The following is a 461373-nucleotide window of genomic DNA, read 5'->3' on the forward strand; positions in this document are numbered from 1 at the left end:
CTTTGAATTGAAGCCCCAGTAAACGGCGGCCGTAACTATAACGGTCCTAAGGTAGCGAAATTCCTTGTCGGGTAAGTTCCGACCTGCACGAATGGCGTAACGACTTCCCCGCTGTCTCCAACATAGACTCAGTGAAATTGAATTCCCCGTGAAGATGCGGGGTTCCTGCGGTCAGACGGAAAGACCCCGTGCACCTTTACTATAGCTTTACACTGGCATTCGTGTCGGCATGTGTAGGATAGGTGGTAGGCTTTGAAGCTTGGACGCCAGTTCGAGTGGAGCCATCCTTGAAATACCACCCTTATCGTCATGGATGTCTAACCGCGGTCCGTTATCCGGATCCGGGACAGTGTATGGTGGGTAGTTTGACTGGGGCGGTCGCCTCCGAAAGAGTAACGGAGGCGCGCGATGGTGGGCTCAGACCGGTCGGAAATCGGTCGTCGAGTGCAATGGCATAAGCCCGCCTGACTGCGAGACTGACAAGTCGAGCAGAGACGAAAGTCGGTCATAGTGATCCGGTGGTCCCGCGTGGAAGGGCCATCGCTCAACGGATAAAAGGTACGCCGGGGATAACAGGCTGATGACCCCCAAGAGTCCATATCGACGGGGTTGTTTGGCACCTCGATGTCGGCTCATCGCATCCTGGGGCTGGAGCAGGTCCCAAGGGTTTGGCTGTTCGCCAATTAAAGCGGTACGTGAGCTGGGTTCAGAACGTCGTGAGACAGTTCGGTCCCTATCTGCCGTGGGTGTAGGAATATTGACAGGATCTGTCCCTAGTACGAGAGGACCGGGATGGACATATCTCTGGTGGACCTGTTGTCGTGCCAACGGCATAGCAGGGTAGCTATATATGGAATGGATAACCGCTGAAGGCATCTAAGCGGGAAACCAACCTGAAAACGAGTATTCCCTATCAGAGCCGTGGAAGACGACCACGTTGATAGGACGGGTGTGGAAGCAGGGTAACCTGCGAAGCTTACCGTTACTAATAGCTCGATTGGCTTAATCGTTCTCATTGACCATGCTCATCAAAGCCTTCGGCTTTGATGATGCCATCTGTTTTGTCCTGACGCTGTCGGCTCTTTGAGCCTTCGCTGCGGACGGCCCGCACCATCAGGTGCGACGGCCCTTGGCCTTGCGAGCGGAGCTCGTCACGGCCACGGAAACAAAAAAGACGTGTTCACACAATAAGAAAACGGGCAACGCCCACCAGCTTCTCAATTATGCAAAGCATCAATACGGTTCCGTATCAACGCTTTGGCACCCTTCTGAGCGCAAGCGAAGAAGATGGGTTTGCCAAAGAAAAGGGAACAATGTTGATGCAAAGCATCAACATTGCCCTTAGCTGACCTGGTGGTCATGGCGGGGCGGCCGCACCCGTTCCCATTCCGAACACGGCCGTGAAACGCCCCTGCGCCAATGGTACTTCGTCTTAAGACGCGGGAGAGTAGGTCGCTGCCAGGTCTGCTAAGCGCAATGTTCATACTCAAATCAATCATCTTCTCTCACAAACATCGGCCCCGCCGAAAACATAAAGGGTCGCTCAAGCGACCCTTATTCCGTTAACGCATAACAATATATAACGCGGGGTGGAGCAGCCCGGTAGCTCGTCAGGCTCATAACCTGAAGGCCGCAGGTTCAAATCCTGCCCCCGCAACCAACCATCCCTGCGATCCCAATAAAGCCCCTCGTGGGGCTTTTTGCGTTTTTGGCCTTCGGTTGCGCCAACACGGCCCTCATCATAGCGCTTCACAATCCCCCAGCCGTCACTTTCAACATAAATCCTGAACACTGCGCAAACTTAACCGCCAGATGCAGCAAACCTAAACGCACAAATTCAACGCCAATAAGTGAAATTGCAAACTTGCAAATTTTGCTGGATCTCGGGGCTTTCTTGCCCTGAAATTCTTCCGCGTCGCTCAGTTTCAAAGGCCTGAAGGCATCATTCAGCCGAAGGTATTAGGTATCATTTCATAAGCGACCTCTTCTATTCACGAATCCTTTATTGTTCTTCATAATAATCGGATTGTCGACTTTTGAGGAGCATGACGAATTCGTCCGGGTCATGCCTGGCGAATGACGCTCACCTTCGATCCAGATTGATAGACTTATTGTAACGCGTTGGATGGCTCACGATGTCCTTATACACACAGTTCAAAAAATCTTCCCGAGCACAACTAGCAATTACAGAGATTGAAAATCTGACGCGCAGTATGGCTGATGGCGATACATCGCGTCGCGCGCAGGTGGACATTGCGACCGGCGAAGCAAAGATGCTGCTGGACGCGGTCAACAGATTGCTCGACGCAGCTATGCGTCCAGTCTCCGACCTCCGCGATGCCACGACTCGCATGGCAGTGGACCACGACAAGGGCGATATTGATGCGATCCTTCCGGTCGATGCCTTCAAGGGTGATCTTTCCGTCATGGCGAAGGGCATCAACGAAATGGTCGCTGGCCATATATCGGTAAAAAAGAAGGCGATGGCCTGCGTTCAGGAGTTCAGCGAAGGAAATTTTGAGGCTGCGCTCGAGCGGTTCCCCGGTAAGAAGGCATTCATCAATGACACGGTGGAAACTTTGCGTGGCAATCTCAAGGGCTTTATCGCCGAAATGAACCGGATGTCCGCCGAGCACGATAAGGGTGATATCGACGTCTTCGTGCCTGTCGAGCGGTTTAAAGGCGACTTTGCGGTGATGGCAAAGGGCGTCAACGACATGGTCAATGGCCATATCGTTGTGAAGAAAAAGGCAATGGCTTGCATCAAAGAATTCGGCGAAGGCAATTTTGACGCGGCGCTCGAGCAATTTCCAGGAAAGAAGGCGTTCATCAACGAAACGGTAGAAACGCTGAGGAGCAATTTCCGAGACATCGTCACCGAAATCCGCCGTTTAACCGTTGCGTCGACGGAAGGCAATTTGAGCGAGCGAGGTGTCGCCACTCGGTTTGTCGGAGATTTTTCCAAGATGGTTTCAGGGATAAACGGCATGCTGGATGCCATCCTGTTGCCGATTGGTGAGGGCAATCGCGTACTTAATCTCGTCAGCACCGGCGATTTGACGGAACATGTGGAGATTGCCTGTGAAGGCGACCATCAGAAAATGAAGGATGCAATCAATTCATTGGTCGATAACCTGACGGCCTTTGCAACGGGTGTTGCCAGTGCGGCTGATCAGGTGACGAGCGGCAGCCAGGCGCTCTCCTCCACCTCCGAGCAGCTCTCGCAGGGCGCGACAGAGCAAGCCTCTGCTGCTGAAGAGGCGTCGGCGTCCATGGAGCAGATGGCCGCTAATATCAAGCAAACCGCCGATAATGCATCACAGACAGAGAAGATTGCCCGCCAGTCAGCGAAAGATGCCGAGTTATCCGGCGAGGCGGTTGATAAAGCCGTCAATGCGATGCGAACGATCGCAGAAAAAATTTCCATCGTTCAGGAAATCGCTCGTCAGACCGACCTGCTGGCCTTGAATGCGGCGGTTGAAGCCGCCCGTGCAGGTGAGCATGGCAAAGGCTTTGCTGTTGTTGCGTCCGAAGTCCGCAAGCTTGCTGAACGTTCACAGGCCGCAGCAGGAGAGATCAGCGGTCTGTCTAGCGAGACCGTCAAGGCAGCGACCTCTGCTGGTGAAATGCTGCACCGGCTCGTTCCTGATATTCGCAAGACCGCCGAACTCGTCACGGAAATTTCGGCCTCCTGCCGTGAACAGGATTTGGGAGCCTCCCAGATAAACGAGGCCATTCAGCAATTGGACCAGGTCACGCAGCACAATGCCAGTGCTTCGGAGGAAATGTCGGCCACCTCTGAAGAGCTTGCGTCTCAGGCGGAAGAATTGCAGTCTTCGCTGACTTTCTTCCAGACCAGTGACAATGGCGATTCCCAGGCACGCAAATCGCGGGTGTCAATTGCACCAGTTCGAAAGGCAGCGCCATCGGCCCAGCCGGTCCGCAAGCCAATGGCAAACCGATCCGTTGCGGCGCAGCAAGCCCGCGCGAAGGGCTTTGCTCTCGATCTTTCCATGGGTGGCCCTGACGCAGAAGATGATCGCTTTCATCAACTCACTTAATACCAAGGTATTGCAGATCCTCCCTCATCCTCGCATTGAGCAGCTTATCAATGTCTCAAATACATCAAGTGTTTGAGACATTTGCAAAGAGAATACGATGAATCATTTTCAATGACTCATCGTATAAAGCGGATGAGACGTGATCAGCTGTTACATCATGCCTCGAGCTTCAACATGGCTGCCATCGCTATCCTTCCTGACGTAAAAACCATTCGGGATTGCTTCCTGAACAAGCGGAACATGAGATATCAGTCCAACAGTGCGGTTCTGGCTGGCCAGGCTATTCAAAGCCTGCAAGACCAGATCAAGCGTGCCTGAGCCATTTTCCGTATCGAGGCTGCCGAAGCCTTCATCGAGGAAAATCGTATCGAGGCGCACCTTGCCGCTGGCGCTTTCGACCACGTCGGCCAGGCCCAGGGCAAGTGCCAGGGCGGCGATGAAAGTTTCGCCACCGGAAAGTGTCGCGGTGGGTCTTGCCTTGCCGGTATGGACATCGAAGGCGAGAATGCCCAGCCCACGCTTACCCCGGCCACCGGATTCGATGTCACGTTCCAGCCTGTAGCGGCCATTGGTCATCGGTCCCAGCCGCAGGTTGGCTGCTTGCAAGACCTGTTCGAACATCGCGCCGATGGCGAAGGTTTCCAGTTTCAGTTTCTGCCGGTTCTGGGCATCGAACAGGCCAGCCAGCTCCCGCAGAGGGCCGGAGGTTGCCTCGGCTTCGTCAAGCCGTTTGGCGATGCCGGCAAGCTCTTGGCGCAAGTTTTGCAGGTGATCGAGCCGGGCCGCCGTTGCTGCACGCTTTGTAACGGCTGTATCGAAAGCGGCTTCAGCCAACGCAAGCCCCTCTTGATGGGCGAGAAGGTCCGGCGGGTGTTTCCCCACGAGCGCGGTCTCCAATTCCAAGAGCTTTTCATTGTCGCGCTGCAATTGGCGCTGGTGGTCCTCTATCGTGGCTTTATCACGCTCAAGTGTCGTGATGGCAGGTTTCAGGCGGTGCAGATCGTCGCGCGTCAGTCCGGCGTCGCGCAGGCGATCCTCGAGACTCTGGTTTTCCTTCTCGCGACGAGCCTGCCGCTCGGCTAGGATATTTTCGGCGGCTTCGCTGTCCTTGTATGCGCTGAGTGCCGTTTCGCGCGTTGCCGTGGCGGCCTCTTCGCTGCGCTTCAATGCCGTTTCCCGGCTTGTCATCAAGGCCTTCGACTGTTGAAGCTGGCGCTCCAGGGCGGCTTTATCCCGCAGATGGGCTGCGATGTCGGAAAGCATTTCGGCAAGTCGCGTTTCACCATTGCTGGTCTCGGTCTTCAGCGCGGCCAGCCGATCCCGGTGCTGATCCAGCCGGGCTTGGGCATCGGTGATGGCTTTTCCAAGATTTTCGAGCGCGGTTTCGGCAGCGGCGATATCGATGGCCGGGCCAAGTCCGCGAAGGGCACGCTCCATCCCTTCCATGTCCTGGCGCAACTCCTGGATCTGCTGCTCGGGCCGCTGCAGATCTCCTAGGCGACCTTGGCGTTCATCAACGGTGGCTTGCGCAGAGGCATGAGCGGTAGCGCTATGCTGCTCTTCCAATCGCGCCTTTTCCAGCGCCTGTTTCGCTTCGCGAAAGGCCTTGTCCAATCCGGCCTCGGCACTGTCCCCCATCGCAGGGGCCGGATGGTCGGTTGCGCCACAAACAGGGCAGGGGAGACCAGGCCCCAGCTTTGCTGCCAGATGGAGAGCCTGCGCGGAGGCAAGCCGGCGCTCGGCCTGATCGAACAGTGCTGCGGCGCTGATAGCCTGAGCCTGCCGTTCGGCATGGATGTTTGCGCTATGGTTTACCTGGTGGCGGGCCTGTTGCAGATCTTTTTCGGCCCGTTCCACCATCTCGGCCTGCTTCACCTGGGCCTGCAAGGCCGCAAGGTTTACGGTCAATGATTGCCTGCGCTCATGGGCAAGGCGGGCCTGTTTCAATGCCTGTTCCCGGACTTGCCGCTTGCCAGTCAGCTCGGCAAGACCGGCCTCTGCGGTTCGGAATGCGGCCTGTTCCTCCTGCACGCGTCGTTTGGCCGCCTCGACCGATGCGGTGAGGCCGGTGGCTTTTTCCAGCACATCCCGATCGCGTTCCAGCTGATCGATTGTCCGGCGCAGCGCCTCTATTTCGCTTTTGCTTTGTATTTGTTGAAGGTAGGCAGCTTGCGCTTGTTGCGCCGTTGCCTGCGTCGATGTCTGGATCTGCATTGCCAGAGACAGCGCGGCCTCAGCATCCTTGCAATCGCGCTGTGCCTCGATCACCCGGTTCTCCGCATCGGCCAGTGTCCGGGCGCGTTCGGCGGATGTGACCTGCGCTTGCAGCGCGGCAATCTCTGTGGCCTGGTCGAGGGTTTTCTGTTTTGCCTGACGAGCGGCGTCCATGGCGTTGAACAGGCTATCGGTGTCTCTCGCTGCTTGCAACGCGGCGCGGGCGGCATCCGCCTCAGCCCGTAAATGCTGCTCCGCTTGCTGCCGGTCGGTGAGCGAGGATGCTGCCTCGGCAATTCCATCCACCAGAGCCTGCATGCTGTCGAACCCGTCGGCACCGAGGCGGCGAAGGCAGACAGCGCGTTCCTCGCGCACCAGCCGTTCGGCGCTTTCGGCGTCAGTCTTCAGTTTTGCCGCCAGCCGGCGATAGAGCGACACATCGAAGAGGGCGCTGAGAATATCCTGTCGTTCCTGGGTTTTGGCGGAAAGAAAGGCCTCGAACCGGCCCTGCGGCAGAAGCACGATCTGCTTGAACTGTTCAGGACCGTAACCGAGCAGATCGGTGATTTTTTCGCGTACCAGGCCGATCTTTTTTTCAGCCAGCACCTTGCCCGGCTGGGCGGCGGTAATTTCACTTTCGCCAAGCCCGGTGGCGTCGAACAGCCAGGCCTCATGGGCGTCCCGGGTTTCTCCTCCGCCGCGCTGTTTTGGTCGCATCTGTTCGGGACGCCGGCGGATCACGTAGCGGCGCGCGCCGAGATCGAACACGAATTCCACCTCGGTGGCGAGATCGGGTGAGGCATGGTCGGAGCGCAGCGAGATGGTGTCCTGCTCGGCTCTCGCCGCTTCCCCGAATAGGGCAAAGGTCATGGCGCTGAAAATCGTCGATTTTCCTGATCCCGTCTGGCCGTAAATGCCGAACAGGCCAGCAGCGACCGCTTCACGAAAATCGATGGATTGGCGTCCGGCATAGGGGCCGAAGGCCTGCATTACCAGGCGGACAGGTCTCATGCGGCATTCTCCTCGGCGTCCAGATCGTCCAGCATGGCCGTTATCAGCGCGCGTTCTGGCTCGGAGATCGGCTCACCACGAACCTGGGCGATGAAATCGGCGATCACCTCCAGCGGATCGGCTGGGGCAGCCGTGCTGATGGCGAATTTCAGCTCCGGCGCCCGCTCGTCACGGGCATAGGTCAATTGGCAGGCATTGGGAAACACCGCCCGCAGCCGCTTCATCGGGTCGATCAGCGGGGTGGGATCGGTCAGCACCGCCTTGATGAAGTCCTGCGACGGTTGGGCCAGAAGCAGATCGGCCAATAGCCCGCGCAACAGGCGCACGGCCCGTGGTGGGTTGAAATCGATGGTTTCGATCCGTGCCCGACCATCGGCGTCGAGATCGACCAGGGTCATGGATTTCTGTTCGCTGGCCTCGCCGAAACTGAACGCCAGCGGTGAGCCGGAATAGCGGATGTGAGGGGCTGAAACATGTTGTGGCCGGTGTAGATGACCGAGTGCCACATAATGAGCGCCGTCGAAAATCTCCGGTGACACGGTCTCAATACCGCCGACGCGGGCCAGCGGACGTTCCGTCTCGCCGCTTGTTCCTCCGGCGACAAAGGCGTGGGCGATCACCACCCAACGCGCACCCTCCGGCAGGCTGCGGCGCGCGTCGGCCACCTGGGCGGCCAACACGTCTTGCGGTGTGGCTATGGCCGGGTCGGCAAAACATTCGCGGGCGGCAAACTCATAGGCGAAGGGCAGGGCGGAAAACGCCACCGGTCCGTGGGCGTCATGCAGGACAAGGGGTGTCATATCTCTTGCAATAGGGCCCTGAATGAGCGCGCGGCGCCTGTCGGTCATGATCGCCATGGCACCGATCCGGTCGCCGGAATCGTGATTGCCGGCAATGATCGCCACGGCGGCGGTGGTTTCTGCCGCCACCCGTGACAGGAAGGCGTTGAACTGGCGCACCGCTGTTGCCGGAGGGGCTGCCCGGTCGAAAATATCGCCGGCAATGATCAGGATATCGGCGCGTGTGGTGCGGAGCGCATCAACGATCTGGTCGAGAATGGCGTCTTGATCCTCGTCCAGCGATAATCCGTTCAGTTGGCGGCCCAGATGCAGGTCGGCGGTGTGGAGGATTTTCATGGCGTCCGATCCGGTGAGCGATGTCCGTCAGGATTATCTACTGGCATAACGCAGCGGGCTCTAGGTGAAACACCGACCAGATCGGCTTTTCCCGGGCTCTTTGCGTGCAAGGCGAGGATGTGTTCACCTCTTCGGGCCTTGGTATCGTGGTAAGCCGGATAAGGATTGCCTTTTTGCTATTCACCTGCGATCACTTTGGTGCAGCGGTTTGGTTTTTTTGCTATCCTGCTGGGCAGGATGGCTTTCCGGCAGCCTGGCTTGTCCTTATAAACAATTGTCTTGAATGGGTGACGCACGGGCGTTGTCCGGCACGAATAGTGGTCCGCGTGATAACCAGCTAATGGAAAAAAGCCTACTCCTTTATATATGGCGGCATACGCGCAAGCAGCAGATCTGGGTTCTGACGATTGTTATCCTGTCGATGGTGCCGTATTTTCTGGCATTCGACCTGCCCAAGCGCATCATCAATGGGCCGATTCAGGGAAGCGGGTTCGAAGCGCCGGATTCCCGACAGCCGTTGTTTGCCTTCGACTGGACCGTGCCTTTGACCGATTGGTCATTGCATTCGGGCGGGATACCGCTTGATCGCATGTCGAGCCTGATGGCGTTAAGTGGCGTCTTCCTGCTGCTGGTGATCATCAACGGGTTGTTTAAATTCTACATCAATACCTATAAGGGCAGGCTTGGAGAACGCCTTTTGCGGCGCATCCGCTATGAGCTGGTGGATCGGGTGCTGCGGTTCCCGCCGAGCTATGTCAAGCAGATCCATTCCTCTGAAGTCTCGACCATGGTGCGCGACGAGGTCGAGCCGTTTGGCGGCTTTACGGGGGATGCCTTTGTGCAGCCGACCATGCTGGGCGGCCAGGCATTGGCCGCGCTGTTCTTCATTTTCCTGCAAAGTTTCTGGCTTGGCACGATTGCAGGCGCAATGGTAGCGCTTCAGGTCGGCATCATTCCCAAAATGCGCCGCCGCTTGCTCATTCTTGGTCGCCAGCGGCAGCTCCAGGCTCGGCAATTGGCCGGAAAAGTCGGAGAAATCGTCGATGGTGTCGGCACGATCCATGCCTATGATACGTCGAATTATGAACGCGCCGATATCTCGAAGCGGCTCGGCGATATTTTCAAAATTCGCTACGATCTCTATCGCTGGAAGTTTTTCGTCAAATTTTTCAATAACTTCCTTTCGCAGCTGACGCCCTTTCTTTTCTATTCCATCGGCGGCTATTTCGCGCTGAAGGGCAGTCTGGACGTGGGCCAGTTGGTGGCTGTCATCAATGCCTACAAGGATCTTCCCGGTCCGTTGAAAGAGCTGATCGACTGGGACCAGTCGCGCCAGGACGTGCAGGTAAAATATGAACAGGTGCTCGAACAATTCGAGCCGCCGCAGATGATTGAGCCAGCGCTACAGGCGTTGGCGCCTGTGGGAATGGCTGCCCGTGCTGGCCAGCTCGCCTTGCAGAATGTGACCTTGCAAGATAGCGGCGGCGCCAAGGTGGTTGAAAATCTCAGTCTGAAAATCGGACAGGGAGAGACGATTGCCGCTATCGACAATCGCGGCGTTGGTGCGGAAGTGATGGCTGAGGCCATTGGCCGGTTGAACTGGCCGGTGGCGGGCAAGATCGTGCTGGGTGATGCCGACCTGCTGGAATTGCCGGAATCGGTGACGGGCCGGGCCATTTCCTATGTGTCTGCCGATGGTTATTTCTTTCATGGCAGCCTCAAGGACAACCTGATTTACGGCCTGAAACATGCGCCGACCAATTCGGTGAACTATACCGGGCGCGAGGCGATGAAACGCCGTTGGGAGATCAGGGAAGCGCAATTGTCGGAGAATTCCGATCTCGATCCCAATGCCGACTGGATCGACCGGCGGGCGACGTCCGTGCTGCACGGCGAAGCCAGCGACTTGAAAAAATCGATCCTGACGGCGCTCGATACCGTGAAACTGACCAGCGACGTGATGGAGCTTGCGCTGCATTCCATCGTCGATCCGCTTGAATATCCGGACCTGACGGAAAAAGTGGTGGAGTTGCGTCTGGCGCTGCGTGATGAATTGCAGCGCCAGGGTCTTGCTAATCTCGTGGTTCACTTCGATCCCAATGCCTATAATGCCGAGGCGACACTGGGAGAAAATCTGTTGTTCGGGACGCTGCGCCCGATCGTCAATGGGCCTGTCTATGCCCATCAGAGCGATTATTTCTACGATGTGCTGGAGCGCGCCGGTCTGCTCAGCCTGTTTTACGAGATGGGTTTCCTGATTGCGGAAAACCTTGTGGAAATCTTCGGCGGTCTGCCAGCCGATCATCCGTTCTTCCAGCAGCTCGATGTCCTGACCGCCGATGACGTGGTGTTTTACCAACAGATCCTGCAACGCCTTCAAGGCCGGACCAAGCCGGTGCCGAACGAGGAAGAGCAACGGGCAATGATCCGGCTCAGCTTCAATTATGTCGAGCCGCGCTATCGTATGGGTGTGCTGACGGCTGAAGTGATGGACAAGATTGTCGGCGCCCGCGACCTGTTTCACGACAACCTGTCACCGGACCTGCGCCACAGTATCGAACGCTACGACCCGCATCGCTACATGGCGGCGGCGACGCTGCGCGAGAACGTGATCTTCGGCAAACTCGTCAATCGCAATCCCGAAGCCCTGCCGAAATTCCGCGAGCTGGCGGCAAAACTAAGCTCGAAGAAAGGCCTGACAGAGCGGTTCCTGGCGCTGGGACTGGAGTTCGACATCGGCAGCGGTGGCCGCAGGCTGACCATCGTTCAGCGCCACAAGCTCAACCTTGCCCGCGCGCTGGTGCGGCGGTGCGACTATTATATCTTCAACAAAGCCCTGCCGGGCCTCGACGCGCGTGTTCAGGAGGATATCGTTAAGGATGTGCTTGCATTTCTGCGCGAGCAGGACAATGATCCCTCTATCCTTTGGGTTTTGTCGAACACATCATTGTCAAAAAACTTTGATCGTGTTCTGATACTCGACAGCGGTTCATTGGTCGCGGACGGGACGTTCGAGGCCTTGGGCAATGAAAATGATATTTTCAAGGCATTGGTGGCATGAGGGGTCAGGCCACCGAAAACCCGGAAGTTGGTGGCAAGCATGTTACTGCGAGACGAAGTGCAGCTATTGCGGAATATTCCATACTTCAAGCACGTTGATCCGTGCAAACTGAAGCTCCTGGCCTTCGCGTCGCAAAGGGCCACTTATAAGCCCGGCGACATTTTGTTTCGCCAAGGTGATGGCGGCGATTCCGCTTATGTCATCCTGTCGGGAAAGGTTGATTTGCTTTCAGGCCCGCCCACAGGTGAAGTCAGAATCGGCGAGGCTGACAGCAAATCCATCATCGGTGAAATGTCGCTTCTTTGCCATGGTCCGAGACGGATGACCGCTCGCGCCGCAACCGAGGTCGAAACGCTTCGCATCGCCAAGGACTGTCTTGGCAAGGTCATGGCCGATAGCCCGCGTATGAGCATGGAGTTCAGCCGTGCACTTGCAGAGCGACTTCGGGCAATGACAACCGAACTTGACACTGTTCGTCTGGGTCAGCTCTCTCTTGTCGATTAGAGGTCGGCAAAACAAGATCTTATGATCATAAAATCGCCTGTATTTCAGGCGGATTTGAGGCAAATGCCTCGCATTACCGATGTCGATGCAAAAAATCAGGGCAGGCGGCGATAGAAGAAATAGCGGTCTTTCTCGATATGATCGAGGACCGGTAGCGGCTCGAGCGCTTTGTGGTTGAGCGGCAGGCCACTGAGCGCATAGCCGCCGGGCCGCAGCATCCCCGCCACCATGTCCGGCAGCCAGGTCAGCGTGACCGCATCCCGATCGGGATAGCCAGTGCCGATATCGGCATGGACAAAGGCCGCGCCGCAGCCGATGAAGTCCTGGCCGGTCTGGTCGATTTCCCCCAGGATCAGGTCGCCTTCCGGTGGAATGGAGCTGCTATGCGCACCCAATTGCCGGTCGAAGGCAATGATGCGGTGGCCGGTGAAATTCTCTCGCAAATGACTGAAGGTCCGGCCATTGCCAAGGCCGATTTCCAGTACCGGGCCTTCGGGCAGGGGGTAATTGTCGCGGATATGGTTCAAAAGATCGCGCTGGGCGCTCATGCGGTTGATGAAACTGTCGAGACGGCTCATGGGATCACGCTTTCACAATCGTGTGGCCTGCTGCCTGATCGGCAATGTTGCGGCGGGCAAGGGCGTTGCGGGTATCGACGATCAGCGGACACCAATTGGCCAGTTGCTGGTAATCGACGGTGTCATGGTCGGTGGCGATCAGCACCGCATCGAAGGCGGCGAGGTTTTCCTGGTTCCAGGCGATGCTGCGGCGGCCTTTCAAATGGCTATATTCGCGGGTTTTCGGAATTTCGGGCAGGAATGGGTCGAAATAGGCGACCTCGGCACCGCGTTCCAGAATAAGCTCCATCAGCCGCAGCGACGGGCTTTCCCTGATGTCGGGGACGTTTTTCTTGTAGGCCAGACCCAGGATCAGCACGCGCGAACGGCTCAGCGCCTTGCCCGCCTTACGGTCCAGCGCTTCGGCCAGCCTGGAGACGACGTGATGCGGCATGGACGTGTTGATCTCGCCCGCCAGTTCGATGAACCGGGTCGGCTGGTCATATTGGCGCGATTTCCAGGTCAGGTAAAACGGATCGATAGGAATGCAATGGCCGCCGAGGCCGGGGCCGGGGTAAAACGGCATATAGCCGAACGGCTTGGTCTTGGCGGCGTCGATCACTTCCCAGACATCGATGCCCATGGCGTCATAGACCAGCTTCAGCTCATTGACCAAGGCGATATTGACGGCGCGGAAGATGTTTTCGGTCAGCTTGACGGCTTCTGCCGTCGCTGTGGAGGAGACAGGTACGACGGTTTTGACCACGGCGCCATAAAACGCTGCCATCAAGGCCGAAGCATCGGGGCCATCACCGGCGATGATCTTTGGAATGGTTGAGGTTTCAAATTCCCGATTGCCGGGATCTTCGCGTTCTGGCGAAAAGCCCAGGAAGAAATGCTCTCCAGCCCGTAGTTCCGAATGTTCGAGGATTGGCTTTACCACCTCCTGCGTGGTGCCGGGATAGGTGGTGGATTCCAGCACGATCAGCTGGCCGGGCCTCAGCGACTTGGCAATCTGGCGGCAGGTGTTTTCCACATAGGACAGGTCTGGATCGCGGTTCTTGGTCAGTGGCGTTGGTACGCAGATGGCGATCACGTCATAATCGGCCAGCGCCAAGAAATCCGAGGTGGCGGAAAAGCGGCCCGCCGCGCATTCTTCGCGCAGAATATGCTCTGGCACCGCCTCAATATAGCTCGTCCCGGCCTCGATTGCGTCGATCTTGGCGGCATCGATATCAAAGCCCATCACCGTGAAACCGGCCTTGGCAATGCTGATGGCCAGCGGCAGGCCGACATAGCCGAGGCCGATCACCGCTGCCTTGGCGCGGCGGGACTGGATGGCGGACAGCAATTCGGCGGCAACGGGATGATGGGACATGGTGGGGTAAAGCTCCGCAGGCGATTTCAATACCGGCTTCAGTTGCGGTTCGCATGATGGGATGTCAAGGGTGTGCGATGATCTTGTCGGGCAATGTTGATCGGCTGTGATGGGTGGCGAGAAATCTGCATCTGCCTCTTGCAACAGCCTGCGGACTGCGCACATGTCCCTGCATGACGATGAGGCTGCCCATGAAAATCGGCTTTTACGCGCCGTTGAAATCCCCCGATCATCCGATCCCCTCCGGCGACCGGCTAATGGCGCGCCTCCTGCTGCGCGCTTTGCGGCTGGCGGGCCATGATGTCAGCGTGGCGTCTGATCTGCGCAGTTTCCACGCGACGCCGGAGACGGTTCTGCCGGATCTGGCCGAGGCGGCGCAGGAAGAGATTGAGCGGCTGGCCGGGCTTTATCAGCGCCAGGGCAAACCGGATCTGTGGTTCTGCTATCACCCGTATTATAAGGCACCGGACCTGATCGGACCGCAGCTCTGCCACCGGTTCACGATCCCCTATGTCACCGCCGAGGCTTCCTATTCGCAGCGGCGTAATCTGGGCGTTTGGGCTGGTTTTCAGGACAGGTTGCTGGATACGGTCAGGAGTGCCGCTGTCAATCTCTGCCTGACGGCGCGCGATATGCAGGGTTTGCAGGCCGTCGCTCCGCAAGCCCGGCTGGCTCGGCTAACGCCTTTTATCGATGCGCAGGCCTTTCTTGTCCGCCCGCGGCAGCCAGAGCAACATCTGCTGGCAACCGTGGCGATGATGCGCCCCGGCGATAAGATCAGCAGCTATGGCGCGCTGGCCAAGGCGCTGGCACTGTTGCCCGATCTAGCCTGGCGGCTGAAGGTGGTGGGGGATGGACCCTGCGGGGCCAAGGTACGGGCGCTGTTTTCCGGCTTTCCGCCGGATAGGGTCGAATTCCTGGGCGAGCAACCGCCGCAAGTCGTCGCCGAGATCTTATCGACCGCATCGGTCTATGTCTGGCCGGGCCATGGCGAAGCCTATGGCCTTGCCTATCTGGAGGCGCAGGCGGCAGGCCTGCCGGTCGTGGCGGAGGCCGTGGCGGGCGTGCCGGAAGTGGTTGCGCCTGGTATAACGGGATTTTTAACGCCGCCCGGCGACGCGTCTGCCTATGCGCAAGCCATAGCGACCCTGCTGACCGATGCGTCCCAACGCCAGACAATGGCCCAAGCGGCTCGCCAGTTGGTCGAACAAGATCGCTCGATTGAGGCGGCCAGCGCCCGGCTTTCCACTATTCTGGAACAGTGTCTGGGCGATAGTGCTAAACTGGAATCGGAAGGCGGGAATCATAATGTCTGAAATTCTCTTGAGACAGTGCCTCGATGATCTCGCCACCCAAGGAAAGACGGTCAAATTCTGGCTGCGCGATGACGATGCGGTTGAGCCAAGCGACCCGCTGGAGACTTTGCTGGGGCTTGCCCGCCGCTTTGAGATACCGCTAACGCTGGCGGTCATTCCCGAGCCGACGGGTGTGACGCTGGCCGGATTGCTGCGGGCAGAATCCCTGGCCACCATTGCCGTGCATGGCTGGAACCACCAGAGCCATGCTGGTCCGGGTGAAAAGAAGCAGGAACTGGGTGGGCATCGCCCGGCAGCAATCGTCCTGGACGAGCTGCGCCATGGATTGGGCAAGCTGCGCGGACTTTACGGTGAACAGTTGTTGCCGATGCTGGTGCCGCCCTGGAACCGGATCGACAAGGCTTTGCTGCCAGCGCTGCCCGGTCTCGGCTTTACGGCGCTGTCGGTGTTTGGCCGGGAGAAGCGAGGGGCGGTCTTGGCTCTCCTCAACACCCATGTGGATGTAATGGACTGGCGCGGGACGCGGGGTGGGCGTGATGCCGATATCCTGTTTGCGGAACTGGCTGCCTATCTCGCCCCAGAATCTGAGCCTTTACACGCCATAGGCATCTTGACCCATCATCTGGTTCATGACCAAACGGTCTGGGATTTCCTGACGCGGCTGTTCGCGCTGACCGCCACCCATCCGGCCTGCCGCTGGGAAAGTGCGCGGACATTGCTTCAGCGGCAAGCATAAGCACCTACCAGGATTTCCAGCCGATCAGCAATCCGCCATCCGTGGCCAGGGCCGCATCCCGCGCCGTCTCCACCTCGGCAAACGGCGCGCCGCGCTCCAGATTGGCGGCCACAAAGCCGGAATCGGGAACGGTAAAGCTGGTGCCTCGAAACACCACGGTCATCAGCAGCGGCCCGGTGGACCACCAGGCGGGGGCATCCGGCAGCAGCGCCATGGCCTTCGGCATGGCCTCGATAATTCGCGCAAAGACCGGATGGCCGGGCGGGCTGGCGATCAAGGAATTGGTTAGCAGCAAGCTACCAAGGCCGGTCTGACGCGGCGTGTCCTCGGCAAGGGCGGCAAGCCCGGTCAGAGGCAGGCAATCGGCAAAGCCGATATCGTCGCGGGCCGGATACCAGTCGCAATCGAGGTAAATCCCTCCACACTGCTGAAGAATCAGATAGCGCGCCACATCCACGGCACCGGGATAGTCGCCACGCGCCAGCATGGCTTTAAAGCTTGGATGCTGGTCAAACCCCTGTGCTTCAAGATCGGCCTCGCGCCACAGCCGATAGGCAAAGCCATTGCGGGCACAGTGGGCGGCCCAGGCCTGGCAGGCGGGTGGCAGGGCAAGGCTGCCAAGCCAGATCTGGTGCAGCACTCTTGGCATTGCTACGCGGTTCAGCACCGCCATATCTCGCCGCTCATCGCTGCTGAAGCGCGAAAACGGCAAAAGCAGGTCCGGCGGAGGTGCCAATGTATATTGCAGCCCGGTTATCCGCAGCCGGTCGCCCGCGATCTTGGCCAGCTTCAGATAGGCTGAATGCAGTTTGCGCGGCAGGCCAAGGGCGGTGTCCGGCCCCAATTCGGCCTGCGCCAGCAAGCCATGGTCGCCAGCCAGGGCATCCAGCATGGCTTTTGCCGCCTCAGGCTCCCGCTTACGGGCAAGCTCCAGGCTTTGGGCAATCATGGCGCGACTTTTCTGTCGGGGTGGAAGGTCATGACTCACGATTACAGGTCCATTTTATCAGTCTTCAGTCCTACCGATAAAAAACTGACATGTGCAAGCCGTAAAGCCATGTCCGGGTCGCGATTAAAGCATGTGTGTCAGCGATAGACATCAATGATTTGCTAAGATACGGTACCTACAAAGTCATAAGACGGGTTGGGAAAAGTGACGCATGGCAGAATGCGCAGATCTGCTTTATGTGGATAATATCAGTGTGTCTTTTCCCCTGTTGGGCGCAAGCATCCAGGCGGTCAAGTCTTTCAGCATGGTGCTGCGGCCTGGCAAGGTCACGGCGCTGGTCGGTGAATCCGGGTCGGGTAAATCCGTGCTTGGTCGCTCGATCATGGGGATCGAGTCCAACCTGGCACAGATCAATGGCCGGGTTGTTTTTAATGATCCGCAAAAGGCAGCCCAGGTCGATCTGCTGTCCTTGCCCTATGATGGTCGTCAGATCCGCCAGATTCGCGGCAACCGGATCGGCATGATCTTCCAGGAGCCGATGACCTCGTTTTCGCCGGTCCATACCGTCGGCAATCAGATTGAGGAAGTGCTGCGGGTCCACACCGCGCTTTCGCCGCGTGAGCGCCAGGAACGGCTGGAAGAAATGCTGGGTCTGGTCGGGTTCAACGACCCGGCCCGTGTGGCAACCATGTATCCGTTCGAGCTGTCCGGCGGCATGCGCCAGCGGGCGATGATTGCCATGGCGCTGATCTGTAATCCGGCGCTGCTGATTGCAGATGAGCCGACCACGGCGCTTGATGTCACCATTCAGGCGCAGATCCTCAAACTCCTGAAGGAATTGCAGGAAAAGCTTGGCATGGCGATCCTGCTGATCACCCATGATCTCGGTGTCGTCGCCAGTCTGGCTGATGAAGTGGTGGTGATCTATCGCGGCGAAGTGATGGAATCCGGCCCGGTTGAGGCAATTTTCAGCGCGCCGCAACATGCCTATACCAAGGGCCTGATGCAGGCGGTGCCGCATTTCGACATGGACCGCAATGAGCGCCTGAAACCGCTTCGGGAAATCCGCGTCGATACCGGACGATTGATGGACAAGTGTCGTGTGCCGTCCGGCGGCGATGGCGTGTTGCTCTCGGTGCGCAATATTTCCAAATCCTTCCAGTCCAAGGGCTCTAACGGGTTTTTCTCGCGCCCGACTGCGCCGACGCTGGCCGTCAACGACGTCTCCTTCGATATTTTTCGCGGTGAAACCTTAGGCTTGGTCGGCGAAAGCGGTTGCGGCAAGACCACGCTCAGCAAGATTTTGATGCGCGGCGTCACGGCTGATCACGGCACGGCTGTCTATCATGGCACCGATGGTCCGCTGGATATGCTGAAGGCTGAAGGATCAAAGCTGCAAGACCTGCGCACTCGCATTCAGATGGTGTTCCAGGACCCTGTCTCTTCCCTGTCTCCGCGCATGACCGTGCGCGGCATCATCAGCGAACCCTTGGAAATTCATGATCGTGGCAACCGGGCCGCTCGGCTGGATCTGGTCAACCGGCTGATCCATGCGATTGGCCTGCCTGAGACGGCGCTGGGCCGCTATCCGCATAGTTTTTCCGGTGGGCAGCGGCAGCGGATCGGCATTGCCCGCTCGCTGGCACTGGGGCCGGATCTTGTCATCTGCGATGAGCCGGTCTCGGCGCTGGATGTCTCTGTGCAGGCACAAATCCTCAACCTGATGAAGGATTTGAAGAGTGAGCTTGGCCTGACCTATCTGTTCATTTCCCACAATCTGGCCGTGGTGAATTACATGGCCGACCGGGTGGCAGTGATGTATGCGGGCCGTATTGTCGAGATTGCCCCTTGCGAGGTGATCATGCGCGATCCGGTCCATCCCTATACCAAGAAATTGCTGGCGGCGGTGCCGCTGCCCAATCTGGATCATCCGATGGATTTCAACTTGATCGGAGAACCGTCGCGGGCTGCCAAAAAGCGCTGGGCCAGGCATTTTCACGATGAAGGCGATCCGGCGACGCTTGCCCATGCCGATCTGGGTGGTGGCCATCTGGTTTTGGCCCGCCGTGAGGTGGATGCAAGGGAGTTGCGCTCGTGATCCGCCACCACCTTACGCGCCGTCGGGCGCTTGCGCTGATGTCCGCCGCCTTGCTGCCGCGTCCGCTTCTTGCGGCTCCCAGCCCAGTGGAACCGGACCTCCTGAAGGCCAAGGTCGAGGCTGGCCAACTGCCGCCAATGGCTGAACGCTTGCCGAAAGTGCCGCGTGTCGTGCCCCTTGAAGGGCCTGAGCGAGCGCCCGGACGCTATGGCGGGACGATCCGCATGTTGATCGGCGGCCAGCGCGATATCAGATATATGCCGATCAATTGTTACTGTCGGCTGATCGGCTATGATCTCGACTTCAATTTCCAGCCGGATCTGCTGGAACGGTTCGAGGTGGTCGAGGAGCGGATCTTTACCTTCCACCTGCGCGACGGCCATCGCTGGTCGGACGGTTTGCCGTTTACGGCAGAGGATTTCCGCTATGTCTGGGAAGACATGTTCCATGACAAAAAGCTTCACAAGGGCGGAATTCCGACGGTTTTCCGGGTCAATGACAAGGAACCGGTCTTTGAGGTGCTGGACGCGCTGACCGTTCGTTATACCTGGGAGGACCCTAATCCGGATTTCCTGGCCGAGCTTGCCGCCCCGACCGCAACCCGCATCATGATGCCTGCCGCCTATCTCAAGCAGTTCCACCACAAATACCAGGCCAAGGAAAAGCTGGAGGAGCTGGCCAAACGAAACGGCGTGCAGGATTGGGTGGCGCTGCATCAGAAAATGTCGCGCATCGTGCGCCCGGAAAATCCTGACCTGCCGACGCTGGATGCCTGGCTTCCCCGGACCGCGCCGCCATCGGGCCAGTTCATCTTCGAGCGTAATCCCTTCTATCACCGGGTGGACGAGAACGGCTTGCAGCTACCCTATATCGACAAGGTGGTGATGGGCGTTGGTTCCGGCGACCTGATATCAGCCAAGACCGGCACGGGCGAAAGCGATCTGCAATTCACCAATCTGGATTTTGCCGATTATACCTTCCTGAAAAACGCCGAGAAACGCTATCCGATCAAGGTCGATCTGTGGAAGCGCACCCAAGGGGCGCGCATCGCGCTGATGCCCAACCTGAATTGCAAGGATCTGGTCTGGCGTCAGGTGCTGCTCGATGTTCGGGTGCGCCGGGCGCTGTCCCTGGCCATCAACCGCGAAGAGATTAACAAGGCGGTGTTTTTCGGCCTGGCCCAGGCTTCGGCCAATGCCATCCTGCCTGAAAGCCCGCTGTTCAAGCCGGAATATCGCGATGCCTGGGCCGGTTTTGACCCCGATCAGGCCAATGCGCTGTTGGATGAGGCGGGCCTTGAGCGCCCTGACCGGCATGGCCTTCGCCTGTTGCCGGACGGGCGCGAGGCGGTGCTGATTGTCGAGAGCACCGGGGAAAGCTCCTTCGATTCCGACGTGCTGGAGCTGATTACCGATCACTTCCGCAAGATCGGCTTCCGGCTTTTCGTGCATATCTCGCATCGCGAGCTGTTTCGCCGCCGCATCACCAATGGCGAAACGGTGATGGCCGTCTGGCAGGGACTGGACAATGGCGTGCCGACCGCCGATATGTCGCCACGTGAATTGGCTCCGACCAGTGACGATCAGTTGCAATGGCCGCTTTGGGGCCTGCACACGCTGTCAGGCGGCGGCGATGGTCGGGCACCGGAAATTGCCGAGGCGCGGGCCTTGCTCGACCTGTTTCGGGCTTGGCGGCAGTCCGATCTGCTGGAGGAACGCACGGCGATCTGGCATGACATGCTGCGGCTCTATACCGATCAGGTCTTTACCATCGGCATCGTCAATTCCGCCTTGCAGCCGGTGGTGAAATCGCGAAAGCTCAGGAACCTGCCGGAAAAAGGCCTGTTTGGCTTCGTCCCGACCTCCCAACTCGGCGTCTATATGCCGGATACATTCTGGTATGATGAGGATGCGACATGATCCGCTATATTCTCTGGCGCATTGCCGTGATGATCCCGACGCTGATCATGATTTCCATGCTGGTCTTCACCATTATCGAGCTGCCGCCCGGCGATTATTTTGAAAGCTATGTCGAGGAAATGCGGGCCATCGGCGAAAAGGCCGATTTGCAGGAAATCGAGGATTTGAAGGCGCGCTACGGTTTCGACCAGCCCGCGCCGATCCGCTATTTCAACTGGGTCACCGGCTTTGTGCAGGGCGATTTCGGCTATTCCTTCGAATATCGTATGCCGGTGGCCGATGTGGTCGGCGATCGGGTCTGGCTGACCATCCTGGTTTCCACCGTCACCATCGCCGTCACCTGGCTGCTGGCCTTTCCAATCGGCATCTATTCCGCCACCCATCAGTATAGCTGGGGCGATTACGGGTTGACCTTGCTGGGCCTGATCGGCATCGCCGTGCCGAATTTCATCCTGGCGCTTGTCATGATGTATTTCGCCAATATCTGGTTCGGCATCTCCATCGGCCATCTGATGGACCAGCGCTTTCTGGGTCAGGCGATGAGCTGGGACAAGTTCAAGTCTATCCTCGAACATTTGTGGATTCCGGTCATCATCATCGGCACGGCGGGCACCGCTGGCATGGTGCGCCGTGTCAGGGCCAATCTGCTGGACGAGCTGCACAAGCAATATGTGATGACGGCGCGCGCCAAGGGACTGCACCCGTTTCGGGTGCTGATCAAATATCCGCTGCGCATGTCGTTGAATTTCTTCATTTCCGATATCGGCTCCATCCTGCCAACAATCATTTCCGGGGCTGAAATCACCGCCGTCGTGCTGTCTCTGGAAACCACCGGCCCGATGCTGATCCGGGCGCTCCAGGACCAGGACATGTATCTGGCCGGATCGTTTCTGATGTTCCTGGCGGTGCTGACGGTCATCGGCGTGCTGATTTCGGATATCGCGCTGGCGCTGCTTGATCCGCGTATCCGTTTGCAGGGAGGGCGCAGCAAATGAGCGACACACACGCTGGCCCCTCCACTGGTGGCGCGATACCGCATTACGTCTCGCCTTTGCCTTTCGATCCCTATGCGGCGGAGGACGAGGTCACATCCCGACGCTCACCGATCGATCAGGCCTCGCAATTTCGCCTGACCTGGTGGCGGTTCAAGCGGCACAAACTGGCCTATTATTCCGGCATGCTGCTGCTGGCGGCCTATCTGATGATTGTCGTCATCGAATTTCTGGCTCCCTACAATGTCCATACCCGTAATGTCGATCAGATCTATGCGCCGCCGCAGGCCGTGCATCTGTTCGACAAGGGCAGTTTTGTCGGGCCTTTCGTCTATGGCCGGACGATGTCGCTGGATATGGACACATTGAAACGGGTCTATACCGAAGATCCGCAACAGGTGCAGAAGCTGCGGTTCTTTTGCCGGGGCGATAGCTATCGTTTCTGGGGTCTGGTGGACAGTGATCGGCATCTGGTCTGTCCGGCGCAAGGTGGCACCTTCTTCCTGCTGGGTACCGACCGGCTGGGCCGGGACGTGCTGTCGCGTATTCTCTATGGTGCCCGGATTTCGCTGACCATCGGCCTTTTGGGCGTGATGACCAGTTTCGTGCTTGGCATCGTCATCGGCGGGCTGGCGGGCTATTGGGGCGGCTGGTTCGACATGGTCGTGCAGCGTGTTACCGAAGTGCTGCATTCCATTCCCAGCATTCCGCTGTGGCTGGCGCTGGCGGCGATCATGCCGCCGGACTGGAGCCCGCTGCTGGTCTATCTCGGCATCACCTTCATTCTCGGCCTGTTGGACTGGACCGGGCTGGCGCGGGCGGTGCGCTCCAAGCTGCTGGCGCTGCGCGAAGAAGATTACGTGCTGGCCGCCCAGATGATGGGATCGGGCAGCGCCCGCATCATCGGCCGTCATCTCATTCCCGGCTTCATGTCACATCTGATTGCCAGCGCGACGCTGACCATTCCCGGCATGATCCTGGGCGAAACAACCCTGAGTTTTCTAGGGCTTGGCCTTCGTCCACCAATTACCAGCTGGGGTGTGTTGCTGACAGAGGCGCGCTCGGTCAATGTGATTGCACTTTATCCTTGGCTGCTGTTCCCGGTCGTTCCCGTCATCGTGATCATTCTTGCCTTCAATTTTCTAGGGGATGGTCTTAGGGATGCCGCAGATCCATATAAGTGATCGCTATAAACAGGAACGGCGACCCTTATCCATTTCCATGGCTTTTGCTCAATCCGTCCGGATTGACGGTTCCATGCAGTGACACTTCTCGGAGAGACTGACCACATGTCGAGACGACTGGGGCAAGCCCGCATCCTCATGTACAGCCATGACACGTTCGGTCTCGGCCATTTGCGCCGCTGCCGCACCATTGCCCATTCGCTGGTGGAGGATTATCGGGGCCTGCAAGTGCTGATCATTTCAGGCGCGACGATTGCCGGTGCCTTCGATTATCGCGCCCGGGTCGATTTCGTCAAAATTCCCAGCGTCATCAAGCTGCGCAATGGCGAATATACCTCGATGGATCGCCATATCGATCTGCATGAGACGTTGAAAATGCGCCAGTCGATCATCCGCCACACGGCGGAAAGTTTCGAGCCGGACATGTTCATCATCGACAAGGAACCGCTTGGCCTGCGCGGCGAGGTGGAGGACACGCTGACCTATCTGAAAACCCGCGGCACGAAACTGGTGCTCGGCCTGCGCGACGTGATGGATGCGCCGCATCTTCTGGAAGCGGAATGGAAGCGCAATGATGTCCTGGCCAAGATCGCCCGGCTCTATGACGATGTCTGGGTCTATGGGCCGCCGGATTTCTATGATCCGCTGACCGGCATCGACGCGCCGCCAGCCTTGCGCTCGAAAATGCGTTTCGTCGGCTTCCTGCAACGCAATGCCCTGACGGGGACCCGGTCGGATCACTCGCCCCAGGAAGATTATCTGCTGGTCACCACCGGTGGCGGTGGCGATGGCGGCGATCTGGTGCGCGATGTGATTGCCGCCTATCAGGCCGATCCGACGCTGGACCAGCAGGCCCTGGTGGTGCTGGGGCCTTATATGCCCGCCGACTTGCGGCAGAAATTCATGGAGGCGGGGTCGCGCCATCCGAAGCTGACGATGATCGAATTCGACAACCGCATGGAGGACCTGATCGCCGGTGCCAAGGCGGTGGTGGCCATGGGCGGCTATAATACCTATTGTGAAATCCTGTCCTTCGATAAGCCCGCCCTGATCGTGCCGCGCACCGAGCCGCGCGAGGAACAGTTGATCCGCGCCACCCGCGCCTGTGAATTGGGTCTGGTCAGCATGGTCCTGCCCGACCAATCCAGCGATAGCATGGCGTTTGCCCAGGCGATCAAGGCCGTGTTGAAGCGCGATCCGCCTTCGGTCAGTGCACCGGGCATGCATCTCGAGGGACTGCCGGCCATTTCCCGCATCGTTGCCGATTGTCTGGAGGAGCGCGGTGCCGGACGGTTCTCGGTGGTGCAAGGGTAAGATCGTGTCGCAGCCTCGAAAGATCGTCGTTTTATTGAAAGGTTATCCGCGCCTGTCGGAAACCTTTATCGCACAGGAATTGCTGGGCCTGGAGCAGGCTGGCTTTGCGCTGGAACTGGTGGCCATGCGCCGCCCGACCGACAAGAAGCGCCACCCCGTGCATGATGAAATCCAGGCGCCGGTCCATTATCTGCCGGAATATTTGCATGAAGAACCGCTCCGCGTGCTGAAAGCCCTATGGGCTGTGCGGCGTCTGCCCGGTTTTCGCCCGGTTCTCACGCAGTTTTTCCAGGATTTGCGGCGCGATTTCTCCCGCAACCGGTTTCGCCGTCTTGGTCAGGCCATGGTGCTGGTGGCCGAATGGCCTGGCAAGGCGGATTGGCTGCATGCGCATTTCATCCACACGCCCGCCTCGGTCGCCTTTTATGCCAGCCTGCTTGGCAGCAGGGGGTTCAGCGTTTCGGCCCATGCCAAGGATATCTGGACATCGGAAAGCTGGGATCTGGCCGACAAGCTGGCCCATGCCGCCTGGGTGGTGACCTGCACGAAAGTCGGTTTCGACCGGTTGAGCGCTCTGGCCGATGGGCGTGGCAGCGTCCACCTCAGCTATCACGGGCTCGATCTTGATCGATTTCCGCATTTCGAGGGCGTGCGTCCGGTACGTGACGGTTCTGCCCCCGCCGATCCACTGCGATTGCTGTCGGTTGGCCGTGCGGTGAAAAAGAAGGGCTACGATGTGCTGCTGCGGGCGCTCGCCGCACTTCCCGCCGATCTCAACTGGCACTTTACCCATATCGGGGGTGGTGACGAACTGGCCCGCTTGCAGGCCTTGGCGGATCAGCTTGGCATTGCCAGTCGCATCACCTGGAAAGGGGCGATGGACCAGCGCGATGTGCTGACCCATTACCGTGACAGCGACCTTTTCGCACTTGCCTGCCGGATTACCGCCGATGGCGACCGCGACGGCCTGCCGAATGTGCTGGTGGAGGCCGCAAGTCAGGGGCTGATGCCGGTCAGCACCACGGTCTCGGGGATATCCGAACTGTTGATAACAGGCGAAAACGGACTGCTGGTGGAGCCAGATGACGCGCAGGCGCTGGCTTTGGCGCTGGAGAAAGCCATGCGTGATCCGGCCTTGCGCGCCCGGCTCGGATCCGCCGCCGAGGGCAAGGTGCGGCGGGATTTCGATTACCGCAACAGCATCCGTGACCTGACGGACTTGTTTTCTGGCCGTCAATAAGCACTTGCATAGGGTCGGGTTTCAGGAAATATGCCTTTGACGGCGCATGGCATTGCCTGCGTCTTGCCATTCTGCGAAAAGCAGACATCTCCCAGGAGCAAACGGGCATGACCCTTCGTGCAAAACGGGTATTCTTTTATGTGCAGCATTTGCTGGGTATCGGCCATCTGGCCCGGGCCAGTCGATTGGCCGAGGCCATGGCAGAATCTGGATTGTCGGTCACGCTGGTGACGGGCGGAACGTCGGTCAAGGGCTTTCCTGGACCGGGTATCGAGCATGTGCAATTGCCCGCCGTTGTCTCAGCGACTGGCTTTGCCGGTCTGGTCGATAGCGAAGGCAAGCCGGTCGACGCCAGTTTCGAGACAAGCCGTGCCGCATTGTTGTTGGCGGCCTTCGAGGCGGTTCGCCCGGATGTTGTGATCATCGAGGCTTTTCCGTTCGGACGTCGACAGGTGCGCTTCGAGCTTCTGCCGCTGCTGGATGCGATCAAGGCCACGCATCCCAAGCCGTTGCTGCTCAGTTCGGTGCGCGACATTTTGCAGGAAAATCGCAAGCCCGGCCGCGACAAGGAAACCGTCAAACTGGTGCAGGACCATTTCGATGGCGTTCTCGTGCATGGCGATCCGCAATTCGTCGAGCTGGAAGAGACATTTCCGCTGGCAAAGACCATTCATGACAAGCTGCATTATACCGGCCTTGTTGCAGCCCCTGAGCCGGAACCGGCAGAAGAGGTCTTCGACATCGTCATTTCGGCAGGAGGAGGGGCGGTCGGTGCCGCCTTGATCGAAGCGGCGCTGGATGCCCGCGATAGTCTCGGCGGTGATCTCGGTGAACAGCTGCGCTGGTGCCTGATTACCGGACCCAACCTGCCTGAGGCCGATTACGAGCGCTTTACCCAGCGCGCGCCTGGCGCTGTCGCACTCTATCGCTTTCGCCCGGATTTTCCGGCCTTGTTGCCCAAGGCCAAACTGTCGATTTCACAGGCGGGATATAACACGGTCTGCGATGTGTTGCGGGCCAGATGTCCGGCGCTGCTGGTGCCGTTTGCGGCAGGCGGCGAAACCGAGCAGACGGTGCGGGCGGAAAAACTGCAAGCGCTGGGCCTGGCCGTGGTTATCGGCGAGGACAGATTGAATGGCGAGGCCATGGCGAAGGCCATCACCAAGGCGCTGAAATTGAAGTTTCCTAAAAAACTGTCTGTTTCGCTGAACGGTGCCGCGAAAACGGCGCGGCTGGTTACGGATTTGGTGGAGCAGCGACAGGCGGGGTGAGGGGCTTTATGCCTCACATCTCTGATGGATGTGAGGTATTTGCAGGCTATTTAACCAAGCATGATTGCCCCGCTTATCACAACCCAAGCTGGCGATAATGTTCCAGATACCAGTCCATGGTCGCCTTGACGCCGACATCCAGCGTTGTCGTTGGTTTCTGGCCGGTGAGGGCTACCAGCAGGTCGGGGCTGGCGAAGGTGCGTGGCACGTCGCCCTGCTGCATCGGCAGCATTTTACGCTTGGTCGGGCGGCCCATGATGGTCTCGATGGTCTCGATGAAATCCATCAGCGCGATCGGCTGGCCACCACCGATATTGATGACGCGAAACGGCGCGTTATGAGAGAGCGTATCCAGGTTTTCCGGCGCGCGTACTCGGTTTTCCTCGCCGGGGGCAATGGCTGACAGCGCGATGACACTGTCGATCAGGTCGTCGATATAGGTGAAATCGCGGCTCATCTTGCCTTCGCCATAGATCTCGATGGCTTCATCGGCCAGCATAGCCTTCATGAACTTGAACAGCGCCATATCCGGGCGGCCCCAGGGGCCGTAGACGGTGAAGAACCGGAAGGCCGTGGTCGGCACTTTGTAGAGATGTGCGTAGCTGTGGGCCATCAGCTCCATGCCCTTCTTGCTGGCGGCATAGAAGGTCATCGGTTCGTCGGCGCGGTCGGTCTCACGGAAAGGAACCTGCGGATTGGCGCCGTAAATCGATGAGGTCGATGCCAGCATCAAATGCCCGATCTGCAATTGCCTGGCGATCTCGACAATGTTCCAGGACCCAATCAGGTTGGAATCCAGATAGGCTTTCGGGTTTTCGAGACTGTAGCGCACGCCTGCCTGGGCAGCGAGATGGATGATAACGTCGGGTTTGGCCTGATCCACAGCCCGCTCAAGCGCTGCGCGATCCTCCAGCATGCCAATGACGCCCGTGAAGCTTGGAAACTGGGCAAGAGCGGCATTGCGCGCTTCTTTCAATTTCAGATTGTAATAGGCGGTCATGCCGTCATAGCCGGTGACGGTATGGCCATCCTGAAGTAGACGGCGGGCCAGATGAAAGCCGATGAAGCCAGCGGTGCCGGTGATGAAATAGCGCACGAGAGAACTCACTTTCCAGATGGACGAAGCCGTTGTGTTTAAGGAACGGCTGTCCCGGCAAGTCAAGCGGGTTCTGGTAAAAGCCTTGATTTGATTCTGGTCAGGCGGCTCTGATCTGCGCCCGTTCTCTTGGGTCGGCGCCGAGCTTGAACTGATCAACCAGACCCATCAGCGTATCGGCTTCGTCGGCCAATTGGCGGGTGGCGGCATTGGTTTCCTCGACCATGGCGGCATTGCGTTGGGTCATCTGGTCCATGCCGTTGACGGCGGAATTGACCTCGCCCAAGGCGGTCGACTGGTCGCGGCTGGCCAGTGCAATCGCTTCGACCCGCTGTGAAACACTGACGATTTTCGTTGAGATTTCTGCCAGAACCTCGCCGGTGCGCTGTACCAGCTTTGCACCGGCGGCGACTTCCGTGCTCGACGTGTTGATCAGCGCCTTGATATCCTTGGCGGCATTGGCCGAGCGTTGCGCCAATTCGCGCACTTCCTGGGCAACGACCGCAAAGCCCTTGCCCGCTTCGCCGGCACGGGCGGCTTCGACGCCGGCGTTCAATGCCAGAAGGTTGGTCTGGAAGGCGATCTCGTCGATGACATCGATGATCTGGACAATCTGTCCGGAGGCATTTTCGATCCGGCCCATGGCATCGATGGCGCTGGCGACGACCTTGGAGGAGGTATCGGCAGCGGTTTTTGTCTCGGCAACGATGGTGTTGGCAGCCTGTGCCTGTTCGGTTGAGGATTTCACCGTCACGGTGATCTCGTCGACGGCGGCGGCGGTCTGTTCCAGCGATGCGGCCTGCTGTTCGGTGCGTTTGGCCAGGTCATCAGCGGCAGCGGTCATTTCGCCCGCATTGCGCTGAATCATATAGGTATTGGCGCGGATCTGGCGCATCGTGTCCTGAAGGTTTTGCAGCGACGTGTTGAAATCGACGCGCAATTGTTCGAGACGGCCGGTGAAAGGCGTATCGATGGTGACGGAGATATCGCCGCTGGCCAGCCGCCCCAATCCCCCCGCAAGGGCATTGACGGCAAATTCGATCTGCCGGTCGATGGCCTGTTTTTCAGCATCGTTGCGGCGGCGCTCTTCATCGGCTTCATTGCGCTCAGCCTCGCTGCGCTGCTCGATCTCGATCTTCGATAGCGCATTCTGCTTGAACACGCCGAGCGCGCGGGCCATTTCGCCGATTTCATCGACGCGGGCTTCCCCGCTGATGCCAGTGTCCAGCTTGCCATCGGCCAGACGGCGCATGGCGGCGGTGATCTGACCGATCGGTCCCTTGAAGGTCAGAACGAGGCCGATACCGGCAAACAGTGAAATCAGCAGGCCGAGGGTCATGGCGCCGATGGAAATCGAATTGGCGTCACGGCGTTCTTCCCCGGCGCTGATTTTTTGCATTTCAGCAAAAGACGTCAGCTGCTGCCAGATTCGGTCGAGATCGGTGCTGGCGGTCTGGAAATTGGTCTGACGATCCTGGCTGATCTTGACCAGCTCGGTGCTGGCCTTTTCCATCACGGCGATGGCGGGCGACAGCTTGGCTTCAAGCGGCGTATAGAGGCCAAAGGTGCCGGATGTGCCCTTAAGTGCAGCGAGCGCAGTTTTTAACCCGGCGAATTCCCGACGCAGGCTGGTGAGATTCTGCTCGGTCGGTGCCAGCATGAAGCTGGCGGTGGTGATCTGGAACCTGTAGGCGGCATCGATCAGGCCGCGCCCGTCGGTCAAAAGCAGCTGCGCCTTTTCAAGCGGCACGTCCATTTCGCCGAAGCGGGCTGTGGCATCCTTCATTTTCTGTTGTGCGGCAAGGCCGAGATAGGCGGACAGCTGGGTAAAATTCCGCAACTTGGTTGCCATGGCTTCGGCCACTTCCGGCGATTTGTCGCCTGCTGTTACCATGTCGCCGAGATCCTTGATGATGGTCTCGATGGTCCGGGCAGCGGATTTGTTCTTTTCCGGCAGGGCAGCGGCCAGGGGTGGCTGGCGAGTCTTCATTTCGGCGAGATTGGCCGCGACGTAGTCGAATTTCTCTTCCGGGGTTGGAAGGCTGCCGAATTTGCGATTGATATCCGTCAGAAAACCGCTGGTCAGTGCAATTTTGTCGGCGTCGCGCAGCATTTGCTTGGCGGCGGTCTCGTCAGCCTGGATCGACAGGGTCACTTTCTTCATGGCCTCGGACAGATCATTCTGGGCTGCGACAATATTGGCGGTGCCCTGGTTCATATCCTTGATCAGGTTGGCTTCCGTTTCGTGCAGCGACCAAAGCGTGCCCATGTGGCTGACGACGCCATCGACGGCGGTCGAAGCCTTTTCCAACTCGCTTCGGCCATCGGCATTGGCATCGAGTTGATCCAGCGTGCGCTTGAGCACCCGCTGCTGTTCTTTCAGCTTTTCGGTGACCGCATTGCGGCTTTGCTCTGTGGCCTTGTCGAGAAATTCCGTCATCGCGATAGACACATCGCGAAATCCGCTCAAGGATTGCAGCACGCTGTTGGAAATCTCCATCCGACCTTGAAGCAGGCCGGAGGCATAGAGACCGGTGAAGCCGACCGCGCCGATGGTGACGACGAAGGGAAGGATGAAAATCAATACCTTGGTCTGAATGCGGAAACGCGACAGCAAGCGATCTATGAACATGGGGTCCAGCTTCTCCAAAGCCATGTCGCCTGGCCGGATACGCGTCTTTGGCGCGTTTGGTTGAGCGATTGAGGCAGCAAATGCAAAGCGATTTCCGGATAAGGACGACATGTCTTGAGCGGCAAGTCTCTGCCATCGCTGTCCAGAAGCGTGTCAGACCTCTCACAGTCATTGTGCAGGCGCTGGCGGTCAACCGACATCATCGTCAATCAACGACATTAGGAGGTGTTTGTTAAGATCGACTTAAATTTGCCATTTCCCCCTTTTTATCGAGGGTATATGAGCTTGTAATATATAAGTGTAAATCAATGTTATTGAAGGAAAATGCCAACGCTGGCACTACGCCCGCTCGCATCGATCACCGTTAGTGTGGAGTAACCATTGCCATCGGGTGTCCAGCGGGTGGTGCGAGTACGAGCGAGATCCGGCAAGGCCTGTCCATTGGCCAGCCAGCGGAAGGGCGCGCGGCCCGCCTGAAGTTTCAGCACCAGCGGGAGCTGCGCGCCATCGGCGGTCCGGCCAAGTTCCACATGGGCGCCTTCCGGCGGATAGACGATCATCGGCGGTTTTTCGCGGGCATTGAGGGCGATCAAGCCGCTGGCGTCGCGTGAAAAGCGCCTGAGGCCGGGTGTGAGATCGCTTTTGGCGATCCGCAAGGCGCCCTCCGGCGGCGGGGGCAGGGGGGCTTGCGGCAGTTTGGACCGGGCAAAAGCCTCAAACAATACAGGGGCTGCGGTGCCATAACCGGTCAGACCGGGAATGGCACTGTTATCCGCCCTGCCAATCCAAACCCCAATCACCGTGCGGCCATCATAACCGATCGACCAGCCATCGCGGTAGCCATAGCTGGTGCCGGTTTTATAGGCGATCCGACCGGTCAGCGCGCCAAGCGGCGGGGCGACACCAGAGAGGATATCGGTGACGTTCCAGGCCGCTACCGGTTCCAGCAGGCGTCCGGGCTGAACATGAGCGCCACTGGGGATAGCGCAGTCGCGCAGCCGGATGGCGCTACCTTGCCGGGCAAGGGCGGTATAAAGCCCGACGAGATCTTTCAACGTCGTACCGGCGCCGCCCAGCGCGATGGCCAGCCCCGGAGTTTCCGCCTGGGGCAGATCGATCCTGATATCGGCTCGTTTCAGCCGGGCGAGCAATTGAGAGGGTCCGACCGCTTCCAGCAAGCGGACCGCTGGCACGTTCAGCGACAATTGCAGGGCATCGCGGATGGTGACGTCGCCCTGATAATGCATGTCGAAATTTTTCGGCCGATAGCCGGCGAAATCGGCGGGACGGTCTTCGATCACCGTATCCTGGGCAATCAGACCTTGTTCGAAAGCCAGGCCGTAGATCAGCGGCTTCAGCGTCGAACCCGGCGATCGCTTGATGCGCGTCATGTCGATCCAGCCGGAGCGGCTGGCATCGAGATAGGCGGCGGAGCCGACCCGGGCAAGGATTTCGCCGGTGCGGATGTCGGCGGCCAGAATTGCCACCGAGACCTTTGGAGGCAGTTTCTGGGCGGCCTGTCTGGCCACGGTTTCCAGGGCGGCCTGCACGTCTTTTTTGAGTGTGGTCGGATAGGTCAGGCTTTCTGGCCGCTTGCGTCGCTCGGCATCGCCGACATGGGCCGCGAGCATCGGCAATTCCAGCCTTGTCTTCGGGATCGGCACGGCGCTTGCCAATTGCCGGTCCTGCCCAGAAACAATTCCGGCTTTTTCCATGCGCGCCAGCACCCGGTCGCGGGCGGCAAGGGCGTTATCGGCAAAGCGGTCGGGCCGCCGCCGTTCCGGCAATTGCGGAAGGGCCACCAGCAGCGCTGCTTGCGCAGGCGTCAGATGTTTCGGCTCCTTGCCGAAATAGGCAAGCGACGCGGCCCGCACCCCTTCGAGATTGCCGCCATAGGGGGCATGGGTCAGATAGAGATCGAGAATGGCGGCCTTGTCCAGCCGATGTTCGATCTGGATGGCCCGCAGCGCTTGCTGGGTCTTGGCCAGAAAGGAGCGTGATTTTCGAGGTTCGATCAGCCTTGCCACCTGCATGGACAGCGTTGACGCACCTGACACGATCCGGCCATGGCGGATGAGCTGAAGGGATGCCCGGCCAAGCGCCAGCCCATCGACACCGGAATGCTGATAGAAACGCCGGTCCTCATAGGCGACCAGCATCCGCAGCAGCAAAGGATCGACATCGGAGGCCACGGTTTTCAGCCGCCAGCGGCCCTCCTGCGTGGTAAAGGCCCGCAGCAATTGCCCATCGGCATCCAGAAGTTCTGCCGAATTCGGGCTGATCGCATCGAGCGGCGGCGGAAAGGCCGCATCCAGCCGGTTCAGCCCATGCCAGACCACCCCGCCCACAAGCAGGCAGGTCAGCAGCACCAAGCCGAATGTCTTGCTGCGCCGGATCACTGTTCTGCCTTGACCTCCATGCGTCCCATCGCGGTGCGGGCGTAGCGCTGTGGGCGATACATATCCTCGACGCTGGCGGCAGGAAGGTCGAACACGCCCGGTGTCACGGCGCGCACCACATAGGCGAGAACCATGTCGCCACTGTCCTGACTGGCACTGTCGAGGGCGGCGACAAACCGGTCGTCGCGGAATTCCAGATGGGCGGCTTTGGTCTCGCCCAGCCAGTCGAAATTGGCGAGATCAGCACTGCCGACTAGGGCCGGATTGTCGATTTCCAGGCCAGCGGGGAGGAGGTCTGTCACCAGCAATTGCGTTGGCAGGCTCGGTTCTCCCATAGCAGCCCCGTTTGCAGCTTGTGCAACTTTCAACACCACGACATAACGCTGGTTCTGCACCGCCTCGCTGATATTCACCTTCTCGCCGGACAGCGTGTAATAGCTGCGCTCGATGGTGAAGCCTTCGCTGGCCGCGGGCAGCGGATATTTCGGCACGGCCACCGTGGTGACTGTTGCCGTCAGCGGATCGGCCCCGCTATTTTCCAGCGTCACCGGTTGATGCATCAGCTCCTCGCCCTCGATCCTCGCCCGGTAGCCGCCGGTTTTCAGGCTGCCATTGATGGTCACGGCAAGGCCATCGTCGCTTTTGTCCAGCGCCCGGGCGGCCAGCAGCATCCAGCTTTCCTCCTGGGTGCTGGTATAGGATTTGCGCTTCCAGTCTTCGATCACCGACCTGCTGAGCGCCGGGATGATTGGCGGCACGGGCCGGGCCTCGGCGGCCAGCGCCAGGATGGCCGCGCCGTCGCGCAATTGCGAGCCGTAGTCCGACCGCGCCAGACTGACCGGCGTGATCGAGCCTTGCTGCGATTGAGCGCTTGCGGTGCGGAAGATCGCCTCGGCCTTGACCGGATCGCCATAGAGCGACAGGGCCGCAGCCAGATGCGCCTTGGACAGTGGCGTCGGGAACCCGTCCAGCATCGTATCGGCATAATAACGCAGGTCGCTGATCGCGGCGCGGCGATTGCGGGCCAGCACATAGAGCGCATAGGCTATCTCATTGCCCTGCGCTTCGACATCGGTGTCATAGGATAGCTTGTTGGCCAGATTATCGAGCGCTTGCACCAGGGCGTTGTCGGGTACGTCGAAGCCCTTTTCACGGGCGCGGGTCAGGAAATCGCTGACATAGGCGTCCAGCCACAGGTCTTCCGAACCGGGTGCCCAAAGGCCGAAACTGCCTTGCGCCGCCTGATAGGACAGCACCCGGTAGATGGCGTCCTGAATGCGCCGGTTGATATCGGCATCAGCGGGCAGACCGGCGACATTGGCGAGATCGTTGAGATAGAGCAGCGGCAGCGCCCGGCTGGTGGTCTGCTCGGCGCAGCCATAGGGGTAGCGGTCAAGGCTGGTCAGCAGGGCGGCAATGTCGAAATTGGCACCACGCGACACCGATAGGCTCAGCGACGCGCCTTGCAGCACGCTATCGGCCAGAAGATCGCTGTCCACGCTCAGGCTTTTGCCAGCCGCCAGCGGCAATTCGCGCCGCGTCGTCACCGGTAACGCGGCTGGGCGCACCGGCAGATCCAGCGACCGGGTGAGCGACAGTCCAGTGTTCTTTGCCTCCCCGGTATTTGCGCCTGTGGCAGGGGGTCCTGCACCATTATTCTCACCAGTAGAAGTCGTTCCAACAGAGGTAAGCGCCACGGAAACCGTGCCATCGCCGGGGGTAAGCCCCCTCAACCCGATCGACAGGCTGGTCCGTGCCCCCGCCTTCAGCGTCACCGGGATCTGCGCCTTGGCAGGGTCGATTTCCACCGATGGATTGCCCTTCAGCGATAGCAGATAATCTCCATCCGGCGCATCGGTGGCGGTCAGATCGAGCTGGAGCCGGGCTTGATCGCCGGGGGCGAGAAAGCGCGGCAGGGAGGCGGTGATGACGACGGGATCACGGACGATCACATCGGTTTGCGCATGGCCGATGCCGGTGCGGTTCCAGGCGACGGCCATCAGGCGCACGGTGCCGTTGAATTGCGGAATGTCAAACTCCACCTGCGCCTTGCCGGTATGGTCGAGATGAACAGGGCCGGAAAACAGCGCCACCAGTTTTTCCTTGGGCGGGCTGGCCTGCAAGGCCATCATGCCGCCATCGCCGCCGGTGCGTAGTTTACCTATCGCGCCAAGCGACCCGTCGATCAACTGACCGTAGAGATCGCGCATTTCAATGCCCAGACGCCGCTGGCCGAAATACCAGCCATCCGGGTCAGGCGTCTCAAAGCGGGTGAGGTTGAGAATACCGACATCCACCGCCGCCACCGTCACATAGGCATCATTGCCGCCACCGGTGACGCTGATCGGTACGGTCAGCTTGCGGCGCGGCTCGATCTGCTGCGGCGGCGTCAGCTTGATGGCCAGCTTGCGGTTGGCCGGATCGACACTGAGCCAGGTGACGCCGATGGCGCGCATCGGCATACGGGTCTCCTGGCTTTCGCCCGGACGATAAAGGGTTGCGGTGATATAGGTGCCCGCGCCGATATTGTCGGTGACGGGAATATCGATTTCACCGCCGGTGGCGGCAAGGCTGGCGGTCTGCGTCGCGATCAGGGTTTCGGAGCCGATCGTCACCAGAACCTCACCGGCATAGCGCGACGATATTTTCAGCTTTGCCGTTTCACCGATCTTGTAGACTGGCTTGTCGAGGCCGATTTCCAATGCGTCCGGGGTTTCGGTCGATCCCGCTTCAACGAACCAGCCCGCATTGAATTCGATGCTGGAGGCCGCGCCATTCGGTGTTGGCGCATCGACTTCCAACCGGTAACGGCCCCAGCCGACCGGCATCGGCAGGTCGGTTTTCTCCGCGCCGATATCGACCGTGCCGCTGGCGGCAAGCTTGGTGGTGGTGATCGGCTCGAAGCGCCAGGCGCTGCCATCGCGATACCATTGATAGTTACGCTCCAGTTGCAGCAATTTCCACTTTGCAGCCGGAAGCGCCTGTGGCTTGCCATCGGCATCGAGCGCGATGAGTTGGAAATGTCCGGTGCTGTTTTCAGAAAGCTCGCCGGAAAACTCCGGCTTGATGCCGATGGCGGGCTGGCCGGTCTCAACCGGCAGGGTCAGCTGCCGCTCCACCGCCCGGCCGCCGCCTTCCTTCAGGCGCACGGACAATTGCGCCTGCAACAGCTGCGTGGTGGCGGGCAGATCATCAACCTGAAGATCGACGCTGCCATGGCCCTTGTCGTCTAGCGGCTGAAGCGCATCCAGCGTCAGGCTGCTATTGTCTCCGGCCTCTTCATCGGCAAGGCCGAAGACGAAGCCGGGCAGATCGTCGCGGCTGCGGGTCGGCTTGATGACCATGTCGCCTTCCAGCGAAAGGCCAGCAGCCGGTGCGCCGTAGAGATAGCGTCCATCGACACCAACCGACAGCGGCATGCCGGGTTTCAGCACCTCTGCTGCCGGTTTCAGGTCGAACTCGATCCGGTCGGGCAGGAAATCATCGACGAGAAAGGTCTTTTCGGTAATGGCCGGTTTTTTCGGATCGACATGAATGCCCAGCGTCCAGGTGCCGCGCATCACCGAGGTATCCAGCGCCAGATCCACAACATGACCGCCAAGACCGGCACCGGTACTGACCATGCGGCGATATTCCACGCCGTCTGGCCGTGTGAAAATAAAGGTCAGCGGCAGGCCGTCGATGGCTTCCGCGCCGATGTCGCGGGCAAGGGCGCTCACATGCACCGTGTCGCCGGGGCGGTAGATGCCGCGTTCCGTCCAGGCGAAAATATCGATGGCGCCCGGCGCGGTGCGCCCGGTAACGCCCCGGTCCGACAGGTCGAAACCGGCCTTGGTCATGTCGAGGAACACGAAATCCTTGCCCGGCTGCTCGCCGGTCAAAACGGCAGGGGCTAGCGCTGCACCGGAGCGCATCAGGCCAGCCGAAAAGGTGGCTCGGCCCTGATCATCGGTGGTGGCAGTGCCGAGGATTTCGTTGTTGCGGGCCAGCAATTTCAGCTCGACACCGGCGATTGGCTTGGCGGAGTTCAGCGAGCGGGCAAACACATTTAACCCGTCAGTACCGGCAAAGGTGGAAAGGCCGATATCGGACACCAGGAACCATTGCGTGGCGCGGTCTTCCCATTCGTCACTTTTACCGGCATTGGGGGATGCCGTCAGCACATAGATGCCCGGCTTGCGTTCCGGCAGAGCCTCGTCCACCGGAAAACTGGTGGTGACTTCACGGTTCAGGCTGCTTTCAATGTCGATTGAGCCTTGCCAGACCAGTTCGCCATTGTCCTTTTCGATCCGGTCGGCACCGTAACCGCTGAGCTGCGAGAGAAATTGCGAATTGCTCATCAGCGGCGCAATCGCACGTTCGCCGATCCGGTACAGCTTCAGATTGGCCTTGTCGGTGTTGACAGAGACCAGCGGAATGCCGCGCCGTGCCGCAGACGGCAGTACGAAATGGTCGCCGGTAAAGCGCACGGTCGGGCTACGGTCGCGGATATAGACATCGATATCGGTCTTTGCCGCCAGCGGCTCATCGACGGAGGAGGGTAGGCCTTCCCGCAGTCCAATCGTATAGCGCTGGCCATAGTCCAGCCCCTCGACGCAAAGCTGGCTGTCCTTGGCTTCCAGCACCTTTGGCGGCTTGCCATTGACGGTGACGAAGGCGGTATAGTCGGTGCCGCGATTGATCAACGGGTCGGAAAATTGCACGCAGGCGCGAGGGCTGGCGGCATCGGCATCGACGCTATTGCCGGTGATGCGAAAACCCTTGGTGGCTTTCAGCGCCAGATAGGCGGCGCGAACGGATTTATCGGCGATAAGCTCAAGGCTCGCCTTATAGGCGTTCAGTGCAGCGCGAAAATTCTCGTTTTTCTCCAGCGCTTTGGCCAGCACAGCCAGTGCATCGGCTCGCTCCTTGGCGCTGCGGGTCAGGTCATAGCCGAGAAGGGCAGCGTAAAGCCCCTGATTGGCAGTTGCGCGATCATCCTTGATGGTGTTGGCGGCACGGGCGGCGCTGATCCACAGACTGGCATCTTCAGGGGAAAGCTGGGCGGCGGCCAGAAACCCGGCCAGGGCGTCCGTGCCCTTGCCCGCCGTCAGGCTGGCATGGGCGCGACCGATCAACCCGTTAAGGCCCAGTTCAGGCTGTTCCGCCGTCTGTGCCAGCCGCGCCTTGAACGCGTTGGCTTGTGTGCGCAGACCATCGGAGATGAAGCCGAGCTTTGCAGGCGCGCCGATATCCGGCTCGGTGGCACTGGTGACAATCTTACCGGCAACGGCGCCTGCAAAGGGGCTGACCTGGTTGAAATCCGATTTCAGAAAGCACCAGCGGGCCTTGATATTATAGGTGAAGGCGCGGCAGGATTTGTCGTCGATACAGCTTGCCTGGCATTGGTCCAGAGTGACGTTTTGCGCGGTGCGCAGGTCAAAACCGCTGTAATCGCCATCCTGGGTCAGGGCGATGCTGCGGTTGGCTTCGGCAGCCATCGCTGTTTGTAGGGAGGCTGGCAGCATGAAGCTCAGGAGGGCGAGCGCCGTCCCGGCTAAAATCCGTTGCAGACCCATGACAATTGCCCCTCTTTACGTCAATCAACCGGCGCGTCGCGACGAGCCGCCCACTTCTCATGCATTCCCTTATCCCAAGGCTCGGAAATGCTCAAACATTCTCGCTTTGACATCATTGCGACGGCCCTACAGCTGTCCAAGGCTTGAGGGTGTCGCGCATGGAATGCGACCTGCCATTTTCCATGGCGGCTCTTTTTACTCTTCCGATTTAACCATTTGGTGTCAATGAGGTTTTTCGTCGATCACCACATCGACCCGCAGATCGCGGCCTGCCCGCCAGCCATTCCAGGCTGCGCCAAGGCCGAGCGCGACAAACAGCAGGGCGGCCCAGGCGAAACTGCCCGTGGCACCACGGATCAGCCCAACGAGCAGCGGGCCAATGGCGGCCAGGCAATAGCCGACGCATTGCGCCATGCCCGATAGATGGGAGGCAATCTGCGGGCTGCCGGAGCGCAGCACGATGGCGGTCATGGCAAGCGCGATCAGGCCGCCCTGACCGATGCCCTGCAGAACGGCCCAGATCCACAGGGTGGAAAGCGGTGCAAATAACAGGCCGATCAGCGCGATGACCGCGAGAATGGCAACAGCGGCGTTGACGAGGCTTTGGTTCTCGCCCCGAACGGCAAGCTGCGGCGCAACAATACAGGCCGCCGCCTGCACCATGACCGAGACCGAGACGACCGCGCCTGCCGTTACCCCATCCAACCCGCGTTCCCGCAGGATCGGCACCAGCCAACCGAACACACAATAGGCCAGCGCCGATTGTAACCCGGTATAAAGTGTTACGTTCCAGGCCAGCCGGTCGCGCCACAGGCCCTTCACCTCGGCCTTGAACCCTGGCCTTGCAGCATGGGCGGAAAAGGCCTGCGGCAGAAACAGCAGGAAAACCACGGCAGCCGGAAGCGCCCAGGCTGCTAGGCCGATAGCCAGCGAGCCGCCACTGGCCGCCTCGATCGGCAGGGTTAGCCCGGCAGCCGCCGCCGCGCCACCACAGAGCGCCATGGTGTAAAAGCCGGTCATCAACGCGGCCCGATCAGGGAAATCACGTTTCACCAATCCCGGGAGCAGCACATTCCCGACCGCAATGCAGGCACCGGCAAGCGCTGTGCCGAAAAACAAGGCGGGAAGGCTGGAAAAGCCGCGCAGGGCGGTGCCGATGGCAAGAAACGCCATGACGGCCAACAGGGTTTTTTCCGCGCCGTAGCGGTCGCCAAGTCTGGGTGCCAGGGGTGAGAAGACCCCAAGGCAAACCACCGGCAAGGTGGTGAGCAGGCTGGCACCCAGCACGGAGAGACCCAATTGATCGCGTATTTCCGGCAGCAGCGTCGAGGCGCTGGAAAACAACGGGCGCAGGTTGAAGGCAATCAACACGAGGCTGATGCCCAGAACGATGCGCGACAGAGGCGACCGGCCTGATGCCTGCGGAGGGAGAGGGGCGTCTTCGGCCTGCGCATCGATCAGCAATTCGTCGCCAAGATCAAGCTTGGGATGGGCATTCGTCATCGGTTAAGGCTTTCAGAGGAGGCAATGTCATCGAGAAAGATAAGCACCGGCTGCATGAAGGCGCGCACCGCACTGTCTGCTTGGCCTGGATCGCCGCTGGCAATGGCATCGACAATGGCGCGGTGGGCGTCAAGGTCCGGTTCCGGCAGCAGGCCGCCGGTGGTTGCCTCGATGGTCTGGGTAATCGAGCGGGTGAAAAACTCGTAAAGCTCCAGCATGGCGGCGTTTTCCGATGCGGCGATCACCGCCCGGTGAAAGGCCAGATCGCGAGCGATAAAAGCGTTACGGTCAGGATCGGCGCCGGAATGGCCGCGCTGGTCCAGCAGCGCATGTAATCGCCTGATGGTGGCGGGTCTCGCCCTGATGGCGGCCAGCCTTGCCCCCTCGACATCCAGCGCCAGCCGGGCCTCCAGCCGGTCGCGCAGGCTGGTGCGGCGGGCAAGATCCAGCGGTTCGGGGGTGATGCGATCCTTTACGACATAGGTGCCGGAGCCTTGGCGGGTTTCCAGCAGGCCTTGCGCCACCAGCACGCGCACGGCTTCGCGGATCGTGCCGCGGCTGACATGCAGCGCTTCAGACAGGCCTTGCTCGTTCGGCAATTTTTCGCCGACCCGCCACGTCCCACGGCCAAGGGCGGTTCGAATGCGTTCGGCGGCCCCATCGGCCAGATTGGTTTTTTGCACGGGTCTCATCTGACAATTGATAAAGTCATCCGATGACTTTATCAATTGTCAGATGCACTTATTTCAGCGGATCTATATGGGCGGTTCGCTCCGCGCATGATAGGGACGGCTAATTCGCTCATTCTTTATCAAGGCCTACAGTCGTGATCCGTTCGCTCCTTGCCAATTTTCAGACATCTCGTGCCACCGGTCCGGCCATCATGCTGGCGGGGATGCTGATGTTTGCGCTGAACGATGCTATGGCCAAGGCGCTGGTCGCCCATTATGGGCTAGGTCAGGTCGTGGTGCTGCGCAGCCTGGCGGCTTTGCTCCTGCTTTTGCCGTTTCTGGTGCGCGGTGGGCTTGCGCCGATCCTCAGCGTTGAACGGCCCTGGATGCAGCTGGCGCGGGTGACGTGCTCGACGGTGGAAATCATCGGCTTCTACTATGCGGTCAGCTATCTGCCGCTGGCCGATGTGATGACCTATTGGCTGGCCGCGCCGATCTACGTAGCGGCCTGTGCGCCCTTTCTGCTGGGCGAAAAGCTTGGCTGGCGGCGCATCACCGCCATCGTGGTCGGCTTTATCGGTGTGATCATCACGCTGGAACCGTCACGGGCAATGTTTTCGGCACCGGCGCTGATTTCCATTATCGGCAGCGCGGCCTTTGCCTTCATGATGCTGTCCGGCCGTTCGCTGCGCGCTACGCCGGATAAGTTACTGGTGCTGTTCCAGGTGACGGCGGCGCTGGTCGGCGGCCTGTTTTTCGCACCTTTCGACTGGGTCGAGATCGGTTCCGCCACCGATATCGTCATGCTGGGTCTGCTTGGCATCGTCGCCATGGCGGCGCATATGTTGGTCAACCGGGCGCTGAAAATATCCGATGCCGCAGCGGTGGCACCCTTGCAATATACGCTGTTGCTGTGGGCTGTGCTGTTCGGCTGGCTGTTCTTTGGCGATGTGCCGCGCACCGGCATGGTGATTGGCGCAGCGCTGATTATCGGCTCCGGCCTGTTCATCTTCTTCCGCGAGCGGCATCTGAACAAGACTGACTGCGTGCTGCCGGCGGTGCCGGAATAGAGCATTTCCAGGAAAAGTGGAAACCGGTTTTCCCGAAAAGACAAACGAAAACAAGAGAATCTAGTGTCTGTCTGGTTCAATCTGAACTTGACAGACTCTAAGAGCAGAAACGCTCTAAGAGATTATTGTTTCGGCTCTGGCCGGCTGACGACGAAAGCCGCCGAGCAGAGAAGAATAATCCCGGTGCCAACGCGCACGTAAAGCGGTGCCGACGAGAAGAACCACATCACGGCAAAGCTCAGCCCCATCGCCACAACGGCGGCTACCTTGGCGCGCCGCGAGATCGCGCCTTGGCGGCGCCAGTCCAGCAGCGGCTGGCCAAAACGGGGATGGTCAAGCAACCATTGCTCAAAGCGCGGCGAGGAGCGGGCAAACAGGGCGGCGGCAAGGATAATGAACGGTGTGGTTGGTAGCACCGGCAGGAAAATACCGACAATGCCCAGCCCGACGAAAAACCAGCCCAAGCCCAGCAATATCAGCCGCATGTGTATTCCCTCAAACCAGATCCTATCCATGATACAGGATTTTTTGGGTATGTACTCCATGGGCGGATAGATCGATCTCTCTATCTGCCAGCGCATGATGACGTCAACGCTGGCAGACAGGCGATGAAACTCTATCCCTTATGGGCAGCAACGGCGGCATCATAGGCAGCAACCAGCGTTGCGGCGCGCTCCTTGACCACATCGGCCTTGTCGCCGGGCTTGTAGAGGCTGGTGCCGATGCCGAAGGCGCGGACGCCCGCCTTCAGATAGTCGCCGAAATTGTTTTCGCCAACGCCGCCGACGGCACCGATTGGGAAATTGGCTGGCAGAATGGCCTTGATGGCATTGATGCCGCTTGGTCCCAGCACGCTGGCGGGGAAGAATTTGATCGCCGAGGCGCCTGCCTTGATGGCGGCCAGCGCTTCCGTCGGGGTGAAGGCGCCGGGCATCGACACCATGCCCAGCCGGGCGGCTTGGCCAATGACTGCCGGGTCGGTGTTCGGTGTCACCAGAAGGTTGCCGCCAACACTGTGCAATTGCTCGACAGAACCGGCATCCAGTACGGTTCCCGCGCCGATCAGCACACCATCAGGCGCACGTTTGCGGGCTTTTTCGATGGAAATGAATGGGTCGGGCGAATTCAGCGGCACTTCGATGGCCTCGAAGCCCTGTTCGAGAAGCACATCGACAACACTTTCGATGTCCTCAGGACCGATGCCGCGCAGGATGGCGACCAGTTCGCGCTTCAACTGCGGCCATGGTGTATGGGTGGTGGTCATGATCTGGTCCTAACGTCAGTTTTGAAGAATGGCCTTGGCGGCGGCAAACAGACCGTCGCGCACCAGAGCGCTGCCGTCAAGAATGCTGGCCTTGCCGTCCGCCAGGGTGATCGCCTTGGCATAGAGCGCCGAGAGCGCTTTCGAGCCGACAATATGCACGGTCTTGCCGGAACGGACCCATTCGCGCATGCCAGCGATTTCCGCGCCGATCAGCAGGCCGGAGAGCCGGCTGGCCGCCTCGTTGGCTCCAGGCGATGAAAGCAGACCGGCGGCACGGATCGAAAACAGGCTGGTGGTCAGGGTGAAATTTTCGCCCAGCGCTTCGCTGACAGCATCGGCAAACACGGTCTGGTCGGTTTCTGCCGGGGCTTGCTGGATCGATAGGCGCAGGATCGATTGTTTGGCAATCAGGTCAAACAATTCGCCGGTCATGACGGTGCGAAATCTCTGCACCACGCCGTTTTCCAGATCCACCCATTTGCAATGGGTGCCGGGCATGCAGATCACGCCCGAAGCCATGCCGCCCGCCACAACCCCAGCGAGCTGGGTTTCTTCGCCACGCATCACATCGAAAGGGCCGGTGTTGATCTGGCAGAGGCCAGGCAGGATATAAACCGGGCGCGATGCTTTCGGGCTGACGCTATGGTGATGAAGACCGGACAGCGAAGCGGGGGTTTCGACATAGGGCGCTTCCAGCCAACCAGCGCGAGCGCCCGCCATGCCAGCGATCACCACCGGCAGATCCAGAGGCGCTGACAACGCCTCCAGATGTTCTTCCAACACGGCGGCAAACCGGTTGTCCGCCGCGCAGGCCGACATGCCATCGGCGGACTGGCGCTCGCCGAGCACATTGCCCGCGCCATCCACCAGCCAGAGGCGGAAATTGCTGGTGCCCCAATCGGCAAGCCCAACGAAGGGCTGGCCTGGATCTGCCAGTGTTTCGGTTTTGTCAGCCATGCTGGTCAACCGCGCTTATTGCAGGTCTTCCGGCAGCAGGGCGACCGGAATGTTCTGATAGCTGACCGGACGCAGGAAGCGGCGGATCGCCATCGTGCCAACAGAGGTTGCGCCGAAATTGGTGGTGGCCGGATAAGGCCCGCCATGCACCATGGCATCGCAAACCTCGACACCGGTCGGGAAACCGTTGGCCAGCACACGGCCGGACTTGCGCTCCAGGATTGGCAGCAATTGACGGGCGATCGGTGCATCGGCATCGTCCATTTGCAGCGTCGTGGTCAGCTGGCCGACCAGGCTTTCGGCAATACCAACCATTTCATCTTCGTCCTTGACGGTGACGAACACGCCGAGCGGACCGAAGACTTCTTCGCTCAGCACATGGTTTGCCAGCCAGTTTTCACCTGTTGTGGCAAACAGATAGGGCTTGGCATTGCGCAGGTCGCAGGTGGAGGTCAGCACGGACTGGACGCCCGAGGTTTCCTCGATGCGCTTGGCACCTTCGCGGTAGGCGTTGGCAATGCCATCGGTCAGCATGGTCTGGGCATTGGCGGCGGCGAGTGCGGTCTTGGCGTTTTCCAGGAAGGCATCGGCTTCAGCGCCTTCCTTGATGATGGCGATGCCGGGATTGGTGCAGAACTGGCCAGCCCCCATGGTGAGCGAACCCGCCCAACCCTTGGCAATCGCCTCGCCACGGGCCGAGACGGCGGCAGGCAGCAGGAACATCGGATTGACCGATCCCAATTCGCCGAAGAATGGAATCGGCTCATCACGGCGCACGCAGAGATCAAACAGCGCGCGGCCACCGCGCAGCGAACCGGTAAAACCGACGGCGCGGGTCAACGGATGCAGGCAGATGGCTTCGCCGGTTTCGCGGTTGCCGCCCTGGACCAGCGAGAAGGTGCCGGGATGAACACCGGTGCTCTTGATGGCGGCGTGGATCGCCTGGGCGACGATTTCCGCAGTACCCGGATGAGCTTCATGACCCTTGACGACAACGGGGCAACCGGCAGCCAGTGCCGAGGCGGTGTCGCCGCCCGCGGTGGAGAAGGCCAGCGGAAAGTTCGACGCGCCGAACACGCCGACCGGGCCGATGGGCCGCTGCATCAGGCGAATGTCGGGGCGGGGCAGGGGCTGGCGTTCCGGCAGGGCCGCATCGTAGCGGCGGTCGAGATAATCGCCCTTTCGGATATGGTCGGCAAACAACCGCAGCTGGCCGGTGGTGCGGCCACGTTCGCCGATGAGGCGGGCTTCCGGCAGGCCGGTTTCCTGGGTGCCGATCTTGGTGATTTCATCGCCGCGCGCATCGATTTCCTCGGCGATGGCTTCCAGAAACTTGGCACGCTCTTCACGGGAGGAATAGCCATAGCTCGCAAAGGCCTGTTCGGCGGCTTTCATGGCGCGGTCGACCAGAGCGGCGGAGCCCAGGAAGAATGTATGGCTCTCGCCCGAAGCGGGGCTGGAGGTGAAGGTTCCCGTACCTTCGACCCATTCGCCGGCAATCAGGTGTTTTCCGGTGAGGTTCAGCGTCATGGAGCAGTCCTTTCAAAAATCTCGTTCCGCAGGCAGATCGGCGATCAGCCGACCGCGCTGCTATTTGCCCTGGATGCGCCCGCGTTGGTCGTTCGTCGCATCCGTTTGGCTTTTGTATTCGGCTTGTGCATTCGGCTTGCGGGGCAGGACCGACTGACGTCGATCCCGTCCCATAAAGTGCGTCTTACTCGATGAAGGCTTCCACTTCATGACGCTCCGCCGTCAGGAATGCATCTGCAACCAGCCGTAGCGGCTGGAAATCGACGTCGCTTTCGCGGCTGCGCACCAGTTCGGCAAAACGCGTGTAGATCCGGGCATATTCCCGGTCGGGGCCTTCCACGGTCAATGTCTCATTTATATAGAGTTCCGCGCCGCCTTTTGCGAGCCTCAGCGTGCCTTGATCCGTCTCGACGACGATATCCCAGGTCTGCGGGCCTTCCTGGCGCCAGTCGAACTCGGCCTTGATCGGCGCACCGGCTGCACTGCGCATCGCAAGGCTGGCGGCAATCGGCTGCTGGCGATTGGCGGGGAAGGACAAGGCGGATTTTTCAACGATGGTTTGGCCGGGAATGATCGCGGTCAGGATCGACAGCGCGTTGATGCCCGGATCGAACACGCCGAAGCCGCCAGCCTCCCAAATCCAGGCCTGTCCCGGATGCCAGCGGCGGACATCTTCCTTCCAGGTGATCTCGATCCGGGTTATGGTCTTGTCCAAGAGCCATTGGCGGGCTGGCTCGACGCCATTGGCAAAGCGGGAATGCCAGGTGGCAAACAGGGTGACACCCGCCTCACGCGCCAATTCGGCCAGCGCCTGGGCTTCGCCGATGGTTGCCGCAGGCGGTTTTTCCATCAGCACGTCGAGGCCGCTGGCAATCGCCTTCTTGGCCATGGCAAAACGGACGTCGGGCGGCGTGCAGAGGGCAATGGCGCGGATATCCTGGCGGGTCTCCAGAAACACGTCGAAATTTTCGAAATTCTCGGCGCTGTCGATCTTGCCATTGCGGCTGATGGCGGCGGCGATCACGAAGTCACTGCCGTTTTCGCAGGACGGAATATGCTGGTCGCGGGCAATCTTGCCGACGCCGGCCAGCGCCAGGGCAATCCTGGTTCCGGTGTTTTCAGAAGAGGTCATGACCTGTTCCCTGTCTCGTCATTGAATGGTGTCAAGCGCGCCTTTGGGGCGCGCTTGACGGGAGAGAGATGGATCAATGCGCGTCCTTGCCAACGGCGGCACCACGGCAACCCTTGAGGAAGTCGAAGTCGGCGCCAGTATCGGCCCCTTCCACGTGATCGTGGAACAGCCGCGCATAGCCGCTGGCTGGCGGCTCAACATTCGGACGCCAATCGGCCAGGCGGCGCTGCATTTCCTCGTCGGAAATATCCAGATGCACCCGGCGTGCCTCGACATCGATCTCGATGAAATCGCCATTCTTGACGATGGCGAGCGGTCCGCCACGGGCGGCTTCCGGCGAGGTGTGCAGCAGCACGGTGCCGTAGGCGGTGCCGGACATGCGGGCATCGGAAATGCGCACCATGTCGGTAATGCCCTTGCGCAGCACCTTGGGCGGCAGGCCCATATTGCCGACCTCGGCCATGCCCGGATAGCCGCGCGGGCCACAGTTCTTCATCACCATCACGCAGGTTTCGTCAATGTCGAGGTTCTCGTCATTGATCTTGGCCTTGTAGTCGTCGATGTCTTCGAACACCACGGCGCGGCCGCGATGTTTCATCAGGTGCTCGGAGGCGGCCGACGGCTTCAGCACGCAGCCCTTCGGGGCGAGATTGCCACGCAGCACGGCGATGCCGCCCTGCTGGGTCAGCGCCTTGTCGAACGGACGGATAACATCCTCGTTCCAGTTGCGGACATCCTTGACTTCGTCCCACAGCGTCTCGCCGGAAACGGTCAGCGCGTCCTTATGCAGCTTGCCGGCTTCCGCCAGCATCTTGATGACCACGGGCAGACCACCGGCATAGAAGAACTCTTCCATCAGATACTCGCCCGATGGCATCAGGTTGACGATGGTCGGGATATCGCGGCCACAGCGGTCCCAGTCATCCAGCGTCAGGTCGATGCCACAGCGACCGGCCATGGCCAGAAGATGCACGACCGCATTGGTGGAACCGCCGATGGCACCATTGATGCGGATGGCGTTTTCAAAGGCTTCCTTGGTCATGATGTCGGATGGTTTCAGGTCGTCCTTGACCATTTGCACGATCCGGCGGCCCGAAAGCTGCGCCATCACCCGGCGGCGGCTGTCAACGGCGGGAATGGCGGCATTGCCCGACAAGGCCATGCCGAGCGATTCCACCATCGAGGCCATGGTCGAGGCTGTTCCCATGGTGTTGCAGGTGCCGCTGGAGCGTGACATCGAGGCTTCGGCCTCCATGAATTCTTCCTGGGTCATCTCGCCTGCCTTGACGGCTTCCGAGAATTTCCACAGATGCGTGCCGGAGCCGACGCGCTCGCCACGGAAATAGCCGTTCAGCATCGGCCCGCCAGTGACGACGATGGAGGGAATGTCGGTGGAGGCGGCGGCCATCACCAGCGACGGCGTGGTCTTGTCGCAGCCGACCAGCAACACGGCGCCATCGATCGGCTGGCCGCGCATGGCTTCCTCGACGGCGAGCGCCGCCAAGTTGCGATACATCATCGCGGTTGGGCGGAAGGTGTTTTCGGATGCGGAGAACACCGGCACTTCGACCGGAAAACCACCGGCTTCCCAGATGCCAGCCTTTACCTTTTCGGCCAGTTCACGCAGATGGCCGTTGCAAGGGGTGAGGTCCGACCAGGTGTTGAGAATGCCGATGACCGGGCGGCCATCGAACAGGTCATGCGGATAACCCTGGTTCTTCATCCAGCCGCGATGGTAAATCGTATCGCGTGAGTTGCCGCCGTACCATTCCTGCGACCTCAGTTTGCGAGGCCAAGCTTTTGGTGTAAAACCACTCATGGCGTTTCTATCCCGTGTTTCGTTCAGTTTTCGCGGCTAGAGTCTGTCAGGTTCAGATTGAACCAGACAGACTCTAGCTTCTCTTGTTTTCGTTTGTCTTTTCGGGAAAACCGGTTTCCACTTTTCCCTGACAAACTCTAGAGCACCGCTGTTTGATTCATTCAGGCAATGCCGATGCCGGATAGACCGGAATCAAAGCGTCTTGACGGCAAAGGGCGTTTCCGCCGCCACCACCAGCGGGTTTTGCAGCGGCAGGCCGAACTGGCTGGCGCTGACTTCGAACACGTCGCCGGGAACAGTCTTGAAGCCATCGGCAAAGGACAGCGTCGCTGTGCCGAACATGTGCACATGCAGGTCGCCCGGCTGGCAGAATAACCCGTATTTGAAATGGTGATATTCCAGATTGGCGATGGTGTGGGACATGTTGTCCTCACCCGACAGGAACGGCTTTTCCCAGACGGTCTTGCCATCCCGCAGGATTTTCGATGCGCCGGTAACGTTGGCCGGAAGGTCGCCGACCAGCAGTTCCGGGCCAAAAGAGGCCGGGCGCAGCTTGGAATGGGCGAGATAGAGATAGTTGATCTTTTCGGTCACGTGGTCGGAAAACTCGTTGGCGAGCGAAAAGCCGAGACGAACCGGTGTGCCATCGTTATCGATAACATAAAATCCCGCAATTTCCGGTTCTTCGCCGCCGTCAAGCGCAAAGGAGGGCGATTCCAGGCCGTCGCCGGGAGCGATGGCATTGACGCCGGTGCCTTTGTAGAACCATTCCGGCTGAACGCCCCACTCACCAGCCTTGGGCTTGCCGCCTTCAAGGCCCATACGGAACATTTTCATCGAGTCGCTCATGCCTGCCGTGTCGGCATGCATGCTGTCACGGGCCGATGCCGAACCGGTATGGGTCAGGCCGGTGCCGGTCAGGAACATATGGGCGGCATCGGGATGACGCACCGGGCAATCCAGCTTGCCACTGGCGGCAAGGGCCGTGAGATCGACGGTGTCGCCAGCGCCTTGTTTGGCGATGAGATCGGCGATGGACACCTTGGCTGCAATTGCCGCCTTGGCGAGATCGTAGGTGGAGGAAAATCCTGGCACGAGGCGCGCGGTTTCACCCTGCCGGCAGATCACTCCGCCAGCCTTCAACTGTGAAAGATACATTGTTCAGTGTCCTTGGAACATTTCATGGAGCGTTTCATATGGCAACGGAGGCGTTGAAACGGTCTCTGGTTTTACTCTCATGCAATCGGCAGGAACGCCGCTTCACATTATTCCCGGGATTGCTGCACGTCATGGGGTTCGGGCCGAAAACATGTGAGTGCTTCCGGCCCAAAAGTGTCAGGCTGCTTTATTCTTGTTATAGACGTCAAAGAACACGGCGGCGAGCAGCACCAGGCCCTTGACCATCTGCTGGAAGTCGATGCCGAGACCGATGATCGACATGCCGTTGTTCATCACGCCCATGATGAAGGCGCCGATGACCGCGCCGGTAATCTTGCCGACGCCGCCCGAAGCCGACGCGCCGCCGATAAAGCAGGCCGCGATGACGTCAAGCTCGAAGCCGCTACCCGCTTTCGGCGTTGCGGAATTGAGGCGCGCCGCAACGATCATGCCGGCCAGGCCCGCCAGAACGCCCATATTGACGAAGGTCAGGAAGCTCAGCCGCTCGGTATTGATACCCGACAGCTTGGTGGCCTTTTCATTGCCGCCCATGGCATAGATGCGGCGACCAATGGTGGTGCGGCGGGTGACGAAGGAATAGAGCATGATCAGCACGAGCATGACGACCAGAACGTTCGGCATGCCGCGATAGGTTGACAGCAGGTAGCCAAGCAGCAGCACGGCGCCCGAAACGATCAGGTTCTGCGCCACGAAGAAGCCGAACGGCTCGACATCGATGCCGTGGGCGACATTGACCTGCCGACGACGCCAGGCGAGCACGAACAGAGCGACGGCACCGATCACGGTCAGGATAATCGATGTCGAATGGATGTCACCCATGTCGAACAGATCCGGCAGGAAGCCGGTGCTGATCAGCTGGAATTCCTTGGGGAAAGGACCGATGTTACGGCCACCAAGCACGAACAGCGTCAGGCCACGAAACACCAGCATGCCAGCCAGCGTGACGATGAAGGACGGAATGCGGTGATAGGCAACCCAATAGCCTTGTGCCGCACCGATCACACCGCCAATCACCAAACAGATCAAAACCGTTGGCAGGAAGCCAAGGCCCCATTGCACGGTCAGGATGGCGGCAATGGCGCCGATGAAGCCGACGATGGAGCCGACCGACAGATCGATATGTCCGGCGACGATCACCAGCAGCATGCCAAGCGCCATGATGATGATGAAGGAATTCTGCAAAACCAGATTGGTCAGGTTGACCGGCTTGAAGAGAATGCCGCCCGTGTAGAACTGGAAAAACACCATGATGGCGACGAGCGCGATCAACATGCCATATTCGCGGATATTGGCGCGAATATAGGAGGCGACCGACACCACGTTCTGTTCTTCCGTGGAAGGGTTGACGGAACTCATTATTTCTTCTCCCCTGAGCGCATGATAGCGCGCATGATGCTTTCCTGGCTTGCCTCTTCTTTCGAGAGCTCGGCCACCATGCGTCCTTCATTCATGACGTAGATGCGATCGCAGGTGCCAAGCAGTTCGGGCATTTCCGATGAAATCATCAGAACGCCTTTTCCGTCGGCTGCAAGCTGGTTGATGATGCTGTAGATTTCGTATTTCGCGCCAACGTCGATACCACGGGTTGGCTCATCGAGAATGAGCACTTCCGGGTTGGAAAACAGCCATTTCGACAAAACCACCTTCTGCTGGTTGCCGCCCGATAGATTGACGGTTTCCTGGTAGATGCCGTGCGAACGGATGCGCAGCTTCGAACGATAATCGGTGGCGACCTTGATTTCCCTGATATCGTTGATGACGGTGGCCTTGGACACGCCGGGCAGATTGGCAAGCGTGGTGTTGTGCAGGATGGTTTCGGCCAGAACCAGGCCGAGATGCTTGCGGTCCTCGGTGACATAGGCGAGGCCAGCGTCGATGGCCTTGCGCACGGTCGAGACATCGACCGGCTTACCGTCGATCAGAACATCGCCGCTGATCTTGTGGCCATAGGCTTTGCCAAACACGCTCATGGCGAATTCTGTGCGGCCTGCGCCCATCAGCCCGGCAATGCCGACGACTTCGCCGCGTTTCACCGACACATTGATGTCGTGCAAAACCTGACGATCCCGGTGCTGATGGTGGAAGGCGTTCCAGTTTTTAACCTCAAGAACGGTTTCGCCAATCGGCACGTCGCGGGGAGGGTAGCGGTCTTCGAGATCGCGGCCGACCATGTTGCGGATGATGACGTCTTCGCTGACCTCTTCCTCATGACAGTTCAATGTCTTGACCGTCATGCCGTCGCGCAGCACAGTGATCTGGTCGGCCACCTTGCGCACTTCGTTCAGCTTATGGGTGATGATGATTGAGGTGATGCCCTGTTCGCGGAACTCCATCAACAGGTTCAACAGCGCGTCGCTGTCGGTTTCGTTAAGCGAGGCGGTCGGCTCATCGAGGATCAAAAGCTTGACGCTTTTTGACAAAGCCTTGGCGATTTCCGCCAGCTGCTGCTTGCCGACGCCGATATCCGTCACCAGCGTTGATGGCTGCTCCTTCAAGCCAACCTTGGCGAGGAGCTTCTTGGTGCGGCTGAAGGTTTCTTCCCAGCTGATGACGCCATTGCTGGCAATTTCGTTGCCGAGGAAGATGTTTTCGGCAATCGACAGCTGCGGAACCAATGCCAGTTCCTGGTGGATGATGATGATGCCGATTTCTTCGCTATTCTTGATCACCTTGAAATTGCGCACTTCGCCATCATAGACGATGTCGCCATCATAGGTTCCTGCGGGGTAAACGCCGGAGAGAACTTTCATCAGGGTGGATTTTCCGGCCCCGTTCTCTCCCACCAATGCATGGATTTCACCACGGCGAACCTTGAGGTTCACATTCTCAAGCGCTTTCACGCCCGGGAACGTCTTGGTGATGTTCCGCATTTCGAGGATGGTATTTTCCATAATATCGTTCCAGAGCCACAGCCGTCCAAATCCACAATAGGTCAAATCCACAGTAGAAATGCGCAGGCGGGCGACAATAAAAAGGAAGCCGGAACTTTTGCTTGAAAAGTTCCGGCCGCTTTTTGTTACTTCAGCTGGTCGGCTTTGTAGTAGCCGCCTTCAACCAGGACCTTTTCGTAGTTGGTCTTGGTCACAGCAACGGGCTTCAGCAGGTAAGCCGGAACCACCTTGACGCCGTTGTCGTAGGTCTTGGTGTCGTTGACTTCAGGCGTCTTGCCTTCCATCAGCGCGTTGACCATGGAAACGGTCACCTTGGCGAGATCGCGGGTGTCCTTGAAGATCGTCGAATACTGCTCACCGGCAATGATCGACTTGACCGAAGGCACTTCAGCATCCTGACCGGAGATGAATGGCAGCGGCTGGTCCTTGGAACCATAGCCAACGCCCTTCAGCGAGGAAATGATGCCGATGGAGATACCGTCATAAGGAGACAGAACGGCATTGACCTTGGCGTCGGTGTAATAGGCCGACAGCAGGTTATCCATACGGGCCTGGGCAACAGCACCATCCCAACGCAGCGTACCGACCTTGTCCATGCCGGTCTGGCCGGACTTCACGACGAGCTTGCCGCTGTCGATGTAAGGCTGGAGAACAGACATTGCGCCATTGTAGAAGAAGAAGGCGTTGTTGTCGTCAGGCGAGCCGCCGAACAACTCGATGTTGAACGGACCTTTGCCGTCCTTGAGGCCGAGGCCGTCAACCAGCGTGCCAGCCTGCAAGACGCCGACCTGGAAGTTGTCGAAGGTTGCGTAGTAATCGACATTGGCGCTGTCGCGGATCAGGCGGTCATAGGCAATGACCTTGATGCCCGCGTCATGGGCCTGCTTCAGCACGTCGGACAGTGTCGTGCCGTCGATGGCGGCGACGACCAGAACCTTGGCGCCCTTGGTGACCATGTTCTCGATCTGCGAGAGCTGGTTCGGGATATCGTCGTCAGCATACTGAAGGTCGGTGGTGTAACCGGCTTCCTTGAGCTGCTTGACGATGTTGTTGCCGTCATCGATCCAGCGGGCCGAAGACTTTGTTGGCATGGCAATGCCAACCGTGCCCTTGTCGGCTGCAAATACAGACGACGACATGACGGCTGCGCCCAAAGCGATGGACGCAAAAAGTTTTACGAGTGTCTTCACGAGGAACCTCCCTTGGTTTCCATATCAATCCGCTACATGATCTGGCGCGTAATCCGTTTCCGGTCTGGCACGTCATGCAGAAGCGGCCCCAGCTCCTTCTGTTCGCCGCAAAGAATCTGGTAGGCTTTATAAGCACTACACGATCCATGGTGAACTCTTATCCGTCCCGATATGTCATTCAAATGATTTATTTGACATTCCCCATATCAATCTTGATATACGCTGTATGAATAATACACCGGCAAACCGGCTCCAGCCGAAGCATTTCACCTTGATCAAGGCGATTGGTGATCTTGGACAGTTGAGCCTTGCCGCAGGCCAGGTCTCGATGACCCAACCTGCGGCTTCGCGTATGCTGGCAGAAATTGAACGGATCGTCGGCGCGGCGGTGTTTCTGCGCACGCCCAAGGGCATGGAGGCGACGGAAGTGGGGGCGGCGCTGGTGCGACGCTCGGAAATCCTGCTTCAGGAAATGCGCGAGGCGATGCGCGAGGTGGATGCGATCAAGCGCGGCGCATCCGGCACGGTCAGCGTCGGAGCGGTGACGGGTGGTGCGCTCGGCTATATCGTGCCGGCCATCAGCACACTGAAGGCGGAGGCACGGACCGCCGATATTTACGTCGATGTGGCACCAAGCGGCACGCTGATTTCCAATCTCGTTTCGGGACAGTTCGATTTTGTGCTGGGGCGGATCCCTGTTGGTGTCGATGCCCGTCAATTCCATATTCGTCATGCCCGCACCGAGGAAGTGGACCTGATCGTCCACCAGAGCCATCCCCTGGCCAATGCGGCCGATCTGCGCATGACCGACCTGCTGCATTTTCCCTGGGTGATGCAGGGGCCGGGCGCGCCGGTGCGCCAGGCCGTTGAAAACGCCTTTATCGATGCGGGAACCACGCTGCCGGTGGATGTCGTCAACACCACCTCGCTGCTGGTGATGATTGCGATGATTGCCGCGTCCAATGCGATTACGCCGCTGTCACGGGAAGTGTCCGACCTGCTCTGTCGCCAGACAACCGGGGCGGGGCTGTGCCGCCTGAAGATCCGCAGACCGATTATCGTCTTGCCCTATCATTTGATCAGTATGAAAAACCGCCATATGTCAACGCTCGCCGCCCGCCTTCAGGATCTCGTCCTTCAGGAATTCATCACGCGCTGAGGCCTGTGCTTTTCTGGTATCTGGTTGCCTGTGAGGAGGGTCGTTTTGGAGCAGCTCTCACGTTTGCACGGGGTGGCGGTTGTACACAGACCGGCCAAACACTGGTGGTTTTGCCAGTTTGTCGGCAAAGCCGTGTTTATCGATAGTCGAACGTACCGAAAGCGTTAACAAAGGCTTGTTTTGCAATCGCGACCTCCCTTAAATGCCGCAGGCATGAGGTCATCATGTCACGGGGACGGGGGGGCGCGGAGGCTATAAGCTGGTGCGGTTCCCTCGTATCGAGGGTCAGGAGGTTTCCATGAGTTTGACAATAGGCTCACCAAAAGAATTATATGCTGGCGAAGCGCGCGTTGCGATGACGCCCGACAGCGCACAACAATTGCAGAAACTTGGCTATGCCTGCCTGATCGAGACGGGTGCTGGCAAGGCGGCGGGTTTTTCCGACGATGCCTACCGCAAAGCCGGTGTCACGGTCGCCGATAGCGCAGAGGCGCTTTACGCGCAGGCGGATGTGATTGCCAAGGTTCGTCCGCCGGAATCCTCTGAAGTGGAAAAGCTCGCGCCAGGCAAAACCCTGATCTCCTTCTTTTATCCCGCGCAGAATGCCGCGCTTCTGGAAGAAGCCAAGACCAAGGGTGCCAATGTTATCGCCATGGACATGGTGCCGCGTATCTCGCGCGCCCAGAAAATGGATGCGTTGTCCTCCATGGCCAATATTGCCGGTTATCGTGCCGTCATTGAGGCGGGCAATAACTTTGGCCGGTTCTTCACCGGGCAGGTGACGGCTGCGGGCAAGGTTCCGCCGGCCAAGGTGCTGATCATCGGTGCCGGTGTCGCCGGTCTTGCCGCGATTGGTACGGCAACCTCGCTCGGTGCCATCGTCTATGCGTTCGACGTTCGCCCTGAAGTGGCCGAGCAGATTGAAAGCATGGGCGCGCAATTCGTCTATCTCGAATTTGAAGCCAGCCAGGATGGGGCCGCTACCGGTGGATATGCCGCACCGTCTTCACCGGAATTCCGCGAAAAGCAATTGGCGAAATTCCGCGAGCTGGCCCCCGATATCGACATCGTCATCACCACGGCGCTGATCCCCGGTCGGGATGCGCCAAAGCTGTGGCTGGTCGATATGGTGGCTTCCATGAAGCCCGGCTCTGTCATTATTGATCTGGCGGCTGAACGCGGCGGCAATTGCGACCTGACCGTGGCCGACCAGCGGGTGGTGTCCGACAATGGCGTTATTGTCATCGGTTATACCGATTTCCCAAGCCGGATGGCGGCGCAGTCCTCGACGCTTTATTCCACCAATATCCGCCATATGATGACGGACCTGACGCCGACCAAGGATGGCAAGCTCGTCCATAACATGGAAGACGACGTTATCAGGGGCGCGACCGTGATCTTTGAAGGCGCGATCACCTATCCGCCACCGCCGCCCAAGGTGCAGGCGATTGCCGCTGCCAAGCCGAAGGAGAAGGTCAAGGAACTGACCCATGATGAAAAGCGGGCCAAGGAAGCTGCCGAGTTCAAGGCGCAGACCGCCAATCAGGTCAAGCTGCTGGCGATTGGCACGGCGGTGATGCTGTTGGTGGGTGCGTTTGCCCCGGTCAGCTTCATGAGCCATTTCATTGTGTTCGTTCTGGCCTGCTTCATTGGTTTCCAGGTGATCTGGGGTGTCAGCCATTCGCTGCACACGCCGCTGATGGCCCTGACCAATGCGATTTCCGGCATCGTCATTCTGGGCGCATTGCTCCAGATCGGCTCCGGCAATTGGCTGGTGGTGACACTGGCTGCACTGTCCGTGCTGATTGCGACGATCAATATCGTCGGCGGCTTCCTTGTGACACGGCGTATGCTCGCCATGTTCCAGAAGTCCTGAGGGGGAAGACGTTATTATGGCTATTGGTATTGTTTCTGCGGCCTATATTGCAGCCGCTGTGTTGTTTATCCTCTCGCTGGGTGGGCTTTCGGGCCAGGAAAGCGCTAAACGGGCCGTGTGGTACGGCATTGTCGGCATGGGCCTTGCGGTCATCGCCACCGTTTTCGGTCCCGGCATTGGCCATTGGTTCATCATCGTGCTGATGATCGCTGGTGGGTCTGTGCTTGGCTATTACGTGGCAAACCGCGTGCAGATGACGGAAATGCCACAGCTTGTGGCGGCACTGCATAGCTTTGTCGGCCTGGCCGCTGTGTTTATCGGCTATAACACCCATCTGGAAGAAGCCCATGTTGCCCGGCTGGACGAGACGGCGCGGGCCGCACTCACCGGCTTTGCCGCTATTCTCGCCCATAAATTGCCGGTGGAACTGTCGATCATGAAGGTCGAGGTGTTTCTCGGCGTGTTCATCGGTGCCGTCACCTTCACAGGCTCGGTCATTGCCTTCGGCAAGCTGGCAGGCAAGATCGATGGTAAGGCCAAGCAATTGCCCGGCGGGCATATGCTCAACGCCGGTGCCGCCGCCTTGTCCTTCCTGCTGTTGATTGCCTATTTCTACGGCGCAGGCGCCTGGGCACTGGTGCTGATGACGCTTCTGGCCTTCTTCATCGGCTATCACATGATCATGGGCATTGGCGGTGCCGATATGCCGGTGGTGGTCTCGATGCTCAACAGCTATTCCGGCTGGGCGGCAGCGGCCATCGGCTTTACGCTCGGCAATGACCTGCTGATCGTCACCGGTGCCTTGGTTGGCTCGTCAGGCGCGATCCTGTCTTACATCATGTGCAAAGCGATGAACCGGTCCTTCATCTCGGTCATCCTCGGCGGCTTTGGCAGCACCACTGGCCCGGCGATGGAAATCGAGGGCGAACAGGTGGCTATCGATGCGGAAGGCGTGGCCAATGCGCTGAACGAGGCCGAAAGCGTGATCATCGTGCCGGGCTACGGCATGGCGGTGGCTCAAGCCCAGCAGGCGGTATCGGAACTCACCCGCAAACTGCGCGATGCTGGCAAAAACGTGCGCTTTGCCATCCATCCGGTGGCAGGCCGTCTGCCCGGCCATATGAACGTGCTGTTGGCCGAAGCGAAGGTACCCTATGACATCGTCATGGAAATGGACGAAATCAACGACGATTTTCCAAGCACCGACGTCGTCATCGTCATCGGCTCCAACGACATCGTCAACCCAGCAGCCGAAGAAGACCCCAACAGCCCGATTGCCGGCATGCCTGTCTTGCAGGTGTGGAAGGCCAAGCAGGTGTTCGTCTCCAAACGCGGCCAGGGCACCGGCTATTCCGGCATCGAGAACCCGCTATTTTATAAGGAAAATACGCGGATGTTCTATGGCGACGCCAAGAAGTCGATCACTGAATTGCTGCCGATGATTAAGTAAGATCGGGCAGGCTTGAGAGATGGAAAGCCGGGTGGAAACACCCGGCTTTTTTGTTGTGAATTCTTCGGTTGTCTTGTCTGGAAGGCGCGTAGAAAACTAAGAAAGACTAATGAGAACTAAGGTATTTCCTTTAGTTCTTAGCACCTTGAAATGGGATAGGTGCAAACTCCAGTTTGTCCTGTAGCCGACGGTTTGGTTGCGTTTGATGCAGAAAGACAGCAAACGTATCCCACGGCAGTTGAGCGGAAGTCTGTGCGAGAATGCGACCGATCTCACCTCGATGGTAGCCGCCATGCATGGTGACATGGGCAAGCATTTCCTCACGTGTCATATACCCCTTGTCGCCATCGGTGAAGGAAAAGGCGATCTTTTCGCAACGCTGCTCTGGTGTGATGCTCCGTACATAGTCGAGATACCATTGATCAGATGTCGCGACAGCGCTGCGTAACTCCGCCAGTTCCGGTGTTTCAGCTGTATTATCTGAGGTGTAACCATGGGACCGCCCGAGGAGATGCGCTGCGAATATCTGTGCGACGACATGAGTATGATTGATCAGGCGTATTGCCTGATGATGTTCAGCTTCGTGTTGTGTCCGGTCCAGAGTTTCAAGTGCGTCGAAAAATGCGCGATTGGCCCATGCTTGATAGTTGAAAAAACTGTTGAATAGAGCGTGCATCGAATGCCTCCGTTGCCTTTCTTCCAAATACGAGTAATTTATTCGCATTCTTGTCTGGAGAGATGCATTTGGCTACTCGCATCGAAAAATCGACGTCAACGATGCGCAAATTGCCGAGACAGCTGCGGTCCAAGGCGACAGTGGACGCGATCATTGAAGCTGCTGCTCGCATTTTGAGTGAGGAGGGTTGGGCAGGTTTTACCACCAACAAGGTTGCCGAAGTCGCAGGCGTAAGCGTTGGGTCTTATTATCAGTATTTCCCTGATAAACATTCTTTGATCGACGCCATACGCAATCGGCACCTCGAAGATTGCCGTACGGTGTTGAAAAATGTGGTGGAGAGCAACCAGCCTCAGTCGGATTTTGTGAAGGATCTGGTGGATGGCGTCATTGGCATCCATAGCGTTCATCCGTGTCTGCACCGGGTTTTACTCGATGAAGCTCCAAGTTCAGAAATATTCAGAGACCCAAACAGCGATTTCGAGAAGGAGTATCTTGGATATTATTGTGCTGCTGTTGCCAAATATTGCTCACCTCAGAACACGAAGAACAATGAGACCATGGGTATCATCCTGTCAGATGCGATTGACGGTGTCATCCATAACGCTGCACGTCGCGGAACCTTGCAAACGATAGAGGTCAGGAATGAACTTGTTCGCATGGTTCAATTATATTTATCAGAGGTTTAACCTCACATCACCGCCCCAACCTGCCAAGGCACAAACTCATTATCCCCCAGCCCCAAAATCTCTGACTTGGTCTTCTGCCCCGACGCCGAGGCCAGCACCAGGTCCAGAATCTCCCGGCCTTTCTGTTCCACCGAAATCCCGGCGCTGATGATGTCGCCGCAGTTGAGGTCCATGTCGTCGGGCATATCCTCGAACAGTTTGCTGTTGGTGGCGAGCTTGATGGTGGGGGTGGGTTTGGAGCCAAAGGCCGAGCCTCGCCCGGTGGTGAAGACCAGCATCTGCGCACCGCCAGCAATTTGGCCGGTGGCGGAAACCGGGTCGTAGCCGGGGGTGTCCATGAAGACGAAGCCGGGGGTTTCGATCCGTTCTGCATAGTGCAGCACGTCGGTCAGCGGCGTGCTGCCTGCCTTGGCTGATGCGCCGAGGGATTTTTCCAAAATCGTGGTCAGCCCGCCCAGTTTGTTGCCGGGGCTGGGGTTGTTGTCCATCGAGCCACGGTTCATTTTTGTATAGTCTTCCCACCAGCGAATGCGGGCAATCAGCTTTTCGCCGATTTCGCTTGATGCGGCGCGGCGCAGCAGCAATTGTTCGGCACCGTAAATTTCCGGTGTTTCCGAGAGAATCACCGTGCCGCCCAGGCCGACCAGCAGGTCGGAGGCGATGCCGAGCGCCGGATTGGCGGTGATGCCGGAAAACCCGTCCGAGCCGCCGCATTGCAGCGCCAGCTTCAGTTCTGACGCCGGGATCGGCTGGCGCTTGACGGCATTGACCACGGGCAGGATGGATTTGATGTGTTCGACCAGATGCGCGATGGTCGCAGCGGTGCCGCCACTGTCCTGGATGGTCAGGCCGAAGAACCGGTTTTCGTCATTGCCACCATAGAGCATTTTCATCCGGGCGAGCTGTATGACTTCGCAACCCAGGCCGACAAAAATAGCAGCGCCGACATTGGGATGGGTGGCGTAGCCCCAGAGTACCCGTTGCAGAATATCCGCCCCTTCGCCGCCCGCATCCATGCCGCAGCCGGTGCCATGGGCAAAGGCGGCGACCCCGTCGATATTGGGGTAGTCGGCCAAAATACCGGAGCGGTTGATGTCATCGGCAGCGCGCCGGATGACGGTGGCGGAACAGTTGACCGTGGCACAGATAGCGATGAAATTGCGCGTTCCCGCCTGTCCATTCGCCCGGCGATAACCCATGAATGTCTCAGGCTTAACAGTGGGAATGGCGGCCAGCGCCTTCTGGTAATCGGCACCCACCTCATATTGCTGGTCGTGAGCGCCGAAGGAACAGTTGTCGGTATGCACATGCTCACCGGCCCGGATCGGGCGGCTGGCATAGCCGATCACCTGTCCGAACTTGATGATATTGCCTCCCTCCGCCATATCCTGCCGGGCAATCTTGTGGCCACGTGCTGCCGGATGATCAAGGGCCACGCCAAACCCAAGCGGCTGCGCGCCTGCCGGGGCGGGATTGGTCAGGATGGCGACGGTGTCATCCGGGTGCAGCAGCACTGTCCCTGTCCCTTCAGCCATAATGCACATGTCCGTGAGAGAGGGCTTGAATGACCCCGCGCAGTTCCGCCAACCCGCGCAGACGCCCGACCAGCGGATAGCCGGGATGGGTGCCACGACTGACATCGTCAAGCAATTCGTGGCCGTGATCAGGCCGGAAGGGAATGTCGAAATCGGCGCGACCGTCCGCCTTGCGGCGGCGCTCTTCGGCAATCAGCACGGCGATCAGCGTCACCATGTCGGTATCGCCATCGAGATGCGCGGCCTCCTGGAAGGAACCGTCCTTCTCCTTGGCCACATTGCGCAGATGGGCGAAATGGATGCGCTCGGCAAAGCGTGCGGCAATGGCCGGAACATCGTTTTTCGGATTGACACCCAGCGAGCCCGCGCACAGCGTCAAGCCGTTGGCAAGGGCTGGTTGCTGTTCCATGATCCAGGCAATGTCGTCTTCGCAGGAGACGATGCGCGGCAGGCCGAGAATATCGCGCGGCGGATCGTCGGGATGCACGCAAAACCGCATGCTAAGCTCTTCCGCCGTCGGGATGACTTCGGCGAGGAAGCGGGCATAGTTGGCGCGGATCTCATCGCGGCTGATGCCATGATAGCGCTTCAGCGCCTCACGCAACCCACGGATGTCGTAGCGGTCGAAGGCACCGGGCAGGCCGGACATGATGCTGTTCAACAGGTTTTGCCGCAGGCCTTCGCTGGAGGCGTCAAACCAGGCCTTGGCGGCCTCGCGCACCTCTGGCGCATAGTCATTTTCAGCACCGTCACGTTCCAGCATATGAATCTCGAAGGCAGCCATATGCGGCTCGGAAAATCGCAGGGCGGTGCCACCTCGTGCCACTGGCGCATCGAGTTGGGTGCGGGTCCAGTCGAGCAATGGCATGAAATTATAGCAGATCGTGTGGATACCGGCATCGGCCAGGTTCTTCATCGATTGGCGGTAATTGGAAAACAGCCGCTCAAGATCGCCTTCGCCGCGCTTGATATCCTCATGGATCGGCAGGCTTTCCACCACATTCCAGGTGAGGCCTAAGCCGCTATCGGCGATCTCGTCGCGCCTTGCCGCAATGGCATCGCTGCCCCAGACCTCGCCATAGGGTATTTCATGCAGCGCGTTGACGATGCCGGAGGCCCCGGTCTGGGCGACCTCGGTCAGGGTAATGCGATCAAACGGGCCGTACCAGCGCCAGCTCTCTTTCATCGGCTCAAATCCTCTATCGTCTGTCGCGCGCCCTTGGTCACAAGGCTTTGATAAGCTGTCGTCAGCGCGTTGCGGAAAGTTGGGTTGTCGGCCAGCGGTGCAGGGAAAATCTCGCGCACCGACAACAGGGCCGCTACCTTGTCGGCAGGCTCGGCCGCGCCATCGCTCAAGCTTTTCAATCGTGCGGCCAACGGGTCGCGCACGTCGATGGCGTCGCCCTTTTCATCCACGCCGCCAACATAGCGCATCCAGGCGGCAACGGCCAAAGCCAATCCCGTGATCGGCCGGGTGGCGGCGAGGTTCTCCGTCACGGTGCCGAGAATTCGCTGCGGCAGCTTCTGCGATCCGTCCATGGCAATCTGCCAGGTGCGGTGGCGGATGGCGGGATTGGCGTAACGGTCAAACAGCGCAGCTGTATAATCGCCAAGGCTGATACCGGGTGGGGCTTTCAGGCCCGGGGTGATTTCCGTGTCCCACAGCATTTTGCAGAACCTGGCAAAGACCGGATCGGCCACCGTCTGGGCAATGGTTTCGTGACCGGCGAGATAGCCGAGATAGGCAAGCGACGAGTGGGTGCCGTTCAGGCAACGCAGCTTCATATGCTCGAAGGGCGTCACATCCTCGACCAGCTCGACGCCGACGGCCCCGAGATCTGGCCGTGCGCCATCCACGAAATGATCTTCCACCACCCATTGCCGGAAAGGCTCATGCATGACGGGGGAGAGATCCAGCACGCCGGTGATCTGCGCCAGCCGGTCGATATCTTCCGGCTTGGTGGCGGGCACGATCCGGTCCACCATGGTCGAGGGAAAAGCGCCTTCACGGGCAATCCAGCCTTGAAGGTCGGGTGAGATCAGTCCGGCAAGCTCCAGCACGACGCCGCGCACCACCTTGCCGTTTTCCGGCAGGTTGTCGCAGCACAGCACGGTAAACGGTCGCAGGCCCGCCGCATGGCGCTTTTCCAGCGCCCGCACCAGAAAGCCGAGGGCGGAGAGGGGGGCTTCGGGATGGGCCAGATCATGCTGGATGTCGGGATGGTTACGGTTCAGCCTGCCGGTGGAGGGTTCGTGGCAATAGCCTTTTTCCGTTACCGTCAGGCTGACGATTTTGACAGCCGGATCGCTCATCGCGTCGATCACGGCGCTCGGGTTTTCCCGTGCCACCAGCACATCGTTGATCACGCCGATCATATGCGGCGTTTCGCCGTTTGGCCCAAGCTCCACGGCGGTATAGGCGAAATCCTGGGGGGCAAGCGCATCGCGCTGGTCGGGCCGCATCAGGCTGACGCCGATAATGCCCCAGTCCCCACCGGATTTCTCCATCGCTTGTTCGATATAGATCGCCCCATGGGCGCGGTAGAACGCGCCAAGCCCGAGATGGACAATGCCCGTCTGCGGTCTGATGCTATCGGGGCGGCGCAGCCGTTGCGGATTGGCGGACATATCAGCGGGCAAGCCAGCCTCCATCAACATTGAGAATGGCACCATGGATATATTTGGCCGCCCTTGAGGAAAGAAACACCGCAGCGCCGCCAATGTCTTCGGCCTCGCCCCAGCGACCAGCCGGAATGCGCTCCAGGATTGCCTTGTTGCGGGCCGCGTCATTGCGCAGCGCCTCGGTATTGTTGGTTTCGATATAGCCGGGGGCAATGGCGTTGACATTGATGCCCTTGGCCGCCCATTCGTTGGCGAGCAGCTTGGTCAGCCCGGCGACACCGCTTTTCGATGCCGTGTAGGATGGCACGCGGATACCGCCCTGGAAGGACAGCATCGAGGCAATATTGACGATCTTGCCGCCTGCGTCGCGGGCAAACAAGGCCTTGGCGAAGGCCTGGCAGAGGAAGAATACCGCCTTCAGGTTGACATCCATCACCGCGTCCCAATCGGCCTCGGTGAAATCCACCGCATCGGCGCGGCGGATGATACCGGCATTGTTGACGAGAATATCGACCGGGCCGAGATCCTCGAAAATGCCGCTCCCGGCCATCGGGTCGGAAAGGTCGAGGGTGAGGCCGGATGCCTTACCACCGGCATTGGTAATCTGCTCGACAGTTTCTGTCACCGGAGAGCGGCCCGCACAAATCACGCTGGCGCCAGCCCCGGCAAGCGACAGGGCAATGGCCTGGCCGATGCCGGTATTGGCGCCTGTCACCAGCGCCGTCTTGCCCGAAAGAGAGAACAGATCGCTCACTTCAGCGTCTCCATCGAGACCACTTCGACATCCTTGTAATCGACATTGTCACCGGCCATCGCCCAGATGAAAGTGTAATTGGCCGTACCCGCACCCGAATGGATCGACCAGGGCGGCGAGATCGCGCCTTCCTCGTTTTTCAACACCATATGGCGGGTCTCGTCCGGCTCGCCCATCATATGGAAGGCGCGCTGGCCTTCCGGCAGGTCGAAATACAGATAGGCTTCCATGCGCCGGTCATGGACATGGGCGGGCATGGTGTTCCAGACGGAGCCGGGGGCAAGCTTGGTCATGCCGACCACCAGCTGGCAGGCCTTCATCACGTCGGGATGCACGAACTGATAGATGGTGCGCTCATTGGAGGTTGCCTGCGAGCCGAGCGTTACATTGGCGGCTTCTTCAATCTTGATGAGGCGCGATGGATAGGTGTGATGGGCTGGAGCCGAGAGAATGTAAAACCGGCCAGCGCCTGAAAAACTGATCTTGCCCGCGCCCATGCCCAGATAGAGCATGTCGCCCTTGCCCATTTCATAGGTTGCATCCGCCTCGACCGTGCCGGTGCCGCCGATATTGACGACGACAAGTTCGCGCCGGTCGAGAATGGAGGCGGTGCCGCATTCCTTCACATGGTCCAGCACCAGCGGAGAGCCGCCCGGCACCGCACCGCCGACGATCATCCGGTCGTAATGGGTATAGATCAGCCGGATTTCGCCCTCCGCAAAAATATCGCCGACATGGAAATGCTTGCGCAGGGCCGTGGTGTCGAAGCCTTTGGCGGTCTGCGGGTCGATAGCGTGGCGGGTTTCAACGGTCAGCATGGCTTTACTCCTCAAATATCAAAGAAAATCGTCACGCCGGGGCGTGAATGTGTCGATAAGCACGCCGGGATCGATGGCCCGGCAGCCGTGAAAGGCAAGGGAGGGAATAACGAAACTGTCGCCGGGGCCGACGGTGAACGTCTCGTCGCCGATGGAAAATTCGAACCGGCCGGACTGAACATAGGTGGATTGCACATGCGGGTGATGGTGCCGCAGGCCCTCCGCACCCTTGGCGAAGGTGAATTTCACCACCATCAGGTCTGGGCTGTCGGAGAGAACCTGGCGGGTCACCCCGTGGCCGGCTTCGACCACCGGAAAGGTCCTGACAAAGTCTGTATCCATGGCTGGCTGCTCCTCCATCGAGGCTATCTGGTTCAGTCTGAACCCACAGGACGCGACGCAAAGGTCTTGACACGACGCAAAGGTCTTGCGGCTTTGCCGCCGCCCTCATCCGGCTGCCGCCACCTTCTCCCCGATGGGGAGAAGAGACTTGCAGCGGCGTCCAGCGCTTTCTCTGGTGTTGTAAAGAGCGAGTAAAGCCCTTTTCCAACATCAGAATAAGGCTGAGTGCTATCGCCTTGGCCTCTTCTCCCCCTGCCGGGGAGAAGTCCCCGGCAGGGGGATGAGGGGGGCGAAGCCCATGAGTCCTTTGGGCGTGTACTGTGTTCTGAACCAGGCAACCTCTCGCTTTCCTTTGTTTTCGTTTATCTTTTCGGGAAAATCTGTATCCGCTTTTCCCTGAAAAACGCTGGGACCCGCTGCTCCTCAGCTAGAGCCGATAGGCCTTTTTCGCCAGTCCGTAGGCGAGATCGCCTGCAAGCTCCTGGGCTTCGTCCTCCTCCAGTCGGCCCGTCAGCACCAGTTCGGCCAGATAGGCGCAATCCACCCGCCTTGCCACATCATGGCGAGCCGGGATGGAGCAGAAGGCGCGGGTATCGTCGTTGAAGCCGACAGTATTGTAGAAACCGGCGGTCTCGGTCGTTGTCTCGCGGAAGCGGCGCATGCCATCCGGGCTATCGAAGAACCACCAGGCCGGGCCGAGCTTCAGGGCCGGATAGGCCCCCGCCAGCGGTGCCAGTTCACGCGAATAGCTGGTTTCGTCCAGCGTGAAGAGAATGACCGTCAGGTCCTTTTCCATGCCAACCGCGTCCAGCAGAGGTTTAAGCGCCCGGACGTAATCGGTGCGGGTCGGGATATCGAAGCCCTTGTCGCGGCCATGTTTTGCCATGATGCCGGAGGAATGGTTGCGGTAGGAACCGGGATGGATTTGCAGCACCAACCCGTCTTCCAGGCTCATCCGGGCCATTTCCGTCAGCATATGGCCACGGAAGGCGTCTGCCTCATCGGGGGTGATCCGCCCGGTCAGCGCCTTGTCGAACAGCGCCTTGGCCTGATCCTGGGGCAGGTCCTCGGTGCGGGCCGTGGGATGGCCGTGGTCGGAACTGGTGGCGCCATAGGTTTTGAAAAATGCGCGGCGGTTGCGATGCGCCTCCAGATAGCCGCTCCAGCTTGTCGCATCGACGTCAGCCAATTGCCCGAACCGCTCGATATTGGTGGCAAAGCCTTCAAATTGCGGATCGACTACAGGGTCAGGCCGATAGGCGGTGACGACGCGGCCATTCCAGCCGGAGGCGCGGATCGTCTCATGCCATTTCAACTCGTCCAGCGGGCTTTCCGTGGTGGCGATCACTTCGATATTGAAGCGCTCGAACAGGGCGCGGGGGCGAAATTCCGGTTTCGTCAGGCAATCGGCGATATGGTCATAGGTCTGGTCCGCCGTCTGCGCCGACAGCCGGGTCGTCAGTCCGAACACATCCTCAAAAGCATGGTCCAGCCACATGCGGCTGGGCGTGGCGCGAAACAGGTGGAAGTTTTCGGCAAACAGCCGCCAGATCTTGCGGCCATCGGTTTCCGTCATGCCGCCATCGACACGCGGCACGCCAAGCGCTGTGAGGTCGATGCCCTGGGAATACAGCATGCGAAACACATAATGGTCCGGCACCACGAACAGCTGGGCCGGATCGGGAAAAGCTTCATTTTCCGCAAACCAGCGGGGGTCAGTGTGGCCATGCGGGCTGACGATGGGCAGGTCGCGGACCGTGTCATAAAGCGTGCGCGCCAGCGTGCGTGCTGTGGGGTCAAGGGGAAAAAGCCTGTCTGGATGAAGCAATGCCGTGGTCTCCGCGTGCGCCCCGTAATTCTAATAGAGCATAATATCGCAAGCCGATTTCGGTCCGGCGTATTATGGCTTAAAACAACTGCCGCCCCTTGCGTTGGCCATCGTCTTTTGATCGATGGCCTGGGCGGTGACAGTGGTGGCGAAACGCAATTGCATTCCGCTGCCAATCTAATATGTTAGTATGCAAATTGTGTCAATGCGGTCCCGGGATGATCCCGGCTACTTGGCCCGGCTATTTGGAGTGACGATGGCGGTGGTAATCGGAGGGTGGGATGATTGATACGGTCAATGTGCGCACGCTGGATGTTCAGCGGCAACCTTCGGTCACCGAGCAGGTCTTCGAGTTGTTGTACCGGCAGGTGGTTGAACTGGAGCTGCCGCCCGGGGCAAAATTGTCGGAAGTGGATGTTGCCAAGCAGATGGGTGTGTCGCGCCAACCGGTGCGCGACGCCTTCTATCGCCTGTCCCAGCAGGGCTTCCTGATGATCCGCCCGCAACGGGCAACCGTGGTGACCCATATTTCCGAGCGCGGGGTCTTGCAGGCCCGCTTCATCCGCACGGCCCTGGAAATGGAAACCGTGCGGGCCGCCGCCGAGCGGTTGAGCGAGGATCAAATCGCGGCGCTTGACGACCTGGTACAGCGGCAGATCAAAGCCATGGAGGCTGGTGACAAGATGCTGTTTCACGAGTTGGACGACGAATTTCATCGGCAGATCTGTAAGATGTCGGGCCATGACTTCGCCTGGACGCTGATCCGCGACAGCAAGGCGCATATGGACCGGATTCGCTATCTCAGCCTTGCTTTCGGAGCGCAAAGCGCCATTGACGACCATATCGAGATTATGGCCGCGTTGAAGGCACGTGATGGCGACCGGGCCGCCGCCAACATGCGTGTTCACCTGTCACGTATCTTGTCGATCATTAGCCGGATCAGGGAAACCCAAGGCCAGTATTTCGCGACCGAATGAGGATGGCAGGATAATATGAGCGGCAAACGGATCTTGGCCATCGGCGAATGCATGGTAGAAATGGCGCCCCGCGAAGACGGTGCCTATCATCGCAATTTTGCTGGCGATACATTCAACACTGCCTGGTATCTGCGCCGTCTTCTAGGTGCAGACGATGGGGTGGATTACTGCTCGGCTATCGGCGTCGATGCTATTTCGCAAGCCATGCTCACCTTCATGCAAGCGGCGGGAATAGGCACCGGGCATTTGCGCCGTCTGGAGGATGCGACGGTCGGGCTTTATATGATCGAGCTTGCCAATGGCGAGCGCAGTTTCAGCTATTGGCGCGGCCAGTCCGCCGCCAAGCGCCTGGCAGACGACCGTGCGTTTCTTCTAGAGGCCGTACGAGACCGTGATCTCATCCTGTTTTCCGGTATTACCCTAGCCATCCTGTCCCCGGCGGGCCGCCAGCAATTGCTGGAGGTTCTGGCGCAGGCCCGCTCTGCCGGCAGCCTGATCGCTTTCGACCCCAATATGCGCGCCCGGCTTTGGCCGGACCGTGACAGTATGTGCAATGCGGTTTCGCAGGCGGCCAAGGTTGCCGATATTGTCCTGCCATCCTTTGACGAGGATGGGCCGAATTTCAACGATGCCACACCTGACGCCACGATTATCCGATACCGTGAAGCAGGTGCGGCCACCGTGGTGGTCAAGAATGGCGCGGGCCGTGTGCATGCCTTTGACGCCACGGAAGGGCCAGTGACATTCGATCCCGTGCCGGTCGCCGATCTCGTCGATACGACAGCGGCTGGCGATAGTTTCAATGCCGGCTTCCTGTCGGCTCGCCTTTCGGGTGTCGCGATGGCTGAGGCATTGGCGCAAGGGGCTGCCGTTTCCGCTCAAGTGATCCGTAAGCGAGGCGCTTTGGTGGAGATCGAAAATATCCCCTGAAAAAACATCTCCTCAAAACACCCTTGGCCGACGGGCACGCGAAAAGCCGTGTCCGAAAACCAATGTCGCAAGAATGCTCGCTTCTTTGTGTTGCGATGCAAATTATTTTCGCTTGAACCCTTGCAGCTTTTGATTCTACTCTGCACCTAAAATAGGAGATTGGCGATATTTCCCTTTTTTGTCATAGGCTTGTGGCCCTTGTCAAAAAGGACTGGCCAGTCGCAATGCGTCAAAAGGTGAGTGTTCATGCAATTGGTTTTCGACGGGCATAATGATGTCCTCCTGCGTTTGTGGAGGGCTCATGCAGCGGGCGTCGATCCGGTGCGGCAATTCATCAATGGCACACGGGAAGGTCATATCGATGCGCCACGCGCCCGCCGTGGCGGGCTTGGTGGCGGTCTCTGCGCGATTTATATTCCCTCCGACGGTGAGTTCGTGCTGACCGAGCCGGATGACAAGGGCCATTACAATACCCCTGTTGATAAGCCCCTGGCGCGTGCATCCTCACTCGACATCGCCTTGCAGATGGCCGCGATTGCGCTGCGGCTCGAGCGGGCTGGCGGCTGGCGGCTGTGCCGCTCGACATCGGATATTCGCGCTGCCATGGCCGACGGTGTGTTTGCCGCCGTGCTGCATATGGAAGGCTGCGAGGCCATCGATGCCGATCTGGCCGCCCTTGAAGTGTTTCACCAGGCGGGCTTGCGCACGCTCGGTCCGGTCTGGAGCCGCCCGAATATTTTCGGCCATGGGGTTCCTTTCGCCTTTCCAATGTCGCCGGATACCGGGCCGGGCCTGACGACACTTGGTTTTGAGCTTGTGAAAGCCTGCGACCGGCTGGGCATCGCCCTCGACCTTGCCCATATCACCGAAAAGGGCTTCTGGGACGTGGCGAAAACCTCGGACAAGCCATTGATCGCCAGCCATTCTAATGCCCACGCGTTGACACCGGTGGCCCGCAACCTGACCGACCGGCAAATGGACGCGATCCGCGAGCGCAAGGGGATCGCTGGCCTCAACTACGCGGTGACCATGCTGCGCGCTGACGCCCGCGATTTTGCCGAGACCCCGCTGTCGGACATGGTGCGCCACATCGATTACATGGTGGAACGCATGGGCATCGATTGCGTCGGCCTCGGCTCCGATTTCGATGGTTGCACCGTACCCGGTGCAATTGGCGATGCCAGTGGGAACCAGAGGTTGCTTGAAGCGTTGCAATCGGCTGGATACGGTGATGCAGATATCGCTAAGATTGCCCATGAAAACTGGCTGCGGGTGCTGGGGACGGCCTGGGGCGAATAAATCCGGCGTTAGTCGGCGATCATTGACTTTAAAAAAGGGGACGGGACCATGACCATGACCATGACATTGACGCGCCGCAGCCTGATGACCACGGCCAGTGCTGTTCTGGCATTGGGAGTTGCAGGCGTGCCGCGCGCTTTTGCCGCCACGCCGAAAGATACCCTGGTCGAGGCCTGGGCATTTGACGATATCATTACAATGGACCCGGGCGAGGCTTTCGAAATCTCTGCCGCTGAAGTCACCGGCAATACCTATGATACACTGGTAAAGCTGAATATTGCCGATACCTCGACCGTGGCGCCCGGCATTGCGGAAAGCTGGAGTGCGTCTGAAGACGGCCTGACCTATACGTTCAAGATCAAGTCTGGCATCAAGTTCGCGTCCGGCAATCCGATCACTGCGGAAGATGTGGCCTATTCTTTTGAACGGGCCGTCAAGCTCAACAAGAACCCGGCCTTCATCCTCCAGCAATTCGGCCTGAGTGGCGAGAATGTCGCGGAAAATGCCAAGGCAGTCGATGCCGCGACCTTCCAGTTCAAGGTGGACAAGCCTTATGCGACCAGCTTCGTGCTGAACTGCCTGACTGCGACCGTCGGGGCCATCGTTGACAAGAAACTGGTGCAGAGCCACGCGGCAGCCGTGACGGTTTCCAAGGATTATCCTTATGACACCGATTTCGGCAACGGTTGGTTGAAGACCAATTACGCTGGCTCCGGTCCTTTCAAGCTGCGCGAATGGCGTGCCAATGAATTGGTCGTGATGGAGCGCAATGACAATTACTATGGTGAAAAGGCCAAGCTGAAGCGGGTCATCTACCGCTTCCTGAAGGAAAGCTCAGGCCAACGTCTGGCGCTGGAATCCGGTGACGTCGATGTGGCGCGTAATCTTTCGCCGACGGACTTTACCGCGATTGCCAATGCGAAAAATATCAAGACATATTCTGCCCAGAAGGGAACGGTCTATTATCTCGGTCTCAACCAGAAAAACCAGTATCTCTCCAAGCCGGAAGTGCGCCAGGCCATCAAATATCTTGTCGATTACGATGCCATCGGCGCAACCCTCATCAAGGGCGTTGGCACCGTGCATGAATCCTTCCTGCCCAAGGGCATTCTGGGTTCCATCGATGACCAGCCCTATAAGTTGAATGTTGCGAAAGCCAAGGAACTGCTGGAAAAGGCAGGCCTCAAGGATGGCTTCAAGGTCACCATGGATGTGCGCTCCATCGAGCCGATGACCAGCATCGCCCAATCCATGCAGCAAACCTTCGCGCAGGCGGGCATTACGCTGGAACTCATTCAGGGAGATGGTAAGCAGACGCTGACCAAATACCGCGCCCGCAACCATGACATCTATATCGGGGATTGGGGTGCTGACTATTGGGACCCGCATTCCAATGCCGAAACCTTTACCAGCAATCCTGATAATTCCGAGACGCCGAAATCCAAGACACTCGCCTGGCGCAATGCCTGGGATGTGCCTGAGTTGACCAAGGAAACCAGCGAAGCCCTGCTGGAGCGTGACACGCCAAAGCGCAAGGCGATGTATGAAGAATTGCAGCGCAAGGTTCTGGCCGATGGTCCGTTTGTGATCATCTATCAAAAAACGGAGATTGCCGGCTATAGGGCCAATGTTCAGAATTATAAGCTGGGCCCGACCTTCGACAGCAACTTCAAGAACATGATTTCCAAGGATTGATCAGGAGCGGGGCTCTTGGCTCTCACCATAACACAAGCATCTGCCGGTCGCAGGCGCGACCGGCAGTTAAGACGTTTCAAGGCAGTTGCGGGATTTTTCGTGACTGTTCTGACGACTTATCTCGGTCTTCTGGCGGTGACGTTCTTCATTGGTCGGGTGATCCCTATCGATCCGGTTCTTGCTGTCCTGGGGGACCGTGCGCCGCAGGCGGTCGTCGAACAGACGCGCCGGGCAATGGGGTTGGATCAACCGCTCTATTACCAGTTCTTCGTCTATATAAAACAAGTGCTCTCGGGCGATTTTGGCACATCGGTTCTGACGACCAATCCTGTCATGACCGATATCGCCCGGTTTTTTCCGGCAACTGTTGAACTTGCCACGGTCGGCACCATCATCGGCGCCGTGATTGGCCTTCCCTTAGGCGTTCTGGCCGCTGTCAAGCGCGGCAGCCTTGCCGACCAGATTGTCCGGGTCATCGGTTTGATCGGCTATTCCGTGCCAATCTTCTGGCTTGGCCTTTTGGCGCTGTTGTTTTTCTATGCTAAGCTGCAATGGGTGGCCTATCCGGGGCGGATGGACGTGGTCTATGAATATGACCTGATACCCGTCACTGGCTTTTACCTGTTGGATGCGGCCATGGCGGGCCAATGGGACATCCTCTGGGATCTGTTTCGCCATATTATCCTGCCCGGCGCGCTGCTCGGCTATTTCTCACTCGCCTATATCAGCCGCATGACCCGCTCTTTCATGCTCAACGAGCTTTCGCAGGAATATATCGTGGCGGCTCGCGCCAAGGGCCTGTCCGAAAGCCGGATCATCTGGTTCCACGCCTTGCGTAATGCCGCTGTGCCGCTGCTGACGGTGATTGCCCTGTCCTATGCCGGGCTGCTGGAAGGCTCGGTGCTAACAGAGACGATCTTCTCCTGGCCGGGCATCGGTCTTTACATCACCAATTCGCTGCAAAATGCCGATATGAATGCGGTGCTGGGCGGAACCATCATTATCGGTTCGGTGTTCATCGCCATCAACATCCTGTCGGATCTCCTTTACAAGACCCTTGACCCGAGGACGCGCAGCCGATGATGACGACGCCCTCCCAAAATATGTCCCTTCGCGAGTGGCTGCTGTCGGACCGGCCCCAATCGCGCCGGCAGGCAAGGCTTGGCCGTGCCTATGTGATCTGGCGGCAGTTTTCGGCCAATCGGCTGGCGCTGCTGGGGCTTGGAATCATTATCGCGCTCATTCTGGTTGCGGCTTTTGCCGATCTGCTCGCCACTCACAATCCGGTGCAGGGTGATCTTGCCAATGCAAGGTTGATGGCGCCGGGCACCGGCGGTTTCTGGCTCGGCAGCGACGATCAGGGTCGCGACATCTATTCCCGGTTGATCTACGGGTCGCGGCTGACATTGATGGTGGTGGTGCTGGTGGCCATCATCGCTGCACCCATCGGTCTGCTGGTCGGCACGGTGGCCGGTTATGCGGGTGGCTGGGTCGATGCGGTACTGATGCGGCTGACCGATATTTTCCTGGCCTTTCCGAAGCTCGTTCTGGCTCTGGCGCTGGTCGCAGCCCTCGGCCCCGGCATTGAAAACGCCATTCTGGCCATCGCCGTCACCTCCTGGCCGCCCTATGCGCGGATTGCCCGGGCGGAAACGCTGACGGTGCGCAATTCCGATTATATCTCTGCCGTCAAGCTGATGGGCGCCTCTCCCTTTCGCATCGTGCTGCGTCACATCATGCCGCTCTGTCTGTCCTCGCTGATCGTTCGCGTCACGCTGGATATGGCGGGCATTATCCTGACGGCTGCCGGTCTTGGCTTTCTAGGCCTTGGTGCTCAGCCGCCTCTGCCGGAATGGGGGGCGATGATTGCCGATGGCCGTCGCTTCATTCTCGATCAATGGTGGGTTGCCGCCATGCCGGGCTTTGCCATCCTGATCGTCAGCCTTGGCTTCAACCTGCTGGGCGACGGCCTGCGCGATGCGCTGGACCCGAAGGAGGCCGGACAATGAGCGCGCTGCTGACGGTGGACAATCTCAAGGTCAGTTTTCCGACCCGCACGGGTCTGGTGGAAGCCGTGCGCGGCGTGTCCTTCACACTGGGCAAGGAGCGGCTGGGCATTGTCGGCGAATCCGGCTCCGGCAAATCCCAGACCGGGCGGGCGATCATGGGTCTCACCCCCGCCCATGCGCGGATAACTGCCGATAAACTCCATTTCGGCGACACGGATCTGCTGGCGATTTCGGCATCCAAGCGCCGGGCGCTGCGCGGCAAGCGGATGGCGATGATCCTCCAGGACCCGAAATATTCGCTGAACCCTGTCATGCCGATTGGCAAACAGATCGTCGAGACGCTGTTGACCCATGAACGGATGACGGGAAAGCAAGCCCGGCAAAGGGCGCTGGCCATGCTGGAGGCGGTGCAGATCCGCGATCCGGAACGGGTGTTCAAGCTTTACCCGCACGAAGTTTCCGGCGGCATGGGCCAGCGGGTGATGATCGCCATGATGCTGGTCTGCGGGCCGGAACTGCTGATTGCCGATGAGCCGACCTCAGCCCTGGATGTGACGGTGCAACTGGAGGTGCTCGATATTCTCGACATGCTGGTGCGGGAACGCGGCATGGGGCTGATTTTCGTCAGCCATGATTTGCGGCTGGTCTCCTCCTTCTGCGACCGGGTGCTGGTGATGTATGCGGGCCGGGTTGTCGAGGAACTGAATGCGGCCAACCTGTCCGAGGCCAAACATCCCTATACCCAGGGCCTGCTGAATTGCCTGCCGCGCCTGGAAGGCAACCAGCATCCGCTGCCGGTCTTGCAGCGTCAGGTGGAGTGGGCGCAATGAGCAAGGCCCTGATTGTTGAAGAAATGGGCGTGCGCTTTGATGAGTTTCTGGCGCTGGACGGTGTCAGCATCGCCGTTGAGCAGGGCGAGAGCTTTGGTCTGGTCGGGGAATCCGGCTCCGGAAAATCAACGTTGTTGCGGGCGATTGCCGGGCTAAATGCCTTTGAGAGCGGCGCGCTGACTGTCGATGGCAAAAGCTATGACAGCAGGCAGCGCGACAAGACCTTCTATCGCACCGTGCAGATGGTGTTCCAGGACCCATACGGCTCGCTGCATCCGCGCCAGACTGTGGACCGGCTGCTGCTGGAGCCTTTGGCCGTGCATGGATTTTCCGATGTCGATAGCCGGATTGCCCGCGCTCTGGATGAGGTTGGTCTTGGTTCGGGCTTCCGCTTCCGGTTTTCCCACCAGCTCTCCGGCGGCCAGCGCCAGCGCATCGCCATTGCCCGCGCCCTAATCGTCGAGCCGAAAATCTTGCTGCTGGATGAGCCAACCTCAGCGCTCGACGCCTCGATCCAGGCGGAAATCCTCAACCTCCTCGAACAGGCCCGCAAGGATCGTGGCCTAACCTTCCTGATGGTCAGCCACGATCTGGCGGTCATCAGCCATATGTGCGACCGGCTGGCGGTGATGCGCGCCGGGCAAGTGGTGGAAGTCATGGATGTCGAGGCGCTACGCCGACGCGATGTGCAGGTGGATTATACACGGCAATTGATGGTGGCGAGTGAGGGGTTTCGGCGGAAAAGCTGAGGCTTATGCAACCCGCACCCCTTCACGCCAGATCTGCTTGATGAACGGATGGCCACCATGCTGGCCAATCTGCAAGAGGTCGGCGCGCTTGCCCGGCGCGATCTCGCCGCGGTCGTTGAGGCCAGCGGCTTCTGCCGGGGTCTTGGTGACCATGCGGATGGCGGCGGGCAGGTCGTAGGCGAGATCCGGATCGGCGGCGATGGCGAAGGGCGCGTCCAGCAAGGCACGGGGTACATAATCGGAGGCCAGAATATCGCAGAGGCCTTCGAGCAGCAGATCACGCACTGCCACATTGCCGGATTGTGAGCCGCCGCGCACGATATTCGGTGCGCCGCCGACGATCTGCATGCCACGCTTGCGGGCTTCGCGGGCGGCCTCCAGCGTGCAGGGAAATTCCGAGATTGATACGCCTTCGTCCGCCGCCAGATCGACATGCTCGATATCGGTATCGTCATGGCTGAGCAGCGGCTTGTTGTGGCGTTTGGCGATGTCCACCACCTGCGGGCGGATGCGGTTGCCAATGGCCTGTTTGGCGGTGATCAGGTCCGCAACCCGTGCCGTGGTCACAGCAAGGGCTTCGCCACGCAATTTCGCGACCTTGGCCAGATAGGTGTCGAGATCCCGCGTCTGGCGGATGCCGGGCAGGTGCTCCATGACCGAGACGACGCGCACCAGAGCATGGCCAATATTGGCTTCCATCAGTGCAGGCGTTTGTTCATCGATCACTTCGCAGCGCAGATGCACGAAATGCTCGGCCCGCAACATGCCGGCAGCTTGGGCCTTTTCCAGCGCCTCGATCATTGGCCCCAGGATTTCCGCCCGCTCGCTGCCGTCTTCCGCTGCGCCGACGCAGAGACTGTCGAACACGGTGGTAATGCCGGCGCCGATGATTTGCGCGTCATGGGCAAGGGCTGCCGTCGTATAGTTCCAGCGGACATGGTGTCGGGGAAAGACATGCTTTTCGAAATGGTCGGTGTGGATATCGACGAGGCCTGGGATCAGCATGTCGCCACCAAGGTCGATGGCGTCGCTGGCATGGGTTAACGGGCCGATGGCGATGATCTGGCCGTTTTCAATTTCCACCGTGCCGGTCTGGATGCGGTCGGCAAGGACAATGGCGGCATTGGTCAGGATCAGGCGTTTCGAAGGTGTCTTACCGCTCATGTCCATCCCGATCTCTCCGCTTTTTATTCCACATAGCACGGTTCAGCCGATTCGAGCCGTGCCGCAACAGGCGCGGTGTAAATCTCTGTGATGACCGTTCTATGTCAGCGATGGGAAATCAGACATGAAGATCACGCCACGCCGGTTGCGAACAGTTGTAAGGCAGGGCTTGCGCTTCATACACGCCACGGGCGATGGCGCGGGCCATGGTGAGGGTGGCGAGATGGCAAAGCTCCATGAAGGTCGCAAGGTCCGGCAGTGGCTTTTCGCCGGTGGCGGCGGCAAACACCGTATCGCCATCGGCAGGCAGATGAGCAGGCAATAGTGCCCGCGCCAGTCCGTCATGAGCCATGATCGACAGGCGATGGCATTCCGCCTTGGTCAGTTCAGCATCGGTGACAATGGCGCCAATGGTGGTGGCGATCGGGTCGCGGCCCTTGAGGCGCAATGCGCTATCATCGGGGCTGAAGGAGGGGGGTATGCCGAGGCCGCCGAATTCACCCGCCTGCTCGAAAGGAGCGGCCCAGAAATGCCGTGACGAACCAATCGTGGCCGTACCGAGCGCATTGACGGCGACGATGGCCGCCACGGTATGACCGCTGGCGGAGACGGCGCTGGCCGAGCCGAGCCCGCCCTTGACGGTGGCAGTGGTGGCACCTGTTCCAGCCCCGATTGTTCCTAACGGGAAACTGCCCGGTTTGCGGGCCACGAAAGCCTCATAGCCCATATCGCGATAAGGGGAGTGGAGGCCCCAGTCCTTGTTGCCGCGATTCAGCAGATCCATCAGGATCGCCTGCGGCACGATGGGGACGTTCATATCACCGACTGGAAAACCCTGACCAAGCTGGCGCAGGCCCGCCTGCACGCCGCCCGCGGCATCCAGCCCGAAGGCGGAACCGCCCGACAGGACCAGCGCATTGACCTGCGTGACCAGGGACAGCGCTGGATCGAGCAAGCCCGTCTCACGCCCACCCGGCGCACCGCCCAGCACCGAGCCGGATGCGGTGGCCGGTTGATCGAAGACGATGACAGTCACCCCGGAACCGAGCGCCAGATCGGTGGCATGACCGACCGAAAGACCGGCAACATCCGTCAGCAGGTTGAGAGGGCCGGGTTTCATGCGGGATGCTCCTTCGGATTGTGTTGCGGACGACTTGATTTCAATCAAGGACGCACCGGCAAAGGCCAGTAAGTTTGACGCATAAGCGTTATACCCTGAAAGCGCTCGTAACAAGTTTATACAGTGAATTTAGTGCCTTACGGTTTGGCCGATCGTTGGATTCCCGCGCTGTCGGCCCCTTTTTCGAGATTTGAGCTGTCTATGCAGAAGCCCCAGAAATTCGCCCTTGCCTTCGTTATCGTTCTGCTTGCCGCATCCGGCGGCACCTATGCCTATTTGAAATTCGGACGAGCCGATACGCTGCCGTCAGGCATCGTCACGGGCAATGGCCGGATTGAGGCGACCGAGGTTGATATTGCCAGCAAAAGCGCAGGCCGGCTGGTCTCCGTCGAAGTCGGCGAGGGCGATCTGGTCACCAAGGGCCAGATCCTGGCGCGGATGGATACGGTGGAATTGCAAAGCCAGCTGCGCGCCGCAAAGGCCAAGATCGCCGAAGCCGAACAGAGCCGCGATGCTTCGGCCTTCAAACTGTCGCAGGCGCAGAGCCAGTTCGATCTGGCCGACAAGGATCTGGAGCGCAAGCTGGTCCTGCTCGGCAAAGGTTTCGTTTCCGATCAGGCGGTTGACAGTCAGCGGCTGACCCGTGACAGCGACAAGGCGGCGGTCTCGGCGGCCGAGAGCACGTTAAACAGCGTGCAGGCGACCATCGACAATGCCAAGGCAGAGGCCGACCGCATTGCCCAGACCGTCGCCGATGCGACGCTGACGGCGCCGAAGGACGGGCGGGTGCTTTACCGGCTGGCGGAGCCGGGCGAGGTGCTGGCGGCAGGCGGCAAGGTGCTGACGGTTCTCGATCTGTCGGATGTTTATATGACGATCTATCTTCCGTCTGCGGACGCCGCGAAAACCGCAATCGGGGCTGAGGGCCGTATCCTGCTTGATATTCTGCCGGACCGGGCCATTCCCGGAACGGTGTCCTTCGTCTCGCCGCAAGCGCAATATACGCCGAAACAGGTGGAAATCCGCAGCGAGCGCGACCGATTGATGTTCCGCGTCAAGATCAGCGCACCGAAGGAATTGGTGAAGCAATATCTGCCGCTCGTGAAAACCGGGATCACCGGTCTTGGCTATGTGAAGACTGATGCGGCCGCGGTCTGGCCGGACCGGCTGCAATCCGATCTGACGACAGCGCCTCTCGACCCTTCGGCTTCGAATACCCAACCTTCCGCCAATAAGCCGTAAGCGGGGCAGCTATGGAAAACGCTGTCGAACTGGCAGGCTTGTCCCATTTCTATGGCAAGCGTCAGGCCCTGAGTGCCATCGACCTTGCTATCGAGGCTGGATCGCGGGTCGCCCTAGTCGGGCCGGACGGAGTGGGCAAATCCACGCTTCTGGCGCTGCTGGCGGGCGCAAAAAAAATCCAGCAAGGCCGGATCACGGCGCTTGGGGCGGATATGGCGAGCGCCGGTGCGCGCACCGACGTGCAGCCGCGCATCGCCTATATGCCACAGGGCCTGGGCCGCAACCTCTACCCGAACCTGACGGTTGTCGAGAATATCGACTTCTTCGGCCGGCTGTTCGGGCAGGACGCGACGGAACGGGCCGGGCGTATTGACCGGCTGCTGAAGGCGACTGGGCTTGATCCGTTCGGTGACCGGCTGATGGGCAAGCTGTCGGGCGGCATGAAGCAGAAGCTCGGCCTGTGCTGCGCCCTGGTGCATGATCCCGATCTCCTGCTGCTCGATGAGCCGACGACCGGGGTCGATCCCCTGTCACGACGGCAGTTCTGGGACCTGGTGGAGAGCATCCAGGCCTCGCGGCCCGGCCTGACCATTATCACCGCCACGTCAGATATGGAGGAGGCGAGCCGGTTCCAGCGCGTGGTTCTGGTGTATGATGGCCGTATCCTGGCGGATGGCACCTGCGAGACCCTGCTGCAACAAACCGGGCGGCAAACCCTGGAACAGGCTTTCATTGCGCTTCTGCCGGATGCGGCAAAACAGGGCTATGGTGATCCGCCGCCCAGGCTTGCTTTCGTGGATCGGGGTGAGGTTGCTATCGAGGCCAAGGAGCTGACCCGGTCATTCGGGGCTTTTACCGCTGTCGATCATGTCAGCTTCCGCATTCCCAAGGGTGAAATTTTCGGCTTCCTCGGTTCGAATGGCTGTGGGAAATCCACCACCATGAAAATGCTGACTGGGCTTTTGCCAGCCAGCAGTGGCGAGGCGCGGCTGTTTGGCCAGCCGGTCGATGCCAAGACGGGGGCCGGCGATGTCGATGCTCGCCGTCGGGTCGGTTACATGTCGCAGGGCTTTTCGCTCTATGCCGAATTGACCGTGCAGCAGAATCTCAACCTGCATGCGGCGATTTTCGACCTGACCGGGGAGGCGGCCAAGGCGCGAATCGAGACCTTGGCGCAGCAGTTCGGTCTTCAGCCCTATTTGCAGGCCCTCTCGAGCGATCTGCTGCTCGGAGTGCGCCAGCGCCTTCAATTGGCCGTGGCGCTGATCCACCAGCCGGATATCCTGATCCTCGACGAGCCGACATCCGGCGTCGATCCGCTGGCGCGTGACGGATTCTGGAACGATCTGGTGGAACAATCACGGCAAAACGGCGTGACGATTTTCGTGTCCACCCATTTCATGGCGGAAGCCGAGCGCTGCGACCGCATCGCCTTCATGCATGCTGGTAAGGTGATTGCCTGCGGCACCCCGCAAGAGCTGAAAGAGCAGACCGGCAGCGCCAGCCTGGACGATGCCTTCATCGCCTTCATGAAGGCGGGAGGGCGGCAGGAAAGCCTGACTGACGCAGCAACCCAGCCGCAGGCCGGTGCCGCGACGGTGGCGGAGAACACTGCCGGAGCCTTGGTGCGCAAGGGGTTTTCGCCTGCCCGGCTGATGGCCTATGCCCGGCGCGAGGCGATGGAACTGATGCGCGACAAGATCCGGCTGGGTTTCGCCCTGGCTGGTACGGCGCTGCTGATGCTGATTTTCGGCTACGGCCTGACGCTGGATGTCGATCACCTGCGGTTTGCTGTCCTCGACCGCGACCAGAGTGCCGAAAGCCGGGCCTATATTGATGCCTATGCGGCTTCCTCCGCCTTCACCCTGCAACCTGCGATCTCAGATGAAGCCGGGATGCTGTCGCGGTTGAAGGCCAACGACATTATGCTGGCGCTTGATATACCCGAGAAATTCGGCGCTGATCTCCGGGCCGGCAAGCGGCCGAACGTGCTGGCCATGTTGGACGGCGCCATGCCGTTCCGTGGTGAGACGGCGCTCGGCTATGTCTCCGGTGCCCATCAGCGGTTCTTGCAGGAGATTGTCCGTCAGTCTGGAGGAACGATCCGGTCGGTGGCTGGCGTGGAAATGCGCTATCGCTACAACCAGGCTTTTCTTAGTCTGAATGCCATGGTGCCAGCGGTGATCGCCCTGCTGCTGGTGTTCATTCCCTCTATCCTGACGGCGCTTGGCGTCGTGTCGGAAAAGGAAATGGGATCGATCAGCAATCTCTACGTGACGCCGGTCACCAAGCTGGAATTTCTGCTGGGCAAGCAATTGCCCTATGTGGCCATCGGCTTCATCAACTTCCTGATGATGTTCCTGCTGTCCGTCTGGCTGTTCGGCGTGCCGTTGAAAGGCTCTCTTGCCGGTCTATCGGTGGCTGCTTTTGTCTATGTGCTGGCGACGACCTCAATCGGTATTTTAAGTTCGACCTTCACCTCAACCCAGGTGGCGGCCCTGTTCGTCACCGCCATCGGCACGATGATGCCCGGTACGCAGTTTTCCGGCCTGTTGCAGCCGGTGTCGTCGCTGCAGGGCATGGGCCACGCCATCGGCCTGGTGTTTCCCACCACCTATTTCATGCGCGCCAGTGTCGGGGCTTTCACCAAGGGGTTGGGCTTTATCGAGCTAATGGGCTTCGTCTGGCCGCTGGCCCTGTTCTGGATGGGCGCCATCGGGCTTGGCTGGTCGCTGCTGCGCAAGCAGGAAAGGTAAGGGATATGGATCTTCGCACGGTATTTGCCCTGTTTCGCAAGGAACTGATCGGGCTTTTGCGCGACAAGGTGCTGATGGCCATGGTCATCTATGCCTTCAGCCTGGCGATCTATACCCAGGCGACCGGTCTTTCCCACGATCTGCGCAATGCGACGCTGGCTGTGGTGGACCGGGACATGTCGCAATTGTCGTCTTCCATTCTCGACGGATTGATGCCGCCGCGCTTCCAAAAGCCGGTGGCCATCGCGCCCCAGGATATCGACCGCGCCATGGACCAGGCGCGTTACACCTTTGTGCTGGATATTCCCGAACGGTTCGAGGCCGATGTTTTGGCCGGGCGTAACCCGTCTGTACAGTTGCTGATTGACGCGACCGCGCTGATGCAGGCGGGGGTGGGCTCCAGCACCATCCAGCAGATCGTCAGCCAGCAGGTCGGGCTTTATGCCCAGCGTGTCGGCGTCTCAAGCAGTCAGGCGGTGACGGTGGAAACACGGCTCGCCTTCAATCAATCGCTGAATTCGGAGTGGTTTTCCGGCACGATGGCGCTGATCAACAATATTACCATGCTGGCCATCCTGCTGGCGGGTGCCGCTTTGGTACGCGAACGGGAACATGGGACGCTGGAACATTTGTTGGTCCTGCCGGTCAGGCCTGTCGAAATCATGGTCAGCAAGCTTGCCGCCAATGGTCTGGTTATTCTGGTCATGACGCTGCTTGCCATCGTCACCGTGTTGGTCAAGGTGCTCGGCATGCACATTACCGGCTCACTGACGCTCTACATGGCGGGCGTGGCACTCTACCTGTTTTTCGTCACCTCGTTCGGGCTGTTTTTAGGGACGCTGGCCCGCAGCATGCCGCAACTGGCGCTGCTGTTCATCCTCACCGCTTTGCCGATGAATATCCTGTCAGGCGGGTTCACCCCACTGGAAAGCCAGCCGCAATGGCTGCAAAACGCCATGCAGGTCTCACCTTCGACCCATTTCGTCGCCTTTTCGCAGGCCATTCTCTATCGCGGCGCTGGATTCGAGGTGGTCTGGCCGCAATTTACCGCGACGCTTGGCATCGGGTTGGTATTTTTCCTGTTCAGTCTCAGCCGCTTCCGGACGTTCATCGCTGCGCAGCAGTGAATGAACGTCCGGACCGGATAAAAGATCAGCGTTTCATTGAGCGCGGATCGAGCGCATCACGGATGCCATCGCCGATATAGTTGACGCTGAGGACGGTGAGCGAAATCGCCAGACCCGGCCAGATGGCACGGGCCGGGGTGATTTGCAGGAAGTTTACACCGTCATAGAGCAATCGACCCCAGGTCGGGAAGTCGGAGGGGAAGCCGAGGCCGAGAAAGCTCAGGGCCGATTCCGTGATGATCGCCGAGGCAATGCCGAGCGTGGCCGAGACCATGACGGAGCTGAGCACATTGGGGACGATATGCTTGAGGATCACCCGGTATTCGCGCATGCCGCTCGCCTTGGCGGCCAGCACAAATTCCTGGTTTTTCACCGTCAGCACATCGCCGCGCACGATGCGGGCGGTGTGCATCCAGCTGGTAATGCCGATGACGAAGACGATCAGGATGAAAATCCCGGCTTCCGGGCCGAAGGCGGCGCGCAGCACATCACGAAACAGCATGGTGATGACCAAGAGCAGCGGCAGGATCGGCAGTGCCAGGAACAGATCGGTGATGCGCATCAATGGCCCGTCGATCCGCTTGAAATAGCCTGAGAGCACTCCAACCAACGTGCCGACGAACAGCGAAATCAACATGGCGACCATGCCGACCGCCAGCGAGATTTGCCCACCGGCCAGAACCTGCGCGAACAGATCATGGCCGAGATTATCGGTGCCGAACGGATGGACCCAGGACGGTCCCTGGTTCTTGTCGCGGATATTCAGCTTGTTTGGATCGACGCGGTGGATCAAAGGCCCGACATAGACGGCCAGAACGATCAGCACGAAGACGACAAGGCCGATCACCCCGCCGGTATGGCGGCGGAATTGACCCCAGAGCTGGGCGCTGAAGGATTGCGAGCGGTCGGCTTTGGCCTGGGTGGCGAGAGTGGGCACATCAGTCATAGCGGATCCTCGGATCGAGAATGCCGTACAACACGTCGGCAATAAGATTGAAGAGTACGATCAGCACGGCGAAGATGAAGGTCAGTGTCTGCACCAGCGGCAAGTCGCCGCTCTGGATGGCGGTGATCAGCAATTGGCCAAGACCGTTGACCCGGAAAATCTGCTCGGTGATGATCGCGCCGGAAAAGATCGTCGGCACGCCCAGCGCAATCACTGTTACAACCGGGATCAGGCTGTTGCGCAGCACATGCACCAGCAGCACGGTCTTTTCCTTGACGCCCTTGGCTCGTGCGGTACGCACATAGTCCTGATGCAGATTGTCCAGCATGGAAGCGCGCACGAATCGGCTGATCTGCGAGGTATTATAGAGCGTCAGCACCATGACCGGCAGCACCATCTGCTTGACCTGGGCGACGAAGCTTGTCCAGTCCACCACCTGGAGATTGGTATCGTAGACCGATGGGAACCAGTGCAGGGTCGAGGAGAAGATCACGATCAGTAGCACGCCGGTAAAGAAGGTTGGCACGGAATAGCCGACCATGGAAACGAAGGTGCCGATCTGGTCGAAGATCGAATATTGCTTGTAGGCGGAGATGACGCCAAGCGGAATGGCCAGCAATACGCCGAACACATAGGACAGGCCGACAACCCAGAGTGTCTGCGGCATGCGTTGGACGATCAGGTCAACGACGGGGCTGCGGGTGGTCCAGGACAGGACTCGCAGACGCTGGCCGGAGCCGACGGTCAGGCCGGTGATCTGCTCGAAAATATTCAGCGGCTCATTGATGAAGAACTGCTTCAGCCACAGGAAGAAGCGGACGATCATTGGCTGGTCGAGGCCAAGGGCGGCGCGCATCTGTTCGCGGACTTCCGGCGGGATCGTTAGCGGCAAATCGCCGAGCGGATTGTTGGGCGCCATCGCCAGCAGCGCGAAAATGATGAAGCTGATGATCAGCAGGGTCGGGATGGCAAACAGCAATCGCCGGATCGTATAGGTAAACATTATTTTTTATATCTCCGGGCGCGCCAGGGAGGAGAGATGAAGCTGGAACGGGGCGTCGGCGCCCAAGGGTGGCCGACAACCGCCAGCTCACCGGACCCGCGTCATGCGGGTCCGGCAAGGCGCTTGTTACTTGGCGCGCGACCAGTCGGCGATGTTCCACAACTCGCTGTCCCAGCCGGTCATCTTGATGCCCTGGAGACTTGCGGCGAAGGCCGAAGGCTGACCGCGATAGACGAGCGGCAGATGCGCGCCGGCTTCCGTCAGCATGTCATTGAGCTTTTTGACGATCTCGACGCGTTCTTCGATCTTGGCGGTCTGGGAAAGCTTGGTGACGAGCTTGTCATAGTCCGGATTGCAATAGCGCGGCATGTTCTGGCCCTGCCAGCCGTTTGCCGGGCTGGGGATCTTGTCGCACATCCATTCGGCCATATAGGCTTCCGGGTCGGTGCCGTCGAAATTGTTGGTGTACATTTCCACGTCGGCGTAGAATTTCTGGAACGTGTCCGGGCTGGACGGATCGCCGCCGAAGAATACCGAGGCAGACACATTGCGCAGTTCAGCGCCAACGCCGATTTGCGACCACATATCCTTGACCAGCGCCTGGGTGCCCTGGCGGACGGAGTTGGTCGAGGTCAGGTAGAGGAAGTTCAGCTTGACGCCGTTCTTGGCGCGGATGCCGTCAGAGCCCTTTTTCCAGCCAGCATCGTCCAGCAGCTTGTTCGCGCCGTCGATATCCTGCTTCAGGCACCAGTCATTGGTGGTGGAGACATAGATATCCGGGCCGGGGACAATATTGCAGGTCGGCTTGCCGGCAAGGCCATAACCAGCTTCGACAATCACGTCGCGGTCGATGGCCATGGACAGCGCCTTGCGCACAGCCGGATCGGACAGGGACGGATGCGGGCCGCCTTCCTTGGTGGAGCGCTTGTCGCCCAGGGCAGGATCGGCATTGGTGAAGTTGAGGTTGATACGCTCGACCTGGCTGCCGAAAGCGGTGATGATCTTCCCCTTGCCGGCAGCTTCCATGGTTGCCAGCACTTCAGGCTCGACCTGCATGTTCCAGGCATAGTCGTATTCGCCGGTTTCCATCACGGCGCGGGCCGCTGACAGCGCATCGCCGCCGCCCTTCAGCGTGGCGGTTGCAAAGGCGGGCTTGGCCGGATCGCGGTAGTTTTCATTGGCCGTGAAGGTGATCACGTCGTTCGGCTTGAATTCCTTGACCTTGAAGGGGCCGGTGCCAATAGGGGCAAAGTTGGCAGCCGTGCATTCCGGGGCCTTGGGGCCTAGGCAATCCTTGAACTGGGCCTTCTGGATGATCGGCGCCTGTGAGCCGACAAAAGCCGAATAGGGATAGGGCTTTGGCGAGGTGAATGTGACCTTGATGGTCTGCGGATCAATCGCTTCGACGCTCTTTACACCATCATATTTCTGCTTCTGGGCGCAACCGCCGCCATCTGCCGTGCAATATTGCCAGGTGAAGATCACGTCATCGGCGGTAACCGGCGTGCCATCCGACCATTTGATGCCGTTCGACAATTTCCAGGTGATGCTGGTCAGATCCTTGGAGACGCCGCCGTTTTCCACGGTCGGGATGCTGTCAACCAGCTTGGGAACCAATTCGCCTTTTTCATCGAAGCCAGCCAGCGGCTCAATGACGATGGAGGATGCATATTGCTCCTTGGTGCCGCCGGACAGATAGATGTTCATGGTGGACACGGCCTGCCAGAAAAGCATCTTCAGATCGCCATCACTGCCGCGCTGGGCCATGGCTGGCGCGCCCGTCATCATCAATGACGCGACGGATGCCGCCAGAATGAACCGGATGTTACGCATGGTTTGCTGTTCCCTTGTTAATCTCGTGAACGAGAGTTTTCTTCTGGCAGCGCATGCAAGGACGCTGCCAATTTTCCCCATTGCCTTAATGGCATTGAATTTAAAGAGTATATGGCCCTGATCCCCTCTGGGCCTGATCGGATTGCCTGTCCTGATGATTGGTTTGCCCAAATTTTGGGCTATAAAATCACAAGCTTATTTTTCATTCAAGATGGAAAATGCGGGACCGTGTATCAACTGTGGATAGGGTGCTGGCCAATATACCATTCGGTGGCAAGGCGCTTCAGACATGCTGGCGTCAGTGGCGCCAGCATGTCGCGTATCAATATGCGCTTCTTATAATGGATCTTACTTGCTACGGGTCCAATCCGCAACATTCCACAACTGTGAATCCCAGGGATTGAGCTTTGCACCCTTCAGCGTGTTCGAGATGGCTGAGGGTTCGCCGCGATTGACCAGTGGAATGACCAGGCCGTCATTGACGATCATATCGTTGAGGGCGCGGACCAGTTCGGCGCGTTTTTCGGTGCCGGAGGTCCTGCGCAGCTCGCTCAGCAGCTTGTCATAGGCCGGATCGCAGTAGCGGGCGATGTTCTCACCCTGCCAGTTATTAGCGGGAGTAGGGATTTTTTCGCAGGTGAAGCCACCCATGAATTTCTCAGGATCGGTGCTTTCAAAGCCGCTGGCATACATTTGCACGTCGGCATATAACTTCTGATAGGTGTCGGGGCTGGCTGGATCGCCGCCGAAGAACACCGAAGCGGAGACATTGCGCAATTCGGTTTCGACGCCGATCTGTGACCACATGTCCTTGACCAGAACCTGCGTGCCCTGGCGCACCGAATTGGTGGTCGTCAGGAACAGGAAGGACAGTTTTCGGCCATCCTTTACGCGGATGCCGTCGGGGCCTTTTTTCCAGCCTGCTTCGTCCAGCAGTGTGTTGGCCCCGTCCAGGTCCTGCTTTCCGCACCAGGTCTTGGCCTTGGAGGCGAAAATATCCGGGGCTGGAATGATGTTGCAGGTTGGTTGGCCAGCGGCACCATAGCCTGCCTCAACGATCACGTCGCGGTCGATGGCGAGCGCCAGCGCCCGGCGTACTCTAGGGTCTGATAGGGCAGGATGGGGGCCAGCCTCCTTGGTGGAGCGTTTGGCACCGAGGGTCGCATCGACGGCGTAGGGGTTAAGTTGAATGCGCTCGACCGTAGAGCTGAAGGCCGAGGTCATGGTGCCCTTGCCGGCTTTCAGCATGGATTCCGTCACTTCAGGTTCCACCACCGTATTCCAGGCAAAATCATATTCGCCGGTTTCCAGCACGGCGCGGGCCGCCGACATCGCATCGCCGCCACCTTTCAGGGTAATGCTCGCAAAAGCTGGCTTGGCCGGATCGCGGTAGCGCGGATTGGCGTCAAACAGCACGACGTCATTGGGTTTGAAATCCCGGACGATGAAGGGTCCGGTGCCATGCGGCTTGAAATTGGCCTCGGTGCATTGTGGGGCTTTTTCACCCAGGCAATCCTTGAACTGGGACTGTTGGATAACAGGCGAGAGCTGGCCGACGAAGGCGCTGTAGGGAAAGGGCTTGGGGGCGTCAAACGTCACTTTCACGGTCAGCGGGTCGATGGCCTCCACCGATTTCACCCCGTCAAACTTTGCGGCCTGGGCGCAGCCGCCGCCGGGCGCCATGCAATATTTCCAGGTGAACACCACGTCATCGGCGCTGACAGTACCGCCGTCCGACCAGGTTAGACCCGGTTTCAATTTCCAGGTGATCGAGGTCATGTCCTTGGCGATGCCGCCATTGTCGACGGTGGGGATTTCAGCGGCGAGCCGGGTGAACAGATTGCCCTGCTCGTCGAAACCGGCCAGCGGCTCGATCACCATCGAGGCGGCATAGACTTCCTTGCTGCCGCCCGACAGATAGGGATTGAGGTTGGAAACGGCCTGCCAGAACAGGATCTTTACGTCGCCATCCGTGCCGCGTGCGGCTATGGCAGGGGTACTGACAAGTGCGCCCGTCGCTGCGAAAATGGCGGCTGCCGATAGCGCCCTTAAGGGCCTGTTATACGTCATGGTTGCCGTGTCCTGCTTTGGTTGAGATGATCGCATTGCTTCGCAGCACGGCGCCCAGAGTCAAGAACGCAGAGGTTTAATCTACTAAAATAACAGACAAGATGACGGAGCGCTTTGGCATTCGAACGTGACCCAGAGCGCTGATCTGATTAAGTTTTGGGCCATTGCCATTTCAGGCTATTTTTTGTTCATTCATTGCATTTGCGACTTGCAAAACGCCAGAGTTGATGAACAGTATGCCATCGAAAATCGGATGGGAACAGCAAAAAGAGGTCATTCATGCCCATTTTGAACCGTGCCAGCGCCTTGCAGGAAGAGGTCGCAGGCTGGCGGCGCCATTTGCACCAGACACCGGAACTGTTGTTCGATGTGCATCAGACAGCCGCTTTTGTCACGCAGAAGCTGAAGGAATTCGGCTGCGACGTGGTGGAAACCGGCATTGGCAGAACGGGTGTCGTTGGCATCATCAAGGGCAATCGCGGCGAGGGTACCACCATTGGCATGCGTGCCGACATGGATGCCTTGCCGATCACCGAGATCACGGGCGCGCCCTGGGCTTCGACGGTGCCGGGCAAGATGCATGCCTGCGGCCATGACGGCCACACCGCCATGTTGCTGGGGGCGGCGAAGCACCTGGCTGAGACCCGCAACTTTGCGGGTTCGGTTGCGGTGATCTTCCAGCCAGCGGAAGAAGGCGGCGGCGGTGGTCTTGCCATGGTGCAGGACGGAATGATGGAAAAATTTGGCATTTCCCAAGTGTTCGGCATGCACAATGCGCCGGGCGTGCCGCTCGGCGATTTCGCCATCCGCAAGGGCTCGCTGATGGCAGCGTCCGATACGTTCGAGATTACCATCAAGGGCAAGGGCAGCCATGCGGCCCAGCCGCATATGTCGGTCGATCCGGTGCTGATTTCGGCGCATGTGATCATTGCCTTGCAATCGATTGTGTCGCGCGGCGTCGATCCGCTGGAATCGCTGGTTATCAGCGTCACCACCACCCATGGCGGCGATGCCTATAATGTCATTCCGATGGATGTGACGCTGACCGGCACCGTGCGCACCCTGTTGCCGCAGATCCGCGATTTTGCCGAAAAGCGTGTGCAGGAAGTGGCAAGCGCCACGGCCATGGCGCATGGTGCTATCGCCGAAGTGCATTATCATCGTGGCTATCCCGTTACCTTCAATCACGCCGAAGAGACTGAGTTTGCCGCCTCGGTTGCTGCCAAGATCTCTGGTGAAAACCGGGTGAAGACCGATATGGCGCCTAAAATGGGCGCCGAGGACTTTTCCTACATGCTGGAAAGCCGTCCGGGCGCCTTCATTTTCTTAGGGGTCGGCGATACCGCCAATCTGCACCACCCGGCTTATGACTTCAATGACGAGGCCATTCCTTATGGCATCAGCTATTGGGTGGAATTGGCCGAAACCGGTTTGGCAGCCTGACACCGTGTTTGTCGCGGTGGATCAATAATAAAGTGCCTCGGTCGTGAAATCGAGGCCGAAAACAGGGGAAAACGGGCCTATGGCTGAAGATCTCACCACTCAGGGCGCAATTCAGGGCGGGCATGTCCAGCCGGTTCTGTCCGTGCGCAATCTGACCACCTCGTTTCGGATCGGCGACCAGTGGTCTTCCGTGGTGCGCAACATGAGCTTCGATGTCGCGCCGCGTGAGACCGTCGCCATTGTCGGCGAATCCGGCTCGGGCAAGAGTGTGACCTCCCTGTCGATCATGCAATTGCTGCCGAAGAATTTCAGCCGGATCGAGGGCAGCATCAAGCTGAACGGTCGTGAATTGCTGACGCTGGCGCCGGAAGAGATGCGCCGGGTGCGCGGCAATGATATTGCGATGATCTTCCAGGAGCCGATGACCAGCCTCAACCCGATTTTCCCGATTGGCAAGCAGATCGCCGAGGCTATCCTGTGCCACCGCGATATTTCCAGGGCAGAGGCGAAATCCGAAGTGATCCGGCTGTTGGAAAAGGTCCGCATTCCCAATGCCAAAAGTCGGTTCGATGAATTCCCTCACCAGTTTTCCGGTGGAATGCGCCAGCGCGTGATGATCGCCATGGCACTGGCCACCAAGCCTAAACTGCTGATCGCCGACGAGCCGACCACGGCGCTGGATGTGACCATCCAGGGCCAGATCCTCGACCTGATCAAGGTCCTGCAGGAAGAAGAGGGCATGTCGGTGCTGTTCATCACCCATGACATGGGAGTTGTGGCAGAGGTGTCCGACCGCACCATCGTGATGTTCCGGGGAGAAATGGTCGAAGGCGGCACGACGGATGATATTTTCAACCGCGGCCAGCATCCCTATACGCGGGCACTGCTGTCGGCGGTGCCGAAACTCGGTTCGATGAATGGCCATGCCTTGCCGATGCGGTTTCCGGTGATCGACATCAAGACCGGTGACACCCTGGTCGAGGAAGCGGAAGTCGGCGCCCTCGACATGGTGCCGCGCCCGATCCTCGAAGTGAAAAATCTGACGACACGTTTTGCTATTCGCTCTGGCCTGCTGGGGCGTAAATCCGGCGCCGTGCATGCGGTGGAAAATGTCAGCTTCGATCTCAGGCCCGGCGAGACCCTGTCGCTTGTCGGTGAATCCGGTTGCGGCAAGTCGACGACGGGCCGCTCGATCACCCGGCTGATAGAGCCGAGCAGCGGCACGATTGCGCTTGATGGTTATAATGTCATGTCGCTCGACAGTAGCACCCTGCGCAAGATGCGCCGCAGCATCCAGATGGTGTTTCAGGACCCGTTTGCCAGCCTTGATCCGCGCATGTCGGTTGGCACCGCGGTGATGGAGCCTTTTCTGGAGCATAATCTCGGCACCAAGGCACAGGCGCGCGAAAAGGCCGCCGATCTGTTGCAGCGCGTCGGCCTCAGCGCCGATATGATGCGCCGCTACCCGCATGAGTTTTCAGGCGGCCAGCGCCAGCGCGTCGCCATTGCCCGGTCGCTGATGCTCGATCCGAAAGTGATCGTCGCCGACGAAGCGGTCTCGGCGCTCGACGTATCGATCAAGGCGCAGGTCTGCAACCTGCTGCTCGATTTGCAGGAAAGCTTCAATCTCGCCTATCTGTTCATTTCCCACGACATGGCCGTGGTGGAGCGCGTCAGCCACCGGGTTGCGGTGATGTATCTGGGTGAAATCGTTGAAATCGGCCCGCGCCAGGCGGTGTTTGACAATCCGCAGCATCCCTATACCAAAAAGCTGATCGCCGCGGTGCCGGTGCCCGATCCGGCGCGCCGCAACATCACCCGGCAAATGTCGACCGATGAAATCAAGAGCCCGGTGCGGCCCTTGGGCTATGAACCTCCGGCGCGCCATTACCGGGAGGTCTCGGCGGGTCATCTGGTGCAGGAAACGGTGTAAGCGCCGCTGGTCCTTTCTCTATCGACCCTTGCGCTCGTCGCGGGGACTTTCCATATGCCGCTCGCGGCGGAGCGTTTTTCGGGTTCCGTATCGACCTTTGAGGAGCGGTAATGGATCAGAAAGTGGGCGGTGACGCGGAGCAGACGGAGGCCCTGCCGCTTTCGCAGATCCTTTTTCGGATTGCCGAGGATGAAACGCGGGCGCGGGTCTCAATCGGCGATCTGTTTGCAGCGCTCGGCGATCGGGCTTTTGGCGCATTGATCCTGATCTTCGCGCTTCCCAATATCGTACCGACCCCGCCTGGCACATCCGCCATAACTGGCGCGCCGCTGGTCTTTCTGGCGGCACAGTTGATGCTGGGCTGGCAGCCCTGGCTGCCGGGCTGGATCACCAAACGATCACTGGCGCGGGCCGATTTTTCCGCCATCGTCGCCAGGATCGTGCCCTGGCTTGCCCGGGGCGAGAGGCTGCTGAAGCCGCGCTTTGGCCTGCTGGTAAAGGGACCGGCGGAAAACCTTCTGGGGATCATGGCCTTCATTCTGGCCATCGTTCTCGCATTGCCCATTCCGCTCGGCAATATCTTGCCAGCCATTGCCCTGTCGCTGTTTGCCTTCGCGCTTCTGGAGAAGGACGGGCTTTACGCTCTGGCGGGCAGTGTGATGTTTCTTCTGTCGATTGTGGTTGTCGCGGGCGTGATTGTGGCGCTCGGCAAGGCGGCCTTGTTGCTGTTCAGCATATCCTTTGGCTAAACCGAATTGCCTGGGACTGAGCCCTGCGCTGCCGGAATGGCGGTGACGTTTACCAGGGCGTGTCTCGCCATTTCTTTACGGCTTTTGGGTTGCTAATCGACCATATGGCAAGTTTCGCGACAGCTTCGCTTCCTATCTTTCCCCATGATCGCCGGTCGAGCGTATGTCGACTAAACGCTTTGTTGCTGACCTGCGTCGGCAATTACCACAATGGGGATTTGCCGTGGCAACGTCTAATAAGACAACGACTGTAAGCAGTCTTGATGGTTTGACTGGAACGAGTGCAACGGACATTATTCTCCTGACCGATCAGGTTTCGGGCGCTTACCTTGATCTTGGCGGTGGCAGCGACAAGCTGATCCTTGGCAATTTCGACAATGATGTGACATTGTCCAATGTCGAATCCGTTTTGGGCGGTACCGGTGCGGATTCGATTTTCTACGATACCAAGGCTACCTCAGGTTACATCGATCTGGGCGCGGGCATTGACAGCCTGACCTTTTCAGACCTTGGCGTCACCGCAACCATCCTCAATGTGGAAACGATCGTCGCTGGCCAGGGCAATGACTATTTGACGATGAGCGCCCAGGCGCTCGGAACCTATATCGATCTCGGAACCGGTTCGGACCGGGTGATCCTCGGCAAATTCGACAATTCGCTCACCCTGATCGATGTTGAGACGGTTACCGGCAGTACCAAGTCGGATATCGTGATTATGGAGAATAAAAGCGGCGATCAGACCCGCCGCGTGGATCTCGGTTCGGGCAACGACTCTGTCAGCCTGGGCGATGGCGGCGGCACGGTCTATGTTTCCAATACCGAAACAATCGTGGCTGGCAGCGGCGACGACCGCATTCAGCTGAACAGCAAGGCTTCCAATTTCAGGATCGATGCCGGTGAAGGCGATGATACTGTCGTTCTCAGCAATTATACCAATAAGCTGACAATCTTAGGTGCCGAAAGCATCGTCGGATCGAGCGGAAGCGATCACGTCACGATCGGGAGTGTGTTTACCGGCGGATATGTTTCTCTGAATGGCGGCAATGATACGCTCGTTCTGGGAGATTTTATCAATTCCGTCAGTGTCTATGGTGTCGAGACCATTTATGGTGGCGCTAGCAGCGATTTTATCTACATGCAGGAGGCCAAGTCCGGCGGCTTGATCGATCTCGGAGCCGGCGAAGATACACTGGTCTTCAATGAAGACGGCGGCACGGCCACCTTGAAAAATGTCGAGAATATCATCGGCAGTGAAACCAAAGACTATATTATTTTCAAAACGCAGATAACCGGCGGCCTGATCGATCTGGACGACGATGGCGACCGCGTAACCCTGGGCAAGTACAACAACAATGTCACTTTCGCCAATGTCGAAACCATTACCGGCGACAGTTCCAGCGACATCATCACGCTGACCACCGAGCTGACCAAGGGCACGATCAATCTCAGCACCGGCATGGACAAGCTGACCCTGGCCGATGGTTCCAACACCATCAATATTTCCGGTGTCGAAACCCTGATCGGTGGTGATGGTGAAGACACGATCAGTTTTTCGGTCGCCTCGACGGGTGGCGAAATCGATCTTAAGGGCGGCGATGATACATTGACGCTTACCGGTTCCGGACGAACCTTGACCATTTCAAACGTCGAGACAATTCTGGGCAGTTCCGCCAGCGAGCAGATCCTTTACAAGACCCTGTTGACCGGCAATCTGATCTCGCTCGGCTCCGGCTCCGACAAGCTCACGATGGGCGATTTTGATAATACCGTTTCCATCGCCGGAATTGAAACCATCGTCGGCGGCACCTTGACCGATGAAGTGTATATCACCAGCGCCATTACCGGCTCGCTGATCGATCTGGGTACCGGCAACGATACGGTGACCATCATGAAAGGTGGCACGATCACCGCCCGCAATATCGAGACCATCATCGGCGATGACGGCATCGATGTCGTCAAATTTGATCGGGCCGCGGAGAACGTCTATCTCGACCTGGGTGCGGGCAATGACAGCGTCACCTTCGGCAATTACAACAATATAGCCGAACTCCGGAATGTTGAGACCATCAATGCGGGCACGTCCAGCGACGTGATCACGCTCGGCACCGACATGTCGGCCGGTACGATTGACCTTGGCAAGGGCCTCGATCAACTGACGCTGAGTAATGAGGGCGGCACCCTGACCGCAGTCAATATCGAAACGATTATCGGCGGTGATGCGGACGACGTCGTGACGGTTTCAGGAACCGTGACCATTGGCACGATCGACCTCGATGCGGGTGACGATACGTTGACGATCGGTGGCAGTGCGACTGTGACCGTGCAGAATGTCGAAACGCTGGTCGGCGGAGCCGGAACCCAGAAAATCATCCTTGCCAGTGGGTTCAAGGGCAGTATCGATCTTGCCGACGGCATCGATACCATCATCATGGCCGATGTCGATGACGCCGACGCGACCGCCATGAAGAACCTCATCACGATTTCCAATGTCGAAACCATCACCGGCGGTTCCGGTTCGGATACGGTCGTCATCGGCACGGTCGGCGGCGCGACCATGATCGATCTGGGCGATGGCAACGATATCTTGAAATTCCAGGATAATGGTGGATCGGTCACGGCTGCCAATGTGGAGACGATCATCGGTGGTACCGGCGATGAAGTCATCCGGTTCAACGCGACAGTCACCAGTGTCGATATTGACCTTGGCGATGGCAATGACACCGTTATCTTCGGCAATTATGCCAATACGGCCACACTTGCCAATGTGGAAAGCATCACCGGGGGCACCAACAGCGACGTGTTCACGCTGGCCTCCAGCACGACCGGCATGACCCTCAATCTCGGCAATGGTCTTGACAGCCTGACGCTGGCGGGTGAAGGCGGTACGCTGACGGTCTCCAGCATCGAAACGATTGTCGGGTCGGCTGTCGACGACATCATTACCCTTTCCGCCTATATGACCGGTGGCACGATTTCGCTTGGTGCCGGCAATGACCAGTTCATCATCGGCGATGTCGGCGGCACGGCGACCGTTTCAGGCGTTGAAACAGTGACGGGTGGTGCTGCCGCCGATCTTATCACGCTTGCCGAAGGTGCATCGGGCTATATCAACCTGGGCGCAGGTCAGGATGGCGTGATCTTCTCGGCATTCGGCAACACGGTGACCCTGTCGGGCGTCGAAACGGTGACCGGGGGTGAGAAAGACGATACTGTCGAGTTTTCAGACGCGATAACGGCAACCACGATCAAGCTTGGGGCCGGCAACGATGTTCTGCAAATGTCGGAACTGGGTGGCACCGTCACCGTCACCGGCGCGGAATCCATCCTCGGCGATGTCGGCAGCGACGTCATCACCCTTGGCGAACAGATTACGGATGGCTTTATCAATCTCAATGCTGGCAGTGACCGCCTGATCCTGTCTTCCGCCAACAATACAGTGACGGTGGAAAATATCGAAACGGTGACTGGCGGCTCGATGATCGACGACATCACCTTGTCTGGCGTCTATACCGGCGGCACGCTGGATCTGGGCAGCGGCAATGACCTGCTGACGTTCGGCGAATCCGGAACCGTCACGATCGCCAATGTCGAAACGGTGGTCGGGTCAACCGGCGACGATGTGCTGACTGTCAGCGGTTCGATCGGCGGGGCAACTCTTAATCTGGGCGATGGCCAGGATACCCTGAGCTGGAGCGCGGGCCTGACGGCAACGGTTTCGAACGTTGAGACGGTCAATGGCGGCTCCAATGCCGACATCATCACGCTGGCCACGCAATGGACCGGTGGATTTATCGATCTGGGCGATGGTTCCGACAAGCTGACGCTGGCCGACACAACCAATACGGTGACGGTGGCGAATGCGGAAACCATCATCGGTCAGTCCATGGCTGACTATATCGCCATCAACAGCACGACCTATAGCGGCTATATTTCACTGGGTGGGGACAAGGACGAAGTCAAGCTGGCTTCTTCTTCGAGCACGGTGACAATCGTCGGCGTTGAAACGGTCACGGGTGGCTCCGGCGACGACAAGGTGACATTGGGTGCTCAGGTGTCGGGCATCGAACTCAACCTGGCCGACGGCAACGACGTGGTCACGCTCGGCAATTATTCCAATATGATCAGCCTCTATAATGTCGAATCCGTCACCGGCGGCAGCAATACCGATGTGGTCTATATCAGGGACACGGAAATCTCCAACGGCCAGTATTTCTTGGGTACAGGCGCGGACTACCTGAACTTTGAGAAAGCCGCGACCGCGACCGTCTCCAGTGTCGAAACCCTGGTCGGTTCTGCCTATGACGATACGATCACCATTTCCGGCCAGTATACCGGCGTGACGATTGATCTGAGCACGGGATCTGACACGTTGACGCTCGGTTCCGCCTCGACGCTGACCACGGCCAATATCGAGTATATCACCGGTAGTACGGGGGCCGATTTGATCGTGCTGTCGGGCAGCACCAACACGACGGTGGACTTGGGGTCTGGCAATGACACGATCTATATGAGCAGCGGCTCCGATACAGTGACGGGCGGGGCCGGATCCGACCTCTTCACCTTCACCTCCGCGGACAAGTCGACCACGTCGAACCCGGACAAGATCACCGACTTCGTCAATGGTGAGGACAAGCTGGTGATCAGCGGGCTGACCGGCACCTTCTCCTACCTTGGGACATCAACTAGCCTTTCGGCCAGCGGCAATTCGGAAGCCTATTTCGTCAATGATACGGCAACTCTGTTTGTCGATACCAATGGTGACGGGACGGTAGATATGCAGATGACCTTGTCCGGCAAGACCGCCGACAACATGTCGGGCAGCGACTTCCGCTGGAGCTGATAAAGCAGTGCTCCCGGCCCTGGGTTTCTTGACCTGGGCCGGGCAACTGTCTGTGTACGAGCATTGCACGGCATCGAAAACCGGTTCCCAGTGTTCGCTTCGGTGTTGTATCGTGGCATTTCCACGAATCGGAGACCTGCAATGATTGAAGTTCCGGTGTCCTGGGGTGAGTTGATCGACAAGATCACCATTCTCCAGATCAAGTCAGAGCGGATCACGGACGAGGCCAAGCGCGCCAATGTCGAGCGCGAGCTGTCCCTGCTCAATGAACGGCTGAAGCCGGTGGCCGATCATCAGGGTGTCGTCGCCATCAGCCGTGATCTTCTGTCCGTCAATACGGTACTCTGGGAGATCGAGGACGATATCCGCGATTGCGAGCGCGACGGCGATTTCGGTCCGCGTTTCGTGTCTCTCGCCCGTTCGGTCTATGTTACCAATGACCGGCGTGCCGAGTTGAAGCGGCAGATCAATGTCGAGCTGGGCTCTGACATTATCGAGGAAAAGTCCTACAAGCCTTATGCTGCGGCCTGATTGATAGCGCATGGATCGTCTTCGGTCCGTGCTTGGGACTCTTTGACCTTTAGGCGAGGATGCATGAGCATGTTTTCGCCTTGATATGAAATGGCCGACACGCCGATTTTGGGTAAACAGGACCATGAAGGTTCGGTGTTCCTGGTCTTGGATCAGGCCAATGGATGAAAGAAGAGCGCGTTATGACGACGCATGAGGTTTCGCAGTGCCGTTCGCTGTTGGCGCAGGGGCGCGTGGCTGAGGCCTTGCAGGGCTTGACGGCTCTTTTCGAGGCCCATCCAGACCATGCCGAGACCGCTCATTACTATGCGCTCGCCCTTCATCTTTCCGGCCGCTCGCCTGAGGCCGTTCCCGCTTTCGAACATGCTTTGCAACTTGCGCCAGACCAACCCGGCCTGCTGCAAAACATGGTGCTTCCGCTGATTGCAGTGGGTGACCATCAGCGCGCCATCGATATGGGTGCGCGCGCCGTGACGCTTGACAGTAAAGCCGTTGGCGCCTGGTCCAATCTGGTTCTGGCCCTGACATCGGCAAAACGATGGGATGAAGCCCTTAATGCGGCTCAACAGGGTCTGGCGATTGACAGTGATGAGCCGTCGCTGCTGGCTCAAATGGGCGTCATCCTGCTGGAGCTTGGCGACAGTGCGGGAGCCGAAACCCATCTGCTCCGGGCGCTGGAGCTGAAGCCGGATGCCGAGGCTTTCTATAATCTCGGCGTGCTGTTGCATGGATTGCAACGCGAAGCCGAAGCTTGTGATAGCTATACAAAGGCGCTGACGCTCGATCCCTCGCATCGGCGCGCCGCCAATAACCTGGCGGCAAGCCTGCGCATTCTGGGAAATTTGAAGGGTGCGGACCGGATACTGAAGCAATTGATCGGCAGCGGCGATGCCCCCGTTCACCGCTTTAACCGCGCCTGCCTGCAATTGCTGGACGGCCAGTGGAGCGAGGCCTGGGCCGATTACGAGTTGCGTGATCAGGCCACCGGGAGTTCCACCTCGCCCTTGCTGATGCAGGGGCCGCGCTGGCAGGGCGAAGCGCTGCAAGACCAGACGCTGCTGGTGTTCCATGAGCAGGGATTGGGCGATACCATCCAGTTTATCCGGTTTTTACCGCGCATTGCTGAGCGGGTTGGGCATGTGGTTTTCGTCTGCCAACCGCAACTTTACCGTCTGCTAAGCCTTTCCGAATTTTTCGCGACCCCGTCCATCTCGCTCTTGCCTGATGGTGCGGATCTGCCCGCTTACGCGGCCTGGGTGCCGCTGCTGTCGCTGCCGGGCCTGATCAACCTTGTGCCAGAGGCGACAGGCCAGCGCGTTCCCTATCTCACACTGGAAAAACAGCTTTTCGAGCGCTGGCGCGACTGGCTTGGCGGGCTTTCTCCAAGCCAGGAGCAAGAGCAGAAGAAGACACGTTTTCGCATCGGTCTATCCTGGCAGGGCAATCCAAAGGCCTATGGTGAGCCGGGCCGCTCGCTGCCGCTGGAGTGCTTCCAGCCGCTTGCCGAATTCTCAGACGAAATTGACATCATCTCCCTGCAAAAGGGGGTAGGAGCCGATCAGCAAGCGCCGGAGGGATTGGCGCTGCACCCCGTTCCGGGTCTGGATGACGGTCCCGATGCCTTTGTCGATACCGCAGCCTTGATGGCGTCGCTGGATCTGGTCATCACCTCAGATACGGCCCTTGCCCATCTTGCGGGCGCATTGGGCAGGCCGGTCTGGCTGCTGCTGAAAAAAGCCCCGGACTGGCGCTGGGGCATGGATGGCATTTTGACCGATTGGTACCCAACCATGCGGCTGTTTCGCCAGATGGAGGCGGGGCAATGGCAGCCGGTCCTTCAGGACGTGGCGCATGAGCTGAAAGTGCTGCTGTTTGCTGGCCGCGCCACGGATGATGCGCCGGATGATGCCGCTGACGGATTGAACGAGGCGATCAAGCGCCATCAGGGCCGCGATTATGGCCGGGCCGTGCAGCTTTACCGGCATGTACTGACGCTGGATTTTCAAAGAGAGCGGGTGCTCAACCTGCTTGGCATGGCGTGCCTGGAAGCCGGTGAACGCTCATCGGTGGCCGGGCGGCAGGCCATTCCCTTTTGCGCCCGCGCGGTGGCGATCCGCCCCTCGCTTGGCGATCACTGGAGCAATTTCGCCATTGCGCTCGATGCTGCGGGGCTTGTGACCGATGGGATGCGAGCGCTGCGCCACGGGCTGCTCTACGATACCGGTCACGCAGCGTGCCTTTTGGCGCTGGCCCGGCGCGAAACGTCGGTGGGTGATGCCGAAACAGCCTTGCGCCGCGCGGGCGAGGTGCTGAAAGCCCAGCCGCGCTCAGGTCACGCCCTGTCGGTTTATGCGGCGGCGGCGCTGGCGCTTGGCCGGTTTAACGTGGCGGAGGAGGCTTTGCGACGCGCCTGCCGGATTGAGCCGGAACTGGCCTCGCATCACGTACAACTGGGTGCGGTTCTGCTGAAAGCCAAGCAGCCGCAGGCAGCCGCCCGCGCCTGGGAAAAGGCTTTGACGCTTGACCCCGGCAATGCCGATGCCTGGAGCAATCTGGGCGTGGCGGAGCGCAATCACGGCTATCCCGATCTGGCCTGCTGGATCCAGAGACAGGGCGCACTTGCCAAGCCCGGCCATGCCGAATCCTGGAGCAATCTCGGCATTAGCCTGATGGATACCGGCCGCGAGGACGAGGCGATACTGGCCTTTGGCAAGGCAATCGAGGCCCGTCCCGGCTATGCCGATGCGGAAATGGCGCTGGGCATGTGTTTGCTGAACGAGGGCGATTATGCCCGTGGCCTGCCGCTTTACGAGCGTCGCTTCCTGGTGGAAATCCTCGGCATAGATCGCACCCGCGTCCGGCTGCCAGTCTGGCAGGGGGAGGATCTGGCGGGCAAGTCCATTCTGGTTCTGGCCGAACAGGGCTTTGGCGATGCTTTCCAGTTCGTCCGCTATGTGGCGCTCCTGAAGGAAAAAGGCGCGGCCAAGGTGATGATTGGCTGCCGTCGCAAGATTGCCACGCTGCTGCAAACCGTGCCGGGAGTGGATGGCGTCGTCTGCGAAAGCGATCCCGTCCCACCGCTCGATTACCACGTGTTCATGATGAGCCTGCCGCTGCTTTGCGGGACAGTCGTCGAGACAATCCCGGCTTTTCCCGCCTATCTGTTTGCCGATCCGCTGCGGGTGCGGCGCTGGGCAGGCTTTCTTGCGGCAAAGCCGGGCTTCCGGGTTGGCCTCGTTTGGCAGGGCAATCCCGATCCGCAGGTTGATAAGGGCCGCAGCTTTCCCTTGCAGGTGCTGTCGCCGTTCGCTGCCATTGACGGTGTGCGCCTGATCGCCTTGCAAAAGGGTGCGGGCGAAGAACAGCTGGATACAGTGGATTTTGCCGTCGAGCGCCCGCCGGAGGATTTCGACAGCGGCGCCGATGCCTTTGTCGATACGGCAGCGATGATCATGAATCTCGATCTCGTCATCACCTCCGATACAGCGGTGGCGCATCTGGCTGGCGCGCTTGGCCGTCCGACCTGGGTGATCCTCAAGTCGCATGCCGAATGGCGCTGGCTGCGCGGCCGCAGCGATAGCCCCTGGTATCCGGCAAGCCGGGTGTTTCGCCGGGTGGCCGATGAAGTCGAGGCGGAACCCTTTGCCGGTGTCGTCTCCCGCGTAGCCGAGGCGCTGGGCCGGCTGGTCGAGGGGGACAGGGCGCAACTGTATGAAGCCGCCGAGCCGGTGGTTGCCGTTCCGGCCCAACCGGCACCGCAACAACGGCTGGCCGCCGCCATCCGCACCCATATGGCCGGAAATGTCACTGCCGCCGAGGCGACCTATGCGGCGCTGCTGCATGAGGACGAAACACGGGCCGAGGCGCTGCATATGCTGGGTGGGTTGGCGGTTGAGCGCCTGCATTACCATCGCGGCTATGTCCTGCTGCGGGCGGCGGCGGCACTGGGGCTTTCAACACCGATCTTCCAGACCAATTATGCCATCGCCCTTCGCCATGTCGGCAAGCAGGATGAGGCCGAAGCATGCCTGCGCCAAAGCCTGGAGACCAGCCCCAGCGCCGAAGCCTATATGACCCTCGGCAATCTTTTGCGCGATACGGATCGCTATGGGCAAGCGTTGGAGGCTTACCGGGCCTCGATCCAGCTGCGCCCGGATCTGTCCAAGGCCCATCGCGGGCTTGGCAATGCATTGCGCGAAATGGGCCGGGTTGAGGAGGCAATCGCCAGTCTGGATCGGGCGCTGGATCTCCTGCCTGGTGATGTCGAAACCCTGATCGACCGGGCGCATGCGCATCTGATGGCGGGCAATCTGCCGCAGGGTTTTCGCGATTACGAGACGCGCTGGCAGGGCGCTGAAATGGTGGCGCGCACGCTGCCCATGCCGCGCTGGACCGGCGAGGCCCTGCCGGACAAGGTACTGCTGATCCACGGCGAACAGGGGTTGGGCGACCAGATCCAGTTTGCCCGTTTCGTGCGCCAAGCCGCTCTCAAGGTCGGTCATGTCATTCTGGAATTGCGTGAGCCGTTGATCGGCCTGTTTTCAACACTGGTGGTGGAGAGGCGCAACATCACCCTGCGCCGCCAGGGTGTCGATGCCATTGACGATGCCGATGTCGAGGCGCCGATCATGAGCCTACCGCTGATTTTTGCAACCACGCTGGAAACTTTGCCGGGCCCGGCCAATTTCCGGCCCGATCCTCGCCGGGTGGCAGACTGGGAAGCGCGGTTTGGGCATCGTGACGCTTTGCGGGTCGGGCTGGTCTGGCAGGGCAATCCGGTCGCGCGCGCCGACAAGGGCCGCTCGCCGCCCTTGAAAACGCTGGAGCCACTGTTTGCTGTCGAAGGAGCGCATTTCATCAGCCTGCAATTCAAGGATGGGCTGGAACAGATGGCCGGTCTGGATTTTGCCAAGGCCATGCAGGCGCCGGGGGCGGAGCTTGGCGATTTCGGCGAGACGGCGGCAGCGATTGCTGCGCTTGATCTGGTGATTTCCTCCTGCACCTCCACGCTGCATCTGGCAGCATCGCTGGGCGTGCCGTGTTTTGCGCTGCTGAAATACGGTGCGGATTGGCGCTGGATGACCGGTCGAGACGATAGCCCCTGGTATCCGGGCCTGAAACTGTTTCGCCAACCGCAACCAGGCGATTGGGCAAGTGTGGCCAAGGCGGTGGCAGAAGACCTCAAGCGGCTGGTGGAGCGTAAGCCATGACGAACCAAACTGCGTCGGGCGAAAGGCTGATCCAGGCCTTTCAGCTGCACAAGGCTGGGATGCTGGACGAGGCGATTGCCCATTACCGTGCCATTCTCGAGGAAGAGCCCGACCAGGTCGATGCGCTCAGACTGCTGGCCTCGGCGGAACGCTCGCGCGGCGATCTGGCGCAATCGCTGTCGCTTTATGCCCGGGCGCTCAGACTTGCGCCTGAGGAAAGCGATATCTGGTATAATCTCGGCAATGCGCTGGGTGAGGCCGGGCGCAAGCCGGATGCGCTGGAAGCTTATCAACGCGCCGCGCAATTGGCACCTGACAATGCCGCCTGTCACGCCAATATCGGCGTAACGCATGCCGATCTCGATGATTATCCGGCAGCGATTACCGCTTATCGGCAAGCTTTGGTGCTCGATCCACAAAACCGCATAGCGCTCCACAATCTCGGCAATGCGCTGTCCGAATTGGGCGAGGCGGAAGCGGCGATGGCGCTGCTGTCCAAGGCACTGGAAATCTATCCCACCTCCGCTGAGGCTCATTACAACCTTGGCCTCAACCTGCTGCGGCTTTTCGATTACACCACTGGTTTTGCCGAGTATGAATGGCGCTGGCAGGCCGAAGGCTTTCCGGGGGAAGCACGTCACACGGATATTGCCGATTGGAACGGGCGGCCTTTTCAAGGCAAACACCTGCTGGTCCATGCGGAACAGGGACTTGGCGACACGATCCAGTTCGTCAAGCTGTTACCCCTGGTCAAATCGCTTGGCGGCGAGGTGATCCTGCAAGTGCCAAACAAGCTGATCGGGCTGCTGGCGGATGTGCCGGGGGCAGATCGGGTACAGGCAGAGAACCCGCCAGCAGGAACCATCGATTTTCAGGTGCCGTTGCTTGGTCTGCCGCATCGGCTGAAATTGACGCTGGGCAGCGTGCCGAAAGCCCCCGCCTATTTGCAGCCACAGGCGGAGCGGGTTTCGCTGTGGCGTGAACGGCTGAATTTGAAGCAAGGCGAGAAATCCCTGGGCTTTGTCTGGCGCGGCAATCCCCTGTCACCAGCGGAAAAAGGTCGCAGTCTTGCCGGTCCCGAACAGCTGTCGCCCTTTGCGAGCCTTGGCGGTACACGGCTGATCGCCCTGCAAAAACTTGACGATGCAGCATTGGAACTCGCCGATACACCCTCAGGCTATAAGGTGGCGGGCCTGTCCTTCACGTTGGAACATCCAGGCCCTGATTTTGATGCCGGAGCGGATGCTTTTCTCGACACGGCGGCCATCCTCACCCAGCTTTCGGCCTTCGTATCGGTCTGCACCGCGCCGCTGCATCTGGCCGGTAGCCTTGGCGTACCGACCATCGGCCTTTTGAAGAAAGTGCCGGATTGGCGGTGGGGTTCTGAGGGCAGAACGACGCCCTGGTATCCGTCCATGCAGCTTTGCCGCCAAACCGAGGCGGGGGATTTTACCGCCCCGATTGCACAGGCGGTGTCGCTTGCCGAAGCGATTACGAATAAGTCCTGATGATCTTTTTCATCGCATCCGCTGTGCGCGACCAGGTATAGCCAGCAAGCTTGGCTGCACCACGCTCGCCACGGCGACGGGCTTCGTTGCGGTCGCGCCAGACCCGCTCCAGCGCCTCTTCGATTTCATCGACGCTGCTTTCTCCCCAGCCGGCCACGGAGCCGACGCCAGCGCCTTCGCCAGCAACGGGGGTCTGATGTTCCAGCGCATAGCAATTGCCGCCGTCGATCAGGTCGAGATGACCGGTATTGGCCGACAGAATCGTCGGCACGCCACAGGCCATGCATTCCATCGCCACCAGATTGGTGCCGCCTTCGGAGCGGTTGGGGAAGACCGCCACGTCCATTTCGCGCAGGATCGGTGCCATCAGCGCATTGGGGACAGAACCGAGATCAAGAAACTGATGGGCAGCGATATCGTTGGCGGCAATCCAGGCGGATTGATCGATGGCGCCCTTGTCATTGGTGGTGATGGCGGTGGCCTTGCCGGACCGGTTGAGCGTCAGGGCAAATTGTGGCCAGGGACTGTGCCAGGCGGAAACCAGCAGGGCTTCTGGATGGCGTTTAGCAAACCGGGCAAACGCGGCCACCACCAGATCCTGCCCCTTGCGCAATTCCAGCTTGCCGCCTGAAAACACCAGAAAGCGGTCGGCCAGAACGCCTTGGCGCGGGCCTGGGTGAAACAGCGTCTGATCGATGCCTTGGATGACGGTGGTGACATTGTTGAGGCCATGGGCGCGCATGATCTCTTCGTTCCAACTCGATCCGGCAATCACCAGCGGAAATGCTTTGGCTCTGGCTTTCGTGGCCTCCGACAGTTGCGGCAGTTCAAAGAACACCACGCCCAGCGTCGGGCTGCCGGAAAGGGCAACGCCTTTGGGGCCGGGCGACATGGTAAAATCATTGCCGAGCCCGGCGAGAAGCGGGGTATTGACCGTCAGGGACTTTTCGCTCTGGGCGGCGATGCGGTTCGAAAGGTCGGCGCTGGCCCGGAAAAATCCGCCAAGTGCGCGTTGCCGCAACGGATCGACGACGATCTGGTCGGATTGCAACGGAAAGGACGTCACCGGCTCCAGCACCGGATCGTTGGACCAGTTGAGCGCCAGGTTAAGGCCATAAATGCCCCAGCCGAAAAAGCTGGATATGCCCCAATGGATAATCACGGGCCGTCTGGGCGTCTGGGTCACGAGCAGCATATCTCCAAGCCTGGCGGTTTTCAGGGCGATTCGCCCCGGTTGCAAAAGCTTAACCTGCTTTTCCAGGCGCTGGAACAGTGTGGGCCGCGTTATCAACGACGGTAAGGGAACTGTTTCTGTTTGCGACGCGGATTCACGAAAATCCAGCATGGCGAAAGCTTCGGCTTCTACGGTCGGGTTGAATGGGTCCGTTCCCGGCTTGTGGGGCAGGGCGGATCCTCACGAAAAACTCGCCATGTGTGCTTTCGGCGATGGATGATGAGGTGTGTCGATGAATGCTGAAGACAGAGATCTGGCGGATGAGGGGCAGGCCAGATCCGCTCTTGCTGCATTGGCTCTTGCCACGCAAAAATTGGGCTTATCCCTCTCGGTCGAGCAATTATGCCGCGATTACGGTGATGAGGAATGCTTTTCGCTGCCGCAACTGGCCGAAATCATCCGCGATCATGGGGTAAAGGCCAAGCCGATCCGCATGAACTGGAAGCTTTTGAGCCAGATGGAAGGCGCTGTCGCCGCCGTCATTCAGCTCAATGACGGATCGCTTCTTGTCTTTGAAAAATTCGTCGATGATCCGCAGACGCCGCGCATGGTGTTTCGCGATCCTGCCGATTCGAAAGCCACCCGGTTTGTGGTCGACGAATTGCGGCTGTCGGAAAACTGGAGCGGCCACGTCCTGCTGATGAAGCGGGAAATTTCCGAGGCAAGTGCGCGCGAGGAGTTTGGCTTTCACTGGCTGCTGGCCCAGGTGATGCAGGACCGCCGCATGGTGCGCGACGTGTTCATTTCGGCCATTTCGCTTGGCGTTCTGGCGCTGGTGCCCTCGCTGTTCTACATGGTGGTGATCGACAAGGTCATGGTGCATCACCGCTTGTCGACACTGACGCTGATGGCCGCCGCCATTCTGGTCGTGCTGCTGTTCGATATGCTGCTCGGCTATATGCGCCGCACTGTCACCGCCATCGTCACCGCCAAAATCGATGTGCGGCTGAACCTGATGATCTTTGATCGGCTGTCGCGCCTGCCGATTGAATTCTTCGAGCAGAATGCCACCGGCGGCATCGTCCATCGGCTGGGAGAAGCCCGTCGGTTGAGGGCTTTCGTCACCGGCCAATTGTTCGGTTCGGTATTGGACATGCTGTCGCTATTCGTGCTCATTCCTGTCATGTTCCTGCTCAGCCCTGGTCTGACCTTCTGGGTTCTGGGCCTCGGCGCAGTGATGAGCCTGATACTGTTTATCTATATGAAGCCGATCCGCCGCGCCTATGCGCAGGTGATGGGCAGCGAACACCGCCGCACCGCCATGCTGATCGAGATGATCAACGGCATCCGCACTGTGAAATCGCTGGCGCTTGAAGGCCGCAAGCGGCGCGAATGGGACCAGAGGGTCGCCGAAGCGGTCAATAACCAGACCAACCTGCTGTTTTTGGCCAACCAGCCGCAAACCTTGCTGGCGCCTCTGGAAAAGCTGATCTACGCCGGCTCACTGTTGATCGGCGCCTATCTTGTCATCGTCAACGAGCATACGGTCATGACCGGCACGTTGGTGGCCTTCACCATGATTGCCATGCGCGCCACCCAGCCGCTGGTGCAGATGGCCGGCATGATGCAGCAGATGGAAGAGGCCCGCGGTGCGCTGCGCCAGGTCGCCTCCGTCATCAATGCCGAACCCGAACCGCGCCGTGAACACGGGGTGCGCCCGGAATTTTCCGGCCGGATCAGCTTCGAGGATGTGCGCTTTGCCTATGCGGGCACCTCGTTGCCGGCGCTCAACGCCATCAATTTTCACGTCAAACCGGGCAATATCGTCGGGCTGATGGGCCGTAGCGGCTCGGGCAAGACCACAGTGACGCGGCTGTTGCAGGGCCTGCATCAGAGCTATTCCGGGCTGATCCGTCTCGATGGCGTCGAGTTGAAGGAAGTCGATCTCTATCACCTGCGCACCAATGTCGGCGTCGTGCTTCAGGAAAGCTTCCTGTTTCGCGGCACGATCCGTGACAATATCCTGATCGCCAAGCCGGATGCCTCGCCTGAGGAAATGATCGAAGCGGCGCAACTGGCCGGGGCCGATGAATTCATCGAACGTCTGCCGCGCGGCTATGACACGATGCTGGAAGAACATGCCAGCAATCTCTCCGGCGGCCAGAAGCAGCGGTTGGCAATTGCCCGGGCGTTGATCGTCAACCCGCCGATCCTGATCTTCGACGAGGCCACCAGCGCGCTCGATCCGGAAAGCGAAGCGATCATTCTGCGCAACCTGAAGCGCATTGCCGAAGGCCGCACCGTGTTGATGATTTCGCACCGCCTGTCTTCGCTTGTCGATTGCGACCAGATCCTGGTTCTGGATCGCGGCCAGCTGAAGGACAGCGGCACCCACCACGACCTGCTGCGCCGCTCCGGCGACTACCGCCACCTTTGGAACCAGCAGAACCGCCACCTGACGACGGGAAAAGATCATGACGAAAACCTTGACGCTGTCGCCTGACGAGCATCGTTACGCGGTCCGCACGACAGCGGAATTCCTGTCCGAAAGCGCCAGCATCCTGCATCGCACCCCGCCCAAATCGGCGCGGATGACGATTGCCACGGTGGCGGCCCTGATCACCAGCGCGATCCTGCTGTCGGTGTTCATGCCGGTCGAGCGGGTGGTAACTGCACGCGGTCGTGTCGCCTCGGAAGCACCCAATACCGTGGTGCAGCCGCTGGAAACCTCGATCGTTCGGGAAATCCTGGTGCGTGAAGGCCAGGAGGTGAAGGCGGGGCAATTGCTGGCCACGCTCGATCCGACCTTTTCGCGTGCCGACCAGACCACGGCCAGCCGGCAGATGGCCAGCCTTTCGGCCGAAGTCGAGCGGCTGAAGGCGGAAATCGATGGGCGTGATTACCAGCCGCGTGACGGCGATAGTTTTGGGAAATTGCAGCGCCGGTTCTTTGAAGCCCGCCGGTCGCAATATGAAGCGTCGATGTCGACCTTCAAGGCCAAGATCTCTTCGCTGCAAACCACGCAAGCCCAATTGCAGCAGGAACTCACGGTCAATCGCCAGCGCCTGTCGCTCAGCGAGGAAAGCGAGGCGATGAAAAGCGCGCTGGTCGAGAAGAAATATGCATCGAGAGCCGATGGCCTGAAGGCCAAGGACTGGGTGCTGGAAGTCACCGGGACGATCCGCGAAGTCGAGGGCAAGCTGGAAAGCGGCGCCCATGACATTCAATCGGTCCAATCGCAGATGGAAGATCAGGCCCAGCAATGGCGCTCCGACGCCATGGGTCAGCTTGTCAAGCAGCAGGTGGCGTTGAATGCGGCCATCGAAGAATTGAACAAGGCCGATAAGCGTTCCGACCTGATCGAATTGAAGGCGCCCGAAGACGCAACCGTGCTTCAGATCGGCGATATTTCCATCGGCTCGGTGGCGCAGACGGCACAGAAAATGTTCGTGCTGGTACCGAAGGCAGCCCGGCTTGAAGTGGAAACGGAAATCTCCACTCAGGACCAGGGCTTTATCAAGGTTGGTCAGCCGGTCGATATCAAGCTCGATGCCTGGCCTTTCGCCCGCTATGGCGGCTTGCGCGGTACGGTTCGGGCGGTCAGCCCCGACAGTCTGAAAGTCTCGCGCGGCGATGGCGCGGCTGCGCAAGGCGCATCCGAGCGGACATTTTATATTGCCAAGATCACCATTGACGACCCGCATCTGAAAAGCAATCCGGCCGATTTCAGTCTGATTGCCGGGATGACGCTGGTGACCGACGTCGTCGTTGGCGACCAGACTGTGGCGGCCTATCTGTTTGACCGGGTTGTACCGGTCGTGAGCGAGGGAATGCGCGAACCATGAAGCAATTGCTGTCTTTTGTGCCCTTTTTTGTCCGAGGCGCGGCAATCCGGCAGGCGTATCGCCATGGCATGAAAAAGCTTGGGGCGGGCCGGATGCCGCTGGCCGCGAGCGCCCTGCGCAAGGCTGCCAAGGGCGGCCATGTCGGGGCATCCTACGAACTGGCGCGGCTTTATGAGACGGGGCGCGGGGTGATTTCCGATCTGGCCGAGGCTCGCCGGTTGGCGCGTTATGCCGCCGATGCGGGGCATGTCGGTGCCATGGCGTTGACGGCCCGGCTCTATCTGATTTCACCGCGCCAGGACATGCCGGCGTCTCCGGCGGCTTTGCGACTTTATGGTGATGTCATGCAGCTGGTTTGCGAGCCCGAACTGGCCCGTGACTATGCGCTTCGCGCCCATGAGCACGGCAATGTTGATGGTTCGGCGCTGGCCGGTTATCTTCTGGCGTCCGGCATTGGCGGCGAGGTGGATCCGCACACGGCACTGGTCTGTTATGAGCCAGCGGTGACAGCTGGCAATGTCCGGGCGCATCTGGGCATGGGAACGCTGCTTGCCGGGGGGCATTTGGGCGAGGTGGATTATGCCCGCGCCCTGCCATACTTCAAATATGCGGCGGCGGCTGGCAATAGTACGGCGCGCCATTACCTCGCCATGCAATATCTGAACGGCCTTGGCACCACACCCGATGAGGAGAAGGCGCTGCGCCTGCTCAGCGCTGCTGCCGCCAAAGGTTACCGCTCCTCTATCGAGGAACTGGCGAAATATTACCTGCACGAAGCCTATCCCGAGCGCGATCGCGCCCGGGGCGTGCGCTGGCTGACGGCGCTTGGCCGCATGGGCGACAGGCGCGCCTGCCGTGACCTGGAGCGGCGTTATCGCCATGGCATCGACGTCAAGGCCAGTTCGGTGGAAGCGGTGATGTGGCTTGAAAAGGCGGCGCTGAAGGGCGATGTCGCCGCTCAGTTCCAGATGGCGGTTGTGGCCGCGACCGGCGCAGGTGAAGGTGAGGGTGATCTCAACCAGGCGCGGATCTGGTTTGAAATGGCGGCTGAAAACGGTCATGCCCTTGCCATGGTCAATCTGGGACGGTTCCGCATGAAGGGCATTGGCGGCATCGTCGATCTCGATGGCGCGCAAAATATGCTGGAACTGGCTGTCGAGGCTGGCGAAATGGCGGCCTATGCGGTGCTGGGCGAATTCCACGCCTATTACGCCGATCCCTCCGATGTCGAGGCCGCCCGTGAGATCCTCATGCACGGCGTCGAAAAAGAAGATGCCGTCTGCAAGGATATTCTGGCACGGCTGGAAGAAAAGCTATTGGCCAAGGTTGCCTGAAGGCCAAGGTAACCTAAAGGCTGTAGACTTGATCATCATGCTCGAATTATGAAATGTCACAGTCGCGTTGATGCCGTCGTTTCCTGTGTATGCTACTCTCAAAGAGTGCATGGTGGCGGAGCGACGGCGCAACGGTAAGGAACAAACCGGCACTTCAAGCCTTTTGAGCCCACCTCTGACCGATCCGGACATGCATGACGACTCAACAGATTTTGGCTTTTTCCGTCATTGGCCTGATGATGGTTGCCTTCATGTGGGACCGTATCCGCTACGATGTGGTGGCGGGGCTGACCCTTCTGGCAGCCGTTGCCCTTGGCCTTGTGCCAGCCGATAAGGCTTTTTCCGGGTTCAGTGACGATATCGTTATCATCGTCGGCAGTGCCCTGGTGGTCAGCGCCGGGGTGGCGCGGTCCGGTCTGGTCGATGCCGCCATTAAACGATTCTTCCCCAACCTGACATCAATGCGCGCCCAGATACTGCTTCTGGTGCTGACGGTGACAGTGCTGTCGGCCTTCATCAAGAATATCGGCGCGCTGGCCATCATGATGCCGGTCGCGTTCCAGTTCTCGAAGAAGTCAGGGACGCCGGTCTCCGCCTTCCTGATGCCGATGGCGTTCGGTGCGCTTCTGGGCGGGTTGATGACCCAGATCGGCACCTCACCCAATATCGTCGTGTCCAAGCTGCGCGGTGAACTGACCGGTACGCCGTTCACCATGTTCGATTTTACACCTGTTGGTGCCATTCTGGCGGTGGCGGGCGTGATTTTCCTGATGCTGTTCTATTGGTTGGTACCCAAGCGCCAGAACCAGAACCCGACCTTGCAGGAAGCACTCGGCAATTCCAATTTCTCCACCGAGGCGACCCTGCCCGAAGGCTCCGCACTATCAGGCAAGCCGCTGCGCGATCTGTTGAAAACCACCGCCGGCGAAGTGATCGCCACCGCCATCCTGCGCGGCCACAGCCGTATTTCGCCTTTCCCAGACATGGTGTTGAAAGAGCAGGACACATTGCTGCTGGAGGGGCCATCCGATGCGCTTGACCGGCTGGTCAGCCAATCCGGCTTAAAACTGTCGGGCCGGGAGATCGGTTCGGGCGGTGAAATCACTGCCATCGAGGCGGTGGTCGGGCCGGGGTCGCCGTTGGAAGGCCTGACGGCCCGCGATGTTTCTCTGTTCAATACCTATGGCATCAACCTCCTGGCCGTTAGCCGGCGCGGCAAGCGGCTGAAGGAGCGGCTGGCGCATGTGGCCTTGCGCGCTGGCGATGTCGTCGTGCTCCAGGGGCGACGCACCGCGCTGCCAGCCGCGTTGCAGACCCTGGATTGCCTGCCGCTCGCCGAGCGCGAAATCCTGCTCGGCACCAGCCGCAGCGCGCTTATCCCGGTGCTGATCCTGATTGCCGCGATGGGATCAACCGCAGTCGGTCTGGCACCGGTGCCGGTTGCCTTCTTTGCCGCTGCCCTGGCGATGGTGGTGTTCCGGGTCATCCCGCTCAACGATTTCTATCAGGCTGTCGATGGTCCGATCCTCGTCATGCTGGCGGCACTGATCCCGGTCAGCGATACCTTGCGCAGTACCGGCGGAACGGATGTGATCGCCGGTTGGCTTGGCCATGTTGCCCATGGGCTGCCGCCTTACGGTGCGCTGGCGCTGATTCTGGTGACTGCCATGGCAGTAACGCCGTTTCTCAACAATGCCGCGACGGTTCTGGTGATGGCGCCGATTGCCGCCAGCTTTGCCCATAATCTCGGCTTCCGGCCTGACGCCTTTCTGATGGCGGTGGCAATTGGCGCCGGTTGTGATTTCCTGACCCCGATCGGTCATCAATGCAACACGTTGGTGATGGGGCCGGGCGGCTATAAATTCAGTGATTATCCGCGCCTTGGTCTGCCGCTCTCGCTGTTGATCATTCTTGTTGCTATCCCGGCACTGATCGTGGTCTGGCCATTGAAATAGCCATGGCTCAGCGGGGCCTGAAATGCCGAAAGCCTGCGTTGGCGGAACGCAGGCTTTCAAGCGGGGGACGGGGGTTTTAGGTTCGCGGGATTCACAACCGCTTTCCTGCACTCCTAACGGGCGATACCGGAAATGGTTCCGCCCAATCTGATTTTTTTTCGCAATCTTTTTCAAATTCCTCTGTCACCGGCCCATGCGTTCCCGCCGATGCTTGGGTTTTCCTTGACGCTTGGCCTTAGATATGGCCTAAGGCCAGCCAAAGGATTATCGCTGGAAGCCTGCCTTGAGCGTGGCTTTCACCGCGTCCAGATCATCAAAATGCGATGGCTTGGCTCTGCCCGATCCTCGCCTCCATGACCACGAGCAAAATCATGACCACTTCCGGCGTCCGCGTCCGTATCGCTCCTTCTCCCACCGGTGAACCGCATGTCGGCACAGCCTATATCGCGCTGTTCAACTATCTGTTCGCCAAGAAACATGGTGGCGAATTCATTCTGCGCATCGAAGATACCGATGCGACCCGCTCGACGGCGGAGTTTGAACAGAAAGTGCTGGACGCGCTGAAATGGACCGGCCTGACCTGGGCCGAAGGCCCGGATGTTGGCGGTCCCTACGGTCCTTATCGCCAGTCCGAGCGCAAGGACACCTACCGTCCGTTCGTCGATAAGATGGTGACTGAGGGCAATGCGTTCCGCTGTTTCTGCACGCCCGCCCGGCTGGACCAGATGCGCGAAGCGCAGCGCGCAGCGGGCAAGCCGCCCGGCTATGACGGTCTCTGCTTGCACTTGAAGGCGGAAGAAGTCGATGCGCGCGTTGCCGCAGGCGAACCGCATGTCGTGCGCCTGAAAATCCCAACCGAAGGCTCCTGTGATTTCCATGACGGCGTCTATGGCGACGTGTCGATTCCGTGGGAAAGCGTCGACATGCAGGTACTCTTGAAGGCCGATGGCATGCCGACCTATCACATGGCCAATGTGGTCGATGACCACCTGATGAAGATCACCCATGTGGCGCGCGGCGAGGAATGGCTGGCCTCCGTGCCGAAGCATATCCTGATCTACAAATATCTCGGTCTTGAGCCGCCGGTGTTCATGCATCTCAGCCTGATGCGCAATGCCGACAAATCCAAGCTGTCGAAGCGCAAGAACCCGACATCGATTTCCTATTATTCGGCGCTTGGCTACCTGCCCGAAGCGCTGATGAATTTCCTTGGCCTGTTCTTCATGCAGATCGCCGAAGGCGAAGAGCTGTTGACGATGGACGAGCTGATCGCCAAGTTTGACCCCGACAATCTCTCCAAGGCGGGTGCTATCTTCGACATCCAGAAGCTCGACTGGCTGAACGGTCGCTGGCTGCGCGAAAAGCTGACGCCGGACGAATTCCTGGGCCGCGTTCTGACCTGGGCCAGCGAAAACGACAGGCTGACGGAAGGCCTGAAGCTCGCTCAGAGCCGGATCACCAAGCTTGGCGAATTGCCGCCGCTGGCAGGCTTCCTGCTGGCCAATGATGTCGGCCTGACGCCTGCTTCCTTCGGCGGGTTGAAAACCAGCCCGGCGGAAACGCTTGAGATCGTCACCACCGTTCAAGCCGATCTCGAAAAGATCCTCGAATGGAATGTTGCGACCATCGAGGAAGAACTGCGGGCGATTGCCGACCGGTTGGGCAAGAAGCTGCGCGTCGTCACCCCGCCGTTGTTCGTTGCCGTTTCCGGCAGCCAGCGTTCTCTGCCGCTGTTTGACAGCATGGCGCTGCTGGGCCGTTCCGTGGTGCGCCAGCGCCTCAAGGTGGCCATTCAGGTCTTGACCTCCATGGCCGGCGCGGCCTGACAGGCAAGGTCCTCCAGTTTTGGGCTCTCCCCTTTATCAGGGAGGGCTTATCATAGCCTTTTTCAGCCGCTATGCTCCACAATTGATCCAAGAATTTCGTGCCCGATAGGCGAACCAATGACCGAACAAAACACCGAAACCGCCCTTTCCTCCGACGCCACCGAGGTGCGCCGCCAGAAACTGGCGCTGCTGCGCCAGCAGATCGGCGATGTCTATCCAGCCCATTTCCACCGCACCGCCACCACGGCTGAACTGGCCGAAAAATATGCGGATCTGGCACCGGATACGGAATCGGGCGATACGGTTACGGTTGCAGGCCGCATTTATTCCTCGCGCAATTCCGGCATGTTCATGGACCTGCGCGATGCATCGGGCAAGATCCAGATTTTCAGCCACAAGGACATGACGCCGGAAGCGGCCCGCGCCATGCTGCCGATGATCGATCTGGGTGACATTATTGGCGTGACCGGTCCGGTGCGCCGCACCAAGCGTGGTGAGCTGACGATCAACGCCGAAACCATCATCATGCTGACCAAGACTTTGCTGCCGATGCCGGAGAAATATCATGGCGTTACGGATATCGAAGTGCGCTATCGCAAGCGCCATCTCGACATTCTAACCAATGACGAATCCAAGCTTCGCTTCCAGCAGCGCTCCAAGATCGTTTCCGGCATCCGCCGTTTCATGGAAAGCGATGGCTTCATGGAGGTGGAAACCCCCATGCTGCAATCCGTTTATGGCGGTGCGTCTGCCGATCCGTTCAAGACCCATCACAACACGCTGAAGCAGGATATGTATCTGCGCATTGCGCCGGAGCTGTTTCTGAAGCGCACGCTGGTCTCTGGCCTTGCCGACAAGATTTTCGAAATCAACCGCAACTTCCGCAATGAAGGCGTGTCCACCCGGCACAATCCAGAATTCACCATGATGGAATGTTACTGGGCCTATGCCGACTATGAAGACGTGATGGATCTGGTCGAGCGCCTGTTTGCCGACCTTGCCATGCGCATTCATGGCTCGACCGAATTTGCCTTTGGCGACAAGGAAATTTCCTTCAAGGGGCCGTTCAAGCGGGTGCCGATGCCGGATGCCGTCAAGGACGTCACGGGTATCGACTTCCTGGCCATCAAGACCGATGAGGAGGCCCGCGCGGCTGCCAAGGCTGCCGGGTTTGCGGTCGAAAAGGATTGGACCTGGGGCGAATGTCTGTCCTTCATCTTTGAAGAAAAGGTCGAGGGCACGCTGATCCAGCCAAGCCATGTGACGCATTTCCCCAAGGACATCTCGCCCTTCGCCAAGGAAGTGCCGGGCGAGCCGCGTCTGGTGGAACGGTTTGAGACCTATTGCAACGCCTGGGAAATCGGCAATGCCTTTTCCGAGCTGAACGACCCGGAAGAGCAGCGCAAGCGCATGGTCGAGCAGCTGGAACAGGCCCATGCCCGTGGCGAAAAGGACAAGCAGCTCGACGACGAATTCCTCGATGCCATTGACCAGGGCATGCCGCCAGCCGGTGGACTTGGCATTGGCGTCGATCGCCTGATCATGCTGCTGACCAATGCGCCTTCGATCCGTGACATTATTCTCTTCCCGGCGCGACGCGCCAAGGTCGATTGATAGCGCCGGTCAAGCAGCGAGGCTGAAAAGCTCTATCGCATCGTGCCGATTCGTTTTCTGCACGATGCTATTTCGGCGCGATTATGGCGTCTTTATCGCAGTGAAATTCCGCGTGGCAGAACCGAGGGTGTGGCGCTAGGCTCTGTCACCAGCGGTTTTGAATCACTCTGCGCTTCGGCTTTCGCAGCGGTTTCTGCTGTCGGCTTATCTGTGCCTGTGACCATGGATTTGATCGAACTCAGCCAGCCCTTGCTTTCCACGGCCTGTGGCGTCGGATCGGCTGCGACCACTGGCGATGTTGCCGCCGGAGCAGATGCTGCGGCGGGTGACGCAGGTGCCGGAGCGGGTTCTCCTGCCTTTTCGCTACCTGCGTGTTCAACACCTTGCTGTTGAGTGGGCGCTTTGTCGGCGTTTGCCTGATGAGGGGTCGCGTTGTCGGAGTGGCTGCCCTCCTCAGCTTGGGCAAGAGGGGGGGCATGGGCAGGAGGGGCTGCATCGGCAGCCGGGGCGGCGTCATGTGCCGGTGCTGCCGGTTTCTCTTCAGCGCCGAAAATCATGCCTTTAAGCGAGGCGATCAAGCCGGCCTTTTCCTCAGCTGGGGCTTCGCTGCCATGCGCCTCGGCTGGAGCCGCCTCACCATGCGCTGCCTCGCCATGCGAGCTCTGCCCTTCCTTGGGTTTTTCCTTGGCGTGCCCATCTTCTTTCGCGTGGCCGCCTTCTTTCTTGCTTTCGCCTTCGGGCGTGGCAACAACGGGCTTTTCGCAAGGGGCCGCGTCCGTCAGCTTGGCCATCATGGTGTTTGCGTCGGCCAGCGGCATTTCCACCCGCTCGCCGTAAAAATCGCCATTGCCATTGGCCGGTTTGTCGACATAGCGCGCCGTCAGGCTCTGCATCTGCGCGGTTTCGGCTAGCTGGGCGGGATTGGGAATATAAATGACATCTGCGCCAATGGCGCGGCCGCGAATGTCGGATTGGTCCTTCGGCCCGTTCTTATCGAGCACGACGACCTGAACGAGATCTGGTTTTTCCGTCTCAGCAACGGATTTGGCGATGCGGAGCGCGGTCTTGATGCGGGTTACGCCATCGGTTGCGTCCGTGGTGACATATTTACGCACCCACAGCCGGTCCTTGCGCTTGATGGTGGCCGATTGCAGTTCCATGCAGGTCAGGCCGTTGACCTCGCTATAGGATGGCCCGAGCAGCGCATCACGGCCGATATAGACGGCAGCCGAACCCGTTGCACCGCACAGGACAGCAACGCCGCCGACGATCAGCAGGAGCTTGCGCGACAAATGGATTTTGCCTGGCAATAGCTTCACGACACACGATATCCCATGGCCCACTCCACAAACGCAAAACACCCCCTAGTTTTAGGAGTTTCCTGTTGCCGAAGGCTTAATTGGGTATATTCGTTTTTCTTTATCGTCGTATATTCGCAACCACGGTTAATGAGGGTGTAATCAGTTCCCGTATGAAGTTTAGTTAAGAAGCAGGTTCTGCAATAGATTGAACCTCAAGGGCTTTTCGCCGTGCCACCACCTGTTCGCGCCAAACCGTAAACAGACCCGCTCCCACCACAATGACCGAGCCCAGCACCATATTGCGGGTCAGGCTTTCGCCAAACACCGTCACCGCGATGATCGAGCCTAAGACCAGCTGGTAATAGGCAATCGGTTGCAGCACCACGGCATTCAAATGCTCATAGGCCTTGATCAGCGACAGATGCCCGGCAATGCCGGTGCAGCACAGCGCCAGCATCCAGAACCAATCCTGTCTGGCAATCGGGGCTAAGAAAAATGGCGCCATGCAATTGGCCCCGACAAAGCCGACCATGCACATATAGAAAAAGCTGGTGACGGGCGGATCGTCGCGGCTGACCAGCCGCGTCAGAATGCCGTAAAAAGCCCCTGATAGCGCGCAGAACAGTGGTAGCGCCACCATCAGGCTGAAACTGCCCGAGCCCGGCGAAAGGATCAGCACCACGCCGAGCATGCCGACCAGGATCGCCGTCCAGCGCCGCCAGCCCACCTGTTCGCCCAGCAGCGGCACCGACAGCAGCGCCACGAAAATCGGCCCGGCGGCAAAGATCGCCTGCGATTGGGCAAGCCCGACATAGTGAAAGGCAGCAATCGACACCAGGATCTGCGCACCCAGCAACAGGCCCCGCAGGATTTGCAGGATAGGTCGTTTGGTTTTTACGGCAGCGACCAAGCCATTGCGGCTGCGGGCGGCCAGAATGAGCGCGAAGATCGCAAAGGCCCAATAGCGCACGGTGGCGACCACGACCGGCGAATAGCTATCGCCCAGATGCTTGGAAATGCCATCCTGCATGGAAAACACCGTATAGGCGGCAAAGGCAAAGACATAGCCAAGCGAAGTCGATTTCATCATGTCAACAAACGGAGAAAAGGGCCATCGAAGAGAGACGAGGCCAGTAAACCAACGGGGGAGTGCGGGTAGCGCGAAGACCCTACCTTGTCATCATCGGGGAACGAAAACAACGCCTGAAGCTTATTTACAGTCGAAATCAATCATAAACATCATTGCACAGGGGTAGCCACTTTATCCGAACTGAGTGTCCACCTGAATTTAACGGATCATCGGGTAAGACCATGTGACCGTGAAAACGTGGCGCGTCACCGCCCACAGAAAGGCCAGCAGGCCTTTTCCAGCAACAGGAGAATGCCATGCCTCCAGCAGCCAGTCTCAGCCGCAGGCTTTTGTGCCGAATGACCGGGCGCAGCATGCTGGCGTTTTTCCTGGGATTTGCCGCCATGCCGGCCTTCAGCCAGACGGTGATACCGGCACCTTCTGTCAATGGTCAGGGGAATGGCACACAAGGCGGAATGGATTTTCCCGATCCCTATCTCTGGCACGTCACCGGCCTCAAGCCTGGCCAGCAATTGCCGGTTCTATCCGGTGCAGGCCCGAATTTCCGGATTATCCATGCGCTGACCGAAGGCACGCCGGTTGATATGCAGAACTGTATGGAAAGCCGGGGCGGTTATTGGTGCCGGATCGCCACCGTGGACCGTCCGCGCATCAGCGGCTGGGTGGATGGCCGCTATGTCGTCAAAACCGGCGGCGATCCGCCGGGGATGATTGGCGGCGTGCCGGTCGATCCGGTGATTGAACTGCCGGTTGGCAAGGGGAATGGCGGCCAAGGCAACGGGGGGAAGGGCAGGGGCCAGGGCGGACAGGGTTCCAGCTGGCAGAACAATGGCGGCGGCTATGGCAACCCGTTCGGCAATAGCAACGGGGCAGGCGGCAATAGCGACGAGTGAGGTTTTTCTTTAACAAAAAAGGGCGCAGCCTTTGCCGCGCCCTTTTCCTCAAGATATCGTCGAAATCAGGCGGCCAGCTTCTTTGCCACCATGCCGCGCAGGGTGCCAAGATCCTTGGCGAAGGCGCGAATGCCTTCCGACAGCTTTTCCGTCGCCATGGCATCTTCGTTCAGCGCCCAGCGGAACGCCTTTTCATCCAGCGACACCAGCGGATCGGGCGTGGTCTTTTCAGGCGAGAGCACGCGGGGCAGATCGCCGGTCGCCGCATCCAGCTCATCCAGCAGCGCCGGGCTGATCGTCAACCGGTCGCAACCGGCCAAAGCTTCAATCTCGCCCGCGTTGCGGAACGACGCGCCCATGACGATGGTTTCGATGCCGTTGACCTTGTAGAAATTATAGATCTGGCGCACCGACACCACGCCCGGATCGGTTTCAGAGGTGTAGTTCTCGCCGGTCGATTTCTTGTACCAGTCGAGAATACGCCCGACGAAAGGCGAAATCAGGAACACCTTGGCTTCCGCGCAGGCAATGGCCTGGGCCTTGGAAAACAGCAGGGTCAGGTTGCAGTCAATGCCTTCCTTTTGCAGCACTTCGGCGGCGCGAATGCCTTCCCAGGTCGAGGCGAGCTTGATCAGGATACGATCCTTCTCGATGCCACGCTCCTTATATTGCGCAATGATGGCGCGGGCCTTATTGAGCGAGGCCTGCGTATCGAAGGACAGATCGGCATCCACTTCGGTCGAGACCCGGCCCGGAACGATCTTGGCGAGCGCCGCACCAACCGAAATCGCCAGCCTGTCGGCGATAGCCTCGGTTACGGCATCAGAGGCGCCGCCCTTGGCCTTGCCCCATTTGATCGCCTCTTCGAAGGCATCGGCAAACATGTCGGTGCCCAAGGCTTTCAGCACGATGGTCGGGTTGGTGGTGCAATCCACCGGCTTCAGGCGGGTTACGGCCTCAATGTCACCGGTGTCGGCGACAACCGTGGTCATGGCGCGAAGCTGTTCGAGTTTCGAAGTCATCAGGCAATTCCTTCATGTCACATATTAAATGAACACTGGACGGGCATTTGCGTTCCTACACGTCTTTGCGACCTGGGGACCATATCCTTTGTCCTTTGATCTGAATATCGGGATAGAAGGGCATTAAGTCAAGACATTTGTCCGTTGGATTTGACAAATGTTGCATGGCTTGCGATAGTCAGGAGACGGAAAACAGGGGACAATTCGCATCGTGGTCAAGCTTCGCCGGGAGACCCAGAGCAGCTATTCGGAGGCGGCATCGCTGCGGCTTCGGGCTGCCTGGCTCTATTATAACCAGGGACTGACCCAGAAGGATGTGGCCGAACGGCTCGGCATCAGCCGCTCGACGGTGATCCGGCTGCTGGATGAGGCGTTGAAGCGCTCCGAAGTGCAGATCTGGATTGCCGAAGGCATCGACGATTGCGTCGAACTGGCGGTCAAGCTGGAAAACACCTTCGGCCTGGATGAGGCCGTGGTCGTGCCATCCTCTGCCGGGCAGGACGCCGAAGGCATCGCCCGCGCCGTCGGTCTGGCGCTTGGCCAGTTCCTGACTGAAGTGGTCACCGACAATGCAACCATCGGCGTCGGCTGGGGCCGCACCATGACGGCGTCGCTGGCCGGTTTTCGCCCGCCGCGCCGGGAAAATTGCAAGGTCGTCTCGCTGCTGGGCGGCATTGTCGCCGTTCACCAGACCAATCCCATCGACTATACATGGCGGCTCGCCAGCCAACTGGGGGCGGAATGCTATATGTTCCTGGCCCCGCTGCTGGTCGATAGCGTCGCCACCAAACGGGCGCTGATTGAGGATTGCGGGTTGAAAACCCTCTATGACCTCGCCGAAAATCTCGATCTCGCCGTGGTCTCCTGCGGCGATATCCGCCCGCAATCCACCTCGCTGTCGGAAGGCTTCATCAGCCGCGCCACGCTGAACGAACTGATCGAGGCTGGCTGCGTCTGCGACACCATGTTCAACTTCCTCGATGCCGAAGGCCGCTCGGTCTCCCACCCGATCAACGAGCGGGTCATGTCAGTTAATCTCGACACGCTGAAAAAAGCCAAGCACATCGTCATCGCCTCCGGCGGCGCCCACCGCGCCATCGCCATCCGCGCCACCATGCGCCGCATCGGGTGCAACACGCTTATTACGGACGAGGCGGCGGCGCGGGAGTTGTTGGGGTTGGTGGGGTGAGAAATGACAGGGTCGTTTGAGGATCTCGCTTGGCGGCGCGATTGCTATGCCACATAGCCCGAAGAGCGTTTTAATAGTTTCCAATCTATGTAGACCTGAAGAATTCCGCTGCCAATGTTGCGGCGTAATCGTGGATTGCGGTTCGGTCTAACCCTGCGTCATCCATAAACAGTTCAGGTGCGGCTTCTCGTCCTATCTCAGATCCTTCCGGGAGGAAGGTGTAATGACCGACACCTCCCGTCAAAATCTCATATCTACAATTCGGAATATTTTGGAACAGCCATTTGCAGCACTGGTCTGGTGGCGCAACAGTGTCTTCGTCACCGCCTATCAGATGGACAGGTTTGTTGATAGCCTGAAGACTATCCTGAGAGAAACCCAGCACGGAACGACCCGGAGCAATTGCGAATGCCGCACGGATTCTGCGATCCGAAAAGTCTGAGCGCCTTTGCTCCCAAGACCTTCGAAAAACCGGGTTTTCAAAGAGTTTCGGCAGTTCATCGGCGAGGTTTGGAAATTCTCGCGGCCCACGGATCGGACTCTTTTCCGGGTTGTCGGGCTCGAACTGTGAAAATGCGATACGCGCTCCAGACAGTAAAAGTGCCGTATACGCTCCGGCTGAGAAGCCCGCAGCGAAAATTTGATCGCCGGTTTCGACTCGTAGTTCGTTGCGCCAATTGGGGTCGTCGAGAATAGCTGTCAGGTCTTTCGCGCGCTCCCACATGCAGAGGAACCCTTCTGCGCGAAAAGGTTCGAAGGCCGTATGTCCGTGGTGGTTCACCGCTAACGCGACAAAGCCCTGCTCGGCCAGCCGGAAGCCAAGCCATTCCAAACCAGCGGCTGTGGAGCCTGTTCCGTGCGACAATAGAACAAGCGGCAACGTCCCGTCCGCATGCGCTATCTGCGCGTTGACAGCAACGGGTTGTTTCCTGAACCAGGATTTCTCGACGAGAGGATGAGCGGACGACTTCTCGTCTGTCGGATACCAAGCGGTCCATGGTAGTGGACGCGGACCAGAACCATCCCAATTCAATCGCAGGGGATCGAAACTAGAGCCTGTTCTAAAGCCAACTGGCATGGAGCCTCCATAAAGCGAGCACCTAATATCTCATCACAAATTGATTGTTCTTCCTACCCCCCCGCTTTCTCAGTCTCTACCGCGCCACTATGTTCCGCATCTGCTGCAATACACCAATCAAGGACGAGGAGGCGCCCAGGGAATTGTTACGGTTGGTGGGGTGAGGAGAGGACGTGTACTTTGCGCCCTCATTGTCGCCACTGCGGATTTCATTCCTCGTATCGGTTTGCGACAACCATAGTCTGGTCTCTATTCGTCACGAGATCGACACGGCCACCTTTTTTGAAGCTGTCTGGGTAAACGAAGTACCGTACCGCCGCATCGAAAGATGGACCTATTTTCGCATCCGTCCCGTAATCTCTTCCATCACCGGAAACTCTGTCACTCTTGAAATGCCACCCGCTCACGAGGCTTTGAAAGTCCTCGGGGTTAATTCTAAACGCGCAAGTTACGATTAGGTCGGTGATGGCAGTTGCTGAACATTCGATGTCTCGAACCGACTGTGGCAGTTCCGAGATGTTCATGATGAAGGCGACCCTTGCCGGGTCCTGGCGGTAGTCAGTGGCGATAAGATAGTAAAAGTACGCAAAAGGAAGCCCGGCGGCCAATAATATAATGATTGCATTCCTGGAAAAGCGTCGGCTTCGAAAACTCACTCACATTCCCCACATACAGTCACTCATCTATCTGAGTATTGCTAATTCCGGTTCAGGTGTAACCACGACGTCGGTTTAGGGGCAAGGGGCAGCATCGGACGTCATCCGCCATCCGCCATCCGCCATCCACCACTCACCCCACCTGCCCAGCCTCCCACCCCAGCATCGCCCGTTTCCGCGTCAAGCCCCAATGATACCCCGTCAACGCCCCACTCTTCCCCAGCGCCCTATGACACGGCACCACGAAGGAAATCGGGTTCCGTCCCACTGCTGCTCCCACGGCGCGGCTGGCGGTGGGTTGGCCGATCTTTTGGGCGATGTCGGAATAGGTGACGGCGCGGCCGAGCGGGATTTGTAGCAGGCTTTGCCAGACCCGGACCTGGAAATCCGAGCCGATCAGGACGACGCGGAGCGGCTGTTCGGCCTGCCAGCAGGCGGGGTCGAAAATCCTGGTCACATAGGGTTCGATGGCCAGTGGGTCCTCGACAAAATTGGCCAGCGGCCAGCGCCCGGCCATGTCGGCGTAGCAGGCGGCTTCTTCGCCCGGATCGCAAAAGCCGAGGCCTGCCAAGCCGCGATCCGTCACCATCACCAGCGCGTGGCCGAAGGGGGATGAGTGGAAGCTGTGGCGGATGGTCAGGCCCGCGCCTTTGGCTTTCCACTCGCCCGGCGACATCGCTTCATGGCTGACGAACAGGTCATGCAACCGGCCCGGCCCGGACAGGCCAAGCTCCAGCGCGGCTTCCAGCAAGGGCAGGCCTTCATGGCCCAGCAGCCGCTTGGCATGATCCAGCGTCACAGCTTGCAAGAACGCCTTGGGCGACAGGCCAGCCCAGCGGGTAAAGGTTTTCTGCAATTGCGTGGGGGATTGGCCAAGCCGCTCGGCAATGGTTTCCAGCGCCGGTTGCTCCCGATAGTCAAGTGTCAGCATCTCGATCACCCGGCGCACGGTCTGGTAATCGCTCCCTTCGGGGGTGATGTCGCTGGCGCCTGTTTCAAAACTGCGGGCAAATGTGGTCATGGCACTCTTCCTTTGGCTCAGGCGACTTGACCATGACAGGCCGTGCCGTGCCACCCGTTTCTTGCCATGTGGTGATAGACATCAGATCCGCTGCGTTACCGTCGCCAAGGCACCGCGAAAGGCCTTGGCAAAGCTTTCCCGGTCGTCGGGATTGAGGAAGGAGCCGACATCGGTGGCCCGGCCTTGCCCCTGCACCGACATCGAGATGATCCCGAATTCGTCGTGGCGGCGGACAAAGAACCGCGCCCAGAACGGGTTCCAGCGAAATTCGGTCATCCGTCCCGAGGGGGTGAATTTGCGGATCGAGATGGCGGTGCGCGATACCGTGACTTCCTCGCGGGCTTTGGCGGCGCGGTAATTCAGCCGGAAGGCACCATAGAGCAGCAGAAAATCCAGACCGAAGAAAAACCCGATTGGCCAGGCGCCGGTCGTCAGGAAAAACCCGCCATAGCCGACACAGACCAGGCCGGACAGCATCAGCAGGATGCGAAACCCCTTTCGGCCCAGCGACCGATAGGGTACCAGTTCGGCAGCGAAAATCGGTTGATCGGCAACCTCGCCCATGGACGCCATCCTTCTTTTCAAACCTACCAGACCATGACAGAACCATGAAATCCAGCACGCAAACTTTGAAAAAGTCAATTTCTTCTAGCTCTCAGCCCAAGCCAGCGGGACGAAAGGTCGCGGTCCGCAGCGCCTATTCCAAGGCCGAACTGGAGGAAATCTTCCGGCGGTTTTCCGTGCAGCGCCCGGAGCCGAAGGGCGAGCTGGAGCATGTCAACCCGTTTACCCTTGTCGTTGCCGTTGCGCTCTCGGCGCAGGCAACCGATGCGGGGGTCAACAAGGCGACCCGCGCCCTGTTTGCCGTGGCCGATACGCCGGAAAAAATGGTGGCGCTGGGCGAAGATAAGGTGCGTGACTATATCAAGACCATCGGGCTTTTTCGCAACAAGGCGAAGAATGTCATCGCGCTCAGCCAGAAGCTGATCGACGATTTCGGCAGCGAGGTGCCGAAAACCCGCGAGGAACTGGTGACGCTGCCCGGCGTTGGCCGCAAGACTGCCAATGTGGTGATGTCCATGGCCTTCGGCATTCCGACCATGGCTGTTGATACGCATATCCTGCGGATCGGCAACCGCATCCGGCTGGCACCCGGCAAGACACCCGATGAGATCGAGGAGATCCTGATGCGGATCATCCCCACGCACTATCTCTTCCATGCCCATCATTGGCTGATCCTGCATGGGCGCTACTGTTGCAAGGCCCGCAAGCCGGAATGCGAGCGCTGCGTGATTGCCGATCTGTGCAAATCGCCGGAAAAGACCTGCGATGTGCCAGCACCCCTGGTGGAGCTACCGCCGCAGATCCTTTGAAAACTGCGGGTCTTTGACCGACAGCATCTTGTGCAGATGCACCATCAGCCCTGCGGCAAACAGCGGCGTCAGCAGGTTGAGGATCGGGATTGCCAGAAACGCCGCTATCACCAGTCCGGCCAGAAAGATCGTGCCGGAATGCTTGGCGCGAAATTGCCGCGCTTCGATGGTCGGGCGCAGCCGCATGGCGGCGAATTCGAAAAACTCCCGGCCCAGCAAATAGCCGTTGACCAGGAAAAACGCGATCAGGTTGATGCCCGGCACGAAGAGCAGCATGAAGGCGATGAGATTGCCGATGATAACGATGCCGAAAAATTGCAGCGATTGGACAATGGCATCGCCAAGCCGCATGGCCGTGCCGGGCGTATCGGTCGGATAATCCCGCTTTTCCACCACTTCGGCCACATCATCGAGAAACAGGCCAGCAATGATGGCCGTGACCGGCGCCAACAGCAGCGCCAGCACCAATGCCAGGCCAATACTGGCGACAATGCCGAGGATCAGCACCAGCCAGCCAGCCCAATCGGGCGTTGCTGGGAAAAATCCGGCAAACCAGGGCCAGAGATAGAAAATGAACAGTTCGCGCAGCGCCAGCCACAGTCCGGCCAGGGCGGCCAGCGTCAAGCCTAGCACTTTCCAGAACACCGAACGGGTTTCCGGCGCAAACAGATTGCGCAGCGACAGCATGGCGGCATCAAAGATCACAGGCAGCTCCCAGGGCAGGACCAGAACGACAAATCAGAACGGTGAGGATGTGGGAGGCGGAATGCCGCGGTGCAAGAGTTGAGAGGGCAAGAGTTAAGAGAGCAAGGGAAGCCCCTTGCTCTCTCGATCAATGTCAATGCAGCTTCTTGCGGGCCGCGTCCTCGGCTTTCGTCGCCTGCTTCTTGCGACGTGCCATCATGTTGAGGCCTTCGACAAGGGCGGAGAAGGCCATGGCGGCGTAGAGATAGCCCTTCGGCACATGGAAGCCCATGCCATCGGCAATCAGCGTCATACCAATCATCATCAGGAAGCCCAGCGCCAGCATGACCACGGTCGGGTTTTTCTCAATGAAGCGGCCCAGCGGGTTGGCGGCCAGCAGCATGACGGTGACGGCGAAGATCACGGCGATGACCATGATAACCACATGTTCGGTCATGCCGACGGCGGTGATGATGCTGTCAACTGAAAACACCAGGTCAAGCAGCAGGATTTGGCCGATAGCAGCCCCCATGGTCGTCGTGGCGGTGCCGATGAAATCGCCTTCCTTGTCAACGGGATCGACGCTGTGGTGGATTTCCTTGGTGGCTTTCCAGACCAGGAACAGGCCACCGGCAATCAGGATCAAGTCCTTCCAGGAGAAGCCATGGCCAAACAGGGTGAAGACCGGTGTGGTCAGCTGAACGATCCAGGCGACGGTGCCGAGCAAGCCGAGGCGCATGACGAGCGCCAGACCGATACCGATCTTGCGGGCCTTGTCTCTTTGCCCCTCCGGCAGCTTGTTGGTGAGAATGGAAATGAAGACCAGATTGTCTATTCCCAACACCACTTCCATGGCGATCAGCGTCACAAGAGCGATCCAGGCCGCCGGATCGCTGAGCAAATAGGTAAAGTCCTGCATAAAATCGATATCCCCCGTGCAAAAAGCGCTTTGCGACACAAATAGGGAGCCGATACCGCATCAGCAAGGGCGGCAAGCCAAGTGATATGACCATTAACCTTGTGGTGGTGATTACTCAGTTGGCCGCTTGTGCCTCAGGGCCGCTTTTGGTCTTGCGATCATAGGCGAGCATGAAAATATGCAGGGCGTTGTCGATGATATAGTCGATTTCCGCCTGCGGCGGCGGCACTTCGATTTCACCGAACAGTCGCTTCTTGAAATAGGCGCCGGTGGCCAGTTCGATGAACTGGCGGGCGGCAAGCTCGGTATCGGCTATGTCGAGACGCCCGGCCTTGACCTGGACCTCCAGATAATCCTCCAGGACCGTGCGGACGTTTTCCGGTCCAGATTGCATGAAGCTCTTACACAGGTTAGGCATGCGGTCCTGAACGGCCAGCAGCATGCGCATGGCGGGGATCATTTCGCTGGTAAGGATATAATCGGTAAATGCCCTAGCGTAACTGCGCATCGCATTGTGCAGGTCGATCTCGTCCGCCAGAATATCGCGCAGAGCGGCGGCAAATTTCTGCTTCTGATTGTTGATCAGCGCGGCAAACAGATCTTCCTTGCTCTGGAAATAGACATAGATCGTCCCCTTGGATACGCCGGCTTCCCGGGTGACATCGTTCATGCTGGCCGCATCGAAGCCATGCTTCATGAAGGCCCGTTTGGCGCCATCCAGGATCTGGTCGCGCTTGGCCGGATCTTCACCTGCGGCGAAACGTCCTGAAGCGGCCTGGGCGGGTTTTTCATCGTCGACGACTGTCATGCTCGGGTGTCTTCGCTCATATGGGGCATTTGCAACACAAAAATTAACTTTAGATGGCCGGCACTCGTTTGTTCACTTGATATGCGGTATGAATTGGCCTATGTCAAATCGAACCGAACGGTTCCGTTCGATTGTTTCCGCCTTTGTTGTATGGTGACGTTATGTCTGTTTCTCCCAGAAAGGGCGCGATCCGCGCCGTCGATGCACAGGATCAATCGGTCGATCAGGAGCGTTCCGCCTTGGATGAAGGCGTGACCGGCGAGGCGGGTTCCGATCCGGTGACAGGTGACGCCACGGCACGCGACGCCAAGGCGCGGGCTGAAACCGCATCGCCCGCCGCGAAGGTGGCGCCCGCCGCAGGGCAGGCCCCGCCGAAGAAGCGCCGCAACTTTGCGCTGCCGGTCATCGCGCTGGCCGTTTTGGCGGGTGCGGGCTATTACGGTTACAATTACTGGACCGAGGGCCGGTTCATGATCTCCACCGACGACGCCTATATTGGCGGCGACATTGCGGTGATCACCCCGAAGGTGACCGGCTATGTCCAGTCGGTCTCGGTGACCGACAACGATCATGTCAAGAGGGGCGACGTGATCGCCACTCTCGATGGCGGCGATTATCACATTGCGCTCGATCAGGCCAAGAGCCAGCTCGCCACGCAGAAGCTGACGGTCGAGCGCATCGAGGCGCAGGTGCAGGGCGGCGAAGCGGCTCTTCAGCAGTCCAAGGCGCAGCAGGCATCCGCCGAGGCGACGTTGCGTACGGCGCAATTGTCCTTCAAGCGCGTCACGGATTTGCGGGCCCAGTCCGTGATGTCTCAGTCGGAGCTGGACACGGCAACATCGACGCTGGCTGTCGCCCAGGCCAATGTGGATGCTGCGGTTGCCGCCGTTGCCTCCTCCGTTTCAAGCATTGCCGTCCTTAAGGCCCAGAAAGCCGAGGCGCAGGCTGGCGTGCTGACAGAAGAAACGGTCGTTGCAAAGGCGCAGCGCGATCTGGATTTCACCGTGCTGCGCGCGCCTTATGACGGTGTGATCGGCAATCTGGGCGTCCAGGTCGGCGATCTCGTGTCGAGCAGCAAGCGGCTTGCCTCACTGGTGCCGATTGGCCGTCTCTATATCGATGCGAACTTTAAGGAAACGCAGCTTTCCGGTATCGTGCCGGGCTCGAAGGTGCGGGTGCATGTGGATGCCTATGATGAGCATGCCTTCGAAGGTAGGGTCGTCTCGATCGCCGCGGGGTCCGGTTCGGTCTTCTCCATGCTGCCGGCGGAAAACGCCACGGGCAATTTCACCAAGGTCATCCAGCGTGTTCCGGTGCGGATCGCCATTCCGCAGGAGATACTCGACAAGGGTTATCTGCGTGCGGGCCTGAGTGTTGTGGTCGATATCGACACCCGCACCGCGCCGAAGGCGCCTGACGCGAAGTAATCAGCACGGCCAAGGCACGGATTTCGAGGCAAGATCATGACGGACAATGCAATCACGGCCGGACCGGATGCGGTTGCGCAAATGCCAAGCCGGCGCGACGTCATCGGCTTTCTGGCGATGGTATTCGGCATGTTCATGGCGATCCTCGACATTCAGATCGTCTCGGCCTCGCTTTCCGAAATCCAGGCTGGCCTCGGGGCCGGTTCCGAAGAAGTCTCCTGGGTGCAGACCTCTTATCTGATTGCGGAAGTGATCATGATCCCGCTATCGGGGATGCTGGCACGGATCGTGTCGACACGGGTGCTGTTTTCCTGTGCTGCGGCTGGCTTCACCATTGCCAGCGCCATGGCGGCGACCGCCACCAATATCGAGCAGATGATCATCTACCGCGCTATCCAGGGCTTCATCGGTGGCGGCATGATTCCCTCGGTTTTTGCCGCGGCGTTTACGATTTTTCCGCCTTCCAAGCGCAGTATTGTTTCGCCGATCATCGGCCTTGTCGCAACGCTTGCGCCGACCATCGGCCCGACGGTTGGCGGCTATATCAGCCATGCCATGTCCTGGCACTGGCTGTTCCTGATCAACATCTTTCCCGGCATTATCGTAACGCTCGTGGTCTGGACATTCGTAGACTTTGACAAGCCCGACAGATCCTTGCTGGCGAAGTTCGACTGGTGGGGCCTGTTTTCCATGGCGCTTTTTCTGGGGGCGATGGAATATGTTCTGGAAGAGGGCAATAACAAGGACTGGTTTAACGACGAGCGCATCGTTTGGGGCGCCCTCCTGATGACGTTGGGTGGGGTGGTGTTCTTCTACCGTGCCTTCACCTGCGAGCAGCCAGTGGTCGATCTCAGGGCCTTTTCCAATCGGAATTTTGCCTTCGGATCGCTATTTTCCTTCGTCATGGGCATGGGCCTCTATGGTTTGACCTATCTCTATCCGCTCTATCTGTCACGGGTGCGCGGCTATGACAGCCTGATGATCGGCGAAACAATGTTTGTTTCGGGTCTTGCCATGTTCCTGACTGCGCCGATTGCCGGCATATTGTCGACGAAAATGGACCCGCGGTTGATGATGGCGTGCGGCTTTACCAGCTTTGCGCTTGGCACCTATATGATAACCGGCATGACCGCTGACTGGGATTTTTATGACTTGCTGGTGCCGCAGATCCTGCGTGGCTGCTCTTTAATGACCTGCATGGTGCCAATCAATAATATTGCCCTTGGCACTCTGCCGCCCGAGCGGATCAAAAATGCGTCCGGCCTCTACAATTTGACACGAAATCTTGGCGGCGCTGTCGGGCTGGCGATCATCAACACATTGCTGACCCGGCGCACCGACGAGCATTATGGATACATGGTCGAACATGTGACCTGGAGCAAGTCGGCGGCGATGAGCTGGCTCGAAACGGTCTCCTCCAATTACGCCTTTTATGGCCTTGATGGTGATAATGCAGCCTTGAAAAAGCTGTCCGGCATGATCAATCAGCAGGCATGGATCATGGCGTTTATGGATGTATTTTTAGGGATCACAATCTTGTTTATTGCGCTAACGGTACTTTCAACGATGATAAAAAAACCTGAAGGTGCCGTGCCCGCCGATGCGGCGCACTAATTGATTTGACTTTCCGCCAGAGAAAGCAGGTCAAGGCTTCGTCGGGTAAAAGACCCCCCGTCATTCTGGTTAGGTAGAGGTTTTACCTAGTCATTAATTCCCGCGATCCACCGCAGAAAACTTGGCCGCCACTCACCTGGCGGCCTTTTTTTGCTCCGCCTTGATGTACGTACATCAAAAAATCATTTACGGATGCCGGGTCATGGGATAAAGGTCAGATCCTGACAGAGAGATGTGGTGATGAAGCCGACGGTTCATGACATTGCGGCACGGGCGGGCGTCAGTTTGGCGACGGTGGACCGGGTTTTGAACAATCGCACTGGCGTCAGTGCTTCGACCCGCGCCCGCGTGGAAAGCGCCGTCGGCGTGCTTGGCTATGTTCGGGATCTGGCGGCGGCCAATCTGGCCAAAGGCCGGATTTATCCTTTCATCTTCATCCTGCCTGCCAATGACAATTCCTTTATGCACGGTTTGCGCCTGCAAGTGCTCGACGCCGCCAGCCGGGCTGGCATGGAGCGAACCCGCATCGATATTATCGATGTTGCAGCTTTCGATGCAGCCTCTTTGGTTGCGGCCCTGGACGATGCTGCGGCCCGCCAACCCGCTGGCGTGGCCGTGGTGGCGGTGGATGCGCCGGACGTGGCTGCGGCGGTCGCGCGGTTGCGTGGTGCTGGCATACCGGTGGTGACACTGGTCTCGGATCTCAGCGGTGCCGAGCGCGACCATTTTGTCGGCATAGACAACCGTGCTGCCGGGCGCACGGCAGCCAGCCTGCTTGGCCGGTTTACCGGCGGACGGCAAGGGACCATTGCAATTGTCGCCGGGTCGATGCTGGTGCGCGACCACCGCGACCGGTTCGAGGGATTTCGCGCCGTGATGGCTGCTGAATTTCCGCAATTGACCTTGCTGCCGGTGCTGGAAGGCCGTGACGATCCGCATCATGTCGAAACCCTGCTGCACGATCTGTTTTCGCAATCGCTGGATATAACCGGCCTCTACAGTCTGGGTGCAGGCAATCGCGGCTTGATCGCGGCACTGGAGCGGCTGGATGCCGACCGTCGCCCCCTGGTGATCGCTCATGAATTGACGCCGGTGACGAGAGCGGCGCTGATGTCTGGACTGATCGATGCGGTGCTGAACCAGGACGCCGGACATGAAGTGCGCAGCGCCATCCGGGTGTTGAAGGCCAAGGCCGATGGCGCGGCTGTGCTGGCGGCGCAGGAACGTATTCGTCTCGACATATTTCTCAAAGACAATCTGCCAGAGCAAGAACAGCGATAACAGGCAGAATAGGGAGGCTTCTCATGTATCTCGGATTGGATCTCGGCACGTCGGGCGTCAAGGCGATGTTGATCGACGCGGACCAGACGGTGATTGGCTCGGCCAATGGCGCGCTAACCGTCTCTCGCCCGCATTCCGGCTGGTCTGAACAGGCGCCAGCGGATTGGATCAGGGCAACGCAGGAGGCCATTGCCGGCCTGAAAGCGCAGTTTTCCCGTGAGCTTGCGGCCGTCAAAGGCATCGGTCTTTCCGGCCATATGCATGGGGCAACGCTGATCGATGCCCAAGGTGACGTCTTGCGGCCCTGCATTCTGTGGAACGACACCCGCTCCTTCAAACAAGCCGCAGCACTGGATGCCGATCCGCGTTTTCGCGCGCTGACCGGCAATATCGTCTTTCCAGGCTTTACCGCGCCGAAACTGGCCTGGGTGAGGGATAACGAACCGGAGATTTTTGGCCGGGTGGCGAAAGTGCTGCTGCCCAAGGATTATCTGCGGCTCTGGCTGACGGGTGAATATCTGTCGGAGATGTCGGATTCGGCCGGTACCTCCTGGCTCGACACCGGCAAGCGCGCCTGGTCGAGCGAACTGCTCGCCGCCACTGATCTCGGCGAGCAACACATGCCCGGACTGGTCGAAGGCACTGCCGAGGCAGGCCGGCTGCGAGCCGAGCTGGCGACGGACTGGGGCATGGCTGCCGGTGTCATCATTGCAGGCGGGGCGGGGGACAATGCGGCGTCTGCTTGCGGCATGGGCACGGTGGCGGAAGGCCACGCTTTCGTTTCGCTTGGCACGTCCGGTGTGTTGTTTGCTGCCAATGCCTCCTATCTGCCAAAGCCGGAAAGCGCCGTGCATGCCTTTTGCCACGCGCTTCCCAAGACCTGGCATCAGATGGGGGTGATCCTATCGGCAACGGATGCGCTGAACTGGTATTCCGGTATTAGCGGCAAGCCTGCCGGAGACCTGACCCATGAGCTTGGCGAGGAGCTGAAGGCCCCGACCGGGGTCACCTTCCTGCCTTATCTCTCCGGCGAACGCACGCCCCATAACGATGCTGCCATTCGCGGTGCCTTCATTGGACTTGGTCACGAATCCAGCCGTGCTGTTCTGACTCAGTCGGTGCTGGAAGGCGTGTCCTTCGCCATCAGGGACAGTCTTGAAGCGCTGAAGTCGGCGGGAACCTCACTGTCGCGGGTGACTGCGATTGGTGGCGGCTCGCGCTCGCGCTATTGGCTGGCATCGATTGCCACCACGCTTGGCATTCCCGTCGATATTCCAGCCGATGGTGACTTTGGCGCTGCCTTTGGTGCGGCCCGTCTGGGGTTGATTGCCGCAACCGGTGCCGATCCGCTTGCCGTTTGCTCTGCACCACCGACGGAAGCAACCATCGAGCCGGTGACGGCTTTGCGCGACGGTTACGAGGACGCCTATCAGCGCTACCGCGCGCTCTATCCGGCCATCAAGCAATTGGGCCCCGTCAAGCTGGCCCATTAAAAACCACAGAAAACGTTTAACATCAGGAGGAAAACCCATGAGCACAGGCTTTTTCGGCGAAATCACCAAGATCAAATATGAAGGCCCTGACAGCACCAATCCGCTGGCCTTCCGCCATTATAACCCCGATGAAGTGGTGATGGGCAAGCGGATGGAAGACCATCTGCGTTTTGCCGTGGCCTATTGGCACACCTTCGTATGGCCGGGCACCGACCCGTTCGGCGGCAATACGTTTGAACGTCCATGGTTCAAGGATTCGATGGAGGCTGCCAAGCTGAAGGCCGATGTGGCTTTTGAATTCTTCCAGCTGCTCGGCACGCCTTACTACTGCTTCCACGATGCGGATGCGCGTCCCGAAGGCGCGTCCTTTGCCGAAAACACCAAAAATCTCGATGAGATTGTCGATTATTTTGCCCAGAAGCAGGCCGATACCGGCGTCAAGCTGCTGTGGGGCACGGCCAATATGTTCTCGCATCGCCGCTATATGTCGGGTGCAGCCACCAATCCCGACCCTGACGTCTTTGCCTTTGCCGCAGCCACGGTGAAGACCTGCCTGGATGCCACGCAGAAGTTGGGTGGCGAAAACTACGTGCTGTGGGGTGGTCGTGAAGGCTATGAAACCCTGCTCAACACTGACCTGAAGCAGGAACTCGACCATATGGGCCGTTTCCTCAACATGGTGGTGGAATACAAGCACAAGATCGGCTTCAAGGGCGCCATCCTGATCGAGCCGAAGCCGCAGGAGCCTTCCAAGCATCAGTATGATTATGATGTGGCCACCGTCTACGGCTTCCTCAAGACTTACGGTCTGGAGAAGGAAGTGAAGGTGAACATCGAGCAGGGCCATGCCATTCTGGCTGGTCATACATTCGAGCATGAATTGGCACTGGCCAACGCGCTGGGCATTTTCGGCTCCATCGACATGAACCGCAACGACTATCAATCCGGCTGGGATACCGACCAGTTCCCCAACAATGTGCCGGAAATGGCGCTGGCCTATTATCAGGTTCTGCAGGCGGGCGGCTTTACCTCTGGCGGCACCAATTTCGATAGCAAGCTGCGCCGCCAGTCCATCGATCCGGCGGATCTGCTGATCGGCCATATCGGTGGTATGGATTGCTGCGCCCGTGGCCTGAAGGCAGCGGCGAAAATGGTTGAAGACAAGGCGCTGTCGGCACCACTCGCCAACCGCTATGCAGGCTGGAACAGTGAAGGTGCAAAGGCCATGCTGGCCAGTGGCACGCTGGAGAGTATTGCGGCCCGGGTTGAAGGCGAAAACATCAATCCACAGCCGGTGTCCGGCCAGCAGGAATTGCTGGAAAACGTCGTCAATCGCTACGTTTGATCGCTTTGATGCACTGCCAGGGAAATGGAGGTTTTCCCTGTCAGTTTTCTTTGATAGATAAACTGCAACGTTTCAGTATCATTTTGGAGGAGATGTTTATGAAGACGATTAAAGGCCCTGCCTTGTTTTTGGGCCAGTTTGCCGGTGATGCCGCGCCCTTCAATTCATGGGATGCGATTACCAAATGGGCCGCTGACAAAGGCTATCTTGGTGTGCAGGTTCCCACTTGGGCCAGCCAGTTGATCGACCTGAAAAAGGCCGCCGAATCCAAGGATTATTGTGACGAACTGGCCGGTATCGCCCGCGCCAATGGCGTCGAGATTACCGAGCTTTCCACCCATCTACAGGGACAGCTGGTGGCGGTGCATCCGGCCTATGATGAAGCGTTTGACGGCTTTGCTGCCCCCGAAGTGCGTGGCAACCCGAAAGCCCGGCAGGAATGGGCTGTGCAACAGGTAAAATACGCGCTGAAAGCTTCACGCCATCTGGGCATCAAGGCACATGCCACTTTTTCCGGGGCGCTGGCCTGGCCGTTTATCTACCCATGGCCGCAGCGTCCGGCAGGCTTGGTTGAGACGGCTTTTGACGAACTGGCCAAACGCTGGCTGCCCATTCTCGACTATGCCGACGAGCAGGGCGTCGATGTGTGCTACGAGATCCATCCCGGCGAAGACCTGCATGATGGCGTGACCTTCGAGATGTTTCTGGAGCGGGTGAAGAACCATTCCCGCGCCAACATGCTCTATGATCCCTCGCATTACGTGCTGCAATGCCTCGATTATCTCGACAATATCGACATCTACAAAGACCGGATCAAGATGTTTCACGTCAAGGATGCCGAGTTCAATCCGAATGGCCGGCAGGGCGTTTACGGCGGCTATCAATCCTGGGTCAACCGTGCAGGCCGCTTCCGGTCGCCGGGTGACGGCCAGGTGGATTTCGGCGCAATTTTCTCGAAAATGGCTGCCAATGATTTCGAAGGCTGGGCCGTGGTCGAGTGGGAATGCGCCTTGAAACACCCGGAAGATGGTGCGCGCGAAGGGGCCGAATTCGTTAAGGCCCATATTATCAGGGTGACGGAGCACGCCTTTGACGATTTCGCCGCCAGCGGCACGGATGATGCGGCCAACCGGCGGATGCTGGGACTGTAAATATCCTTTTCATTCGCGGCGATACCCCCCTTTGCCCTGCCGGGCATCTCCCCCTCAAGGGGGGAGATCGAGTGGTGAGATGTCGGCGACTTGATGATCAAAATAGCAAGGTTTGCGGCCTATCTCCCCCCTTGAGGGGGAGATGTCACGGGAGTGACAGAGGGGGGTACCCCGAGTTCTACGAATCTTGAGGAGGAAATTCCAATGACAATCGAAGCAAGCAAATCCGAGCCGCGCGCCCCAAAAATCCGCCTCGGCATGGTGGGCGGCGGGCAGGGCGCGTTTATCGGTGCGGTCCACCGCATGGCGGCAAGGCTCGACGACCAGTATGATCTAGTGGCGGGGGCCTTATCCTCGACGCCGGAAAAATCCCTGGCTTCTGGCCGGGATCTGGGGCTCGATCCCACCCGCTGCTATGGATCATTTGAAGAAATGGCTTCGAGCGAGGCCGCGCGCCCGGATGGGATCGAGGCGGTGTCTATCGTCACGCCCAATCACATGCATTACCCGGCGGCGAAAGCCTTTCTGGAACGCGGCATCCATGTGATCTGCGACAAGCCGCTGACCTCCAATCTCGAGGATGCCAAAAAGCTGAAAGAGGTTGCCGACAAGGCCAAGGCCCTGTTCATCCTCACCCACAATTACACCGGCTATCCCATGGTGCGCCATGCCCGCGAACTGGTGCAAAATGGCGAACTGGGCGAGATCAGGCTGGTGCAGATGGAATATCCGCAGGATTGGCTGGCGGAACCGGTAGAGCAGACCGGCGCCAAGCAGGCCGTCTGGCGCACCGACCCGGCCCAATCCGGCGTCGGCGGCTCCACCGGCGATATCGGCACCCACGCCTACAACCTCGGCAGCTTCATTTCCGGGCTGGAACTGGAGGAACTCGCTGCCGATGTACATACCTTTGTCGAAGGCCGCAGGCTGGATGACAATGCCCATGTGATGCTGCGCTTCCAAGGCGGGGCCAAAGGCTTGCTCTGGTGCAGCCAGGTGGCCACCGGCAATGAAAACGGTTTGAAGGTCCGCATCTACGGCACCAAGGCCGGGATCGAGTGGACGCAGGCCGATCCGAACTATCTCTGGTACACCAAGCTCGGCGAGCCCAAACAACTGATCACCCGCGGCGGTGCCGGTGCTGGCGGGGCAGCTGCCCGCGTCACCCGCATTCCCGGCGGCCATCCCGAAGGCTATCTCGAAGCTTTTGCGACCATCTATTCCGAGGCGGCCCAGGCGATCCTTGCCGCGCGAACGGGTGCGGCGGTTGATCCTGATGTGGTTTATCCGACTGTCGATGATGGGGTGAAGGGCGTGACCTTTGTGACGGCGTGTATCGAGTCTTCGAAGCAAAATGGGGCCTGGGTGAGGGTTTAGATACGGTTAAAGATCGCTTATCTTCATTTAATGTGCCTGGAGCTTTCAATTGAAGAATTAACACGCTTAAGCTGAATCTCCCAAAGCCACCGCATTTTCTCGACGGTTTCTGACTTGGAACACCATTCCATTGGAACATGGATGCATTGTTCTACCGCCAGTCTCCAATCTGCGATAGTTTGATACCAGGTATAAGTATCATCACCTATTTGCTCATACCAATGGCGCAGGATTTTTGCTTCATAGGTGGCTCGAATATGTTCGGGCCACCACAATACAAGACAATAGGCCAGATCATAGACTGCTATAGAGTATGTTAGTGACCATTCAAACGGTTGCCTGTCGATGAAATATACCGGTTTTTCAGCCGACTGGGGTGTCAATATATTCATTGAGTTAAGGTCGCCGTGGAGCAGACTCATGCCTCGAAAGTCTGAAAGGCGTTGTTGTAAATGCTTCTTATGAATGCCGTAACGATTAGTAAACACTTGACCCGTGACATGTTCCATGGGCGCAACGCCGGGTTCTATCTCGTTAAAATACCGGTTGATTGCTTTGGAAGATGGGGCGGGCTGAGATTGCCAGTGATGGCGGTGCATTTGCCCCAGTGCCTCAGCTATTGCCATTCCATACTCAAGGCTTGGCAATATATCTCGACGGTTTGTGTGTGTCGTTGCGAGATCGTCCAGCAATATATTGTAACCAAGCGACTTATAAAAACGAGCGCTCCAGCAATGCACAAGAGGAGCGCTCTCAAGATTTACGTAATCCCGCGTATAATATTCGACCTCAGAAGGTCCAAAATTTTCACCGAGGCAAATTTTGAGTCTCAGATTTTTCTGTTCGCCGGTAGCTAATTCGACCAGAATACGTATCTGTTTTGACCAATTGCTTTGATCGGCCTCGGCAAGAAATGAGACTACGTCGCGCTTTAAAATTGTGCTGAGCCAATCAGTCGTAATATCGTTTTCATCACTTATGAATTTTCTATTCATCATAGCCTGAGGTGCTTTTTAATGTGCCTATTAATATCACCGATCTTTGTATCGGTTCTGTGACGTGCATAATATTAGGATCAGTCCAAATGACGTCACGCATTAGTATGTTTTTTGTCAAACTCGTTTTTAATTTCTCACATCTTTCCCCCATCGTGCTGTTGGGTTAAATCGCTTTGACCGCAGAAGTGGTACGGCGAGTCACGCCGTTAACTGACACTAACGGGAGTTCCCGATGACCGACCCGAAAGCCCTTGCCGCCCGCTTCCCCGGTGATTTCCTGTTTGGTGTGGCCACTGCCGCCTACCAGATTGAAGGTGCCACCAAGGCGGATGGGCGCAAGCCCTGCATCTGGGATGCGTTTGCCAATATGCCGGGCCGGGTTTTCGAACGCCATAATGGCGATGTGGCTTGCGATCATTACAATCGCTGGGAACAGGATCTCGACCTGATCCAGGAGATGGGTGTTTCCGCCTATCGCTTTTCCATTGCCTGGCCGCGCATTATTCCTGAAGGCACCGGTCGGGTGAATGAGGCGGGGTTGGATTTTTACGACAAGCTGGTCGATGGGTTGAAGGATCGCGGCATCAAAGCCTACGCGACGCTCTACCATTGGGATCTGCCGTTGGCGCTGATGGGCGATGGCGGCTGGACGGCGCGCTCCACGGCCTATGCCTTCCAGCGCTATGCCAAGCTGGTGATGGCGCGGCTGGGTGACAGGCTGGATGCCGTGGCGACCTTCAACGAGCCGTGGTGCTCGGTCTGGCTCAGCCATCTCTACGGCGTTCATGCGCCGGGCGAGCGGAATATGGATGCGGCCCTGCATGCCTTGCACTATACCAATCTCGCCCATGGGCTGGGCATTGATGCCATCAGGCAAGTCGCGCCGCATGTGCCTGCGGGTCTGGTGCTGAATGCCCATTCGGTCATCCCCGGCTCGCAGAGTTCGGCTGATCTGGCCGCCGCTGAACGCGCCCATCAGTTTCACAATGGCGCTTTCTTCGATCCGGTCTTCAAGGGCGAATATCCGGCAGAATTCATGGCCTCGCTTGGCAACCGCATGCCTGTCATCGAGGATGGCGATCTTGACATTATCTCCCAGAAACTCGACTGGTGGGGCCTGAATTATTACACGCCGATGCGGGTTGCCGACAATCCGGCTAAGGGCGCCGAGTTCCCCGCCACGGTGGATACGCCGCCGGTCTCATCAGTCAAGACCGATATCGGCTGGGAAGTCTATGCCCCGGCGCTGAAGTCGCTGGTGGAAGGGCTTTACGACCGCTACACGCTGCCGGTCTGCTACATCACCGAAAACGGTGCCTGCTATAATATGGAGGTGGCCGAGGGCGTGGTGGATGACCAGCCACGGCTGGATTATTACGCCGAACATCTGGGCGTGGTTGCCGATCTGATTGCCGAGGGCATCCCCATGAAGGGCTATTTCGCCTGGAGCCTGATGGATAATTTTGAATGGGCCGAGGGCTACCGCATGCGGTTCGGCCTCGTGCATGTCGATTATGGCACGCAGGTTCGCACGCTGAAGAACAGCGGCAAATGGTATAGCGCGCTGGCAGCCGAATTTCCCAAGGGCAACCACAGCGCCGAATGAGGCCATTCTGCCGCCTCGTTTCTGGCCCCCTCGTTCTTGCGTGGTCGCGCTCTTGCTTATTGCGCCGCAACACGGCAAACTTCCCTCTCAGGTTGTGGTTATCAAAAGGGGGGAATGCATATGGGACGGGTACAGCTGCCGCTGTCAGGCAATGTCACTCAGGCGATCAATCCATGGACCTGGGTCTATAGTCCGACCCAGGTCGGGCAGGCCAGTCTGGTCACGTTCAATATCGATGTCGGCCCCTCGACCAATCCCGAGGCCGAGAAGGATATATTGATGAATGTGGCCAGCTACGGCAAGCAGCTTGGCCGCATTGAGGACGCTCTGCGCGTGGTGATCAAACAGCTGGAACCGCTGGTCCTGGATGAAAAACTTGCTGACAACGAGGCGATCATCGCCTTTCGGGCGCTTATGTACGAAATCGATACGATCAAGAAACAGCATCGGAAATAGCGATTGGTATAGTCGCGCCCTCATTCCCACCGTATTTTCCGGATTTTTTAGCAGAAGTGAATTCTTCAATATTTCAGAATAGAATTGCTCTGAGTTTTAAACGGGAGATCTGGATGACGGCATGTGAAAGTTGCCGGGACGGGACGGCGTTCGACCTCCCGTTTTCCATGGCATTTCAGCCAATTGTTGATGTCCGAACTAGCGCTGTGTTTGGGTATGAAGCGCTGGTGCGTGGCACGGACGGTGCCGGTGCCGCCACGGTCATGGCCGGTATCAATATGCAAAATCGCTATGCCTTTGATCAAAACTGTCGAGTTAAGGCCATTGAACTGGCGGCGTCCTTGCTACCGGAGACGTCAACGGCAAAGCTGTCCATCAATTTCATGCCCAATGCCGTTTATGAGCCGCGCGCCTGTATTCGTCTGACGCTGAATACGGCTGAACGGGTCGGTTTTCCCCTGGATCGGATTCTGTTTGAATTTACCGAAAACGAGCGGATCGATACCGATCATCTGCTCAACATTCTGAAAACCTATCGCAGCATTGGCTTCAAGACGGCGATTGACGATTTTGGCGCGGGCCATGCCGGGCTGACGCTTCTGGCGAAATTTCAGCCCGATATCGTCAAGCTGGATATGGAACTGGTGCGCGGTATCGATCAGGATCGCGCCAAGCGGATCGTGTTGCGCCATACGCTGGCGATGTTGACGGAGTTCGGCATTCTTCCCCTGTGTGAAGGGGTCGAGACCAAGGAAGAGCTGGATGTGCTGAAGGATATGGGCGTGCCCTATATTCAGGGCTATCTTCTCGCCCGCCCAGCGTTTGAACGGTTCGATCAACCGGATCTTGCGCTCCTGTCGTGACAGTCCTTATGCCTGGACGTGTGGCGGCAAGCGCTGCCTCACAGATCCCGGATCAGCCGCCGATATGCCGTTCGCCGCGCTGCTTGGCCAGCGCAATCTGTTTCTGGCGTTGACGGTAGCGATCCCGGTCTTCTTCTGTGCGGGTCTCATAGCAATGGCTGCACGATACACCAGCCTCGTAATAGGGCGAGGTCAATTCTTCCGGGGTGATCGGATTGCGGCAGGCGTGGCAGAGTTGGTGGTCGCCCTCCTTCAATCCGTGGGTCACGGACACGCGCTCATCGAACACGAAACAGGCACCGTCCCAAAGGCTTTCTTCCTCCGGCACGTTTTCCAGATATTTCAGGATACCGCCCTTCAGATGGTAGACCTCTTCGAAGCCTTGTTGCTTCATGAAGGCCGTGGCCTTTTCGCAGCGGATGCCGCCGGTGCAATACATGGCGATTTTCGGCTTGTTATGCAGGCCGGGATTGTTTTTCACCCAATCGGGAAATTCGCGGAAGGTTTTGGTATTGGGGTCAACTGCACCCCGGAATATGCCGATGGCGGTCTCGTAATCGTTGCGGGTGTCGATGACGATGGTGTCCGGATCGGAAATCAGCGTGTTCCAGTCCTTGGGATCAACATAGGTGCCAACGATCTTGTTTGGGTCGATATCCTCGACCCCCATCGTGACGATCTCTTTTTTCAGCTTCACTTTCATGCGCACGAACGGCATTTTCGACGCCCGGCTTTCCTTGTGCTCAAGGCTGGAAAATTCCGGCTGGGCGCGCAGATAGGCCAGCACCGTGGCAATGCCCGCATCCGTGCCGGCAATCGTGCCATTGATGCCTTCATGGGCCAAAAGCAACGTACCCTTGACGCCCTGCGCCTTGCAGAGCGCATCAAGCGGCTCGCGGAAGCTTTCGAACCGCGCGAAGGACGCAAAATGATAGAGCGCGGCCACACAGAATGCGCCGCCCTCTTCATGGTGAAGATTTTGAAGATCGTCTGTCATGGCGTGCGAAATACTGCCAATGCCGCCGGGAATCAACGAATTTCAGCAGGCGTATCGCGCTTTGAGTTTCGTCAAGTCATGCCGGTGGGTTGAAGACGCGAATCCGATGGCCGTCTGGATCGGTGGCGAGGAAAGTCCGCCCGAACTCCATATCGGTCGGTGCTTGCAGCATGGGCACGCCAAGCGCTTGCCATTGCGAGTGGAGATCATCGACATCCGCAGCCGTATCGGCCCGGATCGCCAGTTCGCAGCCACCGCCTGCGATGCTTGCCGCAGGCTCAACGGTGTGGCGGGACCAGAGGCCGAGAATGAACCCGCCCGGCAGCGCGAACATGGCAAATGTCGCCGATAATTCGACAGGCGCAAGACCGAAGACCTGCTGATAGAAATGGGCGCTTGTCTCGGGTGCGTCGACGTAAAGAATGGTCATTTTCGGGGTCGAGGTGGTTGTCATGGGAGCGTCTCCTTCAGGTTGACGCCCGGTTTGTAACCCAGCCTGCTGCCAAAAAATGGCAGGAGTGTTGATAGCTCTGCTCTTTTGTCTGACGCCCTAAAAAATCCGATCTGGAATGCTGTTATGCTCGCGCCATCGTTTCAGCAGGCTAGCCCGACGCACTGGATAGCGCAGGGCAAGTGTCTTGCACTCTCCAATGCGGTCGCAGCGAAAATGTCTGAAGTCATCGCGCAGCGTACACCATGCCAGCAAGATCCGTGCGCCTTCAAAGAATGTCAGGGCGAAGGGCCAGATATCGCGGTTGCTCGCCACCCCTTTTTCATCCCGGTAGACGATATGCAGCACATGTTCTGCGCGGATCGCTTGCCGATATGGGCTGAGATCGGCCGGAAGCTGCCCCGCCGCTTTATCGCTTGGTCCGACCAGCAGGCTATTATCCTCAAGGCTGCGGCGAAGTTCGTCGGGCAGCACAGCGGTGATTTTCGCCAGGGCGTCGCGGGCGGCAAAGGCCAGATGCTGGTCGGTTCGTTGTGCGACAAAGCGGGAACCAAGCACCAGCGCTTCGATTTCCTGTGGGCTGAACATCAGGGGTGGCAGCATGTAGCCCGGACGCAGCACATAGCCAAGACCGGCCTCTCCCTCGATACCGGCGCCCTGGCTCTGGAGCGTGGCGATGTCGCGGTAGAGCGTGCGGATGGAGACGCCCAGTTCTTCGGCCAACACCTGTCCGGTCACCGGGCGGCGATAGCGCCGTAGGATTTGCAGCAGGGAAAGAAGACGCTCGGACCGGGTCATCAACTGTCGCCTATTGCGCTGCGGCCCGCAGCCATAGCGCCTCGATGACGGCCGGTTCAAGGTCGGGGCCATCGGCAAACAATGCATCCGCCACCTCAAGTGCTTGCCGACGCAGGGCTTGTTGCTGGCGGATGATGATGGCGAGCAGATGGGACAAAGTTTCGCCGCCAGCAAACAGGCTTGAGTCTTCATCCAGCACCGAGGTCAGCACCGAAAGGTCGTTTTCATGGCCCAGCAGATCGGCCAGTTGTTTGGCGGCACCGCGTTTCAACTCGATGGCGCTCGGCCAGAGATCGCGCAGCAAGGACAAATGCATCCAATAGGTCTGGGTGGCCTTGCGCAGCGCATGGTAGCTTTCGGCCTCGCTGCCCTCGCGGCAGGCTGCAATGGCTGCTTCAGCGCGCTTGAAGGTCTTGGCCCAGGCCTTGGCAAATATCCGGGCGACCTTGGCGGGCCGGTCGTTGAACTCAATCCCCATGGCGACATCTGCCGCCTCACGGCAGCCGTCTGCCGCATCGCGCATCACTGCGCTCTGGCCTGCCTCCAGACTGGCCGACAGCCGTTCATGGCGATTGGACAGGAGTGACCACGCCTGTTGCAGGGCATCGGCTTCTTCATCGCTCAGGGTTGCTTCTTGAAGCGCCTCGACACTTTCCAGCAATGCGGCAGCGTCGCGAAGTGCTGAAAGGCTGCGGGCAATATCGCCTAGCCGCCGGTTTTCACGGCGACGCAGATCGGCAATGGCCGGGGCGATCAGCCGGTAGAGAGCTCTGGCGCGCTTCAGTTTGCGGCGCGCAAGATGAACGGCCCGATCCCGCTCGTCGGCCTGGGCTTCGGCGCCCCTATCAAGATCGGCTGCGGCAGCCTGCAAAAGCGCGCCCAGCATCCCGGCAATGGCGGTGCCTGTCTTCAGGTCAGGCCTTAAGCGATAGGCCATTGCGCCTTTCCGTCTGTGGCGTCGAGGTTGCCAGCCATTGGTTGGAATAGCGCCCGTCGCCGGTGACTTCCCGTCCGACCCAAGGCGGCAGCGGTGGGTCTTCGCAGTCATTTTCAAGTTCGACCTCGGCCACCACAAGCCCGGCATGCGCGCCAGCGAAGACATCGACTTCCCAGAGATAGCCGCCATATTCAACATTGTAGCGGGTTTTTTCGATGACGTTGCCCTGGGCTTTGTCGATCATTTCCAGCCCGTCGGCGAGCGGGATTTCATATTCGAATTCATCGCGGCTGAGGCCAACATGACCAATCTTGATGGTCAGCAGCGCATCGGCCCGGTCGCGGATGCGGATGCGCACGGAACGATCTGCCCCCGACAGGATATATCCCTGCTGAAAGCTGCTGGATTTGCTGACATGCTGACGCCAAGTGTCTGTGCGGACCAGGAATTTTCTTTCGATTTCCTTTGCCATGGCTGCTTTCCGTCACGTTAAAATCGATTTCACTCTATAGTATGACGCCGGTTTGACAATAGTTCCATCGATCCTTGAATTGCTGCTGCGCGCATTTGCCTCGACAGGGCAGTTTTCACGCGCTAATCAGGAGCATCTAATCGTTTGAAAGGTATGTTCATGACTGCGAAGACTGACAGATTGTTGGCGGTGCTCAAGCTTCAGCCAGTTGTTCCCGTGCTGATCATCGACGACGTCGAAACCGCCGTGCCGCTGGCCCGGGCGCTGGTGGCCGGTGGGCTGAAAGCCATCGAAATCACCATGCGCACGCCAGCCGCGCTGGAAGCGATTTCGCGGGTGGCCGCCGAGGTCGAAGGGGCTGTGGCCGGTGCCGGGACCATTCTCAACCCTGCCCATTTCGAAGCTGCGCTGAAAGCCGGGTCGCAGTTCATCGTCAGCCCCGGCACGACGCCGGAATTGCTGGCGGCTGCCGCCGGGTCCGATGTGCCACTGCTGCCGGGTGCGGCCACGGCCAGCGAAGTGATGACCCTGCGCGAAAAGGGCTATGAAGTGCTAAAATTCTTCCCCGCCGAACAGGCGGGGGGGGCGGCCTATCTGAAATCGCTGTCCTCGCCGCTGGCAGGCACGCTGTTTTGCCCGACAGGCGGCATTTCACTGAAGAATGCCAGGGATTATCTGTCGCTGCCAAACGTCGTCTGCGTCGGCGGCTCCTGGGTGGCGCCTAAAGAACTGGTCGCTGCGGGCGATTGGGCCGGCATTACCAAGCTGGCCGTTGAGGCCTGCGCGCTGAAAGGCTGAACTACAAGCGGCGGCATATGTCGTAATTTGACGCCCGCGTCTTGGGAAAGGGCGCGGGCGTTCCTATCTCTCTTCTAGCTGAAATATTAGGGAGAAGAGAATGATCGACGCCAAAAAGCTCCTCACGCAGTTTCTGGGATCGCAGATCCCGGGCATCGGCGGTTCTGTTCGCAAGAGGGGTGATGACGCCGCAAGCTATGCCAAGTCCAATCCCTGGAAGACCGGCGCGCTGGTCTCCGTGCTGCTCGGCACCAAGACCGGACGGTCGCTGGCCGGAGGCGCGCTGAAGGTTGGCGGCCTGGCGCTGGTAGCCGGTCTCGGCTACCGCGCCTATCGCAATTACCAGTCCGGCAAGGCCCCGGAAGAGTTGCGCGCCCTGCCGGAACTGCCCGCCCCACCGGAAAATTCCGGCTTTGATCCGGCAACCTCGTTCAGCAATGATTTCGCGCTCACCCTGATCAAGGCGATGATCGCCGCGGCGAAGGCCGATGGCCATATCGACGAAGGCGAGCGCGCCAATATCATGGAAAAACTGCATGTCGAGGAACTCGGCGATGAGGCGGAGGCCTTTATTCGTGCAGAACTGGACAACCCGACCGATCTCGATGCGCTGGTGGCTGCTGCCCGCACCGAGGAGCAGAAGGTCGAGCTCTATACGGCCTCGCGTTTGACCATCGATCCCGATACCCGCGCCGAGCGCGGCTATCTTGACCTTCTGGCTGGACGCCTTGGGCTTGCCGATGGGTTGATCGACCATATTGAGGCGACGGTGGCTGCGGCCAAGGTCGAGACGCCGGCTGTCTGAGACTGACGCCCAACAAAAGCAACGGCGGAAATCGCCGTTGCCTTCCCGTTACGGCTGGCATAATCCTGACCTGTGATACGAACAGGGGAGCATCATGCAGGATCTGAAGACCTATCGCGTTGCGGCGCCAGCTCCAGTGCGGCTCGAGGGCCGCTATGTGCTGGTCGAGCCCTTTGTCCGCGAGCAGCATCTGTCGGCCCTGTGGTCCGGGCTTGGCGGCGGCGATGCCGTTAACCAGGCGCTGCGCTATTTTCCTAATGACGACTTTTCCGGTGTCGAGGTCTTCGGTGACTGGCTGGAGGGTGCCAATGCCAGCGGCAGCCTGATTACTCATATTTTCCGCTCTAAGGCCGATGGGTCCATTGTTGGCATGGCCAGCCTGATGCGGCCCGATCCAAAAAACGGCGTGGTCGAGGTTGGATCGGTCGCGCACGGCCCGGCAATGAAACGCTCACCGCTGTCGAGCGAAGCGCATTATCTTCTGGCGAGACATGTGTTCGAGGATCTGGGCTACCGGCGCTACGAGTGGAAATGTCATAATGACAACGAGCCGAGCAAGATCACGGCGCGCCGCTACGGCTTCACATTCGAGGGCGTGTTTCGCCAGCATATGATTTCCAAGGGAAAGAACCGCGATACGGCCTGGTTCTCGATCATTGATACCGATTGGCCCCTCGTTAAAGCCGGGTTCGACGGCTGGCTTGATCCTGACAATTTCGATGCCGATGGCCATCAGAAACAGCGGCTTGAGGATATTCGAGCCGCTTTGAGGACTGCGCCATGAGCCCGCGCGATAAGAATTCGGCGATTGCCGCTGGCCTGATCATTCTGGGCTTCGGACTGGCCATGGTGTTCCTGCCCAATCTGGTCCTGTGGATCGGGCAATTTTCGCCGCTTCTGGCCGCTGCGGTCGGCTCTCTGGTGCTGCTATCGTTTTTCCTGATCTTCTGGCTCAGGGCTCGCTATCAGCGGCGTCACCCGGATGACAGGTGATAGCCTTGCAGGGAGGCGGCCAGCAGCAGGCTTCCGACCAGGATGATGAACAGCGCGCCGCCGATCTCGATGGCAAGGCCGACGCGGTAGGCGGTATGGGAGCCTTGGCCCGCCAGCCGCACCGCCAAACCCTTGGCACCGACGGCAGCGATGGCAAGTGCCGAAACGGTGATCGCGGTTCCCGCCGCCATGGCGAAGACCGATAGAATGCCGCCGAGATAGAGCTGGTTCAGCATAGCGAAGGTCATGACCAGCAGCGCGCCGGAACAGGGGCGAAGGCCAACGGCGACAATGGCCGACCAGGCTTCCTTGACGCTGAAATGCTCGGCACCGACCATGGCTGGCGAAGGCAGATGGCTGCGGCCGCAATCCACGCAGATTTCGCCCTCACGCGGCATATGACGGTCGCTCTCGGCTACATCGGCCAGGAACCGCAGGCCAGTTCCTGAAGACGATGCGGATTTTGTATTCGCTGGTTGTGGCGCATTGAACAGGCTAGCCGTGACGCCGCCCGATGGGATCTCTCCCGAACGCCGGCCGGAAAATGCAAGGACCTGCACAGGCTGGCGATGTCGGAAAACCTCGCCCAGCTTGCGCACCAGCAGCCAGACGCCAAAGGCGACCACCAGCGCGAAACTGGCGGCTTCCATGGCGTCGGTTGCCCGCGTCAGTGTGATGCCGCTGCCGCGCAGGGCGAGAAACATCACACCCACCGTGACGATGGCGACGATGGCCTGCAAAATCGAAGAGGCGATGGAAATGGCGATGCCGCGCTTCAGCTCCAGCTCATTGGCGACCATATAGGACGAGATCACCGCCTTGCCGTGGCCGGGGCCTGCGGCATGAAACACCCCGTAAGCGAAGGACAGGCCGATTAATACCCAGAGCTGGTGCGGATCGTCGCGCATACCGCGCAACGCCTCGGTCAGCGCCCGGTAGAAAGCCTGTTGATGGGTGTTGATCCACAACATCACACCCGCCAGCGGTCCGTCCATCTGAAAGGACGGTTCGGCGGTGCCGATGCCAAGCGGCGAACCCGCATGGGCCAGTGTAGCGGTGAGTGTCGCGGCAAGAGCGACCGCTACGAGAAGGGGTGTGCTTGAAGCCCGTCGATATTGCGTCGGCGTCAACATGCCAGGTCGAGCCTCGTTGCAAACAGCTTGCCCATGTCGGTGCCGGTCGGATCGTTGAAAAAGGCTTCGGTCAGACTGGCCTGGTTCTGCTTGATCACGTCATCGGGATTGGGCCGGACCACGGTGCGCTTGCATTTCTTAAGCGCGTCGCCGGTCTCTACGATGTCGCCATCCTTTTTGAAGTCGATGGCGGTATAGAGGGTCGGATCGTGAACGCCGAAGCTGAGATTGCCCTTGATCGGAATGGGCTTTTCCGGCTTGACGATAAAGAACACCAGCAATTGATTGTCTTTATAATCGGCGTTGAACACCTGCGGCTTGGCGACGTTGACGGTTGCGCCGCTGGCACTGATGAAGGTGAAATAACCATAGTCGCCAAGCGAGCTTCTGATCGTATTGGCGATATCCTGCAACTCGCTATGGTCGAGCTTCAGGTCGCCGTTCTTGTCGAAATCCAGCATGACGCTGGAAGAAAACACCTCGTCGAATCGCCAGGTATTGCGCAATTCCTTGATGGTATTGTCCGCTCCCGCCACCACTTCCAGCCGGGCCTGAACGAAGACATGCGGATGGGCAAAAGCCGCGGGCGCCGACAGGCCCACAAAGCCTGCAACAAGAAAACCGGCGAGAAGAAGAGGTCTAGCTATGTTCATCTGCGCCCTAACCGCTGCATATATTGAATGCGACAGCGAGCCATTGGAAACATAGAGGACGCGCTGTGTTGTCGGCGTCGCATGGACGCATCGCATTTATATTCACGGTCTGTGGTGGCCAAGCAATAGGACGGAAATAGGGCCGCCGACTTTTGCCTTGGAAAAGTGAAGAGGGCATTCTGAGATGAAACGGGCGCCCGGCCTGTCGTCACTCCGAAGGTGGCGTTCCTTGCTTGGGCTGGCATGTGCCATTGCGCTTGAACCAATTGTGCATGAAGTCCACCAAGGCGCGGACCTTGGCGGGCAGGTAGCGGCGATGCGGGTAGACCGCATAGATCCCGCTGCCGGAGGGCATGTAATCCTCAAATATCGAAATCAGTGCGCCGCTTTCGATATGTCTGCGGGCGACAAAATCCGGCAAGAGGGCGATGCCGAGGCCCGATAGCGCGCCGCGCAACGTGGTCTGGGGGCTATTGACCTCCAGCGGCCCGGAAATATTCACGGTAAAGGCCTCGCCATCCGGCTGGCGCAGGCGCAGGCTGTTGTGTCCGCGGGTATTGGTGTCGATCAGCACCGGCACCTTGGACAGATCCTGCGGATGGGTGAGGGGACCATATTTCTCCAGAAAAACCGGGCTGGCGCAGGCATAACTTCTGAAATCCGCCAGCTTGCGGGCAATCATCCCCGAATCTTCCAGTTTGGTGACGCGGATGGCTAAATCGAAGCCTTCCTCGATCAGGTCAACGAACCGGTCTTCGGCAACGATCTCGATGGAAAGATCGGGATGTTGCAGGGCAAAATCGATCAGCGATTGACCGACTTCGGCATCGGTGAAGCTGCGCGGCACGGTGATGCGAATCTTGCCGCTGATGCCGACATTGTTCTCGCGCACCAGATCGGCCAGATTGTCGATCTCTTTCAGGATGTCGGCGGCGCTGCGATAATAGGTGTGACCCGCCTCGGTCATCGAAAACTGCCGTGTGGTGCGATTGAGAAGCAGCGCCCCCAACTCGTCCTCCAGCTCGCGGACATATTTTGACAGCAGCGCCTTGGAGCGCCCGGTCTTGCGGGCGGCGGCAGAAAAGCCTTCCGCTTCAACGACATCGATGAAGGCGCGGATGCGGGTCAGGGTGTCCAAGAGGGCCTCTTCGGGTTGTTTGGATGGGTGGTGAACAATAGTCTCACTTCGTTCAATAATAAAACACATAAAAAAATGAAGCGGGCTTGCAAAAACCGCTTGATTATGACGGCGAGTTTTCTTATCTCCGTCTTGCCCAAAGTCGCACGTGCCTGTGGGTGTCCGCCGATCCTCGATGTGGTGAGGAAATCGGTAAGGTACCTGGAATTAACCCCTCCAGTCGTTATCCCGGCCAACCGGGAAATGCGAGGACACCTTGAAGCAACGACGGTGCGGGCCTTTCTAGTCTCTGCCGGCTTTCCATCAGCCGGGGTCACTGAAGAGGCACACCATCATTGCCGGAAGTGCGGTCGGGTTCCCCAACCAATCCATGGCAGACAAAGCGGATTAATGCTCTCAGGCAAGAGGGCGTTGATCCATCGCCCGCGTTAGAGCGTTCGTACGGTACCAGTGTCTCCACCGACTGGTTTCGAGCGAGGTCTCGGCGCACTTTGTCCATCCGGAACTTTTTGGGTTCCGGTAACCTTTTTACTATGGAAGGGATCGCCATGACCACCGCCCGCATCCTCGACTTCATCAACACCCAGCGTCCAGAAGGCCCTTGCCTCGTCGTGGATCTTGATGTCGTGCGCGATAATTATGGCGCATTCCGCCACGCCCTGCCAGACAGCGCCATCTACTATGCCGTCAAGGCAAACCCGGAGCCGGCAATCCTGTCGCTGCTCGCATCGCTCGGCTCCAACTTCGATTGCGCCTCCGTGGCCGAAATCGAAATGGCGCTTGCTGCCGGTGCGACCGCCCAGCGGATTTCGTTTGGCAACACCATCAAGAAGGAACGGGATATTGCCAAGGCGCATGCGCTCGGCATCAACCTGTTTGCCGTCGATAGCCATGAGGAAGTCGAAAAGATTGCCCGTGCCGCCCCTGGCGCCCGTGTGTTCTGCCGCGTCCTCACCGATGGTGAGGGTGCCGAATGGCCTTTGTCGCGCAAGTTCGGCTGCGTGCCGCAGATGGCCGTCGATGTTCTGGTCTATGCCCACCAGCATGGTCTGGAAAGCTTCGGCGTGTCCTTCCATGTCGGCTCGCAGATGACCAAGGTCGATGCCTGGGATGCAGCACTGGGCGATGCCAAGCGGGTGTTCGCACAGCTGGCCAAGCAGGGCATCTACCTGCAAATGGTCAACATGGGCGGTGGTTTTCCGACCAAGTACCTGCGCGACATTCCCTCTGCCGAAGCCTATGGCCAGGCCATCAACGCATCGCTGAAGAAGCATTTCGGCAACAACATTCCGCAGACCATCATTGAGCCTGGTCGCGGCATGGTTGGCAATGCCGGTGTGATCAAGGCGGAAGTGGTGCTGATCTCGAAGAAGTCCGACAATGACGCCCATCGCTGGGTGTTCCTTGATATCGGCAAGTTCGGCGGTCTGGCGGAAACCATGGACGAGGCGATCCGTTACCCGATCCGCACGGCCCATGACGGCGACGAAATGGAGCCTTGCGTGTTGGCTGGTCCGACCTGCGACAGCGCCGATGTCATGTATGAAAAGAACATGTATCCGCTGCCGCTGTCGCTGACCATCGGCGATGACGTGCTGATCGAAGGCACCGGTGCCTATACCACCACCTATTCGGCGGTGGCGTTCAACGGTTTCGAACCGCTGAAAGCCTATGTGATCTGATCGTGCTCCTGCCGGGCTAATTTTCCCCGGCAGGATTGCTCTCTCACCATTTGAACGCTCTTTTGCACAGGAGGTCGCCATGACCGCTGTTATCAACACCGTGCGCGCTTTTTTTGCGCAGCCTGCCTTCAAGATCGATGCTGAAACTCCCGCCGATGTCGTGGCGCGCGAGGCCTTGCTGGACCGCGCCATGGGGCCGGACCGCCGCACGAAGTCGTCTGAAAAGATCCGCCGTGGCCGTGTGCCCGCTGAAGGGCTGGCGCTGGTGGCGCGTGACCGCAAGGGCCATGTGATCGGCACTGTGCGCCTGTGGAATATTGAGGCTGGCGTCAACGCTGAAGGCCAGGTTATCGACGCGCTGCTGCTCGGACCGCTGGCCGTCGATGCCGCGCATGAAGGCAAGGGCGTTGGCTCACAGCTGATGCGCGCTGCCCTGATGGAAGCCAAGGGCCGTGGTCACGGTGCCGTGCTTCTGGTCGGCGATGCCGCTTATTACGAGCGCTTCGGCTTTTTTGCCGCGAAAACCATGCATCTTGTCATGCCGGGACCGTTTGCTCGCGACCGTTTCCTGGCGCTGGAACTGATCCACGGCTGGCTGGACGGCGCTGTCGGCATGATCTCGGCTTCTGGCCGCAAGCTGACCGCACCGGCCCGTCGCAAGGCGGCATAAGCAGTTTTTGAAATACGTCCTCGGTCCCAGTCTGTTCAAGAATTGCTGCTGGCCTGGCGAAAATGGTGATTTCGAGAACCGGAACGGAGCGTACTCAAAGTACGTGAGCACCGGAAGCACAGAAATTGCCATTTGCAGCCGGCCAGCGGCGATTATTGGATAGACTGTGAGATCGAGGATGGTGCGCAGCAATGCAGAGCGGCGGCCTAGCGTTGCTGCGCACCCCACCCATCGGTCAGTGTTTTCAAAAAAGCCACGACATCCCTGATTTCCGTCTCGTTCAATGCGGGCGGTTGGCCGGGCTTTCTGTCCATGGGCGCATCGATCACATCGATATTGCCGCGATAGGCGTCTGGCATGTCGTTGAACTTGTCGATGCTGCCATCCGATTTTTTCGGATAGATGCTGGCCGGATCAGTGTCACGGGCCACATAAAAGCGCGTGGCTTCCTCCAGCGTGCGATAAACGCCATTGTGGAAATAGACGCCGCGCTCGGCGACATTGCGCAGGGTAGGGGTCTTGAACAACCCGCAATTTTGCGGCTGGGCGGAAAATTCGTCATGGCGCATCGGCCCGCAAATGCCGAGATCGAAATAGAGCCTGTCGGAATTGGCGGGAATATCAGAATTGCGCGGCACCCCGAGCGCCTCGAATTCGTAATCGGTAAATGCCGGCATCTGTCCGTCGCCGCCCCTCTTATCCAGGTGGCAGGAGGCGCAATTGCCCTTTTTCGGATCGTCGAACAAGGCGAGCCCACGCTGCTCAGCCGGTGTAAGCTGCGCCTGTCCGCGCAGATAGGCATCATATTTGCTGGAATAAGAATGGAAGGACGGGTCTTCCACCTGATAGCGGGCGAGAGCAAAGCCGATTTCCGACAAGGCCATGGATTGGTCCTCCATCACCTGTTTGCCGAACAAGGCCGTCAGTTGCGCGCCATATCCGGCTTTAATTTTGTCATAGAGTGCCTGCGCATCGCTATTGGCCATTTCAAAGGGCGATAAAAGCGGCCCCAGTGCCTGGTCTTCCAGGCTGTCGGCGCGCCCATCCCAGAACATGCCACCCTGGGGAACGGCATTGTTGGCGGCGGCCACGGCTTTGACGAGAGGTTGGCCAGCGACCGGCCCGGCGATCACCGCAGTTTGCGCGGCAAGCGCCGTACCGGAAGCTTCTGCCATCGGCGAGGCTTCCTGCGCCTCCTCGGCGGCATTTTCCACGCCCACAGAGAAGGCAGGCGTGGCGATCTTGTAGGCAAGGCTTGGCACGGGGCGGATACCCGGCAGGTTGAGATCGGGTCCACCCCTCTGTACCGCCTGTGTGTTGGCTGGGGCGTAATGATGGGCGGGATCATGGCAGCTAGCGCAGGACATCCTGCCGCTACCAGACAGGCTCTGGTCGAAAAACAGCGCCTTGCCCAATTGTGCCACGGCACTGAGCTGGGCGGGTGCGCCGGTTTCGGCCTGTGTCGGGGTTTCCGCCAATGTCTGGGCCGCCCAGCCTAAGCCCGCGAAGGCAAGGCTCAGAAGGGCCAGCGCCAGCAGCGGCAGGCGGGATTTTTCGTTAAACACTGCCATGAACAACCGCTCTCGGTGTCTCCGCTTAGCTTTTCAGGCCAGTCTTCGGATCGAGGATCAGCGTATCGCTGCGGGCATGGGACCAATCGAACATGCCGTTCAGGGAGCCTGCAATGGCATCGAAGGAGCCGCCGCCCAGCCTTTGCCCCGCCATCCAGTTATCCTCGATAAACCGCATGACCGAGGTCTGGTCGGTCAGGGTATGGTCGACATAGTTTTGCTTGGCATAAGGCGAGATCACCAGCAATGGCTGACGGGTGCCATAGCCGCAACGGCCCTGGACTGGCTGGCCATTGACGCCGGGTAAGGGCGTTCCGGTGCCGCAGGCCGCACCGTCAAGCACATCATAGCCTTTGACGGGAATGCTGGACGGATTGACGACGTTATGGGCATGGTCGTACCAGCCGTCGGAATCGTCATAAAGCAATACCACGGCGGTGTCCTTCCACTCTGGCGATTGCTGGAGTTTGTTGACGACATTGGCAACGAATTCCTGCTCATCAAGCGGATCGGAATAACCGGCATGGCCGTCCTGATAGGCAGGCGCCTTCAGGAAATTGACGGCGGGCAGAGTGCCGTTGCTCAGAACCGCATAGAAATCATTGATGTCATACTGGTGGTTGGCGCCGCCGTCCTGGCTGGTGCCGATGGCGGCGACCGAACTCGGGCGGATATGCTGGGGATTGGCGGTCGAGGGATAGTATTGGAAGGGTTGGTGATGGGGAATGTAATCGACTTCATCGACCTTGGTGATTGCCGATGTCGTTGTGCGCTTGCAACCGGTCGTGCCATTGGGATTGTTGAGCGTCAGATCGAAGCCGCCCTCGAAAAAGCCCCAGGTCAGGCCCTTGTCGTTCAGGAGGTCGCCGATATTGCGGCCGGTCATCAGGGCTGTCTGGCCTTTCGAGCAAACATCGCCGGTGGGGTCGAGATCGGAAATCATCGTCCAGCCGCCATTGCCATCAGGCACGACTTCGCCCTTGGCATAGGTGCCATCCTTTTCCAGCGTGTAGCCGGGCGGCAGGGTCACGCCATTGGTCTGGCCGGACACGAGGTTGATGGCGCCGGGGGTCGAGGGGCCGAAATTGGTGGAGAAAGATCGGTCGTTCAGGGCAAAATTCTGAGCGTAGTTCCACAGCGCCGTAACGGTATTGCCGTCATAATAGCCCATGACCTGGCCTTTGGTGCCAAAGGCACCGGCTGCGCCCTTGGTGCCGCGCCCGGTATTGGCGGGAAACAGGTCCATGGCGAAATTGTCATAGGCGGCCTGTTCGGCGGTATAGCCATGGTTCTGCGAATTGGTGGCCGCCTGGGTGCGATCGAGACGGAATGGGGCGGTGGCATCGGGGCCATTGCCCGGATTGGTCTTGTTGGGATTGTCCTCCAGCAGGCCGGCATGGGCCAGCGTATCGATATCCGCAGGCGTCTGCGGCGCGGCGGTAAAGGCGGGCTCACCCTCGACATTGGCAGCTTTCGGATAGGTCGCGAAATAATGGTCGAAGGCGACGTTTTCCTGGAAGATCACCACCAGATGCTTGATCGGCGTTGCCGTATTGACCTCAGCCGCCGCCGGGGCGGTGGGGATGAGACAGAGAGACGCAGACATGAGAATTGAACCGGCACACATGTTTCGCTGCCGAGGATGAAGAGGCATGACCATATCCTTTACGAGGATCCGCGGTGGGGAAGCTGACATGGGCGGAGTGGCAAGACGATAGGAAGCGTTTTTAACAGTTCCGTGACGGAATAGGACTTGTCTCGCTCCAATCGCCGCCCGGGTACTCACAAGTGGGTGATAGGTAGCGGCGATGAAAAATAACCCTTCCTTTGCCGTTTGACACGAGCATGTGGGCCACCTCTTTGAGGTCTGGTTGGAGGGTGGTCTTGTTCGAAGAAAAATTGATAGAAATCAAAAAGATGATGCATGGAAGCCACACTTCATCCTTGAATACTGGCGGCCTGTCGTAAGGTTGTCTTTTCTTGATTTGTCTCAAGGACGGTGGTGTCCGGTCACCGATAATCGGTTGCAATGCAGCAGGGGGACCTGCTGATCAATCGATAAAGGAGAGATGACATGTCAACGAACCGCACCCTTGGCTTGATAGCGCTTGCGCCCCTTGCTTTCGCATCGCTGTCTTTGGCGACGCCTCTGGCCTCTGCGGCGGATCTGACACCGGCGGCAAGCGCTCCGCAAGCCGAATCGCTGCTGACGCCCTACAGCCCCTGGCAGGTCCGCGCCCGTGCGCTGGCCGTGGTACCCAATGATGGCGGCTCGGTGGATGGCATTGGTGGTTCCGATCTGTCCTACAGCAACAGCGTCACGCCGGAAGTCGATTTCAGCTATTTCTTCAATCGCAACATCGCTGCCGAACTCATTCTCGGCACGACGTCAGCGAACGTCAATGCCGGGGGCTCAATCGGTAGCCTGGGCAAGCTCGGCAAGGTCTGGATCCTGCCGCCAACGGTAACGCTGCAATATCACTTCACGGACTTCGGCAAGTTCCAGCCCTATGTTGGCGCGGGCGTCAACTATACGATGTTCTACAATCAGTCGGCGACCGGTTCCGCCACCAAGCTCGATGTCAAGAATACCTTTGGTGCTGCCGTGCAGGTCGGTTTCGACTACATGATCAACGACAAGTGGGGCGTCAACTTCGACGTCAAGAAATACTATCTGCGTCCGGATTTCGAAGCGACCGTTGGTGGCTCCAAGGTCAAGGGCACTGCCAAGCTCGATCCATGGCTGATCGGCGCCGGTGTGACGTACCGCTTCTAAACCTCATCGAGATACATAGGAAAATGGCGGCTAAAGTGGCCGCCATTTTTGTTTCTGAGCGCTTGATTTGGGTAAAGGTCGAAGACTGGCTTGCAGGAAAGACGATCTTTCGATCGCCGTTCGTCTCACGCCGCCCGGGCCATGGGGGTTGCCGGCAGTTGGAAGCGATTGACGAGGGCTGCCAGCGAGATGGCGCCGTCGGCCAGCGTCTGGCTGATGGCATTGGTTTCTTCGACCATGGCAGCATTCTGCTGGGTCATCTGGTCGAGACTGTTGACCGAACTGCTGATCTGCTGAAGGCCGATAGCCTGTTCTTCTGCGGCCTTGGTGATGGCATCGATATTATCATCGATTTTGGTGACAAAGCCGCCGATCTGGGTCAGGGCATCGCCAGCGGTTCCTACCAGTTTCACGCCGCTTGCCACTTCCGTGCTGGAACGATCCACCAGCGTTTTGATCTGCTTGGCGGCACCTGCCGAGCGTTGGGCAAGTTCGCGCACTTCCTGGGCCACCACGGCAAAGCCCTTGCCGGCTTCCCCAGCGCGGGCCGCTTCCACACCGGCATTCAGCGCCAGAAGGTTGGTCTGGAAGGCGATCTCATCGATCACGCCGATGATTGTGCCGATTTCACCGGAGACACTCTCAATCCGCTGCATGGCAGTAATGGCATTGTTGACCACCTCATTGGAGGCCGTCGTGCAGTCACGGGCATCTCTCACCAGGCTGCGGGTTTCGCGGGTTCTTGTGGTGGAGGCCTTCACGGTCGAGGCAACCTCTTCGAGCGCTGCTGCGGTTTCTTCAAGGGCGGCGGCCTGTTGCTCGGTGCGCTTGGCCAGGCTGTCGGCGGCGTCCCGCATCTCGCGGCTATTGGTTTGCAGAGAACCGGTCTCATCGAGAACCTGCTTTAGAGTGGTCTGAAGCGTCAGGATGGAGTCGTTGAAATCGCTGCGAAGAGTGTCGAAACGGGCATCGAACGGCGTGTCTAGCGTGGTGCGCATGTTACACTCGGCCAACCGGTGCAGACCGTCGCCAAGTTCTTCGACCACGCGGCGCAGGGCTTGCGCCTCGGCGGCCCGCTCGGCCTCACGCTGCCGGCGCTGCTCTTCCGTGCTGGCGCGGCTGGCATCGGCCTCCTGCTCCAGGCGGCGCTTTTCCAGGCCGGCATCGCGAAAGATCGACAGCGCATGGGCGATTTCGCCGATTTCATCGGTGCGGGTCGCATAGGGAGGAGGCGTATCGAGATCGCCATGGGCCATGGCGGTCATCGCCGTGGTCATATGGCGCAGCGGCGACAGGGCGCGGCGTTGAACGATGAGAATGGAGGCAAGGCTAAGCGCGATCAGCGTACCCCCCAGCGCATAGCTGATGGTTTCGCGCGATGCGGTCTCGGCGGCAGCTTCGGTTTCGCGGCTCTTGCCATACACATTGCCCATATCGACAAGTTCGTTGACGGCGGCTTCATGGACATGGAAGCGCGTTTTCAATTCGGTGAGGGCTGTTTTCAGTTCAAGCGGGTTTTGGCCGGTCAGGGCCGGAACGACGGACTGATCCATCTGCGCCCAGAATGCATCGCCCTTGACCAGAACGTCCTGCTGCAATTTGCTGCGCAACGTATCGGGTAGTGTCGTACCTTTCCAATAGTCCCGACGCTCCTGATACTGGCTTTTCAGCAATTTCAGGCGATCGATATTGGTGGCAGCGACTTCGGTGTGCAGTGCTGCCTCATTGCTCAGGGAATACGCTTCAACCACATAAAGTGGCGGCGGTAGAATATCGGCGATCAGATCCTTGCTGTCGACGATCTGCTGGTAGATCGGTCCATTCACCTTTAGCCTCTGTAGGGTCTGCATAGCCGTTGCAAGTGTGACGACGACGCCCACGGCGAGAATGACGCCGGAAATAATCACTGTAGAGGATATGCTGAGTTTCATAGGTATCGTCCGCAGAAATTGGTGTCGGTGAGGAGCAGATCACACGGACGAGGACGCCGAGGGATGTGACGAGGTTATGGCCTAAAGTTGAACACAGTTCTTATTTTTCAATAGCATTTCAAAAGGTATGTTTTTTTAGTTTATGCTTGGTTATGGCTTCATTAAAATTCTAAATAAATTCATTTCGACAATAAAAAACCAGGGAAAATTCCCTGGTTTTCTCGGATTGATTGTCTTTCTACTTCGGATCAGCCGGAGATATCTATCACGCCACAATCGCCAGCTTCAGACCCGAAGGCCAGCAACTTGCCGCTGGCGCTCCAACCCAGGCTGGTAATGGCGCCCTTGCCTGGGCGGCGCAGCAGCGCCTCCTTGCTGTCGGCCAGGCGCACCGCCAGCACCATGCCGTCAATATAGCCGATGGCCAGCACATCTTCTGCGGGATGGAAGGCGACCTGGGTGACCATGATATTGGCGCGTGTGCCCAGCTCTTGCGGGGCCTTGCCCATCGGGCCGTCCTTGGAGGAAAAGGGCCAGACGATCGCAGCGGGGGCGCCGGAAGAGGCGAGCCATTTGCCCTTGGCCGACCAGGAGATCGACTTCACCTTGGCGGGATAGCCGGTCATGCGCATATGGCGGGTATCACTGCCAGCACCATCCAGCTTCCAGCCATGCAGGGCATTTTCCTGCATGGTGGTGACGACGAAACGGTTGTCGGGCGAAAAACTGACGCCAGTATGGGCGCCCTTCCATTCCAGATCGACTGGCTTGCCCTCGGCTGCCGCAAAGCGCAACGTCACGCCATTGTAGCGGGAAATGGCGATGCGCAAGCCCTTGGGCGCAAAGGCCATACCCTCGACGGAGCGCTCCTCCTCATAGGTGTGCACCACACCGCTTGCCAAGCGCACAAAGGCGGATTTGCCATAACCATAGGCAACCGCGCCTTGCGGCCCGGCTGCAATCACGGAAATCCACTTGCGCGGCGCGTGCGCCAGCTCTGTGACCGTGCCATCATGAGCGATGCGCAGCACTTTGCCGTCCTCGCCGCCGGTCAAAAGCGTCTGGTTATGGTCGTCCTTGATGGCGGTCAGCAGGCCCGACCCGGTTTCGGTGACCTGCTCGCCGCCATCCAGACGGTGAACGGCGCCAGCCGCTGTGACGAAAACCGGAATGTCTCCAAGGAAGGCCGCGGTTAGTACGTGGCCTTCCAGATCGAGCGGGGCAACAGTCGGCATCAGGCAGTCTTTCCGGTATGGTTGTCAGGGTTTGGCAGCAGGGAAGGGATAAGCTTCATGCTGCAGCCTCGCAGGCCTTGAAGCTGTTTTCCAGCTTTTCTCGGTCCAGTTCCCGGCCGATGAACACCAGGCGGCTTTCATGCTTTTCGCCATCTTTCCAGGGACGCTGGTGGTCGCCCTCGATAATCATGTGAACACCCTGCACCACATAGCGCTCGGCATCGCCCTTGAAGGCGATAATGCCCTTCAGGCGCAGGATGTTCGGACCATCGGTCTGCGTGACCTTCTGAATCCAGGGGAAGAAGCGATCCGGGTTCATTTCGCCACCGCGTAGCGATATCGAAGTGACGGTCACATCATGAATAGGCGAGGGACCGTGGTCATGGTGGTGATGTCCATGACCATGGTCATGCCCATGATCATGGTCGTGGTGGTCATGCCCGTGGTCGTGATGATGATGATCGTGTCCATGGTCATGGTCGCAATCAGGGCCGCAGACATGGTCGTCCTCATGGCTCAGAAAGTGCGGATCATTTTCCAGCGCCCGTTCCAGGTTGAAGGCGCCCTGGTTCAGCACTTTCGAGAGGTCTACGCCAGAGCGGGTGGTGGTGTAGATCCGGGCCGAGGGATTGATGGCGCGGACGATATCCTCGATCCGGTGCAATTCCTCATGGGTGACGAGATCGGCCTTGTTAATAACAACGACATCGGCAAAGGCGATCTGGTCTTCGGCTTCGCGGCTGTCTTTGAGGCGCAGCGGCAGGTGCTTGGCATCCACAAGGGCAACGACGGCATCCAGCTCGGTCTTGGCGCGCACATCGTCATCCATGAAGAAGGTCTGGGCGACAGGCACCGGATCGGCAAGGCCGGTGGTTTCGACAATGATACCGTCGAAACGGTCAGGCCTGCGCATCAGTCCTTCGACGACCCGGATCAGATCGCCGCGCACCGTGCAGCAGACGCAGCCATTGTTCATCTCATAGATTTCTTCGTCGGATTCGACGATCAAATCATTGTCGATGCCGATTTCGCCGAATTCATTGACGATGACAGCGTATTTCTTGCCGTGGTTTTCCGACAGAATCCGGTTGAGAAGCGTGGTCTTGCCTGCGCCGAGATAGCCGGTCAGCACGGTAACGGGTGTGGGTTTTACGGCTGCTTCACTCATGGGAACCTCGATGATTGGAAGGCAGCATCGCGCCGCCCTGTAACTATATTACCCCATATAGGACGAGTGGGGTGGCAGTTCAAAGGCTTTCTCGATATCAAAGTCATGGATATCCCACAGGAGCTCCACAAGTCCGTGAACGGCATGGGAAAGCAGGTTTTCGCCTTTTTCTGCCGTTGCCGCACTGGCATTTCCGGCGACGCCTAGCGGATTGAGGTCCGCCATTTTCCAGCCGAAGGCATGCGGGCCATAGGCGCGCAAATGGGTGAAACGGGCGGCAAACTCGCTTTGCCGTGACGAGAAATTCTGAGCCTTGTCCATAGCGACCAGGTCTGGACGCAATGCGAGCATGACCGAAGTTTCGATGTCGCCACCATGAATGTCGATGGCCTTGTCTTCAGGCCGGATCAGGCCTTCCGGCTGGCCGAAGCGCGTCCAGCTGGTGGCCACAGCCAGCATCGAAAAACGGATGCGCGCTTCGGTGGCGACCACGGTCATCAAGGGCGAATTGCCGCCATGGGCGTTGAGCATCATCAGCTTACGAATGCCTTGGCCGCTCAGGGTTTCGGCGATGCTGAGCCAGCGCTCCACGGCCTCGTTAAAGGTAAGCGTGCGCGTACCGAATACATCCATATGCTCGACGGAATAGCCGACCGGCTCGACGGGCAGAAAGGTGACGGGCAGGGTGTCGGGCAGTGCTAGGATCAGCCGGTCCACGACCCCTTGTGCGATGATCGTGTCGGTCTCGAAAGGCAGATGCGGTCCATGCTGTTCATGGGCGCCGAGCGGCAGAACAGCAATCCAACCTGCCCTGTCGGCGGGCGTAAGGGCCGGATCGTTGCGCTCGAAATGTGGTTCTGGATGGGACATCTGGTTTACTGGCCTGTTTTTGTCTATGCATCATATGCGTGACATGAGCGCCTGTGACAACAGCACTTTCTTTCGACCGCGGGGGTAGCATGGCTAAAAAAGATAAGACCGAGAAAAAGAAGAAATCCGGCAAGTCCAAAGACGAGGTGAAACAGGCGAAACTTGGCTTGAGTGGCGAGTTGGGCATGGCAATCACCCAGGCGTCACGCAGTTTTCGCACGGTGCAGACGCGGCTTTTGACCGGCAGCGGGCTCTATTCCGGGCAGGAGGGCGTGGTGCTGCTGCTGGCTGAGGAGGAAGGGTTGACGCCCGGCCTTCTGGCGCAGCGCTTGGGCGTCAAGGCGCCGACCATGACCCGCACCATCGGGCGCATGGAGGCGCAGGGCTTTGTCGAACGGCGCGGCTCGGATGCCGATGGCCGCCAGACGAAAGTGTTCCTAACAGAAATGGGGCGGGCCACGGTGGAAAAGATCGCCGATGCCAATGTTGCGGTGGAGCGCCATGCTACCCGTGGCTTTAGCAGCAAGCAGGTGAAAGTGTTGATGAAACTGCTTGCCGCCATCGATGCCAATCTACTGGCGCCTGCCGACGCACAACGGCCCGACCTGGTCGATGAACCCCTGGCTGACTGATCGAAGGAGCCCGTGCATCTGCCCTTGCCATGGCGCGTTCAACGTTTTAATTAAACTGTTTAAATGCGTTGAAGCCGGCCTGTTCACGTCCGGCAGAGGGGGGGAGCCGTGGCGCAAAAGATCAAACTATCGACCATTGCCGAAAGTCTCGGCCTGTCTACCGCCACGGTATCGCTCGCTTTGCGCGATAGTCCGCTGGTGGCGGCAGATACGCGCGAAAAGATCAAGGACCAGGCACGGCTGCTTGGCTATATCTATAACCGTCGCGCCGCCAGCCTGCGTACCTCGCGCTCCGGCATTATCGGTGTTGTCGTTCATGACATCATGAACCCGTTTTACGGCGAAATTCTGAAAGCCATTGAAAGCGAGCTGGACCGCAGCCGCCAGACGTTCATTCTGTCCAACCATTACGATTCGGTGGAAAAGCAGCGGACCTTCATTGAAACACTGCTGCAACTGGGCGGTGACGGGGTGATCATGTCGCCTGCCATCGGCTCACCGCCGGAGGATGTGATGCTGGCCGAAGACAACGGCATGCCCGCCATCCTGATAGCCCGTTCCATGGACGGGCTGGCCCTTCCGACCTATCGCGGCGATGACAGCTACGGCATTTCGCTGGCCACCAACCACCTGATCGGCCTTGGCCACCGCGTCATCGCCATGGTTGGCGGCACCGATCAAACCTCGACGGGGCGCGACCGCTATCAGGGCTATGTCAACGCCTTGCGCAAGGCGGGCATTGCCGTCGATCCCAATCTGCGCCTTCCCGGACCGCGCACCAAACAGGGTGGTTTCGAGGCGGCGGTGAATTTTCTGTCGCTGCCACAAAAGCCGACGGCGGCGGTGTGCTGGAACGATCTGGTCGCTATCGGATTGATGAATGGCATATCGCGTGCCGGGCTGGTGCCGGGCCGCGATATATCCGTCACCGGCTACGACGACCTGGAGGAAGCCTCTATTGCCACGCCGGCACTGACCACTGTGTCAAACGGACAGGCGGAAGTGGGCAGGCTTGCGGCGCGCGCGCTTCTGGATAAGCTGGCGGGCAGTCATGAGCCTGATGGTATTCACCTGATCAAGCCTGAAATGCGTATCCGCCAATCGACTGGCCCCGTTAAACATCGAGACGAATAGAGATTTGATCCTATGACCGATAAGCCCGTAATTCTCATTCCCGGAAAAATTCATCCGCGCGTGCTGGAACGTTTGCAGCCTGGCTTCGAACTGGTGCAGACCCCGCCCGGACAGCCGGTTGCGTTAAGCGATGCTGACGCCGCCCGCGTGCGGGGCATTGCCATTGCCGGTGCCGTGCCGGGCGCCTTGATCGACAGCCTGCCGAAGCTGGAAATCATTGCCAATTTCGGCGTCGGCTATGACGGGGTGGATGTGGCAAAAGCTGCGTCTAAAAATGTTATCGTTACCAACACGCCTGACGTGCTGGATGATGAAGTGGCCGATACGACGATTGCGCTGCTGCTCAACACGATCAGGCAGTTCCATCAGGCGGAAAGCTATCTGCGGGCCGGGCGCTGGCAGAATGAGGGACCGTTCCCGCTGTCGCCGCTGTCGCTGCGGGGCCGCCATGTCGGGCTTTACGGATTGGGGCGGATCGGTGGTGAAATCGCCAGCCGGTTACAACCCTTCAAGGTGAAGATCAGCTACCATACCCGCAGCCCCAAGCCCGGCGTTCCCTATGATTACCATGCCTCGCTGACGGATTTGGCCGCAGCCGTCGATACGCTGATTTGCATCGTGCCGAAAACGCCTGAGACCCATAAGGCGATCAATGCCGACGTGCTGAAGGCGCTGGGGCCGAACGGCGTTTTCATCAGCGTCGGGCGTGGCTGGAGCGTCGATGAACCGGCTCTGATCTCAGCCTTGAAGGACGGCACGATTGCTGCCGCTGGGATGGATGTGTTCTACGCGGAACCGAAAGTACCGGCGGAATTTCTCGACCTGCCCAATGTGTCGCTGCTGCCGCACGTCGCCTCCGCCTCGGTGCCAACCCGCAATGCCATGGCCGATCTGGTGGCGGATAACCTGATCGGCTGGTTTGAAAACGGTGCGGTCAAGACACCGGTGCCGGAAACACCCGTGAAGCGGTAAGCGCTGTAAGCAGGGAGCGGAGATAGGAAGAAAATCAGGTTTTGATTGCAGTCTCTTCTCCCCATCGGGGAGAAGGTCCCGGCAGGGGGATGAGGGGGGCGAAGCCAAGCGAAACGCACCGTATTCACGTTTGAAGTGGTGTCGCCACTATTAAGCGACCTTGGATTTCACTGCCGCATACTCCCTTGCCGCCGCCCCGAATGCTTCAAACAGCGCGCGGGACGGGGCATCCGTTTCCGCCCAATATTCCGGGTGCCATTGCACGCCGACAGCAAAGCCCTTGGCATCGATAACAGAGACGGCCTCGATTGTGCCGTCATCGGCCAGCGCTTCGGCCTGGAGCCGAGGGGCGAGATCGGAAATCGCCTGGCGGTGCAGGGAATTGATCTGGATCGTCCCTGTTGTGCCGAGATAGCGGGCGATGCAGGAGCCTTCGCGCACCTCCACCGGTTGGCGGATGGAATAGGCGAGGTCACGGTCATCGGTCGGCGGCTTGCGATGATCCCAGGTGCCGGGCTGATCCTGAATTTCCGAGGCCAGTGTGCCGCCCAGCGCCACGTTCAACTCTTGGATACCCCGGCAGATCGCCAGCAGCGGAATCCCACGCTCAATGGCGCGGCGGATCAGCGGCAGCGAGGTCGCGTCACGGGCGTGATCGAACGGGCCGTCGCTATCCCTGGCGTCGCGGCCATAGAGCGAGGGATGGACATTGCTGGGCGAACCGGAAATCACCACGCCATCTACCCGGTCCAGCACCGCCTCGATATCCGCGCCGGTTTCCAGAGCGGGAATAATAACCGGCATGGCCCCGGCCACGGTCAGCGTCGCCTTCACATATTGGTCCAGCACGCAATGCCAATTGGACCCTTCAATGGCACGGAAATCGGCGGGAATGGCGACAAGCGGCTTGGTCATCAAAGGCTCCAGAATAGCGGTTCTGAGCATCTGTTTTGCGCCGTTTGCTGTCCAAGTCAACGATAGGCCTCATCTGTATTCAACTTTAGCCTAAACTGATAAGGCTGCCCGCTTGCCACCGCCCTGGCAACATGATTACCTTCGAATTGCCTTCCTGGAGGGGAATGGTAAGGGGAATCAGCATTCAATCGGGAGGACTCTATGGATCGTCGTGGATTTTTGAAGAAGGCCGGTGTCGCAGGGGCCGGCTCGCTCGGCGCTATTGCCTTGGCGGCACCCGCCATTGCCCAGCAGGCACCGAAAATCAATTGGCGCCTGACCTCGTCCTTCCCCAAATCGCTGGACACGATTTATGGCGGCGCTGAGGATATCGCAGCGCGCGTGGCGGCAGCAACCGATGGCAATTTTACCATCCAGGTGTTTGCGGCGGGCGAAGTGGTGCCCGGCTTGCAGGCTGCCGACGCGGTTGGCGCGGGCACGGTGGAAATGTGCCATACCTGCTCCTATTACTATGTTGGCAAGGACCCGACCTTTGCGATTGGCACCGCCATTCCCTTCGGGCTGAATGCGCGGCTTACCAATGCCTGGTTCTATCAGGGCAATGGCAATACGCTGCTCAACGAATTCTACGCCAAGCACAATCTCTACGGCATGGTGGCTGGCAATACCGGCGCGCAGATGGGCGGCTGGTTCCGCCGCGAAATCAACACCGTCGATGACCTCAAGGGCGTGAAAATGCGCATTGCCGGTCTGGCTGGCAAAGTCATTGAAAAGCTGGGCGGCGTGCCGCAGCAGATCGCTGGCGGGGATATCTACCCGGCGCTGGAAAAAGGCACCATCGATGCCGCCGAATGGATCGGCCCCTATGACGACCACAAGCTCGGCTTCTACAAGGTGGCCAAATATTACTACTACCCCGCCTTCTGGGAAGGCGGCCCGGCCATCCACGCCTTCGTCAATCTCGCCAAATGGAACGAGCTGCCGAAATCCTACCAGACCGTGTTGCAGGACGCCTGCGCCTTCGCCAATACCAATATGATGGCGAAATACGACCTGAAGAACCCTGTCGCGATCAAGCAGATCGTCTCGGAAGGCACCACGCTGAAACCGTTCAGCCAGGACATTCTCGACGCCTGCTTCAAAGCGTCCATGGAAGTCTACGCCGAAATCTCCGCCAAGAACCCGGATTTCAAGAAAGTCTACGACGATCAGGTCGCCTTCAAGAAGGAAGCCTATCTGTGGATGCAACTGGCGGAATATACCTATGATACGTTCATGATGATCCAGCAGCGCGGCGGCAAGCTGTAGGGTTGTTGCGCTTGCTTATCGTGTGAATATTCGCGTCTTTCCGCGGGGTTTACCCCCCCTCTGCCTTGCCAGGCATCTCCCCCTCAAGGGGGGAGATCGACAAGGAGCCGTCGTGTTGCTGAACATCATCGGTTGTGAGCGCCTGAAATTGCTAATTTATCCGTTGAAACGAGCGGCTGCGTCTATCCGATCTCCCTCCTTGAGGGGGAGATGCCCGGCAGGGCAGAGGGGGGTGACCGCGGATGAAAATGTTTGTGTTGATACTCTGATTCAATCTGAATCTGACAAACTCGACGCCCTCAATCCTCCGCTTCGGAACGATGATCCTGCGACCTTCGCTGATCGATCACGAATTGCCGAACCCGGGCAAGCGCATCCGCTGGGTCGGACTTGCGGCGGTATTCTTCAAGGATGATCTGTTCAATCTGCTGCCGGGTTTCGGGGTTTTTATGCTCCGCTTTTCCCGCCAGGGATCGGCCCTGTTGCATCAGCGTGCGGCGCGCTTCCTCCAATCGGTTTTGAAGATCGGTGGCGGCATCGATAGCTGTGCTGTCGATCATCTCGGGCGGTTGCGCTGAGTGCTGAGGCGGCTCCAGCAGATGGTAGGTGCGGGACAGGTTCTGTTGCGCCGCCAGCCGATAGCGCAGCAGCAATGCAAGCGCACCCATCGCAAACGCCGGTGGCGTGACGATTGCGACTGCCTTGATCCAATCGGACGTGGATTGCCATGTCCTGAAAAGATCGGCCCAGACATTGTAATCGGCCATTGTCCATTCCTCCCGCACTTGTGAGACAAGCGACCACCGGAGGATTTTGCCCTCTGGTGATCGGGGAGTTCGAAAGCCGCGTAGAAACGACTGCCTTGGCCTTTAAGCCGAAGCTCTGGACATACGCCAAGGCCTCCCCGACGCCAAAGAATGGTGGTGTGGGGAACCATATAGTCATGGTCCACCGCCTCAGCCACAAACCTATGGCTGAGGGGGTGAGTGACGGTCTGCGAAGCAGAGCAATCGATCCAGTGAATCGATTGCAGGAGCGAACGCCCGGAGCTTAAAGCGACGGGCTTGATAAACCTGCCGACGCTCCAGGATCGGTTCGTTACAACCGATCCTGGGAATGGTCTAGTGCATAACGGGTAGTGAGGGGAAGGGGAATTTGGGGGGTGAGCCACACGTAAAAACGTTTGCGTCGTGTGCTGCCAATTTCAGTTTCTTGCACGGTCCCTAAAGCACATTTCGATCAGCGGCTGCCTTATACACGCCGGAACGATCCCGCCTGCCAACCGCCACAACAACAATGATGATGTCTTTGTCGCGCACTTCATAAACCAGCCGATAACCAGCACCGCGCAACTTGATCTTGTAACGATCCTTGGCGCCAGAGAGTTGTGCGGAGGGTACGCGCGGGTTGACGCAACGTTCGGCGAGCTTTTTCTTGAACTGTTCTCTGACGCTATGATCGAGCTTTCGCCATTCTTTCAGCGCGGCATCGACAAATGCCAGCTCATAGCTCATCCAGCGTGACTTTCACGACGGGATCATTCGCCCGCGCATCAGCAATGGCATTGAGTTCGAGATCGTCCAGCCGTTCGATCATGGCTTCATAGGCTGACGCCGGAACGCAATAGAAAGCAGGTTCGTTACGATTGAGAATAGCCACCGCCGCCCCATCGCCTGCGGCGACTGTCCCCATCGGGTTCTTTTTCAGCTCAGACACGCTGGCTGTCACTTCGGCAAGGACAATGTGGGTCATGGTGTTGTTCCGGGGTTTATTATGAGTACTATTAATGGCATCGTTTGAAGTGCCTTTCAAGTTCTCAATAGTCATTCTGACCGCCTGAGCTTTTCAAATTTACCCCTCCGAAACCTCCCGCCGTGACCCCGGCCTTGGCCGCAACGCATCCAGCGCGTCGGCATTGTCTCTCCCCCAGGCGTAGAGCATTTCGACCGGCTCGATAAAGCGGCTGCCGAGCGGGGTCAGCCGGTATTCGACGGCGGGTGGAATGGTGGCCTGGACGTGGCGGGAGATCATGCCGCTGGCTTCCATGTCGCGCAGGGTCTGGGTCAGCATTTTCTTGGAAATACCGGGCAGGCTGCGCAGCAGCACGCCGGTGCGGGCTGTCCCCCCATGGCGGGCATGCAGGGTGTGCAGCACCATGCTGGTCCATTTGGTGGAAAACAGTTCGAGCACGCGGCGCGGCGCGCAATCTTCGCGCCACTCGGTTTCGGGTGTTCCTGGGTGCATGGTGGTTACCTTCTGGTGTCTAGGCCCGTAAATGGTGCCGTCTTTTTTAAAGGCAAGGGGCGCCTACATCTCTGCCTTCAGACAGAAGGAGCATGAAGATGGTTGGATCAGCATTGGTGGTCGGCGCAAGCGGTATCGTTGGCAGCGCGACGGTCGATCTTTTACTGCGGCAGGGGTGGACTGTTTACGGTTTGGCCCGGTCGCCGGTTGCCAAAGACGGTATGCAGCCTGTGGCCGCCGATCTTCAGGATCGTGAGGCGACAGTGCGGGCTCTTTCCGACGTGAAGCCCGAGGTGGTGTTCATCTCGACATGGGCGCGGCAATCAAGCGAGGCGGAAAACATCCGGGTCAATGCGGCGATGGTGCGTAACGTGCTTGACGCGCTGCGTCCCGCAGGGTCTGTCGCCCATGTGGCATTGGTCACGGGGCTCAAACATTATCTCGGCCCCTTCGAGGCCTATGGCAAGGGCACCCTGCCGCAGACGCCGTTTCGGGAAGATCAGGGCAGGCTGGATGTCGAGAATTTTTATTATGCGCAGGAAGATGAAGTGTTTGCCGCCGCAACGCGCGATGGATTTTCCTGGAGCGTGCACCGCCCCCATACGGTGATCGGCAAGGCAGTTGGCAATGCCATGAACATGGGAACGACGCTGGCCGTCTATGCGACGCTCTGCCGGGAAACCGGGCGGCCCTTCCGTTTCCCCGGCTCTGCCGTTCAATGGAACGGCCTGACGGACATGACCGATTCTGGCGTTCTGGCCGAACAATTGCTCTGGGCCGCAACGACCCCACAATGCCGCAACCAGGCCTTCAACGTGGTCAATGGCGATATCTTCCGCTGGAGCTGGATGTGGGGCCGGATTGCCAATTGGTTTGGGCTGGAACCGGCGCCGTTTGACGGCACGATCCTGCCGCTGGAGCAGCAGATGGCAGAGGACGCCGCCATCTGGCGGGAGATTGCCGAGCGCAACGGCCTGATCGAAAAAGACCTGTCGCGTCTGGCCTCACCTTGGCATACCGACGCCGATCTTGGGCGGCCGATTGAAGTGGTGACCGATATGAGCAAGAGCCGGACAATGGGCTTTGACCGCTACCAGCCCACCGACGAGGCGTTTTTCACCTTGTTTGCGCAATTGCGTGGGGAAAGGCTTATTCCTTGAGTTTGCCTTAGGAAAAGGGGAGCCCGAATTTCCCGAAAGGCAAATGAAAATAAGAGATCTAGAGTCTGTCTGGTTAATTTCCAAAATACACTACGCAAAGGTTTTTCGGCTTCGCCGCCCCCTCATCCGGCTGCCGCCACCTTCTCCCCGATTGGGAGAAGAAGGAAAGAGCCGCAGCGTTTATGGCTTCCTCTCCCCAGCGGGGAGAGGTCCGCTGAGCGTAGCGGAGGCGGGGTGAGGGGGAACCCAGCACGCAAAGCTAAAGTGTTGTGTCCTGTGGTTCAGTCTAAACCAGACAGCCTCTAACGCCTGTCATCCCTGCTCACGCCGCGTCCGCAGCACCTTCCTGCAACACGCCGAAGGCATATTCGGCAAAGGACCGCCAGCATTCCACCCGAAAGGCGTCCTCGCTCATCCGGTAGAGCACGATTTCGATCTTGCCGAACACGGTGCGGGTGACGGCACCAAGGGGAAAGGTTTTCAGTGACAGGTCAAGCGGGCAGGCGGTGTTGAGGGTTTGAACAGCGCCGGCGCCGGAGACCAGGATGGCGGTATTGCGGTGGGAGACATCGGTGGCGGAGTGAAGGGTGCCGGAGGCGGCGCAGGTGGCGGCAAGGTCGGCGCCGTCTTCATCGATGACAAGCCATTCGTCCGGGCCGAGCCAGAAGGCAAGGCGGGGGCCGGCATGCGCAGAGGTTTTTGGCGCTGTGGGTAGGGTCAGGCCAAGGGCTGAGGAAAGACCGGAGACAGCATCCGCTCCGGCCCGCAGCGAGATGCGTGAGGCCGGTGCGGCTGGCGTCAGCGCCACATGGGCGGAGCCGCCATAAGCGCCGTCAAGGACCGATTTGCGGGTGGCGGACATCGCGCCGGAGATGATTGGCTCAACCATGGATGCGGCTTCCTTCCTTGTCGTAAAAGACCATGTCGGTCACTTCCACGGCGATTGTCTTGTCAGGCATCGGCACATAGAGCGTTTCGCCCATCCGCGCCCGGCCACCGGCCACCGTGGCAATGGCAATTGATTGGCCAAGATTTTCCGACCAGTAGGACGAGGTGACATGCCCCAGCATGGTCATAGGCTTGGGCTGGTTGGGGTTGGCAACAATCTGTGCGCCTTCTTCCAGCACCTCAATGGGGTCTTTGGTCTTGAGGCCGACCAGTTGCTTGCGGCCTTCCTGGACCAGATCCGGGCGTTTGAGGCCGCGAATACCAACGAAATCGGCCTTTTTCTTCGAGACGGCCCAGCCGTAATTGGCATCATCGGGCGTCAGCGTGCCATCGGTGTCCTGGCCAACGATGATATAGCCCTTCTCGGCGCGCAGGACGTGCATGGTTTCGGTGCCATAGAGGCAGGCGCCCATGGTTTCCGCGCGTTTCCACACGGTTTCAAGCACGGATGCGCCGTAATCCGAGGGCACGTTGATTTCAAAGCCCACTTCGCCTGTGAACGATACGCGGAATAGGCGGGTTGGCACGCCGCAGAATGTGCCCTCGGCCACGCTCATATGCGGGAAGGCCTCGTTGGAAATATCAATGCCTTCCACGAAGGGTTCGATAATCTCTCTAGCCTTTGGTCCCTGCACGGCAATCACCGCCCATTGCTCGGAAGCGGAGGTGAGCCAGACGTTTAGCTCCGGGAATTCCGTTTGCAGATAATCTTCCATGTGGTTCAGCACACGGGCGGCACCGCCGGTGGTGGTGGTGACGTGGAAGCGGTCTTCGGCCAGCCGTCCAACCACGCCGTCGTCATATATAAACCCGTCGTCGCGGGTCATGATGCCATAGCGGCATTTGCCGGGTTTGAGGCTATCCCATGGGTTGGTGTAGATCAGGTTGAGGAATTTGGCCGCATCCGTGCCAACCACCTCGATTTTGCCCAGCGTTGAGGCATTGAACACGCCCGCAACCTCGCGCACGGTTTTGCACTCGCGGTTGACAGCGGCGTGCATATCCTCGCCGGGCTTGGGGTAATACCAAGCGCGTTTCCAATTGCCGACATCTTCAAAATCCGCGCCAAGGGAGGTTTCCAGATCATGCATTGGGGTTTTGCGCGTTGGGTCAAACAAGTCGCCACGCGAATGGTTGATCAGCGTGCCGAAGGTTACGGGCGTATAGGGGGCGCGGAAGGTGGTGAGGCCCACTTGCGGGATTTCTTTACCCAGCATTTCGGCGGCAATCGCCAGCCCGTGCATGTTGGACAGCTTGCCTTGATCAGATGCCATACCATTGGTGGTAAAGCGCTTGATATGCTCGATGGAATGCATGCCCTCGCGCACCGCCAAGCGAATATCCTTGGCGCAGACATCGTGCTGGAAGTCGATAAAGGCTTTCACGGCCTCATCGGGGCCAGCGCCTTCGGCAGCGCCAATCATGCCGCCCGTCCAAGCAAAGGCGTTGGCACCGCTTGGCGCGCTGCAACTCTCGCCTTCCGCTCCGGCGTCTTTTGCCAGCCTTGCGCCGCTGGCATAGGCTTCTGCCAGCAGTTCGCTGAGATCATCCGTGCCGTTGCAGGCCCCGACGCAGATACTATCTTGCACGTAAATATCTGGCAGGAAGCGCTGGGTGGCGGCCTCGAATCGCAGTTTGCCGCGCGATTGTGAGAACAGATGCACCGAAGGCGTCCAGCCGCCGCTCATCAGCAGCGCATCCACCGCCAGCTTGCGGCGATCAAAACCGCCCTTGCTGGCAATGGTGATGGACTTTAGCCGCAAACGTCCAGCGGTATCGAGAACGCAATGTTCGTTCAAAACTTCAATACCTGCCGCCTTGGCGTCAGCCAAGACGCTGGCCCCCGGATTGCGGCGGCAGTCGATGATGGCCACCACCTGCACACCCGCTTTTTTCAGGTCAATCGCCGCTTCATAGGCCGAATCATGGGCGGTGTAGACCGCGACTTTCGCCCCCACAGCCACGCCATAATGGTTGAGATAGGTGCGCGCCGCCGATGCCAACATAATGCCGGGGCGGTCGTTGTTGGCAAACACCATGTGGCGCTCAATCGCACCGGTGGCCAGCACCACCTTTTTCGCCCGCACTTGCCACAGCCGTTCGCGCGGCAAGCCCTTGGCGGGTTTGGCGATGTGGTCGGTGATGCGCTCGGCGAGGCCTAGGAAATTGTGATTGTAATAGCCGAATGCCGTGGTGCGGGTCAGCACGGTCACATTGTCCATGGCTTCCAGTCTGGTGACGGTGGCTTGCGCCCAGTCATAGCCATTTTGGCCGTCAATCACGGCACCTGTGTCGTAATGGAAGGCGCCGCCCATTTCCGGCTGCTCATCGCAGATGATCACGGAAGCGCCAGTTTCCGCCGCAGCAAGCGCAGCTGTCAGACCCGCCACACCGCCGCCTACCACCATCACGTCGCAATGGGCATAGCGGTTGGCGTAATGGTCGGTGTCGTCTTCGGTCGGGGCCACGCCAAGGCCTGCGGCTCGGCGGATGATCGGCTCATAAATCTTGTGCCAAAAGCTCGCTGGCCACATGAAGGTCTTGTAGTAGAAGCCTGCGGCAAAGAAGGGCGAGAGCAGGTCGTTGACCGCGCCAATATCCATTGACAGCGACGGCCAGCGGTTTTGCGTCTGCACCCGCATGCCATCAAACACTTCCTGCACGGGAGCGCGCACGTTTGGCTGACGCCGTGCACTATCGCGGGAAATGTCGAGCAACGCGTTTGGTTCTTCCGGGCCAGCGGTGAGAATGCCGCGTGGGCGGTGATATTTGAACGAGCGACCGACCAGATGAATGCCATTGGCAAGCAATGCTGATGCCACGCTATCGCCTTCAATGGCGGTGAGTATACGGCCATCCACGGTGAAACGCGCGGTTCTGGCGGGCGTCAGACGGCCCTTGCCGGGAATACGATTGGCACCGCTCATTGCGCAGCTCCCTTGTTGTCGATGAGGGCCTGAACTGCGGCATCATCCGGCTTGGCTTCGCCTGCCTTATAAGTCAGCAGAAATTTGTCGCTGACGGTATCGCGCACGGCATTGAAAAACCGCCCGCAGCCATGCAGGTGCCGCCAGCGCTCAAAGATGATTCCCTTGGGGTTATCCCGCAGGAAGAAGAAAGCCTCAAACTCTTCGTCGGAAATCTCGGCAATATTGGCTGGCCGCATAATATGCGCCTCGCCTGCGCCGTGAAACTCCAGCTCAGCCCGCTCTTCTTGGCAATAGGGACATTTGATCAACAGCATCTCGAAAATCCCTCTTTATTAGTGTGCCACGGCGGCAGCTGCCGCTTCATCTATCAACCGCCCGGTGCGGAACCGATCCAGCGTCAGGCCCTTGGCCAGCGCATGCGGTTCGCCCTTGGCAATCAGATGGGCAAACAGATTGGCAGACCCCGGTGTGGCCTTGAAACCGCCCGTGCCCCAGCCGCAATTGACAAACAGGTTTGGCACGGGGGTTACGCTTTGAATCGGCGAACGGTCAGCAGTGTTATCGGTAATGCCACCCCATTGGCGCATCATCTTGACGCGGCGGAAGATGGGGAACAGTTCGCAAATCGCATCCAGCGTGTGGGTGATGATCTGCAAACCACCGGTCTGGGAATAGGAATTATACTGGTCGGTGCCAGCGCCAATCACCAGCTCACCCTTATCGGATTGTGAGATATAGGCATGCACGGTGTTGGACATCACCACGCAGGGGAAAATCGGCTTCAGCGGCTCCGATACCAGCGCCTGCAACGGCGTGGAATGGATTGGCAAGCGCACATCGGCCATGCCCATCACCATGGAATTATGGCCAGAGGCCGAAACGCCAATCTTTTTCGCGCCAATAAAGCCCTTGGAGGTCTCAACCCCTGCGACTTCACCATTGGGTCCACGGCGAATACCCGTCACTTCGCAATTTTGAATGATATGCACACCGCGATCAGAGGCTGCGCGGGCATAGCCCCACGCCACGGCATCATGGCGGGCCGTGCCGCCGCGCCGTTGCAGGGCGGCTCCATTGATGGGGTAGCGGGCCGTTTTGGCAATATCCAGCGGCGGACAGAAGGCCTTGGCCTGTTCTGGCGTCAACCACTCATTATCAATGCCGTAGAGCGTGTTGGCGTGAACGTGGCGCTTAAAACTCTGCTTGTCATGCACATTGTGCGATAGCATCATCACGCCACGGGCCGAATACATCACATTGTAATTCAGCTCCTGGCTCAAGCCCTCCCAGAGTTTGAGGGAGTGCTCGTAAATATCCATGCTCTCTTCATAGAGATAATTGGAGCGGATGATGGTGGTGTTGCGCCCGGTGTTGCCGCCGCCAATCCAGCCTTTTTCAATCACGGCAATATTGGTGATGCCATGTTCCTTGGCCAGATAATAGGCCGCACCCAGACCATGGCCGCCACCGCCAATAATAATGACATCATAGGATTTGCGTGGCTCTGGCGATGTCCATTGCGCACTCCAGCCGGTATGGGCGCGAAGCGCTTCGCGGGCTACGGCAAAAACCGAATATTTGCGCATTCCTATCGTCTCCTTCAGGCGAGGTCTGGCTGCTTGCTCTACGACGGATCGCAGGGTGTAGATCCTGACTTATGTCAGAAACGGGAAGAAATTCCGACCGGCTTTCAATCCAGCGCGTCAGCACAGGTCTAAAAAGCTGTGACAGATCGATATGCGCGATGTCCCTTTCTTTGCGACACGCTTCTATCTGTCTTTCGACACATGGCGAATATCTTGCAGCAGCAGATGGAGATGCGCATAGGGGTGATGTTTTGCAAGACGGTGCCGCTTGGCTGCGGATTTTTTTGGGCAGCGGCACTTGCCGTCTGGACTTCGAAAGTCCGATCTGTTATTGGCGCTCCCTAATCGCTGGTCCTGCGGGCCAGCGGAACACTCTTTTTTGGTCCGTGAAAGGCATGGTTCGGCAGAATTCGTGTCCCGGCGGAAAACGATCACAAACCAAAGGAACGGGATTCGACGTGCAGGTACTTGTCCGCGATAACAACGTTGATCAGGCGCTTCGCGCCTTGAAGAAGAAGATGCAGCGCGAAGGCATCTTCCGTGAAATGAAAATGCGTGACTATTATGAAAAGCCGTCGCAAAAGCGCGCGCGCGAAAAGGCTGAAGCCGTTCGCCGCGTTCGCAAGCTGGCCCGCAAGAAGATGCAGCGCGAAGGCCTGATTGCCGCTCCGCCGCGTCCGGCATTCGGCAGCCGCTGATTGACGTTTCCCGCGCTTTTTCAAAGCGCGACATGATCCGATTGAGCGGCAGCGATCAAGTTCGCGGCCGCTTTTTCGTGTTAAATTTTCTATGATGGGCGGACCGGCAGACTGCATAATTATGTCCGTGGCTGACCTATAGCCTCATTCAGGACGTGGGACCGGCGCGCTGTCACAAAGTTTTGGTGTCGTATCGGATTTATCCCGAAACCGGTTTCTACTTTTCGGTCCTATGCTATAAAAGGCCGCAAATTGCTGGAATGATGTGGTTTTTGCATTTGCGCGGTGGAAACCGGCCGCATTCGGATGTAAGCCAAGTTTCGGGATAAACAGGTCTCGGGATAGACACGTCTCCAGATAAAGTTTTGTTGAGTGGACAGAACTTTAGGAACGCTTCGGCGTTTCCTCTCCAGTTTCGGCATAGTCCGAGGTTTTGAACAGGTGGAACGGAAAGCATGACGCCAATGGTCGATAAGGTTTTCAACACCGGCATAACAGCCGGTCGCCTGGGGGCTACTATGCGCGGCAAAGGCTGCTACATGCTGGCTCTCGGCCTCACCGCCATGCTGACGCTTTCCGGATGCCAATCCACCAACCAGTCAAGCGACATGATCAGCATCGACCGCGATCAGGGTTCCAAGGAAAATATTTCCTCGCTGTCGTCGGTCATCGCCGCCAATCCACGCGACCCAGGCGGCTATAACGTGCGGGGCTCCGCCTATGGCCGGGCTGGCGAATTCCAGAAGGCGCTGGCGGATTTCAACACCGCGCTGCAACTCAACCCGAATTTCTACCAGGCCTATGCCAACCGCGCCCTTGTCTATCGCAACATGGGCAAGCCGGTCGAAGCTGCCAATGATTATACCGCTGCCCTGAAGATCAATAGCAGCTATGATGTCGCCTATATCGGCCGTGGCAATATCTACCGCCAGGCGGGCCGGGTAGACGAGGCATTTCAGGATTTCTCCAAGGCAATCGAGCTGGATACCACCGATGGCCGCGCCTATCACAATCGCGGTCTGATCTTCCAGTTGCGCGGCCAGCACGACAAGGCGATCGACGATTTTTCCAAGGCGCTCTCACTGTCACCGAATGCGCCTGAGCCTTACAACGGTCGTGGCGTAAGCTATCTGGCGCTGAACGACGATGAAAACGCCTTTGCCGATTTCAACCATGCCATCGACATGAACCCGAAGCTGGCCGAATCCTGGGCCAATCAGGCCCTGGTCTATGAGCGGCGCGGCGATAAGGTCAAGGCCGCGAAGTCCTACGCCCATGCCTTGAGCCTGGATGGAAAATACACGCCCGCTCGCGATGGTCTTGCCCGGACACGCGGCTCGACAAGCTGAAGCAGCTTCTACTCAGTTCCATACAAAAGGCCGGCATTGCCGGCCTTTTCAGTTCTGGAGATTGGTCAGTTCTGGAGATTGGCAATCGCGGTTTACCGCATCATGAAGACGCCGATGACGCTGAGGATCAGAAACACCAGAATGCCACCCAGGAATCCGGCCGTGGTGAAAAATCCGGCGGCCATGCCGATCATCAGCGCGACGAGAATGGCTGTGCCATATTTCGAGGCGGCTATGAAACTGTCATAGGTCCGCTCGTGGGCGGGATAATCCATCGAGGCGCCCGTTTCGACCGGGCCGGAATGGTCTTCGCTCATGCTCTTACTCCCCAAAAGCGTGTATTCCCCACAGGCTACCGCATAATTCTTAAAACCGGAACTGCTTTTAAAGAGAAAATTATGCGGCAAATTTAAAATGCTACAGCATAATTCGCTTGATGAAACGTATCATGCCGTAGAACTTTAGGCGAACTTGACAGACTTTAAAGGCCAAAGCCTTGCTAATCCCGTGCATGGCAGGTCGCCGCCCTGTTGCGCATACCCGCCCCTTGTTCTAAGCAAATAAGGGAGTTGGGAGGCTTATATGGCTGTTTTGCTAGGGTGGAGCCGGGCTATCGACACGCTGAGCGAAGTCGTTGGCCGGGTGGCGGAATATCTGGTGCTGCTGTGCTGCCTGATCAGCGCGGCCAATGCGATCATCCGATATCTTTTCAATATCAGTTCCAATGGCTGGCTGGAGATCCAATGGTATCTCTTTGCTTATGTCGTTGTGCTGGGAGCTGCCCATACATTGCGCCAAAACGGCCATGTGCGGGTGGATTTGATTTATGGCGCGGTCTCTGAACGCAAACGATTGTGGATCGATCTGATCGGTATCGTCTTCTTCCTCCTTCCCGTCTGCATCTATCTGACCTGGCTGTGCTGGCCGTTTTTCTGGCTTTCCTATCAGCAGGGTGAAATGTCCGCCAATGCCGGTGGCCTGATCCGCTGGCCGGTCAAGCTTATTCTTGTTGCCGGATTCGGGCTTCTCGTCTTGCAGGGCCTGTCGGAAATGGTGAAGCGCATCGCTGCGCTGACGGGACACCTGCATATCGACGTGCGCTACGAAAAGCCGCTGCAATAAAATAATAGCCTGGGGGACAGGTCCATGTTCGATTTCGGTATCATTCCGCCAGCCATGTTTCTCGGCATGGTGCTGTTCATGCTGTTCGGTTTTCCGGTGGCCTTCTCGCTGGGGGCGGTTGGTTTGTTCTTCGGCATGGTCGGCATTGCCACGGGCCATTTCAACGAAGTGTTTCTTCAGGCCATTCCGCTGCGGTTTTTTGGGATCGTCTCCAACGATCTGCTGCTGGCCATCCCCTTCTTCACCATGATGGGCGCCATTCTGGAACGGTGCGGGTTGGCGGAAGATCTTCTGGAGGGAACCGGCAAGCTATTCGGTGCCGTTCCCGGTGGTCTCGCCTATGCGGTGATTGCCGTCGGTGCCATTCTGGGCGCGATTACCGGCACGGTGGCAGCCTCTGTCATCACCATGGGGATGATCTCGCTGCCGATCATGCTGCGCTATGGCTACGATCCGAAGCTGGCCACGGGGGTTATTGCGGCGTCGGGAACGATCACCCAGCTCATTCCGCCCTCTCTGGTTCTGGTCATCCTCGCCGATCAGCTGGGCCGTTCTGTCGGTGACATGTATCTGGGCGCTATCGGCCCATCGATCCTGCAAGTGGTAATTTTCACGCTGTTCATTTTCCTGATGTCGATCCTCAAGCCTTCGAGCATGCCGCCGCTTCCCAAAGAAGTGCGTGGCGATCTGGATTGGCGGCTGATCCGTCAGGTGCTGGCGGGCATGTTGCCCTCCATCGTGCTGATCTTTCTGGTTCTTGGCACGATCTTCATGGGATTGGCGACGCCGACGGAGGCAGGCGCCCTGGGCGTGGTCGGGGCCGCCATGCTGGCGGCCATGCATCGCCGGCTGACGTGGCCGCTGATCCGTCAAGCCATGCAATCCACCATGTCCATCACCTCCATGGTGGTGATGATCTTGATTGGCTCCACCTGTTTCAGCCTGGTGTTCCAGGGCATGGATGGGTCACGCTGGATCGAGCATATGCTGTCGGGCCTGCCGGGCGGCCCAGTGGGCTTCCTGGTCTTTGTCAATATCTTTGTCTTCGTGCTAGCCTTCTTCCTGGATTTCTTCGAAATTGCCTTCATCGTCATCCCGATGTTGGCGCCGGTGGCGCAATCGCTGGGCATTGATCTGATCTGGTTCGGTGTTTTGCTGTGCGTCAACATGCAGACCAGTTTCATGCATCCACCCTTTGGTTTTGCACTGTTTTATCTGCGCAGTGTTGCCCCGCCAGAGGTCAAGACCCGCGATATCTATATCGGCGCCTTGCCCTGGGTGGGCATGCAGCTTCTGCTGGTCGCGGTGGTGATTTTCTGGCCACAATCCGTCACCATGTGGCTGGAAAAAGCCAAGGATATCGACCTGAATTCGGTGAAAATCGAGGTGCCCGGCTTTGGTGCCGGGAGCGGTATGAGCCTGCCGCCCATCGGCGATAGCGGTGCGCCCGGCCTGAATTTCGGCACGCCACCCTCGCTTGGTGGTGCGCCTGCCGCCAAGCCGGGTATCGATCTCAGCCAGCCTCCAGCTTTTAAATGAGCGTGGCGTTCCTAAAGTCTGTCAGGTTCAGATTGAACCAGACAGACTCTAGATTCTCTTGTTTTCGTTTGTCTTTTCGGGAAAACCGGATTCCACTTTTCCCTGACAAACTCTATTATACCAAAGCTCGAAGATGCTGACGCATCCTCGCGTTCAAGAGATTTCGACTATCTCAAATGCATCAAGCGCTTGAGATATTCGAAAGGGGAATACGAAGTGTCATTTTCAATGACTCTTCGTATCAGGCCTTCCAGCCCTGCCATTTCACCCAGCGACCATGGAAATCAGCGCGGCCGATCTCCTGGCGCTCACCGCCCGGCCAGATTTGCAGATTGAGGCTGGCGCCATCGCGCTGGCCATCCGCTTCCATTTGCAGACGGGCGAACGGGGCCTGCGCCGTTGCACGTTGACCGGCTTGCGCAATCAGCGCTTCGCCTTGGGCTTTCAGTGTGTCGGGAAGATATTGCCAGGCTACGGAATGGTAGACGACGTGCATCTGGCCCGGATGAGACGGAGCCAGCCTTTGCTTCAGCCAGTCGATCGCATCCATGCGGTCCACGGAAAGATTGTTGCTTCGTGCCAGTGCCAGGGCTGCTTTGGTGCGCTCCAGCCGGTCGGCTTGATCGGCCCAGATATAAGAAAACAGCCGTTCGCAATCCTCAGGCGTGCCGGGATCGAGCGGGTTGAGATCGCATCCCGCCCGCTCTTCAACGGTGATCGTAGCGGATGGCGGTGGCGGCCCTTGCCAGTCGGGGGCCAGCAGAACCTGCGAACCATCGCCGCAGCTTGTTTCGCCCAGCCGATAGGCATAGCGGTCCCATTGCAGGTTCAGCCCGGCGCTGGCACCGACCTCCGACAACCGCAACGGCAGGCCGAACAGCGAGGCAATGGTGAGGAAGCCCGGCAAAAGGGCTGCGGAACGGCGGACTTCATTGGTCTGTGGCGCAGAATTCAGCCGCGCCTGCATGAAGGCCTCATGGTCGCGGAAGGTGGTTTCCACCGCGGCCCAGAGTGCATCATCGGTGGCGTCATGAGGCGGATAGACAGCGGCCAGATCAGGACTTTCGTTGCTCAACACCAAAGCATGCAGCGTACCCGCCAGCCGCAGCGGCACGGAATCACCCGCAGACGTGATGTCTCCCGGCCAGTCGATCAGCCGCGCGCCAATGGCGCTTGCGGGCGTCAGCCGTTCAGCGGCAAGCCGGCACAGCCTTGCGGTGAAAGGTGAGCCAAGACTGTCACAGGATCGGGCCTGATCGGTGAGGGCATGACGCAGGCTGTCAATCGTCACCTCAAACCCCTTCTGGTCGGTTTTCAGGGTCGAACTGGATGATGGTCTGCCAGATGGCGGTGAGCGCCGGTTTGCGTTCCTCTTCGATCTCGACACTGACATCATAGGTGGTCATCAACATGCCTGCGCCGCGAAACCGAGCGCCAGCCAGGACGAAGCGGCCCCGCACCCGTTTTCCCGAGCGGACCGGTGCCATTAGCCGGATTTTCTCAAAGCCGTAATTGATCCCCATGGTTTGTTCGCGGATCACTGGCAGGCAATCGTAATTCATTGCCGACAGCAGCGAGATCGTCAGAAATCCATGAGCAATGGTGCCGCCATAGGGCGTTTCCGCCTTGGCGCGCTCCGGATCGGTATGGATGAACTGGTGATCGTCAGTTGCCGTGGCGAAGGCATCGATCATGGTTTGATCGACGGTAATCCACTTGGATATGCCCAGTTCCTCCCCGACCATGGCGGGGACGTCTGCGAGAGAAATTTGACGCTGCATACTCTACTCTCGTTGGGTTGGGGCTCTGGTGGGTGTTCAGATCAAAAAGAACCCTATCGCCATTTGTGGCGGCTGAAAATCACGCACTCGATAATTGTTTAAAACCATGTCCTGAATGCTCAGAATCGAGCGGAAAGAATGAGAAATTCGTTAATTCCGGTGTGCTGGGGAATGGTTTAAAGACGTTTTCTATAAAAATCATTCAATGAATGTGGGCGCTTATCATGTCGTTTCTGCGTTCGGCTCCCGTGGAAACCATGAGGCCCGGTAACCTTGATCAAGGATCACTAGCTGCTGGCGGGCTCAACCTTCGACGAGAAATGCCACATGGCGTGGTTCCATTACCAGTTTTGAAGCAGCTACACCCGAAAAAACCTCCCGCCATTCCCCTCCCGTTGAAGCGGGTAGATTGACGGCACACGCTTCACCCCTGTTGATCAGGATTGCCAACCGCGTGTCGCGTCCTGTGGTTCGATCCGGCGTGGTGATCAGCAGCCCCAGGAAGCGGGCTTGTGGATCTTGCCAGGTCTCGACGCGCATCGGCTGGCCGGAGGCATCAATCCAGCTGACATCGCCATTGCCGGTGAAAAAGGCTGGATCTGTGAGGGCCGGAAACCGCCGGCGAAGGGCGGCCAACCGGCCGGTGTGGGCAACCAGATCGGCATCGAGCGCTGCCCAATCCAGCCAGGTGATGGCATTGTCCTGGCAATAGGCATTGTTATTGCCGCGCTGGCTGCGCCCGCCTTCGTCGCCAGCCGTCAGCATCACCCAGCCTTTTGAGGCAAACAGGGTGGAGAGCAGAGCGGTACAATCACGCTTGCGGGCGGCAAGGATATCAGGGTCGCGGGTCTCGCCCTCAGCGCCATTGTTCCAGCTGTGATTGTCACTATGGCCGTCTCTGTTATCCTCGCCATTCGCCTCATTGTGCTTATGGGCATAGGACACCAGATCGTGCAGCGTGAAGCCATCATGGGCGGCGATGAAATTGACGCTGCGGGTGTGGGGGCTGCCGTTGCGCGAGAACATATCCGATGAACCCGCCAGCACCGTGGCCATCTCGCCGGTCAGGCCGTCATCGCCGCGCCAGAAGCGGCGCATGGTGTCGCGGGCGCGGTCGTTCCATTCCAGAAACGGTGCCGGGAAATTGCCAAGCTGATAGCCGCCCGGACCAATGTCCCAGGGCTCGGCAATCATCACCCGGTCCTTCAAAATCGGGTCCTGGAGCATGGCTGTCAGCATCTCGCCTTGCGCCTCAAAGCCCGTCGCGGTTCGGCCCAGGACCGGGGCGAGATCGAAGCGGAAGCCATCGACGCCCGCCGCCAGGACGAAATGGCGCAAAGTGTCGAGGATCAGCTGGCGCACCACCGGTCTGTCGCAGGCAATGGTATTGCCGCAGCCGGTATCGTTGACCAGCACGCCCGGCTGGTCGGGCAGGTGCCGGTAATAGCTCCTGTTGTCGAGGCCGCGCATCGACAGCGTTGCGCCGAACCGGTCGCTTTCGCCGGAATGGTTGAAGACGAGATCGAGGATCACGCCGATGCCATTCTCATGCAGGCATTCGACGGTGCGGCGCAATTCTTCCACCCCGCCGGGGCAGAGGCGCGGGTCGAGCGCCATCAGGGCGACAGGGTTATAGCCCCAGCTGTTGGAAAGGCCGAGCGGCGGCAGGTGCCGTTCATCGATCCAGGCGGTGATCGGTAAAAGCTCCACCGCATCGACGCCAATGGCTTGCAGATGGGCGATGATGGACGGATGGGCGAGGGCCGCGACCGTGCCGCGCAGATTTTCCGGCACATCAGGATGCAGCATGGTGAAGCCGCGCACCGGCAATTCATAGATAAAGCCGCCATCTGGCAGGCGGGGCGGCTCCAGCACAGCATGTCCGGGCGCGGTCAGGATGGCCTTAGGCGCCAGATCGGCGGTGTCCTCGCCAAATTGGCTGAGGCGCGGATCGTGACGGAAGGGACGGTCGATTTCCAGCGCATAGGGATCGACCAGCAGCTTGGCTGGATCAAACCACAGGCCTTGGCCGGGATCATACTGTCCATTGGCGCGGTAGCCGTATCTGGCTCCAACGACCAGTCCTTCGACGGTCAGCCGGTGCAGATCGTCTTCGCCGCGCTGCATTGGCAGGCGGCGAAGTTCGGTGTCTCCGGTCTCATCAAACAGGCACAGGTCCAGACGCTCGGCATCACGGGAATAGACCGCAAATTCCGCGCCTGTTGCCGTGAGACGAGCGCCCGCACCTGTCATAGGGCCATCCGCGATCAGGTGATCACGGTCGGGGCGTCGCGGCCGGTGCGGGCCTTGATGCCGGCCAGGTCCTCGGCAGCGACGATCAGGTCGGCGAGTGCCTCCTGGGTTTCGATGCCGTGGTTGGACGAGTTTGGCTCATAGCGCTCGATATAGACGCGCAAAGTTGCGCCCGAAGTGCCGGTGCCAGACAGGCGGAAGACCACCCGCGAGCCGCCCTCGAACATCACCCTGATACCTTGCTTCTTGCTTTCGGAATGGTCGACCGGATCGTGATAGGCGAAGTCATCGGCCTTTTCGACCTTCAATTCGCCGATCATGGTGCCGGGAAGGGTGGCAAGCTTGGCGCGCAGCGCGTCCATCAGGCCGTTGGCGGCATCCGAATCCACTTCCTCGTAATCGTGGCGGGAATAGAAATTGCGGCCATAGGAGGCCCAATGCTGGCGCACGATGTCCTGCACGCTTTCGCCACGGCTGGCCAGCACGTTCAGCCAGAGCAGCACAGCCCAGAGCCCGTCCTTTTCACGCACATGGCTGGAGCCTGTTCCAGCACTTTCTTCACCGCAGATCGTTACCTTGCCGGCGTCGAGCAGGTTGCCGAAGAATTTCCAGCCGGTCGGCGTCTCGTACATGCCGATTTTCAGCCGTTCGGCCACGCGGTCGGCAGCGGCACTGGTCGGCATGGATCGGGCAATGCCGGCAATGCCGCCGGAATAACCGGGCGCCAGATTGGCATTGGCGGCCAGAATGGCCAGACTGTCTGACGGCGTGACGAAAATGCCCTTGCCGATGATCAGGTTGCGGTCGCCGTCGCCGTCGGAGGCTGCGCCGAAATCAGGCGCATCCGCTCCCATCATCTCGTCATAAAGCTCCTTGGCATGAACGAGGTTCGGGTCGGGATGATGACCGCCGAAATCAGGCAGCGGAATGAAATTGCGCACCGTGCCCTCAGGCGCGCCGAGGCGATTTTCGAGGATTTCCTTGGCATAGGGGCCCGTGACAGCGCTCATCGCATCGAAGACCATGCGGAAGCCGAGGCTGAACAGATTGCGGATACCGGCGAAATCGAACAATGTCTCCATCAGCGCGGCATAATCGGCCACCGGGTCGAGGACCTCAACAGTCATTTCGCCGAGATCGAACGAGCCGATCCGGTCGAGATTGATGTCGGCTGCCTCCACCGTCTTATAGGCGGTGATGGTCTTGGTATTGGTGTAGATCGCGTCGGTGATCTTTTCGGGCGCTGGCCCACCATTGCCGATATTGTATTTGATGCCGAAATCTTCGGTCGGGCCGCCGGGATTGTGGCTGGCCGACAGCACGATGCCGCCGAAGGCCTTGTATTTGCGGATGATGTGGGAGGCCGCTGGCGTCGAGAGAATGCCGCCCTGACCGACCAGCACCCGGCCAAAGCCGTTGGCCGCCGCCATCTTGATGGCTTTCTGGATGACTTCACGGTTATAAAACCGGCCATCGCCGCCAATCACCAGCGTCTTGCCTTTGAAATCTTCAAGCGAATCGAAAATCGACTGGATGAAGTTTTCGGCGTAATGCTCCTGCTGGAATTGGGGCACCTTCTTGCGCAGACCCGACGTGCCGGGTTTCTGGTCCGAATAGGGTTTGGTTGGAACCGTAATAATCATGCGTGTTTCAGCCTTTTCCGAGGAGGCGGTTATAAACATCGACGTAGCGCTGGGCGCTTGCTGTCCAGGATACGTCTGCTTTCATGCCCTGCTTCTGGATCTGATACCATAGTTTCTTGTCGTCGAAGAGGCGGATCGCCCGGCGTACCGCCTGTCGCAACCCTGCCACCGTGACCGGGGCGAACTGTATGCCGGTGGCAGCCTTTGCCGCAAGTGCCGCCGCATTGGCGTCGATGACCGTGTCATTCAAACCACCGGTGCGGCTCACCACCGGAACACAGCCGTAGCGCAGGCCGTAAAGCTGGGTCAAGCCGCAAGGTTCAAATCGCGACGGAATGAGGATGGCATCAGCACCCGCCTGCATCAGATGCGACAGTGGTTCATTATAGCCCATCACCATGCCGATCCGGCCCGGATGACGGTGGGCCGACGCCTGCAAGGCCTCTTCCAGGGCAGGATCGCCGGAACCAAGAATGACCAGCTTGCCGCCTGCCGCGACGAGATCGTCGGCGACCTCGGCCAGTACATCCATGCCTTTTTGCCAGGTGAGGCGGGAAATCACGCAGAAAATCGGTGCCGCATCGTCATCAAGGCCGAAATGCCGGGTGAGTGCTTCGCGATTGGCGACCCGCTTGCGCAGGGTAGCAGTGCTGTAAGACGAGGCTAACAGTCCGTCATCATCGGGGTTCCAGACGGCGGTATCGATGCCGTTGACGATGCCGAACAGGTCATTGGCACGACTGGCGATCAGCCCTTCCATGCCCATGCCGAAATGCGGATCGAGAATTTCCTCGGCATAAGACGGGCTGACCGTGCTGATGGCATGGGCCGTGGCAATGCCGCCTTTCAGAAAAGCCAGTGTGCCGTAATATTCGAGCGCTTCCCACAGGGCGTGCTCCGGCAGGCCGAGATCCGGGAGGATGTCAGCTGAAAATTGCCCCTGAAAGGCGATGTTGTGAATGGTGATGAGGCTCGGAATTTCCGGCTTCTCATCGTAGCGCATATAAACCGGCACCAGAGCGGCCTGCCAATCGTGGACATGGACGAGATCCGGTCGCCAATCATCGAGTGCGCCTTGGGCAATACGGGCGCCTGCCAGCGACAGCGCCGCAAACCGTTTCCAGTTATCGGCAAAATCACGACCATCGCTATCGACGTAAGGGCCGCCTGGCCGATTGTAGAGCGTTGGCGCATCGAGGATCAGCAGGTCGAGGCCCTCATGGCGGGCCGAAAGCACGGTTGCAGGCTCGCCTAGAAGATCAGGCATATGCAGCAGCACATCCGTGTTACCGAGCTTGGCGAGGACTGCCGGATAGCCCGGCAGCAGGGTTCTGGTGTTTATGCCCAAGGGTTCGAGCGCCAGCGGCAGGGCGCCCGCCACATCGGCGAGACCGCCGGTCTTGATCAGCGGATAGACTTCCGATGCAACGGACAGGATGTTCATGTGGGCTATTGCTCCAGCTTGTCCAGCATTGCCTGGGTGATCAGGCAGATACCGTTTTCACTGCGGCGGAAGCGCTTGGCGTCGATCTCCGGGTCTTCACCGACGATCAAGCCTTCGGGAATGGTGACGCCATGATCGATCACCACATTGGTCAAGCGGGCATGACGGCCAATAGTCACCTTGGGCAGAATGACGGCGCCTTCCAGCCGCGAATAGGAATTGGCGCGAACCCCAGTAAACAGCAGGCTGCGATAGAGCGTCGAGCCGGAGATGATGCAATCGCCCGAGACCAGAGAGGAAATCGCCGAACCGCGGCGGCCTTCATCGTCATGGACGAATTTTGCCGGCGGATTGATTTCGGCATAGGTCCAGATCGGCCAGGATTTATCGTAGATGTCCAGTTCCGGCAGGATGTCGGTCAAGTCAACATTGGCCTGCCAATAGGCGTCGATGGTGCCGACATCGCGCCAATAGGGGGTCTTTTCGAAATCCGAGCGGACGCAGGAGGAGGCAAAGCGATGCGCCACGGCTTTGCCATGCTCGACGATATAGGGAATTATGTCCTTGCCGAAATCCCGGCTGGAATTGGGGTCGGCAGCATCGCGGCGCAGGCAATCCATCAGGAATTTGGTGTGGAACACGTAAATGCCCATGGAGGCGAGCGCCATGGTTTCATTGCCGGGAATGCCTGGCGGATCGGCGGGCTTTTCGACGAAGGCAATGATCTGGTCCTTGTCGTCGACATGCATGACACCGAACGCCGAGGCTTCCATGCGTGGCACTTCCATGCAGCCAATCGTGACATCGGCACCGCTGTCAACATGCTGCTGGAGCATGAATTCATAGTCCATCTTGTAGACGTGGTCGCCCGCCAGGATCACCATATATTCCGGGCCATAAGGCTCGATAATATCGATATTCTGGAAAACGGCATCCGCCGTGCCTTCATACCATTGCGTTTCGGAAACGCGCTGGCTGGCGGGCAGGATGTCGAAGCTTTCATTGCGTTCGGGCCGCAGGAAATCCCAGCCACGCTGCATGTGGCGGATCAGCGAATGGGCCTTGTACTGTGTGGCGACGCCGATGCGGCGAATGCCTGAGTTCAGCGCGTTCGACAGGGCGAAATCAATGATCCGGGCCTTGCCGCCGAAATAGACGGCGGGTTTTGCCCGCCGGTCGGTCAGCTCCTTAAGGCGGCTGCCACGTCCGCCGGCCAGTACATACGCCATGGCATCGCGCGCCAGCGGCTGAATTCTCTTTGTCGGCGTCATGCAATCTCCTCCCGCATGTCTAAAAACGTGTTCGTCCGAGAGCATCGTACAGAAAACCGGAATTAGCTCGATGCTCTCAGTTTTTGTTTACGCATCGGATTTATCCGAAAACCGGCTCTTAACTTTCGGTCCGATGCTTACTGTTCCAACTCCAGCATAATCACTGCCAGCGGCGGCAGTGACAGCGTTGCGTGCGCCCATGGCGCCTTGTCAGAGGCGGTTGCCGCATCGAGTACGGCCTCCACCCGGCCGCCATTGCCCTTGCCGCTACCGCCATAGATCTCGGCATCGGTATTGAGGATTTCCCGCCACCGGCCTGCCACCGGCAGCGGCACGTCGTAACGCTGGTAATAGACCGGCGTCAGATTGGCGATGACAGCCACCGGCCTTTCGCCGGGCGTCTTGCGCAGCCAGGCAAAAACCGATTGATCGGCATCCTCGCTGATCAGCCATTCGAAGCCTTCGCCCTCGCAATCACGGGCATGCAGCGCCGGCTTGTTGCGATAGGTAAAGTTCAGATCACGCACCAGACGGCGCATGCCCTCATGCAGCGGATATTGCAGCAGGTTCCAGTCCAGCGACCGCTCCTCGCTCCATTCGCTCCACTGGGCAAATTCCTGGCCCATGAACAGCAGTTTCTTGCCAGGATAACCCCACATGAAGCCATAATAGGCGCGAAGATTGGCAAATTTTTGCCAATCGTCTCCAGGCATTTTGGCAATCATCGAGCCTTTGCCATGCACCACTTCATCATGGGAAATCGGCAGCATGAAATTTTCGCTATAGGCATAGATCAGGCCAAAGGTAATCTCATGGTGATGATGCTTGCGATGCACGGGATCGCGGGCAAAATAGCTCAAAGTGTCGTGCATGAAGCCCATGTTCCACTTGAAGCCGAAGCCAAGCCCGCCCTCGTGGACCGGCTGGGACACTTTCGGCCAGGAAGTGCTTTCCTCGGCAATGGTCATCACCTGCGGATGGGCGCCGTAGAGATGCTCGTTCATCTTTTGCAGGAAGCGCACCGCCTCCAGGTTTTCCCGTCCACCATATTCATTGGGTATCCACTCGCCTTCCTTGCGGGAATAGTCGAGATAGAGCATCGAGGCGACCGCATCGACCCGCACGCCATCCAGGTGGAATTTTTCCGCCCAATACAGCGCATTGTTGACCAGATAAGATAGAACCTCGATCCGCCCGTAATTGTAGATCGCGGTGTTCCAGTCGGGGTGGAAGCCCTTGCGCGGGTCCTCATGCTCATAAAGAGCGGTGCCGTCGAAAAACCGCAACCCATGGGCATCGGTCGGGAAATGGGCCGGAACCCAATCGAGAATGACGCTGAGGCCAACCTTGTGACAGCCATTGACGAAGCGGGCAAAGCCTTCCGGCTCGCCAAACCGCGCACTCGGCGCGTAAAGCCCTGTTGTCTGATAGCCCCAGGACGGGTCGTAGGGATGTTCGGTGATAGGCAGAAATTCGATATGGGTGAAGCCCATTTCGGTGCAATAGGGGATCAGCCGTTCCGCCAGCTCGTCCCAGCTAAGGAAGGTGCCGTCCGCACGCTTCTGCCAGGAACCGGCATGGACCTCATAGACCGAGATCGGCTGGCGGCGCTTGTCGATGCTGCCCCAATGGGCCAGATGTGCCGCATCTTCCCAGTCCTGGGAAAGCTCGGCGGCGGTGACAGAAGCGGTCTGCGGGCGAAACTCACTGCGGCGGGCGAACGGATCGGCCTTCAGCGGCAAAAGCTCGCCATTGACGCCGATGATCTCGTATTTATAGGCCGAACCCGGCCGGACATCGGGGGCGAAAATCTCCCAGATGCCAGTATCGCGGCGCAGCCGCATGACATGGCGGCGTCCATCCCATTCATTGAAATCGCCGACCACCGAGACCCGTCTTGCATTCGGCGCCCAGACGGCGAAATGAAAGCCATCGACACCCTGATGCTTGATCGGATGGGCGCCCATCTTGTCGAACAGCCGAAGATGCGACCCTTCGCGCAGGAAGTAATCGTCCATGGGTCCGAGAACCGGGCCGAAACTATAGGGATCGGTCAGCGACCATTCCACATCGCCCCGGCAGGCGCGGTAGCGCACTGGCTGCTGGGTCTTGATCGCCACCGGACCGGCGAAAAAACCAGCTGGGTCAAGACAGGCCAGCTCCCCGGCAAGGCTGCCGTCGAGAGCGAGCGCGGTAATGCTTTCGGCGCCCGGCACAAAACAGCGGGCAATGAACCCATTCGCTCCGGCATGAACGCCGAGCACCGAAAACGGATCGGTGTGCAGGCCGGCGACGATGGCTTCGATCTCGGCAGAAGACAGGTGGTCAGCGGAGGGCGGATGGCCGCTCTCGGCTGATACCTGCGTCTGCCTGGTTGTTTTCTTCATCAGGCTCTCCAGATGTCGGCCGTATACTGTCTGATCGTCCGGTCGGAGGAGAACCAACCCATGCGGGCCGTATTCAGAATGGCTTTGGATTGCCAGAGGGGCTGGTCGGTCCAGACCGCGTCCACCTGACGTTGGGCTGTGGCATAGGCATCGAAATCGGCGGCCACCATGAACCAGTCATGGTTATAGAGCCCATCCACCAGGCTGGCGAACCGGTCCCGATCGTCAGGCGAGAACACGCCGGACGCGATGGCGGCCAGCGCCTGTGACAGTTCGCGCGACCGTTCGATGATCGGGCGTGGGGTGTGCCCCTCGGCACGCACCTTGCCGACCTCTTCCGCAGTCATTCCAAAGATAAAGATATTGTCTTCTCCGACGTGATCGCGCATTTCCACATTGGCCCCATCCAGGGTGCCGATGGTCAGCGCACCGTTTAACGCGAACTTCATGTTCCCGGTTCCCGATGCTTCCATGCCCGCAGTCGAAATTTGTTCGGAGAGATCGGCAGCCGGCACCATGACCTCGGCCAGCGACACATTGTAGTTGGGAATGAACACCACTTTCAGCAGGCCGCGCACCGAGGGGTCATTGTTGATGACCCGCGCCACATCATTGGCCAGTTTGATGATCAGCTTGGCATTGTGATAGCTCGGCGCGGCCTTGCCTGCGAACAGCTTGACGCGCGGCGCCCAGTCGCGTTCCGGATGCGAGCGGATCTGGTCGTAGAGCGCCACGGTCTCGATGATGTTCAAGAGCTGGCGCTTGTACTCGTGGATACGCTTGATCTGGATGTCGAACATGGCAGAGGGATCGAGCCTGATGCCCATGCGGCTGGCGACCAGATTGGCCAGCTGCTCCTTGTTGGCCCGCTTGACGGCGGCAAATTTCTGCTGGAAGGGGCTGTCCTTGGCAAAGGCATCCAAAGCGGTCAGCTTTTCGGCGTCGTCGAGGAAGTCGTCGCCGATCGCCTCGCGGATCAGCGAGGTCAGGCCGGGATTGCACTGCATCAGCCAACGGCGCGGTGTGATGCCATTGGTCTTGTTGTTGATCCGGTCGGGGTAGAGCTTGTGCAGGGTGGCGAACACCGTTTCCTTCATCAGCTCGGTATGCAGGGCCGAGACGCCGTTGATCGAATGAGAGCCCATGAAGGCCAGATTGCCCATCCGCACCCGGCGGTCGCCGCTTTCGTCGATCAGCGACAGGCTGGTGATTTCCAGATCGGTGAAATTCTTCTGCTTGCGCGCTTCCACCAGGCATTTGGCGTTGATAGCGTAGACCAGCTGCATATGGCGCGGCAACAGCCGCTCGAACAGCGGCACCGGCCAGCTTTCCAGCGCTTCGGGCAAAAGCGTGTGGTTGGTATAGGAGAAGGTCTCGCGGGTCACGTCCCAGGCGGTGTCGAAATCCATGCCATGGACGTCGGTCAATTGCCGCATCAGTTCAGCGACAGAGACGGCAGGATGCGTGTCGTTCAGCTGGATCGCCACCTTTTTCGGCAGGTCGATCAGCGCATTGCCGTGCTGGAGATGACGCCGGACGATGTCCTGTAGCGAGGCCGAGCAGAAGAAATATTCCTGCCGCAACCGCAATTCCTGGCCAGCGGCGGTCGCATCGGCCGGGTAGAGAACACGGGTCAGGCTTTCGGCCCGGTTGCTTTCGCGCAGCGCACCGATATGGTCGCCTGCATTGAAGGCATCGAGCAGGATCGGGTCAATCGGCTGGGCCGACCAGAGCCGAAGCGTGTTAATGCGCTCGCCGCGCCAGCCGACGATCGGCGTGTCATAGGCAGTGGCAATCACCCGCTCGCTCGGCTTCCAGACATGGCGGATTTCCTCGCCGCTGGTGCCGTTCGAGGCGGTCTCGACGCCGCCGCCGAAGCCGACTTCATAGGAGCTTTCGCGCCGCTCAAATTCCCAGGGGTTGCCGTGGGCGAGCCACGTCTCGGGTAGTTCCACCTGCCAGCCATCGGCCATCTGCTGGCGAAACAGGCCATGGACGTAGCGAATACCGTAGCCATAGGCCGGGATATTTACGGTCGCCATGCTTTCCATGAAGCAGGCAGCCAGACGGCCAAGTCCGCCATTGCCCAGGGCCGCATCGGGCTCCAGCCCGGCGATGATGCCAAGATCGACGCCGAGCGATTCCAGCGCCGCCTTGATCTCCTCGACCAGACCAAGATTGGTCATCGCATCGCGCATCAGCCGGCCAATCAGAAACTCCAGCGATAGATAATAGACCCGCTTGGCATTGGTGGCATAGGTCTGGCGGGTGGATTCCATCCACTTGTCGATAATGCGGTCACGCACCACCAGGATGGTGGCGGTCAGCCAGTCATGCGGCTTGGCAACCTTCGCATCCTTACCGATACCATAGGTCAGCCGCTCGATGATTTCGGCGGCCAGCGTTTCCGGATTGGAGACGCGGGGTTTTGGAAGGGGAAGATCGGCCTTTGGATGAGTTTCATTCATGACTTCGCCACATGGTGAGGAGGAAAGGGCAGGGCGCGAGACCGATGGTCATGCGGTTTGCCAACCACCGGCGCATGCAGTGTATGCATCCTTGGCGAATAGTTGCAACAGCGTATTTTTTTGAAGAGCAGTCGTTGCTTCGTGTTTTTATGGCTCAGTTAAGCCCCGGATTATTCTTGGGATTATTCTAGCGTCCGCACTTTGTGCCAATACTTCGCCCTTTGCGTCATCACGAAAGCTAAGGGGGCCTGCGATAATTGAGGTATGTTCGGGATGGGCCGCAAGGATATGGCCAGCCCGCAAGCCATCCGCCTCGCTACTTGTCGTTCATAGACGGCAGAAAGTCCTCGACCTGCTTGCGCTCGCCCGCCTCCAGCACCTCGATATTTTCCGCCCAGAATTTGGCGGCTTCCGCCGGTTCGCCTTCCCATTTGCGGGTATCGGTGATGTTGTCATCCATCTTCAATGTCCGGGTGCCGCCCAGTTCCAGATAGCGCTTTGCCAGTTTCAGCGACGGTGTGTCTTCCATGGTTCGCTCCTTATGTTTCAAGGAGGCTAAAGGCGCGCCAGAGGGGTAAAGTTCCAGACATCATCGTCTGGCGCGGTTTGGATCTACCAAAATCAGTTCGTCAGGCGGGTTGAGGTGGAGGTCGCTTTCTTGCCGATTTCCCCGAAGGCGGCGACAAGGCTTGCTGCATCGGTCGCCTCGTAATAGTGCGAGGCGTCGCTGGCGCAGGCCTCCAGCAGCGACTTGCCCCTGTCCGGGGCCATCAGGGCGACCGTGTAGATCTTGATGCCATCGGCCTTGATGGTTGTGCATTGGGTGCGAACAGCCGAATCGATGCTGGAACTCCAGTTTCCGTTGGTGCTGGTCATTTCACCATCCGTCATGAAGACGATATATCGGCCTATATCGCTGACGCTTTTAACTTTGTGGGCGTTGATCTCGGTTGTGTTGGCCGTTTGCAAGGCGCTATAGGCAGCACTCATCGCTCCCCTGGCATCGGTTGTGGTGGTAGCAGAGAGAGCATTGACATAGGTGACCACCTTGGAGGTTCCCCAACTCATCGCCTGGGGGGTATCGGCTGAGGCACTATAGCCATCCGCGCCGGTGCGCACATATTCATTGGTGGGGTCGGCCTTGTTAAGCTGTGCGGCCAGATCCTGAACGGCCAGCTTCAGCGACTCCATTTTTGTATAGTATTTTTGGCAGCTATAGCTGGTCGTCGTGGTTTTCTTGTTTTTTCCTGATCCGCTTGTCGTGGTCGAGGTGCACGTGCCCGTATAGCTGGTCGTTGTGTTCTCGGACATCGAGCCGGAATGGTCGAGCACCAGATACATCGAGAGCGGGCTTTCAGACGCCGTTGTCGCGGCCTGGGCCTTGCCATAGGCTTTCAGCGTGACGGTCTGCCAGCCCAGAACCTTCGAAAGTGGGTTCATCTTTATGGTGTAGCTGCCGGTGAGCGTCACATCATAGGTATTCGATGAGTTGCTGACCTGGGTGGTCTTCACGGAAATATCCGGGTCCGGCTGTGTGATCTGGTCCACCGAATTGGTGTCATCGCTGCTGGCCAGGGTATTGGCCAGTTGCGAAGCAAGGAAGCTCTTGGCAAGGGCAATGGCGTCGGCCTCGCTCATGCCGTTGCTCATCGCCGAGGCGGCGGCAAGGGCTGCGGCATCCACCGAGCTTTGCAAGGCACTTCTCGACTGCACCATCTCGGTCGCGTCCATCGCCAGACCTGCCACGCCGATGGAAACCGGCAGCAGAACCGCCGTCATCATGCCGAAATTGCCGCCGCTATGCCTGAGCAGGCGGCATGCCAAAGCACCGGCTTGTCGCGCTTTCGTGGCGAGTAAACGACAGGCACGCAAACCAGGGTTAAGCGCCGAAATGACCATCATGTCCATCCGTGACGTTGATCCGGCACTTGTCATCTCTTCAACGAAACGAAAGCACCGGTCGTGTTTCCTGCAACAGGACCGTGGCTTGACGATCCGCATCGCTGCTGAGGAATTGATAGGACACACTGCTTGCAACTGGCTTAATAGGGTTGCTCAAATGCAACCTATTCCTGAAATAGTGCGGTCGAAATGGCGGTGATACTCGCCTCGTCAGGCAATCGGAATGAGGTCCACCGCCTGGACGGTCGTGTGGTTGCCATAGCCTTTCAGCACGCCGATGACAGGCGCGACATCGGAATAGTCACGGCCATAAGCGACGACGACATGGTCGGGGCCGGCGGCAATATTATTGGTCGGGTCAAGCTCGACCCAGCCGACGGTCTTGCCGCACCAGACCCTGACCCAGGCATGCATGGCGTCGGCGCCTGCCAGCCGTTCCTTGCCCGGCGGCGGAATGGTGCGCAGGAATCCGCTGACATAGCCCGCGGGAATGCCGAGGCTGCGCAGCGCCACGATCATGATATGGGAAAAATCCTGGCAGACGCCCTTTTTCAACGCAAAGGCCTGTTTCGGGGTGGTATCGACAGTGGTGGCCTTGGGGTCGTATTTGAAATCCTTGTGGATGCGGGCGCAAAGCTGTTCGGCGATTTGGCGCACCGTCATGCCGGGCTTCACGACGGAGCGGGCGTAGGCGGCAATATCGGGGTTTTCAGGCAGCCTTGGGCTCGATCCGGTGAAATGATGCGGGGAGGCTGGCTCCAGCGACCAATATTCGAAAAGCTCGACGGCAAGCCGGTCTGGCAGTGGCGAAAAATCCGCAGTGAACGGTTGGCTATCCACCTGGATACGAGCCTGAAGGCGGATATCCAGTTTGTCATGGGAAGAGCGATAGGCGAAAGTCGTGGCGGGATGCGTGAAAAAATCGGCAAAACCAGTCCGTTCATCCGGCTGCGGCTCGATGGAAATCGAACCGGCAATCAGTCTTTGCCGCTCCGGCAGCGAGATCGGCATGATGCGCAGGATGTGGCGTCCACCAGCGGCGGCCACATCGTAATCATAGCCCATATGCAGTGTCAGATCGTACAGCATCGATATGTCTTTGCTCATCCGAGGTAGGTTTGCGCCAAAAGATCTGACAGCAATTCCAGTTCTTTTTCCAGATGATTGTAGATATCAGGCGTCATCATTTCCGGTGTCATTACCGCCACGCTTGAATGCAGCCGAACGGTTTCGCGCAGGAAGCGTGACATCTGACCGTTGACCTTGGCATTGGGCAATTGCTCTACCTCATTGTGGATCTCGTTGAGTTGGAACAGGATGGAGCGCGGATTGAGCGGGTCGAGCGCCAGAAGATCGGTCACGGTCAGGTGGGCGGTGTTGACATTATAGCGCCGCCGATGGGTCATGACATTGTCGCCAATCTCCAGCAGCATGTCGAGCGCGCCGTCTGGTGCGTCCTGCCCCGCCATATGGCCAAGCAGCCGGGTCATATGCATGCCGCGCTCCAGGTAGCGGCCGATGGCGAGGAAGCGCCAGCCGGTGAAGCGATACATGTTTTCATGCACCAGACCGGCAAAGCCCGCCAGCTTGCGCAGCAGGATGGTCATGGCATGCGAGGCGTCGTCGCCGGGCTTGATCTTTTCATGAAAACGCCGCGCGGTCTTGGCGAGATCATTCAGCGCCAGCCATCCATCCGGCGAGAACCGGTCGCGGATATTGCTGGCGGAATAGACCGCGCTGTTGATATTGCCGAGCAGGCTTTCCGGCACGCCCTGGTCTGTATTGATGTCCAGTGCTTCGAGGTATTCGCTGACAAAGGCCAGAAGCGGCTGTTTCGGATCGGCTGTTTCGGCAAAGCGGGCATTCCAGGCACGCAGAATTCTAAGCGCCCCTTCGGCCCGCTCGATATAGCGGCCAAGCCAGAACAGGTTGTCGGCGGCCCGGCTGGGCAGGCTGCCCGGCATGTTGCGGGTAAACTGCTCTTCGGCTGGCAGCAGCGTGATCCGCTCGACCGGCTTTTCGGAAACGATCCACACATCGGCGGCAGACCCGCCGGCCTGCATGGCCATCGCCGCCACATCGCTGCCGCTGCCGATCCGCCCAAACCCGCCCGGCATGATCTGCCAGCCGTCCTTGGTGCGTGCCGCAAACACCCGCAAGCTCATCGGCCTCGGTTGCAGTCTACCATCGACCATGGCGGGGGTGGTGGAGAGCGTCACGGCTTCCTGACCGACCAGCTTGGCGCCGTCGGTTTCCAGCCAGCTGGCAATCGAGTGCTGGGCGGTTTCCCGCAGGGTTGCGCCGAGCACCGATTGCCTGTTGTCGTCGAAAAACGGTTGGCGGGAATAGGCCGGACCGATCACCATTTTCTCGATATTGCCGGCGACATGGTCGCGTTCCTGTTTTTGCCCGCACCACCAGGTGGCAATCGAAGGCAGCAACAGGTCCTCGCCCAACATATGGCGACAGATGGTCGGCAGAAAAGCCATCAAGGCCCGGGTTTCGAGAATGCCGGAACCAAGCGCGTTGACGAAGGTAACTGCCTGATTGCGCAGTGCCTGAACCACGCCCGGCGTGCCGATATGGCTGAGCTGGTTCAGTTCCAGCGGATCGGCAAAGGCCGCATCCAGACGGCGCCACAGCACCCCGATCGGTTTCAGCCCGGCGACGGTGCGCACCATCACCTTGCCGTTGACCACAGTCAGATCCTCGCCCTCCAGCAGCATGATGCCGAGATAGCGGGCAATATAGGCATGTTCGAAATAGGTTTCATTGGCCGGGCCGGGGGACAGCACGGCGATCCGGTCATCAGGGCTTTGCTTGTGGCCTTGAAGCGCATCACGAAACGCCCCGAAGAACGAGGCCAGCCGGTGGACATGGGTTTCGGCATAGATATCGGAAAAGGCCCGCGCCGTCGCCACCCGGTTTTCCAGCGCAAATCCGGCGCCGGAAGGTGCCTGGGTGCGGTCGGCCAGCACCCACCAGGCGCCATCTGGCCCACGGCCGATCTCGAAGGAACAGAAATGCAGGTAATGACCACCTGCCGGTTTCACCCCGACCAGCGGTCGCAGAAATTCGCCATTGGCGGCAATCAGTGCCGGCGGAATGAAGCCTTCCTGCACCAGCCTGTTATCGCTGTAGATATCGGCGACAACCTGTTCCAGCAATTCGGCCCGCTGCACCAGGCCGCGCGCCAGAACCTGCCATTCGGCATCGGCGATCAGCACCGGAATATGGGAGAACGGCCAGGCCCGCTCGGTGGGACCGGCCGACCCATAGGCACGATAGAAGACCCCGGCATCGCGCAGATAGCGGTCTGCACGGGCAAAGCGCTCGTGCAATTGCTCTTCATCCATGCCGTTGATGGCGGCGACGAAAGTCTGCCAGACCGGACGGATATTGCCGTCCCGGTCCAGCATTTCATCGGCGGCACCGGGCAAGGACCGATAGCCATCGGCAAACGCCGCTCCGGGGTCCTTCTCCAGCCTGTCCATCTCCATGGCCGTACGCTTGGTCATCTTCATTCCTGCCGAAGCATGTCATTCTCGTAAAACGGTTTCGCATGTTTACCGGAACGACATGGCTTCTTGTTGACGCATGTCGTTGCCGTAAAACCGTTTAACGCTTTTACGCGACATGCTAGATCCCGTGTGGTCGCCGCAAATCCAATGTGTGCGGAAATTCCGGCGAGACGGCTTCCGGCCACAGCGGATAAGATCCGGCTGTATGGCCCCAGGGTTCGAACCGCGCAAGCCGCCTAGCCTCCGCTTCATTGCCATTCACAGGGAAAGTATCATAACTGCGACCACCGGGATGCGCGACATGATACACACAACCACCGATCGACCGCCCTGTCCATATATCATAAACGTCGAATGTTAGCGGTGTGTTTACAGGCAGGACCGGATGCAGCCCTGATGCCGGTTGCCAGGCCTTGTAGCGAACACCGGCGATGGCCACGCCATTTGTGCCGCTTTTCTTCAGCGGCAGGCGTCGGCCATTGCAGGCAATGGTGTACCGGTCGGGATTGGCGGTCTCCAGCTTGACCTGCAAACGCTCGACGGAACTATCGACATAGCGCACCGTACCGCCGATGGCACCTTCCTCGCCCATCACATGCCAGGGCTCTAGCGCCTGGCGCAGCTCCAGTTTGCTGTCTTCGTATTCTACCTGTCCGACGAAGGGGAAGCGGAATTCCAGCTGGGCGGCAAACCATTCCGGCTTGAAGTCGAAGCCGTGTTCGCGCAGGTCTGACAACACTTCGAGAAAATCCTGCCAAAGATAATGCGGCAGCATGAAGCGGTCGTGCAATGCCGTGCCCCAGCGCACGAAATTTCCACCGATGGGGTTCTTCCAGAACCTAGCGATCAGTGCCCGCACCAGCAATTGCTGGGCCAGCGACATGCGGGCATTCGGCGGCATTTCAAAACCACGGAATTCAACCAGACCCAGCCGTCCCGTCGGTCCGTCAGGCGAAAACAGCTTGTCGATGCAGATTTCCGAGCGATGGGTGTTGCCGGTAACATCGGTCAGCAGGTTGCGAAACAGCCGGTCGACCAGCCAGGGCAAAGGCGGGGCCGCGCCACTGTCTGGCATGGGGATCTGCGCCAATGCGATTTCCAGCTCATAGAGCGTATCATGGCGGGCCTCGTCAAAGCGCGGCGCCTGGCTGGTCGGGCCGATAAACATGCCCGAGAACATATAGGACAAAGCCGGATGACGCTGCCAATGCAGGACCAGGCTTTTCAGCAGATCCGGGCGGCGCAGGAACGGGCTGTCGCCGGGATTGGCACCGCCGACCACCACATGGTTGCCGCCGCCGGTGCCGGTATGGCGGCCGTCGATCATGAACTTGTCGGCGCCAAGCCGCGTCTGGCGGGCCTCTTCATAGATGATATCGGTGGTGGCCACGCAATCCTGCCAGCTATCGGCGGGGTGGATATTGACCTCGATAACCCCAGGATCGGGCGCGACACGAATGACATTGATGCGCTCGTCCTGCGGCGGCGCATAGCCTTCGATGTGGATCGGCAGGCCGAGATTGTGCGCAGCGGTCTCGGCGGCGGCTACCAGTTCCAGATAGTCCTCGATCCGCTCTACCGGTGGCATGAACACGCAGAGCCGGCCATCACGCGGCTCGACGCTCATGGCGGTGCGCACGGCGCCGGTTATGTCGCCGGTTGAGCCGGCAATATTCTGTTCGTTGCGGTCCTGCTGGGCGTCGCTGGTTTTGCGCGAGGCTTCCGACAGCGCCCGGCCTTCGCGGGCATCCGGGCCGAAATCCGGCAGCGGTGTGCGTGGGATGGAAGGGTCCGCCGTGTGAATATAGGGATATTGCGAGGGTGGCACATAGGGCAGGGTGCCGAGCGGCATGCGAAAGCCAACGGGACTGTCGCCGGGAATAAGGAAGATCTTGCCGCGCCGGGTGCGCCATTTCTCGCTGATCCAGCGCCGACCGCTGGCCTTGGCGTTCCAGGCCTGGACCGGCAGGATATAGCCGGTGGGGATCGTCAAGCCGCGCTCGAACACCTTGGCGATGCGGGCGCGCTCTTCCGGGCTTTCCAGCTTGGAATTGGACGGATCGACATTTTCCGGCAGGCTGCCTTCCTTGATGATCCAGGCTGCGGGATCTTCATAGGCCGGCAGGATCATGTCCGGCTCGATCTCCAGCTCGGTGGCAATGCCGGCCATCAGCGCCTGGGCCTGCTCATGGCTCACATTGGTATCGGCTGTCTCCGTGGCAATCAGCTCCGGATTATGCCAGATCGGCTTGCCGTCCTTGCGCCAGTAGAGCGAGAAGGTCCAGCGTGGCAGGCTTTCGCCCGGATACCATTTGCCCTGCCCGTAATGCAGGAAGCCGCCGGGGGCAAAGCGGGTACGCAGCTTGCGGATCAACTGATCGGCCAGCGCCCGCTTGGTCGGGCCAACCGCATCGGTATTCCATTCCGCCGACTGGAAATCGTCGATCGATACAAAGGTCGGCTCGCCGCCCATGGTCAGGCGCACGTCATGGGCCTTCAGATCACCATCGACCTTCAGGCCAAGCGCGTTCAGCGCTTCCCAGCTTTCATCGGAAAACGGCTTGGTGATGCGCGGATGCTCGGCAACCCGTGTCACCTTCATGTCAAAGTCGAAATCGGTCTTGGCTTGCCCGAAATATCCGCCGGAAATCGGCGCGGCGTTTTTGTAATGCGGTGTGGCGGCCAACGGGATATGGCTTTCGCCGGTCATCAGGCCGGAGGTCGGGTCCAGGCCGATCCAGCCAGCGCCGGGAATATAGGCTTCCGCCCAGGCATGCAGGTCGGTGAAATCCACCTTGGTGCCGGAGGGGCCATCCAGCGCTTCCAGATCCGGTTTCAGCTGGATCAGATAGCCGGAGACGAAGCGGGCGGCAAAGCCCAGATGCCGGAGAATCTGCACCAGCAGCCAGCTGGTATCGCGGCAGGAGCCACGCGCCGAGGTCAGCGTTTCGTCCGGTGTCTGCACGCCCGGCTCCAGGCGGATGACATAGCCGATTTCGCTTTGCAGGCGGGCGTTGAGCGCGACGATCATATCGACCGTGCCTTGGCCCGGCGTCATGTCCAGGGTCTTGAGATAGGAATCGAGCGCAGGGCTGTCCGGCTCTGGTTTCTTGTAGATCGCCAGATCCTCGCGAATATCCTCCGGGTATTCGAACGGCCAGGTGACGGCCTCTTCTTCCGTGAAGAAATCGAAGGGATTGTAGATGCTCATATCGGCGGTGAGATCGACTTCGATCTTGAACTCGGTGACCGGATCGGGAAACACGAAACGGGCCAGATAGTTACCGTAGGGGTCTTGCTGGAGATTGACGAAGTGATTTTCGGGGGTGACCTTGAGGGAGTGGCTTAGAACCTTTGTTCTGGAATGGGCCGCCGGTTTCAGGCGAATGATCTGCGGCCCCAGGCGGATCGGCGTGTCATATTTATAATGAGTGAGATGATAAATGCTTGCCTTGATCGCCATGAAACCCCTCGTCCGTGGTCCGGACCTAATGCCATTCTGATTGTGCCTGATCTTGTGCAATGCACAGAAATAAAGCAAGTCAGCTTCTTGGGAATTTGTTGGGCAGTGATTTGGCAGGCTGCAAACCGTCGCCCGAGCCACGGTTGTTGGTACCTTTGCTCAAGGCGGTCTCCAGAGCGTCATCCTCGGGCTTGTCCCGAGGATCTGCCTCTGGCAGAGGAATTTTCGACGGTATCGAATGTTATATGCTCGGCACAAGGCCGAGCATGACGGCAGGGCAAGCCGCCTGCCGTGTCCAACCTCGTTAAACCCTCAGGTGCGACCGAACTCATCGACCAGCCGGACGATATCGTCCTCACCCAGATAGGAGCCGGTCTGAATCTCGATCATTTCCAGCATGATCTTGCCGGGATTGCCGAGCCGATGCACCGCACCCTGGGGAATATAGATCGACTGGTTCTCATAAAGCATCGTCACCTTGTCGTTGATCGTCACTTCGGCGGTACCGCGCACGCAGATCCAGTGTTCGGACCGATGGAAGTGCTTTTGCAGCGACAATTTCTTTTCGGGGTGGACGAACAGCCGCTTCACCTGGAACCGGTCGCCGTTGAGGATCGAGGTATAGCCGCCCCAAGGCCGCAGCGAGGTCGGGTGAGTCTCGGTGAGGTTTGCCGTCTTCTTGTCGCTGGCCAGAAGCTTGACCAGATTGCCGACTTCCTGGGCCTCGTCCAGCCGACCGACGAAGACCGCGTCCTCACTGGCAATCACCGCGACGCCGTCCATGCCCTGTACGGCCAGGTGGCTGTTGCGTGAGATAACCAGTGAATTGCGGGTATTGTGGACGGTGGCATTGCCCTTGACGACATTGCCGTCGGCATCGGCTTCGCCGATTTTCCACACCGCGTCCCAGCTGCCGAGATCCGACCATTGGATGGCGGAGGGGACAACAGCGGCATTGGCGGTTTTTTCCATCACCGCATAATCGAGGGAAATCGAAGGGGCTGCGGTAAAGGCCTCGGTATTGAGCCGGATGAAATCGATATCCTTGGTGGCCTTGGCGACAGCCTCTGTCGCGGCGGCCATCACCTCTGGCGCGTAGCGCTCCAGTTCGTCGATGATATTTGTCGCGCAAAACAGGAACATGCCGGAGTTCCAATAGTAGTTTCCGGCATCGATCAGGGCTTGCGCCTTTTGTGCATCCGGCTTTTCGACGAAACGGCTGACGGCATGGGCACCGTTGCCGAGATCGGCACCCAGTTCGATATAGCCATAGCCGGTGGCAGGCTCCGTCGGGGTAATGCCGAACGTGACGAGCTTGCCGCTCCGTGCGGCGGTGGCCGCAGCCGTGATCGAGGCAAGATAGACGGCATCGACGGTGATGGCGTGGTCGGACGCCAGCACGAGCAGGGCCGCATCAGGCCCGAATCGTTCCGCAACGACGCGGGCGGCGACGGCAATGGCGGCTGCCGTGTTGCGCGCCACCGGCTCCAGCAGGATGCCTGATAGCGCCACGCCCTGTTCGCGGGCCTGTTCGGCGACCAGGAAGCGAAACTCCTCATTGGTCACCACCAACGGCGCTTCATAAAGACTGGTATCGCTGACGCGCTGCAAGGTGGACTGAAAAAGCGTTTCCTCGCCCACCACTTTCAGGAACTGCTTGGCGGCGGTGGCGCGCGATAGCGGCCACAACCGTGTGCCTTTGCCGCCTGCCATGATGACGGGGACGATTTTATCGGTCATTCTCGGTCCTTTCTGCAGAAAGCGCGCAGCCGCAATCCAGAAGGATCGTGTGGCGAAAGGCGTGGCAGCGCTCCAGCCTGGTGCTGGGTCTGGCGTGAAGGGGTTGTTGCATTTTTCTGCAAAACATCCAAGCGCTTCATCAGCGGCACCTGAATAATTCCACGAATCGGAGAGGATTGCGTTCTCGATCAGCAAGGGAGTGAAAAATGGCGCTGAAAAGCCCATTATCGCAGACAATGGTCATTCCCGTGGGCGGTTGATCGCTCTGGTGTCAGGCGTCAATCTTCTCCGACCGGGCGGTCGCTCTGCCTTGGATCGGTGACATCGACCCGTCCTTCAACGCCTGTGGCTTTTCCTGATGAATGCGCAGGCGCGGCAAGGCATCGGGATAGTCCTTCTGGATGAAGTCCATCAGCTTTTCGCGCACATAGCAGCGCAAGTCGAAAGCCTTCCCGGCACTGGCGGCGGACACCAGAATGCGAATTTCCATCACCTGATCCTTCAGGTCCGTGACGGCGAGGTTGAAGACATTTCCATCCCATAACGGCGCTGATCTGACGATATTCTCAGTTTTTCGGCGCAGGGTGGATACCGGAACGGAATAATCCATGTAGAGCATGACCGTGCCGATCAGCGCAGCCCCTTCGCGGGTCCAGTTCTGGAAAGGTTTTTCGATGAAATAATTGAGCGGCAGGACCAGTCTTCGCCAATCCCAGAGCTTCACCACCACATAGGTGGCGGTTATTTCCTCGACATGACCGAACTCACCTTCAACAATCAGCGCGTCATCGATGCGGATCGGCTGGGTGATGGCCAATTGCAGCCCGGCAAACAGATTTTTCAGCATTGGCTGCAAGGCGAGACCGAGAACGATACCCGCGACACCCGCCGAAGCCAGCAGGCTGACCCCATATTGGCGCACAGCCGGAAAAGACATCAGAACGGCTGCCGCGGTGAGGGCGACGATGCCGGTAGCGGCCACCCTTTCCATGATGCGGGATTGGGTGACATGCTTGCGGGCTAGTAGATTGTCTTCGGCATCAAGCTTGAAACGGCGAAGATAGACGGTGACCCAGATATGCAGGGCGGTGCGGGTCATCCATCCGACAACGATGACGAAGCACAGTAGCAGAGCGTGGCGCACGATGCTGGCTGCCACATCACTTAGAGGTGCGACAGTCACGCCGATGGAGAGCGTCCAGGTCAGGATGGCAAGCCGCAAGGGTCGTCGGGTGCGCTGCACCAGTGAGCGCCAGAAAAGATCGCGATTTTCCGTCAGCCGCGTCAGGATGCGGAAGCCGAAGTGCTGAATTAACATGCCCACCAGAAAAGCAAGAAGCAGGACGCAAAGCGAAACAGCCCAGTCCGGCATCCATGCGATGGCATGTTGCAATGTTTCAAAAATAGTCTGCATCCAAACCAATCTAGGGTGCAATGCGGTATAGAAAATAGGTAAAGGGCAAAAAACTTGCCCGGGAACGGTTCTTAAGGCTCTGGTCACGATGGTGAGAGAGCCAGCAGGCCACGGTGAACCGGCCTATGTTCATGATCGGAACCATGCCTGTCATCGACAAGCCGAAATGGCATTCAAATGCTCTAAAAGGGAAGAAAATCGGATGGTGGGCGTGACAGGGATTGAACCTGTGACCCCTACGATGTCAACGTAGTGCTCTCCCGCTGAGCTACACGCCCATCCGATGGCGGGGGTAAACCATGAAACCGCCGGTTCCGTCAATAGCTATTGCGCGGTTTGGATCAAGAATTCGGCAAGCGGTTGTATCCGCTGGCTTTTCCGGGTTTACGCGCAAGCGCCTCACTGTCTTGATCTACCATGCGCCAGAACCTGGCGCATGCATCATTTGCCGAGCCGCGTGCGATGCGACGCATGATGGTCGCAAATCGCGCCCGATTGGAAGATTCCAATCTGGGCGGCTTAGGTCTTGGAACCAGGCGGTCTCAGGCGGCGGTCAGTAGTTTGTTGACCTCGTCTACCAGGTCGCGCAGGTGGAAGGGCTTGGACAGGACCTTGGCATCCTTAGGCGCCTTGGAATCGGCGTTCAATGCTACGGCGGCAAAGCCGGTGATGAACATCACCTTCAGGTCCGGGTCGAGTTCGGTGGCGCGGCGGGCCAGCTCGATGCCGTCCATTTCCGGCATGACGATGTCGGTCAGGAGCAGCGAGAAGGGCTCTTCCCGAAGCCTGTCATAGGCGCTCGCGCCATTGTCATAGGAGGATACCTTGTATCCGGCCTTTTCCAGGGCTTTCACCAGGAAGCGGCGCATGTCGTTGTCATCTTCGGCAAGAAGTATTTTCTGAGTCATTGCTGGACCGTTACTCAACTGGGATCATGGTGTTAAGCTTTCCCAGATATTCCAGCCCGTGTAAACAGCAGGTGAAGACGGGAAAGCCGGGTGTGATTTTTCGCCACTACAGCGACCTGTCCGCGTCTTTGGCGGCGCAGACAGGTCGCTGTAGCACATTATAACTGCTGCATAAGTGCTGCATGATTCTCTTATCATGCCGTATCCGGCTTCAAGATTAATGCAGTATGGACTTCGCGGTGGGCAACTGGCAACATATGTTTCATTATGAATTGCTGATTTGGTAAAGAAGGGGTGAGATGCAGCCGGAACGCGACGATTTCGAGCTGTTTGACGTGCGCGAACCCGAACAGCATAGCATTCCCTTTGTTTACAATTCCCCCCATAGCGGCAGAGATTATCCACAGGAGTTTCTCGCCCGTTCGCGCCTGGACAGGCTTTCCATCCGCCGTTCGGAGGATCATTTCGTCGATGAGCTGTTTGCAGCGGCACCCGACCACGGCGCCCCCTTGCTCTACGCGAAATTTCCACGCGCCTATATTGATGTCAATCGCGAGCCTTATGAGCTCGATCCGAAGATGTTTTCTGGCCCCCTGCCGCCTTACGTCAATGCCCATTCGGTTCGTGTTGCCGGAGGGCTCGGCACCATTGCGCGGATTGTGGCCGAAAATATGGAAATCTACCGGGAGCGGTTGAGCGTGGAGGAGGGGATTGCCCGGATCGAGACGATCTACAAGCCCTATCACGCCTGCCTGCGCCGGCTGATTGCCCGCACCCATGCCCGTTTTGGGGCGGCTATTCTGATCGACTGCCATTCGATGCCGGGCAATATTCGGCTGAGCGGCAGCGCCATTCGTCCGGATTTCATCATTGGCGACCGATATGGCACCAGTGCTTCGGCAGAACTGACCCATGCCGCCATGCAGGTGCTCAGCGATTTCGGATTTACGGCGGTGCGCAACAAGCCCTATGCCGGCGGCTTCATCACTGAACATTACGGCCGTCCCGCCAGGGGCCTGCATGCTCTACAGATCGAAATCAACCGCGCACTGTATGTCGATGAGGCAACATTGGAAAAGCGACCGGATTTCGCCTCGCTTGCAGCGGTGCTGTCGCGGTTCATTGGTCAGATGGCGGAGCTTTCCAAAGGCATTGCCACACCCGGCCTCGGCGATGGCGCGCTCGCCGCCGAATAGTGCATCGTTCCGAAAAGTGGAAACCGGTTTTCCGATCCTGCGATGCGTGGCGCGATAAGGCAAAAAAAAACCGCGCTCGAGGCGCGGCAAGTCTAGGGAGGAAACACCCAAGGAGGGTATTTACAGTCGAAAGACTGTAAGGCGTATCATATTTTGCATTGCACAAATGTCAAGTCGATTTTGACATTTTTTTAATCATGATTATTATTTAGGCATTTGCATCAAGGAAATGCTCGAATGGCGTGCAAATCGGCGCTCTGCCTGTCGTCCTGATAAATTTATGCTGGAGCGAATTCCGATCCGGCGTTTTATGCCGTAAGAAACGTCCACGTTCACCTTATTGAGGAAGCCGCATGCGCCCCGAGAAGACGTTTTTCGACAGCCTCGCCGAGGCCGCCAAGGCCGAGACACTGCCACGCTTTCGCTCACGGCTGGATGTGGTCAACAAGGATGCGGGCGGCTATGATCCCGTCACCGAAGGCGATAAGGCAGCGGAAACCGCGATCCGCGCGCTGATCGAGGCAGAGTTTCCCGATCACGGCATTCTGGGCGAGGAACATGACAATGTCGGCCTTGGTCGCGATTGTGTCTGGGTGATCGATCCGATCGATGGAACACGGGCGTTTATTTCCGGTCTGCCCACCTGGGGAACGCTGATTGGTTTTCAGCAAAACGGCCACGCGGTGATGGGCATGATGGACCAGCCTTTTACCGGCGAGCGTTATTTTGCCGATGGGGAGAAAGCCTGGTACAGCGGACCTGATGGCCAGCGGCAGATCGCAACGCGGGCCTGCGCTGGTCTCTCGGATGCGGTGCTTTACACCACCTCGCCGGATATTTTTCTGGAAGACGAGCGGCCGCGTTTCGATGCTGTGCGGGCCAAGGTCCAACTGACGCGCTACGGCGTGGATTGCTATGCCTACGCGCTGCTGGCGGCAGGTTTTGTCGATCTGGTGATCGAAACGGGGCTGAAGCCCTACGATGTCGGCGCTCTGATTCCGATTATCGAGCAGGCTGGCGGTATTATCACCACGTGGGAGGGTGAACGGCCGGAAGCGGGTGGCAAGATCATCGCCGCCAGTTCTGCCGCTGTCTACGAGCAGGCGCGCGCGATTTTGGTCGATTGATCGCCACCGGTGTCCATGAATTTCCATGGCCACCGGTAGCATTCTATTGGGTCGTTGTGTTTAGCCAAGCACTGCGACTTTGCTTTCGATGGCTTGGATTTCGTTGGGAACGTCGCCCTGCTGCTCGGACATCTTTAGGCTGGCATGGAACGGACATCCGGCAAATTTCGGATCGTCCTTGTAGAGCGAAACGTAATGCTCTGGAAACGCCTTATCGAGGGCTCGGATGCCGGCTTTGATGTCTGCCTTTTCATCCTTGTTCAGCTTGTCGCGTGATTCGATATAGCTTTCCGTCGGATCGTCCAGTTGGGTTTCCAGATACCAGAAAATCAGGCCCATCAATTTGGGTAGAACCTCCTGCGCCATCGGATAGGCAGGTTCGATCTGCATGGTCTCAAGGGTCGTGGGCAGCGACAGGGAGCGGATGAGTTGGTGCCCGAGCCAATGCATTTCCTTGGGGAAAAAGCGGAAGACGAATTGTTCGTGAATCGCTGTCGTGATCAGGTTGCCGCGCTCGGGCTTGGGCCTGTCCATCTTTTCTATCGTCTCGCAATAGGTGATCAGCCCCGCGAAATCCTCGGGATAGCCATGCAGCGGCTGATTGTTCTCGGCAACGAACAGCTTGGACATTTCCAGCCAGAACCGATGGGCGGCGATCTGTTCCTTTTCCGAAAACCCTGGCAGCCCCATGCGCAAGCGCAGGCGATGCATGGTTACCGCTGTGAAGGCACACGTGTAAATATAATCTTCATTGTAGGAAAACGCACCCGGATATTGCCTTGCCCAATAGGCATGCAGGTTGTTAATGCCCTCGACCGATTTCTTGGTCCGCTCATCATGCGGACCATAAAACCACCACAGGGCATTGGCGCTGCCGGTCTGCTCGACCCGGCTGGTAGAGCGATCCACCACCTTGCCGCCATCCTCGCGCCACACCACTTGCGCGCCCCATTCCGACACGACGAAATTCGGAAAGGTCAGTGCATAGATGAAATTCTGCATGAAGTCGTTGAGGCCATAGCTGCTCGACAGCCGCCAGATCCGCACATAGTCCTTCTCCGGATCCAGAGATTGGATTTCGTTCTGGATCCATTTCTTAGGCGCATTCATAATCTTTCTCCTCCCAGAAAAAGCAAAGCGGGCGCTGACGGTCCGCGCCCATTCTCGCTAAACAATACGAATATGTACATTATTGATGTTCTGAATTCTGTCAATTCGGATCGGTCGCCAGCGATAAAAATGTCTTAAGCAATGCCAGGAGAAGGCTTTGGAAGCCGTGTGGGATTATCGGCGATGATTGAGAGACGCGCAGGGGCGGAGGGGCTGTGTCAAAGACCGACGAGTTCTGCCTCGCCTTCGATCTGCATCGGGTCGCTGCCGGGAATGAAGGCATGGATGGCGGCAAGCGCCTGTTCGCGGTAGCGGTCTTGCTCCTGTAAAACCTCATGGCGGGCGCCGGGAATAGACAGCAATTGCGCGGCTCGGAAATGCCGGGCCAGGTGTTCCTGTGCGCTAAAGGGCACGACGCCGTCCAGCATCGGGGCGAGCAACAGGGTGGGAATGGTGATCCCCGTCAGATGGGCGGGATCGTTGACCCGCCGGATGGCTTTTGCGCATTCATGCAGCCAACGGGCCGAAGGCGCACTGATCGACAACTCCGGCACGGCGGCAAAAATTGCCATATTGCGGTCGAAGCGGGCGGCATCCGAGGTCAGGACATTGGTGGCGAAGGTGTGCGGCTTGCTGGCTGATGACAAGGGACGGTTGCCAAGTCCGAGCGTTGATGCCAGCTGCGCCAGCGCGAACACCTTTGCCGCTGACAGGGCTTCGCCATGCAGGCCGACAAAGGGGGCTGACAGGACCAGCCGGGAAATGCGCCCGGACAGCCGTGGTGCTGCGGCAAGGGCGATCAATCCACCGGTGGAATGGGCGATCATCGAGAACGGCAGGCGACAATCCGGCAGCACGACCTGTTCCAGGAACTGCTCCAGATCCCGCTCATAATCGGAAAAGCGCTGGACATGGCCCCAGCGTTTCTCCTTATCCCCTCTGGGTTTTGAGGACTTTTGCAGAAGTGTCCAGTCGGACAGGCCTTGGCCGCGCAGGTCGAAGGTAGCGACCCAGAGACCCGCTGCTGTCAGGTCGCGGATGGTTTCAAAATATTTCTCGATGGATTCGCTGCGGCCATGCACCAGCACGACCGTGCCTTTGGCCGGGCTGATATCGCTCTTGAAAATCGCATAGCGCAGGCGAAGGCCGTCGTAACTGGTGAAAAAGCCGGCGTGATGATTGTCGGGAATGGGATTGCCGTCCACGGCATGAAGCACGCTATCCATGGCCTTGCCTTTCCAAGCACAATCTTCAGTTTTCCATATCGCATATTTGCGCGGACCGAAATCGGGTCAAGGAAAAAAGCCGCCCATTGCTTCAAGACGATTGGGCTTCAAGACAAATGGGCGGCAACAGGCACTGAAGACGCAGGGACGATATTCTTCAGTCACCAGGATCACTCCTGATAGGCTGACGCTAGTGTGGCCAAGGTGAACCGATGCCAAACCCGCCATTCATCAAAAATTCAGCCACAAAAAATCGGCCATCACGATGCGTGCATGTCGAGGGGTCTTGAACTCGCAAATCGCCTTTCCCATCTCTTTGTTGCGGGCGCCGGAAGGGCCCGCATCATCAGGCAGACACCGCCACATCAGGGGTATCTGCCTTCGTCATTATCGCAACCGTCGCTTCTCAGGAGGACATCTATGCGTCACGTTGATTTTTCCCCGCTCTATCGCTCCACTGTCGGCTTCGACCGCCTGTTCACCATGCTGGACAGCCTGGGTCAGCCGGATCAGGCCCAGAGCTATCCGCCCTATAATATCGAGCGGACGGGGGACAATACCTACCGGATCACCATGGCCGTTGCCGGCTTCGATGAAACCGAACTCAGCATCGAGGCCCATGCGCATGTGCTGGCGGTCAAGGGTGAAAAGGCCCAGGAAGACCAGGCCGAACAGACCGAGTTTCTGTATCGCGGCATTGCCAAGCGCGGGTTCGAGCGTCGTTTCCAGCTTGCCGACCATGTCGAGGTGACCAATGCCTCGCTGAAGAACGGCCTGCTGCATATCGATCTGCTGCGCAATATTCCCGAAGCCATGAAGCCGCGCCGCATCGCCATTGCCAGCGAACCGGTCGAGGCGCCCAAGGCCATCGAGTCTCGCGTCGTCTGATCCGGGTCTGGAAGACATGAAGAAGGGCGGCTTGGGGCCGCCCTTTTGCGTTTGGGGTGTTCGTCGACGCTGTCAGTCTTGAAATGTTCACAGGATGTCGAGAAACTGATCGACATCCTGCTCTGTCGTGGCAAAGCTTGTTACCAGCCGGATTAGGACATTGTCTTGCCCGACCAATCCGGGCTCATCGCGGGGTGCCAGCCATTCGTAGAATTTCGCGCCGCGGGCCTCGGCCTGCCTGGCGGCATCCTTGCCGATCACCGCAAAGACTTCGTTGCTTTCGGTTTGCCAGGCCAGACGGGCCTTGTTGTTTTTGCTGAGACCGGCGCGCATCCGCTCAGCCATGGCATTGGCGTGGCGGGCCAGATCCAGCCACAGATCATCCTTGAAATAGGCTTCCAGCTGGGCGGAAACGAAGCGGGTCTTGGAAAACAGCTGCGCCGACCGCTTGCGGATATAGGGCATTTCCTCGGCCATGTCTGGGTTGAAGAACACGATGGCTTCCACGCACCAGCAGCCATTCTTGGTGCCACCGAAGGAGAGAATATCGACGCCGCGCTTCCAGGTCATTTCGGCGGGGGTGGCATCCAGCGCCACCAGCGCATTGGCAAAACGGGCGCCGTCCATGTGCAGAGGCAGGGATTTGGCGCGGGCAATGGCGCTGATGGTCGAGATCTCGTCCAGTGTATAGATGGTGCCGGCTTCGGTCGCCTGGGTGATCGTTACCGCCATGGGTCGGCCCTGATGGACGGAAGGCGTGTCAAAGCGCGAGACGGCGGTGTGGAGGGCTGCCGCACTCATCTTGCCGTCGCCGCCCTCGACCGGATAGAGCCGACTGGCATTTGCCAGATACTCCGGCGCGCCACCTTCATCGGCATTCACATGTGCGTCGAAATGGCAGAAGGTGACGCCACCGGCCCGCGCCACACTGGCCAGCGCCAGCGAATTGGCCGCCGTGCCGGTGCCAACGAAGAACACCGAGACATCGCGTTCGAAAATCTGGTTGAAATGCGCTTCGACGCGCCGGTCAAGATCGCTGGTGCCATAGGCGCTGGCATAGCCCGCCGCTTCCTTCATCAGACTTTCGGCAATGGCGGGATGGGCTCCGGCCCAATTATCGGATGCAAAGAACATGATGGCTTCCTGATTGGCTGTAGCGCTTGTTTATGGCGTGATGGAGACCCTAACGATTTTGCTGCCGTGTTCAATCCGGCCTAGTCATCCGTCGCGGGCCTGACCGATTATCACCAGCACAATTGTCTTCGTATTCACCGCTCCAGATTGGTTTCCTGCGCAAACACCTCAACGGACGAAAGAATCATGCGGCAGATCGCTAAAAAAGACAGATTCTGTCGCGTCATCACCCGGCTTTTTGAGCCGATGGCTTGCGAAGCCGATTTGTTTCTGCCATATAGATTGCAGAAATAGGTCAATGAAACTGACATATTTTCGGAAATCGAGTGGCAGGTTTTGGTTTTCTAGGCCTTTCGTCCTGGCTCTCTTGCGCTATACTCACCGGGATATCTGCTTTTGCAGCGGTCGAGAGAAGCTGTGCAGAAAGGTCAGGTTTGTGACCTGTTTTGCACATGGCAAGCGGGGCGCCTTTAAAATCTGGCCCCTGGTTTGGGCAGCGATAAGCCCCCGTCGGTATTCGATTTTGTCAAATAGCTGTGTGCCGGATCGGATAGTTTCGACCGGACGGTTCAACTGGAGGGAAAACGATGACGCAGATGATGCCATCCGAAGCAATCGTGGCGGCCGATGCGACGCAGGCGACAGCCGGTGCCGGTACGCTAAAGCGTTATGGTCTTCCGCAAAAGCAGGGCCTCTACGATCCGCGCAACGAGCATGATGCCTGCGGCGTCGGCTTCATCGCCCATATGAAGGGTGAGAAGTCGCACCAGATCGTCCGCGACGGCCTGTTCATTCTTGAAAACCTCACCCATCGCGGCGCGGTTGGCGCCGATCCGCTGATGGGCGACGGCGCTGGCATTCTGGTACAGATCCCCGACCGGTTTTTCCGCGAGGAAATGGCTGCCCAGGGCGTCATTCTGCCCAAGGCTGGCGAATATGCCGTCGGACATTTCTTCTTCCCCGCCGATGAAGAGCAGATCGCCCATTTCAAGAAGGTGATCACCGATGTCTGTCTGACCGAGGGCCAGCACCTGCTTGGCTATCGCGATGTGCCGGTCGATAATTCCTCGCTGTCCAAGGCCCCTGACATTGCCGCAACTGAGCCGCGCCAGATTCAGGTGTTCATTGGTGCTGGCCGCGATGCCGCGACCCAGGACGCTTTCGAGCGCCGGTTGTTCTTGCTGCGCAAGGTGATTTCCAACCGGATTTATGACGAGTTTGGCGGCCAGGAAACCGGCTTCTATCCGGTGTCGCTGTCGTCTTCGACCATCGTCTACAAGGGCATGTTCCTCGCCTATCAGGTGGCTGCTTATTATAAGGATCTCGCCGATCCGCGCTTCGAATCGGCTGTGGCCCTGGTGCATCAGCGCTTTTCCACCAACACATTCCCGTCGTGGAAGCTGGCGCATCCTTACCGGATGGTCGCCCATAACGGCGAAATCAACACGCTGCGCGGCAATGTCAACTGGATGGCGGCCCGCCAGGCGTCGGTCTCGTCGCCGCTGTTCGGGGACGATATTTCCAAGCTCTGGCCGATTTCCTATGAGGGCCAGTCGGACACGGCCTGTTTCGATAATGCGCTCGAATTCCTGATCCGTGGCGGCTATTCCATGGCGCATGCGGTGATGATGCTGATCCCGGAAGCCTGGGCTGGCAACCAGTTGATGAGCAAGGAGCGCAAGGCGTTTTACGAATACCATGCAGCCCTGATGGAGCCATGGGACGGCCCTGCCGCCGTGGCCTTCACCGATGGCCGCCAGATCGGCGCGACGCTGGACCGCAACGGTCTGCGTCCAGCCCGCTATCTGGTCACCGATGACGACCGGATCATCATGGCGTCGGAGGCTGGCACGCTGCCGGTGCCGGAAGAGAAGATCGTCAAGAAGTGGCGCTTGCAGCCGGGCAAGATGCTGCTGATCGACATGGAAAAGGGCCGGATCGTTTCCGATGAGGAAGTGAAGTCGGATCTGGCTGGCAGCCTTCCCTACCGGGAATGGCTGGATCGTACCCAGTTGATCCTCGAGGATCTGAAGCCGGTTGAGCCACGGGCGCTGCGCCGCGATGTGTCGCTGCTCGACCGTCAGCAGGCCTTCGGCTACACGTTGGAAGATACCCGCATCCTGATGTCGCCAATGGCGACCACCGGTCAGGAAGCCATCGGCTCGATGGGCACCGACACGCCGATTTCGGCGATGTCGTCGAAGTCGAAGCTGCTTTATACCTATTTCAAGCAGAATTTTGCCCAGGTCACCAACCCGCCGATCGATCCGATCCGCGAGGAGCTGGTGATGAGCCTGGTGTCCTTCATCGGCCCGCGCCCCAACATTCTCGATCATGAGGGGGCGGCCCGCGCCAAGCGGCTGGAAGTGCGCCAGCCGATCCTGACCAATGGCGATCTCGAAAAGATCCGCTCCATCGGCCATACCGAGGACCGCTTCGACACCAAGACGCTCGACTTCACCTATGATGTGGAGCGTGGTGCCGAAGGCATGCCCGAAATGCTCGACCGGCTTTGCGAGCGCGCCGAAGCCGCAGTGCGCGGCGGCTATAACATTATCGTACTATCGGACCGGCAGATCGGCCCTGATCGTATCGCCATCCCCGCGCTGCTGGCCACGGCTGCCGTGCATCATCACCTGATCCGCAAGGGTCTGCGCACCTCGGTCGGCCTGGTGGTGGAAACTGGCGAACCGCGCGAAGTGCATCATTTCTGCTGTCTGGCGGGCTATGGCGCGGAAGCCATTAACCCCTATCTGGCCTTCGACACGCTGCTGGACATGCACAAGCATGGCGAATTCCCCAGGGAAGTCGATGCCAGCGAAGTGGTCTATCGCTATATCAAGGCGGTCGGTAAGGGCATTCTCAAGGTCATGTCCAAGATGGGCATTTCCACTTACCAGTCTTATTGCGGCGCGCAGATTTTCGATGCCATCGGGTTGAATTCGCAGCTGATCGATCAGTATTTCTTCGGCACGGCCTCCAACATTGAAGGCATTGGCCTGGCCGAGATTGCCCAGGAAACCGTGGCTCGCCATCATTCCGCCTTCGGCAAGGACCCGATCCTGGCGACCTCGCTGGATATCGGCGGCGAATATGCCTACCGCCTGCGCGGTGAAAACCATGCCTGGAGCCCGGATTCGATTGCCTCGCTGCAACATGCCGTGCGTGGCAATTCGCAGGAGCGCTACCGCGAATTCGCGGCCATGGTCAATGAAAGCGCCTTGCGGATGAACAGCATTCGCGGTCTGTTCAAGATCAAGAAGGCCGCCGATCAGGGACGCCAGCCGATTTCGGTCGATGAGGTCGAGCCGGCCGTTGACATCGTCAAGCGCTTCTCCACGGGTGCCATGTCGTTCGGCTCGATCAGCCGTGAAGCGCACACGACGCTGGCCATCGCCATGAACCGCATCGGCGGCAAGTCGAACACGGGTGAGGGCGGCGAAGAGAGCGACCGCTACCTGCCGTTGTTAAACGGTTCGCCCAACCCGGAACGGTCCGCCATCAAGCAGATCGCCTCTGGCCGGTTCGGCGTGACCACCGAATATCTCGTCAATGCCGATATGCTGCAAATCAAGGTGGCGCAGGGTGCCAAGCCCGGCGAGGGCGGACAATTGCCCGGCCACAAGGTGGATGCGACGGTTGCCAAGACCCGGCATTCCACACCGGGCGTCGGCCTGATTTCGCCGCCGCCGCATCACGACATCTACTCCATCGAAGATCTGGCGCAGCTGATCTACGACCTGAAGAACGTCAACCCGGCAGCGGATGTTTCGGTCAAGCTGGTATCGGAAGTCGGCGTCGGCACGGTGGCCGCAGGCGTTGCCAAGGCCCGCGCCGACCATATCACCGTGTCCGGCTTTGATGGCGGCACGGGTGCCTCGCCCTTGACCTCGCTGAAGCACGCCGGTTCGCCTTGGGAAATCGGCCTGGCCGAAACCCAGCAGACGCTGGTCATGAACGGTCTTCGCTCGCGCGTTGCTTTGCAGGTTGATGGTGGTCTGAAGACCGGTCGTGACGTCATTATTGGCGCATTGCTCGGCGCTGACGAATTCGGTTTTGCCACCGCACCGCTGATTGCCGCAGGCTGCATCATGATGCGCAAGTGCCATCTCAACACCTGCCCGGTCGGCGTCGCCACCCAGGACCCGGTTCTGCGCAAGCGCTTCAAGGGTACGGCGGAGCATGTCATCAACTACTTCTTCTTTGTCGCCGAAGAAGTGCGCGAAATCCTCGCCTCGCTGGGCTTTGCCAAGCTGGATGACATTATCGGCGCCTCGGAGCTTCTGGAAAAGAACGATATGCTGGCCCATTGGAAGGCCGAGGGTCTCGATTTCTCGAAGATCTTCCACAAGGTCGATGCGCCCAAGGAAGCCACCTACTGGACGGAGCGCCAGCATCATCCCATCGAAGATGTGCTGGACCGCCGGTTGATCGAAAAGTCGATGCCTGCGCTGGAAAGCAAACAGCCCGTGGTTTTCGAGGTCGATATCAAGAATGTGGACCGCTCAGCCGGTGCCATGCTGTCGGGTGAACTTGCCAAGCGCTGGGGCCATAAGGGCCTCAAGGACGATACTGTTCATGTGACGCTGAACGGCACGGCGGGCCAGTCCTTCGGGGCGTTTCTGTCGCGCGGCATCACCTTCGATCTGGTCGGTGACGGCAATGACTATGTCGGCAAGGGTCTGTCCGGTGGCCGGATCATCGTGCGCCCGCCGGAAAATTCAAGGATCGTCGCCGAACACTCGATCATCGTCGGCAATACCGTGCTTTACGGCGCGATTGCCGGGGAATGCTATTTCCGCGGCGTGGCGGGCGAACGGTTCGCGGTGCGCAATTCCGGCGCGATTGCGGTTGTCGAAGGTGTCGGCGATCACGGCTGCGAATACATGACGGGCGGCGTGGTGGTGGTGCTCGGTGAAACGGGCCGCAACTTCGCAGCCGGCATGTCCGGCGGTGTAGCTTACGTCCTTGATGAACAGGGCGATTTCGCCAAGCGCTGCAACATGGCGATGGTGGAACTGGAACCGGTGCCGGAAGAAGATGACATGCTGGAAAAGCTGCATCACCATGGCGGCGACCTGATGCACAAGGGTCTGGTGGACGTGTCGGAAGACATGACCCGCCATGACGAGGAGCGGCTCTATCAACTGATCTCCAACCATCTGCATTATACCGGCTCGAACCGCGCCAAGCAGATCCTCGACAACTGGGCCGATTACCGTCCGAAATTCCGTAAGGTCATGCCGGTCGAATATCGCCGGGCGCTGGAGGAAATGGAACGGATGCGCATGGGCGTTGCCGCCGAATAGTTTTATGTTTAGCAGTCTTGTGATATGACATTGTCATATCACAAGATGGAGGTGGCCATGTTTCCGGTATCAAAGGAGCGTAAGGCAAAGATATTCATGAACGGGAGAAGCCGTGCTGTGCGGATACCAAGCGACTTCGATCTCTCCGGAGATGAAGTCGTTATCCGACAGGAGGCGGATGGCGTAATCACCATTCAACCCGCTCGTCAGAAGCGATCACCAGGCGGGTTGATAGAGTGGCTTCGACAAGCGGAACCGCTCGGCCAAGACTTTCCTGAGATAGATGATCAGCCTCTTCAGGAGATTGATCTGGATCTTCCCGAATGAGTTACCTGTTCGATACCAACGCGATTTCGGAATTCATCCGAAATCCAGATGGCAAAACCGCGAAAAAGGTGGCTGCTCTCAAAGAGGGTGAATTGAGAACGAGCCTGATCGTGGCGGCCGAACTGAGATACGGGGTAGCCAAGAAGGGCTCAGAGCGTTTGGTCCGGCTCATCGAGACAGTTTTGTCCGAATTCGAGGTTATGCCTTGGGAGGCGCCGGCCGATGTTCACTATGCTGCGCTCAGGGACAGTCTGAGCCGCCGTGGGCAACCGATAGGCGATATGGATATGCTGATTGCGGCACACGCACTCGCCTTGGATGCTGTGCTTGTGACGGATAATGAAAGAGAATTTTCCCGAGTTCCGGGATTGAAGATCGAGAATTGGCTGCGATAGCGGCGGAGAAGAAGCAGAATGCGCAAGATGCACGTCTTTGTTTCCATCATGCTTGGCTTAGCGGTTCCGACCTTTGGCTATCTAGTCAACGGTTCGATTGGACTGGAGTTCATTGTGTTGGGGGCGATTATCGGCCTCGCCTACTGGTATTGGGGGCCTCTGGGCCTACCGTTTTGAAAGGGTAAGACATGGGCAAGGTTACAGGTTTCATGGAAATCGACCGGCAGGTGGCGAAGTATCAGCCGGCCTCCGACCGCATCCGGCATTTCCGCGAATTCACCATTCCGATGTCGGAACCGGAAGTACAGAAGCAGGCGGCGCGCTGCATGGATTGCGGCATTCCCTATTGCCACGGCCCGACCGGCTGTCCGGTGCATAACCAGATCCCCGACTGGAACGATCTAGTTTATAACGGCAAGTGGGAAGAGGCGATCCGCAACCTGCATTCCACCAATAACTTCCCTGAATTCACCGGGCGCGTTTGCCCGGCGCCTTGCGAGGAAGCCTGCACGCTGAACCTGGAGGATGCGCCGGTCTCGATCAAGACCGTTGAGCAGGCAATCGCCGACAAGGCCTATGAACTTGGCTTCATCGTGCCGCAACCGGCCACGATCCATACCGGCAAGAAGGTGGCGATCATTGGGTCTGGCCCGTCAGGCATGGCGGCCGCCCAGCAGCTTGGTCGGGCCGGGCATGACGTGCATGTCTATGAGCGCGAAACCAAGCCGGGCGGTCTGCTGCGCTACGGCATTCCTGATTTCAAGATGGAGAAGAACTTCATCGACCGCCGCGTCGAGCAGATGAAGGGCGAAGGCGTCACCTTCCATTGCGGCGTCAATGTCGGTGTCGATGTAACGGTGGAAAAGCTGTTGGCCGATTACGATGCCGTCCTCTATTGCGGCGGCTCGGAAACCCCACGCGAAGCCGGCATTCCCGGCGTCGACCTGCACGGCGTCTATGATGCCATGCCCTATCTGGTCCAGCAGAACCGCCGGGTGGGCCGTGAAAACATCGACAGCGTTGGCTGGCCGTCCGAGCCGATCATCGCCGGTGGCAAGCATGTCGTGGTGGTCGGGGGCGGTGATACCGCGTCTGACTGCGTCGGCACGGCTTTCCGCCAGGGCGCTGTGAAGGTTACCCAGCTCGACATCCGTCCGCGTCCGCCGCAGACGGAAGACAAGCTAGCCGTCTGGCCGTTCTGGGCCACCAAGATGCGCACCTCCTCCAGCCAGGCCGAAGGCGCTGTGCGCGAGTTCCAGGTGGGAACGCTCGGATTCGTTGGCGAAGATGGCATGCTGACCGGTGTCAAATGCTGCCAGGTGGATGACCGTCGCCAGCCGATCGCTGGTTCGGAATTCATCATCAAGGCCGATCTCGCCTTCATCGCCATCGGCTTTTCCGGCCCCTTCACCGACAGCGTCGTCAAGGAGCTCGACGGCAAGCTGGACCTCAATACCGACCGGCGCGGCTCGACCAATGTTATCGCCAATGACAAGGACTACCGCACCTCCGTCGATAAATTCTGGGCAGCTGGCGACGTGCGCCGTGGCCAGTCACTGGTGGTCTGGGCGATCCGCGAAGGCCGCCAGGCAGCCCGCGCCATCGATGAAGCGCTGATGGGTGTCACAGTTCTTCCGCGCTGAGTTTAGCCTGTTCGGATCTCTATAAGGGGGCTTTCAGCCCCCTTTTTTGTTGGCTATGGGGTCAGGCCACGCAAGGTCTATCGTCAAGTGATAGGGATAGCGTGCAACTTAAGAGTTTTATTTTATTCAGAAATATCTATGTCTTTCCCTGCGTAAAATCCAATAATTGTCCTAGTAATATCAATGGGAAAACTCATATTTTGACCTCAGTTTTAGGTTTGTTTTCACATATTTACCTTTGATAAATTAATGCCTTTTAAATCATGGATACAACCTATTGTAGCCCTCATGACGAGACGCTTTTCCTGTAGCAGCCTATCCAGATGTTTGGATTCCTGCCGACACGAGATCCCAAATGTCATTTCTCGACAATCTGAAAATTAAAACGAAGATTTTGTCTGTTGTGATTTCAATCTGTGCATTGGGCATTGGCGCTTCTGCCATTCTGTCGCAAGGCTTGAATGCGGTTGATAAGGAATATTCCGCTTTTATTGATCAGGACGCAGGCTCGCTTATGATGGTCGCGCGTTCAAGTCAGAGGCTGATGGCACTCGGCTATGACGCTTACCAAATCTTGGTTTATGACGATTCAAGTCCGGAAATTGTCAGGGCGAAAAAGGATTATGATGAGAGCGTTAAGCGCATTATCGACATGATCGATGAGGCAATCGCCCTTGATCCTGCGAAGGCCAACCGGCTCGCTGCAATTCGTACACGCTATGAGGCGATCATCACGATAACATCCAAAGTCATTGACCTGGATGCTAAAAAACAAGATACCGAAGCCCGCGCCGAATTAAGGCAGGCAGATAAGCTGATAGCCGAGACAGTTGACGAGACACGCCGATGGGTGGTCGATGGTGCAAAAGAACTGTCCGATAAAAGTACGTTGATCTCGAATGAGACGCGCAATACAATTATTGCCACGCTTGGCGGCCTGTTTGTGGCGTTTATTCTCGCGATTTTTGCCGCTGTGTGGATCGTCTCTCAGGGCATTACCCGGCCGATCGAACGGTTGCGGCTGCGCATGACGTCTCTTGCCAAGGGCGAAACGCGGGCGGAAATCGATGGCGCCGGACGCGGTGACGAACTTGGACAGATGGCCGCCGCCGTTGCGGTGTTCCGAGACAATGCGCTGGACCGTGAGCGTCTTGAAGCCGAGGCCGAGGCCAGCCGTGGCTTGTCGGAAAAGGAACGCGCCGAGCGCGACGCGCAACGAGCCAAGGATGCCGCCGACACCAAATTTGCTGTGGATGCTCTGGCAGAGGGTCTGACACGCCTGGCTGATGGGGATGTCAGCTATCGTATTGCCGTGCCATTCGTGGCTGGCCTTGATGGGTTGCGGTCGAATTTCAACAGCTCTGTCCAGAAGTTGCAGCAGGCGCTGGTGACCGTCAGGCAGAATGCGCGTGGCATTGATGCAGGCGCTAATGAAATCCGCTCTGCCGCTGACGATCTTTCGCATCGGACGGAACAGCAGGCGGCTTCCGTGGAAGAAACGGCAGCGGCACTGGAGCAGATTACCACGACGGTCAAGGATTCGACCCGGCGCGCCGAAGAAGCTGGCATTCTGGTGTCCAAAACACGCGATGGTGCGGAACGCTCCGGCGATGTTGTGCGCAAGGCGGTTGCCGCCATGCAGGAGATCGAAAGATCCTCTGGCGAAATCAGCAATATCATTGGTGTTATCGATGAGATCGCTTTTCAGACCAATCTTCTGGCGCTGAATGCTGGTGTTGAGGCCGCCCGCGCGGGGGAAGCTGGCAAGGGTTTTGCCGTTGTGGCGCAAGAGGTGCGCGAACTGGCGCAACGCTCCGCCAATGCGGCAAAGGACATCAAGGGCCTGATCGTCTCTTCAGGCCAGCAGGTGCAGGCCGGGGTGCAGCTGGTGGCTGAAACCGGCTCTTCGCTCGAAACCATTGTCGGTGAGGTCCAGGAAATCAACCGGCATGTCACAGCGATTGTCGAGGCCGCCCGCGAGCAATCGGTCGGACTTCAGGAGATCAATACGGCAGTCAATACCATGGACCAGGGTACGCAGCAGAATGCTGCCATGGTGGAGCAGACAACGGCGGCAAGCCACAGCCTTGCCAAAGAGGCTGCAACGTTGAGCGACCTGCTGTCGCGCTTCAAGCTGGAAGATCATGGCAAGGTTGTTGCGTTCGAGCAGACGAATGACATTTCCGCGTCTCGTCCCGCACCGTCGCCTGCCCGGAAATTGACGGAAAAGCTCAGGGGCGCCTTTCATGGATCGGCTGCGGTAAAAGAGAAGGATTGGCAGGATTTTTGACGAGAACCTTTCCCGGAAGACTGACGTCCCGTCTTCCGGGAAAGAACCGCTGGGTGCCTGATCATATCTTTGATCGGCACTCTTCCTGATAGCCCTGTTGAAAACTGCTTCTGGTGGTCGGTGGCGGCTAAAATTTGCCTAGCGTTGTCAGATTCACTCTAAATTTGACAGACTCTCATATTATTGTCTCGGCACGACCAAATTTATATTTGACGGAGACACCAGCCGGTAATCGTCCACCCGGCCTTTCGGTGGTTCGGGCATAATGCCGGTCGAGACCAGCAGGTCGCGGGGCGAGGGGGGCGTTTGGGGCGCTGGCTTTTCAGCGCCGCCCAACAGGTGGTCAGCGCCATCCAGCGCCGGGTCGGAAATTTTCATCGGGGGAATACGGTCGGGGCCGTCAAGCTCTTCTGGTCCGGTAAGGTTCGGCAGGCTGGTCGCATCGAGCCGCACCAGGCCGGGGCTTGCCATATCACCAAGGAATTTGCGGGCCGATTTTTCCAGGTAGAAGGCCATCTTGCGCTTGCCGGCATCGGTCATGCTAATGCCGTCAGGGCCGCGCAACCGGGCCTGCTGGCCGTTGATGTCGGAGCCGGTCAACACGAAGCCGCCGTCCGCATCGACGAAGCCGTCCCAGATGTCGATGAATTCACCGCCTGCCGCTTCCGCGGCCTTGCGGTAGAGCGTGTTGAACTTGATCAGGTCTGCCGACATGCCCGGCGATTTAACCGGTGGCAGGCCGACCCAGATCAGCGGGATCTTCTTTGCTGTCACCAGCTTGGCAATGGCGTCGATCCGCTTTTGATATTCGGCAAACCAGGCATCGGAGGGAAAACGCTGGTCGCCCCCACCGGGTGTCATCTGCTGGCGGTCATTGGCGCCAAGCTCGACGATCACCAAAGCCGGTTTCGTCTCCTCCAGCATTTTCGGCAATTGCCGGCGCCAGTCAAAATAATCGTCCCGCACCAGGCCGGAAGACCCGTTGCTGCGGGTCTCGATGACAGTGCCGGGCGCATCGGCAAAGGCCTGCTGCAAGCCGTCACCGATGGCGCTGGCAAAGAAATCGCCGACAACAAGGATTTTCTGAGCGTTGTTGATCTTGGCGGGAGCCGCCTCTTGTGGCGGGGCTGAAACCGGGACGGGACGTGGCCGTGCCGGTGTGGCGGGAGCGGTGGCGGCAGGTTTCTTGCGGCTGCGCGGCCCTGCCGGGCGCGGCGCGGCGGGATATTGCCGTTCATAGCGGCTGTCGTCCGAGCGGCTGCCAAACAGCATGTCGAGCAGCGTGCGGCGGCGGGGATAATCCTGTGCCAGGGCCGGGCCAACGACGCTTGTCGCAGCCACGACGATTGCAAGCGCAAAGGTCACATGGCGCCGCACGATCCGGTCTCTGTCTTCACCAGGCATGAGCAGTTTTCCCGTCGCGGCCCGTCAATGGCCGATCGCTCCCTATCAATGCCGCCTGAGCATTTCCAGCAGCGGCTTTGACGGTTCGCCATCGCCCTGCATGCCCAACCGTTGCTGGATGGCGGAAATCGCCGCTTTCGAACCAGAGCCGAAATTGCCGTCCACTTCGCCATTATAATAGCCAAGGGCCTTCATTCGGGTCTGCAACTCGAACTTTTCCTTGATGTCCAGCGTGCCGTCCGGCCGTGGCCATTTCTGTTGCATACCACCATAACCGGCGATTTCGTCGGCAAGAAGACCGACCGCCAGCGCATAGGTATCGGCGGCATTGTATTTCTTGATGGTGAAGAAGTTGGAGGTCATCAGGAACCCCGGACCATTGGCACCGGCCAGCAGTTTCAACTGCGCCCGTTCGCCCGGATTGCGGAAAGCCTTGCCGCCTGGGCGGGTGAAGCCCAGCTTCTGCCACTGGGCCATCGTCAGCGTCTTGCCCGCATATTTTCCAGCCCCTGCGGGCACGACGGCTTCATAGCCCCAGGTCCGTCCACTATCCCAGCCGTTCTTGGCCAGAAGATTGGCCGAGGTCGCCAGCGCATCGGGAATAGAATTCCAGATATCCTTATGGCCATTGCCATCGGCATCGACCGCATACAGCAGGTAGCTGGTCGGGATGAACTGGGTGTGGCCCATGGCGCCAGCCCAGGAGCCAGTCATTTCCTTCGGGCTCACATCGCCGTTTTGCAGGATTTTCAAGGCGGCGATCAGCTGTTTACGGGCAAAACCGCCGCGTTTGGGATCGGCATAGCCAAGGGTGGCCAGCGCCTGCGGCACGTAATGCAGCCGGTCATCCTTGGCGAGAACCGCGCCGTAATTGCTTTCCATCGACCAGATCGCCAGCAGAATATGGCGGTCAACGCCGAAATATTTTTCCAGAGAGGCCAGCGTTCGCCCATGCTTGGCGAGCATTTCCCGACCGATCTTTACGGTATAGGGATTGACGCGGCTATCGAGGTAATCCCAGATTTCCGATTTGAATTCCGGCTGATAGGCCGCCTTGCGCAGCACATCGGGGTCCGGATCCTTGATGCCGGCAAAGGCGCGGTTATAGGTTTGTGCGCTGATGCCCGCAGCAGCAGCCGTGGGATAGAAATCCCGGATCCATTTCTGGAAGCCCGCATCGGCATGGGCATGAAGCGGCGCAAGGCTCGCCATGAGGGAAAAGGCAAGCGCGCGAAGATGGCGCGAGGCGCGTTCTCTGGTCATTGGCATTCTCGTCCGTTCAGCTGGCTGTTGTCTCATCTGTCTATGCTGGTCGACACCGCCTGGTTGTGGCAGTAGGGCAATGCCTGGCTGGAATTGCGCAGGCATGGCCAGTCTGGTTCAGTCTATGACCATAGTCTCAACAAATTCTTTACCAATTTACCAAAATCGCAAACAGAATTGTAATTTCGTTGCAATTCTTTAGTAATCGGCGTTTGTGCGATTGCGTGCATATGTGAAAAATCCTCTAGGAGGGATGTGTGGGACAACTGAAAAAAATTCGTAAAGCCGTGTTTCCGGTTGCCGGTCTTGGAACTCGTTTCCTGCCCGCCACCAAGGCCGTGCCGAAGGAAATGCTGACTGTTGTCGATAAGCCAGTCATCCAATATGTGGTGGATGAGGCCGTGGAAGCCGGGATCGAACATTTCGTGTTTGTCACCGGACGCGGCAAGGGCGTGATTGAAGACTATTTCGATATTCAGTACGAGCTTGAGCAGACCCTGAAGTCGCGCAACAAAAATGCAGAATTGACACTGCTGTCCGAAATCCTGCCCAAGGCAGGCGCCACCAGCTTCACCCGCCAGCAGGAGCCGCTGGGCCTTGGCCATGCGGTGTGGAGCGCTCGCGAAATCGTTGGCGATGAGCCTTTCGCTGTTCTGCTGCCCGATATGATCATGCGCGGCGAGACAGCCTGCATGAAGGGCATGGTCGATCTCTACAACAAGGCTGGCGGCAATATCCTCGCCGTCGAGGAATGTGCGCCCGATCAGGCGCATAAATACGGCATCGTCGGTGTCGGTGAGACGCTGGATGGCGGCTTCAAAATCACTGAAATGGTGGAAAAGCCAGCCAAGGGCACGGCGCCCTCGAACTTCTTCATCAATGGCCGCTATATCCTCCAGCCGGAAATCTTCTCGATTCTGGAAACCCAGGAACGCGGCGCTGGCAACGAGATCCAGTTGACCGACGGCATGTTGAAACTGGCCAAGATTCAGCAATTTGCCGGCTATCACTTCAAGGGCGAAACCTTTGATACGGGCGCCAAGGACGGGTTCATTCTCGCCAATGTCGCCTTCGCCCTGTCGCGTCCCGACCTTCGCGGTCTGGTGGAAGAGCCGATGAAGGCGTTGCTGGCCGCTTTGAAGTAAGCGGTTTTTCAAGCGGACTGAAATTTAAAACGCCGTGCGTCCATCGCGCGGCGTTTTCTTGTTTACCGCCTCAGTTTCAATCCGACGCCTGCCGTCAGGGTCTTGTCGTCCGAACTGCTGTCGCTGGTGGATTTTTCCCAGGTGAGATCGGCGGTGAGATCCAGCCAGCGATTGACTTTGTAAACCAGCCCGCCGCCCGCCGTATAATACATGCCGGTGCTCTGGTTTCCGCCGCGATAATTGCGCCAGGTGGTGCCGCCCGAAAGCTTGGCGATCAGGTTGTCGCGTAATTCATGGGTGACGGCCGCTGTCAGTGCATAGGCAACATCGCCGCTGACGCCTGCGGTGGTTGACGGTTCGATGGAGGTGGCAAGACCCAGATCGACATTGGTGCCGCGCAATGGCGACCACGCGACATTGCCGTCAACAGTCATCGCGCCCAGATCGTCCAGCCGCGCATCATCGAAACTGGCCTGCTTATAGCCAAGCGCGATTTCGCCGCGCAGCTTTTCGCCCATGTCCGAACTGATCCCGGCCTTGGCACCGTAGATATTGCCGGAGCGACGATAGCCGGCGCTATCCTCGGTCTGGTCGTAGCGGGTCTTGCCAGCGGAGACCTCGACAAAGGGCGTCAGAGCCGGGGAGATTTCATAGCCCCACCGCGACGACAATGTGACGGCATTGCGGTTACGGTCGGAATTGGACAGCATGCTGCCATCTGACAGTTTGGCATCGGTATAGACCCAGCGTTCGAAATCCAGCCCGAGCGAGCCCTTCAGGGGACCAACCTGCCGTTCCAGCACAGCGCCGGCGCTGAACTGATTGACGCCCGATTGGACCGTGGCATCGCGCACGGCATTGGGGTCGGTGGTGCTTTCGCGGCTGAAGCCATAGCCTGCCGTCAGCCGGGCGGCCATGTCATCGGCAAAATCCAGCCGCAATGCGGCATCGACGCGACCGGAAGGATCGCTGTCGCGGTCACCGGCAATGCGCTGACGCCATTGCCCGTCACCAGTAATCACCAGTTGATGGCGTGACCAGTCGGAGGTTAGCGTACCCTTTAGCCCATTGTCCCAATAGGTGGTGTTCTGCTTGTCGCTGCCGGTCGATTTGCGCTCGGTGCTGATACCCTGCGACAACTCAGGACGCAGGATCATTGTCCCGACATGGAAACCTGTGCCGTCATCCTCGGTCTTGCGTAGTTGACGCCGTTCGTCGACCGGCGATTCCCTGAGGTTGATGCGGTTGGCGTCCAGCGCATCATTGGTGATCCGGCGGAAACTGTCAGTATCCAGCACGTCTTCTTCGGTATCCGACTTGGCTTTGGTTGTGGCGGTTGACGTGGTAGCGCCTGTCGCTGTCGTATCGGTGGTTGCCGCTGCCTCATCGCTGCTTGTTGTGGAGCCACGCAGGGTGGCAAGGCCCGTGCTTTGCTCAGTCGAGCCCGACGTCAGCTGCTGGGAGAGGGCAGGGCCAGCCCCAGCCGCGACCAGACATGCTGCCAGCAATCCAGCGGAAACCATCGGGTAAAAGCCCGCGCTGTGCTGCCGATCAGTGGGATAGGTCTGGCTGTCCGTCATTGCGGCCTGTCGGGATCTGTCTTCTGAAATAACTCTTGCGGCGATGCTGCCGTTACCGAAAGGTAAATTCCCATGGTTAATTATTCGTTGCGATTAACCATGAACGGGCGTTGCCAGCGTGCAAATAGCCCCGCCAGTCGTCATTTCTTACAGTCTGTACGCAAGGGTGAATGGACAGTTAAGTTCATTAGCGCTATGGACATTGCCATGAACAAGCTGGCTGTAAAACTCGTGGAAGCAAGCGCCATCAAGGCTGCATTGCGTGTCGTCGCTACCGAACAAAGCGGGCTGGCGGCCCTGGAAGAGGCTTTGGCAGGGTATCTTGCCGGGCCGTTTTGCAACGCGATCGATGTTATCGGCAAAAGCTCGGGGCGGGTGATCGTCTCCGGCGTCGGAAAAAGCGGCCATATCGGCGGCAAGATCGCGGCGACCTTTGCCTCCACTGGCACACCGGCTTTCTTCATCCATCCGGCGGAAGCCAATCACGGCGACCTCGGCATGATTGCCCGTGACGATGTGGTCATCGCCCTGTCCTGGGGTGGCGAAAGCACCGAGTTGAATGGCATCTTGTCCTTTACCCGCCGGTTCTCCATTCCGCTGATCGCCATTACCGCCGGTGAGCAATCCACGTTGGCGCGTGAAGCCGATATCGTGCTTTTGATGCCCAAGGTTCAGGAAGCATGCCCGCATGGCTTGGCGCCCACCACCTCCACCATGATGCAGATGGCGCTGGGCGATGCACTGGCGCTGGCGCTATTGGAGGCCCGTGGCTTCGGGCCGAACGATTTCAAGACCTTCCATCCGGGCGGCAAGCTTGGCGCGATGCTGACCCATGTCGGCGACATGATGCATATCGGCGAGGACGTGCCGCTCGTGCCGGAAGGTACCTCGGTGCCGGAAGCGATTATCATGCTGTCGCAGAAGCGTTTCGGCTGCGTCGGCGTGACCGATAGTGCCAACCGGTTGGTCGGCATCATCACCGATGGTGATATTGCCCGTAACCTCAACCGGAATCTTGGTGAGCGGATGGTGGAAGAGGTGATGACCCGTCATCCAAAGACGGTGCATACCGAAACGCTCGCCACCACTGCTATGGCAATCCTCAACCAGCACAATATTTCGGCGCTGTTTGTGACCGATGAAGACGGTGTGCCTGGCGGTATTATCCACTTCCATGATCTGTTGCGGATTGGTGTGGCTTAACGAGTGAGCGATAGCGTCGGCAGGTTTATATTGAACCCGCAGCGTAAAAGACTTTCGGTATTTCGGCTCCGCCGCCCCCTCATCCCCCTGCCGGGACCTTCTCCCCGCTGGGGAGAAGAGGAATAGAGCCGAAAACGTCTTTGGACCTTTTCCGGTGGAAAATGACTTCGGAGTGGAGGAGTCGAGGCGAGACAAAATACGACGTTTCGCTGAAGTACTCGGATTATTTTTTAAATAGGCTTCTTCAAACCGCATCCACGGTCAAATCGCGCCCATGGGCGGCGATGATCTTGACCTGGGTTCCCGTCTCCAGATCCGGTCCCGAGACCGTCCAGAACGTATCATCCAACCTGATCCGGCCACGACCCTCGCGGATCGGTTCCTGGAGTGTGGCGGTTCTCCCGACAAGGCTTGCGGTGCGCTGGTTGAGCAGCGGTTCGTCGCTGCTTCTGGCGTCGGAGCGCAGATATTTACGCCCCATCAGGATGGCGGCGATCGAAAAAGCGCAGAACACCAGCGCTTGAACCTGCCAGGGCCAGAAGGCGTCGCCCCAGAAGGCCAATGAGAGAAGGCCGGTGGCAATGGCGCCCAGCCCGATCCAGATCATGAACATGCCGGGCATGACCAGTTCGACGGCCAGCAGTGCCAGCCCCAGCACCAGCCAGCTCCACGGTCCCCATTGATCGACCAGCGTGGCGAACATGGCGGCTTATTCCTCCGACTTGGCGAAGGGATTGATCGCGGGCGTAGTGCTGACTGTGGTGGTTTTCGGAACGCTTCTGGCTGGTGAGCCAGAGGCACGAGCCGGGTTGGAACTCGCCTGCGGCCCATCGCCTCCGAACACTTCGCGGGCGATGGCGCCAATGCCGCTCAGCGAGCCGATCAGCGATGACGCTTCCATCGGCATCAGCACGATTTTCGAGTTGGAGGCGGTGCCGATTGCGGTCATCGCCTCGGTATATTTCTGGGCGACGAAGTAGTTGATGGCCTGGACGTCACCAGCGGCAATTGCCTCGGAAACCAGGGCCGTCGCCTTGGCTTCGGCTTCAGCTAGACGCTCACGGGCTTCGGCCTCGCGATAGGCGGCTTCCCTCTGGCCTTCAGCCTGGAGGATGGCGGATTGCTTGGCGCCTTCGGCCCGCAGAATCTGGGCATTGCGGAAGCCTTCAGCTTCCAGCACCAGGGCGCGTTTTTCACGCTCGGCTTTCATCTGGCGGCCCATGGCATCGACCAGATCCTTGGGCGGCTGGATATCCTTGATTTCGACTCGGGTGACCTTGATGCCCCAGGGGCGCACGGCTTCATCCACCACCCGCAGCAGCCGGTCGTTAATAACCTCACGGTTGGACAGCAGTTCATCGAGATCCATCGAGCCCATGACCGAGCGGATATTGGTCATGGTCAGGTTGAGAATGGCGTTTTCCAGATTGGCGACCTGATAAGCGGCCTCGGCGGCGTTCAAGACCTGATAGAAGGCCACGGCATCGGCGGAAACGCTGGCATTATCCTTGGTGATGACTTCCTGGGTCGGAACATCCAGCACTTGTTCCATCACATTCATCCTGGCGCCGATGGTCTCAATAAAGGGCGTGATGATGTTGAGGCCCGGTTCCAGCGTGCGGGTATAGCGTCCGAAACGCTCAACCGTATAGCGAAAGCCCTGCGGCACGGTCTTGATCCCGGCAATCAGCACCAGAATCACGAAGCCCACCAGGGCAATAACCAGAATATCAAAGCCGGACATGTCGTCTCCCCGCAGCCATTTTATTGAGCCCTATGTAAGCTTGGCCCCACCCCGTTACCAGTGCCATAGAAAATCTAGGGTCGTTCTCGGGGCAATTACCCGTTCGGGCGGGTTTGCAAAACCTCACTTCTGCGCTATCAGGGCCACGGTTTTCACCACCGGTCGCAGCCTACCCGGAAAAAACAAGGACTAGAACCATGAAAATACTCGTCGTCTGCTCCGGCGGACTCGATTCCGTTTCGCTTGCCGACAAAATGGCAGCGGAGCATGAGTTGATCGGCCTGATCTCCTTCGATTACGGCCAAAGGCACAAAAAAGAGCTGGATTTTGCAGCACTCGCGGCCAAGCGGCTGGGCGTGCTGCACCAGATCATCGACATGACCAATATTGGTGCCAGCCTGACCGGCTCGGCTCTCACAGACGATCTCGACGTTCCCGATGGCCATTATGCCGAGGAGACGATGAAGATCACTGTCGTGCCGAACCGCAATGCCATCATGCTGGCGATTGCCTTCGGGGTGGCCGTGGCCCGTAAGGCTGATGCGGTCGCCTTGGCTGTGCATGGCGGCGACCACTTCATCTATCCCGATTGCCGCCCGGGTTTCATTGATGCGTTCCAGATCATGCAGGCCCATGCGCTGGAGGGCTATGCCGATGTCAAATTGCTGGCCCCGTTCGTGACGGTCTCCAAGGCCGATATCGTCACCGAGGGCGCGAAATACGGCACGCAGTTTGACCAGACATGGTCCTGCTACAAGGGCGGCGCGCGTCATTGCGGCCGGTGCGGCACCTGCGTAGAACGGCGCGAGGCTTTTCATCTGGCTGGCGTCACCGATCCTACCGACTACGAAGACCCGGATTTTTGGGTGAGGGCTACTTCCGGTTTCCAGGCCAGGGAGGTTTGAAACCATGTACCGGATTACCAAGGAATTTCATTTTTCTGCCTCGCACCAGCTGAAAGGCCTGCCCGACGATCATCAATGCGCCCGGCTGCATGGGCATAATTACATCGTCCTGGTTGAATTGTCGGGCGAGGACCTGAATGAGCATGGCTTCCTGCGCGACTATCATGAGCTGAAGGTGTTGAAGACCTATATCGATGAAGCCTTCGATCATCGCCATCTCAATGATGTCTTGGGTCATGACAAGACCACGGCAGAATGCCTGGCCAAGCATTTCTATGACTGGTGCAAGCAGCGCTTTGCCGAGACCTCTGCTGTCAGGGTCAGCGAAACCCAGAAAACCTGGGCGGAGTATCGTCCTTGACCGCGTCGGAAACCGTGATCCGGGTCAGCGAAATCTTCGGGCCGACCATTCAGGGCGAAGGCGTGCTGATCGGCCAACCAACCGTGTTCGTGCGGATGGGCGGCTGCGATTATCGCTGTTCCTGGTGCGATAGTCTGCATGCCGTCGAAAGCCGGTTTCGGGAAGAATGGCTGCCGATGAGCGTCGAGGCCATCTGGGCCGAGGTGGAAAGCCTATCCGGGGGCGTGCCTTTGATGGTGTCGCTATCGGGCGGCAATCCGGCGATCCAGCCGCTGGGCGCGCTGATTGCTCATGGTCATGAGCGGGGTTACCGCTTCGCCCTGGAGACCCAAGGGTCGATTGCCCGCGACTGGTTTGCCGATCTGGATGTGCTGGTGGTGTCGCCCAAGCCGCCTTCGAGCGGCATGGAGACGGATTGGGACGCGCTTTCGCTTTGTCTTGAGAAAGCCACAGCGCGGGGCGAGCAGCAAAGCCCGCTCACGGTGTTGAAGTTCATCGTCTTCGATGAGGCCGACTATGCCTATGCGCGCGATGCCAGCGCCCGGCATCCGCATCTGCCGGTCTATCTCCAGCCCGGCAACCATACACCCCCGCCGCCGGAAGACGATGACGCGGTCATCGACATGGATGGGATCATGACCCGCATGCATTGGCTGGTGGACCGGGTGGTCGAAGACCGCTGGTTTGCCGCCCGTGTGCTGCCGCAACTGCATGTGCTGCTCTGGGGCAACAAGCGCGGCGTGTGAGATATTTTATCCCTTTTGCGTCTTTTTCGTCGTATTTTGACTATCTCTGTGCCATTCTGCTTCCGTGCAAGATGTCGGAGGATTGGCGATGCTTGGAAGTCTGAAAAGCGCATTTGCTGCAAAATCGTTGAAGTTCAAGGATACTGGCAGGGTATCGGCAACCGCCGATGCAAAAGGCAAATACGACAAGAAAGATGCACCACTGTCCGTTACGGATGTTGCGGCGGCATGCCTGGATGTGGCTTTCGGGACAGCCAATGGCGGAAATAGCACCGGCTATGCAGCCTTGGGACAAAGTGTCGCCGAAGCTGGCCGAAACGGATACAAGGCGCGGGGCAATGCCGGAATTTCTGTGCCGCCGAATCCGTTTTTCGTGGCACGTGGTCACAGCAGCGGGGACCTGACCAGTGAAAGCCCTGCGACGCTGAAATATATGCAGCGCCGACGGTACAAGGAAATCGGCAGCAATGCTGTTTCAATCGCCGGTTCGGTGTCGGTTGCAGCATCGATGGGCGCCTTGCCAATCAATGCCCTTTCCGTTGCCAAGCAGGTCAACAGTACGGCATCGACTGCCAGTCACCTGACAAAGCTGAAAATACTGGCAAGCAGGGTGGACGCCGCAAATCAGGGGCAAGCTGATGGCGTGCCGTTGTCGGATATTATTGCCGAAGTCATCAAGCGGAAGATTCACAAATCCGGCATAGAGGGTACGAAACTGGTGACGGGCTCGGTGCCTGTTCTGGGCGAAATCGCTACCGCATCCGTGAATGCCGGTATTAACGGCACCACTTCGGCTTTCAAGACTTTTGACAAGGCGTTCCATGCTAAGTCATGCGCTCGGCTTGCCCTCGAAATTCATTGGCGGGCCTATCAGGAGCAATTCTCTGCCTATTGCCGGACACGCCGTTTGAACCCGGATGATTTTCTGCTTCGAGACGATTATCTCGCCCGTTCCCGTCCGCCGCGGTTGACCGGCATGAACCTGAAGGCCGCCAATGAAGAATTGCGCAAGGCCGACAAGCCACCACGGCTGACCGGCATGGGGCTTTCCCAGGCAAGGCAGGCCTTGGAAGAACATTCACCTCCGGCGTCTCGCTTGCCGTCCTCTGAGTTGAAGACTGTGGTCACAGAGGCCAGGAACAATTTCTATTTCTACCGGGATGCAGGGCCTGCGACTGAGTTGTTCAGTGAGATCTGTTCAAGACGGTCGGTATTGGCCCTGCTTGGGTCCTATGATGTCGGAGCTTTGATCATGGAGCCTGGTGGTTGGGTGGCGCTTACGGACAAGATTGCTTCTCTGTGACCGGCAACCTCTCATTTTTTCCTTAAACCATAGTCAAATCAAACAATTAGTCTATCGATAGCACAGGCGCTGCGCCATTGGCTTAAAACTCCTCCCACTGATCGCGGGATTGAGCGGCAGCTGCACCGCCGCCAAAGGCCTTGGCGACGGCCTTGACCCGTTCGCGGGCCGGAGACGGAGCCGGGCTGCGGGCGGTTAGGTTTGCGGAGACCGGCTGCGGTGCGCTGCGTCGAGGCACAGGCGTAACCTGGCCTTGCTGCCCGGAAATCTTGAAATGGCTGAGCAGGCCGACCAGGCTCTGCGCCTCGTCGGAGAGTGAATGGGTGGAGGCTGAGGTTTCCTCGACCATGGCGGCATTCTGCTGGGTCACCTGATCCATCTGGTTGATGGCGGCGTTGATCTCATGCAGGCCGGTTGCCTGTTCCTTGGCCGCATTGGCGATGGAATGGATATGATCGTTGATCGTCAGCACGCGGCTTTCGATCTTTGCCAGCGCCTCGCCGGTCTTTTGCACCAGCTTGACCCCGCCTTCGACCTCGTGGCCGGATTTGGTGATCAGCGCCTTGATGTCCTTGGCCGCATTGGCGGAGCGTTGCGCCAGTTCGCGCACTTCCTGGGCAACCACCGCAAAACCCTTGCCGGCCTCACCCGCGCGGGCGGCTTCCACACCGGCATTCAGGGCCAGAAGATTGGTCTGGAAGGAAATCTCGTCGATCACGTTGATGATGGTGGAAATTTCCTTGGAAGCGTTTTCGATCCGGCCCATGGCGTCCACGGCTTCGCGCACCACGACGGCGGACTGGGCGGCATTTTCCGTGGCTTCCGTCACGATCCGGCTGGCTTCCTGGGCACGTTCCGAAGAGCCGCGCACCACGACTGTGATCTCGTCGAGCGCTGCCGAAGTTTCCTCCAGAGCCGCGGCTTGCTTTTCGGTGCGCATCGACAATTCGTTGGTGGCATTGCTCAATTGGCCGGTGCTGCCGCTGATGGCGTCCGTCTTGTGGCGGATACTGGAAATCGTGTCGCGCAGGCGCTCAAAGGTGGTGTTGACATTGGCCTGCAATTCGCCGAAGGCACCTCTGAACTGGCCTTGCATTTCCTGGCTCAGATCGCCGCTTGCGAGATTGGCGATGACCCGTCGGGTTTCCGTCACTCCGCGCTCGACGCTTGCGATCAGCTCATTGATATTGTTAGCAAAACGATCAAGATTTGCGTCGGCATAATGGGTGCCGATCCGCTTGCTGAAATCGCCATCGGCGGCGGCTGCGACGACAACGGACATGCTGGATTGCAGGTCATCGCTTTTTGCCCGCAGGGCCGCTTCCTGGGCATTCATGCGGGCGACGTCCTGGCCGTTGCGCTTGAAGGTTTCGACCGCCAAGGCCATGTCGCCGATTTCATCCTTGCGGGTGGCGCCCGGCACGTCGGTTTCGAAATCGCCATTGGCGACACGCTTGATAGCTGCGGTGAGCTGAACGATCGGGCGGCTCAATTGCTTGACACCGATATAGATCCCGAGGCCGACGCCGATCAGGATCGAGATGACCGTCACCGAGACGATCAGGATCATCATGGCTGTCTGGAAGCTGGCGACCGATGCCGTGACCGCCTGGAGTTCTTTCTTGTCGGCGCTGACAACGGCATCCACCTCGGTCTGGAAGGCTTTGCGGTTGGCGCGGTTGGCCTCGTTATTGCCCTGCTCATTGGCGGCCTGCGGACCGACTTCGGTGCCCAAACGGACTGTTTCCGTGCGGAATGTCCGGAATTCCGCTGCCTTGGCAACCATGGATTGGAAGGCTTGCACCTGGGTTTCCGGTATCATTTTCCGCCAGGTTTGAAGCGTGGCATCCATATCATCGAGACTTTTTGTCAGCCCCTTGCCGAACTTGTCGGCATCTTCCTTCGATTTCGCCGCATAGATACCCCGTGATTCCATCACCACCGAGGTGATCAGGCGGTTGAGTCGCTCACCCTGGAAGGCGCGCTCGGATAGATTGAGAACCTGTGCGGTCTTGTTGTCATATCGCAATGTCACGAAAATCCCGATCGCCCCGATCAGGGATGCGGCAAAGCCGAGAATGAAAACAAGTAGATATATTTTCGCATTGATACGCATAGATTCCCCCTCCGCTGAGCCGCGGCAATCTCCTTCGATAGGTCCAATGTAGGGGGGAACAATTAATTATTGCTTTGGAAATCAATCTGACTTTCGCTGTTCCAGAGGGTGGCACAGCCTTGAATTGTCCTTGCAGATTCGGCTTGGATGAGAATACCATTATAAATGGATGTAATTTATATTGCACCCATAGGTGTTGTTTTCTCATTTTTGGAAAGGAGATCTCGATGAAAAAATATCTTGTGATTCTCATCACATCTTTAATAGCAGCGATGTCGTTTGCCTGTTCTGGTTTGGCGCAAACTGTTGCCGATCCGGCGATGACGGCGCCAGATGAAAATTCTTGGACATTGTTTTTGTCTGTCAACGCCAAGGCAAAGACTGAGGGCAGCAATAATGCGCTCTTTGAAACCTGGGCGAGTGACGCGGACACCTTCACTCCCAAGCCAGTTTGGCCACAGGGTGGATCACCGAAGAGTTTGGTACCCAGGGCTCTCAGTCGTCTCTCGCATGGAGCGCCGATAAAAGCACTGCTGGTGCCTGGCGGAAACAACGACCAACCTGGCACGCCAATTGAAGAAGTGCGCCGCAACCATGCGTCATTCGATTATATCGTCAACAACAATCTTTATAAGGTCTCCGGCCTTAAAGCTGCGTTCAGTAAATCAGATAGTATTATTTCTTTTCCGACAGATGCGATCGAAGTGAAGGCCAACTGGGTCGCGGTCGATGGGCTGAAAGCATTCAATGGTTTCAGCGGAACGGCTGCGGATGCCAAGAAGCTCTACCATGTCAATACTGCGGGCGGAAAAGACTATGCTCTGGTCGCCATGCATCTGATTTCCAAGCAGGTTCCAAACTGGACCTGGGCTACCTTCGAGCATCAGGACAATCCCGGACGGTGTGATGTCATCGGTTGCACGGACAGTTTCGGGGCTGTGCCATCCGTCCAGCCACCGTTATCACAGGTTGAATCCACAACGCCATATCCTGCCTGCACCAAGACGCCAGCATTGAAAGCGTTGTTTGCAGGCGCGGATATCGATCCGGCTTACCTTAACTATTGCTTGAAGGGCAGCCAGACGGATACGACAACCGCGACCGGCCTGACCGTGCGCCTCGGCAATTCGGTCACGGAAAAAGGCTTTGTCGCCTATTCTTCCTGTATAACCTGTCATGGCCGTGCCGGTGCTGATTCGAATGGTAAGATGACGTCATTTGCCGGTTTCGATTTGATTTCCGCCAGTCAGCCATTAACGAGTAATGTCGGAAATGCGCCAATTGGACCGATCGAGCCGTCCTGGTTCTGGGTTCCGGGCAATCCGCCTGCGCTTCCTATGCTGGCGGATGGCACCTCAGATCTGACGCGGATCGCTTTGGCTGTGGATTTCGTATGGTCCATTCCGTTCTGCGCCATCGATGATACGGCATCTCCACCACAAACCAAATCGACGTTCTGTGCCACCAAGTAACGTGTAATCAAGCATTGAGCCGGAAAGGGGAAGCCGGTTTTCGGCTCAATGCTAGAGTTTCCCTTATTGGTTCTCGAACGCCGGTTCCTACCGTTCCGGCCGATCTATTGGCGGATCTCAGACCCAGCCCTGCAACTCCCGGCGCACGACATTTTCCAGCACGCGCATGCCGTCCGGGCTGTCGTTCAGGCAGGGGATATGGCTGAATTTCTCACCGCCATTGTGGTGGAAGATTTCGCCCGCTTCACCGGCAATTTCCTCCAGCGTTTCCAGACAATCGGAGACGAAGCCGGGATTGATCACGGCAATACGCTTAATGCCATCCTTGGCAAGTTTTTCCACGGTCTTGTCAGTATAGGGCTGTAGCCATTCCTCAGGCCCGAAGCGGGACTGGAAGGTGACCATCAGCTTTTCCTTCGGCCAGCCCAACCGCTCACGCAGCAGGCGTCCGGTCTTGTAGCATTGGCAATGGTAGGGATCGCCCTTCATGAAATAGGACTTCGGAATGCCGTGGAACGAGGTCAGCACCAGTTCCGGTTCCCAGTCGAGGCTGGCGAGATGGGCTTCGATGGAATTGGCCAGTGCATCAATATAGACCGGATCGTCGCTATATTGCGGCACGGTGCGCAGTGCCGGTTGCCAGCGCATCTTGAGCAGTGCCTTGAAGGCCTCGTCATTGACCGTGGCGGTGGTGGCGGCGGCATATTGTGGATAGAGCGGAAACAGCAGAATTTTTTCGCAGCCAGCCTTTTGCAGCGCGTCCATGCGCGATTTGATCGATGGTTGGCCATAGCGCATTGCCCAATCCACCACGACATTTGGCAGGTCGGTGAGCGACGCGGCCATTTTCTCGGCCTGGTTGCGGGTATAGGTCCGCAGATAGCTCTCGTTCAGGTCATTGTTCCAGATCTCAGCATAGGCCTTGCCGACTTTGCCGGGGCGAGTGTTCAGAACGATGCCATAGAGGATAGGATACCAGAACAGCCGCGACCATTCGATAACCCGCTTGTCGCTGAGGAATTCCCTCAGATAACGGCGCATCGAGGTGTAATCGGTGCCATCAGGCGTGCCGAGATTGACGAGCAGCACGCCGACCTTGCCGAAATTGACCTTTGGATGTTCGGAAGGAAGATGGTTGACGATCGCGCTCATATTTGGACTACCCTGGTCAAGAATTCGATGCTGCTGTTACGCTTTTGGACTGAGAAGAGATCACTGTCCAGAATGAAAAACGGCCCGGATTGCTCCGGGCCGGACCTTTTGTCGCATGTGGGAGGTTTGGACTTCCCGCAACTGAAAGTTACTTTGCCGGCACGGTCAGAACGTCACCGATCTCGATATGGTCGGGATGGCGCAGCTTGTTGGCGGCGGAAATCTTCTTCCAATCCTCGCCATTGCCATAGGTGGCCTCAGCGATTTTCCACAGGTTGTCGCCCTTAACCACGGTATATTGGGTCGGCTGAGCGGCGGCAGGCGGTGCGGAGACGGCCGGGGTTACCGGCGCCGGAGCGGCGGGGGCAGGGGTTGCCGGAGCAGGTGCGGCAGGCGCCGTTGGAGCAGGAGCAGGACCTGGGGCCGTGGCTTGGGCAGCGGTCGCGGTCTTCGGCTGGGCCGCTGGCGCGACATAGCCAGCTGGCGTAACTTCGCTGACGCGGCCATCGGTAAACGGCTTGTAGGGCGAATTCTTAGCCAGGAAGTCGGCTGTCACATCGGCGAGATCCGGACCGTAATCATAGGCGTTCTGTCCTGCTGTCGCGAAGATCTTGTAGCCGTCGCCGCCAGAGCGCATGTAATTATTGGTGACGACACCATAGAGCTTGCTGGTATCGAGCGGCACGAAGCCGTCGCCGTCCTTGACCTGAACGTCGACGATCCGGCTGCCGACAGGCTTGGAACGGTCGAAGCTGTATTTCAGACCGGCGACCTGTGCGAACCGGCCAGCGCCATCATCTATCTGGCTCACGCCGTTTTCAAGCGCTGCAATCACGTCGGAGCCCTTGAGCTGGAAGGTGGCAAGCGTGTTCTGGAAGGGCAGGACGGTGATGACCGAGCCCATCGTCACCTTGCCGCCGCCGATCGAGGCGCGCAGGCCGCCGCCGTTCTGGATGGCGATGCTGATGCCCTGGCTGCGGGCATGATCCAGCATTGCCTCGGCCACCAGATTGCCCATGGGGCATTCCTTGGCGCGGCAGGTGGTGGAGGCGCCGTCGATCGGGCCGGCACTTTCGCCGATTTCCTTCTGGCGCAATTCCTGGATAGGACCGGCCAGTTCCTTGACCTTGGCGGTCATTGCTTCATCAGGCTTGAATTTCGAATCGATCAGGATCGGATCGCCCTTGGCACTTTTCACCACGCCGTTATCGTCGAAAACAACAGTCAGATCACCGAGATATTTGCTGTAGGAGGCAGCGGTGACGACAGGCACCTTGTAGCCGCCGGGATTGTCGACCAGCGTCGGGTAGGGGCCTTCGGCCTTCGGATCACTGTTAGACAGCAATGTGTGGGAATGGCCGCCGACCACCACATCGACGTCAGGGATCTTGGCGATTTCCATGTCGCGGTGATAGCCGACATGGGTGAGGGCGATGATCTTGTTGACGCCTTCGGCCTTCAGTTTCTTCACTTCTTCGGTGATGGCAACGACATCGTCGGTGAATTTCACATTCGGACCCGGCGATGCCAGTTCCACGGTTTCCGGGGTAACGGCGCCGACGATGCCGATCTTCTGGCCGCCGATTTCCAGGATTGTGGAGGGCTTGAACTTGTCCTTCAGCTTCGATTCGGCATTGGCTTCCAGATTGGCGACCACGACCGGAAACTGCACCTTGTCGAGGAAGGGACCGATGGCTGTCTCACCGTCGTCGAATTCGTGATTGCCAAGTGTCATGGCGTCGAACTTCAGGATGTTCATCACATCCAGTTCGGCTGTGCCTTTGTAGGTGGTGTAAAACAGCGAGCCTTGGAAATTGTCACCGGCATTCAGCGACAGGACATTCTTGCCAGCCAATGCCGCGCGGGTCTGGTCGAACGCCGTCTTCAAACGGGCCGCACCGCCAAAGCATTGGTTCTTGCTTTCCTCATCCGCGGAGCACGTCGAATCATATTTATTGATCGACTCGATCCGTGAGTGAAAATCGTTGATATGCAGGATGTTCAGTTCGAAATCGGCAAAGGCCGCCCCCGACGACAGGATGAGCACCGAGGCGCTCAACAGGCCAAATTTAAATCTTTTTAACATCCGTAACTCCTGATTTCATGGAACACCCGCTTTGGTTACCCCTCTTTTATGACGTTCTTATCGGGCTTTTGCGGAAGGTTGCATGTTTCCATCGTGCTTGGTTTATCGCAAGCGAAAATAAGCCAGAACAGCAAAAAGCCGGCCCCCTGGACCGGCTTTGCCAAGCGTGGATGAGTTGACGCGTTAGATCTTGCGGCGCAGCGAGAAATTCGAGCCGGCATCCGTGGTGCAGTTCAACTGTTCTGGCGAAACCAGCGCGCAATTGACCCGCGACTGGGTCTTGCGCACCAGCGAGGTCATGTTGATCTCCACCAGCGTCGGCGAGGTATTGGTATAGGTGCCGGAGGCCAGAAGCGCATTGGTATCGCTGGAGCGGGTGGCAAACGTGCCGCCCTGGAAGGTGGAAACGATGCCGTTCGGATCGACCCAGGCGCCATCAACGCCCTGTGGCTGCGGCGCATTATACGCGACCTGGCGTGGCGGCGGCGTGCCCACGCAGGAGGACACGGCAAAGGCCGCGACGAGCAAAATTGCGATGCTTTTGACCTTCATGACAGTCTCCATCCGGCAGGACATTATGGCCGCCTATGTCTCTGGCCTCTGCCCGGTCGCCTCGGCCGGAGAGGTCTCTTGCTCTTCATATTCCCGGTTGGTGACAACCGATTTCCTGAAATACCACGAGGGCCGATCAGGTTCCATGCTGGCGACCATGCCGCGAAGATCGGTTGAAAGCAAGGCTTCCAACCTCTTCCCGGCCACTTGAACACAATCATGGCGTTGTTGTTCCACAGGGACATGAAAAGCATGCCATGTTGTTCTCAGCGCCGCGCTGCTTTTCGATGCGCGGCGCCGTTATTTCAGGCCATTGTTTCAGATCGGCAGACGGATATTGCCATCCGCCGTTCTGCAGCGTTTAGCGCACCAGGATATTCTTGAACTGCCAGGCATCCTTGGTGTCGAGGTCTTCCGGGAACAGGCCGGGACGGCCGTCGAGCGGGGTCCAGTCGGTGTAATGGCCTTCGACCGGGCCGAGATAGGGCGACTGCACTTCCAGGCAGCGCTTGTAATCGACTTCGTCGGCCTCGACGATCCCAGCCTTCGGGTTCTCGATGGCCCAGACCATGCCGGCCAGCACTGCGGACGTTACCTGGAGACCGGTGGCATTCTGGTAGGGGGCGATGCGGCGGGTTTCTTCCAGCGACAGGCGCGAACCATACCAGTAGGCGTTCTTTTCATGGCCGTAGAGCAGCACGCCCAACTCGTCGATGCCATCGACCAGCTCGTTTTCGTCGAGAACATGCAGGACCGGCTGGGCCGTGCCGCCATTGCCGAACATTTCATGCAGCGACAGAACCGCGTCATTGGCCGGATGATAGGCGTAATGGCAAGTCGGGCGATAGGCGACCTCGCCATCCTTCTCGACCGTGAAGTAATCGGCAATCGAGATCGATTCGTTGTGGGTGACGAGGAAGCCGTATTGCGGGCCGGGCGTCGGGCACCAGGTGCGCACGCGGGTATTGGCGCCCGGCTGCTCCAGATAGATCGCTGCCTTGCAGCCCTTCTTGTGCTTCTTGGCATTCTTCGGCATCCAGTTTTCATGGGTGCCCCAGCCGAGTTCGGCTGGCTGCAAGCCTTCCGAAATAAAGCCTTCGACCGACCAGGTGTTCCAGAACACGTTGAGCGGCTTCGGGGTCTTGGCCAGCTGCGTGTCGCGCTCGGCAATGTGAATGCCCTTGACACCGACCTTCTTCATCAGCTTGGCCCAGCCTTCGCGGTCACCGACCGAGGGCTCTTCGAATTTCAGGCCGATTTCATTGGCGATATTCACCAGCGCCTGCTTGACGAACCAGGAGACCATGCCCGGATTGGCGCCACAGGTGGAAACGGCTGTGGTGCCGCCGGGGTTCTTGTTCTTTTCTTGGCGCACGGTCTCGCGCAGCGCGTAGTTGGTGCGCTCAGAGTTCTTCATGTTCTTGTCGAAATAGAAGCCCAACCAAGGCTCGACCACCGTATCGATATAGAGCACGTCCAGCTTGCGGCACAGCTTCATCAGGTCGAGCGAGCCGGTATCGACCGACAGGTTGACGCAGAAGCCCTGGCCTTCGCCTTCTGTCAGCAGCGGCTTCAGCAGGTCCTTGTAGTTCTCCTTGGTGACATGCGCCTGGATATGCTTGATGCCATGCTTGGCCATCAATTCGGCCTCGTCATTGCGGGGGTCGATGACCACCATCCGGCTCTTGTCGAACTTGAAATGGCGTTCGATCAGCGGCAGGGTGCCCCGGCCGATCGAACCGAAGCCGATCATCACGATCGGACCGGTGATCTCGCCGTAAACCGGATAGGTCTGGGTGGTCATTCATTTTCTCCTTGGAAGGCCGTTTGCCATAGGCGCATGATTTGCGAACACGGCTTTGCTCTGACCGGGTTCCTTCTCTTCCCTAGAGCATAATTCAACGACAGAATAAAGACGGCGTTTCAAGAGATTGCCTTCGGGCACAGGTAGCTGCCCGAAGCTGTTCGATCAGGTACCCGCCGCCGCGCGCTTTCGCTCCCGCCTGCCTAGCACTATGGCAGCGATCAGGGTCAAGATAAGAATCATGGCGGCTGCCAGCCACAGCAATAGCAAACTGGCCGCGTCATATTCGCTGGCGAGACCCCGCGTGGTACCGTCGCCATAAGCGAAATTCCAGCCGCCGATATAGGCGATGCCAGTGACGAACAGGGCGGCGATGTAGCTGATGGGCAGAAGCACTGCACGTTTCAGGGCGGATTTCCGGGTGAAATTGACCGCGGCGCCGACCTGGCCATTGCCTTTCCAGATGGTGATGGCCAGAACCGCGATGATTGGAAAATGTCCAACCAGATCCACCCGGCCGAATTCCAGCACGGCGGAGCCGAAGATCATCAGCAGTGCAAAGGCCGATAGCCGGCTGGCAACGGGCCCCCCCAGCAGCAGCATAGCGGCGGCGCCAAATTCAAACCAGCCGGAGAGGCTGAGAAAGACTTCTGGCGTCAACCCCATCGTCAAATAGGGCCGCGCGCAGAGCAGCGTCAGCGACCAGTCTGCGAAAGCCCATTTTTCCATGGACGCCCACATCAGCGTCCAGGACATCGTTGCGCCGAGAAGGCCGATCCGGTGGGCGGTGACGCTGGCGAGAACCCGGACCCGGAGCCTGTCGAGGCTGATGGCGATCAGGCAGATGGCAAATCCCAGGAAGAGAGGGTAATCCAGCAGATGATAGGTTCCGTATTGGCGGGCCGCGCCGACCCATAAACCAATCAGGCCAAGTCCGGTCAGGCCGGCCCCCCGACGGGAGAGGCAAAGCGCGGCCAATCCGAGTTGCACCCACTGAATGCTCGCATCCGGGGCTTTGAGTTCCGGTGTCAACCAGATCGGCTCCGGGAGCATCCAGAGCCAGGATAACCAAAATGCAATGGTGAGACGGACTAGGTCGTCGGCCTTGAAGCCAAAGGGTCGCCGGATCAAGGAAAGGACCCGGCTAAGCCGGGCGTTTTTTCCTGCCGCGTCAATCGCTACGCAGGCCCAGAGCGCAGGCAGGCTCAGGGCGAGGCCAAGCAACCAGGTTGGTGTCGCCATAAACTGACCCGGTAATACAGGTTGCTCTTGGATATTAAAAGATTGAAACCACTTTATATGCGCAAAGGAATTGGTCTCACTATTCGCAAAAATAAATATTGAAACTAATATAGTAAATATTAATTTTCCTATTTTTCTATAATAAATATTGTTTTTCATATTGATTTACCTATTTAAAATAATCAATACGTAATTTTATCTACCAATTCTCTTAATATGACAATTTGAGAATTTATATTCATGATATTTGCAATAACTAAAAATTTATTTTTAATGTAGAGTTTTCATTTTAATTTTATATTATAAAACTAAAATCGTAAAAGCCACCAAGACCATCCGTCAATCAAACGGTCGATCCTGTTGTTGTTATTGTTTTTTCAGTTTATGAAAATTAAGCGACAGCCCTGTGCTGTTCTTCCACCAGTTCGGCGCGGATCAGGCCGCGCAGGCTGTTTCCGACGAAGATCGCCCGTCCATTCAGGCTTTCCGGTTTCAGCAGATTGGCGCGAGCCTTGCGGTCCCGGATCAGCTCGGCGCGCAGGATGCCAGGAATGAGACCGCTGGTCAGCGGCGGGGTGGTCAGCATGCCATCCAACCCCTGCACGAAGACATTGGTGAATGTCCCCTCGCAGATTTCACCACGCTCGTTCAGTAGCAGGACTTCGTCTGCTTCTTCGGTGGAAAATTCGGCGCGGGCGGCGTCATAGGGATCGCGCCGCGACGTCTTGTGGCGATAGAGCGTATCCTCTGAATTCAGCCGGGTCTTTTGCGCGATGCGAAGACGCCAGATGGTGTTTTCGCCGACGGATTCGAAGGGAACTGCCGCAGCTTCCAGCTTGCCACGAAAATTCATGGCAAGGCGCACCCGGAGCGGGGTGTCGCCATGTACCACTTCTTTTAATGCCGCTTCGGGCTTGATCGGCTGGCGAAAACCCAGCGCATCGGCGGAGCGCGACAGGCGCCGCAAATGCTGGTCGAGCCTGATGAAGCCCTGTCCTGGCTCCCAGCGGAGCGTTTCAATCAGCGTGAAATCCATTGATCACCTACCGCAAAGCGCGCCTTGAGCAGACATTCCTGATATTCCTGTTCGGGCTTCGAATCAAAAACAATCCCGCCACCGACATTGAAAACCGCCCGGCGGCTTTTGAAAAGCCCCTGTTGCTCAGGGAAATGGTCTGAAATGGCCGGTTGATCAAATAAAGTCAGGGTGCGGATGGCAACGGAGAACCGCATGGGGCCTGCCGGATCGCAAAAGCCGATGGCACCGCAATAGATATCGCGCGGCCCCGCCTCCAGCCGGTGCAGGATCTGCATGGCGGCCAACTTCGGCGCGCCGGTAATCGAGCCACAGGGAAACAGCGCTTCGAGAATATCGCCAAGGCCCATTCCAGGCAAAAGCCTGCCGCGCACATGGCTGACCAGCTGGTGCAGCGTCGGATAGGTCTCGATGTCGAACAGTTTTGGCACGGTCAGGCTGTCAGGTTCGATGATCCGGGAGATGTCGTTACGCAGCAGATCGACGATCATCCGGTTTTCGGCCTGGGTCTTTTCGTCCGTCAGCATTGCCGCCTTGATCGCCTCGTCCTCGGCATCATCAGAACCGCGAGCCGCCGTGCCCTTCATCGGATGGGTCTCGATAAACCCTTCGCCATCCACCTTGAAGAACAGTTCCGGTGAGCGGGAGACGATGGCCGGACCGCCGAGCTGCACCAGCGCACCGTAAGAGACTGGCTGACGGGCGATCAGCGACCAGAAGACGTCGCGAGGGCTGCCCCGATAGGCCGCCTCGATGGGCATGGTCAGGTTGGCCTGGTAGCAATCGCCCTGCCTGAGATGCTGATGCAGGGTGTCAAACTGCTGCCGATAAGTCTCGAAATCCCAGGCTGCAACCGGGTTTTCCAGCAGGTGGGTGTTGCTTTCGGGGTGATGCGGGTGTCCCAGGGGATGAGCAGGGTCAGCTGGCGCGTTGAAAATGCCAAACTGGAGGAGCGGCATGTCTCGCCCATCAGGGATCAGTGGCCTCAGCTTGTCTTCAAACACAAAGCCCGCTTCATAAGCCAGCGCCCCCGCCAGCCAGTAGCCCTCTTGGCGGGCGCGTTCCAGCTGGGCAAGCGCCGGCAGCACGTCGCCGCCCCGCCGGGCGACGACGATGTCCACCGGATCGGTAAACACCAGCGTTTCACCGCTTTTGTCATTCCGAAACAGGATCGACGGTTGAAACGGTTCGGATTGCGCCATCGTGGCTCGATCTGTCCGTTCAGGCTTTGGCGTCAAGCGCTTCCAGCTCGTCGATCAACCCTTCGATCATCGACAGGCCCTTGGCCCAGAAGGACGGATCGGTGGCATCCAGACCGAATGGCGCGAGAAGCTCGGAATGGTGCTTGCTGCCGCCCGCCTTCAACAGGTCGAAATATTTCTGCTGGAAGCCCTGTTCAGCGTTCTGGTAGACGGCATAGAGCGAATTGACCAGGCAATCGCCAAAGGCATAGGCATAGACATAGAAGGGCGAATGGATGAAATGGGGAATATAGGCCCACCAGGTCTCATAACCCTCGGACACTTTGATGGCCGGTCCAAGGCTCTCTTCCTGCACCGATAGCCACAATTCGCCAATCTTTTCCGCCGTCAACTCGCCCTCCTTGCGGGCGGTGTGCAGCTTGCGCTCGAATTCGTAGAAAGCGATCTGGCGCACGACCGTGTTGATCATGTCCTCGACCTTTTGGGCCAGCATGGCCTTGCGCTCACGCGCATCGCTGGCCTTTTCCAGAAGCGCCCGGAAGGTCAGCATTTCGCCGAATACCGAGGCGGTCTCGGCCAGCGTCAGCGGCGTCTGGCACATCAGCGCGCCCTGTTCGCCTGCGAGAACCTGATGCACGCCGTGGCCCAGCTCATGGGCCAGCGTCATCACGTCGCGCGGCTTGCCGAGGTAATTGACCAAGACATAGGGATGGGCAGACGGCACGGTCGGATGGGCAAAGGCGCCGGGCGCCTTGCCGGGGCGGGCGGGCGCATCGATCCAGCCGCCATCAAAAAAGCGACCGGCAATCTCAGCCATGTCAGGCGCAAAGCCGCCATAGGCTGACAGCACGGTCTGGCGGGCTTCGTCCCAGGGAATGATCCGGTCGATGCTGTCGGGCAGGGGGGCGTTGCGGTCCCAGAAATTCATCTGCTCCATGCCCAGCCACTTGGCTTTCATCTTGTAATAGCGGTGCGACAGGCGCGGATAGGCATTGCGCACCGCAGCCGCCAGCGCATCGACCACCGGACGCTCCACCCGGTTGGACAGGTGGCGGCTATCGGCAATGTCGGCAAAGCCGCGCCAGCGATCGGAAATTTCCTTGTCCTTGGCCAAGGTATTGGTGACCAGCACGAAAATCCGGATATTGTCCTTGAAGGTCTTCGACAGCGCCATGGCCGCCTTTTCGCGCAGAGCCGGATCGGCCTCCTGCAACATGGTCAGAACCGGCTCCAGCGTCAGCTGCTCGCCGTCTATCTCAAAGCGCAGGCTGGCCAGGGTCTCGTCGAACAACCGGTTGAAGGCCGCCGAACCGGTCTGGGATTTTTCCAGGAACAATTGCTCGAGCTTGTCATCCAACTGGTAGGGCTTGTCTTGCCTGAGATCGATCAGCCAGGGCTTGTAATGGGCGGTGGCCGGATCGCGGCCAATGGCGGCATCGATCACCGCATCGTCCAGCCGATTCAGCTCCAGCGTGAAAAACAGCAGATGGGCGGCAAGCTCCGTCAATCTGGCCTGTACATCGCCGAAGAATTTGCCGTTTTCCGGCTTGGTCATCTCACTATAATAATAGAGACCGGCATAGGAGCCGATCTTGCCGAGCAGGTCTTCGAGTTCTTCGAATTCCTTCAGCGCGGCACCCAAGCCCTGATCCGCGTCCTTGGTGGCGGCATCTTCCAGCCGCCCCTTCCATTTGGTCTCGAAGGCAAGGCTCATTTCGCTGGCCTTGGCGAGGTCGGCCTTGAAGAGATCCGAGGAGGGGGCCGGATAAAGATGGGTGAGCTGCCATTCGGGCAGCGTGCCGAGGCCTTGGCCGTGCGCTGGTACGCTGGCGGATTCGGCTGCCGGAAGGCGGGTCTGGTTAACGGGGCTGAAAGGCATGATGGCACCCTTGAGGTCTTTCGGGCCGCGCCGTTACCAAAATGGAACAGGCGCCGGTCCGATGTGTTTGGCATGAGATATCCCCAGTCATAGCATGGCAAAGGCACCCGACAACAGCATATGGCAGATGTCTGTGCATTTCAGCGCTTGCCATTCTACCCGTCGATCTGGCATTTTATGAAAAAGACGTCTGTGCCGATATTTGACAAAATCGCGGCACGGAGGAATTGGACTGTGTCGAAGGTCGGGATTCCCAGGCTTTTTGCAGTCTTTTTTTTAAGGCATTGTATCGAAGCGGACAGTTTGGCGGGCTATAGATAAAATCCTAGCAAATGTTGGAACCTGTTTTTCAAAACTCCATGGCATTTTGCGGGACAAGGACGACGGTTACAGCCTTTGCTTGCGGAGGGAACCTGGAATGCGCAGCTTTTCCAGGGTTTGTGGCCGGGTCCGCAAGGGGCCGGGTTTGTAGAAGACCGAACTTGAAAGAGGATCTTGTTTTTGATCCTGCCGCTTATGGACATGGTCCAATGTTTCAACCGGCGCCAGACGCCATAAGGACTCGGGGAGCTAAAATTGACCGCTCATATTCTCGTTGTCGATGACGATCCGGTTCAACGCCGGTTGTTGAAGGCCGCTGTGGAAAGCCAGGGGCATGTTGCCCATCTGGCCGAGGACGGAGAGGCAGGCCTTGCCTATTTCCGTCAGCACAAGGCGGAGATTTCCGTCATCCTGCTCGATTTGATGATGCCGGGCGTATCCGGCCTCGATTTCCTGGTCGCCATCGGCGGTCAGGAGGCGGAGGTGCCTGTCATCGTGCAGACCGGTCAGGGCGGCATCGATACCGTGGTGCAGGCCATGCGGGCTGGCGCCTTCGATTTCGTTGTCAAGCCGGTCTCGCCGGAGCGGATCGCATCGGCCATTGGCAATGCGTTGCGCGTCGACCAGCGCGACGCCAAGACGCGCCCGGCACGCCGGTCACGCACCGGTGCGGTGCATTTCTCCGATATCATTTCGGCAAGTCCGGCCATGACCCGGGTCATCGACCTGTCGCGCCGTGCGGCCCAGTCGAATATCCCTGTCGTGCTGGAAGGCGAATCGGGCGTTGGCAAGGAAATGGTCGCCCGGGCTATCCAGTCGGGCAGCGACCGTGCGTCGCGGCCTTTTGTCACGGTCAATTGCGCTGCCATTCCCGCCAATATGGTGGAAAGCATTCTGTTCGGCCATGAAAAGGGATCTTTCCCCGGTGCCACGGAACGCCATATCGGCAAGTTCGCCGAGGCTGACGGCGGCACGCTGTTCCTCGACGAGATCGGCGAATTGCCGCTCGACACCCAGGTGAAGCTGCTGCGGGCCGTGCAAGAAGGCGAAATCGAGGTTATCGGCGCCCGCCAGACCCAGAAGGTCAATGTGCGGCTGATCTCGGCGACCAACAAGGATCTGATCGAAGAGGTCAAGGCTGGCCGGTTCCGCGAGGACCTTTATTACCGCCTCAACGTTTTCCCCATCACCATTCCGGCTCTGCGCCGCCGCAAGGAGGACATTCCCTTCCTGGCGCGCGCCTTTACCGAACGGTTCTCGGCAGAGCAGCGTCTGACCCGGACCCTGTCTCTGGGGGCTGGCGCACTTGCATTGCTGACGGCCTTCGATTGGCCCGGCAATATTCGCCAGCTGGAAAACGCTATTTACCGGGCGGTGATTCTTGCCGAAGGTACGGATCTGACGGAAAGCGATTTCCCGCAGATCCTGGCACAGATCCCAGGCGGTTTGGCGCAGGACAAGTTCTGGTCGGGTCTGCCTGGCACGGCCGAAAGCCAGCCGGAACAGGCGGCGCCGCGTGGTGCAGACCGGCCGGAACTGGCCTTTATCGACCGGCTACCTGCCCCCCGCGCCGAGGACCCGCGTCCGGTGGCGTTGGACAATGTCATCGTCAGCATCGACGAGAGCGGCAATGTTCGGCAATTGGCTGAGATCGAGGAAGAACTGATTCGTTTCGCGCTGAAATTCTACCGGGGTCAGATGAGCCAGGTGGCACGCAAGCTTGGAATCGGTCGCTCAACACTCTATCGCAAACTGAAGGATTACGGGATCGACCCGGATAATCCGCAGAAGCACGCCGCCTGAAAAAGGTGATATCCGGGTTTGTTTCAGCGCCCGGCTGAAGATTTGAACACGCCGCGCACCTTACAGGGTGGGCGGCGTTGTCATTTTGGGCTATAAGGACGCCGGTTTTGCTCAAAGTCTGGCTGGCTGAGTATTTCAGCCGTTACGCACAAAAGCTAGACGGATCGATAGTTGTTAACCCCCGGGTAAGGATGATTGATTACTGGTTGTCAATGGGTTGTTATGAATTGGTTCACCATATAAGAATCAATTTGAATGATGTGGCAAAATTGCCATGTGGATACCGTATTTCACAGTCATGTGATAAGCGAGCGATGTGACTTTTCTGACGGGGACGGATTTTGCGGATATCTGGTGCATTTGTATCGCCCTCAGGGCCAGGGCGGCTTGACCGCACGGCCATGATTTGGGCGAACATATCCAAGCTGGTTCTGACAGCTCTGGTCCTGATGACGATCGCCTTTTCCGCACTCTATGCCACGACCGGTTCGGCTGCCGCTGAAACGCGTTCACTGAAAATCCTTTTCGTCCATACCGGCGAGAAGCAGGAAATCACCTTCAAGCGCAATGGCCGCTACGATCCCAAAGGCTTGCAGCAGCTCAACAATATTGTGCGCGACTGGCGACGCAACGAAGCGACCAAAATGGACCCGCGCCTGTTTGACCTCGTCTGGTCGGTCTATCAAAAGGCGGGTGCCAGCGGTTATATCTATGTCGTTTCCGGTTATCGTTCGCCAGCCACCAATGCCATGCTGCGTTCGCGCTCTTCCGGCGTCGCCAAGGAAAGCCAGCATATGAATGGCACCGCGATGGATTTCTTCATCCCGGGCGTGCCGCTGAAAAGCCTGCGCGATATCGGCATGAAATTCCAGGCGGGCGGCGTGGGCTATTATCCCAATTCCGGTTCGCCTTTCGTGCATATGGATGTGGCGGGCGTCCGCTCCTGGCCGCGCGTTCCGCGCAGCGAACTGGTGCGCATGTTCCCCGATGGTAAGACCCTGCATATTCCCGCCGATGGCAAGCCGCTTCCCGGCTATCAGGTGGCGATGGAGGAATATAAGAAACGGCTGGGGTCTGAACAAATATTGATGGCGGATAATAAATCCTCGCCACGCGGCAGGCCGCGAAACCTGATGGCCATGCTGTTTGGCAGCGGTGATGAGGACGAGGGCGACGAAGATGCAGCCCCAGCCGCACCGGTGCGGGCATCGGCTCCTGCCGCCACGCCAAGGCCTGCCGAGCTGACCAATCCAACGCCAACCAGTCCGATGCCTGTGGCCGTGGCCTCTGCGGCGCCTGATATCGCGGCTCCCGTTCCGCAATCGCGTCCTTCCCTGCGCCAGGGTGACGATAGTCTGGCTGTGGCGCTTTACTCTCCTGGCGGGCGCAATGCTGCCGAGGATGCCCTGCAGAAAGTTGCCGGCAATACGTCGGGTGACGCTGGCGCGCCGTCAAGCGGCTATGAAGATCTGGCCGCCTACAAGGTTCCGGTGCCGACCCTGCTTGGGCCACGTGGCATGAAGGGTGATGCAGAGCCTGTCATGACCGCGTCGCTTGGATCGCCTGATGATAGCAACCCCATTGCCCAGCATATTCCGGTGCCAGCTGGCCGTCCGGCGCTTGCCGATGCCATGGCGGCCACCCTGCCGCAACAGCGTCCACAGGTGAGCGACGAGCCGTCCACTGTAGAAGAAGCCATGCTGTCTCCGGCTGCTGCCGAGGCACTGCAACAGAGCCAGGATGGCGCGCCGCTGAAGACTGTGGTGATCCCGCGTGACCGGCCAGCGCCGTCTGTTGCTCCAGCTGTTGCCGAAGTTCGGCCTGTGGCTCCCGCTGAAAGACCTCAGCCTGCCCCCGCCCCGGTGGTGCAGCCGAAAGCCGTCGCCGTTCTCACCCAGGGACCACTTCCGGCTCAGGGCGTGACCCAGCCGCCAGCTCAAGCTAAGGCACAGCAGCAACAGGTGGCTTCGCTTGCGCAGCCCTCTCGTACCAAGCCGAGTGCGGGCCAGTTTGGCGATGTCTTTGACCAGCCCAAATCGGCAAGCCATGCGAGTGAAGCTTCGCTTCCCGTCAAGGGCGGACGCCCGGGACCCAGTGAAGCGGATGCTGCCAGCCGTGGCCTGACCGGCGGGACCGAGTTGACCCGCACGATGATTTCGCAATGGGCGATGAACAAGAACCGCATCGAGCCGCCAGCCAAGGCTGGCCGTGGCGGGCGTGTCGTAACCCAGGCCATCACCGCACCGGTTGAGGCATCGCAGACCGGCTTTACCCCCGGCGCCCAGGCCATCGATCCGGGTCGCTTTGGCGCGGTAAGGTAAATATATCGAGCCTTTCTCGTCGGACAGGGCTACATAAAAAACCCGCGTAACCGCGGGTTTTTTCGTATCTGTACGTAAAGGCTTTGCTGGTTTCCCGCATGTCCCGTCGCAGTTTTTCCAAGAGGAAGATGCTGTTCAGGCCCCCGTAGAGGGTAAAGAGGGGCTCTATAGCATTGGACCTAAACGTGGGCATCGGTTTTTAGGCTGGCATGGATGTGGCAAAGGTCTGCAAAACGAGCGTCAGGGTCAAGACCGTTATCAGCAGTGACACGATAATCGCCAGCGATGTTTCTTCACTGAAATAGCCGTATTTACTGCCAAAAACATAGGCTCCAGCGCCAATGGGCTGTGCTGCCATCACAACAGCCGTTGCATACCAGATATTGATATCCGCCTTGAAGGCAACAGCGATTATAAAGAGCGTTACCAGCGGCTGTATCAGGATCTTTATCAGGACGACCGGTACAATCCAACCGGCCATGGCGGAGAGCCGTGCTGCTGAAAACGGAATTCGAGCAAGGCCGAGACCAAGGGCAAAAAGCGCTGTCGGTCCGGCCGCCGCTGCCAGAAACCCGGCGAAGGAGGTGAGGATGGCCGGCAACGGAATTCGCAGCAGGCAAAAAAACGCTCCGGCCAAAACCGCTATCGTCAGCGGATTTTTCAAGGTCGTCAACAGAGCGCGTCCCACGCTTGCCAAGGGGCTGGACTGTTTTTGGCCGGTGAGATCATGGGTGATGATCACGGTCATAATCGCTGGAATGTTATGCAATATTGTTGCAATGGCGGCAGGAACAGCAGCCTTGGGGCCGAAGGCGGCAATCAGGATGGGAATGCCCATATACCCCGTTGTCCCATAACAGGCGGCCATGCCGACAATCGAGGATTGCGGTGCCAGTGTTCCTTTCGCTTTGGCTAGAAACAGACCGGCAAGGTAGGCCGCAGCAATTCCGGCCAAAGTTGCTGCCATGAATGGCCACTGCGCGAGATCCGCCGGGTTGGCCCGCGCCACCGCGAGAAACAGCAAGGCCGGCAGCGCGATATACAGAACATATTCATTGATCAGCTTTTCGGCTTCGGCGGCAAACTGATGCTTCCGTCCGAAACCATAACCAACCAGAACGACAAGAAAAACGGGAACAACGACCTGTAACATGAATTTTGCTCGATCTGAAAAGGGCAATGGGAAAACTAGAAGCGGGCATAATTATCTGGCTATCTACCTGTTCTTCGCCTTTGACATTAAGGCAAAATATTGTATTATTTCAAAGTCTTGCGTTATTTTGTGTCGCTCTGAATTTCTATTATTTGTTGCATCTAATTCAAAATGAATTATCCTGGTAGAAAATGCGTGCGAGGCATTATGAAGCAAAGTCTGCGGTTATTGACGCTTGATCAGATCAGGGCATTTGTCTCGGTTTGCGAGCACGGCAGTTTCACCAATGCGGCGAAAGACCAGTCACGGACGCAGACCGCCGTTACCCGTCAGATTCGCGCCGCGGAAGATATTCTGGGCGAAAAGCTGTTTCATCGATGCCGCGGGCATTTCGAAGGACCGACGGAAGCGGGCGAAAAGCTGCTGCCTTTTGCCATTAAAATTCTGGCAACTCTTGAGGATGCCTGGATGTGTCTGGAGCGTCCGGGTCTGAAAGGAACGATCAGGGTCGGTGTAATGGATGACATTGACATGAACTGGTTGCTCGAATTGATTGGCCGGTTCAAGGCGCTGCATCCGGAATGCGACGTGACGGTGATTTCCGATTTTTCCACAAGGCTTGAGAAGCGGTTCGAGCACCGCGAACTCGATGTTGCCATTGTCAAGACATTGGTCATGAGGCTGGGGCAGGCGGACGTGCGCAACGCTCACAAGACGTTACGGTGCGAGCCGTTGCTGTGGGCGGCGGGAGCGGGCTTTCGCTTGCGTCCGCGTGAGCCCCTACCTCTCGTGCTGTTTCATGAGGGATGCGTCTATCGTCACCACATCATTCAACGGCTGGAATCAGCAGGCGTCCCTTTCAGAATTGCCTATGAAGGGCAAAGCTACGGCCATTTGCGTGCTGCCGCTGCCGCAGGTCTTGGCGTGACAGCCCTTGCTGAAAGTCAAGTTGCCATGGGTGGCCTGCAAAGCCTGGTCGAGGTTGCGGGTACGCGCCTCGATCCGCTTTCTGATGTCGAAATTGCTATGAAGGCACTTCATACCCGCAAAAATCTGGCGTTATCGGGCTTCATGCGAGAAGTGATGCGGTCATCCAAGCAGGATCGGCAGGCCTTTTGCGCGTCTGACAATCGAGACATGGCCAAATTACAAGAGTTGGAATTGGCTTAAGGGTATAGAGCATCGTGCAGAAAATCGGAATCAGCACGATGCTATCAGTGTTTGTTTGCGGATCGGATTTATCCGAAAACCGCTTCTTAACGTTCGGTCCGATGCTTTAGCCTTCCGGCGGGTTTTCAATCATGCCCAGAGCATGAAGATAGGTATCGAGGATCAGGTCTTCCTCCATCCGTTCCTGCTCATCCTTCTTGCGCAGCGCGATAACCTTTTTCAGGATCTTGGTATCGAAACCCATGCCCTTGGCTTCGCCATAGACGTCCTTGATATCGTCGGCGATGGTCTTCTTTTCTTCTTCCAGGCGTTCGATGCGCTCGACAAAGGCGCGAAGTTGGTCACGGGCGACGCCATGAGCATCAGACATGGGGATCTCCTTGCTGGGGATGGTCATTTGAGTGGGGGTGACGTGCCGTGAACTCTGCGCCACGTCAAGTTCTTTTGCACGACGCAAAGCCCAGGGCTTGGCAGATGGGTCAGCGGGATATCGGGTAAGCTCTTGTCAGAAATGGATAATAGCTTGAAACCCGAAAGAGGCCCTGGGGTGGGATTAGGCAAAATTATCCATATCCGGTGCCATGTCCATAGCCACGTTTAAGGCTCGTCCTGCGGGCGAGAGGCTTCGAAATCGGCCTTCTGGGCCTCGCTCGCCTGTTTCTGATGCCGCAATTTCCATTGCTCATAGGGCATTGCATAGACATGATGACGCGCCTCGTCACGGGTCATCTCGACCCCTTTGGCATCGGCTGCGTCCTGATACCAATTGGCCAGGCAATTGCGGCAGAACCCGGCCAGATTCATCAGGTCGATATTCTGCACATCGCTGCGTTCCCGCAAATGCGCCAGAAGACGTCGAAAGGCCGCTGCTTCCAGTTCGGTTTGCTGTTCCTTGGTCAGTTCGCTCATCTTTTGTCCGATCCATTCTCCAAGGCGGGATAAGGTCCTGTGCGGGACGGAAATTGTTGCCATTGGTGCAGGGCAGGGTCGCGGTTCAATGCGGCAAAAATCGGTTCCAGCCGGTCTGCCCAGGCCGCGATGCCCGCTTCATCGCCGATCAGGTCCTGGCGCACTTCCAGCAGCGCATGAGGCATGCCCGACACCATGCAATGGCGGTAGAGTGTATCGCCCTTCAAGGCGCCGTCATAGGGCTCATTGTCACCGACGAGAATGTCGCCCGGCAGGCTGAGCGCGTCGATCAGTGGCCGCACAGCGCGCTCATCGCTATCCCATAGCACGGCGGCATGCCAGGGGCGGGGCGTGCCCTTCCAGGCGGGCGTATAGGAATGCAGCGACAGCACCAGCGGTGCCTTGCCGCTCGCCGAGGCAACATCGGCCAGCAACCGTTCAACAGCGCGGTGGTAAGGCCGGTGGAAATTTTCCACCCGATGCTGCCATTCTTCCGTGGTGATCGGGTGATTGCCGGGAATGATCGCCCCATCGGAAATTTTCATGATCAGCGTCGGGTCGTCCTCGCCCCGGTTTGGGTCGATCAGCAGCCGGGAAAAACAGGACATCGCCGCCGGCACCCCGAGCCGGGCCGCCAATTGCCGGGTCAGGCCTTCCACGCCAATGTCATAGGCGATATGGCGCAGATAAGCGCTATCTGGCAGGCCAAGCGTGCCGTATCCGGGAGGCAGCCGGTTCATGGCGTGATCGGCTAGCAGAACGAGGCCCAGGCTGTTGTCGCCGGCTATCGTCTCATAGGGTTTGAAGTCATTCATGGCTGACACATTTATGTGATGGGATTGTCTATGATGGGGGATGCGTGTGAAGCATCCTTCACCGATTATTCTAGGTGGTGTCCTGGGTCGAATTTGGACCGGTTGCGACGCAGAAACAGGATTATCACCAGTTTTTCAAGGCTTGAGCCGTGTGAGCCTTGTCAAATGCACAAAAGAGGCCGTCGCCCTTCAAATTTGCTGCATAATTCCTTAAATCGGGTTGGATTTAAGGAATTATGCAGCAGGCGGATTTAAAAGGATGCTTCGATGTCGCTTAACCCCTTATGATCATTCGTGTGATATCTGCTATTGCGGTTCAAGCCTGTGAGGCAAGACGGATGTGGTTCGCTTCAAGGCGTGCTAGCGTCACCATACAGTCAAACTCATCCCTCATCATTCGCGTGGGGATTACAATCGATTAGAGTTGCGTTGACTTTCTTGGTCCATAGTCGCAAGAAGGCAACACAGAAAAATGGAGTTCCGTCGGAAGCCGTGCCTCATTCCAACACACTCTCTTCCGTTACAGGTTCCGGGCGTCTTGCACGTCTCGGCCTGTTTTTGACCATTGTTTTTTCACCGATTGCTTATGCCGCACCCGCGCAGGCGGATTTTCGCGTTTGCAATGGTTCGGCCAATCTCGTCGGCGTGGCCATTGGCTATCGGGCGGCGGAAGGCTGGATCAGCGAGGGCTGGTGGCAAGTGCCCGCTTCGACCTGCGCAACGCTGATCGAAGGCGAGCTGAAATCGCGCTACTATTATCTCTACGCAGAAGATGCCGCCCGCGGTGGCCGCTGGACTGGCAATGTCAACATGTGCGTGGCGGAAAACGAGTTCAAGATCGTTGGCGTCGGGGATTGTTTCAAGCGCGGTTACCAGCAAATGGGTTTCAAGGAATATGACACGGGCCGCCAGGGGAGCTGGATGGTTCAGTTGTCCGACACGCCCGGCACGCAGGAAGGCCAGAAGCAATGAAGCGTAACCGCAAAGTCAAAATTCTCGCAACGCTTGGACCGGCTTCGCAAGATGAAGCCATGATCCGTAAGCTGCATGAGGCTGGCGCCGATCTTTTCCGTATCAACATGAGCCATGCCAGCCACGATGTGATGCGCACGCTGATCCAGCGCATCCGCAGTGTCGAAGCTGCGTGCGGGCGCCCAATCGGCATTCTGGCCGATTTGCAAGGCCCCAAGCTGCGGGTCGGCAAATTTGCCAATACCTCTGTGGAACTAAAGCCCGGCCAGACCTTCACCCTCGACAGCAACGAGGCCCCTGGCGATGAAACCCGGGTCTATCTGCCGCATCCGGAAATCCTGGAGGCCGTCAAGGTTGGCCATCGCCTGTTGATCGATGATGGCAAGCTGCATCTTCGTGCTGAAAAATGCGACGGCAAGACCATTGTCTGTAGCGTTGTGTCCGGTACCAAGATTTCCGACCGCAAGGGCGTCAGCCTGCCCGACACGATCCTTGCCACCGGCGTGCTGACCGACAAGGACCGCGCCGATCTGGATGCTGTTCTGGCCACCAATGATGTCGATTGGGTCGCGCTGTCCTTCATCCAGCGTCCCGAGGATCTGGCCGAGGTGCGCAAGATCGCCCGCGGACGGGTCGGGCTGATGTCGAAAATCGAAAAGCCGCAAGCGCTGGAACGGATCGACGAGATCATCGAACTGTCCGACGCCCTGATGGTGGCGCGTGGTGATCTTGGCGTGGAAATGCCGCTGGAAGCCGTTCCCGGCATCCAGAAGCAATTGATTCGCGCCTGCCGCCGTGAAGGCAAGCCGGTGGTCGTGGCCACCCAGATGCTGGAATCGATGATTTCAGCGCCGGTTCCGACCCGTGCCGAAGTCTCCGACGTGGCGACAGCCGTGTTCGAAGGCGCTGATGCCATCATGCTGTCGGCTGAATCTGCTTCCGGCCAGTATCCGGTCGAAGCGGTCTCCACCATGGCGTCGATTGCCCGCACCATCGAGCGCGAACCGCACTATCCCGGCATTATCTATGCCCAGCGCCCGCAGCCGGAAGCAACCGGCGCCGACGCGATTTCGCTGGCGGCCCGCCAGATTGCCGAGACCCTGAAGCTGACGGCGATCGTCTGTTACACCTCCTCCGGCAATACCGGGCTTCGTGCTTCACGCGAGCGCCCCGAAGTGCCGATCCTGGCGCTATCGCCGGTGGTGCAGACGGCCCGCCGCCTGTCGCTGGTCTGGGGCCTGCATTGCGTCGTTTCCGAAGAGCCGACCGATCTGGATGATATGGTCAACAGGGCGTGCCGCATTGTGGTTTCGGAAGAGTTTGGCAAGCCGGGCGACCGGGTGATCATTTCCGCTGGTGTGCCATTGGGAACGCCAGGCGCCACCAATATGCTGCGCATCGCCTATATCGGTCCGGATGGACTGTCCGGCGTCTAAAATTTGCTAAGCCGTCCCGCAAGGCGAAGATGCTGATGCATCCTCGCCTTGCGGGAGCCATGTCGTGGAAGTATGTGAAATGAGAATGTGAAGGGTCATCTTCAGTGACCTTTCTGATGGGCCATGTATCCGAAAAATTCTAGCGCCGCTTGTCAGGGATGACGGGCGGCGTTTTTCGTGACAGGGCGCTCCAACCGCTCAATTGAGCGGACTGAGACGTGCTACTCGGTCTGGGTAAAATCTGATGGCAACAGAAAAAGATGGAGTATCCTGCGGTTTCTAAAATGCAGGATCGATGTGCTCATGCTTTGAGGCTGAGTCACTATTCCCTTAGGGATTGCTATTCGATTTGTGAAATTCTGCATTAATCCATAATAGTATAAGTCTATAAATGTTGACTTGCAGTATAGATACAACAAAATAATAAAGCCGCCTTGGGAGGGGCGACTTTATTACTTATAAATAATTTAATAACTCTGAAATATAAATAGACTATAAATTCGTCTTTGGTAATATTGTCGTTTTAAATTGGTTTGTTATTATGCTTATAGTTTTGCGCTATTTTGATTGTGATGTCAAGAACACAATCCTATTGGTTGCAGATAGCCGATATCGGTGGTTATCGAGCTCTTAAGTAGCTGGCAATTTTATCAGTTTGTTGACATTTCAAGAGCTTCGCCGATTTTACTGGCCAAAGATGGAAGATTGCGGTCTTGACCGGCTATTTTTTCAATGGCGGCAACGGCGAGGTCTGTGGCGCAATAGTCCGGCTTGTGGCCTAAATGTCGCACCCAGATAAGCTCGGCGCCTGCAATGTCGCGGGCAAGACCAATGGAGTGGATATCTGCAAGAACGATGGCATCACGGTCACCGGTGACGATCACGGTTGGGGCCTGTATCTCCTGGTAGCGGGGCGCCATGCGGGTGACATAGGTGTGCAAGCCGCACACGTCGATGGCGTTGTGACGGAAGGTGCTGGGCCGCAGAACCAGGGTAGGGGCGGTTCGGGCGATATAATCATCCGGACGTGGGTTGGGAGCAAAGACTGCCCCGATGGCTCCATCCATCTTGGCAAGCCCTGCAAGAGGCGCAAGGGTGCGGGCAAAGAGCGGCCCGATGATTGGTGTTGCCGTCAGATGATAATGCCAATCGACACCGCCGGGCCAGGGATGGGTGGCAGGGGCCAGAAAAAGCAAACCCGCTGTCTTTTCTGGATGGAGAACGGCAAAACTGGCCGCAATGGCGCCGCCAAAGGAATGGCCGATGATAATGGCCCGCGATAGGCCAAGGGCGTCCATGGCCTCGGCAATGGCGTTGGCTTGGCCATCGGGCGTGTCGTTTTCCGGTCCGCCACGCGGTGAATAGCCGTGGCCCGGTCGGTCCACGAAGATCAAATCTGCGCGCCCTTCAAGCGCCGGACGAAAGGCCTCGGCCTGATCGCGCAGATTGCCGCTGGCGCCATGAATGAACAGCAGCGGCGGCAAATCCGCACTTTCAGAGGCCGGAATATGCAGGAGGTTGAGATGGGTGTCTCTTATCGGGACGGGCGTGCCAATATTCGGATTGTCATCCGTGATCTGTCTTATTTTGACTGTGGAAAACACCCAGGCTACAATCAGAGGTGTAGTAATGATGGCAAGGATCAGAATTGCAGGCATGGCTTACGGGTTCCTGCTGCGTCATTCCTTAAAGCGGCTTAGCGATCAGAGAGAATGACGCAGAAAATTTAACAGCGACGGCCTCTTTCGTCCGCATAACACAGTACGGAGCGCGTGGAGTGTGAAAGGTAAATAGCCTTCGGCTTTCTCCAAGCCACCGTCCTTAGCGGCACAGCAGGGATTACAGCGCCTTGCGTTTTATAAAACGCACAAAGGACGCTGTAACACTTTAAATCTACTGCATCCGCAATGGGTCATGATTACGTCCGCGCGCCTGCCAGTTTCTCCGAAAGCTCGGTCACGGTCTTCTGGGCGGCGCGGTCGGCGGGATAGATGGCGAGGTAGCGCTGCCAAGCTTCCAGCGCCTTTTGGTCGCTGCCGGTCTCTGCCAGGATATTGGCGAGCATTTCCAGCGCCCCGAAATGGCGAGGTTCGATGGCCAGGACGTGATTGAGATCGGAAATCGCCTTGCGGTAATTGCCCTGGCTATAATGCAGGCTGGCGCGGTGCCCCCAGCCATTGGCATAATCGGGCTCCAGCACGATCGCCTGATCGAGGAAGTCCAGCGCTGCGGCGTTCTTCTTGTCCTTGATGGCCTTGTCGGCCCATTGCATCAGCAGATTGACGGTTGGGCTGCCGGAATTCGACCAATCCGCCATCACGGCAGCGGCAATCGCCTTGGCTGCCTCCGGCTGGCGTTCGCGTTTCAACTGGGTCAGCAATTCGTCCGCAGGCTTGCCAGACAGCGCCGCTGTGTCGCTGCGGTCTTCCAGTCGTTCGACCTCGCCCTGCTGCGGAGATTGGCCTTGCTGTTGAGAGGATGGCGGCTGGCCATCCTTGTCCGCTCTTGGCTCACCCGTCTGGGGGTGGTTCGGCTCAGGCTTTTGAGGGTCCGGCGTGAAGGGCAGGGCAGGCGGCATAGGCTGGCTGGGTGCCGCGTCTGGCCTGTCCTGCGCATGCGTCGTGGCGGCAGGCCCGGCGAGGGTGCTGGCAACCAGAATACAGGCCGTGAGAATCAGGTGAATGAACAAACGAACAGAGCGCATGCAGGTAATCTACCGTGCATGCGCTCTGTTTCAAACCGAATTCTGCGATTGACCGAAGTCCATGCATCACAGCGAGGTGATGCTGCTCTCCCGCAGGAGAGGTTTCGATCAGCCCTGACGGGCCTTGAAACGCGGGTTCTGCTTGTTGATGATGTAAACGCGGCCCTTGCGGCGAACCAGACGGTTGTCGCGGTGACGTGCCTTAAGCGCTTTCAGCGAATTCTTGATCTTCATTTTTAGATCCGCATGGTTGCCAGGGAACCGTCTGGTTCCGCCGGGATGTATATCGACGAAAAACGCACCGCTGGGCGCGCTGTTTCAGGGTTGGTGGCACATACCCCGGCTTAACCCGGCATGTCAACCGGAAAACCAGGCATTTTGCCCGTTGATGGCAGGTTATTCCCGGTTCCTGACCTCGGTGACATGTCCCATTTTGCGGCCGGGCCGTGCTTCAGCCTTGCCATAGAGATGGACGAGCACGCCCGGTTTCGCCAACCAATCTGGAACGGCGACAATATCGTCGCCGATCAGGTTGGTCATGACGCAATCGCCGTGGCGGGCTGGATCGCCCAGCGGTAACCCGGCGACGGCGCGGATATGCTGTTCGAATTGCGAGATTACGCAGGCCGCTTCCGTCCAATGGCCGGAATTGTGGACCCGAGGGGCCATTTCATTGGCGATCAGGCTGCCATCGGCCATCAGGAACAGTTCGAGCCCGACCACGCCGACATAGTCGAGGCCGTTCAGCAACTTTTCCGCAGCGCTTTTGGCCGCAGCAGCGGTCTGCGGCGAAATCGACGCAGGCACGGTGGAGGTGTGCAGAATGCCGTCGCGGTGAATATTTTCAGCCGGATCGTAGCAGGCGATTTCGCCTGATATCGAACGGGCGGCGATGATCGAGATTTCCCGCGCAAACGGCACGAAACCTTCGAGAATCAGCGGCACGGCACCAAGCGCCTGATAGCCGCCGCTGGCATCGCCACCCTTGCGATAGACCCGCTGGCCCTTGCCGTCATAGCCGAAGCGCCGGGTTTTCAGCACGCCTTCGCCACCGAATTCGGCCAATGCCTGCTCCAGGTCCGCCTGGCTGTCGACGGTGCGAAACGGGGCGGTGGCAATGCCATTGTCGTTGAGAAAGCGCTTTTCGCTCAACCTGTCCTGGGACACGGCAAGTGCCTTGGCTGGGGGATAGACCGGCACGCTGCGCGCCAGGGCTTCGGCGGCGGCGACCGGCACGTTTTCAAATTCATAGGTGACCACGTCGCAACTGGCGGCCAGTTCGGCAAGGGCTGCCTCGTCAGCGTAATCGGCAATGATCTGCCGGTTGGCAACCTGGGCGGCCGGACAGTCGGCCTGCGGTTCCAGCACGATGGTCTTCAGCCCCAGCCTTGCTGCGGCCATAGCAAGCATGCGGCCAAGCTGGCCGCCGCCGATAATTCCAATGGTCTTCACGCGTGTGATCCGTACAGTTTATAAGCCTCAGGGAGCTTCGTCGGTGGGATAGTCGGCAACGGCGGCAGTCTGATTGTCTGTCCAGTCATCCAGCCGGTCGGCGAGATCGGCATCCTGCAACGCCAGAACTCTTGCTGCGAGCAGGGCGGCATTGACAGCGCCCGCCCGGCCGATGGCGAGCGTTCCGACCGGAATACCGGCTGGCATCTGCACGATGGAATAGAGACTGTCGAGGCCGGACATGGTTTTCGATTGGACCGGCACGCCGAAAACCGGAAGCGCCGTCATCGAGGCGACCATACCAGGCAGGTGGGCGGCGCCGCCGGCTCCGGCGATGATCACTTGGAAGCCCTCGTCGCGCGCGCCCTTGGAAAAGGCGACCATGCGGTCGGGGGTACGATGGGCCGAGACGATGCGCGCCTCGTAACTGACGCCAAGTGCGTCCAGGGTATCGGCAGCGTTCTTCATGGTTTCCCAGTCGGACTGGCTTCCCATGATGATGGCGACGGGCGGTCTTTCATCCTGCATCGGCGGCACCCTTTTCTCAGGCAATGATATCGGGAATGAGCTGATCTTCCAGTTTGGTCAGCCTGTCCTTGATGGCAAGCTTTTTCTTCTTCATCCGCTGGATCCGCAAGGCATCGCAGCCGACCTGAACCATGGCGTTGATCGCAGCATCATAATCTTCGTGTTCCTGACGAAGGCGTGCGAGTCGAAGCCTTGTATCCGCGTCGTCCTGATCCGGCATCTTTTGTCCCCATCTTGTCGCTGGCTGCATCTATTTCTGATGCATGGTGGAATGGCGCAAGCTCCTATCACCAAACGTCGGTAACGGGAAGTTAGCCCTTTCGCATAATTTCATCGGCATTGGCTGTGTCTTTTAACCTATCAATTTTCCTTGCGTTTAGAGAGGCCTAACGCATGGAGGCGACCCGATATGGGAAGTATCACCTGTGCCAACATGAAATTGCCCTCATAAATTCAGGTTTTCGCCTTAGACATCGGCCAGCGATCGTGTCACACTGCTGTCGCAAACCAAGAAGCTCCAGCGATGGATGCTGGAGGTTGAAAAGGAAGGATAGAATCAAATGACCATTCAGGCTCATATTGAATCGCTTGCCAAGAAGCATGGAGTTTTGGAGGAGAAACTACATGCCGCCCTTTCCTCTCCCTCGACCGACGACAAGGAAATTCTGGAACTCAAGCGCCTCAAATTGCGCCTCAAGGATGAAATGGAGCGCCTGAAGTCGACACGACATTAGAGGCTGGATGATGCCTCCTTGAATCGGGCCCGATTTGAGGACTTCATCCAGTGAACAGGCCCTTTGCATCGGCACGTGGCGGATTGTTTGCTATAGCGTTCCGCCGCTGTCTTGATACTCTATCCCAGATCCAAGAGCGCTAAACCATTGCCGCTCTTGACCGAGAACAGGCTCCGAAGCGCCGATTGCCTTCGGGGCCTTTTTCGTGGGCTGTTTTCGCAAGTCGAATCATGCGGTGCTATAAACGATTGGGAACGCCAGAGGCGCTGTGGCGAACGAAATATTCGCGCCTGCTATGACGATATTGGCACGCCGGTCCCTATGCGAACCGATCCCACCGTCAGTTCCAGAACTGGTCCAGCCACAGGTTCAGCCGGTTGAAGCCGGAATGGTTGACCGAATAGATCCGCTTGGTGCCCTGGGTGGCCACTGTCACCAGATTGCAATCCAGCAGGGCCTTCAAATGTTGTGAGACGGCCGGCCGGCTGATCGGCAGGCCCTTGGCCAGATCGTTCACCGTGCGCGGTGCACGGCGTAACTCTTCCAGCAAATGGCGTCGGTTGGGATCGGCAATGGCCGAGAATGGATCGATTGTCGTCATATGCGCAAGCTATGATACATCCTGCCGTCCGGCAAGCGCAATTGTGCGATGCGAAAATGCAATTTTATCGGGATTTTGATTGTCGTCAATTTTGCAATCCCCTTCCAGTCGCAAATGTCTTATCCCAAGTCTCGAGATATTTGCAAAAGCAATCCGATGCCAATCTTCAATCGCTCATCGGATTACAGGAAAAACAAACCGTCCCAAAACAGTTTCAGCCCGGCAATCAGCGTCATGGCATAGATCAGCGGATAGAAGGTCTGCGCTTTCATCCGACGCACCACCATGGCACCGGCCATGGTGGACAGCAGCGCCACCGGCAGCAGGCTGAGCGATAGGGTGAAATTGCTGAAATCCAGCTGGCCGAGCGCGATATAGGGAATGACCTTGATGGTGTTGAGGCAGGCAAAAAACCGCACGCTGGTACCGGTATAGGTCTTTGGATCGAGCTTTAACGGCAGGGCATAGATTTCAAACGGCGGACCGCCCGCATGCGCGACAAAGCTGCCATAACCGGCCAGCGTGCCCCAACCCGTTGCAGCCACCGCGCGCTGTGGTTTTGCCGGTCTTGCATCATGGCCTTCGCCGCGCAAGCGGCGCAGGAAATAGCGCCCGGCAAACACCACCGTAATGGCCCCGAGCACGAGCCGCATGGCGTCAGCCGGGATCAGCGCCGATGTGGCCCAACCAAAGGCGATCCCGGCGATGGCGCCGGGCAGAAGCAGGAAAAACGTGCGCCAGTCGCCATGGTGGCGCCAGGCGTGCAGCGCGACCAGATCCATGACCAGCAGGATCGGCAGGAAAATCGCCGCAGCCGTCATCGGCGGTACGGCGAGCGCCAGGATCGGTACGCCGAGCAGACTGAAGGCGCCGCCCAGACCGCCCTTGGACAGGCCGACCAATACGACGGCGGGAATGGCGGCAAGCAGGAATGAGAGATCTGGCAGCATGGATGGTCGAATTTCCGCGATGGTGTCTTGGGGTGCTGGTATCTGTAGGGATGGGTATCTTCCCCAGAAGGCGGCGGCTGTCTCTGACAGTTGGTGTTGATCCTTTCCTCAGTCCGGTCTATCGACTTCCTGCAAACATGGCGAGATCCTTTCGCCGCAGAGAGAGTGCCAACAAAAACGAGAGCAACAGAGGCTTCAGCATCATTCTTTAAATCACAATCGGTTTAAAGGGAAAGCGTGCCGCAGACATGACGTGCTACAGCACCTTATATGCCCTATATAAAGGGTGCAGGGCGCTTTGGCCCGGGTCGCCTCCCTTGCTCTTGCCATGAAGAAGACGGAAATCGCCATGTCCAAGTCGCCCAAGTTCCAAAGCCGCTGTCGGCTTGTTCTTATCACGCCGCAGATTGCCGATGTGCAGATGCTTGCCACGACTGTCGGCAATGCCTTGAAGGGTGGCGATGTCGCCTCGGTGATCATCCCGCAATATGATTTTGATGACGATACGTTCCAGGCCCAGGCCGAAGCGGTCGTGCCGCTGGTGCAGGCAGCGGGTGCCGCTGCCATCATCGCCGACAATAGCCGGGTTGCCGGTCGCGCCAAGGCCGATGGCCTGCATATCAGCGGCGATGTCGAGGCGCTGGCCGAGGCGGTGGAAAAATTCACCCCGAAGATGATTGTCGGCTCCGGTGCGGCCCGCGACCGGCACCATGCGCTGGAGGCTGGCGATGCCGACCCCGACTACATGTTTTTCGGCAAGCTGGATGGCGATATCAAGCCGGAAGCGCATTCGAAAAACCTGGCCTTGGGCGAATGGTGGTCGTCGATGGTGGAGATCCCCTGCATCGTCATGGGCGGCGCAGATCCGCAATCGGCCCTGGCTGTCGCTGAAACCGGCGCGGAATTTGCGGCGCTCTCCAGGGCGGTGTTTGACGATCCGGAGGCAGCCGCCACCGTGGTTGCTCAGGTAAATGCTTTGCTTGACGAAAAAGCGCCACGGTTTGAGGATTGAACGCCTCAATGACCATTGCCTTGCCCCGTCTTGCCCTAACCCGTTTGGCCAAATTCCGGTCGCTGTCTGGACGATCCGTCTGTGCAAGCCTGGTTTTGGCGCTGGCATGTCCGACGGTCATGGATATCGGTGCTTATGCGCAGGTTCCGCCTGCGGCATCCTCACCTCCGGCGGCGAAGCCTGATGTGAAGGCGGGTGAGGGCAAATCAGGCGAGGCTGCCGATCAGGCCTCTCCTGAGACGCCATCGGAAAAGGTTGGGGAGCAAGGGCGAGGCCCAAAGCCGGGGAACGAAATCGAGGTGCCAATCGCTCCTGACGATAAAACGGCTCCCGAAAACAGCCCTGGCTCTGACGAGACAAACGGTTTTGTCAGGTCGAGCGGGCTTTCCGGTCCGGTATCGGGTGAGGATGCTGGCAAGGTACAGCGGCCGGGCGTGAAGGATGCGGGACCGGCTGGCGGTATTACGCTGATGGAGCGCATGGGTATTCCGCTGCCGGATCTACCGCCGGAAAAGCCCTATACCGGCAAGGTCGATCTTGCCTATGGCGCGTTCCAGCGCGGGCTGTTTGCCACCGCCTTCGATTACGCCCTGCCGCTCGCCGAGAAGGGCGATCCCGCCGCGCAGACATTGATTGCCGAGCTGATGACCCGTGGTCTGGCGGTCAAGCGCGACATGAAGGGAGCGGCCTTCTGGTATGCCAAGGCCGCTGCGGGTGGCGATCCGGCGGCAATGTTCAAATATGCGTTGATGTTGATCGAAGGGCGCTTTGTCTCGCCGGATCGCAAGCTGGCCGATGACTATATGCGCCGGGCAGCGGAAGCGGGCAATGCGTCGGCCCAGTTCAACTGGGCGCAATTGCTGGTCTCGGAAAATCCCGGCAAGAAGGGATTGCTGTTGGCGCTGCCTTTCTACGAGCAATCGGCGGAACAAGGCATCGCCGATGCGCAATATGCCGTCGCTCAGATCTATCGCAACCTGCCGGACGTGCCGGCGGAAAAGCGACAGCTGGCGCGCGAATGGCTGGTGCGGGCGGCGCGTGCCGGTTTCGATACCGCCGAGCTTGATATCGGCATCTGGTTGATCAACGGCATTGCCGGGCCGCAGGATCTGGAACAGGGCTTCAAATGGTTGCGGATTGCCGCCAATCGCGGCAATGTCGCTGCCCAGAACCGGCTGGCGCATGTGTATGTGGCGGCGCTCGGTACCCGTCCCGATCCGGTCGAGGCGGCGAAATGGTATGTGCTGTCGCGTCGGGCGGGCCTTGCCGATCCTGCTCTTGAGGATTTCTATCTCGGCCTGCCCGACAGCCAGCAGAAACAGGCAATCGAAGCGGCCAACAAATACCGGACCGGCCAGCACAGACTGGGTCGCCCGGTATCGAAGGCCCAAGGCTCACCGACGGGCAAAAATGGGGCGAGGGACGAGGTCAGCGACATCATCAGCAAGGCTGCAAAGCCGGTGACGCCACCGCCCATCGACCCGACCGGGCTTCCGGGCGTCTCCCTGCCTCCTGTGGGGGGCAAGCTCCCAAATGACGTCCCCAAAAATGATGCAGACAAGGATGAAAATCCCGAGGATGGCACCGATGTGCCGGATCAGCCGCCCGCCGCCCCCTGAATCGCGCAGGGACTTGAATTGCGCCAGATTTTGTGGTCTTGAACCGCTCAATCTTTGCACGCCGCTAAAAGGGCCGCGCCCGACCTCCATCCTGTTGATGGCGGATGACGGCCTGCTGCATCATTCAGTCTAAGGAAACCGCTATGGCTCGCTCAGCCCTTCTCAATGTCATGGTCCAGGCCGCCGTCAAGGCCGGGAAATCCCTGTCGCGCGATTTTGGCGAGGTGCAGAACTTGCAGGTTTCGGTGAAGGGTCCCGGCGATTTCGTCTCCCAGGCCGATATGAAGGCTGAAAAACTGGTGCGCGAGGACCTGCTGAAGGCCCGACCCACCTATGGCTTCCTCGGGGAAGAGGGCGAAGAGATCAAGGGGACCGATGGCGCCCATCGCTGGATCGTCGATCCGCTGGATGGCACCACAAACTTCCTGCACGGCATTCCGCAATTTGCCGTCTCCATCGCCCTGGAGCGCAATGGCGAAATCGTCGCAGGCGTGATCTTCAATCCGGCCACTGACGAGCTTTACACGACCGAAAAGGGTGGCGGTGCCTTCCTTAACGATCGTCGTATTCGCGTTGGCGCCCGCAAGGCGCTGTCGGATTGCGTGATCGGTTGCGGCATGCCGCATCTGGGCCGCGGCAATCACGGCAAGGCGCTGCTGGAACTGCGCCATGTGATGGGCGAAGTGGCTGGCGTCCGCCGCATGGGGGCAGCGGCCCTGGACCTCGCCTATGTCGCCTGCGGCCGGTTCGACGGTTTCTGGGAAACCGGCTTGCATGCCTGGGATATCGCCGCTGGCCTGTTGCTGATCCGCGAAGCGGGCGGCTTCGTCAGCGATATGTCGGGCGGAACCGATAGTCTTGAGCGTGGTGACATTGTCGCGGGCAATGAATATATCCAGAAGGCGCTGCTGGAAGTGGTCAAGCGGCCCTTGCCGAAGGCTTGATCGGCTCAAGCGCCAGCATGGCTTTTTCGGCGCTTTCGCAAAAGCGCCGGTTTTCGCTTCAATTCGACATGAATTTGAACTAGCCTCCGTCCACTTCATGCTGCCTGGGTCGAGCCTTTCACAGGCTTGACCCGTGGTTTGCGAAAGGGATCGACCGCTTGCCTGTAATGGAGACGTGCTGCCAATGACGGATGTGGATGTGGACGCCCCGGACGCTGAACCGGCCCGTTACGGCTCGAAACTGTCAAGCCCGGCACCCATTATTCTGACGATGCTGATCTTTCTGATCCTCATCGGGTTCATTGCGGCCATTCTGTTTCGGCAGGCCGAACAGGCATTTTACACCAATCCGGGCCTGAATGGTCTTATTCTCGGGGTGTTGGCCGTCGGCATCATCCTGATTTTCGCCCATGTGGTCGGGCTGATTTCGGAAGTGCGCTGGTTCAATCATTTTCAGCGGTCCGGCACTGCGGATAAGTCCGGACGCGAGCCGAAATTGTTGGCGCCGATGCGCTCCCTGCTGGGCAATCGCCGCTCAACCGGCCTGTCAACGACGCTGCTGCGTTCCATCCTTGATTCCATCGCCACCCGGCTGGACGAAGCACGCGACACCTCGCGCTATCTGATCGGCCTTCTGGTGTTTCTCGGCCTGCTCGGCACCTTCTGGGGCCTGATCGGTACGATCAGCTCGATCAGTAATGTCATCCAGACATTGGATGCCGGTTCCGGTGGGCAGGGCAGCGATGTGCTGCAAACCCTGAAAAACGGTCTTTCCGCGCCGCTTGCCGGCATGGGCACAGCATTTTCCTCGTCGCTGCTGGGCCTGTCCGGCTCGCTGATCCTCGGCTTTCTCGATTTGCAGGCTGGCCGCGCCCAGAACCGATTCTATACGGAGCTGGAGAACTGGCTGTCTTCCGTCACCGATACCGGTTCCGATCAACCCGTACCGGCGGGCGTTTCCGGTCACGACATTGAGCGGTTGCTGGAGCAGATGAAAAAGATTGCCCAGCAGCCTGCCTCCGGCTCCGACCGGTCGGCAGCCGCGCTGAGCGGCTTGTCGGATGGCATCCAGGGGCTGGTGAAGAACATGCGCAATGAGCAGCAAATGCTGCGCGACTGGATCGAAGCCCAGCAGGAAGACACCCGTGCCATGCGCAAGGCGCTGGACCGGTTGAACGACAAGCTCGGGAGCAAGTAGACCATGGCCCTGGGGCGCAACCGCAAGCGGGATCGCGGCGCCGACTATTGGCCGGGCTTTGTCGATGCCTTATCGACGCTGCTGATCGCCATCATGTTCCTGCTCACCGTTTTCGTGGTGGCGCAATTCGTGCTCAGCCGGGAAATTTCCGGCAAGGACGAGGTGTTGAACCGGCTGAACAACCAGATTGCCGAGTTGACGCAAATGCTGGCGCTCGAAAAGGGCGGCAAGCAGGATCTGGAAGACGCGCTGGCCAACCTGCAATCCTCGCTGGATACGTCCGAGAAGGAACGCAGCCGTTTGCAATCCCTGCTCGATACCGGGGCGGGCAATTCGGCCCAGGCCCAGGTGAAGATCGGCGAACTCAGTGGCAAGCTCGATGAGCAGCAGCAGGTCAGCGCCCGCGCCATGAGCCAGATCGACCTCTTGAACCAGCAGATCGCCGCACTTCGCGCCCAGATTGCCGCTGTCGAACAGGCCTTGCAGGCCTCGGAGGCCAAGGACCAGAATTCACAGGCGAAAATCGCCGATCTCGGACGGCGGCTGAATGTGGCCCTGGCCCAGAAGGTGCAGGAACTCAATCGCTATCGCTCCGACTTTTTCGGACGCCTGCGTGAAATCCTGTCGGATCGGCAAAATATCCGCATTGTCGGCGACCGTTTCGTGTTCCAGTCAGAAGTACTGTTTCCCTCCGGCGGTGCCGACATGAACCCGCAAGGCCAGGAGGAAATGGTCAAGCTCGCCAATGCCCTGATCGATCTTGCCAAGGAAATTCCCCCCGATATCAATTGGGTGCTGCGCGTCGATGGCCATACGGACAATGTCCAGCTGTCAGGCAATGGCCGCTATCCGGACAATTGGGCACTGTCGGCTGCCCGCGCCGTCTCGGTGGTCAAGTTCCTGATTTCCAAGGGCGTCCCCGCCGACCGTCTGGCTGCTGCCGGTTTCGGTGAATTCCAGCCGATTGCCCCGGGCGATACACCTGAAGCTCGCGCCCAAAACCGGCGGATCGAGCTGAAGCTGACGGAGCGGTGAGACGGGCAGATGAATGGGTGGCGAGAGTCTGTCAGGTTCAGATTGAGCCACAGTACACGACGCGACCGCTATCATCTGCCGCTTACCCCCTCATCCCCCTGCCGGGACCTTCTCCCCGCTGGGGAGAAGAGATGCGAGGCAACCTTCTGATCCTTATCAAAAGGCGTGAAAAGCGGGCGTAATCCCTTTGATTCCGACATTAAAAGGAGTGCGCGGCTAACAGCTTGGGCTCTTCTCTCCAGCGGCGAGAGGGTGGCGGCAGAGGCAAGAGGGGGAGGCGAAAGCCGAAAAACACAAGCGTCGTGTACCGTGAGATTGAACCAGACCGACTCTCAATTCTTTTGTTTTCGTTTGCCTTCTCGGGAAAACCGGGTTCCACTTTACCCTGACAAACTCCAGTATGGCTGCATCCCCTGCCTGATCCAAGCTTAATCCCGTCGGACAACAGCAGATCTGGAAAGAGCATACCTGCCTCAAGCTTGCAAGATTTTGACGTTCGCGTAAAAGTAAGCTTTTCTGCCAGGGAGAGAATGGCAGTGAAATGTGCTTGGGAGGGCGTGATGAACGAGTTCGATGTGATCGTGGTTGGTGCAGGGCTGGCGGGGTTGGTTGCGGCAACCGAGGCGGCGGGGCGGGGCTTGTCGGTCTGTGTCGTTGATCAGGAGGGCGAGCAGAACCTAGGCGGGCAGGCTTTCTGGTCGCTGGGCGGATTGTTCTTCATCGACAGTCCTGAGCAACGGCTGATGCGGGTACGTGACAGCTTGGCTTTGGCCGAGCAGGACTGGTTCGGCTCGGCGGGTTTCGACCGGTCCGAGGATTATTGGCCGCGGCGTTGGGCGCAGGCCTATCTGCACTTTGCGGCAGGCGAGAAACGGGCATGGCTGCATCAGCTGGGCATGCGTTGGTTTCCAGTGGTCGGCTGGGCGGAGCGCGGCGGTCAGCTTGCCGATGGCCATGGAAATTCGGTGCCGCGCTTTCATGTGACCTGGGGAACAGGGCCGGGCGTGCTGGAACCGTTTCTCAACCTGGCAAAGACGCTGGCCGAGGCCGGGCGCATCACGTTCCGGTTTCGCCATCAGGTCGATGCGCTGGAGCGCCGGGATGGACGGGTGACGGGTGTGTCCGGCACAGTGCTGGCCAGTGATGCCGTTTTGCGGGGCGAAAAGAGCAGCCGTCAGCCTCTCGGCGATTTCACCTATTCCGCCCAGGCCGTTATCGTCGCGTCCGGTGGCATTGGCGGCAACCATCAACTGGTGCGGCAGAACTGGCCGGTGGACCGGCTGGGTCAGCCGCCGGCCACCATGGTTTGTGGCGTACCTGCCCATGTCGACGGGCGGATGATCGCCATTACCGAACAGGCGGGCGGCAGCGTCATCAACCGCGATCGCATGTGGCATTATACCGAGGGTGTGAAGAACCACGACCCGATCTGGCCGGATCATGGCATCCGCATCTTGCCCGGCCCATCCTCCTTCTGGTGCGATGCCGATGGCAACCGGCTGCCATCGCCCGCCATGCCGGGGTTTGATACGCTTGGTACGCTGAAAATCCTGCGCGAGCGGGGCAGTGATTACAGTTGGTTCATCCTAACCGAGGCGATCATCAAGAAGGAATTCGCACTGTCGGGTTCGGAGCAAAACCCGGATCTGACCGGTCGCAATATCCGCCTTCTGCTGAAGCGGCTTGGCAAGCGCCCGACCGGTCCGGTCCTGGCCTTCATGGAACGGGGCGAGGATTTTGCCGTCAGCACCGATCTGGAGGAGCTGGTGGCCAAGATGAATACGATCAGCGGTGAGAGCCGGTTGGACCCTGCCCATCTCCGCCGCCAGATTGAGGCGCGGGACCGGGAGATCAGCAACACCTTCAGCAAGGATGCGCAAATCACCGCCATTCGCGGGGCGCGGCACTATCTCGGCGATAAATTGATGCGGACTGCCGCACCGCACCGGTTGCTCGATCCGGCCAAGGGACCGCTGATCGCTGTGCGCCTGCATATCCTGACCCGCAAGACGCTGGGCGGCTTGCAGACCGACCTTGAGGGCCGGGTGCTGGAAATGTCCGGTGAGCCGGTGCCGGGCCTTTATGCGGCAGGCGAGGTCTCAGGCTTCGGCGGTGGCGGAATGCATGGCTATAATGCGTTGGAAGGCACATTTCTCGGCGGCTGCCTGTTTTCCGGCCGGGTGGCTGGCCGCAATGTTCTCGCGGCCAGCTCGTCCTGATGGGTTACTTCGCTTCTGCCAGGAAATCCTGCGCGCCGCTCTGGAATTGCAGCCGGGCCAGCCGGGCATAGATGCCGCCCTGCTGGATCAGGCTTTGGTGGGTGCCCTGTTCCACCACCTTGCCATCATCGATGACAAGAATCCGGTCCGCCTTCAGCACGGTGGCCAGCCGATGGGCGATGACGATGGTGGTGCGCGACTTCATCAGCTCGTCCAGGGCTTTCTGCACCAGGGTCTCGCTTTCCGCATCCAGCGCCGAGGTGGCCTCATCCAGCAGCAGGACAGGCGCATCCTTCAGGATAGCGCGGGCAATGGCTATGCGTTGACGCTGGCCGCCTGACAGCGTGATGCCACGCTCACCGACCTGCGTGTCAAAGCCATGGTCCAGCCGGTCGATGAACTCGGTGGCCTGGGCGGCGCGGGCAGCAACGATCACCGCCTCGCGGCTGGCATCGGGGCAGCTGAAGGCGATATTATCGTGGATCGTGCCGGAAAAGATCGTCACGTCCTGGGGGACGATGGCAATGCTGCCGCGCAATGCCTCCGTTGACACATCGCGCAGATCACTTCCATCAAGACAGATGCGCCCGCTTGTCGGGTCGTAGAAGCGCAGGATCAGCGAGAAGATCGTGCTTTTACCTGCGCCTGATGGTCCGACGATCGCCACGGTTTCCCCGGCATCGACGGCAAAGCTCAGGCCTTTGACGGCGGAGCGTCCCGGGCGGCTGGGATAGGAAAACTCGACAGTCTCAAACCACACTTCGCCACGCGCAGGGGTGGGCAAGGGTTTTGGATGGTCTGGCGATTGCACGGCAGAGACCTCGGCCAGCAATTCCGTCAGCCGTTCGGCGGCCCCGCCCGCCTGCATCAATTCACCCCAGACCTCAGACAATTGGCCAAGCGATGAGGCGGCGATGACGGAATAGAGCAGGAACTGGCCCAGGGTTCCCGCTGACAGCGTTCCGGCCAGCACGCTTTGGGCGCCATACCAGAGCACCCCGACAATGCTGCCGAACACCAGCGTAATGGCAACGCCGGTCAGGATGGCGCGCGAGCGGGTGGCGATACGGGCAGCCTGGAAAGCCTGTTCGACGGCAGCGCCGTAGCGGGCGCTGGCGGCGGCTTCCCCATTAAAGGCCTGGACGGTACGGGCAGCCCCAATACTTTCGCCTGCAAAGGCTGCGGCCTCCGCCAGCCTGTCCTGGGCAAGCCGGGAGCGGCGCCGCACCGAGCGGCCAAAGGCAATCAGCGGAAAGACAATGACGGGAATCGCGGCCAGCACCATCACCGACAGTTTCGGGCTGGTATAGATCATCATGCCCATGGCGCCAAAACACATGATGATGTTGCGCAGTGCTACCGAGGCGCTGGCGCCAACGGCGGATTTGATCTGGGTGGCATCGGCTGTCAGCCGCGAGACAATTTCGCCGGATTGGTTGACGTCGAAAAACGCAGGCGACAGGCGGCTGACATGATCGAACACTTCGCGCCTGATGTCCGAGACGATCCGCTCGCCAATGGTGATGACATAATAATAGCGAAGCGCGCTGGAAGCGGCCATGATCAGCGCCAGAACGATCAGCATGGCAAAATACTTGTTGATGAAGCCGGCATCGGCAGAGGCCATGCCGTGGTCGATCATCCGGCGCACGGCCAGCGGTAGCGCCAGCGTGGTCACGGCAGCCAGAGCCAGAAACACCAAGGCGGCCAATGCCATGCCGCGATACCGCATCAGGTAAGGGTTAAGCCTGGCGAGAGGCTTCAGACTACGGCTCGATTTTGCCTGGCGTTCTTGGTTTTCCGACACTGATCCGTACTCCGCCCCTGCCATCCCAGCTTATGCGCTGGGGGCCTTGTTATCCCTGCGACCTTCATGTATAGGCAGCCCATCAAATTGGGAAGCCCGCGACATTACCAGTCTCCGGCTTCATGTATTGAATTGGGTCGGCTGACGCAATTGCGGCAAATAGACCCCCGGCACATCAGGAAGACCGTCATGAAGGCTAACATTCATCCCGAATACCACAAGATCAAGGTCGTCATGACCGATGGCACCGAGTACGAAACATTTTCGACCTGGGGCACTGAAGGTCAGGTCATGAACCTCGACATCGACTCCAAGTCGCACCCGGCCTGGACCGGCGGCAACCAGCAGCTCATGGACCGCGGCGGCCGTCTCTCCAAGTTCAACAAGCGTTTCGGCGGCCTCGGCCTCTAAGTCATCGCTTGTATGTCTTTCCAAAAAGGCCCGGTCTTGTGATCGGGCCTTTTTGGTTTGGGCTGATTTTCAGCGCCTTTTTGGCACATCGGATTTTACACGAAAAACCCGGCACTGCTGGGCAGAGCCGGGTTTAGAAATCCGATGTCAACATGCAGCGCCGTCCGGCTGCCTGTGACCTGATTATTGAAAAAACATCAATTGGCGTTGAAGGCCGTGCGCAGCAGGTTCAACTGGGCCTGGACGCTGTTCTCATTGTCCGGCACGATGGATGTGTCATTCGGGCGATAGATTTCGCGGTCAAGCAGCGCGATCCGGTTTTGCAGGCGCAGCGAGCGTTCGATCAGGTCGCGGAAGGATTCCGGCAGATCGTTCCAGCCTGGCGCATTGCGGTCGACGTTGAAGCCGTCCAGACGGACCTTGCTCTTTTCGGAAATCACCTGGTCGCGCGACATTTCGCCATTGTTGACCGCGCGCTGCAAAAGAAGCCAGGAGGCCATCTGCATCAGGCGTGTGGTCAGGCGCATGGATTCAGCTGCATAGAGCACGGAGGCCATGCGGGGCAGAACCTTTGCAGCCGAACGGCCGGGGCCGTCGAGATATCCGGCGGTTTCTTCGACCAGCCCCATGCCTTCTGCATAGGTCGCCTTGAACTGCGACGACGAAGCAGCGCGCCCGGCAAAGCTGACCGTATTCAATCCAAGTTCCGACATCGACATTTTCCCTGTCTTACGCATCACTTATTGACGTAGCGCGGCGGTTAACGAAGTCCAGCGCCAATTCCATGGGTGAACGATGCTACCAATACCCCAAATGCGCAAGTCGTTTCTTAAGAAAGGGTTAATTCCCACAGTTTTAGGTAAAGTCGAAAGGCATAAAAAAAGAGCCGCAAAAGCGGCTCTCAAGGTAAAACAGGGAGAAAAATCAGACCAAATCGCCATTTGGTGAAACCGTCTGAATCCAGAAGAACCGGACAGGTTATACATTCGCATAAAATGCTTAATATTGCGTTAATACTGCATCGCGATAGATCAAAACGGCGTTGCTTGCCGCTGCATGCGAGGGTTCCCGGCCCGATCTTTACCATTGTGCGCAGCTGTAATATTTTGAACCATAGCCTGCTACTTTAAAGGGCGAAACAGCGATTCAGCTGCCGCTTTTCCCGCCATCTTGCTGGATTTTTCCGTTTCGAGACGGGCGATTTCCTGTTTTAGCAAAGTGATTCGCGTCTCCAGTTCGCTGGCCGACAGGAGAGAAAGGTCGCAGCCGATCTCGTGTTCCGGTGGTTTGCGCGGCCGGTCCGGGTCTTCCATCATCGCTTATGCCTCCTTGTTTGCTGGCTCTTCACCAATGATGTCCATGCGTTCAGCTCTTGGGTCAAGTGTTGCCGATTGCGGGGTGGCCATCATGGTCGAGACAGGGCCATGGCCTGTGGAAAAATTCTCCTTTTCCTCGGAGGTGAGGGTCGGGCGTAACCGGCTGCGGAAAATCGCATAGGCAACCAGCAAAGCATGGGCGGTGGCGGTGACCCCAAACAATGCATAGGGACCGAACCATGTCATGACAGGGCCGCCGATGGTCGGGCCGATAATCGTACCGATACCAAACAGCAGCAGCAACCCGCCGGACACTTTGACGAAATCGCCACTATCGGCAAAGTCATTGGCGTGGGCGACCGCAATCGGATAGAGTGAATTGGCTGCGGCCCCATAAAGCGCCACAAGCGGGATCAGGAAAACGGCGGTCTGCGGTCGCAGAACCAGAAGCAGCAGGGCTGCCACCAGGGCGACCGAGCCAATACCAGCCAGAACATAACGCCGGTCCGTATGGTCGGACAGACGGCCAGCCGGAAACTGGGCGGCAGCACCGGCAAAGATCGTGACGCTCAACATGCTGGCGATCATCACATCCGGCAGGCCGACGCGGGCGCCGAACACCGCCACTAGAGTGCCGTAAGCGCCGTTGGCGATGCCGATCAGCAGAATACCGACAAAGGACACGGGCGAATTTCGATAGAGTTTTGGCAGATCCAGCTTGACGGATTTCAACGGTTGAGGTGAGGCGGCGTTGGACATGGTGGTGGGCAGCATGGCCAGGCAATAGAGAATGCCGCAGATCATGAACAGCGTTGGCGTGTGTATATTGCCAAAGGCCACCATCATCTGGCCGCCGACCACCCCGAACAGGGTGACGGAAATGTAGAAGGAAAAGATCGAGCCACGGCTCTCATTGCTGGCCCTCTCATTCAGCCAGCTTTCGATGATCATCGAGGTGCCAGCGGTGCAAAAGCCGGTCAGCGTTCGCAGGGCGACCCACGAATATTGTTCGACGACCAGACCGGTGATCAACGAAATGATGGCGATGATCGCGATGAAGCAGGAAAATGCTCGGACATGGCCGACCCGCATCACCAGCTTGGGTGCAATGAAACAACCAAGCACAAAGCCCGCCGCCCAGGACGTACCGAGCAGGCCGAGCACTTCATTGGAATAGCCTTCAAACGAGCCGCGCACCGGCAGAAGCAGTCCGTGCAGACCATTGCCGAGGAACAGGAACAGCGTGCCAAGCAGGAGGGAGAGGACGGGAAACAGATTTCGGGTCATGCAAATCACTTCGGAACGGGTCGAGGCGAAGGCCAAGCGTGGCAGGGCGCGGAATGCGTGGGGCCATTATTCCCCGGAATGGGGTCGATTTATGAAATATGTCAAACTGTTGTTACTGCGACGTTACAGCAGGTGATTTTCCAGCTATACCAAGGGTCATTGAAAATGACTCTTGGTATTCCCTTTGCAAATATCTCAAGCCTCTGCTGCGTTTGAGATATTTGCAATGCCTTCAAGACGAGGATGCGTGAGCATCTTCGAGACTTGGTATTATGGGTATGGCGCAAACCGCCAGATGATGGCCAAGCAAAGCCTGCTTCCCTTTGCCCGGTGATATCAGTATGACCGCGGACAGGCGCTTTATTCCTGCTAAAATGCGTTGGCTTCGTAGAGGTAGCAACCAAAGACATGAACAAGGCAATATCGGCCTTTCTGATCCTGGCCATGGCCGTGCAACTCATCCGGCCGCTCGGCTTGCCATTCCTTCGAAAGCGCAGCGACTTCTGGAAGCTTGCCGTGCTGGCCTTTATTATATGGACTGTAACACTGCTGGTGCGGCCTTAAGCTGTGGCGCGAGCTTTAGGATTGCTTTTCATGCTTGAGGTCGGTGGTTTATCGTAAAACCGCTGCAAATTTGTACGCTGCCGACAGCGCCGTGTACCAACTGTGGTGGATGACTGCATTCAGAATTTCTTGGGGCAGAGGAAGGCGAGAAATTGTGCCATAAGTCCAGTGTTTTCAATTGCGGGCATATAGGCGGTCACCTCGCATGATGCGCGACTTCCCTCGACAGCATCGCATTGGGCAATCCCACCATTGCTGCTGCGTGGAAGCGCCTGATCCAATCGTTCCAGATCGGCCTTGGCAAGATGAGCTCTAAATTGGTCCAGCAGTTCGAGTTGATCTGCTGGCGCGGTATCGGTCGCCTTGGCTTGCGCGCAGGTGGTTGACGGGGCAGGCAAGCCCGGCGTTTGTGCCGCAGCCAACATGATTGCCATCACAAAAAGCATCGCCTCTTCTCCAAAGCAGGACCGCCCATAGGCGAATGGAAACGAATTTTTATGGCCTTATTGCATAATTCTTTAAACCGGAATCGGTTTAAAGAATTATGCAAAAATATAAAGCATTACAGCGCCGTGTACCATATATGGCGCAAGGCGCTGTAATGTGCTGCTGGCTCGATATGAAAGGTCATTTTCAATGATTTTTCCTATTTCGCTTTCTGGTTTGAGGCCTGCACCATGGCCATCAAGACATCCGTTTGAGCGATCATGCCGATCAGCTTTGCCTGGGCGTTGATGACAGGCAAATGATGCAGGGCCGCTTCGGCGAAGGTGACGATGGCTTCAGATAGCGGTGCATCTGGCGTGACGGTGCGCACTGGTGTGGTCATGATGTCCTTGACCGTGCCGTTTGGCGCAGAGGCGCCTTGCAAGGCCAGCGCCAGCCGTCGGCCAAGACCGATCATCGGCTTGCCCCGTGACCAGCTTGCCTTGTCCATCAGGTCAGTCTGGGTGACGATGCCGAGAATGGTGGCGTCTTCGGCGGTCACCGGCAACGCCTTGACGCGGCTTTGGCGCAGGCGGTGCAGCGCCTCGCTCAGCGTCGTATCCGGGGAGAGGGCGGCAATGCCCGCAATCATCACCGCGCCGCAGGTCGTATGGCTGCTGCGACGGCGATAGGCACGCAGCTCGGTGCGGCGCAGGATATCCTCCAGATCGTCGCGGTCGATGTCGAGAAAGGCATCGTAATCCTTCAGGACGTCATCGAGATCGCGACGCTGGAAGCCTGCGGTATCAGCAATGCCGGGCGTTTGCGGCAAAGCAGGCTTGGCGCGATGCGGATAACGGCGGCCCGCAAGCCGGTTATAGAGCAGCGCGCTGGCCAGAAGCAGCAGGGAGTTGCAAGCCACCGGCCAGAGCACGAAGCCATAGCCGAGCGCATGAATGCCCGGACCGCCGAGCACGGCAGTCAGCGCGATGGCGCCGCTTGGCGGATGCAGGCAGCGCAGCGCAATCATTGCGGCAATCGCACCGCCGATGGCCAGCGCGCTGGCAAGCAGCAGATCCGGCACCCATTGCGCTACGGTCACACCAATCAGTGCGGCGCAAAGATTGCCGCCCAGGATTGACCAGGGTTGGGCAAGCGGACTGGTGGGGACAGCAAACAGCAGCACGGCGGAGGCTCCCATCGGCGCGATCAGCACCGGCAGGCTTACAGCTTGCTCCGGCCAAAAATATCCCAGCAAAAAGGCACTGATGACGCCGGTGACCAGAATGCCCAGCGCCGCGCCGAGGGCGGAGCGGGCCTGTTCTGAAGAACTGATCGGCGTCACGTCCGGGATCAGATGCTTCCATGCGTCCCGCAGACCTGATTGCATTGCTGATTTTCCGTTTCTATATGGCGTGGATCAACGATCGATGCTGAGCGTGCCCTGCATGACGGTGACAGCGTGGCCTGAAATCTCGGTTCGGATGACGTTGCCGCCCACTTTCTGCAGGGTGACTGTTATCAGGCTGCGGCGACCCATTTCAACACCCTGTTCGATCACCAGCGTCCGGTCAAGATCGGCTTCCGGTGCCTGCTGCGCCAGATAGGCGGCAAGTGCCGCTGAGGCGCTGCCGGTCGCCGGATCTTCCGCAACATTGTCGAAAGGCGAAAACATCCGGGCGCGGATATGGTTTTCCGACATTCGGCAATAGAGGAAGGTTGCGCCATCCGTTTCCTGGTCGGCATGGATTTCGACCAGACGGGCGAGAGCGGCAAGATCAGGCTCGCTGCGGCCAAGGGCGGCGAGATCGGTCAACTCCGCTGCGATGAATGTCAAGCCGACGGAGATTAAGGCCGGCGTATGGTTTGCGGTTTGAATGTCACTCTCAGCCAAGCACATGGCGGCGGCCAGATCGGCTGTTGCCACCGGGCCGCTGACGAAGAGAGGCTGGGGCGCACGGATGCAGGCCTTCACCAGACCATTGTCATCGCGGCTCAGCTGAACGGTGACGAGGCCAGCTTTTTCCTCAAAGCGCAGATCGTCGCCAAGGGACTGGCCGAACAAGGTCGGTTGTCCGGCAAGGGCGATGGCGGTGCCAACATTGGGGTGGCCTGCAAAAGGTATTTCCATGACAGGCGTGAAGATCCGCACCTGCGCTGTATTGGCCGCGTCTGTCGGAGGCAGGACGAAGGTGGTTTCAGAATAGCCGAATTCGGCGGCAATGGCCTGCATCATCGCATCCGACAGCCCGCGCCCATCGAGAATGACTGCCAGAGGATTGCCGCGAAACCGCTCAACGGTAAAGACGTCGAGAGTGATGAAAGGTACGGAGATCATGGTTGGCCTCCTTGTAGGTGATACGTAATGAACAACCGTGACCTCGATAGCAGTGGCGTCGCCGAAATGAAGATGAAATCCTGTCAGGGTGACAAGAAAAAACCCCGCCGGGTGCGGCGGGGCTTCAAGATGCAGGATCAAATGCGTTCGATGCTTGACCTCAAGCGGCCTTTTCCAGGTCCTGTTTCCAGGTGCCAGTCGCGGCCAGACTGTTCATGCGGGCGCGGTGGGTGAAGGCACGCTGACCGGCGGCGACGTTTTCGCTGCGGCCGCCCCATGTTTTAATGGCGCTATCCTGAAGGGCGCGGCCATAGGAATAGGTCAGGGTCCAGGGCATGTCGTAACCGGCATTCATCGCGGAAAGATGGGCGGTTGCTTCCTCTGTGCTCTGGCCGCCAGACAGGAAGGCGATGCCGGGAACGGAGGAAGGAACCGTGGCCTTCAGCACCTTGACGGTCGCTGCTGCGACTTCGTCCACGGAGGCCTTGCGGGCATTCTTGCCGTCGATGATCATGTTGGGCTTCAGGATCATGCCTTCGAGATTGACGCGGGCGTCATAGAGATCCTGGAACACGGTGCGCAGCACCCATTCCGTCACTTCGGCGCATTTGGCAATGTCATGGGTGCCCGGAGCGCCATCCATCAGCACTTCCGGCTCGACGATCGGCACGATGCCTGCTTCCTGGCACAGGGCGGCGTAATAGGCGAGCGCCTGGCTATTGGCCTTGATCGAGCCCCATGTCGGCAGGCCATCGGCAATGGCGATAACGCCGCGCCACTTGGCGAAGCGGGCACCGGCCTTGTAATAGGTGGCGAGACGCTCGCGCAGACCGTCCAGACCTTCCGTCAGGGTTTCGCCGGGAAAACCGGCCATTGGCTTGGCACCGGTATCAACCTTGATGCCGGGGATGGAGCCTGCCGCCTTGATGAGATCGACGAAAGGCGTGCCGTCGGCTGCTTTTTGAAACAGGGTCTCTTCATAAAGAATGACGCCGGAAATGTATTTTTTCATTGCCTCGTCGGAGCGAAACAGCATTTCGCGGTAGTCGCGGCGGCTGGTTTCGGTGGATTCGAGGCCAATCGTGTCGAAACGCTTCTTGATGGTGGACGTGGACTCGTCCGCTGCCAGAAGGCCCTTGCCATCGGCCATCATCTTGACGGCGATGTCTTCAAGTCTCTCACTCATGTCCTAATGCTCCCAAAAACGTTACCACTGGTTATCGCGTAACAGATGTTGTTCAGGAGGAAAATGGGGCCTTAAGTCATTGAAACGATTGAAATCGTTTCAATCGTTTTAAAATTCAATCTTTTTTAAAAGAATTTCAGGTGCGACATTTGTTCCATGCCGCACCTGAAATTTTTCGTCGGTTGTTAAGCCGGACGGGTCAATACGGCAACGCCGGGCAGTTCCTTGCCTTCCATCCATTCCAGGAAAGCGCCGCCTGCGGTCGAGACATAGGAAAAGTCGTCGGCAACACCGGCATGATTGAGCGCCGAGACCGTGTCGCCACCGCCTGCCACCGAGACCAGCTTACCAGCCTTGCTACGCTCTGCGGCATGTTTTGCGGCAGAAACGGTGGCGGTATCGAAGGGGGGGATTTCAAAGGCGCCGAGCGGGCCGTTCCAGACCAGGGTTGCCGCCTTGCTGATCCAGTCATTGACCAGCGCCACCGATTTCGGACCGACATCCAGCATCATGGCGTCGGCTGGAATGGCCGAGACGCTGACCGTCTCATTGGCGGCATTGGCCTTGAATTCCCGGGCAACGACGCCGTCCACCGGCAGCACGATGGTGCAGCCAGCGGTTTCTGCTTCGATCATGATCTGCTTGGCGGTATCGGCCAGGTCGTGTTCGCACAGCGACTTGCCGACATCGATCCCCTGCGCGGCGATGAAGGTATTGGCCATGCCACCGCCGATGACAAGCGCATCGACCTTCTTGACCAGGTTCATCAGCAGGTCGATCTTGGAGGAAACCTTGGCACCGCCGACAATGGCGACCACCGGATGGGTCGGCTTGCCGAGGCCCTTTTCCAGCGCTTCCAACTCGGCCTGCATGGTACGCCCTGCATAGGCAGGCAGAATATGGGCGAGCCCTTCCGTGGAGGCGTGGGCGCGGTGGGCAGCGGAAAAGGCATCATTGACATAGATGTCGCCGTTCTTGGCGAGTTCTGCGGTAAAGTCGGAGTCGTTCTTTTCCTCGCCCTTGTGGAAGCGGGTATTTTCCAGAAGCAGGATATCGCCGTTGTTCAGGGCGGCAACGGCCCTTTCGGCCGGTTCGCCAACGCAGTCTTCGCCAAACGCGACCGCCTGATCAAGCACTTCCTCGACGGCGGAAATGATCTGCGACAGCGACATATCGGCAACCGGCTCGCCCTTGGGACGACCGAAATGGGCGAGCAGAATAACCTTGGCGCCCTTGGCCGATAGTTCCTTGATGGTCGGGGCGACGCGCTCGATGCGGGTCGCATCCGTCACCTTGCCGCCGGAGACGGGCACGTTCAGGTCGACGCGCAACAGTACGCGCTTGCCGGCGATATCGGTGAGATCGTCAAGTGTCTTGAAAGCAGGCATGGTGAGTTTCCCGTGTTGACTGTCGTTACGGTGTTGCGCGGGACCTTACACCGGTCTCGGCAGGAGGCAAGATTGATCGGGCTGTTGCCCGGCGCAATCAGGATATGAAGCCGAAGGCTTCACGCCCAGAAAGCGGGTATGGTCTCCGTGAGGCGCGGGCCGATGCGCAAAGGGGCGATCTTTTCGGCAAGGCCTGTACTGTCGGAAATCTCGACGCCGACGCCGCAGATCGTCGCCGGGCCGTGGGCCGCTTCGAACCGGCCCTTGGGCATTTTCGAAATGAAACGGTTGAGCGGCTCTTCCTTTTCCATGCCGAGCGACGAATCATAGTCGCCGCACATGCCCGCATCCGACATATAGGCGGTGCCGCCATTGAGAATCTGGTGATCGGCGGTTGGCACATGGGTGTGGGTGCCGACCACGAAACTGGCGCGGCCATCGACGAAATGGCCGAAACACTGCTTTTCGCTGGTGGCCTCGGCATGGAAGTCGAAGATGATGGCGTCGGCCTGTTCCTTCAGGGGGCAGGCGGCCAGAATGGTTTCCGCCGATTTGAACGGATCGTCCAACTCTGGATGCATGAAGACCCGGCCCATGATATTGGCGACCAGCACGCGCGCACCGTTGCGGGCATAATAGAGACCGGACCCTTTGCCGGGTGTCCCCGCCGGATAATTGGCCGGGCGCAGGAACTGGTCGTGACGACCTGAAAAGGTGATCGCTTCCTTCTGGTCCCAGACGTGGTTGCCCGTGGTGACGACATCTGCGCCGGCATTGATGGTTTCGAGGAAAATATCCTCGGTAATCCCGAAGCCGCCAGCGGCATTTTCACCATTGACGATGACGAAATCCAGTTTCAGGTCGGAGACCAGGCCGGGCAGCTTTTCCCAAACCGCCGTGCGGCCTGTCTTGCCAACCATATCGCCCAGAAAAAGCAGCCGCATTCCTTAAATCCAGTCAGGTCTTGAAGTTCTTGTATCCACTTTCCGTCAAAATGGCATGCAAAGCGACGTCATGGGGTTCGAAAGGCACATCTGCCACTTCCTGACAGTCAAATGCAATGCCGATCAGAAGCGGATCAAGGCCTTTCTGATGCAAACGGGCAATCGCCCGGTCGTAATGGCCTGCTCCATAGCCGATCCGGTTGCCATGCCGGTCGAAGGCGGCCAGCGGAATCAGCAGGACCTGTGGATCGACCACCGGCGCATCGGGGCCGGGACCGCGTGTGCCAAAACCGGTATCGATCAGCGGGTCGTCCGTGCGCCATTGCCGGAAGCAGATGGTCTGGCGGTCCAGAACCACGGGCAGGCAGAGATCGGCACCGCGCTGGCGCAACATCTCCATTAACGGTTGCGTGTCTACTTCGGAGCGGATCGGCAGGAAGCCGGAAACCATGGCGCTTGGGGCAATCTCGATGGCGCCGGCGCCGTGATGGACAATTGTGGCCGAATGATCGGCGCGAATGTGAGCGGGAATAGCGTCCCGACGGGCAAGGCTTTGTTGGCGCAAATGGTTTTTTGTACTGTCCAAGGGCATGTGTTCTCTCTTTGTTAGCAGTTGTTTAACCATAATCGCTCTTTGTTTTGCAAGAGCAGGTCACGATGGAACAATTTGTGTTTTAGTTACAGTTAATTTAGTCTTGTATTTATGTTGTTGTATAATCAAAGAATTGCACTTTTCTGCCGATAGATGCGCGCTGCAAGCGTCCCGCATTGGTGCTATTTCCCTTGGAATGGGACGTAAAGGCCTTGGCGGTGAAGGGCTGGAGAAAGGTTTGTGACAATCTTGCCTTAACACTCGTCAAATATTTTAGGCTCAAGGGGCCATAAATATTTGAGGGTTTGGCAATGAAATTTCTATCCCGTTTCGGGCTGGTCGGGACGATCACTGTGGTGACGACCCTGATATTGGTTGTATCTCTGGGCGCTGTTGCCTGGACGATTTCGCGGCAGGTTCATGAGCGCGTGACGCAGCAGGCCATCGACAGCCAGAACAGCAGCCTGCGGGTCGCGGCCACGTTGCTGGAGCGCGATGTGCCTGGTGTGAAGGTCAGCTGGGGTCGGGATGGCAATGTTGAACGCATTTCGGCGCAGACGCTGCCGGCGCAATTTGCCAATCATGACACGATCGATTCCATTGGCCGGATGACGGGCCAGACGGCGACGCTGTTTACCCTGGATGAAGCGACCAAGGGTTACATTCGCCGCACAACCAATATCATCAAGCCGGATGGCCAGCGCGCCGTCGGCACGCCGCTCGATCCAACGGGTGCCGTCTATTCGGCCCTCGTCAAGGGTGAGACGTATCGTGGTCAGGCCGCCATTCTCGGCACGGATTACTATACAATCTACAAGCCGATCATCAATTCTTCCGGTTCTGTGATCGGCATTCTCTACGCCGGTGTGCGTGTTGCCGAAATTGCCGGTATCAGCGATCAGATGGCGCAAGCCGTGGCGATTACCGCGGGTATCGCCTTGCTGGTTTCCCTCCTGCTGATGGTGTTCATCACCCGCAAGACCATGCGCCCGATTCCGGAACTGACAGCGGCGGCATCCAGTCTTGCCGATGGCCGGACCGATGTTGAAGTCCCGCATCAGGGCTTGCGCAACGAGATCGGCGCTCTGGCGCGGGCGCTGGAAGTTTTCCGCGAAGATGCGCTCAAGAAGCTGCAACTGGAACAGGACGCAAACGAAACGCGGGCGCGCAACGACCGGGAACGGGCCGAGCGTGAGGCTGAGAAGGATGCGGATGCCGCCAATATCCGAAACTGTGCCGATATGCTGGCGGTTGCCATGAACCGCCTGAGCAGTGGCGACCTGACGACGCGGATCGACCAGTCGTTTATTCCTGAACTTGAACCGCTCCGGGTCGATTTCAACAATTCGGTCAACAATCTCAGCCTGGCCTTCGCCCGTTTGCGCAACGAGGCGATGTCGGTCGAGGCCAGCGGTAATGAAATGCGCAGCGCCGCAGGCGCGCTGGCCAGCCGCACCGAGCAGCAGGCAGCCTCTCTGGAAGAGACCTCGGCAGCGCTGGAACAGGTCACCGGCACAGTGCGCAGTGCCGCCGACCGTGCCCAACAGGCCGCGGCTCTCGCCTCCGATGCTCAGGTCAGCACAGAAGGCTCGTCCAAGGTGGTGGCCGATGCGGTGTCGGCCATGGGTCGGATCGAACAGGCCTCGAGCGAAATTTCCAAGATCATCAATGTGATCGACGAAATCGCCTTCCAGACCAATCTTCTCGCGCTCAATGCCGGTGTCGAAGCAGCACGGGCCGGAGAGGCGGGCAAGGGCTTTGCAGTGGTTGCTCAGGAAGTGCGCGAACTGGCGCAGCGCTCCGCCAATGCCGCCAAGGATATCAAGGCGTTGATCAGCAAGTCGGGGACGGAAGTGGCTGGCGGCGTCAGGCTGGTGCGCGAAACCGGCGATGCGCTTGGAGCGATTTCCCAACAGGTGTCGATGATCAATGGCCTGATTGCCGAGATTGCGACGTCCTCGCGCGAACAGAGCACCGGCTTGCAGGAGATCAACACCTCCGTCAACCATATGGACCAGTTCACCCAGAAAAACGCCGCCATGGTGGAAGAAACCACTGCCGTGACCCACAAGCTCGCCGAAAGCGCCACCACATTGGTCAGCCTGATTGCCGAGTTCAAGGTGCCGGGAGAGGCCGCATCCTGGGCGCCAAACCATCAGCCAGCACCTGCACCACGGGCACCTGCCGCCAAGCCTTTGGCCGCATCGCGCATCAAGCCTGCCCAGCCCACCTCCCGCCCGGTCGGTTCTCCGGCGCGCTCGATGATGGGCAAGCTGGCCAGCGCCTTCACTGGTGGCTCATCTGCCGCTGCGGCCTCCAGCGCCTCCGGCGGCAACAATTGGGAAGAGTTTTAAGCAGTAGCGGCAGCTTCCATCGTTTCGACAGGGTGGAAGCTGCCTCGATATTTCTTTTGCTTAAAGTCTTGGACCAGTGAGGTTCAGATTGAACCAAGCTGCTCTAGGGTCTCAAACCACCTTATTCCCTTTTTGGCTCAGCTCTTGGCACGTCGCATCAACGCGGCCATGGCTTCGGCTTGGGGCGTTGCTTGCTCGCCAAGCCCATCCAGCACGCCTTGCCGGTCGATGTCGGTCCTGTTCTGGCTGGCCTTCAGCTTACCCTCGAGATGAGAAATCTGCACTTCGACCCCAACGATGCCGCGCATCTGGGCGGCGACGAAATTGTCCGGCGCGTCATCGACAGCCCAGGGGCGAGGACCGGAGGCTTCCATCTGATCGGTCAGCAGGCGGACCTGCGCCAGCAGCCAGGCTGGGTCCTGATGCGCTTTTGCCATGCCTCTGACCTGCACGGTTTGGTAATTCCAGGTTGGCACGACTTTGCCGGTCTCCTGCTTGCTGGGATACCAATTGGGTGAGATGTAATGGTCAGAGCCCATGAAGGCGACGAGAACCTCGTCTCCCGCATCGATGGCCTGCCATTGCGGATTGGCCCGCGCCATATGGGCCAGCAGCCGGTCCGGCTGCGTGTCGTTACTGCGCAAGAGGAAGAAGGGCAGGGGATTGGCGAGCAATCCGCCGCTTCCAGAGGTGATCAGCAGGCCAAACGGCTGTGCAACGATGAACTGGCAAAGCGCTTCGTGGTCGGTCTGGCGAAAATGCGGTGGTTGGTACATGGCTGTTTCCGGGAATTATGCAGCAGTACCGTGTATTGTGCCGCGCCCGCTGCTTTGAAAGCAAGCCGTTTTGAACGAAGCGGTAGCTGCGCCAAAACCGTCTGAAACTGATGGAAGGGAAAAGTGCGGTCCACGCAACCGATGGATTTTTGCGATCCTGGGAGCCTACAAAGTAGGTGGGCGCCGTATGTCCGAACCCACGGGTCCGAACAGGGACAGCTCCCTCAAGATCGGGTATGGCCCCAGGGATTGTGTGTTCCTGTCGAGAGGCGCAGACCGCATAACTGATATAGGCGCATTCCGGTCCTTGCGCCAGTGGTGCTGACGGTTGCAGCCATGTTTATTTCAGTGGTGCTGGTTTTCAGTTGGGCTGGCCGCAGCCTGCGGCTTTTCGGTCAGTTTGCGGGTCAGGCCGTTGAGGCGCTCGGTCAATTCCGTGATGGCAGCGAGGATGTCATCCTCACGGCCGATAGCGCCGGCTGAGGTGGCTTCGGCGGAGGCAATCCGGCGTTTCAGCTCGGACAATTCGTCCATCACCATAATGCCCGCCATCACGGTAACGCGCAGGTCGCCGATTTCGCCGAACTGGCTTTTGAGGTGGCTGACATAACGGTCGAACTGGCTGGCCAGATCGGTCAGGTGGTTTTCCTGCCCTTCCTCGCAGGCCATGCGATAGGCTTTTCCATCGATGGTGACCGTGACTTGTGCCATGTCTGTCGAATGATCCCTGAGTGAGGCGAGGCTGGCCTAACGGTCCAGTACGGCCCTGATGGTTTCCATTGCGGTGACCAGGCGGCGCGAGACTTCGCGATTGACCTCTTCCAGCCGGTTGGCGCGAAATTGCGATTGGTCAAGCTCCTGGGCAAGACGGGCGCGGTCGATATGGACGCGCTTCACCTCCTGCTCCACCTCGCCATTGGCGCGTTGCAGTTCCAGTCGCATGTCTATGGCATTTTCCAGGCCGGAAATGGCCTGTCTCAATGCGCCGAGCGCGGCTTCTGCCTTATCCGTCGCCATCTCTACTCTGCCCCGGCTGATGAAGTTTTCAGGCTCTGGTCGAACCGGAAAGCCTCCAGATGTTCTTGGTCGTCCCAGATATTCTTGCTCGTCTTTGTCGTTTCGGAAAACCGGCTTCATTTTTCCCTGACAAACTCCAAAAGGCAAGCCGAATCGACCCCTTGGCCCCTATAGTTCTCATGCGACATTAGTCATTGCCTGTAGCTTGCGTCAACAAACCCCGGCTTTTCTGTGTGTCATGCTTGTGGACGAGTAGACCCGCCGCCGTCCATGGCGCGCATCAATACGAGACAATGATCAATATTAAGGCAAAAACCGAAAATATGCCTTCCACGCAATCACCCGGCCTCAATTTATTGACTTGCCCGTCCTAGATGTTAAGGATCACCCACTTTCTGACGTTCGCCCGAACGGCGTTCGTCCATCGAGACCCGGAACAGGCGGAACAGTCATGATTTCTCCCGAAAAGCACAACCGGATGGCCAATGCGATCCGATTTCTGTCCATGGATGCGGTCGAAAAGGCCAATTCCGGCCATCCCGGCATGCCGATGGGCATGGCCGATGTCGCGACGGTGCTGTTTACCCGCTTTTTGAATTTCGATCCCAAGGCACCAAAATGGGCCAATCGCGACCGTTTCGTGCTGTCGGCTGGCCACGGCTCCATGCTGCTCTATTCGGTCCTTTACCTGACCGGCTATGAAGACATTTCCATCGACGATATCAGGAATTTCCGCCAGCTCGGCTCGAAAACCGCAGGCCATCCGGAATATGGCCATCTCTCGGGCATCGAGACGACAACCGGCCCGCTCGGCCAGGGTGTTGCCAATGCCGTCGGCATGGCGATTGCCGAAAAGAAGCTGGCTTCCGAATTCGGCAGCGAGCTGATGCATCACCACACCTATGCCATCGTTGGCGATGGCTGCCTGATGGAAGGCATCAGCCAGGAAGCGATTTCGCTGGCCGGCCATCTGAAGCTTAACAAGCTGATCGTGCTCTGGGACGATAACGGCATTTCCATCGACGGCGCGATTTCGCTGGCCGACAGCACCGACCAGCATGGCCGGTTCCGCGCTTCGGGCTGGAACACGATGGCTGTTGACGGTCACGACCCGGAAGCGATTTCGGCTGCACTGTCCGCCGCCCAGCTTTCCGAAAAGCCAACGATGATCGCCTGCAAGACGGTGATCGGCTTTGGTTCTCCCAACAAGGCCGGCACCCATAAGGTGCATGGCTCGCCGCTCGGTGCCGACGAAATTGCAGCCACCCGCAAGGCGCTGGGCTGGGCTGATGAGCCTTTCCACGTGCCCGCCGATGTGCTGGACGCCTGGCGCGAAGCCGGTGCGCGTGGTGCCTCCACACGTGCCGAATGGGAAAAGGGTCTGGAAGGCTCCGATCACAAGGCCGAGTTTACCCGCCGCTTCGCTGGTAAGCTGCCTGAAGGTTTCGATGCTGCCATCGACGCCTATAAGAAGAAGCTGGCCGAGACCAAGCCAACGCTTGCCACCCGCAAATCCTCCGAGGATGCGCTTGAGGTCATCAATGGCGTGGTGATCGAAACGCTTGGCGGTTCTGCCGACCTGACCGGCTCCAACAATACCAAGACCAGCCAGACCGCGTCGATCACGCCGACCGATTTCTCAGGCCGTTACGTGCATTGGGGTATTCGTGAGCATGGCATGGCGGCGGCGATGAACGGCATCGCCCTGCATGGCGGTCTCATTCCGTATTCCGGCGGCTTCCTGATTTTCTCGGATTATTGCCGTCCGTCGATCCGTCTGGCCTCCTTGATGGGCATTCGCGTCATTCACGTTCTGACCCATGATTCCATCGGTCTTGGCGAAGATGGCCCGACCCACCAGCCGGTCGAGCAGATGGCAGCCTTGCGCGCCATCCCCAACCTGATGATGTTTCGCCCGGCGGATGCCACGGAAGTGGCGGAATGCTGGCAGATCGCCTTGACCCACACGGATCGTCCGTCCGGCATTGCGCTGACCCGTCAGAACCTGATCGCAGCCCGCACCGAATATTCGGCGGAAAACCTGTCGGCCAAGGGCGGTTATGAACTGATCGGCGCTGATGATGCCAAGGTTTCGATCTTTGCCACCGGTTCGGAAGTCGAACTGGCGATCCAGGCGCGCGAAGCGCTGGCCGCCAAGGGCATTGCCGCCCGCGTCGTGTCCGTGCCGTGCTTCGAACTGTTCTTCGAGCAGCCAGAGGAATACCGCAATGCGGTGATCGGCACGGCTCCGGTGAAGATCGGCGTCGAAGCGGCGATCCGTCAGGGCTGGGATGAGATCATCGGCTCGCACGGCACCTTTATCGGCATGAAGTCCTTCGGTGCTTCCGGCCCCTACAAGGAATTGTACAAGCATTTCGGCATCACCGTTGAAGCGATTGTCGAAGCGGCTGAAGCCAAGCTTTCCTGAAGAGGGTTCAAGAGCGGGTCTGGCGGGCCCGCTTCTCTTCGGGCTTGACTGAACGCCTTTACCACATGAGTGCCTTTACCCAATGCCTGGGGCTGCCCAAGGCGAGAACCGCTTGGCCATCGTCGTGCCGTTCCAGACCATCACCGTTCCGGGGGCCACCCAGCAGCCCGGAGCCATCCGAGAAGCGGGAGTTATGCAATGACTGTGAAAGTTGCCATCAACGGCTTTGGCCGTATCGGCCGCAATGTGCTGCGCGGTATCATCGAATCCGGTCGGACCGACATTGAGGTCGTGGCCATCAACGATCTTGGCCCGGTCGAAACCAATGCGCATCTGCTGCGCTATGATAGCGTCCATGGCCGTTTTCCCTCGACCGTCAAGGTTGAAGGCGACAGCATCATCATCGACGGTCGCGCGCCGATCAAGGTGACAGCGGTTCGCGATCCCAAGGACCTGCCCTGGAGCAATGTCGATATCGCGCTGGAATGCACCGGCATTTTCACCGCCAAGGAAAAGGCATCGCTGCACCTGGCCAATGGCTCGAAGCGCGTGCTGGTTTCGGCGCCTGCTGATGGTGCCGACAAGACCATCGTTTTCGGCGTTAACCACAACACGCTGACCAAGGATGACCTGGTCGTTTCCAACGCGTCTTGCACCACCAATTGCCTGGCACCGGTTGCTTACGTGCTGCAAAAGCTCGTCGGTATCGAAAGCGGCTACATGACGACCATCCATTCCTACACCGGCGACCAGCCGACGCTGGATACGATGCACAAGGACCTGCACCGCGCCCGCGCTGCCGCGCTGTCGATGATCCCGACCTCGACCGGTGCCGCCAAGGCCGTTGGCCTGGTTCTGCCGGAACTGAAGGGCAAGCTGGACGGTTCGGCCATCCGCGTTCCGACCCCGAACGTCTCGGTTGTTGACCTGAAGTTCATCCCCGGTCGCGCTGTGACCAAGGAAGAAATCAACGCCGCCATCAAGGCAGCGTCGGAAGGCGAGTTGAAGGGCATTCTCGGCTATACCGAAGAGCCGCTGGTTTCCATCGACTTCAACCACGACAGCCATTCCTCGACCTTCTCCGGCGACCAGACCAAGGTCATGGACGGCGGCAAGCTGGTGCGCATCCTGTCCTGGTACGACAACGAATGGGGCTTCTCCAACCGCATGGCCGACACAGCCGTCGCCATGGGCAAGCTGATCTGAGCAGCTTCGCTGCCTGGACGATATGATAGAAGCGGATCGGGAAACTGGTCCGCTTTTTTGTTTGCTTGGGCTAAAATGGGGCGGCCAGCATCGGCAGACTCAAAACGCCTCGGTTATAGAGCCCGTGCGGTTGATTTCGACGAGAACGCGGGTTTCGGCTCCGCCGCCCCCTCATCCGGCTGCCGCCACCTTCTCCCCCCACTTTACATAGGGAATGGGGGAGAAGAGGGAAAGAGCCGCAGCGTGGGCTTCTCTCCTCGCCCCAGCGGGGAGAGGTCCGCCGAGCGTAGCGGAGGCGGGGTGAGGGGGGAGCCAAGCACGCAGAGCTAAAATGGTTTTGACTGTGATTCGGTTTGGACCTGAAATACGAGCCCAAAAAATCCGCTTCCCCTCTCCACTCGTTATACGCTAAACCAGTTGCGGGACCAGTTGTAACGCGCTGGTCCTGGAGTATCGAAACTCCTCACACAACGGCCTGTGTCGGTCGTTAAATGACACCCCTCAGCCATAGGTTTGTGGCTGAGGCGGTGGACTATGTCTATACGGTCCACTCTCCATCCTTCTATGGTCGGGGAGGCCTTGGTGCATGTCCAGAGCTTCGGCTTAAAGGCCAAGGCAGTCGTTTGTGTGCGGCTTTCGAACTCCCCGATCACCAGAGGGCAAAATCCTCCGGTGATCGCTTGGCTCACAAGTGCGGGAGGAATGGACGATGGCCGATTATAATGTCTGGGCCGATATTTTCGATACATGGCAATCCATGGCCGATTGGGTGAAGGCGATAGCCATCGTCATGCCACCGGTTTTCGCAATGGGCGTGCTGGCCCTGCTGCTACGCTACCGGCTGGCGCTGCGGCGAGACCTGCCACGCTCGGTCACCTTCGACCTGCTGGAACCCCAACCGGATGACCCGCCAGCCAGCATCGACAGCACCATCCTCGAAGCCACCACCGACCTTCAACACCGCCTGGAAGAAGCCCGCCGCAGACTGATGCCCCCGGACGACCCGGCGCGCAGCAACCTGGAAACCCGCCAAAAAATCGAGCAAATCATCCTGGAAGAATACCGCCGCAAATCCGATCCGGCTGATGCGCTGGCTCGGGTGCGGCGGTTTTTGAGGGAGGAGGGGGGTGGAGAGCGGGATGTGGGGGATTGAGGTTATCGGTTTCGGCCTATAACACCGTTCGCTTTAATGGAATGCCGGTTGTTTCTGGAATTAGGTGCCAAATGCCAACAACGATAACTTTAGGTCGTGAGCAGAGCGTCAGCTACTAAACAACTAGGATTCCAAATCCGAAAACCGATAACTACGCTTTTCAATCATGCGAAGGTAATCAGGGAGTTTATCGAGTGTTCCAGTTTTGGATGATCTGGTGATATGACCGCTTAAATTACACTTAATGTTTATGAAGGCCGTAGGAATGTTTTTATATGTCAATATTACTTCAGTGATAATAATCTAGTGCTCCAGCTGACCTCTCCTGAAGATAGGGTTCCAACCACTTAGACCAATCACTTTTATATCATTATTTATTTTCGTTAATATTATTGAATATCTCTCCGATCAAGCTTGCGCTCGAGCTGTTTCCGAACTTACGCTGATCATTTACGAGCCCGAGTTTCTTTAACCTAATTTCCGTTGCCTGCTTTGAGACATGGAAATATTGCGAGAGTTCCGAAATCAAATCATTGTAAGGTTGGTACGTCCAAGGCTTATCGTTGACGTAGATACGGCCAAAACCGATGTCGCGCATTTTCAGTCTTTCACAGCCTACCTCCACAGCGATTCGAAAAACTTTATCCGGTAATATTATCTCTGACGCGAATAGATTCGCCTGTAATTCTAACCGTGTGAAATTGAGATTCTCGGCCTCTTCAACATCTACCAACAGGTCTCGCTCAATTACGGTTTCAGAGCGAAGATAGTATCCGTGCGCAAGGCAGAAGTGACCAATTTCGTGGCCGATGGTGAAGCGTTCTCTGAACTCGTTGTCGTGAGAGTTTATTTCAATCGAGTTCCGATCGAAATTAGCCGAACCCAGAATCAACATGCCATCTTCATCGACAACATTTCTCTGACTGAACGTTAGTTCGAGGGACATTGTTCCGCAAATTTCACCGAGATCAACAGGTCCGGTTTTATAGCCAATTCCCTCCACAATATCAGTGGCAAAAGCCCTGATGTCATCTAGTGATCTGTACGGGACAGAAACGCTGGCACCCGCTCCAGTAGTTTTGTTGGTTGCCTCCTGATAGAAGCAGTGTAACAAAGCACCTACGCTGCTGAAGAATTTCCCGTCAAAGTAAGCAGAGAATTTCAGAGACTTGACGCGATGTTCCTCCTCAAATATCTGCGATTTTACAAAGGCGCTTTCGATAGCGTATTGGTGACGTCGATCTGCCACGACATCTACCCCAGTCTCATTAAACTTTACGATGCCCATCGATCTGCTTCTAGCGATCATCTCCGCGCCTGATTGCAAGCGTGATGACACAACGAGAATGCCTTTGACGGAGTGTCCGAATACTCGCCCGATCTGGTCTGAGAATACACTCACCCGATCTTCTGGAACACCGGATTTGTAATTCTTGCATTCAAACACTGCGTAGGAATGCGGTGTCTTTCTTCCCTCACGGTAAACCTCAATGACAATGTCAAATTCGACGGGCTTTTTCCTCTCTGGACAGGGATATTTCGCCTTCTTGTGGATTATGCATCGATCAGCTGGATAAACGCCATAGATGAGATCGCCCCGCTCCTGCTGATCGATAAGATAATCGAAAAGTGCATTTTCCAGCCGATCGCCTTTAGCAGTGGAGTTCATGACTTATCCTCGACAACAGCAATTGGGAAAGGATCATCTGATATTTTTTTATCGTCCGCTATTTCTAAGTCGCGAGGGCTAACAGGTCTCCCCAACTAGAATTGAAGATAGTCACTGCCTGCGGGTAACAAAATGGAACTCAGCCATGACTGAAGCCATACTGTAGGAATATGAGGGATTTGATCCATGGCTTTGGTAGCGCGGACGATATCCACAACGGGGCCGTTATTGGATTGTCCGCCGTGACAATTCCTAGAAAGAAAGTAGGCCTATGGATAATAGGCGTTAAAGTCTAAAACTGGCCCAAGCGGACTTTGGCCCTAGAAAAAATCAGCCGCGAATTTTCGACTTCGATGAAAGGTTTTGAGATAAAATTACCTGACCCATTCAAAGAAAAGGAGCCTAGCAATACTTAAAGATCTCTTATAATTTCGCTTATCGAGTTTCGTGAGGAGGATTTGCATAGTTGTGGCGCGTCATAAAGGAAATTACCTTGTTAACGGCATCTGAGTGGTGCGACTGAATGAAAGCGAGCCAACCATTAGGAATGAAATAGTACGCCGCAGCCAGAGAAAACGCGATAAGCAGCAAATAAAGGTTTTGAATAACGATGTGCATTTCCCATTCGATATCTTCTGGTCCAACTGTATACCATCTTACGGCTTCAATAGAAAATTGTAATGCACAAAATACACATATGCTCTTAATAATAAAAATAATTGCAAAGTTGGTGGATGCGACAATGAAATATGGCGTTTGCGCACAACCAAAAATTCCACTTATTATGTAACTAAATACTTGAGGGATTATTATTAGTCCGATTAATAAAAATATATTAATTAATTCATGCCATAAATTTCCAGACGTTGAAATATACCATTGACTAAGCGCTTCTATAAACCCATTTGTCTCTAGTTCGGATATATATTTGACATTGAGAAACCCATCATCTAGCCCATATACGCCTTCGACCATATATAGCGCGATGGAGCAAGTGTACAATGACAAGAAAAACGCCAGCCACATCATGTAAACTTCAGTTGGGTGATAAACTCGTAATATTATATTTGTTGTAACTAAGCCAAATATTATAAGTAATATTGAAAACACATATGTTGATTCTCCGTATGACGGATTGAAGTAAACTGTTAATATAAACAAAAATACACTCATAAATATAATTATTAAAATTTTTATACTTTTATACCTTCTGAATTGATTAGAATTGGAGAGTGCCGCGAGCCTATTCGTCATAAAGTCCTCAAGTACGTTGCGCTTTATCGTCTTGCCACTGTAAACGGGTATAAAGCTGAGTTGCAACCTCTATAAGGTTTGTTTCGAAATCGCGTATTCTACGACGGGATGATTTTGAGCAATGTCTCCTGTTGGCCCTAAACCGCTGTTCCATAGAGCTATCTCGGTGTCACTTGCCATCCAATCCCGCTCGCGTCCTCTCCCAGCAGAGAGGTCCTGCCAAGCACTCCACGCCAAACCACCCCCCACCACACGCCGCCCGCCATTTTCCCCGGTATCGCCATAATTCGTTTTGTAATTTCGCCCCAGTCTGATCAATAGTATTGCTGAGGAAATTCAAGGCGATTCTGCCGCCATTGCCTCCCGCTCCGTCTGTCTCGACCGTCTGGCCTTTGGCATCAGAGGTCTGCCGTTCGGCGCCATGGTGCGCAGGCCGTTGCTGGTGGAGCGATGTCTTTGGGCTGAGTATCGCGCCAGGCAAGGGCGAAGGCCAGACTGGGGCGAAGGCCAGAAAGGGCGAAGGATTGGAACATTTCTACATCGTCACGCTGGTTCTGACGGCGCTGATCCTGTTTGCGGCTTTTTCCAGCCTGATCGCCTTTCGCTTTGGCGCGCCGCTGTTGCTGTTGTTTCTGGTGATTGGGTTGATGGCCGGGGTCGATGGCCTTGGCATTCATTTCGACAATCATTCCGTTGCCTATACCATCGGCTCTCTGGCGCTGGCCGTTATCCTGTTTGATTCCGGCTATACAACCTCGTTGCAATCCTTCCGCCAAGCGGCAGCACCGTCGATCATGTTGGCGACGGTCGGGGTTTTGTTAACGGCGGGTCTGTTCGGTCTGCTGGCCACCTGGCTTTTGAAATTGTCGCTGCTGGAAGGCATGCTGCTTGGCTCCATCGTCGCCTCCACCGATGCGGCGGCGGTGTTCTTCCTATTGCGCATTGGCGGCATCAATATCCGCGACAAGGTGCGCTCCTCGCTGGAAGTGGAATCCGGCACCAACGATCCTATGGCGATCTTTCTCACCCTGGCGCTGGTGCAGATGGTATCCACCGGCAAGGATCATACCGGTCTCGACTGGAGCCTGCTGCGGATGTTCGTCGAGCAGATGGGCATGGGCCTGGCGCTCGGGCTGATCGGCGGGGCGATGATGGCGATGATCGTCAAGAAGATCCCGATTGATCGCGGCCTGTTGCCAATCATCGTGCTGGCCATGTCGATGGTGATCTTTTCCTATACCGGCGCCATCGGCGGCAGCGGCTTCCTGGCTGTCTATGTCGCGGGCATCTATGCCGGTAACCGCAAGATCCCCGGCAGCGCTTCCATTGCCCGCTTCCAGGAGGGCATGACCTGGCTGGCGCAGATCATCATGTTCCTGGTGCTGGGTCTTTTGGCCACGCCGTCGCATTTCATCAAGATCCTGTTTCCGGCTGTGGTTCTGGGCCTGTTTCTGGTGTTTATCGCCCGGCCAGCGGCGGTCTGGCTGTGTCTCATTCCCTTCGATTATACCCATCAGGAAAAGCGGTTCATTTCCTGGGTCGGCTTGCGCGGCGCGGTATCCATCCTGCTCGGCATTCTGCCGATCCTCGGTGATCTCAAGGGTGGCGAAGTCTATTTCAACACCGCCTTCATCGTGGTGATGATTTCGCTGCTGCTTCAGGGCTGGACCATCAAGCCGATGGCCAAGCGGCTTGGCCTGATCATCCCGCCGCGCATCGGCGCGATCGACAAGGTGGAGCTGGACCTGCCGGGTGCCGCCCATCACGAGCTGCTGTCCTACCGCGTCGTGGCGGGCAGTCCAGTGCTCAGCGGCGCGCGCATTCCGCGCTGGGCCATGCCATCGCTGGTGATCCGCGATGGCAAGTCGATGCGGTTTCAATATGCGGGGCGTCTCAGGGAAAACGATCAGGTCTATCTGTTCATCGCCCCCGGTTACTCGCGGCTGCTCGACCGGTTGTTTGCCAGCAAGGCGCCTGTCGATGAGGACGATAGCGAGTTTTTCGGCACCTTTACCATTTCACCCTCGCGTCCCGCCGCCGAACTGGATGCGGCCTACGGGCCCGGGCTTTTGAACGAGACCGACCGGCAAAAAACCGTTGGCGAACTGATGGAAGCGCGCCTCGGCGGCAAGGCCGAATATGCCGACCGGGTCCGTCTTGGCCATCTGATTTTGATCGTCCGCGATCTCGGCGAGACCGGCCATATTTCCTCCGTGGGCGTCTCGATGGAAGCTGTCGCGCCAACCGATAACGCGCCCGCCTTCCTCAGCCTGACGGGCATGGCCCATTGGCTGGCGGGCCTGCGCCATAAGCTGCGGGCGGCTGTGCAAAAGTAGCGGCCAAGACCGACCCCGATGCCGTATCGCATGGGCCGGTCACATTTCAGCATAAATTCCATGCGGCGCTTTTATACGGCGCATTCTTCGGTTACTTTGGTGTGCATGATGCAACGCTGGCAGGAGCTGAGGCGGGCATGATGACGCGAATGCTGGTGATCTTCGGTATTCTCAGCCTTCTTCCGGGCTTTGCCCTGGCGGATGACAAAAGCTCTGCCGCCCGCCCTGCCGTTAGCCGTCCCCCTGTCAGCCAATGCCAATTGGTGGCCAACCAGCTTCCCGGTGCTCGGTTTTCTAATGCGCAATTTGCCAGCGCTGACACGGATAAGGGGCCGCTGCGCCTGGCGGCCCTGGCGGAAAACGTCACCATCACCTTTCTCGGTCATTCCACCTTCGAGATTGAAACGCCGCAGGGCCTGACGATCGATACCGATTACAGCGGATACCTGCGCTCCGCGCGGACACCGGATGTGGTGACGATGAACAAGGCCCATTCCAGCCATTATACGCTGTCGCCCGACCCTGGTATCGCCCAGGTTCTGCATGGCTGGAACGATGCGCAGCCGGGGGAGCCGGTTCACCACAACCTTGTGGTGGGCGATGCCTATATCCGCAACGTTCCCACCGATATCCGCAGCTGGGGCGGTGATTTCGAGCCTAATGGCAATTCGATCTTCATTTTCGAGGTCGCCGGGCTGTGCATTGGCCATCTCGGTCATCTACATCATGAATTGACGGACAAACAATTTGCCGCCATTGGCCGGCTGGATGTGGTGATGGTGCCTGTCGATGGCGGGCTGACGCTGGGCAGCGACAGTATGAGCCGAATGGTAAAACGGCTGCGCTCGGCACTGATCTTGCCCATGCACCGGCGCGGGCCTATCGTCAATGATTTTGTTGGGCTATTCGGTCCAGGTTTTGATGTCAGGATTGTGGAAACCAATGCCGTGACCGTTTCCATGCGCAGCCTGCCGAAAAAGCCGCTGATCCTGGTGCTCAGCGGCTTTTGAAGGGCAAATAATATCCGTTAGGCGAAGGTCAGATGGTGATGCTGTCCCACATCCGGTAGTTTTTCGCCGTCAATGTTGGCCTTGGCGATTTCCCAGCCGAATTTCAGTGGATTGCCGGTAGAGGCCCAGACTTCGGCATCGTCGATATGCAGGGCGAGCATGGTGAGATCAGGGTCTTTCTTGCCGTTGTGATACCAGGCCTCGACCACCGAACTCCAATATTCATCGATCTTGCTCGGATCGCGGCGCACATCGATAACGCCGGACAGGCTGGCATGGTAATCGTGGTTTTTGCCGACCACGCAGAAATGCGCCCGGCTGCCGGGGCGGATATTCTGGACAAAATCTGAATCGGTCCGGGTGAAAAACCACACTGTATTGGTTTTCGGATCCCCGTAAGGCGCCATCGGCTGCATATGCGTGGTGGAGCCTTCCAGGCCGAGCATGCCGGCATGAATGGCTTCGATTTCCTCCCAAAGCTGGCGGGCGGGCTCTTCGCGGGCTTGCGTGAGATTAACCATTGGCTTTCCTCTCTTCTCGCTGGTGTTCTTCAGCAGGGCAACGGAAGGAAAGCCTTATTGTTCCAGGGCAGAAGGGCTCTTCGCAGCTTCGCCCCCCTTGAATGGCAAGCCACAGGGCCTTATAAGGGCGCCAATTCGCGGCTGCATGGGCATGCGAGCTCAATCCGGTTCGAAATCATGCAGCAAAGAGAGAGCGTTAAAGCGCGCCTGACGGATCACAACAGATGCCGCAGGATGCCACAAATCAGATGTCGCAGGGGTGCCATGGCCGGCCATTCACAGTTCAAAAACATCATGCATCGCAAGGGCAAGCAGGATTCCGTGCGATCGAAAATGTTCTCCAAGCTTGCCCGTGAAATCACGGTGGCGGCCAAGGCTGGCTTGCCCGATCCGACCATGAATGCCCGCCTGCGTCTGGCCATCCAGAATGCCAAGGCGCAATCGATGCCGAAAGACAATATCGAGCGCGCCGTCAAAAAGGCATCGGGCGTCGATGGCGAGAATTACGAAGAAGTCCGCTACGAAGGCTACGGCCCGGGCGGCGTCGCGGTGATTGTCGAAGCTCTGACCGATAACCGCAACCGCACAGCCTCCAATGTCCGCTCGACCTTTTCCAAGGCCGGTGGAGCACTGGGGGAAACCGGATCAGTTTCCTTCTCCTTCGATAAGGTTGGCGAAATCACCTATAAGGCCAGCGTTGGCGATGCCGATGCGGTGATGGAAGCTGCCATCGAAGCCGGTGCGGAAGACGTGACCAGCGACGAAGACGGCCACACAATCATCTGCGGTTTTGAGGACATGAACGAAGTCTCCAAGGCGCTGGAAGCAACGCTTGGCGAAGCCGAATCCGTCAAGGCCATCTGGAAACCGCAAAACACAGTGCCTGTCGATGAGGACAAGGCTCAGTCGCTGATGAAGCTGATCGAGACGCTGGAAGACGATGATGACGTGCAGAACGTCTATTCGAATTTCGAGGTCTCGGAAGAGGTGATGGCGAGGCTTTCGGCCTGATGCAATCCATGCCGCGCTGTTGAAAGCGTAGAATACAACGCAATGCAAAAAGCCCGGCGATGGATTAGCCGGGCTTTTTCAGTTGCAATGATGAGGTTTTACGCCGCTTCGCGGCTGTTGGCGATCACGCCGATCAGGTCGTTGACGATGCGCTCGATCTGGCTGCGGTCGTCGCCTTCGGCCATGACACGGATCAGCGGTTCGGTGCCGGAGGGGCGGATCACCAGACGGCCATTGCGGGCCAGTTCGCTTTCGGCATCGGCAATGGCCTGACGCACGAAACTGTCTTCCAGCGGCTTGCCGCCGGAAATGCGGACATTGCGCAGCAATTGCGGCACGGGGTCGAAGCGGTGGCAGATCTGGCTGACCGTTTTGCCGGTGCGCTTCACCGCTGCGAGGATTTGCAGGGCGGCAACCAGACCGTCGCCGGTCGTGCCGAAATCCGACAGCACGATATGGCCGGACTGTTCGCCACCAATATTGTAATGGTTTTGGCGCATATGCTCGACCACATGGCGGTCGCCAACCTTGGTGCGGGCCAGCGTCAGGCCCTTACCGCCCAGAAAACGTTCGAGGCCGAGATTGGACATCACGGTGGCGACAATGCCGCCGCCTTTCAGGGTCTGGTCATTGGCCCAGCTTTCGGCAATGACGGCCATCAATTGATCGCCATCGACGATGGCGCCGGTTTCGTCGACGATAATCACCCGGTCGGCATCGCCATCAAGCGCGATGCCGATATCGGCGCGCACTTCATGGACTTTCTTTTGCAACGCAGCCGTATGGGTGGAGCCGCATTCGAGATTGATATTGATGCCATTCGGCTCATTGCCGATGGTCACCACTTCAGCACCCAATTCCCAAAGGGCCGTCGGGGCGACCTTATAGGCGGCACCATTGGCGCAATCGATGGCAATCCGCAGCCCGCTCAACGTGACATCGCGCGGCAATGTGCGTTTGACGAATTCGATATAGCGATAGATGTCGCCATCGACGCGCTTGGCCCGACCGATATCCTCGGCCCTGGCCAGGGGGAGGGGCGCTTCCTGGTTCAGCAGGGCTTCGATTTCAGCTTCCAGCTCATCGGACAGTTTGTAGCCATCGGGGCCGAATAGTTTGATGCCGTTATCGGCAAAGGGATTATGCGAGGCCGAGACCATGACGCCGATATCGGCGCGCAGCGAACGGGTCAGCATGGCCACAGCCGGTGTCGGGATCGGGCCGAGCAGAAACACATCCAGCCCTGCGGCGGTAAAGCCGGCCACCAGCGCCGTCTCCAGCATATAACCGGAGAGGCGGGTATCCTTGCCAATCACCACCCGGTGACGATGATGGCCGCGACGGAGGATGGTACCGACGGCAATGCCGACCTTCATGGCGAGATCCGGCGTCATGGGAAAGACATTCGACTGTCCGCGAATACCATCGGTTCCGAAATAACGTCGTGTCATGATGTCTCCTGAGGTCCAAAGCTTTTTCGCCGTCTTTAGCGCGCGAAATGCTCTTTTCTTTGTTTTTACGCATCGCATTGACCGGCAATGCCTATGTGCGCAGGCCGTCCGCCGTTCATTCATCGCTCATCGCATGTTTTAACGGCGCATTCACTTAAATTACCGTCAACATTGATTATAACCCGTTACCACATAAAAAAACCGCCCGTTCAAAGGGCGGCTTTTCGTTCTGTGACCGATATCAAGGTCTTTTTACGAGACTTGGCGGATCAATGCGCTTGGGGTTCCAGTCCGGCTTCCGGTTCGCCGCCCTTAGGCGCGTCCTTCTTACCGGTGGAGGGAACCGCAGAGCTGCGGGTTGGGCCATCTTCACCACTGTCGCGTGTTGGCTTTTCGCCACGGATCAGCGCCTTGATTTCTTCACCCGACAGAGTTTCATACTCCAGCAGGCCTTCGGCCAGAATAACGAAGGCATCATGCTTCTCGGTGATGATACGACGGGCCTCGGTATAGGCTTCGTCAATCAGCCGGCGCACTTCGGTGTCGATCTTCTGCGCGGTCGATTCCGAGACATTCTTGCTCTGGGAGACAGAATGGCCAAGGAACACTTCCTGCTGGTTTTCACCATAGGCAACCTGACCGAGGATATCGGAAAAGCCCCATTGGGTCACCATGGCGCGGGCAAGTTTGGTGGCCTGCTCGATGTCTGAAGACGCGCCGGAGGTGATGTTTTCCTTGCCGAAGGTGATTTCTTCGGCAACACGGCCACCCATCATGATCACCAGACGTGACACCATCCACTTGTAGCTCATGGAGTAGCGGTCGCCTTCCGGCAATTGCATGACCATGCCAAGGGCGCGGCCACGCGGAATGATGGTTGCCTTGTGCAGTGGGTCGGCGACCGGCACGTTCAGCGCTGTAATCGCATGGCCAGCCTCATGATAGGCGGTCAGCTTCTTTTCGGCTTCGGTCATGGCGGAGGAACGGCGTTCCGCACCCATCATGATCTTGTCCTTGGCGTCTTCAAATTCGGCCATGGTGACGACGCGCTTGTTGCGGCGCGCAGCCATCAGAGCGGCTTCGTTAACAAGGTTCATCAGATCCGCACCGGAGAAACCGGGCGTGCCACGGGCGAGAACCTTGAGATCGACATTGGGAGCCAGCGGCACGTTGCGGGCATGCACCTTCAGAATGCGCTCGCGACCGATAATGTCGGGGTTTGGCACCACGACCTGGCGGTCGAAACGGCCTGGACGCAACAGGGCAGGATCGAGAACGTCGGGACGGTTGGTGGCGGCAATCAGGATGATCCCTTCATTGGCCTCGAAGCCGTCCATTTCGACCAGAAGCTGGTTCAGCGTCTGTTCGCGCTCGTCATTGCCACCGCCGAGACCCGCACCACGATGGCGACCAACAGCGTCGATTTCGTCGATGAAGATAATGCAAGGCGCGTTCTTCTTGGCCTGTTCAAACATGTCACGCACGCGGCTTGCGCCAACGCCGACGAACATTTCAACGAAATCAGAACCTGAAATCGTGAAGAACGGCACATTGGCCTCGCCTGCGACCGAGCGGGCCAGCAGGGTTTTACCGGTGCCGGGAGGGCCGACCAGCAGCACGCCGCGCGGAATTTTGCCGCCGAGACGCTGGAATTTCTGCGGATCGCGCAGGAATTCAACGATTTCCTCAAGATCCTGCTTGGCTTCGTCCACGCCAGCCACATCTTCAAAGGTGACGCGGCCATGTGCTTCGGTCAAAAGCTTGGCCTTGGACTTGCCAAAGCCCATCGCGCCGCGCGAACCGCCCTGCATCTGACGCATGAAAAACAGCCAGACGCCGAGAATGAGCAGCATGGGCAACAGAGTGCCGAGATAGCTGAGGAAGCCGGAAGACCCGTCGGACTCGGGACGAGCAACGATCATCACATTCTTGGTTTGCAGTTTTTCAAGCAGATTGTCATCCACGACCGGAGCATAGGTCTGGAAGGCGGCGCCGTTTTCGCCATAGCTGCCGATGATTCGGTTACCGGTGACGGTGACGTCGCGAACGCGGCCCGAATCAACTTCACGCAAGAATTGCGAATAGGGAATCTCGCGGGAACTTGTTTGCGACGGAGACGTCTGGAACATGCTGAACAGCGCGACCAATAGCAAAGCTATGATCGCCCACAGCGCGAGATTTCTAAAATTTGGGTTCATCGAACTCCCCAGAAAAAATGTTCGGCGCATGAAAACGCCGTATCGTCGGACAGTAACATAGGTTTCCTGAAGCGCCTTGCCAAGGCAAAGCGCGGCCCCGACTTCGTTTTCCGTCAATAAGATTTAAAAACAGGGTGATAAAAAGCCTGGTGCGTCGAAAAGACCCGCCAAAGCCACGGCGAGCGGCCAGTCGAACCCCGGGAGAAACCCCTGGTAGGGGGCAATCACAGGCGTGGCGTGCAGGTTTGGACCGATCCCGGGGAGAGATTGGCGTGCCAGCGCTGCCAGTGAAACGGGCATGGACGAGGTCGGCAGGGTGGGGGATGTCTGATCTGTTTCGGTTCCACCCGGCTGCACCGGGCTTTCCGCCCGGCCGATATTGCTGATGTGCCAGCGGCCGTCCCACAGCACAGTCTCTCCTGGTTTCACAATACCATGCGGCAGATTGCGCCCTTCACGTACCAGATAGATGCCGTGGCGATGACGATGTGCAAGGCAGCGGCCCAGTGTCAGTCTGGCGCCAGGCGGCTGTTGGCAAAGGGCGATAAGCCGCACAAGCGCGTCCTGCCCTGGTCCATGCGGCTGGCCTCCTACAGTTGCAATCAGCGCCTGCAAGGCATGGCAAAGGATTGCTCGGGGCGCCTCTAACAGGGCGTTGTCGATATCAACGAGCCCCGGCAGAGGCATGGTGGCATGGGTGGAGACCAGCGTGGCGGCCTGTTGCGACAGAGACAGGCGCTCGTTGTGTGGCATGCCGATCTGCGGAGCCGTTGTGAGGTGGGCTCGGATCCGGGCGCGCTCATAGGCGATGTTGTCATTGCTGGGATCATCGATCCAGCCAAGTTGACGAGACTGCAAGAATGCACGGATTGCCTGGCGGCGCGAGCGCAGGAGCGGTCGGGTGATCCAGATGGAATTTTCAAACAGGACAGAGCAGGCCATGCCCGCAAGGCCGGTCGCCTCAGGATTTCGGCTGCGTTCCGCGCGCATGGCGATGGTCTCAATCTGATCGTCGGCGGTATGGCCGGTCAGGATGGCGGCAGCGCCGATCTCCTTGGCGATGCCGGCCAGCAGCTGGTAGCGGGCGGCCCGGGCGGCGGCGGAAATCCCTGATTTCGGCTTATCGTCTGCCCAACGGCGGATCTCATGGGGAATGCCGAGCCTTGCGCAAAGCGCTGCAACCGTTTCGGCTTCTGCGGCGGAGCCATCGCGAAGACCGTGATCGATGGTGGCGGCGTGAAGGGTGACGGTTTTTGCTGGCATGGCGTGCAGCTGCTCGTGCAGCGCAAGCAGCAGGCCGGTCGAGTCGCTGCCGCCGGAAATTGCCACCAGAAGGCGCAGGGGGTGGTTTATTCTGTCGAGGAAAGCGGCAATGGCGGCGTCAGGAGGGACGGCGGATAGAGTGTCCGTCATGAAATCGCCCAGTCGGTCGTGGCCCGGAAGCTGTGGTTCCAAACCGGTGTCGGGCAGCATCAGCAAGCCAGGCGCTTCTGCTCGCTGGCGGCCTTGTTCTGGACGGCCTTGGAGGCGTCGGGATAGCGCTTGTTTACCTCGCGCAAGGTGGCGCAGGCGGTGTCCTTGTTGTCGAGGGCCGCCAGCGACATGCCGAGTTTCAGCAGCATTTCCGGTGCCTTGGGGGTCTTCCCATAGCTCTGGTAGGCTTTGAGGAAAGTCTCAGCCGAATCCTTGTAGCGAGCCTGCGAATATTGCGCTTCGCCCAGCCAGAAATTGGCGTCGGCGGCCTTGCCGCTTTTCGGATAGCGGCTGATGAAATCGCGGAATTCCCCTTCCGCCGCCTTGTAGTCACCCGACAGCACATGGCTATAGGCGATCTGATAGAGATCCTGCTCGCCGCCGAGCGACGCGGTTTTGGTTCCGCCCTGGCCGGCAGGTGCCGTACCCGGCAGGGTGCTGGCGTTGGAACCTGCCGAACCATTGACGCTGGCGCCGACCGGATTGCCGCTGTTGTCCATTTCGATCGAGCCCAGCGTCATTTCACCGGGGGCAGCGGAGCGACCGCCGCCAGCCGGGCTTGTTGCCTGGCTGCCAGCGGTTTCTCCGATGATCTGGCCAACACCGTCACTGCCACCAGCCGGCTGGCGCGCCGCTACCGACGGGCTGGCCTGGCCGGGGGAGCCTGCGTCACTTCTTTTTTTTTCCAGCTCCTGGAATCGGAATTCGTTGTCTTCCTGCGCCTTGCGGATGGTTTCCTGCATTTGCAGCAGCTGGTAACTCATGTCCTCGATCCGGCCGTTCAACTGGCGAATCTGGTCCTGCAATTGCTGGACTTGAACGATGTCACTGCCCTGCTGCTGGACCTGCTGCACTGGCATGTCGCTGACTGGCGCTGGCGGCGTGTGCTGGCGTTCGAAAAGCGAAAAGGCCAAGGCACTGCTGCCCGCTTGGACTCCGAGGATTGGGGGGGCGAGAATTGCAGTCATTCCCACCATCCCGGCCACGACAAGTCTCTTCATCGATGTGGTTCCTGTTTTCCGTGTTATTGCCCGATTGATGTGCGCCCGTCAGGCTTTGCTGTCGAATATCGACCGTCAAGCCTGCGATGTCTGCCAATAAAGCTTTTCTCTGTTCTTTGCAAAAAGCAACCGAGTTCGGCCAAAGTGTGAAGAAAACAAAAGGGCGGCCCGAAGACCGCCCTGTTTCTGTCATGAATGCAGGCACGATTTCGTGAATTACATTCCGGAGCCGCCGAGAACCGTCACGGCGCGGCGGTTCTGCGACCAGCAGGAAATATCGTCGCAGGTGGCGACCGGACGTTCCTTGCCGTAGGAAATCGTCTTGATGCGGTTGGCCGGAATGCCGCGCGACACGAGATAGGCCTTGGTGGAGGCGGCACGGCGGGCGCCGAGCGCCAGGTTGTATTCGCGGGTGCCGCGTTCGTCGGCATGGCCTTCGACTGTGATCGGATACTGCGAATAACGCTGCAACCATTGAGCCTGGCGGTCCAGCGTCTGCTGGGCGTCGGCGCGGATCGAGGTTGAGTCGGTATCGAAGAAGATCCGGTCGCCGACATTGACGGTGAAGTCCTGGGTGGAGCCGGGTGTTGCAGCCCCTGCGCCGCCAAGGCCAAGCTCGGACGCGCTATTGGGCATGTTCTTCTTGGAAGCGCAGCCAGCCAGCGCCAGCGTCATGGCGAGAGCGAGAATGGCGGGGTTGCTGGCAAGCTTTTGCATGCGGCTCATTACCGGGGTTACAGTGCGGCTCATGGCCGATCTCCTTGCAAGTAGTGTGGGGCAGTCATTGTGCAGTGATGGTGGGCAGCCGGTTGGGCGGTCCGTGTGAGCAGTGCCGATTGACACTGGTGTCAATCGTGGTTGCCGAACTCTAATCAATCCTGGTTAACCAGAAGCAAACGGTCATGGTTAATCTTTACTTAATTCACGACCGGTCATCAAATGCAATCGCCTTCCGGCGGGAGCCGGAAGGCGATGAAAGTGCTATTCGAGAAGCGGCGACCAGGCTGGGTCGGACGCAAAGCTCGGTGTTTTGACCAATTGTTCGTTATAGCCGGTCAAGTCGATGGAATAGAGCTGCGGTCCACCGGAGCCCGCCGCCTGGCGGAAGAACATCAGCACGCGGCCGTTCGGCGCCCAGGTCGGGCCTTCATTATGGAAGCCGGTGGTCAGAAGCCGCTCACCCGAACCGTCCGGCTTCATCACGCCGATCGAGAATTTTCCGCCCGATTGCTTGGTAAAGGCGATCAAGTCTCCGCGGGGCGACCAGACCGGGGTGGAGTAGGAGCCTTCGCCAAAGGAAATGCGGGTCTGGCCGGAGCCGTCGGAATTCATCACGTAAAGCTGCTGGCGTCCGCCACGGTCGCTCTCAAACACGATTCGGCGTCCGTCCGGCGCATAGGACGGCGAGGTATCGATAGCCGCCGTGCTGGTTAGCCGCGTGGTGGTGCGCGAGCGCAGGTCCATCGTATAGATGTTACTGTTGGCGTCCTGTTGCAGGCTCATGATCACCCGCTGACCGTCCGGCGAGAAGCGCGGCGAGAAGGTCATGCCGGGGAAATTGCCGACCACTTCGCGCTGTCCGGTTTCCAGTTGCAGCAGGTAAACGCGCGGCTGGTTGCCCTCGAAGGACATATAGGTCACTTCCTGGCGGTTCGGCGAAAAGCGCGGTGTCAGCACCAGGTTGGCGGTGTTGGTCAGCATGCGGACGTTTTCGCCATCCTGGTCCATGATGGCCAGCTGGCGCTTGCGGTCGGTCTTGGTGCCGCTTTCGGCCACGAAGACGATGCGGGTATCGAAATAGCCCTTTTCACCGGTGATGCGCTCATAGATCGCATCGGCGATGATATGGGCGACGCGCCGCCAGTTTTCAGGCTGGGTATAGAACTGCTGGCCGCTCATCTGCTGGCCTGCATAGGTATCCCACAGGCGGAATTCGGCGCGCAACCGGCCATCGCCTTCCTGGGTGATGCGGCCGACCACCAGCGCCTGGGCGTTCAACACCGTCCAGTTCTGCATGTTGGGGGCCTGATCGGGATTGATCTGCTTGTCGATGAAGGCGCCGTGATTGACCGGGGCGAACAGGCCGGAGCGTTTGAGGTCCGCCTCCACCACGGCCGAGATCTTCGCGCCGATGCCATTGGCCGACAGGAAGTCGGGAATGGCGATCGGCATCGGCTCGACATTGCCCTTATTGATGTTGATCTCGACCAGCGCCATGGCCGGCGTGGCAAAGGCGCCCGCCATGCCGACGAGGACGATCAGGATACGCAGGAGTGAGAATGTCTTCATAAGGGCAAGCCTTTCAGCTTCTACATGAATTCGTGTGGGCATGAATTCGCTTTTACATGAATTCGCTTGGATCGAAGTTGACGACAACCTCGGACCAGGCATCGTATTTTTCAACGGGCAGGTTCTTGAACGGCACGGATTTCAGGATAGCGCGGCGTGCGCTTGAGATCATCACCTGCTGGGCGCTGGGCGATCCGCCGGTGGCCGTCACTTCCGGCTCGCCGATCAGATTGCCACTCTCGTCCAGTTTGAAATGGGCGCGGATCACCATGCCCTGGGCATCGCCCATGCCTGACAGCACCGACCAGTTGTTCTGGATTGCGCCGCGCAGGGCGTCCATTTCACTCTGGCTGAGTGTCGAGCCGCCCGTGGTCTTCTTGCCGCCCAGCGCCGCCTGTTCAGTGGAACGCTTGGCGCCACCACCAGCGGCATCGGTTTTGTTGAGCAGAGCGGCGATCTCATCGGCGTTGAAATCGCTTTCCTTGGAGGATTTCGCCTTCGCCGCCTGCTGGTTCTTGTCAGCCTTCTTCACATCAGGCGCCTTGGCGGCCTCGGTCTTCGGCTTGGCTTCCGTCGGCTTCGGCTCAGGCGTCTTGGTCTCCGCAGGCTTTGGCGGCTCCGGCTTCGGCTTGGAGGCGGGCAGGGGGACGCTGGTCGGCAGCGGAATGTCCTCGGCCTTGGCGACTTCCTGGGGCTTGGCTTCCGGCTTCGGCTCTGGCTTGGCCTCCGGCTTTGGCGGCTCTGGCTTCGGCGGTTCAGGCTTTGGCTCGGGCGTCGGGGTCGGCACGTCCTTCGGCAGGGGCACGGCTTCCTTGGAAGGGGCTACCGCCGTCTCTTCCTTGGCAATTTCCTTGACGTCATTGGTTTCGTTGTCCTGCGTCGGCAAGACCTTGTCGACCTTTTCAGGAGCTGCTGCCGTTTCCTGCTGCGACGGCTTTTTCGACGGCGTCGGCGGGGTCTTCATGTCGACTTCGTTGTCGCCCATGTTTTCCGCGTTCTGAACGGTGCTCGGCTTCTTGGTCGGGGTGGGTGCCGATTTTTCACGCTTCGGCGCTTTTTTATCACCCTGCTGGATCTGGGTCAGTTCCGAGATCGGCACGATATCGACGGGCAGGGCCTCGACATCGGCGACTTGCATGGGCGCAGGCGCGCTGATCGTCACCAGCGCCATGGCCAGCAGCGTTGCGTGCAAAATCGCAGATGTGACGAGACTGCCTTTCATTTCGAAAGATCACTTGTCCTGTTCTTGCAGGGTCACAAGGCCGATATTCTTGTAGCCAGCCGAAGAAATGCGCGCCATGACCTTCATGACCGTGCCATAGGCAGCAGCCGTGTCGCCGCGCACATAAATGCGTTCATTGTAACCTGTTGTTGCAATAGCCTGGAGCTTGGGAACGATTTCCTCAAGCGGGATCGGGCTTTCCTGCAAATAGATTTCGCCAGCCGGATTGACCGAAATGGTGATTGGCTGCGTATCGGAATTCATGGCGCTGGCCTGGGTTTCCGGCAGGTCGATCGGCACGCCAACCGTCATCATCGGTGCCGCCACCATGAAGATGATCAACAGCACCAGCATGACGTCGACGAGCGGCGTGACGTTGATTTCGCTGACGGGACCGCGTTTGCCGCCCCGGCGCCTGCTGCCGCGACGGCCACCGCCACCTCCATTTGCTCCTACCGACATGCCCATCTGATCAATTCCTTTCGCCGACCTTGCCCAGTCGTCCTAGACTGGAGCCTTATTCCGCCGCTTGGCGAGGCTGGAGCTTCTCATCGATCTGTCGCGACAGTATGGCGGAAAACTCGTCGGCAAAGCCTTCCATGCGCGAGGACAGCTTGCCCGCTTCGCCGGAAAACTTATTGTAGGCGATGACGGCTGGAATAGCGGCGACCAGACCGATGGCTGTTGCCAGCAGCGCTTCGGCGATACCGGGGGCAACGACCGCCAAATTGGTGGATTTCGAACCGGCAATCGCCTGGAACGAAGTCATGATACCGATAACCGTGCCGAACAGGCCGATGAAGGGACCAGCCGAACCGATAGTGGCCAGCGAGCCAAGACGGGCTTCGAAATGTTCGGCCTCGCGCGCCATGGTGACATCCATCGAACGGTCGATACGCATCTGCAAGCCGATGGGCGAACGTGCGCCGCGCTCAAAGCTCTTCTTCCACTCCCGCATGGCGGAAACGAAAATAGCCGCAAGCCCGGTATTGTTGCGCTCGGCCAGCGTGCGATACAATTCTTCCAGCGACTGGCCGGACCAGAACACCTGCTCGAACTGGTCGAACTGGCGGCGTGCCTTGGCGAAGCTGACATATTTGTCGATGACGATTGCCCAGGTCCAGACGGAGGCGCCCAGAAGCCCGATCATCACGATTTTCACGACCCAGCCGGCCTGCATGAACAGGGCCCAAAGGCTTACGTCGTGGCTTGCGGCTGCCAATCCTACTTGTTCCATCGCTACCGTTCCCAAAATCCAGACGCCCGGACGTAAAGAGACCGGGCGGATTTACAGCGTTATTTGCGCATCACGCGGGCTTGCGCAAACAACGCTGTAACAAATTCGTTTTTCTATGCAATCATATCTGCACTATCCGGCAGTGTGATCGATCATGCACTTGTATGACTGATGTGCCGATAGGCGCGGTGGCGTTTCATCAACGCGATCCGCCATCCCCAAAGCACCCAGCCTGCCTTTTTGCCGCTAAATTTGGTCAAAGGAAGGCGTGCGGCGCACAAAGCACCGCAAGGTTAGTAAGACATCATTATTGTTAACGATAGGTTATCACAGCCTATCCAATAATCGCCGCTGGCCGCCTGCAAATGGCAATTTCTGTGCTTGCCTGATGCGTCAGCATTTTCGAACGAAAAACCGCTCCGGTTCTCGAAATCACCATTTTCGCCAGGCCAGCAGCAATTCTTGACCAGACTGTCAGCCGGGTGTGAAGCCGAGGAACTTCTCGGCAATCGTCTCGGGCAGGCGGCGCGGGCGCCCAAATTTGTTAACGACGGCAATCACCACTTTTGCTTCGATCAACCGGCGGTCACCGCTATGAATGGTTTGCCGCAGCACCATCTTGGCACCCCCTGCTTTTTCGGTGATGGTCTCGATAACAAGGATATCATCCATCCGCGCCGGGCTTTTGAAATCCAGCTCCATGCGATGTACGACGAAAACCAGCCCTTCCTCATCGGCATTGATCAGCTCGCTCTGTTCGCAGCCCAGGCAGCGCAGGTAATCTGTGCGCCCGCGCTCAAGAAAATGCAGATAGCGGGCGTGATAGACCAGACCGGAAAAATCCGTGTCCTCATAATAGACCCGCTGGATGAGACGATGGCCGCCTTCGATCAGCTGGCCAGAAAGGGAAAATTCATGGGTCATAGTTTGCCTTTTCAATGACCGAGATCGGCTTCGGTCCAACCTAGCTTTCGCATGTCGTCGGCGCGGTCACGGAAATCTGTCGCTGTTATGAACTCATCGAGCTGCGGCGGCTTGACGCTGGTGCCAGTCAGCATGGCATGGACCTGACCGCGATGGTGGGTTTGGTGGTGGAACAGGTGGAAAAGAAGATCGTCACACCGTTCAATTTGCAGCCTCGTTCCGCGATGCACTGTGACGTCTTGGGCAAGCGCGTCAGCGGTGAGGGCATCGCATAGGCTTAGAAGACGCTGATCGACAGCGGATTGGGCCTTTTGCAGGGTATCAATCGTTTCAAAAGGCTCTTCATTGTCAAAGGCCGCCGGACCAAGCGTGCCGCCTTCCAAGGCGTCCACATAGAACCAATCGACGGTCAGAATGTGGTTGAGCGTTGCCTTGATGGACGGAAAAAAACTGGTGCGCGCAGCTTCAAACTCGCCCGGTTGAAGCTGCGCACAGGCACCCAGCAATCTGGCATTGGCCAAGATATTGTTACGGGCCATTTTGCGAAAGATACGGCAGGGATCAATGGTCATGGCTGTCCTCATCCACAATCAAGTGTTCAACGCGTTCGGGAAGATTGCCCATGAAGCGACCCAGGAATGCGGGCCTGACATCATAGGTCTTGAAGGCGGCAGCTGTTGCGGGAATCCAGCGAAACAGAACTTCCGTTGGCCCATCAATCACACAATGCACAATGTCATATGGGTGGAAGGGCAGGGGTTTTTCGACTTTCAACAGATAGAAGAAACCGAGCACGTGGGCTTTATAATCACCAACGGAATAGAAATTTTCGACTGTCCAAAGCAGACGCTCAATCTTGACGGTGCGGTTAATCTCCTCGTGCATCTCACGGATGATTGTTTGCTCACTGTTTTCGCCAATCTCGGCGCGACCACCGGGCAATGACCAATAAGGATTGTTTGCACCCTTTTGCACCAGCAGATGATCGTTTTGCAGGATCACGCCAGCCACCCGGAAGGTAAACAATTGCGGCTTTTTATCCAGCCGGATCATGTGGCGTTCAAGGGTCATTTGTCGTCCAGATTGCTATCGTTCCACGCCAGATGGCGTGATGTTCGGGGCAGGTTTTCAATCTCGTCGGCAATGAAATAGGGTGGAATATCCAGTGCGGTCAACGCCTCTTTGGTGGCGCGTGCCCATTTGAATTCCAGCGCGTTCTTTCCATCCTGGATGCGGTGAATGATGTCCTTCTCGTGGAAGGGCAGGGTGTCTGGCAGGTGCATCAGATAATAATAGCCCAGTTCGTGCCAGTCGCGGCCTTCGTAGTGGAAGAAGTTTTCGACGCTCCACAACAGCCTGTCGATCCTGGCCTCGACTCCGAGTTCCTCGGCCATTTCCCTCTTCAATGTTTCCTGCGAGGTCTCGCCGATTTCGGCGCGTCCTCCGGGAAAGGTCCAGAATTTTTCATGCACGGCGCGATGCACCAGCACATGGCCATTGCGAAAAGCCAAGCCCGCAATGCGCATCTGGAAGATGCGGCTCTGCTGTTTGATGCGGATGCGGTTGTCCGGTTGTTTAGCCAAGATCGATCACCAATATTTCCGGCGGTGAGCCGAACCGGATCGGTGCGACAGAACAGCCAAGCCCGCCCGAGACGATGATATTGCGGCCACTTTCCTCGCGATGGCCATAGACATAGCGTGAGCCGAAGCGCGACGGCACAACCGGCGTCCAGCCGAATAGATTGACCTGCCCACCATGGGTATGGCCCGAAAGCGTCAGCGAGACCCGATCCGGCACGGTGGGGAAAATATCCGGTTCATGGGCTAGCAGGATGACCGGGGCATTGTCGGTCACCTTGGCCAACGTGCCGGGTAGGTCGTCTAATCCCCGCATCCGGTGATTGCCGGTCAGATAGGCCCATTGGTCTTCCAGCCCGGCCACCCAGAAAGGGTGATCGTCTGACCCCAGCCGCACCGCGCTGTTCGACATCGCATTGATACCGACGCTGCGCAGCGCCCGATGGGCCATGGTTTCCGGCAGGCGTTGAAGCTGCGCCTCGCTATCCTGCCACCAATCGTGATTGCCGCAGACGGCATGCACGCCATAGGGTGCTTTCAAGACGGACAGGGCCTTGGACCATTGCTCCGGCGGCACCACGCCTGTCACCAGTTTCATGCCGGACATGTAATCACCCAGCAGCAGGATGACATCGCCGCCCAGCGTGTTGGCATGTTCGCAAATCCGGGCGATCCGCTCGGCGGGCATCCAGGGTTCGCAGGCATGGAAATCGGCAAGCGCGACGATCCGCAGGCTTTGACCCTTCGGCCAGCCGGGCGGGGAGAGTCTGTAGCGGGTGGTTTCCAGCCGTAGCAACGGCTCCACCGCCCCAGCATAGCCGCCAAGCGACAGAATGCCGGCGGCACTGCCTGCCAGCAGCTTGAAAAACGTTCGTCTGGTTATCAATCGTCATCCTCAAGGGTCAGGCGGAACTGCGCGGCCTCCATGTCTTTCGGCGGCATCAGGCCCAGATGTTTCCAGGCAATCGCGGTCAGAACGCGGCCACGCGGCGTGCGCTGGATGAAACCCTGCTGGATCATATAGGGCTCGATAATATCCTCGATGGCGTCGCGTGGTTCGGACAGACCAGCGGCAATGGTTTCAATGCCGACTGGTCCCCCACCAAAATTGACGGCAATCATGGTCAAATAACGGGTGTCGAGCTGATCAAGGCCCATATTGTCCACTAACAACCGCGTGAGCGCTTCATCGGCGATCTCGCGGGTGACGGCAGGGGCGCGGGCGACTTCGGCAAAATCGCGCACCCGGCGGAGCAACCGGCCTGCAATGCGCGGCGTGCCACGGGCGCGCCTTGCAATTTCGCGCGCCCCGTCATCGGTCATGCCAAGCCCCATCAGACGCGCGCCGCGCCGCACGATCAGTTCCAGCTCCTCGACCGTATAGAAGGACAGCCGCACCGGAATGCCGAACCGGTCGCGCAACGGCGTGGTCAACAGGCCAAGCCGAGTGGTGGCGGCGACCAGGGTGAATTTGGAAAGGTCGATTTTCACCGAGCGTGCCGCTGGGCCTTCGCCGATGATCAGGTCGAGCTGGAAATCCTCCATAGCCGGATAGAGAATTTCCTCCACCGCCGGGCTCAAACGATGGATTTCGTCGATAAACAGCACGTCGCGCTCTTCGAGATTGGTGAGGAGGGCGGCGAGATCACCGGCCTTGGCGATGACGGGACCGGAGGTCGAGCGGAAATTGACACCCAGTTCCTTGGCCATGATCTGCGCCAGCGTCGTCTTGCCGAGGCCCGGCGGGCCGACGAACAGCACATGATCCAGCGCTTCGCCCCGGTTCTTGGCGGCTTCGATGAAGATCTTCAGATTGGCGCGGGCCTCCGCCTGGCCGGTAAAGTCGTCCAGCGTCTGCGGCCGCAGCGCGGAATCGACGTCTTCGCCGCGCTTTTCCGGGGTGAGGACAGGGTTTTGAGCGCTCATGCGAGGAGTTCCATATGGGGGACGGTTCGTGCGGCTTTCCTGTCGAATGTCATGGTCGTCCGGCACCCAAACTCCCTGTTCTTGAGAGCAATGAAAATATCGGCAAATTCCTCGCTGCTGCGATCCATTTCATCCAATGTCAGTTCTATGAGATTTTCGTCTTCAAGCACAAGATTTTCAGAATCGAGAAATCCGGACAGGATGATCCTCAATTCTTCTTTTGACATCTTGACCTTTCGGCGCGCCGTCCAGATGAATTCCAGCAAAACCGCGCTATTGACGAAGCCGGGTTGGTCCTGTGTCAGGCTGTCGGCCAGCGCAAGCGCCTGTTTTGTTTGAATGTCATCGTCCTGCATGGTGAGACGCAGCAGAATATTGGTGTCGATGCCGATCATTCTCGGCCCATCACGTGGTCCACGATGGCGTCGCCGATCGCCTCATCCATCTCTTCGATCGTCAGGGTGGGCATGCCGGGACGATGCAGGATACCAGCCAGATCGATCAATCGCTTGTTCTTGGCTTTCAGCGTGACTTCGCCGTTTTTCACCACGTAGCGAATCCGGTCGCCGGGCTTCAGCTTCAACAGCTCCCTGATTTCGGCTGGGACCGTGGTTTGACCTTTGGAGGTCATCGTTGCGTAGAAGACGTTCATGCGGACCCTCCTGGTCTGACCGGCTAAAAAATTCCTTACTTTTCCACAATAGTAAGGAATACCGCCAAAAGCAAGGAAATCACCGCGATAGCTCCTTCAAGCCCAGCCGGATCAGTTTGGCGCTGTCTGCGCCTTCACCGCCATTTTTCAACGCGGCGGCGATGGCATTGGCGGCCTGATCACGGGAATAGCCGAGATTGGTCAGGGCTGACACCGCATCGGAAACCGGGGCAGAGGCAACGCCTTCGCCCAGTTCCTGCTTGAGGCCGATGGCGCTTCCCGCATCCCCGGTGAAGGCCGGAGCCTTGTTCTTCAATTCGGTAACGAGACGCAGCGCCACTTTCGGGCCGACGCCGGGGGCTCTGGCAATGGCGGGTTTGTCCTGGAGGGCAATGGCATTGGCCAGTTCGGAAGGGGTGAGGGTGGCCAAAATCGCCAGCGCCACCTTGGCACCGACGCCCTGCACGCTTTGCAGGAGATTGAACCATTCCCGCTCCAGCGCGCTCATGAAGCCGAACAATTTCAGCTGGTCCTCGCGCACATATGTCTCGATGAACAGCACGATGGCTTCGCCGGGTGAGCCCAGCCGCGCCAGGGTGCGTGACGAACAATGAGCGACGTAACAGACGCCGTGCACATCGACCAGCACATGGTCGTCGCCGATCTCGTCAATGGTGCCTTTGAGCTTGCCGATCATATACCATATCCAATGAAAAGAGTGATTATCCCGCCAGCGCCCGGCGCATCCGTTCACCACCGCGATTATGGGCGTGGCAGATGGCGATGGCCAAGGCATCGGCTGCATCATTGCCCTTGAATTCGGCCTTCGGCATCAGGATCTTCAGCATCATATGGATCTGCTGCTTATCGCCATGGCCAACGCCGATCACCGATTTCTTCACCGCATTCGGGGCATATTCCGCCACCGGCAATCCGGCACGGGCGGGCACCAGCATGGCGATGCCACGGGCCTGGCCAAGCTTCAGTGTCGCGACGGCATCCTTGTTGACGAAGGTCTGTTCAACCGCTGCTTCATCGGGCTGGTGGAGATGCACCACATCGGCCAGCCCATCATGCAGCTGGCACAGTCTAGAGGCCAGATCCATGTCTCCATCGGACATGACTGTACCCGATGCGACAAAGCGCAACGAATTGCCCAATGTCTCGATAACGCCCCAGCCGGTGCGGCGCAGGCCAGGATCGATACCGATAATGCGAATCGCGCTTGTCATGGAAAAATCCTAATCCTTTTCAAGCGAGATGTGCCAGCAAAAAGTGAACAAAACAAAAACATTTACTGTGGATTAGTCATTCGCTTGCGCCTGTTCCCCAAGCCTGTCGCGCAAAGATGTGATCGCGCCTTTCCGCTCTCCGCCTCTGGTATTCGCGTCAGGATTACATAAATAAAGTGATATATTCCCATCTGGAGCGCGCTTTATGACATCTGGAAAAACCGTGCCGATTTCCATTCTGGACCTGTCGCCCATCGCTGAAGGGCAGAGTGTGTCGGATGCGCTTTCGGCCTCGCGGCGCATGGCCATTGCGGCTGAAGAGCATGGTTACACGCGGTTCTGGCTGGCCGAACATCACGGCATGCCGGGCATTGCCAGCGCGGCGACCGCAATTGTCATTGCCCATGTCGGGGCGGCGACCAAGCGGATTCGCATTGGCTCCGGGGGCATCATGCTGCCCAATCATGCGCCGATGGTGATTGCTGAGCAATTCGGCACGCTCGCGGCGCTGTTTCCGGGCCGGGTCGATCTCGGTCTCGGACGGGCGCCCGGCACCGATATGCGCACAGCCCGCGCCTTGCGCCGCAATATGGAGGCGGGCGTGGATAACTTCCCCCAGGATATCCAGGAGCTGCAATTGCTGTTGGGGCCACCGGTTGGCGATGGCAGCCTGATGGCGGTGCCGGGTGTGAATAGCGATGTAGCGGTGTGGTTGCTGGGTTCCAGCCTTTATAGCGCCCATCTGGCGGCGGCGCTGGGTCTTCCCTATGCCTTTGCATCGCATTTTGCCCCCGATCAATTGTTCGAGGCGATTTCGATCTACCGCGACCGCTTCCAGCCATCCGAGGCCCTCGATAAGCCCTATATGATCGTCGGCGTGATGGGCGCGGTCGCCGAAACGGATCAGGAGGCGCGGCGCCTGTTTACCTCCGCCCAGCAGCAATTCATCAACCTGCGGCGTAATGTGCGCAGCCAGTTTCCTCGTCCGGTCGAGACCATGGAGGGCCTGTGGAGCGAAATGGAGCGCTTTGGCGTCGAGCATACGCTGCAACATGCTGTGGTCGGCGGCCCGGCGACAGCGGCTGAAAAGCTATCTCGCTTTCTGAAAAATACCGGCGCTGATGAAGTGATCGTCTCCATGCCGATCCACGATATCGAGGCACGGTTGACATCGGTTCGGCTGTTTGCCGATCTGCAGCGTCAGGCATGCGAAGCGGCGTGACGGCGTGGTAGAGGCCTAAATGCGATCGCGGCATGGTTAAGCAACAGGCTTAATGAGGTCTTAACCTTTGCCCTTCATTATCCAGGGTTGAAACCTGGGGCGTGGCCCCGTTATCCTTTGATTTTGGGGCCTTTCTCATGAAAAGACATCTATTGGCATTGTTTGCCGCCGGCATTCTGGCCGGTCCGGTAAGCGCCGCCGACGTCTATCAGCCAGAACCGCCGCTGCAGGACGCTCCCGAAGTGCGGGTTGCCGATACGTCCGGCTGGTATCTGCGTGGCGATATCGGCTATTCCTTCAACCAGTTGCGCGGTGCGAAGTTCTACCAGGGCTCCAACGCCAATCAGGCCAGTTTCGACCGGCATGATCTCGATAACAGCTATACGCTGGGCGCCGGTGTCGGATACCAGATCAACAGTCATCTGCGCACCGATGTAACCTTTGACTATCTCGGCAAGTCGGATTTCACCGGCTCGACCCGTGGGTCCTGCGGCGTGTCAAGCGCTTGTACCTCGCGTGACTTGTCCTCCTTGCAGGCCTATACGCTGATGGCCAATGCCTATGTGGATCTCGGCACCTACGCCTCGTTCACGCCCTATGTTGGCGCAGGTATCGGCGGGTCCTACGTCAAGTGGGACAAGCTGAAAAACACCTCCTGCGCCGATGACGGCAGTGGTTGCGATGGCAGCGAAGAGCATGGGGGTCGGGGTAGCTGGCGCTTTGCCTATCAGCTGATGGTTGGCACCTCCATCGATCTCACCTGCGACTGGAAAGCCGATATCGGCTACCGCTTCCGCCAGACGACGGGTGGCAGCATGTTCGGCTACAAGGCCAATGGCGGTCCCGGCAGTGACAAGGGCTTTTACAGCCACGACCTGCATGTCGGCGCTCGCTATCAGTTTGGTGGCTGCCCGACGCCGGTCGCCTATGAACCGCCACCTCTCGTGTATAAGTGATCGGGCTTACCGCCTGCGAATGCCTGCTGGTCTGGAGAGGACCGGCTCGATTTTGAAAAAGCGCCGTGCGTTCGAAAGGACGCACGGCTTTTTGTTGTTTTTCATAACTGTCTGCCCCCTTGCATTTCCAGCACTGTCCCATAAAGCTAACGGCACAGGAACGGCTGCTTGGCGAAGGATCTCGTCCGTCAATGGGCTTTTCTGCCCGGATTTACATCACCACTGTCAATCTTTTTGAACGGTCAAAATGAAAATACTCGCTTCCTTCCTGGTCTGGCCGGGCGTGTTCGTGTTCGGCCTGACAGGCTCCTATTTCGCTTTTTCCAGTTCTCATCCGCTGCTTGGCTTCGTTGCCGTCTATCTCTGTGCTTTCGGTCTTCTGGCGCTCAGCGAGCGGTTCCTGCCTTATGAGCTGACCTGGCTGGAAGGCGATGGCGAGACCGTCAACGATGTCGCCCATACGCTGTTGACCAAGGGTCTGGTCGAGTTTCTATCGGGTCTGACGGTGATTTTCCCGATGGCCGCCGCCCGGATGTTGCAACCGCTGACGGCGCTGGAATTTCACCTTTGGCCAACCGGCCTGCCCATGGCCTTGCAGGTGGTTCTCGGGCTGGTCGTTGCTGAATTCGGTCTTTACTGGGCACATCGTATTGCCCATGAACGGCTGTTCTTCTGGCGGTTCCATGCGCTACATCACAGCGTTGCCAGGCTCTGGGTGGTCAATACCGGGCGTTTCCATGTGATGGATTCGCTGTTTAAGGTGGCACTGAGCCAATTGCCGCTCTACCTGCTGGGCGCGCCGGTGGCCGTCTTTCTCTGGGTCGGTGCGGCCACCGCTTTCATCGGTATCCTCACTCATTGCAATGTCGCAGTGCGCACCGGTATTCTCGACTTCGTGTTCAGCACGCCGCGCCTGCATCGCTGGCACCATTCGAAGATTTTGCGGGAAGGCAATACCAATTACGGCGAGAACCTGGTGCTTTTCGATCAGATATTCGGGACCTATTACAATCCCGAACACGGACCCAGCACCAACATCGGCATCAGCGGCACGGTGGCCAAGGGGTTCGTTGCTCAATTGGTCCAGCCCTTCACCGTGAAGGGCCAGAGGCAAATTCTCGGGGCTCAGCCGGTCGGGGAGGGCGCGCTCGCACCCTCCGATGTCGTTGCTCAGAATTCGCGCTTGACCAGCAGCCTGTCCACCGACAGCGCTCCGCCACCGAAGGCTGCGTAAAACAGCGCACCGCCGGTCCAGAACAGCGAAGCAAGTTCGGCTTTGGTCTGCACCTGTTCCAGGAAGGTGGTGCCGCCATCGGCAAGCCGCTTGACGGCTTCAGGGGTGAACAACGTGGCGCCGCTTTTAAGGGCGTCAATACCTTCTTGCGTTAGGAATGCATGCCCGTAGGGGAACTTAACGTGAAACCACAGGGTGATGGCCAGCATGATGCCATTGGCGAGCGCGACTGGCCGCGTAAAAAGCCCGATTACAATCAGGAAACCGCCGAAAAACTGCATGGCAGCCAGCATGGGCGACCAGAGCCAGCCGGGATAGAATCCGAGATTCTGCACGAAACCAATCTGGGCCATGGGCGCCATGATTTTCGGATAGCCCTCAATGACAAGCATGGCGCCGATGGCCACCCGGAAAGCGGTGAAGGCCAGGGGCTCGGCAAATCCCTGATAGAATTTTTCCATGATCGGAAGGAACAGCCGGGTTTTGGCCGACTTGCTGGGTGCGGAATACAGTGTTTCCATTGTCATAGCCAACCTCAATAGGGTTTGTTTTGCGTGTAGGCTGATGTTGCATGGGTCTGGCTGGCGGCTATTGATCTCGGTCAATAAAGTTGCGGAGATGCAACTTGGCGCACGTTTTTCGCGTAGACGTCCCGCTTTGTGGAGGATTTGGCGGCGGCGGATTGTCGCTGTTTAGCCCATAAAAGTCGCTTGACGAAAATCGTGAACTCGATTAGCAACGACGGCGGGACACCTCTCCCCAACGAGAGACGTTTTACCCCGCAATCCCTTGCATGATTGATATTGATTTAACTCACTATTTTGAGTTTGTGTACGTTCGCTGTGTCAGTTTTTGTGTCAGAAGTCAGGACGTTTGTTATCGTCTCATCGCGCATTGCGTGGCCGTATGTGCGGAACACCAGCTGTGCATCTGCCCAGCCGCCAAGCTTGGCAACGGTGATCGGGTCAACGCCTCGGTGTAGCAGCGTTGTGGCAAAGCCGTGGCGGCATGAATGATACGTGAGGTAAGGAATATCGGTGCGCTTGAACACCTTGTTCCATTGCGGCTTCATGGTGTGGCGCGAAGAATATTTGAAGACTTTTTCTGCTGGAACGCGGGGGCTTTCGATTTTCATCAGGGCAGCAACCAGTTCTGGCGGTAGGTGCGCCTGGCGCTCTTTTCCGACCTTGGTTTGCTTGATCAATGCCTTGAGATTCAGCAGGTCAATATCTGCCCATGTTAGGTTTGTTGCCTCGGTCACGCGCGCGCCGGTCAGGAACATAAAGCAGCAGGCCGCGCCAAGGTGCGGGTTGGCGTGGGCCATGAACTGCTTGACCCACTCCCACGTTGCTGGCTCTTTAATTTTGGTCTCGGTTTTAAAGCGTTTGACTTTGATCGGGTGGCACATATCCAGCGTGGCGGTGTGGTTTATGATTGCCTGAGTTGGCACAATGACGTTGCGATTACGCGTTGCGCCTGCTGCCTTCGGGTAGAGCGTTATAGCTGCCTGCTGCACCTTGCCGGATGTGATCTTATTGACCGGCGTATCTTCCCAAAAGTCTACCATCTCTTGCACAAACCGGGCGGTTTTGCCTGCTTGCAGGTAAATCTCTGCTGCCCTATTGAATTTTAATCGACCAAACCCACGCTCTTTGCGGTCGGTTTCTTGCCGGAGAATTTCAGACTGCTTCTCGATGATGAAGCGCTTCGCTTCGTTTTTGTCCGCTGTTCCGGTTGTTCCACGGAATCGCTCACCCTCGATTGTGCCTCGGTAGTGGTAGTACCCGCCTCTGAGGTATAACGTGAGTGACACGGGCGGCTTGCCTCCATGATTGTGTTGATGTCTTTATCGGTCAATGTCATGCGATTGCCAAGTATGCTACAAGCCCCAATTCTACGGGCAAACTCGCGCAACTTGCGCGGTGACCAATTGAGATGGCTGGCGACTTGTTCCGGGCTGTAGACGTTGGGTAGGGTCATAGCGGGATCTCCTCGCATACAAATTCTTGCTTCGTCCGCTTTGCCTGTTCGCGCCGAAGGGCGTTTCGCTTCTTGGTGAGAAGCTCCAGGTGATCGGGATGCGGGCGGACACAAAGCCGGTTGCGGCATACGTGGTCGATCTCTTTTTTGCCGGGAATGAAACCGAACTCGTTGGTCCACATGACGAGATGGACGGCAATCGTCTGCCCACTCAGCGACATGCGCGGATAACCCGCGCCGCGTCCTTCGTTGCCGGAGGTCGGACCTGACCAGATCCAGCAACCTGTTTGGGGGTTTTTAATCACGCGAGACATAATCCGTTCGCGGATCTCTTGGCGGCGGCTTGCGTCAGGCATCGGAAGCTCCCTCCGATGATTTGTGGCACGATGATGATAGAATGGCACGATCACGCAAGCCAGATTCGACAGACGAACATATGGTTGTGTCGCATCCTGAATTTGGAAAGAGGGGTGCCGGAGCCGCTGCCTCGAACTTCGAAACAGAGGCGGCGGCTTTGTGAGTTGTGACGAGGGTCTTTAGCCGTTCGTTTTCGGCTTTGATCGCGGCAACGCTTTCCCAGGCGGCAAAAGGATCGCCGGGCTCGCCAACCTCGGCTGCGATTTTGAGTAGTTCGTCGCGATAGCCGGTGAGGTTGGCATATTTCCGAGAGAAATGGAGAACCATCCCGTTCAACCGCTCGATTTCGGCGTCACGGCGCTCGATGTCATCAAGGGCGATGGTCCATGCATTGGCTGTGGCGATGAACAGCATGGAGTTGTCGCATGAGCCTGCGAAGATCTTGGCGAGTGCCCGTTGTTTGCCCGGAAGCCAACTGGGCCAAATCTTTTCCTGGAGGATAGCAGCGATCGCGCGGGCCGGCTGGATTGCGTCTTCGCGGAGCGGGACTGCGCCCTTGATTGCTTCGGTCTCACGCATCACGTTTTCCCTTGATAATGCGAATTGTCTCGATGAAGCCGGGCCGGGTGCGCAGAGCTTTTTGCTCTGCCTTAAGACTGTTGTCGGCTGTGGTGATTACGGTGTGGCCGTCACGGAAGCGGACGCTGAAGAGCGGCTTGCGCGCTGTTTTTGGGGATTGGGTTGTCATGCCGGCACCTTCGGGTACTGGGCGGGATACGGCCTGGTCGCCTCATATGGAACGGGAGAAGGTGGCCGCCGGGCTACGTGGAAGAGCGAAATCAGATGTTCAGGCGACTTCGGTAAGTCGGATACGCTCGGCGACGGCCGGCGCATTGCGCTGTTGGCTATCCTTGCAGATCCCGGCGCTCAAAAGGTCTTTCTCGGTCTGCGGGCCGCGCTCCTGATAGAGCTGAAACATTGTTTCGCGGTCGCGCTTGTCTTCGGCGGTGACGGTGGACGTCTGTTGCATGATTTTCCATCCTTGGCTTGAGGATGCGACGATCCTCTTCTCGCTTTATGTGACGCCGCCGGATGGGTAGGGCTTTTGGGGGTGGGGTGCCTTCCGGCGGCGCCATTGGTTATCCGTCAAATGATGCGGATGACGGATAATATGCGCAAACGGATAAACATGATCAAGTAAAAAATGCGCAAAAGCATAATTATTTTTGGCGGCGCGGATATTTCGAATATTTTACCGAGGCTTGATCCAATCAATGGGAGCTGCCCATTCCACGATTTGGTCAACCATATCAGGATAAAGGGCGTTGATGCTCGTGAGAGTCCAGGTGTTGGGTGTACTCCCTGGGCGGATCGTTTTAACAAAAATCCGCCCGTCTCCAAGCTGCACCACCGCACGCCTGTTCACTAATTCTGATGGCGGCAAGGTTTTGGAGTAAAAAAGTATCGTGCCCTCTTCGTAGGCTGGATACATGGATTCGCCAGAAACCTCTACGGCAACAGTATTTTGATGCGCGTCCGCCGGTGCATCGACGTAGCTTTGTCCACCATCATCGATCGCATAGAGTTCTTGGCCAGCTCCGACCTTGCCCATCAATTTCGCCCGCATGAATGGCTTATTATCTTGGTTGCCAAACTCTTTGTTGTGCAGGTCTCGAATGGCATCCCGGTGATGTCCCTCCGGCTCCGAGCCAGACTTCCATCGATTTACCGTTGATTGAGAGACGCCAAAATGGGCGGCCAGCTTGACCTGGTTCCATTTTTTCATGCTGAGCAGTTCGGCAATATATGTCGCGATATCCATGCGTTTCTGCATATTACAGATCCCTGGATTTAAAAAATGCGTTGACGGATAAAATCGCCGTTGAAAAATATCGGTTTGCGCATATTATGCGCCAATGAGTCCGATCCAATTTATCCGTAAACAGGTGTTCTCCGTCAGTCAGTCTGAATTCGCAGCCATCCTGGATGTGTCTCAGTCGACTGTCTCTCGTTGGGAACGCGGCGTGTCGCCATCGCTTGATGAAATGAGCAAGATACGCTGTGCGGCTGTTGAGCGCGGGGTTTCGTGGAGCGATAGCTTCTTCTTTGACGTTCCTAATGGGGTCGCCCAATGACGGTGCGGCCCTTTCCTCCATACGGTTCGCGCTGGCTCTCCTCCCGGCTGCGCGCGGCCCGCACCAGGTTGTTTGGCGTCCGATCTGGTGCGGGCAAGTTTCGGTTTGCATGCGGTCCTCCCTGAGTATCTGACGGCCCATTCCTCACATTTTTGATCAATTCCCACCACGGGAAAAACGCCGGAGATTTCCCGGCGCGGGAAAGGTTTTGTCTTATGCACACAAGCGCTTGGTTTCATCGCATCAAAGCGGCGCAACGCGACCTGATTAGGCTGGTCGGCGGTATCGAGCGGGCGTCGGAGATCTCATCGGTGTCTGCCAGCCATATCGGACGGATGAACAACCCGCGTGATACGGACCTGATGCCGATTTCGGTTGTCTATGCCCTGGAGAGCGAATGCGGGGTGCCGGTCGTGACCTCGGCCATGGCAGAACTGAGCGGGCGGCGGTTGACTGATCCGGCAAGTGACAAGGCCGTGGATCAAGGTGTCGTCGTTGCCTATTCGGAGATGGTGCGCCGGGCTGGCGATCTGATTTCCGGTGGCGCGGTGGCGATCTCCGACATGGTGGTGACACCTGCGGAAGCCACCAAGATGGACCGGGATGCGGCGGAACTGGAAGTCGGTCTTGCAGCACTTCGCAAGGCGCTGGCCGGTGTGAAGGCGAGGGGTGGCGATAAGCTTGGCCTGCGGATCGTGGGAGAGCAGCCATGATCGACGCAACCCTGACCCCGCTATTCGAGCGGCCCTTGAGTGCGCGGGCACGGGCCTTTCTGCGCAAGCTCAAAATCCATGGTGGTCAGCTGATCGTGCCTGATGGCCCTGACCGGCAGTTGGCGAATGACTGCCGTGCCTGCGGCTATGTGCTGATCCGCGAGGATCACAAGACGGTGCTGCTGACCGGCCTCGGCCAAGCCTATCTTGATCGTCTGATGAGGGCGAACTGATGGCCGGTTATGTGTCAGTCAAGTTTCCCAAGCCCGGTTCTGCCGGGCTTTCCCTTATTCTCGCAGCGAACAAGGTGGCCGCATCATGCAAGATGTGAACCGCCAACGCGAAGCCTCGACGGTGAACCGGCTCAAGGGGTCGGCAGAGCGTCTGCATGATGATGTTTGGACGCTGGAAGCGGATCGGGGCGGGTTGCGCCTGGTGGTGCATCGGCTGATGGGTGAGCAGGTGCATATTGCCACCATTCATCCGGCCGCCTTGCATGACGAACGTGACCTGATCTGTGGAGCGCTCGATCATTTGCGCCTGTTTCTTCGTCTTGTGGATCGGGCAGCGATTGCCGTGCGCGATCTGCGCCAAGAGCTGGCGGTGCAGAGCCATTCACCGGCGTTGGCCCGCAAGATGCCAAACCACGCGGCGCAAGCCTCCATTCTGCTGTCCCACGCAGCCTTTCACCGGTTTCTAAGCGAGACCAACAGCGGCAGCGTGGTTGACGACAAAGACACTGCCGACGCGGCCCTCAAGGATCGCCTCGGCATCACCAGCAAAAAACAGATCAATGAAGATGACCGCGCACGGTCGGCCTGGCTCTCGCTCTATGGCGAGTACGAGGCGTGGCTGCGCGGCGGGGGTGAAGCATGACCGGTCGTGACTTTCCAGAGGTCTCTATTCCCTATGGCAAGCGCACCGCAAAGGCGATGCGGATTGCCTGCGGGTGCTGCGACGTCGTTTCCTACTTCCCGCATCACACCGGGATCATCGTCAAGCAGTCCATCGCGGCCATCCAGCATTTCCAGACCAAAGGGTGGGTCGTCGGCAGCAGTCCGAAAGAGGATTTTTGCCCAAAACATGCCAGCCCGTCCAAGCGCAAAGGAGCGATTATCATGGCCGAGAACACAGCACCGGTTGCGGACAAGCCGCGTGACATGAGCCGCGAGGATCGCGCCATCATCTTTGACAAGCTCAATGAGGTCTATGGCAAGGACGCCTATAAAGCGCCCTGGACAGACAGCATTGTTGCCAAGGATCTCGGTGTGCCGCGCGATTGGGTGTCCGTCACACGCGATGCAATGTTCGGCCAGGCCGGCTCCAATCCGCTGTTTGATGACTTTCTGCTGGAAAGCGCCAGGATGGAAAGCCAGTTCCGCACCTATGCCAGTGCTTGCGAAGCGGCAACACAGGCCGTGGACGCGCAAAAGGCCGCCCAGGCGGCGTTGTCCAAGCAGATGGACGCCTATCGCGCTCTGGCACGCAAGGTGGAGCGGGAGATTGGCCGATGACAGGGCTTCTTCCCATCATCGAGCAGCTTTGCGATTGCCAGACGGACGCGGAACGGGCCGATTGGCTGCTGAGGGTACCGCAGGGCGTGATCTACCGCGACAACGCTGCGATCCGCATGGTGTTGCGCACGGCTGGGTTCTTGGCCGGCGTTGACTATCTCGATGCCGAGCTGGCAGCGTTCAATTCCACCCGCACCGAGCAAGGCTGCTGGCGCGATAGCGTGTTGCTGTCCGTTGGTGCGGGCAGGGCGGCGCTGCTGGATGTTGTGCGCAAAGGCGGTGGGCAGTGAGCGGCGAAGCGACAATCCGGCGCGGCGTGCGCAATGCACGTTATGCCGCCATTCCCAACCATGTGTTTGAGGATGCGAGGCTCTCCATGGAGGCCCGCTGGCTGCTGTCTTATCTGCTGTCGAAACCCGACAACTGGACCGTGGTGATCGGTGACATCGTCCGCAAGGGCAATTGCGGGCGCGACAAGGCCCGCAAGATGATCGCGGAGCTGGTGGAGACAGGCTATGCGCAGCGGGAGCAGACCCGTGCCGATGGCAAGTTCGGTGCAACGGTTCTTGTCATCTTTGACGAGCCACGCCAGGCGGTCCTGGATGCCTCCGACGTCTCTGACAACACCGATGCCTCCGACGTCTCTGACAACACCGATGCCTCCGACGTCTCTGACACCACCGGTGCCGCCGACAACGCCGACAACACTGATACCTCTAATGCCTCCGACACCGCTGATGCCTCTGATGCTTCCGGCAACGCCGAAGCCTCCAATGCCTCGGCCAAATCCGACGGTTCTGACGGTTCCGATGCGCCAACCAAAACTGTTGCATTTCTACCGCAGACTGAAACGCCGTCGCCGGCAAAACCGTCGCCGGTTTTACCGTCGCCGGTAAAATCGGCACCTAGTAATAACTTAGATCTAGCAAAGACTGACTCTTACCAAGGGGAGGGAGTTTGCGAGCCGGTTTTGCAAGGCAATGCGGTTCCCGCTGCGGACGATAAGGCAGCCAAGCGGACTGAGCGAGCCCGGATCGGTCGGCAGTTTGACGCCTGGTACAAACTCTGGCCCAAGCCCGGCAGTCCCGAATTTGCCCGCAATGCCTGGTTTGCGCTGTCGGCTGAGGAGCGGGACGCCTGCAGTGAGCGAACACCAGCCTATCTGGCCTGGGCAAAGCGCGATGACCTGACAGCGCCCGCCGTTTACCTCAAGGCACGGGCATGGACAGACCTGCCAGACCATCTGGCTGCCACCCAGGAGCCAGCACGCGTGGTCGCCAAGCCGTGCGGCAAGCTTTGGATGGGACGGCGCTTGGAGGCCCTGCTGTCAGACCCGACCGGCCCGTTCTTCATCACGGCTTTTGATGAGCGGCGGATTGCCTCCGGTGCGATCAGCCGGGAAGCGCTGATCTGGGAAAAGCGTCGGGAGCACGGCTGGCCGCTGGTGGTCAAAATGCAAGACCGCGCCCTTCGCGGCGAACAGTTTGTCACCTCGGCGGATCTGTTGCCGCTGGTGGCCGGCTTTGTCGGATTCAAGCCAGACAGCGATTTGTTTGCCGCTTGGCGGCGGCTCCATGAGCGGCGGGGATGGATGTTTATCGATGGTCGGTGCGAGTGGAATTACTTCCCGCCGGTCGACCCCGCAGAGCCCGATCTCGATGCGGCGGTCGAAGCCGCCCTTCAGCACTTCAAAATCAGCCTCAGCGAGGGACGTACCCATGATGCAGCATAACGGCAAACTTCTGAATAGCGTCTCGAACGAAAGGCTTTCGAAGCTGACGGACGCCAAAGCCCTTGAGGCCAGGCGCAAGCGCCAGATCGCCATGGCCAGGCGCGACCGCCCGGACTTCGACCAACTGGCCCGCTGGGTGGTGGCCAGCTGCAAGATCGGCATGGAGCAGGTGATCCGCGATAGCCTTGGACAGCAGGGCATTGAATGCTGGTGCCCCTGCGAGCGGCTGAGACTACCGCCCAGGCGCGGCAAGCCAGCGATCATCGTCCAGCGGGCGTTATTCCGTGGCTATCTGTTCGTGCAGGTGATCCCGGACAATGAAGCCTATGTCGGTCTTATGCTGGCCTCCAAGCTGCGGAGCCTGATGGGTCGGGATGGCAAGCCCTACCTGATGCCGGAACCCTTGATGCGGCAGCTGCTCCTATCGGCCAAGACTGCGGAGAGGAAGCATATGGAAGCGGGCGACGTTCCACCGATGCCGGATGTGCTGGGCAAGCAGGTAACGATCCGCTCCGGCCCGTTTGCCGACTTCGTGGTGACGGTGCGCAAGGTGCTGTCGAAGCGTGGTCAGGTGGTGGTGGATGTTCCGCTGTTTGGTGGAATGAGTGAGATCACCATGGGTATTGATGCCATCGCGACCTGAGGTCGTCGGTTGCAAGGTGGAGACCCCTTGGACGATGGTCAGATAGCCTCGTGGCCCGGGGGCAGGGGGGTGGGTTAGCCTTGAACCCGATCCGCCTCCCGCACCGGCGTCAGTCATTCGTGTGTAGCGAGGGGAAATTGGAGACAAAAAGCCACTCTGGGAGACTAGGGAAACACAAGACAAAAGGTGAATGTCTCAGTGCCAGGACGGGCAGTATTGCTTAGAACCCGCCCTCATTGGCTGACCGGTCTATCGATCACGGTTGCCGGTTTTGCGATCTCTACAGGCACGAACAGCAGGACATTAAAACCGTCGTCTGGATCGTAACGTGCCGGATCGAGCAGGATATGGCTGTGGGTTTGCATGAACCAATGAGCGACATCGGTATTATAAAACGCCGTGATCAGCCCCATGATCCGGTTGCCGGCCATGGCAAGAGTTTCACCGGTCGACAGACGTTTTGTATTGAGTATGACCAATTTACGTTGGGCGGGAAAGCCAGCGTCGGAAACGTGGACTGAAAGTCTGCCCTCCTGGTAGCTTCTCACACGCACCCGCAACCTTGGAGGACGCAGCGCATCGAAATGAGCGTTAATTGCCTTCAGGCGTGCCTTAGCCTCGGTCTTGGTGATGCTGACTTCGGGCAAGACGTCGCTAACGGGCGCAAGCTGCTCGCCGAAATACTGCCGGGTCATCTCTTCTGAGTGTTCGGCATAAGTGAGGTGTTTGACCGGTAGTTCTTCCAGCCATTTTCGGCGCAGTGCGATTGCCATGGCTTTTGCTTGCTCCTCACCATATTCGCGCACGGAGAACTTCTCGCGCTTGTGTTCTGTGCGGGTAAGGAGAGATGCTTCCCAGGCTTCGTCCTCTGCCAGTTCGACGTGGCGCACGCCTGAAATGCCACTCTTGTTATTCTTGCGGAGCAGAACGGCTTGCTCATGATTGGTGGCAGGTGGCAGGACGGATATAATGGCATCTCGGTAAATCTTCGCCTGGGCATAGCTCGCCTGTGATGACCCATAGATGCTGTCCTTGAACAGCCGCACGACCCGGATGCCGCGTCGCCTCAAATCCACCCACCAGCCGGCGCCGTGGTTCTCGTTATGCTCTTCGCGAAACAGCGCGTAGGTGTCAGCGTCATCCAATATGCTTAAGTTACCTCAGTTCAACTGGAAGGTTCTCTAGAGTTAAATCGTACTCTGGAGGCGACTGGACAGCAGTTACGCTTAGTCTTTTTCCAGTGCGTAACATTTGAAGTGCTTCACGGCCTAGCCACCATGATTGGACCTTTTTAAAATCTTCCTTCTTTAACTCGCTCTGGAAATTTCGCATTATAGCCTGCGCCCATTTTGTCGTATGCATTGTTTTGACGCTTCCCGGTAAGAGGGTGCCCTCTTTCCAAAGGCCAGCAAGTGTCACTTCTACAGATTCTTCGTTAAACCCGTTATAGACGCTCCATTCTTTCGTTCCAGGCCTGCTTGACTCTTCATTTATATATTCGCGTGTTTGTAAATGCGCGCCCCGAGGAACTATGAGATAGGAAATTGATCCGCTTGCTGTCTCGTTGGTAGCGATTCCGGGTTGCGATATTTCGGAGCTGGATACTATCGGGGGATCGGGCCTATCATGGATCCCCACTCTGACAAATCCGAGATCTTTATCCATCTCAAGAGCATAAATAACTGGCTTAATGTCGGCAGGTGTTGCAAAGAAGAATATTTGCTTCATTGCTTTACCTTCTGTGTTAAAATGAAATATTCTTTCAGGGTTCTTTTTTATTGAAATGTAATTTCATTAATTGTTAATAACATATTATCTATCATTCAATTTATATCTATATGTATTCTCGTATTTTAGAAAATAATATATCTAAATCCATTTTAATTTCACTATTTTCGAGCGCACTTGCATCCAAATGAGTTTCTTCAATAATTTCCCAATTTTCACTCTTTGTATCATCGAATAAATTATAGAATACATATCCGTTCGACCACAATGCGATGTGGCCCATCAATCGTCCATTTGAAAAATCTATATCGATGAGATCACCAAAATCACCATTTTTATGAACGCCAACATCTACTATAAACCCCGCGTCACATTTGTTTATTTCGCTAATTAAGTTTTCACTTAGTTTCTGAATTTCCATATTATTTAACCTCTATCTTTCGCATATCATAAACACTCGGAAGTATTTCACCTCCCTGCTTCTCTAACATTCGCTTTTGCGACGCGGAGGCACTTGGTCCGATAAGTTTCTTCCAGTCCTCCCGCCCACCTTTTAGCAAATGCCGACTCTCCACCTTGAACTCAACATAAATACTCCCAGGTGGAGCTTGCTTCCTAAATGAATCAGGTCCTGAAGTTGCAACGAAAGTTTGCCCACCACCGCCCTCTTGAGCTCGTCCAGAAGCTCTCATACCCTCATACTCGGTTTTCGACATCCAACGCCCGACCGTTTGAGCCATGCCGAAAAGATCTAGGCACATGCTTGGATTATCGACATACCCCTGCGGCCGATCTCCGCCTGCAAGCCCGATCGGGTCTGGCGAGGCATATTGCCCGGTCAGCGGATCGTAATGCCGATGGCGGTTGTAGCACAGGCCGGTCTCGGCATCCTCGTACTGCCCTGGAAACCGCCAGGGGCAGTGGAGTTCGTCCGGTGGGCGGTTGTGTTTGGGGAGGGCGGCGAGGGAGCCGAAGGTTTTGGTGGTGCGGATGGCACCCCAGACGTGGTGATCGGCGGCCCAGATCAGCGTGCCCTTGGCGTCAAACATCTCCTTCGGCGTACCGAGGTGGTCGCTGACGATGGCCAGCATCTCGCCTGATGGCAGTTGCTTGGCCAGCAGCCGATGGCTACCCGCTTCAAAATGCCAGTGGGTGGCCTGATCCCAGGCGATGTGACCATCCAGAGACAGCGGTGCTTCGGCCACCATGTGGTCGCCGTCCCAGAGATAGGCCGTTCCCACCTCCGGGAGGTCGTGATCCGTATCGGTGGCGTCTGAAGCTGTCTTCGTCTGCCGTGGCACGCCATCGCCATTGACAAGGCTTGGCCAGCGCAGAGCGGCTCTGTGGCGGTCTTTCTCTGCAAAGCGGCGGACCTTGGAAACACGACGGCCAAAGGCATCGTAGCGGAACAGCCATTCCTCGCCCTCCAGGGTGGTCACGCCCACCAGCCGGTCATGGGCATCCCAGCGATAGCGCCAGCGCTGCGACCGGAAACCGTCGCGCTCCACCCGCCGCTCGATCAGCCGTCCGCAATCGTCATGGAGGAGTTGGATCTTTTCGCCCTTGGGGCCACGGGCAATCTGCACCACGCCACCGGCAGATGTTTGCCATCCACTGGGTTTGGGTGCTGGGACGATGGAGCCGAAGGTTTCGTCAAAGGCCCGGCCATAGGGAGTGGGTTGTTCGGCAATCGTGACAGACGACGAGGCACCAGCCAGATTGCGCGCCTCGTCATACTGGAAGCGTTCCGAGCCAAAGGCGGCTTCAGAATCCGTCAACTGGCCGTTGTCATCATAGGTGTATTGCCGTTTGCCCCACAGGCCATCTTCAATGCTGGTGGGGGCAAAGGCGCGGTCATATTCGTAGACGCGGTGGATATGTCCGGGCCGGGCACGGGCCGAGCGTTCACCACCGCCGCCAGGGATGTTCCAGCCCAACCGCGAGACGTCCAGGCCCCCCGCCACCGCGGGACCAGCTGCTTGGGCAGCAAGCTGGCCTGCGGCATCGAAGCGTTGCAGCAGGTGGAAGCCACCCATGCGCCGCTCGGTTTCGCGGCCCAGCACATCGCGTTTGAAGGTGATCTCGGTATCACCTGCCACCATCTGCTCAACGGCACCCAGGGGATCGCGGATATACTGCGCAAGAGAGCCGCCTGCGCCGGTGATCTCGCGCAGAATGCGGTTGCCCATCGCATCGCGTCTGGATTTGATGCGCCTGCCATTCAGGCTTTCGCCGATGATTCGGCCATTGCGGTCTCGCTCGAATTCCACAAGTGCGGCACTGTTTTCTGCACTGATCAGCAGGCCACGGGCATCGTACCAGAAGCGCGTGATATCTTCCGGCTCGCCTTTGGCGGTAAAGCCTTCGATCCGTTTGATCAGGCCGGATTTGTCATAGGCGTAGCGCAGCTTTGCGCCATCCGGCTTGACCGTTTCGATAATCTGGCCTGCGGCATCGCGGGCGTAGTGCCAGACACGGCCATCGAAATCCTCTTCGGCCACGACCCGTCCGGCTGCATCCCGCTCAAAGCTATAGACCCGGCCAACGGCATTGGTAACGGAGATGACTCGGCCTTCGATATCAGTGGCAAGTTTCAGCTCCCCACCCTTGGGATCGACGATGGCTTGCAACACACCGAAGGCACCGTAGCGATAGTGCCACATGCGGCCCTCGCCATCCGTGACCGTGGCAAGCTGGCCTGCACCATCAAACGAGCGCGTGACCTGCACACCATCGGCACGGATAACGGCACTGACGGTATCAAAGCCACCCGCACCGGCCCGGTAGATGTGTTTGGTGACAGCACCCGTTGGGCCGATGGTTTCCACCAGACGGCCAAAGGCATCGTAGACAAAGCGGCTGGTATTGCCTTTGACATCGGTAACCGAGGCCAGCCGGTTATGCGCATCCCATGCCCGCCGCTCAATCGCGCCATTGGGGAAATGGGTTTCCACCACCCGGCCCCTGGCATCGCGCACCAGTCGGGTCTCGTGGCCTTCGGCATCCTTCTCGCTGATGACATTGGCGTTGTCATCATGCTTGTAGGTCCGTTTGTTTCCGGCGCCATCGATCGCGATTAGCAGTTCGCCATTGTCACCCCAGCCATAGACCGTCGAGCGGCCTTCTGGGTCGGTCAGTTCCTTGACATTGCCGTGGACATCGTAGCGCGTGCGGCTTTCATAGCCGTTCTGGTTCTTGGTCGAAATCCGAAAGCCGTGGCGATCATAGCCATGCGCCACCACGCCGCCCAGCGCATCGATTTCCGCAGTGACGTTTTCATGCTCGTCGTAGCGGAAGGTCTGGGCTTGCGCCTCCACACCGCCGGGGAGATAATCGGTCTCGCCTTCGCGGTAATCAAACCGGTCATTGTTCCAGATGCCGTTGGTGCGGGTGTGCACCACCCGGCCATCGTCGTCATAGGTAAAATGGGTTTCGGACTGGCGTGTCAGGTTATTCCACGAGACAAGAAGGTCCCGGTCTCTTTCCCAGACGTAATGCACCGACATGCCGAAGGCGCAGGTGGCTTCCCGCATCCGTCCCTTGGCATCATAGGTGTAGCGCGCCAGTTCCAGCTCGGAGCCTTCAGTGCCGATCAGCGCGATGCGGGTGCGCTGGCCTTGCGCGTCATTGTCAAAAATCAGCGAAAGGCCATCCGGCCCCTCGATCTTTTCCAGCCAGCCAGCATCCGAGCGCTCGAAGGTGAGACTGTTGCCGTTCAGGTCATCGAGCTTTTCCAGCCGGTAGACATCGTCGTCATACTGCCTGAAGTGCTTGACGATGCCGCGATCCTTGAGCTCCAACTGCTTCAGCCAGGGGGCTTTCAGCTCCAGATGCGGAAAGGCGGCATTCAGTGACGGCAGGAAATTGAAGGGTCGGTCGAAATCAACCGCTTTGCCATCGGCAGTGTGAAACAGCAGCTTGCCACGCGCCGGGTTGGAAAACACCTCATCGAACATGGAAATCTGGCACGGCCCGAGCGGTCTGGTATAGCGAGCGGGCAGGGCGAGCTTGAGGCCCATATAGCGGGAGCCGTCAAAGCCAAGCGTGCCGGGGATGAGGAAGTCGCGCCAGGTTTCGAGGTATTCGCCGTTGGCGACGGAGACGGGTTCGCCGACAACTGCTGCGGGGCTGGCGCCCGACTTAGCAGCTGCTGCGGGGTTGGCCCCCGATTTGGCGGCTGCGGCAGGGCCCGCACGCGATTCAGCTGCGACCGTCGCGGGTTGGGCACGTCTAAAGAATATTCCGCGTCCGCCGCTGCTGGGCTTTGGCATCCTTCCTGCACCACCAGGCATAGGCAGGGCGGCCATAAGGCCAACCATCACCATTTTTTGGTTGTCTATTTCCGCGGTCGACGTCGAAGCATTGATATTCTGCTTCTGCTTGCAAAGGGCCTTGAATACCTCGGGATTTCCTGCAGCCTTAGCTTCCTGCATTTGCTGATCTAACGCCTCGATCATCTCCAATCGAGACATATTTTCATGCGGGCCACGGAAGCTCAGCGCCTCCCAACCAGTCAGGTTATAGGCTGCGCCTCCATTCGCTTTGCCTTTTCCAGCAAGCCATTCTGATGATGGGAGACTTTGCAGATAATCCAGACGGCTTTGTTCTGCATGGGGTGTTATGTAGCTTGTTAGTCCCTGATCTAAAGTACCGCTACTCTGTTTGGCTAATAGGTCCTTCAGTTCCCCGTCACTGTCCTTGTATGATTGAGCAACCCGCTTGATCTCTTTTTCGAATGCGGATTGAGGACAATAATAGGGATTGGGTGCGGCGGTCGCATCGACCAGAACATCGGCGTCAGTGTTGGCGTTACGCTTTGCAACATTGTCGCCCGTGACGTCTCGCTCTGGAGTTCCTATCTCATCGTTCGCCACAGCCAGCTTCCATTTGTTTATTTTAATATTTCCTTTGGGGGCCTGGTAAAGCCTTATCAGCACCACGCATCACAGCTTGGATCTCATCTTCAAATCCCGTTTTCAGTCACGCTTGATGATTTTAGTCTCAATCGACTTTTGCGGTTCTTGGGGCCCTGGATCTGGCCGGTTGATCCAGGCTTCCTGCCGATGCGCCCATGTCGCGAAACCTTCTGAGTAAACGAAAGGCGAAGCGATGTTGACCAGCGCGATGCCTTTATAGCCAGGGCTGACAATGCCCTTCTTCGTACCCGGCTCATGTCCAGTGACGCCAGGAACCGCTGAGTTTAATTGAAGGTCGAATTTGCCGTTGTTTCTAACGGACGTGGAATAACGGATTGCCTTGTCGAGTGTTACCATCGACGAATAGGGGACCGGAACAACGCTGGAGCCACGTGGTGTCCAGCACACGTCCGGACCTTTAGAAGCAATGACGTTTGACGCGCATTTGCGCGCTGACGCGTTGGCGGAATCGCTCATTTTAAGCCTCTATTTTTAGCTTTGACGCAGCGTGCTGGCCAAAGTCCTCGTTACCTGCAATGTTCAAGATGGCCTGCTCGTAGACGCCAGGCGGAAAATTCACTCGCCAAGATAAAAATACACGCCAGTCGCGGCGTGAGACGGCTGAAATATCAAGAAAAACTGTGTCGAGAACCATATTCTTCTTATCAAGAACGTTGTCCTCGCCCACAAACTCAACAAACAAATGCTCGTCTGGCAGAGAAAACGATATCTCTTGAGCTTTCGCGCACAGCCCAATAAGACGAAACCGCTCAGTGCCCTTTAAATAGGGATGCACAACCAGATCGGGATGAGCCGAATTATGGAACGCGAAGCTGTAATCCGGTGCCCATGCCGGCCATATGTTGTCTATCCAGTTTTGGTCATAGGTTCCAGCCAGCGGCAATCGTGGATCCCATGCGGGTGGGATCGGGCCCAGAGACTGTGGTGAATAGGTTTTATAGGGCTGAGCAATCGGTTCAGACAACAATTCAATCTGAGGGGCCGGATGCGGGATTGTGTGGTCGCTCCAATCCTGATCAAGCTTGCCGCGTCCAATCGGATTGCAGGTGTCGGTGTCGAAAGCTTGATTGCCGTTATCGTCTTGGCCCTGCGGAACCTCACCACCATATGCATATTCGTAGTGCAGCGGCAGCGCGCTGATCGGTTCCGGCTCCGTCAATATCCAACGATCAAACAAACGCCGATGCTTGCGCCACTCGCCCTTCTCTCTCTCGGAAAGATCACGCTTCCAACGGGGTTGCCATTCCCGGGGTCCCGTCACCTGCAACCATTTCTCTAGCTTTGGGCCATTGTCATCTTCTATGACGATGCCGCATTCCCATGACGGTTTACGATCGCCGCCCGCAGTCCGTGCCACTGCGTTGACGATGACGTCTGTTGCCGGCTTGTTCGGAACCATGTCCGATGGATGCCAAAGGGACGAGACGTTGACATCACCATGGCAGAGATCGGTGAAAACCATCGGGGCCTGTTCCTCAGCCACGAGGAGGCGTCCTGAGGGCGCAATTTCATAAGTTGCCTTGACAATAACGATACCGAATTCTCGGTCCTGGTTGTCACGGCTGTAATAGCGGAAGTTTGGATACGGCGTATTGTTGATCAGTTCCGGCATGACCCTGACCTCAATTGTGGTCGATCATCGCCGAGGTCACCTGCACATGGCTATCCCCCTCGATATAGATCTTCACGCCCTTGAGCAGAATCGTGCCGTCATCCTTCATGATCAGGATGGACTTCGGCGGCTGTTCATTGCCGTCCTTATCCTTGCCGCCGCCGACGCCGATGAACAATTCCTTGCCGATCATCACATTCTTGGTATGGCCGACCGTCTCGTTGAATACCTGCCCGACGGTGACGACCTTGGCAACGCCGACCTGTTCGGTCTTGGCAACACCAACGCTGGTATTCTGCATCCGGCTGACAAGCGTGTTGAAAATACCGCTGCCAAGCATGGAACTGACTTGCGAACCCAGCTTGCTGCCAGATGAGCGCATGGCATCGCCGGCGTCGGTGCGCAACTCGCTGACGGCGGCGTCGTTGATGCCGGTGCGGACGGAATCCATCGAGGAGGCCATCGCCCCAAGCCCGCCTACACCCATGAGACCGACATAACTCGCTGCTGTCGAGACCATGTCGGCACCATTTCCGCCACTCGAGGATAATGTTGAACCCAATGCGCTGCTTGCCGCCTCGGCATTTTTGTCGGCAGAGGATGGACTATCGGCAGCGGCGGAAGATGCCAAGGACATGGCCTGCTGCAGGAGCCCGGCACTTTTGCCCGATAATGCTGCGAGTAATCCGCCTGCAATTGTATTGGCGGCATTACCCACCCCGCCGACAACCATGTTCAACCCACCGCCGACCTGCTGGCTCATGTTCGAGCCGACTTCCAGCGACTTGTTGGCGCCGACCGAATGAAGCGCATTGGCGTCGACACGGCTGGTCTGATTGTTGAGAACCTTGAAGGTCTGATCCTTCTGGGCGTGGAGGAACATGTTCTCCTGGCCCTTCTCATCCTCGAAGGTCATCTCGTTGAAGCCGCTGCCCTTGTGAGTGTTGGAGCGCAGCACCATGCGGGTCTTGTTGGCGGGAAGGTCGTAGGGCACGGGATTGGCCGGATTGGGAACCACGCCAATCACCAGTGGCCGATCCGGATCGCCATCCACGAATGACACCATCACTTCCATGCCGATGCGGGGAATGACCTGCGCACCCCAACTGCCACCGCCCCAAGCCTGATTGACCCGCACCCAGCAGGTATCGCTGCCATCTTTCTTCGCCTTGCGATCCCAGGGATACCAGAGCTTGATGCGCCCGTATTTGTCGGTGTGGATCTCCTCGCCCGATGGCCCTGCAACAATCGCCACCTGCGCACCTTCGATGCGCGGGCGCCTGGTCTCCCGGTGCGGCGTCAGCGGAACGCGTGACGGAATGGCCTCGAACGCGTTGACATATTCCATCTCATTGCTGGCCGTCTCATAGGAGCGGTCCACCACCCGATGCATGATGCGGGTAATCACATGCTCTTCGTATTTATGCTCCGGATGCGGCTCCTCGTAAGGCGTGAACCGTCGGCCGGCTTCCAGAAAGCGCACATTGGACTGGCCCGTCACCCGCTCATGATCGGCTTCCGTCGCCTGCGTTCGAAACGTTTCCGCCTGTTCGGCTTCTTTGATATCGGAGATGCGAGCCGGATATTCGTAAAGCTCGCGCTGCTTGGCGCCTGGCATCTGGATCAGTGACGGCGTGACATTCAACGGCACAGTGCTCGGCGTCTCAAAATTCCAGTCCGCACCGGCGCGCTGGCCGGGGACATAGGAGAACTGCCGCATCCATTCGTTGATGTGGTTGCGGTCCGACGAGCCTTGGGCTAATCTGACTTTGTCGACACCTTCTGCCGCAGCCGATGGCTTGCTCCAGGCCACCTTGCTGTCGCTGACCTTCAGGCGGTGAACGCCGGCCTCATGTTCAAACCAGTAGAACAACCCGTCCTGCTCGAAGCGGCGCAGCAGGTAATCGAGATCCGTTTCATTCCACTGGACAGAAAACTCGCGCGACGGTGGCGTCTTGTGCAGAGGGGCGGATGCGGCGGCTGGAATGCCATGCTCGGAAAACAGCGTTTCCATCACCTGAATGGACGTCATGTTCTGCCAGATCCGGCAGTCTGAGCGGCGCGACAACAGCCACAGTTGCGGACGGATGGTCAGTGTGTAGGACCGCAATCCACGCGTCACTGGCGGTCCCTCGGACAGATTGGTCACCAGCCCGTTGAACGGCCGGCGTACGCCATCACCGTCCAGTTCACCCTGACGGATTTCCAGGGAGACATCGACCAGCTTGCCGATCAGTTCTTCAGGCTTGACGGCCTCGCGCTTGGCGCGCACTGACAACGTGATCTCGAACAGTCGATTAACACCCTCGTCCACCATCATGCTTTCCGGCAGAAGCTGGTCTTCGCCCAAGGGTGACGAGACCTTCAGCACACGGCTTGCTTGAATGAAATCGGTGGATGACAGAACGTCGTCCATGGAAGCCCCCCATATAACGTCATCAAAAATCGTCAAAACAGCCCTGTGGCGCTACAATACTGTTTCAATCGCGCCATACATGACGAGAATAGGCCAGCCTTCCAAAAGATCAAGGTCTCGACGGTGGTTTTTGTTGATGCAGCGCGTATGGGTTGAATATCTACCGATAGGTGTGGGTCAGACTCCAGATGATTTCCCAAGGATCAATCCGCCTGTCTCGATCTGTCGGTTCTGGAAGTGTTATTAATACGGTTCTCGAAATGGCAAGTGGCGCCGGCTTAGGCGCCCGAGGAGACAGGGTGGTTTATGTTGCGTGTGTCAAATGCGAAGCGCCGGTTCCTGTCGGCGTTATATGCCCGCGTTGCGGGGCAAAGCAGCCGGAACCGCATGAGATGCGTGCCCAAAACAGGCGCATAGTCCTCGTCATAACGCTATCGGTGGTGGTGGTCGTGCTTTACTCTGTACTGCATCAATACCTGGGCTAAGGGCTCCCGGCGGCTATCGGAAACTGATGGCAGAGAGCCTAACCCGAAGCTGGATTTTCGACCACGTTCTCCCACGCAGCAGCCTTTCTCCGATCCTACCTTGCGAGAGGCGCAATCCGGATGGATGTTTTGCTGTCCAAAATGATATGAAGATTGCGGGTCATCGTGGTGGCGGTCAGGAAAGCATCGCGACCCTGATCATCGGCACGCCCTCCTTTCTCGATGGAATTCACGCGGCCATTTCCAGTTTCTGTGCGGGCGTTATTGATCGGCTGATAGCTAGCCCAAATTGTCCCCCTATGGAGATCGATAAGGGATACTTATCGATGGTTAGAGCCGCTGTCGCAAAACACAACGCCTTATGAATCACAACCGTCAGATCACTTTCGTTTAGGACGTCGTGCGAAAGGCGGTGAAATGCTCGCCGCCGACATGCGTCGTATAAACATTGCGGTTGGCGTGACGGGCACCGGTGTCGTCGACCGTAACATAGGGCGCCGAGACGAGGCCGGCGTGGAGGACGGCTGCATCCTCCGCATGAAAGCCGTCCAGCCGTTCTGTCAGGAAACGCACTTATGCGATCACTTTGGCGATCGAGGGATTGGATGAGATTGAGGGCTGGTCGTATCCGGGGATGCCGTCAGAGGTCGGTGATAGCCGTCCATCAGTCGTCGAAACGCCAATGGATTCGCGATTAGTCGAAGAATTTGTTGCGCGGGTCAAGAGCGCGCTGTTTCCATGAAGCGGGATGGGTCATTCCTTCAGCCAAGATCGAACGGTGCGTCTTCAGGCGCCTGAACGATCGTTGCCGATCGGGGCAGACGATCCGCCGCAGCTTTTTCAGCCGCTTCTAAATGCATCTTGCGGCGCTTCTGGCGTAGCGCGTTCATCTGATCTGCAGCCTTGCGTCCGATAGCCGACGACGCTCCGCATATATGCCGTTGAGTCCCGAGTTGTGCGAGCAAAGCTTGGATACAGTCATCGCGCTCGTCGAGTGTTTCGGCGAGATGGAGAGCTTCCCAGAGCTCCTTGATCCGCAGGTTGAGGCTGTTAGGAGCAACCAGTTCACGTCCGACAACACCAATGCCAGTGATGTAGACCGGACGGCTACCAGTCCGGAAACGGATCTTGTGGGATCGCAGCCCCGCATCGGCAATGATTTTGCGGATCTCGCAGACGATGTCTCCGTGCACGAACCTCCCCGAGATAGTCAGATCGTCGACCCACAGCGAGTAGCGCAAACCATGGCTCCCGCAGAGGTCGGCGATCTTGTCGAACATCGGTCGGTGAATGAGTGTGCAAAGCACAGGTGTCAGCGGCGAGCCGAACGATACATGGTCATCGATGGTAGCAAGGTGGGTCAGCAACCCGGCGACATCCGGATATATTCCCATCTCGTCCTGAAACCAACGTCGCACCATTGTGGCTGTCGTCGACGGATAAAACTGCTTCAGATCGAGGGTTAGATACTGGTTCTGGCCGAGATGCAGGGCAGCGTTGTCGCGCTGGCCACGATGACGTCGCGGGCTGAAAAGATAGCTCGGCTGTCTAATCTTGTTGAGGTGATATTTCAAACGCTCGTGAACGCCGCGCAGATCAGCTACCGGAAATTTCAGTTCGCGAAGCTTCTTCTTTTTTCCGATTTCCTCCTGACGGCGCACGATGAAGTGCTCCTTGTGGGTCACCAGATAGCGCAAATGATTTCGCGTCGTGCCCAAAAGATCGCCGATGTCCCGTTGCGTCGGGCGCTGTGCGAAGGGTGAGCGTTCGAGATCGTACCGTTCAATCGATGAGCGGACGAGCTTACGACGCATGTGAGACGTCGCGTGGCGAAAGCTTTTCGAGCAGCGACAGGACGCCGCTTGCCACGATCAGTTTTCCTCGTTTCGGGATAGGCTGGCCATCGAGTTCTTCGGCGAAGAACAGCAATTGCGACATGCGAACATCGAACTTGGTACTGTAGCGTTCCAACAGTTCCATCGAGACGGCTTTCGTGCCACTCTCGACTTCAGACACCATGGATTGCGAAATTTCCAGCGCGGTGGCGAGCTCCTTCTGCGACAGGCCGAGATAAAGACGCAGCAGTCTCAGGGCATCGTTCATCATCGGGCGCTTGGTTGTACTCATAACGTGCTCCTCGAGGGCTATTTCCGAGGTCGCCGCTCATTGCCGGTCTGAAAACCAGGACCAAAAGCGCAGGACAGCAAAAGCTGCCTGGCCCAACGCGACAACGACCTTAAAGACCACTACCGCGTTCAACATGCGACGCCGCCGCTGGCGATGACCGTTATTGCTCATTTTAAGTTCTCCTTGTTTCCGCCGGCCGGAATGGCCGGCGCCCGTAGAAACAGGAAGACTGTTCAGCGACGTTTGACCTCGAACATGCCGCACCCGAGCCCGCCGGGTGCGGCGCGCGTGCCGCGGTCCCTAGCCAGACGCAGGATTGAATCGGGGATTTACATCCCCACAGGGCCTCCGGCCCCACACATAGACGGGTTCAGTTATGAGCAATCACCACGATCAACAAAATAGGCCAAGGAAGGAAAATGTCAAATCAAAAATCGCTCTGAGCGATATTCCATCTCTGTTGGCTTCGACGCTTTCAGGAAAGAAGCATTTCCGGTGTTGGTTGACCTCAGTTTTTGGCGACGTAAGGATACTGCAAGGAGGCGCTTGGCGTGGCTCTCTGCGGCTCGACACCAGTATGGTTCAGCCCCGGGGCCCAGCTTTCACGCAAGTCCTTGGGTCCTGCGCTGCGAATTTGAGAGAACACCCCTAACTTCAGCCCGGCGCTGCAGACGCAATGCTTTACTACGTGCCGTCAGGGTTTCGTCCGCGATGCACCGGCTGGCGAAATTGCTGTCCGAAGCCCCGGCCACAAAACGCGTCCTTAAACGGCTTATGACGCGTGTCGTCGCAGCAGATAGACACTTGACTGCGGATGCGACCGTAACGACCAGTTCCGCTTCCTCGAAGCGAGGAACTCGTCCTTCTTGGATATGGCGGCCCTGCTCTGATGCAAATCCGCAAAGGGTATGAAGCGCGCGGTCTAGCGGAGCCGGCAACGTAAGTCGGCTCTGTAGTTTCAAAGGACCTATTCGACGACGCTCTTCTTGATTGGACTGGTCAAGAATCGGAACCATCCAGGATCTTTCCTGTGGGCGAAGTGCGCGATCCCACTTCAAAGTCTAGCGATGAAGACGCCGCATCTTATAGTAGCATAAAACTTGCTAGGGCCGTCCACGATGATTTTTACCCCCCTTGGGCCTGACTTTCCTGAAGACCTGATCAACGACCTGCTTGAAGGTAGTGTGGTTTTTCTGTGCGGCGCGGGGGTCAGTGCCCCGCAACTTCCGACGTTCGCCAACCTCGTTCGCCGGGTCTACGAAAGCGTAGGCGAGGAACGAAACGGTGCGGAAGAGCACGCGTTTGCGGTTGGCCGATACGAAGAGGCATTGGGGGCTTTATCTCGGCGCCTCGTCCGCGCCGACGATGTGATCGATGCGACCGCCGAGATCCTTCAGGTTCCGGCGGAACCTGATATTGCCCACCACGCCGTCATACTTCGTCTCTCCAGTGACAGCGTTGGCCGGCCTGCACTCGTCACCACCAACTTCGACACATTTTTCGAACGGGCGCTCATGCTGTCGCATACGCCTGAGTTCGCGGCGGAGGAGAGCGCGGCCGGGCAAGACATTCCGGCACCCGGAAGCAGCAGGTTCCATGGTATCGTGCACTTGCATGGACGTCTGGCTGATCCGGAGCTCGGTCTGTCTCAAACCGAGTTGGTGTTGACTAGTGCCCAATATGGTGAAGCGTACCTCCGCGCTGGCTGGGCCGCCCGTTTCCTCTTCGATCTCACACGTTGTCGCACCCTTGTCCTGGTCGGCTATACTGCTAGCGACGCGCCAGTTCGCTATATTCTCACCGTTCTCGAGGGCGACCGTGAACGGTTTTCGGATTTGCGGAAGGTGTATGCCCTCGGTTCGGCGAATGGGAATGCTGAGGCGGCGGCAGCGCCATGGCAGTCACTTGCCGTCGAGCCACTCCTGTTCCAGCCAGCGGAAGGAGACGAGTACGCGCCGCTCTGGACGAGCCTCGGTCAGTTGGCCGATCTTGTTGAGAATCCGGACGCGTGGCGGCGCGAGACGATTGCCAGAGTTGCGGCAAAGGCTGTCACGAATGCGGATGACCACGACAAGCGCTCGCTGAAATGGTCGTTGACCGGACGCTCTGACCTTGTCGAGCTATTCATCGACCATTGTGTCGATCCCGAGTGGTTTGAGATTGTCTCAACCGAAGTGAAATCGTTCGGCAATCGCGCCATGGCCTGGATGCTCGCTCGTTGGTTTGGTCGCGAATGGACGGACCGTCAGCGGTTTGCAACTGCTATAAAATACGTCAATCTAGATCTTGCCTGCCTTGCAGAGGCATTGTGGGTTGAACTGGATCGGAACCGCCCTGATGGAGCGCTTTGGGAGAAGGCTTGGCGTCTGCTGGCAGAAAGTGCAGCTGAGCAGTCGCGCGACAACCTTGATGAATTCCGATTGCGGCACAGGCTCGCCCGCCCTTTCATACCGGAAACAGATCTAGTGCGCCTGGTTGCGGCGACCGGGCCTCGGCTTCAAATAGATGCGGGGTTCCGCGGAGATGAGCTTCCCGAAGTGCCAGACAAGCTCTCTGACATCGCCCGCTTCTCTATGGAGGCCGAACGTTATGACGTTCTCAGAGACGTGCTTGCCTCGCCAGTCGGTCAAGCGCCGAACGTCGTGCGATTGCTTCAATGTGCAAGCGAGAGACTTATCAGTCGCCTCCGGACAGCTCGGGATGCCGAGCTGATTGGCGATACCTTCGATACAACGGACTGGGGAGTTCCGTCCGTTACGCGCCATCGACAGAATGCTCACCGCGGTGGTTTTGTGCACCTTACGGAGCTTATTACGGGAGCGCTGCCTGCAGCGATACAAGCCGACGCGGCGACGGTGCGGCGCCTCGTCTCGCAATGGGCGGACGAAGACTTCAACTTACTTACTCGTCTTTGGATGCATGGACTGACGCATGCGGCTCTTTATTCTCCAGATGAGGCAATTAACGGCCTGGCGACGTGTAACGCAAAGGCGTTCTGGTCATTCGCGCAGGAGTTTGTCTCAGTAACCAGGGCGCAGCTTGCTAGTGCAAGTGCCGGGTCAATAGCGCGCTTGATTGGGCGGGTGACCAGCGAAGGACCGCTGAGATACGGAGACGCGCAGGAAGTACAAGCCGACGTGGATTGGCCCGCTCGGGCTCGCGATCGTGATATCTGGCTGCGGCTGACTGCGATCAGCGAACACGCACAACTTCATGAAGCGGCTGTCTTCCTTCTTGAGGAAATCCGTGGCCGACGCGAATATCTGGCGCGAGAGATCGATGAACGAGATCAGTTTCGGGGATGGAGCTCTGGCGTCAGGTCGGTGCGAGGTAAGACAGCACGGCTGCTCTCCGCCGAACCAAGCGAACGCCTATCGGTTGCTGACGAACTCGAAGTCAGCCATGACATCGAAGAGCGAGAGGGATGGCCTGAATACTGCCGGGAGGATCCCGCAGGAGCGTTTGCCGCACTTCTTGCTCGGCCACTGGATCTGGCACTTGCGCCGCGCTGGAATACCTGGCTGCAGATCCTTCCTTATGGAGGCGAGGAAGCCAATCAGGAAACGATTGCCGCCTTTCAGCAAGCGATTGATGTGCTGGACGGTGCAATGCCAGATTTTTTCGCCGCGGTAAGTGGGCCGCTCGCGAGCATTGCAGAGCGTGCGACTAGACTGGGGCTCAACCTTCCGGGTACATGGTGGGATCGTCTATGGGGCGCTGCTGAAACGGAGCAAGCCCCAGATTGGGGCGACGAATGGGAACTTTACGACAGGGTCATCAACTCGGCAGGAGGAGCACTCGCTGAAGCATTGCTCCAGTCCTTAAGCGATCAAAGACAAAGTGGACAGGATCTCCGCGCCAAAGATCTCGCACGCCTTGAACATATGATCGCGTCGGAGACCTACGCAGGCACTATGGGCAGAGGCGCCTGCGCGCGCTACCTCGGTTTCGTTTTTAGTATTTCACCACAGGTCGCCAATGGTCGATTGCGGCATTATTTGGCCGCCGAAGACGATAGCGGCCTGAGGCTGCGGGCTGTTCTTGTGGAATACAACAGCTTCACAATCGATGCGGAGACCGCCTTTTCCGATCTCATTTTGCAAGGGATCCGTGAAAGCAAGCAGAAGGATGTTTCTGCGGCGAATGCGGCCTCCCATCTTGTTCGCGCAGTTGTTGCATCGTTCGACAATCCGGACGTGCCGCGGGGTATCACGGGGCAGCAGGCACGTCAGACGCTTCGGAGCGCATCAAACGAGATCCGGACGGGGGCTATCACAATTATGGCGAATTGGCTCGAGGAGCTCGATGAAGCTGAGCGAGGTACGGCGTGGAAGAACCTCTACGGTCCTGCGTTCGCAGCGCTATGGCCTCGGGATCGTGCGTATCTATCGAATGACGTGAGTAAGGAGATCTTATCGCTCGCAGCGGCGGCAGGCGACGCTTTCCAAACTGCCGTTGCGGCCTTGCTTCCCTACGTCAGCGTGCTTTCGGACGACTGGATCAATCTCCATGACCTAACCAGGCATGACAATCAACTTGCGGCAGCCGATCCTGGTTCTACCCTCGACATCCTCTGGGCGGCATGCCGGCCCCCATGTATCGGCCGCTCGTCAGATATAAACCCGCTTCTGGATGCCATTGTCACGGCAAACCCGGCCCTTGCCATAGACAGACGTGTTCAAAAGTTGCGACTGAGAGCAGTGAACTATTGAGACGTTTGAGCCGCTGCGTGGCATCGGAAAGCGTCCCGGATTAGAAAACGCCGGTGTCGAAGTCCTGCCGATACCTAGCCTACACTGTTTATTGATGAAGAAAACAAATGACGAACAGCTGGGCCGTGGTATGGAGGCAATTCAATCGCTTACCAGCGGAGATACGCGAAATGACGGCTAACAAGGCAAGCCGAAATGCATTGATTGAACAAAAACGAAAAGACGGTGCAACGCTCGCTGCGCTGGCTAGGGAATTCAAAATTTCACAGACAGCCGTCAGCCAGCCAGGTCTTGGCCAAGCTCGACATAATCGCCGCGCCATCGAACGACGGCTTGAGGCGTCTCTGCGGCGGGTGACGAAGCCCTACGACGGTGAATAAACGTAGAGTAGATCGCCCGGAATGCCAGGCTCCAGACCGCGGGAGCAGCCATAGCCTTGTCGGCTCCCGCCTCGAAGAATGCTTTCAATGCTTCATAGGCGGCTTCATAAGTATTTCGGTCATGCGGTCTCTGATCGAGCATATCAGGGCTTGCGGATTCAGCTATCTATGCCCGCGGCCGGTCTTGCTGGCAATCCGTGGCAACAAATGGATTCAAGGATCTTGGATGGTGGCTGATGCCTGTGAGACCAATCCCACTCCTAGGCATGTTTACTAGCTCAATGTGCCCAAATTTCAGTATCGGGAGGCGCAGGGTCTTCGGTTCATTTCCTTTCACATCACTCAAAGCACTTTCGTCAGCGCTCCGTCTACCGGATCACACACTTGACGCGCTCAAATAACTAACGTGTCCGGTGCGTCTGGCCCGGTTAACGAGAACTGTGCCTGCTCCATTTGGCAGAAAGACAGAGCGGAAGCATCGTTGCATCATTCCGAACGAGGTGAGATCAATAATGCCCTTGCGAAGGTCCTGGAAGCGATCAGTGCAGCATCGGATCCGGTGGACTTTTCATAGAAGAATGCATGGAAAGATTTAACCGATGGTTGGGAGGTATGTACACGCTACACAATCGTATCTCAATGGAGCCTCTTTTGTCGTTAGAATTTCACGGAAATCAAATAGAATTTTTCGGACGTGTCCTTCCTAAGGTGACCGCATCCACCTTTTTTCCGGATGTGCGTGTCGCGGCGTGTGAAGAGGAGGCCATGAGCGCCGGCATTTACCAGAAACTAGTCTGCGGCAAACAGGTATTAATTACATTTTGTCGGGAATTGCGCCGCAAAATTACGTTGCAAAACTTGTCGAGACTTACCTAATATGCTCACATGCGTGATTGAGGAGTTAAGGGATTAAGGGGACACGCAATGAAAAAACTGCTGCTCGTATTAATCGCAATCGTCATTCTCGGTGGAGCGGCGGCCTGGGCGCTTATGGAGCGTGACACGTCGGCTGTGTTGCAATGGCAGCAACGGGCCGAAACGAAAGCCGAGCTCCAAGCCTTGATCGATTTCAAAAAATGGTTGGAGGCGCAAAAGACCGCTCATGATCCACTTTCCACGAGGGCCTTTCTTTCCCGGTCCATGCTGGACAATATCTTGGCTGCTTTTGATAACACGCAGTTGAAACTTCCAGAGGCCCCAGACGTCGCACTGTTCGTGAAGAGCGTCAGGGCCGATTTCCGTCCGGGTTTCCCTGGATTGGCGATCGCCGCGACGGCCGAGAGGTCCGGGGTAACCGCGGACGTGTCGACTGTGGCTCGCATTGAACCCGTTTTTGACGGCGGCACCCTTCGGCTCAAGATTCACATTGATAGCCTTGTGCCGAGAATTTCTTGGCGCTTCCTTGATTTCTCCGTCGGTGGGTTAGTGCGCGACCTGACCCAGGCAAAGGTTGTCGACGCGATTAATAAGGCAGATGCACTGGGTGCTGTCTCAATCCCGCTCTCCCATACGGAAACATTTGCATTGCCTACGACCCAGATCCCGTTTTCGACAGTCGGGATGAACGCTGCCGTGACACTTCCGGCGGTCTCAGGGACAGTGACCGCGCAGCTCACGAGAATAGTCGCCATGCCGGAAGGCATATACGTTTATGCAACTCTTAATACGGGAGCTAGGTGATGCGATCGATCCATCAGGCAGTTTATGTTTCCGCGGTGGCCGCAATTTGCGCGCTGCCCGTTACGGTGGGTGCGGCTGACGAAGAGCTTCCGGCTCAGATCGAAGCCGCTCGCGCTGAGGCTCTGAAGCTGATGGAAGGTATGCGCGTCTCAGAAGCGGACATCGCAATGTCGCTTCCATTGGCACCGATTACGACTGCTCTCGACGTGCTGAATGCGGCACCGGCAGAGCAGCGTACGATAACGGTGAGGAGTACGGGCGCGAACGGCTATTTCTGGAAAGATGATCCAACCTGGTGCGGCTCTTTCGCCGAACTCGGCAGGCCAGATGGGTTTCAGGCCGCAGCGACGCTTTCCAATTTCGGACTCGAGGTGCCCGATCCTAGCTCAATCATCGTCAATGTAAAAGCCGCCGTCTCCTTGCAACGGGCCGATGTCCATTGGCATTTTCGGGGAAGGCGGGTTTCCGGGCCATTCGGAATTGGCAATGTGTGCCCACCAGGCGGTGGTTTTGGTGGGCATATCGGAGGCACCGGCGAGACGAGCTTTAAACTGCGCACGCTGGCGAAGTTGAGTCAGAACGCGGATGAGGGTGGTTTCCGATATGACCTGTCTATTGTCGCGCCCCCGAGCATTAGCATGACACTCAGGATCGGTTTTCAGAACATTGGCGATCTTGGACTTCCACAGGGTTTCAATGTGCCGCAAGGCGCTTTGATGAGCGGGAAGATTCCACTGCTTTTCGAAAATACCGGAACGGTAAAGCTGCCAAACGGCGTCACTCGAAATTATACCGTGAGGGTTGCGCCCAAAAATCTGGAGTTAAGTCCAGCGGCGATATCGGGATATTGGACTGGCAAGGTTGAATTTGCACCCGCCTCGTAACAGCTCTTAACACACTGGGGCCGCGCTCTGACATATTGACGCGCGGACCCGCCCATGTACGCTAAAAATAAGGATTAGAACTGGCCGCGCTTTGGTTGTCCGGCGCCGGCGTAGGCTTCAAGGCGGATTGCAACGTCTCGCTTGAGAGCATCAATTTCTAAGCAAGGGTTTTTCATGTCTGTACTGGCGAAGCTTTGGACCTGGACCGGATACGCATTCGTTCCACTCGCGATAACATGGGTATTTTATGCGCGCGGCGGTACGGACGGAACGCCGGTTGCTTTGGGCGTGCTGGTTTCGCGAGGCTACTGGGGACTTCTGTTGACCCTGCTCGTCACTGGTCTGCTTCTGTGGACAGTGACCCTCTATGTTCGGGCCGCGAAAGCCCGTGGCTCGAGAATCCTGATCCCGCCGAACACAACCTTCGAGACCGGTGGGCAAAGAAACCGGCTCGTATCCTGGGGCACGGCTATAATTTTCGCCGCAGTGATGATCGCTGCACTTGCAGTGTTTTCCATACGCTACGGCGACAGCCGAATCTACGGCTGGGATGATCGCACGCCGTTGGCCGACGGCTTTTGGGAGAGTCGAACAATCGCCGATGCTCGACGATGCCCGAATGGCCCATGTTTCGCGATCAGCGAAAGGCTCGATAGCTCGGGCAAGCCACTCTCAGGCGTGAACGAGTACATACCCATTATCACCGACGCCGCTATCGTTGTCGCCGCCCTCCCTGCACTGGCATGCTTGGCTTTTCACCTTTACGGGATCGCGCGCTTAATCCGGTCTAGGTTAAGGCGGCGTTGAAGGTTCTCCTTTAAAGACGGAAGAATATGCAGATCGCCGTTCAACCATGACATGAGTTGTCGTCTCTCTTCGTTACCCGGCTAGGGCTACCCGCGACAAATGGGAGGAGCGCTGCATGCCCCTGATTACGGCGAAAGTCCCGGACAGTTGGGAAGAGCTTGAGGATACGATCCAGGCAACCCTTGCCGAATGCGGAATGAAAGCCACGAGGCAGGCGACGATCAAGTTGCCGCGCGGAAGCGTCGATGTCGATGTGCTGGCCGAGGAAACCGTGGATGGGATGACCAGCGTCACGGTTTGCGAATGCAAGAACTGGAAAGCCAGGATTCCAAAAGAAATCGTGCATGCATTTCGAACAGTCATGCAGGAGACCGGCGCTAATAAAGGCTACACCATCTCTCGGGAAGGCTTGCAGTCAGGTGCGATCGAGGCGGCTGAGGCAACCAACATACACCTGGTCACGTTTGAGCAATTCCAGGAGCGGTACTTCGAAAAATGGTATCGCAATCGGCTTTGGGCGATCGAAGACGCGATCAAGAATTTCTACACATACTACGAGCCGCTTGGACAGCCTGGATTTCATCTTCTTACGACGGATGACGAACGCGCCGCCTATGGCGAGGTAGCGCAATTCAGCCCTCCGCAAGCGCCGATGCTGAATGATCCAAGAGCGCGTCTATTTGGACAGCGTAGCGGGGAGAAGGCAATCCCCGATCCAAGGATTGCAGCGGTCCAGATTTTCGTCGATTAAATTCGAGTTAATTCAATGTATTAGGAAAGAACAACAACGAGTCTCTGGTTCTTATCCGTTCAAGAGCTTTAAGTCTCCTCGTTATGTAAAGGCCCTCTGAGGCTACATCTCTGATTTGGCCTGGTGGTCGCCGCAAAGGCTAATGGCAATTTCTTGGAGAGCTCCATAATCAAGCCGCTCCCGAACGGTGACCATCGTCATTAAATCCCATGAAAGATGATTGTCGAAGCGCGCGAGATTCGGCCGGGCCACCCCGGTCATCAGGGCGTTGATCGTCGGCACATCGCCCGCTGCCCACCGCTTGAGGCATTGACTGACGCCTTCGGGATCACAGTCCTGGAGTTCGAGGGAGTGCTGGTACTGCGCGGTCCTGAAGTCGCGCGAGAGGAAGGCGAGAGCCAGGGTGTTCAACTTCCTCGTTCCTATCCATGGCAGAACCAGAGCGCCATCTGCGTATGGCAGGATCGATCGCGTGGCCAGCCCAAGTTCACCAAAACACGCCCGGGCGCTGCCCAACATTTCCACAGCGACGCGGTCGATGTATGCGTACTGCTCGCTGCTTTCGAGCACTCTCTTCATTTCCAGCGCTATGCGATCGTGCAATCCACCGACATTACCGCTGAAGCGCGGCGGTTTGCCGCCCCGGGTCGGTTTCACGGTTATGACCCGACTGGCGTCGTCCACCTCGAGGACCTGCCAACGCCTTCCGGCGAAAATCAGCGTCTCCCCCGACCTGATCGCCGAATCCAGCGGGTAGGTGCCTAGCGTTCTGGCGTCATGCATGATCCGGTATTCCCGCTCCGTCGAGAACACCGGGTAGAAGTCGTGCGCCTCCGTTATCCTTTCCCCGAACTCCCCGATCATCAGCAAGCCCTCCGGGGACTGCTCGACGAGCTTGTTCTCCTCAGACGCCATGCAGCGCAGGAGATCGGCGAATGTCGTGCGATCCACCGACTTGAAGGGGCCCCGGTCGCATAGGATTTTCCATGCGGCCTGCGGTGAAACGCCCCCCTTTTGGAGGATGAGCGCGAGAATTTGGTGAACGAGTGTCGAAAGATGCACTCCGGTCGGGGCAGGCGGCTCGCACCAGCCGTCCTTGAGGCATTCGATCATGGCGATCGATTGGACAAGCCCGAGGTTCAGGCGCTCGAGAGGATGCTGTCCGCGACCCGGATTGCGCTCGATGACGAACATCCGCATGACGGCCGGGCTTCCTGCCCGTCGTCCCGAACGGCCGAGGCGCTGCCTGAGCGACGACACCGAGAAACCCGGTCCGATCTGAGCGACGGACTCCACGTCACCGATATCGATGCCGAGTTCCAAAGTCGTCGTCGCGACAGCCGTCGTCGGGCGGGGATCGTCGCGGAGCCTGAGCTCGACATCCTCGCGTTCGGCCTTGGACAGGCTGCCGTGGTGGGGAAAGAATTCGTTCGGGACGCGGTTCTCCTCGCACATGAGGCGGAGCCGATCCGCATAGAGCTCGACCCGCTCCCGGGAGCCGCCGAAAAGCAGGTTCCGGTGCCCCCTCAGAAAACGAAAGAGGTCGTCCGCCAGGCGTTCCGGGATGCCGTGCCGTTCGTCCGCCTCTTTGTCGGGCGGGGCCTCGTCGTTCTCGTCGCCGTCGTCCTTGGGCGCCTCTTCCTTTTCGTAGTATCCCCGGATCTGCAACTTGAGGCCATTACCTTCGTCATTCCCCTCGATGACCACCACGTTCGCGCCGCCGGCGGGTCGGAGCGCGTCGGCGGCCAGCCGCATATCACCGAGCGTCGCCGAGAGGCCGACACGGTCGATCCGCTCCCTCCCGCATTCGATCTCGATGCGATTGAGGATTGACTGGAGCTGCATGCCCCGCTCGGTCCCGATGAACGCGTGGAGTTCATCGATGACGACGGCCTCCAGCGAGGAGAACAGGAATCGTATTTCCTTGCCCCGGCGGACGAGGAGCGCCTCCAGCGATTCCGGCGTGATCAACACGACCCCGCTCGGATTCTTGCGCGCCCGCGACTTGGCATCTGCAGACACGTCGCCATGCCATTTATGGAGAGGGATATCGCAGGCCTCGCATAGTGGCTCGAGCCGACGGTACTGGTCGTTGATGAGCGCCTTGAGCGGACTGACATAGAGGATGCGGAAGCCGTCCCGCCCATCGTCGTCGAGGACGCGGGTCAACAGCGGCATGATCGCGGCTTCCGTCTTTCCCGCAGCCGTGCGGGCGGATATGACGACGTCGCCGCCCGCGAGAACGGCGGGTATCGCCTTCTCCTGAACGTCCCTCAGCCGCTGCCATTTCTGTGCCCAGATCCAGCGCCGGATTGGTTGGCCGAGACGCTCAAAGGCGGAGGGTTGCAAGCTCGTCGTCCCCGTCGTCGGCATCCACCGGGATTTCCGCCTCGTCCGCGCCTTGGCGATCCTCGCTCACTTCGACACGGGTCAGCAGGTCGTTCCACTTGACCTCGGGGTTCTGCTCCAGGACCGCGAGTAGGTCCACAAACGCCTTCACTGTGTTTCGAGGCGTGCGGAAGTAGGCGTCGCCGATCGTGTTCGAACAATGCTCCATGAAAGCGACGAGAGCATCATCCGGGACCAGATGCTTCTCCGGCTCGCCACCTGCGAACACATCGCGAAGCCTTTCCAGCAGGTGGAACAGTTCTTCCGGGGTGAGGCTCGGAAGGTTGATGACGGGTCCCGAATAGTCGGCAAGGCCGTTCACTGCAAAGCTGTTCTCGGCAAGCCTGCTCTGCAGCGCCTCGTAGGAGTAGAGACCCCGGCGGGTGTCGAGCAGAAACTCCGGCGTTCCGCCGAGAATGAAGCCGATGCCTTCGGTGGTCCCCTGCAGCACGTCGTTCAGGATGCGGAGGATCTGCTCGTAGTTCTGCTTCCGGGCCTGGGCGCTCTGCAGCTTGTAGAGGTTCACCAGCTCATCAAGGCAGACGATCAACCCCCCGAACCCGGCAACCCTGACGAATTTCGCCAGAAGCCTCAGGCCGTCGTAGAAGGACGCGTCGTCGAGGATCGTCCTGACGCCGAGATCCTGCCGCGCTTCGGTCTTGGTCGTGTACTCGCCCCGGAGCCAGCGGAGGGCAGCATCCTGGAGAGTGCCATTCCCGTCTTCATATCCGCGGGCGTAAGCGGCGACCACCGTCGCGAAGTCGTAGCCAGCAACCATTTCGCGGATATCGCCGAGCCCGTCCTTGACAGCCGTCTCGATCGGCACGCCCGTCGCGCGCGCTTTCTCAGTTGCCTTCTGGATGTAGCTTTCGAGAATGTTACGCAGCGCGCCGCCATCTGGAGCGGTGCGGGTCGAAAGGCTTCTTGCCAGCTCGGCATAGAGCGAGCGAGCCTGGCCGTTGGTCGCGTGGATGCGTCGGTCGGGCGACAAGTCGGCCTGGCATACGGCCAGCTTGCTCTGGAGGGCTATCTGCCGAACAAGGAATAGGAAGAACGTCTTGCCAGCCCCGTATGCGCCGATCACGAAACGTATGCTCGATCCACCTTCGCCCACCCGGCGTATGTCACGAATGAGCGCGTCGATCTCGCGCTGACGTCCGACCTGAATGTGCTGTAGGCCGAGCCTCGGGACGACACCCGCGCGGAGCGCACTGATGATTGTGTCGCGGTCACGCGGCTTGATGGCGGGTGGCTTGGTGGTCATGCGGGCATGCTTTCTTTGATAGCTGCTGGACTTGTCGGAGGTGTGGGAAGCAGATGGCTGTTGATGTCCAGTTCATCGTCGCCTTCGATCATGAGTTCGTCGAAACGGTCGAGCGCCCAATCGTTGATCGCTTCCTTCGCCGCGCCAGGCATCAGGGAAGCGTCTCGGGCCAGATGTTCGAAATCGTCTTTCGACCAGCTTGCACGCTGAAGGATTTCCGATAGGAAAGCCCCGTATCGCTGTTCGAGACCTTCGAAGAGCTCGCTTTGCGTGGCTTCTACCGGGGTCTCTAGGACCAAAGCGACTGCTTCTTCCTCTTCGTCGACGAAAATGTCGGCGAGGACGTTCGAGGTAACCCGTGTTTCCAAGCGGATGCTCTGAAGTCTAGATAGGTCGATGCTTGTCGGCGAAGGGGAGGGCGCCGTTTTCGATGAGGGGGCGGAAGGCGCCGATGTGGGCCCGGCTGTATGTGTCGCGCTGTTTCCCGCGTGAAGACGCTCGTAGAGAGACTTCTGGTCGATCCCCATCCTTTTGAAGATCGCCTCGAGTTTCCTGACCTCGTCGGCGTGCAGGTCGCCATCGGCGGACGCGAGCGCGACCAGTTCGGCGGCGACAGCGTCCCGGGCGCGTTCGGGGACGTCTTTCAGGCGTTTGAGCCAGTCATCGAGGCGTGCGGGGTCCTTTTCATTCAGCCGGATATCTGCTTCCAGCCTCCGCTTTTCATCTCCGGACAGGTCTCTGGAGGTCGCAATCCGGTCAAGGAGCGCTTTTCGTTCCAATTCGTGAAAATCGCCGTCGGCATATCCGACGACCATCCCAAGCATCGTCGAGAGCTGTCGGGTACGGTAGGCGTCGGTTGCCACCGCAGGGAGGGGGGCCGAGATCGGAAACAGGATCGCTGTGTCATCACCTGCCGACGACTTCACGGCAAACGCCGGATCGAAGGTCGCACCAATTCCGAAACCAGAAAGGGCCTGGCTTAGATCCCGGAGCTTGGCCTTGCCGGGGCTGGCCCCCATCTCGATGCCTATCTGCTCGGCGAGACGGTCAATACGTGTTTCGGAGGATTGGTCGGCGAGACGTCGGAGGCCCGCCAGGGGATCGCCCGGCAAACTCGCGGCGGCCGTCATCCGCAGAGCCTCGGGGAGCTTGGATATGGCGAGCAAATTCGGCTGCAGACCGGGGAGACGTCCAAGAGTGCGGCTGTAATCGTCGAGCTGCTCCATGCAGTCGTTGAAGACCCGTTGCGCTATCCGGATCGGCTCTTCCCGGTCGCTGATGTCCGGAATGTCTCCGCCGAGGACCTTGATTTCGAGATTGAAGCTTCCGCTGCAGGCCTGGTATTGCTTCTTGAGCTTCTTCGTCCGTCCGGCCTTCAGCCGGTAGCCCGCCGGATAGAGCTTCGCGAATTCCAGAAGGTAGAGTTCTCGCAACAGAGAGGGGACGCGTTTTGCTGGCGTGCGGACGCTAGTCTCCGGATGGGTCAGCGCGAACCGAAGCATCAGATCAGCCTCGATCGGACGTTCGTCCCGGACCCGGATACCGAGGGCGATCTTGACCGCAGCGGGGACCTCATAGCCGTTAGGCTCGACCCTGGCGATAAATTGGGCGGAGGGCTCACCGCTCTTGAGTTCGGCTGCGGTCAGCAACTCCGTGGCATAACGGTTGAAAGAGCCGTTATGGCCGTAAACATCGAGAAGTCGCCTGACCTCCGCCAGCACGGCGGCTGTATCGGAGGCATCGACGTCGAGGAGCAGCCGCCGTTCGAGGCCGTAGAAGTAGAGGAAGACGTAACCGATGTAGTCGTCTGGATTCGACCTGCCGCCTGCCAACCATTCCAGATAGGACCTTCTGGCTTCCGGGGACATCCCGCCATATGATGGCCAGTATCCCATGGATACACCCGCCGGATCGCGGCCTTTTCCCACGGTTAGCCCAGGATCGACCAGACAGTTATCGTTTTCGTTCAGCCTTCCCTGCTTTCCGAGAAAGCCTCCGAGATAGAACATTCCGCCCAATATCGTGACTGAAGAGACGGTGACGGACTTGCCCGGCGAAATCCATTCGGCTCCGGCCATTTTGGCGGCAGAGGCGTCCGTCCTTGGGGGAGGGGGTGCCAGCTTTGGTTCGGCCGCCTTTGCACGATGGAAATTCAGCAGGGTTCCCGCCTGGGCGGGTATCGGGGGGTGAGTTACGCCAGTCTTTTGCCCCCGATCGGTAATATCGGTCAAGTCGTCATTCTCGCCAGCGGACAGGGTTTCGCTTTGGATGCGTTCGCTTTGATCCAGTCGGTGACGTGTCTGTTGTGCGCGTCCATTGACGGCCTGCGGTCCTGATACGGCGAGGTGGACTGCTCCGTCAGGACCCGAAATGCGTCCTTGTCCCATATCAGTTCTGTCGTGGCGTCGCTGTCAGGAGCGGTGGGCATGCCCTTCGCGCTAGCGACCTGCCGCCTTTGCTTCCGTCTTCTCCAGAACAACAAGACGCCGCCGACGGCCAGACCGGCAAGCGCCAAGTTCCAGGACGAGTTCTTGCCGTCAGACGAAGCCGTCGATGACCGGGGAGCAAGGGCATCGCCGCGCGCACCTTCGGCCGTCGGCTCAACGCTGTCGACCTGCCGCGCACTCTGAGGTTGCTGCAAAGGCATGGCGATTTCAACCGTGCTGAAAGCGGAGCCGTCAATAGGACCGAGAGGCTTGGTTTGGACTTCCGGGACCTTTGGTAGTGGTGTTACGTTTTCCGACTCCGAGCCAGCAACTGCGGTTTTTTGATCTTCTATCGCCGGAGGGGTTGGGAAAAGGCGGTCGATCGTCGCCGGGTCCGCCACGCCGGTGGGAGCCAAGCCGTTTGCCGTCTGGTACGCACGTAGTGCCGCGATGGATCTCTTGCCCCACACGCCATCAGGAACGCCCGGCTTGAAGCCCTTGTCAACCAACGCCTTCTGGATATCACGCACTGACCGCTCCGCTGCCCGGACCGATACAGCGGTCAGCGGGCTCAGCAAACCCGCAGCAATAACTAGCACAACAAACGGTCGGAACCTCACGAAAACCTCACCCCGAAGTAGACGTCCACTATACACGGGAAGCTTGTATGGCCAAGAGCTTGTTTACATTCGCGGTCTTGAGATCGTGTATTCGATCCGTCGCCGACTCTGTGCGGACCTACTCCTCCTCGCTGTTGCGTGGGCGTCCAAGGCTCGATGCAAGGAGAAGTTCGACCGGGCCGTAACACAGCTATCGCCACATATCGATGTTCGAGACATTACTTCATGCCATAAAGTACGCCTTTTCAGGCACTTATACTATTTGGCCTAGCGGTCCACGGTTCCATTTCTTTCAAGGCGGTCAATCGAATGTCCGGATGCTACCCGTATTCCTGATTGCCTTATCGGCACACGGTTGAGGCGCACCATTTGACCGAATCCTTGTACCGGGGAATGATTTGGCCGGGCGCCTAAGGCAATTGACCACGAGAGATCAGGTGGGTGGCTCTAAGGCCGAGAAAAAGCGTCGTCGTCTGGTGCTCCCAAGGTCCGCCAAGGTACCGCCAGAGATCCAGCCCTGTGATGTTGATGACGACAGGTCGGAAGTCGGCGGCAAGCCTTTGGTAGAGCGCACCGGCAGTCTGTCGTGAAACCTTGTTCTGGACCGTGATATGCGGCCGCCATTTCTGCATGTCCTGTCCGCCCAGCCACGGCATGAATGCCGCTCGTAACTCGATATGGACCGCCAGGAGCTGCGGGCTTTCGATCGAATAGGCGACGCCGTTACCGAGATGGCGGACGCCGGAGACTTTTGCGGCGATCGATCCATTTCTCTGACCAATATCTTTGGTGGTCTCGACGATACGGTCGGTATATTCCCCCGGCAGCCGATGGAACATCGTTAGATGCGCGCTTAAAAAGTTGCGATCGGATGGGAAATGCTGCTGTCGCAGGCGCTCGAACGGTTCGAGATCACGCGGGGCGATGTGTGAAGTCAGGATGAGTGGCTGGACTGTCTTCACCTGGTCAGCAATTCCTTCTGTTGAGTGTCCGGCGTAGCCTCCGTTTGCATCACCATCTCCCTCGCAGGGTCCACTGTGCCGATTGATCATGTCTGTATGGCTTAGATGCAGACAACGTGACATCGCCGGCGATCCTAACCGAAGCTAGACGGTTCTCATACCGGACCGACGACTTCCGGCCCCCAATGCGGAAATCACTCCTTCGTGGGCGTCCAACCGAACCACTTCTATGAGCCGCGGCCGTGTCATTTTCGAGATGACACGGCCTTTTTCTAAGGTGTTTTCAGTGACACGGCAGCCTGAAATTGTTGCTCGTTCTCGAAGCTTCCCAAGCTGAATAACACTCTGGCGCTATCAGTCTCAATTTCTCTGATGGTTACACTCGTAGCAAGACGATCGTAACTCAGAGAGGCGCATTCGTCGTCAAGGTTGCGCCTATAATGCGATATTTTGGAGATTTATTTGCGCGTTTTGCAATGGTGCGAGACCCCATAACATCAGAACGAATCGGCACTCTTTGTGTCAGATTTTGTGTCAGTGCCACTCACTTGTTTTGGTTATGTTCGCGCAAGGTTCTGCGCGAAATTACGAGGGGTTTGAATTTTTTCTTGCAAGGCAAAAGGGTTTTGATTATAGCCGACGGCGGGACACCTCTCCCCAACGAGAGGCCATATACCTGGAAGGGTAGTTTGCTATGATTGATATTACTGCACCCGCTGTACGTACGGAAAATGCTAATTTTTCGTCTGGCCCTTGCTCGAAGCGCCCCGGTTGGGCACTCGACGCTCTCAGTGATGCCCCGCTCGGTCGCTCGCACCGCGCCAAGGTTGGCAAAGACAAGCTGAAGCTGGCCATTGACCTTACCCGTGAAATTCTCAACGTTCCCTCTGATTACCGCATTGGTATCGTTCCCGCATCTGACACTGGCGCTGTTGAAATGGCGCTGTGGTCTTTGCTGGGTGAGCGCGGCGTGGACATGCTGTCTTGGGAAAGCTTCGGCGCTGGCTGGGTGACGGACGTTGTCAAGCAGCTCAAGCTTGCTGATGTTCGCAAGTTCAATGCCGATTATGGCCTGTTGCCAAACCTTGCCGATGTTGATTTCGACCGCGACGTGGTCTTCACATGGAATGGCACCACGTCTGGCGTTCGCGTTCCGAATGCTGATTTCATCCCGGCTGATCGCAAGGGTCTGACCATTTGCGACGCCACCTCTGCTGCCTTTGCGCAAGAGATGGATTTCTCCAAGCTCGACGTTGTGACCTTCTCCTGGCAGAAGGTTTTGGGCGGCGAAGGCGGTCACGGCATGCTCATCCTCAGCCCCCGCGCTGTTGAGCGTCTTCAGACCTATGCACCGGCTTGGCCGCTGCCGAAGATTTTCCGTCTGACCTCTGGCGGCAAGCTGATTGAAGGTATCTTCAAGGGCGAAACCATCAACACGCCTTCGATGCTCTGCGTTGAAGATTATCTGGATGCGCTGAACTGGGCGAAGTCGATTGGCGGTCTGGAAGCCCTGATTGCCCGTGCTGATGCCAATGCCAAAGTGATCTTCGATTTCGTGGCTGCCAATGACTGGATTGCCAACCTTGCACAGGTTGACGAGACTCGTTCCAACACGTCTGTCTGCCTGACCATCGCCGATCCAGAGGTTCTGGCGCTGCCCGCTGAAGAGCAGGCCGCTTTTGCCAAGGGCATTGCAACGCTTCTGGAAAAGCAGGGCGTGGCCTATGACATCGGTGCTTACCGCGATGCGCCTGCTGGCCTTCGCATCTGGGCCGGTGCCACCATTGAGACCGCCGACATGCAGGCTTTGATGCCTTGGTTGACCTGGGCTTACCAGACCCAGAAGGCAACTCTTGCCAAGGCTGCTGCCTAAATCCTCTTACGGTTCCGCCACAGGGCGGAACCTTTCTTTCCCATTCCTGATCGTTACAAACGAACTCTTTTAGGAGGCCTCGTCATGGCACCTCGCGTTCTCGTCTCTGATGAATTGTCAGAAACCGCCGTCCAGATTTTCCGCGATCGCGGCGTTGAAGTGGATTTCCAGCCGCAACTCGGCAAGGATAAGGACAAACTGGCTGAAATCATCGGCAATTACGATGGTCTGGCCATCCGTTCGGCCACCAAGGCCACGGAAAAGCTGATTGCTGCCGCCACCAATCTGAAAGTAATTGGCCGCGCTGGTATCGGCGTTGATAACGTTGATATTCCGGCTGCCTCGCGCCGTGGTATCATTGTGATGAACACGCCGTTCGGCAATTCCATCACCACCGCTGAACACGCCATTGCGCTGATGTTCGCCGTTGCCCGCCAGCTGCCTGCTGCTGATGCCTCCACGCAGGCTGGCAAGTGGGAAAAGTCGAAGTTCATGGGTGTTGAAATCACCGGCAAGGTGCTGGGTGTGATCGGCGCCGGCAATATCGGCGGCATTGTCTGCAAGAAGGCAATTGGCCTGGGCATGCATGTCATCGCTTACGACCCCTTCCTGTCCGCTGAACGCGCTCAGGAAATGGGCGTGAAGAAGGTTGAGCTGGACGAGCTGCTGGCTCAGGCCGATTTCATCACCCTGCATGTGCCGATGACTGACAAGACCCGCGGCATTCTCGGCAAGGAAAACCTCGCCAAGACCAAGCCCGGCGTTCGCATCATCAACTGCGCCCGTGGTGGTCTAGTGGATGAGGCCGCTTTGGCCGAAGCCATCAAGTCCGGTCATGTTGCCGGTGCCGGTTTCGACGTGTTCGAAGTTGAGCCTGCCAAGGAAAGCCCGCTGTTTGGCCTGCCAAACGTGGTTTGCACCCCGCATCTGGGCGCATCCACCACCGAAGCACAGGAAAATGTTGCCCTGCAGGTGGCCGAGCAGATGTCGGACTATCTGGTCAATGGTGCGGTTTCCAACGCCATCAACATGCCATCGATCACTGCGGAAGAAGCACCGCTTCTGAAGCCCTTCATCCGGCTTGCCGATGTTCTCGGCGCTTTCGTCGGCCAGGTCACAGATGGCGCGATCAAGGAAATTGAAATCCTCTATGATGGCCAGACGGCCACCATGAACACCAAGGCGCTGACGTCTGCTCTACTGGCTGGCTTGATCCGGGCGCAGGTTTCGGATGTCAACATGGTGTCCGCGCCGATCATGATCAAGGAAAAGGGAATCGTGCTGTCTGAGGTCAAGCGTGACAAGACCGGCGTTTACGACGGTTACATCAAGCTGACCGTGACCACCGAAAAGCAGACTCGCTCGATTGCTGGCACGGTGTTCTCGGACGGCAAGCCACGCTTCATCCAGATCAAGGGCATCAACCTCGACGCCGATGTCGGTCCGCACATGATCTACATTTCCAACACCGACGTTCCCGGCATGATCGGCTTCATGGGCACCACGCTGGGTAACGCTGGCGTCAACATCGCCAACTTCCAGCTGGGCCGCGAAAAGGAATCCGGCGACGCGATTGCGTTGCTCTATGTCGATGGTCCTGTCGAACAGGCTGTGCTCGATCAGTTGACCGCCAATGCGGCGATCAAGCAGGCCCGGCTTCTGACATTTGCGGTCGAATAATCGACAGTCTTTTTACCAAGCAAAAGCCCGGCATGGAGAAATCCCTGCCGGGCTTTTGTTTTCTGGCCTTCTATCTTGATATCCGTCAATGTGTCGCATGGCGGCTTGTCGCATTGATCTCATGTGCATCTGTTCTATTTTCAATTGATATCGTGTCCGCCATGCCTGTCGCTGCCGGGTCCGGTTCCATTGAAGAGGTGCGCTGCCATGTTCGATCAATTCGATGCCGTTCTTCTCGCGCGGATACAGTTTGCCTTCACGGTTTCTTTCCACATCATCTTTCCAGCTTTCTCAATCGGGCTCGCCAGCTATCTGGCCGTGCTGAACGGCTTGTACCTCTGGACCAAAAAACAGGTCTATTTTGAGCTGTTCAATTTCTGGAAGACGATCTTTGCCGTCGCCTTCGGCATGGGCGTGGTGTCGGGCATCGTGATGTCCTATCAGTTCGGCACCAATTGGTCGGTGTTTTCGGATAAGGCCGGGCCGGTGATCGGGCCGCTGATGGGCTATGAGGTGCTGACGGCTTTCTTTCTTGAGGCAGGCTTCCTTGGCGTCATGCTGTTCGGTCTGCACCGGGTCGGGCCAAAGCTGCATTTCTTCGCCACCTGCATGGTTGCCTTCGGCACGCTGATTTCGGCCACCTGGATTCTCGCCGTCAATTCCTGGATGCAGACCCCCGCCGGTTTCGGCATGAACGATAAAGGCCAGTTCATCCCGCTCGACTGGTGGGCGGTGATCTTCAATCCGTCCTTCCCCTATCGGCTGGTGCATATGGTGTTGGCCGCCTATCTCACCACGGCGCTTGTGGTGGGGGCGGTGGGTGCCTGGCATCTGCTGCGCAAGACCGCGCCGCGCCGTGCTGGCAAGATGTTTTCGATGGCAATGGGCATGGTAGCCGTGGTTGCGCCGATCCAGATCCTGGCCGGTGATGCACACGGGCTGAACACATTGGAACATCAGCCAGTGAAAGTCATGGCCATGGAAGGTCATTATGACAGCCATCCCGATGGCGCGCCGCTCATCTTGTTCGGCATTCCCAATCCCGCCGAAAAACGGGTGGATTATGCCGTCGAGATTCCAAAACTCTCCAGCCTGATCCTCAAACACGACCTCAACGCGCCAATGGCCGGGCTGGATACCGTGCCGGATGAGCTGGAGCCGCCGGTTGCGGTGATTTTCTGGTCGTTCCGCGTCATGGTTGGCCTGGGCTTTGCCATGCTGGGACTGGGTCTCTGGAGCCTGTGGGCGCGCTATCGCCGCACACTCTACAGCAATGATTGGCTGCACCGCGCCGCTTTTGCCATGGGGCCCGCGGGCTTCATCGCGGTATTGAGCGGCTGGATCACTACCGAGGTGGGTCGCCAGCCCTACACGATCTACGGTCATTTGCTGACGGCGCAGTCCCATTCGCCAATTGCCGCGCCTGCGGTTGCGGCATCGCTGATCGCTTTCATTATCGTCTATTTCTTCGTGTTCGGGGCCGGAACCTTCTACATTCTGCGGCTGATGGCGCGGCTGCCGCGCGATCCGACGCCGGAAATTGGCGATGCACCGCTGCGCAGCGCCGGGATCACGCCGGGGCCAGCCCACCACACCCAAGGCAAAGGAGGCTCCCATGCCCTTTGATTATGCGTTCCTCTGGGCCGCGATCATCGCCTTTGCGGTGCTGGCCTATGTCATTCTCGACGGTTTCGATCTCGGCGTCGGCCTTTTGTTTCCGTTCTTCAAGAGCGAGCATGACCGTGACCAGATGATGAATTCGGTGGCGCCCGTCTGGGATGGCAACGAGACCTGGCTGGTGCTGGGTGGCGGCGGGTTGATGGCGGTGTTTCCACTGGCCTATGCCACCATCCTGCCGGCGCTTTACATGCCGATCATTCTCATGCTGCTTGGTCTGATCTTTCGCGGCGTGGCCTTCGAATACCGCTGGCGCACGCGGCGCTGGAAGGGCGTTTGGGATGTCGGCTTTACCGGTGGTTCGCTGGTGGCGGGCTTTTCGCAAGGCGTGGCGCTGGGCGCGTTGGTGCAGGGCATTCCGGTCGTTGACCGCGCCTATGCCGGAGGCTGGTGGGACTGGCTGACACCGTTTTCGATTGCAACAGGCGTCGCTCTTGTGTTCGGCTACACGCTGCTGGGCGCAACCTGGCTGGTGTTCAAGACGGTCGGGCCGCTGCGCGCCCAGGCACAACGCTATGCGCTTGCCGCCGCCGTGCTGACGGTTGGGGCGATGGGCGTGTTCAGCCTGTGGACGCCGTGGTTGAAGCCGCATTATCTCGACCGCTGGTTCACCTTTCCGACGGCGGTGTTTTCCGTCATCGTGCCAATTCTGGTGCTCGGCTGCCTCTATCTGGTGTTCAAGGGGCTGCGCGACGGTAAGGACTGGCTGCCCTTCGTGGCGTCGCTTGCGCTGTTCGTGCTTGGCTATGTTGGTATCGGTATCAGTTTCTATCCCTATATCGTCCCCACCTCGGTGACGATCTGGGAAGCGGCGGCGCCCGATACCAGCCTGAAATTCCTATTGGTTGGTGCGGCTATCCTTGTGCCGATCATTCTGATTTATACGACCTATGCCTATTGGGTGTTCCGAGGCAAGATCGATCCGGAAGAAGGGTATCATTGATGGCGCAAGACATTGGGACAGAACCGAAATCGCTGAAACAGAAGATCCTGTGGTTTGCGATTTTCTGGATTGTCGGCGTGGCGGTGGTGGGCGCGGTTGCGGCCTCCATCCGGCTGGTGCTGATGCAATCATAAGGTTAGCCCGTTTTTTGCGATCCGGCCCTTAACATCAAGCAAGTCCATCGCCATATGGGCAAGGAAGGCTCATTTGGGCGCAACAGCCCGAACGGGCAGGTTTGGAGAGAGGACGTCATGGGAAGAGCAGGCAGGATCATCGGCATCGTGGCAATCGGAGTGGCAGTAACCCTGTCAGCAGTCGATTTCGCGGAGGCCCGCCGGGCCGGAAGCTCCAGCAGTTTTGGCAGCCGTGGCGAGCGCACCTTTAGCGCGCCGCCCGCGACCAGCACGGCCCCAACGACGGCAGCCCCCATTCAGCGGAGCATGACGCCGAATACTGGCGCGACAACGCCCGGCATGCAGCAGCCCGCTTCGCGTGGCCTGTTCGGCGGCATGGCCGGTGGTTTGATGGGCGGCCTTTTGATGGGCGGTCTGTTCGGCATGTTGCTCGGCGGCGGGTTCGGCGGTGCGGCTGGCATGTTCGGCATGTTGTTCCAACTGCTGCTGATTGGCGGCTTGATCATGCTGGCCATGCGGTTCTTCAACCGCAATCGCACGGCATCCTCCTATGCCGGTCCGGCTTCGCGCAATGATATGTCGCAGCCGGGGAACGCTCCTCAAGGATCGCCTGGCGGTTTCGGTGGCTTCTCCATTCCGAAAATGGGTTCTGGCGCGGCGCTCGGTGCCACTCGTCCGGCCGTTGTTAAGGCCGGTACAGATGATGTCGGCATCGGCCCGAAGGATCTGGAGATTTTCGAGAGCCTGCTGAAAGACATGCAGAAGGCCTATGCAGAGGAAGATTATTCGGCGCTTCGCCGGATCACCACGCCGGAAGCCATGTCCTACCTTGCCGAAGAGCTTGGTGAACATGCGACCAAGGGTGTCAAGAACGAGGTGCGCGATGTGCACCTTCTGCAGGGCGATCTGGCCGAAGCCTGGCGCGAAGGCACGGTTGATTATGCCACGGTCGCCATGCGCTATGAAGCCATCGATGTGATGCGTGATCGCGCCACCGGCGCTGTGGTGGATGGTGATCCCGATCATCCGCAGCAGTCGGTGGAAGTCTGGACCTTCGTGCGCCGTCCCGGTTCGGGCTGGAGCATCTCGGCAATCCAGTCGGCCTGAGACGAACGGACCAACAGTAAAAGCCAAGAGTTATGAGAGCCTCCGATCGCAAGATCGGGGGTTTTTTCATGCGCCGTATTTGTGCGTCCGGCTCCTCCATTCATACCAAGGCTCTGACATGCTGACGCATCTTCGAGACTTGGTATTAGAAGAGGATCGTGCCGGTTCCGATTGACAGTACACGACGCTATCGTTTTTATCCGTGGCTTACTCCTCTGGCTTGCTAGCGTTCGTCATGTAAAACGATTCACTGGATCGTTTCATCGGCTTTGCTAACCACTCCTTACCCCCTCATGGGGGAGATCGGTAAGAAGCACATACGGCATATCTTTTTAGCGACTGAATATGCTGGAAATAACAAGGTTTCTGTAGGGTAAGTGGTTTCCACATATCGATCTCCCCCCATGAGGGGGAGATGCCCGGCAGGGTAGAGGGGGGTAAGCGGCATATAAAAATGTTTGCGTCGTGTTACTATTTTACCCGCATTGCGGCCCCAGACCGTATTCTCTTCAGAACACTTGCTGATGTAACGCCAAGCCTCACGGGCAGCGGCGCAGCTGCTGCTCGTAAACGGCGGTGATGGCGGCGAAGCGCTTGGCACCGGCCAAAGCCTCCGGGCGGGCGCGGTAAGCGCCTCGGCGGTAGCCGTCCTGGCCGGAATGGTAGGCCAGATAGATGTTGTAGGGACTGCTGAAGGGGATGCCGTTACGCAGGTGGCTCTGATAGTGATACCAGCCGATGAAGCGGACGGCGTCGCCGAAATTGGTGCGCCGGGCAAGGTAACGACCCGTTTCACGCTGATAGCGGTCCCAGGTGCCGTCAAGCGCCTGCGAATAGCCATAGGCCGTCGAGACGCGCTTCCACGGAATGAAGCCGAGAATATAGCGTCTGGGTGGCCGGGCACGGGCGCGGAAGCTGGATTCGGTATAGATGGTCGCCAGCAGGATTGGCACCGGAACGCCGTATTCGCGCTCCACCGAGCGGGCGGCGCGTTTCCAGTTTTCAAAGGCCCCGTCCTTCTGCTCGAAGATCGCGCAGGCATTGCGGATCTGGCTGGGCGGCCGAGCGCAGCTTGCCAAAGCCAGCAAGAGGGCGATGATGAGGATTCTACGCATTACAATAATACCTCTTCTATCACCCCTCATCATATTCGCTAAAATTTAACGAAAAGTTTTCATTTCATTTACCGTTGATAGCCATGGGTTTTGGCCTGCAACCATTGCTGTTGCAGCATGAGACAGTCGGTCTCTTCTCTTTAATATTTCGTTAACACTTCGATCACTAAAGCTTGCGGCAACAACCACGCTGCCCGTCTTGCAGACGGTGCGAGGACGCGGCACAAAACGACTGGGCCGGATTATTTCGCCTTAAATCAATCCTGATTTAAGAAATGATGCGGTAGGATGGGTTTGACGAGGTAAACGGCTATGAAAACCACAGATGACCAATGTCCCGGCAAGGGTAGTGCCCCTGCCGCAAATCTAAGCTTGCGACGGATCGGAACGCTCTTGTCGATGCTTGGCGTCGCCTTGGTGGCGTCTTCCTGCGTGGCTGGTATCGATCCCAACTCAACAGGATCGATTTCCAAGAAGAAGCCGCTGGCGGCAAAGACGCAGGCTGTGGAAAAGGGCGCGCCCGAAGTGGCGATGCTGAAACTCTCTGGCCTGACGGCACCGATCACGGGCAATCGTCATCGCGTCGAACCGGCTTCGGCTTTTCAGACCCTGCTATACCCGACCGCCGGCAAGCTTGGCGAGAACAGCCTGGCAATCGAGATCGGCCTTGCCGACAGCGACCGCTTTCGCCAGATGGCGATGACCGATGAAGCGCCAGCGTCGATCAAGAAACTGTTTCCCGGAGTCAAAATGGTGACCGACACCGCCATTCATCAGAACGGCTATGGGCAATTCGGGGTTGCCACCGGCACGCTCGGCAAAAGCGGCGGCGCCTGCGTTTATGCCTGGCAGGCGGTGAAGGACCCGCGTGCCTTCAAGACCGCGGTCAGTCTGTCCGACAAGTCCGAACTGGAACTGCCGGTGCGGGTCACGCTCCGCTATTGCGACGCCAAGGCGAGGCCTGAACAGTTGGTCGATCTGATGCGGACACTGTCGATCCGCTCGGTTACCAGCCGTAACCTCGATCTTTTGAGATAAGAGGGTCGGCAATGTTTACCCATTGCCGACTCCCCAGCTCAAATCTGGATTAAGTGTTTCGAAATTGCCGCAAGACGCAACGTTGTCTTGCGGCAGCCTGATCTTGATCAGTGCAGGTTCTCGGGTTCTTCCGAAATGTCGGCACCTGCTACGGCCAAAGGCTGCTGTGGTCCGGGAAACTTGTGTGATACGCCGTCCACACGCACTTCGTTATTCTCGACAACAATATTGCTGGTTGCCCAGACCAGATATGATCCGGTTTTTCCATTTGACTCGATGAAAAGAACGAAGCCGCGCTTGTCGGAACGTCCCCAGCTATCGGTCTTGCCGGGCGAGATTTCATAAGGGTTTGTTGAGCCTTCACTCCCCCAATGATTGATAGAAGCCTGGATTTTGAAATTCGATGCGTTAAACACAGTGATTGCCATTATTTCCTCCCTGAAAAGCAACGTTTTCTGTTGCGAGAGCAGTGATAATTCAGGTTTGGTTTTGCAATCAATGAGAGAAGTCAATCGACCCAAATTTCGCCGATAGGGCGAAATTCGATTGTGTTGATGGCAGACGGATGTCAGCACGAAGACGCTCATATGATCGCCCATGCCAGCACCTTTCGCCTGCCGAACGCGCTGGCATGATGTCTGACCTTACCAGCTTTTCGAAATCTTCAGCGTCACCGTGCGGCCTTCGCCATAGCCGCAGGTCAGCGTGCCCTGGCAACCGGAGACATATTGCTTGTCGAACAGGTTGGTGACGGAGAGCGCCGCACCCCAGTCGTCCTTCTTGTAACGAATGGCGGCATCGAACAGCACGGCATCAGGTACTTTTTTGGTATTGGCGTAATCGGCCCAGCTTTCGCCCTGATAGCGAATGCCACCACCCAGGCTGAAGCCTTCGAGTTTTCCGGCCATAACCGTGGTTGGGATCGCGTAATCCAGCCAGGCGGATGCCAGCATCTTTGGCACGAGATAGGGTGAATTGCCGATCAGCGATGAGTCGGCGTGTTCGAGAATCTCCAGATCCTGATAGGTGAAGGAGGCCAGCGCCTTCCAATCGGCATTTAGCTCCACCTTGCCTTCCAGTTCGAAGCCGCGCGAGCGCACCTCGCCGATCTGGGTGGAGAGAAAGGTGAGCGGATCGGTCACGGTCCAGTTCTTCTTGTCAATCTGGAAGACCGAGGCGGTGATCATGCCCGGAAAGAAGCTGGGTTCGTATTTGACGCCCGCTTCATACTGCTCGCCTTTTTCCGCCTTCAGTGGATCGCCCTGGGTGACACCGATCTGCGGATTGAAGAAACTGGCGACACTGACATAGGGCGTCAAGCCATTGTCGAATTGATAGGCGAGACCCGCCCGGCCGCTGGCCGCACTCTCATTGCTGTCATAGTCGGCATTGCTGGCGGTACGGTCGTTGGACGTGGTGTAGACATAGTCGTAACGGCCATTCAGCGTGGCGATAAAGCCGCCGCCGAAATGGATCTGGTCTTGCACATAGCCGCCGATCTGGTTCTGGCGCAGGATCTGGTTGAGATAGACCGAATTGGCAGGCTGGGTGGTGCCATAGACCGGATCGGTGGCGCTGATCGGCGTGTCGGTGGTGCTGGCCTGCACCTGATCGAGCTGGTAGAATTTGTAATCGACGCCTAGCGTTACGTCATGCTTCAGTGCGCCAGTCTCGACCTCGCCGTTCAGGTGATTGTCGATGGCGAAGGAATTCACCTCTGTATGGTGGTTGAAGCCGAGTCGCGTCAGGTAGGCATCGCTGCTTGTTGGTTCCGAGAGATAATTGCTGCCGGTGGCCGGATCGTAATAGCCATAGGTATAGGGCGTGTTCTCGGCCTTGTTGAGGTAGGAATAACGGGCGGTTTGCGAAAACGTCCAGCCGTTTTCCAGTTCGTGGCTGAAATCCGTACCCACCATGGTCTGGCGCGAATAGCTGTAGTCGCTCCCCGGCTCGCCGTAATAGGCATCCCGGTCGATCCGTCCGAAGGAGGCTTTCTCCACCGTGCCGACATAGGGCAGGAAGCCGTTGGTGCCGGAGGTCTGGTCGAGATAGGAATAATAGGCATAGACATTCAGCTTGGTGCCGTCATCGGGAGCCCAGGTAATTTGCGGCATGATCACGCCGCGGAAATCATGGGCGTAATCGGCAGCCTTGTCGCCACCGGCGATCTTGCCGGTGACCCGGTAGCTGACATCGCTGTCCTTGACCGTATCGCCGGTATCGAAGGTCAGGAAGGCATTGCCATAATTGTTGATACCAACTTCGGTGGTAAGAAATTTCTCACCCGTCGGACGCTTGCCGACCATATTGACGAGCCCGCCCGGATTGGAGCCGCCATAGAGAACCGAGGCCGGGCCTTTCAGCACTTCCACCCGCTCCAGCACGACAGGGTCCACCAGAAACCCGCCGAAACCGTAGCTCCACAGGTTCAACCCGTCGAGGAAGCTGCCGGTCTGGGTGGCCTCGAATCCACGGATATACATCCAGTTGGTGTCGCCATCGGCACCGAATGGCTGGGTATAGACGCCGGATGTATAGCGCAGCGCCTCATCAACCTTGTTGGTGACGCCGCGATCCGCCATTTCGGCGGTGCCAATCACCGAGACCGATTGCGGCACTTGCGTGATCGGCGTATCGGATTTGGAGCCTGTCGAGGTGCGCTTGGCGACATAGCCATCAACCGGGCCAGTTGCGGTTTCGCTCTTGCCTTCGACGGTGATGGTCGACAATTGCGTGGTGGCGTCCTGCGCATGGACAAGGCCCGGCAGGCATAGCGTCTGTAGGGCAATCCCTGCCAGCAAGGCGGCGCGATGCCGGTTTGAGCGATCTTGCCCATCTGTTTTCCGTGCCTGAACCAATGCCGTCCCCATGTCATCACCCCATTGCCAATGCCCCGCCGGGCATGAATTTCAAATGATGACTGATTAATTCATGTATTTCTGTCGTGCTTGTCTGAAGCATGGAAGGCTTGAACGGATTTGGGCAAACCGTGTCCCGCCGCACAGAATTTTAACGGGTATTGCACAGCGATTGCCGAACCGGGCAGGGTGAACTCCCCAGCCAACTCAATTGAGCCGGACCCGTCGCCATTCGGACGGCGACAGACCGACGGCGCGGCGAAAGCTGCGGGCAAAATGGGCGGCATCGGCAAAGCCGGTTTCAGCCGCGATCACCGTCAGCGGCACGGCGGGGTCGCGCAACCGTTGTTTGACCGTTTCAATCCGCGCCTTCATTTGCCATTGATGCGGCGATAGGCCGGTTGACGCCTTGAAGGCGTGGCTGAAATAGGTGGGTGACAGGCCCGCCAATCCGGCCAATTCCTCCAGCCGGATGGTGCGCAGGCAATGGGCTTCGATGAAATCGCAGACCCGTCGGAGCTGCCAGGCGGCCAGCTTGCTGCGTTTGCGGTTGGGCATTTGGTGTGCAGGGGTGGGGCGAATGTTCAGCACATCAATCAGCAGCGCGCTGACCAGGCCATCGCCATAGAGGTCATGCAGCGGCTGCGGATTGGCGACATCGGCAGCGATCAGTTCGGCCAGCGCCAGCAGCCGGGGATCATCAAGCAGGTAGCGCGGCTGGTGCAATGCCGCCAGCCCGGCATCCTCGCCCAACCGGTGCCGCAAGATATCGGCATCGAAATGCAGATCCAGATGCCGCAGGCTTTTGACCCCGGTGATTGCGGTCGATAGTTCCAGCCCGGCGGGAATGAAATGGGCGGCTCTGGCCATCGCGCCTGAAATCCGCCTGCCACTGCCTTCGGCCATGCTGAGGTCGGCCCCATCCTCGCCTGCGGCGTCCAAAAGAATGAATAAGCGCGGATCGTTGCTGACATAATGGCCACCCGCATCGTTTTGGCAATCCACTGACCAGAGATCGGCGACCATGCCGTTCCAATAGCGCCGGTGCAGGCCGGAGGCGACGGACAGTCCGTCGATCTTGCTGGTCATGCGGGGCAGGTAGGACATTGGCCAATCCGGGACAAGTGAGGTGCAGGCGATGGGCAAAACAGAGTTGAAAACACACTTGCGAAGCGGCAAGACTGTGTATAGTTGATTTTTATTATCATGTTTTATCCGCCCAGTTCAAGCTTGGTGGGGTCAAGCTGAGTGGCACTGTGTATTAGAGGATCTTTGATGGCGAGCGAACATCGCAAAATCCTGGCCGCAGGCGAGCCGGAGATGATTTTCGAAACGCAGGCGCTTGGTTTCACCGTCGATGGCCGTGCGTTGTTGCGGGATGTGTCGATCGGTTTCCGTAAGGGTGAGATTTCCGGCCTTGTCGGCCATAATGGTTCGGGCAAATCCACATTGCTGAAGCTTCTCGCCCGCCAGCAAAGCCTGACATCCGGGACGATCCATTTTGCCGGGGCGGATGCCAGCGCGCTTGGGGCGCGTGATTTTGCCCGCAAGGTTGCCTATCTTCCACAGGACGTCACGGCGGCCCATGGCATGACCGTGCGCGAACTGGTGGCCTGCGGGCGCTATCCCTGGCATGGAGCGCTTGGCCGGTTTACCGAGATTGACAAAGCCAAGGTGGAAGAGGCGCTGGATCTTACCCATGTCCTGCCCATGGCGGACCGCATGGTGGATACGCTGTCGGGCGGCGAGCGCCAGCGGGCCTGGATCGCCATGCTGGTGGCGCAGGACAGCGAATGCCTGCTGCTGGATGAGCCGACCTCAGCGCTGGATATCGCCCATCAGATGGACGTGCTGGCGCTGGTGCGCCGTCTGTCGCAGGAAAAGGGTTTGAGCGTCATCATCGTCCTGCATGACATCAACATGGCCAGCCGCTTCTGCGACCGGCTCTATGCGCTGAAGGCCGGGCAATTGATTGCCGAGGGCTCCCCCACCGCGCTGATGACCCGTGAGACGCTGAACGCCATCTACGGCGTCGATATGGACGTCACCCGCCATCCAGGTTTGGAGATCCCGCTCGCCTATGTCTGCTGATCCTTTCCTGCCGCTCAGCCGCCGCCATCTTTTGGCCGGGGGTGTGAGCCTGTTGATGACATCCGTTGTTCATGCCGACGAAGCCCGGCACAGCCGTGTTGTCTGCCTGGATTACGGACTTGCCTCGACCCTGTTGGCCTTCGGGGTCACGCCGCTGGCGGTCGCGTCTCTGGCCGATTGGGACAAATGGGTGGAAGAGCCACGCATGCCTGATGGCGTGATCGATCTCGGCTCGTCCTGGGAGGTCAATTTCGAATTGCTGATCGCCCTGAAGCCCGACCTGATCCTGTCGACGGCTTTTAACGACCCGCTGAACCCGCGGCTGCAAGCCTTGGCACCGCTGTTTCGCGCCAGCATCTATGCGCCTGACACCACCGATATCCTGACCGCCTCTTACAGCGCGACGCGGGATCTCGGCAAGGTGATGCGGCTGGAGGCAAGGGCCGAGGCCTTTCTGGCCGAGGCCGATGCGTTTTTCGAGGCCTGCCGCGCCCGCCTTGCCCGACTGAATGCGCCGCCGGTGGCCCTGGTCAATTTTATGGATGCCCGCCATGTGCGGGTCTATACGGCGCCCGGTCTTTACCACGATGTCCTCCAGCGGCTGGGCCTCACCAATGCCTGGCAAAAGCCCGGCAATTACTGGGGCTTCGAGCTGATCGGCATCGAGACCCTGGCGACAATCACTGATCCGCGCGCCCGGCTGATTGCCTTCGAGCCTGTTCCCGCCGATGTCATGCCGACCTTGGCAAAGAGCCCGCTCTGGCAGGCCTTGCCGATGGCAAAGCCGGAGCGCTTCGCTGTCCTGCCCTCGACCCTGATGTTCGGGATGGTGGTGGAAGCCATGCGCTTCGCGCGCCTGCTGACCGACTACTTGGACAGTCAAGCATGAATATTCCGTTCTCTTCCAGACCGTCCTATCTAGGTCCGCTCCTCGTCACCCTGCTGCTTGCCGGTCTTGGGGGCCTGATGGCCTGGCACGGCATTGCGCCGGTACTGGCGCGGCCTGAAAGTGCGGGTTACGACATCGATTATGCCGTGCTTTACAATGCCACCCTGCCGCGTTTGGCGATGGCGTTAATCTGCGGGGGCGCGCTGTCTCTGTCGGGGGCGCTGTTCCAGCAGGTGCTGCGCAATCCGCTGGCCTCGCCGACCACGCTTGGCGTTTCGGCGGGGGCCAATCTCGCCATCGTCCTGGCGCTGCTGCTGTCGCCCGGTCTGCTGGGTTTTGGCCGCGATATGGTGGCGCTGGCCGGCAGCGCCCTTGCGGCGGGCCTGGTGCTGCTGATGGGCTTGCGGCGTGGCTTTTCACCGTTTTCGCTGGTTATGTCCGGGCTGGTGGTCAGCCTGTGGTGCGGGGCGCTGTCGAGCGTGCTGGTGCTGCTGAACGAGCGCTATCTGGTCAGCTTGTTCATCTGGGGGGCGGGATCGCTCGCCCAGCAAAGCTGGGTTCCGGCGCTCACCCTTCTGCCCAAGGTCGGGCTGGTGGCACTGGCCGCTGCCCTGTTGCTGCGGCCGCTTACTCTCGTCGAACTGGGGGAGGCGGGGGCCTCGGCGCTTGGCGTCAAGACCGGCCATTTGAGGGCGGCGGCTATTGCGCTTGCCGTGTTGCTGGCGGCCTTCGTCACCAGTGCGGTCGGGGTTGTCGGCTTTATCGGGCTTGTGGCACCAACGCTTGCCCGGCTGACTGGCGCGCGGCGCTCCGGCGCGCTTTTGGTCTGGTCGACCCTGATCGGTGCGGCGCTGTTGTTCTTTGCCGATAGCGCATTGCTGCTGCTTGCCGACCAATTCAGCGACATGCTGCCGACCGGGGCTGTCACCGCCTTGTTCGGTTCGCCGCTGCTGCTGGTGTTGCTGCCGTTGTTGAAAACCCGGCATCGGATCATAGTCGAGCGGGTGCCGAAGCCTCGGCATCTTGCCTCGACGCGGACGGTCTTGATCGTGGGGCTGATCGGTGGCGTTGCGTTGATCGCCATGGCGCTACTGTTCGGGCGCAGTACCGTCGGCGATTGGGCTTTTCTGTCTCCTTCGCTCTACAGCGAAATTCTGCCTGTGCGCTTTCCCCGCGTTTTGGCCGCCTTTGCCTCTGGAGCCATGCTGGCGGTGGCCGGGTTGATCCTGCAACGGCTGACCGGCAATGAAATGGCCAGTCCGGAAGTGCTGGGCATCAGTGCCGGAGCAACCTTCGGGGTCACGGTGGCGGTGTTCTTCCTGGCGGCGCCAAGTCTTGGGATGCAACTCGGTTTTGCTGCGGCAGGTTCGCTGACTGTGTTGGCGGTGATTTTCCTGTTTGCCGCCCGGGCCGGTTTTGCGCCGGAACGGGTGCTGCTGGCGGGCATTGCGCTGAGCGCCATGGTCGATGCCGTGGTCGGCGTGCTGGCGGCCAGCGGCGATCCCCGCGCCACCTTCCTGATGCGCTGGATGAGTGGCTCGACCTATAATGTCACGATGACGAGTGCCATCACGGTGACGGTCATCGCCGTGGCTCTGGTGGTGATTGTCGCCTTGCTGCGCCGCTGGCTGGACCTGCTGCCGCTGGGTCCTTCTGCTGCGGGCGCACTTGGCGTGCCGCTCGCAATGGCCCGGCTGTTGCTGCTGCTGTTGGCAGGTGCTCTCAGCGGTGCGGCTACCCTGACGGTCGGCCCCTTGAGCTTCGTCGGCCTGATGGCCCCGCATCTGGCCCGCGAGGCCGGATTGCTGCGCGCCGGGCCGCAACTGACCGGTGCCGTGTTGATCGGCGGCGTGCTGATGATGATGGCCGACTGGATTGGCCGGACCCTGGTCCACCCTTACGAAATCGCCGCTGGCCTGGTCTCGGCGCTGATCGGCGCGCCGGTGCTGATCCTGCTGATGCGCCGGAGGGCTTGAGGGACTTTCCTGCACCCCCGTTTCCAGGCATGATTTGCTCGTTGTGATGATGACGGGGAACGGAAAAAGCCCATGCATAAGGGATCATGTCTTTGCGGCGCTGTTCGCTTTCAAGTGAACGGTGATTTACCGCCGCCGGATGCTTGCCATTGTTCTAAATGCCGCAAGCATTCTGGCCATTATTTTGCCTCGACCGATGTGCCAAAAGACAAAATAGAGATCGATGGCAGCGAGACTATCAGCTGGTATCAGTCCTCGGAAAAAGTCAGGCGCGGCTTCTGCTCAGTCTGCGGAACGTCGCTGTTCTTCGATCCGCCAGCAAGAGACTGGATCGCCGTTGCCATGGGCGCTTTCGATGGTCCCACCCAGACGCGGCTCAAAATGCATATCTTCGTTGCCGACAAGGGTGACTATTACGATATCGCTGACGGTTTGCCGCAGAACCAGCAATAGAGTATCGAGGTGAAAATCCGCATTCACAGTACACGACTCAAACGGTTTGATATGCCGCGTACCCCCTCATCCCCCTGCCGGGACCTTCTCCCCGATGGGGAGAAGAGACCTGCGGCATCCTCTTGTGCCTTATACCAAGAGTCATTTAAAATGACCGATGGCATGCCTTTTTCGAATATCTCAAGCCTTTGATGCATTTGAGATATTCGAAAATGTTATCAGGTGAGGATGCGTCAGCATCTTCGGGCCTTGGTATTATATGCGCGGCAAAAGCCGATAAAACCCTTTGCCAACAGCCTTAGGATGAGGCTCAGTGCTGTCGTGTTGACCTCTTCTCCCCAGCGGGGAGAAGTCCCCGGCAGGGGGATGAGGGGGGCGAAGCCAATTACAGCGCCGTGCGCCATATATGGCGCACGGCGCTGTAATTTCAAATCGAACCTTGATTTTCGGTCCGATGGCTAACCAGCCTTGCGGCAGGCGCAAAAAAACCGGCGACTTCTTTCGAAGCCGCCGGTTTAGTTGATCTGCGTTTTGATAAAGGCTTGCCGTTACCAGGTATATTTCAGCGTCCCCAGCACCGTACGGCGGTCGCCGTAGTAGGAGCTGCCGTAATAGGTGGTGGTGACGTATTTCTTGTCGAACAGGTTTTTGGCATTGATCGCGAAGGTGACGTTGTCTGTCACCTTGTAGCTCGCCATGGCATCGACCACGGTATAAGCATCGACCTTCACGGTATTGGCCGAATCGCCGTAGCTGGAGCCGACATAGCGGACACCGCCGCCCAGCGTCAGGTCGCCGCGCCAGCCATCGCCTGGAATGGTATAATCCACCCAGGCCGAGGCGGTGTTCCTCGGAACGCGCTCGGGGCGGTTGCCAGCATCGCCGCCGGTACCGTCTTCCTTGATCTCGGCATCCCAATAGGAATAGGCAAGCGTCATGTTCCAGCGGTCGTTGAGCGCCACCTTACCCTCCACTTCCACGCCGCGCACCCCGACCTTGCCGATCTGGCGCTGTAGTATGGGGGTGACGTTGGAGGGAACATTGGTTTGGGTTATGTCGAACAGGGCGACCGTGAACAGGGCGTCGAAACTGTCGGGCTTGTATTTCAAGCCGATTTCATACTGTTCGCCTTCCTGCGGCTTCAGGGAGCCTTCAACGGAATAGCCATTGGCGGTCGGGGTCACCAGCGGCTGGAAGGACGTGGAATAATTGGCATAAGCCGCCAGTTCCGGCGTGATCTTGTAGCTCAAGCCGATCCGCTTGGTGAAGGCTTCCGACGTGTTGTTGTCGCTCGTGCCGGTATAGAGGTAGTCGGCTTTGGTATTGACATAATCATAACGCCCGCCCAGCGTCAGGATCCAGCGGTCATCCAGCGTCAGCTGTTCCTGGGCGTAGACGCCAAGAGCCTTCTGCTTGACCTTCCAATCGAGATAGGGATCGAGAGACACGCAAGAGCGACCGCAATACACCGGATTGTTGATGTCGATGCCCGGGGCCGAGCCATAGCCAATGACTTCATGGGTGCTGTCATAGGCATAGTCGACGCCTAGCAAAGTCTTGCTGTCGAGGCGATCCGTGCTGGTGTCATATTCCAGCTGATTGTCGATGGCGAAACGATCCGCCACGCCGTCCACGGCATAGGCTTCCCGATTGACGCTCGAATCCGTGCTGGCGCCATAGACTGTCTCATAATCCAGGTCCACATGCGAGTAGCGGGCATTCTGCCGGAAGGTCAGGCCCTCGGTGATCTCGTGGCGGAACTCGTAGCCGACATCCTTCTGGATCGTATCGAACTTATTGAAGTCCGGCTCGCCGTAGAACCGGGTCGTATCGACGTCGAGACCGGCAGGGAAGCCCAGGGCCGGGGTGGTGTCGCGCTTGTTGTAGTCGGTCAGGAAGGTCAGTGACGTGCTCTCGTCGGGGCTGATGGTCAGGGCCGGTGCGACGTAGATGCGGTCATCGTTGGAATAATCCGAGCCCAGGTCGGCATTCTGCCATTTGGCGGTGACGCGGTAGGTAAAGACACCTTCCTTGTCGAGCGGCCCACCAAAATCCGTGCCGGTTTCGATATGGTTGTCGCCGAAGGTGGTATAGACCTCGGCATGGAACGTGTCGGTCGGATGTTTGGTGACGGCATTGATCATCCCGCCCGGACCGTTGAGGCCGAACAGGGTGGAGGTCGAGCCTTTCAGCACTTCCACGCGTTCCAGGCCATAGGGTTCGGTGCGGGCTGCGGTAAACCAGGCGGGAATGCGCGCACTCAGGCCATCGCGGTAGATGCCGAGCGTGGTCGTGTCGAAGCCGCGAATACGGTAATAGTCGTAGCGATCGTCGGAGCCGAATTCATCGACAACCACACCGGACGTATAGGCGACGGCGGCCTGCATGTCGCTGACGCCGCGTGTTTCCATTTCCTTCATGGTGACAACGGAGACAGCCAGGGGAATGTCGATGATCGGTGTATCGGTCTTGCTGCCGACAGTCGTCTCCTTGGCGACGATATTGGCATCCGGGCCGGTGGCCGAGGATTTGCCCTGAACGGTAATGGTCGAGAGTTCCGTATCTTTCTCTTGCGACCACGCTTGCGAGGCGGCAGCAATCAGCGCCAGGCCGGCAATACTGCCGAGCAGCAATTGTCCATGTCTGGACATCGTCCGGTTCGCAGCCTGCGCGCGTCCACCGGCCCCCTTCGTCATTTTCGTCATGCTCCGCCTTCCTTCATGCTGTCGGCGTGAGGAGATATCCCGTCTCCGTCACAGGCGGACAATATGAACTATACAAACGGAGTCAACTTTAAAATTGACAAATCCACGAAGGTTTTATTTGTTTAAAAATGCCTTTAAAAGATATGGCTTTTAGAGGTTTTCAGGGAAAACCTAGAGTCTGTCTGGCTCAATCTGAACCTGACAGACTCTCAGTGAAGTAGATGCCGGGATGGAAAAAGGTCAGCAAAATAAAACCAGTCATGACTGATATTTAAAGGTCTGGTTTTTTGAAGAATGGTAGCGGGAGGCGGACTTGAACCGCCGACCTTGGGGTTATGAATCCCACGCTCTAACCACCTGAGCTATCCCGCCGCACCTCAAGGACTTTTGCTTGTCGAGAAAGCTGTCCGAAGCGATGGGCGGCTTATAAGGCGAGCGTCGTTGCAAAGTCAAGCAGGCAAAATGCAAAAAAGGACCGCTGGTCGCGGTCCTCTTGCAATAAGCGGCTTTTACCTTGGGACAACAAGCGGTTAGGCAGCTTGTGCGCCCGCCAGAAGCGCCTTCAGGAAGGTCTCGGCTTCGGCCTGGCGTTCCGAGCGTTCGATAAAGCCGCCGCCATAGACGCGGGCGTCAGCACCTTCGCCCGAATAGAGCACGCAGGCCTGGCCCGGCGCAACGCCAGCTTCCCCCATGTCGAGGTCAACATAAATGCCGGTTTCATCGGCATGCAGATGGGCCGGAGCAGGGGGACGGGTGGAGCGCACCTTGGCAAAACAGGCAAAACCGCCGCTTGCCTCATCCTCGATGGCGCGGTCGCCCAGCCAGTTGATGTCGCGCAGATAGACGCGGCGGGTTTCCAGCGCTTCACGCGGCCCGACGATGACCCGGCGCGACCGGGCGTCCAGATAAACGACGTAAAGCGGCTCGCCGGTGGCGACGCCGAGGCCTTTGCGTTGGCCGATCGTGTAGTGCAGGATGCCTTCATGCTGGCCCAGAACCCGGCCATCGAGATGGACGATATCGCCGCTCAATGCCGCGTTCGGCTTCAGCTTGTTGATGATATCGGCATATTTGCCCTGTGGCACGAAACAGATATCCTGGCTGTCGGCCTTTTGTGCGACGACGAGGCCCATGTCCTCGGCCAGTTTGCGGGTCTCGGCCTTGGACAGGCCGCCCAGCGGAAAGCGCAGATAATCGATCTGTTCCTGGGTGGTGGCGAACAGGAAATAGCTCTGGTCGCGTTCGCTATCAATCGGGCGAAACAGGGCGCGGTGGCCCGGATCGTTCGGCAGGGGCGTGGCGCGTGAACGGATATAGTGGCCGGTGGCCAGCGCGTCGGCCCCAAGCTCGCGGGCGGTGGCCAGAAGATCGGCGAATTTGACCGTCTGGTTGCAGGCCACGCAGGGGATCGGCGTTTCACCGGCGATATAGCTGTCCATGAACGGATTGATCACCGTGTCGCGGAAGCGCTGTTCGTAATCCAGCACATAGTGGGGAATGCCCAGCGTCTCGCAGACCCGGCGCGCATCATCGATATCCTGACCGGCGCAACACGACCCGGCCCGATGCACGGCGGCACCATGATCGTAAAGCTGGAGGGTAATGCCCAGCACATCATAGCCTTCGCGTTTCAACATTCCGGCCACGACAGAACTATCGACGCCGCCTGACATGGCGACGACAACGCGGGTATCTTCCGGTCTCTTGTCAAAATCCAGCGTATTCACGGGGCGCGTCATTTCTCAAATGTCTGCGAGAAGACCGTTCTCGGCTGCTGCGGGCGGGCCTTGAGCACCGCCATGGGCAGGAAGAAGCGGATCATTCACAATGCAGCTTGCACGATGCAGCTTGGCTTATCATTCTATCAGCCAATTCCCGCCCGATATAGAAACAATTGGCCGTGCAATCAAGACCGGTGTTTTCATGTCCGTTATGGTGGGGCTTCTGCCGCTCAGATAGCATCCAGCTCGGCCCGGTGCCGCTGCATGGCGAGAAAACGCGCATAGTCACGGTCGTAAATCTCTTTCATATCCGGGTTCGGCACTACAAGCCGCCCTGGTTCAGCCATCGCCGCGCCTGCCTCAGCAAGGCCGGGATAAAGCCCGGCGGCGCTGGCGGCATTGATGGCGGTGCCAATCAACACGGCATCGGTGCCGTCGGCCACCACCAGTTCGCAGCCGGTTGCCGCGGCGTAAAGCTCGACCAGAAGCGGGTTTTTGACATGACCGCCGGTCAGATGCAGGCGCAGCGGGCCTATACCGTCCTTGCCGAGCGTCTCGACGATCTGGCGCAGGCCAAGCACAATGCCGACGCAGGCGCGCCAATAGAGGCGGCAGAGGCCGTCAAACGAAGCATCCAGCGTCAGGCCGGAGATGGTTCCGGTCAGGTTTGGGTCGGCGAAGGGCGAACGGTTGCCGTGAAAATCCGGCAGGACGTTGATTTTCTGTCCGAAAGACGCGCCTTCCTCGGCGCGCAATGCAGCGATCCGGTCAATAATGCGGCGATGATTGTCGATGCTCGGCTCGCCGCCCTCCGCATGGCTGCGCACAATATGGTTGAGAAGCGCGCCGGTTGCCGATTGTCCGGCCTCCACCAGCCAGAGATCGGGGAAAATCGCCCCGAAATAAGGCCCCCAGAGGCTGAAACCGTAAAAGGGCTGGGGCCTGAGCGCAATCAGGCAGCTGGACGTGCCGCCGATCATCGCGACATGGTTGAGGTCAGGGTCGGAGAGATCCGTCGATCCCAGCACGCCAAGCGCGCCTGCATAGGCATCGACCATGCCGGCGGCAACGGGAATTCCGGCCATAAGCCCCAGCGCGTCTGCGGCTTTCGTGCTGAGCGCACCGACACTTTTGCCGACAGCAACCGCCTCTTGGGGCAAGCCTGCGCGGGCCAACAGATCATCCAGCCCGACGTGATCCAGAAAATCCTGCTGCCAGCCGGGTTTGCTGTGGCCGAAAAACGTCCATTTCGATGTCAGGGTGCAGAGCGAACGCGCCGGGCTGCCCGTCGCCTTCCAGGTGAGGAAATCAGCGAGATCGAAGGCGGAGCCGAGCCTTTGCCAGAGATCCGGGCGATGACGCTTCAGCCACATCAGCTTGGGGATTTCCGCTTCCGGCGATATCACCCCGCCATTGTGGTGCAGCACAGGATGGTCGATGCGGCTGCATTCTTCGGCTTCAGCCGTGGCGCGGTGATCCAGCCAGGCAATGGTGTCGAAACCATCTTGCCCATTCAGGCAGAGTGGCTGGCCGCTGCTGTCAAGCAGTACCAGCGAGCAAGTGGCGTCGAAACCGATACCGGCAATGGCTGCAGGACCGATACCGGCCTCGGCAAGGGCTGCCTTGACCGCGATGCAGCAGGCCTCCCAGATATCCTGGGAATTGTGTTCGCCACGCTCATCGCTTGGGCGTGAAAGCAGGATCGGGTGTTCGCGCCGGGCCAGCAAGCGACCGGTGCGCGTCACGACACCGGCACGCGCACTGCCGGTGCCGACATCCACCGCAATCAGATGATCTCGCATGATGAATTTGTTTCCGCCCTAATGCTTTCAGTCCGTCCCAAAATGGCCGCTGACGGGCTGCAAAAGGCAATTTCTGCGCTTCCAGTGCTCACGTACTTGAGTACGCTCCGCTCCGGTTCTCGAAATCACCATTTTCGCCACGCCAACAGCAATTTTGGAACAAACTGTCATAAAACAAACTGAACCAGATTGGCCATGACGTCAAATTTGGCGTCTGGCTTCAGGGCGTCAATGCTGCCGTGGTAGCTTTCGCCTGTCGCATGGCCGCCGCCGGTGAAGGCTAAGGCGCGCATACCAGCGGCGCGGGCGGCGGTGAGGCCTGCGGGGCTATCTTCCACCACCACGCAATGGTGTGGATCGATCCCCATTTTCTCGGCGGCATAGAGGAACAGATCCGGAGCGGGCTTGCCGTTCTTGACCATGGTGGCGCTGAAAATATGCGGTTCGAAACGCTCGATCAGGCCGGTGACGCTGAGAGATAGGGCGATGCGATCCGGCTGACTTGAGGAGGCCACGCACCAGCCAACGCCCGCCTTGCCCAAATCGTCGAGCGCGGTATGCAGACCGGAAATCGGCTTCAAATCCTGCCGAAAGCGTCGATACAGATGGGTGCGCAGGCTGGTGAGAAAGGTGTCGCCAATGGCGAACGAAAACTCCTCGTGGGCCACCTCCACTACCGTTGCCATGCTGCGGCCAAGGAAATTGCGATAGACGTAATCCTCGTCAATCGCCACACCGGCTTTTTCAAATTCGGCCACCATGACCTCGACCGAGATCGGCTCGCTATCGACAAGCACGCCGTCGCAGTCGAAAATCACCAGCTTGGTGGCCGGGTCATGCATCATCTTATCCTTTATGCCGCTGCAAGATGCCCATCGATGTAGCTTTGCAGGGTCTGTGCTGTGCCATGGGTGCGAAGGCTTGAGAGTGCCTTTGCAAAGCGCGTCTTGAACAGCTCATTTTGCCCCACGGTGCCGAAAATATCGTCCAGCGTCAGGAATAGCAGCGGATCTTGTCGTGACGCAATGGCGGTTTTTTGCAGACGATCAGCGTTGGCATCGTTGAACACAATCGGCTTGCCGCTATCGGATATGCCCTCGAAATAATGGCACCAAAGGGCGGACACCAAGGCCAGTCCGGTAACATCCAAACCCTTGGCGAGACGATCCGCTGTCGATGGCAGAATGAATTTTGGCTGACGGTTGGATCCATCCTGCGCCAAGCGCGGAATGGTGTCGCCGATTTTGGGGTTGGAGAAGCGGCTCTCGATCAGCGTGGCATAGTCCTGCAAGCTGGTGTTGGGCACGGGCGGCACCACGGGGATGATTTCATCATGGGTCAGCTTGGCAAGGAACGCCCGGATCAGCGGGTTTTCCATGGCTTCATGCACGAAGTGAATGTCCATCAGCGCGGCGGGATAGGCAATGGCCGCATGGCCGCCATTGAGAATGCGCAGTTTCATCAGCTCATAGGGTGCGACATCCTCGACAAAGGTGACGCCAACCTCTTCAAAGGCAGGGCGACCGAGCGGGAATTTGTCCTCCAGCACCCATTGCTTGAATTCCTCGCAAAACACTGGCCATGCATCATCAATGCCGTAGGTGTCGCGGGTGATGTCGATTTCGCGTGGGCCGGTGGCGGGGGTGATACGGTCCACCATGGAATTGGGGAAGGCAACGTGGTGGTGAATCCACTCGGCAAAATCGGGATCGGAGAGTTTGGCAAGGCCAATCACGGTGGCTTCCGTGACCTCGCCATTGCCGGGGATGTTGTCGCAACACATCACGGTGAAGGGTGGGATATTGGCGGCGCGGCGGGCCTTGAGGCCTGCGATGATCAGGCCAAACACGGTTTTGGGCTGATCGGGGTTTTGTGCATCGGCCATAATGGCCGGGTGTTTGGGGTCAAAATGCCCGGTGGCGGGATCGATGAAATAGCCGCCTTCGGTGATGGTCATGGAGACAATGCGAATGGCGGGATCGGCAAGCTTGGCTATGATGCCGTCAAAATCCGGTGCCGCGATCATATCCACCATCGGGCCGGTGACGGTGGCGGCACTCTTGGCCACGTCCTGTTCCACCACGGTGGTCAGGTAATCCTGGCCTGCCAGCTTGTCTTTCATGGTGGCGTCGGAGGGAAGCACGCCCGCGCCGACAATCGCAAAATCGAGGTCTTTGCCGAGGTTGAACAGCTCATGCAGGTAAACCGCCTGATGGGCGCGGTGGAAATTGCCCACGCCGAAATGGACAATGCCTGATGTGAGGCTTTCGCGGGTGTAGGTGGGGATGGCGGCCTTTGAGGCTGCGTCTTTCAGGGTGGAAAGGGAGAGTTTTATGGTCATTGGGTTAGGTCCTGAATGAATTTTGGGAAATGGGTGGGGGCTAGGCGATGGAGTGTGTGGCTTGTGGCTTCGCCCCCCTCATCCCCCTGCCGGGACCTTCTCCCCGCAGGGGAGAAGAGACTTTGTCGATATGGCATCTCGAAAAAGCAACCGTCATCAACCGCTTGTTCCAGACCTATCCATTCCGGGCATTGAGGTGTGCCACCTGCCTCTTCTCCCCAGCGGGGAGAAGGTGGCGGCAGCCGGATGAGGGGGGCGAAGCCCATGCCCCAAAACGCCTCAGCAAACCGACCATCTCAGCTCATCCAATTGCCGCCATCGACGTTATACGTCTGGGCCACCACGTAATCGGCTTCAGCGGAGGCCAGAAAAACCGCCATGCCGGTGAGATCGTTTGCAGTCCCCATGCGCCCAAACGGAACAGCCTCACCCACCAGCTTTTTCTTCTCGCCGGGGGCGCGGTTTTCAAACTTGGCAAACAGCGCATCCACACCATCCCAATGCTCGCCATCGACCACGCCGGGGGCGATCGCATTGACATTGATGCTATGCTTGATCAGGTCCAGCCCGGCGGATTGGGTGAGCGAAATAATTGCCGCCTTGGTGGCGCAATAGACCGCCACCAGTGCTTCACCGCGTCGCCCAGCTTGGCTGGCCATATTGATGATCTTGCCACCCTTGCCACGGGCAATCATCGATTTTGCCGCCGCTTGCAGCATGAAGAGTGAGCCAGCCACGTTGATGGAAAACAGCCGATCATAGCTCTCGCGGGTGATGTCCACGATGGGCGCAAGATCAAACAAGGCGGCGTTGTTGATGAGAATGTCGAGGCCACCCGTCTTGTCTTCCACGGCCTTGATGGCGGCATCAATCGAAGCCTGATTGGTAACGTCAAGATGCACTGCATAGGCTTTTTCGCCAATGGCTTTCGCCGTTTCGGTCGCCCGTTCCATATTGATGTCGGCAATGGCAACCGTGGCACCTTCACGCACATAGGCCTCTGCAAAGGCCCGGCCAATGCCACGGGCGGAACCGGTAATCAGGGCAGATTTTCCGTCTAACCGTCCGCTCATGCTGACATTTCCTTCTCGTTTAGACCTTGCGCATTGAAACGATGAATGCGGCTGTCATCCGGGGTGAGAAACACCGTATCGCCGTGGCGGGCGGTGAAGTCGCCATCTGTGCGGGCGGTCATGGTGCCAAGGCCTTCGACATCCACATGCAAATGGGTGTCGGAGCCAAGATGTTCGGCAATGGTCACCTTGCCTTTCCACGCGCCGTCACTTGTGGAGAGCGTCACATGTTCCGGGCGAATGCCAATGGTGGCAGCACCATATTTTTGGGCTGTCGCGCCGGAAATCAGGTTCATCTTCGGCGAGCCGATAAAGCCTGCAACAAACAGATTGGCGGGCTTGTGATACAACTCCATCGGTGAGCCAACCTGCTCGATATTGCCTTTGTTCAGCACCACAATCTTATCCGCCATGGTCATGGCTTCGACCTGATCGTGGGTGACGTAGATTGACGTTGCCCCCAACTTTTGGTGCAGCTCGGTAATTTCCAGCCGCATGTTGACGCGCAGCGCCGCATCAAGGTTGGACAGCGGCTCATCAAACAAAAAGCACGAGGGTGAGCGCACAATCGCCCGGCCAATCGCCACACGCTGGCGCTGACCGCCAGAAAGCTGGCGCGGTTTGCGGTCGAGATAATCCGTAAGGTTGAGGATGCGGGCGGCATCCGTGACCTTCTTGTCAATCTCGCCCTTATCAATGCCCGCCATTTTCAGCGGAAAGCCAATGTTGGAGCGTACGCTCATATGCGGGTAAAGCGCATAGGACTGGAACACCATGGCAAGGCCGCGCTCAGAGGGTTTGCGGTCTGTGGCATCTGTGCCGTCAATAAAAATCTTGCCGCCGGATGTGTCCTCCAGTCCGGCAATCAGCCGCAGCAGGGTGGATTTGCCGCAGCCGGAGGGACCAACAAACACAACAAATTCGCCATTGTTGATCTCCAGATCAATGCCGGGAATGACCTTGTGCTCGGCAAAGGCTTTCGAGACGTTTTTAAGCTGAATACTGCCCATGGAAAAATTCCTTTTACTTGACCGCGCCAAAAGTCAGTCCGCGCACCAGCTGTTTCTGGCTGAACCATCCGAGCACAACGATTGGAGCAATCGCCATGGTGGAGGCAGCCGAGAGCTTGGCGTAAAACAGGCCTTCGGGGCTGGAATAGGAGGCGATGAAAGTGGTCAGCGGTGCTGCCACTGATGTGGTGAGGTTGAGGGTCCAAAACGCCTCGTTCCACGACAGAATGATGTTGAGCAGCATGGTCGAGGCAATGCCCGGAACCGCCATCGGCGTCAGCACATAGATGATTTCCTTGATCAGGGATGCGCCATCCATGCGGGCGGCTTCGAGAATTTCGCCGGGAATTTCCTTGAAATAGGTGTAGAGCATCCAGATGATGATCGGCAGGTTGATCATGGTCAGCACGCCGACCAGACCGATGCGGCTATCGAGCAATCCACCATCGCGAAACAGCAGATAGATCGGGATCAGTGCGCCCACGGGCGGCATCATCTTGGTGGAGAGCATCCACATCAGCACATCCTTGGTGCGCTTGGTGGGCGAAAACGCCATGGCCCAAGCCGACGGGATGGCAATGACTAGGCCCAGAAGCGTGGAGCCAAAGGAGATGATCACTGAGTTCATGAAGTGGGCAAAATAGTCAGAGCGGCCCTGCACCTCGACATAGTTTTCCGTGGTCCAGTGGAAGAACAGAAACACCGGCGGCGAGGCGATCGCATCGCCCTCGCTTTTGAAACTGGTGAGGAAGGTCCACAGGATCGGGAAGAACAGCAACAGCCCGATTGCCCATGCTATGAGTGTAAAGGTCAGCTTACGCTTGGTGGAAATTGCGCGTGCCATTGATCAGCTCTCCAGGTTCTTGCCGATGAGGCGGATCAGGAAAAGGGCAACGATATTGGCAAGCACTACAGCCACAATACCGCCTGCGGACGCGCCGCCAATGTCAAATTGCAGCAGGGCCTGATTGTAGATCAGATAGGTCAGGTTGGTGCTGTCGGTGCCGGGTCCGCCATTGGTGGTGACGAGAATTTCGGCAAATACCGAGAGCAGGAAGATGGTCTCAATCAGCACCACCACGGTGATGGCGCGGGCCATATGCGGCAGGGTGATATAGATGAATTTCGAGATCGGCCCTGCGCCATCCATTTCGGCGGCTTCCTTCTGCTCCTCGTCCAGCGATTGCAGGGCGGTGAGCAGGATCAGGGTGGCAAAGGGCAGCCATTGCCATGCCACAATGATGATGATGGAGAGCAGCGGAATGGTGGCCAGCCAATCCAGCGGCTCCAGCCCAAGCATGCGAAACGCGAAGGCAAACAGGCCGTTCACCGGGTTCATCAGCATGTTTTTCCACACCAAGGCGGCCACGGTTGGCATGATGAAAAACGGCGAAATCACCAGAATGCGGACAATGCCTTGGCCAAACATTGGCTGATCCAGCAGCAGCGCCAGCGCAATGCCACCAATGATGGAAATGGCCAGCACGCCACCCACCAATATCAGAGTGTTGGTGAGGGCTGCGAAAAACGCCGGATCGGTGAGGAAATATTGATAATTCAGTAGGCCGACGAAGTCATGCACGCCGGGCATCAGCAGATTATAGTTCAGAGTTGAGAAATAGATGGTCATGGCCAGCGGCACAATCATCCATGCAAACAGCAGGATAACCGAAGGGGCCATCATCCATCGGGCCGAGGAATGGGTATGGGTCGTCGCCATGTCTGCCGCGCCTCTTGGGGGTGTTGGAAATTGAAATGTTCGTGTTGGAGTGTGTGGCCTACCCCCCTCTGTCCTGCCGGACATCTCCCCCTCAAGGGGGGAGATCGGATAGACGCATCTGCCAGTTTCTCCAGCACCGCTCGTATTATCGACCTGTTGACGAGAAAATCAGGAGCGAGACGTAAACTCCGAGTCGATCTCCCCCCTTGAGGGGGAGATGCCCGGCAGGGCAGAGGGGGGTAAACCCCAACCTCAACCCTTACTTCTTCGGATAACCCGCCTTCTTCATTTCACGCTCGGTGAGTGTTTGCGCCGTTTTCAACGCCTGATCCACCGTGGCCTGACCGGCCAGTGCTGCCGAGAATTGCTGGCCAACGGCAGTGCCGATGCCCTGGAATTCCGGGATAGCCACATATTGCACGCCCTCATAAGGCACAGGCTTGACGGTGGGTTGCTTGGGGTCTGCCGAGTTGATGCTATCCAGCGTCATCTTCGCAAACGGTGCAGCCTTCTGGTAATCGGCATTGGCATAGAGCGAAGTGCGCGTGCCCGGAGGAACATTGGCCCAGCCGTCCTTTTCGGCCACCAGCTTCAGATAGTCCTTACTGGTTGCCCAGGCGATGAACTTTTCAGCGGCTTCGACCTTCTTGGAGCCAGCCGGAATGGCGAGGTTCCACGACCACAGCCAGTTGCCGCGCTTGCCAAGACCATTATCGGGAGCCAAAGCAAAGCCGACCTGATCAGCAACCTTGGATTCCTTCGGGTTGGTCACGAAGGAGGCAGCCACGGTGGCATCAATCCACATGCCGCATTTGCCAGTCTGGAACAGGGCGAGGTTTTCATTGAAGCCATTGGAAGACGCACCGGGAGGGCCGTTCTTCTTCATCAGGTCCACATAGAACTGAAGGGTCTTTTTCCACTCCGGCTGATCAAACTGTGGCTTCCACTGTTCATCAAACCAGCGTGCGCCAAAGGAGTTGGACATGGCGGAGAGGAAAGCGATGTTTTCACCCCAGCCAGCCTTGCCGCGCAGGCAGATGCCGTACACTTCCTTGGATTTATCGGTAATCTTGTCGGCGGCTTCCTTGATGAAGTCCCAGGTGGGGGCTTCCGGCATTTTCAGGCCCGCTTTTTCAAACAGATCCTTGCGATACATCACCATCGAGCTTTCGGCATAAAACGGTGCCGCATAAAGCTTGCCATCGACGGTCAGGCCAGAGCGCACCGGCGGCAGAAGGTCGGCTGCGTCGTAATCCTTGTCGGCACTCAGCTTGTCCAGCGGTGCCAGCCAGCCCTGCTTGCCCCAGATCGGCGCTTCGTAAATGCCGATAGTCATCACGTCATACTGGCCGCCCTTGGTGGCCACATCGGTGGTCACTTTCTGGCGCAGCACGTTTTCTTCCAGCGTCACCCACTTCACATCAATGCCGGGATTCTTCTTGGTAAAATCATCCGTCAGCTTTTGCATGCGGATCATGTCGCCGTTGTTGACGGTGGCAACCGTCAGCGTTTCGGCAGAGGTCACGCCAGCCATGGCGAAGACTGAGCAGGCGCCCAGCAATAGTGTTTTCAATGTCATTTCTTCCTCCCAGAAGACCAGGTGGAACCCGGAGGCCCCTTGAGGGTCTGCCGACGGGCCACTGGTAAATCAACCGATAGACCTTGATCTCACTCGCGATCTAATGAGCATTCGCTTTACTCATGGGCAAATACTCACATCCTGCCTCGAAATGTCAATCGCAATTCGTTGCTGCACTGCCGAAGTCATGTTCGAATTCCTGTCCAGCGGCAGGCCTAATGTCGTAAACCCTCGTGATATTGAAGGAATTTTGAATATTTCAAATTTATCAGGAGCTTGATATTCATTCGCGTCATCTACCAAATGTCATTGGTAAGGAATGCTGGACAGGCAAACATGTGGGAGAAATAGCCGCCATCGTGAAAAGGAGAATTGAAAAATACATATTTATATTAATATATATCGTTATATGTATTTTAATTTACTTTATTTTTTTGTGGCTTTTTGAAAATATTGATTTACTTACATAAAATATAAATATAATTATCAATATTGAATAATATATAAAATATAATCGATTATATTTATTATTTTTTAATAAATAAATTGACTCTTGCTAATAATATATCAAAATTCCTGGTTATGTTGTTTTCGCTGGGGGGCGATAAGCATGATTTTCGCGAATTGTTTATTCAATCGGCTTGTTTTGCCGATGGTTTTGCTTGTCCTTTTATCTTTATCAGCGCGCGCCATGGACGTTGACGAGGCGCGTCATCTATTGCAGCGCCTTACCTTCGGTGCCAGTCCGGCTGAAGTGACCACTTTAGTGAAACTGACGCGGGAAGAGGCTGTCGACCGTTTTCTTGACAGTCTCGCCCATCCGGAGTTACCGGAGCCGCCGCCGTTTGTTTCCCGCCCAAGGCCGGATTACTGGGCGAGTGGCTGGGAAAACCGCGACATGATCTTGCAACATGTGGCGGAGCGCGATCAGATGCAGGCGGTGTGGATCAGCCATATGATCGCGACCGATACGCCTGTTGCCGAAAGACTGGCGTTGTTCTGGCATGGTCACTTCGTGTCGCGCTTCGATCCGGGCCGGGTCAGTGCGCCGCTCTTCGATCAGATCGCGCTGTTTCGTCGGGAAGGCGGCGGAAATTTTCGGGTCCTGCTGCGGGATGTCCTACGCGATCCGATGATGCTGACCAGCCTGGACAATGTCTGGAACACCAGCAGCCGTCCCAATGAAAATCTGGCGCGCGAGCTGATGGAATTGTTCACGCTTGGCATCGGACACTATGACCAGCGCGATGTGCGTGAAGTGTCGCGGGTCCTGGCGGGGCATGGCGTGGATTTTGAAGGTGGCTGGCGCTATCGCTTCGCTGTCGATCAGGCGGATACCGGGGAAAAGATCGTTCTGGGCCAGCCTATTGCGGCGGGCAGTCAGGATCAGATTGATCGCCTTACGGATATTCTCTTAGCGCAACCGCAAACAGCCGAGTTTATTGCCGGAAAATTCTATGCCGCCTTCGTTTCGATACGTCCGAACCCTGAGGCCACCAACCGGCTGGCGGGTGTCTTGCGCGATCACGATTATGAGCTGCGGCCCTTCTTGCGCGCCCTGTTGCTCAGCCCGGAGTTCTGGAGCCCGGCCAACAGAGGCGATCTGGTCAAATCGCCGATTGATCTCGTTGTCGGGTTCTGCCGCAGCTTCGGTCTGACCCCGCCGGACGCGATGATTTTGGTAACCTATCTCGATAAGCTTGGGCAGACACCGTTCATGGCACCGTCCGTTGCCGGTTGGCGCGAGGGGACGTCTTGGCTGAACATGAAGACCTTGGTGCTTCGGCGGCTTGTGGTCTCCAGGCTTTGGGATGCGATGCGGGTTGCTGATCGCACCCCCAAACCAGGTGATCTCGCCATCCGTTTCAGCTCGGAATTTATCATGGTGCCGACCGTGTTTACCGTGCGGGTCAATGGGGCTGAGGTTGCCACCGTCAGGCAAACCATTGGACTGGATCTGCAAAAGCAGCGGACCCAGGGCGATAATGGCGGTTTGAAACCGATGTGGGAAACCGCAATCATCCCGGCGGAAAACCTGCCCGCGGAGATCCGCAGTGTCGAGATAACCCATGTTTCCAACGATCCTGACAGCCGCCTGTTCGTCAATTGGGTCGAGGTTGCGGGACGCCGCTATCCGCCGCAGCTTAGCCGCTGGAGCCCGTCGGATGCGCCCTGTGCGGGTGCCCCTCGCGGCATGTTCTACTGTAATGTCGGTCTGGTGTTCGATATAGCGCCTTTCGATACGCAGCAGGCGACGATAGATGATCTGCGGGCCGACCATAACAGTCACATTGAATATACGACGGCACGCCTACAATCAAAAGATGTATTCGATGCCCGGGCGCCTCTCGAACAGGCATTCGAGGTGATGATGGCGCGTGTTGGCGGGGGGTCCATCAGCCGTGAGAACCTTGCTGGGCAATGGCTTCTGGCGCGGCCTGTCTTGTCTGCCCGGGCGGAAAAGCCAGCGCTCGTTCCCTCCGTTGCCCAGCCTGTGGTTCAACCAATTGCCATGACAATGCAGCCTGTCGGCAAGACCGGCGATGCTGAACGAAGTTCGGCATTGATCGATCTTATCCGGTCGATGACGACAGATCCGCAATACAACCTTAAGTAATTTTTTCACCATTATATTTCGGGGGAATGAATGGCTATGTTTAACAGGCATGGGTTATCGCGCCGTGAATTTGCGACATGGATGGGTCGGTGTCTTGCGCTAGGCTCTATGCCGCTGTGGGCAAGGCAGGCTTTGGCGGCGGCCGGACCGGGCGCTGCCGGTTCTGCCCGCCGGTTGATTTTACTCGAACTTTTCGGTGGCAATGATGCCCTGAACACACTGGTGCCTTTCAAAGACCCGGTCTACCGGCATTTGCGCCCAACCATCGGCCTGAAAGGCGATGAAATCCTGTCACTCAACTCGGAGTTGGGATTCAATGCGGCTTGGCGGCAGATGGCGGATCTTTATCACAATGGCGAAATCGCCATCATCCAGGATGTCGGCTATCCCGATAACAATCTCTCGCATTTCCAATCTGCGGAAATTTGGGCGGGCGGGTCCAGGAAAGGCATTTCCAGTGGCGGTTGGGTTAGCCAGGTCTTGCAGGCGAACCGGAAGGATGCAGGACCCTTCGATGCGGATGGTGTGGTATTTTCAGGCAATCAGGACCTGCTTGAGGGCGAGGGCATGCGCATCCTGACAGTTCACGATAAGCATGCATTGCACAGCGGAGCTCCGAGCGCGATGGCTGGCACCGACAAGACGGATGATCATGCTGCGCTCGCCTATCTGACCCGCCTTATGGACGACCAGCAGGAGGTTATCGGGCGGGTTGCCGCCAAGTTGAAGGGCAATAACCGTTTCGAGGCGCGGTTTACACGGGATTATTACATGGACCCGATTGATGCTCAGACAGCTCTTTTGCTCTGGATGTTTGAGCAGGATGTCAAGTCACCACTGTTCAAGATCAGCATCGGCGGCTTCGATCAGCATTCCAATCTGCGGGGCGAGCACGAGCGCCTTCTGACGAAAGTTCAAAACACCCTCATAGGCCTGCGTCGCGGGCTGAAGGAGATTGGCGTCTGGAACGATACGCTTGTCATTGCCCATTCGGAATTTGGCCGCCGACCGGCTGAAAATGCCTCTGGCGGCACCGACCATGGTTCTTGCAGTCCCGTTATCATGATGGGGGGCGGGATCAAGCCTGGGCTTTATGGCAGCCGCAGTGATCTGGAAAAGCTCGATGCGGAAGGCAATCCGGTTTTCACCACCGATTTTCGTAGTGTCTATGCGTCGGTGATCGGCAATTTCTGGCGGTTTCCAACCAATCCGATTGCCGCACAGGGTTTTGCGCCCTTGGCCTTGTTCTAGAGGCTGTCGGGCTCAGTATGACCCTGACAGCCTGCAAAGACTGACCCGAATAATTTAAGGATATTGCTGTGACATTGTTCTCTCCAGTTGCACCTGACGGTGCAGCCGGACAGGCTGCCGCTTTGCGCGCGCCTGTCTCGGTGCAGAATGCGCCTCTCAACACCGGTTGGTTTGATGATCAACCCTTCGATCAGGCCTCGTCCGAGGGTACGGAAATTCTTGCCTGCCTCACACTTTTCAACGAGCCTGCCGAGGCGGTGGCGGCGACATTGGCCTGCCTTGCCGCCAATCAGGCTGTGTTGCTCAGCCGAAATGGCCCTATACAGCGGCTGGAAGTGGCCATCGTGCTGGATGGCCGCGACCGCGTTCACCCAGAGACCGAGGCACTGTTCAACCGGCTTGGCTTCGATCTCGATTGGGGTTGCGATCCTGAGGCAGCGGGCATCGGCCAGCATGGGGCGGATGAGGCGCAAGTTCGCGTTCAGACCCGCCTTATTCCGATGGATCTGCTGACCGGGGTCAGCGGCAATCCTCTTCGCGTGCATCTGGCGGTGAAGGACCGCAACAGGGGTAAGCTGGATAGCCATGCCTTCTTCTTTCGAAGCCTTGCCGAACGCCTGCGGCCAGATTTTGTCTTGCAGATCGATGCCGGGTCGAGACCTGCTGCCGATTGCCTACCGGCATTGCTGGCGCAGATGGAACGCGAGCCTGACTGTGCAGCCCTTGCCACCAATATCGTCATGGAAGACGCCGCCTTGACCGATTGGCTGCAAAGCTGGCAACAGGCAGATTTTCTCTGGCAGAAATTATCCGATTGGCCGATTGGCAACGGTTTGGGCTATCTTGAAGTCGTGCCGGGGCAGGCCAGCCTGTTCAGAATGTCGGCCATGAGACGCGGGGCAAACGGCGATCCTCTGGCAGCCTATCTTCGCGGGCTTTCCAGGCCGAAGAGCCTGATGGAGGCCAATCTGTTTCTCGCGGAAGATCGAATCATCGGCGCGGAAATCGTCAAAAGCCATCCTGCCTGCACCATCTGCTATCATCACGATGCCAATCTTGTCACCGATGGCTGCGCGACGGTTGGCGAATTGCTGCGCCAGCGCCGCCGTTGGACAAACAGTACGCTTGTGGCGCGCCTGGTGGCCATCGGCAGCCTTGCCGATCTGCTGTGGCATGGTCGCCTGCCGCCTGCACGCTGGTGCTCAATGGCACTGGCGCTGGCCTGGACTCTGCTGCAATTGCTGGAACAATGGTTCATCCCAGCGTCACTGGCCCTGCTTGTCTCCCTGACGTCAGGGGTTTGGCAAGACGAGGCGGGCCAGAGTTTGGCATGGGGAATGGCAGCCGGTGTGTTGCTGTTCTGGCTTTATTGTCTGGCCAGCATGAAGGCGCGGGAGGGGAAAAGGTCTCTCAGCCGTAGGCTGCATGGCTGCTTGCATGGCCTTGGTCTTGGCATCCTTCTGGCCTGCACGGTCCTGGGGTTTGCCATCTGCCTTGTTGAGGTCGGTCCTGTCATTCAGGGCGTGATCCTGATGGTTGCCCTGATCCTTGGCATGGCGGTCTTGCACCATTCGTCCCGCAGGATGTCCGATCTGCTGAGACTATTTGTGATCTATATTCCCTCCGCACCCGTCGCCAGCTTTTATCTGCTGAGTTATGCGCTTGCCAATTTCCACGATGTCAGTTGGGGCACCAAGGGCTTGGTCAATGACAGCAGGACTGCCATTCCGGCTGGCTGGCGCCAAATGCGGTTGCGGCTTTTGACCCTTTGGGTCGTGAGCAATACGGGCTTGGTCTGGCTGGTGGTGGGTATCGTGCCGGGCGGCGCAATCAGCGTCCTTCAGTATGCCTGCCTGCCGGTCGTCGGGCAGATCGCCCTTGCGTCCTTGCTCTTGATATCGGCATGCTATCGTAAGCCCAATTTGCCGTTTACAAAGATCAGAGACCGAGCAGATAGCGTGCCGCATCTTCATCGATGATCAGCGCGTTGACATGGCCACCCCGTGCAGCGGCGCGGATGGCGGCGTGTTTGCGTTTGCCGCGCGCCATGCCGATGACGACAGAGGTTTGGCGCGACGGGATCGCCATACTGGCGACACGGCTGTTGACCGGGTCGTCCAGCAGCTTGCCCTTGGCATCGAAAATCCAGCCGCAGATTTCGCCGGTGGCACCGATGGCCAGAAGATTGCGCATTTCGGCTTCCTTCAAGAATCCGTCCTGAAGCAAGGGCGCGTTGAGGGTCATCTCACCGATACCGACGAAGGTCACATCGGATTGGCTGCCAAGCGCGATGGTGGGAGCAACTAGCGGCTGGCGGTGCAAAAGGTCGCGCTCCTCTGCGCTGGAAACGATGACCGGTAGTGGCATCGGAAAATGCCGGGCCTTCACCGCATCGGCCATGGAAAAGATCACGTTGAAATAGGCCGCCGATCCATCCGGGCTGATATTGCCGGTCAGCGAGACGATCTTGTGCTGCGGACAGTCCATCTGCGGCAATTGGTCGATCATGGCGCGCAGCGTGCGGCCCGTGCCCATGGCGATGGTGAGCGGGTCCGGCCGTTTCAGCCAGCGCTCCAGTTCGGCGGCACCCGCCTCGGCAATGCCTGTCGCGGTGGCGTCCGAGCCGGGATCGGTTGGCACGACCTCGACCTGCTTCAGGCCATAGGCCTGCTTCACCGCATCGGCCAGTTCCAGACAGACAGCAATCGGGTGATCGAGGCGGACCTTGACCAGCTTTTCGGCAACCGCCAGGGACACCAGCCGCTGGGCGCTCTGGCGGGAAATATTCATCGCCGCGGCGATCTCGTCCTGCGTGCGGCCAGCAACATAATAGAGCCAGCCGGCGCGGGCGGCGTCGTCCAGCCTGGCGTTTGAACCTACTTTGCGTGCCATCGAAAAACCTCTTCCCTTGGTGGATGAGGTAGAGGCAAAGGGGATGGGCTGTCAATTGTTTCAGTCCGATACCGGCAGGATCGGCCTTGAACCGCATCTGCAATGAGGGCTATGAAAGTCTGACGACAGCGAATGGAGATTGGCCGATGCCCGCACCCGTCAATGGTTTCAAGCAAGCCCTGCGGCAGGAGGCTGTTCTCTACGGCCTGTGGGTGGCGCTGGCCTCTGCGCATGGGGCCGAGCTTTGTGCCGGTGCCGGTTATGACTGGGTGCTGATCGATGGCGAGCATGGGCCAAACGACATTCCGCTGCTGGCAGCCCAGCTTGCCGCTTCCGCCCGTCAATCCGCCCATCAGGTGGTGCGTCTGCCGATGGGCGAAGCCTGGCTGATCAAGCAGGCGCTGGATATTGGCGCGCAGACGCTGCTGATCCCGATGGTCGATACGCCGGACCAGGCCTTGGCTGCTGCAAAAGCCTGCCGCTACCCGCCCTTTGGCATTCGCGGCATGGGGGCCGGGCTTGGCCGGGCCTCCGACTTTGGCCGGATCGGGGATTATGTGGCAAGTGCCAATGACCAGATCTGCCTGATCGTGCAGATCGAAAGCCGGTTGGCGATGGCCAATCTGGAGGCGATCCTTGCGACTGACGGCGTCGATGCTTTTCTGATCGGGCCTGCGGATCTTGCAGCCGATCTCGGCTTTCCGGGCCGCGCCGATGTGCCGGAGGTTTACGCGGCGGTGGAGGATATTCTGCGTCGGGCCAAGGCGCTGGGCAAGCCCGCTGGAATCATGTCAACCGATCCTGTGATGATCGATCTTGCCCGCCGGTCAGGCGCGCGCTTCATCGCCACGCAAAGCGATGTCGGCCTGCTGGTTGCGGCTGCGGCCAACCATCTGCGCAGCGTCAAAGGTGAGGCGGGACCAGAGGCGACTGGCGGTTATTGACACCCCTGACAGTGAGGAGAGACTGATGGCGCAATCGACGCTTCGCCTGGAAGACAGCTGGAAGGCCGTGGTCGGCGAGGAATTCGAAAAGCCCTATATGCAGACCCTCAAGCAGTTTCTGGTCGAGGAAAAGCAGCAGGGCAAGCCGATTTTTCCCAGAGGGCCGGAGTATTTCCGGGCGCTGGATCTGACCCCCATCGACAAGGTGCGAGTGGTGATCCTGGGGCAGGACCCCTATCATGGCGCAGGACAGGCGCACGGCCTGTGCTTTTCTGTGCAGCCCGGCGTGCGCATTCCGCCGTCGCTGGTCAATATCTATAAGGAATTGCAGGCCGATCTCGGCATTGCCCCGGTGCGGCACGGTTTTCTGGAACATTGGGCGCGCCAGGGCGTGCTGCTGCTCAACAGCGTGTTGACCGTGGAAGAGGGCAGGGCGGGATCACATCAGGGCAAGGGTTGGGAAAAATTCACCGACCGGGTCATCCATGCCGTGGCCGAAAGCCGCGAGCATGTGGTTTTCATCCTCTGGGGTGCCTATGCGCAGAAAAAGGCGGCTTTCGTCGATCCGGCCCGGCATCTGGTGCTGAAATCCGTGCATCCATCGCCGCTATCCGCCCATAACGGCTTTTTCGGCTCAAAGCCGTTTTCCAAGGCCAATGCCTATCTGGAGGCGCATGGAGAGGTCCCCATCGACTGGCAGCTCCCAGCCGATCCAGGACAGGGATAGGCGTAAATCGGCTTGCAGCTCTGCCATCTTTATCGATAGTCTTGCCCAAACAATCCACCGGAGGCACTATGAGCAATCATCTGAAATTCTTCATCGATGGTGAATGGGTTGATCCGGTTCATCCCGCAACGCTTGAGGTGATCGATCCTTCGACCGAAGAGGCCTATACATCGATTTCGGTTGGCTCCAAGGCCGATGTCGATAAGGCGGTGGCTGCCGCCAAACGGGCTTTCACCAGTTTCTCACTATGGTCGGTGGAAGAGCGGTTGGCGCTGCTGAAGCGCATGCTTGCCGAATACAACAACCGGTTTGAGGATATTGCCAAGGCTGTCAGCCAGGAAATGGGCGCTCCACTCAGCTTTGCGCTGGAAAGCCAGGCCTGGGCCGGACGTGCGCATATGGAAGCGACGATTGCCGGGCTGGAGACGTTCAAATTTTCCGAGCAGCGCGGCGGTACCATGGTGGTCAAAGAGCCGATTGGGGTCTGCGCGCTGATCACGCCGTGGAACTGGCCGCTGAACCAGATCGTCTGCAAGGTCGCGCCCGCCATCGCCGCTGGCTGCACTGTGGTGCTTAAACCGTCGGAGATCGCCCCGATCAGCGGCATCATCTTCTCCGAAGTGATGGAGGCCGCCGGTACGCCGAAGGGCGTCTACAATATGGTCAGCGGCAATGGCCCGGATGTCGGCCAGGTGATGGCCGGTCATCCCGATGTCGATATGGTGTCCTTCACCGGCTCAACCCGGGCCGGGATTATCGTTGCGAAGACGGCAGCGGAAACAGTGAAGCGCGTCGCCCAGGAACTCGGCGGCAAATCCGCCAATATCATTCTGCCCGATGCCGATTTCGAAACGGCAGTGCGCAAGGGCGTGCAGGGATGTTTCGGCAATTCCGGCCAGTCCTGCGATGCACCGACGCGAATGCTGGTTCCCGCCGACCGTCATGACGAGGCGCTGACCTATGCGAAGTCCGAGGCCGAAAGTTTCGTGACCGGCGATCCGCGCAGTGAAGACACCAAGCTCGGCCCTGTTGTCAGCCAGATCCAGTATGACAAGATCCAAGGGCTGATCGAAGCGGGCATCAAGGACGGAGCGACGCTGGTTACCGGCGGGCCGGGGCGTCCGGAAGGGTTGAACCGCGGCTATTACATTCGCCCGACCATTTTCGGCAATGTCACCAACGATATGACCATCGCGCGGGAGGAAATCTTCGGCCCGGTCCTGTCGATCCTGCCCTATAAAGACGAGACTGAGGCGGTCGAGATCGCCAATGACACGGTCTATGGGCTGGCGGCCTATGTGCAATCGACCGATATTGAGCATGCCCGCGACGTGGCAAAGAAGATGCGGGCCGGGTCGGTCTATCTCAACTATCCGGATTGGGACACGTTCGCGCCGTTCGGCGGCTACAAACAGTCGGGCAATGGCCGCGAATATGCCGATTGGGCCATCCACGATTTCCTGGAAATCAAAGGCATCGTCGGGTGGGACGCATGAAGCAAAGCTTCAATCCGCCTTCGGTGCGCAGACCCTTCGGCAATTACAATCACGGCCTGCTGGTGCCTCCGGGCGCCAGCCTGCTGGTCACCTCCGGCCAAGTCGGGATCGGTGTCGATGACAGCATTCCCAATGATCTCGAAGGCCAGGCGGTTCTGTGCTTCGAGGCCATTGGCACCATCCTGGCCGAAGCGGGCATGAGTTATGCGGATGTCATCCGCATCGCCGGGTTTGTAACGCGCCGAGAGGATTTTGCACCCTATATGGCGGTGCGTGATCGTTATACGTTGGAACCAAAACCGGTTTCAACGCTTCTTATCGTCACCGGATTTACACGTCCGGAATTTTTGGTTGAAGTAGAAGTGACGGCGGCTAAATCATTTTGAATTTTTTTCCGGCTTGATTTTGTCGAGCCGGAATATTCTTCTGTTTACAGATCAAAGACACAAGATCTGAACATTTCTTTACATTTCAAAAAATGAGTGTTTTTGGTTTTTTTTGTATACTGTCGATCGATTATTCAATATGAATGATAGATGAACGACTTATTCATTTGATGTTATTTAAAATATTCGGAACAAATAGTTTCCTTCTCCGTTATCCCACCAGATAATCGGAAAGAAGGAATATTCGGATGAAAACCAAGATTGCTCTTATTGTCGCCGCCGCCCTTGCTGGCTCGATTGCAACTTCGGCCATTGCGCAGAATGCCACAGTGACCGGTGCAGCCGGCGGTGCGGTTACCGGTGCTGTTGTTGGTGGTCCAGTCGGCGCAGCCGTTGGCGGCGTTGTCGGCGCGGTTGCTGGCACGGCTATCGATCCGCCACCGCCGCGTGTTGTCACCTATGTTCGCCAGCAACCAATGCCAGCTCAACCCTATGTGACCGACCAGCAAATCGTCGTCGGTCAGCATTTGCCGCGCCAGATTGTGATCACCCCGATCCCGGAAGATCCGACCTATGCGTATGCAATTGTCAATAATGAGCGTGTTATCGTCGATCCGCAGTCCTATACGGTCATTGATATCATTCAGTAACGTTTTTTGACTCTCCAGTCATCTTGCCCCACCGGCTTACGCCAGTGGGGCTTTTTTGCGTTGGAGCAGGGCGATCTATAGTTCAAATCAGGCAGCAAGCTGATATGCTGTAAAACATACCCTGAAATAGTACAGATCGATTTCGCAATTCCCAGCGACAGACGGATAGAAATCTCTATTTTCGCCAATCGACATCCGATCGATACTAGGGGGACCATCCGTGAAGAGATTATTTGCCGTTGCTGTGCTGACCTTCCTTCTGCCAAACCTGTCTTTTGCCGATACGCTGCTGTTTCCAAGCGATAATCCGGTCGCGCGCATCACCATTCCCGCCGATTGGGAGCCGAAGGAAACCGAAAGCGGCATTGATGCGACCTCCGAGGACGGCGCTATCTATATCGCCATCGACGTCGCCAACGCCAAGACCACGGATAAGGTAATCGATGACGCCATCGCTTTCCTTCAGGACAACGGCGTCAAGATCGACGGCTCGACCCAGAAGCAGTCGGACGAAGTCATCAACGGCATGGACATGACCAATTTCGACTGGACCGGCGTCGATGAAGACGGCGCCGTCAATGTTGGCCTGTCGCTGCTCTCACCCCGTCCCGGCAAGCTGCTTGTCATCACCTATTGGGGAACGAAGGGCAAACAGGAAAAGCACGGTGCAGAATTGCAGGAGATCATCTCTTCGCTGAAAGCAGCGCGGTAAATTCAGCGCTCAAAACCGACCCATCTCGCGCCGGACCTTTTCCAGAAAGGCGGCGCGGCTTTCGTCTGTGCAATTGTTCATGTCGTAATGGGCCATGAATTTGACTGGCGCGCCCAGCTTGATCTGGGCGCGGATCACGCGCGTCACGGATTTCTTTGGCGGATTGCCCGCAAGAAACGCTCTTAACGGTGTTGCGCCATAGGTCATCACCGCCGCGAGTTTGCGGATATGGCGCAGTGTCGGCGTCAGTTTTCCATCGACCAGTTCGAACGTGACGCCCGGTAGCCAGACACGGTCGAAATAACCGCTCAGCATGGCGGGAAAGCTGAAGTTCCAGACGGGGGTGACGATGACCAGCCCTTCGGCCGCCTTGAGCCGCTCGACATAGGATTTCACCGGCTCGATATTGTCAGGATAATCATGATAGATCCGCCGCTCTTCAGCCGAAAGAACCGGGTTGAAACCCTCGTCATACAAATTGCAGCCATCGACCTCATGGCCCGCTGCCTCCAGGCTTTGGCAGGTCTTGTGGTAGAGCGCCCGGTTGAAGCTTTCAGCCAAGGGATGGGAATGAAGAACGAGCACGCGCATGCAAAAGTCCCTGGTTTGCGCCCGCCGGTGCCCCGGAGGGTTTTGTCAAAAACATCCGCGCCGTTTGTCCCGATACCTTCTTCCGCCGATCGGCGGGATGAAAGGCCATGTTCATTGCATGATCAGGGACAAGCCCCGCCAGGAGTACCTTCGGACTGTGAAGACGGCCTCATGCCGTCAAGCCGTTGCGTTCTAAATCATCTCAGGTTGAAAGTGCAAGGATTTCAATCGTCTCCCATCGATTGCAATCCCGGAAACAAATAGTTTCGCCCGGCGGAAAAATCGAAATCGGGATTTTCCCAGGCAATCATCTTGCCGGGATTGAGCAGGCCCTTGGGGTCGGTTTCCTGTTTGAAGGCCAGTTGCACCGTATCGGTCTGCTTCATGCCGCCTTCTTCCAGCGTGTAGCGATGCGGGTTGAAGATCGGACAACCGTTGTCCTCGTGGATGCGGATGATCTCCTCCAGCCGCTCCTTGGTGGTGTAGCGCACCAACGGCAGGCCGGAACATTGGATCGCACCATCAAAGCGCATGAATTCCAGGTGGCCGATTACCTCATCACCAAAAATTTCGGTCATCTTCCCGACCTTTTCGACATGATCCGGCCCCGGATACTGTACTTGAAGATAGGTGATCGAGGGATCGACCTTCAGCGCCCGGAGCGTCGTGTGGTTCCAGGCCAGTTCATAGGTATGAGGAATGCCCTTCATGCTCTCCACTGTGTCAGAGCGGAAGCGCAGATCGGCTTTCATTTTCTCGGCATAGGCAATAAACGGCCCCATGGAATGCGGCGCGACCATCAGCACCACCACCGACTGGCCGTCCTTCAGCCAGGGCTTGTGACGGGAGAAATACGCATAGGGAACAGGGGCCGCGATGGGGGCCACTTCCTTCAACAGAATACCGTTGCGGTGGCTGAGCGCATCGGCAAAGCGCACGGCGTCCATGTAGTCGTCATAACCGACGATGACGTCCACCCAGTCATAGGCAGGGGCCAGCGGCATTTCCACTTCGGTGATGATGCCGTTGGTGCCATAGGCGTGGCTGACCTTTTGCAAATCCCAGGCGGATAGTTCCAGTACGCGTGGTTCCGCCTCCATGGTGACGACCCTTAGCGACAGGATATTGCCGAGATCGCGAAGCCCACCCCAGGTGATCGAGCCGACTCCGCCCGAGCCGCCTGCGACAAAGCCGCCGATTGAGGCTGTCTGGGCGGTGGAGGGGTGGAAGCGCAGTTCCTGACCGGAATGGGCGCGTGTCTGGCGATCCAGTTCGGCGATAACGATGCCTGGCTCGCAGATCACCCGGCCTGGGTGAATCTCTTTCACCTTGTTCATGTTGATCAGGTTCAGCACGATGCCGCCGGAAAGCGGCATGGCCTGACCGTAATTGCCGGTGCCAGCACCGCGCGGAGTGACTGGAACGCCGTGGGCATAGGCCACTTTCAGCGTGCGGATCACCTCTTCTTCGCTGACCGGAGAAACCACGAGGTCAGCCGTGACATGGTCCAGCTCGGCCTTCAGGATTGGCGAGTACCAGTAGAAATCCCGGGACTTCTGCTTGACCAACGCCGGATTATCCTCGACGGCGATCCCGGCAAGTTCAGCTTTGATTTTTGCGTAATCGGGCATTGTTCAATCTTCCATCAAATGGTCAAGGTCGCGGTAGTCAGGCACCTGCGCGTCGATAGCCTGACCGGAGCGCAACACGGTGCGGTCAGACTGTGGACGCGATAGCAATTCGCTCCAGGTTCTCGCCGAAAACAGCACCAGATCTGCCTTGGCCCCGACCTTGATACGGCCATGGTCGGGACGTCCGAGAATATCGGCGGGGCTGCGGGTGACGATTCGGGCCGTGCTGTCCAGCGGGTGATCGAGATGGACGATCCGCACCGCTTCGCGCAGCACTTCCACGCAATCGAGATCGCCATAAGCGTAGAAGGGATCGCGGGTATTGTCTGACGCAACCGCCGTCTGAACACCTGCTGCCGCCAGTTCATGAAACAGGGTGACGCCGCGCTGGCGCGGCGTGCGGCCCGGATGGCGATCCTGCAAATACATGTTGCACATCGGCAGCGACACGACGGCAAGCCCGGCTTCCGCCACCTTGTCGATGGTGGCCTTGGCGATATCGTTGCTCTGCTGGGTCAGCGAACAGCAATGGCCGACCACGACCGAGCCTTGAAATGCATTGCGCAGCTTGGCTTCGGCAATGGATTTCAAGGTCAGCACGGAAGCATCCTGCGTCTCATCGACATGCAGGTCGATGTCGAGCCCGTGGTCGCTTGCGGCGCGAAACAACAGGTCCAGCCGGTGATCGAGATCCGGCGAGACCTGGGTGACGCCGCCGAGAATGCCCTTGTGCGCAACAAGCACCTCCAGCAAATCTCTAAAAAACGCCTGATCAGTGATGTCGTCGAAGGGGAAAAGGGCGACCGCCTGAAGGTCGATCCGGCCCGCCCACTCCTTGCGTATCTGCGAAAACACCTCAAAGGAAATCCGGTGCTGAGGTGCGCTGCTGTCGAGATGGGTACGGATCAGGCTGGTGCCATGGGCATAGGCGCAGCGCAGCGAAAATTCCATCCGTGCCCGCACATCGTCCGCCGACCAATTCGCCTCGCGGTCATCCTTCACGGCGCTCAATGCGCCGATGAAATCGCCTGTTGGATTGGGCTTTCGCGGCCAGATATGGCCCTTGTCGAGATGGGTGTGCATGTCGGTAAAGGTCGGCCAGACCATGGCATCGCGTAGATCGATGATCGGCAGGTCCGCCCCGGTCTTGTATTGAGATGTGGTGCCGACCTTAACAATAGCTTCGACCTTGCCGTTGTTGATAATCAGATCGGCGCTGACCAGCCCCTCGCGGACCGGTCCAGCGGGAACATCATCAACCGCTTCGACGGGTAAGGTGGCGCGCGTCAGGGCAAACCGCCCGGTTTGCGGAAGATCGGCAAACAATCTGGTCATCAGTTTTCTCGCTTGATGCTGCTTTCATGCCAGCGATGCAGCGCCAGCCATGAGATGAAGGAGGTGATGGCGAAGATCACCACGCCGAGGCACGATAGCAGAAACAGGGCGGCAAACAGCCGGGGAATGTTAAGCCGGAACTGCGATTCCAGCAGGCGGAAAGCCAGACCAGAGCCCGCACCGGCTGAACCTGCCGCAAATTCCGCCACCACGGCGGCAATCAGTGCCAAGCCGCCGCCAATCTTCAGACCGGTCATGAAATAGGGTAGCGATGCCGGCAATTTTAGATAGAGCAGCGTTTGCAGCCGTGAGGCGCCGTAAAGGTCGAACAGGTTGAGCAGATTATGATCGACGCTTTTCAACCCCTGCACCATGTTGGAGAGGATCGGGAAGAAGGCGACCAGGAAAGCGCAGATCAGCAGGGCCACCTGGGTTGAGGGTGCGTAGATCAGGATCAGCGGCGAAATGGCGACGACAGGCGTGACCTGAAGGATCACCGCAATCGGATAAAAGGCCGTTTCAATCCACTTTGACTGGATGAGAAACACCGCAATGCCGACACCGCCGATCAGCGCCAGGGCCAGCGACATCAAAGTGATTTTCGTTGTCACCCAAAGCGCCGGTCCCAGAATGCCCCAATCGGTATAAAGTGCCTTTGCCACGGCCAGCGGACCGGGCAGGATATATTGCGGCACCTCGGAGACGGTGACGCCGACATGCCAGACCAGCACCAAAGCCGCGACCACCACAAACGGGATCACCACCCGGAGAATGGTTTCTCCGTGGCGGGCAAAAACGCCTTGTTTTGGCATGGCCAGGCTTTCAGCGTCGGCTGCTGTTTCAATCTTCTGGCTCATCCGTGATGCTCCAATCCCGCCATGGAGAGGCCGCCATCAAGAGGAAAGCCGATGGCTTCCAGCAGCACATTCGAGGCCTTTTCGCAGACCTGCCGGTATTCTTCCGAGGTTCGGTAATGGGCGTCACGTTCCAGGCTGGTGGCAATGGTGAAATCCGCATGCACCCGGCCAGGCCTTGCCTTCATCACCACGATGCGATTGGATAGATAGGCGGCCTCGAACACCGAATGCGTCACGAAGATCACGGTAATGCCGGTCTCGCGCCAAAGCCGCAGCACGTCGTCGTTCAGCTTTTGCCGGGTGATTTCATCAAGGGCTGCAAACGGTTCGTCCATCAGCAGCAGTTTCGGCTTGGTCACCAGGGCGCGGGCAATCGACACCCGCATTTTCATGCCGCCTGAAAGCTGGCGCGGATAGGCCTGCGCGAAATCCTTCAGGCCCACCGTGTCAAGGGTTTCGAGAACAGTCGAGGTTGCTGCTGCCTTGGAAATCCCTTGCAGACGCAGCGGCAGATAGACATTGCCGAACACCGTCTGCCAGGGCAGCAGGGTCGGCTCCTGGAAAACAAAGCTGATATCGCCTTCCGGCAAGCCCTTGGCATTGATCCGCGAACTCGGCCAATCGACCGTGCCGCTGGAGATGCCACCGAGACCGGCAATGATCCGCAGCGCCGTCGATTTGCCGCAGCCGGAGGGACCGAGCAGGCTGACGAATTCCCCCGCCTCGACGGTGAGTGACATGTTGGACAGTGCCACCGTGCCGCTGGAAAACACTTTGGACACGCCTGTTAGCATGACGAGGGCGCGCTGGCGGTTTTCAGTGCGCGGCTTTTGCAGTGGTTCAGTCGGGGTCATTCCGGGGCCTGTTGTTGAAGGGCCTAGAGTTTGTCTTAGGGAAAACCGGTTTCCACTTTTCCCCAAGACAAACGCAAACAAGAAAATAGGATGAGGAGGAAGGAGCATCCTCATCATCCCGCTACTGCTGGCTCTCGCCTGAACTTGTGCGCTCAAGTTTGTGAACAAGAAGAGCGCAAGTGGGCAGAGCGCAGGTCGGCAAAGTCCATACAGGCAAGCACATATTGGTAAGCATTGGCGAGGTGAGGGGTTACACGCCTCATCCGGATGCTGTGGCGGCGCTTATCCGGTGCGCCGCCCTGTCTTGCTTCTTTAGCTTCACTTCTTCAGGGTCAGGCCGACGCCCTTGCAGACGAACTTGGTCGTATAGGCCTTGTGATAGTCGAGCTTGGCATCAACGACGCCGATCTGGACCAGGGTATCGAAGAAGGCCTTATAGCGTTCGTCGGTCATGCAGCCGATGCCCTTGTCCAGGGTCGGGCCGGATTCGACGATGCCGTATTCCTTCATCTTGTCGATGGAGAAGGCGATCTGGGCGTCGGTGATTTCCGGATTGTCTTTTTTGATCAGCGCATTGGCGGCCTTGTTGTCGCCGTAGAGGTACTTGTACCAGCCCTCGATCGAGGCATCGACGAAGCGCTGCACCACATCCGGCTTCTTGTCGACCATGGACTGGGTGGTGGTGATCATCGTCGCATAGGAACTGTAGCCGTTGTCGGCCAGCAGGAAGAGTTTCGGCTTGAAGCCGCCCTGCTGTTCGATCTCGTAGGGCTCCGAAGTGATATAGCCCTGCTGGGCGGATTTCTTGTTGGCGAGGAACGGCGCCGGGTTGAAGGTATAGGGCTTGTATTGCTCGTCCTTGAAGCCCTTGAAATTCTTCTTCATCCACTCGAAATAGGTGGCATAGCCGTCCTTGCCCATGAAAATCGTATCGAGCTTGGCGAGATCCTCGAATTTTTCGATCCCCTGGTCTGGATGGGCGATCAGCACCTGTGGGTCCTTCTGGAACAGCGCCGCGACGTCGATCAGCGGAATGCCCTGCTTGACAGCGTCCATTTCCTGAAGCGGGAAGCCCATGTAGAAATCGACCTTGCCGGCGATCAGCAGTGCCTGATTGGCCGCGTTCGGGCCACCCTGGACGATCTTCACCTTCAAACCATATTTTTCATAGGTGCCGTCAGCCACGGCCTGGTAAAAGCCGCCATGCTCGGCCTGGGCCAGCCAGTTGGTGCCGTAGCTGACCTCGTCCAGCGCCATGGCCGGGCTGCCAAGGCCAAGGGCCAGGGCGGTTGCGGCCAAAGTGTTGACAATCGTCTTGTGCAGTATGGTTTTCGTCATGTGTATTTTCCCCTGATCCCTCGGATCGCGTGCTGCCGCCCGATGTCGCATGCCGCTGAAATGGTTCCGCTCAAAATGGCTCCACTGAAGTGGCCCGCCGCGTTTTATGCATTTGAGCGGTTGCTTTGCGGCTTGAAAAGCATCAAATTTCGTCCGCTTCGATGCCTTAATGGCATCGCTTGCTCGCTCTGTATGTGAATCGTTCAATCTGCTTAAAAAATGGACTGGTGTGCTACGCCATGCTTCACTCCCGTAAGCTGCTTTATATCGACGAGATTGCCCGTTGCGGTTCAATTCGTAAAGCCGCCGCTAGACTTAACGTTGCATCTTCCGCTGTCAACCGGCAGATTCTGGCACTGGAAGATGAGCTGGGCGTTCCCCTCTTCGAGCGTCTGCCGCGCGGGTTGCGGCTGACGGCGGCGGGGGAGCTGTGCGTCGAGCATATCCGCGACGTTCTGAAGGGCTATGAACGTCTGGAAACGCGGATCCGCAGCCTGAAAATGCCACAGGTGGGCAAGGTGTCGCTGGTCGCCACGGTGGGGCTGGCGGCCGGGCCTCTACCGGAAATCATTGCCCGGTTTCTGGACGCGCATCCGCGCATCAAGGTGCATTTGCGCAATGACAGCGGCTCCACCACCCTCAATCCGGTGCTAACGGGCGAAGTGGATATCGGGCTGGGCTTCAACATCCCGGCAACACCAGGCATTCGCACCATCGCCAATTTTGATATCCCTGTCGGCGCTGTTTTACCGCCCGGTCATCGGCTGGCGCGTGAAAAAGGTCCGATCGATCTGGTCGATGTGGTGCAGGAAAAACTGGTGCTGGCTGAGCCTGGCACCAGCCTGCGCAATGTCATCAACCTGGCGCTTGCCAACCTGCCGCTGCCGGTCGAGCCGCTGCTGGAAACCAATGCCTCCGAATTGCTGAAGCAATTGGTCAAATGCGGCACGGCGCTGACCCTGCTCAACCCCCTGGATGTGATTGTCGAATGCCGCAAGGGCGAACTGGTGTTTCGACCGCTGGCCGAGCCGCATTGCCGCCATCAGCCGATGAAACTGTTTGCCCGGGCGCGGGCGCCGCTCGATGCGGCGACTAGCCTGTTCGTTGAATATCTGGTTCAGGAAATCCAGGCCCTGGTGATGGAATTGCAGGGCAGGGGATATCTTGCCGCGGACCGTTCTTATTCCGGGGAGTAAAGCGCCGACAGCGGATAGTCCCTGACGTCACGCAACAGCTGGATGAAGCCGGAAACCTGATGACGGCAGATCGCTTCACCCTTTTCCGCTGTCCCTTTCGAGGCATCGCCGACCACGCCAGCCGGATTGAGGTCATGGGCGATCCAGGCCAGCGAGTGGGGGGGTAAGGGCTGGAGAAAATCCGAGCGTTCCTTCATCCATTCCGCCTTGGAGACGAAGTTTTCGGCCTTGTCCATCCGCACCAGTTCGGGGCGGAAATGCAGCATCAGCGAGGTTTCCACTTCGCCGCCATGAATGCCATAGCGGTTTTCATGATCGGAAATCATGCCATCGGGGTTACCGAACCGGCTCCATTGGGTGGACACCACTGCCATCTTGTGGCGGACGCGCAATTCGCGCCCGACAATGCTCATGATATCGACATTGCCACCATGGGAATTGACGATGACCAGCTTGCGCAGGCCCGCTTCCGCCACCTTGGCACCGATGGCGGTCCAGGCCGCAATCAGCAGATCCGCGTTGAGTGAGAGCGTGCCGGGGCCATAAACATGTTCATTGGCCTTGCCGATTTCCTGAGTGGGAAGAACCAGGAAGTCCAGGTCATCCGGGCGCTGGCGCTTCAGCTCTGTCAACATGCCATTGGCAATCGCCACATCGGTTGCAATTGGCAGATGTGGCCCATGCTGCTCGGTGGAGGCAATCGGCAAAACGGCGATGGTGCTGCCAGGTGACAGGCTGGCGAAATCATAGGTGTTCAATTCATTCCAGTAAAATGGCTTGGTCATGATGCTTCCCCATTGATTGGCTAAAATCGATCAAAGTTGATATTGGATCAGATAGAACTTTCGATCTTTTTGTAATCGCTCGTCTTTTTACGAAAGCTGGGATCCATTTTTCTCTCATAGTCCTAGGGATAAGCTCTGTTCATGTCGCGGAAAAGCATCGATTTGCGCGCGCCGCGATGCTGAAAAGCGCGCGATTCGAACCGATGTTAACCTTAATGGTTGGTAATTATCACGATTGGCCCTGCGCGTGGTTGAGAAGCGCTTGTGACAGGCGTAAAACGGTTGCGGGAAGCTGGAACCATTATGATAAAGTTGTTGCGTAAATTTCTCGACGTCGGATCGGAAACCGGTGTGGCTGGCATGCGTAGTCGTGTGGATATCGATCCCAAGGCGTTTTCCGCGATCTATGCGGTGGGGGATGTGCATGGTTGCTATGCTGAGTTGCTGGAAGCGGAATGCCGTATCCTGCACGATGCCGGCAGTATCGATGGTCCCAAGCTGATTGTCATGCTGGGTGACTATGTCGATCGTGGGCCGTCCTCGCGCCGGGTGATCGACCACCTGATGGCACCGCTGGCACCCGGTTTCGAGCGGGTATCGCTGTGCGGCAATCATGACGATGTATTCTGCCATTTTCTCGACGATCCTTCGGCTGGACGGCGCTGGCTGGATTTCGGCGCGGCGGCCACGCTTTATTCTTATGGCATCGATATCGATCATGCCTTGCACCAGGCCGGCAGTTTCAAGGGGCTCTCTTCGGAACTGGCACGGGCCATTCCTGAAAGCCATTATGCCTGGCTGAAATCCCTACCGGTCATGCTCAAGGTGGGGCAATTTCTGTTCGTGCACGCAGGCCTGAAGCCGGGCGTCGCGCTGGAAGCCCAGGCCGATGACGACCTGATGTGGATCCGCGAACCCTTTCTCGGTCGTGGTCCGGAGCTGCCCTATACGGTTGTACATGGACATACCCCGACCGATGCGGTCACCTTCGGCAAGAACCGGATCGGCATCGATACCGGTGCCTATGCCTCAGGACGCCTCGCCGTTTTGCGGATTGCCGATGGACATACGAGCCTGATCTAGAGTTTGCCCTTAGCGGGCAGTGGTTTGCGGTTTGCCCCATTCGGCCAGCGCAATGCCGCCGATCACCAGGCTGAGCGCCAGCATATGAAAACCTTCCAGCTTTTCACCGACCACGGCGACCGACAGGATGGTGCCGAATACCGGCACGAGATTGATGAACAGGCCAGCCCGGTTGGCGCCGATCATGTTGACCCCTGATATATAGAGTGTTTGCGACACCAGGGATGGCAGGAGCCCGCAAAACAGGATCAGCGCCCAGCCGGTGGTATCGGGTGCGATCAGGCTGCCATTGCTGGCTTCCCAGGCGACCAGCGGCAGGGAGGCCAGCGCTGCCCCGAAGGCGAGGGCTGCCATCAGCGTCTTCCAGTGCAGTTCCGGCTTCCAGCGCAGCGCCACGGTAAAGATCGCATAGCAGAGCACCGCCAGCAGCATCAGCGTATCGCCGAAATTCAGCCGCAGCGACAAAAGCGCCATCAGGTCGCCATGGCCTGCCGTCAGCGCAACGCCGATAAAGCTGATCAGGAAGCCGGCAATCTGGATGGCGGAGGCGGCAATCCGAAACAGCAGGAAATTCAACAGGAAGATCAGCACGGGAATGCCGCCCTGTTCAATAGCGCCATTCACGGCGGAGGTGTATTTCAGCGCTGAATAGAGAAAGCCGTTAAAACCGGTATAACCGATAGCGCCGAGCGCCAGCAGCAGGGGAATATGGCGGCGCACCACCGGCCAATCCGCCTTGATCTGGCGAGAGGAAACGGCCAGCAGCAGCGTCAAGGCCAGCGACCAGCGGCCAAGATTCAGCATCATCGGGCTGATATGGCCAACGGCCAGCTTGCCCGCCACGGCATTGCCGCCCCAGAACAAGGTTGTCAGCACCAGATAGGCATAGGCTCTGATTTGCATCTGATCGTTCAACCTCTGCGCGTCGCCAATTTCGATGCAGTGTGACTACTGCATAATTCCTGAAACCGGAATCGATTTCAGGAATTATGCAATCGTAAAATTGTGTTGCACCGTCATATGTCTCTGCCATGCAAAAAGCCGGATTAACGCGCATAAACGTGTCGCTTTCCGCAAAACAACACAGTATAGATGCGCGGGTTTGGGGACGCGCAGGCGCGAAAACGCGCTGCCTTGACTGGAAACCTGTTCAGGACGATCTGCTTCAGGGGAGAATGGCGGCGCGCAGCAGACAGAACGTGTGACGGCTTACGGCTTTATCAACCGCCAGCGCTGTCGCGAGGCGAAGGTACGCTTGAGGCGTAAAGACAGGATTTTGAAATGACGAATGTCGTGGTGGTTGGCTCCCAATGGGGTGACGAAGGCAAAGGCAAGATCGTGGACTGGCTGTCGGAGCGCGCTGACGTGGTCGTGCGCTTCCAGGGCGGTCACAATGCCGGTCATACCCTGGTCATCGACGGCATTTCCTATAAATTGTCGCTGCTGCCCTCAGGTGTTGTGCGCCCCGGCAAGATGGCGGTGATCGGCAATGGTGTCGTGGTCGATCCGCATGCGCTGATCGCCGAAATCGCCAAGCTCGGTGCCCAAGGCGTCACCGTAACACCTGACAATCTGCGCATCGCCGACAACGCGACGCTGATCCTGTCGCTGCACCGCGAACTGGATGGCATGCGCGAAGACGCCGCCACCAATAGCGGAACCAAAATCGGTACCACGCGGCGCGGCATCGGCCCGGCCTATGAAGACAAGGTTGGCCGCCGTGCTATCCGTGTGATGGATCTGGCCGATCCGGAAGGTCTGGCCGAGAAAGTTGCCCGTATCCTGCCGCACCACAACGCGCTTCGCCGTGGTTTTGGCGCGCCTGAGGTTGAACATTCGACGATCATGGAAGAGCTGCTGTCGGTGGCCGACAAGGTTCTGCCCTTCCGCGAAACCGTCTGGTTGATGCTGGACAAGGAGCGCCGTCGCGGTGCCCGTATCCTGTTTGAAGGCGCGCAAGGTTCGCTGCTCGATATCGACCACGGCACCTATCCCTTCGTGACCTCGTCCAACACCGTTGCAGGACAGGCAGCGGCAGGCTCCGGCATGGGGCCAGGCTCGCTCGGCTATATCCTTGGCATTACCAAGGCCTATACGACCCGCGTTGGTGAAGGCCCGTTCCCGACCGAGCTGACCGACGAGGTCGGCCAGTTTCTTGGGGAAAAAGGTCATGAATTCGGCACGGTCACCGGCCGTAAACGCCGTTGCGGCTGGTTCGATGCGGCGCTGGTGCGCCAGTCGGTGGCCACCAATGGCATTACCGGCATCGCCCTGACCAAGCTCGATGTTCTCGATGGATTGGACGAGCTGAAGATCTGCGTCGGCTACAAGCTGGATGGTGTGGAAATCGACCATTTGCCGGCAGCCCAGGCCGCTCAGGCACGGGTCGAGCCGATTTACGTAACGCTGGAAGGCTGGAAGGAATCCACCGTCGGCGCGCGCAAATGGGCCGATCTTCCCGCCCAGGCGATCAAATATGTCCGCCAGGTGGAAGAGCTGATCGGTGCGCCGGTTGCCCTTCTGTCCACCAGCCCGGAACGCGACGACACCATACTTGTGACCGATCCATTTGAGGATTAAGGTTAGAGTTGAATTAATTTGTCTTGTCGGCCTGGGCCGGTGATCACGAGAAAGTACGGATGGCAGATTTCGTAGCAGTTATTCGGCGCGCCGTTGATGGCCTGTCGAACAATACCCCGGAAATGCGCGTAAAGGTGTATGAGAAGGCTCGTGGCGCAGTGATGCGGCAGCTGGACAATATGACACCCAAGCCGTCGGAAGACATGCTGCGCCGCCAGCTGGACAAGCTCGACGCCGCGATTGCCGAGGTCGAGGCAGATTATGCAGAGGCTCTTCCTGCGGTGGAAGAGGATGCCTATGAGCCGGAGCCGGTTTATGAACCAGCACCGGCCTATGAACCTGAGCCGGAACCAGAACCCGTTTACCATGAACCGGCGCCTGTTGAGGAACCGGCGCATGAGCCCGAATACGTGCACCGGCCAGAACCTGTTCATGAGCCTGAGCCGGCTTATGTTCCTGCGCCTGCCCCAGCACCTGTCTATGTGCCTGAACCAGATCCTGAGCCGGTTTATGAACCGGAACCCGAGCCTTATAAGCCAGAACCGGCGCGCATTCCGCCTGCTATTTGGGAGAATGAAGAGCCTGTCCCGCCAGCCGTGTCTTCTGCGCCCGCGGCCCCAGAGCCAGCCGTAAAGCCTTCTGCGCCACAGAAACATTCGATGGACGAATGGCTGGAAAGCCATTTGGAGCCGACGCTAGCTCCGCTTGCACCTGTCCATTCCTTTGAAGCACAGCCGCAGTCGCGCGAGGAAGAGGCAGAAAAGCCCGCAGCCTATCCCTCCATTCCACCGGCACGCCAGCCGATGTTCGATGAAGCCGAGGCGCTGGGCGCTTTCGACGCTTTCGTGCGCGACAACAAGCAGCCTGCGGCGCAGGGTGGCTCCCTCTCGCAAGCTGGTCATGAAGATCCGAAGGATCTTCTGGACTGGAGCGACAAGCATCAGAATACCAGTTTCGGCACGCCTGCCGGCCAGGAATCCGGAAACGATGAAAAGGCCGTTCGCAACGGAGCTTCCGCCAGCAAGGCAGGCGAAGATCCTGCCTGGTTCGATGATTTCGTCGCTGCACAGCCTGTGCCTCCGGCGGCAGCTAAAAAGCAACAGCGCGCCGCCGCGCCAGACCGAAGCAATTCCTCGGAAGAGATGGCAGCCGTGCTGGCAAAGGCCAACAGGAAGGCTGGGCTGCGCACCAAGAAATCCCGCCGGACCGCGCCTTACATCATCACTGGTGTGCTGATCCTGCTGATCGGCGGCGGTGGCTACTACGCCTATGCTCATCGTGACAATCTGCCGGGTGCCATCGCCGGGTTGAAGCAGACCGTTACAGGATTGTTTGCCTCGAAGGACTCTACACCAACATCCGCACCGTCTTCGCAGACGGGCAGCGCGGATGCCGGAAAGCCGGCTACCGTTCCGGCATCAACCGGCGATGCCGGGGCTGCGGGGCAGAAATTCACCCAGAAGCTGATGCCTGATGGTACGGAAGTGGATGAGGGGGCCTCAAACGCTGCCGCCAATAGCGGCGAGGGCCGTTCGGTGGCCCAGCAGAATGGCGGGGCCAATCCGGCAGCGCCAGTATCCGGCGGTGCGGCCAGTGCGCCAGCCACCACCACGCCTGTGCAGGGTGCGCCCTTTACCGTGCCGGAAAATGGCCAGAAGGCCTATCTCTACGAAGAGCGTCTCGGCCAGACGACACCGACCACCGTGCAGGGCTATATTGTCTGGGAAGCCCGACGTGAGACGGGCGACAGCGGCAAGCCGGAACCGGAAATCCAAGGCAAGCTGACGATCCCTGAGCGGGGGCTGACAGCGCTGATTACCTTCAAGCGCAATACCGACAGCTCGCTTCCCGCCAGCCATCTGATGGAAATCGTCTTCTCGGTGCCGCAGAATTTTGAGGGCGGCGGCATAGACAGTGTCCAGCGCGTTGCCATGAAGACAAGCGAGCAGGATCGCGGCGACCCGATCGTGGCGGTGCCTGCCAAGATCACCGACGACACGTTCATGATCGCCTTCAACGATTTTGCCGAAGTGGTGGCCCGCAATGTCGATCTGTTGCGCAGCCGTGACTGGATCGACATTCCCGTCACCTATCGCAACGGCCGCCGCGCGCTGATTACCCTCGACAAGGGGGTGGCTGGCAAGCCGATCTTCGACAGCGTCATCAAGGAATGGGCGGCGCTCGGCAACAATCGCAGCGGCGGGTGATCACTGTCGCAGACGACTAAACTCAGCCTTGCGCCGCGCAGCGTCTGATCTGAGATGTCCACCAGGGCATATCCGTGTTTCGTGCAAACACGGATATGCCCTGTCTATTTCTATTGATGAATTTTAAGCGGTCCCAACACCCTACCGCCTATGCTCCGGCAGTTCCGGTGCGACCTGCTTATGATTGAAGACGAACAGCAGCAGTGCAAGGGCAGCGATACCACCATGAACGAAATAGGCGAGCGAATAGCCGCCTTCCTGCGTGAGCCAGCCAGCGACGACATTGCTGGATGATGCACCGATGCCCTGGACGGTCATGACGGCCCCTAGGCCAACGTTGAAACGACCGGAGCCGGACAGAATACGCTCGGCGGCAATCGGCGTGGCGATGCCGATCAAGCCAGCCCCGATGCCATCGAGGATCTGTACCGGGTAGATGGCGGCAAAGCTGGAAAAGCTACCAGCGATCATGCCCCGGATCGGCAGAGCCATCAAAGCGATAAAAAACACCGATCGCAGTCCAAACCTTGCAATCATCCACGGTGCGGCGCAGGCGACGACGATCATCGCCAGTTGCGAGACGCCTGTCGTGATGGCGGTGGTCTTGAACGGACTGTCGAGCTGGATGGAGAAATTCTGGGCGATCAATCGGCTGATCGGCGCATTGCCGAAATGGAAAATCATCAGGATGAGGGCGAGTACGATCAGCCCGCGACTATGCACCAGCATGGAATAGCCGGAGGGCTGGGCTACGGTGTGGTGCTCATCCTCAGCCGATCTGTCCTTATGACTCAGCCCGCGGGCAACGTCCTGGTCGATTTCCTGGGGCCGGATTGCCAGGACCGCCGCGATGGTGGCAAGCGCTGAGGCGATCATCAGCCAGACAACGCCGTTCTGGCCGAAATAGCTGGTGAGGACGAAAATGCAGACCAGTGAAAACACATTGCCGGTATGGTTCCAGACTTCATTGCGGGAGACCTGGTCGGAAAAAGCTCTTTCCCCGACCAGTCCCAGTGTCATCCCCATCAGGGCGGGGCCGATCACCGCGCCCACCAGGGCCGTTGCCGATTGTCCGCCGAACACTGCCAGATTGTCGGGGCTCGCCAGCGTCCACAGTGCGGCGGCTGTGACGAGTGTGACCGGCAGGATGATCAGGGTCCGCTTATAGGGGCTGGCATCGACAACCGCGCCAAACAGGGGCGTCACCACCATGCCGAGCACGCCACCCATCGTGGCGATGATGCCCAGCGTCATCGGCGACCATCCATGGGTTGCCAGGAAGCCATCGAGGAAGGGGCCCAGCCCGTCACGGGCATCAGCGAGAAAGAAGTTGAGGAAGGCAAGGGCAATGAGCGAGCGGCGGCTCGCGGAGACAATCTTGGACTGTGCGATCACGGGCGCGCTTTCGGAAAGGTTGAAAAAACAGCAGTTTAGCATGAATAGGCAGGGGCAGGCGCCTCGTTAATTTGCCAAATGCAAAATTGTTCCATGCCGCTTGCTCTTTGCGTATCCTGGACTAAATGGGAGATCTGATCCGCCGCCGGTTCTCGGCGTCTGCCTGCCAGTCCTTTCCTTGGCCCTCGTTCCGGCCGCGTCTTTTTCGGATGTTTCATGACCGCGACTTACCTGACCTGGGCTGTTTGCGCCCTCTCCGTTCTGGGCGTTATTAGCCGGCCCTTTGGCTGGCCGGAGGCGATCTGGGCTGTGCTAGGCGCCATCGTGCTCCTGGGCCTGGGCGCGATTGGCTTGGGGGTGATCGGCATCAACGATGCCTGGGCAGGTGTTGCCAAGGGCTATGATGTCTATCTGTTCCTGATCGGCATGATGCTGTTGTCGGAACTGGCGCGGCGCGAAGGTCTGTTCGATTGGCTGGCGGCGCTGGCGACGCAAAGGGCCAAGGGGTCGCCGCTCAGGCTGTTCGTGCTGCTCTATGGCGTCGGCGTTCTGGTGACGGCTTTTTTGTCGAACGATGCGACGGCAGTGGTGCTGACGCCTGCGGTCTATGCCGCCACCAAGGCGGCCAAACTCAAGAACCCGATGCCCTATCTGCTGATCTGCGCCTTCATCGCCAATGCGGCGAGTTTTGTGCTGCCGATTTCCAATCCGGCCAATCTGGTGATTTTCGGCGGTGGGGAAATGCCGCCGCTCTCCACCTGGCTTGCCACATTCGCGCTGCCCTCGCTGGTGGCCATCGTCGTCACCTTCGCCATGCTCTATTGGAGCCAGAGACGCGCCATCCACGCCGAGGTGATGGATCGGCAGGTTGAGACGCCGCATCTCTCCCACAGCGCCAAGCTGGCCGGCTGGGGGCTGATCCTGACGGCTGTCGTGCTGATGGTGGCGTCGGCGCTGGGGTTGGACCTTGGCCTGCCGACCTTTATTGCCGGGGTGCTCACCACTGTGCTGGTGCTGGCCTTGAGCGGGCAGGGACCGGCTGAGACGCTGAAGGGCATGTCCTGGAGCGTGTTGCCGCTGGTGGCGGGCCTGTTCGTGCTGGTCGAGGCGCTTGACAAGACCGGCCTGACGGTGCTGCTTGCCCGTTATTTGTCCGAGGCGGCAGCAGCCGATGCCAAGGCTGCGGCCATGGGGGCAGGTCTGCTGGTCGGCTTCCTCTCCAACCTCGTCAACAATCTTCCAGCCGGTCTGGTGGCCGGTGCCACCGTGCAGGGCGCCCATGTCGGCAGCACTGTTTCCGGCGCTATGCTGATCGGGGTCGATCTTGGCCCCAATCTGTCTGTGACCGGTTCGCTTGCCACCATTCTCTGGCTGTCAGCGCTCAGGCGCGAAGGCCTGCATATGGGCGCGCTGGAATTTTTGAAAATCGGCGCTGTCGTGATGATCCCGGCGCTGGTTCTCTCGCTGCTGGCGCTGGTTGCGGTGGCAGGGTAGCTTTCAACCGAGAAGTCGCTTCTCGCCCATTTTGAACCAGGCCCTGGCGATCTTTCCGCGCTCAATCTCGTAAAGGCAGAGCACGTCGATCTCGCCCTTGCCCTCCGGGAAGTTGCGGGTGACGCATTCAATATCAGTGACCATATTGCCAGTGATGTGGCGGGCAATCAGCCTGCCATGCAGGTCCGGCTCACGAAAGCGCTCGATGTGGCGGCTGCGGATCTCTGCGGTGCCGTCCGCCAACAAAGTATCGGGGAAGGCATAGATCCGGCAATCCGGTGCCCACTGTTCCATAAAGGCCTCGATATTCTTGGCATTATAGGCGTCGAGTTGTTTTGCAACCGGTTCCAGAATGGACTGTCGCTCTGTCACGGCACAATTCTCCCGGGAGGTGAAATGGACGAAGCCTCGCAGGGTTATTGCGAGGCCTGTAAAACATTGCGATTGTCCTGGCTGAACGTCAGGACTCGACCACCCGCAACGCCTTGGCCTGTTCCAGTGCGTCCTTCTGGACAGCATCCTGAACCTTTTCAAAGGCGCGTACTTCGATCTGGCGTACACGTTCGCGGCTGATGTCGAACTCGGAGGAGAGTTCTTCCAGGGTCACCGGCTCCTCGGCCAGGCGGCGTGCGGCGAAAATCCGGCGTTCACGGTCGTTCAGCACGCCCATGGCGCGCGACAGCATGTTGCGCCGGGTTTCCAGCTCATCCTGCTCGATCAGCGTGTCTTCCTGGCTGTCATGATCGTCCACCAGCCAATCCTGCCACTGGCCGGATTCACCTTCGCTGGCGCGGATCGGCGCGTTCAGCGAGGCATCGCCCGACAGGCGGCGGTTCATGGAAATCACTTCCTCCTCGCTGACCTTCAGCTTGGTGGCGATTTCCGTGACCTGATCCGGCTTCAGGTCGCCTTCCTCGATGGCTTGGATCTTGCCCTTCAGGCGGCGCAGATTGAAGAACAGCCGCTTCTGGTTGGCGGTCGTGCCCATCTTTACCAGCGACCAGGAGCGCAGGATATATTCCTGAATCGAGGCCTTGATCCACCACATCGCATAGGTGGCAAGCCGGAAGCCGCGTTCGGGGTCGAATTTCTTGACGGCCTGCATCAGGCCGACATTGCCCTCGGAGACGACTTCGCCAATCGGCAGGCCATAGCCGCGATAGCCCATGGCAATTTTCGCCACGAGGCGCAAATGGCTGGTCACGAGCCGGTGCGCGGCATCGCGGTCGCCGTGCTCGGCATAGCGCTTGGCAAGCATATATTCCACCTGGGGTTCCAGCATCGGGAACTTGCGGATCTCATCCAGGTATCGGTTCAGTCCGCCTTCACCGGCGGTAATCGAAGGCAAGCTATTGCGGGCCATAAAGCACCCCCTTTATCCATGAGCTTCCCAATGCCAAACGGGCAAGCTCTATCATGCGGATTTCCTTATCCCGCACGAAATCCTATGTCAGATAAGTGTGGCATGGCCGGGATTCAAGCACGCCACGCCGGTCACGATTGTTTTACGAGCGGAATCGGAACAAATCCTCGTCAGCATCCTTGCGACCGGCAATCCGGGCCGAGATAATCTCCGACGCAATGGTCGAAAACGTAATGCCATTGCCGCCAAATCCCATCACTACATGCACATGACTGGTGCCGGGGACGCGGTCGATGATCGGCAGCCCATCCCGTGTCGTGCCGAATGGCGCGGACCAGCCATAGGCGATGTGGTCCATCTCAATCCCGGCCAGAGCCTTGAGCTTTTGCCGGATCGTTTCGAATTTGCGCCGCGCCTTGACCGGGTTCTGATGGGCGAGCGGATCGTCCTCATCCTCGCCCCCAGCGATAATCCGGCCATCGGGCGTGGAGCGGAAATAGAGATAGGGTTCGGAGGCCTCCCAGACCAAGTGGTCATCCAGCCAGTTCGGCCTTTGGGCGTTCGGCTCGGAGGCAATCGCCCAGGTGGAAATCACCTGATGCAGGGGGCTTTCCATCATCTTCAGATATTCATAGCCCGTGCAGGCGATAAGATCCGCCGCACAGAGCAATGTGCCGTCAGCTGTTGCGACCATCACCCCGTCGCGGGTTTCCCGGATGGCGGTAATCGCCAGCGGTGAGACAATTTCCACGCCGCCTTGCTGGGCGGCCTTCAGCAGGCCAGCCGTCATCTGGGCCGGATTGGCGCTGGCGGAGCAGGGGGAGAGGATCGCTCCCGTGCGCTCAATGCCGAACCGCTCCTTCACCTGCGCCCCGCTTAGATACTCGGCGTCCAATTGCGCTTCACGGCGCAGCTCCGCTTCAGCGGCGAGGGCGCGATGTCCCATCTCGTCACCGGCAAGGAAAAGGCTGCTGCGCTGCTGGAACTGGCAGGAAAGACCAAGGCTGGCGATGCGCTCTCCCAGGCTATCGACGGAGGCTGCCGAGCGCTGCCAGGCGCGCATGGCCTTCTTGGCTCCGATATGCTTCGACAATTGCGACAGCGGAATGTCGATTTCATGCTGGATCATCGCGGTGCTGGCCAGCGTGCTGCCCTTGACCGGCGCGCGACGATCAACCACCAGAATATGGCGGCCATCCGCTGCCAGCGCCTGCGCCATCAAGGCGCCACTGATCCCGGCGCCGATGATGATGACATCGTAATCGGTCCGCGCCGGGGCATCGCGGCTCTCAACCACAATATTCGGCGTCGCAGCCCAGAATGACTTGCCATCGTGCAGATCGCGCGATGTTCCGACTGCTTGCTTGGTATCCATAATCGTCCCTTGCCCCGTTTGCCTGTCCGGCGCGCAACGGCTGCGCAGCCATGTCGGACGTGCGCTAACGTTTAACGGGGCAAAGGGTTCATGCGATATCGCGTAGCGCCTCGATAATTGTTTCCATGTCGTCGGGGATAGGCGCTTCGAAATGCATGACGTCGCCAGTGGTCGGGTGTTCGAACGCCAAGAGATAGGCATGCAGCGCCTGGCGGTGGAAATTATTGACGATGGCCTTGGCCGCCTCCGGCAGCAGGTTGGCCTTGGTCTTGAAGGCGGCGCCATATTCGGGATCGCCAATCAGCGGATGGCCGATATGGGCCATATGCACCCGGATCTGGTGGGTACGTCCGGTTTCCAGCCGGCATTCCACCAGCGAGGCGAGGCAGGTAGCATCCGGCTTTTCGCCATAGCGCTCCATCACCTGATAATGGGTGATGGCTTCGCGGGCGTCATCGGTATCCTCGCGCTTCACGGTACGCTTTGTACGGTCGCCAGCCCGGCCAAGGGCTGCGTCAATCGTGCCGCGCAGCCCACGCGGACGGCCCCAGACGAGCGCTTGATAGGCCCGTTCCAGCGGGCCGCTGCGGCCATGGTCGGCAAATTGGTCGGCCAGATGCCGGTGGGCGATGTCGTTCTTGGCGACGACCATGACGCCGGAGGTTTCCTTATCCAGCCGGTGGACGATGCCGGGACGCTTCACCCCGCCAATGCCGGAGAGGCTGTCGCCGCAATGGTGGATTAACGCATTGACCAGCGTGCCGGTCCAGTTGCCAGCACCCGGATGCACCACCAGACCGGCGGGCTTTGACAGCACGATCAGGTCCTTGTCCTCATAGAGCACGGTGAGCGGAATATCCTCGCCCTTGGGTTCGGGATCTTCCGGCTCCGGCATGGCGATCACCAGCTGGTCGCCGGGCTTGATCTTGCGCTTCGGCTCGGTAACGGCTGTGCCATTGACGAAGACCGCGCCTTGCTCGATCAGGGCCTTTACCCGGTTGCGCGACAGGTCGCCGCCCAGGCTTGCCGCCAGCCAGGCATCCAGACGGCCTTCGGCGTCCTCACCGGCAATCAGCTCTTTCCTTGGCTCGCCTGCTTGTTTAAAGGGGTCTGTCATAGCGCATCCTGTCTTTCGGCCCTTGTGGCCGAGGCCCAATGGGCGGCAGAGCAGCTCCATCAGGGAAAGGTTTAAGTTTTATGAGCCAAGTCGAGACCGACGAACAGAAAGACAAGCCGCTCGATCCGGTGCTCGAAAAAGTTCGCCGCAAGATGGTGCGTTTGCAACTCGTCTCGGCGGCCATCATGTTTGTCAGCCTTATGGCGGTGTTGGCCGCCGTTGTCTACAAGGTCAAACACGCGCCTACGCCGGAAAAGACGCAGGCCGGTGGCCTCACCATCCCCTCCGACCAGCCCTTGACACTGGCCGCCCGCCTGCCCGCCGGTTTCAAAGTGACCTCCACAGCGCTGTCAGGCACGCAGATCCTGTTTTACGGCACCACAGCTGAAGGCCAGTCCAAGGCCTATGTGTTTGACCTGTCGGTGGGCCGGATGATCGCGGATGTCGCGATCACGCAATAGGCCGAGCATGGTCCAGTTCGTCACCATCACCGATCCGCAGGACCCGCGCATCGCTGCCTTCTGCAATATCCGCGAGCGCGACCTGACCGGGCGTGAGGGCCGGTTCATTGCAGAAGGCACGGTTGTGCTGCGTATGTTGCTGGCATCGCATCAAGCTGGGCGCGGCATTCGCGCCGAGGCCCTGCTGCTGTTGGAAAACCGGGTGGGGGGTCTCCAGCCGCTTCTTGACCAATGGCCGGACGATCTGCCGGTCTACGTGGCAAGCGCTGCCGTGCTGGATGCAATCGCTGGCTTTCACCTGCATCGTGGCGTGCTGGCGCTGGGCAGCCGGCTCACCGCGCCCGATGCCACGCAGCTGATTGCCAGCTTGCCGCAACGCGCCCTGGTTCTGGTCGGCTGCGGCATTTCCAATCATGACAATGTCGGCTCTATGTTTCGCAATGCCACCGGCTTCTGTGCCGATGCGGTGCTGCTGGATGAGACCAGTTGCGACCCGCTGTATCGTAAGGCGCTGCGGGTTTCGGTCGGCTCGGTGCTGACCATGCCCTATGCGCGCGAACACAGCGCCATTGCGCTGTTGTCGGCGCTGGATACGGCGGGCTTTCTGGTGGCGGCGCTGACGCCCTCGGGGACCACTGAAATCGGCGATATCGCCGCCGGGCTTGGTGGCCGGCAAAGGCTGGCGCTGGTGGTGGGGACCGAAGGCGAGGGCCTGCCCGCAGACGTGCTTGCCCGGTTCATGACGGTTCGGATCGCCCAGTCACCGCAACTCGACAGCCTCAACCTCGGCACCGCCAGCGGCATAGCGCTGCACAGTGCGGCGCGGGCGCTGGGTAAATTGGGGTAGGGGATTTTGTCGCAATAGTTGGTCTACAGCGCCGTGCGTTTTATAAAACGCTACAGTACACGACGCAAATGTCTCTCGGCTTTGCCGCCCCCTCTTGCCTCTGCCGCCACCTTCTCCCCGATGGGGAGAAGAGACCTGCAGCACCCTGTTGCGCCTTATATGCGCGGCAAAAACCGATAAACTCTTTTGTCAGCAGCCTCAGGATGAGGCTCCGTGCTGTCGTGTTGACCTCTTCTCCCAAGCGGGGAGAAGTCCCCGGCAGGGGGATGAGGGGGGCGAAGCCAATTCATCAAGTTGCGTCGTGTACTGAAACAAAACGCACAAAGGATGCTGCAACACTTTAAATCGACTGCATAAGTCCTTAAATCGAGTCTGATTTCAGGACTTATGCAGTAGGGGCATGGCGATGGCACCTCATCCGGCTGCGCCCTCCTGTTCTACGAGGCAATGGGCTCAATCGTTCAGAATGTCCGGCGCCAGTGCTCTTATCCGGTCCAGCAGCGGTTGCGGCGCATCGGCGCTGGGGGCAGGTTTTGCCAGCAGAGCCGGAACCGGCGATGCTTCGCCTTCCCTGCGGGCGGTGAACACGATCATCCCGGCGGCAATTTCGGCGATTTCAGCGCGAAGAGCCGCGTCTTCCTCGATACCATCACCAGCAAGCAGACGGGAATTGAGCGCTTCGCTGCGCTGGCGCAAGTCGTCCGCGAGCGTGTCGAGTGCTTCGGGCTTGGGATACTGCATGTCCGGGCGGCTTTCGCTCATTTGGCGACCTGTTGCACAGGGGTTTCGGTCTTTTGCAGGCGTTCCAGCCGCTCTTCCAGCCGCAGCACCTTGTCTTCCTCCTGGAGAAGCCGTTGCTCTGCCTTCTGGGCGCGGCTGGCGGCGGCCTTGGCCTCGTCGCGCAACGTCTCGCGTTCGGTGCGCAAATCCTGGAGGCGCAGTTGCAGGTCTTCTGTCTGGTGCTTGTGGCTAGCGGTTTCCCGATTGCGGGCGGCCAGGTCCGCCTCCAGGCGGGTCAGTTTGACGGTTAGCGCCTCGATGTCGAGATCGCGGCTGGCGACCATCGCTTCGTGGCGCTGTAGCGTGGCTTTCAGCTGTTCCAGCTGAGCCTGGTTCTGGCGCAGTTCGACGCGGAGCGTTCCGGCCTCGTTGCTCATGGTGTGGATCTGCTCCTTCAGAGCATCTTCTGCTCCGAGCGCACGGACCGCTTCCGCCTGGGCCTGATCGGCGGCGGCCTTGACGGAGACGAAATACTCCCGCTCGCGCCGGAGGTCATAGGACAGTTTCGCATTTTCGGCGGCATAAACGGCGCGGACCATGTCCTTCTGGGCGCGGACTTCTTCCGGGCCGAGAGGGGCGGTGGCCCGCAGACGCCGTTCTGTATAGGCAACGATGCGGCCATGGATGGCAGGGCTGATCAACGCCGCCAGAAGCGCTGCGGCGGCAAATCCCAATGCAAAGAGCAGGGCGTATTCGATCACGGCGGTGCCATATCCGTTAGAGCGGTTCCCAAAGTGTCAGATGACGGTCCAGATGCGCATTCTGTAAACCAAAACCCTATGCCATTCCATCTTAGCCTGTTCATGTTCGACAACAGCAGTTGCGGGCGATGGACCGACTTGACATCAACCAAGCCGGTGGAGGTCAGAAGGGGTTCCAGGTGGAGGATTGAGTCAGCTTCAGATAGCCGACATTGACGCCAAGCCTTGCTCCTACGCCGGTGCGGATCGGGACTAGAACCATATTGTTGTTTTTCAGCGCCGTCATGCCGACGCCGGCGACCACATAGGCGGAGCCGCTGACGCCGCCATAGCGGCTGTAGAGGCTGCCGACGGCGGGCAGGTTATAGACCAGCATCATCGTGCGGCTGCCATTGCCACCGTAATCGATGCCCAGCGACGGCCCCTGCCAGAAGACGGGGTGCTGACCAGCATTCTTGGTATAGAGCGTGCCTTCGCCATAGGTGAGGCCAGCAATAAACGCGCCGGAGCCTTCCTGGCCGAGAATGTAGCCATTGGGTAGGCCATATTGCCCGAACGCCTTCTCGATCACCTTGGCCAGCGCGCCGCTGGTCGAGCCGAAGAAGGAGTGGCCGGCATCGACCACTTCCTGCATGGTATATTGATCGCCCTGCGCCATTGCAGTCGCGGGCTGCGAAACAACACTTGCCGCAACCACGCCAGCCGTTACAATCCAGGTCCTGAACAGGTCCCGAATGATGGAAAAGCGCATCGCTTCCTCCTCGGATATGAATAGAATCGGCTCTGATGAGACCGGACTTCCATCTTGATGACTTCGTATTAACAATGGGTTTACCAAATATGGTGTCATTATGGCGTCGACATCATGCGGCTTGATGGGGCAGCTATGCCTCTCAGCCGATAACAGACTTTGCCGTCGAGGAGAATTCGATGCTCAAGAACGTGAACCTAACGCTGGCCGGACCTGATCTGGCGGCACTGCTGTGCAGCCGTGTCTGCCATGATGTCATTTCGCCGGTTGGTGCCATCAATAACGGGCTGGAACTGCTGGATGAAGGCGGGGCGGATGCCGATGCCATGGACCTGATTCGCACCAGCGCGCTGAATGCTTCGGTTCGGTTGAAATTTGCCCGACTGGCATTTGGAGCCTCGGGCTCGGTCGGTGCGTCGATCGATACCGGCGAGGCCGAGAAAGCCGTCAAGGATTTCGCCGCCGCCGAAAAGAAAACCGAAATTACCTGGAACGGCCCGCGCGCCATTATCGCCAAGAACCGGGTAAAACTGCTCATGAACCTGATGCTGGTGGCCTACGGCGCCATTCCGCGCGGCGGCTCGCTGGACGTGACGTTGGAAAATCCGGAATATGACGCGAAATTTACCATCGTCGCCAAGGGCCGTATGCTGCGGGTGCCGCCGAAATTCGCTGAAATCTGCAATGGCCAGATGGAAGAAGCCGTCGATGCCCATTCTATCCAGCCTTATTATACCGTGCTGCTGGCCGACGAATCATCGATGGAGCTGAAATACAGCATCGGTGAAGGCGAAATTATCTTCACCGCCGAATCAGTTGCGGCCGGCTGATCACGCATAAAGATGCTCGACGGCGCCCGGTGTCTCAGGCTTCGGGCGCCGCTTTCCGTTTCCACCAGATACGGGTAATGTTTCCTTAGTATTCTGGATTTACCATAAAGATAGTGCAGATATCTCAAATCCATTGGGGGTTTGAAATATGGGCAAAGTCAGACCGCGGGATGCGGCGACAATGGGTAAAGACGCGGTGCACGGGGCGCGCCGCTTGCTCTTTTGGAAAATTGCTTAATCTTTTTGATGTTTAAGCAAGGTCCATGGGCATCGAAAGGGGATCGGCATGAAGAACCTGATCATTGCTGACTCGTCAGATATCGTTCGTAAGGTTGGCCGTAAAATTCTGTCCGAACTGGGTTTTGGAGTGACGGAAGCATCTACGGCGCGCGAGGCGATGCTGGCTTGCGAAGCACAATTACCGCATGTGATCATCGTTGATTCGGGTCTGGAAGGCGCGCTTGGACTGATCACCAATATCCGGGCCATGCCGGAGGGCAAAACGGTGCGGATCTTCTATTGCGTCATCGAAGCCGACCTGAAACACATGATGCAAGGCAAACGGGCCGGAGCCAGCGACTTCCTGCTGAAGCCCTTCGACCGTAAAACACTGACCGAAGTGTTCAGTGACCGCGAAGCCGCCTGATCCCGAATCATTCCAGACATGGCGGATTTATCCGAAAATCGGTTGTTAACGTTCGGTCCGATTCTCTCAATGCATGGTCTGTCCCCATTGTCGCGGGTCACAGCAATCCATTTTCTTCAACGCAAAAAAGTCCCGGCAATGCAGGGACTTTTTGAGATCATACGATCTCGCGCGGGAGTGGCACAGGTGGGGATTTACGGCGAGGCGTTACGAATAACGCCCCGTTGTAACGACAAACCTGTGTCAGGCCGTTTCCATATATTCGGCACTGTCGGGTTCGCGCAGCACATAGCCACGGCCCCAGACGGTTTCGATATAGTTTGCACCACCGGCGGCATTGGCCAGCTTCTTGCGAAGCTTGCAGATGAACACGTCGATGATTTTCAGTTCCGGCTCGTCCATACCACCATAGAGATGGTTAAGGAACATTTCCTTGGTCAGCGTGGTACCCTTGCGGAGCGAAAGCAGCTCCAGCATCTGGTATTCCTTGCCGGTCAGGTGAACGCGCTGGCCACCAACTTCGACGGTTTTGGCGTCGAGATTGACGATCAGTTCGCCGGTGATGATGATCGACTGGGCATGGCCCTTGGAACGACGAACGATCGCATGGATGCGGGCAACAAGCTCGTCCTTGTGGAACGGCTTTGTCATGTAATCGTCAGCGCCGAAGCCGAGACCGCGAACCTTGTCCTCGATGCCGGCCATGCCGGACAAGATGAGGATCGGTGTCTTGACCTTGGACAGGCGAAGCGTTCTCAAAACCTCGTAACCCGACATGTCGGGAAGATTGAGGTCCAGCAGGATGATGTCGTAGTCGTATAGTTTCCCGAGGTCGACGCCTTCCTCACCGAGATCGGTGGTGTAGACGTTAAAACTTTCGGACTTGAGCATCAGTTCGATGCTCTGCGCTGTGGCGCTGTCGTCTTCGATGAGTAGAACCCGCATAATTATCCCCTTTACCGCCGCCGAAAGGTCTGAATGGCCCACTACGCGATACGGATCCAGTCGTTGCCTGATTTGAAGGCTGCCACCAAATGGTTAACAAATTCTGATTCACTCTGGCAAGGTGTAACGAATTTATTAAGCATAATGCCTAGCCTCCTGATTCATATGTCATTTTCTCATCGCCACAGATGAATCGAAAAGGGAAGAAAACCCCTTAAGCGATTCAATTGACTCATCATTGTCATTGTCCTGCATTTTGGACCCGGGCATTTACCGACCTTTAAAAGATCTCCCTTATCATTAACGATGCCCGTAAACGAAAGGTTACCAAAGGTAGTTTTTTGTTAACGCCGTGAGATTTTTTCGCGGTGATTCGTTTAAATGTCAGCGGGCGATGTCAAAACAGAGTGACGGCGGGATGTCTCGCATCACGGGAGTATTGCGTATGAAGTCGCGTGACAGCCTAGTTCGCCTGAAGGCATTTCAGGTTACCGAGAAGCGTCGGCAGCTGCAACAATTGCAGTTAATGATGTCTGAATTTGAACGTATGGCCAAGGAACTGGAGAATCAGATTTCTCTGGAAGAAAAAAAGGCGGGTATCACTGATGCTTCGCATTTCGCCTATCCGACTTTTGCAAAGGCCGCCCGCCAGCGTGCCGATAACCTGCAGGATTCGATTCGCGAGCTGAAGGTTCAGCAAGATGCCGCGGAACTGTCACTGGAACTGGCCGAGGCTGAACATGCCAAGGCAGCTGCGTTGGAAGAGCGCGACAGCCAGCAGCGGGCTCGCGCTTAACGGCGAAGATCCTGATCGTAGATGACAAAGGCAGGCAGGGAATGGGACCTGCTCGATGATGGTTTCATTGCCTGGCCGTTCACATGGAATGGAACGGCCTTTTCATCCGCGACCATATGATATTTATTTTTTCAGCTATTTGCCCGATTAAGGATGCCCACGGCGGCATCATGTAAAAAACCTTCGCTCGCCCGCTGCGATAAACAGCGTTTTGCATCGGAGTTCCCCACACGGTCCACGGTTCGGTCCAATATCCGGACCGATCCCCTATGAAGCCGACATCTGTGATAGGTGAGGGCACAGCAGCTTCCGGTGAAAACCATTCACATCCCAACGTCCTGTGGTGACTGGGAAGGCGTCTGGGTTAACTGAAGGCTGAAAAAAGCTTAAGGGATTTGCCTGGGGCACATTCGGCGGAGTGGAAATCGAAAAATCAAATCTCTCACGACAATCGGTCGGACGTCTTGCCGGTCGGTTGCCTGGTGTTGTCACTGAGGCGTAACGCGTCCGGGCCCAGAGGCACTTTGCTCAGCGTATACGCCGTAGCTCCGCTGGTGCATTAATCAAAGCGATCTTGAAAATGGCTTATCGTAGGGCTTTGCAAATATCTCAAATACCCTGAGGCATCTGAGATATTTGCAATTCCTTCAAGGCAGGATCTGGCAAGGCGGCATCTGGCAAGGTGAGGGTGTGGTCGACCTCTTCGAGCCTTCGTCTTCAGGCCCGGCCCCAATCCCAGGACCCGTCTGATTTTAATGACGGTATTGCTGGATACGGGTCGTTCTGAGGCCCTGCAAGCCATGGTCGTTGATGGAGGCCTGCCATGACAGGAATTCCTCCACGGTCAGCGTATAGCGCTCACACGCTTCTTCAAGGCTCAACAGGCCACCGCGCACGGCAGCCACAACCTCTGCCTTGCGGCGGATGACCCAGCGACGGGTATTTGCTGGCGGCAGGTCGGCAATTGTCAACGGACTGCCGTCAGGGCCGATAACATATTTAACTCGCGGGCGTATCGTTTCGGTCATTGGACTCTCTAATACAAACTCAAGACCACAGACCAGAAATCTAACGCCGCACCTTTAAAAATTACCTAAGCACCGGGTAACAATTTGATAAGAATTTTAGGGACTTGGCCAAGGCTGCTGATGTCACGTAGAAACGGCGTTTTCGGATGAAGGCGACACTTTGACAAGCCGCTCGCAAGTGTGAAGGCATCAATTCTATGTATATATGGGGGTTGGCGCAAAATTCATTGCCGTTAAACTGTCAGTCGAGATCTATTTTTACTCAAGAAAATTTGTGTAAATTTTGATTTCGGTGAAATTCTTCGGTTTGGATTTAATGATTCGTGATCACTCATTCGTTCGGACTTGACAGAGTTTGGATTTCAGCTGGTCATCGTACGAATCAGTGGCATCAAGAGAGCGCTTGGACGGACTAAACCGCTGGGTGGGACACAGTGACCTTGCGTTTTTTCGAGACAAATTTGTCGAATGTGGAAAGAATTTGCAGTTCCTCTCACCGCGGGCAGTGATTTTACCGGATCATTTTGGCCAGATCAGGTGAGATCCTTCTCTTTAAAAGCCTTTGCCGCAAGTCAGTTCTGAGTGGATGGTGCCGAGAATGATCTTGATATCGAGCCAGAACGAAAAATTATCCACATAAAACAAGTCGGCGGCGATCCGGGCGCGGGCTTTTGCGGCGGAACCGGTTGGTCCACGCAGGCCACGCATCTGGGCAAGGCCGGTCAGACCGGGCTTGACCTGATGACGGTGATGATAGTCGCTAACCAGATCCTCGTAGGGCATGCCGGCGGCCAACATGCCGATCGCGTGGCAGCGTGGCCCGACCAGCGACATGTCGCCCTTCAACACATTCAGTAATTGTGGAAGTTCGTCGATATTGGTGCGCCGCAGGACCGCACCGACGACAGTGATACGGGGGTCGTTTTCGGTGGTTTGCCGCACGCCGCTATCGTCACATTCTGCAGCATACATGGTGCGGAATTTGTAGATGCGGATTTTCTGCTGGTCGCGGCCCCAGCGGATCTGCCGAAACAGGACCGGGCCGGGGGAGGTGAGTTTGATCAGTGCTGCGACCGACAGGAGAAACGGCAGCAAGACCGTCAATGCACTGATCGAGATCAGGATGTCGAGGCTTCGTTTTGCAATCAGATGAATCCGATGTCTTGAAAGACGTGTCCGTCGTCGGTTGATGCGACGTGCCTGAAGGCCTTGCTGTGCATGCGGTACACCCATTCCAGCCTCGTCCCTCCTGGAGCAGCCGAGCCGATTATACCGGTGTCGACTGTTCCAGATTCTTGGTTGCGTGCAGATGCGAGCCGAGTGTATTTCCTCTGCTCCCGCACCGCCATTTGTTCCCGACTAAAGTTCTTGTGGCTTATGTAGTCCCAAATAGGGCGCTCGTCATGAACAAACTTAATGAATGGTTAACCTTCTGAAGAAAATGTTTCTTCTTGGGTCTATTTTCTCAATTCGGAACATTGTTGCCATTTTGCTACGCCACTTTGACGACGATAGTGTGCATCATATTAGAAATATCGAAAATTTTACACCCGCACCGGTGGTGGAAAATGTGGCCGTGCCATTATGCAACAGGCTGATTTCCGCTCCGGCCTCCAGCGTGATCAGGGCTGTCGCATGGGTCTCTGTAGCGGCGGCGGTGGTGCCGACAGTCATCTTTGCGAGGCTCGTCTGGGCGCTATCCACCACGGTAGTGGTATAGGTGTTGGTAGCTGTTGTGGAGAGGGTGACAGTGATCAGGTACAGCCCGGCGACTGGCACTTTCAGGCTCTGGCCATTGCCGCTTGCCGTCGCGGTGGCAAGCAGCACATTGCCCTGACTGATGGCCAGCCCGTTAAAGCCGGTGACCATGCCGCCGGAAACCGCAAGGGACGGGCTCGTCAATTCGGCCCTGGCGGCGGGTCTTGCGGGCTGGGTGACGGTTCCGTCGCCGCTAATCAACAGGGCGGTGGTCCAACTGCCACTGTCATTGCAGACTTTGATGCTGAACTGGTCCGACCCGGCCAGCCCCATTTCGGCGCGGCCTTGCCAATTGGATTGGTAAAGCAGCGTTGCTGTATTGCTTTCGCCCGCCTTGTTGAGTTTGAACCTGTTGTCGCCACCGGCATGATTGAAAAGCACGGCATCGCTCGACACTGCCAGCCGGTTGGTATCATCAGCCGTGGCATTGATACCAAGCCGGGAAAAGGTGGCCGTGTCGGGCAGGGCGAGATCCTGCCAGGCCGTGCCGTCATAGGTCTGCAATCGGCCTGTCGCACGGACATAAGCGCGCCAACCGGCGGCGGGTGCCAGGAAAGCCCAGCTGTCATCCTGCCAGGCGGCGATATGCGCTTCCTTGCCAGCCCAGGCATCCGTCGCGGTGGCGGCAACCCAGTAACAGGTGCCAGCGGCAGGGGAGGTAGGTGGCGTGGTAAAAGTGCCCTCAATCACAAGCTGCGTTACCGCATCCAGAACCAGCAGCGCTTCGTTATGAGTGACATGTTTCTGGGCTTGGGAGGGCAGGATATAAGGCAAATCGAGGCGTGGGCTATTGTCTGCCATGGTCATCTCCATCAATGTGGAGCGATATCCGGTTGGCAAGCAAGACCTGGCCGGAGATCGCATCCTGTCAAAATCCGGAGCTGGCCAAGCCGATGGGATCGGCAAGCCAGCTCCAGCGCTCGCGCCATTATCGGTGCGGGCGTTTGACCGTGGATAAGACCGGCAGGAGAGATATGATTTTTCAGGCAATTCCCGGTTTCGCGTTCACCGGGGAAGGCTGAAGGCTCAGGCCTGTTTGCCGCCCCAGGCGATGAAGGAGGGATTGGCGAAGTCGCTGTCATCCAGCTGATCGCGTTTGCCGTAGAGCAGCGGTGCGCCGTCCGGCCCGACCGTTATGCCGCCAGCTGCCCGCAGCACGGCGTCGCCTGCGGCTGTATCCCATTCCATCGTTCGGCCGAAGCGTGGATAGACATCGGCCGCACCTTCCGCCACCAGGCAGAATTTCAGCGAGGAGCCGACAGAACGGGTATCGGTTATGGCGTGGTTTACCAGGAATTCCTCGGTTTCCGGGCCGCTATGGGCGCGGCTGGCGACTGCAATCAACGCACCCGAAGGAGTACGGACCGTGATGGACTGTCGGGAGACCGGTTGGAAATTGGCATCGATCTCGATCTTGAGGGCGCCACTACGGTCGCCAATATAGGCTTGGCCGCGCGCCGGAGCATAGACGATGCCCATGACCGGAACACCGGCCTCGATCAGCGCGATATTGACCGTGAAATCGGAGCTTTTACGAATGAATTCCTTGGTGCCGTCAAGCGGATCGACCAAAATGAAGGGCTGGTCCCTGGTCTGAGGAATATTGCCGGCGGCAACGGCTTCCTCGGCCACAACGGGAATAGCGGGAAACTGGGCAGCCAGGGCGGCAAGAATGATCGCTTCCGCCTGCTCATCGGCCTCGGTCACCGGAGAGGCATCGCTTTTGGTGCGCACCGTTGGGCCATTGTGGAACACGTCCATAATATCGCGCCCAGCGGCTATTGCCGCCTTTTCAAACAAATCAATCACGTCATGTTCCTCAAAAAACGCAGGCTAACACGATACGTGTTCAATTTTTCCACTCTATTTGTCCATGTCTTCTGTCAGATGGAGGCTTCTATCAGGCAGGTGCGATTTCGGTGAGATAACCAATCACCTGGTTGGCCATTTCCGTTGGAGTGGCCTGCGTGGTCTTCAAATGAATATCCGGATGTTGTGGCGCCTCGTAACTGGAACTGACCCCGGTAAACTGCTTGATCTCTCCCATCAGCGCCCGGCGATAAAGGCCCTTCGGATCGCGCCGCATGCATTCCTGCAAGGGCGTATCGATGAAAACTTCGATGAATTCACCGTCTGCCATCAAGGCGCGGGCCATGTCGCGGTCGGCCTGAAAGGGGGAGATGAATGAGACGATCACGATTAGGCCTGCATCCGCCATCAGCTTGGCGACTTCTGCTACCCGGCGGATATTTTCCACCCTGTCGGCATCGGAAAAGCCCAGATCGCGGTTCAATCCGTGGCGGACATTGTCGCCGTCGAGAATATAGGTGTGGTATCCTTGGCCGTGCAGTTGGCTTTCCAGGGCGTTGGCGACAGTTGATTTTCCCGAGCCCGAAAGCCCCGTCAGCCAGATCACCCGGGGATGCTGGCGTTTGATGATAGCGCGCGCCTCCCGGCGAACCTGCAATTGCTGGACGACGATGTTTTGCTGTGACGTCACGATTGTCCTCGTGTCATGCGCTGCTATCATCTTTCGGCGTTTCCCCTCGAAACGATGGCCCTATTTTTCTGCCGTCTGCCTGCTTAAGTTTAGTTTATAACGATTGAATCGATGAATGAAAGTGCCTTTTATTGCCATTTCTTAGGATGGCATCCTCAATGTGGACCGCATTCCCGGATTTGATCAATGTAAAATATCTCAAACCTATCAGTGGCTTGACGCATTTGAAAGTTAAATACGAAAGGTCATTTTCAATGGACGCCTCGTATTTCTTTCCACAGAACCCTGTGATTGATATCTCAAAAGGCGGGCAGCATCGCTATGCATGCGCACAGCTCTTTAGCTTGGAATAGGATTGAATAAACAGGAGCTGTCAAGGGCAAGCGGCAATGCTTGCCCTATCGTTTTACTGCATGATTCCTTAAATCGGAATCGGCTTAAGCCGAGAATTATGCAGCAGATGTAAGGAGTTACCGCGCCATCATTCGGGCAAAAATCCCGATCCTCGTCAGGCTTTTTCGGGAACTGTTGTCTCTTGCCGATCCTCGAAAAATACCTGGGTGACAAGTACGGCCAGGATACCGCAACCGGCCATGACGCAGACCAGAGGCAGGGCGGTGCCGTTTTCCAGCAACCCAAGGACAAAACTGGACAGGGCGCCTGCGCCAAAGGAAAGGCCTCCCGCCAGGGCGGCGGCAGTTCCGGCAATTGAGCCATGGGCTTCCATTGCCAGCACGTTGCAACCCGGCATGATGCCGCCGATGGACATGACGAGAATAAACATCAGGATGCAGGTGACTGTCAGGCTATCGGTGCCGGTCAGCTGGGTGGCGACCAGTATCAGGGCGATAACCGTATAGAGCAGCACGGAGCCGCGTACTGCGGCCTTGACACCGAACCGTGTGGCAAACCGGTTGCAGATCTGCGTGCCGATACCAAGGCCGATTGCGTTGGTGCTGAAGATAATCGAGTAACTGATGGCCGAAAGCCCGTAGACCGTCATCAGCATGAAAGACGACCCGGCGATATAGGCGAAGAATCCGCCCTGGACGAGTGCCATGGTGCCCGCATAGGGGATGAAATTGCGGCTGATCAGCAAGCCGCCATAGGTGATGAGGGCGCGGCTGGGCTTACTGGAAGCGCGGTCGGCCGGCAACCGGGTTTCGGGAAGCCAGAGCGCAACGACCACGAAGCACAGCGCCGCATAGCAGCCGAGCAATACAAAAATCATCTGCCAATTGGCTATTTTCAGAATGAGGCTGCCGGCAAAGGGTGCGAGGATCGGGGCGACGCCGATGACCAGCATCACCATGGACATCAGCTTTGTGGCTGCCGGGCCGGTATGCGTGTCGCGGATGATGGCTGTTCCAATGACCATGCCGATCGAGCCGCCCACGCCCTGCATGAAGCGCCATACCAGCAATTGCTCGCCGGTCGATGCAGTCAGGCAGCCGAACGAGGACAGGCAGAAGATCGCCAATGCCACATAAATTATCGGCTTACGGCCGGTCCTGTCGGAAATCGGTCCGTAGAACATTTGCCCGATGGTGAAGCCGGAAAAGAACGTCATGACGGACAGCTGGATCGTCGCGGCTGTGGTCGATAAGCTCGTGGCCATCAGCGGCATGGCGCCCAGATACATATCTGTTGCGAGCGGCCCGATGGCACAGATCATGCCGATCGAGATGGCTAGGAAGAGGGTTTTTCGGTTCATTTTCAAATTCCTGAATCTGACCATGCCCGCCATACATCTTTGCCGCGCTGCACATGAAGCACCATGCATTTCCCTTGACGCATTTGCGCTGCTGCATGATTTTTACCCTGAACCGCCGCGGTTCAGAAAATCATGCAGCAGCTCGCCTTCGGTCCGTTGTTTGCGCAGTCGTCTAGATGTTTGAATCCCGCAGAATTGATCTTTTACCATTTCGGAAGGACAAATTATGCGGTAAGCATGGAAACGTTGTCGTTTCCTCCCGACGATCAGGAAACGCTTTCGTTTCCGTTTGTCAAGTCGAAAGTGTGAGAAGACCGATGTCCGAACAGCAGCGAATGGTCATGCGCCTGCCGGTCATGCCGGATGAGGAACGGCGTGAGCGTATTCTCAAGGCTGCCGAAGTGGTGTTTGACACTATGGGCTTTGGCGATGCGACCATGGAGGAGGTGGCGCGTTTGGCTGGCATGGCGAAAAAGACCGTCTACCGGTTCTTTCCCGATAAGCGCTGCTTGTTCACGGCGCTGATCCAGTCTCATGATCAGTTGCAGATCGAAATCGGTGGCCAGCGTGGGCAAACGGCGGACCCGCGTGAGAGAGTGCGGCTGGCGCTCGAGGCTTTGGCGAGGTTCGTCTTGTCGCCACGCCAGATTCTGGTGACCCGGCTGATCATTGCCGAAGCGGGCAAACATCCCGGCCTGACCCGACAGTTTTACGAGGATTGTGTCGAGAATTTTCGAGCATTTCTGGCGCAGGAGCTGGATTTCCACGTCGCGGGCAGCGCATGCGAGGCGGTTGATCGTCGCGATATTGCCGACATCTTTGTCGGAGCGGTTCTGGGGCCGTTGCAGACGAAGGTTCTGATGTTCGGCAAGCAGGCAGAGGATCTTGACAGCGAGATCCGCATGCGTGTGGACCTAGCGCTGCGGCTGCTGATGCCTTCGTAAAAAACGACGAAACCATCCGCGTTTTTTTCATTCGGCAAGTTGGTCCAGAGTCATCTGCGCGCTTTTTGAGCGCAATTCCAGGTTTAATGCTGAATTTATGCAAAAACTGCCGATATGTTGAGCAATTGACAGAAAAATACGCGCTGCAAAGCTTTTAGGCTTCACATTTTTGTCGAAACCGATATCAAATCCCTCCAACACGAAGAACCCGAATGGGACAACATATGGATGCTGCGTTTGATCGGCATCCGGGGGATAATGTATGGATTATTTCATCCAGCAGCTTATCAACGGGCTGACGCTTGGCTCGATTTATGGCTTGGTGGCGATCGGTTATACGATGGTCTACGGGATTGTCGGCATGATCAACTTCGCCCATGGCGATATCTTCATGCTCGGCGGTTTTGCCGCCTTGATTGTTTTTTTGCTTCTCACGACATTTTTTGCAGGCATTCCAGTGGCTTTGGCGCTGCTGATCATGTTGGTTGTATCAATGTTGATGACCGGTTTGTGGAACTGGACCATTGAGCGGGTCGCCTATCGGCCCTTGCGCGGGTCCTTCCGGCTGGCGCCGCTGATTACGGCAATCGGCATGTCGATTGCACTGTCCAACTTTATTCAGGTCGCGCAAGGCCCTCGCAACAAGCCAATTCCGGCGCTGGTCAATGACGTCTATCATTTCGGCGCTATCACGGTGTCGCTGAAGCAGATGATCATCGTTGCTGTAACGGCGGTGCTGCTGGCGGCCTTCTGGTATATCGTCAACAAGACGCCGCTTGGCCGTGCTCAGCGCGCCACCGAGCAGGACCGCAAGATGGCGGCCCTTTTGGGTGTCGACGTCGACCGGACCATTTCCGTCACCTTCGTGATGGGAGCGGCGCTGGCGGCGGTGGCTGGTACCATGTATCTGATGTATTACGGGGTTGCCTCTTTTACCGATGGCTTCATTCCCGGCGTCAAGGCCTTTACGGCGGCGGTTCTGGGCGGCATCGGCTCTTTGCCGGGCGCAGTCCTCGGCGGCTTGCTGATCGGCCTGATCGAATCCCTGTGGTCGGCCTATTTCACTATCGCCTACAAGGATGTCGCCACGTTCGGCATCCTGGCTTTCGTGCTGATTTTCAAACCGACCGGCATCCTGGGCCGTCCCGAAGTCGAGAAGGTCTGAGATCATGGCAAATGTCGACATTTCCACCGTCAAGGCGCAGCCCGGCCTGATGGCGCGGGCATTGAAAGAAGCCGTGTTCGCAGGCTTGCTGGCACTCGGCCTGTTCGTACTGTTCATCGGCATCAAGACCGACCAGGACATCAACAATGCCCTCGTCTGGTATACACGCTGGGGTCTTCTATCTATTTTCGTGGCGATTGCCGCCATTGGCCGGTTTGCTGTGGTCGCTGTCTTGCGCCCCTGGTCGGCGGCGCGCAAGGCGCGGGCGGCTACAAAGCCCGCCGCTGCCACGGATGCCCGGCCGTCTTTCTTCAAGACACATTTCCTGAAGATCGCGCTTGTGGCGCTGATCCTCTACCCGCCGGTCATTCTCTTTCTGGTCGGCACGCAGGGCTCGCTGAAATATGTCGATAACTTCGGCATCCAGATCCTGATCTACGTCATGCTCGCCTGGGGATTGAACATCGTTGTCGGCCTGGCCGGGCTGCTCGATCTCGGCTATGTCGCCTTCTACGCGGTCGGTGCCTATTCATACGCGTTGCTGTCTCAGCATTTCGGCCTGTCCTTCTGGCTGTTGCTGCCGATATCAGGCATTCTGGCCGCCTTCTGGGGCATCATGCTCGGCTTTCCGGTGCTGCGTCTGCGGGGAGATTACCTCGCCATCGTCACGCTGGCCTTCGGGGAAATCATTCGGTTGGTGCTGATTAACTGGACGGATGTCACCCAGGGCACGTTCGGTGTATCGGGCATTCCCAAGGCGACGCTGTTCGGCATTCCCTTCGATGCCTCGGCGCATGGCTTCGCCAAGACCTTCGGCCTGCCGATGTCGTCAGCCTATTACAAGATCTTCCTGTTCTATCTGGCGCTGGGGCTGTGCATGCTCACCGCCTATGTGACGATCCGGCTGCGGCGTATGCCGATTGGCCGGGCCTGGGAAGCGTTGCGCGAAGACGAGATCGCCTGCCGGTCGCTTGGCATCGACACGGTGAAGACCAAGCTGACGGCCTTTGCCATCGGCGCGATGTTTGGCGGTTTTGCCGGGTCGTTCTTTGCTGCCCGCCAGGGTTTCGTGTCGCCGGAAAGCTTCGTCTTCCTGGAATCGGCGGTTATCCTTGCCATCGTTGTTCTGGGCGGCATGGGCTCTCTGACCGGTATCGCGGTTGCGGCCATCGTCATGGTTGGCGGCACGGAGCTGCTGCGCGAGATGGAATTCCTGAAACACGTGTTCGGTCCTGATTTTACTCCTGAACTGTATCGCATGCTGCTATTCGGTCTTGCCATGATTGTGGTCATGCTGTTCAAGCCGCGCGGCTTTGTCGGCAGCAGAGAGCCGACGGCCTTCCTGAAGGAACGCAAGGCTGTCTCCGGCAGCTTTACCAAGGAGGGTCACGGCTGATGACATCCGGGACGCAAATCATGAACAATGACCCAATCCTGACGGTCGAGCACCTGTCGATGAAATTCGGCGGCTTGATGGCCATCAACGACTTCTCTTTTGAAGCCCGGCGCGGTGAAATTACCGCGCTGATTGGCCCGAACGGAGCGGGCAAGACCACGGTGTTCAACTGCATTACCGGCTTCTACAAGCCGACAATGGGCATGGTCACCCTGCGCCAGAAGGCCGGCAAGGAATTCCTTTTGGAACGCCTGACGGATTTCGAGATCACCAAAAAGGCCAAGGTGGCCCGAACCTTCCAGAATATCCGGCTGTTTTCCGGCCTGACCGTGCTGGAAAACCTGCTGGTTGCCCAGCACAATGCGCTGATGAAGGCCTCCGGCTATACGGTGCTCGGTCTGCTTGGCTTGCCCGCCTACAAGAAGGCGGCGGCACTGTCGATCGACAAGGCGAGGTTCTGGCTGGAGCGCGCCGACCTGATCGAGCGGGCCGACGACCCGGCTGGCGATCTGCCCTATGGCGCGCAACGGCGTCTCGAAATCGCCCGGGCAATGTGTACGGAACCGGAATTACTTTGCCTGGATGAGCCTGCAGCCGGTCTCAATCCACGGGAATCGCTGGCGCTCAACACGTTGCTCAATGGTATCAGAGACGAAACCGGCACATCGATCATGCTGATCGAGCACGATATGTCGGTGGTCATGGAAATTTCCGACCATGTCGTGGTGCTGGAATATGGCCAGAAGATTTCCGATGGCACGCCTGACCACGTGAAAAACGATCCGAGGGTCATCGCGGCCTATCTCGGTGTCGAGGATGAAGAACTGGACGACGCGATTTCCGATGTGGAAGCCGTGGCCGGAGGCAAATTGTGATGACTGCTGAAGCTCTTTTGAAGGTTGAGGCCGTCGAGACCTATTACGGCAATATCCGTGCGCTTGGCGGTGTCAGCGTTGAGGTTAAAAAAGGCGAGATCGTCAGCCTGATCGGCGCCAATGGTGCTGGCAAGTCGACGTTGATGATGACGATTTGCGGCAGCCCGCAGGCGCGGGCTGGTCGGGTGATTTTCGATGGCATGGACATTACCAAAATGCCCACCCATCTGATCGCCCGCCAGCGCATTGCCCAATCACCGGAAGGGCGGCGGATTTTTCCGCGCATGACGGTGATGGAAAACCTGCAAATGGGTGCAGGTCTCGACAATCTCAAATATTTCCAGGAGGACGTCGAGAAGATTTTCACGCTGTTTCCACGTCTGAAAGAGCGCCACGCCCAACGCGGCGGTACGCTTTCCGGCGGCGAGCAGCAGATGCTGTCCATTGGCCGGGCGCTGATGGCGCGGCCCAAGCTACTGTTGCTTGATGAACCATCGCTTGGGTTGGCGCCCTTGATCGTCAAGGGGATTTTCGAGGCGATCAAGAAGCTCAACCAGGAAGAAGGGCTGACCGTGTTCCTCGTCGAGCAGAATGCGTTTGCTGCGCTGAAACTGTCCGACCGCGCCTATGTCATGGTCAACGGACTGGTGACGATGAGCGGTTCCGGTCGGGAATTGCTGGCCGACCCTCAGGTGCGTGCTGCCTATCTCGAAGGCGGACGGCATTAATCGTCGTGCCGTGCTGATAAACTGCGGATAAAAAGACCCCGGAGGGGAAAAGACATGCAGGGTTTGTTTTTCGATACGGATGACCAGGTGCGGATGGTGCTGCGCTTTCTCGTGGTGCTGCTCGGTTTCTGGACCGCATGGCGCACCGGCAAGGCCGTTGCCGAAAACTGGGAAGGCTATGGCCGGGTGGTGATCTACACGCTGCTGCTGGCGCTGGTCATGCGGTTTCTCCATCATGCCCTGTTTGAAGGGCCGATGCTGGATCTCGGTCTTTACGCGATGGATTTTGTCGTTCTGCTGGTGTTTTCGATGGTCGGTTTCCGCCAGCGACGCACCCGCCAGATGGCCGGTAACTATTACTGGCTCTATGAAAAAACTTCCCCACTTTCCTGGAAGAAGAAAGATTGACAGCACCGTCTTTCTCGCCTCTGATGGCCGGGGAAATTGCAATAATAAAGAGTGGAAGAGTTTTCCGGCGCAATCTAGGTGGGTGTTGCGCGGGGGATCGAAATAAGCCCGCCCTAAAAACTGGGAGTATCAGAATGAAGAAGTCGCTTCTTTCAGCCGTGGCGCTGACAGCCATGGTTGCCTTCAGCGGCACCGCCTGGGCTGACATCATCGTCGGTGTCGGCGGTCCCCTGACAGGCCCGAACGCTGCTTTCGGCGCACAGCTCCAGAAGGGTGCCGAACAGGCCGCTGCCGATATCAACGCAGCCGGCGGCATCAATGGCGAAAAGATCAAGATCGTGCTCGGCGACGACGTGTCGGATGCCAAGCAGGGCGTTTCCGTCGCCAACAAATTCGTTGCCGATGGCGTCAAATATGTGATCGGTCACTTCAACTCGGGCGTATCGATCCCGGCTTCTGACGTGTATGCCGAAAATGGCATTCTGCAGATCACGCCAGCCTCGACAAATCCCAAATTCACCGAGCGCGGCATGTGGAACACGTTCCGCACCTGCGGTCGCGATGACCAGCAGGGCGCGGTTGCCGGCAAGTACATTGCTGAAAAGTTCAAGGGCGTGAAGGTTGCCGTCATTCATGACAAGACCCCTTACGGTCAGGGCCTTGCTGACGAAACCAAGAAGGCCATGAATGGTCTGGGCGTCAAGGAAGTCATCTACGAAGGCATCACCCCTGGTGAAAAGGACTATTCGGCCCTGATCGCCAAGATGAAGGAAGCTGGTGTCGGCATCGTTTATTACGGCGGTCTGCACACGGAAGCGGGCCTGATCCTGCGTCAGATGGCTGACCAGGGCGTCAAGGCGCCGATGATGTCAGGCGACGGCATCACCTCCAACGAACTGGCTTCGATTGCTGGCGACGCCGTCAATGGAACGCTGATGACCTTCCCGCCGGATCCACGTAACAACCCGAACGCCAAGGACGTCGTCAAGAAGTTCCGCGACGCTGGTTTTGAGCCAGAAGCTTACACGCTCTACTCCTATGCCGCCCTGCAGATCATTGCAGACGCTGCCAAGGCTGCCGGTTCCACCGATGCTGAAAAGGTTGCTGAAACCATGAAGGCCAAGGGTCCGTTCACGACCGTTATCGGTTCGATCGGCTTTGACGCCAAGGGCGACATCACCCGTCCCGACTACGTGATGTACACCTGGAAGAAAGGCCCTGACGGCAAGTATTCCTACTTCGAAAACTGATTTCGATCAGCTTTGTTGATAGCTTAGGAAAGCCCGGCCTTGCGCCGGGCTTTTTGCATTGCACGCGTGAGTGACATTTGCGTGCAACCGCAAGATTTATTTTCTAACGATTTGAATATTATAGCCAATTAGCATCATCCATATCGGTTGTCTTAACGGATTAAAGAGCTGCGTTAACCTTTTGTTAACCAAATCAGCCGTAAACCAAGTCAACGATTTGTTCATAAAGATGACCGAAGTGCTAACAGAACCCCGCTCAATCCGCATCAAAGGCCGTTCGTTTCTGGCGGTGGTGCTTTCACCGGACCTGCCGGTTGATAACTGGCTGGAAAGGCTGGATGATCTGGCCTCGCGCTCAGCCGGATTCTTTCTTGGCCGTCCGGTGGTTCTGGATGTGGCGGAACTGGCGATCAGCCGGGATGAGCTGAAGGCGCTGATCGCCGAGCTTTCCAGCCGCAATGTCAGCATTATGGGTCTGGAAGGCGCGCGTCCCTCGATGGTGGAACGCGGCATGCCGCCGATCCTCAAGGGTGGCCGTCCGGTGTCGGATGTTGACGTGCCGAAGGCCGAGCCTGAATCATCACCAGCCGAAGACAAGAAAAAGGGCGGTAAAGCCAGCAAATCATCCGGCAAGACTGACGAGATTGGGGAGACTGAAACACCCCAGGCCATGATCACCGCGCCGCAGGCCCGCTCCGTGGTGCAATCCCTGCTGCTGCGTGAGCCGGTGCGCTCTGGCCAGTCGGTGATTTTCACCGAAGGCGATGTGACGGTGATCGGCTCGGTTGCCTCAGGCGCTGAAATCATTGCCGGTGGGTCGATCCATATCTACGGCGCCTTGCGGGGCCGGGCGATGGCGGGGTCGGTCGGCAATGCATCGGCGCGGATTTTCTGCCGCAAGATGGAAGCCGAGCTGCTGGCCATCGACGGCATCTACAAGATGGCCGAGGACATGCCGCCGGAACTGCTGGGCAAGCCCGTCCAGCTCTGGCTGGAAGACGATGTCATCAAGGCTGAAAAAATGGCCTGATGCTGGTTTGAGCCGTGCGGACGTCAGCTTGACGCCGACTCCGCTGGTTAAGGTTGACGTTTAATACGCTGGAAATTTGGTCCAGTGCGACCCGAAGCTTGTGCCGCATGCGGCGAAAGACAGGAGAATGAAATGGGGAAGGTCATCGTTGTGACATCAGGCAAGGGCGGCGTCGGCAAGACAACGTCCACGGCTGCCCTTGGTGCGGCACTTGCCCAGCGCGGCGACAAGGTTGTCGTGATCGATTTTGATGTCGGTCTGCGCAATCTCGATCTGGTCATGGGCGCTGAGCGCCGGGTGGTCTACGATCTCGTTAATGTCATCCAGGGCGATGCCAAGCTGCCGCAGGCGCTGATCCGCGACAAGCGGGTCGATACGCTGTACCTGCTGCCTGCTTCGCAGACCCGCGACAAGGACAATCTGACGCCCGAAGGCGTGGAATGGGTAATTACCGAGCTGAAAAAGCATTTCGACTGGGTAATCTGCGATAGCCCGGCCGGGATTGAACGCGGTGCGACGCTGGCCATGCGCCATGCCGATGTCGCCGTCGTCGTCACCAACCCCGAAGTGTCTTCGGTGCGCGATTCGGATCGGATCATCGGCCTGCTGGATTCGAAGACCCTGAAGGCCGAGCGCGGCGAGCGGATGGAAAAGCACCTGCTGCTGACCCGTTACGATGCCGTCCGCGCCCAGCGCGGCGATATGCTGAAGGTCGAGGACGTGTTGGAAATCCTCTCCATCCCGCTGCTCGGCATTATCCCGGAAAGCATGGATGTGCTGAAAGCCTCCAATATTGGCGCGCCGGTCACACTGGCCGATGCCAAGAGCCTTCCTGCCCAGGCCTATTTCGAAGCTGCCCGCCGTCTGGCTGGTGAGGAAATTCCGGTTTCCATGCCCGAGGAAAAGCGTGGCCTGTTCGGCAAGATTTTCGCACGGAGGGCCGCATGAGCATCTTCAACCTGTTCCGCAGGCCAACCTCGGCGCCGATGGCGCGCGAACGGCTGCAAGTCCTGCTCGCCCACGAACGCGCCGCCCAAGGCTCCGACCTCGTCGCCATCCTGCGCGAGGAAATCTTGGCCGTGATTTCCAAACACGTCCAGGTCGATGCCGACAAGGTCCGCATCAAGGTTGACCGTGACGAGCATGTGTCGATCCTGGAGATCGACGTGGAAATTCCACGGGATGCGCAGGCCTTGGCGGCTTGATGGGGTGAGGGCTGGCCGGTGTGGCTGGCCTGAAGCCGATATGAGATTTTTCAGCCGCAAAGTGGAAGCTTTGCGGCTGTTTTCATTCAATAGACATGCGCATCCTGTGAATATAGATCGACGACCACCGTTATATCGCGCTGTTTGCTCGCCTTCAGCTGGCGATACAAGATCATGCCGGCATGGTGCAAGACGCCGTCAATAAAGTCGCCATCTGCGGTAAATCCGGTGTCGTCCCGGTAATCTATGTGATTGCCGGTCATGACGTAGCTGCCCTGATAAGCACTTTTGCGGTCGCCTCGGGCCTCGTCATAGCGTCCATTTGGCAGAAGTTCGTGGCGGATATGGCCATCTGCGGTGATCCACAGGCCCGAAAATGCATGGTTTTGATGGGGCATGGCGCTCTCTATGCCGCACGGGTGGGGCGCACGACAATTTCATTCACATCAACATCATCAGGCTGTTCGATGGCATAGAGCACGGCGCGGGCAATGGCGTCTGGTTGCAGGGCGATGGCCCGGTAGGCTTTCATCGCGTCTACGGCGATCGGGTCGGTGATGGTATTGGCCAGTTCGCTTTCCACCACGCCGGGGTGGATGCAGGTCACGCGGATGTTCTGGCACTCTTGCCGCAAACCGTCGGAAATCGCCCGCACTGCAAATTTGGTGGCGCAATAGACCGCGGCTGTTGGCGAAACCGCCAATGCGCCAATCGATGCGATGTTGATGATATGGCCAGAGCCGCGATCTGTCATGCCCGGCAGCACGGCGGCAATGCCGTGCAACACGCCCTTGATGTTCACGTCAATCATCCGGTCCCACTCATCCACTTTCATGGAGGCCATGAGCGATAGCGGCATAATGCCCGCATTGTTAACGATCACGTCAACGCGCCCCCAGGCCAGCCGCGCAGCTTCTGCAAAAGCGGCAACATCGACGCGGTCTGTAACATCCAGGCGGCGGGTGAGAACCTCTCCACCTGCGGCTTCGATCTCCTGTGCAAGTGCGCTCAGACGGTCGGTACGGCGTGCGCCGAGCATAACCTTTGCTCCGGCTGCGGCCAATTTGCGGGAAATGGCGGCACCAATGCCGCTGGATGCACCGGTGATCAGAACGACCTTGTTGAAAGACATGGCGATGTTTCCTTCTCTTGCGTCAAACAGCCGTTTTGCTGTTGGCAAAAAGATAGATCAGCATCATTGTTGCGATAAGCTGTCTATTGATTGACATTTTGGAAAGAAAAAATAACCAATGCTGCCGGATCTGAACGCGCTTTCTGTGTTTTTGCTGATTGCCGAAGAGAAGAATTTTCGCGCCGTTGCCGATCGCATGGGGGTCACGCGCTCTGCCGTTAGCCAGACTTTGAACCGCCTTGAAGAGCGTTTGGGCATTGCGCTTGTGCTACGCACGACCCGCAGCGTGAATCTGACGGAAGCGGGCGAGCGGCTTTATCAAGAGGTCGCACCAGCACTTGCCGAAATGCGGGCGGCGGTGGAGCGGGCGGCGGATCTGAGCGAGCGCCCGCGTGGTCAACTGCGGCTTGCTGTTTCCTCCATTGCCAACCGGTTTCTCTCCGGCCCATTGCTGGCAGGGTTTTTGGAAAAATATCCGGAGATTCAGCTTGATGTGACTGTCACGGATGAGGAATTCGATATTGTCACCGAGGGCTATGATGCCGGGGTGCGGCTTGGCGAGGTGATCTCGCAGGACATGATTGCGCTGAGGGTGTCTGGTGATCAACGGCAGCTAGCCGTGTGTGCGCCCCACTATCTTGAGCGGTTTGCTGTGCCTTCGCATCCTCGTGATCTGGCGGATCATCGGTGTATCGGCTGGCGTCCGTCGCCGAGGATGGCACCTTATCGTTGGGAGTTTGCTGAAAATGGGCAGGAGTTCAGCGTTGATGTTGCCCCCAATATCACCAGTAATGACATGGCCTTGATGATTAACCTGGCGGTGGCCGGAGCCGGTATCACTTTTGGGATGGAGGAAAGTTTCCGTACCTTGATCGAGCAAAACCAGCTTGTGCCGCTGTTGGAGGATTATTCCCCGCGCTTTCAAGGTTTTTATCTCTACTATCCCAGTCGCCGCAACATGGCCCCCAAACTGGCCGCACTGGTTGATCATCTGCGCCGCAAGCCGTGAGCAACGTGGATTTACCGCCGCCGGAGCAGCCGGACAGGATGACGACACGGTTCATGGGGAATTCTTTTGGCTTGGGATGGTGGCCCTTGGTGCAAGATATCCCCTCTGCCCTATCATCCGATCTCCCCCCTTGAGGTGAGGTGAGGAAGGGTCGGCGCAGCCAAACAATCGATCCAGTGGATCGATTGTACTGACGAACGCCCGGAGCCATGCGAAGGGCCAAGTCCGGCAGGACACAGGGGGGTAAACGCCACGCACAACGCCACCGATTTCCCCAGCTCAAAATCGCACCAACCCCTCTTTTCCTTCTCACTCGTTATGCGCTAAGACAAGGGTGAGATCGGTTGTAACGAACCGGTCTTGGGGCGTCGTAACCCCGGTAAAAACGGTCAGTGTCGATCGTTAAAAAGACACCCCTCAGCCATAGGTTTGTGGCTGAGGCGGTGAACTGTGTCTATACGGTTCGCTCTCTACCATTCTCTATGGTCGGGGAGGCCTCGGCGCATGTCCAGAGCTTCGGCTTAAAGGTCGGGGCGGTCGTTTTTTTACCGGCTTACGAACTCCCCGATCACCAGAGACAGTTCTCTGGTGATCGCTCGTTTTTCAGCGTGGGAGGAATGGACAATGGCGGATTATAATGTCTGGGCTGATCTTTTCGATACGTGGCAATCGACATCTGACTGGGTGAAAGCTCTTGTTATCGTTGTGCCACCGGTTTTCGTGGCGACCATGCTGGCGCTGGTGCTGCGCTACAGGCAGAAGATCCGGGAAGACGGTCCAGTCACCTCCGGGGTTTACCATCTTTCGCCACCGCAGCAGTTCCAAGCGAGACCGGAGGATATGCCGGAACCGGGCGACGAGATGGACCATATGCTGCTCGACGCCGCCACCAATCTTCAACACCGGCTGGAGAATGCCCGCCGGGCGCTCCATCCCCAAGAGAGTTCCGGGGCCGACCTGGGCAAAGCCGAGATCCGGCAACAGATCACCCAGATCATCCTTGAGGAATATCACCGTGGGTCCGATCCGCAGGTTGCCCTTCGGCGCGGACGAGAGTTCCTCGCCAGCCAGCGAAACGTCCACAGCACCAATCCGGAGGCGAAAGAATAAGCCCAGTTGGGAAAAAAGGATCTTGGTTGGTAGCGAAAACCGGTTCTAACCTCTCAGCCCGGTACTCTTGCGTTTGTCAGGTTCAGCGGCCCCATCAGCCCGCAAGCATTGCCAAGATAAATTCCACGCGCTCCACAACGCTCACCTTTGGCAACACAATCACCTCATATCCCAGCGCCGGATAGACCTCGAGCAGGCGCTGATATTCTTCCTCTGCCGCAGCCAGATCATGCTGACGCTCCGCATCTTGCTGGTAAATTTCCGGCCAAGGCGGGGTGAGAAAAACGTGGGCGTGGTAGCGGTGCTGCTGCTTGAGCGCGTTCAATTGTCTCTCATCGCCGGTCGCAGCTTTCAGCGCGGCGGCGGCGTCGATCAGGCTGCGGTCGAAGAACACCCAGCCGGGGAGGGATGCCGCTCGTTCCCGGTCTTCCAGCGCCATGGCAATGGCACGGTGGGCGAAGGCGGCCAGGTCGATCCAGGGCAGCGCTTTGCCATCTCCGGCCTGTTCTTCCGCCACTATGCGGCGACCGGGTTCTTCTATGGTGGCATAGCCTTTTGCAGCCAAGGCTGAGAGCAAAGTGGACTTGCCGCCGCCAGAGCAACCGGAGAGGATGACGAAACGGTTCATGGGGGGACTCTTGGTTTGGGATTTGGACCTTGGAGCAAGGATACCCCCCTCTGCCCTGCCGGGCATCTCCCCCTCAAGGGGGGAGATCGGATGGGGGAACAAGACCACTCAATCAGTATCCCTACAAACCACTGATAAAAAGAGAATATTTTGGCGAAGAGTATACCCCGCGTCGATCTCCCCCCTTGAGGGGGAGATGGCTGGCAAGCCAGAGGGGGGTATCCTTGCGCAGATATCAGCCTTCTCCCTCACTCCACCCGCAACACCGCCGCCGCCTTCACCGCCGCAGATGCCCTGTTCTCCACGCCAAGCTTCACATAAATCTGTTCCAGATGCTTGTTAACCGTGCGGGCGGCGAGGCCGAGGATTTCGCCGATGTCGCGGTTGGGCTTGCCGCGTGCGATCCACAGCAGGACTTCGGATTCGCGTTGGGTGAGGCCGAAGGCCTGGCGCAGGCGTTCGTCTTCGCGGTGCGGGTTGGCAGCGCTGAGGCGAAACAGATATTCGTCGGCGGCCATGGCGCCGAGATAGGCGATTTGCAGGGCAGGGTGGTTTTCAAGCGGCAAGGACAGGGCGGCGTCGCGGGATGCGCCTGCGGGCTGGCTATTCGTCGCGGTCGCGGGACTGGCGGTGGAAATCGTGGCTGTGCGGGCCTGCATCCAGTCGCCAATGGCCGTGATCACGGTATCCAGCCCGTCTTCACGTCCGGTGGCGGTGGTGATCAGGCGGCTGGCTTGCGGCGTGGACCACAGCAGGCTGCCATCAGCGCGCAAGGCCAGCAGGTGGCGGCCTGCGGCGTCCAGCGCGACACGGGCGCTTTGGGCGGACCGGGCATTGGCGAGATGCACGCGGATGCGGGCGCGCAGCTCGTCGATATTGATCGGCTTGGTCAGGTAATCGACGCCGCCGACCTCCAGCGCATGCACCACATGTTCGGTTTCGCTAAGGCCGGTCATGAAGATGACAGGCACCTGCGCCACTGCCGGATTGGCCTTGATCTGTCGGCAGGTTTCGAACCCGTCCATGCCGGGCATCACAGCATCCAGCAGGATCAGGTCCGGGCTGATCCGCTCGACAATGCCCAGCGCCCCTTGGCCGGACGTGGCAATCAGCACGGAAAAGCCTGACTGTTCCAGCGCATCGGTTAAAAACCCCAGCGCTTCGGGGCTGTCATCCACCAGCAGGATGATATCACGGGGGGAGGTCGGTTCAGCCACGGCGAATTCTTTCCTTAAGGCCAGCGGAACGAACGGGGCGGCGGCACTCCTCTTCTCCCCATCGGGGAGAAGACCCCGGCAGGGAGATGAGGGGGGCGAAGCCAGACCTCGGAGTGAGGCGTTGCGTAAAACAAGCCTTTACACCAAGTCGCCCCCCTCTGGCCTGCCGGCCATCTCCCCCTCGGGTGGGGAGATCGGCTGGGGGATGTCTCGGCGCAAGACCGGCAATGGATTTGCGGTTGGGCGATGGCCTCTGCACGCTCATGCTGCGCCCTCCTGATAGCGATCAAGACAGGCGATCAGCCCGGCCATGTCGAAGGCCTGGACGAAGGGGCGCAATTCGTCGGTGAAGGGCAGCATATCCGGTGTCTTGGCCAATTCCTGCAATTTGTTTTCCAAGCCCCTGATATAGCCGATTTCGGCCAGCTTGCGCAGGTCCTCGCGGTGGGCAAGGCCGGGATCGCGCGGCGTACCAGCGGGCAAGGCGGGGGCGGGCGGCGGCATGTCTTCGGCATAGAGCCAGCGCAGTTTCAGGTGGCGAGCCAGCTTGTCGCGCAGCATTTTCACGTCGACGGGCTTGGGGATGGCGTCGTTATGGCCGCCGGAACCGGGCTCGCGCACCGCGCCATCGCCGATATTGGCCGACAGCATCAGGATCGGCGCGCTCTGGCCAGCATCGCGTAGCCGCTCGACCAATTGCCAGCCATTCATGCCGGGCATGGAAATGTCGACCAGGAAAAGATCGGGTTTGACACCTTCGATCAGCGCCAGACAATCCGGCCCACCCGTGGCGGTCAGCACAATGAAATCCAGGGGCGCCAGCGCCTCGCGCATCAGTTCGCGGTGATCCTCGTTGTCATCGACCACGACAATCGTGCGGCGCGGGCCGTCATAAGAGAGGATCTTGCGCTCCGCCTTGGGTGCCGTGCTGGGCCGGTCGACGGAAGACAGCATCAGCCGCACCCGGAAGGTCGTGCCTTTGTCCTTCTCGCTCTCCACGGCAATTTCGCCGCCCAGCGTATTGGTGAGCAGCTTGGTAATGGTCAGGCCCAGCCCCAGCCCCGGCATCGGGCGGATCGTGTCGGCCTCGCCGCGCTGGAAGGGTTCGTAGATCCGGCTCAGATCCTTTTCGGCAATGCCGCGCCCGGTATCGGTCACGGTGAAGCTGGCGACCTGGCTGCGATAGGCAATGTCGAAACTGACCGTGCCCGCATCGGTAAATTTGATGGCATTGGACAGCAGATTGACGAGGATCTGGCGCAGCCGTTTCTCGTCGGCGCGCACATATTGCGGCAGGTTCTTGGCGCGGGTGTGGGTGAAGGTCAGGCCCTTGGCCTCGGCTTGCGGGCGCAGCATGTCGAGGATCTGATCAAGGAAATCATGGATGTTCAACTCGGCGGAAAACACCTGCAAGCGTCCAGCCTCGATCTTGGAAATATCCAGCAGCCCGTCGATCAGCCCGGAGAGATGGTCGGCGGAGCGGCGGATCACCCGGATGGCGGATTGGCGCGGAGCCGGAATAGTATCGTCCTGCTCCAGCAATTGCGCATAACCCATCACGGCGTTGAGCGGGGTGCGCAATTCATGGCTGAGGCCCACCACATAGCGGCTCTTGGCGCGGTTGGCGGCTTCTGCCGTTTCCTTGGCGGTTTGAAGCGCGGCGTCGGTTTTGCGATGCGCGGCGATTTCCTTCAACAGCAGGCTGTTCTGGCGATAGGATTCTTCTTCCGCCACCAATCGGCTGTCATGGGCCAGCACGTAGAACCAGGTGGCGATGCCGGCAATCACCGAAAACACGAAGAACACGATCAGCACCGTCGCATTGACCACCACTTCGGTCTCTGGCGAGGCGGCGGAGACCTGATGGGCAATCAGCGCTAAGATCGCGCCCACCAGCGAAATCGCCCCGATGCTGGTCATCGCATAGCGGCCAAGCCGGGTCGTCAGCTTTTCAATCACCGTGCTGGGCAGGACTGTGCGGGCGACGGTGCCGACCTGGGTGTTCAGCCGGGCCTTCGGTTTACACATGTCATGGCAGCGGCTATCCAGCGAGCAGCACAGCGAACAGATCGGCGCGGCATAGGCCGGGCACCAGGCCATGTCTTCAGGCTCGAACGGATGTTCGCAGATCGAACAGGTGATATGGCCAAGGTTTTTCCAGGCATGGCGCGGCTTGCGGGCCAGATAGAATTTGCCCTTGGTACTCCAGGCGATCAGCGGCGAAATCAGGAAGGCGACCAGCGTCACGAAGGTGGAGAGCGAGGCGAGCAACGGCCCGAACAGGCCGAAATGGGCGGCCAGCGCCAGACCTGCCGAAATCACCAGCGTGCCGCAGCCGACCGGGTTGATGTCATAGAGATGGGCGCGCTTGAACTCGATGCCCGGGGGTGCAAGGCCTAACCGCTTGTTGATGAACAGGTCGGCAGAAATCGTGCAGAGCCAGGCCATGGCGATGATTGAGAAAATCCCGAGCGTCGCTTCCAACAGCCGGTAGATGCCAAGCTCCATCAACAGCAGCGCGATGCCGACA

The 461373-nt window shown here is 58.4% G+C and carries 378 protein-coding genes, 3 tRNA genes, 2 rRNA genes, 1 other RNA gene and 6 pseudogenes (2 of these 390 running past the window's edge); 171 read left to right on the forward strand and 219 right to left on the reverse strand.

Features of this window, described 5'->3' with window-relative positions; translation table 11 throughout:
* The 5 genes and pseudogenes from IEI95_RS11275 to IEI95_RS29795 form a co-directional block, all read left to right on the forward strand.
* Window positions 1-1010 (forward strand): 23S ribosomal RNA (locus IEI95_RS11275); it begins 1902 nt to the left of the window's first position.
* Window positions 1011-1349: 339 nt separating this feature from the next.
* Window positions 1350-1464: ribosomal RNA gene (rrf, locus tag IEI95_RS11280) — 5S ribosomal RNA — on the forward strand.
* Between the two features lie 119 nt (window positions 1465-1583).
* Window positions 1584-1660: transfer RNA gene (locus IEI95_RS11285), tRNA-Met, on the forward strand.
* 652 nt (window positions 1661-2312) lie between these two features.
* Window positions 2313-2855 (forward strand): annotated as a pseudogene (locus IEI95_RS29790) (HAMP domain-containing protein); the annotation flags it as partial.
* A 57-nt stretch (window positions 2856-2912) separates the two neighbouring features.
* A pseudogene (locus tag IEI95_RS29795) lies at window positions 2913-3852 on the forward strand (methyl-accepting chemotaxis protein); the annotation flags it as partial.
* A gap of 359 nt (window positions 3853-4211) precedes the next feature.
* Here the strand turns inward: IEI95_RS29795 and IEI95_RS11295 are convergent.
* Window positions 4212-7286, reverse strand: coding sequence for an AAA family ATPase (locus IEI95_RS11295; RefSeq protein WP_156535988.1), 3075 nt, complete (start codon window positions 7284-7286; stop codon window positions 4212-4214).
* Window positions 7283-8422 (reverse strand): exonuclease SbcCD subunit D, encoded by a 1140-nt coding sequence (locus tag IEI95_RS11300; protein WP_156535989.1) that lies wholly within the window; start codon window positions 8420-8422, stop codon window positions 7283-7285. The genes IEI95_RS11295 and IEI95_RS11300 overlap by 4 nt, the downstream gene beginning before the upstream one ends.
* A gap of 340 nt (window positions 8423-8762) precedes the next feature.
* Here IEI95_RS11300 and IEI95_RS11305 point away from each other — a divergent pair, with 340 nt between their 5' ends.
* Both IEI95_RS11305 and IEI95_RS11310 read left to right on the forward strand, forming a co-directional pair.
* Window positions 8763-11483, forward strand: coding sequence for an ABC transporter transmembrane domain-containing protein (locus IEI95_RS11305; protein ID WP_156535990.1), 2721 nt, complete (start codon window positions 8763-8765; stop codon window positions 11481-11483).
* A 39-nt stretch (window positions 11484-11522) separates the two neighbouring features.
* Window positions 11523-11987 (forward strand): cyclic nucleotide-binding domain-containing protein, encoded by a 465-nt coding sequence (locus IEI95_RS11310; RefSeq protein ID WP_015917259.1) that lies wholly within the window; start codon window positions 11523-11525, stop codon window positions 11985-11987.
* A 95-nt stretch (window positions 11988-12082) separates the two neighbouring features.
* On the opposite strand, the gene IEI95_RS11315 is transcribed toward IEI95_RS11310, so the two are convergent.
* Both IEI95_RS11315 and IEI95_RS11320 read right to left on the reverse strand, forming a co-directional pair.
* The gene (locus IEI95_RS11315; protein WP_156535991.1) at window positions 12083-12565 is read right to left on the reverse strand and encodes a class I SAM-dependent methyltransferase; all 483 of its coding nucleotides are present in this window, start codon (window positions 12563-12565) and stop codon (window positions 12083-12085) included.
* A gap of 4 nt (window positions 12566-12569) precedes the next feature.
* Window positions 12570-13922, reverse strand: a complete 1353-nt coding sequence (locus IEI95_RS11320) for a nucleotide sugar dehydrogenase (protein WP_194416435.1) — start codon at window positions 13920-13922, stop codon at window positions 12570-12572.
* Window positions 13923-14113: 191 nt separating this feature from the next.
* Between IEI95_RS11320 and IEI95_RS11325 the strand changes: the two genes are divergently transcribed.
* Both IEI95_RS11325 and IEI95_RS11330 read left to right on the forward strand, forming a co-directional pair.
* The gene (locus tag IEI95_RS11325) at window positions 14114-15238 is read left to right on the forward strand and encodes a glycosyltransferase family 4 protein (RefSeq protein ID WP_194416436.1); all 1125 of its coding nucleotides are present in this window, start codon (window positions 14114-14116) and stop codon (window positions 15236-15238) included.
* A complete protein-coding gene (locus IEI95_RS11330; RefSeq protein WP_156535993.1) occupies window positions 15231-15974 on the forward strand; it encodes a polysaccharide deacetylase family protein in 744 nt (247 codons plus the stop codon). The genes IEI95_RS11325 and IEI95_RS11330 overlap by 8 nt, the downstream gene beginning before the upstream one ends.
* Window positions 15975-15978: 4 nt before the next feature.
* Here the strand turns inward: IEI95_RS11330 and IEI95_RS11335 are convergent, their stop codons facing one another.
* Window positions 15979-16923, reverse strand: a complete 945-nt coding sequence (locus IEI95_RS11335; RefSeq protein ID WP_234891141.1) for a glycosyltransferase family 32 protein — start codon at window positions 16921-16923, stop codon at window positions 15979-15981.
* A 211-nt stretch (window positions 16924-17134) separates the two neighbouring features.
* On the opposite strand from IEI95_RS11335, the gene IEI95_RS11340 reads away from it, so the two are divergent.
* The 7 genes from IEI95_RS11340 (at window position 17135) to IEI95_RS11370 (ending at window position 26941) form a co-directional block, all read left to right on the forward strand.
* Window positions 17135-19021, forward strand: a complete 1887-nt coding sequence (locus IEI95_RS11340; RefSeq protein ID WP_156535994.1) for an ABC transporter ATP-binding protein — start codon at window positions 17135-17137, stop codon at window positions 19019-19021.
* Between the two features lie 38 nt (window positions 19022-19059).
* Entirely contained in the window at window positions 19060-20940 is a 1881-nt protein-coding gene (locus tag IEI95_RS11345) for an ABC transporter substrate-binding protein (protein WP_156536029.1), read from the forward strand.
* Window positions 20937-21935 (forward strand): ABC transporter permease, encoded by a 999-nt coding sequence (locus tag IEI95_RS11350; RefSeq protein ID WP_015917251.1) that lies wholly within the window; start codon window positions 20937-20939, stop codon window positions 21933-21935. The genes IEI95_RS11345 and IEI95_RS11350 overlap by 4 nt, the downstream gene beginning before the upstream one ends.
* Window positions 21932-23116: an ABC transporter permease gene (locus IEI95_RS11355; RefSeq protein WP_156535995.1), complete on the forward strand. Its 1185-nt coding sequence runs from the start codon at window positions 21932-21934 to the stop codon at window positions 23114-23116. Before IEI95_RS11350 ends, IEI95_RS11355 begins: the two co-directional genes overlap by 4 nt.
* 105 nt (window positions 23117-23221) lie before the next feature.
* The gene (locus IEI95_RS11360) at window positions 23222-24430 is read left to right on the forward strand and encodes a glycosyltransferase family protein (RefSeq protein WP_156535996.1); all 1209 of its coding nucleotides are present in this window, start codon (window positions 23222-23224) and stop codon (window positions 24428-24430) included.
* A gap of 4 nt (window positions 24431-24434) precedes the next feature.
* A complete protein-coding gene (locus tag IEI95_RS11365) occupies window positions 24435-25670 on the forward strand; it encodes a glycosyltransferase family 4 protein (RefSeq protein WP_194416437.1) in 1236 nt (411 codons plus the stop codon).
* Between the two features lie 107 nt (window positions 25671-25777).
* On the forward strand, window positions 25778-26941 hold the full coding sequence (locus tag IEI95_RS11370; RefSeq protein WP_194416438.1) for a glycosyltransferase family protein: 1164 nt from the start codon (window positions 25778-25780) through the stop codon (window positions 26939-26941).
* Window positions 26942-27017: 76 nt separating this feature from the next.
* On the opposite strand, the gene IEI95_RS11375 is transcribed toward IEI95_RS11370, so the two are convergent.
* The 6 genes from IEI95_RS11375 to IEI95_RS11400 all read right to left on the reverse strand — a co-directional run bounded on the left by IEI95_RS11375 (window position 27018) and on the right by IEI95_RS11400 (window position 40821).
* The gene (locus tag IEI95_RS11375) at window positions 27018-28037 is read right to left on the reverse strand and encodes an NAD-dependent epimerase/dehydratase family protein (RefSeq protein ID WP_194417281.1); all 1020 of its coding nucleotides are present in this window, start codon (window positions 28035-28037) and stop codon (window positions 27018-27020) included.
* A 100-nt stretch (window positions 28038-28137) separates the two neighbouring features.
* Window positions 28138-30669 carry a methyl-accepting chemotaxis protein gene (locus IEI95_RS11380; protein ID WP_194416439.1) on the reverse strand — a complete coding sequence of 844 codons (2532 nt, stop codon included), beginning with the start codon at window positions 30667-30669 and terminating at the stop codon, window positions 28138-28140.
* Window positions 30670-30980: 311 nt separating this feature from the next.
* Window positions 30981-33065 carry a penicillin-binding protein 1C gene (gene pbpC, locus IEI95_RS11385; RefSeq protein ID WP_420481798.1) on the reverse strand — a complete coding sequence of 695 codons (2085 nt, stop codon included), beginning with the start codon at window positions 33063-33065 and terminating at the stop codon, window positions 30981-30983.
* A complete protein-coding gene (locus tag IEI95_RS11390; RefSeq protein WP_194416441.1) occupies window positions 33065-38626 on the reverse strand; it encodes an MG2 domain-containing protein in 5562 nt (1853 codons plus the stop codon). The genes pbpC and IEI95_RS11390 overlap by 1 nt, the downstream gene beginning before the upstream one ends.
* A 222-nt stretch (window positions 38627-38848) precedes the next feature.
* Window positions 38849-40129 (reverse strand): CynX/NimT family MFS transporter, encoded by a 1281-nt coding sequence (locus IEI95_RS11395; protein WP_156535999.1) that lies wholly within the window; start codon window positions 40127-40129, stop codon window positions 38849-38851.
* Window positions 40126-40821 carry a FadR/GntR family transcriptional regulator gene (locus IEI95_RS11400; protein WP_156536000.1) on the reverse strand — a complete coding sequence of 232 codons (696 nt, stop codon included), beginning with the start codon at window positions 40819-40821 and terminating at the stop codon, window positions 40126-40128. The genes IEI95_RS11395 and IEI95_RS11400 overlap by 4 nt, the downstream gene beginning before the upstream one ends.
* A 191-nt stretch (window positions 40822-41012) precedes the next feature.
* Between IEI95_RS11400 and IEI95_RS11405 the strand changes: the two genes are divergently transcribed.
* Window positions 41013-41870, forward strand: a complete 858-nt coding sequence (locus tag IEI95_RS11405) for a DMT family transporter (RefSeq protein ID WP_156536034.1) — start codon at window positions 41013-41015, stop codon at window positions 41868-41870.
* A gap of 122 nt (window positions 41871-41992) precedes the next feature.
* On the opposite strand, the gene IEI95_RS11410 is transcribed toward IEI95_RS11405, so the two are convergent.
* From IEI95_RS11410 to chvE, 10 genes are all read right to left on the reverse strand, one after another.
* Window positions 41993-42355, reverse strand: a complete 363-nt coding sequence (locus IEI95_RS11410; protein ID WP_156536001.1) for a YbaN family protein — start codon at window positions 42353-42355, stop codon at window positions 41993-41995.
* A 131-nt stretch (window positions 42356-42486) separates the two neighbouring features.
* Window positions 42487-43134, reverse strand: a complete 648-nt coding sequence (locus IEI95_RS11415) for a 2-dehydro-3-deoxy-6-phosphogalactonate aldolase (RefSeq protein ID WP_156536002.1) — start codon at window positions 43132-43134, stop codon at window positions 42487-42489.
* Window positions 43135-43149: 15 nt separating this feature from the next.
* On the reverse strand, window positions 43150-44091 hold the full coding sequence (locus IEI95_RS11420) for a 2-dehydro-3-deoxygalactonokinase (protein ID WP_156536003.1): 942 nt from the start codon (window positions 44089-44091) through the stop codon (window positions 43150-43152).
* Between the two features lie 15 nt (window positions 44092-44106).
* Window positions 44107-45621 (reverse strand): aldehyde dehydrogenase (NADP(+)), encoded by a 1515-nt coding sequence (locus IEI95_RS11425; protein WP_156536004.1) that lies wholly within the window; start codon window positions 45619-45621, stop codon window positions 44107-44109.
* 184 nt (window positions 45622-45805) lie between these two features.
* Window positions 45806-46753, reverse strand: a complete 948-nt coding sequence (locus IEI95_RS11430) for a Gfo/Idh/MocA family protein (protein ID WP_156537131.1) — start codon at window positions 46751-46753, stop codon at window positions 45806-45808.
* Between the two features lie 73 nt (window positions 46754-46826).
* Window positions 46827-48572 (reverse strand): L-arabinonate dehydratase, encoded by a 1746-nt coding sequence (araD, locus tag IEI95_RS11435; RefSeq protein WP_156536006.1) that lies wholly within the window; start codon window positions 48570-48572, stop codon window positions 46827-46829.
* Window positions 48573-48764: 192 nt separating this feature from the next.
* Complete coding sequence (araD1, locus tag IEI95_RS11440; protein ID WP_070166930.1) at window positions 48765-49730, reverse strand: AraD1 family protein; 966 nt, start codon at window positions 49728-49730, stop codon at window positions 48765-48767.
* 177 nt (window positions 49731-49907) lie between these two features.
* On the reverse strand, window positions 49908-51107 hold the full coding sequence (gene mmsB, locus IEI95_RS11445; RefSeq protein ID WP_015917232.1) for a multiple monosaccharide ABC transporter permease: 1200 nt from the start codon (window positions 51105-51107) through the stop codon (window positions 49908-49910).
* Window positions 51107-52642, reverse strand: a complete 1536-nt coding sequence (gene mmsA, locus IEI95_RS11450; protein ID WP_041697112.1) for a multiple monosaccharide ABC transporter ATP-binding protein — start codon at window positions 52640-52642, stop codon at window positions 51107-51109. The genes mmsB and mmsA overlap by 1 nt, the downstream gene beginning before the upstream one ends.
* A 125-nt stretch (window positions 52643-52767) precedes the next feature.
* A complete protein-coding gene (gene chvE / locus IEI95_RS11455; protein WP_156536035.1) occupies window positions 52768-53781 on the reverse strand; it encodes a multiple monosaccharide ABC transporter substrate-binding protein in 1014 nt (337 codons plus the stop codon).
* Window positions 53782-54058: 277 nt separating this feature from the next.
* On the opposite strand from chvE, the gene IEI95_RS11460 reads away from it, so the two are divergent.
* The 3 genes from IEI95_RS11460 to IEI95_RS11470 all read left to right on the forward strand — a co-directional run bounded on the left by IEI95_RS11460 (window position 54059) and on the right by IEI95_RS11470 (window position 58317).
* Window positions 54059-54991, forward strand: coding sequence for a LysR family transcriptional regulator (locus tag IEI95_RS11460; protein ID WP_156536007.1), 933 nt, complete (start codon window positions 54059-54061; stop codon window positions 54989-54991).
* A 304-nt stretch (window positions 54992-55295) separates the two neighbouring features.
* On the forward strand, window positions 55296-56867 hold the full coding sequence (locus IEI95_RS11465; protein ID WP_156536036.1) for a Re/Si-specific NAD(P)(+) transhydrogenase subunit alpha: 1572 nt from the start codon (window positions 55296-55298) through the stop codon (window positions 56865-56867).
* A 16-nt stretch (window positions 56868-56883) separates the two neighbouring features.
* Window positions 56884-58317: an NAD(P)(+) transhydrogenase (Re/Si-specific) subunit beta gene (locus tag IEI95_RS11470; RefSeq protein ID WP_156536008.1), complete on the forward strand. Its 1434-nt coding sequence runs from the start codon at window positions 56884-56886 to the stop codon at window positions 58315-58317.
* A 130-nt stretch (window positions 58318-58447) separates the two neighbouring features.
* On the opposite strand, the gene IEI95_RS11475 is transcribed toward IEI95_RS11470, so the two are convergent.
* Window positions 58448-58993 carry a DinB family protein gene (locus IEI95_RS11475; RefSeq protein WP_156536009.1) on the reverse strand — a complete coding sequence of 182 codons (546 nt, stop codon included), beginning with the start codon at window positions 58991-58993 and terminating at the stop codon, window positions 58448-58450.
* A 62-nt stretch (window positions 58994-59055) separates the two neighbouring features.
* Here IEI95_RS11475 and IEI95_RS11480 point away from each other — a divergent pair, with 62 nt between their 5' ends.
* On the forward strand, window positions 59056-59682 hold the full coding sequence (locus tag IEI95_RS11480) for a TetR/AcrR family transcriptional regulator (RefSeq protein WP_234891142.1): 627 nt from the start codon (window positions 59056-59058) through the stop codon (window positions 59680-59682).
* A gap of 2 nt (window positions 59683-59684) precedes the next feature.
* On the opposite strand, the gene IEI95_RS11485 is transcribed toward IEI95_RS11480, so the two are convergent.
* The 7 genes from IEI95_RS11485 to uxaC all read right to left on the reverse strand — a co-directional run bounded on the left by IEI95_RS11485 (window position 59685) and on the right by uxaC (window position 67581).
* Window positions 59685-61217 (reverse strand): altronate dehydratase family protein, encoded by a 1533-nt coding sequence (locus IEI95_RS11485; RefSeq protein ID WP_156537130.1) that lies wholly within the window; start codon window positions 61215-61217, stop codon window positions 59685-59687.
* The gene (gene uxuA, locus IEI95_RS11490; RefSeq protein ID WP_194416442.1) at window positions 61210-62403 is read right to left on the reverse strand and encodes a mannonate dehydratase; all 1194 of its coding nucleotides are present in this window, start codon (window positions 62401-62403) and stop codon (window positions 61210-61212) included. Before uxuA ends, IEI95_RS11485 begins: the two co-directional genes overlap by 8 nt.
* Window positions 62400-63869, reverse strand: coding sequence for a mannitol dehydrogenase family protein (locus IEI95_RS11495; RefSeq protein WP_204166272.1), 1470 nt, complete (start codon window positions 63867-63869; stop codon window positions 62400-62402). Before IEI95_RS11495 ends, uxuA begins: the two co-directional genes overlap by 4 nt.
* Entirely contained in the window at window positions 63847-64593 is a 747-nt protein-coding gene (gene kduD, locus IEI95_RS11500) for a 2-dehydro-3-deoxy-D-gluconate 5-dehydrogenase KduD (RefSeq protein WP_174111817.1), read from the reverse strand. The genes IEI95_RS11495 and kduD overlap by 23 nt, the downstream gene beginning before the upstream one ends.
* Window positions 64590-65411, reverse strand: coding sequence for a 5-dehydro-4-deoxy-D-glucuronate isomerase (kduI, locus tag IEI95_RS11505; protein WP_194416443.1), 822 nt, complete (start codon window positions 65409-65411; stop codon window positions 64590-64592). The genes kduD and kduI overlap by 4 nt, the downstream gene beginning before the upstream one ends.
* Window positions 65412-65429: 18 nt before the next feature.
* Window positions 65430-65753, reverse strand: a complete 324-nt coding sequence (locus IEI95_RS11510) for a cupin domain-containing protein (protein WP_197435711.1) — start codon at window positions 65751-65753, stop codon at window positions 65430-65432.
* 427 nt (window positions 65754-66180) lie between these two features.
* A complete protein-coding gene (gene uxaC, locus IEI95_RS11515; RefSeq protein WP_194416444.1) occupies window positions 66181-67581 on the reverse strand; it encodes a glucuronate isomerase in 1401 nt (466 codons plus the stop codon).
* Between the two features lie 281 nt (window positions 67582-67862).
* Here uxaC and IEI95_RS11520 point away from each other — a divergent pair, with 281 nt between their 5' ends.
* From IEI95_RS11520 to IEI95_RS11555, 8 genes are all read left to right on the forward strand, one after another.
* Complete coding sequence (locus IEI95_RS11520) at window positions 67863-68558, forward strand: GntR family transcriptional regulator (protein ID WP_156536015.1); 696 nt, start codon at window positions 67863-67865, stop codon at window positions 68556-68558.
* A 15-nt stretch (window positions 68559-68573) separates the two neighbouring features.
* Window positions 68574-69488 carry a sugar kinase gene (locus tag IEI95_RS11525; protein WP_156536016.1) on the forward strand — a complete coding sequence of 305 codons (915 nt, stop codon included), beginning with the start codon at window positions 68574-68576 and terminating at the stop codon, window positions 69486-69488.
* A gap of 246 nt (window positions 69489-69734) precedes the next feature.
* Entirely contained in the window at window positions 69735-70787 is a 1053-nt protein-coding gene (locus IEI95_RS11530; RefSeq protein ID WP_156536017.1) for a dipeptidase, read from the forward strand.
* A 54-nt stretch (window positions 70788-70841) separates the two neighbouring features.
* Window positions 70842-72482, forward strand: coding sequence for an ABC transporter substrate-binding protein (locus IEI95_RS11535; protein ID WP_194417283.1), 1641 nt, complete (start codon window positions 70842-70844; stop codon window positions 72480-72482).
* Between the two features lie 15 nt (window positions 72483-72497).
* On the forward strand, window positions 72498-73565 hold the full coding sequence (locus IEI95_RS11540; protein WP_194416445.1) for an ABC transporter permease: 1068 nt from the start codon (window positions 72498-72500) through the stop codon (window positions 73563-73565).
* Window positions 73562-74491, forward strand: a complete 930-nt coding sequence (locus tag IEI95_RS11545) for an ABC transporter permease (protein WP_420481791.1) — start codon at window positions 73562-73564, stop codon at window positions 74489-74491. Before IEI95_RS11540 ends, IEI95_RS11545 begins: the two co-directional genes overlap by 4 nt.
* Window positions 74488-75321: an ABC transporter ATP-binding protein gene (locus IEI95_RS11550; protein ID WP_156536019.1), complete on the forward strand. Its 834-nt coding sequence runs from the start codon at window positions 74488-74490 to the stop codon at window positions 75319-75321. The genes IEI95_RS11545 and IEI95_RS11550 overlap by 4 nt, the downstream gene beginning before the upstream one ends.
* Entirely contained in the window at window positions 75318-76070 is a 753-nt protein-coding gene (locus IEI95_RS11555) for an ABC transporter ATP-binding protein (RefSeq protein ID WP_194416446.1), read from the forward strand. The genes IEI95_RS11550 and IEI95_RS11555 overlap by 4 nt, the downstream gene beginning before the upstream one ends.
* A gap of 3 nt (window positions 76071-76073) precedes the next feature.
* Here the strand turns inward: IEI95_RS11555 and IEI95_RS11560 are convergent, their stop codons facing one another.
* Both IEI95_RS11560 and IEI95_RS11565 read right to left on the reverse strand, forming a co-directional pair.
* A complete protein-coding gene (locus tag IEI95_RS11560) occupies window positions 76074-77234 on the reverse strand; it encodes an alpha-D-ribose 1-methylphosphonate 5-triphosphate diphosphatase (protein WP_234934215.1) in 1161 nt (386 codons plus the stop codon).
* Window positions 77235-77352: 118 nt separating this feature from the next.
* On the reverse strand, window positions 77353-78354 hold the full coding sequence (locus IEI95_RS11565; protein WP_194416448.1) for a P1 family peptidase: 1002 nt from the start codon (window positions 78352-78354) through the stop codon (window positions 77353-77355).
* A 201-nt stretch (window positions 78355-78555) separates the two neighbouring features.
* Here IEI95_RS11565 and IEI95_RS11570 point away from each other — a divergent pair, with 201 nt between their 5' ends.
* The 3 genes from IEI95_RS11570 to IEI95_RS11580 are packed head-to-tail and all read left to right on the forward strand — an operon-like array spanning window position 78556 to window position 83479.
* Window positions 78556-79596 (forward strand): HlyD family secretion protein, encoded by a 1041-nt coding sequence (locus tag IEI95_RS11570; RefSeq protein WP_194416449.1) that lies wholly within the window; start codon window positions 78556-78558, stop codon window positions 79594-79596.
* A gap of 11 nt (window positions 79597-79607) precedes the next feature.
* Window positions 79608-82352: a ribosome-associated ATPase/putative transporter RbbA gene (rbbA, locus tag IEI95_RS11575; protein WP_156536024.1), complete on the forward strand. Its 2745-nt coding sequence runs from the start codon at window positions 79608-79610 to the stop codon at window positions 82350-82352.
* Window positions 82353-82357: 5 nt separating this feature from the next.
* Entirely contained in the window at window positions 82358-83479 is a 1122-nt protein-coding gene (locus tag IEI95_RS11580; RefSeq protein WP_194416450.1) for an ABC transporter permease, read from the forward strand.
* A 25-nt stretch (window positions 83480-83504) separates the two neighbouring features.
* On the opposite strand, the gene IEI95_RS11585 is transcribed toward IEI95_RS11580, so the two are convergent.
* The 4 genes from IEI95_RS11585 to IEI95_RS11600 form a co-directional block, all read right to left on the reverse strand.
* Window positions 83505-84425, reverse strand: a complete 921-nt coding sequence (locus IEI95_RS11585) for an ABC transporter permease (RefSeq protein WP_156536025.1) — start codon at window positions 84423-84425, stop codon at window positions 83505-83507.
* Window positions 84418-85428 (reverse strand): ABC transporter permease, encoded by a 1011-nt coding sequence (locus tag IEI95_RS11590; RefSeq protein WP_015917205.1) that lies wholly within the window; start codon window positions 85426-85428, stop codon window positions 84418-84420. Before IEI95_RS11590 ends, IEI95_RS11585 begins: the two co-directional genes overlap by 8 nt.
* Before the next feature lie 126 nt (window positions 85429-85554).
* A complete protein-coding gene (locus tag IEI95_RS11595) occupies window positions 85555-87261 on the reverse strand; it encodes a peptide ABC transporter substrate-binding protein (protein ID WP_156537120.1) in 1707 nt (568 codons plus the stop codon).
* 348 nt (window positions 87262-87609) lie between these two features.
* Window positions 87610-89331: a peptide ABC transporter substrate-binding protein gene (locus IEI95_RS11600; protein WP_194416451.1), complete on the reverse strand. Its 1722-nt coding sequence runs from the start codon at window positions 89329-89331 to the stop codon at window positions 87610-87612.
* A gap of 279 nt (window positions 89332-89610) precedes the next feature.
* Between IEI95_RS11600 and IEI95_RS11605 the strand changes: the two genes are divergently transcribed.
* The 7 genes from IEI95_RS11605 to IEI95_RS11635 all read left to right on the forward strand — a co-directional run bounded on the left by IEI95_RS11605 (window position 89611) and on the right by IEI95_RS11635 (window position 105545).
* Window positions 89611-90774 carry a M20 aminoacylase family protein gene (locus IEI95_RS11605; RefSeq protein WP_156537118.1) on the forward strand — a complete coding sequence of 388 codons (1164 nt, stop codon included), beginning with the start codon at window positions 89611-89613 and terminating at the stop codon, window positions 90772-90774.
* A gap of 79 nt (window positions 90775-90853) precedes the next feature.
* A complete protein-coding gene (locus IEI95_RS11610; protein ID WP_071203868.1) occupies window positions 90854-92707 on the forward strand; it encodes an ABC transporter ATP-binding protein in 1854 nt (617 codons plus the stop codon).
* Window positions 92708-92817: 110 nt separating this feature from the next.
* Window positions 92818-93456 carry an exopolysaccharide biosynthesis protein gene (locus tag IEI95_RS11615; RefSeq protein ID WP_194416452.1) on the forward strand — a complete coding sequence of 213 codons (639 nt, stop codon included), beginning with the start codon at window positions 92818-92820 and terminating at the stop codon, window positions 93454-93456.
* A 223-nt stretch (window positions 93457-93679) separates the two neighbouring features.
* A complete protein-coding gene (locus IEI95_RS11620) occupies window positions 93680-98296 on the forward strand; it encodes a beta strand repeat-containing protein (protein ID WP_194416453.1) in 4617 nt (1538 codons plus the stop codon).
* Between the two features lie 141 nt (window positions 98297-98437).
* Entirely contained in the window at window positions 98438-98827 is a 390-nt protein-coding gene (locus IEI95_RS11625) for a DUF6165 family protein (RefSeq protein WP_194416454.1), read from the forward strand.
* Between the two features lie 182 nt (window positions 98828-99009).
* Entirely contained in the window at window positions 99010-104037 is a 5028-nt protein-coding gene (locus IEI95_RS11630) for a tetratricopeptide repeat protein (protein WP_194416455.1), read from the forward strand.
* Window positions 104034-105545, forward strand: a complete 1512-nt coding sequence (locus IEI95_RS11635; protein ID WP_156533659.1) for a tetratricopeptide repeat protein — start codon at window positions 104034-104036, stop codon at window positions 105543-105545. Before IEI95_RS11630 ends, IEI95_RS11635 begins: the two co-directional genes overlap by 4 nt.
* Here IEI95_RS11635 and IEI95_RS11640 read toward each other — a convergent pair.
* Window positions 105529-106731 (reverse strand): glycosyltransferase family 4 protein, encoded by a 1203-nt coding sequence (locus IEI95_RS11640; protein ID WP_194416456.1) that lies wholly within the window; start codon window positions 106729-106731, stop codon window positions 105529-105531. The genes IEI95_RS11635 and IEI95_RS11640 overlap by 17 nt on opposite strands.
* Before the next feature lie 280 nt (window positions 106732-107011).
* Here IEI95_RS11640 and IEI95_RS11645 point away from each other — a divergent pair, with 280 nt between their 5' ends.
* The 6 genes from IEI95_RS11645 to lysS all read left to right on the forward strand — a co-directional run bounded on the left by IEI95_RS11645 (window position 107012) and on the right by lysS (window position 117293).
* Complete coding sequence (locus tag IEI95_RS11645; RefSeq protein ID WP_156551078.1) at window positions 107012-109222, forward strand: peptidase domain-containing ABC transporter; 2211 nt, start codon at window positions 107012-107014, stop codon at window positions 109220-109222.
* Window positions 109194-110564, forward strand: a complete 1371-nt coding sequence (locus IEI95_RS11650; protein ID WP_194416457.1) for an HlyD family type I secretion periplasmic adaptor subunit — start codon at window positions 109194-109196, stop codon at window positions 110562-110564. The genes IEI95_RS11645 and IEI95_RS11650 overlap by 29 nt, the downstream gene beginning before the upstream one ends.
* On the forward strand, window positions 110561-111898 hold the full coding sequence (locus IEI95_RS11655) for a tetratricopeptide repeat protein (protein WP_156533663.1): 1338 nt from the start codon (window positions 110561-110563) through the stop codon (window positions 111896-111898). The genes IEI95_RS11650 and IEI95_RS11655 overlap by 4 nt, the downstream gene beginning before the upstream one ends.
* Window positions 111899-112092: 194 nt before the next feature.
* Window positions 112093-113853, forward strand: coding sequence for an SLC13 family permease (locus IEI95_RS11660; protein WP_015917191.1), 1761 nt, complete (start codon window positions 112093-112095; stop codon window positions 113851-113853).
* Window positions 113854-114224: 371 nt separating this feature from the next.
* Window positions 114225-115679: a glutamate--tRNA ligase gene (gene gltX, locus IEI95_RS11665; RefSeq protein WP_015917190.1), complete on the forward strand. Its 1455-nt coding sequence runs from the start codon at window positions 114225-114227 to the stop codon at window positions 115677-115679.
* Window positions 115680-115796: 117 nt separating this feature from the next.
* Window positions 115797-117293: a lysine--tRNA ligase gene (gene lysS, locus IEI95_RS11670; RefSeq protein ID WP_156533665.1), complete on the forward strand. Its 1497-nt coding sequence runs from the start codon at window positions 115797-115799 to the stop codon at window positions 117291-117293.
* Between the two features lie 92 nt (window positions 117294-117385).
* Here the strand turns inward: lysS and IEI95_RS11675 are convergent, their stop codons facing one another.
* On the reverse strand, window positions 117386-118585 hold the full coding sequence (locus IEI95_RS11675) for a hypothetical protein (protein WP_194416458.1): 1200 nt from the start codon (window positions 118583-118585) through the stop codon (window positions 117386-117388).
* A 190-nt stretch (window positions 118586-118775) separates the two neighbouring features.
* The gene (locus IEI95_RS11680; protein ID WP_156533810.1) at window positions 118776-119681 is read right to left on the reverse strand and encodes a DMT family transporter; all 906 of its coding nucleotides are present in this window, start codon (window positions 119679-119681) and stop codon (window positions 118776-118778) included.
* A 299-nt stretch (window positions 119682-119980) separates the two neighbouring features.
* On the opposite strand from IEI95_RS11680, the gene IEI95_RS11685 reads away from it, so the two are divergent.
* Window positions 119981-120577: an SH3 domain-containing protein gene (locus tag IEI95_RS11685; protein WP_194416459.1), complete on the forward strand. Its 597-nt coding sequence runs from the start codon at window positions 119981-119983 to the stop codon at window positions 120575-120577.
* 65 nt (window positions 120578-120642) lie between these two features.
* On the opposite strand, the gene tal is transcribed toward IEI95_RS11685, so the two are convergent.
* Window positions 120643-121599 carry a transaldolase gene (gene tal / locus IEI95_RS11690; RefSeq protein ID WP_015917185.1) on the reverse strand — a complete coding sequence of 319 codons (957 nt, stop codon included), beginning with the start codon at window positions 121597-121599 and terminating at the stop codon, window positions 120643-120645.
* 211 nt (window positions 121600-121810) lie between these two features.
* Between tal and IEI95_RS11695 the strand changes: the two genes are divergently transcribed.
* On the forward strand, window positions 121811-122788 hold the full coding sequence (locus IEI95_RS11695) for a sugar-binding transcriptional regulator (RefSeq protein ID WP_194416460.1): 978 nt from the start codon (window positions 121811-121813) through the stop codon (window positions 122786-122788).
* A gap of 85 nt (window positions 122789-122873) precedes the next feature.
* Here IEI95_RS11695 and IEI95_RS11700 read toward each other — a convergent pair whose 3' ends face one another.
* The 3 genes from IEI95_RS11700 to IEI95_RS11710 form a co-directional block, all read right to left on the reverse strand.
* Window positions 122874-123866: an alpha/beta hydrolase family protein gene (locus tag IEI95_RS11700; RefSeq protein WP_156533666.1), complete on the reverse strand. Its 993-nt coding sequence runs from the start codon at window positions 123864-123866 to the stop codon at window positions 122874-122876.
* A gap of 789 nt (window positions 123867-124655) precedes the next feature.
* Window positions 124656-125543, reverse strand: a complete 888-nt coding sequence (locus IEI95_RS11705) for a bifunctional helix-turn-helix domain-containing protein/methylated-DNA--[protein]-cysteine S-methyltransferase (protein WP_156533667.1) — start codon at window positions 125541-125543, stop codon at window positions 124656-124658.
* A gap of 81 nt (window positions 125544-125624) precedes the next feature.
* Window positions 125625-126107, reverse strand: coding sequence for a DUF2244 domain-containing protein (locus tag IEI95_RS11710; RefSeq protein WP_156533668.1), 483 nt, complete (start codon window positions 126105-126107; stop codon window positions 125625-125627).
* Between the two features lie 44 nt (window positions 126108-126151).
* Here IEI95_RS11710 and nth point away from each other — a divergent pair, with 44 nt between their 5' ends.
* Window positions 126152-126916 (forward strand): endonuclease III, encoded by a 765-nt coding sequence (nth, locus tag IEI95_RS11715; RefSeq protein ID WP_156533669.1) that lies wholly within the window; start codon window positions 126152-126154, stop codon window positions 126914-126916.
* Here nth and IEI95_RS11720 read toward each other — a convergent pair.
* The 3 genes from IEI95_RS11720 to IEI95_RS11730 all read right to left on the reverse strand — a co-directional run bounded on the left by IEI95_RS11720 (window position 126896) and on the right by IEI95_RS11730 (window position 129327).
* On the reverse strand, window positions 126896-127621 hold the full coding sequence (locus tag IEI95_RS11720; protein WP_194416461.1) for a sulfate transporter family protein: 726 nt from the start codon (window positions 127619-127621) through the stop codon (window positions 126896-126898). The two genes, nth and IEI95_RS11720, sit on opposite strands and share 21 nt — an antisense overlap.
* Before the next feature lie 133 nt (window positions 127622-127754).
* Window positions 127755-128519: a TerC family protein gene (locus IEI95_RS11725; protein ID WP_156533670.1), complete on the reverse strand. Its 765-nt coding sequence runs from the start codon at window positions 128517-128519 to the stop codon at window positions 127755-127757.
* Window positions 128520-128634: 115 nt separating this feature from the next.
* Window positions 128635-129327 (reverse strand): TetR/AcrR family transcriptional regulator, encoded by a 693-nt coding sequence (locus tag IEI95_RS11730; RefSeq protein ID WP_156533671.1) that lies wholly within the window; start codon window positions 129325-129327, stop codon window positions 128635-128637.
* A 161-nt stretch (window positions 129328-129488) separates the two neighbouring features.
* On the opposite strand from IEI95_RS11730, the gene IEI95_RS11735 reads away from it, so the two are divergent.
* The 7 genes from IEI95_RS11735 (at window position 129489) to IEI95_RS11765 (ending at window position 139015) form a co-directional block, all read left to right on the forward strand.
* Window positions 129489-130754, forward strand: a complete 1266-nt coding sequence (locus IEI95_RS11735) for an HlyD family secretion protein (RefSeq protein WP_234934216.1) — start codon at window positions 129489-129491, stop codon at window positions 130752-130754.
* Between the two features lie 36 nt (window positions 130755-130790).
* Complete coding sequence (locus IEI95_RS11740; protein WP_194416462.1) at window positions 130791-132368, forward strand: DHA2 family efflux MFS transporter permease subunit; 1578 nt, start codon at window positions 130791-130793, stop codon at window positions 132366-132368.
* A gap of 240 nt (window positions 132369-132608) precedes the next feature.
* A complete protein-coding gene (locus tag IEI95_RS11745) occupies window positions 132609-133649 on the forward strand; it encodes a LacI family DNA-binding transcriptional regulator (protein ID WP_156533673.1) in 1041 nt (346 codons plus the stop codon).
* Between the two features lie 23 nt (window positions 133650-133672).
* Window positions 133673-135142, forward strand: a complete 1470-nt coding sequence (gene xylB / locus IEI95_RS11750) for a xylulokinase (RefSeq protein WP_194416463.1) — start codon at window positions 133673-133675, stop codon at window positions 135140-135142.
* Between the two features lie 37 nt (window positions 135143-135179).
* Window positions 135180-136487: a xylose isomerase gene (gene xylA, locus IEI95_RS11755; RefSeq protein ID WP_194416464.1), complete on the forward strand. Its 1308-nt coding sequence runs from the start codon at window positions 135180-135182 to the stop codon at window positions 136485-136487.
* Between the two features lie 98 nt (window positions 136488-136585).
* Window positions 136586-137638, forward strand: coding sequence for a sugar phosphate isomerase/epimerase family protein (locus IEI95_RS11760; RefSeq protein ID WP_194416465.1), 1053 nt, complete (start codon window positions 136586-136588; stop codon window positions 137636-137638).
* A gap of 204 nt (window positions 137639-137842) precedes the next feature.
* Window positions 137843-139015 (forward strand): Gfo/Idh/MocA family protein, encoded by a 1173-nt coding sequence (locus IEI95_RS11765; RefSeq protein ID WP_194416466.1) that lies wholly within the window; start codon window positions 137843-137845, stop codon window positions 139013-139015.
* Window positions 139016-139038: 23 nt separating this feature from the next.
* Here IEI95_RS11765 and IEI95_RS11770 read toward each other — a convergent pair whose 3' ends face one another.
* Complete coding sequence (locus IEI95_RS11770; protein ID WP_156533678.1) at window positions 139039-140013, reverse strand: phosphotransferase; 975 nt, start codon at window positions 140011-140013, stop codon at window positions 139039-139041.
* A gap of 232 nt (window positions 140014-140245) precedes the next feature.
* Between IEI95_RS11770 and IEI95_RS11775 the strand changes: the two genes are divergently transcribed.
* The 3 genes from IEI95_RS11775 to IEI95_RS11785 all read left to right on the forward strand — a co-directional run bounded on the left by IEI95_RS11775 (window position 140246) and on the right by IEI95_RS11785 (window position 142938).
* Entirely contained in the window at window positions 140246-141619 is a 1374-nt protein-coding gene (locus IEI95_RS11775; RefSeq protein WP_194416467.1) for a GH1 family beta-glucosidase, read from the forward strand.
* 120 nt (window positions 141620-141739) lie between these two features.
* Entirely contained in the window at window positions 141740-142075 is a 336-nt protein-coding gene (locus tag IEI95_RS11780; RefSeq protein ID WP_041698210.1) for a hypothetical protein, read from the forward strand.
* A 113-nt stretch (window positions 142076-142188) separates the two neighbouring features.
* A complete protein-coding gene (locus IEI95_RS11785) occupies window positions 142189-142938 on the forward strand; it encodes an EAL domain-containing protein (protein ID WP_194416468.1) in 750 nt (249 codons plus the stop codon).
* 52 nt (window positions 142939-142990) lie between these two features.
* Here IEI95_RS11785 and trhO read toward each other — a convergent pair whose 3' ends face one another.
* The 5 genes from trhO to IEI95_RS11810 form a co-directional block, all read right to left on the reverse strand.
* Entirely contained in the window at window positions 142991-143935 is a 945-nt protein-coding gene (gene trhO / locus IEI95_RS11790) for an oxygen-dependent tRNA uridine(34) hydroxylase TrhO (protein WP_194416469.1), read from the reverse strand.
* 76 nt (window positions 143936-144011) lie between these two features.
* Window positions 144012-144389, reverse strand: a complete 378-nt coding sequence (locus tag IEI95_RS11795; protein WP_156533683.1) for a VOC family protein — start codon at window positions 144387-144389, stop codon at window positions 144012-144014.
* A 96-nt stretch (window positions 144390-144485) separates the two neighbouring features.
* Window positions 144486-145184, reverse strand: a complete 699-nt coding sequence (locus tag IEI95_RS11800; RefSeq protein ID WP_156533685.1) for a helix-turn-helix transcriptional regulator — start codon at window positions 145182-145184, stop codon at window positions 144486-144488.
* A 10-nt stretch (window positions 145185-145194) separates the two neighbouring features.
* Window positions 145195-146121 (reverse strand): CHAD domain-containing protein, encoded by a 927-nt coding sequence (locus IEI95_RS11805; protein ID WP_194416470.1) that lies wholly within the window; start codon window positions 146119-146121, stop codon window positions 145195-145197.
* Window positions 146099-146593 (reverse strand): CYTH domain-containing protein, encoded by a 495-nt coding sequence (locus tag IEI95_RS11810; RefSeq protein WP_015917160.1) that lies wholly within the window; start codon window positions 146591-146593, stop codon window positions 146099-146101. Before IEI95_RS11810 ends, IEI95_RS11805 begins: the two co-directional genes overlap by 23 nt.
* A gap of 159 nt (window positions 146594-146752) precedes the next feature.
* Between IEI95_RS11810 and IEI95_RS11815 the strand changes: the two genes are divergently transcribed.
* The 4 genes from IEI95_RS11815 to IEI95_RS11830 all read left to right on the forward strand — a co-directional run bounded on the left by IEI95_RS11815 (window position 146753) and on the right by IEI95_RS11830 (window position 149189).
* Window positions 146753-147391 carry a 2-dehydro-3-deoxy-phosphogluconate aldolase gene (locus tag IEI95_RS11815; RefSeq protein WP_015917159.1) on the forward strand — a complete coding sequence of 213 codons (639 nt, stop codon included), beginning with the start codon at window positions 146753-146755 and terminating at the stop codon, window positions 147389-147391.
* Window positions 147392-147491: 100 nt separating this feature from the next.
* Entirely contained in the window at window positions 147492-148196 is a 705-nt protein-coding gene (locus IEI95_RS11820) for a tellurite resistance TerB family protein (protein WP_156537101.1), read from the forward strand.
* A 94-nt stretch (window positions 148197-148290) separates the two neighbouring features.
* Window positions 148291-148980 carry a GNAT family N-acetyltransferase gene (locus IEI95_RS11825; RefSeq protein WP_194416471.1) on the forward strand — a complete coding sequence of 230 codons (690 nt, stop codon included), beginning with the start codon at window positions 148291-148293 and terminating at the stop codon, window positions 148978-148980.
* Window positions 148977-149189: a hypothetical protein gene (locus IEI95_RS11830; protein ID WP_015917156.1), complete on the forward strand. Its 213-nt coding sequence runs from the start codon at window positions 148977-148979 to the stop codon at window positions 149187-149189. The genes IEI95_RS11825 and IEI95_RS11830 overlap by 4 nt, the downstream gene beginning before the upstream one ends.
* Here IEI95_RS11830 and IEI95_RS11835 read toward each other — a convergent pair.
* From IEI95_RS11835 to IEI95_RS11845, 3 genes are all read right to left on the reverse strand, one after another.
* On the reverse strand, window positions 149171-150322 hold the full coding sequence (locus IEI95_RS11835; protein WP_194416472.1) for a nickel/cobalt transporter: 1152 nt from the start codon (window positions 150320-150322) through the stop codon (window positions 149171-149173). The genes IEI95_RS11830 and IEI95_RS11835 overlap by 19 nt on opposite strands.
* Complete coding sequence (locus IEI95_RS11840) at window positions 150316-150975, reverse strand: DUF1007 family protein (RefSeq protein WP_156533695.1); 660 nt, start codon at window positions 150973-150975, stop codon at window positions 150316-150318. Before IEI95_RS11840 ends, IEI95_RS11835 begins: the two co-directional genes overlap by 7 nt.
* A gap of 208 nt (window positions 150976-151183) precedes the next feature.
* Entirely contained in the window at window positions 151184-152113 is a 930-nt protein-coding gene (locus tag IEI95_RS11845) for a LysR family transcriptional regulator (RefSeq protein WP_015917153.1), read from the reverse strand.
* A gap of 548 nt (window positions 152114-152661) precedes the next feature.
* Here IEI95_RS11845 and odc2 point away from each other — a divergent pair.
* Together odc2 and IEI95_RS11855 are read left to right on the forward strand one after the other, a co-directional pair.
* Window positions 152662-153795 (forward strand): ornithine/lysine decarboxylase, encoded by a 1134-nt coding sequence (gene odc2 / locus IEI95_RS11850; protein ID WP_015917152.1) that lies wholly within the window; start codon window positions 152662-152664, stop codon window positions 153793-153795.
* A 79-nt stretch (window positions 153796-153874) separates the two neighbouring features.
* Complete coding sequence (locus tag IEI95_RS11855; RefSeq protein ID WP_015917151.1) at window positions 153875-154465, forward strand: GNAT family N-acetyltransferase; 591 nt, start codon at window positions 153875-153877, stop codon at window positions 154463-154465.
* Window positions 154466-154671: 206 nt separating this feature from the next.
* On the opposite strand, the gene IEI95_RS11860 is transcribed toward IEI95_RS11855, so the two are convergent.
* Both IEI95_RS11860 and IEI95_RS11865 read right to left on the reverse strand, forming a co-directional pair.
* Window positions 154672-156036, reverse strand: coding sequence for a cytochrome-c peroxidase (locus IEI95_RS11860; RefSeq protein WP_156533697.1), 1365 nt, complete (start codon window positions 156034-156036; stop codon window positions 154672-154674).
* Window positions 156037-156061: 25 nt separating this feature from the next.
* Window positions 156062-157642 carry a phospholipase C gene (locus IEI95_RS11865; RefSeq protein WP_234891040.1) on the reverse strand — a complete coding sequence of 527 codons (1581 nt, stop codon included), beginning with the start codon at window positions 157640-157642 and terminating at the stop codon, window positions 156062-156064.
* A 468-nt stretch (window positions 157643-158110) separates the two neighbouring features.
* Between IEI95_RS11865 and IEI95_RS11870 the strand changes: the two genes are divergently transcribed.
* A complete protein-coding gene (locus tag IEI95_RS11870) occupies window positions 158111-158812 on the forward strand; it encodes an OmpW/AlkL family protein (protein ID WP_015917148.1) in 702 nt (233 codons plus the stop codon).
* A 125-nt stretch (window positions 158813-158937) separates the two neighbouring features.
* Here IEI95_RS11870 and IEI95_RS11875 read toward each other — a convergent pair whose 3' ends face one another.
* The 4 genes from IEI95_RS11875 to IEI95_RS11890 form a co-directional block, all read right to left on the reverse strand.
* Window positions 158938-160743 (reverse strand): methyl-accepting chemotaxis protein, encoded by a 1806-nt coding sequence (locus IEI95_RS11875; RefSeq protein ID WP_156533701.1) that lies wholly within the window; start codon window positions 160741-160743, stop codon window positions 158938-158940.
* Window positions 160744-160991: 248 nt separating this feature from the next.
* Window positions 160992-161978 carry a WD40 repeat domain-containing protein gene (locus IEI95_RS11880; RefSeq protein ID WP_156533703.1) on the reverse strand — a complete coding sequence of 329 codons (987 nt, stop codon included), beginning with the start codon at window positions 161976-161978 and terminating at the stop codon, window positions 160992-160994.
* 55 nt (window positions 161979-162033) lie between these two features.
* On the reverse strand, window positions 162034-163146 hold the full coding sequence (locus tag IEI95_RS11885; RefSeq protein ID WP_156533705.1) for a CobW family GTP-binding protein: 1113 nt from the start codon (window positions 163144-163146) through the stop codon (window positions 162034-162036).
* A 48-nt stretch (window positions 163147-163194) separates the two neighbouring features.
* On the reverse strand, window positions 163195-164016 hold the full coding sequence (locus tag IEI95_RS11890; protein WP_156533706.1) for a creatininase family protein: 822 nt from the start codon (window positions 164014-164016) through the stop codon (window positions 163195-163197).
* 89 nt (window positions 164017-164105) lie between these two features.
* Here IEI95_RS11890 and IEI95_RS11895 point away from each other — a divergent pair, with 89 nt between their 5' ends.
* The 3 genes from IEI95_RS11895 to IEI95_RS11905 all read left to right on the forward strand — a co-directional run bounded on the left by IEI95_RS11895 (window position 164106) and on the right by IEI95_RS11905 (window position 166754).
* The gene (locus IEI95_RS11895; RefSeq protein WP_156533708.1) at window positions 164106-164648 is read left to right on the forward strand and encodes a MarR family winged helix-turn-helix transcriptional regulator; all 543 of its coding nucleotides are present in this window, start codon (window positions 164106-164108) and stop codon (window positions 164646-164648) included.
* Between the two features lie 108 nt (window positions 164649-164756).
* Complete coding sequence (locus tag IEI95_RS11900; protein WP_015917142.1) at window positions 164757-165782, forward strand: LacI family DNA-binding transcriptional regulator; 1026 nt, start codon at window positions 164757-164759, stop codon at window positions 165780-165782.
* Window positions 165783-165794: 12 nt separating this feature from the next.
* Window positions 165795-166754 carry a 2-hydroxyacid dehydrogenase gene (locus tag IEI95_RS11905; protein WP_156533712.1) on the forward strand — a complete coding sequence of 320 codons (960 nt, stop codon included), beginning with the start codon at window positions 165795-165797 and terminating at the stop codon, window positions 166752-166754.
* A 150-nt stretch (window positions 166755-166904) separates the two neighbouring features.
* Here the strand turns inward: IEI95_RS11905 and IEI95_RS11910 are convergent, their stop codons facing one another.
* A complete protein-coding gene (locus IEI95_RS11910; RefSeq protein ID WP_156533714.1) occupies window positions 166905-167669 on the reverse strand; it encodes a gamma-glutamyl-gamma-aminobutyrate hydrolase family protein in 765 nt (254 codons plus the stop codon).
* A gap of 201 nt (window positions 167670-167870) precedes the next feature.
* Here IEI95_RS11910 and IEI95_RS11915 point away from each other — a divergent pair, with 201 nt between their 5' ends.
* Complete coding sequence (locus tag IEI95_RS11915) at window positions 167871-168977, forward strand: TRAP transporter substrate-binding protein (protein ID WP_156533716.1); 1107 nt, start codon at window positions 167871-167873, stop codon at window positions 168975-168977.
* A gap of 299 nt (window positions 168978-169276) precedes the next feature.
* Here IEI95_RS11915 and IEI95_RS11920 read toward each other — a convergent pair whose 3' ends face one another.
* From IEI95_RS11920 to IEI95_RS11935, 4 genes are all read right to left on the reverse strand, one after another.
* Entirely contained in the window at window positions 169277-169744 is a 468-nt protein-coding gene (locus IEI95_RS11920; protein WP_156537097.1) for a protein kinase, read from the reverse strand.
* A gap of 456 nt (window positions 169745-170200) precedes the next feature.
* Window positions 170201-170491: a type II toxin-antitoxin system RelE family toxin gene (locus tag IEI95_RS11925; protein WP_156533719.1), complete on the reverse strand. Its 291-nt coding sequence runs from the start codon at window positions 170489-170491 to the stop codon at window positions 170201-170203.
* Complete coding sequence (locus IEI95_RS11930; RefSeq protein ID WP_087729203.1) at window positions 170481-170729, reverse strand: type II toxin-antitoxin system Phd/YefM family antitoxin; 249 nt, start codon at window positions 170727-170729, stop codon at window positions 170481-170483. The genes IEI95_RS11925 and IEI95_RS11930 overlap by 11 nt, the downstream gene beginning before the upstream one ends.
* Before the next feature lie 99 nt (window positions 170730-170828).
* Entirely contained in the window at window positions 170829-171221 is a 393-nt protein-coding gene (locus IEI95_RS11935; protein ID WP_156533720.1) for a winged helix-turn-helix transcriptional regulator, read from the reverse strand.
* Between the two features lie 98 nt (window positions 171222-171319).
* Here IEI95_RS11935 and IEI95_RS11940 point away from each other — a divergent pair, with 98 nt between their 5' ends.
* Window positions 171320-172381 carry an SDR family oxidoreductase gene (locus IEI95_RS11940; RefSeq protein WP_156533722.1) on the forward strand — a complete coding sequence of 354 codons (1062 nt, stop codon included), beginning with the start codon at window positions 171320-171322 and terminating at the stop codon, window positions 172379-172381.
* Window positions 172382-172703: 322 nt separating this feature from the next.
* Here the strand turns inward: IEI95_RS11940 and IEI95_RS11945 are convergent, their stop codons facing one another.
* From IEI95_RS11945 to IEI95_RS11960, 4 genes are read right to left on the reverse strand one after another with little or no spacing between them, the layout of a single operon-like run.
* Complete coding sequence (locus tag IEI95_RS11945; RefSeq protein WP_156533724.1) at window positions 172704-173270, reverse strand: sarcosine oxidase subunit gamma; 567 nt, start codon at window positions 173268-173270, stop codon at window positions 172704-172706.
* Window positions 173263-176256, reverse strand: coding sequence for a sarcosine oxidase subunit alpha (locus IEI95_RS11950; protein WP_156537096.1), 2994 nt, complete (start codon window positions 176254-176256; stop codon window positions 173263-173265). The genes IEI95_RS11945 and IEI95_RS11950 overlap by 8 nt, the downstream gene beginning before the upstream one ends.
* Entirely contained in the window at window positions 176253-176573 is a 321-nt protein-coding gene (locus tag IEI95_RS11955) for a sarcosine oxidase subunit delta (RefSeq protein WP_156537095.1), read from the reverse strand. The genes IEI95_RS11950 and IEI95_RS11955 overlap by 4 nt, the downstream gene beginning before the upstream one ends.
* A gap of 18 nt (window positions 176574-176591) precedes the next feature.
* A complete protein-coding gene (locus IEI95_RS11960) occupies window positions 176592-177845 on the reverse strand; it encodes a sarcosine oxidase subunit beta family protein (protein ID WP_156537094.1) in 1254 nt (417 codons plus the stop codon).
* A 458-nt stretch (window positions 177846-178303) separates the two neighbouring features.
* Between IEI95_RS11960 and rpsU the strand changes: the two genes are divergently transcribed.
* Together rpsU and IEI95_RS11970 are read left to right on the forward strand one after the other, a co-directional pair.
* Complete coding sequence (rpsU, locus tag IEI95_RS11965; RefSeq protein ID WP_015917126.1) at window positions 178304-178543, forward strand: 30S ribosomal protein S21; 240 nt, start codon at window positions 178304-178306, stop codon at window positions 178541-178543.
* A gap of 518 nt (window positions 178544-179061) precedes the next feature.
* Complete coding sequence (locus IEI95_RS11970) at window positions 179062-179892, forward strand: tetratricopeptide repeat protein (protein WP_071203913.1); 831 nt, start codon at window positions 179062-179064, stop codon at window positions 179890-179892.
* 92 nt (window positions 179893-179984) lie between these two features.
* On the opposite strand, the gene IEI95_RS11975 is transcribed toward IEI95_RS11970, so the two are convergent.
* On the reverse strand, window positions 179985-180209 hold the full coding sequence (locus IEI95_RS11975) for an aa3-type cytochrome c oxidase subunit IV (RefSeq protein ID WP_156533729.1): 225 nt from the start codon (window positions 180207-180209) through the stop codon (window positions 179985-179987).
* A 265-nt stretch (window positions 180210-180474) separates the two neighbouring features.
* Between IEI95_RS11975 and IEI95_RS11980 the strand changes: the two genes are divergently transcribed.
* Both IEI95_RS11980 and IEI95_RS11985 read left to right on the forward strand, forming a co-directional pair.
* Window positions 180475-181014: a TRAP transporter small permease subunit gene (locus IEI95_RS11980; RefSeq protein ID WP_015917122.1), complete on the forward strand. Its 540-nt coding sequence runs from the start codon at window positions 180475-180477 to the stop codon at window positions 181012-181014.
* A 24-nt stretch (window positions 181015-181038) separates the two neighbouring features.
* Window positions 181039-182553 (forward strand): TRAP transporter large permease, encoded by a 1515-nt coding sequence (locus IEI95_RS11985; RefSeq protein WP_156537093.1) that lies wholly within the window; start codon window positions 181039-181041, stop codon window positions 182551-182553.
* Window positions 182554-182794: 241 nt separating this feature from the next.
* On the opposite strand, the gene IEI95_RS11990 is transcribed toward IEI95_RS11985, so the two are convergent.
* From IEI95_RS11990 to cpdR1, 17 genes are all read right to left on the reverse strand, one after another.
* Complete coding sequence (locus IEI95_RS11990) at window positions 182795-183844, reverse strand: DUF2332 domain-containing protein (RefSeq protein WP_194416473.1); 1050 nt, start codon at window positions 183842-183844, stop codon at window positions 182795-182797.
* 1 nt (window position 183845) lies between these two features.
* On the reverse strand, window positions 183846-184334 hold the full coding sequence (locus IEI95_RS11995) for a MaoC family dehydratase (protein WP_071203776.1): 489 nt from the start codon (window positions 184332-184334) through the stop codon (window positions 183846-183848).
* A gap of 303 nt (window positions 184335-184637) precedes the next feature.
* A complete protein-coding gene (glgX, locus tag IEI95_RS12000; protein WP_194416474.1) occupies window positions 184638-186587 on the reverse strand; it encodes a glycogen debranching protein GlgX in 1950 nt (649 codons plus the stop codon).
* A gap of 14 nt (window positions 186588-186601) precedes the next feature.
* Window positions 186602-188230, reverse strand: a complete 1629-nt coding sequence (locus IEI95_RS12005) for an alpha-D-glucose phosphate-specific phosphoglucomutase (protein ID WP_156617701.1) — start codon at window positions 188228-188230, stop codon at window positions 186602-186604.
* A gap of 7 nt (window positions 188231-188237) precedes the next feature.
* Window positions 188238-189674 carry a glycogen synthase GlgA gene (gene glgA, locus IEI95_RS12010; protein ID WP_194416475.1) on the reverse strand — a complete coding sequence of 479 codons (1437 nt, stop codon included), beginning with the start codon at window positions 189672-189674 and terminating at the stop codon, window positions 188238-188240.
* Between the two features lie 5 nt (window positions 189675-189679).
* Window positions 189680-190945: a glucose-1-phosphate adenylyltransferase gene (glgC, locus tag IEI95_RS12015; protein WP_015917115.1), complete on the reverse strand. Its 1266-nt coding sequence runs from the start codon at window positions 190943-190945 to the stop codon at window positions 189680-189682.
* A gap of 137 nt (window positions 190946-191082) precedes the next feature.
* Window positions 191083-193332: a 1,4-alpha-glucan branching protein GlgB gene (glgB, locus tag IEI95_RS12020; protein WP_194416476.1), complete on the reverse strand. Its 2250-nt coding sequence runs from the start codon at window positions 193330-193332 to the stop codon at window positions 191083-191085.
* Complete coding sequence (locus IEI95_RS12025) at window positions 193332-195800, reverse strand: glycogen/starch/alpha-glucan phosphorylase (RefSeq protein WP_194416477.1); 2469 nt, start codon at window positions 195798-195800, stop codon at window positions 193332-193334. Before IEI95_RS12025 ends, glgB begins: the two co-directional genes overlap by 1 nt.
* A gap of 316 nt (window positions 195801-196116) precedes the next feature.
* Window positions 196117-196329, reverse strand: coding sequence for a hypothetical protein (locus IEI95_RS12030; protein WP_015917112.1), 213 nt, complete (start codon window positions 196327-196329; stop codon window positions 196117-196119).
* Between the two features lie 92 nt (window positions 196330-196421).
* Window positions 196422-197702 (reverse strand): vWA domain-containing protein, encoded by a 1281-nt coding sequence (locus IEI95_RS12035; protein WP_194416478.1) that lies wholly within the window; start codon window positions 197700-197702, stop codon window positions 196422-196424.
* A gap of 210 nt (window positions 197703-197912) precedes the next feature.
* Window positions 197913-198791: a transglutaminase family protein gene (locus IEI95_RS12040; RefSeq protein ID WP_194416479.1), complete on the reverse strand. Its 879-nt coding sequence runs from the start codon at window positions 198789-198791 to the stop codon at window positions 197913-197915.
* 14 nt (window positions 198792-198805) lie between these two features.
* Window positions 198806-201202 carry a circularly permuted type 2 ATP-grasp protein gene (locus tag IEI95_RS12045; RefSeq protein ID WP_156533823.1) on the reverse strand — a complete coding sequence of 799 codons (2397 nt, stop codon included), beginning with the start codon at window positions 201200-201202 and terminating at the stop codon, window positions 198806-198808.
* 139 nt (window positions 201203-201341) lie between these two features.
* Window positions 201342-204686, reverse strand: a complete 3345-nt coding sequence (locus IEI95_RS12050; protein ID WP_156537092.1) for a transglutaminase family protein — start codon at window positions 204684-204686, stop codon at window positions 201342-201344.
* A 312-nt stretch (window positions 204687-204998) separates the two neighbouring features.
* The gene (locus tag IEI95_RS12055) at window positions 204999-206426 is read right to left on the reverse strand and encodes a mannose-1-phosphate guanylyltransferase/mannose-6-phosphate isomerase (RefSeq protein WP_156537091.1); all 1428 of its coding nucleotides are present in this window, start codon (window positions 206424-206426) and stop codon (window positions 204999-205001) included.
* Window positions 206427-206697: 271 nt separating this feature from the next.
* Window positions 206698-207840 carry a mechanosensitive ion channel family protein gene (locus tag IEI95_RS12060; protein ID WP_156537090.1) on the reverse strand — a complete coding sequence of 381 codons (1143 nt, stop codon included), beginning with the start codon at window positions 207838-207840 and terminating at the stop codon, window positions 206698-206700.
* Between the two features lie 203 nt (window positions 207841-208043).
* Window positions 208044-208118 (reverse strand) — tRNA-Val (locus tag IEI95_RS12065).
* 264 nt (window positions 208119-208382) lie between these two features.
* Entirely contained in the window at window positions 208383-208748 is a 366-nt protein-coding gene (cpdR1, locus tag IEI95_RS12070) for a response regulator CpdR1 (RefSeq protein WP_015917105.1), read from the reverse strand.
* A 299-nt stretch (window positions 208749-209047) separates the two neighbouring features.
* On the opposite strand from cpdR1, the gene IEI95_RS12075 reads away from it, so the two are divergent.
* A complete protein-coding gene (locus IEI95_RS12075; protein ID WP_156533749.1) occupies window positions 209048-209944 on the forward strand; it encodes an N-formylglutamate amidohydrolase in 897 nt (298 codons plus the stop codon).
* A gap of 353 nt (window positions 209945-210297) precedes the next feature.
* On the forward strand, window positions 210298-211071 hold the full coding sequence (hisN, locus tag IEI95_RS12080) for a histidinol-phosphatase (protein WP_071203755.1): 774 nt from the start codon (window positions 210298-210300) through the stop codon (window positions 211069-211071).
* Window positions 211072-211131: 60 nt separating this feature from the next.
* Here hisN and IEI95_RS12085 read toward each other — a convergent pair whose 3' ends face one another.
* On the reverse strand, window positions 211132-212181 hold the full coding sequence (locus IEI95_RS12085; RefSeq protein WP_156537089.1) for a hypothetical protein: 1050 nt from the start codon (window positions 212179-212181) through the stop codon (window positions 211132-211134).
* A gap of 218 nt (window positions 212182-212399) precedes the next feature.
* Window positions 212400-213407 carry an alpha/beta fold hydrolase gene (locus IEI95_RS12090; protein ID WP_194416481.1) on the reverse strand — a complete coding sequence of 336 codons (1008 nt, stop codon included), beginning with the start codon at window positions 213405-213407 and terminating at the stop codon, window positions 212400-212402.
* 420 nt (window positions 213408-213827) lie between these two features.
* Here IEI95_RS12090 and IEI95_RS12095 point away from each other — a divergent pair, with 420 nt between their 5' ends.
* Entirely contained in the window at window positions 213828-214295 is a 468-nt protein-coding gene (locus IEI95_RS12095; RefSeq protein ID WP_015917100.1) for an Hsp20 family protein, read from the forward strand.
* A gap of 87 nt (window positions 214296-214382) precedes the next feature.
* Here the strand turns inward: IEI95_RS12095 and IEI95_RS12100 are convergent, their stop codons facing one another.
* The gene (locus IEI95_RS12100) at window positions 214383-215429 is read right to left on the reverse strand and encodes a threonine aldolase family protein (protein ID WP_194416482.1); all 1047 of its coding nucleotides are present in this window, start codon (window positions 215427-215429) and stop codon (window positions 214383-214385) included.
* 587 nt (window positions 215430-216016) lie between these two features.
* Here IEI95_RS12100 and gltB point away from each other — a divergent pair.
* The 6 genes from gltB to IEI95_RS12130 all read left to right on the forward strand — a co-directional run bounded on the left by gltB (window position 216017) and on the right by IEI95_RS12130 (window position 225393).
* On the forward strand, window positions 216017-220738 hold the full coding sequence (gene gltB, locus IEI95_RS12105; protein WP_194416483.1) for a glutamate synthase large subunit: 4722 nt from the start codon (window positions 216017-216019) through the stop codon (window positions 220736-220738).
* A 57-nt stretch (window positions 220739-220795) separates the two neighbouring features.
* Complete coding sequence (locus tag IEI95_RS12110; RefSeq protein ID WP_234624502.1) at window positions 220796-221065, forward strand: antitoxin; 270 nt, start codon at window positions 220796-220798, stop codon at window positions 221063-221065.
* On the forward strand, window positions 221062-221460 hold the full coding sequence (locus tag IEI95_RS12115; RefSeq protein ID WP_070153594.1) for a type II toxin-antitoxin system VapC family toxin: 399 nt from the start codon (window positions 221062-221064) through the stop codon (window positions 221458-221460). Before IEI95_RS12110 ends, IEI95_RS12115 begins: the two co-directional genes overlap by 4 nt.
* 18 nt (window positions 221461-221478) lie before the next feature.
* The gene (locus IEI95_RS12120; RefSeq protein WP_156533758.1) at window positions 221479-221637 is read left to right on the forward strand and encodes a hypothetical protein; all 159 of its coding nucleotides are present in this window, start codon (window positions 221479-221481) and stop codon (window positions 221635-221637) included.
* An 11-nt stretch (window positions 221638-221648) separates the two neighbouring features.
* On the forward strand, window positions 221649-223103 hold the full coding sequence (gltD, locus tag IEI95_RS12125; RefSeq protein WP_087729179.1) for a glutamate synthase subunit beta: 1455 nt from the start codon (window positions 221649-221651) through the stop codon (window positions 223101-223103).
* A gap of 355 nt (window positions 223104-223458) precedes the next feature.
* Window positions 223459-225393: a HAMP domain-containing methyl-accepting chemotaxis protein gene (locus IEI95_RS12130; protein ID WP_156533760.1), complete on the forward strand. Its 1935-nt coding sequence runs from the start codon at window positions 223459-223461 to the stop codon at window positions 225391-225393.
* Between the two features lie 180 nt (window positions 225394-225573).
* Here IEI95_RS12130 and IEI95_RS12135 read toward each other — a convergent pair whose 3' ends face one another.
* Window positions 225574-226797, reverse strand: a complete 1224-nt coding sequence (locus IEI95_RS12135) for an SGNH/GDSL hydrolase family protein (protein ID WP_156533762.1) — start codon at window positions 226795-226797, stop codon at window positions 225574-225576.
* A gap of 45 nt (window positions 226798-226842) precedes the next feature.
* A complete protein-coding gene (locus tag IEI95_RS12140) occupies window positions 226843-228060 on the reverse strand; it encodes a lytic murein transglycosylase (protein WP_156533764.1) in 1218 nt (405 codons plus the stop codon).
* Between the two features lie 257 nt (window positions 228061-228317).
* On the opposite strand from IEI95_RS12140, the gene galU reads away from it, so the two are divergent.
* Complete coding sequence (galU, locus tag IEI95_RS12145; protein ID WP_015917091.1) at window positions 228318-229205, forward strand: UTP--glucose-1-phosphate uridylyltransferase GalU; 888 nt, start codon at window positions 228318-228320, stop codon at window positions 229203-229205.
* Between the two features lie 62 nt (window positions 229206-229267).
* Here galU and IEI95_RS12150 read toward each other — a convergent pair whose 3' ends face one another.
* Window positions 229268-230785 (reverse strand): outer membrane beta-barrel protein, encoded by a 1518-nt coding sequence (locus IEI95_RS12150; RefSeq protein WP_156533766.1) that lies wholly within the window; start codon window positions 230783-230785, stop codon window positions 229268-229270.
* Between the two features lie 207 nt (window positions 230786-230992).
* Here IEI95_RS12150 and IEI95_RS12155 point away from each other — a divergent pair, with 207 nt between their 5' ends.
* Window positions 230993-231988, forward strand: coding sequence for a KpsF/GutQ family sugar-phosphate isomerase (locus IEI95_RS12155; RefSeq protein WP_070166997.1), 996 nt, complete (start codon window positions 230993-230995; stop codon window positions 231986-231988).
* 244 nt (window positions 231989-232232) lie between these two features.
* Here the strand turns inward: IEI95_RS12155 and IEI95_RS12160 are convergent, their stop codons facing one another.
* Window positions 232233-232691 (reverse strand): NfeD family protein, encoded by a 459-nt coding sequence (locus IEI95_RS12160; protein WP_156533768.1) that lies wholly within the window; start codon window positions 232689-232691, stop codon window positions 232233-232235.
* Window positions 232692-232697: 6 nt separating this feature from the next.
* A complete protein-coding gene (locus IEI95_RS12165; protein WP_156533770.1) occupies window positions 232698-233732 on the reverse strand; it encodes an SPFH domain-containing protein in 1035 nt (344 codons plus the stop codon).
* Between the two features lie 197 nt (window positions 233733-233929).
* On the opposite strand from IEI95_RS12165, the gene queC reads away from it, so the two are divergent.
* From queC to IEI95_RS12185, 4 genes are all read left to right on the forward strand, one after another.
* Window positions 233930-234637, forward strand: a complete 708-nt coding sequence (gene queC / locus IEI95_RS12170) for a 7-cyano-7-deazaguanine synthase QueC (protein ID WP_156533772.1) — start codon at window positions 233930-233932, stop codon at window positions 234635-234637.
* Between the two features lie 4 nt (window positions 234638-234641).
* Window positions 234642-234998, forward strand: a complete 357-nt coding sequence (gene queD / locus IEI95_RS12175; RefSeq protein WP_156533774.1) for a 6-carboxytetrahydropterin synthase QueD — start codon at window positions 234642-234644, stop codon at window positions 234996-234998.
* The gene (gene queE / locus IEI95_RS12180; protein WP_194417286.1) at window positions 234977-235744 is read left to right on the forward strand and encodes a 7-carboxy-7-deazaguanine synthase QueE; all 768 of its coding nucleotides are present in this window, start codon (window positions 234977-234979) and stop codon (window positions 235742-235744) included. Before queD ends, queE begins: the two co-directional genes overlap by 22 nt.
* An 88-nt stretch (window positions 235745-235832) precedes the next feature.
* Window positions 235833-237047 (forward strand): hypothetical protein, encoded by a 1215-nt coding sequence (locus IEI95_RS12185; protein WP_156537086.1) that lies wholly within the window; start codon window positions 235833-235835, stop codon window positions 237045-237047.
* Window positions 237048-237129: 82 nt separating this feature from the next.
* Here IEI95_RS12185 and IEI95_RS12190 read toward each other — a convergent pair whose 3' ends face one another.
* Window positions 237130-239163 carry a methyl-accepting chemotaxis protein gene (locus tag IEI95_RS12190; RefSeq protein WP_156533780.1) on the reverse strand — a complete coding sequence of 678 codons (2034 nt, stop codon included), beginning with the start codon at window positions 239161-239163 and terminating at the stop codon, window positions 237130-237132.
* A gap of 227 nt (window positions 239164-239390) precedes the next feature.
* On the opposite strand from IEI95_RS12190, the gene IEI95_RS12195 reads away from it, so the two are divergent.
* A complete protein-coding gene (locus IEI95_RS12195) occupies window positions 239391-240635 on the forward strand; it encodes a hypothetical protein (protein WP_156533783.1) in 1245 nt (414 codons plus the stop codon).
* A 117-nt stretch (window positions 240636-240752) separates the two neighbouring features.
* Here IEI95_RS12195 and hemH read toward each other — a convergent pair whose 3' ends face one another.
* The 8 genes from hemH to IEI95_RS12235 all read right to left on the reverse strand — a co-directional run bounded on the left by hemH (window position 240753) and on the right by IEI95_RS12235 (window position 251588).
* Window positions 240753-241787 carry a ferrochelatase gene (gene hemH, locus IEI95_RS12200; RefSeq protein ID WP_156533785.1) on the reverse strand — a complete coding sequence of 345 codons (1035 nt, stop codon included), beginning with the start codon at window positions 241785-241787 and terminating at the stop codon, window positions 240753-240755.
* Between the two features lie 148 nt (window positions 241788-241935).
* Window positions 241936-243873 (reverse strand): 5'-nucleotidase C-terminal domain-containing protein, encoded by a 1938-nt coding sequence (locus IEI95_RS12205; protein ID WP_194416484.1) that lies wholly within the window; start codon window positions 243871-243873, stop codon window positions 241936-241938.
* A gap of 183 nt (window positions 243874-244056) precedes the next feature.
* Window positions 244057-244425 (reverse strand): outer membrane lipoprotein Omp10, encoded by a 369-nt coding sequence (gene omp10 / locus IEI95_RS12210; protein ID WP_041697066.1) that lies wholly within the window; start codon window positions 244423-244425, stop codon window positions 244057-244059.
* A gap of 361 nt (window positions 244426-244786) precedes the next feature.
* On the reverse strand, window positions 244787-246229 hold the full coding sequence (locus IEI95_RS12215; protein ID WP_156533789.1) for a homospermidine synthase: 1443 nt from the start codon (window positions 246227-246229) through the stop codon (window positions 244787-244789).
* Window positions 246230-246394: 165 nt separating this feature from the next.
* On the reverse strand, window positions 246395-247471 hold the full coding sequence (locus IEI95_RS12220; RefSeq protein ID WP_156533791.1) for a hypothetical protein: 1077 nt from the start codon (window positions 247469-247471) through the stop codon (window positions 246395-246397).
* Window positions 247472-247862: 391 nt separating this feature from the next.
* Complete coding sequence (locus tag IEI95_RS12225) at window positions 247863-248507, reverse strand: aminotransferase class IV family protein (RefSeq protein WP_156533793.1); 645 nt, start codon at window positions 248505-248507, stop codon at window positions 247863-247865.
* Window positions 248492-249709 carry an aminodeoxychorismate synthase component I gene (locus IEI95_RS12230; RefSeq protein WP_156533795.1) on the reverse strand — a complete coding sequence of 406 codons (1218 nt, stop codon included), beginning with the start codon at window positions 249707-249709 and terminating at the stop codon, window positions 248492-248494. The genes IEI95_RS12225 and IEI95_RS12230 overlap by 16 nt, the downstream gene beginning before the upstream one ends.
* 19 nt (window positions 249710-249728) lie before the next feature.
* Window positions 249729-251588, reverse strand: a complete 1860-nt coding sequence (locus IEI95_RS12235) for a M3 family oligoendopeptidase (protein WP_156537084.1) — start codon at window positions 251586-251588, stop codon at window positions 249729-249731.
* Between the two features lie 576 nt (window positions 251589-252164).
* Between IEI95_RS12235 and IEI95_RS12240 the strand changes: the two genes are divergently transcribed.
* Together IEI95_RS12240 and IEI95_RS12245 are read left to right on the forward strand one after the other, a co-directional pair.
* Window positions 252165-253712, forward strand: a complete 1548-nt coding sequence (locus IEI95_RS12240; protein WP_156537083.1) for a sigma-54-dependent transcriptional regulator — start codon at window positions 252165-252167, stop codon at window positions 253710-253712.
* A 401-nt stretch (window positions 253713-254113) separates the two neighbouring features.
* Window positions 254114-256033 carry a peptidoglycan L,D-endopeptidase MepK gene (locus IEI95_RS12245; protein ID WP_156533801.1) on the forward strand — a complete coding sequence of 640 codons (1920 nt, stop codon included), beginning with the start codon at window positions 254114-254116 and terminating at the stop codon, window positions 256031-256033.
* A gap of 199 nt (window positions 256034-256232) precedes the next feature.
* Here the strand turns inward: IEI95_RS12245 and IEI95_RS12250 are convergent, their stop codons facing one another.
* Complete coding sequence (locus tag IEI95_RS12250) at window positions 256233-257186, reverse strand: AEC family transporter (RefSeq protein ID WP_194416485.1); 954 nt, start codon at window positions 257184-257186, stop codon at window positions 256233-256235.
* Window positions 257187-257393: 207 nt separating this feature from the next.
* On the opposite strand from IEI95_RS12250, the gene IEI95_RS12255 reads away from it, so the two are divergent.
* Window positions 257394-258356: a LysR substrate-binding domain-containing protein gene (locus tag IEI95_RS12255; protein WP_194416486.1), complete on the forward strand. Its 963-nt coding sequence runs from the start codon at window positions 257394-257396 to the stop codon at window positions 258354-258356.
* Between the two features lie 106 nt (window positions 258357-258462).
* On the opposite strand, the gene IEI95_RS12260 is transcribed toward IEI95_RS12255, so the two are convergent.
* The 3 genes from IEI95_RS12260 to IEI95_RS12270 all read right to left on the reverse strand — a co-directional run bounded on the left by IEI95_RS12260 (window position 258463) and on the right by IEI95_RS12270 (window position 260080).
* Window positions 258463-258726, reverse strand: coding sequence for a DUF2312 domain-containing protein (locus IEI95_RS12260; protein WP_015917069.1), 264 nt, complete (start codon window positions 258724-258726; stop codon window positions 258463-258465).
* Window positions 258727-258953: 227 nt separating this feature from the next.
* The gene (locus tag IEI95_RS12265) at window positions 258954-259265 is read right to left on the reverse strand and encodes a DUF1244 domain-containing protein (RefSeq protein WP_041698200.1); all 312 of its coding nucleotides are present in this window, start codon (window positions 259263-259265) and stop codon (window positions 258954-258956) included.
* On the reverse strand, window positions 259262-260080 hold the full coding sequence (locus IEI95_RS12270) for an N-formylglutamate amidohydrolase (RefSeq protein ID WP_156533806.1): 819 nt from the start codon (window positions 260078-260080) through the stop codon (window positions 259262-259264). The genes IEI95_RS12265 and IEI95_RS12270 overlap by 4 nt, the downstream gene beginning before the upstream one ends.
* Window positions 260081-260572: 492 nt before the next feature.
* On the opposite strand from IEI95_RS12270, the gene IEI95_RS12275 reads away from it, so the two are divergent.
* Both IEI95_RS12275 and pyk read left to right on the forward strand, forming a co-directional pair.
* Entirely contained in the window at window positions 260573-261052 is a 480-nt protein-coding gene (locus IEI95_RS12275) for a DUF1036 domain-containing protein (protein WP_041697052.1), read from the forward strand.
* Window positions 261049-262488 (forward strand): pyruvate kinase, encoded by a 1440-nt coding sequence (gene pyk / locus IEI95_RS12280; protein ID WP_156533808.1) that lies wholly within the window; start codon window positions 261049-261051, stop codon window positions 262486-262488. Before IEI95_RS12275 ends, pyk begins: the two co-directional genes overlap by 4 nt.
* A gap of 650 nt (window positions 262489-263138) precedes the next feature.
* Here pyk and IEI95_RS12285 read toward each other — a convergent pair.
* From IEI95_RS12285 to IEI95_RS12310, 6 genes are all read right to left on the reverse strand, one after another.
* Window positions 263139-264146 (reverse strand): alpha/beta fold hydrolase, encoded by a 1008-nt coding sequence (locus IEI95_RS12285; RefSeq protein WP_194416487.1) that lies wholly within the window; start codon window positions 264144-264146, stop codon window positions 263139-263141.
* A 260-nt stretch (window positions 264147-264406) separates the two neighbouring features.
* Window positions 264407-265192: a tetratricopeptide repeat protein gene (locus IEI95_RS12290; RefSeq protein ID WP_234934217.1), complete on the reverse strand. Its 786-nt coding sequence runs from the start codon at window positions 265190-265192 to the stop codon at window positions 264407-264409.
* 108 nt (window positions 265193-265300) lie between these two features.
* A complete protein-coding gene (ykgO, locus tag IEI95_RS12295; protein WP_003497670.1) occupies window positions 265301-265426 on the reverse strand; it encodes a type B 50S ribosomal protein L36 in 126 nt (41 codons plus the stop codon).
* A 162-nt stretch (window positions 265427-265588) separates the two neighbouring features.
* Entirely contained in the window at window positions 265589-266644 is a 1056-nt protein-coding gene (locus tag IEI95_RS12300; protein WP_194416488.1) for a 5-(carboxyamino)imidazole ribonucleotide synthase, read from the reverse strand.
* 27 nt (window positions 266645-266671) lie between these two features.
* Entirely contained in the window at window positions 266672-267172 is a 501-nt protein-coding gene (purE, locus tag IEI95_RS12305; protein WP_015917061.1) for a 5-(carboxyamino)imidazole ribonucleotide mutase, read from the reverse strand.
* A 16-nt stretch (window positions 267173-267188) separates the two neighbouring features.
* Window positions 267189-267392, reverse strand: a complete 204-nt coding sequence (locus IEI95_RS12310; RefSeq protein ID WP_156535978.1) for a YdcH family protein — start codon at window positions 267390-267392, stop codon at window positions 267189-267191.
* 340 nt (window positions 267393-267732) lie between these two features.
* Between IEI95_RS12310 and IEI95_RS12315 the strand changes: the two genes are divergently transcribed.
* The gene (locus IEI95_RS12315; protein WP_015917059.1) at window positions 267733-267906 is read left to right on the forward strand and encodes a YdcH family protein; all 174 of its coding nucleotides are present in this window, start codon (window positions 267733-267735) and stop codon (window positions 267904-267906) included.
* A 340-nt stretch (window positions 267907-268246) separates the two neighbouring features.
* Here IEI95_RS12315 and IEI95_RS12320 read toward each other — a convergent pair whose 3' ends face one another.
* Complete coding sequence (locus IEI95_RS12320) at window positions 268247-268507, reverse strand: ArsR/SmtB family transcription factor (RefSeq protein WP_015917058.1); 261 nt, start codon at window positions 268505-268507, stop codon at window positions 268247-268249.
* 182 nt (window positions 268508-268689) lie between these two features.
* On the reverse strand, window positions 268690-269457 hold the full coding sequence (locus IEI95_RS12325) for a sulfite exporter TauE/SafE family protein (RefSeq protein WP_156537079.1): 768 nt from the start codon (window positions 269455-269457) through the stop codon (window positions 268690-268692).
* A gap of 349 nt (window positions 269458-269806) precedes the next feature.
* Between IEI95_RS12325 and IEI95_RS12330 the strand changes: the two genes are divergently transcribed.
* The 6 genes and pseudogenes from IEI95_RS12330 (at window position 269807) to IEI95_RS12355 (ending at window position 277484) form a co-directional block, all read left to right on the forward strand.
* Window positions 269807-270469: a thiamine phosphate synthase gene (locus tag IEI95_RS12330; protein WP_041698198.1), complete on the forward strand. Its 663-nt coding sequence runs from the start codon at window positions 269807-269809 to the stop codon at window positions 270467-270469.
* 8 nt (window positions 270470-270477) lie between these two features.
* Window positions 270478-271818: pseudogene (locus IEI95_RS12335) on the forward strand (hypothetical protein); the annotation flags it as partial.
* 413 nt (window positions 271819-272231) lie between these two features.
* Window positions 272232-273032: an inositol monophosphatase family protein gene (locus IEI95_RS12340; protein ID WP_015917054.1), complete on the forward strand. Its 801-nt coding sequence runs from the start codon at window positions 272232-272234 to the stop codon at window positions 273030-273032.
* Window positions 273033-273216: 184 nt separating this feature from the next.
* A complete protein-coding gene (locus tag IEI95_RS12345; RefSeq protein ID WP_015917053.1) occupies window positions 273217-274230 on the forward strand; it encodes a hypothetical protein in 1014 nt (337 codons plus the stop codon).
* Between the two features lie 3 nt (window positions 274231-274233).
* Window positions 274234-275265, forward strand: a complete 1032-nt coding sequence (locus IEI95_RS12350; protein WP_015917052.1) for a peptidoglycan -binding protein — start codon at window positions 274234-274236, stop codon at window positions 275263-275265.
* A 560-nt stretch (window positions 275266-275825) separates the two neighbouring features.
* Entirely contained in the window at window positions 275826-277484 is a 1659-nt protein-coding gene (locus IEI95_RS12355) for an FAD-binding dehydrogenase (RefSeq protein WP_194416489.1), read from the forward strand.
* Between the two features lie 4 nt (window positions 277485-277488).
* Here the strand turns inward: IEI95_RS12355 and IEI95_RS12360 are convergent, their stop codons facing one another.
* Window positions 277489-279315 carry an ABC transporter transmembrane domain-containing protein gene (locus tag IEI95_RS12360; RefSeq protein WP_156537076.1) on the reverse strand — a complete coding sequence of 609 codons (1827 nt, stop codon included), beginning with the start codon at window positions 279313-279315 and terminating at the stop codon, window positions 277489-277491.
* A 165-nt stretch (window positions 279316-279480) separates the two neighbouring features.
* Here IEI95_RS12360 and rpmE point away from each other — a divergent pair, with 165 nt between their 5' ends.
* Complete coding sequence (gene rpmE / locus IEI95_RS12365) at window positions 279481-279702, forward strand: 50S ribosomal protein L31 (RefSeq protein WP_015917049.1); 222 nt, start codon at window positions 279481-279483, stop codon at window positions 279700-279702.
* A 197-nt stretch (window positions 279703-279899) separates the two neighbouring features.
* Here the strand turns inward: rpmE and rcdA are convergent, their stop codons facing one another.
* From rcdA to IEI95_RS12380, 3 genes are all read right to left on the reverse strand, one after another.
* Window positions 279900-280415, reverse strand: coding sequence for a protease adaptor protein RcdA (gene rcdA, locus IEI95_RS12370; protein WP_156537075.1), 516 nt, complete (start codon window positions 280413-280415; stop codon window positions 279900-279902).
* Window positions 280416-280823: 408 nt separating this feature from the next.
* Complete coding sequence (locus IEI95_RS12375; RefSeq protein ID WP_015917047.1) at window positions 280824-281018, reverse strand: DUF1192 domain-containing protein; 195 nt, start codon at window positions 281016-281018, stop codon at window positions 280824-280826.
* A 3-nt stretch (window positions 281019-281021) separates the two neighbouring features.
* On the reverse strand, window positions 281022-282305 hold the full coding sequence (locus IEI95_RS12380) for an MFS transporter (protein WP_194416490.1): 1284 nt from the start codon (window positions 282303-282305) through the stop codon (window positions 281022-281024).
* A 408-nt stretch (window positions 282306-282713) separates the two neighbouring features.
* Between IEI95_RS12380 and IEI95_RS12385 the strand changes: the two genes are divergently transcribed.
* Complete coding sequence (locus IEI95_RS12385; RefSeq protein ID WP_015917045.1) at window positions 282714-282869, forward strand: hypothetical protein; 156 nt, start codon at window positions 282714-282716, stop codon at window positions 282867-282869.
* A 119-nt stretch (window positions 282870-282988) separates the two neighbouring features.
* Here the strand turns inward: IEI95_RS12385 and IEI95_RS12390 are convergent, their stop codons facing one another.
* The 7 genes from IEI95_RS12390 to IEI95_RS12420 form a co-directional block, all read right to left on the reverse strand.
* Window positions 282989-283315, reverse strand: a complete 327-nt coding sequence (locus IEI95_RS12390) for a hypothetical protein (RefSeq protein ID WP_071202411.1) — start codon at window positions 283313-283315, stop codon at window positions 282989-282991.
* A gap of 200 nt (window positions 283316-283515) precedes the next feature.
* Complete coding sequence (locus IEI95_RS12395; protein WP_194417289.1) at window positions 283516-284673, reverse strand: HPP family protein; 1158 nt, start codon at window positions 284671-284673, stop codon at window positions 283516-283518.
* Between the two features lie 42 nt (window positions 284674-284715).
* On the reverse strand, window positions 284716-285633 hold the full coding sequence (locus tag IEI95_RS12400; protein ID WP_156537073.1) for a PhzF family protein: 918 nt from the start codon (window positions 285631-285633) through the stop codon (window positions 284716-284718).
* A 160-nt stretch (window positions 285634-285793) separates the two neighbouring features.
* Complete coding sequence (locus IEI95_RS12405) at window positions 285794-286819, reverse strand: class I fructose-bisphosphate aldolase (protein WP_156537072.1); 1026 nt, start codon at window positions 286817-286819, stop codon at window positions 285794-285796.
* A 185-nt stretch (window positions 286820-287004) separates the two neighbouring features.
* Window positions 287005-288207, reverse strand: a complete 1203-nt coding sequence (locus tag IEI95_RS12410) for a phosphoglycerate kinase (RefSeq protein WP_156537071.1) — start codon at window positions 288205-288207, stop codon at window positions 287005-287007.
* A gap of 119 nt (window positions 288208-288326) precedes the next feature.
* Entirely contained in the window at window positions 288327-289151 is an 825-nt protein-coding gene (locus IEI95_RS12415; RefSeq protein ID WP_015917040.1) for a TIGR00282 family metallophosphoesterase, read from the reverse strand.
* Window positions 289152-289164: 13 nt separating this feature from the next.
* Complete coding sequence (locus IEI95_RS12420; RefSeq protein WP_156535967.1) at window positions 289165-289743, reverse strand: 5-formyltetrahydrofolate cyclo-ligase; 579 nt, start codon at window positions 289741-289743, stop codon at window positions 289165-289167.
* A gap of 311 nt (window positions 289744-290054) precedes the next feature.
* On the opposite strand from IEI95_RS12420, the gene IEI95_RS12425 reads away from it, so the two are divergent.
* Window positions 290055-292097: a methyl-accepting chemotaxis protein gene (locus IEI95_RS12425; protein ID WP_156535966.1), complete on the forward strand. Its 2043-nt coding sequence runs from the start codon at window positions 290055-290057 to the stop codon at window positions 292095-292097.
* A gap of 137 nt (window positions 292098-292234) precedes the next feature.
* Here the strand turns inward: IEI95_RS12425 and IEI95_RS12430 are convergent, their stop codons facing one another.
* The 4 genes from IEI95_RS12430 to IEI95_RS12445 form a co-directional block, all read right to left on the reverse strand.
* On the reverse strand, window positions 292235-292873 hold the full coding sequence (locus tag IEI95_RS12430) for an FMN-binding negative transcriptional regulator (RefSeq protein ID WP_194416491.1): 639 nt from the start codon (window positions 292871-292873) through the stop codon (window positions 292235-292237).
* A 123-nt stretch (window positions 292874-292996) separates the two neighbouring features.
* Window positions 292997-293154, reverse strand: a non-coding RNA gene (gene ssrS, locus IEI95_RS12435) — 6S RNA.
* A 64-nt stretch (window positions 293155-293218) separates the two neighbouring features.
* Window positions 293219-293584 (reverse strand): cell division protein ZapA, encoded by a 366-nt coding sequence (locus IEI95_RS12440; RefSeq protein ID WP_070166708.1) that lies wholly within the window; start codon window positions 293582-293584, stop codon window positions 293219-293221.
* A 36-nt stretch (window positions 293585-293620) separates the two neighbouring features.
* Window positions 293621-293890: a DUF4164 domain-containing protein gene (locus IEI95_RS12445; protein ID WP_060718229.1), complete on the reverse strand. Its 270-nt coding sequence runs from the start codon at window positions 293888-293890 to the stop codon at window positions 293621-293623.
* A gap of 451 nt (window positions 293891-294341) precedes the next feature.
* Here IEI95_RS12445 and tkt point away from each other — a divergent pair, with 451 nt between their 5' ends.
* The 3 genes from tkt (at window position 294342) to IEI95_RS12460 (ending at window position 298677) form a co-directional block, all read left to right on the forward strand.
* Window positions 294342-296318 carry a transketolase gene (gene tkt, locus IEI95_RS12450; RefSeq protein WP_156535964.1) on the forward strand — a complete coding sequence of 659 codons (1977 nt, stop codon included), beginning with the start codon at window positions 294342-294344 and terminating at the stop codon, window positions 296316-296318.
* 198 nt (window positions 296319-296516) lie between these two features.
* Entirely contained in the window at window positions 296517-297524 is a 1008-nt protein-coding gene (gap, locus tag IEI95_RS12455) for a type I glyceraldehyde-3-phosphate dehydrogenase (protein WP_180606632.1), read from the forward strand.
* A 709-nt stretch (window positions 297525-298233) separates the two neighbouring features.
* Complete coding sequence (locus tag IEI95_RS12460) at window positions 298234-298677, forward strand: protein kinase (RefSeq protein WP_194416492.1); 444 nt, start codon at window positions 298234-298236, stop codon at window positions 298675-298677.
* A 370-nt stretch (window positions 298678-299047) separates the two neighbouring features.
* Here IEI95_RS12460 and IEI95_RS12465 read toward each other — a convergent pair whose 3' ends face one another.
* Both IEI95_RS12465 and IEI95_RS12470 read right to left on the reverse strand, forming a co-directional pair.
* The gene (locus tag IEI95_RS12465) at window positions 299048-300346 is read right to left on the reverse strand and encodes an ImmA/IrrE family metallo-endopeptidase (protein ID WP_194416493.1); all 1299 of its coding nucleotides are present in this window, start codon (window positions 300344-300346) and stop codon (window positions 299048-299050) included.
* Between the two features lie 435 nt (window positions 300347-300781).
* Window positions 300782-301375 (reverse strand): hypothetical protein, encoded by a 594-nt coding sequence (locus tag IEI95_RS12470; protein ID WP_194416494.1) that lies wholly within the window; start codon window positions 301373-301375, stop codon window positions 300782-300784.
* Window positions 301376-302124: 749 nt separating this feature from the next.
* Between IEI95_RS12470 and IEI95_RS12475 the strand changes: the two genes are divergently transcribed.
* Window positions 302125-303936: a potassium/proton antiporter gene (locus IEI95_RS12475; protein WP_156535959.1), complete on the forward strand. Its 1812-nt coding sequence runs from the start codon at window positions 302125-302127 to the stop codon at window positions 303934-303936.
* Between the two features lie 137 nt (window positions 303937-304073).
* Entirely contained in the window at window positions 304074-304946 is an 873-nt protein-coding gene (locus IEI95_RS12480) for an MBL fold metallo-hydrolase (RefSeq protein ID WP_194416495.1), read from the forward strand.
* A gap of 17 nt (window positions 304947-304963) precedes the next feature.
* On the opposite strand, the gene IEI95_RS12485 is transcribed toward IEI95_RS12480, so the two are convergent.
* The gene (locus tag IEI95_RS12485) at window positions 304964-305467 is read right to left on the reverse strand and encodes a pyridoxamine 5'-phosphate oxidase family protein (protein ID WP_194416496.1); all 504 of its coding nucleotides are present in this window, start codon (window positions 305465-305467) and stop codon (window positions 304964-304966) included.
* A 264-nt stretch (window positions 305468-305731) separates the two neighbouring features.
* On the opposite strand from IEI95_RS12485, the gene IEI95_RS12490 reads away from it, so the two are divergent.
* Window positions 305732-306478 carry a YebC/PmpR family DNA-binding transcriptional regulator gene (locus tag IEI95_RS12490; RefSeq protein ID WP_015917027.1) on the forward strand — a complete coding sequence of 249 codons (747 nt, stop codon included), beginning with the start codon at window positions 305732-305734 and terminating at the stop codon, window positions 306476-306478.
* Window positions 306479-306576: 98 nt separating this feature from the next.
* Here IEI95_RS12490 and glmM read toward each other — a convergent pair whose 3' ends face one another.
* The 19 genes from glmM to ruvC form a co-directional block, all read right to left on the reverse strand.
* On the reverse strand, window positions 306577-307929 hold the full coding sequence (gene glmM / locus IEI95_RS12495) for a phosphoglucosamine mutase (protein ID WP_156535957.1): 1353 nt from the start codon (window positions 307927-307929) through the stop codon (window positions 306577-306579).
* A 269-nt stretch (window positions 307930-308198) separates the two neighbouring features.
* Window positions 308199-310127: an ATP-dependent zinc metalloprotease FtsH gene (ftsH, locus tag IEI95_RS12500; protein WP_041698195.1), complete on the reverse strand. Its 1929-nt coding sequence runs from the start codon at window positions 310125-310127 to the stop codon at window positions 308199-308201.
* A gap of 123 nt (window positions 310128-310250) precedes the next feature.
* Window positions 310251-311540 carry a tRNA lysidine(34) synthetase TilS gene (tilS, locus tag IEI95_RS12505; RefSeq protein ID WP_194416497.1) on the reverse strand — a complete coding sequence of 430 codons (1290 nt, stop codon included), beginning with the start codon at window positions 311538-311540 and terminating at the stop codon, window positions 310251-310253.
* 59 nt (window positions 311541-311599) lie between these two features.
* Window positions 311600-312601, reverse strand: coding sequence for a tol-pal system protein YbgF (gene ybgF / locus IEI95_RS12510; RefSeq protein WP_156535955.1), 1002 nt, complete (start codon window positions 312599-312601; stop codon window positions 311600-311602).
* A gap of 216 nt (window positions 312602-312817) precedes the next feature.
* Window positions 312818-313351: a peptidoglycan-associated lipoprotein Pal gene (pal, locus tag IEI95_RS12515; protein WP_015917022.1), complete on the reverse strand. Its 534-nt coding sequence runs from the start codon at window positions 313349-313351 to the stop codon at window positions 312818-312820.
* Window positions 313352-313582: 231 nt separating this feature from the next.
* On the reverse strand, window positions 313583-314890 hold the full coding sequence (gene tolB, locus IEI95_RS12520) for a Tol-Pal system beta propeller repeat protein TolB (protein WP_015917021.1): 1308 nt from the start codon (window positions 314888-314890) through the stop codon (window positions 313583-313585).
* 52 nt (window positions 314891-314942) lie between these two features.
* On the reverse strand, window positions 314943-316112 hold the full coding sequence (gene tolA / locus IEI95_RS12525) for a cell envelope integrity protein TolA (RefSeq protein WP_071206551.1): 1170 nt from the start codon (window positions 316110-316112) through the stop codon (window positions 314943-314945).
* Window positions 316113-316121: 9 nt separating this feature from the next.
* Window positions 316122-316580 (reverse strand): protein TolR, encoded by a 459-nt coding sequence (gene tolR, locus IEI95_RS12530; protein WP_015917019.1) that lies wholly within the window; start codon window positions 316578-316580, stop codon window positions 316122-316124.
* A 49-nt stretch (window positions 316581-316629) separates the two neighbouring features.
* Window positions 316630-317349 carry a protein TolQ gene (gene tolQ, locus IEI95_RS12535; protein WP_015917018.1) on the reverse strand — a complete coding sequence of 240 codons (720 nt, stop codon included), beginning with the start codon at window positions 317347-317349 and terminating at the stop codon, window positions 316630-316632.
* A 474-nt stretch (window positions 317350-317823) separates the two neighbouring features.
* Window positions 317824-318273: a tol-pal system-associated acyl-CoA thioesterase gene (ybgC, locus tag IEI95_RS12540; RefSeq protein WP_156535954.1), complete on the reverse strand. Its 450-nt coding sequence runs from the start codon at window positions 318271-318273 to the stop codon at window positions 317824-317826.
* Between the two features lie 11 nt (window positions 318274-318284).
* Complete coding sequence (locus tag IEI95_RS12545) at window positions 318285-318845, reverse strand: DinB family protein (RefSeq protein ID WP_156535953.1); 561 nt, start codon at window positions 318843-318845, stop codon at window positions 318285-318287.
* Window positions 318835-319344, reverse strand: coding sequence for an NUDIX hydrolase (locus IEI95_RS12550; RefSeq protein WP_156535952.1), 510 nt, complete (start codon window positions 319342-319344; stop codon window positions 318835-318837). Before IEI95_RS12550 ends, IEI95_RS12545 begins: the two co-directional genes overlap by 11 nt.
* Entirely contained in the window at window positions 319341-319799 is a 459-nt protein-coding gene (locus tag IEI95_RS12555; protein ID WP_234624530.1) for an NUDIX hydrolase, read from the reverse strand. Before IEI95_RS12555 ends, IEI95_RS12550 begins: the two co-directional genes overlap by 4 nt.
* 49 nt (window positions 319800-319848) lie before the next feature.
* Window positions 319849-320739, reverse strand: a complete 891-nt coding sequence (locus tag IEI95_RS12560; protein ID WP_156535950.1) for a metallophosphoesterase — start codon at window positions 320737-320739, stop codon at window positions 319849-319851.
* Window positions 320736-321779, reverse strand: a complete 1044-nt coding sequence (gene ruvB, locus IEI95_RS12565) for a Holliday junction branch migration DNA helicase RuvB (RefSeq protein ID WP_015917012.1) — start codon at window positions 321777-321779, stop codon at window positions 320736-320738. The genes IEI95_RS12560 and ruvB overlap by 4 nt, the downstream gene beginning before the upstream one ends.
* Window positions 321776-322174, reverse strand: coding sequence for a type II toxin-antitoxin system VapC family toxin (locus tag IEI95_RS12570; RefSeq protein ID WP_156535949.1), 399 nt, complete (start codon window positions 322172-322174; stop codon window positions 321776-321778). Before IEI95_RS12570 ends, ruvB begins: the two co-directional genes overlap by 4 nt.
* A complete protein-coding gene (locus IEI95_RS12575; protein WP_060718209.1) occupies window positions 322171-322431 on the reverse strand; it encodes an AbrB/MazE/SpoVT family DNA-binding domain-containing protein in 261 nt (86 codons plus the stop codon). The genes IEI95_RS12570 and IEI95_RS12575 overlap by 4 nt, the downstream gene beginning before the upstream one ends.
* Window positions 322432-322510: 79 nt before the next feature.
* On the reverse strand, window positions 322511-323128 hold the full coding sequence (gene ruvA / locus IEI95_RS12580) for a Holliday junction branch migration protein RuvA (RefSeq protein ID WP_015917010.1): 618 nt from the start codon (window positions 323126-323128) through the stop codon (window positions 322511-322513).
* 25 nt (window positions 323129-323153) lie between these two features.
* On the reverse strand, window positions 323154-323663 hold the full coding sequence (gene ruvC / locus IEI95_RS12585; RefSeq protein WP_087729084.1) for a crossover junction endodeoxyribonuclease RuvC: 510 nt from the start codon (window positions 323661-323663) through the stop codon (window positions 323154-323156).
* A gap of 205 nt (window positions 323664-323868) precedes the next feature.
* Here ruvC and IEI95_RS12590 point away from each other — a divergent pair, with 205 nt between their 5' ends.
* The 3 genes from IEI95_RS12590 to olsE all read left to right on the forward strand — a co-directional run bounded on the left by IEI95_RS12590 (window position 323869) and on the right by olsE (window position 327075).
* On the forward strand, window positions 323869-324885 hold the full coding sequence (locus IEI95_RS12590; RefSeq protein WP_156535948.1) for an LLM class flavin-dependent oxidoreductase: 1017 nt from the start codon (window positions 323869-323871) through the stop codon (window positions 324883-324885).
* 137 nt (window positions 324886-325022) lie between these two features.
* The gene (locus IEI95_RS12595; RefSeq protein WP_156535947.1) at window positions 325023-325841 is read left to right on the forward strand and encodes an outer membrane protein; all 819 of its coding nucleotides are present in this window, start codon (window positions 325023-325025) and stop codon (window positions 325839-325841) included.
* A 247-nt stretch (window positions 325842-326088) separates the two neighbouring features.
* Complete coding sequence (gene olsE, locus IEI95_RS12600; RefSeq protein ID WP_156535946.1) at window positions 326089-327075, forward strand: ornithine lipid hydroxylase OlsE; 987 nt, start codon at window positions 326089-326091, stop codon at window positions 327073-327075.
* Here olsE and IEI95_RS12605 read toward each other — a convergent pair.
* The 7 genes from IEI95_RS12605 to IEI95_RS12635 form a co-directional block, all read right to left on the reverse strand.
* Window positions 327012-327602 carry a DoxX family protein gene (locus tag IEI95_RS12605; RefSeq protein ID WP_156535945.1) on the reverse strand — a complete coding sequence of 197 codons (591 nt, stop codon included), beginning with the start codon at window positions 327600-327602 and terminating at the stop codon, window positions 327012-327014. The genes olsE and IEI95_RS12605 overlap by 64 nt on opposite strands.
* Before the next feature lie 281 nt (window positions 327603-327883).
* Window positions 327884-328888 (reverse strand): tyrosine-type recombinase/integrase, encoded by a 1005-nt coding sequence (locus tag IEI95_RS12610; RefSeq protein WP_194416498.1) that lies wholly within the window; start codon window positions 328886-328888, stop codon window positions 327884-327886.
* Between the two features lie 163 nt (window positions 328889-329051).
* Complete coding sequence (locus tag IEI95_RS12615; RefSeq protein WP_194416499.1) at window positions 329052-329411, reverse strand: HNH endonuclease signature motif containing protein; 360 nt, start codon at window positions 329409-329411, stop codon at window positions 329052-329054.
* Entirely contained in the window at window positions 329404-329991 is a 588-nt protein-coding gene (locus IEI95_RS12620) for a hypothetical protein (RefSeq protein ID WP_194416500.1), read from the reverse strand. Before IEI95_RS12620 ends, IEI95_RS12615 begins: the two co-directional genes overlap by 8 nt.
* Complete coding sequence (locus IEI95_RS12625; protein ID WP_194416501.1) at window positions 329984-330160, reverse strand: hypothetical protein; 177 nt, start codon at window positions 330158-330160, stop codon at window positions 329984-329986. Before IEI95_RS12625 ends, IEI95_RS12620 begins: the two co-directional genes overlap by 8 nt.
* Window positions 330161-330259: 99 nt before the next feature.
* Window positions 330260-330442, reverse strand: coding sequence for a hypothetical protein (locus tag IEI95_RS12630; protein ID WP_194416502.1), 183 nt, complete (start codon window positions 330440-330442; stop codon window positions 330260-330262).
* A gap of 222 nt (window positions 330443-330664) precedes the next feature.
* Window positions 330665-331246 carry an XRE family transcriptional regulator gene (locus tag IEI95_RS12635; RefSeq protein ID WP_234635368.1) on the reverse strand — a complete coding sequence of 194 codons (582 nt, stop codon included), beginning with the start codon at window positions 331244-331246 and terminating at the stop codon, window positions 330665-330667.
* A gap of 82 nt (window positions 331247-331328) precedes the next feature.
* Here IEI95_RS12635 and IEI95_RS29800 point away from each other — a divergent pair, with 82 nt between their 5' ends.
* The 8 genes from IEI95_RS29800 to IEI95_RS12675 all read left to right on the forward strand — a co-directional run bounded on the left by IEI95_RS29800 (window position 331329) and on the right by IEI95_RS12675 (window position 336149).
* A complete protein-coding gene (locus IEI95_RS29800; protein ID WP_156637730.1) occupies window positions 331329-331547 on the forward strand; it encodes a helix-turn-helix transcriptional regulator in 219 nt (72 codons plus the stop codon).
* A 215-nt stretch (window positions 331548-331762) separates the two neighbouring features.
* Window positions 331763-332260, forward strand: coding sequence for a hypothetical protein (locus IEI95_RS12645; protein WP_194416503.1), 498 nt, complete (start codon window positions 331763-331765; stop codon window positions 332258-332260).
* Window positions 332257-332493: a hypothetical protein gene (locus IEI95_RS12650; RefSeq protein WP_070165040.1), complete on the forward strand. Its 237-nt coding sequence runs from the start codon at window positions 332257-332259 to the stop codon at window positions 332491-332493. Before IEI95_RS12645 ends, IEI95_RS12650 begins: the two co-directional genes overlap by 4 nt.
* A gap of 85 nt (window positions 332494-332578) precedes the next feature.
* On the forward strand, window positions 332579-333136 hold the full coding sequence (locus IEI95_RS12655) for a hypothetical protein (protein WP_194416504.1): 558 nt from the start codon (window positions 332579-332581) through the stop codon (window positions 333134-333136).
* Window positions 333133-333774, forward strand: a complete 642-nt coding sequence (locus IEI95_RS12660) for a hypothetical protein (RefSeq protein WP_194416505.1) — start codon at window positions 333133-333135, stop codon at window positions 333772-333774. The genes IEI95_RS12655 and IEI95_RS12660 overlap by 4 nt, the downstream gene beginning before the upstream one ends.
* Entirely contained in the window at window positions 333771-334064 is a 294-nt protein-coding gene (locus IEI95_RS12665; RefSeq protein ID WP_194416506.1) for a hypothetical protein, read from the forward strand. The genes IEI95_RS12660 and IEI95_RS12665 overlap by 4 nt, the downstream gene beginning before the upstream one ends.
* Window positions 334061-335506 (forward strand): LvrA C-terminal domain-related protein, encoded by a 1446-nt coding sequence (locus IEI95_RS12670; protein WP_194416507.1) that lies wholly within the window; start codon window positions 334061-334063, stop codon window positions 335504-335506. The genes IEI95_RS12665 and IEI95_RS12670 overlap by 4 nt, the downstream gene beginning before the upstream one ends.
* Entirely contained in the window at window positions 335493-336149 is a 657-nt protein-coding gene (locus IEI95_RS12675; protein ID WP_194416508.1) for a transcription termination/antitermination NusG family protein, read from the forward strand. The genes IEI95_RS12670 and IEI95_RS12675 overlap by 14 nt, the downstream gene beginning before the upstream one ends.
* 233 nt (window positions 336150-336382) lie before the next feature.
* Here IEI95_RS12675 and IEI95_RS12680 read toward each other — a convergent pair whose 3' ends face one another.
* The 10 genes and pseudogenes from IEI95_RS12680 to relB form a co-directional block, all read right to left on the reverse strand.
* Entirely contained in the window at window positions 336383-337294 is a 912-nt protein-coding gene (locus tag IEI95_RS12680) for a hypothetical protein (protein WP_234934218.1), read from the reverse strand.
* Between the two features lie 10 nt (window positions 337295-337304).
* The gene (locus tag IEI95_RS12685) at window positions 337305-337877 is read right to left on the reverse strand and encodes a hypothetical protein (protein WP_194416509.1); all 573 of its coding nucleotides are present in this window, start codon (window positions 337875-337877) and stop codon (window positions 337305-337307) included.
* Between the two features lie 106 nt (window positions 337878-337983).
* Window positions 337984-338298 carry a hypothetical protein gene (locus tag IEI95_RS12690; RefSeq protein WP_194416510.1) on the reverse strand — a complete coding sequence of 105 codons (315 nt, stop codon included), beginning with the start codon at window positions 338296-338298 and terminating at the stop codon, window positions 337984-337986.
* Window position 338299: 1 nt separating this feature from the next.
* Window positions 338300-342751, reverse strand: a complete 4452-nt coding sequence (locus tag IEI95_RS12695) for a TreTu family toxin (protein WP_194416511.1) — start codon at window positions 342749-342751, stop codon at window positions 338300-338302.
* A 102-nt stretch (window positions 342752-342853) separates the two neighbouring features.
* Window positions 342854-343270 carry a PAAR-like domain-containing protein gene (locus IEI95_RS12700; RefSeq protein ID WP_194416512.1) on the reverse strand — a complete coding sequence of 139 codons (417 nt, stop codon included), beginning with the start codon at window positions 343268-343270 and terminating at the stop codon, window positions 342854-342856.
* 1 nt (window position 343271) lies between these two features.
* Window positions 343272-344426: a DUF2169 family type VI secretion system accessory protein gene (locus IEI95_RS12705; protein ID WP_194416513.1), complete on the reverse strand. Its 1155-nt coding sequence runs from the start codon at window positions 344424-344426 to the stop codon at window positions 343272-343274.
* 10 nt (window positions 344427-344436) lie between these two features.
* Window positions 344437-346842, reverse strand: coding sequence for a type VI secretion system tip protein TssI/VgrG (tssI, locus tag IEI95_RS12710; RefSeq protein ID WP_194416514.1), 2406 nt, complete (start codon window positions 346840-346842; stop codon window positions 344437-344439).
* Window positions 346843-347723: 881 nt separating this feature from the next.
* Window positions 347724-347900: pseudogene (locus IEI95_RS12715) on the reverse strand (IS66 family transposase); the annotation flags it as partial.
* Between the two features lie 188 nt (window positions 347901-348088).
* Window positions 348089-349141: a reverse transcriptase family protein gene (locus tag IEI95_RS12720; RefSeq protein WP_194416515.1), complete on the reverse strand. Its 1053-nt coding sequence runs from the start codon at window positions 349139-349141 to the stop codon at window positions 348089-348091.
* Window positions 349131-349454: a type II toxin-antitoxin system RelB family anti-toxin gene (relB, locus tag IEI95_RS12725; RefSeq protein WP_194416516.1), complete on the reverse strand. Its 324-nt coding sequence runs from the start codon at window positions 349452-349454 to the stop codon at window positions 349131-349133. The genes IEI95_RS12720 and relB overlap by 11 nt, the downstream gene beginning before the upstream one ends.
* A gap of 1118 nt (window positions 349455-350572) precedes the next feature.
* Between relB and IEI95_RS12730 the strand changes: the two genes are divergently transcribed.
* The 6 genes from IEI95_RS12730 (at window position 350573) to IEI95_RS12755 (ending at window position 358668) form a co-directional block, all read left to right on the forward strand.
* Window positions 350573-354166, forward strand: a complete 3594-nt coding sequence (locus tag IEI95_RS12730; RefSeq protein WP_194416517.1) for an SIR2 family NAD-dependent protein deacylase — start codon at window positions 350573-350575, stop codon at window positions 354164-354166.
* A gap of 170 nt (window positions 354167-354336) precedes the next feature.
* Window positions 354337-354546, forward strand: coding sequence for a hypothetical protein (locus IEI95_RS12735; protein ID WP_194416518.1), 210 nt, complete (start codon window positions 354337-354339; stop codon window positions 354544-354546).
* Window positions 354547-355470: 924 nt separating this feature from the next.
* Entirely contained in the window at window positions 355471-356226 is a 756-nt protein-coding gene (locus tag IEI95_RS12740) for a hypothetical protein (RefSeq protein ID WP_194416519.1), read from the forward strand.
* Window positions 356226-357110 (forward strand): hypothetical protein, encoded by an 885-nt coding sequence (locus tag IEI95_RS12745; RefSeq protein ID WP_194416520.1) that lies wholly within the window; start codon window positions 356226-356228, stop codon window positions 357108-357110. Before IEI95_RS12740 ends, IEI95_RS12745 begins: the two co-directional genes overlap by 1 nt.
* Before the next feature lie 174 nt (window positions 357111-357284).
* Window positions 357285-357917, forward strand: a complete 633-nt coding sequence (locus tag IEI95_RS12750; protein WP_194416521.1) for a hypothetical protein — start codon at window positions 357285-357287, stop codon at window positions 357915-357917.
* 115 nt (window positions 357918-358032) lie between these two features.
* A complete protein-coding gene (locus IEI95_RS12755) occupies window positions 358033-358668 on the forward strand; it encodes a restriction endonuclease (RefSeq protein WP_194416522.1) in 636 nt (211 codons plus the stop codon).
* Window positions 358669-358770: 102 nt separating this feature from the next.
* Here the strand turns inward: IEI95_RS12755 and IEI95_RS12760 are convergent, their stop codons facing one another.
* From IEI95_RS12760 to IEI95_RS12780, 5 genes are all read right to left on the reverse strand, one after another.
* Entirely contained in the window at window positions 358771-361041 is a 2271-nt protein-coding gene (locus IEI95_RS12760) for a DEAD/DEAH box helicase (protein ID WP_234934219.1), read from the reverse strand.
* Complete coding sequence (locus tag IEI95_RS12765) at window positions 360998-362320, reverse strand: ATP-binding protein (protein WP_194416523.1); 1323 nt, start codon at window positions 362318-362320, stop codon at window positions 360998-361000. Before IEI95_RS12765 ends, IEI95_RS12760 begins: the two co-directional genes overlap by 44 nt.
* Entirely contained in the window at window positions 362317-364551 is a 2235-nt protein-coding gene (locus tag IEI95_RS12770) for a TerB N-terminal domain-containing protein (protein ID WP_194416524.1), read from the reverse strand. The genes IEI95_RS12765 and IEI95_RS12770 overlap by 4 nt, the downstream gene beginning before the upstream one ends.
* Window positions 364548-365276, reverse strand: a complete 729-nt coding sequence (locus IEI95_RS12775) for a peptidoglycan-binding protein (RefSeq protein WP_234934220.1) — start codon at window positions 365274-365276, stop codon at window positions 364548-364550. Before IEI95_RS12775 ends, IEI95_RS12770 begins: the two co-directional genes overlap by 4 nt.
* Before the next feature lie 500 nt (window positions 365277-365776).
* Window positions 365777-366418, reverse strand: a complete 642-nt coding sequence (locus IEI95_RS12780; protein ID WP_194416526.1) for a 2'-5' RNA ligase family protein — start codon at window positions 366416-366418, stop codon at window positions 365777-365779.
* Window positions 366419-367022: 604 nt separating this feature from the next.
* On the opposite strand from IEI95_RS12780, the gene IEI95_RS12785 reads away from it, so the two are divergent.
* The 6 genes from IEI95_RS12785 to IEI95_RS12810 all read left to right on the forward strand — a co-directional run bounded on the left by IEI95_RS12785 (window position 367023) and on the right by IEI95_RS12810 (window position 373742).
* The gene (locus tag IEI95_RS12785) at window positions 367023-368201 is read left to right on the forward strand and encodes a phosphoserine transaminase (RefSeq protein WP_156535944.1); all 1179 of its coding nucleotides are present in this window, start codon (window positions 367023-367025) and stop codon (window positions 368199-368201) included.
* An 84-nt stretch (window positions 368202-368285) separates the two neighbouring features.
* Window positions 368286-369881: a phosphoglycerate dehydrogenase gene (serA, locus tag IEI95_RS12790; RefSeq protein WP_071205096.1), complete on the forward strand. Its 1596-nt coding sequence runs from the start codon at window positions 368286-368288 to the stop codon at window positions 369879-369881.
* Window positions 369882-370088: 207 nt separating this feature from the next.
* Window positions 370089-371507, forward strand: a complete 1419-nt coding sequence (locus IEI95_RS12795) for a cytochrome ubiquinol oxidase subunit I (RefSeq protein ID WP_194416527.1) — start codon at window positions 370089-370091, stop codon at window positions 371505-371507.
* Window positions 371497-372501 (forward strand): cytochrome d ubiquinol oxidase subunit II, encoded by a 1005-nt coding sequence (gene cydB, locus IEI95_RS12800; RefSeq protein WP_015917001.1) that lies wholly within the window; start codon window positions 371497-371499, stop codon window positions 372499-372501. The genes IEI95_RS12795 and cydB overlap by 11 nt, the downstream gene beginning before the upstream one ends.
* Complete coding sequence (locus IEI95_RS12805) at window positions 372501-372635, forward strand: DUF2474 domain-containing protein (protein WP_139190353.1); 135 nt, start codon at window positions 372501-372503, stop codon at window positions 372633-372635. Before cydB ends, IEI95_RS12805 begins: the two co-directional genes overlap by 1 nt.
* Window positions 372636-372752: 117 nt before the next feature.
* The gene (locus tag IEI95_RS12810; RefSeq protein WP_194416528.1) at window positions 372753-373742 is read left to right on the forward strand and encodes a Tim44 domain-containing protein; all 990 of its coding nucleotides are present in this window, start codon (window positions 372753-372755) and stop codon (window positions 373740-373742) included.
* Window positions 373743-374281: 539 nt separating this feature from the next.
* On the opposite strand, the gene IEI95_RS12815 is transcribed toward IEI95_RS12810, so the two are convergent.
* Window positions 374282-374857 carry a transglycosylase SLT domain-containing protein gene (locus IEI95_RS12815; RefSeq protein ID WP_041697036.1) on the reverse strand — a complete coding sequence of 192 codons (576 nt, stop codon included), beginning with the start codon at window positions 374855-374857 and terminating at the stop codon, window positions 374282-374284.
* 312 nt (window positions 374858-375169) lie between these two features.
* On the opposite strand from IEI95_RS12815, the gene bcsN reads away from it, so the two are divergent.
* Window positions 375170-375895, forward strand: a complete 726-nt coding sequence (bcsN, locus tag IEI95_RS12820; RefSeq protein ID WP_194416529.1) for a cellulose biosynthesis protein BcsN — start codon at window positions 375170-375172, stop codon at window positions 375893-375895.
* Window positions 375896-376002: 107 nt separating this feature from the next.
* On the opposite strand, the gene IEI95_RS12825 is transcribed toward bcsN, so the two are convergent.
* From IEI95_RS12825 to IEI95_RS12835, 3 genes are all read right to left on the reverse strand, one after another.
* On the reverse strand, window positions 376003-376494 hold the full coding sequence (locus IEI95_RS12825) for a hypothetical protein (RefSeq protein ID WP_194416530.1): 492 nt from the start codon (window positions 376492-376494) through the stop codon (window positions 376003-376005).
* A gap of 45 nt (window positions 376495-376539) precedes the next feature.
* Window positions 376540-378765, reverse strand: a complete 2226-nt coding sequence (locus IEI95_RS12830) for a TonB-dependent siderophore receptor (protein WP_234934221.1) — start codon at window positions 378763-378765, stop codon at window positions 376540-376542.
* Between the two features lie 195 nt (window positions 378766-378960).
* Entirely contained in the window at window positions 378961-379860 is a 900-nt protein-coding gene (locus IEI95_RS12835) for a helix-turn-helix transcriptional regulator (protein WP_194416531.1), read from the reverse strand.
* 168 nt (window positions 379861-380028) lie between these two features.
* Between IEI95_RS12835 and IEI95_RS12840 the strand changes: the two genes are divergently transcribed.
* The 4 genes from IEI95_RS12840 to IEI95_RS12855 all read left to right on the forward strand — a co-directional run bounded on the left by IEI95_RS12840 (window position 380029) and on the right by IEI95_RS12855 (window position 384162).
* Window positions 380029-380844, forward strand: coding sequence for an ATP-binding cassette domain-containing protein (locus IEI95_RS12840; RefSeq protein ID WP_194416532.1), 816 nt, complete (start codon window positions 380029-380031; stop codon window positions 380842-380844).
* 7 nt (window positions 380845-380851) lie between these two features.
* Window positions 380852-381733, forward strand: coding sequence for an ABC transporter substrate-binding protein (locus IEI95_RS12845; RefSeq protein WP_420481799.1), 882 nt, complete (start codon window positions 380852-380854; stop codon window positions 381731-381733).
* Entirely contained in the window at window positions 381730-383709 is a 1980-nt protein-coding gene (fhuB, locus tag IEI95_RS12850; protein WP_156537055.1) for a Fe(3+)-hydroxamate ABC transporter permease FhuB, read from the forward strand. Before IEI95_RS12845 ends, fhuB begins: the two co-directional genes overlap by 4 nt.
* Before the next feature lie 72 nt (window positions 383710-383781).
* Window positions 383782-384162, forward strand: a complete 381-nt coding sequence (locus IEI95_RS12855; RefSeq protein WP_156537054.1) for a GFA family protein — start codon at window positions 383782-383784, stop codon at window positions 384160-384162.
* 548 nt (window positions 384163-384710) lie between these two features.
* On the opposite strand, the gene IEI95_RS12860 is transcribed toward IEI95_RS12855, so the two are convergent.
* From IEI95_RS12860 to IEI95_RS12910, 11 genes are all read right to left on the reverse strand, one after another.
* Window positions 384711-386858: a TonB-dependent siderophore receptor gene (locus IEI95_RS12860; RefSeq protein WP_420360054.1), complete on the reverse strand. Its 2148-nt coding sequence runs from the start codon at window positions 386856-386858 to the stop codon at window positions 384711-384713.
* 304 nt (window positions 386859-387162) lie between these two features.
* Window positions 387163-387239, reverse strand: a tRNA-Met gene (locus tag IEI95_RS12865).
* Between the two features lie 158 nt (window positions 387240-387397).
* Window positions 387398-388594, reverse strand: a complete 1197-nt coding sequence (mnmA, locus tag IEI95_RS12870; RefSeq protein WP_174083332.1) for a tRNA 2-thiouridine(34) synthase MnmA — start codon at window positions 388592-388594, stop codon at window positions 387398-387400.
* A gap of 224 nt (window positions 388595-388818) precedes the next feature.
* Window positions 388819-390390 (reverse strand): FGGY-family carbohydrate kinase, encoded by a 1572-nt coding sequence (locus IEI95_RS12875; protein WP_194416533.1) that lies wholly within the window; start codon window positions 390388-390390, stop codon window positions 388819-388821.
* A gap of 167 nt (window positions 390391-390557) precedes the next feature.
* Window positions 390558-391232: an HAD family hydrolase gene (locus IEI95_RS12880; RefSeq protein WP_156546977.1), complete on the reverse strand. Its 675-nt coding sequence runs from the start codon at window positions 391230-391232 to the stop codon at window positions 390558-390560.
* An 11-nt stretch (window positions 391233-391243) separates the two neighbouring features.
* Window positions 391244-392731 carry a mannitol dehydrogenase family protein gene (locus tag IEI95_RS12885; RefSeq protein ID WP_194416534.1) on the reverse strand — a complete coding sequence of 496 codons (1488 nt, stop codon included), beginning with the start codon at window positions 392729-392731 and terminating at the stop codon, window positions 391244-391246.
* 296 nt (window positions 392732-393027) lie between these two features.
* A complete protein-coding gene (locus tag IEI95_RS12890) occupies window positions 393028-393804 on the reverse strand; it encodes an L-iditol 2-dehydrogenase (RefSeq protein ID WP_194416535.1) in 777 nt (258 codons plus the stop codon).
* Window positions 393801-394814 carry an ABC transporter ATP-binding protein gene (locus tag IEI95_RS12895; protein WP_194416536.1) on the reverse strand — a complete coding sequence of 338 codons (1014 nt, stop codon included), beginning with the start codon at window positions 394812-394814 and terminating at the stop codon, window positions 393801-393803. Before IEI95_RS12895 ends, IEI95_RS12890 begins: the two co-directional genes overlap by 4 nt.
* 13 nt (window positions 394815-394827) lie before the next feature.
* Window positions 394828-395658: a carbohydrate ABC transporter permease gene (locus tag IEI95_RS12900; RefSeq protein WP_156634124.1), complete on the reverse strand. Its 831-nt coding sequence runs from the start codon at window positions 395656-395658 to the stop codon at window positions 394828-394830.
* A 3-nt stretch (window positions 395659-395661) separates the two neighbouring features.
* Window positions 395662-396534: a carbohydrate ABC transporter permease gene (locus IEI95_RS12905; protein ID WP_156537052.1), complete on the reverse strand. Its 873-nt coding sequence runs from the start codon at window positions 396532-396534 to the stop codon at window positions 395662-395664.
* A gap of 259 nt (window positions 396535-396793) precedes the next feature.
* Window positions 396794-398113, reverse strand: coding sequence for an ABC transporter substrate-binding protein (locus IEI95_RS12910; protein ID WP_156537051.1), 1320 nt, complete (start codon window positions 398111-398113; stop codon window positions 396794-396796).
* A 691-nt stretch (window positions 398114-398804) separates the two neighbouring features.
* Here IEI95_RS12910 and IEI95_RS12915 point away from each other — a divergent pair.
* The 3 genes from IEI95_RS12915 (at window position 398805) to IEI95_RS12925 (ending at window position 403960) form a co-directional block, all read left to right on the forward strand.
* Window positions 398805-400730: a DUF1800 domain-containing protein gene (locus IEI95_RS12915; RefSeq protein WP_234894689.1), complete on the forward strand. Its 1926-nt coding sequence runs from the start codon at window positions 398805-398807 to the stop codon at window positions 400728-400730.
* 30 nt (window positions 400731-400760) lie between these two features.
* Window positions 400761-401981 carry a DUF1501 domain-containing protein gene (locus tag IEI95_RS12920; RefSeq protein ID WP_156537049.1) on the forward strand — a complete coding sequence of 407 codons (1221 nt, stop codon included), beginning with the start codon at window positions 400761-400763 and terminating at the stop codon, window positions 401979-401981.
* Between the two features lie 68 nt (window positions 401982-402049).
* A complete protein-coding gene (locus IEI95_RS12925; RefSeq protein WP_194416538.1) occupies window positions 402050-403960 on the forward strand; it encodes a glycosyltransferase family 2 protein in 1911 nt (636 codons plus the stop codon).
* On the opposite strand, the gene IEI95_RS12930 is transcribed toward IEI95_RS12925, so the two are convergent.
* A complete protein-coding gene (locus IEI95_RS12930; protein WP_156535309.1) occupies window positions 403920-404873 on the reverse strand; it encodes a sugar-binding transcriptional regulator in 954 nt (317 codons plus the stop codon). The genes IEI95_RS12925 and IEI95_RS12930 overlap by 41 nt on opposite strands.
* A gap of 146 nt (window positions 404874-405019) precedes the next feature.
* On the opposite strand from IEI95_RS12930, the gene IEI95_RS12935 reads away from it, so the two are divergent.
* The 6 genes from IEI95_RS12935 (at window position 405020) to IEI95_RS12960 (ending at window position 409788) form a co-directional block, all read left to right on the forward strand.
* Window positions 405020-405817 (forward strand): HpcH/HpaI aldolase family protein, encoded by a 798-nt coding sequence (locus IEI95_RS12935; RefSeq protein ID WP_156535311.1) that lies wholly within the window; start codon window positions 405020-405022, stop codon window positions 405815-405817.
* A 25-nt stretch (window positions 405818-405842) separates the two neighbouring features.
* Window positions 405843-406544: a uracil-DNA glycosylase gene (ung, locus tag IEI95_RS12940; RefSeq protein ID WP_156535313.1), complete on the forward strand. Its 702-nt coding sequence runs from the start codon at window positions 405843-405845 to the stop codon at window positions 406542-406544.
* 68 nt (window positions 406545-406612) lie between these two features.
* On the forward strand, window positions 406613-408040 hold the full coding sequence (locus tag IEI95_RS12945) for an aldehyde dehydrogenase family protein (protein ID WP_156535315.1): 1428 nt from the start codon (window positions 406613-406615) through the stop codon (window positions 408038-408040).
* Window positions 408037-408426: a RidA family protein gene (locus IEI95_RS12950; protein WP_156535317.1), complete on the forward strand. Its 390-nt coding sequence runs from the start codon at window positions 408037-408039 to the stop codon at window positions 408424-408426. The genes IEI95_RS12945 and IEI95_RS12950 overlap by 4 nt, the downstream gene beginning before the upstream one ends.
* 248 nt (window positions 408427-408674) lie before the next feature.
* On the forward strand, window positions 408675-409076 hold the full coding sequence (locus IEI95_RS12955; protein WP_156535319.1) for a DUF1236 domain-containing protein: 402 nt from the start codon (window positions 408675-408677) through the stop codon (window positions 409074-409076).
* Window positions 409077-409296: 220 nt separating this feature from the next.
* Window positions 409297-409788 (forward strand): histidine kinase, encoded by a 492-nt coding sequence (locus IEI95_RS12960; RefSeq protein WP_194416539.1) that lies wholly within the window; start codon window positions 409297-409299, stop codon window positions 409786-409788.
* A 9-nt stretch (window positions 409789-409797) separates the two neighbouring features.
* Here IEI95_RS12960 and IEI95_RS12965 read toward each other — a convergent pair whose 3' ends face one another.
* From IEI95_RS12965 to IEI95_RS12990, 6 genes are all read right to left on the reverse strand, one after another.
* Complete coding sequence (locus IEI95_RS12965; protein WP_156535321.1) at window positions 409798-410379, reverse strand: NAD(P)H-dependent oxidoreductase; 582 nt, start codon at window positions 410377-410379, stop codon at window positions 409798-409800.
* 224 nt (window positions 410380-410603) lie between these two features.
* Entirely contained in the window at window positions 410604-412010 is a 1407-nt protein-coding gene (locus IEI95_RS12970) for an FAD-binding oxidoreductase (RefSeq protein WP_156535323.1), read from the reverse strand.
* Window positions 412011-412013: 3 nt separating this feature from the next.
* A complete protein-coding gene (locus tag IEI95_RS12975; protein ID WP_194416540.1) occupies window positions 412014-413345 on the reverse strand; it encodes a cytosine deaminase in 1332 nt (443 codons plus the stop codon).
* The gene (locus IEI95_RS12980) at window positions 413345-414157 is read right to left on the reverse strand and encodes an ABC transporter permease (protein ID WP_234891108.1); all 813 of its coding nucleotides are present in this window, start codon (window positions 414155-414157) and stop codon (window positions 413345-413347) included. Before IEI95_RS12980 ends, IEI95_RS12975 begins: the two co-directional genes overlap by 1 nt.
* Before the next feature lie 41 nt (window positions 414158-414198).
* Window positions 414199-415056 carry an ABC transporter ATP-binding protein gene (locus IEI95_RS12985; RefSeq protein WP_156535330.1) on the reverse strand — a complete coding sequence of 286 codons (858 nt, stop codon included), beginning with the start codon at window positions 415054-415056 and terminating at the stop codon, window positions 414199-414201.
* A gap of 318 nt (window positions 415057-415374) precedes the next feature.
* Complete coding sequence (locus IEI95_RS12990; RefSeq protein ID WP_015916966.1) at window positions 415375-416394, reverse strand: ABC transporter substrate-binding protein; 1020 nt, start codon at window positions 416392-416394, stop codon at window positions 415375-415377.
* A gap of 239 nt (window positions 416395-416633) precedes the next feature.
* Between IEI95_RS12990 and IEI95_RS12995 the strand changes: the two genes are divergently transcribed.
* The gene (locus IEI95_RS12995; protein ID WP_156535332.1) at window positions 416634-417590 is read left to right on the forward strand and encodes a LysR family transcriptional regulator; all 957 of its coding nucleotides are present in this window, start codon (window positions 416634-416636) and stop codon (window positions 417588-417590) included.
* On the opposite strand, the gene IEI95_RS13000 is transcribed toward IEI95_RS12995, so the two are convergent.
* Window positions 417575-418375, reverse strand: a complete 801-nt coding sequence (locus tag IEI95_RS13000; RefSeq protein ID WP_156535334.1) for a creatininase family protein — start codon at window positions 418373-418375, stop codon at window positions 417575-417577. The two genes, IEI95_RS12995 and IEI95_RS13000, sit on opposite strands and share 16 nt — an antisense overlap.
* Window positions 418376-418678: 303 nt before the next feature.
* Between IEI95_RS13000 and IEI95_RS13005 the strand changes: the two genes are divergently transcribed.
* The gene (locus tag IEI95_RS13005; RefSeq protein ID WP_015916963.1) at window positions 418679-419458 is read left to right on the forward strand and encodes a metallophosphoesterase family protein; all 780 of its coding nucleotides are present in this window, start codon (window positions 418679-418681) and stop codon (window positions 419456-419458) included.
* Window positions 419459-419467: 9 nt separating this feature from the next.
* On the opposite strand, the gene IEI95_RS13010 is transcribed toward IEI95_RS13005, so the two are convergent.
* The gene (locus tag IEI95_RS13010; protein ID WP_087728956.1) at window positions 419468-420361 is read right to left on the reverse strand and encodes a DMT family transporter; all 894 of its coding nucleotides are present in this window, start codon (window positions 420359-420361) and stop codon (window positions 419468-419470) included.
* 378 nt (window positions 420362-420739) lie between these two features.
* On the opposite strand from IEI95_RS13010, the gene IEI95_RS13015 reads away from it, so the two are divergent.
* On the forward strand, window positions 420740-422038 hold the full coding sequence (locus IEI95_RS13015; RefSeq protein ID WP_156535336.1) for an adenylosuccinate synthase: 1299 nt from the start codon (window positions 420740-420742) through the stop codon (window positions 422036-422038).
* 59 nt (window positions 422039-422097) lie between these two features.
* Complete coding sequence (locus IEI95_RS13020) at window positions 422098-424245, forward strand: hypothetical protein (RefSeq protein WP_194416541.1); 2148 nt, start codon at window positions 422098-422100, stop codon at window positions 424243-424245.
* Window positions 424246-424386: 141 nt separating this feature from the next.
* On the opposite strand, the gene IEI95_RS13025 is transcribed toward IEI95_RS13020, so the two are convergent.
* Window positions 424387-425682, reverse strand: a complete 1296-nt coding sequence (locus IEI95_RS13025) for an MFS transporter (protein WP_156535340.1) — start codon at window positions 425680-425682, stop codon at window positions 424387-424389.
* A 174-nt stretch (window positions 425683-425856) separates the two neighbouring features.
* Here IEI95_RS13025 and IEI95_RS13030 point away from each other — a divergent pair, with 174 nt between their 5' ends.
* On the forward strand, window positions 425857-427134 hold the full coding sequence (locus IEI95_RS13030) for an arsenic transporter (RefSeq protein ID WP_156535343.1): 1278 nt from the start codon (window positions 425857-425859) through the stop codon (window positions 427132-427134).
* 3 nt (window positions 427135-427137) lie between these two features.
* On the opposite strand, the gene IEI95_RS13035 is transcribed toward IEI95_RS13030, so the two are convergent.
* The 4 genes from IEI95_RS13035 to IEI95_RS13050 all read right to left on the reverse strand — a co-directional run bounded on the left by IEI95_RS13035 (window position 427138) and on the right by IEI95_RS13050 (window position 430989).
* Window positions 427138-427506, reverse strand: a complete 369-nt coding sequence (locus IEI95_RS13035; protein WP_234934222.1) for a nuclear transport factor 2 family protein — start codon at window positions 427504-427506, stop codon at window positions 427138-427140.
* Window positions 427507-427594: 88 nt separating this feature from the next.
* A complete protein-coding gene (rpoH, locus tag IEI95_RS13040) occupies window positions 427595-428497 on the reverse strand; it encodes an RNA polymerase sigma factor RpoH (protein WP_015916956.1) in 903 nt (300 codons plus the stop codon).
* A gap of 142 nt (window positions 428498-428639) precedes the next feature.
* Entirely contained in the window at window positions 428640-429872 is a 1233-nt protein-coding gene (locus tag IEI95_RS13045; RefSeq protein ID WP_156535347.1) for an NAD(P)/FAD-dependent oxidoreductase, read from the reverse strand.
* 88 nt (window positions 429873-429960) lie between these two features.
* Window positions 429961-430989, reverse strand: coding sequence for an RluA family pseudouridine synthase (locus tag IEI95_RS13050; protein WP_156535349.1), 1029 nt, complete (start codon window positions 430987-430989; stop codon window positions 429961-429963).
* An 80-nt stretch (window positions 430990-431069) separates the two neighbouring features.
* Here IEI95_RS13050 and IEI95_RS13055 point away from each other — a divergent pair, with 80 nt between their 5' ends.
* Together IEI95_RS13055 and IEI95_RS13060 are read left to right on the forward strand one after the other, a co-directional pair.
* Window positions 431070-431450: a hypothetical protein gene (locus IEI95_RS13055; protein WP_156535351.1), complete on the forward strand. Its 381-nt coding sequence runs from the start codon at window positions 431070-431072 to the stop codon at window positions 431448-431450.
* Between the two features lie 7 nt (window positions 431451-431457).
* Window positions 431458-432297, forward strand: a complete 840-nt coding sequence (locus IEI95_RS13060) for a TrmH family RNA methyltransferase (protein ID WP_156535457.1) — start codon at window positions 431458-431460, stop codon at window positions 432295-432297.
* A 453-nt stretch (window positions 432298-432750) separates the two neighbouring features.
* Here the strand turns inward: IEI95_RS13060 and IEI95_RS13065 are convergent, their stop codons facing one another.
* From IEI95_RS13065 to IEI95_RS13075, 3 genes are all read right to left on the reverse strand, one after another.
* On the reverse strand, window positions 432751-433059 hold the full coding sequence (locus IEI95_RS13065) for a hypothetical protein (RefSeq protein ID WP_156535354.1): 309 nt from the start codon (window positions 433057-433059) through the stop codon (window positions 432751-432753).
* Complete coding sequence (locus IEI95_RS13070; RefSeq protein ID WP_156535356.1) at window positions 433056-433778, reverse strand: coiled-coil domain-containing protein; 723 nt, start codon at window positions 433776-433778, stop codon at window positions 433056-433058. Before IEI95_RS13070 ends, IEI95_RS13065 begins: the two co-directional genes overlap by 4 nt.
* A gap of 163 nt (window positions 433779-433941) precedes the next feature.
* Complete coding sequence (locus tag IEI95_RS13075) at window positions 433942-434529, reverse strand: DUF1134 domain-containing protein (protein WP_060718157.1); 588 nt, start codon at window positions 434527-434529, stop codon at window positions 433942-433944.
* A gap of 179 nt (window positions 434530-434708) precedes the next feature.
* Between IEI95_RS13075 and chpT the strand changes: the two genes are divergently transcribed.
* Entirely contained in the window at window positions 434709-435359 is a 651-nt protein-coding gene (gene chpT / locus IEI95_RS13080) for a histidine phosphotransferase ChpT (protein WP_070166585.1), read from the forward strand.
* A gap of 286 nt (window positions 435360-435645) precedes the next feature.
* Window positions 435646-436005 carry a response regulator gene (locus IEI95_RS13085; protein ID WP_015916947.1) on the forward strand — a complete coding sequence of 120 codons (360 nt, stop codon included), beginning with the start codon at window positions 435646-435648 and terminating at the stop codon, window positions 436003-436005.
* 243 nt (window positions 436006-436248) lie between these two features.
* On the opposite strand, the gene ctrA is transcribed toward IEI95_RS13085, so the two are convergent.
* Entirely contained in the window at window positions 436249-436950 is a 702-nt protein-coding gene (gene ctrA, locus IEI95_RS13090; protein WP_015916946.1) for a response regulator transcription factor CtrA, read from the reverse strand.
* A 445-nt stretch (window positions 436951-437395) separates the two neighbouring features.
* Between ctrA and IEI95_RS13095 the strand changes: the two genes are divergently transcribed.
* The gene (locus tag IEI95_RS13095; protein ID WP_015916945.1) at window positions 437396-437746 is read left to right on the forward strand and encodes a hypothetical protein; all 351 of its coding nucleotides are present in this window, start codon (window positions 437396-437398) and stop codon (window positions 437744-437746) included.
* A 752-nt stretch (window positions 437747-438498) separates the two neighbouring features.
* Here IEI95_RS13095 and sciP read toward each other — a convergent pair.
* From sciP to IEI95_RS13110, 3 genes are all read right to left on the reverse strand, one after another.
* Window positions 438499-438774: a CtrA inhibitor SciP gene (gene sciP / locus IEI95_RS13100; protein ID WP_015916944.1), complete on the reverse strand. Its 276-nt coding sequence runs from the start codon at window positions 438772-438774 to the stop codon at window positions 438499-438501.
* A gap of 552 nt (window positions 438775-439326) precedes the next feature.
* Window positions 439327-440007, reverse strand: coding sequence for a sugar transferase (locus IEI95_RS13105; protein ID WP_015916943.1), 681 nt, complete (start codon window positions 440005-440007; stop codon window positions 439327-439329).
* Window positions 440008-440295: 288 nt separating this feature from the next.
* Window positions 440296-441333, reverse strand: a complete 1038-nt coding sequence (locus IEI95_RS13110; protein WP_194416542.1) for a DUF2793 domain-containing protein — start codon at window positions 441331-441333, stop codon at window positions 440296-440298.
* Between IEI95_RS13110 and IEI95_RS13115 the strand changes: the two genes are divergently transcribed.
* Window positions 441332-441490 (forward strand): hypothetical protein, encoded by a 159-nt coding sequence (locus IEI95_RS13115; protein ID WP_194416543.1) that lies wholly within the window; start codon window positions 441332-441334, stop codon window positions 441488-441490. The genes IEI95_RS13110 and IEI95_RS13115 overlap by 2 nt on opposite strands.
* A gap of 68 nt (window positions 441491-441558) precedes the next feature.
* Here IEI95_RS13115 and cysQ read toward each other — a convergent pair whose 3' ends face one another.
* From cysQ to IEI95_RS13130, 3 genes and pseudogenes are all read right to left on the reverse strand, one after another.
* Window positions 441559-442341 (reverse strand): 3'(2'),5'-bisphosphate nucleotidase CysQ, encoded by a 783-nt coding sequence (gene cysQ / locus IEI95_RS13120; protein ID WP_194416544.1) that lies wholly within the window; start codon window positions 442339-442341, stop codon window positions 441559-441561.
* Window positions 442342-442432: 91 nt separating this feature from the next.
* Window positions 442433-443020: pseudogene (cysC, locus tag IEI95_RS13125) on the reverse strand (adenylyl-sulfate kinase); the annotation flags it as partial.
* A gap of 520 nt (window positions 443021-443540) precedes the next feature.
* Window positions 443541-444746 carry a multidrug effflux MFS transporter gene (locus tag IEI95_RS13130; RefSeq protein ID WP_015916939.1) on the reverse strand — a complete coding sequence of 402 codons (1206 nt, stop codon included), beginning with the start codon at window positions 444744-444746 and terminating at the stop codon, window positions 443541-443543.
* A 317-nt stretch (window positions 444747-445063) separates the two neighbouring features.
* On the opposite strand from IEI95_RS13130, the gene IEI95_RS13135 reads away from it, so the two are divergent.
* The 10 genes from IEI95_RS13135 (at window position 445064) to minE (ending at window position 453747) form a co-directional block, all read left to right on the forward strand.
* Window positions 445064-445690, forward strand: a complete 627-nt coding sequence (locus IEI95_RS13135) for a TetR/AcrR family transcriptional regulator (RefSeq protein WP_015916938.1) — start codon at window positions 445064-445066, stop codon at window positions 445688-445690.
* Between the two features lie 262 nt (window positions 445691-445952).
* Window positions 445953-446855 carry a branched-chain amino acid ABC transporter permease gene (locus IEI95_RS13140; protein WP_015916937.1) on the forward strand — a complete coding sequence of 301 codons (903 nt, stop codon included), beginning with the start codon at window positions 445953-445955 and terminating at the stop codon, window positions 446853-446855.
* Window positions 446856-446859: 4 nt separating this feature from the next.
* Window positions 446860-448251 carry a high-affinity branched-chain amino acid ABC transporter permease LivM gene (locus tag IEI95_RS13145; RefSeq protein WP_156537042.1) on the forward strand — a complete coding sequence of 464 codons (1392 nt, stop codon included), beginning with the start codon at window positions 446860-446862 and terminating at the stop codon, window positions 448249-448251.
* A complete protein-coding gene (locus IEI95_RS13150) occupies window positions 448251-449126 on the forward strand; it encodes an ABC transporter ATP-binding protein (protein WP_071207383.1) in 876 nt (291 codons plus the stop codon). Before IEI95_RS13145 ends, IEI95_RS13150 begins: the two co-directional genes overlap by 1 nt.
* Window positions 449126-449854: an ABC transporter ATP-binding protein gene (locus IEI95_RS13155; protein WP_041697011.1), complete on the forward strand. Its 729-nt coding sequence runs from the start codon at window positions 449126-449128 to the stop codon at window positions 449852-449854. Before IEI95_RS13150 ends, IEI95_RS13155 begins: the two co-directional genes overlap by 1 nt.
* A 54-nt stretch (window positions 449855-449908) precedes the next feature.
* Window positions 449909-450262, forward strand: a complete 354-nt coding sequence (locus tag IEI95_RS13160; protein ID WP_070166573.1) for a DUF6867 family protein — start codon at window positions 449909-449911, stop codon at window positions 450260-450262.
* Window positions 450263-450396: 134 nt separating this feature from the next.
* Window positions 450397-451512, forward strand: coding sequence for a branched-chain amino acid ABC transporter substrate-binding protein (locus IEI95_RS13165; protein WP_194416545.1), 1116 nt, complete (start codon window positions 450397-450399; stop codon window positions 451510-451512).
* A 229-nt stretch (window positions 451513-451741) separates the two neighbouring features.
* Window positions 451742-452542 (forward strand): septum site-determining protein MinC, encoded by an 801-nt coding sequence (minC, locus tag IEI95_RS13170; RefSeq protein ID WP_194416546.1) that lies wholly within the window; start codon window positions 451742-451744, stop codon window positions 452540-452542.
* A gap of 132 nt (window positions 452543-452674) precedes the next feature.
* Complete coding sequence (gene minD / locus IEI95_RS13175; RefSeq protein ID WP_015916930.1) at window positions 452675-453490, forward strand: septum site-determining protein MinD; 816 nt, start codon at window positions 452675-452677, stop codon at window positions 453488-453490.
* Window positions 453487-453747 carry a cell division topological specificity factor MinE gene (gene minE, locus IEI95_RS13180; protein ID WP_015916929.1) on the forward strand — a complete coding sequence of 87 codons (261 nt, stop codon included), beginning with the start codon at window positions 453487-453489 and terminating at the stop codon, window positions 453745-453747. Before minD ends, minE begins: the two co-directional genes overlap by 4 nt.
* 86 nt (window positions 453748-453833) lie before the next feature.
* Here the strand turns inward: minE and IEI95_RS13185 are convergent.
* Window positions 453834-454136: pseudogene (locus IEI95_RS13185) on the reverse strand (Atu4866 domain-containing protein); the annotation flags it as partial.
* Between the two features lie 17 nt (window positions 454137-454153).
* Window positions 454154-454879, reverse strand: coding sequence for an SDR family oxidoreductase (locus IEI95_RS13190; RefSeq protein ID WP_194416548.1), 726 nt, complete (start codon window positions 454877-454879; stop codon window positions 454154-454156).
* A 118-nt stretch (window positions 454880-454997) separates the two neighbouring features.
* On the opposite strand from IEI95_RS13190, the gene IEI95_RS13195 reads away from it, so the two are divergent.
* Together IEI95_RS13195 and IEI95_RS13200 are read left to right on the forward strand one after the other, a co-directional pair.
* The gene (locus tag IEI95_RS13195; protein WP_194416549.1) at window positions 454998-455888 is read left to right on the forward strand and encodes a LysR family transcriptional regulator; all 891 of its coding nucleotides are present in this window, start codon (window positions 454998-455000) and stop codon (window positions 455886-455888) included.
* A 624-nt stretch (window positions 455889-456512) separates the two neighbouring features.
* Window positions 456513-456998 (forward strand): protein kinase, encoded by a 486-nt coding sequence (locus IEI95_RS13200; RefSeq protein WP_156535373.1) that lies wholly within the window; start codon window positions 456513-456515, stop codon window positions 456996-456998.
* A gap of 94 nt (window positions 456999-457092) precedes the next feature.
* On the opposite strand, the gene IEI95_RS13205 is transcribed toward IEI95_RS13200, so the two are convergent.
* The 3 genes from IEI95_RS13205 to IEI95_RS13215 form a co-directional block, all read right to left on the reverse strand.
* On the reverse strand, window positions 457093-457626 hold the full coding sequence (locus IEI95_RS13205; protein ID WP_156535374.1) for an AAA family ATPase: 534 nt from the start codon (window positions 457624-457626) through the stop codon (window positions 457093-457095).
* A gap of 248 nt (window positions 457627-457874) precedes the next feature.
* Complete coding sequence (locus IEI95_RS13210) at window positions 457875-458843, reverse strand: response regulator (protein WP_194416550.1); 969 nt, start codon at window positions 458841-458843, stop codon at window positions 457875-457877.
* Window positions 458844-459104: 261 nt separating this feature from the next.
* Window positions 459105-461373 carry the 3' portion of a hybrid sensor histidine kinase/response regulator gene (locus IEI95_RS13215; RefSeq protein WP_156537041.1) on the reverse strand. The gene runs 1109 nt beyond the window's last position, so the window shows 2269 of its 3378 coding nt (coding positions 1110-3378); its start codon lies off the right edge, out of view; its stop codon occupies window positions 459105-459107.

The organism is Agrobacterium vitis (assembly GCF_014926405.1).
In the GTDB taxonomy this organism is placed as follows: domain Bacteria; phylum Pseudomonadota; class Alphaproteobacteria; order Rhizobiales; family Rhizobiaceae; genus Allorhizobium; species Allorhizobium vitis_H.

What these genes read in the sequence shown, in the direction of transcription:
- IEI95_RS11295 (WP_156535988.1), bottom strand. Translation starts at nt 7,286, where the DNA reads ATGAGACCTGTCCGCCTGGTAATGCAGGCCTTCGGCCCCTATGCCGGA.
- IEI95_RS11300 (WP_156535989.1), bottom strand. Translation starts at nt 8,422, where the DNA reads ATGAAAATCCTCCACACCGCCGACCTGCATCTGGGCCGCCAACTGAAC.
- IEI95_RS11305 (WP_156535990.1), top strand. Translation starts at nt 8,763, where the DNA reads ATGGAAAAAAGCCTACTCCTTTATATATGGCGGCATACGCGCAAGCAG.
- IEI95_RS11310 (WP_015917259.1), top strand. Translation starts at nt 11,523, where the DNA reads ATGTTACTGCGAGACGAAGTGCAGCTATTGCGGAATATTCCATACTTC.
- IEI95_RS11315 (WP_156535991.1), bottom strand. Translation starts at nt 12,565, where the DNA reads ATGAGCCGTCTCGACAGTTTCATCAACCGCATGAGCGCCCAGCGCGAT.
- IEI95_RS11320 (WP_194416435.1), bottom strand. Translation starts at nt 13,922, where the DNA reads ATGTCCCATCATCCCGTTGCCGCCGAATTGCTGTCCGCCATCCAGTCC.
- IEI95_RS11325 (WP_194416436.1), top strand. Translation starts at nt 14,114, where the DNA reads ATGAAAATCGGCTTTTACGCGCCGTTGAAATCCCCCGATCATCCGATC.
- IEI95_RS11330 (WP_156535993.1), top strand. Translation starts at nt 15,231, where the DNA reads ATGTCTGAAATTCTCTTGAGACAGTGCCTCGATGATCTCGCCACCCAA.
- IEI95_RS11335 (WP_234891141.1), bottom strand. Translation starts at nt 16,923, where the DNA reads ATGATTGCCCAAAGCCTGGAGCTTGCCCGTAAGCGGGAGCCTGAGGCG.
- IEI95_RS11340 (WP_156535994.1), top strand. Translation starts at nt 17,135, where the DNA reads ATGGCAGAATGCGCAGATCTGCTTTATGTGGATAATATCAGTGTGTCT.
- IEI95_RS11345 (WP_156536029.1), top strand. Translation starts at nt 19,060, where the DNA reads ATGTCCGCCGCCTTGCTGCCGCGTCCGCTTCTTGCGGCTCCCAGCCCA.
- IEI95_RS11350 (WP_015917251.1), top strand. Translation starts at nt 20,937, where the DNA reads ATGATCCGCTATATTCTCTGGCGCATTGCCGTGATGATCCCGACGCTG.
- IEI95_RS11355 (WP_156535995.1), top strand. Translation starts at nt 21,932, where the DNA reads ATGAGCGACACACACGCTGGCCCCTCCACTGGTGGCGCGATACCGCAT.
- IEI95_RS11360 (WP_156535996.1), top strand. Translation starts at nt 23,222, where the DNA reads ATGTCGAGACGACTGGGGCAAGCCCGCATCCTCATGTACAGCCATGAC.
- IEI95_RS11370 (WP_194416438.1), top strand. Translation starts at nt 25,778, where the DNA reads ATGACCCTTCGTGCAAAACGGGTATTCTTTTATGTGCAGCATTTGCTG.
- IEI95_RS11380 (WP_194416439.1), bottom strand. Translation starts at nt 30,669, where the DNA reads ATGTTCATAGATCGCTTGCTGTCGCGTTTCCGCATTCAGACCAAGGTA.
- IEI95_RS11390 (WP_194416441.1), bottom strand. Translation starts at nt 38,626, where the DNA reads ATGGGTCTGCAACGGATTTTAGCCGGGACGGCGCTCGCCCTCCTGAGC.
- IEI95_RS11395 (WP_156535999.1), bottom strand. Translation starts at nt 40,129, where the DNA reads ATGACGAATGCCCATCCCAAGCTTGATCTTGGCGACGAATTGCTGATC.
- IEI95_RS11400 (WP_156536000.1), bottom strand. Translation starts at nt 40,821, where the DNA reads ATGAGACCCGTGCAAAAAACCAATCTGGCCGATGGGGCCGCCGAACGC.
- IEI95_RS11405 (WP_156536034.1), top strand. Translation starts at nt 41,013, where the DNA reads ATGCTGGCGGGGATGCTGATGTTTGCGCTGAACGATGCTATGGCCAAG.
- IEI95_RS11410 (WP_156536001.1), bottom strand. Translation starts at nt 42,355, where the DNA reads ATGCGGCTGATATTGCTGGGCTTGGGCTGGTTTTTCGTCGGGCTGGGC.
- IEI95_RS11415 (WP_156536002.1), bottom strand. Translation starts at nt 43,134, where the DNA reads ATGACCACCACCCATACACCATGGCCGCAGTTGAAGCGCGAACTGGTC.
- IEI95_RS11420 (WP_156536003.1), bottom strand. Translation starts at nt 44,091, where the DNA reads ATGGCTGACAAAACCGAAACACTGGCAGATCCAGGCCAGCCCTTCGTT.
- IEI95_RS11425 (WP_156536004.1), bottom strand. Translation starts at nt 45,621, where the DNA reads ATGACGCTGAACCTCACCGGAAAACACCTGATTGCCGGCGAATGGGTC.
- IEI95_RS11430 (WP_156537131.1), bottom strand. Translation starts at nt 46,753, where the DNA reads ATGACCTCTTCTGAAAACACCGGAACCAGGATTGCCCTGGCGCTGGCC.
- araD (WP_156536006.1), bottom strand. Translation starts at nt 48,572, where the DNA reads ATGAGTGGTTTTACACCAAAAGCTTGGCCTCGCAAACTGAGGTCGCAG.
- araD1 (WP_070166930.1), bottom strand. Translation starts at nt 49,730, where the DNA reads ATGTATCTTTCACAGTTGAAGGCTGGCGGAGTGATCTGCCGGCAGGGT.
- mmsB (WP_015917232.1), bottom strand. Translation starts at nt 51,107, where the DNA reads ATGAGTTCCGTCAACCCTTCCACGGAAGAACAGAACGTGGTGTCGGTC.
- mmsA (WP_041697112.1), bottom strand. Translation starts at nt 52,642, where the DNA reads ATGGAAAATACCATCCTCGAAATGCGGAACATCACCAAGACGTTCCCG.
- chvE (WP_156536035.1), bottom strand. Translation starts at nt 53,781, where the DNA reads ATGTCGTCGTCTGTATTTGCAGCCGACAAGGGCACGGTTGGCATTGCC.
- IEI95_RS11460 (WP_156536007.1), top strand. Translation starts at nt 54,059, where the DNA reads ATGAATAATACACCGGCAAACCGGCTCCAGCCGAAGCATTTCACCTTG.
- IEI95_RS11470 (WP_156536008.1), top strand. Translation starts at nt 56,884, where the DNA reads ATGGCTATTGGTATTGTTTCTGCGGCCTATATTGCAGCCGCTGTGTTG.
- IEI95_RS11475 (WP_156536009.1), bottom strand. Translation starts at nt 58,993, where the DNA reads ATGCACGCTCTATTCAACAGTTTTTTCAACTATCAAGCATGGGCCAAT.
- IEI95_RS11480 (WP_234891142.1), top strand. Translation starts at nt 59,056, where the DNA reads ATGCATTTGGCTACTCGCATCGAAAAATCGACGTCAACGATGCGCAAA.
- IEI95_RS11485 (WP_156537130.1), bottom strand. Translation starts at nt 61,217, where the DNA reads ATGGCTGAAGGGACAGGGACAGTGCTGCTGCACCCGGATGACACCGTC.
- uxuA (WP_194416442.1), bottom strand. Translation starts at nt 62,403, where the DNA reads ATGAAAGAGAGCTGGCGCTGGTACGGCCCGTTTGATCGCATTACCCTG.
- IEI95_RS11495 (WP_204166272.1), bottom strand. Translation starts at nt 63,869, where the DNA reads ATGGAGGCTGGCTTGCCCGCTGATATGTCCGCCAATCCGCAACGGCTG.
- kduI (WP_194416443.1), bottom strand. Translation starts at nt 65,411, where the DNA reads ATGCTGACCGTTGAAACCCGCCACGCTATCGACCCGCAGACCGCCAAA.
- IEI95_RS11510 (WP_197435711.1), bottom strand. Translation starts at nt 65,753, where the DNA reads ATGGATACAGACTTTGTCAGGACCTTTCCGGTGGTCGAAGCCGGCCAC.
- IEI95_RS11520 (WP_156536015.1), top strand. Translation starts at nt 67,863, where the DNA reads ATGATTGATACGGTCAATGTGCGCACGCTGGATGTTCAGCGGCAACCT.
- IEI95_RS11525 (WP_156536016.1), top strand. Translation starts at nt 68,574, where the DNA reads ATGAGCGGCAAACGGATCTTGGCCATCGGCGAATGCATGGTAGAAATG.
- IEI95_RS11530 (WP_156536017.1), top strand. Translation starts at nt 69,735, where the DNA reads ATGCAATTGGTTTTCGACGGGCATAATGATGTCCTCCTGCGTTTGTGG.
- IEI95_RS11535 (WP_194417283.1), top strand. Translation starts at nt 70,842, where the DNA reads ATGACCATGACATTGACGCGCCGCAGCCTGATGACCACGGCCAGTGCT.
- IEI95_RS11545 (WP_420481791.1), top strand. Translation starts at nt 73,562, where the DNA reads ATGATGACGACGCCCTCCCAAAATATGTCCCTTCGCGAGTGGCTGCTG.
- IEI95_RS11550 (WP_156536019.1), top strand. Translation starts at nt 74,488, where the DNA reads ATGAGCGCGCTGCTGACGGTGGACAATCTCAAGGTCAGTTTTCCGACC.
- IEI95_RS11555 (WP_194416446.1), top strand. Translation starts at nt 75,318, where the DNA reads ATGAGCAAGGCCCTGATTGTTGAAGAAATGGGCGTGCGCTTTGATGAG.
- IEI95_RS11560 (WP_234934215.1), bottom strand. Translation starts at nt 77,234, where the DNA reads ATGAGCGGTAAGACACCTTCGAAACGCCTGATCCTGACCAATGCCGCC.
- IEI95_RS11565 (WP_194416448.1), bottom strand. Translation starts at nt 78,354, where the DNA reads ATGAAACCCGGCCCTCTCAACCTGCTGACGGATGTTGCCGGTCTTTCG.
- IEI95_RS11570 (WP_194416449.1), top strand. Translation starts at nt 78,556, where the DNA reads ATGCAGAAGCCCCAGAAATTCGCCCTTGCCTTCGTTATCGTTCTGCTT.
- rbbA (WP_156536024.1), top strand. Translation starts at nt 79,608, where the DNA reads ATGGAAAACGCTGTCGAACTGGCAGGCTTGTCCCATTTCTATGGCAAG.
- IEI95_RS11580 (WP_194416450.1), top strand. Translation starts at nt 82,358, where the DNA reads ATGGATCTTCGCACGGTATTTGCCCTGTTTCGCAAGGAACTGATCGGG.
- IEI95_RS11585 (WP_156536025.1), bottom strand. Translation starts at nt 84,425, where the DNA reads ATGACTGATGTGCCCACTCTCGCCACCCAGGCCAAAGCCGACCGCTCG.
- IEI95_RS11590 (WP_015917205.1), bottom strand. Translation starts at nt 85,428, where the DNA reads ATGTTTACCTATACGATCCGGCGATTGCTGTTTGCCATCCCGACCCTG.
- IEI95_RS11595 (WP_156537120.1), bottom strand. Translation starts at nt 87,261, where the DNA reads ATGCGTAACATCCGGTTCATTCTGGCGGCATCCGTCGCGTCATTGATG.
- IEI95_RS11600 (WP_194416451.1), bottom strand. Translation starts at nt 89,331, where the DNA reads ATGACGTATAACAGGCCCTTAAGGGCGCTATCGGCAGCCGCCATTTTC.
- IEI95_RS11605 (WP_156537118.1), top strand. Translation starts at nt 89,611, where the DNA reads ATGCCCATTTTGAACCGTGCCAGCGCCTTGCAGGAAGAGGTCGCAGGC.
- IEI95_RS11610 (WP_071203868.1), top strand. Translation starts at nt 90,854, where the DNA reads ATGGCTGAAGATCTCACCACTCAGGGCGCAATTCAGGGCGGGCATGTC.
- IEI95_RS11615 (WP_194416452.1), top strand. Translation starts at nt 92,818, where the DNA reads ATGGATCAGAAAGTGGGCGGTGACGCGGAGCAGACGGAGGCCCTGCCG.
- IEI95_RS11625 (WP_194416454.1), top strand. Translation starts at nt 98,438, where the DNA reads ATGATTGAAGTTCCGGTGTCCTGGGGTGAGTTGATCGACAAGATCACC.
- IEI95_RS11630 (WP_194416455.1), top strand. Translation starts at nt 99,010, where the DNA reads ATGACGACGCATGAGGTTTCGCAGTGCCGTTCGCTGTTGGCGCAGGGG.
- IEI95_RS11635 (WP_156533659.1), top strand. Translation starts at nt 104,034, where the DNA reads ATGACGAACCAAACTGCGTCGGGCGAAAGGCTGATCCAGGCCTTTCAG.
- IEI95_RS11645 (WP_156551078.1), top strand. Translation starts at nt 107,012, where the DNA reads ATGAATGCTGAAGACAGAGATCTGGCGGATGAGGGGCAGGCCAGATCC.
- IEI95_RS11650 (WP_194416457.1), top strand. Translation starts at nt 109,194, where the DNA reads ATGACGAAAACCTTGACGCTGTCGCCTGACGAGCATCGTTACGCGGTC.
- IEI95_RS11655 (WP_156533663.1), top strand. Translation starts at nt 110,561, where the DNA reads ATGAAGCAATTGCTGTCTTTTGTGCCCTTTTTTGTCCGAGGCGCGGCA.
- IEI95_RS11660 (WP_015917191.1), top strand. Translation starts at nt 112,093, where the DNA reads ATGACGACTCAACAGATTTTGGCTTTTTCCGTCATTGGCCTGATGATG.
- gltX (WP_015917190.1), top strand. Translation starts at nt 114,225, where the DNA reads ATGACCACTTCCGGCGTCCGCGTCCGTATCGCTCCTTCTCCCACCGGT.
- lysS (WP_156533665.1), top strand. Translation starts at nt 115,797, where the DNA reads ATGACCGAACAAAACACCGAAACCGCCCTTTCCTCCGACGCCACCGAG.
- IEI95_RS11680 (WP_156533810.1), bottom strand. Translation starts at nt 119,681, where the DNA reads ATGAAATCGACTTCGCTTGGCTATGTCTTTGCCTTTGCCGCCTATACG.
- IEI95_RS11685 (WP_194416459.1), top strand. Translation starts at nt 119,981, where the DNA reads ATGCCTCCAGCAGCCAGTCTCAGCCGCAGGCTTTTGTGCCGAATGACC.
- tal (WP_015917185.1), bottom strand. Translation starts at nt 121,599, where the DNA reads ATGACTTCGAAACTCGAACAGCTTCGCGCCATGACCACGGTTGTCGCC.
- IEI95_RS11700 (WP_156533666.1), bottom strand. Translation starts at nt 123,866, where the DNA reads ATGCCAGTTGGCTTTAGAACAGGCTCTAGTTTCGATCCCCTGCGATTG.
- IEI95_RS11705 (WP_156533667.1), bottom strand. Translation starts at nt 125,543, where the DNA reads ATGACCACATTTGCCCGCAGTTTTGAAACAGGCGCCAGCGACATCACC.
- IEI95_RS11710 (WP_156533668.1), bottom strand. Translation starts at nt 126,107, where the DNA reads ATGGGCGAGGTTGCCGATCAACCGATTTTCGCTGCCGAACTGGTACCC.
- nth (WP_156533669.1), top strand. Translation starts at nt 126,152, where the DNA reads ATGAAATCCAGCACGCAAACTTTGAAAAAGTCAATTTCTTCTAGCTCT.
- IEI95_RS11725 (WP_156533670.1), bottom strand. Translation starts at nt 128,519, where the DNA reads ATGCAGGACTTTACCTATTTGCTCAGCGATCCGGCGGCCTGGATCGCT.
- IEI95_RS11730 (WP_156533671.1), bottom strand. Translation starts at nt 129,327, where the DNA reads ATGACAGTCGTCGACGATGAAAAACCCGCCCAGGCCGCTTCAGGACGT.
- IEI95_RS11735 (WP_234934216.1), top strand. Translation starts at nt 129,489, where the DNA reads ATGTCTGTTTCTCCCAGAAAGGGCGCGATCCGCGCCGTCGATGCACAG.
- IEI95_RS11740 (WP_194416462.1), top strand. Translation starts at nt 130,791, where the DNA reads ATGACGGACAATGCAATCACGGCCGGACCGGATGCGGTTGCGCAAATG.
- IEI95_RS11745 (WP_156533673.1), top strand. Translation starts at nt 132,609, where the DNA reads ATGAAGCCGACGGTTCATGACATTGCGGCACGGGCGGGCGTCAGTTTG.
- xylB (WP_194416463.1), top strand. Translation starts at nt 133,673, where the DNA reads ATGTATCTCGGATTGGATCTCGGCACGTCGGGCGTCAAGGCGATGTTG.
- xylA (WP_194416464.1), top strand. Translation starts at nt 135,180, where the DNA reads ATGAGCACAGGCTTTTTCGGCGAAATCACCAAGATCAAATATGAAGGC.
- IEI95_RS11760 (WP_194416465.1), top strand. Translation starts at nt 136,586, where the DNA reads ATGAAGACGATTAAAGGCCCTGCCTTGTTTTTGGGCCAGTTTGCCGGT.
- IEI95_RS11765 (WP_194416466.1), top strand. Translation starts at nt 137,843, where the DNA reads ATGACAATCGAAGCAAGCAAATCCGAGCCGCGCGCCCCAAAAATCCGC.
- IEI95_RS11770 (WP_156533678.1), bottom strand. Translation starts at nt 140,013, where the DNA reads ATGATGAATAGAAAATTCATAAGTGATGAAAACGATATTACGACTGAT.
- IEI95_RS11775 (WP_194416467.1), top strand. Translation starts at nt 140,246, where the DNA reads ATGACCGACCCGAAAGCCCTTGCCGCCCGCTTCCCCGGTGATTTCCTG.
- IEI95_RS11780 (WP_041698210.1), top strand. Translation starts at nt 141,740, where the DNA reads ATGGGACGGGTACAGCTGCCGCTGTCAGGCAATGTCACTCAGGCGATC.
- IEI95_RS11785 (WP_194416468.1), top strand. Translation starts at nt 142,189, where the DNA reads ATGACGGCATGTGAAAGTTGCCGGGACGGGACGGCGTTCGACCTCCCG.
- trhO (WP_194416469.1), bottom strand. Translation starts at nt 143,935, where the DNA reads ATGACAGACGATCTTCAAAATCTTCACCATGAAGAGGGCGGCGCATTC.
- IEI95_RS11795 (WP_156533683.1), bottom strand. Translation starts at nt 144,389, where the DNA reads ATGACAACCACCTCGACCCCGAAAATGACCATTCTTTACGTCGACGCA.
- IEI95_RS11800 (WP_156533685.1), bottom strand. Translation starts at nt 145,184, where the DNA reads ATGACCCGGTCCGAGCGTCTTCTTTCCCTGCTGCAAATCCTACGGCGC.
- IEI95_RS11805 (WP_194416470.1), bottom strand. Translation starts at nt 146,121, where the DNA reads ATGGCCTATCGCTTAAGGCCTGACCTGAAGACAGGCACCGCCATTGCC.
- IEI95_RS11810 (WP_015917160.1), bottom strand. Translation starts at nt 146,593, where the DNA reads ATGGCAAAGGAAATCGAAAGAAAATTCCTGGTCCGCACAGACACTTGG.
- IEI95_RS11815 (WP_015917159.1), top strand. Translation starts at nt 146,753, where the DNA reads ATGACTGCGAAGACTGACAGATTGTTGGCGGTGCTCAAGCTTCAGCCA.
- IEI95_RS11820 (WP_156537101.1), top strand. Translation starts at nt 147,492, where the DNA reads ATGATCGACGCCAAAAAGCTCCTCACGCAGTTTCTGGGATCGCAGATC.
- IEI95_RS11825 (WP_194416471.1), top strand. Translation starts at nt 148,291, where the DNA reads ATGCAGGATCTGAAGACCTATCGCGTTGCGGCGCCAGCTCCAGTGCGG.
- IEI95_RS11830 (WP_015917156.1), top strand. Translation starts at nt 148,977, where the DNA reads ATGAGCCCGCGCGATAAGAATTCGGCGATTGCCGCTGGCCTGATCATT.
- IEI95_RS11835 (WP_194416472.1), bottom strand. Translation starts at nt 150,322, where the DNA reads ATGTTGACGCCGACGCAATATCGACGGGCTTCAAGCACACCCCTTCTC.
- IEI95_RS11840 (WP_156533695.1), bottom strand. Translation starts at nt 150,975, where the DNA reads ATGAACATAGCTAGACCTCTTCTTCTCGCCGGTTTTCTTGTTGCAGGC.
- odc2 (WP_015917152.1), top strand. Translation starts at nt 152,662, where the DNA reads ATGACCACCGCCCGCATCCTCGACTTCATCAACACCCAGCGTCCAGAA.
- IEI95_RS11855 (WP_015917151.1), top strand. Translation starts at nt 153,875, where the DNA reads ATGACCGCTGTTATCAACACCGTGCGCGCTTTTTTTGCGCAGCCTGCC.
- IEI95_RS11860 (WP_156533697.1), bottom strand. Translation starts at nt 156,036, where the DNA reads ATGGCAGTGTTTAACGAAAAATCCCGCCTGCCGCTGCTGGCGCTGGCC.
- IEI95_RS11865 (WP_234891040.1), bottom strand. Translation starts at nt 157,642, where the DNA reads ATGTCTGCGTCTCTCTGTCTCATCCCCACCGCCCCGGCGGCGGCTGAG.
- IEI95_RS11870 (WP_015917148.1), top strand. Translation starts at nt 158,111, where the DNA reads ATGTCAACGAACCGCACCCTTGGCTTGATAGCGCTTGCGCCCCTTGCT.
- IEI95_RS11875 (WP_156533701.1), bottom strand. Translation starts at nt 160,743, where the DNA reads ATGAAACTCAGCATATCCTCTACAGTGATTATTTCCGGCGTCATTCTC.
- IEI95_RS11880 (WP_156533703.1), bottom strand. Translation starts at nt 161,978, where the DNA reads ATGCCGACTGTTGCCCCGCTCGATCTGGAAGGCCACGTACTAACCGCG.
- IEI95_RS11885 (WP_156533705.1), bottom strand. Translation starts at nt 163,146, where the DNA reads ATGAGTGAAGCAGCCGTAAAACCCACACCCGTTACCGTGCTGACCGGC.
- IEI95_RS11890 (WP_156533706.1), bottom strand. Translation starts at nt 164,016, where the DNA reads ATGTCCCATCCAGAACCACATTTCGAGCGCAACGATCCGGCCCTTACG.
- IEI95_RS11895 (WP_156533708.1), top strand. Translation starts at nt 164,106, where the DNA reads ATGGCTAAAAAAGATAAGACCGAGAAAAAGAAGAAATCCGGCAAGTCC.
- IEI95_RS11905 (WP_156533712.1), top strand. Translation starts at nt 165,795, where the DNA reads ATGACCGATAAGCCCGTAATTCTCATTCCCGGAAAAATTCATCCGCGC.
- IEI95_RS11910 (WP_156533714.1), bottom strand. Translation starts at nt 167,669, where the DNA reads ATGACCAAGCCGCTTGTCGCCATTCCCGCCGATTTCCGTGCCATTGAA.
- IEI95_RS11915 (WP_156533716.1), top strand. Translation starts at nt 167,871, where the DNA reads ATGGATCGTCGTGGATTTTTGAAGAAGGCCGGTGTCGCAGGGGCCGGC.
- IEI95_RS11920 (WP_156537097.1), bottom strand. Translation starts at nt 169,744, where the DNA reads ATGGCCGATTACAATGTCTGGGCCGATCTTTTCAGGACATGGCAATCC.
- IEI95_RS11925 (WP_156533719.1), bottom strand. Translation starts at nt 170,491, where the DNA reads ATGAGCTATGAGCTGGCATTTGTCGATGCCGCGCTGAAAGAATGGCGA.
- IEI95_RS11930 (WP_087729203.1), bottom strand. Translation starts at nt 170,729, where the DNA reads ATGACCCACATTGTCCTTGCCGAAGTGACAGCCAGCGTGTCTGAGCTG.
- IEI95_RS11935 (WP_156533720.1), bottom strand. Translation starts at nt 171,221, where the DNA reads ATGCACCCAGGAACACCCGAAACCGAGTGGCGCGAAGATTGCGCGCCG.
- IEI95_RS11940 (WP_156533722.1), top strand. Translation starts at nt 171,320, where the DNA reads ATGGTTGGATCAGCATTGGTGGTCGGCGCAAGCGGTATCGTTGGCAGC.
- IEI95_RS11945 (WP_156533724.1), bottom strand. Translation starts at nt 173,270, where the DNA reads ATGGTTGAGCCAATCATCTCCGGCGCGATGTCCGCCACCCGCAAATCG.
- IEI95_RS11950 (WP_156537096.1), bottom strand. Translation starts at nt 176,256, where the DNA reads ATGAGCGGTGCCAATCGTATTCCCGGCAAGGGCCGTCTGACGCCCGCC.
- IEI95_RS11955 (WP_156537095.1), bottom strand. Translation starts at nt 176,573, where the DNA reads ATGCTGTTGATCAAATGTCCCTATTGCCAAGAAGAGCGGGCTGAGCTG.
- IEI95_RS11960 (WP_156537094.1), bottom strand. Translation starts at nt 177,845, where the DNA reads ATGCGCAAATATTCGGTTTTTGCCGTAGCCCGCGAAGCGCTTCGCGCC.
- IEI95_RS11970 (WP_071203913.1), top strand. Translation starts at nt 179,062, where the DNA reads ATGCGCGGCAAAGGCTGCTACATGCTGGCTCTCGGCCTCACCGCCATG.
- IEI95_RS11975 (WP_156533729.1), bottom strand. Translation starts at nt 180,209, where the DNA reads ATGAGCGAAGACCATTCCGGCCCGGTCGAAACGGGCGCCTCGATGGAT.
- IEI95_RS11980 (WP_015917122.1), top strand. Translation starts at nt 180,475, where the DNA reads ATGGCTGTTTTGCTAGGGTGGAGCCGGGCTATCGACACGCTGAGCGAA.
- IEI95_RS11985 (WP_156537093.1), top strand. Translation starts at nt 181,039, where the DNA reads ATGTTCGATTTCGGTATCATTCCGCCAGCCATGTTTCTCGGCATGGTG.
- IEI95_RS11995 (WP_071203776.1), bottom strand. Translation starts at nt 184,334, where the DNA reads ATGCAGCGTCAAATTTCTCTCGCAGACGTCCCCGCCATGGTCGGGGAG.
- glgX (WP_194416474.1), bottom strand. Translation starts at nt 186,587, where the DNA reads ATGACAGGTGCGGGCGCTCGTCTCACGGCAACAGGCGCGGAATTTGCG.
- IEI95_RS12005 (WP_156617701.1), bottom strand. Translation starts at nt 188,230, where the DNA reads ATGATTATTACGGTTCCAACCAAACCCTATTCGGACCAGAAACCCGGC.
- glgA (WP_194416475.1), bottom strand. Translation starts at nt 189,674, where the DNA reads ATGAACATCCTGTCCGTTGCATCGGAAGTCTATCCGCTGATCAAGACC.
- glgC (WP_015917115.1), bottom strand. Translation starts at nt 190,945, where the DNA reads ATGACGCCGACAAAGAGAATTCAGCCGCTGGCGCGCGATGCCATGGCG.
- glgB (WP_194416476.1), bottom strand. Translation starts at nt 193,332, where the DNA reads ATGAAGAAAACAACCAGGCAGACGCAGGTATCAGCCGAGAGCGGCCAT.
- IEI95_RS12025 (WP_194416477.1), bottom strand. Translation starts at nt 195,800, where the DNA reads ATGAATGAAACTCATCCAAAGGCCGATCTTCCCCTTCCAAAACCCCGC.
- IEI95_RS12030 (WP_015917112.1), bottom strand. Translation starts at nt 196,329, where the DNA reads ATGGAAGACACACCGTCGCTGAAACTGGCAAAGCGCTATCTGGAACTG.
- IEI95_RS12035 (WP_194416478.1), bottom strand. Translation starts at nt 197,702, where the DNA reads ATGATGGTCATTTCGGCGCTTAACCCTGGTTTGCGTGCCTGTCGTTTA.
- IEI95_RS12040 (WP_194416479.1), bottom strand. Translation starts at nt 198,791, where the DNA reads ATGCTGTACGATCTGACACTGCATATGGGCTATGATTACGATGTGGCC.
- IEI95_RS12045 (WP_156533823.1), bottom strand. Translation starts at nt 201,202, where the DNA reads ATGGAGATGGACAGGCTGGAGAAGGACCCCGGAGCGGCGTTTGCCGAT.
- IEI95_RS12050 (WP_156537092.1), bottom strand. Translation starts at nt 204,686, where the DNA reads ATGGCGATCAAGGCAAGCATTTATCATCTCACTCATTATAAATATGAC.
- IEI95_RS12055 (WP_156537091.1), bottom strand. Translation starts at nt 206,426, where the DNA reads ATGACCGATAAAATCGTCCCCGTCATCATGGCAGGCGGCAAAGGCACA.
- IEI95_RS12060 (WP_156537090.1), bottom strand. Translation starts at nt 207,840, where the DNA reads ATGCAGACTATTTTTGAAACATTGCAACATGCCATCGCATGGATGCCG.
- cpdR1 (WP_015917105.1), bottom strand. Translation starts at nt 208,748, where the DNA reads ATGACTCAGAAAATACTTCTTGCCGAAGATGACAACGACATGCGCCGC.
- IEI95_RS12075 (WP_156533749.1), top strand. Translation starts at nt 209,048, where the DNA reads ATGCAGCCGGAACGCGACGATTTCGAGCTGTTTGACGTGCGCGAACCC.
- hisN (WP_071203755.1), top strand. Translation starts at nt 210,298, where the DNA reads ATGCGCCCCGAGAAGACGTTTTTCGACAGCCTCGCCGAGGCCGCCAAG.
- IEI95_RS12085 (WP_156537089.1), bottom strand. Translation starts at nt 212,181, where the DNA reads ATGAATGCGCCTAAGAAATGGATCCAGAACGAAATCCAATCTCTGGAT.
- IEI95_RS12090 (WP_194416481.1), bottom strand. Translation starts at nt 213,407, where the DNA reads ATGGATAGCGTGCTTCATGCCGTGGACGGCAATCCCATTCCCGACAAT.
- IEI95_RS12095 (WP_015917100.1), top strand. Translation starts at nt 213,828, where the DNA reads ATGCGTCACGTTGATTTTTCCCCGCTCTATCGCTCCACTGTCGGCTTC.
- IEI95_RS12100 (WP_194416482.1), bottom strand. Translation starts at nt 215,429, where the DNA reads ATGTTCTTTGCATCCGATAATTGGGCCGGAGCCCATCCCGCCATTGCC.
- gltB (WP_194416483.1), top strand. Translation starts at nt 216,017, where the DNA reads ATGACGCAGATGATGCCATCCGAAGCAATCGTGGCGGCCGATGCGACG.
- IEI95_RS12110 (WP_234624502.1), top strand. Translation starts at nt 220,796, where the DNA reads ATGTTTCCGGTATCAAAGGAGCGTAAGGCAAAGATATTCATGAACGGG.
- IEI95_RS12115 (WP_070153594.1), top strand. Translation starts at nt 221,062, where the DNA reads ATGAGTTACCTGTTCGATACCAACGCGATTTCGGAATTCATCCGAAAT.
- IEI95_RS12120 (WP_156533758.1), top strand. Translation starts at nt 221,479, where the DNA reads ATGCGCAAGATGCACGTCTTTGTTTCCATCATGCTTGGCTTAGCGGTT.
- gltD (WP_087729179.1), top strand. Translation starts at nt 221,649, where the DNA reads ATGGGCAAGGTTACAGGTTTCATGGAAATCGACCGGCAGGTGGCGAAG.
- IEI95_RS12130 (WP_156533760.1), top strand. Translation starts at nt 223,459, where the DNA reads ATGTCATTTCTCGACAATCTGAAAATTAAAACGAAGATTTTGTCTGTT.
- IEI95_RS12135 (WP_156533762.1), bottom strand. Translation starts at nt 226,797, where the DNA reads ATGCCTGGTGAAGACAGAGACCGGATCGTGCGGCGCCATGTGACCTTT.
- IEI95_RS12140 (WP_156533764.1), bottom strand. Translation starts at nt 228,060, where the DNA reads ATGACCAGAGAACGCGCCTCGCGCCATCTTCGCGCGCTTGCCTTTTCC.
- IEI95_RS12150 (WP_156533766.1), bottom strand. Translation starts at nt 230,785, where the DNA reads ATGACGGACAGCCAGACCTATCCCACTGATCGGCAGCACAGCGCGGGC.
- IEI95_RS12155 (WP_070166997.1), top strand. Translation starts at nt 230,993, where the DNA reads ATGAACAAGCTGGCTGTAAAACTCGTGGAAGCAAGCGCCATCAAGGCT.
- IEI95_RS12160 (WP_156533768.1), bottom strand. Translation starts at nt 232,691, where the DNA reads ATGTTCGCCACGCTGGTCGATCAATGGGGACCGTGGAGCTGGCTGGTG.
- IEI95_RS12165 (WP_156533770.1), bottom strand. Translation starts at nt 233,732, where the DNA reads ATGTCCGGCTTTGATATTCTGGTTATTGCCCTGGTGGGCTTCGTGATT.
- queC (WP_156533772.1), top strand. Translation starts at nt 233,930, where the DNA reads ATGAAAATACTCGTCGTCTGCTCCGGCGGACTCGATTCCGTTTCGCTT.
- queD (WP_156533774.1), top strand. Translation starts at nt 234,642, where the DNA reads ATGTACCGGATTACCAAGGAATTTCATTTTTCTGCCTCGCACCAGCTG.
- IEI95_RS12185 (WP_156537086.1), top strand. Translation starts at nt 235,833, where the DNA reads ATGCTTGGAAGTCTGAAAAGCGCATTTGCTGCAAAATCGTTGAAGTTC.
- IEI95_RS12190 (WP_156533780.1), bottom strand. Translation starts at nt 239,163, where the DNA reads ATGCGTATCAATGCGAAAATATATCTACTTGTTTTCATTCTCGGCTTT.
- IEI95_RS12195 (WP_156533783.1), top strand. Translation starts at nt 239,391, where the DNA reads ATGAAAAAATATCTTGTGATTCTCATCACATCTTTAATAGCAGCGATG.
- hemH (WP_156533785.1), bottom strand. Translation starts at nt 241,787, where the DNA reads ATGAGCGCGATCGTCAACCATCTTCCTTCCGAACATCCAAAGGTCAAT.
- IEI95_RS12205 (WP_194416484.1), bottom strand. Translation starts at nt 243,873, where the DNA reads ATGTTAAAAAGATTTAAATTTGGCCTGTTGAGCGCCTCGGTGCTCATC.
- omp10 (WP_041697066.1), bottom strand. Translation starts at nt 244,425, where the DNA reads ATGAAGGTCAAAAGCATCGCAATTTTGCTCGTCGCGGCCTTTGCCGTG.
- IEI95_RS12215 (WP_156533789.1), bottom strand. Translation starts at nt 246,229, where the DNA reads ATGACCACCCAGACCTATCCGGTTTACGGCGAGATCACCGGTCCGATC.
- IEI95_RS12220 (WP_156533791.1), bottom strand. Translation starts at nt 247,471, where the DNA reads ATGGCGACACCAACCTGGTTGCTTGGCCTCGCCCTGAGCCTGCCTGCG.
- IEI95_RS12225 (WP_156533793.1), bottom strand. Translation starts at nt 248,507, where the DNA reads ATGGATTTCACGCTGATTGAAACGCTCCGCTGGGAGCCAGGACAGGGC.
- IEI95_RS12230 (WP_156533795.1), bottom strand. Translation starts at nt 249,709, where the DNA reads ATGGCGCAATCCGAACCGTTTCAACCGTCGATCCTGTTTCGGAATGAC.
- IEI95_RS12235 (WP_156537084.1), bottom strand. Translation starts at nt 251,588, where the DNA reads ATGCCTTTCAGCCCCGTTAACCAGACCCGCCTTCCGGCAGCCGAATCC.
- IEI95_RS12245 (WP_156533801.1), top strand. Translation starts at nt 254,114, where the DNA reads ATGATTTGGGCGAACATATCCAAGCTGGTTCTGACAGCTCTGGTCCTG.
- IEI95_RS12250 (WP_194416485.1), bottom strand. Translation starts at nt 257,186, where the DNA reads ATGTTACAGGTCGTTGTTCCCGTTTTTCTTGTCGTTCTGGTTGGTTAT.
- IEI95_RS12255 (WP_194416486.1), top strand. Translation starts at nt 257,394, where the DNA reads ATGAAGCAAAGTCTGCGGTTATTGACGCTTGATCAGATCAGGGCATTT.
- IEI95_RS12260 (WP_015917069.1), bottom strand. Translation starts at nt 258,726, where the DNA reads ATGTCTGATGCTCATGGCGTCGCCCGTGACCAACTTCGCGCCTTTGTC.
- IEI95_RS12265 (WP_041698200.1), bottom strand. Translation starts at nt 259,265, where the DNA reads ATGAGCGAACTGACCAAGGAACAGCAAACCGAACTGGAAGCAGCGGCC.
- IEI95_RS12270 (WP_156533806.1), bottom strand. Translation starts at nt 260,080, where the DNA reads ATGAATGACTTCAAACCCTATGAGACGATAGCCGGCGACAACAGCCTG.
- pyk (WP_156533808.1), top strand. Translation starts at nt 261,049, where the DNA reads ATGAAGCGTAACCGCAAAGTCAAAATTCTCGCAACGCTTGGACCGGCT.
- IEI95_RS12285 (WP_194416487.1), bottom strand. Translation starts at nt 264,146, where the DNA reads ATGCCTGCAATTCTGATCCTTGCCATCATTACTACACCTCTGATTGTA.
- IEI95_RS12290 (WP_234934217.1), bottom strand. Translation starts at nt 265,192, where the DNA reads ATGCGCTCTGTTCGTTTGTTCATTCACCTGATTCTCACGGCCTGTATT.
- ykgO (WP_003497670.1), bottom strand. Translation starts at nt 265,426, where the DNA reads ATGAAGATCAAGAATTCGCTGAAAGCGCTTAAGGCACGTCACCGCGAC.
- purE (WP_015917061.1), bottom strand. Translation starts at nt 267,172, where the DNA reads ATGCAGGATGAAAGACCGCCCGTCGCCATCATCATGGGAAGCCAGTCC.
- IEI95_RS12310 (WP_156535978.1), bottom strand. Translation starts at nt 267,392, where the DNA reads ATGCCGGATCAGGACGACGCGGATACAAGGCTTCGACTCGCACGCCTT.
- IEI95_RS12315 (WP_015917059.1), top strand. Translation starts at nt 267,733, where the DNA reads ATGACCATTCAGGCTCATATTGAATCGCTTGCCAAGAAGCATGGAGTT.
- IEI95_RS12320 (WP_015917058.1), bottom strand. Translation starts at nt 268,507, where the DNA reads ATGACGACAATCGATCCATTCTCGGCCATTGCCGATCCCAACCGACGC.
- IEI95_RS12325 (WP_156537079.1), bottom strand. Translation starts at nt 269,457, where the DNA reads ATGCTGCCAGATCTCTCATTCCTGCTTGCCGCCATTCCCGCCGTCGTA.
- IEI95_RS12330 (WP_041698198.1), top strand. Translation starts at nt 269,807, where the DNA reads ATGTCCAAGTCGCCCAAGTTCCAAAGCCGCTGTCGGCTTGTTCTTATC.
- IEI95_RS12340 (WP_015917054.1), top strand. Translation starts at nt 272,232, where the DNA reads ATGGCTCGCTCAGCCCTTCTCAATGTCATGGTCCAGGCCGCCGTCAAG.
- IEI95_RS12345 (WP_015917053.1), top strand. Translation starts at nt 273,217, where the DNA reads ATGACGGATGTGGATGTGGACGCCCCGGACGCTGAACCGGCCCGTTAC.
- IEI95_RS12350 (WP_015917052.1), top strand. Translation starts at nt 274,234, where the DNA reads ATGGCCCTGGGGCGCAACCGCAAGCGGGATCGCGGCGCCGACTATTGG.
- IEI95_RS12355 (WP_194416489.1), top strand. Translation starts at nt 275,826, where the DNA reads ATGAACGAGTTCGATGTGATCGTGGTTGGTGCAGGGCTGGCGGGGTTG.
- IEI95_RS12360 (WP_156537076.1), bottom strand. Translation starts at nt 279,315, where the DNA reads ATGGCAGGGGCGGAGTACGGATCAGTGTCGGAAAACCAAGAACGCCAG.
- rpmE (WP_015917049.1), top strand. Translation starts at nt 279,481, where the DNA reads ATGAAGGCTAACATTCATCCCGAATACCACAAGATCAAGGTCGTCATG.
- rcdA (WP_156537075.1), bottom strand. Translation starts at nt 280,415, where the DNA reads ATGTCGGAACTTGGATTGAATACGGTCAGCTTTGCCGGGCGCGCTGCT.
- IEI95_RS12375 (WP_015917047.1), bottom strand. Translation starts at nt 281,018, where the DNA reads ATGATGGAAGACCCGGACCGGCCGCGCAAACCACCGGAACACGAGATC.
- IEI95_RS12380 (WP_194416490.1), bottom strand. Translation starts at nt 282,305, where the DNA reads ATGACCCGAAATCTGTTTCCCGTCCTCTCCCTCCTGCTTGGCACGCTG.
- IEI95_RS12385 (WP_015917045.1), top strand. Translation starts at nt 282,714, where the DNA reads ATGAACAAGGCAATATCGGCCTTTCTGATCCTGGCCATGGCCGTGCAA.
- IEI95_RS12390 (WP_071202411.1), bottom strand. Translation starts at nt 283,315, where the DNA reads ATGCTTTTTGTGATGGCAATCATGTTGGCTGCGGCACAAACGCCGGGC.
- IEI95_RS12400 (WP_156537073.1), bottom strand. Translation starts at nt 285,633, where the DNA reads ATGATCTCCGTACCTTTCATCACTCTCGACGTCTTTACCGTTGAGCGG.
- IEI95_RS12405 (WP_156537072.1), bottom strand. Translation starts at nt 286,819, where the DNA reads ATGAGTGAGAGACTTGAAGACATCGCCGTCAAGATGATGGCCGATGGC.
- IEI95_RS12410 (WP_156537071.1), bottom strand. Translation starts at nt 288,207, where the DNA reads ATGCCTGCTTTCAAGACACTTGACGATCTCACCGATATCGCCGGCAAG.
- IEI95_RS12415 (WP_015917040.1), bottom strand. Translation starts at nt 289,151, where the DNA reads ATGCGGCTGCTTTTTCTGGGCGATATGGTTGGCAAGACAGGCCGCACG.
- IEI95_RS12420 (WP_156535967.1), bottom strand. Translation starts at nt 289,743, where the DNA reads ATGCCCTTGGACAGTACAAAAAACCATTTGCGCCAACAAAGCCTTGCC.
- IEI95_RS12425 (WP_156535966.1), top strand. Translation starts at nt 290,055, where the DNA reads ATGAAATTTCTATCCCGTTTCGGGCTGGTCGGGACGATCACTGTGGTG.
- IEI95_RS12430 (WP_194416491.1), bottom strand. Translation starts at nt 292,873, where the DNA reads ATGTACCAACCACCGCATTTTCGCCAGACCGACCACGAAGCGCTTTGC.
- IEI95_RS12440 (WP_070166708.1), bottom strand. Translation starts at nt 293,584, where the DNA reads ATGGCACAAGTCACGGTCACCATCGATGGAAAAGCCTATCGCATGGCC.
- IEI95_RS12445 (WP_060718229.1), bottom strand. Translation starts at nt 293,890, where the DNA reads ATGGCGACGGATAAGGCAGAAGCCGCGCTCGGCGCATTGAGACAGGCC.
- tkt (WP_156535964.1), top strand. Translation starts at nt 294,342, where the DNA reads ATGATTTCTCCCGAAAAGCACAACCGGATGGCCAATGCGATCCGATTT.
- gap (WP_180606632.1), top strand. Translation starts at nt 296,517, where the DNA reads ATGACTGTGAAAGTTGCCATCAACGGCTTTGGCCGTATCGGCCGCAAT.
- IEI95_RS12460 (WP_194416492.1), top strand. Translation starts at nt 298,234, where the DNA reads ATGGCCGATTATAATGTCTGGGCCGATATTTTCGATACATGGCAATCC.
- IEI95_RS12465 (WP_194416493.1), bottom strand. Translation starts at nt 300,346, where the DNA reads ATGAACTCCACTGCTAAAGGCGATCGGCTGGAAAATGCACTTTTCGAT.
- IEI95_RS12470 (WP_194416494.1), bottom strand. Translation starts at nt 301,375, where the DNA reads ATGATGTGGCTGGCGTTTTTCTTGTCATTGTACACTTGCTCCATCGCG.
- IEI95_RS12480 (WP_194416495.1), top strand. Translation starts at nt 304,074, where the DNA reads ATGATGACGCGAATGCTGGTGATCTTCGGTATTCTCAGCCTTCTTCCG.
- IEI95_RS12485 (WP_194416496.1), bottom strand. Translation starts at nt 305,467, where the DNA reads ATGGTTAATCTCACGCAAGCCCGCGAAGAGCCCGCCCGCCAGCTTTGG.
- IEI95_RS12490 (WP_015917027.1), top strand. Translation starts at nt 305,732, where the DNA reads ATGGCCGGCCATTCACAGTTCAAAAACATCATGCATCGCAAGGGCAAG.
- glmM (WP_156535957.1), bottom strand. Translation starts at nt 307,929, where the DNA reads ATGACACGACGTTATTTCGGAACCGATGGTATTCGCGGACAGTCGAAT.
- ftsH (WP_041698195.1), bottom strand. Translation starts at nt 310,127, where the DNA reads ATGAACCCAAATTTTAGAAATCTCGCGCTGTGGGCGATCATAGCTTTG.
- tilS (WP_194416497.1), bottom strand. Translation starts at nt 311,540, where the DNA reads ATGACGGACACTCTATCCGCCGTCCCTCCTGACGCCGCCATTGCCGCT.
- ybgF (WP_156535955.1), bottom strand. Translation starts at nt 312,601, where the DNA reads ATGAAGAGACTTGTCGTGGCCGGGATGGTGGGAATGACTGCAATTCTC.
- pal (WP_015917022.1), bottom strand. Translation starts at nt 313,351, where the DNA reads ATGAGCCGCACTGTAACCCCGGTAATGAGCCGCATGCAAAAGCTTGCC.
- tolB (WP_015917021.1), bottom strand. Translation starts at nt 314,890, where the DNA reads ATGAAGACATTCTCACTCCTGCGTATCCTGATCGTCCTCGTCGGCATG.
- tolA (WP_071206551.1), bottom strand. Translation starts at nt 316,112, where the DNA reads ATGAAAGGCAGTCTCGTCACATCTGCGATTTTGCACGCAACGCTGCTG.
- tolR (WP_015917019.1), bottom strand. Translation starts at nt 316,580, where the DNA reads ATGGGCATGTCGGTAGGAGCAAATGGAGGTGGCGGTGGCCGTCGCGGC.
- tolQ (WP_015917018.1), bottom strand. Translation starts at nt 317,349, where the DNA reads ATGGAACAAGTAGGATTGGCAGCCGCAAGCCACGACGTAAGCCTTTGG.
- ybgC (WP_156535954.1), bottom strand. Translation starts at nt 318,273, where the DNA reads ATGACCCATGAATTTTCCCTTTCTGGCCAGCTGATCGAAGGCGGCCAT.
- IEI95_RS12545 (WP_156535953.1), bottom strand. Translation starts at nt 318,845, where the DNA reads ATGACCATTGATCCCTGCCGTATCTTTCGCAAAATGGCCCGTAACAAT.
- IEI95_RS12550 (WP_156535952.1), bottom strand. Translation starts at nt 319,344, where the DNA reads ATGACCCTTGAACGCCACATGATCCGGCTGGATAAAAAGCCGCAATTG.
- IEI95_RS12555 (WP_234624530.1), bottom strand. Translation starts at nt 319,799, where the DNA reads ATGCGCATTGCGGGCTTGGCTTTTCGCAATGGCCATGTGCTGGTGCAT.
- ruvB (WP_015917012.1), bottom strand. Translation starts at nt 321,779, where the DNA reads ATGAGCGCTCAAAACCCTGTCCTCACCCCGGAAAAGCGCGGCGAAGAC.
- IEI95_RS12570 (WP_156535949.1), bottom strand. Translation starts at nt 322,174, where the DNA reads ATGATCGGCATCGACACCAATATTCTGCTGCGTCTCACCATGCAGGAC.
- IEI95_RS12575 (WP_060718209.1), bottom strand. Translation starts at nt 322,431, where the DNA reads ATGAACGTCTTCTACGCAACGATGACCTCCAAAGGTCAAACCACGGTC.
- ruvA (WP_015917010.1), bottom strand. Translation starts at nt 323,128, where the DNA reads ATGATCGGCAAGCTCAAAGGCACCATTGACGAGATCGGCGACGACCAT.
- ruvC (WP_087729084.1), bottom strand. Translation starts at nt 323,663, where the DNA reads ATGACAAGCGCGATTCGCATTATCGGTATCGATCCTGGCCTGCGCCGC.
- IEI95_RS12590 (WP_156535948.1), top strand. Translation starts at nt 323,869, where the DNA reads ATGACATCTGGAAAAACCGTGCCGATTTCCATTCTGGACCTGTCGCCC.
- IEI95_RS12595 (WP_156535947.1), top strand. Translation starts at nt 325,023, where the DNA reads ATGAAAAGACATCTATTGGCATTGTTTGCCGCCGGCATTCTGGCCGGT.
- olsE (WP_156535946.1), top strand. Translation starts at nt 326,089, where the DNA reads ATGAAAATACTCGCTTCCTTCCTGGTCTGGCCGGGCGTGTTCGTGTTC.
- IEI95_RS12605 (WP_156535945.1), bottom strand. Translation starts at nt 327,602, where the DNA reads ATGACAATGGAAACACTGTATTCCGCACCCAGCAAGTCGGCCAAAACC.
- IEI95_RS12615 (WP_194416499.1), bottom strand. Translation starts at nt 329,411, where the DNA reads ATGCCTGACGCAAGCCGCCGCCAAGAGATCCGCGAACGGATTATGTCT.
- IEI95_RS12620 (WP_194416500.1), bottom strand. Translation starts at nt 329,991, where the DNA reads ATGCGTGAGACCGAAGCAATCAAGGGCGCAGTCCCGCTCCGCGAAGAC.
- IEI95_RS12625 (WP_194416501.1), bottom strand. Translation starts at nt 330,160, where the DNA reads ATGACAACCCAATCCCCAAAAACAGCGCGCAAGCCGCTCTTCAGCGTC.
- IEI95_RS12630 (WP_194416502.1), bottom strand. Translation starts at nt 330,442, where the DNA reads ATGCAACAGACGTCCACCGTCACCGCCGAAGACAAGCGCGACCGCGAA.
- IEI95_RS12635 (WP_234635368.1), bottom strand. Translation starts at nt 331,246, where the DNA reads ATGCAGAAACGCATGGATATCGCGACATATATTGCCGAACTGCTCAGC.
- IEI95_RS29800 (WP_156637730.1), top strand. Translation starts at nt 331,329, where the DNA reads ATGAGTCCGATCCAATTTATCCGTAAACAGGTGTTCTCCGTCAGTCAG.
- IEI95_RS12645 (WP_194416503.1), top strand. Translation starts at nt 331,763, where the DNA reads ATGCACACAAGCGCTTGGTTTCATCGCATCAAAGCGGCGCAACGCGAC.
- IEI95_RS12650 (WP_070165040.1), top strand. Translation starts at nt 332,257, where the DNA reads ATGATCGACGCAACCCTGACCCCGCTATTCGAGCGGCCCTTGAGTGCG.
- IEI95_RS12655 (WP_194416504.1), top strand. Translation starts at nt 332,579, where the DNA reads ATGCAAGATGTGAACCGCCAACGCGAAGCCTCGACGGTGAACCGGCTC.
- IEI95_RS12660 (WP_194416505.1), top strand. Translation starts at nt 333,133, where the DNA reads ATGACCGGTCGTGACTTTCCAGAGGTCTCTATTCCCTATGGCAAGCGC.
- IEI95_RS12665 (WP_194416506.1), top strand. Translation starts at nt 333,771, where the DNA reads ATGACAGGGCTTCTTCCCATCATCGAGCAGCTTTGCGATTGCCAGACG.
- IEI95_RS12675 (WP_194416508.1), top strand. Translation starts at nt 335,493, where the DNA reads ATGATGCAGCATAACGGCAAACTTCTGAATAGCGTCTCGAACGAAAGG.
- IEI95_RS12685 (WP_194416509.1), bottom strand. Translation starts at nt 337,877, where the DNA reads ATGAAGCAAATATTCTTCTTTGCAACACCTGCCGACATTAAGCCAGTT.
- IEI95_RS12690 (WP_194416510.1), bottom strand. Translation starts at nt 338,298, where the DNA reads ATGGAAATTCAGAAACTAAGTGAAAACTTAATTAGCGAAATAAACAAA.
- IEI95_RS12700 (WP_194416512.1), bottom strand. Translation starts at nt 343,270, where the DNA reads ATGAGCGATTCCGCCAACGCGTCAGCGCGCAAATGCGCGTCAAACGTC.
- IEI95_RS12705 (WP_194416513.1), bottom strand. Translation starts at nt 344,426, where the DNA reads ATGCCGGAACTGATCAACAATACGCCGTATCCAAACTTCCGCTATTAC.
- tssI (WP_194416514.1), bottom strand. Translation starts at nt 346,842, where the DNA reads ATGGACGACGTTCTGTCATCCACCGATTTCATTCAAGCAAGCCGTGTG.
- IEI95_RS12720 (WP_194416515.1), bottom strand. Translation starts at nt 349,141, where the DNA reads ATGCGTCGTAAGCTCGTCCGCTCATCGATTGAACGGTACGATCTCGAA.
- relB (WP_194416516.1), bottom strand. Translation starts at nt 349,454, where the DNA reads ATGAGTACAACCAAGCGCCCGATGATGAACGATGCCCTGAGACTGCTG.
- IEI95_RS12730 (WP_194416517.1), top strand. Translation starts at nt 350,573, where the DNA reads ATGATTTTTACCCCCCTTGGGCCTGACTTTCCTGAAGACCTGATCAAC.
- IEI95_RS12735 (WP_194416518.1), top strand. Translation starts at nt 354,337, where the DNA reads ATGACGGCTAACAAGGCAAGCCGAAATGCATTGATTGAACAAAAACGA.
- IEI95_RS12740 (WP_194416519.1), top strand. Translation starts at nt 355,471, where the DNA reads ATGAAAAAACTGCTGCTCGTATTAATCGCAATCGTCATTCTCGGTGGA.
- IEI95_RS12745 (WP_194416520.1), top strand. Translation starts at nt 356,226, where the DNA reads ATGCGATCGATCCATCAGGCAGTTTATGTTTCCGCGGTGGCCGCAATT.
- IEI95_RS12750 (WP_194416521.1), top strand. Translation starts at nt 357,285, where the DNA reads ATGTCTGTACTGGCGAAGCTTTGGACCTGGACCGGATACGCATTCGTT.
- IEI95_RS12755 (WP_194416522.1), top strand. Translation starts at nt 358,033, where the DNA reads ATGCCCCTGATTACGGCGAAAGTCCCGGACAGTTGGGAAGAGCTTGAG.
- IEI95_RS12760 (WP_234934219.1), bottom strand. Translation starts at nt 361,041, where the DNA reads ATGCCGACGACGGGGACGACGAGCTTGCAACCCTCCGCCTTTGAGCGT.
- IEI95_RS12765 (WP_194416523.1), bottom strand. Translation starts at nt 362,320, where the DNA reads ATGACCACCAAGCCACCCGCCATCAAGCCGCGTGACCGCGACACAATC.
- IEI95_RS12780 (WP_194416526.1), bottom strand. Translation starts at nt 366,418, where the DNA reads ATGATCAATCGGCACAGTGGACCCTGCGAGGGAGATGGTGATGCAAAC.
- IEI95_RS12785 (WP_156535944.1), top strand. Translation starts at nt 367,023, where the DNA reads ATGATTGATATTACTGCACCCGCTGTACGTACGGAAAATGCTAATTTT.
- serA (WP_071205096.1), top strand. Translation starts at nt 368,286, where the DNA reads ATGGCACCTCGCGTTCTCGTCTCTGATGAATTGTCAGAAACCGCCGTC.
- IEI95_RS12795 (WP_194416527.1), top strand. Translation starts at nt 370,089, where the DNA reads ATGTTCGATCAATTCGATGCCGTTCTTCTCGCGCGGATACAGTTTGCC.
- cydB (WP_015917001.1), top strand. Translation starts at nt 371,497, where the DNA reads ATGCCCTTTGATTATGCGTTCCTCTGGGCCGCGATCATCGCCTTTGCG.
- IEI95_RS12805 (WP_139190353.1), top strand. Translation starts at nt 372,501, where the DNA reads ATGGCGCAAGACATTGGGACAGAACCGAAATCGCTGAAACAGAAGATC.
- IEI95_RS12810 (WP_194416528.1), top strand. Translation starts at nt 372,753, where the DNA reads ATGGGAAGAGCAGGCAGGATCATCGGCATCGTGGCAATCGGAGTGGCA.
- IEI95_RS12815 (WP_041697036.1), bottom strand. Translation starts at nt 374,857, where the DNA reads ATGCGTAGAATCCTCATCATCGCCCTCTTGCTGGCTTTGGCAAGCTGC.
- bcsN (WP_194416529.1), top strand. Translation starts at nt 375,170, where the DNA reads ATGAAAACCACAGATGACCAATGTCCCGGCAAGGGTAGTGCCCCTGCC.
- IEI95_RS12825 (WP_194416530.1), bottom strand. Translation starts at nt 376,494, where the DNA reads ATGGGCGATCATATGAGCGTCTTCGTGCTGACATCCGTCTGCCATCAA.
- IEI95_RS12830 (WP_234934221.1), bottom strand. Translation starts at nt 378,765, where the DNA reads ATGGGGACGGCATTGGTTCAGGCACGGAAAACAGATGGGCAAGATCGC.
- IEI95_RS12835 (WP_194416531.1), bottom strand. Translation starts at nt 379,860, where the DNA reads ATGTCCTACCTGCCCCGCATGACCAGCAAGATCGACGGACTGTCCGTC.
- IEI95_RS12840 (WP_194416532.1), top strand. Translation starts at nt 380,029, where the DNA reads ATGGCGAGCGAACATCGCAAAATCCTGGCCGCAGGCGAGCCGGAGATG.
- fhuB (WP_156537055.1), top strand. Translation starts at nt 381,730, where the DNA reads ATGAATATTCCGTTCTCTTCCAGACCGTCCTATCTAGGTCCGCTCCTC.
- IEI95_RS12855 (WP_156537054.1), top strand. Translation starts at nt 383,782, where the DNA reads ATGCATAAGGGATCATGTCTTTGCGGCGCTGTTCGCTTTCAAGTGAAC.
- IEI95_RS12860 (WP_420360054.1), bottom strand. Translation starts at nt 386,858, where the DNA reads ATGACGAAGGGGGCCGGTGGACGCGCGCAGGCTGCGAACCGGACGATG.
- IEI95_RS12875 (WP_194416533.1), bottom strand. Translation starts at nt 390,390, where the DNA reads ATGCGAGATCATCTGATTGCGGTGGATGTCGGCACCGGCAGTGCGCGT.
- IEI95_RS12880 (WP_156546977.1), bottom strand. Translation starts at nt 391,232, where the DNA reads ATGCATGACCCGGCCACCAAGCTGGTGATTTTCGACTGCGACGGCGTG.
- IEI95_RS12885 (WP_194416534.1), bottom strand. Translation starts at nt 392,731, where the DNA reads ATGACCATAAAACTCTCCCTTTCCACCCTGAAAGACGCAGCCTCAAAG.
- IEI95_RS12890 (WP_194416535.1), bottom strand. Translation starts at nt 393,804, where the DNA reads ATGAGCGGACGGTTAGACGGAAAATCTGCCCTGATTACCGGTTCCGCC.
- IEI95_RS12895 (WP_194416536.1), bottom strand. Translation starts at nt 394,814, where the DNA reads ATGGGCAGTATTCAGCTTAAAAACGTCTCGAAAGCCTTTGCCGAGCAC.
- IEI95_RS12900 (WP_156634124.1), bottom strand. Translation starts at nt 395,658, where the DNA reads ATGGCACGCGCAATTTCCACCAAGCGTAAGCTGACCTTTACACTCATA.
- IEI95_RS12905 (WP_156537052.1), bottom strand. Translation starts at nt 396,534, where the DNA reads ATGGCGACGACCCATACCCATTCCTCGGCCCGATGGATGATGGCCCCT.
- IEI95_RS12910 (WP_156537051.1), bottom strand. Translation starts at nt 398,113, where the DNA reads ATGACATTGAAAACACTATTGCTGGGCGCCTGCTCAGTCTTCGCCATG.
- IEI95_RS12915 (WP_234894689.1), top strand. Translation starts at nt 398,805, where the DNA reads ATGGACGTTGACGAGGCGCGTCATCTATTGCAGCGCCTTACCTTCGGT.
- IEI95_RS12920 (WP_156537049.1), top strand. Translation starts at nt 400,761, where the DNA reads ATGGCTATGTTTAACAGGCATGGGTTATCGCGCCGTGAATTTGCGACA.
- IEI95_RS12930 (WP_156535309.1), bottom strand. Translation starts at nt 404,873, where the DNA reads ATGGCACGCAAAGTAGGTTCAAACGCCAGGCTGGACGACGCCGCCCGC.
- IEI95_RS12935 (WP_156535311.1), top strand. Translation starts at nt 405,020, where the DNA reads ATGCCCGCACCCGTCAATGGTTTCAAGCAAGCCCTGCGGCAGGAGGCT.
- ung (WP_156535313.1), top strand. Translation starts at nt 405,843, where the DNA reads ATGGCGCAATCGACGCTTCGCCTGGAAGACAGCTGGAAGGCCGTGGTC.
- IEI95_RS12945 (WP_156535315.1), top strand. Translation starts at nt 406,613, where the DNA reads ATGAGCAATCATCTGAAATTCTTCATCGATGGTGAATGGGTTGATCCG.
- IEI95_RS12950 (WP_156535317.1), top strand. Translation starts at nt 408,037, where the DNA reads ATGAAGCAAAGCTTCAATCCGCCTTCGGTGCGCAGACCCTTCGGCAAT.
- IEI95_RS12955 (WP_156535319.1), top strand. Translation starts at nt 408,675, where the DNA reads ATGAAAACCAAGATTGCTCTTATTGTCGCCGCCGCCCTTGCTGGCTCG.
- IEI95_RS12965 (WP_156535321.1), bottom strand. Translation starts at nt 410,379, where the DNA reads ATGCGCGTGCTCGTTCTTCATTCCCATCCCTTGGCTGAAAGCTTCAAC.
- IEI95_RS12970 (WP_156535323.1), bottom strand. Translation starts at nt 412,010, where the DNA reads ATGCCCGATTACGCAAAAATCAAAGCTGAACTTGCCGGGATCGCCGTC.
- IEI95_RS12975 (WP_194416540.1), bottom strand. Translation starts at nt 413,345, where the DNA reads ATGACCAGATTGTTTGCCGATCTTCCGCAAACCGGGCGGTTTGCCCTG.
- IEI95_RS12980 (WP_234891108.1), bottom strand. Translation starts at nt 414,157, where the DNA reads ATGCCAAAACAAGGCGTTTTTGCCCGCCACGGAGAAACCATTCTCCGG.
- IEI95_RS12985 (WP_156535330.1), bottom strand. Translation starts at nt 415,056, where the DNA reads ATGACCCCGACTGAACCACTGCAAAAGCCGCGCACTGAAAACCGCCAG.
- IEI95_RS12990 (WP_015916966.1), bottom strand. Translation starts at nt 416,394, where the DNA reads ATGACGAAAACCATACTGCACAAGACGATTGTCAACACTTTGGCCGCA.
- IEI95_RS12995 (WP_156535332.1), top strand. Translation starts at nt 416,634, where the DNA reads ATGCTTCACTCCCGTAAGCTGCTTTATATCGACGAGATTGCCCGTTGC.
- IEI95_RS13000 (WP_156535334.1), bottom strand. Translation starts at nt 418,375, where the DNA reads ATGACCAAGCCATTTTACTGGAATGAATTGAACACCTATGATTTCGCC.
- IEI95_RS13005 (WP_015916963.1), top strand. Translation starts at nt 418,679, where the DNA reads ATGATAAAGTTGTTGCGTAAATTTCTCGACGTCGGATCGGAAACCGGT.
- IEI95_RS13010 (WP_087728956.1), bottom strand. Translation starts at nt 420,361, where the DNA reads ATGCAAATCAGAGCCTATGCCTATCTGGTGCTGACAACCTTGTTCTGG.
- IEI95_RS13015 (WP_156535336.1), top strand. Translation starts at nt 420,740, where the DNA reads ATGACGAATGTCGTGGTGGTTGGCTCCCAATGGGGTGACGAAGGCAAA.
- IEI95_RS13020 (WP_194416541.1), top strand. Translation starts at nt 422,098, where the DNA reads ATGGCAGATTTCGTAGCAGTTATTCGGCGCGCCGTTGATGGCCTGTCG.
- IEI95_RS13025 (WP_156535340.1), bottom strand. Translation starts at nt 425,682, where the DNA reads ATGCTAAACTGCTGTTTTTTCAACCTTTCCGAAAGCGCGCCCGTGATC.
- IEI95_RS13030 (WP_156535343.1), top strand. Translation starts at nt 425,857, where the DNA reads ATGACCGCGACTTACCTGACCTGGGCTGTTTGCGCCCTCTCCGTTCTG.
- rpoH (WP_015916956.1), bottom strand. Translation starts at nt 428,497, where the DNA reads ATGGCCCGCAATAGCTTGCCTTCGATTACCGCCGGTGAAGGCGGACTG.
- IEI95_RS13045 (WP_156535347.1), bottom strand. Translation starts at nt 429,872, where the DNA reads ATGGATACCAAGCAAGCAGTCGGAACATCGCGCGATCTGCACGATGGC.
- IEI95_RS13050 (WP_156535349.1), bottom strand. Translation starts at nt 430,989, where the DNA reads ATGACAGACCCCTTTAAACAAGCAGGCGAGCCAAGGAAAGAGCTGATT.
- IEI95_RS13055 (WP_156535351.1), top strand. Translation starts at nt 431,070, where the DNA reads ATGAGCCAAGTCGAGACCGACGAACAGAAAGACAAGCCGCTCGATCCG.
- IEI95_RS13060 (WP_156535457.1), top strand. Translation starts at nt 431,458, where the DNA reads ATGGTCCAGTTCGTCACCATCACCGATCCGCAGGACCCGCGCATCGCT.
- IEI95_RS13065 (WP_156535354.1), bottom strand. Translation starts at nt 433,059, where the DNA reads ATGAGCGAAAGCCGCCCGGACATGCAGTATCCCAAGCCCGAAGCACTC.
- IEI95_RS13075 (WP_060718157.1), bottom strand. Translation starts at nt 434,529, where the DNA reads ATGCGCTTTTCCATCATTCGGGACCTGTTCAGGACCTGGATTGTAACG.
- chpT (WP_070166585.1), top strand. Translation starts at nt 434,709, where the DNA reads ATGCTCAAGAACGTGAACCTAACGCTGGCCGGACCTGATCTGGCGGCA.
- IEI95_RS13085 (WP_015916947.1), top strand. Translation starts at nt 435,646, where the DNA reads ATGAAGAACCTGATCATTGCTGACTCGTCAGATATCGTTCGTAAGGTT.
- ctrA (WP_015916946.1), bottom strand. Translation starts at nt 436,950, where the DNA reads ATGCGGGTTCTACTCATCGAAGACGACAGCGCCACAGCGCAGAGCATC.
- IEI95_RS13095 (WP_015916945.1), top strand. Translation starts at nt 437,396, where the DNA reads ATGAAGTCGCGTGACAGCCTAGTTCGCCTGAAGGCATTTCAGGTTACC.
- sciP (WP_015916944.1), bottom strand. Translation starts at nt 438,774, where the DNA reads ATGACCGAAACGATACGCCCGCGAGTTAAATATGTTATCGGCCCTGAC.
- IEI95_RS13105 (WP_015916943.1), bottom strand. Translation starts at nt 440,007, where the DNA reads ATGGGTGTACCGCATGCACAGCAAGGCCTTCAGGCACGTCGCATCAAC.
- IEI95_RS13115 (WP_194416543.1), top strand. Translation starts at nt 441,332, where the DNA reads ATGGTCATCTCCATCAATGTGGAGCGATATCCGGTTGGCAAGCAAGAC.
- IEI95_RS13110 (WP_194416542.1), bottom strand. Translation starts at nt 441,333, where the DNA reads ATGGCAGACAATAGCCCACGCCTCGATTTGCCTTATATCCTGCCCTCC.
- IEI95_RS13130 (WP_015916939.1), bottom strand. Translation starts at nt 444,746, where the DNA reads ATGAACCGAAAAACCCTCTTCCTAGCCATCTCGATCGGCATGATCTGT.
- IEI95_RS13135 (WP_015916938.1), top strand. Translation starts at nt 445,064, where the DNA reads ATGTCCGAACAGCAGCGAATGGTCATGCGCCTGCCGGTCATGCCGGAT.
- IEI95_RS13140 (WP_015916937.1), top strand. Translation starts at nt 445,953, where the DNA reads ATGGATTATTTCATCCAGCAGCTTATCAACGGGCTGACGCTTGGCTCG.
- IEI95_RS13145 (WP_156537042.1), top strand. Translation starts at nt 446,860, where the DNA reads ATGGCAAATGTCGACATTTCCACCGTCAAGGCGCAGCCCGGCCTGATG.
- IEI95_RS13150 (WP_071207383.1), top strand. Translation starts at nt 448,251, where the DNA reads ATGACATCCGGGACGCAAATCATGAACAATGACCCAATCCTGACGGTC.
- IEI95_RS13155 (WP_041697011.1), top strand. Translation starts at nt 449,126, where the DNA reads ATGACTGCTGAAGCTCTTTTGAAGGTTGAGGCCGTCGAGACCTATTAC.
- IEI95_RS13160 (WP_070166573.1), top strand. Translation starts at nt 449,909, where the DNA reads ATGCAGGGTTTGTTTTTCGATACGGATGACCAGGTGCGGATGGTGCTG.
- IEI95_RS13165 (WP_194416545.1), top strand. Translation starts at nt 450,397, where the DNA reads ATGAAGAAGTCGCTTCTTTCAGCCGTGGCGCTGACAGCCATGGTTGCC.
- minC (WP_194416546.1), top strand. Translation starts at nt 451,742, where the DNA reads ATGACCGAAGTGCTAACAGAACCCCGCTCAATCCGCATCAAAGGCCGT.
- minD (WP_015916930.1), top strand. Translation starts at nt 452,675, where the DNA reads ATGGGGAAGGTCATCGTTGTGACATCAGGCAAGGGCGGCGTCGGCAAG.
- minE (WP_015916929.1), top strand. Translation starts at nt 453,487, where the DNA reads ATGAGCATCTTCAACCTGTTCCGCAGGCCAACCTCGGCGCCGATGGCG.
- IEI95_RS13190 (WP_194416548.1), bottom strand. Translation starts at nt 454,879, where the DNA reads ATGTCTTTCAACAAGGTCGTTCTGATCACCGGTGCATCCAGCGGCATT.
- IEI95_RS13195 (WP_194416549.1), top strand. Translation starts at nt 454,998, where the DNA reads ATGCTGCCGGATCTGAACGCGCTTTCTGTGTTTTTGCTGATTGCCGAA.
- IEI95_RS13200 (WP_156535373.1), top strand. Translation starts at nt 456,513, where the DNA reads ATGGCGGATTATAATGTCTGGGCTGATCTTTTCGATACGTGGCAATCG.
- IEI95_RS13205 (WP_156535374.1), bottom strand. Translation starts at nt 457,626, where the DNA reads ATGAACCGTTTCGTCATCCTCTCCGGTTGCTCTGGCGGCGGCAAGTCC.